The following is a 461,373-nucleotide window of genomic DNA, read 5'->3' as shown; positions in this document are numbered from 1 at the left end:
CTACAGTTCGGCATTAACGAAGACCTCAATAAGTATCCGCATACGCTAGCTGTCGACTAGAAAAAAACTACTGCAAGCAGACTGCCACCTACTGTTCGCACCGGATGTAGAGAAAATATACCAGAATGGTATAAATAGCGATACCAGTGTGAGTGTCCATTAATTATCCGACGGTTTATGTAGCATCAACCGTCCTGGTAACTTTGAAGAAGTTACCACAGTGATGTGCAAACTATTACATATAGTCCAACCAGACCTGGTTGTATTTGGTAAAAAAGATTACCAGCAACTAGCAGTTATCCATGCTATGATACATGAACTACACATGCCAACCTAAATCATCGCTGAGCCAACTGTCCGTGATAACGACAGACTCGCACTATCATTGCGCAACAATTATCTTAATAATACGCAACTTGCTGTTGAGCCGCCGCTATGCCGAAGCTTACACCAAATTGCTACCACCATCAAAGATGGCGACCACGATCTTGCTAGGCTTGTACGCTGAACAGATTAAGCAGATTGAAGCCACAGTGTACATATTGATTATCTAGAAGTACGCCAAGGCATACACATGCAGCCAGCTACGGCTGAAGATAATAATATCGTTATCCTATTAGCTACTTACCTAGGGACGAGACACCTTATCGATAACCTACATATCGGCCTTAACTGACTTCTTCCAGATACTTTATCTATTGCTAATACCAGCTAAAAATATTTATTGCGCTAGGTTTAATGTAACCGCCATGCACACTTGTTAGTGCTACTCTGAACCAGATCCACATAAAAGACTTGACATTATAAATTTATAGGTATCCTAAAATAAGTCCACGTAACAAAAGGAACACGATAATAATGGCATATTACCGCACTCCGCATGACGTTACTACTCTATCAGCTTGGTTAGCGCTTAAGCAACATCGTCAAGCTATGCAAGATTTTAATATGCGTAAAGCGTTTGATGCTGATCCCAAACGCTTTTCACGGCTAACCCTGAACAGCTGTGGGCTTTTTCTTGATTACTCAAAAAATCTAATCGCTGCTAAAACGCGTACTATACTCGTTGAGCTAGCTCACGAAGTAGGCCTTAAAGACGCAATTAACGCGCTGTATGCCGGAGAACCAGTCAACTCATCTGAGGGACGCCCAGCACTACATACTGCCTTGCGCCGCCCAGTTGGAGACAAGTTGTCAGTCAATGGTGTAAACATCATAACTGATATACACAAAGTGCTAAACCAGATCACTAATTTAGTTCATCGCATCCACGATGGATTATGGCTTGGCTACACAGAGAAGCCCATCACTGACGTAGTAAATATAGGTATTGGCGGCTCGTTCCTCGGCCCTGAATTGATCTCTGAAGCTTTATTATCCTATGCCCATAAAGACGTGCAATGTCACTACCTAGCAAATATTGATGGTAGTGAGTTTCACGAACTGATCAAGAAGATCAGCGCTGAGACTACGCTATTTATCGTTTTGTCGAAATCTTTCAACACCCTTGAAACTCTGAAAAATGCTCAGGCCGCACGTGCCTGGTACTTAGCTAAGGGCGGACCGAAAGGAAAGCTATACCGCCATTTTATCGCCGTATCAAGCAATAAAGTAGCTGCCATAGCCTTTGGTATAAGCGAAGAAAATATTTTCCCAATATGGGATTGGGTTGGTGGTCGTTACTCGCTATGGTCAGCTATTAGCCTGTCAAGTGCTCTGGCTATCGGTATGTCTAACGTTAAAGAAATATTGTCAGGTGCATACACCATGGATCAGCATTTCCAGAACGCGCCATTCGAAGTCAACATGCCGGTACTTTTAGGTCTACTAAGCGTGTGGTACGGCAACTTCTGGGGTTCCCATAGCCATGCTATCCTGCCGTATGATCACTATCTGCGTAACATTACCAAGCATTTACAACAACTAGACATGGAATCTAACGGAAAAAGCGTGCGACACGATGGTACGCCAGTATCCACGTATACTGGCTCAGTTATCTGGGGAGGCGTAGGTTGCAATGGCCAACATGCTTACCACCAGTTACTGCACCAAGGGACCCAGCTGATCCCGGCTGACTTTATTGTGCCGATCGTTAGCTTTAACCCGGTGACAGATCACCATCAGTGGTTGTTTGCTAACTGCTTGTCGCAAAGCCAAGCACTGATGCTTGGCAAAACCCGTAACGAAGTTGAAGCTGAATTGCGTGATAAAGGTATGCCAGAATCAGAAGTACAGAGGCTAGCCCCACATAAGGTGATCTCTGGTAACCGTCCTAGCAATACAATTGTAGTAGAAAAAATTAGCCCACGTTGCCTAGGTGCATTAATAGCCATGTATGAACATAAAGTGTTTGTAAAAAGTGTCGTTTGGGGTATAAACGCCTTTGATCAATGGGGTGTAGAACTTGGCAAAGAGCTCGGCAAAGGCGTTTACAATCGATTGACTGGCGTCGAAGCATCCTCGGCCGAGGATGCTTCGACGCAGGGCCTGATTAACTACTTCCGTAGTCATCACCGCGGCTGAATCAGATAAACTAATTAGCAGTTATCTACTGCAAATGGCAATAGCCTTCAAATATGTACTCAAATCATACAACAACGAAACTCCTAGCAAACTGCTAATCTAGCCTAGGATAGCCTTGTCACAACTAACTAATCTACAGATTGCCAATCTAAAAGGTAATTAATAAGCACCTCGTATAAATTTTTTCTGAACTATACCAACCGTGTTACGAACCATAATGCTTGAAAGCTGCCGACCTCTAAAAACACGATCTACCTGGTAATGCCCTTACTTCATACTGTATTTTATGGCAAACGAGCATAACAAATAGTGCAACAAACAATACGATCTATAACGGCGTAATAGCCATAACAGTTGGCTAGCCTAGCTAAATTCATAGTTTATTATTAGAGTTTGTAGCCCTATTCGTTTAGTTAGCAAATACACTTTATTATTTCTAGTGCTACTTTAAATTCATGCTAAAATAATACATCATTAATTAAAAAAATGCACCATCTACCTATAATCAGTCAATAGTCAAGCATGTACCTATTTTTGGTAAAAATAGCTATAGCCACAGAACTAGATGACCCATACTGGAATAACTAAACGATCACGTTAGATGGTTATACACCAATACAGTGTAAGAATACCTATCAGCAAATATAGTTAATGTATGCATAAAATCTATTGCTATTAGATTTTATGCTTTATTATGGCAAGGCCATACGATATAACTTTCTAAAATCAAGTACCACGTATTTACACTTACCCATTAGTTAAAACTTAATTTACTGTATACTACATACTCCATAGCTAAGACCTTTATCGGCATGCCTCTTAAATGCGTGTCACACCTTTAGATGGATTAAAGACCATAGCGTTAGTCGCCATCCAACATACAGACCATAATAGCCTGTAACTAAACTTGTTAATTAACAAGTCAGATTAACTAAATCTGATGCAACCATTTAAGCTACTACCATTATAATAAACTATTGTTAGCTGACTATAACGACAAAAGATTCTCACTAAGAATTGACAGCCTTAAACCAGCATACTGATTACGTGTATTTTTTCGAATCTACTCTCTAAAAAGCTTTAGTCCGTTAGCAAAAGATAATGCAAATACTATCATGGTGAAAAATGACTAAAAATCAGGTAAGTATATAAAAAGACTGCCACAGTCCAGTGCTATTTTAGTTTTAAGAAACCCTGAAAGTCAACCAATAGCCAGATATAAGCCTTGCGCTTTATTGCGTAAAGAGCTTATTATTGGCGCGCTTAGCGCGCCAAGATATTAGTAATACTACATGTAGATTTAGCTAAGCAATAAGCGGTAGTCGCAATTTTCATTGCAATCAGTTTGAAATTTAGTCTATCTGTAAAATCGATGGATAACTGTAAAACCACTAGGCATTCCAGACTAACTATATTAGCTAAACTAGCTATAACATTCAAGCTAGAATAAATAAATGTTAACATTTAGAAATGCAATAGTTGAAACTAGAGCTTCTTTAAATATTTACGATTAGCTCTAATCTGAATAAAGATAGTAAAATGTCAACCGACTGAGAAATGAATTAACTTCAAGCACTGTGTACAAGCTTCACAATCAAAAACGACCACACTAATAATACTGATAAACATGTTGCTTCTATAGTTAGCCTAAAATAACACTAGTTGGTAACTAACTAGTGTCAAACAAGAGAAGAGCTGCTAGGCATCTATATTAATTAGATTGCTATTAATAATAGCCAGGTTAACGCTACTTACTTCTGCCTCATATTTAGCTTAGTTATTACTATCCAGTAATTTTACAGGTTAGATTAACATTAGCTACACTCATACCAAATAAACGTCGACATTAACAGTAAAGTTAAATAGCTATGCACATATAACTATCAATAGTAGCGTGAACAAGTTTTGATTAGATAGTAACGTTATATACCGATATTAACTTTAAAACGTATCTAGATAATCATACTATTATAGTATAATAGTAATTATACGAGCTTTAGTATCTACAGAATATATCTCAACATCCATTTGCACTATATGATCATAAACCATTAAATAATGAATGCAAATAATAATGTTTTGCAAGCAACTATAATTAAATAAGAAGCATCTATAATGCTAATGATGTAGAAATATTCACTAGAAATATCGAACCGCTTAAGGATTCTGATAGTTATATATTTATCAAATCTCTTAGTGAGAGATAATTAAAACAACAGAGAATTTAGTTTGATGCTAATTATGTATTACATGCTTATGTAATCTAGTCGTGCTCGTAATAACAGCTCTGTGCAAGCTTATTAGAAGACTGTCTACCTGTGACGATGATTGGAAGATTTCAACAAGTACACTCTTTACCGCTTACTGCAAAGACATGAGCAAATATATTGAAAGCTACTATAAGTAAACTTTATTTGTAGCAGTGCTGAAAGCACTTCTTACTTTTTTCTTAAAAAACAATGGCATTGATCAAGGCTAATAACGAGAACCAATCAATCGTCGTAGATTGCTCTGAACATGAATATCAATAGAATCACTATGAAATATTCCAACGCTATAGCGACAAAAATCAGACTCAGGCATTATTGCTAGTCATACTAAAGACGTAAAAGACGCTATTACTTCAAGGCATTTATCTCGCTTACCTTACATAAAAACAATTTGATAAATAGAAAAACTTCTATATGGATACTTACACTGCAAAACTGCATGATAGCTTAATAGAGCTCTAGGGTACTAAATTAATATATTTACTACGCTAACTAGCGTTAGCAAACTGTACCAGTACTATCAAAAAACTGCTTCTGGTAAGCAAAGATAAACTAGAAGCAGGTTAAATATATATCATCTATACCTACACGTGGCAAGCAAAGAACAGTAACAGGGGTGAAAGACTGCTAGGACATTTAAATAATAAGCATTGTACAAACAATAAAGATTTATAATAAAAATATGAAGATCATCTAAGTGCATTTAAACAATATATTCAGTTACCCATAAATAATCATGCCTACTTGGCCTGTTACATGCATGTTAAATAGTGTGCCAGGTGAATTATTAATTAATTATAAACTTGCTTTAATCTAGTTGAGACAGTTTTTTAATGATAACCATCCATTTATCATTTTTTTAGGCTTTAGTCAATACTTTAATGGACCCTAGTAACAATGCTTTTCTCGATATTTAAATTGAATTTAATTTCAGACGTAATACGTATAGTGTAAAACAATGAACTATTTAGTTAGCCTTCACTTCACAGGCTGTTATAGTTATGGCAAACAACATACTAACTCACTATATAAAATTAACTTCTTATAAATCATTTATAAAAATTATGCAGTTTACATTAAATCGACCCTGCCTGCATTTAAATTACGATTTTTTAACTTACCAAACAGGTGATAATTAAACACTCAAAGCCTTCACTGCCGCTACATCCTTGATAGACAGTTTAATGCGACCACGGCTATCTACATCTAGTACCAGTACTTCTACTTCTTGGCCTTCTTTAAGTATATCGGTTACTTTTTCAACACGAGCATCGCTGAGCATGGAAATGTGAACTAAACCATCTTTACCAGGCAAGATATTAACAAATGCACCGAAGTCAACTATACGCTCTACCCTACCAAGGTAAATCATGCCTATCTCAGCTTTAGCGGTAATACTCAGAACACGCTGACGTGCAGCTTCTGCTGCTTCCTTAGTTTCGCCAAAGATCTTGATTGCGCCGTCATCTTCGATATCAATCGAAGCCTTAGTCTCTTCATAGATCGCACGGATAGTCGCGCCACCTTTACCGATAACATCGCGAATTTTATCGATATCAATTTTCATCGCTATTATAGTCGGGGCATTTTCCGACAGTGTAGTACGGGATTGATCAATAATCTGATTCATCTGACCAAGGATATTCAAGCGCGCTTCAAGCGCTTGGCTCAGAGCGACCTCTATAATTTCTTCAGTTATGCCTTTAATTTTGATATCCATCTGTAGCGCGGTAATACCTTTTGCGGTACCAGCTACTTTGAAGTCCATGTCACCGAAATAGTCTTCGTCACCTAGGATATCTGTCAGAATAACAAACTTTTCACCTTCTTTAATAAGACCCATGGCGATACCTGCAACTGGTGCATGAATAGGCACACCTGCGTCCATCAGTGCAAGGGAAGCACCGCAAACAGAAGCCATAGAACTAGAACCATTAGACTCAGTAATTTCCGATACAACACGAATGCTATACGGAAAGACATCAGAAGCAGGCAGCATAGCCTGAATCGAACGACGGACTAGACGGCCGTGACCAATTTCGCGACGACTAGCGGCACCTAGGCGACCACACTCGCCAACTGAGAATGGGGGGAAATTGTAGTGCAGCATAAAAGGATCTCTTTTCTCACCTTCCAAAGTGTCAAGTAACTGTGCATCACGCGAAATACCCAGCGTTGCGACTACTAAAGCTTGGGTTTCACCACGAGTGAATAGTGCTGAACCGTGAGTTTGCGGCAGAACGCCAACCTCAATATTTAGCGGGCGTAAAGCGCGAATATCACGACCATCAATACGTGGCTTACCGTTAATAACGTTATCACGAACAGTGCTATATTCAATTTTACCGAAGGCAGCTTTGACTTCAGCAGCGGAAGGTTGACTTTCTTTTCCAGAAAGTATTGCCACAACCTGATCCTTCAGTTTGCCCAGACAAGCATAGCGGTCGGCCTTAATAGTAATAGTGTAGGCATCAGAAATAGCAGCACCAAACTCAGAGCGGATAACATCCAACAGCTCAGTCGCTTCAATTTGTGGAATCCATGACCAAGCAGGCTGGGCAATTTCGGCAGCCAGCTCTGTTATGATATTGACCACAGACTGAAACTCTTCATGAGCAAATAGTACAGCACCTAGCATCTGGTCTTCAGTCAGTTCCTTAGCTTCTGATTCAACCATTAATACGGCTTCTGAGGTACCGGCAACTACCATATCTAGACTGGAAGCTTTCAGTTGCTCGTAAGTTGGATTAAGTAAATAGCCGGTACATTCATTAAATGCAACACGAGCTGCACCAATTGGACCATTGAAAGGAATACCGGAGATAGCTATAGCTGCCGAAGTCCCAATCATTGCAGCGATATCTGGATCAGTTTTCTTACTAGTTGAAACGACAGTACAAACAACTTGCACTTCGTTCATAAAACCTTTTGGAAAAAGCGGACGAATCGGTCGATCAATAAGTCTAGAAGTCAGGATTTCTTTCTCAGAAGGACGACCTTCGCGCTTAAAAAAACCACCAGGAATCTTACCAGCAGCATAAGTTTTTTCTTGGTAATGGACGGAAAGAGGGAAGAAGCTTTTGCTTTGATCAGCAGTCTTAGCGCCAACAACGGTAACCAATACCGTAATGTCATCGTCAATGGTAACTAGTATTGCACCAGAGGCTTGACGAGCAATACGGCCCGTTTCGAGAGTAACGTTTGACTGACCGAACTGAAATTTTTTGATAACCTGGTTCAAGGTGTTCTACCTTCTTTGTGGCGCTTAGGAAGATTTGTCTTTTTTATAAAAATGCTCGGGTAATACCTAGAATTAGCCTGGTACTAGCTTGGGGTAAAATGTGTATTAAATAAAACTTAAGGCTGTTGACTGCCGTAGCCAGCATGAATCTTACTGACAAGTAACAAACAACTAACTTACTAACAACAGTATTTCTTAGCGACGTAAACCAAGGCGACCGATCAGGACCTGATAACGACTAAGGTCCTTGCCTTTTAAGTAATCTAGTAACTTACGGCGCTGATTTACCATACAAATTAGACCACGACGGGAGTGGTGATCTTTACAGTTGACTCGAAAGTGACCTTGCAGTTTATTGATATTATAGGTCAGCAGTGATACTTGCACTTCTGGTGAACCAGTGTCATTCACAGCTTGCCGATAGTCAGCAATAATTTGTGCTTTTTCTTGAACATCTAAAACCATGAGGCAATCCTTTTTCAGGAAACTACCCAAAAGGTAGCTTCAATAGACTAGAGACGAATCCCTGTATTTAAAAAAAGTGCTGACCATGCCCGTTAACAGTCACACTTGTTAGATAATTTTGACCGAATTAGTCGACGCGGTGCAATGCGCCCATCTTCACTCACTTCACCGATACCGATAAGGCAATTATTATAGTCATATACCCGCACCATACCGAATTTTGGAGCGCCAGGGACACGTACTGGCTGGCCGTTTAGCCAATAGAACGCGCTGTGTTTAGAGAAACGTAATAATGGCCAATCTAATAAACCGCTATCTGATGGCATTAGATAGCGGTCAGTAGATTCATTGCCACCTTCGGCATGTACTGCTTCTAGCTCTTCTAGTTTAACTGTCTGGGCTAAGGTAAAAGGTCCTGCTTGAGTACGTCGTAACTCTGCAACATATGCACCACAGCCCAGCTGTTCACCAATATCTTCCACAAGAGTACGAATATAGGTGCCTTTACTACAGTGCACCGATAATCGAGCGGTATCGCCTTCACTGGAAAGCAACTCAAGCCGTGCAATATTAACAAGACGCGACTTACGCTCCACTACCTCGCCAGTACGGGCCAGCTTATAAAGAGGCTGGCAATCACGCTTGAGCGCTGAGTACATAGGCGGTATCTGACTAATTTGTCCACGAAAAGCTGGTAATACAGCTTTAATGTCAGCATGGCTAACAGTTACAGCGCGAACCCGTAGGACAGCACCTTCGACATCAGCCGTAGTTGTAGTTTTACCTAATTGCATAATAGTTTCATAATTTTTATCGGAATTAAGCAAGTATTGTGAGAATTTGGTAGCTTCACCAAAGCACAAAGGCAACACGCCGGTAGCCATTGGGTCAAGGCTACCTGTATGCCCAGCTTTCTCAGCATTAAGCAGCCAACGCACCTTCTGTAATGCAGAATTGGAGGTAAGGCCAATGGGCTTATCAAGCAAAATAATACCACTGACATTACGACGAATACGTTTAACCTGGGCCACCCATTTACTCCTTGGTGTCTTTAGGTATATATGGATGCTGGCTATCTACAGCTACGGCACACTCTATAAGTGCCGATAAACGTGCGCCACGCGCGATACTTTCATCGTATTGAAAATGTAATTGCGGAACACTACGCAGATTTATTTCACGGGCTAACTGCATACGCAGAAAGCCTACTGCCGAGTTGAGCGCCTTGATGTTCTGCGCAATCTCCTTATTATTGTTCTGCCCCATCACGGTGATAAAAATCTTGGCGTAGCCAACATCGCGGCTAACTTCAACGGTGGTGATAGTAACTAATCCAATGCGTGGATCTTTGACTTCTCGATAGATCAGTTGAGCTAGCTCACACTGTATCTGATAACCAATACGCTGGGTACGATTGTATTCTTTTGCCATATCTTGTTACCTGCTACTTACCACATCATCAAACCGGTATGAGTCTAAAGCAGCAAACGCTAGACCCAGCAACAGCTGAACCTAGACGTAGACGTTACGTGTGGAGTCTAGGTATAACGAGCAGCATCTACATGCTCACACGCAATATGGCTCATGAGGTATGCGCGTTAGAGGCTACGAGCAACCTTAATTTTTTCATAAACTTCAATCTTATCGCCAGTTTTCACGTCATTGTAACTCTTGACACCAATACCGCATTCTATGCCGGCACGTACCTCAGAAACGTCATCCTTAAAACGGCGCAAAGATTCTAGCTCCCCTTCAAAAACTACTATATTGTCACGCAACACACGGATTGGACAATTACGGTATACGGTACCTTCAATAACCATGCAACCGGCGATCGCACCCAATTTTGGCGAACGAAATACATCACGAACCTCGGCAGTACCTAGAATATTTTCCCGAACTTCACTGCCAAGCATACCGACTAGGGCTTTCTTGACGTCTTCAATAATGTCGTAGATGACGTTGTAGTAACGCATATCTAGGCCTTCTTGCTCAACAATCTTACGAGCGCCAGCATCAGCGCGCACATTGAAGCCGAACAGTACAGCATTAGAGGCGAGCGCTAGGTTAGCGTCGGACTCGGTAATACCACCGATACCACCACCGACAATACACACTTGCACTTCGTCGTTACCAAGATTATTTAAAGCACCACTCAAAGCGCTATTTAGCGCTTCAAGAGAACCTCGTACATCAGATTTCAGAACGATGTTAAGCGTCTTCTTCTCTTCCTGGCCCATGTTCTCAAACATATTATCTAGCTTACCAGCTTGAGCACGGGCTAGTTTAACTTCACGGAACTTGCCTTGACGGAATAACGCTACTTCACGCGCTTTCTTCTCATCAATAACTACACTCATTTCGTGACCAGCATCTGGAGCGCCATCCAATCCGAGGATCTCGACTGGAATAGCTGGACCTGCTTCTTTAATTAGCTTGCCGTTCTCGTCAAGCATAGCGCGTACACGTCCGTAATTCGAACCGATTAGCACCATGTCGCCTTGGCGTAAGGTACCATCTTGCACTAGAATAGTCGCAACTGGACCGCGGCCTTTATCGAGACGCGACTCAACCACAACTCCACGACCAGGAGCCGACGGAGTAGCAGTAAGCTCCAACACTTCGGCCTGTAATAGAACGGCTTCGAGCAGTTCGTCAACACCAGTACCCATCTTAGCCGAGACTGGTACAAATGGAGTATCGCCACCCCATTCTTCGGCAGTCACGCCATGAATTGATAATTCACTACGGATACGATCAAGATCCGCGCCAGACTTGTCTATTTTATTTACTGCAACTACAAGCGGTACACCAGCTGCCTTGGCATGCTGAACAGCTTCAATAGTTTGCGGCATTACGCCGTCATCAGCTGCAACCACTAGAATCACAATATCAGTCGCCCGGGCACCACGAGCGCGCATTGCAGTAAACGCGGCATGACCTGGAGTATCAAGAAACGTTACCATACCAAGATCAGTTTGAACGTGATAAGCGCCGATGTGCTGGGTAATACCACCTGCTTCACTTGCAGCAACCTTAGCACGACGAATATAGTCGAGCAGAGAAGTTTTACCGTGGTCAACATGACCCATCACAGTTACAACTGGTGCACGGAAAACTGTCTCACCTTCAAACTTAAGGGACTCGGCTAGGGAATCTTCCAGGGCGGTGTCACTAATCAGTGTCACTTTATGGCCAAGCTCTTCAGCAACCAGTTGAGCAGTTTCCTGATCTAATACTTGGTTAATTGTAGCTAGAGTACCCAATTTAAATATAAACTTTATGATTTCGGCAGCTTTAACCGACATCTGCTGGGCAAGATCACCAACAGTGATGGTCTCACCAATCTTCACTTCACGCACGACAGGACCGGCTGGACTCTGAAAACCGTGAACGTTACGTTTTTTTAGTTTAGCTTTGCTACGACCACTACGACGAAAGACATCATTTTCTTCATCAGTAGAATGTGGGGCAATTCGTACAGCATATGCTTTTTCTTTAACTAAGGCACGATGGGGAGCATTTTTACGCTCATTATTATTGTTATCGCCACGACGATTGTTGTCTTCGGTAAGTGATTTGTATGGACGATAAAGTGTATCTTGCTTACGAGTAATAACTGCAGAAGCTGGTATAGCGACAACCGTGGTAGCCTCACGCGCAGGTTTTGCTGACGCGCTAGACAATACCACCGCTTCTTCAGCCTGCTGGCGCGCAGCATTTTCTACTGCGCGACGCTTAGCTTCTTCTTCAGCCTGCTGGCGCGCAGCATTTTCTACTGCGCGACGCTTAGCTTCTTCTTCAGCCTGCTGGCGCGCAGCATTTTCTACTGCGCGACATTTTTCCAGTTCACATTGACGCTCGGCTTCGATTTCTTCAGGTGGACGCTGTACAAAAACTTTTTTCTTTCGTACCTCAACACTGATACTCTTGCTACCAGTAACACGTAAGGTGCTAGTGGTTTTGCGCTGTAATATAATCTTGCGCAGTTCTTCCACTTTCACTTTATGGCTACTCTTCAAGTGCAGGAGTAAAGATTGTTTCTCGCTATCACTCACATTTTCATCGGCGGCAGTGTGCGGCAGACCAGCCTCACGCATTTGCTGTAACAGGCGCTCTACTGGTGTTTTGACCTCATCGGCCAGTTGTTTCACCGTAACTTGCGTCATGCACTTCTCTCCTCGAATCATGTGCCTAGCTACTCAAACCAATGAGCTCTAGCAGCCATGATCAACTTACCTGCACGATTATTATCAATGCCGTCGATGTTAAGCAAATCGTCAATAGACTGCTCAGCCAGGTCTTCACGGGTAATAATACCGCGCACTGCTAGCTCCATCGCTAAACTCTTATCCATACCATCAAGCGTAAGCAGGTCTTCGGCTAAATCGGTATCTGCAAGCTTTTCTTCAGTAGCGATGGCTTTAGTTAATAATCGATCCTTAGCTCTGACGCGAAGCTCATTGACGGTATCTTCATCAATGCCGTCGATGTCAAGCAGTTCTTCTAACGGTACATAGGCAATCTCTTCTAGGCTAGTAAAGCCTTCATCTACCAGCACCTGAGCTAAGTCTTCATCAACTTCTAGCTCGTTAATAAAGTTGCACAAGATGTCACTTGTTTCAGCTTGCTGTTTAGCCTGAATATCCAATTCAGTCATTACATTTAGGGACCAGCCTGTCAATTGGCTGGCCAACCGTACATTCTGACCACCACGGCCAATAGCTTGGGCTAAATTGTCCGCGCTAACAGCAATATCCATTGCATGAGTATCTTCATCAACAATAATTGATGCAACTTCAGCTGGCGACATAGCATTAATCACGAACTGCGCCGAGTTATCGTCCCACAGGACGATATCCATACGTTCACCGTCTAATTCACTAGACACTGCCTGGACACGTGAACCGCGCATGCCAATGCAAGCACCCTGTGGATCAATGCGTTTGTCTTTAGAGCGGACTGCAATTTTCGCACGTGAACCAGGATCGCGTGATGCAGCCATAATTTCGATTAAACCTTCAGCAATTTCAGGTACTTCAATACGAAAGAGTTCGATTAGCATTTCCGGTGCGGTGCGCGACAAAATTAATTGTGGGCCACGACTTTCAATGCGAATTTCCTTTAGCAGTGCTCGCAGACGTAAGCCAACACGGATAGTTTCGCGCGAGATAATGTCTTCGCGGGCCAGCAATGCTTCAGCGTTATTGCCTAGGTCGACGATCACGTTATCACGAGTTACTTTTTTCACGATACCGGAGATAATTTCACCCAAGCGTTCACGATAAGCATTAACAACCTGAGCGCGCTCAGCTTCACGAACCTTCTGCACGATAACTTGCTTAGCAGTCTGTGCAGCAATACGACCAAATTCAATTGATTCGATCTTTTCTTCAACGACATCACCAACCTTGGCTCCAGGGTGTGTTTTCACAACCTTATTCGGCCAAATTTCGATAGCCGCATTATTAAAATCAGCTTCCTCGACGACTATCCATCGACGAAAGGTCTCATAAGCACCGGTATGGCGGTTAATTTCCACACGTAGATCAACGTTATCCTCAAAACGCTTTTTAGTAGCAGTGGTCAGAGCCAGCTCTAGCGCCTCAAAAATTACAATTGCCGGTACGCCCTTTTCATTAGATACAGACTCAACAACCAGCAGTACTTCTTTGCTCATCGTACGCCTCGCCTTTCGCAAGCCATTGGATCCGCGGGATCCGCGTCTCAGTCAAAACTAGGAACAATGTTGGCCTTGTCGATTATATCGATCGGCAACAGGAGCTCATGGTCATATACCTGAACCACAATATCCTGCTCTTCTACACCACACAAAAGGCCCTGAAAGTTACGTCGACCATCAAACTTAGAGCGCAACCTAATCTTCACTTGTTTACCGATAAATTTTATAAACTGCTCAATAGTAAACAATGGGCGTTCCAAGCCTGGCGAGGAAACTTCGAGGGTATATTTAACTGAAATTAGATCTTCAACATCCATAACACCACTAATATGGCGACTGACAGTGACGCAATTGTCCACTAGCACGCCGCCCTCTTTATCAATATATATACGCAATATTACGTGTCGCCTTTGAGCTGAAAACTCAATACCCCAGTATTCATAACCTAGAGCCACAATCACTGGAGCTAACAAGGCCTGCAACTGTTTTAGCTTGCTCGACACCTACCCTCTCCATAGTGCATATGTTGTACAAAATAAAATGAACGCAGCACTAATTCTTAAGATGCTGTCGAACAGCGACACTGAAAGCATCTGGCTAATAAAAAGCCCCTTAAAAGGGGCTACGTTAAAATTGGTTGCGGGGACCGGATTTGAACCGACGACCTTCGGGTTATGAGCCCGACGAGCTACCAGGCTGCTCCACCCCGCGATACAACTGTGGCGATATTGTATGACCAATCCCTTTATGTGGTCAATATAATCTGTCTACCTACAAAAACTTACAATAGACTAGTTGCCACCTAGTTTAAATTAGTACCGAGAAGGGGGCTCGAACCCCTATACCATATAGGCACAACCACCTCAAGGTTGCGTGTCTACCAATTCCACCACCTCGGCAATACAAATTTTATAACTATTTGGATTTTTTACTGATGAGCTGAAAGTATATCAGTCGCTGAAGTAGCTGCTTTACGCTATTTAGACGCTTGCGCTTCATCAGAAACTGGTTTTGTTTTTTGTATATCCAGCACTATTTGGCTGGGAAGACCTATTTGGGCAAGCGCATCGGCTTTCTTTTTAGCAAAGTAGTTTAATCCTAAGCTAGTTATAAATAACCCAGCGGCGAGTACAGCAGTAATCTTACTGAGAAAGGTGGATGAACCTTGACTTCTAAATATGGAATTTGAAGCACTTATGCCAAAGGACATACCAGTATCAGCACTGTTACCATGCTGCAACAAGACCAATGCAACTATGCCTATAGAAGTCAACATATGAAAGATGACTACGACTGTTTCCAGCATTTTTCAGTTTCCTGCAGCACGGCAAATCTCGCCGAACTCATTTGCATTCAGAGAGGCCCCACCAATAAGCCCCCCATCGATATCAGGCATGCTGAATAACTCAGCCGCATTTGCCGCTTTTACACTGCCTCCATATAGAAGCCGGATACCTTGTGCAATTTCAGAAGTCTCTTCTGATAACTGAGTACGGATAGCTGCGTGCACATCCTGTGCTTGTTGTGGTGTGGCAGTCAGCCCAGTGCCAATTCCCCAGATTGGCTCGTAAGCAATTACCGCATTTGCAAATACGCTCATACCTAGTTCCTTGATGAGGCTTCCTAACTGATACGAGACAACTTTAAGAGTATTGCCAGACTCACGTTGCTCGAGGGCTTCCCCTATGCACAAAACTGGAATCAAACCACAAGCCTGTGCTGCCGCAAACTTACGATTGACTATTCCATCATGCTCACCCATCATTCGACGGCGCTCAGAATGCCCTACAATAACATAAGAGCAACCAGCATCTGCTAGCTGACTAGGTGAGATCTCACCGGTCAGTGCGCCTTGCGTGGGCTCTACCGCAGAATTTTGCGCACCAACCTGGATCAGGTTACCTTTTAAGCCATCAACAACCTGCTTAATATATAAGCAGGGAGGGAATACCGCAATATCAACACTGCTGGGTAGAGCTAAGCACCTAAGACTATTGATCAACTCAGCAATGCTGGAGCGGGTACCGTGCATTTTCCAGTTTCCAGCTACCATAGTTCGACGCATATTGTGTCTCGTCGATTAAATTTAACGAAAATATTACCTAATCACACTATCATTTGCAAGCTATATTCAGATATAAATTTCAGTTACTAGTTTTGCTAGCTCTTCAGCATGAAGGCGAACTTGTGCTGCATCCTCACCTTCAACCATGACGCGGACTAGAGGCTCTGTACCGGATTTACGAAGCAACACACGCCCATGCCCAGCCATTGCGAGAGTTATACGTTCATGAGCGTTTTTAATAACAGAATGTTCAATAGGATTTTCCGTACTAGCAAAATGTACATTAAGCAGAACCTGAGGATACTTACATAAAGCCTGACACGCCTGGGCAAGACTCTCTTCACGACGAAACAAAGAGAGTAAAACCTGCAGTGCAGCGATAATTGCATCACCTGTAGTGGTATGCTGAAAGCATACCACATGCCCTGAACTCTCACCACCAACCAACCAATTACGTTCTAACAGCTCAGCGATGACATAACGGTCACCAACATTAGCGCGTACAAATGGAATACCCATCGATGCCATAGCCAGTTCAAGTCCCAAGTTACTCATCATAGTGCCCACTACACCGCCTTGCAGTTTGTTACACTCATATAAGTCGCGAGCAATAATAAACAGAAGCTCATCACCATCAACTACAACACCCGCGTGATCGACCATAAGTACACGGTCACCATCACCATCAAAAGCAATACCGAGATCCGCATGCTTAGCTAGTACAGCAGTCTGTAGTTGTTCCATATGAGTAGAGCCGCAGTTATGGTTAATATTTAAACCATTAGGCTGTGCTGATAGCAACGTCACATCAGCACCTAATTCCCTAAATACACTAGGTGCGACCTTATATGTCGCACCGTGAGCACAATCGATAACTATCTTGAGGCCAGTAAAATTAATGCTAGCCGGCACACTGCTTTTGCAAAACTCGATGTAGCGCCCTGGAGCATCGTTTATGCGCGAAACTTTGCCCAACTGACTCGACTTAACTGCCGTCATCGGCGTATCTAGTAATTTTTCTATTATTAGTTCAATCTCATCCAGCAACTTAGTGCCATCGCCAGAAAAAAACTTAATACCGTTGTCATCATAAGGATTGTGCGAAGCGCTTATCACAATACCAGCTTCAGCATGTAAAGTGCGTGTTAGGTAAGCAATCGCTGGTGTTGGCATTGGTCCCAAAAGCATCACATCTGCACCTGCTGCCGACAAACCAGCCTCTAGGGCAGACTCCAACATGTAACCAGAGATACGGGTATCTTTGCCTACTAAGATGCGGCAAGCGCCCATGCTGCGAAACGCCATACCTGCTGCCCACCCCAGCTTAAGCATAAACTCAGCAGTAATAGGAAATATTCCGACTCGGCCACGAATACCATCGGTGCCAAAATATTTTTTAGTCATAACACTCCATTATTTTTTAGTCGGCTGACTCTACTGCGGTCAACATGCGCACAATATCCACCGTTTCAGCGACATCATGTACACGCAAAATACGCGCCCCTCTAATCACAGCAAGCGCCGCCAATGCTAAACTACCATACAACCGTTCACTAATAGGGTGATTTAACGTAAACCCTGTCATGCTCTTGCGCGATACACCTACTAATAGAGGTCTACCTAAGTAACACAAAGATTCCATGTGTTTGAGTAAGCTAAAATTGTGTTGTCTTGTCTTGGCGAAGCCAAACCCTGGATCAAGGATAATCTTTTCAGGAGAAATACCAGCATTGATACACTGCGCCATTCTTTCAGCAAGAAAACCACTAACCTCACCAATAAGATCATAGTAATGCGGGTTATCTTGCATATTGCCTGGCTCTCCTAGCATATGCATCAAACACACGGGTAAGCCAGTTGCCACCGCAGCATCCATAGCACCATCGCGCTGAAGAGAGCGCACATCATTGATCAACCCCGCACCTAAGCTTGCTGCCTCTCGCATCACGGCAGGATTCGATGTATCAACAGAGATAATTACATCTAGCTCATGGGCAATTAATTCGACTATTGACGACACTCGTTCGAGTTCTTCCAGAGAGGAAACTACTCGAGCGCCAGGCCTGGTTGACTCACCGCCAACATCAATTAAGGCTGTACCAGCCGCCACCATTGCTTCAGCATGACGCAACGCAGCATCTAGTTGACTGAAGCGACTACTGTCAAAAAAAGAATCTGGGGTTACATTCAAGATACCCATGACATGGGTATGGTCTAAATCAAGAACCCGATTGCCACAAGGCAATCGGGTTGAGGACAAGACAGAAGTCATAATAAACCTTAATTATCAGCTGCCTGACCACCTATAGGAGCTTCGTGGCGCTCATTTTGTACTACCGGCAGTTTATTATCTGAAGTACCTGAAGAGTCTTCCCAGTCTCGAGGTTCACGAGGTATGCGACCAGCCATAATGTCGTCGATCTGATCTACATCAATAGTTTCATACCTAATCAGCGCATCAGCCATAACATCAAGCTTATCGCGGTTATCAGTAAGAATTTGCTTCGCTATACCATAGCAGTGGTCAATAATACTGCGTACCTCAGAGTCAATCAGCTTGATTGTTTCACTGGAGAAGTGTGCACTTTGACCTCCACAGCTACGACCAAGGAATACTCCACCTTCTTCTTCGGCATACATTAAAGGTCCAAGTTTTTCTGATAAACCCCACTTGGTCACCATATTCCGTGCTATTTGACTGGCACGAATAATATCATTAGAAGCACCAGTAGTGACACCATCAAAGCCTAGCGTCATCTCTTCAGCAATTCGGCCACCATATAACGAGCAAATCTGGCTTATCAAGGCACGCTTAGAAAGACTGTAACGATCTTCTTCAGGAAGAAACATCGTAACACCAAGCGCACGACCACGAGGAATTATTGACACCTTGTATACTGGGTCATGCTCAGGCACAACGCGGCCAACAATTGTATGTCCGGCTTCATGATAAGCGGTGTTTTGTTTTTCTTTATCTGACATGACCATAGATTTACGCTCAGGGCCCATCATAATCTTATCTTTCGCTAGTTCGAACTCTTTCATTTCAACAATACGCTTACTGGTACGAGCTGCAAACAACGAAGCCTCGTTTACTAAATTAGCTAAGTCAGCACCAGAAAAACCTGGAGTACCGCGTGCGATCACAGCTGGAGCTACATCGTCACCTATGGGTACTTTGCGCATATGCACTTTCAGTATCTGTTCGCGACCACGAATGTCAGGCAGACCGACAACAACCTGACGGTCGAAACGGCCTGGACGCAACAGCGCAGGATCTAAAACATCTGGACGGTTAGTCGCGGCAATGACAATAATGCCGTCATTCATTTCAAAGCCATCCATCTCAACCAGCAATTGATTAAGGGTTTGCTCACGCTCATCATGACCGCCCCCCATACCAACACCACGGTGGCGACCGACGGCGTCTATTTCGTCAATAAAGATAATACATGGAGCGTGCTTCTTAGCCTGCTCAAACATATCACGAACGCGACTAGCACCTACACCAACGAACATCTCAACAAAGTCAGAGCCAGAAATGGTAAAAAACGCTACTTTAGCTTCGCCAGCAATTGCCTTAGCTATCAATGTTTTACCTGTACCCGGAGGACCAACCATTAATACACCGCGAGGAATACGTCCGCCTAGGCGCTGAAATTTACCCGGATCACGTAAAAATTCCACTAACTCACCGACTTCTTCTTTAGCTTCATCGCAGCCTGCGACGTCAGCCAGGGTAGTTTTCACTTGATCTTCAGGGAGAAGACGCGCCTTACTCTTACCGAAACTCATAGGGCCGCCCCTGCCACCAGCACTACCTTGCATATGACGCATAAAAAACATAAACGCAGCGATAATTACCAGTATCGGAAAACTAGCTACCAGAAGCTGAACCCAAATACTCTGCTGCTCAGGCTGTTTACCTTCAATCACCACATGGTTGTTTACTAAGTCCCCTATAAGGCCGTTATCCTGGATTGCCGGACGAATAGTTTTAAAGCTGTTACCATCGTTACGCTTGCCGGTAATCACGTAACCGTCAACCGCTACGTGCTCCACCTTGCCATCTTTAACCTGTTGTATAAAGTCAGAATAGTTGATATTCTGTGGCTCATGAGTGCTAGAAAAATTATTCATCACCATCACTAGGACGGCCGCGATAATCAACCATAGGATCAAATTTTTTGCCATATCGTTCAATTAACTATCCCCTGTGGCCTTATATGAGTACATGCTTCGCATTAAATTTTTTAATTTAACTTACTACATAACCTAAAACTCTGTCAGGTGTTGTCTATAATCTTTTATAAAAATCTATATGTACAATATTCGTAAAACCTTGTAACGATAGCGTTATAAATCAAGCCCATCATAAATTCCTTAAAAACGCTCTTCACTCGCTAAAATACCTAAAAAACCGCGACACAATAGGTACTGCTCTCTAGACTTGTTCCGTGAAGCGGCAGGTTTACGCGTCTGTACTTTGTCAAACAGTTTGTTTATATTTTTATAATACCGATCAAAACCTTCACCATGAAAGATTTTTACTAGAAAATCACCACCAGGGCGCAATACCTGACTGGCTAAACTTAGCGCCAGATCACAAAGGCACATCACTCTTGGCATATCGACTGTAGATAAGCCAACCAAGTTAGGAGCCATGTCGGAAATTATAAGGTCTACCTGCGAATTTCCTACTGCTTTAAAAATCTGTGCAAGTAAGATATTCTGAGTAAAGTCACCATGAACAAAGGTCACATAAGGAATACTGTCCATCTCCAGTATGTCAGAAGCAATTAAACGACCACGCTCACCAATTAGACAACTTACCACTTGGGACCAGCCGCCTGGGGCTGCGCCAAGATCAATAACGCTCATACCTGGGCGAATCAATTTGTCCTTATTCTGAATTTCTAATAGCTTGTAGCTAGCCCTAGAGCGATAACCGTTTTTTTGCGCTTTTTTAACGTAAGGATCATTGAAATGCTCTTGAAGCCACTGATGACTAGTTTTAGAACGGGCCACCGACTAAACCTCGAAAATTTGGTGTCATTAACCAGGCGAGCCATATAGTGACTCGTGGTACATTAAAATATCACTCTTTAAAAATCAGACACAGAGAAATAAGTTATACCATTTACTCAGGAACAAAAGACACAATAATAGTCATTGTTTAAGTATATATTAGCAAGTCTTAAAAGCGCATTCAGCGCTAACAAATAAATCAGAATTAAGGTCCAATTATCCTTGACCGCGTAACACGCTTAGCTGCTATTGCAATGACTATAATTAAACTAGCAAAGCTGATATAGCGTAAGGTACTTACGATATATTCAGTATTATGTCATCGCAAGAACTTTAACATCAACTAACAGCAGTTAGTCGCAAATATATCGAGCTATTCACTAATTTTCCCAAAACTTTTAGTTTTTACTCATACTAATACCCTAGGGAGAGCATCACACGCATCATCATCAAGCTCATTAACAGTGCACTTAATATTGATTAAGCTCATAAATCAGTAGCATGACCAAACCAATCAAACCATGGATCAGCAGTGTGCTAACACATAATGTGCATATGACAAGCCAGCCAAAAGCGTGCACCATCTTTCAGATGTGATTAACTTCAATGATTTCGTACTCGATTAAGCCGCCTGGCGTTTTAACGACTACTACATCACCTTCTGCTCTAGCAATCAAAGCACTGGCAAGTGGTGAACTACTAGAAATCTTCCCTAGCTTAAAGTCAGCTTCGTCTTCACCTACTATATGATAGACTACAATTTCATCAGTTTTAACATTGATAATCTTCACGGTAGTGCCGAAAAGCACCTTACCAGTCTTCGGAATGGTTTTAATATCAATAACAACTGAATTATGCAGACGGCCTTCGATATTGCGAATACGTGCCTCAACCATACCCTGCTGCTCACGAGCAGCATGGTATTCAGCATTTTCTTTCAGATCACCTAACGCGCGAGCCGCACCGATATCTTGACTTAGCTTTGGACGTACGACTTTGATCAGGTAGGCGTGTTCTTTTTTTAGGGCATTGAAACCCTCGACAGTCATTGGGTATTTAATCATGCATTCAATCCTGAGTGTAGATCCTGTAATCGACGCACGGTTTTTTCCGGACCAAACTTAAGCGCTTCGCAAATAGCTTCGCCAGCAGCAATAGTAGTAGTGCAATAGATCTTATGCTGCAATGCATTACGACGTATGGAATAGGAGTCCGCGATCGACTGGCGACCTTCGGTGGTGTTGATAATCAGCGTAACTTCGTCATTCTTTATCATATCGACAATATGCGGACGGCCTTCCATTACCTTATTCACGCGACACACTTGAAGGTTCGCTGCTTCAATAAGCTTAGCGGTTCCAACAGTCGCCACAATTTTAAATCCCAAGTTAATCAGATCACGGGCTACACCTGCAACTAATGATTTGTCATCATCGCGCACGCTAAGAAACGCAGTGCCACCAGTTGGCAGCACTTCACTGGCGCCCATCTGGGCTTTAGAAAATGCTTCACCAAAAGTATCACCTACGCCCATAACTTCACCAGTAGACTTCATTTCTGGACCTAGGATCGGATCTACACCAGGAAATTTAGCAAACGGAAACACCGCCTCTTTTACACTATAGAAGTTCGGAATTATTTCTCTAGTAAAACCGATTTCTTTTAGGGTCTTACCAGCCATCACGCGAGCAGAGATCATTGCTAGGGACACACCTATACACTTAGAAACAAATGGCACGGTACGCGAAGCACGTGGGTTGACTTCGATGATGTAAATATCTTCACCTTGCAACGCCAGCTGAACATTCATGAGGCCAATAACACCAAGCTCTAAGGCCATTTTCTTAACTTGTTCACGCATCTCGTCTTGGATGTGCGCTGTCAGAGAGTAAGGAGGCAGCGAACACGCTGAATCACCGGAGTGCACGCCAGCCTGTTCGATATGCTGCATAATTGCACCGATTACTACATCACTACCGTCGCAAACCGCGTCTATGTCTATTTCAATAGCGCAGTTAAGGAAATGGTCTAACAGTACTGGACTGTCGCTAGAGACTTTTACCGTATCACGCAGATAACGCTTCAGCTCTTCTTCTTCGTAAACTATTTCCATTGCCTGTCCGCCCAATACATAGGATGGACGCACTACCAGTGGGTAACCGATCTTACTGGCTGCACGGATAGCTCCGTCTTCGCTACGAACGGTAGCGTTTAATGGTTGACGCAGGTTCAAACGCTCAACCATTTGCTGGAAACGCTCACGGTCTTCGGCGCGGTCAATAGCGTCAGGGCTAGTGCCAATAATTGGTACGCCAGCGGCCTCTAGAGAACGAGCTAATCTTAACGGAGTTTGACCACCATACTGTACGATTACACCTTTTGGCTTCTCAACACGCACGATTTCCAGCACGTCTTCTAGAGTTACCGGTTCAAAGTATAAGCGATCAGAAGTATCGTAGTCGGTAGACACCGTTGCTGGATTACAGTTGACCATAATAGTCTCGTACCCATCTTCACGCAGAGCAAGAGCAGCGTGCACACAACAGTAATCGAACTCTATGCCCTGACCAATACGATTTGGTCCACCGCCCAGGATCATTATCTTGTCGCGACTTGACGGCGCTGACTCGCACTCCTCCTCATAGGTTGAGTATAAGTAGGCGGTGTCAGTTGCAAACTCAGCAGCGCAGGTGTCAACACGCTTATAGACAGGAAAAATCTCTAACTTATGACGATGCATGCGCAGGTTTTTTTCAGTTATACCAATTAACTTAGCTAGGCGTTGGTCGGAAAAGCCTTTTCGTTTGAGGCTGAACATCATACTGCGGTCGATATTAGCTAAACCCAAGATCTTAACCTGCTCTTCTGTTTTTATCAGGTCTTCGATCTGCACTAAGAACCACGGGTCGATCATATTCATATCAAAGATATCTGTGACAGTCATGCCTATACGAAACGCATCAGCGATGTACCAAATACGCTCAGCGCCAGGTACAGTCAACTCACGCCTGAGTACACTCATGCTTTCTGGATTGCTCAAATCAAGCTTTTCGTCTAAACCACAAACACCCACCTCTAAGCTGCGCAAGGCTTTCTGTAGGGATTCCTGGAAAGAACGGCCGATAGCCATCACTTCACCAACTGACTTCATTTGAGTAATCAGACGCGCATCAGCATTGGTGAATTTTTCAAAAGCAAAACGTGGCAGTTTGATTACAACATAATCGATAGACGGCTCAAAGGACACTGGGGTTTTACCGCCAGTGATGTCGTTCGACAGCTCGTCTAAGGTATAACCCACCGCCAGCTTAGCTGCGACCTTAGCAATTGGGAAACCGGTAGCTTTCGAAGCCAATGCTGAAGAGCGGGATACGCGTGGATTCATCTCAATCACAACCATACGACCAGAATCTGGGCAGATACCAAACTGAACATTAGAACCACCAGTTTCAACACCAATCTCGCGCAATACCGCAATTGACGCGTTACGCAGAATCTGATATTCTTTATCGGTTAAGGTTTGTGCGGGAGCCATAGTAATCGAGTCACCAGTATGCACACCCATCGGGTCAATGTTTTCAATGGAGCAGACAATAATGCAATTGTCTTTTTTATCACGAACAACCTCCATCTCATATTCTTTCCATCCAATTAAGGATTCATCGATTAGCAGTTCTTTAGTCGGAGATAAATCTAAACCACGAGCACATATTTCCTCGAACTCTTCACGATTATAAGCGATACCACCACCCGTACCACCCATAGTGAAAGATGGACGGATGATGCATGGAAAGCCTAAGGTTTCGAGAACCACATTAGCTTCTGCCATACTATGAGCAATACCTGAACGCGGGCATGCTAAGCCAATAGATTTCATGGCTTTGTCGAAACGCGATCGATCTTCAGCTTTATCGATTGTATCAGCATTGGCACCGATCATCTCTACGCTAAATTTTTCTAGACAGCCTTTACGCTCAAGGTCCAGAGCACAGTTCAGAGCAGTCTGGCCACCCATAGTCGGCAGCAATGCATCAGGGCGCTCTTTTTCGATAATCTTGGCAACGGTTTGCCATTTAATTGGTTCAATATAAGTAGCATCGGCCATTATTGGATCAGTCATAATGGTAGCTGGGTTAGAGTTTACCAAAATGACTCGGTAACCTTCCTCGCGCAGCGCTTTACAAGCCTGGGTGCCGGAATAGTCAAATTCGCAGGCTTGACCGATCACGATAGGGCCTGCGCCGAGAATCAGGATACTTTGTATATCTATACGTTTTGGCATGCGCTTATCACTTAAATCAGCAGGTTCAGTTGGTAATCCGTCTTGAACAATTTTTACAGAGTTTATGATGGTAGCAACGATATTAGTTGCCACATAGCACAAACCATTCACTCAGCGTCGCCTAGCCATTTCATTAATAAAACGGCTAAACAGCGAAGCTACGTCACTCGGGCCTGGGCTAGCTTCAGGATGACCCTGGAAGCTAAACGCACTTTTATCTGTGCGCTCAATACCTTGCAAAGAACCATCAAACAGCGATTTGTAGATCACGCGAACATTGGCTGGCAAAGTCGCTTCGTCTACGGTAAAACCGTGGTTCTGACTAGAAATCATAACAACTCCAGTGTCTAGATTTTGTACTGGGTGATTGACGCCATGATGGCCGTGACCCATTTTTAAAGTCTTGGCGCCGGAAGCTAAAGCTAATAGCTGATGACCCAAACAAATACCGAATACTGGAATTTCGGTTTCCAGCACTTGCTTGATTGCCCTAATAGCGTAATCACAAGGTTCTGGATCACCAGGGCCATTGGACAAAAACATACCGTCTGGCTGTAGAGCTAGCACATCACTGGCCTTTGTTTGTGCTGGCACCACAGTTACACGGCAACCGCACTCAACCAAAATACGCAGAATGTTGTACTTGATGCCATAATCATAAGCAACTACATGGTATTGCAAGTCTGCAGAAGCAATGGTTTCGTGGCTATCGGTCTTCAAATCCCATACAGTGGAACGCCACTCGTACTGCTTTTTAGTGCTAACGACTTGCACCAGATCCATGCCTTTAAGGCCAGGGAAACCTTGCGCTGCAACGATCGCCACATCTTCAGAAATACTATTTCCAGCCATAATACAACCGTTTTGTGAACCTTTTTCGCGCAGAATACGCGTTAGGCGGCGCGTATCAATACCAGCGATCGCTACAACGTGATTAGCTTTTAGGTAATCAGACAGTGACATCGTGTTACGCCAGTTGCTTGCAACTAATGGCAGGTCGCTAATCACTAACCCGGCCGGCCAGACTCGACTAGACTCGACGTCTTCCGGTGTTGTGCCGGTATTGCCGATATGCGGATAAGTCAGAGTAACAATTTGTTTAGCGTAGGATGGATCAGTAAGAATTTCTTGATAACCGGTCATGGCGGTATTAAACACTATCTCTCCAACGGTTTGACCGTCGACCCCAATAGCTTTGCCGCGAAAAATACCGCCATCAGCAAGGGCAAGTATTGCTGGCTGAGTCAAGAAGGTCTCCCGTAAATAAAGCCTGAAGAGGTAATAACAGGTTATAAAAATTGGAGCGATGCATTAACCCGTCATTAAGATTCTTTATCAAAGGCACGTTTTTAGTAAAAAAACTAAGCTACAATGTATATAACAAGCTTTTAGTCCGCCTCTACTACTCAGTCTGATACAGCAATAGGTTTCGATAAAGTGCTGCTTATAAGTGAAGCAGCAAAACCTTGCATCACAAAATCTTAACACTATGTTCTAATTACTTATTTAGTGTAAATCCAGCACATTGCTCATATCATACAAACCAGGTTTGCGACTTTCTAACCAAAGAGCAGCACGTACCGCACCACTAGCGAATGTCATACGGCTAGAAGCTTTATGCGTAATCTCTAAGCGCTCGCCTTCAGTAGCAAATAAAACTGTATGATCACCGATCACATCACCACCGCGAACGACAGCAAAGCCGATAGTTTCACGCGCACGTGTACCTGTGCGGCTTTCATGGCCGTAAACAGCAACTTTCGATAAGTCACGACCCAAGGCATCGGCAATCGTTTCACCCATGCGTAACGCAGTACCCGACGGCATGTCAAGCTTGTGACGATGATGAGTCTCAATAATTTCGATATCCGCCTCATCACCTAGCACATGTGCTGCTAGGTCTAGCAACTTAAGCGACAAGTTTACACCGACACTGAAGTTAGCAGCAAAAACGATTGGGATATCCGTGCTCGCCTCCACTAGTAAATGTTTCTGATCTTGACTCAAACCTGTAGTGCCGATCACCATAGCCTTACCTGCCTTACGGCAAAAAATCAGATTTTTTATCATCACATCAGGCAAAGTGAAATCAATTAACACATCGAATTCATTAGCTACATGCTCTAGACTACCAGACAACAAAATACCAATGCGACCTAGCGAAACTAGCTCACCAGCATCCATACCAATTAATGTGCTGTCAGGGCGAATAATCGCCGCCGTCAGCCTAGAAACCAGCGAGCGCTGATGTACTTCTTTGATTAACTTCTTACCCATACGCCCAGCAGCGCCAATTACAGCTATACGTCGCATATTCACTCTCTCAGAGATCGCCGAAAAAGCGCTTCACGCCATCAAAAAAGCCAGTAGTTTTTGGCGAATGGGAGTCATCACTTTTTAGGGAGTTACGAAACTCTTCTAGAAGTTCACGCTGACGACGTCCTAGATTAACTGGAGTTTCTACCACTACACGACACATTAAGTCACCGGTATCGCCACCGCGCACAGGTGCAACGCCTTTGCCACGAATACGAAACTGTTTTCCAGTCTGTGTACCTTCGGGGATCTTAAGTTTGACCCGACCATCAAGGGTGGGAATCTCAAGCTCACCGCCTAAAGCTGCATCGACAAAATTAATCGGAACTTCGCAGGCAAGATGCTTGCCGTCACGCCGGAAGATCGAGTGCTCACGTACATTAATCATTACGTACAAGTCGCCCATAGGACCACCCTGAATGCCTGCTTCGCCTTCGCCAGATAGACGAATGCGATCGCCAGTATCTACACCTGTCGGTATACTCACAGAGAGAGTCTTATATTCTTCTGTGCGGCCTTCGCCATGGCAAGAATTACATGGATCAGAAATAATTTTACCCTGGCCATGACAGCGCGGGCATGTCTGCTGCACTGAGAAAAAACCCTGTTGCATACGAACCTGACCAATTCCGCCACAGGTTGAACAGGTTATTGGTGAGGAGCCTTTCTTCGCACCTAAACCATTGCACGTATTACAACTTACCAACGTAGGGACACGAATATTAACCGTAGTGCCGCGCACAGCCTCTTCGAGGTTTAGCTCTAGCGTGTAGCGCAGGTCGTTGCCACGCTGGGCGCCGCCACGCTGGGCACTACGACCACTATTAAAGAAGTCGCTAAATACGTCGCCGAAGATATCGGAGAAGTTTTGACCACTAAAACCTGTACCGCCACCGCCCATGCTTGGGTCTACACCGACGTGGCCATACTGATCGTAGGCCGCTCGCTTTTTAGGGTCAGATAGGCACTCATAAGCCTCATTAACTTCTTTGAACAGTTCTTCGGACTCCTTGCTATCCGGATTACGGTCCGGATGGTGCTTCATCGCTAGACGACGATAGGCCTTTTTTAGGTCCGCCTCACTAGAGCCGCGTTCTACACCCAACACTTCGTAATAGTCACGCTTTGCCATAAGTCTTTGCACTCTTAAGGACGTTTAGCTAGACCCTCCTGAGCCTTACCAAACTAGTTGAGCTATATACAGATTAAGACCCAACTCACGTCAATTTAACAATCTTAATTGTAACTACTTTTGCCATAGATAAGGCTAAAACGCAGCATTTATTAATTGCAAATTAAAATAATTCTTGATCACACCAAACAGCACTATAACTTTGTCACATAATATAAAACTTGCATACCCATATACACCAACGCGGGAGCAAGCTCCCGCGCGGCAACATCCTAACTGGACACCACTTAATAGCGGTTAACTTGGTAGTTAACTTACTGCTGGTCTTTAACTTCTTCAAATTCAGCATCGACAACATCGTTGTGTTTGGCTTCAGGCGTTGCCTGATGTGCAGCGCTTTTTGTCGACTTGGTTTGCTCAGCATATATTTTTTGAGCAACTGGTGCAGAGACTGTAGATAACGCATCGCGCTTAGCTTCGATAGCAGCCTTATCATCGCATTTTATGGCTGCCTCCAAAGCAACCACAGCCGACTCAATTGAGGTTTTTTCGTCTTCTGTAACTTTATCGCCAGCTTCATAAACCATTTTACGCGTCGAGTGTACTAGGGCATCACCTTGATTGCGTGCGCTAGCCAACTCTGCAAACTTAATATCAGCATCAGCGTTAGCTTCAGCATCACGAATCATCTGTTGAATTTCTTTATCCGACAAACCAGAGTTAGCCTTGATAGTAATTTTTTGTTCTTTGCCAGTAGCCTTATCTTTAGCGCCAACGTGCAGGATACCATTGGCGTCAATATCAAAAGTCACTTCAATTTGTGGAACTCCACGTGGCGCTGGTGGAATTTCAGCCAGATCAAACTTACCTAGTGACTTATTTTGAGCAGCTTTTTTACGCTCACCTTGCAGAACGTGAATGGTCACGGCACTTTGGTTGTCATCAGCAGTCGAAAATACTTGCGATTTTTTGGTAGGAATCGTAGTATTCTTCTCGATCAATGCAGTCATCACGCCGCCCATGGTTTCGATACCCAAAGTTAGCGGGCTGACGTCTAGCAGTAAAACATCTTTTACATCGCCAGTTAGTACTGCACCCTGAATAGCAGCACCCATAGCAACAGCTTCATCTGGGTTAACATCTTTGCGGGCATCTTTACCAAAAAACTCAGTTACTAGCTTTTGAACTAACGGCATGCGAGTCTGCCCACCAACTAAAATCACATCGTTGATCGAAGCAACGTCGATACCAGAGTCTTTTAGCGCTATACGGCAAGGCTCGATAGTGCGCTGAACCAGGTCTTCAACCAGAGCTTCTAGCTTAGAACGTGAAATCTTTACATTTAAATGCTTAGGACCGGTAGCATCTGCAGTGATATAAGGCAGATTTACCTCAGTTGACTGAGCAGAGGATAGCTCGATCTTAGCTTTTTCAGCAGATTCTTTTAAGCGCTGCATAGCTAGCGGGTCACCTTTGAGATTCATGCCGCTTTCTTTTTTAAATTCCTCAACCAAATAGTCGATAAGACGAATGTCAAAGTCTTCACCACCCAAAAATGTATCACCGTTGGTAGCCAGTACTTCAAACTGGTGCTCGCTGTCAACTTCAGCTATCTCGATCACAGAAACATCAAAAGTACCGCCACCAAGATCATAAACAATTACAGTGTGGTCACCCTTAGCTTTGTCCATACCATAGGCCAAAGCAGCTGCAGTTGGCTCGTTAATAATACGCTTCACATCCAGACCAGAGATGCGGCCAGCATCTTTCGTTGCTTGACGCTGACTATCATTGAAATAAGCCGGAACAGTGATGACCGCTTCAGTCACTGCTTCGCCGAGATAATCTTCGGCTGTTTTCTTCATTTTTTTTAAGATTTCAGCCGAGATCTGCGGCGGTGACATCTTTTTGCTATTTACCTCAACCCAAGCATCACCATTATTAGCCTTGGCAATTTTATAAGGGACAATTTTGATGTCTTTTTGTACAACTTCTTCGTTGAACTTACGACCGATCAGACGCTTAATAGCGTACAGAGTGTTGTGCGGATTGGTGACAGCTTGACGCTTAGCCGACTGGCCCACGAGGATTTCGCCATCATTAGCGTAAGCAATGATAGACGGCGTGGTACGTGCACCCTCAGCGCTTTCGATAACCTTCGCAGTGCCATTTTCCAATACAGAAACACAAGAGTTAGTAGTCCCTAGGTCGATACCGATAATTTTGCCCATAATTTGCTCTCCAGAAACTTTTACTTAGTTGCCGCAGCAGTGGGTATAACTGCGGTAGCACTTAAACGCTTGAATTTATAAGTGGGGTCGTTACAACTGATTTCAAGCCTACTCATCAATAGATGGTGCAACATGTGCAGGGGCCTTGCTCACTACCACCATTGCTGGACGCAGCAAACGACCATTTAGCTGGTAACCCTTCTGAAAAACTTTCAATATGCTGTTAGGCTCTAGGTCATTACTTTCCTGCATTGCCATAGCTTGGTGATGCTCAGCATTAAACGGTTCACCACCTTGTAAATCAATAGCTTCCAATTGATAACGTTTCATGGTGTCCTGAAACATTTTTAGGGTTAACTCAATTCCTTCACGCATGGGGCGAATATTTTCGTCATCTGGATTTGATAACTCAAGGCCACGCTCTAGGCTATCAATGATTGGCAGCAGATCATGAGCAAATTTTTCTAGTGAGAATTTGTGAGCCTTTTCGACATCCTGTTCAGCTCGGCGACGAACGTTCTGCAGATCAGCAGCAATACGTAAAGACTGATCTTGTGCAGCGGCCAATTGCTCTTCAAGCAATTGCACGCGAGTTACCAATGCATCATCAGTAACTAAATTAGCGTCTAAAATTTGCGTATCCTGCGTCTGTTCCTCAGCCATAAATTTCTCCTTTAAAAATTTAACATCATACACGAACTAAGGTCGCACTTTATATGGCATAAGTGGAGCCATAATTTTTAGGTTAAAGGGCAGTTAGTGTTACCAAAAATCTTTAGCTACCCATGATTCATTTCTACTCATTTAATATTTAGTTAGTCAATGTTGTTTGAAACAACTTAATCTACTTAAGCAAGTCAAGCTAAACATTAGGCGTGTCAATTTTAAAAAGATTCTATGATTTATCATTATATTTCAGTTTTAAAACAACTGGCATACTGGTACGACATGGTAATAGATGAAACTGATACACTTTAGACACTTGTAGACCTGACCAGCATTCCAGAATCAGAAGCTTAACCGGCTACACAAGATATATTAATCTACTGCATAAACAATGAAGACAAATACGTATTTTTGCGTTTTGGTCGTCACGAAACAAGCTTTTATACGACTACAGCAAATATACGCCACACCTTCTTAGCAATCTAAGATTGGTAATCTAAGAATACTTAGCAAGCCACTAATTTAATACCCATACAGTTAGCGCGAACATTAATAACCATAACCGTTGAAAAACAATACCTATTGTGACCAACTCAGCCAATCAAGTTTGCTCCACTAGCTTAGCCTGTCAAGTATCATTTGACGTTTTTTGTTAGAGGCATACACACTAGATAGTGAAAGTAATTAAGCGACGGCAATTCCTATAGTTTGCTGAATATGCTGTGACTACTAAATATCAATATTTTAGCTAACATGAAAAGCTTTGCTCGCTCATTAGAGGATAATACATCCTGGCTTACTCCTTAATGAGTAGCACAAAATCTAATTTGAGAAACCGTAGCAGCAAGCTGTTGTAGGTCAAGCCTAGCGATCCAAGTAATCATCATATAGACCTCACAAGCACTTACTTTTGTATTTGGTATTCGAGTAAGTCAACATTTAGATTAGCTAGCTTAGCTACTAAGATTTTAACTAACCACTGCACTGCCTGAATGAACATTATCCTAAGTGCTACTAATAATTCACTTGTCACACACTAACTGTACAATGTACATCAAAATGTACTTTTACTTATGCATAAGTATACGATTACCATGCAACGCACACGGCTACATCTTAACCGCATTAACCAAAACGAATGGAAGAATTGCTGAGTATATTTGGCGTCATCGATATAACTATAGAATCACTAAATGTATGCGAAGTAAATAATAGTAACTATCAAATCCTAATTCAGGTATCTTTACTTATATTTGCTTTCTTTATATAGAAAGCACAGAAGCGACCACATGGCTGCCCTCTATCTATCCCTTTCAATTTCATAGAACAAATCTACGTTGTTTTTTGCTTTTGCTTACGAATGTACAAAACTAAATTATGGTTGGCTAAATCGAATCCATACCACTAAACGATTTAGTGCTGGAGCTTTTCAATTTCCGAACTTGCAAACTTGATAATCTTACTGGTATCCAGGTTAACCATATGGTCATGATACTAACCGTCAACTAAGCTAATTTAAACACTGCATGACCCACATCAAAATTATGATAAACTACCAGCCCTGCTGCTTTAAACTGAGTCAGCACACGGTGTGCTATATCAGCCAACTTCATCGTTAGAGTCTATCAGCGCCTTATAAATACCATCAGCACTAATGTGGAGCTGCTCAGCAGAATCGAGCATCTGTGAAATTTTAATTCATGACAGAGTAACTTTAAGACCGACGTTCCGTAGCTAGATATTTTTAACCATAGTTAGCTGTCTCGCGTATACTGCTTCTTCTTTCTTTTTTAACATAAGTATTGTAAACATTTTTTATTGTTGTAGCCGAAATAATGGAAGTTGCCAACTAATGCAAAACATTCACATCTTGTTAACTAGTGTCACTATTATAGTGGTGCTCGCGCTTACCAGTTGTTCATTCCCTAAGGCTTACAAAAACGACATACAGCAAGGAAACGTCATTACGCAAGACATGATAAATCAGTTACGCCCTGGAATGACTAGACGGCAAGTACAATTTATTATGGGCACCCCACTGCTAACTAACACTTTTGATGCCAACTGCTGGGATTATCTTTACAGCATGCAGTCTAATGGCAGTGGACATCAGCAAAAACGAGTTAGCCTCATCTTTAATGTAAATGACCAACTTGTCAGCCTGTCCGGTGATTTCATGCCTGACATAAGCCACGATAAAGCATTGCTAGGCAAAGAGAATATAACGAATATGACCGCTAATGTACGGAAAACAGAGAAAGCGCAGCCAGAAGTATCGGTCAAGTCACACTCCTTGCTGGATCAGATCCAAAAAGATATCGACGGAGCGAAAACCGTTCCGGTACCGGCACCACAAAATCTAGATACCAGCGCACAGTAATTTTGTGCAATAGATCCACATCGGTGGCAACCATACTGAGTATAAATAACAAGGCAATTAGCCAAGATGCTAAATCTGGAGATCAAGCAAATTACTTACGCATACACTGCTACCATTGGGCTACGCTCTCCGGAAGCGCCGCTGCAACTAAATAACCGAAGCCATTGGCGGGGGGGTCATGTACTACTACAATCTCCCCTATGCAATTGCATTGGTCGCTGACAGAATGCATCCACCAAGGTGTTTGCCACATAATGAAACAAAGGCCTTAATATTACCCGTACAATAGGGCCAGAGTAATCAAAAGACAGATCTAGGCTAATCTTGCAAGCCTTGTCAGTCAAAGATTTAAATACCCAAACTCCATGCAACTGAGTACACGGCCCTTCCTGTAAATTCATTTCAATAGATTTACCAAACACCAGCACATTACGCGTAACAAAGTGCTGACTAAAGCCACCATTAACTATCCCTACACTGGCAACCATATACTCATCACTACCTTCTAACACTTCGGCAGTTGAACACCACGGCAAGAATTCTGGATAGCGCGCTACGTCGTTAACCAGCTCATAGAGCGCTTGTGCCGAATAAGGCAGTACAGCCGAACGCTTAATATGCATCGTCATGTAAACACCACTTTCACTGCCTTAAGACCTAAGTTAAATATCGTTAAATAACGGTTTGATACGCGAAAGAGAAAAAACAGAGGATCGCCTATATTGGCTGGGATTCATCTAATCACACTTAAACACGCAAGTTAACCGTAGCCGACAAGCTCGCAACTCCATATAATGTTAAATCTTATGGCTAAACAAACAAAATACCCCACAGGAACAATCGCGCAAAATAAAAAGGCAAGATACGATTACTTTATTGAACATAGGTTTGAGGCTGGTCTAGTCCTAGCTGGATGGGAAGTAAAGAGTCTGCGCGCCAACAAACTACAATTGATCGACAGCTACGTACAGTTCAAGGATGGAGGGGCATGGCTACTAGGAACTCATATCACCCCACTACCAACTGCTAGCACCCATGTAATTACTGAATCGATGCGTACGCGCAAACTATTGCTCAATGCTCGCGAACTTACAAGGCTCGCCGCTGCCGTACAGCAGAAAGGCTATGCCTGCATCTGCCAATCCTGGTATTGGAGCAGGCACCTAGTGAAATGCGAGATTGCTCTAGGTAGAGGTAAAAAAGAATACGACAAGCGCGACACTGAGCGCAAACAAGATGCTAACCGTGAATTAAATCGCGCCATGCGTCACATTGGCTGGAAAAAGTAATTCTTGTAACGATACAGTTACGAATGATCCCACCAGCCACACTGGGCATATGCCTTAATATCTTTTTTGCCAGTATTGCACGCTGGATTTCTGGACAGTATTTTTTCGAACACTGCCTATAAATACAGCAAGTAATGTATTGAAACTTAAAAGTTTGATACTACTGCCATGGCGGCTAACATCACAGCAGATCTAATGAGGGTATTAGCTTTTAGATTGCTTCGCGCAATAGCTAGTCGCCTCTATCTATTGATAGAGCACTCGGTATAAACTGAAGAGCGACTGAAGAGTTCTCGATATAGCTAGTGCACTGAGATAGTGTATGCGATAATATCAAAATCAATGCCGTATAATTATAGCTATTTCTGGCAAAACAATGGGCTTATCTACTGTTTTTTATAAGCAGAACTATATCATTGATTTTAAAAAACATCACTTCGATAATCAACTTTACAAGCAATACCTTAAGCACTAGCGTTAGCTTTTACTAACTAATCTTGCAATTAGTATTTCGCGTATAGTCGGAAGGTAAAGCATGGGCAGCACCACTAGAGCTGGTCACGAATTATCACGTAGCCATCACATTTTGTGCAGTTAATACCAGCCTCTCCGATCAAGTTCTCAACAACTAAACAACTAAGAGGCTATACACTAATTGAAAATTACAGTATTTACCGGCAAGGGATACAGATCAACATAATTGATAGTCATGACCATATGCGGCTCGCACTATTCAAGTGCAAGTTTAGACCATACACTAAGAGTTAATCAATACCAATAAGTAGCGGCATAACCGTTAATAAAACCTGCCAGCATATACTGTGATACCGTACAAAACACCTGTTACAATCTGATTGTAATCTACTTAGCGCTAACTGATTAATCACAGAGAAGATCTAGCTCTAGCTTCGCTGAATTTCATAAACTGCACAAAGCATAGTTTTTTGCCATAACGAACGAAACTAGGCCGTCAAAAAATAAGCAAACACTGAATTAGCAAGCAATCATAATCTACTATCAATACCGCTTGCAAAAACCATTGATACAAAAACCATTAATATATGGTTGCATGCCATAGCAAAAAATTTATGAACCAGTCAATATTCAATCTATCTACTGATAAACTTCAAAGACGCTATCGTCAGATAGGACTATAAGATCTACTGTAATGCATCAATAGTACTGAAAACGCATACCGTTCCAACCGTTTAGTTGTTTGACTAAACGCAGCTTGCTTTAAGTACATAACAAACTAAGAGATTTAGCTTTTGTACAATAGTGATCAAAAGTACCTGCACGCTGCTAATCAAATCCAACGCAATACCTGCAGTTATTACTGCAAGAACAACTATTTTACCTACTGTTATAATTATAATACTTTCCTCTAAGAAAAAAATAGATAGACATCACCAATGTTGGAAACAACATACAACTAATTGCATATCAAAACCTATGCTGTTGTTTCCCAAACTAAAGTCACGCATGCGATCAGTGATGACAAGCAGCGCATCAAGATCTCTTCCAAAGCCACATTGCAAAAAACTTATAGAGCAATTATTTGCTGATAGCTTAATTTTTTAATTAGCTTTCTGTAAACGTTTAATGTATACTGCGTGATCTTGTAGTACGCTGCAAAAAAACAAGCTACAAGCATGGGGCCGTTTAGGATTCGACGTCGGTTGCAAACCTTGAGGTGCATGCCGAGTTGGTAACAGAACTCGTAAATCTACTGTTGCAACTTATAGTTGCCAATGACGAAAACTATGGCCAGGAATTCTCTATCGCTGCATAAGCAGCCTGAGACCTGAGCTTCTGGTACCTTCTGGTCCAGCAATCATCAGGGGATGTCTGTAAACCCAAAGTGATTGTCATATAGAACAGAATCGCCGTGCAGTTACGTTATGGACAAAGCGGCTAAAACTTACATAACTCACTCAAAACATCCTGCCTTTCGGGTCGCTGAGAGTTAACTGAAATAGAAATGGCTACGCATGTAATACCGATAGCAGAGTACTGGCGGACGGGGGTTCAAATCCCCCCGGCTCCACCAATTTAAAACATTACAAAACCTGACTAGTACGTATTTTATTATTTCCGAATGTAATAACTTTGCTTAACCTTTGTTAAAAATTGGAGTCAATTCATGAAAAGTTTAACAGATTATTAGTGGCATTCTGACTTGTTTCTGTCAACTAAACACAATTTTACTAGATCATCAAATCTATAATGTAGCGCCTGAAATAGACCATTCTGACGCGTCTGTAGGTTGTTATCTGCTTCTTAGCCATTGCCTGTTAGTTGACGCAACAGGAACTGCGTTTGTTATAGTGAAGGAATTTTCTATACCATAGATTATAGGATAACAACAGAATCATAACTGTGCTGCGCATTAACTGGAGACCAGTAATCGCTAGATTAGATAAATCAGTTTTTATCTATTATTTTAACTGGATATTATGTCATTTTTTTGGTAAAACGTGCATATAACAAACATGTTATACTGGCGAGTACAATAGTAAATGTATATTTTTTGCTAAAACATTGAAGGCAAATCCCCAGGAGACCAAATAGTGAATTTTATTTTCACATTAAAGTTCTTGCTTGAATTAACCTATTAAGACTGCTGACTTTACTATAGTCAAGCAAACTATTGGAATCGCAAATACAAGTTTATAGCTAAAGGCGTTCCCATTATTACACACTTAATGGTCACAAAAGCACTGATAAATTTTATATTAGTCTTTGCTCACTCAAAACTAAATTTGACGCTACAACAAACCTCTGTGCAGGTTATTCTCACCAAAAAAACAATCTTCGAGCCCCAAAAGAAAATTCATATATTTCCCCATTAAAAACTTGGCTATGATTTTAGCTAGTCATGACGCACTATAATACTATGCTAATATCTATAAATTGATGCGTGACATCCTCAAAGAGTCATATTCCCCCGATAGTTATTACAAAACAACATATAGCTGTATCGTCTTCACTATCATTTACGGCCAACAATATTTTTAACGGTCCTCTAAGATACGTATCGATTCACAAAAGAGCAGCATTATTGAATTACGCGAAGCGTTGCTGCTATCGCAGCCTCGGCTCATTTTTTTCAAGTCTACAACCATCAAAAAACTAATGCCCTCACACTAAAATCATACATAATATATTTACGCCCATTCAGCACGATCAGCAGTTTTGAAATAAAGTACCTAAGTCAGCTTATAAAAAATGATGGTAATAGACAAAAGTCTCGTTTCTAGATATACATTTGCAGCAAGTAGCTATATATTTATATAGTAAGCTGGATAAGACATACACAAGCAAGTAGCCCAACTAGATGACTACCTCATGAGCCAGAGCAATGGCAAACAAAAGCAATCATTATTTAATAATGATAACCGTTTATAGGTAATGTAAGCAACCTTAGGTAAATAGGTAGAAAAAATGGTAAAATAGCCACACCCACGATGTATTTAAGCGAATTTTTCACATTATCCTTAATAAGCTAATTTCGTTACGGTCCAAATAGGTTTATTCAGTAAAAACATAGTTACTGGATAAATATTCAGACGTAACTCACCAAGATGTTAAGCTGGTACTTTCTTCTAGCATATGCAACAACACATCAAAATCCTGCATACATAATTTTTGTAGATAGCTTGATAAGTGCGCCAAGCTAGCTACAGATCTTTTGCCTCCCCCCCCCTTAAGCAACAACAGCTTTAAAGAAAACTACTCAAGAACTCAAAGACAAACTTTACGCAAGTTTACGCTAACCTAACTGACCTTAGAAAACTGTAATATTGCAGGTGTAGGCAGGTAATACAGAACTTTAAAATCTAAATAAACCTTACCGCACTACTCTTACTAGGTACCTTGAATAAAATTCAAGATAGTAAATTATTACCGCTAACCTTAAAATGCATCAACATAGTACGGTTACTAACTATAGTGTATGTCTACACACCCATGGAAGACATTTATGTAACGACACTATCTGGGACCGTATGCTTAGTGTGGTAGCGTTTTGTTTAGCTTGTGTAAAGCAGTCTTCTTGTACACGACACGGCGCAATTTCTGGCATGTAATAACAATTGTTGTTGTATACAGCACTCATCAATGGCTACAGTAGTCAGCTACTGATGACAATGCACGTAATATAAGTGAGAAATTTATGGCTTAGCGATGTTCTAATGATAGAGCTGCTGGTATTCTATTAAATAGTACAAGCTAGATTGCGAAGATTCAGGTACTGTTTATTGGTGGTGGTAGCTTAGCATTGCTAACCTTAAACATAATCATTACCGCTTTAAGTAAAAACTTGCCGTTATATTTGTCCGTAATGCAGCTACTAATAGCTAATCTGATAACGCTAATGCCTAGTTACTGCAATATTAGTTAGCGTAATATGCAAGCTTGATACTGAAGTAGTTGCAAGCCAAAAAACTAGCTAGTTATTATTGCTACCAACGCTTAATCGGTACTATTTTACCTTGGTGATCACCTATTATTTAGCAACTGCGCTTTGGTTTGCACCCAAGGTCTAACTCTCAACATGGTTTTATGTTGCTGATTAACTAGATTCTAACCTCATCAGGCGCAAGACAAACGTCAGTTAAAATGTTAACTGCAACAAAACGAATGTATCGCTTAAATTAGTGTGTTTGATCTGCAAACGTATTTACTAATTCTGCAAACAGAAAGCTGAGCCGTATTAAGATTCAATGACTCAGCCAGTCCAAGAAACGCTGCCGGACCTCACTAAGTAACTTAGTGAGGTGATTTTAAGAATATTAGCAATCAATCGTCAGTCTTACTGCTTTGCTGCAAAGTAAAACTAGTATAAGGACGTCAGTGTTTAGTGACTTTGTCTAGGTAACCCATGGCAAATGCTGAAATTACAAAGGTGATGTGGATAATCACGTACCACATCAAATGCTGTGGGTCGACGTTTTTGGCATCCATAAAGATACGCAATAAGTGAATGGATGAAATAGCTACAATCGAGGCGGCTACCTTCATCTTCAGCGAAGAAGAATCCATGGTACCTAACCAGTTAAGCCTTTCCTTGTCCTCATAAATGTCTAGCTGTGAGACAAAGTTCTCGTAGCCAGAGATCATTACCATCACTAGCAAGCCGCCTACTAAGGCCATATCTATCAACGATAACAGCACTAAGATTAGTTCTGACTCAGTCATCGAGAACACACTTGGCAGCAGGTGAATCGCTTCCTGGAAGAATTTAAGCGCTAGCGCTAACAACCCTAAGGACAAACCAAAATAGATTGGTGCAAGCAGCCAACGCGAGGCATACATAGCATTTTCGATAAAACGTTCCATTGAATTTCACACAGCTAGACCAAAATGGCAACAATTATACTAGCCACCACTGATACACATGTATACATGTAATAGTGAGAAGACTGATCTGAGCGGTATCTATAAGAGATTTTCTTTACTAATGTTAAGTTTGCTAGCTTGTTTCAATTATGCAGGACATAAAAATGTTGTGTATAGAGATGAAATCTTCTTAAACCACTAATTGACCTGATTATAGAACTGCTGACTGCTTACTGCTGCTCCTCTGTAGTACAGCAGCGGCAAAGTTAACTGTTGAAGAAAAAACCACGAAGTTTAAACAATCGTTGGACGCTATTCTAAGCTCTACACTTAGAGACACCATCGCTAACCTCAGTAACTTACTGTTGTTGCTAAAACTAGCGCTGATCAAGTTTTCGAAAAATCACATTAGGGCATTCATACAGTGAATGCATATAGTATTGATTGGATAATAATAATACCCACCAAGCCATCTATATTAGTAGACACCGTATTACGCAATACATGATATGACAACTACCTAACTAATTCATATCAGGTGTTTTAGTTGAACTATCAATATAATGCCCGACTAATTCGCTATTCCGTATAACCAGGAATATCCATCAGTTACCTTGCGCAACAATAAAAGTCATCTCTTTTTAGCGAAAAAATAATAGTCCATAAGCTAATTTTTTATATTTTTGGTTAAACCCAAGCAGTTCCCGTCTAAACACCTAGAGCAGTCAACGATAGTGATATGCTCGATTATCGAAAACATAAAAAATGACAAGCAAGAGCTGGCCACAACAGCATTTAAAAATCAACGAACAGGCTAGCAAAAACCTTTGAGCGCAAATATAACTGTTATTGCAATAAATTAAATTTATTAGCCTGATTGAGAGAACCGACGGCTCGATATAACGAGCCAATCACCCATCATAAAACCAGGTTCATCCATAAACACTATAACTTACAAAGGCAATCTTTGCAACAAAAAAGAGTCTACAGAACACCGTACAAAACTTGCTGAGGTTGGTTACCGGTATGATAACCATCATAAAAGGTTTCGTCTAACCACTTCTTCAAAGTCAATCATGACTTATTCAGTACTAATCGCAACAATAGCAAAAGAGTTTATTACCTATTTTAAAGCAGACGACAATACGTATATAGTGACACACTATCTGTAAACCAGAACCTTGTAGCTAAGTACTGAAAGCGGCACACGTACTTACGTACTTTAATTTGTTCGCGTCACACTAGATCTTGATAGTTCACTCAATAACCACTATTCCTAGTCACTTTCGAGTAAAACTCGATAGGCATAGCTCAATTGCATAAAAGCCTGTCACTTAGGGGGAATATACTATATCATCAATCAAAAAATAATTCACTTACAACTAGCAATTGATTTAGATAAATATATTATGCTAATCTTTTGATACGTTCTTCATTACCTTATGCCAGGTAACCATAACAATGGTTGTAGTCACCTATTACTCAACAGCTAGCGCAGTACTCCTAAGCCTAAGTCTGCGCTTACATTATAAATAACACCTCAGCTAATACAGCATACGGCATAGCTTCATATACTAACAGCTGCAGATTAACAGAGATCATGACCTTTAATTGTCATGCATGGCATGATGAGCAAACTGCCTAAGGACATTACCAAGAAATAGCGAAGAACCGACTAACCACATAGTAGTATGTGGCCTGACACAAAAGGAGTGCAACCTACACAACAGTGTATGCCAAATAAGCAAGATGACAGTATCTTGCTTACCTACGTCAAAGGCGATACCTAGCAAGTTGCTAATTATAGGCTCAGCTTCACCCTCAATTGAAGTACGATTGAACAAAAGCGTAAAGCAATGTTAAAGGTGTTTTAACTGCTGCTAGCGTTATCAGGATATTTTTATGATAATTAACTTAACCCCATGCGTACTAGATCTATCGTGACACAAAGAATTTTTTCGGCAATACCAAAATGCACACGCGTAAACATTAGAAGCCATAATTGCAAGATGACACTGAAATGAATATCGCTTATAATTACTATAAGTATTGCGTATTGCTACAGTCAATCAGGTAGCCTTGCGCTTACTGAGATACAGGCTCTTGCGAAAAAACCTAAAAAACACTTAATCGAAAATTGCCAACTCAGCGCTAACCTTCTTGATTACCAAGTAACAAGAGACGGTGCTAACTAGACAACATACGACAACTTTAAGGCAATAATCCTTGGCATTTAGGACATCATTAGCTAAAAGCCAAATGCATGGTTGTTAGTAAAATCTAAGAATTTTTTAATCAAAAAGTGATGCACGCTATACTAGATCATATATATATCTAAGACATAACATGGCAGTACATGATTTTCAGTCATTATTATTGTAATAATACCATCTCTCATAAGATTTATTTTAATCTCAAAAAAACTCCAAGTGCTACTTCCACCTATATCTACAGAAATATATTAACCATACTACTCAACCACAATATCAACTAAAGCTTTCATTATATCATTAGTTAGTAGTAGCGTTTAACTATCTATAAGCAAGTCGAAGCTCTACACAAGACGGCAATTATTACATAAATTATTTACCTAGTTGCAGGGTAAACGGTTACCAGCCTATAAACCTCAAACTGAACATTGCTACCAATGACTTTAGTACCAGTTATGAATTGCTTCATCACCTCAAGTAATTCTATATCGACGTATTGAATATTGACCATCAACTTCATCGATTCGCTGCAGTCTAGTTAGCAAAACGTAAGGATTGCCCATTTAATATGATTTGTTTTAGCAAATCATATTAGCAAATCAGTTTGAGGTATATCCAGTGAGTTAGCTCTGAATATTTAACTGAAATTTTACAGTTGGGCTAATACCCCCCCATCATACGCATTGCTCATAGCTAAGTGAATTTTACTTATCCGCCATATGATGTCTTTTCATGTGCCATTTTAAACCTATTGGATTAAAATATTTTTTATACTATTTTTTATACTTATAATTGCTAAGGATAGCTATGTTTAGCCGTAATTTAACTATTGCTGAGTACGATGCAGATCTCTGTACCGCCATGAAGCAAGAAGCCACGCGCCAAGAAGAACACATTGAGCTGATTGCTTCAGAAAATTACACTAGTCCAGCAGTCATGGAAGCTCAAGGTTCAACTCTGACTAATAAGTATGCCGAAGGCTATCCAGGAAAACGCTACTACGGTGGTTGCGAATACATTGACGCGGTTGAGCAATTAGCTATCAACCGCGCCAAGAAACTGTTTGACGCCGATTATGTCAACGTCCAGCCGCACGCTGGCTCCCAAGCTAATGGTTCCGTTTATCTAGCCTTATTGCAAGGTGGCGATACCATTCTCGGCATGAGCCTAGCCCATGGCGGTCACCTAACTCACGGCGCTAGCGTGTCCTCCTCAGGTAAACTATATAACGCCATTCAATACGGTATTGACGCCAATGGCCTGATCGACTATAATGCTGTCGAATACCTGGCAGTAAAGCATAAGCCGAAAATAATTGTAGCCGGCTTCTCTGCCTATTCACAGATCCTTGACTTCCAGCATTTCCGGACTATTGCTGACAAAGTAGGTGCTTACCTTTTTGTTGATATGGCTCATGTAGCCGGTCTAGTCGCTGCAGGTGTTTACCCAAACCCTGTACCTTATGCTGATGTTGTAACCACTACTACCCATAAAACCCTGCGCGGCCCGCGTGGCGGCCTCATTCTGGCTCGCGCCAATACTGAAATAGAAAAAAAACTAAATTCTGCTGTATTCCCAGGCACCCAAGGTGGTCCAATGGAACACGTGATTGCCGCTAAAGCGGTCTGCTTTAAGGAAGCACTGCAACCTGAGTTTAAGACTTACCAGCAACAAGTAGTGAAGAACGCCAAGACCATGGCGAAAGTGTTCATTGAGCGCGGCTTTGAAGTGGTATCCGGCGGTACTAAAAACCATTTGTTCCTGCTATCATTAATCAAACAAAATATTTCTGGTAAAGATGCTGACGCTGCTTTGGGCAAAGCTTTTATTACTGCAAACAAAAACTCCGTGCCGAACGACCCACGTTCACCATTCATTACCTCAGGCCTACGCTTCGGCACCCCGGCTATAACTACTCGATGCTTTAAAGAAGCAGAATGCACTGAACTAGCTGCATGGATCTGTGATATTTTGTCTGACTTGCACAATGAATCAGTAATTGACGAAGTCCGTGAGAAAGTTAAAGTTATCTGCAAAAAATTACCGGTGTACGGCGCTTGATTGTGGTTTCTTGAATAGAAAATCCAGCGCTAAGACTAAGTGCTTGATGCCTGAGACGCTCTCCTTAAAATGCAATTAGTTATGAAACCTAGCTCACCCACGATAGTATCATGACTCAGTCAATGCAACTGTAAGCAGCTAACTTCAATACACCAACTAAAATTTAATTTTAAATTAAGTTACCTTCATCAACACTTCACGAATTCTTGTATCTCGGTAACTTGCAGCAATAAATGCGATGACAGTAACTCGCAGCTTATTTTAAATGCACTTGGTGCCCTAATCAAAACCATAGTTCTTAGCGTATGTATTAGAACACTATGTACCATTGTTTTGCGGAAATATTAAGCACATCTTAGTAGCATACCAATTAATTGCTATGCTCTTCTGGTAGTTTTGTTCATTAATTCGCTAAGTTTATTGATATTCAGCTGTTGCTTGGTGTATAATGGTTTATGCTGACATTAAAGTTCGAACTGTGTTCGCTATTAGGTTTAGCGCAGTTGATAGCAACTGTAATCTGGATAACACAGATTAAAGCACGATACCGGAACAAGTCAAGCGATAACTTATCGCATTAAAAGGTAGCATCATAAACTTAGTTGTATTTACTTACTGGTAGGTAATCAGTGAAATAGATTGTATAGTTAATATAGAACACTTTGATAACATCTACGGTCAGAGTATAGATAAGCAGCCAAAACGCTAGATATAAGCACTAGCGCTTTTTTAATTAGCGCAACTGCTGCAAGCATCAGCACTATAACTGCAGTCAAGATAAAAGCACTTCAAATCACATTGTAAAGTGACACTAGAACGATATGGTATTTTGCTCTGCACACTGCCGTAGAGACTACAAGAATAACATTTAAAATTCTATACTGCTGATATCTTACACTAATTATTATTAAATATACGCCGTCTACTGCGCCTTGAATATTGATGGCAAAATAAGCTAAACTTATATCACATAAACGACAACTATCGTCATTATCACTACAAACGATTCCATTAATATGGTACAGCAATCAATGTAATTTAGTGCTAACTTTTTTAGCCGGTCAATTGGCAATATAATGCCAGCAAAAACAGTACATGTAAACTAAAATCACGCTATAAGCAAAAATGATAAACATGAACAAGGCTGCCTCATATTAATATATGGTCAAGTAATGTTAATAAATTTACTCACGGCAACCACAGCGCTAATTATTTTTAATAAAGTGATTATAATACTTTTATAGAAAGTAAAATAGGTATGGATTTAATGCCAGAATAAGTCACACCAATAGTGACACTGCAACAAAGCCATCATCAATTAGCATCTAAGTAGTCTACCATATATCAACAAATAAAACGGCCTTAGTTTAGACTAAGTCGCCGACGATTTGCTAACCAAATAAGCTTGAGCTAAGCAATAATAATACGCCGATAATCAAAAATTTAATCGATACGGTCATGGTAATTATGGCGCATATACAAGCCTTTTAATATTTACATTAAAAATGTTCAAGTATCACTGTGAGAATACATGATAAAATTTTAGCCATAACCTTAAACAGGGTGCACACTAAAACAGCACCACGAGGATGGCGATCCTGATCGTGACGCAACTCAACAGCGCGACAGTCTTCAAAATACAGCCTATTTTTTGCGCAAAAAATCTCCCAGAAAACTGCTGCTATAACTAGCAAACAGGAACAACGCTATGAAGTTTTGTGCTGCACTAGCTAGGACTACCACTATAAATTCATGACTAAATGATGTGTTTATTGGTCTGTACATAGTTTGGATTGTCATGATTAAATAATGCTAGTGGCTAGCCGTGAATCAACTTACATCACGTTGTTAGCTATAAGCAGACTCGTAATAATAGTATAAACTAAATAGCTACAACAACGACCTTAATCCATAAGGCTATTGATTGCTTCGCATAAATACACAATGATATTGCAACACAAATAAGCATTCCTATAATTGTTTGCACCAGCTATGATATATAGTAAAACGATCGGCCTCAGTTTTGTACTGTTAGATTTATAAGTTACTCGTTATGTATTAGCTATAAAGCTTTACAAGTGTAAAAATAATAATCAGAACCAATGGCATGCATCTACCGAAGCTTTAATACGCATATAAAAATACATATAAAAACAAGTTTGTATTAATCATAGTAAATTAGAGTGTATGCAGGCATATTGATATGCAAAATTGATAGATTATATGTGATAACTAATCGAATTTAACCTTAGCTACAAGAATAATATGGCTAGCAATTCTAAAGAATATAAGTTCCTGAGCATGTAGCATGCCGTTCAGCTGCTTATAACATAGTGCTGACGTATATAAGCTCTATCTAGTTAGTATTTACTTGCCATAAAGTAAACTGAGACCAACTATAGCGGTAGTGTCTGCAGCCGATGGATATACTTATTTTGCATTGGCTACAAGATTGATTACAGGCGTCTCACATAAACATTTAATATACACTAGCTCGTCAACATACAGAGATATTTCTAGATTGTAGGCAAATTTTATAATTTGCACACCAGCTATACCATTCCATATACGACTGAGCTTTTACTGCATCACAGCGAAACAAATGCCCAAGGTATGCGTAGTTTACACGGATACTGATTAATGCCGAGAGCTGAGCATGGCATAGATAAAGTTTAAGCTAGTGTATATCTGACAACTGTTACCTGGTTCACACTTATGATAAGACATACCATGTATTATAGATATTAGCAAAAAATAAGTACACTACAATAACAGATTGTCACGTATTAAGATAGTCGCGACCTAATTATGCAGATAGCTAATCTTGATCAGCTAGCACTTAGGGGTAGATCGGCTTTGCTCACTAAAGCGCCAATCACTACATAATTACTATTGATTTGCTTTATACCTTGCAGCGGTAAGCATGTAATATTGATTAAATGTTTAGAGTAGCTGATGTTTTCTTTAATAAAATCTAACAGATTTTGTACCGCTAGCAATCAACCATAACTCAGAATTGTTTAAATGCATAGCCATCTGGCACAGATGACAACATTCTGCACTAAAAGGTTTAATTTGCCACTTACAGGCTCGACGTCTGCAATCGCAACATAAATTTTACTATCATTACTAAGTGACACAAGTTGTCTTCTATAGGCTATTTAACTTACACACCATCATATTAGCAAGACCACTTTATTAGCGCAGCTAACAGCATTAATTAATGAGCCCGTAATGCGCTCACATTTAGGCGGTATCACTTTCTTAATGATGAGCTGCTGGTGATGCGGATGCAACTAAATTACCGTAAGCCATGCCTTCAATAGCGGTCGAATTAACACCGTCAAACATCCCTATAAGATACAAAAGCAGGTGTTTTTAAGTTTACCGTTGAGCAATACGGTGCTAGCACCGTATTGCTCATGATCTTAATCTAATCTTGCTGCTAACTAGATTAGACTATCTGCATATGAAATCTGGCAATGTAATTGAAGGCAACAGCCTCTCAATGGAAGCCGTTGCTGTTACTGTTGCCTTAAATAATGAAGAGTATAGAACGACTGATACGCTGTCATGTCGTGACACAATTGGGAGATGCACTCATACACACTTCAAAACTTAGTGTAAATCCGCAGCTTTCAAGAAAGCCACTATCTTAAGAGTACGACGTCAAAATATACAAAACTTTAAAAGGAAAAGTTGATTAGTAAAATTTGAGTAGCATCGTCAAAGTTGTTTGCAGGTCATGAGGTTGTGAGTTGCTGTACTAATTAGCCTAAGACTGAGATATTCAAGTTAAACACATTGGTGTAGCCCATAACGTTACCACTCTATTACAGACTTTACTGATGTTACCTGCTTAGTACACTGACGGTGTTGCTAAATCCGCTTGACATCCTTCAGGCAGCCTATCGAGGCTTAACAGAAGCGATTTACATATCATGAAGTGTTGTTTATACGGTCTATATAGTTTCCGCGCAATTCACTGAATGTGATTTCAAATCACATCGCGCACCCTATAATAGTAGCTATAGTGACGCCGTGCGTTTTAAACTACTCGCCCCTTGCTAAGAAAGTCGAATGGAGCCAAACTAGCCGTGCAATAAGTTTAACTTTTACAATTTCCTATAAAACCATAACTAAACTGCTCAGTTTGTACTCCCAATATAAAGCTCAATAAATAACGACGCAAGATAGCGTCCAAAGGAGTTTGCATGCTGGAAAAACTATTTCTGCTTAAAGCACACCGCACCAATGTGCGCACAGAGATTCTTGCAGGTCTCACAACCTTTCTGGCTATGGCATACATTCTGTTCGTAAACCCGAGCATACTCAGTGAGTCCGGCATGGACAAGGGCGCAGTATTTGTCGCGACCTGCCTAGCTGCCGCCATCGGTTCGACTATGATGGGTCTTATTGCTAACTACCCAATCGCACTAGCGCCAGGTATGGGTCTTAATGCATTTTTTACCTATACTGTAGTCTTGCACATGCATCATACCTGGCAGGTCGCGCTAGGCGCAGTATTTATTTCGGCGACATTGTTCTTCCTGCTGTCGATCTTTCATACCCGTGAGTGGATTATAAACAGTATCCCGCCGCCTCTGCGTTCAGCGATTGCTGCTGGTATTGGTCTATTCCTAGCGCTAATCGCCTTACACAATGCCGGTATTGTGGTTAGCAACCAAGCTACCATGATCGGCTTAGGTGACCTAAAACAGCCAGCAGCAATCCTTGCTGCTCTTGGCTTTGCGCTGATTGTTGCGCTGGAGGCCTTAGCTATACGCGGTGCTATACTAATCGGTATTCTAGCTATTACTATTACCTCAATAACCATGGGATTTACCGCATTCATTGGCGTGACTTCAATGCCACCGCCCCTAACCCCAACTTTCATGCAGTTGGATATAAGGGGGGCGCTTGATATCGGTATGATTAGCGTGATATTTGCCTTCCTATTTGTTGATCTATTCGACAACTCTGGCACACTAATCGGCGTGGCTCAACGTACTGATTTAATAAGTCAAGATGGTTATATACCAAAAATAAGCCGGGTACTAATCGCTGATAGTGCTGCAGCAATGGCTGGATCTCTCCTGGGCACTTCGACTACTACTAGCTACATTGAGTCTGCTGCAGGTGTAAGCGTTGGTGGGCGTACTGGTTTAACAGCTATTGTAGTTGCGATCTTGTTTTTATTGGCTCTGTTTTTTTCACCCCTAGCTGCCAGCATTCCAGCTTTCGCTTCAGCGCCGGCGTTGCTTTTTGTAGCAGTACTGATGACTTCTGGATTAGCTGAAATAGATTGGAATGATATTACTGTCGCGGCACCAGTAACGATTACTGCCTTAGCTATGCCATTCACTTACTCTATTGCTAACGGCATCGCCTTTGGTTTCATCGTCTGGACTACTACTAAGTTGCTTGCTGGTCGCTACTATGAGTTAAACTCAGCACTAGTTATCTTGTCAATTTTGTTTGTCATCAAGCTAGGTTGGTTCAACGCATAATTTTTTGAAGCAAAAGATATACAGGTAAATCGCAAGACAAGCTGATATGCTTGCGTAATTAACAGGTACTGTTCGATTAACTAAAACCATAAATCCTGAATTCGCTACGCGCAGAATTTCTGCGCGCCAGGGCGTTACGCCTCAGCTTATCATAATGCTGGTATTCTCCTAAAACGATAATGCATGTTAATCTTGATCGAAGAAGTGCTATATTTGATTGCTAGTTAATAGGCGCACCTAAGATCGCCAGCAAATCAGCACAAGCCAATGCTCCCTGTCAACACCAGGAATTGATACGCTAAATCAAACCAAGGGCATTCAAGCTATTTATCTTTATGGCACGCTCAATCATTGAACGCAGGTAGTACAGCACAAAACATAATGGCAAACTAAGTATTTGGTGGTGACAGTTAAAACATTATTCAACTACAAGCTAGTCATAACTATAATACAGCACAGTTAGACTGATAAGCGCACTGGTACCCATAAGACGCTATAAGGCAAAAAATCAGAATTACATCCAGTTACAATAACTGCTAATCTAATAAATTAATCATGCTAGTTCAGCGCACATAAGCAAATAAGCAAAAAATTTTATTTAAGCGCTATTTTGCTATTAGTGCAGCATCATGTATGAACATTTCTAATGCTATTACAAGCTTTACAGGTTCATCTCCATGATTATATATTTTGATAAGATCTTTAGAAGATCCAGTCAAAAAATGTATGCTCATGATATTCATCTAAACCATAACTACAGTAAATAGTTTTGGACATTTTACCAGCTTTTTTATAGATAAGTTTGCCTATTTAAGCGCATACCTTATTAGGTAGTGGCCTAATTTATAGGCTTAATTATTGTATCACACGATGCCCAACCACAAGAAATTCTATCTATTGCTCATGCATGAAGCTGAGCGTATCTAACTTTATATAATCAGTGGGTGTTTTAAAGAATACCCGTGATGCCTTACCATTGCCCCCCCAAAAAACTAAACACTAAACTTAACGCCATCATGCCTATTTATTCTTCGACGACTGAGATGTATCATGGTGTCATCAGTTACATCACTTGGCGTAAACGTTCTATATGGATGATATCTTAACTACCTCAAGCTGACAGATAGAAGTATCGCTGCCCATGATGAAAACGTAATATGCCCATCATCAGCAGTAGCTACAGCAAAGATTGATATAGCCAGGCCTCAACTATAACAGCACCCACATAATTACAATATAAAGTTGATATAAATAATCTTGGGTTGTCCTTGAGGCACAGGTATCATACAAAATGTTTATGAAATAACTTATAGTGCATTTGAACGTAAGAACCTGAAAGTAAGAAGCAGTGTAGCCTACAAAAAATATATGTGCTGATATAATTAAGTTATTATACAAATACAATACTGTATCTATTCAATAAACTGTAGCTATAACCATATTATCTCAGCTCAACTTCATAACATGTCACAATTATAAGCGGCTACTCGGTAGACTATTGGTCGCTTAGCTCTTAAAACAAGGTACGTACAGCATATAAACGTAAAAACTTTGTGTAAATAGATTCATTGGCTAGCATTTAAACTTGTATTAAAACTACTAAACTAATCTTTCCTGATGAAAGAAAATGAACAGTCTTGGCTGCACATGGCACAAGCACATGTACGGCTAAGACATTGCTATCTGCACTAAATATCATTGGTTATGCTAGTAATGCTGACTGTGACTTACTAACCTGCTATTAAATATTGAAATATCAACCATGCCAATGTTAATTACATTGGCTTTAGATAGATTGCTGTGCTATTCCAACCTCAATTTTAAATGCCTATGACTTGCAACTTTTCTACCAGTGGATTGATACCATTATGAGTCTTAATAAAAACAAGAATATTGTTTTGGCAACCTTTGCATATCAAACTAATAAACAGTTTTAACTTACGCTTCTTGTCTAACGGCATCATTTATTGCCTGATAATAATGGCGGCAACATTACAGGAGCACAATTCAATATTTAGATGGTTAGTAGTCATGTGCTTAAACAGCTAATTGAATATCAATACGTTCTAGTAGGATAATTTAATTAAACAGCTAGACGTAACAACCAGCATATCGATACCATTGTCTAGTTTCATGATCTGCTAGTTATGCTCACATCTGCTATAAACCATCTATACATTTTATAGCAGGTTATAACGCATCAGGCAACGTTATTATGAATCTGTCTGGCTAACACAAGTTAAATAACTTACGTGCGCACTTAGTGTTTAAGGGCTAGCAGCTAATCTTGTTAAGAGTGTACAGCAATGGCTTGATTGAACTAAGCATAGTTAAGCCATCTTATTTACCATAAGATCAATTTAGTACATAGTCTTCATGCGTTGCATGCTTAATGTATGTCTGACTTGGGTTTTCGCCACTGAGGCAGACTAATCAATAGTACTGCGCTAATGATAACTAACATCGCCAATACTTCTTCCATGCCGATTGTCTCGCCTACAAATATAATCCCCAATAATACAGCGGCAGCTGGATTAATATAAGCATAGCTAGTTGCTGCCGCTAGACGCACGTGCTTAAGCAGATACATATACGCATTAAATGCTATGATTGAACCAAACACGATTAGGTAGGCTAACGCAAACCAACCTTCAATGGGCGGCATTGCGTACAAGCGCTCACCGGTCAGCGCGCTACCAGCTAATAGCAATGCGCTAGCGATTATCATTTCCAAGGCACTAGCCATAGCACCAGCAGGCAGTGGCAAGTGTTTGCTCCACACTGAACCAAATGCCCATGCTGCGGCAGCAAACACTAACAACAGCGCACCAGTCTGACTTGACTGCAAGTTGGAGCCTATATTAAGCATAACTATACCGATAATCCCCAGCACTACTCCAGCCCACTCTAGACGCGTATTACGCGCCCCCCAGAAATAGCCAAACAATAGGGTAAATAACGGTACAGTAGCTACCGCTAGTGCAGCAACACCAGAAGCGACGCCAATGTATTCAGCCACTGTCACCGCGCCATTACCAAAGGTAAGCAACAAAATGCCAATTTTAGCTGCAGCCTTCCACTGCAACCACGTCGGCGTGGGCGCCCCACGCCAGCGCAAAAAACTATACATTGCTAAGCCAGCCACTAAAAAACGAATCCCGGCAAGCATTAACGGTGGCCAATATTCAACACCAATTCGAATGGCTAGATAAGTAGAACCCCAGATTACATACAGTGAAAAAAAAGCGGCGATCAGCGACGCTGGAAAGCGATGTAGGCCAAGCATTAGGTAGCTCTACTGAAAAAACGAGAGATTCATTTTAGAAAAACAGAACACTAAACGTAAGTGACGCAACCTGTTTAAATAGCCCGTACACTTTTCAAAATATGATCTTTAAATCTATAAACCATGTATTGCGATAGCAGAGCTCTATTCATAATTTTCATTATGAATAGATAAGTATGGCAGCTTACCTTGCGGTATCCTTACATAAAATGTCCACGTTTTTACACTAAACTGAGACTAGCCAAGTACATTTCTCAGGGCATGCTACAGTAAAGCATGTCATTAAAAACCAGCGAAACACCAATCAAGTATAAGATCAAGGCAGATCTGTCCACGCTCAAACTTATCAATCCAATATAAAACCAAACTACGATGGACAAATAAATACGGATATAAAGTGTCCTACGCAATGGCTGAGATCTTCCAGAAATAACTAAATACACATAGTGACGGGACAACTCTGCATAATTATGCAGGCAGCGGTTGGCTAAACGCCTGAGCTAAAGAATTATATTAATCAAATAGCGAAATTTTAGTTTTACAAGACTTAGATTATTCTATAGTATGCAATCTTATTGCTGATATCATTAAGACAACAAGTAAATAATATTTTTAGCAATCAATTGGTATCATTGACAAATCTGCTCGCTATAATTAGCCATACAGTTGTGCTAGCATAGCATTTGCGCTAGATTTAAAGCTAGCGATATTTTTTCGAAACACTTATGTATCTTAGTTTTGAGCATCTTCCGCAAAGTACACAGCAGGTGTCAAAAAATTTCACATAAACCATAGGTGTGCAGACAATTTTTTTATAGGCTAGCGCAATACAGATTAGGCCAAGTCAATCCTCCCAAAACCTTTAGTCAAGCACGGTATTATACGTACTGCAGTAATGCAGTAGTAATGCAGTACTGGCGAAGTCATTAGCTTTGGTCGTGATGTACTCGGCCGACAGTGCACTGTATGGTATCAAGTTAAAGATACTAATAAATGTTTAATGAGACTCAGCATACGTAATAAAATAGCATTTATCAAGCTTAAATAGCAGCCCGTAATCTGACTGCATACAAGGATGACTACAATAATTTTAGTGGCTCTGCAGTAACTGCTCTGGGTAATGTCAGTGGCCTCTAAAACTGATGATTACTATAAACCCAAAACTTATTTTTAGCTATATCTAAAAATCTATTTAAGCAGTAGCGCGCCTTCAATCGGCACATAGCGACTAGCAGCGCGTACTAGTGAGCTAGCCGTTAGCCCAGGTACTCCATAGGCAACAGCTTCAACTCCGTGCTTATAGGTGATACGTTCGAGAAGCATGTTAAAATCACCGTCACCAGAGGCCAGTACGACTTCGTCGACGTGGTCGATGGTATCCATGATATCGAGGGTAATACCTACATCCCAATCACCCTTAGCAGAACCATCAGCACGCTGGATATAAGGCTTGAGTTTGACCATAAAACCCAGGTTACGCAGGATCTGCTGGAATTGCTGTTGCTTACTATCGCCCCTGTCAATAGCATACGCATATGCCTCGACAATTTGCCCACGCATACTGATATCAGCCCACAAAGCAGCATAGTTAAAGTGGCAGCCATAAGCCTGACGCACGGTGTAGTAAAGGTTTTGTACATCAGCAAACACCGCAATTTTCTTCACTGCACTTCCTCGTGATAACCGGGCACTAACACCAGAAAACACCAATATGCTAGACACGGAAACGTTTCTAAGCCAATTAATCTTTGGCAATAAAGCATTGTAGTTATAGCTGATCAGATGAAGGTGATTGTCCTCGCTATTTAAGAAGAAAAAAATCATAGCAATAGTCGTTATAAAAACCATTAATAGAATTATTGCTGTTCAAGCTATTATTGCTGGCAAGATTGTAGTCCTAATCGCTTATAGTTACTGCTGTCAATAACTAGTTAGTGACGATTTTTTACGAATAATTTTTCACTACTTGTATCTGTTGCTGGTTACAATTGCACAGTCTGCTAAGACTTTAGTTGAATTACACCATCAGACAATACCCTTATAAAGTAAGTCAGAGCGCTTTACGTGGACCGTCACATCACAAAAAATTGCCATTATCTACACAGTGGTCTGGAAATAGTTTGTTGTAACTTGTCCTGTAATTAGTAAATATGCTGCCCGTTCTGAGCGTCTAAGCTCTTAATCGTGTGTTCCTGCTGCTCGCTTAAGCTGTGAACTATCTAGTAGAACTGAATACATTTTGGCTTATTAAGGCCCTAAAAAGTCTTTTGATCAGGGTTTGTTCTTCGCTGCTCATAGCGACTTTACAAAATTATTTTTAGAACAACAAGGTCGCCTTATGATCAGGATGGCCACTCACTAAATTATAAAACTACTATAAAACGCGTTAATAGTTTTTATACAAAGTTTACATTTGTGTACCTATCGTCATAATCAGCTAGATTATTAGCCTTGCTTTTAGCCTGTGATGAACTTAATGAATCCATTAGATATATTACGCGACTCTTTCCGTTTTACCCAACTAAACTTGGGTGCCATTATCCAGCTGTGCCTACCACTAGTCATCCCAGAAGCCCTTCTGCAACAAGTGCTCAACCACATTCTAGGCCAGGATGCTTTCCCAGGCTACAACGTGGTGGCAGGACTGTTAGTGTACCCATTATACACTGGCGCATTAATTATGTTTCTAGATGCGCGCACTCATGGCAAGTCACCAAACACTAAAGATATATGGACAATTGCACTAAACTTGTGGCCGCGTTTCGCTCTGCTTACCGCTATTAGCACATTGCTGATCCTGTTAGGCTTGTCGCTGTATGTTCTACCAGGCCTGTGTCTAATGGTTATACTGGCATTTGCCGAGTACCTGCTAGTATTACGCAGTATGTCGGTACTAGAAGCGATGAAAGAAAGTGTCCGCCTAACTCATAGGCGATTCTGGCTAATTCTAGTGTGCCTATTATGCGTCATGACACCGTTATGGCTGCTGAAGGGAGCTAGCGAAGTTACGTATCCCAACCCTACGTTGTTACTTGGAGTTCTGATCGACAGCACCTACAGCTTCTTGCAACTATTTGCTAGCGTAGTGTTATTCCGTTTATTTATGCTAATTGACGACGATGCATAATACATGGTAATATGCGCTCCGTGCTACTTTTAATGCACAATACTATCAGCCAAACCAATGACTCGTTTATTGCGTATTAACTCTTGACTATCTTGATTATAACCGATTTATTTACAGCTAGAATCTATAGCATAACAACATAATCTGGCGCCCTACCGATATAAAAATCCTCATATCGTGATAAGCGTTAGCTATAACCCACATATTTTCTGTATAACTATCCTTACTTAAACAATACTAGTTGGCTTAGTTGGCTAGCCATTCAATGCCAATCTGGATGACGATACACTTTGACTTAGAACGTTAAAGAAACAGGCAAAACTATGGCGGAGACCACCAAGAATATTAATGGTATGCCATCATTTGCTCACTATGGGAAATGTTAAATTACTGCCACTGAAGATTCCTGCGTCTTAGATACTGACAAACGCGAATAGTAATCGTCGAATGGTAAATAATGTCTATTATTAGACAAATATTTGGTAATGCAGCATAAGCAATACTAAATCCAGCATGGTTAATAGCGAGCACAAGTTTCCCTCAGTTTACAACTAGCCGCTTAAGGATTCAATTAATTTATAACTAGCCATCTTGAATACGCTCAGTTCAGAGTTTTACCGCTAACGCTTCAGCAGGTATAGACTGTACAAAGAAATGGATGGTGACCAATTGCCCCCTTAAGTTTTTTGTCCTAACTCAACGTTTGTGACATTGACTAATTTTGTATTATCTTGTAAACTATGCGCCAAACAACTGAAGATAGGTTCAACCATGCTCGGTTGGTTATTGCAGCTAACCTTATTAGGTTAGCTGAATAGACTGTTCTCTAAGCGGCGATTTTTAGCAATTATACTAGCTAGCTTTCTGATAGAAAGTCACAAAGATTGTGTTAAAAGCATTACTTGCGCAATTTTCATTCTTTATAAATAATATGTCGCAATAGTTACGATAAAGTTATGCTTAATGAACAAGCCTGACCAATACGACCTAAGTATTTTGGCGGAGCCGCAGTGCTCATGTCGCATTAAGCAGTTAGAAAAAAAGAATACATCGCACGGCAGATTGCCATGCCTAATCGTAAGATGCTAGGCCTTAACCTTGCAGTATATGTGCTAATTGGCACAAACATGTATACATTTGAAATTTTTTTGCAAATTTCGAAGCGACGATCCACATAATACTGCAGGTAGTTATAGTGCAGTTTAGTAACATAGGTGGATGCAAACTATTAGTTGCGTTGAAAGCAGTAGTACAAGATATAGATCACTACTAAAATTACTGCTGGAGCATTTAACTCTCATTGACGGTGCAACTAACGTAAGATCGAGCTTTGTGTTAAATCAGGTTCTGGATAGCACTGAATTACCATTAACACACCTAATGACTTGAATTAGCTAACTATAAATAATAGTACTGCAGATAAACTATCCAACACATTAACCGCATTACAATTTAAAGTTCGTATTGTATCTGTAGCATTATATCTTATTTTTTCCAGGTGCCCTTGCCCTATTGGATCAACATTGAACTCAACTAACTTATGCCCTGTTTAAAGAATGGATAATAATCACCTTAATCATCTCTATCGATTGTATTATTTAGGACCTAATGAAGCAATCTAAGGTCATGCTTTTGATTTACTTATTTTTGTTTTTTTCGTGCCCAGTCTGAAGCATAGCTACGCATATTATTACGAGCATAATGAGCAGTCTCATCGAGCTTAGAACACCTTATGAGCGCACCAGCAATTCTTTTCAGTCACCTTGCGCTTCTAATGAGCCATCAAATTAACCAAACAATAATTATTTCTCATACCAAACGCACCGTTGCTGTTATGCGTCGTACCTGAATAGGTATACCTTTCACAAATCACCAGATCAAGCCAATGCATATATACACTTTTGTAAAACTACACAAGCGTATTATAGCTTACAGCTATTTTGTAGCAGCATAAATGCTGCTACAAGGTTATATTATCGTTGAAAATCACACCATTATGAAAGTGTTTTAGTTGCTATTCAGAAGGCTAGCCTGAGACCTTTACTCAGCAGAGTCTAGCTGGCTTATACTTGAAATCTACGTTACACTCACCTATAACTAGTGATCGACAGTCAATAGCAACATGGTAACTTCTCTATACCTGGTCTAGATGTCTAGATGGACTACCGAGTAGACGGTAGGTGGTACCAATACACTCCTTGAGTGTCACTTGTCAGCGTTTAACGCTGAACCATGCATAAATATCTAACAGCTTACTGAACAGAATTAACTTTGGCTCGATTGGTAGCACCTTCAAGACATGTTGAATGGCTAACTACATTAGTTTACGTCAAGGCAGCATGAATTATGGCAAGCTAAACAACACATGAAAAAAGTATTTTTTGTAGATTATGATGGCTAATGCTAATCGCCTGACCGCTAAATAAGCCATCCGCATCAATTAGTGGAAAAGCGGTTGATCGGACATATGCTACTTGCGCGAATGCAATAAATTGAGTTCAGTGCGCAGCAAGTTAATAAATGCAATGCCGATATTTAAGTCTAACTTATCGCACAGATCATAGAAACCAGCCGTCTAATCCTAATAGTGTTCTATGCCTAAAGCCACAGTACACAGTACATGGAATAATCTAATTAATAGCTATTCCTTAATCATAAATATAACTCTACATTATATTTATGATAGATAAAATATACGAACCGTTGATGTAATCAATTATCTTAATTTGCGTTGGACGGTCTGACGCTTGATGAAGGCTGAATAATAGCTATATAGAAAAAGTAAAATTCACCTCAATCGATAGCCACGTAAAAGCATTTAGTGATAGACTACGTACTATGAATAAATAATAGCTCTCGTATCATTGTCTTTTTTTGACTCTACAGATGCTAACCACTTGATAGTGCCAGCAATGAAGATCGATACTGAAACAGTACTTATCTAAAAGCTTCCATAGGAGGTTACAGTAATCATCGCTTTGACTAAATAGAATACTCTGTTGCATCAGCGATTTCCGATTGCCATACAACAAATTAGTGATTACCCAGACTCACATACGCCTATTAAAGGCTGACCTACATGATTGATGACTACCACTAGATAGTGGATACCGAACCGCTAATAGCAACACAATACCGACCATGTTCGCTAGGTATATGGCCTATTTATCATTAATAATATCCAGAAAGTCACGCACTGCAGCTCTAGATTGCAATGATTTTCCTAGGATTTCAGCTTTAGAGAACATCATTCATGTCGCGCTCTACAACCTTGTTTGCCAATGCCCAGAAACATATTCCTGGCGGTGTGAACTCCCCAGTGCGTGCATTTAAGAGCGTCGGTGGCACACCACTATTCTTTAAGCATGCCGAAGGCGCCTACATCACTGATGAAGATGACAAACGCTACGTAGATTATGTAGGTTCATGGGGCCAGATGATTCTCGGTCACAGTCACCCAAACGTATTGGATGCCGTGCGCCAGCAGTTACAGCACGGCTTATCTTATGGTGCGCCAACAGCTATAGAAACTGAGATGGCTGACATACTGTGCTCGATTGTTCCGTCAATGGAAATGGTACGAATGGTTAGTTCTGGCACCGAAGCAACTATGAGTGCGATTCGTTTAGCCCGTGGCTTCACTGGCCGTGACAACATAATTAAGTTCGAAGGTTGTTACCACGGCCACTCTGATAGCCTGCTAGTAAAAACTGGTTCAAGTGCCATGACCATTGGCATGCCTAATTCAGCCGGTGTACCACGAGCATTTGCTAAACATACCTTAAACCTACCGTTTAACGACATTACCTTTGTCAAGCAGATATTAAACGAGGTTAACCAAAATATAGCATGCATCATCGTCGAGCCAGTGGCAGGCAACATGAACTGCGTTCCACCGATACCTGGCTTCCTTGAAGGTTTGCGTGAGCAGTGTGATAAGTACGGCATAGTGCTAATTTTTGACGAAGTAATGACCGGTTTTCGTGTCGCTCTCGGCGGCGCTCAAGCATACTATAGCGTAATGCCGGACCTAAGCACTTTCGGCAAGATCATAGGTGGCGGTATGCCAGTCGGATGCTTTGGCGGCAAGCGCGAGATCATGCAGCAAATCGCACCACTTGGACCTGTATACCAGGCAGGTACCTTATCAGGAAACCCTCTAGCTATGGCCGCTGGCCTGACCACCATATGTTTACTTAACCAACCTGGCTTTTATGGTGAGCTAACCAATTACACTATGAACTTGCTAGACGGCCTACAGCAACGTGCCGACACTGCCGGTATCCCCTTCATAACTACACAAGCTGGTGGTATGTTTGGCCTTTACTTCAGCGATGCTGACAAAATCAGCAATTTCAATGACGTGATGGACAGTAATCTCAACCTATTTAAACGATTTTTCCACCTAATGTTAGAAGATGGCGTTTACTTAGCACCTAGCGCCTTTGAGGCTAGTTTCACTTCAATCGCACATGGCAGTACAGAGTTAAAATTAACCCTCAATGCTGCTGAGCGCGCTTTCAAAGCTCTGAATAAGCAAGCAGCACCATAATATTATCTTGAGTAAAGTCAATATTTGCTACTTTGCTTGTAGCAATTTCCTTAATTTTTTTTGCGATAAATCACCTCTAATTTTGCAAATCACTTACCTGCGTAGCAAAAAACTAGTAAATACCTATGCACACAAGAGTATACGCACATAATCATGCGTGCTTGTTTAGACCTATCGATAGTCTGCATACCATGTTATAAATAAGCGCGATTTCTATAAATGCCACTAGGCAGTACCCTGAATTTTGAGTTACCTATTGCTCATTCTGACTCTACTAGTGTATGCCCAGGTAGGCGGTAACTTGTTGTTAATGTTATAGATAAATCATTGTGCTTTAAGATGTAGCTAGAAAGCTAGGCAAAAGCTTGAAACACATACTAAAACACAAGCTGTGTGGTATGTGGATGCACAAGCGTAGTACAAGCTTAGCTCCATATCTTTATACGGTAAAGGCGCACTGACCAGTAATATCCAGGAGTATATCATGTTGCAATAGCGGTAATTCATAGCGCTGAAAGCATCTAGACAAGACCGACAAGGTCAGTCAAATATATTAAGCATGGTGAACTAAAAATAGTAACCAACCATAGCACTTTGGCTGTATCTTCCAAAATCACATACAAAAATTTCAGAATGCTATTCTGACGCTCTAACCTTATTCAAATAACATGCACCGCAGATCAATAAAACAATCCCACGCAGAGCTTAAGAAGGTTTATACAGCTTACTTTTCAGGCATAGGTATCGGAGGAAATGGCATCACATTGCTCATGCTACATTTTTCACTGATTTTAGGCGTGCCCAGACGCTCTACTTCATCGATACGTATAATCGAATGCATGGGCACAAAACTGCGCACCACACCTTCAAACTGCGCCTTGAGTTTTTCTTCACCAGGATCCACAACTAAATGAGTGCGTTCACCAAAGATAAACCCTTCTACTTCCAGGAAACCCCACAGATCGCTTTGATAGATCTGTTTAGCATAGATTTCAAATACCTGGCCTTGGTTAAGGAAAATCACCTTGTAGATTTGAACTTCACGTTTAATCATGGTTGACGAATAGCGCATCGTGGATATAAAAAGGGCGCGAACTATAGCATGGCACTAGATGTACAAAGCTAGGAACCAATAGGCATATCCACTATACTGCTAAGTTACTTATCACTAATTAGCTATTTATATGGCCCAGCATTGCACATCAAAACTTAAGATTCTTAGATAAATAAATACAGCAGATCACGCCAGTTAATCTACTAAATGAACGCCAGGCCTAAGAAGTCATTGCTTATATAGAAGATTACAACGTAATTTAATTTAATATCTGCTCAATTCATAAGCGAACTAATGACCATATATCATCACAGTTAAATAAATAACACGAATTGAAAATAGTTAACCATGAAAATCGTGATCACTGTTAGTACTTTGTTGTTAACTACCAATGGCGTGCCAATTGGTATCGCGCAATCAAAATATTCGCGCTAATTACGAATAGCCTGCACACTGGACGCTTTTCTAATCCAGCTGAACTGATCCACATAGCAGCGTCTAATGGATAAGTAAGCGAACACTTTTGCTACAACACATCGCGCTATCTAGTTGCTTTTGACAACTTGATCAAGATCTATACCGAAGTGCTAGAACTAGTCACGCACCTGCGCTTACCAATGTAATCTTGCTCAGATCACATACAGCTAGCTGCACAGCTTAATTGCACTGCTTTAAGTAGGGCTGGCTAGGAATATCAATGAAGCTACACAAACTACTCATGTTAGTGCCTGGTTGTTTATATTAGCTTCAACTTTAATGACCAACGATCCCAAATAAGATCGATAAAATTTTCCAGCATGCAATGAAGCCTGTAGCTAACCCACCTATCAGCACGAAATCGGCCAACTTAGCGTACGCTGCGCTGAAGGCGATAAAACAGAACACCTCAAATCAGTAAGGTTTCAAGATCAACTGACACATGACAAATTTTATTAAACGCATTCTGGTGACTAAATACTTAAATAAAAGACCACGGCCGATTAGAAATCAGCACTGAGCACAACTAAATCATCAATTTCCAATGTGATGCTATAACACTGATTAGCTAATTATCTATTGCACGAATCATTGGTTAGTTACAATGCAATACTAGGAGAAGTAAAATTTATTATTCTTGAGAACTCATGTAATGCATATAAGTGCTTTCACCTACTGGTTACTGACGTTATTCTAACTTTAATCTCAACAACCAAAGGGCGACATAAGCAATCTTGAACGCCCACATAAAATCTCATAATTTCCATTGTAAGCCATCTGAGGCTTGCTATTTTACCAACTTGTGCAAACAGTTTAACGGGCACATGTGTTTGACTGAACAATGCTTAAATCTCAAGGTTCACAACCGCGGCAATCATTACAAGCTCATTGCTGGCCACCAGCACACCTTTTTTACAAAAAATCTGCTCTGCTGCCTTTACCGCACAACTAAGGCTAGTGAGTTATCGCTCAAGACCGTACGCCTGTACCTACAGCAGTTTACCTTAAAAAATTTAACTAGCAAACAGGTAACTAAAGTCAGCGTGAACCCATCTAAGAGCACTAACTCTGGGCCTGTGCAAAATGATCGCAAGACCCAAGAACGCACGAGGTATCAGCGTCATGCGCTCCATGCCTAAAAACGTAACCCAATACTTGCTGGTGCAGTGTATTTTTGAAGCCTACAAACGCTTAGAGCATCGCAAGAACGTACCTGCCAAGAATGTTTACTACGATGCTTGAACTAGATCTGCAGTTGGCCACAAACACGCCAGCTCCCAATAAGGAACAGTTCCATAAATGGTGCAGTATAGCCCTACGCCAGCGCATAGCTAGCTCAGAATTAACAATTCGCCTGGTAGACGAACTCGAAGGCCGTGCACTAAATCAAACTTGGCGTCAAAAGAATTACGCAACCAACGTGCTGTCCTTTCCAGCCGAAGTACCAGCTGAATTACTTGATATTCCATTACTAGGCGATCTAGTGATCTGTATCGAAGTAGTCATTCGTGAAGCAAAGGCACAAGACAAGGAACTTGAGGCTCATTGGGCACATATAGTCATCCATGGATGCTTACATCTTTTGGGTTATGACCATATAAATGATGACGAAGCCAGAGAAATGGAAGCACTAGAACAAAAATTACTTGCAGAGTTAGATTATCCAGACCCTTACACAGATGATAAAGCTTAAAAAATACTTAACTGTAATCAAAAAGGATTCAGAGTAAGCGCTATGAGCGAAGACCGATCGAGCAACGAACAGAAGTCATGGCTAGGTAAACTAACCCAAGTTTTTGCCCACGAGCCAAAAAACCGCCAGGAGCTGCTGGGACTGCTGCGCGAGGCCCATCAGAACAAGCTGCTAGACAGCGAAGCTCTAGCTATTGTCGAAGGCGCTATCCAGGTAGCAGATTTGCAGGTTAGAGATATTATGGTCCCGCGTTCGCAAATGATCAGCATCAAAGCTACTCAAACCCCACGGGAATTCCTTCCAGCCGTAATAGACTCGGCGCACTCGCGCTACCCGGTTACCAGTGAAAGCCATGACGATGTCATTGGTATCCTGCTAGCCAAAGACTTACTGCCGCTTATTCTGAAAGAAAACGGCGATAATGTTCGCATCAAGAATCTGCTGCGTCCAGCTACCTTCATACCTGAATCAAAGCGACTCAATGTGCTGCTGCGCGAATTCCGCGCTAACCACAATCACATGGCTATTGTGATCGATGAATACGGTGGTGTAGCAGGCCTTGTTACCATTGAAGATGTGCTAGAACAGATCGTCGGCGACATCGAAGACGAGCACGACGTAGAAGATGATAGCTACATCAAGCCACTGCCCAGTGGTGATTTCCTAGTCAAGGCGCTGACACCAATAGAAAACTTCAACGAATTCTTCGGTAGCGAATTCTCTGACAATGAATTCTACACTGTTGGCGGGCTAGTGATGAGTGCATTTGGGCACTTACCAAAACGTAATGAAACTACTGAAATTGGAGCTTATCGCTTTCGAATCTTAAATGCTGACAGCCGTCGAGTCCACTTGATTCGACTTACTCCGGTTGCCCTATAAGGACTGATATGCAATATCTTATCACACCAGGCTGGCGCGGTAATCTGATAGCTGTAGTAGTTGGCGCTACTACCACTCTAGCACTAGCACCATTTAATTTATGGCCGTTTGCATTAGTGGTGGTTGGATTATTTTATATCAGTTTACGCGAGCTGTCACCATACCAGGCTATAGGTCGCGGCTGGTGTTTTGGCTGTGGCCTTTTTGGAGCTGGCACTAGCTGGATTTACTACAGCATCCACCACTTTGGTGGCGCTTCAGTATTACTGGCTGGCTTTTTTATGCTGCTGTTTACTGCTGCGATTGCTTGTTTTTTTGCCATACCTGCCTGGTTGTGGGCGCGTTGGTTGCGTTGCAATGAATCACCACTAATTGATACGCTAACGTTTTCTGCATTGTGGGTTAGCCAAGAAGCCTTTCAAGGGTGGTTTCTGACCGGCTTCCCGTGGCTATATTCTGGTTATAGTCAGCTTGATGGACCACTAACCGGTCTAGCGCCATTAGGCGGTATGTGGCTTATTTCCTTTGTTATAGCTCTGACAGCGGTAGGGCTTTGCAACCTATTACTCCTGCTAGAAAAAAAACGCAACAGGTTTGTTGGAGTATGGCTAGTGCTGTTAGGTATACCATGGACCATCAGCCTAGCACTCAAGCATTACACCTGGACTTCACCTTCTGGCGCACCACTGACAGTAGCTGCGATCCAGGGTAACATCGAACAAAGTATGAAGTGGGCCCCAGAGCAGCTAAATGCTCAATTATCGCTATACCGCGACATGAGCTTTAGCTCTAAGCCAGTTGACCTGTTAGTTTGGCCGGAAACCGCCGTACCAATATTCAAGGAATCAGTTGAAGATTACTTCAGTATGATGGACAAGTTTGCTGCTAACCGGCATACCGCATTAATCACTGGTGTACCGATCCGTCAAGATATGCTTCACCAAAAGCATCACTTTAACGGAGTTACCGTGGTTGGCGAAGGTAGAGGCACTTACCTTAAACAGAAGCTAGTACCTTTTGGTGAATACGTACCACTGCAAGACATACTACGCGGGCTGATTACCTTATTTGACCTGCCGATGTCGGACTTTACTAGTGGACCATCTGACCAGTTAATGCTAGAAGCAAAGGGTTATCAGATTGCTCCATCAATTTGTTATGAGGTGGTATACCCAGAGCTAGCTGCTAATCTGTCAGCCAAGAGCGATCTGTTATTAACTATTAGCAATGACACCTGGTTTGGCCGTTCTATTGGCCCACTGCAACACCTACAAATGGCACAAATGCGTGCGTTAGAGTCTGGCCGCTGGATGATCCGCTCTACCAATAATGGGGTCACTAGCCTGATTAACCCATTTGGGCAGATTACCGTGCAAATACCACAATTTAAACGCGGGATTTTGTATGGTGAAGTAGTACCAATGCACAAACTTACACCATATTTACAATGGCGCTCTTGGCCATTGATTATTTTATGCCTGAGCTTATTTAGCTCAGCGTTACTAATAAGTCGGTTGTCAAAAAAAACGACTTCACCAACATATACTTATTATAAGAGCTAGCCCTAAACATTAATCCACAACTACACGCTACTGCCTTGAAGTGATAGAATGTTGACGCTTATAGACGCATGTTTTCAAGTAGCACAAGCTACGCTTTTATTTATAACGCACAGTGACACCTAAATTATCCTGCATCAGATCAGACAATTAGCTAAAACTAACTAGACAGCGTGCCGTCAATAAGCTACTTGTCGATCAACATATGGTAGGTAGGACACATTAGGTGGAGCAAACCGCAAGAGTTATAACCACACCACATCACCTACCTGCAAGACAAGCAACTACATCCACCTAAACTAAATGACTTAACTAACCAATCTCATAGCGCAAGCATTTTTATAAAACCGCTAAACGCGCGCAAGCGGACAAATAAATACTAAACAATAAAAACAATTTTTTAATGAAAAAACAGTATCTGAATTTAGTAAAAACCTTTACTAGAATATGCTTAGAAAGATAACAGAAAACATGCTATGTCAGCTTCAAAATACAGTCTAACAATCAGTCCAGCTGACTATTAGTATCACAACTAATATACAAGTTTTTTTAGCTAGATCAACATTAGTTGAACGTCCAGGCCTCAAGTAGGCATAGCACTGTGCTTTTAAGAGGCATGAAGGCTATTCAATTCAAGTGGCGCTAATTAATTTAAACCTCACCTTGACTCAAACTACGTAGTTTTGATTCTAAAAGCTATACATTTAGTATTAAGCCTGTGATGCTTACGGCATCAAATACCTGAACAAAAAGTAAATTAGTGTTTTATAAAACTACTAGTTTATAATAATGTGTTAAGATTTACCCACCAACCTACACACTTAATTCTAGATAAGACTCACTTCTTAACCAACTACGACATATCCTCCGTTGATATACCTGTCTCTAGCACCGCGACAGACAACTATAACTATACGATCAGGAGTTCCCTCACTGCATGGTGATAATATATGCTGCAGTATTTTATATAATTTAATTTATTGTAACTTTCTAATACAGATTCAGTGCTTTTTAGCAGCACACAACATAATATGCTATATAATAATTGTACAACTTTTATTTACTGCAAAAGTAACTATGCAAGAACAATATCAGCCACGTGAAATAGAAAATGCTGCACAAACATTTTGGGAAGAGCAAAAGTCTTTTGAGGTTAGTGAACAGCTAGGCAAAGAGCCTTACTACTGTCTATCAATGTTTCCTTACCCTAGCGGCAAATTACACATGGGACACGTGCGTAACTACACCATTGGTGATGTGATCTCCCGTTACCAGCGCATGCTCGGTAAAAATGTTCTGCAACCTATTGGTTGGGACGCTTTCGGAATGCCAGCGGAGAACGCTGCGATTAAAAATAATGTGGCACCAGCGAAGTGGACATATGAAAACATTAACTACATGAAAGACCAGCTGCGTAGCCTTGGCCTAGCAGTAGACTGGTCTCGCGAAGTAACTACATGCAAGCCTGATTACTACCGTTGGGAGCAATGGCTGTTCATACACTTGTTTAAAAACGGTATCATCTACAAAAAAAGTAGCACCGTAAACTGGGACCCAATTGACCAGACCGTACTGGCTAACGAACAGGTTATCGACGGTCGCGGCTGGCGCTCTGGCGCATTGATCGAAAAGCGTAAAATTCCAATGTACTACTTTAAGATCACCGCCTACGCGGATGAACTTTTATCGAGCCTTGACGATTTACCAGGCTGGCCTGAACAAGTCAAAACTATGCAACGTAACTGGATTGGTAAATCCACAGGTATGGAGGTACAATTTCCATACAACGTCGATTCGATTGGCGCAGCTGGCGTACTTAAAGTTTTCACTAATCGTCCAGATACTTTAATGGGTGTGACTTACGTTGCTGTAGCTGCCGAACACCCGTTAGCTACCCAAGCCGCACAGAACAATCATGAGCTGCAAGCCTTTATCGCCACATGCAAATACGGTAGTGTAGCCGAAGCCGACGTTGCCACTCAAGAGAAAAAAGGCCTGCCGACTGGCTTATTTGTTGAGCATCCACTGACCTGTGAAAAATTGCCAGTGTGGGTTACTAATTACGTACTCATGCACTATGGTAATGGTGCAGTAATGGCTGTGCCAACCCACGACGAACGTGACTTAGAGTTCGCTACTAAGTACAACCTACCAATCGACTCTATAGTACGCACCAACTCCAGTGATACCAGCCAAGCTTTACGGCAAGACACCTATGATATACGTAGCAAATTAATCAACTCTACCGAGTTTGATGGACTAAACTTCGACGGCAGTTTAGGCTCTATCAAAGATACTCTAATCAAGAAAAATCTAGGTACTTCACGCACCCAGTTCCGCCTACGTGATTGGGGGATTAGCCGCCAACGCTACTGGGGTTGCCCGATTCCGATTATTCACTGCAAAACCTGTGGTGATGTGACAGTTCCGGAAGACCAATTACCGGTAGTACTACCAGAAGATGTAATGCCTAATGGCGCTGGCTCACCATTGACTCGCATGCCTGAATTCTACGAGTGCCACTGCCCTCAATGTGGACAGTCTGCTAAACGCGAAACTGATACTATGGATACATTTGTAGAGTCTTCATGGTACTATGCCCGCTATGTCTCGCCGCATTATGAAGGCGGCTTACTGGAAAAAAATCTAGCCGACTATTGGTTACCAGTAGATCAATACATAGGCGGTATCGAACATGCGACTCTCCATTTACTCTACGCGCGATTCTTCCATAAGCTTATGCGCGACAAAGGTTTGGTGAGCTCTGACGAACCGTTTAAGAACCTACTTACTCAAGGTATGGTAGTTACTGAAACCTATTATCGACGTCAAGCTAATGGTGACTATACTTGGTTCAACCCGTCGGATATCGAGCTTGAGCGTGACAGCAAAGCTAAGGTAATCAATGCTAAATTAAAATTCGACGGCTTGCCAGTAAAAATTGGCGGTTCCGAGAAAATGGCTAAATCAAAGAATAATGGCGTTGATCCTCAGTTGATGATCGACCGGTTTGGCGCCGATACCTGTCGACTATTCATGATGTTTGCCTCTCCACCTGACATGAGCGCAGAATGGTCTGACTCCGGCATCAAAGGTTCACACCGTTTCCTTAAACGAGTCTGGCGTTTAGCACATGCCCATGTTAGCCATGGTCTACCAGGCACACTAGATGTGAAAGCCTTAAGCGATGAACAAAAAGCTATTCGCCGTAGAACACACCTAACCATACGCCAAGCCAGTCAAGACCTAGGACAAAACCACAAATTTAACACAGCAATCGCTCAGATAATGATACTGATGAATGTATTGGAAAAAGCCCCACAAGACAGCGAACAGGACCGCGCGCTAGTGCAAGAAGGCCTGGAAACTGTCGTATTGCTGCTGGCTCCGATTACACCGCACATCAGCCATAAACTGTGGAACCACTTAGGCCATATCAATGCTATTATTGATGCTAGCTGGCCAGTACAGGATGATAGCATCCTAACACAAGACACAATGCAGCTAATTATTCAGGTTAACGGTAAATTGCGTGACAAGATAGACATACCAGCTATCGCCAGCCGTGAAGACGTGGAAACAGCAGCACGCGTTAATAAAAACGTGCTGCATTTTACTAAAGGCTTGATAATTCATAAAGTTATCGTAGTGCCAGGTAAATTAGTCAACATTGTCGCTAGCTAATAACACAACATAATACGGAGCTTAGACTGAATATTAAACTAAATCTTATTAAGATCTTAATAATACTTACTTGAATTCAAGTATCACAACAAAATGATAAAACGCAATTTGATGGTGATAGGCCTTACTGTGCTGCTGGATGCTTGCGGTTTCCAGCTGCGTAGTAGCACTGCAATCAATGCACTGAATATAAAGAAACTAGACGTTAGCGCTAGCAATGCCTACGGCGATACCGTAACTCAGCTACGCCAGACTCTAGTAAACAACGGTGTGCATGTCGTTACTGGTGCGATCTATAAACTAAACCTGATAGACGAGAAAGAAACCCAGCGTAACCTTAGCTATGCCAGCGTCGGTCGTACACCAGATATTGAGCTGAGCTCCGTAATTATCTATGAACTACAAGACCAAGACCACTTAACTTTAATAAATGATAAAATCACATTAAAAAAAGTAGTAAGCTATAACGGTAATAACCTAATAGGTTTAGACTCTATAATCACCCAAGTTCGCAAAGAAATACGTCATGAGCTAGTACAACGCATAATAATGCGGCTGCAGCAGATTACGCCGGAAAAAATAGCAATGTTACAACAAAAAGTCAACAACAAGACCAAGGCTAGTACCTTGAAAAACACACAAAAGTATGAAGACAATACGTCAAAATAACTGCCTGCCACAGTCCTTATTGACTAAACTAGACTTAGTTACTGTAAAGCTACGCTGGCTAAGTTAATGAAACTCGCCAACGCACAGCTCGCCAAACATCTGCAAGGCAATCTTGCACCTGTCTATATCGTTAGCGGTAACGACCACCTACTATGCCAGGAAGCAGCAGACGCTATTCGTACGGCTACTCGCCAACAAGGTTTCGATGAACGCCAAGTATTCAGTGCTGATAATAGTTTCGATTGGGGCTTGCTGCTGCAAGCTAGCGCTAATATATCAATGTTTAGCAAAAAACGCATGTTAGAATTACGCTTGCCTATAAATAAACTAAGTGAAAAAGGTATGGCAGTATTAATGGAATACTGCTCGCGACCAGCCAAAGAAACGTTGTTACTAATCAGATTACCTAAGCTTGACGGTGGCACGCCAAAGACCAAGTGGGGCAAAACGCTTATTGAAAGTCCGCAAACCAGATTTATTCAGATTTGGCCAGTAAGCAACAACCAGCTGCCACAGTGGATTCGTCAACGTTTGTTACAGTCTGGACTGTCAGCTACGCAAGATGCCATTGAACTGATCGCTACTCTAGTCGAAGGTAATTTGCTTGCAGCTACCCAGGAAATCGAAAAGCTTAAGCTAATATCCGAAGATGGAAAGATCACTGTCGAAACAGTCCGCAGCGTAGTAGCTAACAGTGCGCGTTTTGATTTATTCAGACTAATAGATGTGATTCTTAAAGGCGAACCAGTCCGCGTCTTGCGGGTGCTGGAAGGGTTGAGAGACACAGGCGTAGAGCCACCAATCATTCTCTGGATTTTAACTCGAGAGCTAAGGATATTAGCTGATATTGCTTTTAAATATTATTATGGCACACCTCTTAGCAAATGCTTTAGTCAGGCATACCCTCAGATGTTGAACACACATAAGCCGTTGATAAGTAAAGCTTTGCAACGGTACCCGGCACAAAGCTGGATGCGGCTATTGCTGGATGCTCAGCGCATCGATGCACAGATAAAAGGCCTGGCATTAGGCTCACCATGGATCAGCCTGAGTCGTTTATCATTATTAATGTCTGGCCAAAATCTGATATTGCCTCCTGAATAATGTCTTTCTAGACATCTAGTAAGAGTATTAATATAATTAAAAGTTATGCAAGCATACTATACACGCCAACAAAGCAAACCCATGAACAACTAGCTACTTGTTCTGTATCCATCAAAATTTACGAGTAACAGTAAAGACAGCTACCGCAGCTAAATCTTTGGCTATAATAAAGTTTGCAAGATTTTTGTTACTTTTGTTGCTTGCTGATAAGCGTACTCCTGAGGTATAGTTATATTATATAACTAATTTATCATCCTTAAATTTATAATTGTAAAACTTATATATCCTATAGTCTCCACCATCATTAGTATAATTGCTAATCAATTAGTCGTGTCTAGCTTGTGTTTGCTACCGCCTATACGGAAGCAATCAACTACTGTAGTCGTTCAATTCTCTATTATTTTTCACAAAACTACAAAGAAAACTATGGCCGGCAAGGATTTGCAGGTGCATTCACTTTTAGCGTGCTTAAATTACGTTTTAGTAAATAGTGGTATCCATAATACTTTTAGCGAATAGATAAAACTGAGTATCTAGCTGCTACCTTATAGCGCAATAATTTATGATGTTGGATAACTAACTTACGCAAGATCTGTAAGTAGAACAGCACATTATTTTATGTGCTAACAGTATGCTAGCTGTTGAAGCGGAGATTTATTTGTCTTTCATGGTTATAGATAGCCAACAGAACAGCTATTTCAGTAATTGTCAGTTGATAAGATCAAGCTAATAATGATTATTATCGTCGATGCTAAGCTAGTTTTAGCAAGAAAATACATTCCAAATGTATAAACTGACTTATCCTGTTTGTAACATTACCACAATAGCGGTATAATACACAATGAATAACTTTAACTTTATGACTATATAAAGGTTTATATAACCAGATTGTTTCCCTGTATCGAAAAAACGCGCCACAGCACCTACTGGAAATGCCATGTACTTTTTTGTAATACATGTAAAAATTACTTTTACCTAGTACGTAACGCTAACTCAGTGGGGTTACTGTTGATTATCGAGTATATAATCATTGAGTTATTAGTATATGTCAGGCTATATAACCTAACTAGCGGTTAGTAGTTAAGTGCAATGCAAGACAACCACTATACCATACAAAGCTTATGGTCGGCCTGAATCAGCTCAAAGTTTAGTTGATTCAGTAAACATAGTGTGCTGTAGCCAGCCGAGCATACAAAAGATATGCATTGATTTCTAGATCATGACAGGCAAAAATACAGATCATGCTAGCATTACATTATAACTGCTAGCAGCATAGCCGTCACGCTAAATAAGTGCAAAAAATACCCATAGCTAATAACAAGAGCACGCATCTATTGATTTATTTTTTAGTATCTAATACGCTGAATCAGCTAGAATCATAATGCCATGCATGTCGAGAGCCATACATGGCATGATATACAAGTCATGCGTCTAAGTATCTATTTGCATTATAATTATCTATACACTATCAAGAGCCGTTAGAGCCAGCTTAGTTATAAAACTAAGCTTGCCGAACCAGGTTGACTTGCTTGTCAGCGTGGTAAGAGGAGCGCACTAACGGGCCTGATGCTACGTTTTTGAAGCCCATTTTGTAACCTTCTTCAGCAAAGTAGACGAAAGTGCTCGGATGAACAAAACGCTGTACCGGCAAGTGACTGCGCGATGGCTGCAGGTATTGACCAAGGGTCAACATATCGATATCATGTTCTCGCATACACTTCATTACTGAGATCACTTCTTCATCTGTTTCGCCTAAGCCAAGCATCAGACCAGATTTAGTCGGAATGTGAGGCATCATCTGCTTGAATTTTTGCAGCATAGTCAGAGACCACTGGTAGTCAGAACCTGGACGTACAGCCTTATATAAGCGTGGCACGGTTTCTAGGTTATGGTTGAACACATCCGGTGGCTCGCTCACAGTAATTGCTAACGCTACGTCCATGCGACCACGATAATCAGGCACTAGGGTTTCTAACATAATGTGCGGCGATAATTTGCGAATTTCGCGAATACAGTCAGCAAAGTGCTGAGCACCACCATCACGCAGGTCATCACGGTTTACTGAAGTTATTACTACATACTTGAGTTTCAGATTAGTAATAGCAATAGCTAAGCTTTCTGGCTCTTGGACGTCCAGTGGCTTCGGCCGGCCATGACTAACGTCGCAGAATGGACAACGACGGGTACAGATGTTACCCATAATCATAAAAGTAGCAGTACCACTAGAAAAACATTCACCTAGGTTTGGACAAGACGCTTCTTCGCACACACTGTACAGATTATACTTGCGCAGTAATGCCTTAACATGGTCAACTGCTGGCGAAGCTGAGATGCGCACACAGATCCAGGTAGGCTTCTTAAGTAGTTCGGTGGCCTGAATAACCTTAATCGGGATACGTGCAACCTTTGCGGCACCGCGTAACTGGACGCCGACTTCTGCTGTGTCACGTAACGCTGGGCGCTCGGTAATATCCAGTGTCATGATAATGTTTTGCGCTGAATCAGTAGTCATAATCAGTCGATTCCGTCCGTAAGAGTTATCTGCTCAGCATAGTTAAGGTGCTTGACAAGCTGTGCACGCAGCCTAGCACTTACCTCAGCAAATTTAATAGAGGTAACATGATCGCGCAGTTGAGTCATCGCTAACCCAGCGTAACCACACGGATTAATGCGCAGAAATGGCCTCAAATCCATGTCAATATTTAGAGCTAACCCATGAAAAGAACATCCGTGGCGAATGCGCAAACCGAGTGAGGCAATTTTCGCATCATCTACGTACACACCAGGTGCATCAGGCTTAGTTACAACGCTCACACCATAATTTGCTAATAGCTCAATCAGGCAAGCTTCTATACGACTGACAAGATCGCGTACCCCCAAACCTAGTTTACGCACGTCTATTAATAAATAAGCAACAAGCTGGCCAGGACCATGATAAGTAACTTGACCGCCTCGATCGACCTGAATTACCGGAATATTACCGGGCAGCAACAGATGCTCAGCCTTACCAGACTGGCCCTGAGTGAAGACTGGCTGGTGCTCTACTAGCCAGACCTCATCCTGGGCTGAGGTGCCTCGTTCGTTGGTAAAACGTTGCATGGCATGCCAGACCGGCGTGTAAATCATCTGGCCAAGCTCGCGAAAACCTAAAACCTGTAGCATCACAATACCATGCAGGCAAGGTTGGTAGCTGGCACACTATTCAGCCTATATGACTGGTATTGAACTGTCGCAGCGATATGCAACTGGACTATGGTATAATGTTCATCTGCTAGATTGTCATTAATCTTCACGTATTTACGCACGATACTAAGAATTTTATCTTTGTTATCCTTATTAGGATTACTCATAGCCTTGCTGGAATGGTCTATATTTAAAAATCCAATATTCGACACCATTACTTTTACTTCTACTGCTGTATTGATCATGACTGAACTGCCTCATAAGTGAAAAACTTATAACTACAAACAAAGCTTAGCGGCTAATAAATCATATGCTTTGCAAGTATATCTATCAGTTAAACAAGTCATAAAATAATAGATTAATTTTATTCCACACGCAGCGGAAAATACTGCCTTTGTCTATGGCGTCTAATGCTATTAAGTCTACACTATGCACTACCTTATTGTTCGATATTACTTCAACTTTACCAATAACGTCACCCTTAGCGATTGGTGCAATCAATTGCGAATTCATGGTTATGCTAGTAACAAGATTGTTGAGCTGGCCTTTTGGCATAGTTAAAATCAGGTTATCAGCTAGGCCTGCTGTGACTTGATTGGGAGCACCATTCCATACCTTAGCCCGAGACAGCACAGTAGCCTTATGATAGAATGTATGGGCTTCAAAAAAATGGAAGCCATAAGTCAGCAGCTTTTGCGTCTCAACTGCACGGGCCTGCTCGCTATTGGCACCAAATACTACAGCAATCAGACGCTGGCCATCATGTATAGCGGAAGACGCTATACAATAACCAGCTTCGTCAGTATAACCAGTTTTCAAACCGTCAACAGCTTTATCACGCCACAGCAGCAGATTACGATTAAGCTGCTTGATATTATTCCAAAAAAATTCTTTCTGGGAGTAGATTGTGTAGCGCACCGGGTCATCATAGATGATAGCACGAGCTAGTATTGCTATATCGTGAGCTGATGAGTAGTGATCTTGGCTAGGCAGACCGGTCGTATTTATAAAGTTACTATTGTTCATACCTAAATCGCCTGCGGTATCATTCATCAAATCGACAAATGCGTCTTCACTGCCGGCAATATGCTCAGATAGGGCTACGCTGGCATCGTTACCCGACTGAATGATAATGCCGTGTAGTAAATCACTCACTGTTACTTGCGAGCCAATTTTGATGAACATTCGCGAACCAACAGTACGCCAAGCATTTTCGCTAACAGTGACCTTGTCGTTTTCGCCTATTTGGCCACGAATAATTTCCATAGTCGCAATATAAGCCGTCATCAGCTTAGTTAGGCTAGCAGGCGGTAAGCGCTGATCGCTATTGCCTTCAACCAGTACATTGCCACTGACAGCATCCATTAAAATCCAAGATTTTGCAGCAAGTTGCGGAAAAGTTGGCACCATTTCAGCCGCCCAAGTTAACTGGGTAATCATAAGCGAACAAAGCATGCATATGTGTTTAGCTAAAGTAGTGATATTCATCTGTCTCTCAAAATCGCTTATGGAAAATTACCCTCACGGGTAAAACTATTTAGATAGTCAGCAGATAGATTGTCGCGTGTTTAGTTGCCAGTTTACGAACTTTGTACCTAATTTTTTTATTTTTAACTAGCTATATAGTCACAGCTAAAGCGCACTAGAACTATCAATCTTATTACTTATTTAGCAGTAACTATGCTTGGTTGCCTAAGGCTAATTAGGCGTATACTATTTTGTATGCTGACCACTTCGCTCGGTGAACTAATCGGCCCTATGCGTACACAGTACAGAATCTGCTGATTGCGCATAATAGGGCCGATAAACACTGGCGCATTAACTATGCCACTGAGCTTAAACCTCAATAATTTTGCTGCATCCTGATTGGCGAAAGCACCAACTTGTAGATATTGACTATGCGTCTTTAAAGCACCTCGCATAGTATGCGGTACAACTACCGTACTAAATGCTACAAATCGTGGTGTACGCTGCTCGATTTTGTCGGCTGATGCCGTTACTTGCAGCTGTAAGGTTTGTTGCTCGTTGCGTATCAGTGGTACTAATTTGTTACTCTGAGCCAAATATTGTATAGGGTTAATACTTTCGACCTTTACGCGCGCAGTCCCAATTTCAGCATAACCAAGTTTCTTCGCCGCCGCATAAGACAAATCGATAATTCGGTCAGAATAGAACGGTCCACGATCATTAACCCGCAAAATAACCGAACGATTATTGTCTAGGTTAGTGACACGCACATAACTAGGCAGTGGCAGGGTCTTATGGGCTGCACTCATGCCGTACAGGTCATACACTTCGCCGTTGGCGGTATTTCGACCGTTAAACTTAGTACCATACCAAGATGCTATGCCTGACTGTACATAGTTTTTAGATTCTTTCAATGGGAAGTAATTTTTCCCCAACACGGTATACGGGCTAACCTTGTATGACCCAGAATGCAAAGTCGGCGTAGCATCCTGAATTTTGGAGATGTCTACATCCCACCATGGTGCGCCATCTTTTTGGATGTGGTTGCTATCCTGGCTCGACTGAGCGTTAAAAACGCTGTCACTAAACTTATACGCTTGGATGAATCTAGTGGTGGAGCAACTAACAACCAGCAAAAACAGCAAGATAAATACTACCAACTTAAGCATTTTTTGGAACAACAATAACTGCATTATTTATTGCCACGTGTTTTGACTAACATGTCTGACAACTGATACACGGCCATGGCGTACATCACGCTACGGTTATAACGCGTAATTGCATAAAAATTCTTCAGACCCATCCAGTATTCTGGGCCATTGATACCTTCCAAGCAGAACGCCGTAACCAGCACGGCATCGCGTAGCGCATTCTGACTTGACCAACCAAGCGTTCGCAACTCCCCGACAGTTTTAACTGGCTCAATTCCTTTGGTTAGCCCTTCGTAAACATGACGACCAGTTACGTCAGCGCTAATTACTACTGGTTCACCAGCTACCCAACCATGACGCTTGAAGTAGCTAGCTACGCTACCGATAGCGTCACCGTGGTTACTCCAGATATTAATATGACCATCACCATCAAAATCCACCGCATAGGCCCGAACACTGCTAGGTATAAATTGCGGTAGACCCATCGCACCAGCATAAGAGCCCTTGAGAGTCAGTGAGTCAACCTGCTCTTCACGGGCCAACAATAGGAATTCACGCAGCTCATTGCGGAAAAACTCAGCACGCGGCGGATAGTCAAAACTCAGGGTTGACAAAGCATCAATCACCCGATAACTACCAGTATTGAGCCCGTAAAAGGTTTCTATGCCAATGATTGCTACAATAATTTGGGCAGGCACACCATATTTCTGTTCAGCGCGATTCAACACATCTTCGTGCTGGCTCCAAAATTCTACACCCATAGCTACACGGACGTCAGTTAGAAACATTGTGCGGTACTCTTTCCATTGTTTAACGCGCTCGGCAGGACGCGAAATTGCGTCAAGTATTGCCTGCTGGCGCTGGGTTTCACGGAATACACCCATCAGCTGTTCACCGGTAAAACCATAGTCACGAGTCATTTCTCTGATAAATTCTACAACCTGTGGTGAACTATCATAGTCACCGGCCTGCATCTCTTGCGTCGTACCTAGCAAACCAATCAGGCCAATCCAAAACACGTATCGTGCTACCCAATTACACATTATTTGTATTGATATATTCACCCTATTCAAACCTGTACGATCAACTTGCGATGCGTATGAATCGACATTAAAATTCCAAACGCCGATAGCAATGTCACCAGTGAAGTTCCTCCGTAACTAATTAATGGTAACGGCACCCCAACTACTGGCAATAAGCCACTAACCATACCGATATTGACGAACACATAAACAAAAAAAGTCATAGTTAAGCTTCCGGCAAGCAACTTGCCGAATAGTGTTTGAGCCTTAGCCGTGATAACCAGCCCGCGACTAATTAACAATAAATAAATTAGCAATAACGTACAAATGCCAAAAAAACCAAACTCTTCACCCATTACCGCAATAATGAAGTCAGTGTGACTTTCTGGCAAAAAATTAAGGTGCGACTGGGTGCCTAGCAACCAACCCTTACCAAAGACACCACCTGAACCAATCGCCACTTTAGATTGAATAATGTTCCAGCCAGTGCCAAGTGGGTCACTTTCAGGGTTAAGAAAAGTTAAAATACGTTGCTTTTGGTATTCATGCATAAAGAAAAACCACATGACTATCGCCACTAGGATCGACACAGCTAGCACGCTAAGAATCCAGCACCAGCGTAAACCACCCATAAACAGTACAAAGACACCGCCTGTAAAGATTAGAAGCGATGTGCCAAGATCTGGTTGACACAAGATTAGGGTAAACGGCACGCTGATCAATATCAGGCTGATGCCGACATGTTTGAGCTGCGGCGGCAAAGTGCGATCAGACAAATACCAGGCTATAATTGCTGGCATCAAAATTTTCATAAATTCTGACGGCTGGAAACGAATTATACCAGGAATATTGATCCAGCGAGTCGCACCCATAGTGCGATAGCCCATTACGTCTACCATTACCAACAAAAATACTCCGATAATATAACCAAGTGGTACCCAGCGCGCCATAAAGCGCGGCTCAAGCTGAGCAATCACCACCATCGACAACAAACCAAGGCCGAAAGACAATGCCTGTTTGATTAGTAAATTCCAATTTTTACCACTGGCAGAATAAAGAACAAAAAGGCTAATAGCCGCTAGAGTCAATAGCAAGATTAGCAATGGACCATCAATGTGCATACGCTGCAGTAACGTAGCACGGCGACGCATCAAATCTTCACTGGAGAGGATGCGGTCAAAATTACTCTTCATCAGCTTACAACCTCGATGCTTAAGAGGTGAATGCCATATTTATTTAAGCCTGCCATCGTCAGTTAACAGCCAGGCATCCATCACTTGGCGCACCACAGGAGCCGCAACTCTAGAACCTGATTCACCGTTCTCAACCATTACTGCTACCGCAATTTTAGGGTCGTCAGCTGGGGCAAAGCCGACAAACAAGGCATGATCAAGGTGACGCCCATGAACCTTAGAGCGGTCGTACTTTTCGCCTTGTTTGATCGCAACCACTTGAGCCGTGCCACTCTTGCCAGCGATACGGTATTGCGCGCCAACCGCTGCCTTACGCGCAGTTCCACGAGCGCCATGCATCACTTGCTGCATACCATTGTTGACAATAGTCCAGTCAGATGGGTTACGAAGAACAATGTCTGGAATCGGATTTTTATCCAGAGGCTTCTCTCCTTCAATAGTTTTAACCAAATGCGGACGGTTCCACACGCCCTTATTAGCCACTAGCGCAGTAGCCTGGGCCAATTGCAGCGGTGTAGTCTGCATATAACCTTGGCCAATACCAAGAATCAGGGTCTCACCTGGAAACCATGCCTGACGAATGGTCGTACGTTTCCATTCACGCGATGGCATCAGGCCAGGCGATTCTTCAAACATATCCATAGAGACTTTCCGACCGAGGCCAAACTTAGACATATAGACAGAAAGACGATCAATTCCAAGCTTATTAGCTAACTCGTAAAAATAAGTATCGTTAGAACGCATAAGCGCAGTCTCTAGGTCGACATAACCATCACCAGTGCGGTTCCAATTACGGTATTTGTGATTATAGTTTGGCAGCATATAGTAGCCTGGATCAAATACTCGGTCTGATGAGGTGATCACACCTGAATCCAGACCAGCAATTGCTACCGCTGGCTTGATAGTTGAGCCAGGAGGATATAGCCCGCGCAGTACACGGTTGAGTAACGGTCGGTCGATGGAATCACGTAGCTCAGCGTAAGCCTTGAAGCTGATACCGGTTACAAATAAGTTTGGATCAAAACTTGGTTGACTGACCATCGCTAATACTTCGCCAGACCGTGGATCCAATGCTACAACAGCGCCACGTCGCCCACCTAAGGCTATCTCCGCAGCTTCCTGTAACTTAATATCCAGGCTGAGCACAATATCTTTACCTGGAATTGGATCAGTACGTTTAAGCACCCTTAATACGCGTCCACGGGCGTTAGTCTCGACTTCTTCGTAACCTACCTGGCCATGCAGCTCTGGCTCGTAAAAACGCTCAATACCAGCTTTACCAATATGGTGAGTACCGCTGTAATTTACCGGTTCGAGAGTTTTAAGCTCTTTCTCGTTAATACGCCCCATGTAGCCGACAGAATGAGCAAAGTGCATACCTTGAGGATAATGCCGCACTAACTGTGCCACCACTTCTACACCAGGCAAACGAAACTGGTTTACCGCGATCCATGCGATCTGCTCTTCGTTTAGATCAAACAGGATTGGCACTGGCTCAAATGGCCGCCTCCCATGCTTCATGCGTTTTTCAAAAAGCATACGGTCTTCCGGCGTCAATTGCAGCACATTAACAATTACATCAAGTATTTGCCGCCAGTCGCCAGAACGCTCACTGGTCATGCTCAAACTAAAGCTTGGCCGGTTATCTACTACCATTACACCAGTGCGGTCAAAAATCAGCCCACGAGTCGGTGGAATTGGCTGCACATGTACCCGATTGCTTTCTGATAGAGTTGAGTGATAATCGTACTGGATGACCTGCAAGTAATACAGACGAGCAATGAGTATAGCAATCAAACCCACAACAAGAAAAACGCTACAAACTAAGCGCACGCGGACTAGACGTGCATCTTTCTCGTGGTCCTTGATACGGATAGAATGGCTCATCTGGAATAATGCGGATTATTTATAGTAAAAGTGCCAGGATAAAGCTGTCCAGGCGAAATATCATTGCTCACCGATCAAAAATTCTTACTAACTATATGCAACAATATCAGTATCAGCAAAAAACTATTGCTGATCTGCTCGGATATAGAATTCTGGTGCTATCATGTGAGAACGTCGACCATAAAGTTATAGGTGCACAAATCTGGGTGCCAGCGGTTTAATTCTGCTACTAACCAACTCAGCGCTCCAGAGTTTGTTATGCACTTCAGTGGGTGATAATGCGCTCATTGAGGCAGCCCTTGGCTCAATAGCTTTACCTTTTTAACGGATAAAATGCGCTACGTTGATACCCTTACTGCAGGTTATTTAGCGGTATTTTCACTAGCTCTAGCGACAGCTTTGCGAGCTAACGTTTAGCATACTGATGTCAGCCTTTACCAAGCCACTGAGACATATTGAAAAAGACAGCAACCAGGACACAATCGAGCAAGTCATTGCTTGTTTTTTAGTCTTTATTTAAGCCTGTCAAAATATGCGTGATCTACTTCATTGGTAGTAGTCTTTAACATCAACTGCACAACTCTTTTCAGCACTGTTCCACAAACCTTCCAGGTCGTAGAACTGACGAGCGATAGAGGTCATCATGTGAATAATTACGTTGTCTACATCTAATAGCACCCAGTCGCTATTATCCTTTCCCTCTTCACCTAACGGCTGCACGCCTTGGGCTTTAACGGCTTCACTAACCTTATCAAGCATCGCGCAGAGCTGGCGGTTAGAGGTACCAGTAGCGATAATCATAAAGTCGATAATGCCTTGTTTATCGCGTATATCCAATATCTCAATATTTTTAGCTTTAACTTCTTCTAAAGCAGTAACTGCCACTTTTACTAGCGCTTCACTAGGCAACTCATAATCAGCATATCTTTTAACTGGCAGAATGGCACTTTTAAAAATGCTCTTGCGCATAACTTTACTTACGTCTTTGTTCTTCATATCAGACTCATTTTGCTCGTATGTTTATGCGTTGAAGCGCATTTTTCAGTGTAACGCACAGTACAACCCATGCGCATTGATATAGGCTAGAACCGCATCAGGAACTAGGAACCGTACTGATTTCCCTCTAGCCAGCAGCTGACGGATCTGGGTAGCAGACACAGCAAGTTGAGTCTGCCAGACAAATGCAATACTTCCGTTCGGGCCGGTCATGGCCGATGGATCATTTACCGACTGCGTAGCCAACAAACTACATAAAGCATCTGGCAGTTTGTTATCGACATCCTGTCGTTGCAAAACTAGGATGTGGCAATAATGGAGGAGTTCTTGCCAGCGATACCAGGAAGGCAGAACGCAAAATGCATCCCAGCCAAGCAGCAGAAATAATTGGTCATCTTCAGCTAACTCGGTCCGTATCAGTTCTAGGATATCAATAGTGTAAGATGGTTGATCACGTGTAAGCTCACGGGCATCTGCTACCAGTAGCGGTATACCTTCTACGGCAAGGTGCACCATTTCAAAGCGTTGCCGCGCTGACACTTGCGGCTTATCACGATGCAGTGGCTGTGCGCAAGGCATTAAACGCAACTCATCCAGCGCGAGGACATCCACAACTTCCAGGACACTGCGCATATGGCCGATATGCACTGGATCAAAAGTTCCGCCTAGCAACCCAATACGTTTAGCCATCAAATGTGTACATAATCATAGCTAAACGCCATGTGTTGTTTGTTGTTTGGACTCTTAAAGCCAACCAGACCACATGCGTGTAGCTTATCAATAAAAATACCAATCTCAACTTCTAGACCATACACCTATAACTATCAGCAAACAGCATAGAGACAATGACCATGGCCGATCCGTAATTCTCTTCAGTAAGCGTACACTGGATGCTGCTATAATAATACTTAGAAGCAATAGCTTCAGTATGCGGAAAGCTATCCTTGTTGATATCTTCAATCACATCACTTAGGTTATCAACGATGTTGATAGGCAGAATCAACACTTGTTCTCAAGTTTACCAGTATTCTTCCTGCATTTCTATTCAGTCCATATTTAACAGTGCATGGATATATGCCCGCAAACATGAAATTTCACATCTTTGTCACAATAAACAGAAACCAGCAGCAGCTGCATATAATTAGCGATACCTGCGTTATTACCAAGTAGAGTTTTTGGTGTCGCCGAAGACCTTAGCAGTAGTCTGTAGCGCTGTTAATCGATGTAAACATGGCATTTCCACTGTCCAGGTGGATGGTCACTGGCACTTTAACATAATGGCTACAACACTCAATCAAGCTTTGACTACTTATATAGCATGATTACATCATATATCGCATATAAAGCTAGTTGCGTTGTTGGTATACACTAAATATTATACCCCCATAAGCTTATATGTTATAATAACATGCATATCCGTGATGCAGTTAATCAGACGCAGTGTCAATACCATTAAATTAGCACCTTATTTATTATTACCTAAATGGCACTCACCCCAACACGACAGCATATCCTGGGGAATATTGAGCAGGTTCAAAACTCGCGCCACCACAAAATCCACTAGATCATCGATAGTCTGCGGCTGATGATAAAAGCCAGGCGAAGCCGACAAAATAGTTACCCCTATGTTCGATAGCTTGAGCATATGTTCCAGGTGAATACTTGAATACGGCGCTTCGCGTGGCACTAGGATCAACTGACGACGCTCTTTCAACGTTACATCTGCCGCCCGCTCTATTAAGTTATTACAGGCACCAGTGGCGATCGCCGACAGGGCACCTGTGGAACAGGGCACAACCACCATCGGTGATGGTGTGCTAGAACCGGAAGATACTGGAGACATCCAATCTTCTGTACCATAAATTTTAATCTGTCCTACCGCTGCGCCAGTATACTCAGTAAGAAAAGCCTGCATCATATGCACTTTTGACGGTAGTTGCACATCTGTCTCAATGGCCATCACTAGTTGTGCAGCATTAGAAATTAGAAAGCGCACTTCGCGATCTTCACGCACTAGACAGTCTAGCAAACGCAGGCCATACGGAGCACCAGATGCGCCAGTCATTGCTAAAGTGACACTTTCTGGGCTGCTCATTTTAGCTCCTTAGCTAATTTGCCATACAGATCGCCAAAGATAACTTTACTTATAATATACATACTAATTTTGACCTAGTGTTTAACATATTCATTAATGGCATTAATGAATATGTAGATAACGAATATCACCGTGTGTAACGCGATGATATGTATGTTGATTATATGCTGTAACGCCAGCTCAGTAGTCAGGTTAATCAGCAGCATTAAGCTCTGAATAGAGCTTACTCAATAGTAAAATTGATGCTCTATGGCTAGCAGATTGAGAAAGCTTTCTGGGTAATCAGACTCAATGTTCTTCAGAATTACTATACGCGAGCGGTAATAAACAAACTTAGAGTTCATCATATCGAAAAGAGCGCTATCATATTTATCAGTTTTAATAACAAAGAACGGTATTTAGCTTAGACATATCAACACCTAGAAGTTCTGCAGACATAATTTTGATTAGAAAATCAGCGTTATGTCTGCATTTTTTGATATTTAGACCAATATACTGCTAAATAGCAGTCTTGCTGCGGGTGCTAACGCTAGCGAAAACACAGTTGCTTTATGATACACAGTCCCACTAGACACTAGAAGTCAGACACATTAAGACAAACCCTTGTTGAGCATGTAATCGATCATCAGGTTTCTTCACACTATGACATGGCTACTGCTACTAACTCTGCAATAGAGTTAAATTGCAACGAATCATAGCTATAGGACCAACTCAATAACCACTAGCCTGCAATTAAGTGTTCGTCAGCAGCAAAATATCGTTGTTGTAGTTGATAACGTGATAGCCTAGATCTTTTAATAAAGATATCATCAAACCCATGAAAGTACTGTAAATACCAAGAATGCGCATACACATGGCTAACCTCATAACATATCGAAACAAATTAGCATGTAGCAGAGTGCATCACATTTTATTTTATACGACCTGAAGGCCGAGTAAAGCATGTTAATGCACTACAAAACGACTACCGACCACCGGATAGCTTAGATCAAGTTCCAGAATTGATCAGCAAAGCTGACATTGAATCTAGCTATAAACCAAAATAAGCACAAATTAGTGTTATCATAAAAATGATGGGATTTCACTGCTGCCTAAAAAAGCGTTTAGAATATTTCTTGCCTGTGCAGTAACAACTTAATTTACTTTAGTCAACTAGTCTCAATAGCTGTCAATTGATGAAAGACTATAGTATGGCAAAGCAAGATAAAAAATTTAAGATATAACGATTAAAAAAGAAGCCTTGTATTTATGCCTTTGCTTGAGCATGTCTATCTAAAACGTCTAGTTAAGCTTATACAAGACTCAAAAGTTCGTAAATGTTAGCGAGCCATACCTTCTAGTATGGCCTTACTGTCTTTCTACGAAAAAGTTATACACTTTGCTAGTTTTTATCTGTTACGGCCTAACCTGAAGCGACTGTATGCGAGTAACATATATTAGCTCAATAATGCCAATATTAATTTTATAATATTAGTTTAGCTCTAACTCAAAGATCTTAATGTTTAGTACCAAAATATCCTGCAGAGGATTTGTGGTTTTTTAGTTCTGCACTGGAAACCACTTCACCTTAATAAACCTCAAAACATTAACGAACCACTTAGTCTAGTCTGCAAAGCAGATATGCCACTTTATTAAAAATAAAGTATTATTAATTTAATAAAATTAATAAATAAATAAGCAAATAAAACCTATTACAATTTTACCTTTAATCAAAGGTCTTCATGGCATTATACAATGCATTACATTTAACAAAATAACTTTAAGTCTTTTTTTATCTCTCTAAATATGGAGCTTCTGATTAGTTTCGATTGTGACCTAAACTTTAATGTCATGCAACTAATAGCTGTAAGGAGCACTTATAATTTTGTTGGACTGCCTAAGAAATAGCGTCTCTAATGAATTTAGATAGATAAATAGACATAGCGGCAAAAAATTAATTTTATGTTTTGTTTGCGACCAAATAACAAGCGATTAACTAGAGGATAGTCGCCGTATCTTTGTGGCTAATTGTGGTATACAAGAATACTGCATGGATAAATCTAGGCGCAATAACGAAAAATGTCACTATATACTAAAAAATGAATAAGTAGAATACATTATAGATGGATGATTAGAATACGACAGCGTTTTATTATAACGGTCAATCATTAAACATCAACATTGACAGTTAGTTTTAAGCGCTTTTTTAATTTGTCATTATAAGTATTATACTATGCTACAAAAAATAGTTTCTTATACACTCGACAGCTTAATAGAAGCTTTTTTGAAATATGGCTGTTAGACAAAGCGTAGCGAAAAGATGCAACTATAAATTATGGCAGTCACCAAACATATAAATACCAAGCAACAAGTTAATCTATTCTTTTTTTAAAACCAAAAAAGTTTACTGCACAAACGTTTTGTCTTTAAAAAAAGTACCACCTACTTTCCGCACAGTACGCTCGCCTGACAATTAGCCAGCGCTAACTCTTTAAACATTTAGATTAGCACTACCAGAGCATCCACAGCCTTGATCACACTATAAGCCTCTTCCTTTAAAGCGTATCTACAGGCTAACTCACTATGCTTACGCTATATTCAGCATGAATTCTATCAAAGATACCATTCATGATACCCTAGATAAATAATCGATTTTATCGCAACGAATTCACTTTGCTCTGATATATTTCCGTCATAAGATCTAGAGCATCGTATTGCACGATCTAATCATAAGCCCTCCAAACCCTTCCTGCAACGAAGACTATCTAGCTATTCATATAATATAATATCGTTAAACGATGCCACTTTATAGCAGCTAAAATATAAAAAAATATTTTTTTGACAAAAAACTTTTATGAAGTATCTTTCCGTTTTTTATTACAAAATTGATAATCATCAATAGATTGAGAATTTAAAATAATTAAGCGATTCCGTAAATCTATTTAACAATTTTTTACTATTCACTTGCCTGACCTTAAGTATTAAGGCGTTGACTATTCTCATGAATTACTTAATTATTTTGATTAAGCAACCTGTTACGCTTATTGATACTATGACCTTATAATTAACCTCTATACCATGCAAATGGTAATATAAGCATTTGCTAAAGCTAGTAAACTGCACGCACTCTAAATAAGTTACGGCCTGATAATAAGCTGGCGAGTCTTCTATCTATAGCCTCTAAGATCTCAATGAATGAGCACGATTATGCTATCTTCCAGTGCTCGTAAAGACTAGCCTGCAACACGCATCATATATTACTGATTTCGTTGAAAGAAATGATATACTGACGTCAGTCTCTTATACTTTACTGCATATGTCTTCCTTATGCGTACCAATAAAACTGCACGCAATAAGAGTCAAACAACTTGCTTTGTCATTATGTTTTCCTAAATATTTGCAAAATTTAACACTACACAAATTTTATCAGTAAGCTAGTTTAGCTTGATCAATAACATTGACAAAGATTTCTTTATCGCATCCGGTTTTTTATTGATCAGTAGAGGTGTGTAGTGCTCAAAAATCTTGCGTTCGAATAACATTCTGATACAGTAGTATAGCTGCCAGCCTTAGCCCAGCTCAGTACTTAAATACCGATTACCTGCCTGAAATTGCAACTGCTTGTAGTAATTGCTGTACATCTTTCTAGAAGAAAGATAAATAGTTAGCATCATTGGCTTTCAGGCAGGTAATCGGTATTTAAGTACTGAGCTGGGCTAAGGCTGGCACATTTTTGCAGTGATAATCTTCCATGTGGCAGCGCAGCGCTGAACTTGTCATTGGTGCGCCCCTCTCAGCCAAATAGCACACCTATAAATTACGGTGATAACTTTGCCAGGCAAAGCAAGATAGAATAATTAGATGCATATTTTTATTACTCTTCCTACGCAAAATGCAGCACCTAACAGCTATCTAACAATTAAAATCTGTAGCCCAACCTAACTATTACAAGTTTAACTGGTTATGTTATATACTGTTACCTTGCTTACACTAACTATAACATGACAACTTGTGCCAAAAACTGTTAACTATTTAGATGCTTAAGCCTGCAAATTTACGACTGATATTTGCTCTACGCTTTATTAAAAGCATAGTATAAGTGTACTAAAAGCAAGAAATAACCACAATGAATTACGCACATACAGCTGTCTACTAGCTACCTTTACTAATTCAGTAGTTGCATTTTAGACTAGTAAAAATAGTGCCGCAATCAAAGATCTAATCTTTTCTGATATTTTTCTACTAGATATCGAATAATATTAAGACGAACATTATTACGCCCACCGTTTACACTAAAAAAGCAAGCAGCCAAACATTATCTTCAACGACATAATAAAAGCCGACCCGTTCTTACTAAAACGCCGCCGGAGAACTAGTGCAGACGTTCTACAACTATTGAAAATAGTATATATCTGTACTTCCTGCGCACCAAGCAGCAGCGTCGATCTATGACTACTTTATAAAAAATAGTAATAAAAAAATCAAGCAAATTACATGCAACAACTAGCTAGTTGCTAATACAATTAGTTAATACTCAAACATCTTGATACCAGCTTAATAAACCATGTCATACCTAGAAGCCACCAATGGCAAAGATATGCAGGTATGCATTAAAGTAACAAAATCGACAAGCCAATGGACAATAACAGCTAACGCTATTACATTGAGTAAACCAAACTCAAGGATACCAATAAAGATATACGCGTCCTGGAAATAATTTTTTTAGTGCGATAGCAAGTATTATTACTATTATCAAGAATAACGCCAACACCTAGCGATTACCAATCGATACTAGATTTAGCTTGAGTACCGCTATGTTAGATAGCGATATTAAGCACTTTTATCATATAAGCTACGCGATAAAAGCGAGCTATATATAAATTACCTGATATTATCTATTATCCGGTAGTACATACCGTATTTAGTAGTTAGAAAAAATCTTGAATTGGCTGTAAAAAATACACAATATGCTACCAAACCATTACTAGCAAAACTACAACACTACTGATCAATTACCACATTGATCTACTCGGCTATTTTGATTAATCTATAAATAGCCAGTAAATATTAATAACATTTGATGTTAATACCATTAATACACGCAATCTAAACACATACATTAAATTTTAGCAAAAATATGTAACATAACATTCAGTAGTATTTACCGTAGTTCAAACAACAAGAATAAGCGGTGCTTTTGTTTAATACGCCATTGGCCCAGCCGCCATTGCGGTATTTACCTAAACCTGGTTTAGGTAAATATTTAACATTATATCATTACTAACCATTGAGATTATTGCTTTGAATCTGGTTTATAGTGTCAATAGTGCTTCGTACTTCAACGTTACTAACTAATTTTATATCAGATTAACCGAGACTCAAGCTGCCAGCAACTTTTTACTGTTTGTCTATATTTGCGCATTAGTAGTAATTTTCTATGTCATCAAATTTTCTACGCTATCGTAGGCATATTCTTGGCCTACAAAACAACCCAGAACTATAGGCACAATTTACCTGACAGTTTGATTCAAGCCATTGTACTACATGTATATTCTGTCTTGTTAATTTTAGCTATTAAGCTTTGCGTTAAATAGACCTGCATACTGATTAAGTCAGAGAAATTTATTGGTTGAAATGATAGCCATATTATACATAGGTTTGACCTGACTCGACGAGCTTTATTTAAAAAGTCGCCTTGATTAGGTTAAGTATAAACTTTTTCTAGATTATCTATAATTATTGACGGCAAAATTATTTGCTCAGCCATATGCTAATTACCTGCCGTGTAAACTATTACGGACCAACAAAAGCAAGTCTTAGACCTATTATTATGATGATGCAGATTTTAATAGCCGTGCTTAACGCAAATATTTCCTGTACACCAAGATAGCAATACGTATTGTCCTACGTATGCATCTCTGCAAAATATACAGCCTTTTATACATAAGCCTAGCAGTATTTTCATTTCTAACATCACACTAGTGCTGATCTGAGTATTTATAGCAGCAGGTTTGCTGTTGAGTATATAGATAAGTACAGCATTGCAATTATCTATAAAATAGAGCGTGCTTTTACAGCACGGTGGGTGCATTGCATAAAACTACTGATTCAAAAAACCTCCAGGACATAAATGCTGAGGATATGAATACAATATACTAGCGATGCATAAAAGGCAGTTCATAGTTGCAGGCGTAAGATAGCGCAGACAAAATATTAAGCTGAAATATTCATTCAAATATAAAGCATTAAAAACCTATGCGATCACTAAGTTATCCTGCTAATCATAAATTGCCTACTGTATACAAACTGCTAGTACAGCAAATAATTTAGCTATTGGTAGCTAGTATGCCGAGCACTTTATAGTACTGTTAGAATTAAATTCTATGTGCTATAGCTAGCTAAAGCTGAAAAAAGAAATGACTGATACTATTCTTTTGGAATTTTACACATACAAGATTAATCGCAGCATAAAAATCTACATAGTCACATAGTTTCATTAAACTATAAGTTTACGTGGTATATGTAAACCAGCCTACAACCCAATAATTTTACTAATAAACCTAAACTGGCAGACATCGCTACGATGCATTCGAGTTGATTGACTATATAACTATAGCAACAGCACCGCTATAATCAAAATTAACTAAGCCACTGACCAGTATCACTTCTATTGACACTATGCTAGAATATTTAACAGATTAACTAATACTATAAAATCTTTATCACCAATTTCTTACTCACTGATCAGATTAATGATCTTTTATCGAAAATATTAATTAAATTATGCTGTGAAATTCAGTGTCTTAGTTGATAGTTAGCGTTAAGGCCAGCCAACACCAGGTGTTGGCATGAACCTCAACCTTCCGCAGGAAAACTGTTAGATAGTTTTGAAGCCTGCATCAAGACACATTGATGCCAAAACCAAACATATCTAAAAACCAACCAAGGTACACTTACGTCTGACACGACGTAATTTAGTCTTGACTAACCAGTAAACCTATGAACCGAAAGGTTGCGAATATAGTTCGGCATTACAAACTATTTTTAATAAACATCATTTTTTAGGCTTTATTGGCATCAAGTGCCTATAAAGACTACTTTTACAGCAAATTACTCGACGTGACCATTAGTTACGACTCTGCCACACCAGACATAACGAAGCTAACTACAGCGTTATCCTGAATATCCTAAACTCAGAAGATATAATAATAAATGCCTAGATTACCTTGTTCAAAAATATTTTGTGCACCAGACAAAAAAATCGGAGACAAAGCCGGCTCTGAAATTTAGGCAATAGCTGCTGAATAGGTAGCCTAGTAAGGCTATAGCGAAAATAAACTTTAGTGATAAGCTTCCCAATGGTGTTTTGCTACGCTTTAAAATAATTAAAAGTATCCACCCATAAAATCAAAGTGTACCTAAGAAGATAGTGAAGGCTTATAATACCTGACACCTGCACGCATTGCTCTGAAGCGCATCTTAGCCGTTTATATATACCCTCTTATCATGTAAAGAATTTGAGATAGTTGCCTGAGCGTTCGGCTGTGCGACTATATGCTGAAGATAACACTAACAAGATAAACTTGGTTATAATAGGCGCACGCTGAAATAGCGTGCTATTATTGTTAGTAACTATTATAGCATGATAAAGTTGCGCAATACTAGCTGATAAGATCAACTATTTACTATATTATAGTAATAAATATAATAGCATTCCTGATCAACGAATGATCGTAGGTTTGCTGGTCAACCAATGTTTACTGTATTTAACCTATAAACCTCGAGTCAATTTCACCATAGCATATTGCCACTATACTTCCAGTATGTGCCTTAAGTGCATGCGTTATAGTCTAGCGTGGCATCGCTTGTTTTTTGATGAAGATAGCATATTGCTAACTACAAGAAGTCAACCTTCAAGAACACGGCGTAGGTTTGGATAATAAAGCCACAATAATTTCTATCTAATAAAAAATAATTTTTTACTAAATACACTGTTTGATACAGAGAAACATATAAGTTATCTAGTTACTTCTAGCGGATGAAGACGACAATAAGTTTTCGGGAGCTTTAAGAGATTACAAGGCTTAATAACTACGCACTGCCAATCAGCAGTGGATATTGCAAAATAATGCTGATCACATGTAATGGTGGGCATACCGTGACCTAAAGATAGGTCATGCCTTAAATAATCAGGATATTACCGCTATAAAACTAGCACGCTTTTTACATCTTAATACATATAATGTAACTATTTTCGGGTATGCGAAAAGACGAGCTTACCATTTTTAATATTACTTACTAAAGCTTTGACGTAGGCCTGCATGAGCTAACCTGTTCATGCAGATGCTTAAGAGCGTAGATTTATACCATTTTACTCCTAGTTATTTTTTGCAAAACTCATTATGAGGTCAAGCTAGCTGTGCTAAGCTATTCTCTTATGTTTATTACTAGCGCTATCAAAGACAGGCTTGGTAGCATTACTAATTTGTTCAGTAGTGTAATGATACTCATAGTTACTACACGCTGACAGTACTGACTAATTACGTTAATAGACGTACAACAGAGGATTACTTGTTTAACAAGCTAGCACTAGAAGATGCAATCACATTGCAGCTACCTATAAAACTCACAATATTTACTTAAAAGCACGGCGTGCAAACACAACCTTAGCGCTTTTCCTACCTATTCTACGCACCTTTAAGCTTCTCAAGACAGGTGCTACTAATTAGTGGCATATCATTTATTTTTTAAGAAAAACTTGTCACCGCTACAGCCTGGCAACCTCGACTTGATATTATAGCTTTCATGATATTACACTTTATTTAGACAATATTCTACGCCCTCATCAATATTATGATGCATTACATATGACAATAACATAAGGTGATATGTATCATTGCTACTACTTTTGTTCAGCTAATCTATATACGCTATAAGGCTAACTATGGGAGCAACGTCTAATGAGCTACAGTGCAATTCCAGCTGGTAAAGACCTGCCGAACGACATTTACGTCATTATTGAAATTCCTGCTAATCAAGCACCGATCAAATATGAAGTTGACAAAGACAGTAGCTGCCTGTTCGTTGACCGTTTTGTAGCCACTCCAATGTTTTACCCAGTTAACTATGGTTTTATCCCAAATACTCTAGCTGACGATGGTGATCCACTCGACGTACTGGTTGTAACCCCTTATCCAGTTGTTCCAGGTTCAGTTATTCGCGCTCGACCAGTCGGTATTCTGCACATGACCGACGGCAGCGACATCACTAATATTACCGCTAGCGATGCTAAAGTTATCGCAGTGCCACACGATACTGTGTCCCAGTTATATGTAAATATAAAGGAGTATACCGATCTGCCCCCACTACTACTAGAACAGATCCAGCACTTCTTCGAAAACTACAAAGATCTAGAAAAAGGTAAACTGGTAAAGATTAACGGTTGGGGTAACGCTGATGTCGCTCACGCTGAGATCCTAAAATCCATCGCAGCCTACAAAGATTAATATTTGTCCACCCCCTTAATCGCCCCCTAATCACTTAAGAAATCAAAAAAAATGATAGCTATATGAGTTTGTTACTGAGCACAGCTACAGGCTAACCTTTATGATTCGATAAAGTATGATATATTCCAATTATAAAAACGTTACTCTAGAAAGTTCAAATGTCCTTCTTTGACTTTTCTATGAACTATGGTGTTGCACCACCACGCTCCCCAACATGAAAACAACTAGTTTTAGTATTGTTATGGCACTTACCAGCCAATATACTAAGCTCAAATAGCTCACAGAACTTCTTTGCGTCGACAGCTCGTAGCCTTTAGCTACGACAAAGACTTCCAAATAATTACTAGTCAACCACCTACTGAAAGTCTAAAGTACATCTCAAGGAGAGTGAGCACCAACAAAGATAGCAACAAAGTACTTCGCGATTAACTTCTTTCTACTGAATTAAACTAACATAAAAAGATTTAGCCTTGCCTTTAATATTTGCTTCCAAGGCAAGCTTCAAGGAGATTGGTACATGTATCATGTACCAAGGTAACAGCTCAAAGAGTGAAATGCCTTTTCAGTTATAGTACACATAGCTTCTGAATAATATTGATGCCTCTCAAAATGCGAAAATACTTTGAAATTTATTAGTATGACCTACAAAGATACCCACAAGACAACTAGCAGATATCACGCTAAACCATGCGTACAGCGTTAGTCTGTCTAATTTTACTCTTAATACACTAATAGGGCCGTCAGGAACCACCATGAACTAATTGCTCTAGTCGATAGTTCATACTTGTCTTTAGACAGCGACAACGATATCATTTTTGACTTAACTTATAGCTATTAATAAGCAATGCACTCACCTACAATACAACATTGTATTTTTAGAAATTACTCAAGATACATGACCTTTAGCGTAGTCTAACTTGTATGTAGCTGATATAGCTAAATAAACAAATATTACATAATAAACTTAATAGATATAGCGGTCAATTGCTAATAAGTGTAGATGGCCTGCTGGCTTGGCGCTATGCCTAACTGCGAGCTCTAGATATGCAGTACGCAATAAGAATTAAATAATCTTTTAGCTCGCTCATCCAAACAACACTCTATAGGCCAATCCTTACGGCTGGCTATTCAGTTAATATAAAAAATGCTTTAAAACACGTTATGTATTTGCTATAATCAATTATATCTATCAATGTCGCTCTAGTTTAGTTTTATTACTATAAATAGCTGCCGTGACCAGCAAAAGTTGCACTTGATTTTAAATCCGCCTGTTACCGACCAGCAAAACTATTGAGTTGGTAAAATAAATTAGTTATTGCTAGAAGACTTATTGACAGCACTTAAGTGAGGCATCAGCCTTACTATAAACTACTGAAGCAAAGTGACGTAGGTAAAGCAGAATATTAAAGTTCTGCCAAAACGTGACGGGGAGTCAACCAAAGAAACCTTTGATGCGGAACATTTTAAATGATCGACGCGTATCAAGCTAGCAGCCAGGCTCGAGTAAATGCAGCTCTTGAACCACTGTTTGTTGCGCCAAGCCCAGAAATGAATCGCCTGTATGAAATAATGCGATACAGTGTGATGAATGGCGGTAAGCGTATACGTCCATCACTGGCTTATGCAGCATGTGAGGCCTTGGGTGCGCCAGCTGAGCTTGCTAACGGCGCAGCTTGTGCGGTAGAGTTGATTCACGCCTATTCCTTGGTACATGACGATTTGCCAGCAATGGATGACGATGATTTACGTCGTGGCCAACCTACCCCTCATAAAGCTTTTGATGAAGCATATGCAATCTTGGCCGGTGACGGCTTGCAGAGCCTAGCTTTCAGCGCCTTGCTAGATCCGCGCTTAAATAGTGCAAATGCCGAGATTAGCATGCGCATGGTTACGACACTAGCACTGGCTGCAGGGCCAGCCGGCATGGTTGGCGGGCAAGCAATTGATATGAATTCAATAAACCTTAAGCCAGATCGACAAGCCTTAGAACATATGCACCGCCATAAAACTGGCGCGCTAATTGAAGCTACTACGCATTTAGGAGCCCTGGCTAGTGGCTGTGCTGAAACTACGCAATTAATGGCTTTACAAGCTTACTCCCAAGCTATTGGCCTAGCGTTCCAGGTACAAGACGACATTCTTGATATAGAAAGTCACACCGCGATCCTTGGCAAACGCCAAGGCGCTGATATAGCACGAAATAAACTTACTTATCCTATGCTGCTTGGACTAGAAGCTGCGAAAGTGTATGTCCTAGAACTGCGCGATCAAGCCTTGGATGCGCTAATATCTTTCGACGCAGCTGCCGAATCATTACGCTCCTTGGCACGGTATATCGTTGCACGCCGATACTGATAATCCTAGCTTACCTACTATATATCAGTCAAGCGCAGTGCTTATGGGCGGCTTGCTACCGTTTAAGGTAGACTACTGATTCTATATACCTTATAATGACTAGCTAATGCCTACAACGTTTCAAGAAATTCCCCGTAAGCGACCATATACGCCACTGCTTAATCGTGCGAGCACATTGAGCAGCCTGCGTCGACTAAGCGAAACAAAATTGGCAATCCTAGCCGATGAATTACGCCTGGAATTACTCTATACGGTCGGCCAGACCGGTGGGCATTTTGGTGCTGGGCTTGGCGTTATCGAGTTAACTATTGCTTTGCACTACGTATTTGACACCCCAGATGATCGGCTAGTGTGGGATGTTGGCCATCAGGCGTACCCACATAAAATCCTCACTGGCCGTCGTGAACGCATGGTTAGTCTGCGCCAGAAGGATGGCTTAGCTGCCTTTCCGCGTCGCTCTGAAAGTGAGTATGACACTTTTGGTGTTGGCCACTCTAGTACCTCTATTAGCGCCGCGTTAGGTATGGCTATTGCTGCCCGCCTGCAAGGTATTGATCGCAAAGCTATTGCAGTTATTGGAGATGGTGCACTGACTGCTGGTATAGCCTTTGAAGCGCTAAATCATGCACCAGAAGTAAACGCTAACCTATTAGTGATCCTCAATGACAACGATATGTCAATTTCACGTAATGTTGGTGGATTATCTAATTACCTAGCAAAAATACTTTCCAGTCGTACATATGCCAGCATGCGCGAAGGTAGCAAAAAGATACTTTCGCGCCTGCCAGGCGCGTGGGAAATTGCTAGACGTACTGAAGAATATGCAAAAGGTATGCTAGTGCCAGGCACCTTGTTTGAAGAGCTTGGGTGGAACTACATTGGACCTATAGACGGCCATGATCTGCCTACTCTGATCGCCACACTGCGTAATATGCGCAACCTCCAAGGCCTGCAGTTCTTACATATTGTTACTAAAAAAGGTAAAGGCTTCGCCCCGGCAGAAGTCGATCCGATTGGTTACCACTCAATAAACAAACTAGAACCTGTAAACGCTCTCGCTGCATTGCCAAAAAAAGTTAGCATACCAAAGTATTCTAATGTATTTGGTGCATGGCTATGCGACATGGCTGCCGCCGACCAGCGTCTGGTTGGTATTACCCCTGCAATGAAGGAAGGCTCTGATCTAGTAGCGTTCAGCAAGCGCTACCCGCAACGTTACTTCGACGTAGCGATTGCTGAACAACATGCAGTGACTTTTGCTGCTGGAATGGCCTGCGAAGGCGCTAAGCCAGTTGTAGCAATCTACTCCACGTTCTTGCAGCGCGGTTATGACCAGCTAGTGCATGACGTGGCAGTGCAAAATCTCGATGTACTATTTGCTATAGATCGCGCAGGTTTAGTCGGAGAAGACGGTCCAACTCATGCTGGTAGCTTTGACATATCATATTTACGCTGTATTCCTGGCATGCTAGTAATGACACCGAGCGACGAAAATGAACTACGCAAGATGCTTAGCACTGGCTACTTATACAGCGGCCCAGCTGCTGTACGCTATCCACGTGGTAATGGCCCAAATACGCTTATAGAAAAAAACTTAAAGCCGATAGAAATCGGCAAAGGCATCGTACGTCGTTATGGCAGTAAAATCGCATTCCTAGTGTTTGGTGTGCAGTTGAATAAGGCTATGAAAGTAGCCAAGAAAATTGGCGCCACAGTAGTTGATATGCGCTTCGTTAAACCACTAGATGAAAACCTTGTCCGTCAGATTGCAACCAACCATAAACTACTGGTAACTGTCGAAGAAAATACGATTATGGGTGGTGCTGGTACGGCAATCAGTGAGTTTATAGCGCGGGAAAATATCCTTAAGTCTGTGCTACACCTAGGTTTGCCAGATATGTATGTAGAGCACGCCAAGCCAGCACAAATGCTGGCCGAGTGTGGCTTAGATGAAGCAGGCATTGAGGCGTCGGTACGTGAGCGTATGCTGTTGCTCGGTTTATTAGCCAAACCAATCTAGAAGTATGATTACTTAAATTATACTTTCATCAATAACTATGACATAAATGTAAACGTGTTGGATGAACATAGCATAAACGCATTTAAAAACTATTCATATGATTAAAATTTAACTGCCAATGAAAGTTTTTAACAGAAACTCTACACCTACTGCAAAGTAAAAAAGATCAATATCTATATTGATGCACATATTAACGATGAATATTAATATTCACGAAAAAATTTTAACTATGGCGCAAGTTGCAAAATAACCATAGATTAACTCAACAACTAACGCAGCGTATTTAACAAATATAGTAATATTATGATCTGGCAGAATGATGCACTTCTCAAGAATTAGAATAATATAACTATAATCCTAGATAATGATTGGATTAATAAAAAGCTTAGTGAATGGCTACACGATATTAACTAAAAACAGCTGCCTGGCGCGATAACTCGACGGGGGCAATATTTACGATGCAATTATGTTCAATATTGATGCCTACAAAGCGTTAGTTTTGCTAGCATCAATACTTTTTTTAAAAACAGCACTTAAGCAATAGCTTATATACACTGGCCTAGTACGCTAGGCATATAGCGTACCTAGATCTGAGTCACTACCTCAATTACTTTGGCGTTAGTACTAGCTGGCTAGCAACAAGACAAAATCTACACAAAATCTAAATAAATAATGACTATTAAAAATATTACGTATTTTGTAGGTTATGCGCTTATTCTGTAATAAATTGATCAAAGATCGCACTTAATATAAAAATTAAGACTAGTTTCCATAAAGACTATAGTCTGACTTTACATTAGTGTTAACGCATAGTCATAAATTGCTACAGAAAAGACAAGTCTTAGCAATAACTATTAGAAGTAATCTTGGATTATACAACTGCAACATTGGTAACCAAAATACTAATTGATATTTCCGCTGAACCAGTTCCCCAGCAACAATGGTGCATTAATAGTAGAAAAATATAATCCAGACCATTAACTCTTTTGTCGTATCAAGTAATTTAGAAGCAGCGCTCAGCGCGTATTCATAGCTTGCAAATAGCGCAGGTTTAAAAATATTAAAGCTAGTCTAGCGATAAAATAGTATAACTAACATAAAAGCATGAATTTAACTTGCTCGAACACTAATCAAAAAAATAATTACCGTTTTACGCAGCTACAAATTAAGCGCGATCAACTTCACCGTGAAAATCATTGCCCATCATGTGGTCGAGCTTTCTGGCTTTAGTAGCCAAATAAAGCTTGTTATACTGGTTTTGCCCAGTTTGCAATGGCACGCGCTCAGTCACAGTAATGCCCATCTCGCTCAAAGCTTTAACTTTGCGCGGGTTATTAGTCATCAGGCGTATAGATTTGACGCCTAAATATTCTAGCATCGGTAGGCAGATCGCGTAGTTACGCTGATCAGCAGCAAAACCTAAGAGCTCATTAGCCTCGACGGTATCGGCACCGCCGTCTTGTAGTTTGTAGGCGCGAATCTTATTCATCAGGCCAATACCACGGCCTTCTTGGCGCAAGTATAATAACACACCACGGCATTCACTGGCGATAGCACGCATGGCAGCTTCTAGTTGTGAACCGCAGTCACAACGCTGGCTAAACAAGGCATCGCCGGTTAAACACTCAGAGTGTACGCGGCTAAGTACTGGCGCGCCATCAGCGATGCTGCCAAGACTCAGAACAACGTGTTCACGGCCAGTGGCTTGTTCTAGAAAACCATTCATAGTAAATGTGGCAAATGTGGTTGGCAGCTTGGAAGCTGCGACGAAAACAGTGGGCACTATGCGCTCCTGATTTCAGATTTTACATAGGGGGTCATTGTAACAGCATGTTCTTATAGATGTTTAAGAGGAATGCTCATTTGTAAAGATTAGTTGGTTTGATTAGCCTTTGTCATGGTTGTATGTAAATCCGAATATATCAGACTGCTTCCAGTATTCAAAAAATCTATTTTATTTACTAATTTTGGTCAGGATAGTCATGCGCTAATCGTATGTAGCCAGTAATCGCCAGACCATACTCACTAGTATTTTACCAGTAAGTATGGTCTGGCGATTACACTGTGGTAAATACTACTATCCTGTAGCATTGGTAAAGATGCCATCCTAGCGGCCGATATTTAGTTGAAGCTCCACATCTAAAGATAAGCGGTAATTATCCAGCACAGTCATTACTAGTGATGTAGGCGTAGCAGCATAACTAAATAGTGTAAATATAATTAAATTCAAAATTACAGTAGGAGTATTATAACATATAATAGACTTAATCACGACAGAAATCATATTTGGCTATTCGGTTAATCAAGCTGATTTGCAGTAAACAAACCAATATAAATTTCAGCTAAAGCACAGATCTAGCGCAAGACGCCTAAAGGCCTGGCGGCTGTTATGTTTATTGGTGTACTTGTTCTATAGCGTACTAGCTAACATAATGTTAGCTAGGAACCAGAAAGCTTTATTTATGTTAGCTATCAATGGACAGTACTCAGCACAATCAGTAACTAAGTATCGCATAGCTGTAGTGATATCTCCTGCAACTTAAAAGACGTATATAGATTATCACAAGCTTATAATTTACGACGTCTCACAAAAATGTTGATAGCCACGCACGGCTGGAGTAATGTCTTGCCCAATCGCGTCGAGTAATGTCACGCCTCCATGGCCAACCTCAACCCGACCAATTACGTAAACCGGCCAGCCGCTAGCTAACAATGCCACCAACTCTACTGGTGGCACGGTAAACACTAACACGTAATCGTCACCACCATTTAGCGCTGCCATATAAGCCTTGTCATCACCGGCAAAAGCAATCAAAGCGTAAGATAAAGGCAGTTTTTGACGCTCCACTACCAAGCTAACAGCAGATGCTTTAGCGATATGCTCACAATCAGCCAATAGCCCATCAGAGATATCTATAGCCGATGTCGCTTTGCCCCGAAGAGCCAAGCCTAACGCTAACTGTGGTTGCGGTGACCAATAATGAGCAAGCAGCGGCTGTGCAATAGCGATATCAGCCGTACGTTGCCCAAGAACCAGCGGTAAGGCACCGGAAGCATCGCCTAGAGTACCGCCAACACATAGCAGATCACCAGGTCGCGCACCACTACGTGTCAACTCCTGCCCGGTCGGTACGCGACCAAAAACAGTTATAGTTAGACTTAAAGATCCGCGCGTAGTATCACCACCTACCAAGCCTACATTACAACTTTTCGCCATGACGTTCAAACCATGGACATAACCTTGTAACCAATCGATATTGGCAGTTGGTATAGTAAGCGCAAGGGTAAAAGCAAGAGGATAGGCGCCCATTGCGGCTAAATCGCTTACTGCTACGGCTAACGAGCGTTGGCCTAGTAAAAACGAATCACACGGGTCAGCAAAATGCACGCCAGCTACTAATGTTTCGGTGGAGATTGCTAGTTGCTCCCCGGCAGGGAGCGCCAGTAAGGCGCAGTCATCACCGATCCCTAAGGTAATGCCTTCACCTCTCTGCGCACATGGTGCAGCAGTGAAGTATTTGCGGATCAGATCAAACTCACTCATCACTATGCTTTACCTTACCATGGCAGCTCTTTATTAATAGCACTTACTGCTACCATAGCACTATGCGTTATTCCTCTCTATAAATGGTTTCAGTGAACTTTAGCGCTTACGTTCCTTGAATTCAGCTTTCCGTAAGCGCGTAGCCATATTATTTAGTACACCATTAACAAACTTATGACTATCGGTCGACCCGTAGACTTTTGCTAGTTCAATACCTTCGTTGATAATTACACGATAAGGCACGTCAATACAGTAAAGTAGCTCCCAGGTAGACAAACGCATCACGCATAATTCAACTGGGTCTAGTCTTTTAATATGTAGGTCTAGGCATGGCGCCAGCGCCGTGTCAATCTTAGTCAGATTAGTATGCACACCGTATAAAATATCGTGGAAGTAGTTTTGGTCAGCGTACGTAAAGTCGTTATCGACGCAAAACTGCGCTTCAATTTCGTTTAGCGAAGCGCCAGATATATGGCGCTGATACAGCGCCTGGGTTGCTAACTGACGCGCAGCGCTACGCTTATCACTCTTAGAGAGCTTACTGGCGGTAAGATATGGGTCGCGCGGGTTAAAACGATCGCTTTCATCATAAATCATTTCGCCACCAACTGCGACAATAGGCTAACTATGTACGAAGCAGACAAAACAGCTTCAGCACTTTTATTACTCGCCTTAGTACCATCATAATACTTGATAGAATATACGAGCAAACTAACAACAACTATTATACTAAACTTTATAGAAATTTGAACCAAACTTTTAATGTATCCGCTAATTATGCGTTCAAAGCACAAAATATTGCTATATATAACCGTGCCAATAGCAATAGTACTGAGTATTTACCATTCTATACAACTTTTTGTGCAACCAGTTGCACTTCTAAAGTGCTTTGAGCGCTGATAATAGTAATATCTCTTTTGCTCACACCATAGTGAGCAAAAGCATAAACAGTATTTCTCGCAAGACTCTTTAGCTGCGAAACTATAACAGTAGTTTATCGTCATAGCATAAAAATTTTTAAGAGCAACAAAAGTACCCTTAATTATTTCAAGGTCATTATATAAATCTCTTAAATAGCCAAAACGCGACAGCGCGTTTCTATATGCCAATAGAACCGCAACAAGTAGCAAAAAACAATAATCTTTATTCATATTTAAAAGGCACGCATTTTACAACTGATATGTCTAAAAAGAATATCGCATTAAATTTTATTAATGCACATTATCGGAAATATTTGACTCATGCCCAGATAACTAAGGATATGCAAACTAGCATAGACGATGATGCGGGCAATAAGTTTGTGACCAATATATAATCGGCAGCTTTGCATATATGCGTCCACAATGTCTCTCGCTATCTAATGGGTGACTGAACAATAGCGCTTTGCCGCTACTGGCAGCAAATATAAACAGCTGTAACACATATAGTCACCTCAATCAATACGGTAAGCTTGATGCCAAGACCCAGCTATTTGCGTAATGAGTATTGACGACAACTTGAGCAACCTATAACACTTGTAGTTGATAGGCATGTAGATTGCCCAACAGGCACAACTAATTATAAAGTTAATTTATTTAACCTTGCATGGCCTATAAGCTATGCAAGTGTCACCTTCATTTCATAGTCTTAATTATCTATCAGGATAATAATTTTATTAGCTTATCAGATACTTTTAAACAATTTTTTTATGCTATTAAGCATTATGCCACCATTAATCAGGATTTCAGGTAGTCATGAGCAGCCAAAAAAATTTTCAGTAATATTCTCCGTTGTAAGGCTCTGCAGCCTTTTCGCCAAGCAATAGACGCTCTAGATAACGAGCAAATAAATCTACCTCCAAGTTTACCCTACAACCTGCCCAATAAAACGCCATGATAGTTTTGCTCAAAGTATATGGAATGATAGTCAATTCAAATTCAGGACCATTTACGGCGTTCACGGTTAAACTAATGCCATCAACAGTGATGGAGCCTTTATTGGCAATATATTTAGCTAGTACATTAGGTGCACGAATGCGGAATTTCACAGCTCGCGCATTTTCGCTGCGTGCTACCACCTCACCAACGCCATCTACATGGCCACTGACTAAATGGCCGCCCAAACGTGTAGTCGGCATTATAGATTTTTCTAGGTTCACTAGACTGCCGATTTTAAAATCACTTATTACAGTGCGATCTAATGTTTCCTGGCTAACATCAGCAACAAAGCTATTGCCAAGCAAATCGATGACGGTCAAGCATGCTCCGCTCACGGCAATACTGTCACCAAGTTTGACGTCACCAAGATAGAGCTTGCCAGCTTCAACTAATAAGCGGATATCGCCATCTTTTGGGGTTATTAGACGGATGCTACCAATGGATTCAATAATACCAGTAAACATATTAGCCCCCCCATAAAAACAATTGGTTGCGCTCAGACGTAAGCAGGAAATTATATACTCACTATTCGCACAGGCATGGCGGTTATCCTCCAATCATCGCCTATAGCACGCACTCTGGTAATCTTGAGCCGTGGAGCATCAGCCAGTTTCTCAAGCGGCCAATCCAGCAAAGGCCTGGCAGTGGAGCCTAGGAACTTACCAGCAATAAATATAACGTACTCGTCCACTAAATCCTGCTGAGCAAATGCACCAGCTAGGCTTGCCCCAGCTTCCACCAACACTTCATTAACGTCACGGGCAGCCAGTGCTACTAAGGCTGAATGCAGATCAACATACCCGTTGAGACAAGGAACTACTAGGTATTCATGATCACCGCGTAGGAACTGGTTTTCCGACGGTACACAGGTGACAACCAAAGCTGGTCCAGCTTTAAAAAACGGCGCGTTAAGCGGCACCCGCAAACGCCCGTCGATCAATACGCGTATTGGTAGACGTGACATTGCAAGTGCAGTAGTGGCTTCGTCAAGGCCTAACTCTGTAGCACATACAACCAAGCGAGCTCCATCGACAAGCACCGTGTCGGCACCGGTCAACACTACACTAGCCTCTGCGCGCAAACGCTGCACTGCAGATCTGGTAGCGGGGCCGGTAATCCATTGGCTTTTGCCGTTAGCCATCGCGGTGCGACCATCTAAACTCATCGCTAACTTGACCCGTACAAATGGCAGGCCGTATTTCATGCGCTTAAAAAAACCAGGGTTCAGCGCGCGCGCTTCTTTTTCCAGTACACCGCTATGGATGTCAATACCTGCTTTAGCTAATCGCTGTAGCCCGCGACCAGCCACTTTCGGATTTGGGTCGAGCGTACCAGCTACCACTCGCGCGACACCAGCAGTAACTAGCGCATGAACACATGGCGGGGTGTGCCCATGATAGCTACACGGTTCAAGAGTTACGTACACTGTAGATCCGCATGCCTTATCACCAGTAGTGCGTAAGGCATGCATTTCAGCATGTGGTTCACCGGTACGTTCATGCCAACCTTCGCCGATAATATGTCCATCATGTACAATGATACAGCCCACCCGTGGGTTTGGATGGGTGGTATATAAGCCTTTACGTGCTAACTCGAGAGCACGAGCCATATAATGGGAGTCGATGACGCTTTGTTCGGTAGTCGGTAGATTCATTCTTTAATTGATTCAGAAGATAGACGGTTGATCTCTTCGCGGAATTCATTGAGATTTTGGAAGCATAGATACACTGAGGCAAAACGGATATAGGCGACTTCATCAAGCTTATGCAGCTCGCCTATCACCAGATCTCCAACTACCATGCTCTTGATTTCACGCTCGCCAGAAGAACGCAGTTTATGCTTGATACGTACTAACGCAGCCTCTATCTGCTGCATACTTACCGGGCGTTTTTCTAAAGCGCGTTGCATACCGACACGCAGCTTACCTTCGTCAAATAACTGGCAGCTACCATCTGACTTGATCAGACGTGGCAATATCAGTGCAGCAGTTTCGAAGGTGCTAAAACGTTCACCGCAGGCTAGGCATGCGCGCCGTCTACGCACTTGGCTACCATCAGCAACCAGACGCGAATTAATAACCTTAGTGTCGTTGGCGCCGCAAAAAGAACAATGCATGATTGACAAATAACAAACAATTGGAGGATAATAGTATCCTATCCTTATGGTAAGACAAACTATAGCGTCTATAATATATAGATTGACTATTATTACATTTTTTAAACCAAATATTTAGCATTTTCTAGAGCCATATATTATGCAGTGATAACCACCTATTTGCTCACCATATTTGATTTTCTGTTAATCTATAACAGTAAGACCTAAATCGTCGACACTTTAATTGTTTTAGCACAAGAGCAAATTTTTAACATTGAAAACCTAATGCTTTTACCTGCTTATTAGCTGTGCAATAAGCTAGCATCTTGAATAACTACTGACTAACGCAAAACTGAATCAGCCATGTCAGTGACAAATAAGCACAACCGCTATATCTTGGATGAATCAAACTCATTGGTTACATAAACTGATGCCTCGTCTGCAGTGTCCAGCACCTGGCTATTGTTTTAGCTACTAGCTTATATACAATGCACAATGTGCATCCAATATAAACCACTATACTAAATTTTAGTAGACTGTTATTTGTAATATAATACTCTATTTAGAGACACATCTAAAGCAGGTTATCGATAAACGTGTGCCAAATTTAGCGTTGATCGCTAGTGTAAGCAGCAAATACGCTAACGCCTACACTAGCGTATGAAAAGTAGTAGACATCAACCTTAATCGATTAACTTTAGTATACTGTTGACAAATACCCAACTAAACGGTGCTGAATCCATACTACTAGACAGGGTATTAATCACCGCTCTAGCTGTATAGCTATCATACTGCTACTACTGGCTGCTTTGCCGCCTTAATTGTATCGTTATCACATAGGATAGCCAGCCTAATCTTCTAATTAATTAAGCAATTTCTACCTGTTGAATTTATTTAATCTTGTATGGCAAACCTTGAGCGCGCTCATACAGCTTACAGTGCTACTTGACTTAAACTGGACAATTTTTTTGCGTTAGGCATCTTATATAGCTTGTGGCTGCGTACTACCTAGGCCTACCTAATTACTACCATCCAGACATCAGGATGAAAATTACAGACCAGCATACCATCATATAACTTAATATCACGCACTATTTCTTCTAAAGTTTAGTGCTATTTATTGCTTCACTGACCGTTTAACCTATTGCTACTAGCCATCTCTTATGCGGCGGACGAATATACTCATAAATATGAATGCGGCGACCAGATACTTAAGCGAGAATCTATTAAATTTAGTATTAACCTTACGGCCTTGTACTGCAAGGCTCTAGCACCTCAGCCAATAAAACAAAAATTTACTGCTGAGTATAAATAGCTAGACAATCTATTAATCTCATTTAACTTCCCAAAAAAACCGTAAGGTACCCGATTAGCACCAATAAACAAAAGAAACCATTTAAACGATAATAAACCGGAAGACAACCATAACAGCTATGCCACTGACAGCAAATCATAGTTACTAACGAACATCATCTACGACTACAGCTAAACCTATGTCTGCTATCAGCTCACCTGCGCTACGCCAACTGTATTAAGCAACCTAAACTTAACTTAGATATTTAAGACCGTTTATATTACCCAAAATATTTAGGTAAAGCCAATCAGTTTAAGCGACCAACAATGTATAACAGCAAAAACAGCAGCAAGCTATCCTGAAAGCTTGAATTTGCAAACTATATCACTATAGGAGAAGGTGCACTAGTTTTCATATTGGATAGACATCATTTTTTATAACTAAGCAACCATGGTTGCTTATAACTCAAGTATACATCGAGCTATTTAATTTATATTTAGCCTGGCTAAGCCACATAAAATTACTAAATATTTATATATTCTACTTAAAAACGCCGCAAACTATATTAAGTTAAAAATTAACAGCGGCATTAGAGTTACTAGACTCTACTTACTAAGCGACGCCTAGAAACCAAAATGGCTTAACATGTATATGTTAAGCCAGAAGCTAACTGAAATATCATACTGCGTTCGCAACTGTGCGTAGCTTAACTAGACTAAACATATTCTTCAGTCATTTGATGTAATATCATTTCTATCGGTACCCCAAAAAAAATAGTAAATTACTCTATTACTTTTAAGCTATACACATAGCCAGCTATTCTATAGTACCTATCTTATAGTCGGTGCCTAATTTAGTTCTATTAAACTGCTACTGCACTCCATGTTCCGCACAAGTCTTACCAAGATAGCTGTACATTAAACCTAAAATAGTTAACGGTAACTTACTCACTATCAATTCAATCGAAAATAGTATACTCGATACTAAAGTAGCTAATTTCTTTGCACTATAAACAGGAGCGCAAACAGTCACTAACGCATAGTGCTGCGACAATCACCAAAATATCGAACAATGACAAACTCTTCACACTGATTAGTATGCTTTACAGCGCACCAACATGCTATGTTGCGCACCAAAACCTAGTTGGCATGGAAGCAATCCGTATCACCTAACATAATAATGCATGCTTACTTATAACACAAACTGCATCATTGTTGATTTAGACAACCAGTAATAGCAATGAAGTTGTCAATAATCACCACGTTTTATGCTTGATCTAGAACAACAATATTTCTACCTGCGCTCTACAAACACAAGACTAATATACTCAATACTAAGAATCAAAATTATGTAGACGATTCTGCTATATGTAAGCTATTACTACTGATAACAACGCTAACCTTGACAGGCGAGTAACTTCAGGATGTATGCTGGCAATAGATAATCCTGGCAGTCATGCTATTTGAGCATGACATGAAGATTAAGAATGCTGCCCTCTTTAGGCGCTTAAACAGTAAGCTTTATACTTGAAAATATTGCTGATAATCGTAAGCATCATGTGCTGCTAGCTGGATAATGAGTCATCACTCTAAACCTTACGTAGACAACCAGTATCAAATATACCTGAATATATGGCGCAACACATCAACAACTACGCCTAGCAAGCCCGTTATAGCAGCTTCATGGCTAAAAAACTCATAGAGTTAAGCAACATAAATTAACACCTGCTACACAATCAACACATTCACTATTATAGATGTCAGAATTAATATAACCATATATAATATATGTATATAGTCAAAATACATGCGCAAAAGCTAGCACAAACATTAACTAGATAGTTAACATCAGATGTTATAAATTCAGAGTACTTAGTAAGTTTTACTAAGACTGCCTAAATAATGTGGAAAAGAATTGCGTAAAAATCCTGGTTTTCACGCAATATAGACGCCTCTTGGCTAGCTTGATGATACGTGCCACCCTCATAAATAGCGTCACACAATTGAATTACTTAAGCGCCTCACTAATTACACGCACTACATTTTCTGCTGATGTTGGATTACTATGCTGGTTATCGACCATCAATAACTCATGCGTTTTTGGCTCAGGCGAGAAATCAGATAAGAATGCCATTAACGCTTTCATCCAGCAACTAGCTACACTGCAGCAGTACAATGTTGTAGACAGGTAGTGCTTACGCTCTGTCCAATACGCTATAGCGCTTAAATCATAGCACACCTAATGGTACTTCATTAGTATTTTTCGCTGTAAGTAATAACGCAGAGTTATCAAACACGTAGTCATTAAACCAGTTGCAGCAAAATACTGTTATAGTGCTGTCGTAATTCGGCCAAGCGTCTCATAACTAACCACTTGGACAACTAAGCTAATTTTGTTGACGGCGTTAATTTGAAAACAATAGAAATAAGAATAGTCATCAAGATTGATCAACGCATCAGAACAAGTATCGTTAAATACCTAAGTAAGATGTAGCCACCTCTAGAATGCTTTTGGGTAGTTTTGATATGAGAAAACTAATGTCTTTCTCTGCACTAAGACGAATCAGTACCTGCCAGAGGATATTTTCGACGCTTCATAACATAAAATACATTCGCATAAATTGAGCAGATCCAATCTATTTAAAACGATAGTTATTATCAACAAGTGCAGAAGCTTTACCGTAAAGTTGTTGCTATAATTATAGTATTTTGCTAGTATATAATATAACAATCACATGTAAAACACATGTTTATAATTTAGACTAATCAGTTATATCTAAGATATAAAAACTTTTCCTGAGCAACCGATATGCCATTGGATAATTTTCCACCACCACACTGTCAGCTGACTAAAGTAGTCATACTTTTTCTTAGTAACCTGCGTTTAGGATTGACTAACTGATTAGCTTACTCCGTTAAGTATTCATCTCTGAATCTACTAACTTTTAATAAATTTTAGCCGCATTCTTGATGATGCCACAGTAGCCGCTACGGCAGCTACTTATGGGTATAATGAAAGAATTATAACAGTGCTGCAAAGTAATAATATAATATTGAATTGAATTGAGCTTATCCTTATCAATAATTTTGTAGAAGCTGAACTAGTTTATAATATAAGTTGTGCCACATAGTTTGCACATCCTTATATGCAAGATAAATACTATATGTCGATCCATGATGTGTTCTGCACAAGCAAAACTAAGACACTGTGTTCATGATTGAAATACATAGAAGTTGAGCTGTGCCTATTGCCTTAGTAAGCTGATATTTAGCGCTTTTTCCATCATGACGACCGAGTTCTTCACGATAACCTATAACTACTACCGTATAGATACAGACCTAGGTATCGACCTGCTGCTTATTGGCTAGAGAATTACTATCTACACCTTGAGCGCTGTGATTAATATCGCTAGTATTTACTGCTTTGATCGGAACAAATGCTGTGTAAACTTTGCCTGACATAGTGTATGGTGCTGTTTACCATTGGTAATTTACTAGCTCAGCTAGGCACCAACTATAAACCATAAGTAATAAGTTTAGATCATAATTGGTTAGGCTATAGAGTATTGTCAACTAGGCTGATAGCCCCTAATAGCCTTGTATCCAAAGAAAAAGCTAGATGGGTAATCAAACCTTGCCAAGGTTAATAAATTAACCGTTGCGCTGGTCACCAGCATACCACTAGAAGCTTATATCACTAGCGCTTCAGCGAGTGTAAAAACTTTTATTACTGTTTTCACGTTGAGCATAGATCTAATTTATTAACACCCATAATCTATATGGGCTATACAACATTATATATAGCAAAACAGTATTGTTGCTACTGGAGCGGCAGGCCCTCACGCAGCCTTATTTACTGATGGCTTTGGGGTTCATGACAACGATCCCTCAGGATATTATTAGTTTTGATGTTAACACCATGAATTAAATATTTTTTCGTGTACGGAATATCTCAGTAATAATATAGGGGATATTTTTTAGTTCATTCACACTGCATTAAGTAGTTGATTAAATCAGTTGAGACAGATATATATATATCAAATATTAATTTACTCATACTATAAACAAAATTTTATAGTATGAGTTACTACAATATAGCAGCAGAATAATTGATACATAACATGTATGACATACTGTAACCATAAAAGCAAACCTCTACCGCATTACATTCAACCTATCACTACTCGAAGCTTTCTTTAACTCAATTGCCTGCATAGCTCAACAAATTTCGTCAGGCTAATGTGTAGCACAGATTATTAATATAAGTACTTCTGCAGTAAATCCACATTAATGCGATACAAAAAAATTTTAAATCATCCAATACGATGACTTTTAACATTTCGTAGAGCAACCACGAAAGCAGTATCACTGATACATTGCGTACCACATTTATCATCTACCAAGTTATATCGCCAGTAACAATTGCGCTTGCTAGAGTAACATACCGGGCTAGATTATGACTAACGCGGCGCTAATCATCGCTAGTGATTTAAAACATTTACACTAAAAAATGCTGCATTAAGCCAAGGCTAGCCTAAAAAAATATTTATCAAAGCCTATAGGAAATAGGCCATTACTACCGCTAAATCAAATTTACTCGTACAACTAAAAAATTAATCACTTAGTCTTTACGTCTTAAACCATAGCCATATTTATCAGACTACAAGTTTTTTATCGATACATAGTATAAACATAAATGCAGAGCAATATTATACCCAACTAGCCACTATATAACGCTATTGTCTGAGTTGCTAGATTTAGCTGGTAGCTAAGCAAACACATACAGCTACTTTAGTGCAAAAGTGTATTTTCTTAATTTTTTGGCGCGATGCGCAAAAGCATAGTGGGAGATTTTACTGGAAACTTTTTTATCTTTAAATACAGGGTCGACCATAAACTATAAACATTTTAATTAATGCAGACATGCTTAGTATACATATACTTATCAGTGTCAATTAATTTAGTTACAGCAAACTGAGCTTAGCCTTTAATAGACTAACTAAGGCTGTGATAATAGTGCAAAACATTTAACTTAGTATCGTAAATACTATAGTTAGTACCAACTGATTTTTCTCTACACTGCAAGATTATAATGAAGGAGTTACTACAGAATTTATTGACTAAATTAATTTTTATACCGACTTATTGGGTAGTTGGTACCCAGAAGCCAAGTAAGATTATACGATATCAAATAAGCAATTTAGTCATGGTAAGCTTGCGTTATTTCGCTTAGACTAAAAGTAGCTGCCTGATACGTATGCAGTGCAAACAGCAATGGTCGTCGCTTTAGTAAATAGCTTAAAAGCTAAACACATTTAATTTAACCTTATCAAGGTGATACACCGCAACAATATGAAGGATGCATACATCCACGTTTTTAGCAAAATATAAAAACGCATAGTAAACACTGATTTTAACTTTTTACCAGATTATCGCAACCTGAAGAGTAAGTAAGCAATACCGCATGGCATAATATCAATTAATAAGGCTAGTCTGAATTACGTGCTAACTAAACCTGAGCTATCTGACGGTGTATTAATTTTTTAAAAAACGTGTATAGGTACAATGATGGGCATTACGATAAACTTATTATCATTATGTGTAGATTGTTTATAATTAGCACCTAGAAGGTAGGATTTAGTTTTTGATAAAAATGTTGATCTTTCCATGGTAGCAGACTAAATCTGGCTAACCACTAATAGTGATACGCACTCGCATTACTAATAAGCGCAATTTGGCAGTATAATAAGTGATGTCCAGGTCAGACTATACATACTGGAAACTGTATTTATTACTATTATAAAGAATAAGGTATCAGGCGACAGCCTTTCCGTATGACTGATTTTCTACTGAGCAATCTACATTTTCTTTGTTGCTGATGAAAGTAGCTGTTACCTCACCACCGAGCTAACAGCCAGAACATTACAGTTTAATAAATACTAAGCTTACAGTATTTCTAATGTCTCATTATCATCGAAGTGATACACTATATTAAGATTAAAATGTCAAGGCTGTTAGAAAACTAAATTGCTCAAAAAGCAGTCAACATCATCGATATTGATGTACCTAAATAAATTGGTGTATTAGCACGGTACCAGGTACATCATAATAGTATTTAATACTACAAAGACTGCGGTGTGGATAGTGGTAACTGTTCAGGCTCTTGATAATATCGTAGTTATTCTGTCAAGCCTAGAAATTAGGATCAGCCTCATCATTAGTTCCGTTGAAACCATGGGGTTGTTCTATGGATTAATGCATGATTTGTATTATCGTGAGCTTAAAAATATTCATAACAATATAGCGCAACTAACAGTTTAAATTATCGCAGACCTTTAACATTATGCATCTCCAGTGATATATAACTCACTATAGTAGTTACATAAATAATCACTAATAAAACTCTAGCTAACATTATCGGCAAAATCAAGAGCTACAGGTATTGAGAGCTACTGGATAACTAAGTCAAGACTTAAGTAACCTAGAAATAAGATAGTTTTTATCTAGAGTTAAGCATAAATTTCCAATTTATGCAGTATCAGTATGCTAGCCTGCAACCAAAAAAATTTATCATTTTGATATAAAGCAAATGTCAAAAACATATAATAAGCAAAATATTAGCATTCGTGCGCCATATTGAACTCGGTTGGCTGCTTAACACATAATTGATATGGATTATGTTAATAGAGACTCTACTTAAATCTAAAGATAACTTAGTGGCGTAGCAACTTAACTTGTTTAACAACTTAATTAGCTTGAAGCAAAGTTAATTCTTTTAATAGTCAGTTATCACTCATTTTAGAGCTCTAATAATCGCATAGATCAAAGATTTGCTTAAAAACTTGCGCCTTAGCTAGCTATTATTAAAAAGTATGTAATACTAACGGCTACGACTGCTAAGTCATTAAATGTACAAATTTACAGAAAAATGTTGCACCTAAACACTTTAAATCTTCTAAAGCTATTCAAATAGCGCTCAATGAGGCTGGAGGGATAACCAGGATATTATTAATGGATATTTATTATATTGATAATATAGAATTCTTTAACTACTTCAACAGCAAGTAATGTCAGTGATGATCTAGCTAAGCGTAGTTAGACTAAAATATAATCAATAATTGTTTATAATAAATTATAACTTAACTACACTAGATATAATAGTGTATTAATTACCAAGCAACTTTATGCGCTACAATATAGAATTTACTGCAATTGCTTAAAATTTTAAGTATTAGAAATACTCTAGTTGCACCAGGTTAAGAAATTATAACATTTAAAAATTGACTAACTGAGTAGAGCTTTATTACTATCTACCTAAAATTAGAAAATAGTTGAAAAAACTTCAAGCATGCATAATGTGAAATATTGATTAAAAGTAATAAGTGCCACACGTTATAGGCAATTTAACTTATCGGGGATAAGTATTATAGTACTACTAGAATAGCTAAACCTTTGATCCAACATACAGAATATAGAATTCTATCTAGCTTATTAGGTAAACGCATCTAAACTGGAGTAGGTATGATTCATTAGACTACTGAATGATAAATCTCATCATACAACATTTTATATAAACTAATATACTTAAAAAATAACCAGGAACTATAATAATAAAAACTTAGTCTTGACAGATTTACTTAGATGGATCCGCCTTTTCTTCAAACAAACTTTGTATCTAAGAGGAACAGAGTATCAAGTAAGCATAATATACAAAGACGTTATTAGTGTTGGCTTTTATCTTTAGGTACAATTGATAGAAGCTATTGTGGATCTAGATGCTAGATTTGTCAAGCCTGTCACTAAAATGCGCTTAGCTATAAATAAGCATATATTTTAAGATTAATATTAATTAAAACTATACAAACGCTAGCATACAAAGCGTTCCTCCTTAGTTGTAAGGAGAATGCTATATTAGCTGGACTAGATTTATCAAAACTGAGCTTATTGTAAAGTGCTAAACGCCTTTCAGTTTGGTAACATCGACAGTTTAGAGAACAGATATCCTGATATACTTTGATCAAGAAATTAGTAATTTAACTATACAGCGCAGTATAACTTTATAGTCGAAAGACAGTTCTTTACTTACATGAAAACTTATATAATGATATTATCTTTAAAATAAATTGATCGTAGTACTTTACAGTGGTGTTACCTATTTAAATAATATGAACATAAATTAAAATTTATTGTTACTCTGAGCAAAACCTATAGCATATATAACAATATGATTCTATTATAAATCTACCTAAGCTGATATATTAGCCATATAATATATTTATTAGATATACTGATTATATAATCAAATATAATTTTATTATAGCATTTAATTAAACACTCATCTTTCTAGTATTGAAAATACCTTTATTGACAGCTATTAAAACTTTTGTTTAAATTACTTTAATACGTTAAATAAGGTATTTTATATTGAGCATATATTACAGAACACGATGTGGCTGATTCAAGTAATGCTATTTATTTTCTACAGTAATTTGTCTATATACAGCAAACATGATTAATAATCAATACATCTCTCTAGTTTAAAACAATATATATATTGTTTTAAACTAGAGAGATGTATTGATCTGTCTTTGAACAAAAAACAGGCAGTGAATAGTTAACAGGCAAATCTTATAACTAAATCAAAAATAAAGCTGTAAATATTTTTTATTCTAAGGTTTATGATTAGAGACTATATAAATAGTCATTTATATAGATAAGTAACTAAATAAAATTTATAGATATAACTCTTTTGAACATAAATTTAGTCATTGTAGTCATATATGTTATCTGTAATGATTTCTCATATTGACTCTTCTTTTACAAAAAAGACAGCATACTAAGAAAATAATTACAATAACTTTAATATAAACACTAAAAAGTAGCTTACAGCTGAGAGCTATGCTTATAAGCAGCATAAATACTGAGTTATTTAAAACAACTCAAAAATTAATAGCGCAGACAAAATTTATGCCATTTATTACACCTTAAACTACCTTAGTAAGCTTATCAATATTTAGTATTAACAAGTATGTATCTAGTTTTGGTAGCCAGAATCGTTGAAGTGATAAGCAATGAAATATCTATATTTCGTAAATATCTCTAACACAGTACTACATAAACACTAAACCTGATACATATTAAGCGCTGCTTAGCTTCAATACAAATCAGGACAAACTATCAAAACTTTTATATTAAACTAAATATTTTAATCTGCTAGGGATAGTTTGCTTTGTGGTCGCATATAGATCCTATTTGACATCCTATACAGTTTAATGTTCGTGGTACACTAATGCGGTATTTTCGATAAAAGACATAAAGCAATACTAATAAAATTACTATATCGTCTAATTTAATTATAGTCGATCGACTGACTTATTATTAATATATAACCACTATTTATAACTACACATATAGATTTAAATTAGAGTAACTGCTAATCATACTGCATTTTAAACAAAAACTTTTAATTAGGGTAGCTTGCTAGGCAAATCTCTTCTGCACATGCACCTTAATCTAAGCTTTGCTTTTTTCAGTTTAATTAATATATCTTTTACAAGTAAAAGCAACCTTAGTTATAACAGGCAATACTATAAATATATCGCTAGCCACCAAGTACCACATTAGGTTTCAGACACTTAAATAATACCCTAAAATTTAGTACGACTTGCTGTGACGGCAGACAGGCTTTACGCTGCCATTGTTCTAGGTAGGCTATAAACATAGTAATACAGAGGTAATACAATAGCTATAACTAAGAACAATACTCACAAAAAACTCTATTAATACCTTGAAAATTGACTCTACCTGAATGCTATGAGTCACTTTTTGACAATCCTAAAATTGTCAAGCTTATAGCCAGATATTCATCATCCATGATGAAGTCATCACCTGCCCGTAAAGTATAGCATTAATGATTCACTTGATATATACTTATGCTAACTAAACTCTCAAGCAATTTAGTTTACTAAATTCTGCTGCCTATAGGTTTTATTTTCGGTATGAAGCTATTAGATTATAGCAGCTTATTTTATTTTAAATTACTGCAGTTAATTATCCTAACAAAATAACTTTATTAAAAAATAAAAATCAAAATAGCTATGATTTCACAATAAATGTGTAGATGTTATCTAGACAAATAATTAATCTTGCATACTAATTTCTTCCATAACACTCTATTGCCGGCATAAATTATTTAAACCATATGGCGAAATTAGTGCACTGATAGAATAATTAGTAATTATATTAAAGACAAAAAATTAAATCTATCTGCGCTATAAAATTTAAAAGTAGTTTATTTAAACTAAACAGTTTAGATTTAAAACAGGTGACTATTATTCATTTGTTTTAAACGCCAATATGGCGACGCGCATCTAACTTATATCAGGTTTAAGCGCAATGAATGCTAATATCATTAACCTCTACTGGGCTTTATATACTTAATTAAGCTAAATAAGCGCTCAAGACATACAAGTATGTCTGGCCGCCTAAATGCTGTTAGGGTAAAATCAGACTAAGCTATAGTATAACTTTATTCAAGATATGGGATTTTAATATCCTAGATAAAATCTTTTGGATTACCTAACGCATCATAGATACCTTTTTCCCGTCAAATAATTACAGCTATTAAAATTCTATCCATATGCGTCAGTAAACTGCATTGCGAAGTGCTGCTGACAGCATATACATACTATGCGCCAGCATCGATATCAGAATATTATTCATCTAATGAATTATAAAGTGTGGATGCAAATAACTACTGCTTAGGATTAAGCGAATAGATAGGATCTATAGCATAGATAGAGATTTTAATACATCAAGCTTAAAAAGCATAGATATCACAAAAGTCTGGCTCTAGCTAATATTGAGCGCACTATAGATAACAGCACATAAAATGGTAAATATTTCGTAGCCAGCATCTGATTGTACGCCATAAACATGTATACATTACATACATTTAACTATAATAGAATAGAGCAGTTTTGTACTGATGCATACGACTGCTTTCTTAACAAGCATCACATTTCTTGAGTTGTAAATAAACAAAATTTACGTAACTAATTATATAAACCAATAAAGTTACCATACCAGAGTCAATTATATCTTAAACTATTAGCTATTGCAAAATTAACGATCTAAAAAATTAAAATTTACCATGCTTGCTCACGTATTACAGAGCAAAAAATTATTTTTTAAATTCTAAAAAATATCAAGAGCAACGAACTCTTCTGAAGTCTTTTACTAAGCTATTCCTTGAAGTTAGATATTATAATGAAAGGCTTCTACTAAAATGAACAGTATAAAATTCCATCTACTGGCAAACTGCATCTAAAACATGCTGTAGCTTCTTTTGTCCAAGCTTTGGTCAATGTAGATTGACTGAGACTTTAATAGTCTGCCATAAGCTATATTAGGTGCTTAACGACAAGTTACTTATTGTGGTAAGTACCCTATTTTAAACGTATTCACTTTCTTTGGATACCTCCAGAAACTAATAGACATTTATTAATTCTTTAGTAATTTTAATGCATCGTCATTAATTAAATTACAAATTACTTTACTGGAATTAGAATTAGCTATCCATGCATTTATACGCTACAGAAAATACTGTAGTATTATATTCAAAAGCCTATAATAGGCTGTTGAATTAACAGTAAGCTTTGCAACTTTATTAAGGTTAACAGTGGTGATTAGAGGAATCACTCATATGATTGCAGAATTGGACAGTTATAATTATTGAATTACATAACAAATAGACTGTCAACAAATAAAAAATAACTGACTCTACTCAAACAATGACGCTTTTATTTTTTATGTTTTAGTTCGGCACGTTTTCTTGTAATAAAACACTTACCTAGTTTACTGGTTTTTTGCTTTATACGTTAACAAAAGCCTATAAGTTTTTTGTAAAAAACTTATAGGCTTATAAGCTAAAAACGATGACTAAATCCAGTAATTTATATTAATGCTGTTTGCATGAATAACTTTTATCTAGGTTAAAATGGAATATCGTCATCAAAACTATCAAAACTAGTGGCCGTTTGTGACGTAACCGGCTGTAGCGTTGGTGTTGGCGTTAGACGCGACTCACGCTGTGCCTGCTGGTGACGCGGCACTGAGGCAGACACATTACTACCATGGCCATGCTGATCGCCTTGTGAGCGGCTACCTAGCAGTTGCATAGTACCTTGCATATCGACAACAATTTCAGTTGTGTAACGCTTAATGCCATCTTTTTCCCACTCACGAGTTTGTAGTTTGCCTTCAATATAGACCTGCGAACCTTTGCGCAAATACTCGCCTGCAATCTCTGCAACCTTGCCAAACATCGCAACACGGTGCCATTCAGTTTTTTCGATCTTTTGGCTAGTCTGTTTATCGATCCACTGTTCGTTAGTCGCTAGACTTAGATTTATTACAGCATTACCATTAGGTAAGTAGCGAACTTCTGGATCTTGACCGCAAGTACCAATTAATATAACTTTATTAACTCCACGGGCCATAACATCCTCCTAAGCTAGACGCACTACTGGCGATTGGTTCACCAGTTGCTCAAGCGTTGCACGATCTAATAATTCGGTATCCAATTTAATGTAAATGGCTGCTTCTTCAGCAACCACAAATGCATCAACTATCCCAGCTACAGTTTCCAGGCGCTCAACTAAGCCAGCTTCACAAATTGCTTCAGGCGACAACGGCAGGCGTATACTTATGACGTATGGTGGCTCATGCATGATAACAGCAAAGGCCAGCCAAAATGCAGCCAGACCAGCACTTCCAAGAAAGACAACAGACAAACCACCATGCTGGGATATCCAGCCACCCATAACACCGCCTAGCGCAGAACCAAGAAATTGACTAGTAGCATATACCCCTATAGCTGTACCTTTGCTACCAGCCGGTGAAACTTTACTGACCAACGAAGGCAATAGTGCCTCCAATAGATTGAATGCAGTAAAAAATACTATTGTACCGATTACTAGCGTCCATAGACTATCGCCGAATCGCCAGAAAAATAACTCAATTAACATCAAAGTTACTATAGCGCTAAGAAAAACTCGTTTAATTTTGCGTTTCTTCTCGCTATAGTTAATAAACGGAATCATAACAAATAGCGAAATCAATAAGGCAGTGAGATAAACCCACCAGTGTTGCTCTTTAGGCAGGCCAGCTTTTTCAATCAATGCTAAAGGCAAAGCAACGAAGCTGCACATCAGTATTGCATGCAACACGCAAATACCTAGATCCAGACATAGCAGGGCTGGATGCTTGAGTATCGGCAATAATGCTCGACGCACTAAACTTGACTCACGATGCGCTAACGTACTAGTGCTACGAGGCACTATAAAAGCTACGATCATAATACCTAGTAACGCCATGCCGCCGGCAGTTAGGAATAACCCACGCAAACCAGAGACACGTGTCAATAATGGGCCGATTACCATAGCTGCCGAAAAAGATAGCCCGATGGTAATACCAATTATGGCCATAGCTTTAGTACGGTGTTGTTCGCGAGTGAAATCCGACAGTAACGCTATGACAGCAGCAGAAATCGCACCAGCGCCCTGCAAGACTCGACCAGCTATGACACCCCAGATAGTATTAGACTGAGCTGCAAGCACACTGCCAAGAGCAAATAAAATCAGCCCGAGGTAAATTACCGGACGACGGCCAATACGGTCGGAAATGATCCCGAACGGAATCTGAAAAAACGCTTGTGTCAAGCCATAAGCACCAATGGCTAGACCAATCAGTGCAGGAGTTGCTCCTGCGAGATCCATTCCATATGTAGCCAGCACTGGTAATACCATAAACATGCCAAGCATACGAAAGGCAAACACTAAGGCTAGACCGCTTGCCGCTCTAGTCTCACTGCTACTCATACGTTCGCTGCAATGGTCATGCATGGAAAAAACCTCATGTAAACTGGCAATTATTTTATTGGTCTTACCTATTAAGTAAGGTGGCATATATGGTACTTTGATAGTGTATACCTATATAAGCTTGAACCGCATACCCCTACATTAAATTGATGCCTATATATGAGGCTATCTTGGATAAGATTTTTATTTGTGGGGCTAGAACTCACAACCTAAAGAATATTAACTTAACCCTGCCACGAGATAAACTGATCGTTATTACTGGATTATCAGGATCTGGCAAATCTTCCTTGGCTTTTGACACTATATACGCAGAAGGTCAGCGCCGTTATGTAGAATCTCAATCAGCATATGCCAGGCAGTTTTTCCCGCCAATGCAGAAACCGGATGTAGACACTATTGAAGGCTTATCACCGACTATTTATATAGAACAGAAGTCAACTTCTCATAATCCACGCTCTACCGTTGGCACCATCACTGAAATCTATGATTACCTTCGTCTACTGTACGCAAAAGTAGGTGTTCCGCATTGTCAAGATCACGACATCCCCCTGAAAACCCAAACAATCAGTCAGATGGTCGATATGGTATTAGCCCAGCAGGAAGGTATTCAGCTGATGCTGTTGGCGCCAGTAATCCGCGAGCGCAAGGGCGAGCACTTTGCAGTACTTAAAGAACTGTGTGCCCAGGGTTTTATACGTGCACGAATTAATGGTAAACTGTACGAACTAGATCAAGCACCAAAGCTCGACAAGCATAAAAAACATTCAATTGATGTCGTTGTAGACCGCTTCAAAGTGCGAGCCGACCTACAGCAGCGTTTAACTGAATCGTTCGAGATAGCGCTGAGGCTGGCGGATGGCATTGCCGTAATCACACCGATGAATGATCAATCGGAAGAAGAAATCATCTTTTCTGCACGTTTTGCTTGTCCAATCTGTGGTTACAAAATCCGTGAACTGACACCTAAAATATTTTCCTTCAACAGCCAGACTGGAGCCTGCCCGTCATGCGATGGTCTTGGGGTTAAACAGTTTTGCGACATCAAGCGTTTGATCAATAGCGACCTGACATTAGCAAATGGTGCAATACACGGATGGAACAGACAAAACTCCTACTGCTACCAGATGCTCAAATCCTTAGCATTACACTATAAATTTAGCCTAGCAGTACCGTTCAGCAAACTACTAGCTGAGCAGCAGCACATTATCCTATATGGCAGCGGCTCCCAGAACGTCAACTTTAAGTACCTAAACGACCGTGGCGAAATCGTTAAACACTTTCATCCATTCGAAGGCATCGTGCCAAATCTAGAGTGCCGCTACCGCGAGACCAAAGCAGCTAGTGTGCGTAAAGATCTAGTTAAGTTCTTCAGCATTCAGCCTTGTTTAGATTGCCTTGGTACTCGCCTACATCCTGAAGCACGGCATATATGGGTCGGCGAGAAGACTTTGCCAGCAGTAACTAACCTACCAATTATCGATGCCTGCAAATACTTCAATCTGCTAAACTTAACTGGTCATCGTGGAAAAATTGCTGAAAAAATTCTCAAAGAAATTCGCGAACGCCTGCAGTTCCTAGTCAACGTTGGCTTGGAATATCTATCTTTGGATCGCAGCGCCAACACTTTATCAGGTGGCGAAATACAGCGAATTCGACTAGCTAACCAGATTGGCTCAGGCCTTGTTGGCGTGTTATACATCTTAGACGAGCCTTCAATTGGCTTGCACAAGCGCGACAACATTTGCATGCTTAACGCTTTGAAACACCTGCAAGGCATAGGCAATACGGTAATCGTGGTTGAGCATGATGAGGATGCAATTCGCATAGCAGACTATGTGGTTGACATCGGACCTGGCGCTGGCGTAAACGGTGGGTATGTTGTTGCAGAAGGCACTCTTATAGAAGTAATGGCCCACCCTGACTCTTTAACTGGTAAGTACCTGTCTGGTCGTGTAAAAATCGAAGTACCAACAAAACGTAAACAGTACAACAAAAACATGGTGTTATACCTCAAAGGTGCACGCGGTCATAACCTGCGTAATGTAGACCTAGAAATTCCTGTAGGCTTGCTGACCTGCGTGACTGGCGTGTCTGGTTCCGGCAAATCAACTCTAATCAGCAACACTTTACTACCACTGAGTGCCACTATCCTAAACGGTGCAACCACCTTTAATGCTGCCGCATACGATAGCATTAAAGGTCTGGAGCATTTAGAGAATATGGTCAATATAAATCAAAGCCCAATTAGCCATACACTACACTCTAATCCGGCAACCTATACTGGGTTATATACAACTATACGCAAGTTATTTGCTGGCGTACTAAAGTCTCGCTCTCGCGGCTACGGACCTAGGCGGTTCTCATTTAACGTTAAAGGTGGTCGCTGCGAAGCGTGCCATGGCGATGGTCTTATCAAGGTAAAAATGCATTTTTTACCAGATACCTACGTGTTGTGCGATGTATGTCAGGGCAAGCGCTATAACCGCGAAACTCTAGAAATCAAATACAAGGGCAAGAACATTCACGAAACTATGGAAATGACTATCGAAGAAGCATTAGCATTTTTTAATACAATTCCAATATTGTCGCGTAAGCTACAGATATTGATAGATGTTGGCTTGTCATACATTAAACTAGGACAGTCGGTAACCACATTATCAGGTGGTGAGATACAGCGAGTGAAGCTATCACGCGAGTTATCTAAGCGTGATACTGGTAAGACCCTATATATTCTTGATGAACCGACGATGGGTCTACACTTTGCAGATATCCAGCAATTGCTGGATATACTTCATCGCTTACGTGATCACGGCAACACTGTGGTCGTGATAGAACATAACCTGGAAATAATTAAAACTGCTGACTGGCTGATAGACCTCGGCCCAGAGGGCGGTTCTAAAGGTGGCCAGATCATTGCGGTAGGCACTCCTGAGCAAATATCTGAGATGCCACAATCACACACTGGTTACTATTTAAAACCATTATTATCGCGTTGATAATAATGCCAGCAATCATAATTGCGATTGCATGTAATTTTCAAGACCGATCAGCTTGATTAAACTTAATTGTTTTTCCAGCCAATAGGTATGATCTATTTCAGTATCATTCAACTGCACCTGTAGCATTGCACTGGTAACATAGTCATTGTGCTGCTCGCATAGCTCGATCCCTTTACGGAGGGCGGCACACGCTTTATACTCAAGACGAAGATCAGCTGCGAGCATATCAGGCACTGTAATACCCACATATACGTCCTCTGAACGTACACGTAGCGTGCCTTCTAACACTAGAATACGACATATCAATGCGTCAACATGCAGAGATTCTTCATTCATTTCATGATTTATACGTTTATATAGCTCATTAAAGCCCCAGCCTTCATACATACGCGAATGAATAAAATATTGGTTGCGCGCTACTAGTTCGCTTATGAGTAACGTGTTCAAGTAATCAATTACGTCTGGATGACCTTGCATCGCCCTATATTTCCTTAGCTAAAAAAGCTTTAGTCCAAATTATCATGGTTATAAACATATACTAAAATAATGCAAAATAGACAAAATAAAGAAAGTTATGCTTATCATTTAGAGCAAAACTAGCCATCATACTACATGCTGTAGCAATGCGTTAGCAGGAATCAATATTAACTTAATAAAGCGCCACCGTTAACGCTTAACTACATTACTGGTCACCACAACCATTGCACAGGTAATATTATTGATTAGTAAAACTTTTAACTATTAATTATTAATTAATACAATGTATAAGATTGTAGTAGTTAGTATCTACACGCTAATTTTAACTATTTATATACGTAGTACTGCTTAGTACAACAAAGCGGCCAAGTGCAAAAGCCAAAAGACATACTGCTATTACAGTAATTGATATCAATCAATAATAATAGCGCATTTAATAGCAAGTACTAGTAGCTGATTTAGCAAAAAACTAATAGCTAGTGTCACAATGAGTGGATGCGCATCTTTGATGTATGCGGTCTAATGACAGACTAATACAATGAACTATGTATACTTAAATCAAGGTATATACCATTATAAATTCAGCAATCAAGAAAGCTCCTGATGCAACTATATTTTAGTCACATTAAAGTATTGCTCATTACAGGCAAAGACCAAAGCCCCCATCATGATCTAAATCATGATGGGGGCTTTGGAAAGACTTAGATTTTAATAATACCAAGGAAGTATAGTGGCTAAGTACGATGAGAGTTAATAGTAACAGTACCAATACGTATTTGCAGGTATTAAGGTTTTTAACTCGTTACTTAGCTTTACGGTGCCAATTAATTAAATAGTACTTAACTTTGGTATTGATCACAGTTGTAGATATGACTCCTGAAGCTAAGTATATGATGGTCATAGTTTGGATAGCATCACAATTAGAGAAAACATTGTTACTTAGTACGAAACCTCTATGGAGAACCATCATATTTACTAGACTATTTATGTACTGTTGAGGTTTTTATGGGACATAATTTTGGATGCAAATAAAATCTAAAAAAACTTTAGTTGTTAAGAATCAAAATACCTATATATTCATTGCTTAATGATAGTCACAGTTATTGTTTTAGATATAAAACTCAAAAGCAAAACATTACAAATTACAAACTAGGTATATGTCGAATGGTGCTTGAAGTTTGCAGTATCTAGGACACGCAGGAAGTTTAGTATCTTATTTGCAAAAGATTTTAAACAGCTTGATATTGTCATACTGGATACTATAACCGGCTATGGTAAATGCAATAGAGACTTTAAAATACTTAGTATATACATGGCGTATAGTAATATTTTCACAATTAAAATATGTAAGCTTCTCGATTAGATAAAAAATTATCAAAAAGCAAAGGTCACATGGACCCTAGCAGTAGAGATATTTTCGTTATCCGCAATAGGCAAAATTTTACTGATACTAATATTTTTATCTTTACTTAAGAAGTAATAGATCATTAGCTTAAAAAATATTATCTATCAAGATTGCACTATCAAATGTATTACATGGTAGCTATGATAGAAACGAACTAGATAAACTTTTAGTAAATAACGTTTATTTTTTAAGCGAATCTATGGTAATTACATAGACATTAATAGCTTTTATCACATAAAAACATAGGCGCTAATGGCCTTACATGGCACGATCAACTAACTCGACGTACGCCATAGGAGCGTTGTCGCCAGAGCGAAATCCGCACTTAAGTATGCGTAAATAACCACCATGACGACTAATATAACGTTTACCAAGGTAGTTAAAGAGCTTACCAACAATAGCCTTAGAACGAGTACGGTCGAAGGCTAGGCGTCGGTTAGCCAAGCTGTCTATCTTAGCTAACGTGATCAATGGCTCAGCAATGCGACGTAGTTCTTTGGCTTTTGGCAGTGTAGTTTTGATTAACTCGTGTTCAAAAAGAGATACTGCCATATTTTGAAACATGGCTTTACGGTGCGAACTGGTACGGCTTAGATGAAGACCACTTTTACGATGACGCATAGTGTATCCTTACCGAAACTCACGTTTCAGTGATTAATAATAATTAAGAAATCAACTTATCGTCTTTTTTAAGACTTGTAGGCGGCCAGTTATCAAGGAGCATACCCAGAGACAAACCGCGGGAAGCTAAAACATCTTTGATTTCAGTCAAGGATTTTTTACCTAAGTTTGGAGTCTTCAATAGTTCTCCTTCGGTACGCTGAATTAAGTCTCCAATGTAGTATATATTTTCGGCCTTAAGGCAGTTAGCTGAGCGTACAGTCAATTCTAAATCATCAATCGGACGAAGCAGGAGCGGATCAATTTGGTCTTCTTGCTCAATTACCACTAGTTCACTATCACATTTTAGATCGACAAATGCAGCCAACTGCTGCTGCAAAATAGTTGCAGCGCGGCGGATAGCCTCTTCAGGATCGAGGGTACCGTTAGTTTCTAGATCAATAACTAGTTTATCTAAATTAGTACGCTGCTCAACACGGGTATTTTCCACCACATATGCAATACGGCGAACCGGGCTAAACGAAGAGTCAAGCTGTAGTCTGCCAATTTTACGGCTCTCGTCTTCATCACTCTGGCGCAAGTCGGCTGGCTCATAACCGCGGCCACGAGCTATGGTGAGCTTCATGTTTAAGGCGCCATTAGACGCTAAGTTAGCAATTACGTGATCCGGATTAACAATCTCAACATCATGATCCAGCTGGATATCAGCTGCGGTAACTACTCCGGCTCCTTTCTTTGATAGGGTCAATGTAACTTCGTTACGGCCGTGACATTTAATAGCTAAACCTTTAAGATTCAACAGGATTTCAATTACGTCTTCCTGTACACCTTCAATAGCGCTGTACTCATGGAGTACACCGTCAATCTCTGCCTCAACTACTGCAGAGCCAGGCATTGAGGATAGCAGGATGCGGCGTAAAGCGTTTCCCAGGGTATGACCAAAGCCACGCTCAAGAGGCTCGAGCGTGATTTTAGCGCGGGTTAAGCTAACAACCTGCACATCAATGTGGCGAGGTGTTAGGAATTCATTTACCGAAATCTGCATGGATGTACCTATTTTCTAGCCCTTACTTGGAGTAGAGCTCGACAATCAGGCTTTCGTTGATGTCGGCAGACAGATCACTGCGAGCAGGAACGTTCTTAAAAACGCCTGACTTTTTCTCAGAATCTACTGCTACCCACTCTACACGGCCACGTTGAGCACGCAAATCCAAAGCTTGGACAATGCGAAGTTGGTTTTTTGCTTTCTCGCGAATCGCAACTACATCATTAGCGCCAACCAGGTAAGACGGAACGTTAACAGTCTGGCTGTTTACACTAACAGATTTATGCGATACTAACTGACGGGATTCTGCGCGAGTCGAACCGAAACCCATACGGTACACAACATTATCTAGACGGCACTCAAGCAGCTGCAATAAGTTTTCACCAGTTGCACCTTTTTTACTGGCAGCTTTTTTATAATAGCCGCGAAACTGACATTCGAGAATACCGTAAATACGGCGAACTTTCTGCTTTTCACGCAATTGAATACCATAATCTGATTGGCGCCCGCGTCGTTGGCCATGAATACCTGGTACTGCTTCAATGTTACATTTTGATTCAATAGCGCGAGCGCCGCTCTTCAGAAAGAGATCAGTGCCTTCACGACGAGCAAGTTTGCATTTTGGACCAGTATAACGAGCCATTTTATACAATCTCCCAGATTACACTCGACGTTTTTTTGGTGGCCGGCACCCGTTATGCGGAATTGGTGTTACGTCAGTAATACTGGCGATCTTATAACTACAGCCATTTAAAGCGCGGACAGCAGACTCACGACCTGGACCTGGACCTTTAACATTAACATCGAGGTTTTTTAAACCATATTCTAGTGCAGCCTGACCCGCACGTTCAGCAGCAACTTGAGCAGCAAATGGTGTGGACTTACGAGAACCACGGAAACCAGAGCCACCAGAAGTAGCCCAAGATAATGCATTGCCTTGACGATCAGTGATAGTTACGATGGTATTATTAAAAGAAGCATGAATATGGGCGATGCCATCTACCACTATCTTCTTAACTTTTTTACGAGGACTAGCAGCAGGTTTTGTCATGATAATTTTCCTGTAGATTCGCTATAAAAAATTATTTACGTATTGGCTTACGAGGACCTTTACGGGTACGCGCATTAGTCTTGGTACGCTGACCACGTACTGGGAGACCACGACGATGGCGCAGGCCACGATAGCAACCGAGATCCATTAAACGCTTGATTTTCATGTTAATTTCGCGACGCAGATCACCTTCAGTAGTGAATTTCGCTACTTCGCCACGCAGTACTTCGATATGTTCATCGCTCAGATCTTTGATTTGAACTATATAGTTCACCCCAGCAACCGCGCAAATTTTCTGCGCAGTAGTGCGGCCAATACCATAGATATAAGTAAGCGAGATAACAGTGTGCTTGTTATCTGGAATATTAACGCCTGCAATACGGGCCATTCAGTACAACTCCAATTTGCAGCTATCTGCACCCTATGAGCCAAGAAATAGGGCGTAAAATAATAATTGCTGTAATAACAAATAGTTTGCTCGGCAGATAACCATCTACACGACCGTCAAACAGATCTAATTCAGCCTTGACGTTGTTTGTGGCGCGGTTCCATGCCACAGATTACTCGAACAACATTTTTGCGGCGAATAATCTTACAGTTACGGCATAGCTTTTTCACTGACGCACGGACTTTCATTGCTAGCTCCTCGAATCTTATTGGTACTCAGTAAAACATACTACTGCTACAACTTTTCAGGTTCGCTTTCTTAATCAGAGATTCATACTGATGCGAAAAAAGGTGCGATTGTACTTGGGACATAAAATCCATAACAACCACGACCACAATTAACAACGAAGTTCCACCGAGGTAGAACGGAACGTTCGCTGCAACTACTAGGAACTGTGGCAACAAGCATACAACCATTATGTATAATGCACCAAACAAGGTTAAACGAGTCAAGACAACATTAATATAGCGCGCAGACTGCTCACCTGGACGGATACCAGGAATAAAAGCACCGGACTTCTTTAGATTTTCCGCTACATCTTTTGGATTGAATATCAGCGCAGTATAAAAAAAACAAAAGAAAATAATTCCCACACTAAACAATAAAACATTCAACGGCTGACCAGGAGCTATTAACTGAACGAGGCCCTGTAGCCAGTACATATTTTCAGACTGACCGAACCAAGTACCTAAAGAAGCCGGAAACAGCAAAATACTACTCGCAAAAATTGCTGGAATAACACCAGCCATATTCACTTTTAACGGCAAGTGACTAGTTTGTGCAGCAAAAACTTTTCGGCCTTGTTGACGCCTAGCATAGTGAACAACAATACGACGCTGGCCACGCTCAATAAACACTACGAAACCAATGATCACTACTGCTAAAAAACCAATAATAATCAAAGCAATAATATTGATATCACCCTGACGCGCAGATTCGAAAGACTGCCCAATTGCTTTCGGAAGACCAGCAACTATACCTGCAAAAATTAACATTGAGATACCATTACCAATACCACGTTCGGTAATCTGCTCACCAAGCCACATCATAAACATCGAGCCAGCTACAAACGTAGATACAGCGATAAAATAGAAGCCAAAGTCATGAGTTAACGTTACTTCATGCTCTACTAGACCAATAGATATACTAATAGCTTGAATTAAGGCAAGGACGACAGCGCCATATCTAGTATACAAATTAATTTTGCAACGACCAGCTTCGCCTTCCTTTTTTAACTGCTCTAACTGTGGACTGGCAGCGATCATCAGTTGCATGATAATCGATGCTGAAACATACGGCATAATCCCCATTGCAAAGATACTCATCCGCTCGAGAGCACCACCAGAAAACATATTAAATAAGCTAAGAATAGTCCCCTCATTATGTCGAAACAAATCTACGAGTTGGTTTGGATTAATACCTGGAACAGGGATATGTGCACCTATTCGATACACGATAATCGCCAGGAATAAAAAACGCAAACGAACCCAAAGTTCAGGCATACCGCCTTGACCGAGCGCTGAGAGAGCACTTTGCTTAGCCATTTATGCCTCGAACTTACCGCCAGCTGCTTCAATAACTAAGCGCGCACCTTTAGTAGTACCGATTCCTTTACCTATAGTGACAGCATGAGTTACTTTACCAGATAGCATGATTTTTACGCTCTGTACGTTGATGTTGATAACGTTAGCATCTTTTAACGTCTGCAAAGTAATGATATTATCTTCTACTTTAGCTAGCTCAGATAAACGTACTTCTGCGTGCTTCATAGCTTTCATGGAAACAAAACCAAACTTAGGCAAGCGGCGATGTAAAGGCTGTTGACCGCCTTCGAAGCCTGGAGCTATAGCTCCACCAGAGCGCGACTTTTGGCCCTTATGGCCGCGGCCACCAGTCTTACCTAGACCACTACCTATGCCGCGGCCTTGACGTTGCTTTTTGCAACGGGAACCTGGCGCTGGACTTAGATCATTGAGTTTCATTGATTAATTCTCTACACGCAGCATATAGTGTACTTTGTTGATCATTCCGCGAATTTCAGGAGAATCCTGCACTTCTACAGTGTGATGAATACGCCTTAGCCCCAAGCCTTTAACACATAGCCTATGGTTGGGAATACGGCCGGTCATGCTTTTAATTAGCGTTACCTTAATAGTATTCATAATCAGAAGATCTCCCTAACAGTTAAACCACGCTTAGCAGCGATAAACCCAGGAGACCGCATAGATTTTAGAGCTTTAAAAGTAGCGTACACAACGTTTACTGGGTTAGTTGAACCAAAGCATTTAGCCAGAACATTCTGAACGCCAGCAACTTCAAGAACAGCACGCATAGCACCACCAGCAATTATACCGGTACCTTCAGAGGCAGGCTGCATATATACTTTTGAAGCACCATGAACAGACTTCATTGCGTACTGCAGAGTAGTACCATTTAAGTCAACTTGGATCAAGTTACGACGAGCAGCTTCCATTGCTTTCTGGATCGCAGCAGGTACTTCACGTGACTTGCCACGGCCAAAGCCAACGCGCCCTTTACTGTCGCCTACTACGGTTAACGCGGTAAAGGTAAAGATACGCCCACCTTTAACAGTTTTGGCTACGCGGTTAACTTGGACTAGTTTTTCAGTGTAGCCTTCATCACGTTTTTGGTCGTTATTTGACATCACTTAGAACTCCAGTCCGGCTTCACGAGCAGCATCAGCTAACGCCTTTACACGGCCGTGGTACTTAAAGCCGGAACGGTCAAAAGCTACTCGTGAGACACCGGCAGCCTTAGCACGCATAGCAATTATATGGCCAACCTTTGTAGCCGCATTAATGTTGCCAGTAGCACCATCACGCAGCTTCTTATCCAAAGTCGAAGCGCTTGCCATAACCTCATTGCCGCTAGCTGAAACAACTTGCGCGTAGATGTGTTGCGACGAGCGAAACACGCAAAGGTGTACGATTTCAAGCTCATGCATTTTCAGGCGTGCCTTGCGGGCACGGCGTAGTCTAGAAACCTTTTTTCCGGTCATTTACTATGTCCTACTTCTTTTTAGCATCTTTACGGCGGATAACTTCGTCTGCATAGCGCACACCTTTACCTTTATAAGGCTCTGGTGGACGGAATTTGCGAATCTCAGCTGCCACATGGCCTATCAGCTGTTTATCAATACCCTTAATCACAACATCGGTTTGGCTAGGGGTCTCAGCGAAAACACCTTCCGGTAGTTCATAATCTATTTGATGCGAAAACCCGAGGGCTAGATTTAAAACTGTGCCTTTTGATTGTGCTTTATAACCAACTCCAACTAACTGGAGTTTACGCTCAAAGCCTTGGCTTACACCTTGAACCATGTTATTTACTAAAGCACGCGTAGTACCGACCATTGCACGAGCTTGTTGGTCGCCATTACGAGCCGCAAAAAACAGTCCACCTGTTTTTTCAAAAACATCAACAGATGGATGAATGTTTAATTCGAGGGTACCTTTAACACCTTTTACTGAAAGCTTTTGGCCTATAAATTTCACTTGGATACTGGCTGGCAGCTTTACTGGATTTTTAGCAATGCGAGACATGCTGCCCCCCTTAGAAAACAGTGCAAAGAACTTCTCCACCAATACCAGCAGCACATGCAGCACGATCTGTCATTACACTTTTATTGGTGGAGACAATAGACACGCCTAAACCGCCACAGACTTTCGGTAGGTTTTTTGCGGATTTGTACTGACGCAGACCTGGGCGGCTAACGCGCTTCAATTCTTCAATAACCGCACGGCCTTCGAAGTACTTTAGCTCTATAGAAAGCACTGGCTTAATTTCACTACTGATATGATACTCAGCAATGTAGCCTTCATCTTTTAAAACTTTAGCAACAGCCACTTTCAGCTTAGAAGATGGCATACTTACAGTAAACTTTGCAGCCATCTGGGCATTACGGATACGAGTTAGCATATCCGCTAACGGGTCCTGCATACTCATGGGCTAGAGACTCCTAATACAAAAAAATTTACTTTGCGACTACACATGTTTATTGATAATCTATGAACATGTAAACGCTAAGCTCAGAATAACTGCACTATTCTATACATATTTCTAAAATAAAACAAGCCCACCCTGGGTGGGCTATTACATATTTAAAGTAACTAGCAATCAAGGTAATATAATGCAGACTACCTATACTTCAAAAAAATACTTACCAACTAGCTTTAACTAGACCTGGTACGTCACCACGCATGGCCGCTTCACGTAGTTTGTTGCGACCAAGGCCGAATTTACGGTAAACGCCGTGCGGACGGCCTGTTAGGCGACAGCGGTTGCGTATACGCGAAGCACTTGCATCACGTGGTTGCTTTTGCAAAGCTACCGCAGCTTCCCAGCGCACTTCTGGATTAGCGTTTAGATTAATGATAATCGCCTTCAATGCTGCACGTTTTTTGGCATACTTAGCGACTGCGAGCCGACGCTTTAGTTCGCGGTTTTTCATACTCATCTTAGCCATAGCTTTACTCCAATGTCAGTTGCGAAACGGGAATTTAAAACCACGCAGAAGAGCAAGGCCATCATTATCACTTTTAGCTGTAGTAGTTAAAGTAATGTCTAGACCGCGAATGACATCAGTTTTGTCATAGTCAATTTCAGGAAAAATTATTTGCTCTTTTACGCCCATGCTATAATTGCCGTGACCATCGAAAGACTTAACACTTAGACCACGGAAATCGCGAACTCTAGGTAACGCAATCGATAACAAACGATCTAGAAATTCATACATACGCTCACGTCGTAAAGTCACTTTGACGCCAATTGGCCAGCCTTCGCGAACTTTAAAACCAGCGATAGATTTTCGGGCATAAGTCACAACAGCTTTCTGACTGGCAATCTTTTCCAGATCAGAAACAGCATGCTCGATAACTTTTTTATCACCGATAGCTTCGCTGAGACCCATATTCAGGGTGACTTTAGTAACGCGTGGAACTGCCATCATGCTCCTAAGCTTGAGTTCTTCTTTGAGCTTAGGGGAGATGGTTTTCCGGTAAATCTCTTGCAATCGAGCCATGGCTTTATTTACCTAGCATTGTTAAAACATCAACCTCTTGTTGAGTCGACTTAAAAACACGAATTTTCTTACCGTCTTTTACCTTGAAACCAATGCGATCAGCTTTGTTAGTTTCACTGTTGAAGACAGCGACGTTAGAAACATGCAGTGGCGCTTCTGTCTTAACGATACCACCCTGTGCACCCAGCATTTGATTAGGTTTAGTGTGGCGCTTAATTAAGTTCAGACCGCTAACAACTAAACGATTATCAGTGAAAACCTTCAGCACCTTACCGCGCTTACCTTTTTCTTTACCGGCGATTACAATTATCTCGTCATCACGACGAATCTTGTGCATGTAGGATCTCCTTATAGTACTTCTGGGGCAAGTGAGACAATTTTCATGAACCTCTCAGTACGAAGCTCACGTGGCACTGGGCCAAAAATACGGGTACCAATCGGTTCTTGCTTATTGTTTAAAAGAACAGCAGCATTGCCATCAAAGCGGATAATGGAGCCATCTGCACGGCGCACGCCATGACGAGTGCGGACTACAATAGCAGTCATTACTTGACCTTTTTTTACTTTACCGCGAGGGATTGCTTCTTTTATGGTAACTTTAATTATATTACCAACACAAGCGTAACGACGATGAGAACCGCCCAATACCTTGATACACATAATACGGCGGGCACCGCTGTTATCGGCCACATCGAGCATGGATTGAGCCTGAATCATATAATTTCTTCGACTCCTAGTTTTTTAGACTTCCGCAACACACTCGAGAACATTAACTAATTTCCAAGACTTAGTCTTGGCTAACGGCCGAGTTTCACAAATAGTAACTTTATCACCAACGTGGCACTGATTAGTTTCATCGTGTGCATGCAACTTAGTCGAACGTTTAACATATTTACCATAAATTGCATGCTTAACGCGACGCTCGATTAAAATCGTGATAGTTTTATCCATCTTATCGCTGATAACACGGCCAGTTAGCGTACGAATAGTCTTTTTGGCTTCAGCCATGATCATTTACCTGTTTGCTGGTTGAGTACAGTCTTCAGGCGAGCAATATCGCACTTAACTTGCGAAAGCAGATGCGACTGCCTAAGCTGACCAGTTGCTTTCTGTATACGTAGATTAAACTGATCGCGCAGCAAACTGAGAAGTTGCTCGTTCAACTGCTGTACAGATTTTTTACGAAGTTCGTTAGTTTTCATCACATCACTGTCCGTTTAATAAAAACAGTAGCAAGCGGAAGTTTTGCTGCAGCCAGAGCAAAAGCCTCACGAGCTAGCTCTTCAGCTATACCCTCAATCTCATACAACACTTTGCCTGGCTGAATCTGAGCTACCCAATATTCCACGTTACCTTTGCCTTTACCCATTCTAACCTCAAGAGGTTTTTTAGAGATTGGCTTATCCGGGAATACACGAATCCAGATCTTACCACCACGTTTTACATGACGGGTGAGAGCACGACGTGCCGACTCGATCTGACGAGCAGTCAGACGGCCGCGAGCTATGGATTTTAGCGCGAATTCACCAAAATTGACTTTACTACCGCACTGAGCTAAACCACGATTATGACCTGTCATCTGCTTGCGGAACTTCGTACGCTTAGGTTGTAACATTTGGCGCACCCCCTTTACTTGGCAACTTTTTACGCGGCACAGGTGCTTGCAGTTTCAATGCTTCTTGACGACCACCAATTACTTCGCCCTTGAAGATCCAAACTTTTACGCCAATGACACCATAAGTGGTGTGGGCTTCGTAATTAGCATAATCTATATCGGCACGCAGAGTATGCAGTGGCACACGACCTTCGCGATACCATTCAGTACGCGCAATTTCAGCACCACCTAGACGACCACTAACTTGGATTTTAATACCTTTTGCACCAATGCGCATAGCGTTTTGTACAGAACGCTTCATGGCGCGACGAAACATTACACGACGCTCTAGCTGCTGAGCTACACTCTGTGCAACTAGCATACCATCTAGCTCCGGTTTGCGGATCTCTTCAATATTAATATTTACAGGCACACCCATTTGTTTAATGAGGTCATTACGTAGTTTCTCAACATCTTCACCTTTTTTCCCGATCAAGATACCTGGTCGAGCGGTGTGGATAGTAATACGGGCAGTTTGTGCTGGACGATGGATATCAATACGACTTACGGATGCACTTTTTAGTTTATCTTGAAGATACGCACGCACTTTTAGATCAGCGAACAAATAGCCTGCATAGGTCTTGCCGTCTGCATACCAAACTGAAGTATGCTCCTTGACAATTCCCAGGCGAATGCCAATTGGATGTACTTTCTGGCCCATCTTTTCGACTCCATTATTTGTCAGCAACCTTGACAGTAATATGGCAAGACCGCTTAACAATGCGATCAGCACGGCCTTTAGCGTGTGGCATAATGCGCTTCAAAGAACGCCCTTCGTTAATGAACACATTACTTATTTTTAGAGTATCAAGATCTGCGCCTTCATTATGCTCAGCGTTAGCTACTGCTGAATTCAGCACTTTCTTTATGATTTCAGCGGCTTTCTTACTGCTGAAAACTAACATATTAAGTGCTTCGCTTACCTTTTTTCCACGTATCTGATTGGCAACTAAACGGGCCTTTTGGGCAGAGATTCTAGCGCTCAACAACTTAGCAGATGCATCCATTTCTTTATTCCCTTAACGCTTGGCTTTTTTGTCTGCCATATGTCCACGACAGGTACGGGTGCCGGCAAACTCACCTAGTTTATGGCCAACCATATCTTCATTAACGAGCACTGGAATATGTTGACGGCCGTTGTGTACCGCGATAGTCAAGCCAACCATTTGCGGCAAGATCATTGAGCGACGCGACCAGGTCTTAACTGGTTTGCGATCGTTCTTTGCTGACGCTACTTTAATCTTCTTAAGAAGGTGAAGATCAATAAAAGGACCTTTTTTCAGAGAACGCGGCATTTCGTATCTCTCTATATTACTTGCGATGACGAACAATCATTTTATCGGTACGTTTATTACTACGAGTCTTCGCACCTTTGGTTGGGAAGCCCCACGGTGATACTGGATGACGTCCACCAGAGGTACGGCCTTCACCACCACCATGTGGGTGGTCAACCGGGTTCATTGCAACACCACGAACAGTTGGGCGAACACCACACCAGCGTTTTGCACCAGCTTTACCTAGAGAACGCTGGCTGTGCTCGGAGTTCGAAACTTCACCTAGGGTAGCACGGCATTCAGATATCACTTTACGCACTTCACCAGAACGCAGACGTATGGTTACGTAAGTACCTTCACGAGCAATCAGTTGAGCTGAAGCGCCAGCAGAGCGAGCGATTTGCGCGCCTTTACCTGGTTTCAATTCTATACCGTGTATAGTACTACCAACTGGTATATTACGTAGTTGCTGAGCGTTTCCTGGCTTAATCGGTGCTAATGCACCAGCGATCAACTGGTCGCCAGCGCTTACACCTTTAGGTGCGATGATATAACGACGCTCACCATCTGCATACAGCAGTAGGGCTATGTGAGCAGTACGATTTGGATCGTATTCAATAGACTCAACAGTGGCCGTAATACCATCTTTATCATTACGACAAAAATCAACTAGACGGTAATGCTGCTTATGACCACCACCGATGTGACGTGTGGTAATGCGACCATTGTTATTACGACCACCAGTTTTTGATTTTTTCTCTAATAGAGGTGCGTAAGGAGCGCCTTTATGCAACTCATGGTTGACTACCTTGACCATAAAACGGCGGCCTGGGGAAGTCGGTTTGCATTTAACAATTGCCATAATGCCTCCCCTTCTTTTACTCAGCTTTACTGCTAAAATCAAGATCTTGACCTGGCTGAAGAAAAATCATCGCCTTCTTCCAGTTACTACGCTTACCTAGACCACGAGCAGTACGCTTGCTCTTGCCTAGAATATTAATGGTAGTAACACGCTTGGCTTTTACATTAAATAGGCTTTCAACAGCCCTCTTAATTTCTAGCTTAGTCGCGTCAGTTGCAACTTTAAAAACAAACTGACCTTTCTTGTCAGCCATAATTGTAGCTTTTTCAGAAACGTGTGGGCTAAGCAGAAATTTAAATACGCACTTCTGGTTCATCCCAATAGTTCCTCGAATTTTTTCACGGCAGACACGGTAATCAACACCTTATCGTATGCGATCAAACTAGCTGGATCAGAACCTTGCACGTCATGTACACCAACTCGTAGCAAGTTACGAGCAGCTAAATATAGATTCTGATCAATAGCTTCAGATACAATCATAACGTCAGTTAGGCCCATGCTGTGTAGTTTGTTTAGCAAATCTTTAGTTTTTGGCAGTTCAACAGTAAAGTCCTGAACTACAACTAGGCGATCAGTACGTACGAGCTCAGAAAGAATTGAGCGTATAGCTGCGCGATACATTTTTTTGTTAAGCTTCTGAGTACAATTCTGCGGACGAGCCGCAAATGTAGTACCACCACCACGCCAAATTGGGCTGCGAATAGTACCAGCTCGAGCACGGCCAGTACCTTTTTGACGCCATGGACGTTTACCACCACCACGCACTTCGGAACGAGTCTTTTGCTGTTTGCTATATTGATGGCTACCGGCCATGTAGGCCACAATTGCTTGATGAACTAACGTCTCGTTAAATTCACCGCCAAATGCTAGCCTAGAAACCTCAATTGCTTTAGAGTTATTTACGTTTAATTGCATATCAGCTTCCCCTTAACCGTGAAACTTGACAGCAGGACGTACAATCAAATTACCGCTATTAGCGCCAGGGACAGCACCTTTGACCAGTAACAGATTACGTTCAGCGTCAATACGCACAACTTCGAGGGACTGCACGGTCACTCGTTTGGCACCCATATGACCAGACATTTTTTTGCCCTTAAATACACGACCAGGAGTCTGGCACTGACCAATAGAGCCAGGAACGCGGTGGGACACTGAGTTACCGTGAGTATTGTCTTGACCATGGAAATTCCAACGTTTAATAGTACCCTGGAAACCCTTTCCTTTAGAGTTACCAGTTATATCAACAAGCTGCCCAACAGCAAAAATTCCAACGTTGATAAGATCACCGGCCTGGTATTGACCATCTTCAAGACGAAACTCAACAATAGTTCGACCAGCAGCAACATTTGCTTTAACAAAATGCCCTGCTTGAGCAGCAGTAATACGCGAAACACGACGTTCACCGACAGTAACTTGCACTGCACAATATCCATCAGTCAACTTAGTTTTAAACTGAGTAACACGATTTTGCTCGATCTCAATTACTGATACTGGAATAGAAGTACCTTTTTTAGTAAAAATACGTGTCATACCACATTTACGACCAACTACACCAATTGTCATACTATAAACCTCATGAGTGTACGGGGCTCTAACCCGTTATGGCCGCCCATTTTAAAACGTTACACGACTAAAGAATAAAGTCTTAGCCGAGGCTGATCTGTACTTCTACGCCAGCCGCTAGATCAAGCTTCATAAGTGCATCAACAGTTTTATCCGTTGGCTGGACAATGTCCAGTACGCGCTTATGGGTACGAATCTCGTACTGGTCACGTGCATCTTTATTGACATGTGGAGAAACTAAAAGGGTAAATCGCTCTTTACGGGTAGGCAGCGGAATCGGACCACGTACTTGAGCACCAGTACGTTTCGCAGTTTCCACAATTTCTTGGGTAGATTGGTCGATCAGGCGATGGTCAAAAGCTTTTAACCTAATACGAATTTGCTGATTTTGCATTGGATTGTAAACTCCGGCTGCGATTCCCAGCGAGCGCAATACGCTCATTAAAAGGAGCGCAATTCTATAGACGCTCATAATAAGTGTCAATACAATAAAAAAGCCCCCGTTCGTTAAGGGGCTTATTTATCAAAACATCAACACCAGCTCAAAAGAAAGCTTATTTAATAATTTTAGATACAATACCAGCACCAATAGTACGACCGCCCTCACGGATAGCAAAGCGCAGACCATCTTCCATAGCAATGGTTTTAATCAGGGTAACAACCATTTTTATATTGTCGCCTGGCATAACCATTTCAACACCTTCCGGCAATTCGCAGTTACCAGTCACGTCAGTAGTGCGAAAATAAAACTGTGGACGATAGCCTTTAAAGAACGGCGTGTGACGACCGCCTTCTTCTTTGTTAAGTACGTATACTTCAGCTTCGAACTTTATGTGTGGTTTAACCGAACCAGGCTTTACCAAAACCTGACCACGCTCAACGTCATCACGCTTAGTCCCACGAAGCAGAATACCGCAGTTTTCGCCAGCTCGACCTTCATCAAGCAATTTACGGAACATTTCAACACCAGTACAAGTGGTTGCGGCAGTATCACGTAAACCAATAATTTCCAGTTGGTCTTGAACCTTAACAATACCTCGCTCGATACGTCCAGTTACAACAGTGCCACGACCGGAGATAGAAAACACATCTTCAATTGGCATGAGGAACGGCTTATCGATAACACGCTCTGGATTTGGAATATAGCTATCTAGAGCCTCAACTAGTTTACGAATAGACGTGGTACCCATTTCGTTCTCATCTTTGCCTTCTAGGGCCATACGAGCAGAACCAATAATAATCGGAGTATCATCGCCTGGGAAGTCATAAGCGCTTAGCAAATCGCGCACTTCCATTTCAACTAGTTCAAGCAGCTCAGCATCATCTACTAAATCAGCCTTATTCAAATAAACTACAATGTGTGGAACACCAACCTGACGAGCCAGCAAAATGTGCTCACGAGTCTGCGGCATCGGACCATCAGCAGCTGAACAAACCAAAATCGCACCATCCATCTGGGCTGCGCCAGTGATCATATTCTTTATATAGTCAGCGTGACCAGGGCAATCTACATGGGCATAGTGACGAATTAGCGAGTTATACTCAACATGCGCTGTGTTGATTGTGATACCACGAGCTTTTTCTTCTGGTGCACTGTCGATTTGATCGAAATCAACGACTGTGGAGCCGAATACTTCGGAGCAAACGCGAGTCAAAGCAGCAGTAAGAGTGGTTTTACCGTGATCAACGTGACCGATAGTGCCAACGTTGACGTGTGGTAGGGAGCGATCAAATTTTTCTTTAGCCACGACAGTTAACTCCTTGCCTAAAGGACTAAATCAGCCTTGTTTTTTGGATACAGTTTCAGCGATGTGCGCCGGAGCTGTGTTATATTTTTTAAACTCCATAGAGTAGCTGGCACGACCTTTAGACATAGAGCGAATATCAGTCGCATAACCAAACATTTCACCTAATGGAACCTCTGCGCGAATCACTTTACCAGAAACCGTATCTTCCATACCCAAGATTATGCCACGACGACGGTTGAGGTCGCCCATAACATCACCCAGATAGCTTTCAGGTGTAACAACTTCTACTGCCATAGTTGGCTCAAGCAACTCACCACCGCCTTTCTGGGCTAGCTGTTTAGTTGCCATGGAGGCAGCTACCTTAAAAGCCATCTCGCTAGAGTCTACGTCGTGGTAGGAACCATCAAAGACAGTTGCTTTAAGGCCTATTAATGGATAGCCAGCAACAATACCGCTTTTCATCTGCTCTTCAATACCCTTCTGAATAGCCGGGATATATTCCTTAGGCACAACACCACCAACTATTTCGTTCACGAATTGCAGACCTTCCTGATCCTCATCAGCAGGAGCAAAACGGATCCAACAGTGACCAAATTGACCACGACCACCTGATTGACGAATAAACTTGCCTTCTATTTCACAGTCCTTTGTGATGCGCTCACGGTAGGAAACCTGAGGCTTACCGATATTAGCTTCGACATTGAACTCACGGCGCATCCGATCGACCAAGATATCCAGGTGCAATTCGCCCATACCAGAAATGATTGTTTGACCAGTTTCTTCATCAGACTTGATGCGGAAAGATGGATCTTCTTGGGCAAGCTTGCCTAAAGCGATACCCATTTTTTCTTGGTCATCTTTGGTTTTAGGTTCTACAGCAACCGAAATAACTGGCTCCGGAAAGTCCATACGAACTAAAATAATTGGCTTAACAGAATCACATAAAGTTTCGCCAGTAGTTACGTCTTTCATACCGATCAAGGCTGCGATGTCACCAGCGCGCACTTCTTTGATCTCTTCGCGGGCATTCGCGTGCATCTGCACCATACGACCTACGCGCTCTTTTTTACCTTTAACTGAGTTGATGACACTGTCACCGGATACTAACACACCAGAGTAAATACGAACAAAAGTTAAGGTGCCCACGAATGGGTCAGTAGCAATCTTAAACGCCATAGCTGAAAACGGCTCGCTGTCGTCTGCATAACGCTCCATTTCCTTTTCCTCGTTATCAGGGTTAGTACCCTTGATAGCCGGAATATCAGTTGGAGCAGGTAGGTAGTCAATTACAGCATCTAGAACTAGAGGAACACCCTTATTTTTGAACGAAGAACCACAAATAGCCAAGACTACCTCACCAGCAATAGTACGCTGACGTAGAGCTGCTTTAATTTCTACGTTAGTAAGTTCTTCACCTTCGAGATATTTATTCATTAGCTCTTCACTAACTTCAGCAGCAGCTTCAACCATGTTGTTACGCCACTCGTCAGCTAGTTCCTGCAGTTCTACAGGAATAGGCTTACGAATAGGAGTCATTCCCTTATCGGAATCATTCCAGTAAACAGCCTCCATGCTAATCAAATCAATCTGACCTTGAAAGTTGTCTTCGGAACCAATCGCCAATTGAATTGGCACTGGCGTATGACCTAAACGCTGCTTGATTTGACTAATCACGCGTAGGAAGCTAGCACCAGCACGATCCATTTTGTTTACATAAACAATACGTGGAACGCCATATTTATTAGCTTGACGCCATACAGTTTCCGACTGAGGCTCAACACCTGAGGTACCACAAAATATAACGACAGCGCCATCAAGCACGCGTAGTGAGCGCTCAACTTCAATAGTGAAGTCTACATGACCAGGAGTATCAATTACATTAAAACGATGCTCGTCTTTATACTGCTTTTCAGAGCCACTCCAAAAGGCGGTAATAGCGGCAGAAGTAATAGTAATGCCACGCTCCTGCTCTTGAGCCATCCAGTCTGTAGTGGCAGCGCCATCATGTACTTCACCCATCTTGTGGCTTTTACCGGTGTAAAACAGTACACGCTCGGTAGTCGTGGTTTTGCCAGCATCCACATGAGCAACAATACCGATGTTACGGTAGCGACTAATTGGAGTAGTACGAACCATAAAGCCCTCGCAAAATTAGTGCATCTAAGATTAGAAGCGGTAGTGCGAGAAAGCCTTGTTAGCTTCAGCCATACGGTGTACATCCTCACGCTTCTTAACAGCAATACCTTTACCTTCAGCGGCGTCCAATAGCTCTCCCGCTAAACGTAGAGCCATAGATTTTTCGCCACGCTTACGGGCAAAGTCTACTAGCCAACGCATTGCCAGAGCGTTACGACGTGACGGACGAACTTCAACCGGGACCTGGTAAGTGGCACCACCTACACGGCGTGATTTCACCTCAACTAGCGGAGCGATAGCGTCAAGGGCTTTCTTAAATACTTCTAATGGATCACTATTCTTGCGTTCTTTAACTTTTTCTAGTGCACCATATACAATACGCTCGGCAACGGCTTTCTTACCGCTTTCCATTACGTGATTCATAAATTTAGCCAGAATTTGACTTCCATATTTTGGATCGTCAAGCACTTCACGTTTGGCTGCTACACGTCTTCTTGGCATTTATAAGCCCTCACAAGGTCTTCAGGTTAGCTCGGAATCAGCGTTCTTTCAGAACACTTACAGCCTTACTCTTATCGACTCAAAACAATAAGATAATTTTATTTTACAAGCAAAAAATCCATTACCACTTAATTAAAGTTTTTTAGTACCATATTTTGAGCGACCTTGATGCCGACCTTTAACACCGGAAGTGTCTAAAGAGCCACGTATGGTATGATAGCGCACACCCGGTAAATCTTTAACGCGACCGCCACGGATCAGCACTACGCTATGCTCTTGCAAATTATGACCTTCACCGCCGATATACGAAGAAACCTCAAAACCGTTCGTAAGGCGCACACGACATACCTTACGCAATGCTGAATTAGGTTTTTTCGGCGTAGTGGTATATACACGAGTACAAACACCACGACGTTGCGGGCAGTTCTGTAGCGCAGGCACGTCGGATTTTTCAACGATGCGTTTACGCGGTTGGCGTACTAGTTGATTAATAGTTGTCATTTACTAGCTCCACTGTTGTCTTGCTAAAAAACAAAATAACAGAAACAAATTCCCGCTAAATTTTATTAGTAATAAGCCTGGAGAGGATCCACACAGTCAAGTGTGGCCTCCCAGGAGTCAAATTCGTTTAATCAAGACAATTTTGCCTAAATTTGATGAAAGGTAAAACTTAGGTTGGACTTACCTTATAGTAGAAATCAGTTACCGTTTAAGCTCAACGCTTCGGTTAGTGCAGCTTCCACTTCCTTAGCGCTGATACGCAGCGGCTTGTCAGTATCACGTCGGCGCTTACGCTCACTATGATAAGCCAAACCAGTACCCGCCGGAATTAAACGCCCTACAACCACATTTTCTTTTAGGCCGCGCAAATAGTCACGCTTGCCAGTTACTGCTGCTTCAGTAAGTACGCGAGTAGTCTCCTGGAAGGAAGCTGCCGAAATAAATGACTCAGTAGATAGAGACGCCTTAGTAATACCAAGCAACACACGAGTAAACTTGGAGATAAATTTATCTTCCGCGCTAAGACGTTCGTTTTCTACTAACACATAAGTCAGTTCCATCTGGTCACCCTTAATGAAACTAGAGTCACCGGATTCAGTAATTTCAACTTTACGTAGCATCTGACGCAAGATAGTTTCAATATGTTTATCATTTATTTTTACTCCTTGCAGACGGTACACGTCCTGAATCTCGTTAACTATATACTTTGCTAACGCACTTACACCCAACAGACGCAAAATGTCATGTGGATCGCTAGGGCCATCGGAAATAACTTCGCCACGGTTTACCTGTTCGCCTTCAAAGACGTTCAGGTGACGCCATTTAGGAATTAACTCTTCATATGGATTGCTACCGTCATTCGGAGTAATAACCAGACGACGTTTACCTTTAGTCTCTTTGCCAAATGCAATAGTACCGCTTATTTCAGCCAGAATAGACGCTTCTTTCGGGCGACGAGCTTCGAACAAGTCCGCGACACGTGGTAGGCCACCAGTGATATCACGGGTTTTCGAAGTTTCTTGCGGGATACGCGCAATTACATCTCCGATCGCAATTTTTGCACCATCCGCTACACCAACCATAGCATTAGCTGGCAAGAAGTACTGGGCAAGTACGTCAGTACCTGGCAGTAGCAAGTCCTTGCAGTTATCATCTACCATTTTAACAGCAGGACGGATATCTTTACCAGAAGCCGGACGGTCTTTTACGTCAAGCACTTCAATGTTAATCATACCAGTTAATTCGTCAGTTTGACGCTTTATTGTAATGCCTTCTTCCATACCTACGTAAGTTACAGTACCTTTCATTTCAGTAACGATTGGATGAGTGTGCGGATCCCACTTAGCTACGATTGCGCCAGCTTCAACTTTATAATTTTCTTTAACTGAAATCACAGCACCGTATGGTAGTTTATAACGCTCACGTTCACGACCGTAATTATCAGCAATCGCCAACTCGCCGGAACGAGACACAGCAACTAAATTGCCATCCACCCGTTCAACATGCTTCAGATTGTGTAGACGTACAGTACCTCCATTCTTTACCTGAACACTATCAGCTGCGGAAGTCCGGCTTGCTGCGCCACCAATATGGAATGTACGCATAGTCAACTGAGTTCCTGGCTCACCGATAGATTGAGCGGCGATAACGCCGACTGCTTCACCAATATTTACTTGGTGACCACGAGCCAAATCACGACCATAGCACTTAGCACAAATGCCGTAACGAGTTTCGCAGCTAATTGGCGATCGAACAATCACTTCATCGATGCTGTTAAGTTCGATGAACTCAACCCATTTCTCATCTGCTAAAGTTCCTGCAGGAACGATAATTTCCTTAGTATCTGGCTTAAATACATCACTAGCGATGACTCGACCAAGCACACGCTCACCTAACGGTTCTACAACATCGCCACCTTCGATATGCGGGGTCATCAAGAGGCCATGTTCAGTGCCGCAATCAACTTCAGTAACAACTAAGTCTTGCGCAACATCTACTAGACGACGGGTCAAGTAACCTGAGTTAGCAGTTTTTAATGCGGTATCTGCTAGACCTTTACGGGCACCGTGAGTTGAGATAAAGTATTGAAGTACGCTTAAACCTTCACGGAAGTTCGCAGTAATTGGCGTTTCGATAATAGAACCGTCAGGCTTAGCCATCAAGCCACGCATACCAGCAAGCTGACGAATCTGCGCAGTAGAACCACGTGCGCCAGAATCAGCCATCATATACATCGAGTTAAATGACTCTTGATCGACCTCTAAGCCATGACAGTCGATAACCTTCTCTTTCGAGAGATTAGCCATCATTGCTTTTGATACTTCATCGTTAGCCTTAGACCACAGGTCGATCACTTTGTTGTACTTCTCACCCTGGGTTACCAGGCCAGAGACATACTGTCTTTCAATCTCTTTCACGTCATCAGTAACGGCGCTGATAATCTGGGCTTTTTTATCAGGAATTACAAAATCGTTAACACCAATAGAAATGCCAGAAATAGTTGAGTAGGCAAAACCAGTATACATTAGCTGATCAGCGAATATCACAGTCTCTTTTAAACCAACCACACGGTAACACTGGTTAATAAGCTTAGAGATCGCCTTTTTCTTCATTGGCAAATTGACAACGTCATACGACAAGCCTTTTGGTACAACTTGATACAGCAGTGCACGACCGACAGTGGTGTCAACAATACGAGTACAAGTGACACTGCCGCCGTCACTGTCATTAATAGTTTCGTTAATACGAACTTTAACTTTCGCATGTAATGCAGCTTCGCCAGCACGAAACACGCGATCAACTTCTTGCAAGCCAGCGAAAACACGACCTTCACCTTTCACATTAATTGCCTCACGGGTCATATAGTACAAACCCAATACAACGTCTTGTGAAGGAACAATGATTGGCTCACCGTTGGCTGGCGACAAAATGTTATTAGTCGACATCATCAACGCGCGTGCTTCTAATTGAGCTTCTAATGTTAGCGGTACGTGTACCGCCATTTGATCACCATCAAAGTCAGCGTTGTACGCAGCACAGACTAAGGGGTGCAGCTGGATAGCCTTGCCTTCGATCAGTACCGGTTCGAACGCCTGAATACCTAAACGATGAAGAGTTGGTGCGCGGTTGAGGAGGACAGGGTGTTCGCGAATTACTTCAGCGAGAACGTCCCAAACTTCTGGCAGTTCGCGCTCAACCATTTTTTTAGCTGCCTTTATGGTGGTTGCAAGACCACGTATTTCTAGCTTGCCAAAGATAAACGGCTTAAATAGCTCGAGTGCCATTTTTTTAGGCAAACCGCACTGGTGTAGACGTAAAGTCGGGCCTACAGTAATCACTGAACGACCAGAGTAGTCAACACGCTTACCGAGTAAGTTTTGACGGAAACGACCTTGCTTGCCTTTAATCATATCATCCAAGGACTTCAATGGACGTTTATTAGAGCCAGTAATAGCACGACCACGACGACCATTATCGAGCAAAGCATCGACAGCTTCTTGCAGCATACGTTTTTCGTTACGAACTATGATATCCGGAGCAGACAGATCAAGTAGGCGCTTTAAGCGATTATTACGGTTTATCACACGACGGTACAGATCATTTAGATCAGACGTTGCAAAACGTCCACCATCCAACGGTACCAGTGGACGTAAGTCTGGAGGCAAAACCGGTAGAACAGTTAGTACCATCCACTCCGGCAAGTTACCAGAACTATAAAAGGCTTCCATCAGCTTTAGGCGCTTAGATAGTTTCTTAATTTTGGTTTCAGAGTTTGTTTGCGGAATTTCTTCGCGTAGGCGGCTAATTTCGTGCTCTAAGTCAATAGACTGCAGCAGTTTGCGAATAGCCTCAGCGCCCATGCGGGCATCAAAATCGTCACCAAATTCTTCCAACGCTTCGAAATACTGCTCATCGTTCAATAACTGACCTTTTTCAAGAGAAGTCATGCCTGGATCGATAACAACATAGCTCTCAAAGTATAGAATACGTTCTATATCACGTAGGGTCATGTCCATCAGTAGTCCGATACGAGATGGCAATGATTTTAGGAACCAGATGTGGGCAACTGGCGAAGCTAGTTCGATATGCGCCATGCGCTCACGACGGACTTTAGCTAATGCGACTTCCACGCCGCACTTCTCGCAAATCACGCCACGGAGCTTTAAGCGCTTATACTTACCACATAGACACTCATAATCTTTGACCGGGCCAAAGATCTTAGCGCAAAATAGGCCGTCACGCTCAGGTTTAAACGTACGGTAATTAATAGTTTCTGGCTTCTTCACTTCACCGAATGACCATGAACGGATCATTTCAGGCGATGCCAACCCAATACGAATAGCGTCAAACTCTTCGAGTTGACTATGGTTTTTCAGCAAATTCAGTAGGTCTTTCAAAGCCTTTCCTTCTAGCGGAGCAAAAGTTGGCCATACAAGCCGCACTCTAGATTAGAGTCACGTGTTATTCGGTTTCCAGATCTATATCAATACCAAGAGAACGAATTTCTTTGATCAACACGTTGAAGGACTCTGGCATTCCTGGCTCCATACGGTGATCGCCGTCCACAATGTTTTTGTACATCTTGGTCCGACCGTTCACATCGTCTGACTTCACTGTTAGCATTTCTTGCAGAGTATAAGAAGCACCGTATGCTTCTAATGCCCAAACCTCCATCTCTCCGAAACGCTGACCACCGAACTGAGCCTTACCACCAAGCGGCTGCTGAGTAACTAGGCTATATGAGCCAGTAGAACGAGCATGCATCTTATCGTCTACTAGGTGGTTTAGTTTTAGCATATACATATAGCCAACAGTAACGGGGCGCTCAAACTGATTACCAGTACGACCGTCAAATAACTGCATCTGACCACTATCTGGCAGGTCTGCCAGTTTCAACATGGCCTTAATTTCGCTTTCCTTAGCACCATCAAATACCGGAGTAGCCATTGGAACACCATAGCGCAGGTTCTTCGCTAGATTTAGGATTTCCAGATCAGAGAAAGTGTCTAACTTTTCGTTTCTACCGCCAATCTCATTGTAAATTTTATGCAAGAACTTACGCAGGTCGATAATCTTACGCTGATCTTCGATCATACGGTTGATTTTTTCGCCTAAACCTTTAGCTGCAAGACCCAAGTGAGTTTCAAGGATCTGACCAACGTTCATACGCGAAGGTACACCTAATGGATTGAGGACAACGTCGACAGGAGTACCATTGGTATCATACGGCATATCCTCAACTGGCATAATCACAGAGACCACACCTTTATTACCGTGACGACCAGCCATCTTATCACCAGGCTGAATACGTCGACGAATTGCCAGATAAACCTTAACGATTTTTAACACGCTTGGAGCCAAGTCATTACCCTGCTGCAGTTTACGCTTTTTGTCTTCGAACGTATCATCTAACAGTTGACGACGATTAATTATATAGGCCTGGGCTTTTTCAAGCTGCTTATTCAGCGCCTCTTCAGCCATGCGTAGTTTAAACCACTGGCCACGCTCAAGACCGTCAAGGCTTTCGTTGGTTACGTCTTGACCTTTCTTGAGCCCTACACCGCTTTCGACCTTGCGGCCTACCAGAGCAGACCGCAGGCGTTCAAAGGTCGCACCTTCAACGATACGAAACTCTTCGTTTAAATCTTTGCGGATTTCGTCGAGTTGAGCTCTCTCTATGGAGAGAGCACGAGCATCACGCTCCACACCATCACGAGTAAAAATTTGTACATCTATGATAGTACCATTGGTGCCAGTGGGTACTCGTAAGGAGGTGTCTTTAACGTCGCTAGCTTTTTCACCGAAAATAGCGCGTAACAGTTTTTCCTCTGGCGTCAGTTGAGTCTCACCTTTTGGAGTGACCTTGCCGACCAGGATGTCACCTACGCTAACCTCAGCACCCACATAAACAATACCAGCTTCATCTAACTTATTTAGTGCAGCCTCACCTACGTTTGGAATATCTGCAGTGATTTCCTCAGGCCCAAGCTTAGTATCACGTGCTACACAAGTCAGCTCCTGAATATGAATCGTGGTAAAGCGGTCTTCTTGAACAACACGCTCAGACAAGCAGATGGAGTCCTCAAAGTTGAAGCCATTCCATGCCATAAATGCGATACGCATATTCTGACCTAGAGCCAACTCACCCATATCAGTGGATGGGCCATCAGCCATAATATCGCTGCGCTGAACGCAATCACCCTTGCTCACTAACGGGCGCTGGTTGATGCAGGTGTTTTGGTTTGAACGAGTGTATTTGGTCAGGTTATAGATGTCGACACCGGCTTCACCGGTTTCAACTTCATCGTCTGCAACACGAACTACAATACGGCTGGCATCAACAGAGTTGATCACACCACCACGGCGAGCGACGACACATACGCCGGAGTCACGCGCCACATTGCGCTCCATACCAGTACCTACTAGAGGCCTATCAGCGCGTAAGGTTGGTACAGCTTGACGCTGCATATTAGACCCCATCAATGCACGGTTAGCGTCATCATGCTCTAAAAATGGGATTAGTGACGCAGCAACTGAAACTACCTGTTTTGGCGAAACATCCATTAAGGTAACGTCTTTCGGCGCCTTGACAGTGAACTCGTTTAAATGACGAACAGCTACTAGCTCATCGATTAGAACTTTGTTGTCATTCATCATCGCTGAGGCCTGAGCGATTACGTGATCAGCTTCTTCTATAGCGGATAGAAACACAATCTCGTCAGTGACAAGAGCATCTTTCACCACACGGTATGGACTCTCGAGAAAGCCATACTGATTGGTGCGTGCATAAGCAGCCAGAGAATTGATCAAACCGATATTTGGACCTTCTGGCGTTTCAATAGGGCAAACACGACCATAGTGCGTCGGGTGTACATCACGAACCTCAAAACCTGCGCGCTCACGGGTTAAACCGCCAGGGCCAAGTGCAGAGACGCGACGCTTATGGGTAATTTCGGAAAGCGGATTATTTTGATCCATAAACTGCGAGAGCTGGCTAGAGCCAAAGAATTCTTTGACTGCTGCAGCTACTGGCTTAGCATTAATCAGATCTTGCGGCATTAAGCCATCGCTTTCCGCCATCGACAAACGCTCTTTAACTGCACGTTCTACACGTACTAGACCAACGCGAAACTGGTTCTCAGCCATCTCTCCTACGCAGCGAACACGACGGTTACCTAGATGATCGATATCATCGACAATACCTTTACCATTACGGATATCGACTAGAGTCTTCAGGACTGCAATAATATCCTCCTTACACAGCACCCCTGAACCTTTAATCTCAGTACGGCCAATACGACGACTAAACTTCATCCTGCCGACCGCAGATAAGTCATAACGCTCGGGGCTAAAGAATAAGTTATTAAATAAATTCTCGGCAGCGTCTTTCGTTGGTGGTTCACCAGGACGCATCATGCGATAAATATCGACTAACGCTTCTAGTTGGTTATTGGTAGAGTCTATCTTAAGCGTATCAGAGATAAACGGACCGCAGTCAATATCGTTAGTATATAGAGTTTCAATACGAACAACTTTGGCTTTAGCGATTTTTGCTAAGATTTCGGTATTCAGCTCAGTGTTGCACTCTGCTAATATTTCGCCTGTAGCTGGATGAACGATAGCCTTGGCGGTAGTGCGATTTAGAACATAGTCTAGAGGTACCTGCAACGATTTAATGGAGGCTTTTTCAATCTGATTGATGTGGCGCGCAGTAATACGGCGACCGGCTTCAACAATTACTTTACCTTTTGTATCTTTAATATCCAGAACAGCAATTTCACCACGCAAACGAGTTGCAATTAATTCCAAGCTAAGAGTTTCATCTTTTAGACTGAATACATTCGTGGTATAGAAAGCGTCCAGAACTTGCTCAGTAGTATAACCGAGCGCGCGTAATAGTACTGAAGCTGGCAGCTTGCGACGACGGTCGATACGCACAAATACGCAATCTTTCGGGTCAAATTCAAAGTCTAACCACGAACCGCGATACGGAATAATCCGTGCAGAGTATAATAGCTTACCAGAGCTATGCGTCTTACCGCGGTCGTGGTCGAAAAATACGCCAGGGGAACGGTGTAACTGGGAAACGATAACGCGCTCGGTACCGTTAATAACGAATGTACCATTTTCAGTCATCAGTGGTATTTCACCCATGTAGACTTCTTGTTCTTTGATGTTTTTAATTGATTTGTTCGACAATTCTTTGTCAAAAATAATCAGGCGAATTTTTACCCGCAAAGGTACAGCGTATGTTACACCACGTAATACGCATTCTTTTACATCAAATGCCGGCTCGCCTAAGCGATAACTTACGTATTCCAACGCAGCATTACCGGAGTAGCTAATGATAGGAAAAACTGATTTGAAAGCCGCATGCAGGCCAACATCGCGAAACTGATCTTTAGCCACTCCAGCCTGTAAGAATTCACGATACGAATCCAGCTGAATAGCCAACAGATACGGAACATCCATGACGTCTGGTAACTTGCTAAAATCTTTACGGATACGTTTTTTCTCAGTATATGAGTAAGCCATCAGCGTTCCCCAGCTTGGTCACCTACTTGTTTAGCTTCTCCCGGACTGGAGTAGCCAGAAAATCGTCTAAACCACATGTTACACTACCATATAGGTAGCAACAGCTATTCAGCTTAACTCTTAAACTAGAAACACAAGATCGACAACTTACTTTAACTCGACTTTAGCGCCTGCTTCTTCTAGCACTAACTTAGCCTTGTCAGCAGAGTCTTTTGATACAGCTTCTAGAACTCTAGCAGGGGCGCCATCAACTACAGCCTTAGCTTCTTTTAGGCCCAGACCAGTCAATTCACGAACAGCTTTAATCACACTTATTTTCTTCTCGCCAGCCTCAAGTAACATGACGCTAAATTCTGTTTGCTCCTCAGCAGGAGTAACAGCAATGGATGAATTGACCGCAGCTGTTGCTGCGGAAACGCCAAACTTTTCTTCGAAAGCCTTGATTAACTCAACAACCTGTAGAGCCGACATTTTGGCTACAGCGTTGAGGATATCTTCTTGGGAGATAGACATACTGTATTTCCTAAATTAATGGATAGCTTATGCAGCCATTTAAATAAACAAAATATGCAAAATAAGGTGATTATCCTAAAGATGCGGCAGACTCTTTTTGCTTAAAAACTAGAGCTAAAGTATAAGCTAATTTACTGGTAGCGCCTTGAATCACACTCATTAGCTGAGAAATAGCTTCGTTGCGAGTCGTAAATGTTGCAAGTATGTCGACTTGATCAACTGTAAGAAACTTTCCCTCGAAAGCAGCTGCCTTAATCTCTAATTTATTTTGACTCTTAGCGAATTCTTTAAACAAACGAGCAGCAGCGCCAGGATATTCTTTAGAGAATGCGATCATAGTTGGACCAGTAAATACGTCATTAAGAATACTGTATTCAGTTTCAGCAACGGCACGTTTAAGTAAGGTATTACGTACAACACGTATGTATACACCAGCTTCGCGGGCTTCTTTGCGTAGTTTAATCATAGCCCCTACTGTAACACCACGGGCATTAACTACTACAGCGGACAGCGCAGCTTTAGCGGCTTCGTTAACTTCAGCAACGATAACTTTTTTATCTTCGAGATTAATTGCCACGAACTAAACTCCTGCTTATTACCGTTTTATTTGGCCTGAGCCGAATGTCATTTAGATTTCTTATTCAGTAAAGAATCTAGAGGTTACAATCTGTGTTTAAATTTGCAATTTAAAGCTTGCGTTACTTACAGTCTGGAATTGTCTTTATTAGGCAAAACCTGTTTTCAATTAACATAATCACTGGCACTAACTTGGATATTATACATCCAACGAGCCTTGATCGATGACTAAGCCTGGACCCATAGTAGTGCTGAGAGTAACGCGCTTGATATAGATACCTTTGCCTGACACTGGCCTGATACGCTTCAGATCAGATATCAGGGCTTTAACGTTTTCTTTCAACTTGATAGCGTCAAAACCGATATTGCCAACAGAAGTATGAATAATGCCATTTTTGTCGGTTCGATAACGAACCTGACCAGCCTTGGCGTTTTTAACTGCAGTAGCTATACCAGGAGTTAAAGTACCAACTTTAGGGTTTGGCATCAGGCCACGTGGCCCTAAAATTTGACCTAACTGACCTACAACACGCATTGCGTCTGGGGAAGCAATAACTACGTCGTAGTTTAAGTCGCCTTTTTTTATTTCGGCAGCAAGATCATCCATACCTACGCGGTCAGCGCCAGCTACTATAGCAGCTGAGGCTGCTGGGCCTTGGGTGAAGACAGCAACACGTACAATCTTGCCTGTACCATGTGGCAGCACAGTAGAGCTACGAATGATCTGGTCTGATTTACGTGGGTCAACACCCAGGTTTATAGCAACATCAACAGACTCAATAAACTTAAGAGTCGAAAGCTCAGTCAGCAGCTTAGTTGCGCTTATAAAGTCATAAGCCTGGTCTACTTCGATTTTACCGGCAATAGCTTTTTGGCGCTTGGTCAACTTAGCCATTACACACCCTCTACGTCAAGGCCCATGCTACGAGCAGAGCCAGCAATGGTACGCACAGCAGCGTTCATATCAGCTGCAGTCAAATCCATGTTTTTAGTTTTTGCAATTTCCTCCAGCTGAGCACGAGTGACTACACCAACTTTAACGGTATTAGGACGAGCGGAACCACTAGTCACATTAACAGCTTTTTTCAGCAAAACCGAAGCTGGTGCTGACCTAGTTTCGAAAGTAAAACTACGGTCACTATATACAGTGATAATCACTGGAGTAGGCAAGCCTAGCTCGAGACCCTGGGTACGAGCGTTAAAAGATTTACAGAACTCCATAATATTAAGGCCATGCTGACCAAGGGCCGGTCCGATAGGTGGGCTTGGGTTAGCCTGAGCGGCTTTTACTTGTAGCTTAATGTAAGCGGTAATCTTTTTGGCCATGAGGCACCCCAATTACGGATTCAAACGCCTCGAAAGGCTCCCTAGTTATATGCGCATTTATCCCGGCCACAACAAACAACCCTACAACTTTAGATTGTAGCGTTGAGATGCTTGCTTAACTAAACTTTCTCAACTTGGCTAAACTCTAACTCTACCGGGGTAGGGCGACCAAAAATTAGTACTGCTACTTGAATCCGATTTTTTTCGTAGTTAACTTCTTCAACAGTGCCATTAAAATCAGAAAACGGACCATCTGTGACACGAACGATTTCGCCCGGTTCAAATAATGTTTTTGGCTTAGGCTTGTCGCTACCATCAGCAACACGACGTAAAATTGCTTCTGCTTCTTTATCAGTGATTGGAGCAGGTTTATCAGCAGCACCACCGATAAAACTCATGACACGAGGAGTATCCCTAACTAAATGCCAAGCACTTTCATTCATATTCATCTGAACTAGTACATAGCCAGGGAAAAATTTACGTTCACTTTTACATTTTTGGCCATTCCTCATTTCAACCACTTCTTCAGTAGGAACTAAAATATCGCCAAAGCTATCCTCCATGCATGAGAGCTTTACGCGCTCTAGCAAAGAGCGCATGACATGCTTTTCATAACCAGAGTAAGCATGCACAACGTACCAACGCTTAGCCACGGAACACCTTTAGCCAAAAAATCAAGAAAGAAGCCAGTAAAGTAAATAATCAAGCCCCCACAACAGTAATGCCATTACTAAAACAACAGTCACAACGATCAATGTTGTCTGTGTAGTTTCTTGGCGAGTAGGCCAGACGACTTTACGTATTTCAGTGCTAGCTTCTTTTACCAAGACCGCAAAGGACTTGCCTTTAGCAGTCTGCATACCTATAAAAACAGCTAAGATAGTAATAGTGAGCAAAGCTAGTACACGATATAGAATGGGCAAAACCGAATAGTACTGATTGCCGGCAATGCCCACGGTCGTTAGTATAATCACAGAGGGCCATTTAGCAAAATCAAAACGAGAACTTTTAGCTTTAGGAATCATTTGTGGAGATCCTTGGACAACATGGACGCTAGGCACACAACATAAATATGGCAGGTCAGGAGGGGATCGAACCCCCAACCTACGGTTTTGGAGACCGTCGCTCTGCCAATTGAGCTACTGACCTAAAATAAAATTTATCCAATGATTATGCAAACCTAAAAAACTTCACAATAATCAACCTTACGAGACTTACAGTGCACAGTAATAAGGCCAGACAAAACACTAAAAAATTAAAAGGTCGTAAGGCTACCAGTAAACATATTGATACTTATTTTGATATGGAGCTCTTGAGCGGAGTTGAACCGCTGACCTCACCCTTACCAAGGGTGTGCTCTAACCAACTGAGCTACAAGAGCAATACATTAACACAACCTATAAACTTGGAGCGGGTAGCGGGAATTGAACCCGCATCATCAGCTTGGAAGGCTGAGGTTTTACCACTAAACTACACCCGCAGAGTTGACAGCTCCGACTAAAAAACAATGGAGGGGGAAGGATTCGAACCTTCGAAGTCTTCGACGTCAGATTTACAGTCTGATCCCTTTAGCCACTCGGGAACCCCTCCTAAACGATAGTAAATTTTACATTATGCATGACCTATATCAAGCTTTTTCTTACTAAGAATAATGATGGTAGTTACATTAGCATCTACTGTGCATAAACCGTCATGCGCTTTACTATGAAACTAGCGACATTTTATGCGAACTATTCAATAGTAGCAACGTCTTTGCAAAATATTATTACATTCTAACTTATTAAGTTTCTTGGTAATGTTATTAAATGATAGATGGTTAACCAAATACTTGGTTTTATTTGTTACTAAAGCTAGTTATCTGAATACATACTTAGCATAATCCCAACTGTATCCTAACATTAATATATCAGCTCATATAGCATAATCTGATCGATTACTTCAGATGCATACTTATGAAATTACATATAGATATAAGATACATATTTCGTGCATCATAAATGTTGTGGCTAAGTTAAGCTACATAATTATAAAATTGGAAAATACATTTAACAAAGGAGCATTTACTTACTAAGAATTACGATAAAATATCAGTAGTAGCATATATATTTTGTATACAGCTGATTTTTTTGTTAATGTTATATAACATTAAAGGTATTTGTAGCTAGTAAAAGTAAAAAGCAACTAGATCATAAATACTTTAGAGCAAAGGGCACGCTATCGCTAAACCCACGAAAACAAGATCAGGAACTAAGCGAGCACAAGGTACGGCATCCGAAGCTAGGTAAGCATCCCTGCCAGTTAGGAACACAGTGAAATCATCTCCCCATTGACTTCTGGCCAATTCAAGTTGAATTACGATAAACCCTCTTAGCATTAGCGTGCAACCGCGCTCAACAGCCTCAACAGTCGTTCGTCCCGGAGAAATACATGCTGTGACTTGCTTAGCCGCTACATCGTTATAGCGAATCTTGCGCGTGTACGTTCTTAACTGACTTCGCATAAGCGAAACCCCTGGGCATATAAAGCCACCAAGGTGTTCGCCGTCCTCAGCAATAAAATCAGCAGTTGCTGCTGTGCCAAAATCAAATACTAAGCAAGCACCTGACGCTAACTTAAATCCACCAAGTATGGCTAGCCAACGATCTAGTCCAAGACACTCGAAATCTTTGTAGCCATTACGAACGCCTGCCATTTCTTGCGCAGGAGCTGCGCAAGATACTGTAACACCGAAAGTTTCCTGCAGTATCGCAATTAGCTTCCTTGTCTCTTCCGAAGTGCGAACGCTCACTAAGCGGCAACTTACTAGCGACAACCATCGAATCGCTACCAAATTTTCAATAAGTTCAAGATTAGAACTGACAACGCCTTCTAAAGATATTTTATCTGTATATAAATCCAGTATACGCCACTTAATAAAGCTATTCCCACAGTCTAACTCTAGAATCATCACGCAACCTTAGGCTTAACTCACCACTTCTGTATATTGTCTCAACACCATCGAGGTTCAACCGCAGGGCGCCATAGCGATCAACACCTAGCACTATCCCGTCGATCTGGTTGACATCTGCAATAAGGGATACAGCCTTACCTTGCCACAAATGATTTCGCTCCCACTCTTCCTGGAGTGCAATAAAGCCAAACGTTTTATGTCGCGTTAGGTAGTCTTGTAATTGCAGCCATAGCTTTGCAATCAGGTAATTACGGTCTATAGGAAAACCTGTCTCTAACTGTATTGATGTCCATTGTTGATGGATTTCCATGGACGCTTGCATGTTTGCGTTAATACCGATACCGAGTACAATATGGCAAATATCTATGGGATTACCTACTAGCTCAAGCAAAATACCAGCAATTTTTTTATGACCAACAAGAATATCGTTTGGCCATTTTAGCGCTGCACCGTGTACGCTTAATGCACGCAAAGAATGCATTACCGCTAACCCTACAACAAGACTCAGCCCTTCTAACTGCTGCAGCCCACCATCAATCTGTAAAACAAGGCTAAAATACACATTTTGTGCAAATGGACTGATCCATTTACGGCCTCGCCTGCCCTTTCCTGTAGTTTGCTGCTCTGCGAGCACTAGAAATGGCGCCGTATAGTCAGTATCAGAAATAAGGCGTATGGCTTCGGTATTAGTGGAACCTATAGAATTATAAAGATATACCGGCCAGGCCAAAGGAGCGGCACGTGCTATAATCTCTTCAACATTCAAAAACATTAATGGTGACGTAAGCTAGTATCTCTTACTACGGATTTTATGAATAATTAGTTTTAACTCAGACTTGTAATGCTAAAATTTCTTACAAAAAGTATTGTGCCTAACTCCAATGGCTAGCACTCAATTTTTGCGAAATCGCATCTGCTGCATATTTTACTAATGAATTTTGGGCATTATTAGTTGGCTATTAACTAATAATGCCTTTTAACAACCTTGATATGTGATAGCTAGGTTTTTAGTAAAATAAAACGTTCGGTTTATTTCGTTTTTAAACACCGCAACATGGTGCACAATTTAATATTTTTTGGATAAAAAGATTACTTGGGTGTTATATAGTCAAGCCTCACGGGCAATTAGTATTGGTTAGCTTAACACTTTACAATGCTTACACACCCAACCTATCAACGTCGTAGTCTTCGACGGCCCTTTAGGGAACTGAATGTTCCAGTGAGATCTCATCTTGAGGCTAGTTTCCCGCTTAGATGCTTTCAGCGGTTATCTATTCCGAACATAGCTACCCGGCGATGCTACTGGCGTAACAACCGGAACACCAGAGGTTCGTCCACTCCGGTCCTCTCGTACTAGGAGCAGCCCCTCTCAAATCTCAAACGTCCACGGCAGATAGGGACCGAACTGTCTCACGACGTTCTAAACCCAGCTCGCGTACCACTTTAAATGGCGAACAGCCATACCCTTGGGACCAGCTTCAGCCCCAGGATGTGATGAGCCGACATCGAGGTGCCAAACACCGCCGTCGATATGAGCTCTTGGGCGGTATTAGCCTGTTATCCCCGGAGTACCTTTTATCCGTTGAGCGATGGCCCTTCCATACAGAACCACCGGATCACTAAGACCTACTTTCGTACCTGCTCGACGTGTTTGTCTCGCAGTCAAGCGCGCTTTTGCCTTTATACTCTACGACCGATTTCCGACCGGTCTGAGCGCACCTTCGTACTCCTCCGTTACTCTTTAGGAGGAGACCGCCCCAGTCAAACTACCTACCATACACTGTCCTCGATCTGGATAACAGATCTGAGTTAGAACCTCAAATTTGCCAGGGTGGTATTTCAAGGTCGACTCCACGCAAACTAGCGTTTACGCTTCAAAGCCTCCCACCTATCCTACACAAGAAAATTCAAAGTCCAGTGTAAAGCTATAGTAAAGGTTCACGGGGTCTTTCCGTCTAGCCGCGGATACACTGCATCTTCACAGCGATTTCAATTTCACTGAGTCTCGGGTGGAGACAGCGCCGCCATCGTTACGCCATTCGTGCAGGTCGGAACTTACCCGACAAGGAATTTCGCTACCTTAGGACCGTTATAGTTACGGCCGCCGTTTACCGGGGCTTCGATCAAGAGCTTCGCATTTACTAACCCCATCAATTAACCTTCCGGCACCGGGCAGGCGTCACACCCTATACGTCCACTTTCGTGTTTGCAGAGTGCTGTGTTTTTAATAAACAGTCGCAGCGGCCTGGTATCTTCGACCGGCATGAGCTTACGGAGCAAGTCCTTAACTTTTACCGGTGCACCTTTTCCCGAGGTTACGGTGCCATTTTGCCTAGTTCCTTCACCCGAGTTTTCTCAAGCGCCTTGGTATTCTCTACCCGACCACCTGTGTCGGTTTAGGGTACGGTTTCTAATTACCTGAAGCTTAGAAGCTTTTCTTGGAAACATGGCATCAACCACTTCATCACCTATAATGGTGACTCGTCATCAGTTCTCAGCTTTAGAATCCCGGATTTATCTAAGATTCCAGCCTACCACTTTAAACTTGGACGACCAACGCCAAGATGGCTTAGCCTTTTCCGTCCCTCCATCGCAGTAACTAGAAGTACAGGAATATTGACCTGTTTTCCATCGACTACGCTTTTCAGCCTCGCCTTAGGGGCCGACTAACCCTGCGTCGATTAACGTTGCGCAGGAAACCTTGGTCTTTCGGCGTGGGTGTTTTTCACACCCATTATCGTTACTCATGTCAGCATTCGCACTTCTGATACCTCCAGCAAGCTTCTCAGCTTACCTTCACAGGTTTACAGAACGCTCCTCTACCGCACCACTTTACGTGGTACCCGTAGCTTCGGTGTATGGTTTGAGCCCCGTTACATCTTCCGCGCAGGCCGACTCGACTAGTGAGCTATTACGCTTTCTTTAAAGGATGGCTGCTTCTAAGCCAACCTCCTAGTTGTCTAAGCCTTCTCACATCGTTTGCCACTTAACCATAACTTTAGGACCTTAGCTGACGGTCTGGGTTGTTTCCCTTTTCACGACGGACGTTAGCACCCGCCGTGTGTCTCCAATGCTCGGCACTTGTAGGTATTCGGAGTTTGCATCGGTTTGGTAAGTCTGGATGACCCCCTAGCCGAGACAGTGCTCTACCCCCTACAGTGATGCATAAGGCGCTACCTAAATAGCTTTCGAGGAGAACCAGCTATCTCCGGGCTTGATTAGCCTTTCACTCCAATCCACAGGTCATCCGCTAACTTTTCAACGGTAGTCGGTTCGGTCCTCCAGTTAGTGTTACCCAACCTTCAACCTGCCCATGGATAGATCGCCCGGTTTCGGGTCTATTTCCAGCGACTAGACGCCCTATTAAGACTCGCTTTCGCTTCGCCTCCCCTACTCGGTTAAGCTTGCCACTGAAAATAAGTCGCTGACCCATTATACAAAAGGTACGCAGTCACAGAATAAAATCTGCTCCTACTGCTTGTACGCATACGGTTTCAGGATCTATTTCACTCCCCTCTCCGGGGTTCTTTTCGCCTTTCCCTCACGGTACTAGTTCGCTATCGGTCAGTCAGTAGTATTTAGCCTTGGAGGATGGTCCCCCCATGTTCAGACAAAGTTTCTCGTGCTCCGTCTTACTCGATTTCATAACTAAGAGATTTTCGCGTACAGGGCTATCACCTACTATGACCACACTTTCCAGAGTGTTTCGCTAATCTCAAAGCCACTTAAGGGCTGGTCCCCATTCGCTCGCCGCTACTAAGGGAATCTCGGTTGATTTCTTTTCCTCAGGGTACTTAGATGTTTCAGTTCCCCTGGTTTGCTCCTTAACACCTATATATTCAGTGTAAGGTAACCATCTTATGATAGTTGGGTTTCCCCATTCAGATATCTCCGGATCAATGTCTGTTTGCCGACTACCCGAAGCTTTTCGCAGGCTACCACGTCTTTCATCGCCTCTGACTGCCAAGGCATCCACCGTATGCGCTTTTTCACTTGACTATATAACCCCAAGTAATCTGAATTATATTGTGAAAACGACATTTGCCGAAAACTATGCTGTTGCTGTTAAAAGCAACAGCATAGTTTTACCTTAGCCTGAACCATTACAAGTGACAGTAATATTTCAGGCTATCTATCACATACCCAAATTTTTAAAGAACAATGTAGTTTTAGGCTAGAGATTAGTGTTCACTAAAACTTTGATGAAATACTAATTTTTAAGCTTTCAAAAATTTTATAAACAATAAAAGCTATAGCTTTATATGATCTGGTTGCATGATTTTTGGCATGCATTAATAAATCAAGCAATTTGTGTGAGAGCTTGTGGGGCAACTGATATTTTCGATTAAGGAGGTGATCCAGCCGCAGGTTCCCCTACGGCTACCTTGTTACGACTTCACCCCAGTCATGAATCACACCGTGGTAACCGTTCTCCCGGAGGTTAAACTAGCCACTTCTGGTACAACCCACTCCCATGGTGTGACGGGCGGTGTGTACAAGGCCCGGGAACGTATTCACCGCGACATTCTGATTCGCGATTACTAGCGATTCCGACTTCACGCAGTCGAGTTGCAGACTGCGATCCGAACTACGATCGGTTTTGTGGGATTAGCTCCACCTCGCGATTTGGCAACCCTTTGTGCCGACCATTGTAGCACGTGTGTAGCCCAGGCCGTAAGGGCCATGATGACTTGACGTCATCCCCACCTTCCTCCGGCTTGTCACCGGCAGTCTCTTTAGAGTGCCCACCATGATGTGCTGGTAACTAAAGATAAGGGTTGCGCTCGTTACGGGACTTAACCCAACATCTCACGACACGAGCTGACGACAGCCATGCAGCACCTGTCTCAATGCTCCCGAAGGCACTTTCCTATCTCTAGAAAATTCATTGGATGTCAAGGCCTGGTAAGGTTCTTCGCGTTGCTTCGAATTAAACCACATGCTCCACCGCTTGTGCGGGCCCCCGTCAATTCATTTGAGTTTTAACCTTGCGGCCGTACTCCCCAGGCGGTCAACTTAATGCGTTAGCTACGTCACTAGAAACTCAAGGCTTCTAACGGCTAGTTGACATCGTTTACGGCGTGGACTACCAGGGTATCTAATCCTGTTTGCTCCCCACGCTTTTGCACCTCAGTGTCAGTATCAGTCCAGGTGGTCGCCTTCGCCACTGGTGTTCCTTCCTATATCTACGCATTTCACCGCTACACAGGAAATTCCACCACCCTCTACCATACTCTAGTCAGTCAGTTTTGAATGCAGTTTCCAGGTTGAGCCAAGAGATTTCACATCCAACTTAACTGGCCACCTACGCGCGCTTTACGCCCAGTAATTCCGATTAACGCTTGCACCCTCTGTATTACCGCGGCTGCTGGCACAGAGTTAGCCGGTGCTTATTTTGTTGGTAACGTCAAAACACTTACATATTAGGTAAGTGCTCTTCTTCCCAACTTAAAGTGCTTTACAATCCGAAGACCTTCTTCACACACGCGGCATGGCTGGATCAGGCTTTTGCCCATTGTCCAATATTCCCCACTGCTGCCTCCCGTAGGAGTCTGGACCGTGTCTCAGTTCCAGTGTGACTGATCATCCTCTCAGACCAGTTACGGATCGTTGCCTCGGTGAGCTATTACCTCACCGACTAGCTAATCCGACCTAGGCTCATCTGATAGTGCAAGGCCTTGAGGGTCCCCTGCTTTCTCCCGTAGGACGTATGCGGTATTAGCGTTTGTTTCCGAACGTTATCCCCCGCTACCAGGCAGATTCCTAGGCATTACTCACCCGTCCGCCGCTCTTGAGAGAAGCAAGCTTCTCTCTACCGCTCGACTTGCATGTGTTAGGCCTGCCGCCAGCGTTCAATCTGAGCCATGATCAAACTCTTTAGTTTAATTATTTTTAGATTTTTTTAAAATCTAAATTTTAGCTCAGCAATTTTTAGTTACATCGTTGATTGTTCGCGAAGTAACCTTTGATGCTGATAGTACTGTTTACTAGTCAGTAAACCTCCACAAGCACCCACACAAATTGTTTGATTTAGTTGTTAAAGAGCGGCTGGTTTAGTATTTTGTTTTAACCTAAACCAAGAAACATTTTGGTGGTGTCATTACTTTTTGTCAAGTAAAATTTTTTAGAAGCTTTCTGACACTTTCTCGGAGGTGTCAGCAGATTTTATTTTTTCTCTGTTGTCTAGTACTCAGTCTTACAGCATTACATACTGCTGTCAACACTTTTTTTATATTTACATGACTTTGATTAAAAGTACCCTAAAACACTAACGCACAACCAGCTCCAACACATTATTTTTTAACTGTTACGTCTTAATATAGAACTAGGAACATTAAGCCCACAAGGTAGCATTACTGGTCTACTACGTTAACCACAATAGATTAAACTCCTTGTGTATAGAAACGTCCTATCTTACCCCTTAAAGTATGCATCTAACTAAAGCTTAGGGTGCAGACGTTACTAGTATCTACTTAGAGAAGTATTTTTATACCGATCATATTTACTTTAATTTTATTTACAGAATAGCCAAGATATTTTACCGTTACTAGTAAAAAAATATGCACTTCATAATGCTTATAATTGTTGATTTATGACATTGATGATTCCAGCGCTATCAACCTAAATCATACAAAGCACCAGCACCGCAAACTCTTTTTTATAAGTACACATTATGCACATAATTACTTACATAAACGCTCACCGAGATTTCCATGCACAGTTCATTACAGGAACATTACACCATACTTATTAAGAAACTGACTATAATTATTTAGATCTACGTCCAACATCAAATACTGCATAATTTTTACCAAAACCAGTAAATGTATATAGTGTAACACTTTTCCTTATACATACAACTCCATACGCCATATTTGTTAATATAGGAGACCTACTTCCTTATAACAACTATATAATTAGCTATAACATTAAAAATGTTCAACAGCATGATACCATCATGCACATCTAGCGACTAAAAGTCGAACCACACATCAATACTCAGTGTTATATTACTGCTATATTTATTTTGTAGAATATCCAACTTCGAGTACGCGTGTTCGATGTGTATTAGTCTTACAGTTAAATTCGCCCAGCACATATTTAAAGAAAGTGCAGCCCTCTCGCTGACTTACCGTAAAATAAGTGCTGTGATCTGGTTCAGCAATTGCTTAAAACGCAATACAGCCTAAAGCTATACTTAGCCGGTAGTGTATTACACTAAAAATAACTGGAATACCGCCATGACTGAGTGAATAGCACTTTCAATAATCGAACAACTGGCCAACAGGACATAGAAAATATTCTAATTGTGGGGAGGATATATTAGAATACGTCGATAGTAATATCGCTATCACTAAAAAACTAGCTTGTTGAAATGAATGTAAGATAAAGCCTATGCATGGCTCATTAGCAGTCATGTCATTCATATGATTCAATTGTCTACGCAGCCACGCCAGTTTCGATATGAAAGTCAATAAATATTACTATCATAAGGAGGAGATACGCAAGGGAAAATGATCTACATTAGCACCGACTAAACCTTAGTTACGAATGTTGGTTATGTTTTTACTACCAGTCAAGCTATGCCGTATATTCTGAAAATTACAAAGCTACTTTTACTGCAATCTACACTAAATTTTTTCTATTCAGTAAGCTCAATCCTGCTAGGATAGTTGTATAAACAACTGGGCACACTAAACAATATAGGTGCTAATTATAAAGTAATACTATCGCGTAGTCTGGTATTTCCTGGCTCAGTAAAAGTTAATGCATGTTTGTTAGTAATTACCACGATTACCGGAAATATCATTGGTGACCTGGATATGTTTACGCATCTTAACATACTGCAACCATGATTGTCTGTAATGCAGAACATATTTAACATAGATTGCGCTAAGTGGTAACATTAATTACAATCACACTATGCCTGTTATTGGCTAACGCTAAAAGCAATATCCTTTACTGCAACTCATGCGCTATAAAGCAACACACAGGAATTATTTTAACAGTTTTATCGCATTGGAACTTGTCTTAGACTTAAAAATTAGCTCTTTATGCACTAAATATAGCGCTCGATGAGCACGGAAACATCCATAAACTTCAAAGTTTTTGCCCAAGTTTTTGCCCATAGTAACTACACCAGTAAAATTACCAGACGCATTAAATAAAATAAAAAACAAACAATTCTGCAGACTCACAAAGCTAGGTCAGAACGCCATCACTAAAGATAGCAAACACAATAATTATTATGCATAGTGTCCGGATTACCTAAAACCAACTTACACTATTACTAGCTTTTTTAACAAAACCAGACATGTATATCGCAATTTATATTAAGCAATATCCCCGAACTAACATTTTAGCACGCTGATGACCTTGGATTACTAAACAGTAACGCTCATACGCTATAACCCAGCCATCCACACTAAGATAGAATTAGCCTGGCATCACCAGCCAGCCTTATGAATCTAGCCATTATGAATATCAGTAATGGTGAATATTTAACCAAATATTGGTAGCAGGACTATAATACATGCCCAGTATAGTAGCTAAATTGCGGTGCTACAAAATTAAATCAATTGTAGCAAAATAGACTCACTATTGTAACTAGTATAATTGATTTTGTTTGTTATGGGACAACAACCAGCACTACGCTAACTATGCCACCAAAATCTAATAAATCACTACTACAAAAAAATATAAAAGACACTAGTATCAATATATAATCTAGATTATTTTACTAAAATACAGCATGAGGCATGCCACAGAAACTAAGTAACATATGATTTTTATGTTTACCCATTTATGTGAATTTTATGAAGAAATACATAAAGGCAGTTTTTTATTATCCTTGCAGCATAAATGACCAGCACATAAGACATTTAGGTATTTCTTAAGCAACGTAGCGACCTATAAGCCAAAACAATTACTTAGTCTAAAAACTAAACTAACCAATACCGTAATAATTATAGTTACAAACTCAGCAACACGGCTAGACAGCCAATTTTTAGCTCTCATAAAATGAGCCATAGTTAGATCAAGTTATCTAGCTGTGACGTGCTAATATATTGGCATTTAACTGGACAGTAAATCAAACCATTAGCTTTATAGGTAGACCTAATATGGTACAGGCATAAACTTTGCTTATCGCGATCCCCGCTATACACTACCAGCTAGACTAGTGGCGGCTAAGTACTTAAAGATAGTGTCGTCACCAAAGTAGTGCTTTAAAAGATTATTACTTAATAATGCAATAACTGTATCACACTAAGACTAGACTGTGTTACTAAAAACACCGAGCTATAACTTTAAATCGTATTAAACCTTAAACCTGGAAAGACGTTGGAAATCATAACTACACAAAATCTCATTAGGCACCCGATTGAATCGGCAGCCCAGTAATCTTAGATGTGTTTGGGTGTAATAAATAACTATTACATAAAGTAACTAACTATTAGACAACTTATATTAGCTATGTAGCCTTGGCTTTACCATTGCCTAGATTATTGGTGAAATACAGTAAACGTAGGTCATCTTTCTTTAACATTACATACTTACATAACATGTTATATTTTGTGAAGCTACGGATAATTTTATCCGTACCACGATGGCAATTATGTAGCCTCTTAATATAATCTACAATATTAACCTAGTCAGTATTTAAACGCAACCTTAGCTGAACTTCATCAAGCCTAAATTAGGCCGTAAAAATTTGTTATATATTTAATTATTTTTAACCTGGTCGGCCTGTTAAACTTCTCTGTAAGTGCATTTATAGTCATTATAAAATAAAATTATGCGGTGTTCATTCTCTCATGCTAGCACCTAGAAGTGCTAATTACTATTGTTTACTCATTGCATATTAATGAGGGCTAGGCATCTCTCTAGGGACAGCTAGCCATTTAGCACAAATATAAATTCGCTACTGTGCAGAATCTCTATCTACTCATGCAAAGCTATCAATCGTACCAATATTAACTATTTTGTATATAGTACGAAATAACTTGGTAAACTTTAGTAGTTATCAAGTGCTCGCGAGATTTAGGATTTTATTTAGAGGAGATCAGTAAGTTACTGACTTTGTAATAAGTCCTGCGCCCAGCCAGTATAGGCATAAAAGATATAGCATGCTATCATATAAAAATTCTAAACTAGAATATTCTTGAGCCATGGAAAACACTCAATACATTACAAAACTTGGTGGAGCATAACTAGTGTCAAGCCATCGGTTAAAATTGTACTTTCACTAAAAAATTGACACCTGACAGCTGCTGCGTTTAATGGATACACTTAGAACGAATACAAAAGCTTATTAATGTGAAAACTTGCGCACTGATAATATAAGCAATTTAGTATTTTAGTTATAACTTTTTTAAAGGTACTATTGTAAATCAACTGCCACATACACTTTTGAAATCTCCAGTTACCGTGAGATCATCACAACCAATACGGCAGTGGTTTTTTAGACTTTTTACCCAGCGGCGCATCATCTGCTGCCAACATTGCCTCGTAACGTTTTTTATCTAGCTGCACTACTTCTATCTCACGAATCACACTACATACATTTACCAGCTCTTTTGGCTCATCAAATTTACCGGTCAAAGCACTAGTCGGGTGCAAAGTGCCAGCTGCGTAAAGTGCCCACATTTCCTTGGCGTACTGAGTATTCTTTAATTCTGGAGCAAAACGTCCGAAATAAGCAGATATGTTGCCTACATCTCGCTCCAGAATGCTAAACGCATAATTATTACCAACAGCATCCATCACCTGGGGCAGGTCGATAATCACTGGTCCGGTCGTGGTCAATAGTACGTTAAACTCAGATAAATCACCGTGTACTAGACCAGTGCATAGCATCAGTACAATCTGAGAAATTAAAAAGGCATGGTATTCACGTGCCTTGTCCGGCTCTATCGCTACGTCATTCAGCCTCGGTGCTGCAGCGCCATACTCGTTAGTCATAAACTCCATAAGCAGAACGCCATCAAGGAAATCATAAGGCTTAGGTACGCGAACACCAGCACTAGCCAGGCGAAATAATGCGGCTACCTCGGCGTTTTGCCAAGCATCTTCGGTTTCTTGCTTGCCAAACTTAGAGCCTTTAGCCATAGCCCTAGCCAGGCGGCTATTACGTATTTTACGACCTTCCTGGTATTTAGACATATGACGAAAACTGCGTTTATTAGCTTTTTTATAAACTTTAGCACAACGCAATTCATTGCCGCAGCGTACCACATAAACAGATGCTTCTTTACCACTCATGAGTTCTCGCAGCACTTCATCAATCATACCATCTTCGATCATTGGCTCAATACGTTTAGGGGTCTTCATCGGCTTTTATTATGAGTCCTTTATTACCAAATACATATATATAGTATTAAATAACGGTAATCAGCTTACCTATGTTGGTAGCTACTAATCTTTAGTTATTCAATAGCATACTGAATATGCTAATTTTGTTGGCAAACAATATGTGATGTTCGTTGTTGCTCGTTAACTACTGGTAACGCAAATTGAAGTAGTGCAGGTTAATGATAATACGGTTGCCAGGCACTATAAATTAACGCTGTATTCATGGTCTTCCCAGGCTTTGAGCACGTATAACGCTAAGTAGCAAAACTTAATATTTGCATCAATAGTCATCAAATTTTTTGTAGCATCAGACTAACTCCTAGCTAGTAACTTTGACACCTCTTACACCCGTCATTAGTAGTATCGAGATATCGACGATAGGTAAACTTGCTATACTTGCTATACTTGCTAGGATACAATCCTAAGTTATGGAGTAGACAAATTTTTTTTCAAGGTTATGGCACAGATTATTGTTACAATTCAGACAAAGAAAACGTGTGAAATCGTCACTGTATTATATAATATAAAATAGAATTTTTCTAATTACTTTAAATACTATTTATTTGACTCTATACGAATAATTAACTAAATCTACACGCTTAACTCACAGAGCCCGCTCATGGAAAGGCAAGCGTACATTTTTACATTGCGTATTAATTACGAATTATGGCGGTCAAAACAAAGTTGCACAAGACTTTTATAAACTCACTATAAATTTGTATGTGATCGTCTTACAGCAGAACTTTGTATAGCTTATCATTCATGCCACTAACGCAATTTAGCATGCAACCTGCCCTGGGCTAAGTTTTATTGGCTATTATTAGTGCTACTTCTATAATAACATGTTTCTACGTTGATTACATATTATAGGCAAGTGCTTATAGCAGTAAGCGTACATAATGCGTATTCATAAGTCACGTTAAAATGACTGGAATGCCTGAACGCCACTCCAGTAACCTTACTTCAACGAAAAATTGACAATGTAGGCCATTAAGCCCAATTAAGTCTTTCATGGCAACAGCTAGAGGCACCTTATTACTCACTATAGTATAGGACCTATAGAACTGACAAAAGTAACAACCAACAATAATTACTACTGAGAGTAATTGAAGCACGCAAAGCTACCTTAAGGTTTACAGGTCATGTCTCTAAAGACCACGTCAAGGCTGAATGGAGCGATTTATACCTATTCATGATCTATAAATTGAGCTACAGTTTTTGAGAGTGTTTTATAATAAACTTCAATAACACTAACCTTGCATTAGCCAAGGTTAGTGTTATTAGATAACGCACACATCATACTTATGCAGAATATATAAACAAGTTCTTGCTTGCCTCCAATGTAAAAATTTAAATCGAGCTCAAGAGGTTGTTAAATTGGCTAAAATACGTCAGCAATATTCAAAATATTGCTTGACAGGTAGTGACTACTTACGTAAGTCTTGCACGTGAAGTGCATATATACATTTTAAGCAACAGGAAACATTGAATATCCATATTACTTTATGCTATCCATTTTAGATGGAAGCAAACTTAACCCTCTCGATTACATTATCTCTATTAATAACTTTATGTATCTAAATTATACATCTCAAGTAGAGCGTTACAAGTGATAAAACTTGAGTTTTAGCATAATCACATAGATAAATATGTCGCTATACTCAGCAATAATCAGAGGTCAAACACAATCAAAATCGTTCTAGTACAACAAACTTAATCATTAACACTTAAATTTAAGTAACGTTGTTGGAAAATAAGTACTACACTGACGCCGTTTATAGCGATAGACCAAACTTACTACAGCAACGGCTGCAGCGGACATCATAAAAATATAACGACATTTTCTTTTGCTGCAGTTACCAGATACACAGGCGGTCGCCTGCATTAGCCTCGACAGGCTCGGAAACAATATCAAACTCATCAGTCCTTTACCGGCTGAGGGCTTATCTAGATTAGTGGCGGATTGATAACTAACTCTGATTACGATCTAAAATACTGACCATACTAACAGTATATTTAGTGCTGCGAGTGTAATTGGTAGCGTAGCAAGTAACAATTAATCATAAGTTTAGCTAACGATAGCGTAGATGTTACAGCCACTACTGTCGTAGTCAACACCTTGCCTCAACAAACTAGCTATCTATATGATGCTCATAAAAGCCTCTAGCCTCTGGCTTTTTTCATTTTATACCCAATTTGATCAACTCAACTAATAATAATTCAATGTCATCACCGTAGATCCCAATGACCATACTTTTCAATGCAACACTGGCAGCACAACGCTTTTTTAGCGTAATAGCAAACTTTTTTGAGCATCTTCAATTATTAGTACACCGGTGATAGTAATAATTGTCTTACTACTGTACGTCTTTTACTCTCGCGCTACAAACGAACAACTCCGTTATTTTTAAGGATCTTAGTTTATTCGAAAGCAAACAGATCTATTGACTGATACATGCTAGCTCTATGCTGAGCTATGATGCTCGGTAAAAAGATACTAGAATACTTCTAGTAGCAAAGGATGTAAGTTTGAGAGTCACTGATAATCTTCATAATTTATCGGTATTTGCGAAATGGATTTGCCAACCACTATACTCTGCTTTAACATAGATAGCGCTATTAAACTGCAAATGTAGTTTGCATAAACGTTGTTTTAATTTGGGATGATCTCAAGAGATAAAAACCGCGTTTCAATGACTTCATTCATCTATACCTGCAGCTGGTTATTACTTATTGGCTAAATAAGATTTAAAGTAGAGACGGTTATCATTTTTCCTTACAATAGGAAGTAGCATACTCGAGACCATGCTATATCACAAATTAATGTACTTCTTTTCAGATCTTTTCAGATCTCTAGCAGTTCATTTAGCTAACTTTATATACATAACCACCCCCTCTAAACAAATTAAATAAGAAGATAAAGATGTAATAGCTGATCAAACAGCAGTGATGCAAATCAAAATTAAACGAAGTAGATAGAAGGTCGTCTAAACAGACAAAGACAGCAATATTAGCGCGGCATCAGAGGACACTTAGTGCACAACCTAACGGTTAGCCTTGAGAAGCAGTTCATACTACCCCTGCTTAAGAAGCTGACGCAAATCTATCACTGCAGCGTTTGCCCGAGAAATATAATTAGCCATGACTAACGAGTGGTTAGCAAGGACACCAAAACCACTACCACTTAAAATCATAGGACTCCAAACAGGTTCCTGCGAGGCCTCCAGCTCACGAATAATCTGACGCACGCTAACAGTCGCATTTTTCTTGGCTAGCACATCGATAAAATCTACTTCAATAGCGCTAAGCAAGTGATATAGTGCCCAAGCTTGACCACGCGCTTCATAGAATATGTTGTCAATCTGCATCCACGGGGTTTCTACAACTTCGTCATCAACCTGCGACACTTTACCAGACGCAATTACTTCAGGTTTCAGTGCGGTATTTAGTTGAACCTGACCAACACTAGCTGATAGACGTTGCGATAGCGAACCAAGACGAGTGGCCACATCACCTAGCCAATTGTTTAAGTTATCTGCACGCGCATATAGCAATGCATTTTTCTGGTGTGGATCAGATAGGCGCGCTTCATAACGACTTAAAAAATTAATGCCATCCTGATATTCTGACTCGCTCGCTGGTAGCACCCAGCTTTTATTATCAAAGTTGAAACGCGGTTCAGCATTAGCTAAATCGGTATCTTCAGCCGACTGCGACTGTGAACGGGCGAAGTCTTTACGCAGAGCGCGGGTTAGGTCACGGACCTGCACCAACACACCATATTCCCAACTAGGCATGTTATCCATCCACAGGCCTGGAGGGAAGCGATCATTAGAAATGAAGCCACCTGGCTTATTTAGTAAAGTACTAACGACGGTTTTGAGAGTGTCAACAGTGATGCAGCCAACAACTACCTGCTTTTTTTCCCTCTCAACGACAATTTCAACGTCTTTCTTAACCGGAAACAGCGCTGGTTCTTTACTCCAATACCAACCCAGGCTACTAATGATCAATAGATATACAACCAATACACCAAGGAAGACTTTACTTATCAGAAGATGGATTGACTTTGAGTGGGTAGCTGGGTTTTTAACCATACCTGCATGGTTTTTCCAATCTAGCACAGAAATATCCTTTCAGTCACTTTAGTTAATGCATACCAATTGTCAAAATGCAGTTAAATTCTCTAATCACAACCATACACTATCATGCATACGACAAATGGCTTTTAATTAATTAAAGTGGTATATAGAAAATGCTTTAGCATATAAGAAAAATGTTTCATACAGCATAACCTACTGTCTATATTAAAAAAACTTAATAGCGCAAACTTGTATTTATTCTTAGCGCATAACACTGAATGCCTGAAAAAGCAGCGCTAATACATATAACTATCAATTCTACCTCAGCATGCAATGTCAATAAATATTCAAGATATGATAAAGCCACAAGACCTCAACTATGAGCGCTTAAACATTGTTTTTTGTTCTCTAGAAGAAAATTTATCAAGAGCATAAAGTTCTTGAGGTTTAGCTATACCTGTAACGCAGAGAATAAGTAAATGTGGCTTTGTCCAAACTTAGCACAACTAACTTGCACGCATTGCGTTTTGCTGAGCGCTTTAAACAGCCGTAAGAGATTGGCTGGCACAGTACATCAGTGAATTTATCAAGATAGTCAAGAGATTTATGCAGCCAAGGATTGAGCTTAAGTTTACCAGATGAAGCCTTAGAAGTCCCAAACAGAAGCTAGTGCTGATATTTTGTTTACAATAAAATTGACATCTACTACTCGCTTATTTGCCATGCGAGTAAATAACACAGAGCTGCATACTGGTATTCTAGAAGCTTTCAGTTTGCTAGAAAAATAGATATTTTGATCTATACAATCCAACACGCACTCCATGGCAGAGTAAACCGTAGACAGTTTACTTGCTAAGGCGTTACATGCCGAACAACTGCGTAATATCAGTATTGTTATAAACACTTTGATCTAATCAATTTAAACAGTAGCCAGGCTAGTAGATTTACAGCCGCGCCTAATCATCTGTCTGTCAGCTACATGCAATTTAAATAAGCAGGTAAATATCTCAAGCTATTTTAGCCGATTACTACCGCGCTTATCCGCAACCCCTACAGAACAGATAATATACGACAACTACACCAGTACTACACTAGCACGCGGCAATATTAAATAATATTTTCTTTACATTTATTTATACTAACCTTAAAACCTTATTATTAATAACTAAATTTTTATACTAATACTCAAAAATTATGCACAATCATTGCTAATTGTGCTACTTACTGCACAAAACTAGACATTCACAAAAATTTTACAGTATAGCCGCTAAGCTTTAACATATCTACTTAAATAACAAAGGAATAGCCAATGGCTACCTTGCTAGTTCTGCACGGACCAAATCTAAACCTGCTTGGCACTCGTGAATCTGAGATCTACGGTACAGTAACACTAAAACAGATCAACTTCGATTTAGAGCGACAGGCACATGAAGCAGGCCACCATTTATTTTGCCTACAAAGCAATGCCGAGCATGAATTAATTAATTGTCTCCATACCGCACACAGTGAAGGCTTAGACTTTATCCTGATTAATCCAGCAGCTTTTACGCATACAAGCATTGCATTACGTGACGCGCTACTGGCAATAAACATTCCATTCATCGAAGTACATTTATCAAACATGCACAACCGAGAAGCTTTTCGCCATTACTCTTACTTCTCTGACTTAGCAGTAGGAGTAATCTGCGGACTTGGTGCCAGCGGTTACCGGTTAGCACTCGAGGCTGCTCTGGAACAAATTAAACAGCTAGCCAAACGCCACCTTACCGACCCTTAGGAATTGAGGATTCATGGATATCCGCAAAATTAAGAAATTGATTGAATTACTAGAAGCATCCGGTATCGATGAGCTGGAAATAAAGGAAGGCGAAGCGTCCGTACGGATTAGCCGTCAAAGCAAGGCATCAGCCCAGCAGTTCTACGCACCGCAAATGCAGGCAACGACTGCTGTTGCTCCAGCCGCCACACGAGTCGCAACCGCTACAACTATGCTGAACAGCGTCGTAGTTAGGTCGCCAATGGTTGGTACATTTTACCGTACACCAGCACCGACCTCACCAGCTTTCGTTGAAGTTGGCACGACTGTACAGGTAGGCGACACTATCTGCATCGTTGAAGCCATGAAAATGATGAACTATATCACTGCTGAAACATCTGGCATCATCGAATCCATCTTTGTAGAAAACGGTCATCCGGTTGAATATGACCAGCCACTGCTTACTATCGTTTGAACCATAGGGTGTCTTCCGATGTCAAAACCTACGAAGAAAATGCAAAAAATCCTAATAGCCAACCGCGGCGAAATTGCGCTACGTATCCTGCGTGCTTGTAAGGAAGAGGGCATCAAGACTGTCGCTGTTTACTCGACTGCTGATACTGACTTGATGCACGTGAAACTGGCAGACGAAAGCATCTGTATCGGTCCACCATTAGCTACGAACTCATATCTCAAAGCTTCAAACATTATTGCTGCCGCTGAAGTAACTGGCGCTGATGGCATCCATCCAGGCTATGGCTTCCTTGCAGAAAATGCCGATTTCGCTGAGCAGGTAGAAAAATCTGGTTTCACTTTTATTGGACCAAAAGCCGAGACTATTCGGCTAATGGGCGATAAGGTGTCGGCTAAAGCCGCTATGATCGCTGCTGGTGTGCCAACTGTTCCAGGCTCTAATGGCCCATTACCTAAAGATAATGCAGCCGCTATGCATATTGGTCGAACAGTCGGTTACCCAGTAATAATCAAGGCCACTGGCGGTGGTGGTGGTCACGGCATGCGCGTCATACATAAAGAAGAAGACCTGATCGAAGCTGCGAAGCAGATTTGCTCCGAAGCGACGGCGTGGTTCGGTAACCCAATAATTTATCTGGAGAAATACTTAACTAACCCACGTCACGTAGAAGTGCAAGTACTATCTGACGGCCAAGGTCACGCTGTCCATCTAGGCGACCGCGATTGCTCACTACAACGTCGCCATCAGAAAGTATTAGAAGAAGCTCCGGCACTTGGTCTAGCCGAAAAAGCCCGTCAGGAAGTACTGGCTCGCTGCGTCAAGACGTGTATTGACATCAACTACCGTGGTGCCGGCACTTTTGAGTTTCTTTATGAGAATGGTTGCTTTTTCTTTATAGAAATGAACACTCGTGTGCAGGTAGAGCATCCAGTTTCAGAGATGGTTACCGGTATCGATATCATTCACGAAATGTTAAGCATTGCCGCTGGCAATGCACTGTCCTTTACCCAAGACGACGTAAAAATTCACGGCCATTCCATGGAGTGCCGAATTAACGCCGAAGACCCAAAAACTTTTACTCCAAGTCCAGGCTTAGTCAAGCATTTTCATGCACCAGGTGGCAATGGTGTTCGCATTGATTCGCACTTGTATAGCGGCTATAAAATTCCATCTAACTATGACTCGCTAATTGGTAAACTAATTACTTGGGGCGCTACTCGAGACAATGCCATGGCTCGTATGCGTAATGCGCTAGACGAAATAGTAGTAGACGGCATCAAGACTAACATCCAGCTGCATCGAGATTTAGTTCGTGATATAGGATTTTGCAGAGGTGGCGTGAACATTCACTACTTAGAACACAAGCTAAATAATTAGTAAACGCCCAACCACCCCATCATAACACAGTTAATCTGTAAAGGCTTTGTCGTTCATAGAATATGAGCCTAGCATTCTACAAGACCATGTGAACGCTAGCTTATCTGCAGAAGCACAGAATTAATCAAAGTAAAAACCTAAGCAGCATCTAAGCGAGACAAATCAATCTCGCTATCAGCCTACAACGAGTCATCACTCACAAGGAAGATTTTTTAAAAAAATCAATACAGTATCAGTCACTTTGATTGACGCTGAGGACCAACTAATTTTCTAATTAGAACTTAGCACTGCCTCATGTTCATTATAGTCATACACCTACTAACTAGACTTATTCGAAGATAGCAATAGTACCGTTTACTATACCAGTTAGGATATGGTTGTTCTTCAGTAGCGCGTTTTTTTGTTGAACTTTACAGTGAAGCAATTAAAAAAACCAGTACAAATAACCAAGCTAAACAGATCACGTATGGCCCATACGCTTCGATTTATACCTGTAAAACGTAGTAAGCAAATTTGCTGCGTGTAGCCGAAGGCAGTCAACTGACTGCTATGATCGAGTTTAACTCTAAATCATAAGTGCTACCTCACATCATACCATAATATGCCTACAGTAGCTAGGCGACCTAGACTGAAATAATTGTAATGTGTTAGATTTTAGCAATGACTCATGGAACTATAACAATTGCCGTATTACGGCTAGACGCCACTAAAATCGATAAAATTAGTATCACCTATATCAAGATCAGCACGCTGGTAGCGCTTTAAGCTTGATAAATATCAAAGTAGCGCATTAACGAGCATCAGCGAAATATTTATTATACTTTTTTATAGATGTTTATATATATTTCCATAGACAATATTGATCTGGATAATAATCAAGCTCTGAATTATAGTAACAGTTTTTTATCGCCTCAGCACACTGCGTATGCTTATTGGTTTGACTAAAAATCATTTATTGTATGCTAAATATCTAAACCAGCAGCAATAAAAAAATAATTTTTTGAATGTTATACAGTTTAGTCTTTATCCATTCATCTAGAACTGGTATTATACGAGTAATTTTTAATTTTTAAGGAGCAACCTCTACAATAGAGGTATCCAATGTAAAATGAGTATGCATCGGCTTTTGCATACAGCAAAACAGCTTTATCTTCGCCCAAATAGCAAAACATTGCTAAGCCGCTCTTACATTAACAACAGCAAGAGTTTAGGTGCTGCGATGGAGCTAATAAACTCTAAAATAGTTTCCAGCGAAATTAGTTTATAGAACACCAGTAAATTACGGATACTTTTAATATATAAAGATAATCTTTAAACTCTGCTCAGTATAGATCACCAGTAATAATGCACAGACACTCAAAGGCATGGCCAAAGCCAATGCAGAATTAACGTGTCAATCATTTATATCAATATTGGCTACCAGATCAAGAAGATATACAACAAAGCTACTAATTAAGCACTGTTAAAAAATTAACAGTCAAAATAGCCAAGATTTGGCAGGCTGTTATTGCTAGAGTCAATGTACAAGTTACCACGAACATTTATACAGACTACGACCTGGATAACAAGCATTAACTAATGGTGACGAAACTTGCTAAATTAGCAAGAGTTACAGAGCTCATCGTACGTATACCTATATATGTTAACCTTGCATACACTGATGTATGTTAAGTACAAAGCTATTTCCACAACAACGCAGGCAGTATTAATACCGGCCTGCATAATATAGTGGACATCAACCAAACTGAGAATAAGCCAAAACACGCAATACGCAACCGATGCCAATTGCCATCTAAGTCACCTGGCTACCTAACAGGTAGCGATAATTTTTATGTGAAATTAAACATTTTTGAGTGCTAATCTAGTCTTACTAGCACCGTGGTTGATCAAAGTAAAACGTATTTCAGGAGAGTATTTGGTCGCCTTACGTGCCTATATATAAAGTATAGATTAAAATACACGCTACTTGCAAGAATACCGATTAACATCTCGTAAACTTGCCTAGCGCTAAGAAGTTTCTTGGCCACTTTAATTGTTTGAGTGATACAAAAGCTATAATAAGCAAGCTTTCATAAGTTTTTTCAGTGAACACTACAAAAGCCTGGAGAAAAAAGACAAAGAGTGGAGCAAATTTGGCTGCATTATGATGATGATCGAAACTTTAGTGAGTGAAATAACACCAGTGAGCGACAACGTCAATTTGAAACAGTACCTCAATACGCCTAACGAAGAAGGTCAAACTCTTCGTAGGAGCGTCAAAAAAGCTCTACACAATTATTTTACTAACCTTGATGGCGCTTCTGTCAAAGACCTGTACAGCCTGGTGCTCTCCGAAATTGAAGCGCCTTTGCTTGAAAGCGTAATGGACCACGTCAAGGGCAACCAGACAAAAGCTAGTTCCATGCTAGGCCTTAATCGTGGCACTTTACGCAAAAAGCTCAAACAGTACAATTTGCTGTAAGCATTCAATCGAACTAAAAAGGTAATCACATAAAAACGTATGCATTTTGCTGACTATTTTGCTTTTAATGGAAATTAAAATGACTGACCAAATCACCCGCTTACCGATACGCCGTGCCTTGATTAGCGTCTCGGATAAGACTGGAATACTCGAGTTTGCCATGGAACTGAACATCCTCGGCATAGAAATCCTATCCACTGGTGGGACCTTTAAACTGCTGCATGACAATGGGGTAGCAGCAATAGAAGTCGCAGACTACACTGGTTTTGCAGAAATTATGAATGGTCGAGTCAAGACACTGCACCCGAAAATCCATGGAGGAATCCTGGGTCGCCGTGGTATTGATGACACTATTATGACCAAACACGGCATAAAACCGATTGACCTAGTGGCCGTTAATCTTTACCCGTTCGAAACTACCATTAATAAGTTAAGCTGTGACCTGCCAACTGCCATCGAAAACATCGACATCGGCGGCCCTAGCATAGCTCGCTCTGCAGCTAAAAACTATAAAGACGTAGCCGTAGTAATTAACGCTAGCGACTACGCCACAGTGCTTAAAAACATAAAAGCTGGTGGACTTACCTATGCTCAGCGTTTCGACTTAATGCTGAAGGCTTTCGAGCATACAACTGCTTACGATGGCATGATTGCTAACTACATGGGCACTGTGAATCAGGCTGCTCAGACCCTGAGCACACAAGATAAAAATCAATTTCCTCGCACCTTCAATAGCCAGTTCATCAAGGCTCAAGAAATGCGCTACGGTGAAAATCAGCACCAGAGCGCAGCGTTTTACGTAGAAGCTAAACCAGCCGAAATAAGTATCGCTACCGCGACCCAGCTGCAAGGCAAAAAACTCTCTTACAACAATGTGGCCGACACTGACGCTGCACTGGAATGTGTAAAGAACTTTGCTAAACCGGCCTGCGTAATCGTCAAACACGCTAACCCATGTGGCGTAGCTATGAGCTTAAACACTGAAGGAGGTATCCACCAGGCATATGCATTAGCTTACGCCACCGACATTGAATCAGCGTTTGGTGGTATCATTGCCTTTAACCGCGAGCTGAATACAAAAACCGCGCAAGCGATCATTAAGCGTCAATTTGTTGAAGTAATCATCGCACCATCCGTCAGCAAGAAAGCCCGCGCCATAGTTGCCACTAAAGATAAAGTACGCTTGCTAACTTGTGGCTCATGGTCTACTGAACGCGCTGCTGCCTGGGACTATAAACGCGTCAATGGCGGCTTACTAGTACAAAATCGCGATATCTATATAATTAGTAGTAAAGACCTGAAGATTGCAACTAAACGCGCTCCAACTGAGCAAGAAATCAACGACCTTATATTCGCCTGGACAGTGGCTAAATATGTTAAATCTAACGCTATTGTTTACGTCAAAAACTGCCAGACTATCGGTATTGGCGCTGGCCAGATGAGCCGTGTACACTCGGCACGTATCGCCGCGATCAAGGCTAAACACGCTGGTTTACGAGTAGAAGGCTCTGTAATGGCGTCAGATGCATTTTTCCCGTTCAGGGATGGCTTGGATGATGCCATTAAAGCCGGTATTACCGCTGTGATTCAACCTGGCGGTTCGATGCGTGATACAGAAGTCATAGCTGCTGCCAACGCAGCGAACATCGCAATGGTCTTCACGGGTATGCGCCACTTCCGCCATTAATAGATCTAAAATCAGCATGGGCTTTTCTGTAAAAGCAAAATAAGATTAGATACTACAGGAAACCTCATACCTATAGTATGCTCAAGAATTTAATTTCATCTGAAAAATTCAATTTCATCTAAATTTATTTAAGAATAAATGTCTTAACTACTGAAACAGCACCGATCAATGCACCGTATCTTAAAAAAGATAAACAGCTATACATGCATAGCTATCCGTTCGGTTAAGTGTAAGCCTATGTAATTTACTAACTACATGTCGCTCAATATGTAGTTAGGGCATACCTCGAATCTAAAAAGTTATTTTTATCTTGGTGCAACTCAGCGTCACCATGTATTTTATGGTTAAATTGCTAACTATGCTATACTCTACTTATTCTTAACCTAGGCCTTAGGATCAGCACTGTTAGCAATTGCCCAATAGAATGTTCTATAGGCTGTAGCGTAATGTTGATAGTATCTGGTTTATACCTCTTGGTAGGACTGCCTTGCGCGATTAGTTATAGGCAAGCTATTTTGCTACATTGAAGCGGTCGTCGTTCTATGTGTTTTAGCGTAATCTACGTGTAGTCATCACTTTATGTAACAATGCATGTTACTGGTTATGAGCTAATTAATAGGTTTACAACCTGTAATTAACTTCTTCCTTCGACAAGCAATACCCATATAGATACAGAATTAGCTATGGGTAAAGGTTTAGAATAAAATACCAGAGTCAGTCAATAGGCGCTAAACCTTAATACACAAAGCTAAACAAAACGCGTCATGAACCACGGAAAACGTACATATGCTAATGCTAATAAACATATAACCAACAGTAGCCATGCATTTATATTTTACCGTGGTAATTTTGCATTTAAAGCAAACAGTCAACCTGGTTAATGCATACAAGATTAAGCCTAGCTATATAGCATCACTTTTTTTCCACTACTGCTGAAGACGCATTCATCCATTGAAGTATTTGCTAACAACCCACGCAACAACGCTATTCCTGCATGAGAATAAGACCCTTGGCTAGTAAACCAGCTTAGCTGCCTGATAGATATTTGCTAACACAGTGAGCTATCAAAAGCTGTGATCCGGCGATAACTTGGTATTAATTGTTGAATGTTAGCGCATTTTATGAATTAAAACCTGACCTTACTTTAGGTGCTTTGCATAAGCACTTTGCATGAAGCAAAGTCATTTATCTGATACAAAAGATATGGAACATGTCTACATTCTTTGCGCAACTTTTATTTGCATAAACAATAAATATTGTATATAGAAAATTTCTATATTATTGCTCGTCATAATTCACAGTTAGCGTGCTTTTTAAAAAGCTATTATCCGACAACTGAATAAGTAACAGGCATCTAGCATGTATCTGCTTTAATCGAAATAATATCATCCAGCCTCACCCCTAATACTAGCTAATAGATAACAAGCAAATCCACTTGAACATGCCAACCAATGCTGTGATTAACATTCAATCGTTATGGCCCTACAAATCACAAGCAGCGCAGAAAGTTAGACTAACAAAATATTAGAGAGTTCTGCCAAAGATAAGGGCGCAAAGGTGGCGTAGAGGCACCTCTTAACCTAACTTTTATTAGTATATAGTTATGTATGACACAAATGTAGCGATCAGCACAATTTAAAAAATATTTTTTAGCAATATCGAAAAACCATATTCGTTTATACTATAGCTTCTTATAATTCCCGGCAGTCAGTCCTAAATAACGTCAGCTTGCTGACCAATACTTTGATGTGCAACATAAAACTTAACTACCTACACTATAACTGCGTGATTATCTACCTTAATGCCAATACACTAAAATTGAGTTAATAACATACGTTGGACCTTTAGTATAATACGATTACGATAACCAAAACTAAGAGAACTATTGCGGTGTTATGCTGAACAAACTAACAAATGCGCTTGAACAACAAGTAGCAACTTAAAGGCAACGTCACCGCTACCAATAAACTGCAGCACTTATAAAATAGCGCTATTAGCTAAAATGACGAAAGCGAAAACTATATACATAATAACTTAGCGTGTCAGAATTACTTTGGTATTAAGCACAATCATGAGTAAGTCAGTAACTGCTAGATCTAAACATTTAAGCAAATGCTACTCTTGCTCAAGAGCTAAACAGTACTTAACATCGAATACAGATGTATTCGTTTTATCTCGCCAACAATGTGCGGTTACACGAATTGCCTGGCGACAACCAGCAGCTAAACATTAATCCTCTTACAACTTAAACCGCTGGAAAGTAATAGCCTGTATACTTCTGCAGTCCTGTACCATAAACTCAATAGTTGGCCGCATTTACTAAAATGCACTACATTCACCGCTCCTCAATAAGTTGTAGACATAGCAGTCTAAAACATAACCTAGCATGATAGCTAACTATCCTACTTGATAGCAAATTTAGCTGATTCACCACTATTGTAAGAAAACTAAATTTTATGTCTTAATTAAATAAACTAAAGAACGCCAATAATCTAGCTAACTATTATCTAGATAAGATTAATATAATTAGGTTAGACTAGATCGATCATGAGCTTTAACTTTATCGCACTAATTTTAAAAGCGATATCTGAGCATACCGAATTGGTTAGAAGAAATATAATAGCAGCCAGAGCAGCATACGGTTCTATTTTGCTTATATATTCAGCATAATTGAACATAATTCTGTATTACTCGAACACCAAAATATATAAAATACACCATTAGTAATAACTACTATATTAGTATCGTAGTGCTGCATGAGTTTATAAACACCTTCGACTTTCGCATGAATGTAGGTGATCTCTATATGGACGGACCCGCACGCCCATGTAGAGTTTATTCGATAGCTATACACCGCACTCTCTATAACTGGGCCAATAAGCGCTAGCTCCGGCTAAATACAAAATTTAGAAAAACATACCATTATTGGCTTTATAGAGTGGTAAAAATAGCTCATTTTTCTCGCCTATATACTGTTTTAGCAACCGCAATTACTTATTTTAAGTAAACCGACTAACTAAACTTGACTAATGCTACAAATTTAAGTTACTGCGGTTTAGTTAAACTTTGGAATATAAGCACCATAAGCCAGCATGCATAACTTGAACCTGATAATTGTCTTATGATTGCCTTGAAGTGATCGATGACGAACATACTGTACGGCTTACCTAAGAGTAACTTAGATAACCTAACCATGGTCCTGAACTCCCTGCTATATCTAGTTTACTTGCTCGGCACTGCTTCTTTAGTAGCCGCACCAGCCATTACCTGCAGCGATCACCAAAAGCTATAACAGCGACGCAATATAATTTATAAGGAGATATAAAAATATACGATCAACCACATCTATCTCAACATGATCTCAAGATCATTCTGCACCACCTTATGACTTGTAAGTCATATAGCCATCTACAGTAAAATATCTGACTTCTAGTCAGAATACCCAAAATATCCAAAATCTTCAACGTCCTGCCAGCTCTAGTAAACAAAGTAACTATTCAATAAAACACTTTAGACTACTAACGTGCATTTCGTCTTCGACGTGCAAGATCGCGCTAAAGCCTTAATAGGTTAGATGTAGGCATCAGCTACCAAAATACAAAATAACTAACATGCAAACAGCTCCACGCATTCTTCTATGATAGCTGTAAGGTACATCATCACTTCCATTTGCTTGGCTTTATACCGCAGACTCTGATCGATACTTCCAGTAGGTATAACCTTCTCGATAATATTGACACTAGATAAACTAGCGTCAACTGGAAATTCGCAGTGAGGCACAGTCTAAAATTTATCATAGTCTTCAACTACAACGACATTATCACCAAACACAAAGCAGTTCCTGATAAATAATGTAGCGCTACAATTGATTTATACGATCCAGAAATAACACTTTATCATGATCCTACATAAATTAGTGATACCTAATATAGATAATATACTGGCAGATATACGTATTAACGTACTAATACTGGTTTCTTATGTAATGCAGAATAGATTTGGCTCCGCCTGTGTTCTGTTAATTAAGTATCAACCGCACTATCTGGGCAGAGATATAATATATGCTTAGCCTAGTTTAAGCTTAGCTGACTGGGAACTGCTAGCGTTTTTATAAGTAAACCTCACTGCCATAACTATTGATATTGATGAGCATGGCTAAACCATTAAATTCATTGATCACCCATGAACAAGCAATAGTAACCATGTAAGCCTTAACTAGCGCAATGTACGCATAAAATATTTTTTTTGATGGATTGATTAATAACTAGCGTATTACAATATCTACTAGCAGATTCATCAGTTTTTTTTGGGCCATTATAGTTACAAATGTAGTCAATTCACTGTTGAAACAACCCAAGTTTTTTTGCGAACTGATGGTTCCACTGTTCATACGTCTGATACAGCAAGATATCCTGCCTAGATATTACTTCTTACATTTACGTGTAATAGCTTATATTCTCAATGATGCATCATTCAATGCTGGAAAGTAAATCTCCAGGAATATCAAATATTCCTAATTGGAGCATAAAACTGAATGTACAGTGCAGCATAACAAAATATCGCTAACTATTAGTTTCGCTTTAGCTTTGTTAGCCTTTCCCACCACAGCAAAGAATGTGTTTTTACTGCAGAACAACAAAACGTATGGGATGGCAATACGTTTTCGATATTAACTAAAAACTAGACCTAATTACTGCCCCAGAAATCTTAACAGAAGACTATTGCGTTTGAACCGTCAGGTTCACTTTAGATAATACGCGCTAATGTCCAATACTTTAATTAAAGTAGCCTATGTGGCTATGAGGTTCACATATAAACAAGGTAATCGCGTTCCAACTTACAGCAGCATACAGATGTCTTTTTTAGTTGCTAAAGGAGATATTTGAGGTTAAGTATCTGAACCACCCTAACGGTACCATATGTATAAATAAAATTAACTAGTCAACGGTCAAGACTTTTAATCAACCTTTTAAAGGAGTCATACAGATAGTCAATATTATTGACAAACCCTATTGCCGCGACCCATAAACATAGTGATTTTCCAGAAAAAAATTACTGAACATATATCAGAATAGTAAGTTATCTAAATTTGATATGTAAAAGACTAAAAAAGTTATAATCATTAACATGTTGCCTAAGAGCAACTTAAGAAAAAACATAAAAATGCATTTATGAACAAACCATCACTGTCCAGGTTAGTGATGGGTATTAAGGTGTGCCTAACAGTGATAAAGATAACTGGATATAAACATATAGTCTTCATTGCACTTCACGTATATTGATGACTACGGCTAATATTTTCCGCACATTACGTGGCATATCTTTGCTGCGTACAGATTTTATGCTAGCGCGTGTCCGCACAGTAGCGCTCCTCAAAAATAACACTCAAGTACTTATCTCCCAATACCTACAATTTTAGTGCACCCAATAAGCTGTACTGTTTTTTGTGAATAGATACACAACTAGCAATGGACTAAGTATCAATTCACTACGATTTGAACCTGCTGCGTATTTTTACGTACTAACTTAATAGTTTAAGTGGTGGCTTATTTTATTGTAGTGGAGTAATAATTGACATTATTAAATATCACAACTTGGTTAAGTCTCTCACTGTCTTGGCATCAATTGTTGCAATTGGTCTAAACTGGGCCATACAAGTCGACCAAGATCATCTCGGTAAGCAACCTGACTCATTGCTAATGATTATAGCAATCTATAAAACATCGCTTAATGATATGATATTAATAACTATTTATGGGGTATCAATATAAAGATAGCATGAATAGCAAGATACTTGCATTCATGATGGTTACGTTCCGATATTAGGTTAAACGTTGTTCGCTAAAAAAGTTTGCAATACTAATGCAGCATTTAACTAACAAACAATCAATGTATTATTTGTAACTAATAAATAAATATAATAATTATGCAAAACATTTTTTCTTGCTCGGTACTAACTATATATATTTATCTGCAATCAATAAGACTGCATGCTTATTCTTACGTTTAAAGAGCGTAGCAAACAAAAATAATATTAAAGCAATCTACATCCAGTTTAGCCCACCAACTATCGATTACTAGAATATTATCACCAATATTAAGAATCGCTCCAATGGCAGCGAGACTGTTATTATTTTTATTGTACATGGTAATTTAGATATATTGCTATATAAAAACTAAATCATCAAAACCTGAAAGCTACTCAATATACCGGTAGCGCTGTTTACTATTAGCGAAAAAGAACTGTTCAGTGTTAACACTGAACTACTGACAGGAAATCTCGCAATCTGAAGCATCAGCCTCGTATCAACCAGGCTTATGCCCAGGTGTTTAGTACGAACAATGTTGAATATCTCATCCAGAGTAGCTATCTAGCGACATTTCAGTGCTACCAAACCTACAGCTACCATAAAACTGCATATTCATTATTGCATTTACACGATGCCCATAGTAAACACTGACTTGGCTACTCATAAGCAAGACATGTCTAGAAGGCTCCAGCGTACACGCTGTTAACCAGGACTTCATATAAGACTGACGCAACACTATATAATATCTAGAGCTACCTAATATCCATGCAGCTAAGATTAGCTTAATTTCAAGCTAATTATATAAGTATTGAGCACAGTGCCGTTTAGTGTAGTTTAGGCAGTCTTTCGTGTCCGCAATACGCTAATCAGCTCAATACTTAGGGCGCTAAGATAAGCCATAGTATGAAGATCTAGTTCACTATAGTCACTCTAGAAATAGTGACTATTTTGCTTTGTAGCGCTCCGTTTGTCAGCATCACCATATACGCACCCAAGGACTAATACTAGCCACAGTAAAGCTATGAATCGGTGTAAACCTCGATCGTACTAATATACAAGAAATGCATATAGCCTTAATTGACATTAAACACAGACCTCAGAAAACCACAGTGTTCAAACATGTACGATTAAGCGGCAAGCAGAAAAATTATATTAAGAAAGTTCTTGATACCATGTATCTGATTACCTCAGTACAACGTAAGACCAGACTGCTTTCCTGCAGTCAAAAGAGTTACCTAAACAGACTGCCAATGTAAGATACATAACTGTTGCTGCTAAAAATCAGTAGCAGATATGATTAACACTGAAACCTAGCTCACTACTAAATTGTTAAAGAATTTACTAGTAAACATTTACTGATAGTAGCTGGTACTAATAAACTTTATTGGTTCTATATCCTAATTAGTTTGCTTCAAATAAAGAATACACAAGAACTTTGTATAACAAATCTATTAACTGATTAAAGCCTGACTAGCGCATACAAGTGGCACCCACTAACATGTACCTCAGTGCCAGAAAATTCTTGGGTAACTAAACAATGAAAAACCTGTTGATAAACTCTTGTGTTTCCCTAGTTATATGGCTAAGGAAGCTCCTACATTTACCTGTACACTTATTTCAGGTGTTAATACAAATAAAGTATTAACGCAGAGAAGACTGATTTAATGATTAGCGACAATAGTTCAAAATTAAACATCAATCATGTACTGATAAATCGCATACGATAGTCGGTTATAGATAATTCTACCGAAGGTATCAAGCTGACTATAGATCATTAATGACGACGCAATTGCTTTAAGTAGAATGTTTAATTAAGGCAATAAAGATCAAGTTTCTTATCCAGGCAGTAGGCCTTACCAAGAACATAAGCAAAATCATAATTTTAATCAGAGATATATATGTCTGTATAACGGCAGCTATAGGTATAACGTGCAGTCAGATTAAGCACTCGTAACAATATAGCAATCGCATGCTACGGAGCACTACGCTGACAATCAGATCAAGCAAGGCTTACCGCAAACCAACCAATAACATTGACCATTAATCAACCGCTATCATTGCGTGACCAACACGTTAATCAGTATATAAACTAAGGAGCTGGGCAGTAGTGTGCGCAGTATGAACAGCAATAACCAACTAAAAGATAATGCATCTGACTAGAAAAAACACTTGATGAAGAAAAAATATTAACATAAAGCATTAAAATAAACGGATTAAAAAATGTCGTGGTGTATAAGTCAAATTACTCGTTAAACTCGAAATGGCTACGAGTTGGGTGAGAATTTACACAGAATCTTTCTTACACTGTACAAGTAGCGTGATTCCTACTAATAAATAGCTTATTATAAATATCATAGTCTGACCATGGCATATGGCTATTATTTCTTTAAATAGATACCAATAAAGGTTTTAGTTTTTTGTCGTGGCATCACTAGCCATTTATTTTTTTACTGCTGTAGTGTTAGGATTTTAGTGTCGTTAACATTCACAGTATTAGCATAAATGGATCTCACCTTGATTAGTAACGACTTTAAAACCAGCATCACTGTTAAGAAGTCTTTTAAACATACCACTTATGAAACTAGGCACACCAATTAAACTAGTCGAACGTATAATAAACTAATTCCTGTGAGGCATAATATAATCTCTACCTGTTTTAAAAAAACTCTTACGTTTAAGATACAGCAAAAATATCATGAAGATAACAATCTATAAAGATTCAGTGTCTAAGCGGCTTACGATAGACAGTTATCTTAAAATTATCCAGTACATTAAGCAAGCAATACTCGACAATGCGCCATATTCGTGAAGGCATCTAACCTAGGAAAACAAATGCGCTGACAACATAGAGGATACTCTGTAAGACTTGCAACCCATAACATCGCAGTACCTTGTGTGAGAAATTAGTCTCGTTAGTTAATTCTCAGTGTTTAGTGCTTTATATTATTTATATCTATAACTACAGTTATAGTACGCGTTAATTTATGCTCATCACTATTTAGGTAAGTGCCACTAAAGCTAGCCATTTGATGGCCTGGCTATAAGCTGATACCAAACACAAACTATAATAGCACCGCACAAGGTTATAGAAATAGACTATAATGCTCGCATATAAATTAATAAACAGCCAGTTAACGTACAGTAGCGAATACATAATTTTTAGTCAAAGATCACGTATAACTAGATTTATAAGTTTTATTATCATGGTTACATAATCATTATTAAAGCCGATGTTACTGATGCAGATATTTTGCTAAAGTGCATTACTAAAGTCCGTTCACCGACGATGTCTCGTATCGAACAAAAGAAACAGATCAGCTGTGCTTTAAATAGACGTAGCACGCTATCTGATGGAGTATGGCTGTGGGTTCAAGTAGCCTTAAGCCTACGCGAAGTAGCTAAAACTGATTGAATCATACCAACCGGATTCTATCGCCATTTTGCAGATATGGATCAGCTTTAGCTAGTATTGCTCAACGAAATCCGTCCAGACCTTTCGTGTCAATATTCGCCTAGTACGTCATAATGAATTTTTCATGGACAGCATCATTGGTACGTCCGTATGGATTTTTCTAGATGTCGTCTCAGCTAACCGTTCGTAGTTCCTATTCATAGCCCGCGAACAATATGGTGGCTGCCTAGCCCTACGCCAAGCTATCGTTAAGCTGTGGGCAGATATTACCTGCGATTTAGGCATTAGACCTCACGTTGATATCTAAACTTTAACACCTGGATGCTAAAGGTTTACATGTGATGGCCTATCTAATCGTCAAAAGTGTGTTTGCCGCTCTACCTGATATTAGAGATCCACCGGCGCAGGCTTTGCCTGCTTATCTCATACCACAATTAAAAATTGCTCAGCAATTGCACTTTATTTTTATCGGCCTTAAGCATTAGCAAGGGCTTGGCAGTACTAAATAAACTAACGAACATACTGAATTAAAGCACTTGACTAAAACGTAATACTTGTCCAATCGCTACCGTTCAATGAATTAATATTTACGCATTTACCAGTACCAAGCTAATGCATAGATCTACCTATGTGCAATATATAGGCAAACATAACAGACTTAACCAAACCAATTGTTCTTAAAAAACTGCAACGTATATGGTGATATACGACAGATAAATATTATCCTGAATCTTATACTGATAAATGAGAAAATAGTTAGAATTAAGTTGATTTGCTAAAACATTGCACGCTTAAAAATTCATTGAAGCTAATATAAAGATATAGGCTAGACTGACAGCAATGAAATACAAGAAAAAATACTTCAAACATAATTATCATGGGTGTGAATTAAATATGACATTCATTTAAATAAAACAGCACGTAACTTTTTTGAATACTACATTTAGTGGTTACATAAACACTTACAGGACAAACCAATGCAAGTTAGATAGAATAAGTTACATACAAAACGCAAAAGATTTATACAGTAGAATACTGTATCTAGTACTATATATTCTATAATGCTTAATTTAGAAAAAACTATATGAATCAAATAATCTCATATACGTACATGCGATTAGCAAATACTTTTCGCTGTAGCTTGTTTATTGATCTTAACTGAAAACTTCTCAATGCCTATTGATCCACTGCCGTATTCGCATTCTAAGTGTCATATTGATAGCTAAACTTAAACGCAAGCAGAAAATAGCTGATATTACTTGACTTATCGCACGTAGCTACTCAACATAAATAGCTACGTTTAGTACAGTTATATACAAAGCATAATGAAGAAATGCATACCGCTTTTAAACAAACGATACCCACAAAACTAACTACACCTTGCGCATGCGTCAAGTAGGTCATCCATGACAAAATTATGTCAGCACTATCGCCAGCCTGTCTATAGCACTAGCCAGAACAACCCGCTAACGGTGTTAATGATATCTTGACCGTTTAACTAATAGCCACTAAAGGTTTGTAATTAGTGATACAGCTATTGCTAGTAGAGTTTTAACGAAACCAGGTACAACATAGCTAGTATTGATTATGATAATTTTGGCAACACCACTTTTGGTTTATCCATTGTATGGATAGCCTAACGTATATTAACACATCCATTTTTTCTATATACACTGTTAAGCTTGAGTTAGATCAACCAAAACCTTATAGAATATAACTTGTATTCATATACGCACAGGTTGCTCATAATTGCATATATAGAGTATTTATGGATAAGCGTAAAAACTTTGCGTCGTTCTATGTGATATATTCAAATAATAGCAAAATTTTTTGCTTAATGTTAGCTAGAGTGCATGCAGGATTATAGCAATAGCAAATGAGAACAATCGCTTTAAGTAAGCAATGTTTACTTTTATGGCAGTCTTTCTAGAGTTTAGTCACAGACTTATCAACAGGATCAAAGATATCAATCAATCATATACATATGTTTTAAACAGGTTGATAAAACCCTTGATAAGTAGCGATAAAATGACTAATTAAGAAACAAATACTATTATGCATGCCACGTTTTTAAAGGTGCTTAGCCAGCTACCCTCACATTACTCGCAACAGATTTTACAACAAATAAGGATAAGTCAAACTATGATAAAATAAGGATTTACGGCTACTACATATAGATCTTGAGCGACTAGCTAGATTTGTTTTCCACAATCTAGCAGGAAACTTGTAGACACTACAAAAAGATAAAAACCTACATCAAGTAATTATGATTAGTGCTTACCGAGATAAACGGCAAGCACTTCTTTATTTTACCGACAATTTTTATCAGCATCAGTTAAACAAATATCGTAGTTAATTATCACATACACTAAATTCAATAAGCGCATAGTATAGTTAATATTTTTCTTTACCAAGAAGGTGCTCACCCTGATAAGCAAGTAGCTTGCTGTGGTAACGAAGATATTTTTCACTACAACTAATATCGCTAGACCTAAAATCAGCTTATCTATTAGCAATAAATTAAATCAGCCCATTATCGCTGATGCGATGATAGGCACTGACTATTCACAGGCTATAATTATAGCCAATAAGATAAAACCATGCATCATAAAAATAACTCGAATAAATACTGCATATCTTCCAGTGTAATAGTTATCACTAATCGTCATGGTACACATTAATATATTTTTTTAAGGTCATAAAAGAAAAGAACCAGCCACTTTTCTGCTACACGCAGTATCATTGTAGGCCAATATAGTTGGCATGAATTGTAAGAATAATATTCACGTCTATAGAGGATTTTCGTAAACTCAACGCATAGCTAGCCAAAGCTCAACATCAACAGCATAAATTTGCTAATGTTGCTAAAATCGATCAAAGCTTATAGCTTTGTCTTTATTGATACATAAAAACAATTCAAATCTGCATTTGACTATAAATACATTTAAATATTCTATTTTAAAAATAGACATGTTAATATATGCTTTTCTCATCTACACTCACATAAAACGAAATAACTTTTTAGTTATTGTCAATGGCGTGTGAATTACGTACGTCATTCATATTGCTGCTAGCAAGCAATATGATATAGTGTGAAACACTCATCATTATATTTTATATCATGTTTTACTAAGATAACCATAAAATCATGTTTGTCATGCAGCAAACGAATACTCCTACCTAAAAAGCTTTTATTTCCTATGAATTGATAAAGAATCTGCAATGGGTTATGATAACACCTACTTCAATGTAACTCTTAAACGCCTGAATGGCTTTACGCAAACAGAAGTAACAAGGCATCTCTAATTGCTGTCGTTATCCGTAAAACGATCACCTACAGCAACATGATGCTTTAGCTTATAAGCATATTCACTGGTTACTGTTTTAACCTGCTCACCATTGATACCACCGCCTTTGTTAACAAAGGTCACGACTATCCTTGCCGACTGTCATTTAAGCCTCGATTACACATACATCCACTTTCAAATTATTTTTAATGCCGGCGCAATACATGCTAGCGTGGGTAAATCGTTCACATGAACTTATTTCACGTAGAAATATTGCTGGTTTACGATGAGACTTCACACACATTGTGTGCTTAATTGCGCGTCTAATTAAACATTAAAAACAATACTGTAATTTGAAGAATTACCTAAATGTAATATTTAGTGTCAACAGTAATTTTAGCCAGAAGTTCACGATGTGAGTTTAGTGGCACATATATCAGAAATATGCATTTAAACTAGATCACATTATCCAAAAATTTTTTCTCAACTCCAAACATACTGGCTAATCTCTATACTGCTATAGCTAATATTTACATTGACTATGCAACAATCACTCCCTATTGCCTATATAAATTACTCCGCTATACTAGTGCCTGTAGTAAATATACACAAAATATATGTTTTGCAGGCATTGACATTATTGCCCTCATCATATATCAGGATTAACATACATACTCGGCACAACTGATATATTACTTTATTTATATAAAGCCTTATGATTGCACGATGCTGATACCAGTCACTATCAATTAAAGAACAAAATAGCTATTCGCACAATTAATATAGAGTATTAATATACTTCCCTAGACCGTCAAGTAAAATAGCAATACGAGTCACTTCCTCAAGCTACCTCCTTAAGCCCACCAAGCAATAAATTTTAATGTATTGCTTGGTGGGCTTAAGGAGGTAGCTTGAGTTTATCTATAGATAAACTAAAACTTTCTAACAAATGACAATTATACATAATATTATTATATTGTTTTAAATATAAAAAATAAAAGATGTGTGCAGCTCTAAACAATATATTTATCTTTAATAATTGCAAGATATAGTTTTGAGGTCAATACCTGGACTTGATCTAGTTGAATAGGAATCATGAATCTCATGCAAAGCGTAGTAAGTGCAAATATGTAATATACAATTATAGCCGTGCCTGCTATTTTGCAAAGTGCTTTAGTCATCTACAGCTGATTCTAGCTGGCAACTTCTACTTGTTAGAAGTGCACAAGATAATTATGCAGATTAAGATATCTACCCATTACATATACGCTCTGATAACAACGTAACTGAGATTATGCTAATGTCTAAGCCTCATATCTTTGGCACAAGCCAACTAACACCAGGTATGTGCGTAGAGCAACCTACTCATACAACCATTTTCTAAACTAGACACAGCTGAGCAATTTAGTATTACTGTACAACATCTTGCCACTATAAAAATTAGTACAACTGATTCGCTAGCTAGGTTTTTTGACATCGAACGCAACTACCATAAACTGCGCTTTTGTATCTCCTAACATATATTTATGCAGCACAAATAGTCTGTACAATAGCTTTATTGCTACATTTTCTAATAACAAAATCGGTCAACGGCCGACTAATGATTTTCTAGCAGCATGCAATACCGAGCTACAATACATATTGTATGACTTATCTCAAGAACTTAGCAAAAGCACTTAAAGTGAGCGAAGCTATAAAGTAGACAATTGCGTAGATTAAAATATCTTGTGGCTATACTAACGCTATCGCAGGCAGCTACTCTAAAAAAATCACTAGCAAAACCCGATAGTTTTATACGCTACTAGCATTATTTTTTTAGAAAGTACATATAAAAAACGGCCACGTCGCCAACACGTCTGGAGATTCCCGTTATGAGCGAGAGTGTGTTTACTGATCGCATCGTACAGAACTTGCTCGATACTGATTTTTATAAACTAACCATGATGCAAGCGGTGTTACACAACTACCCAAATGTAGAGGTTGCATGGGAGTTTCGTTGCCGCAATAGCGAGGACCTAAGCCAGTACCTAACAGAAATCCGCTACCAAATTGAGCTCCTTACCGAGCTAAATTTGGATCAAGATAAATTAGGCTTCCTTGAAGGCATCAGCTTTATAAAACCAGATTTTTTACGCTTCCTCGGGTTGTTTCGCTTCAACTTACGTTATGTAAAAACTGGAATTGAAAAAGGCGAGCTGTTTATTCGCCTGCTAGGACCATGGCTACATGTAATCTTGTTTGAGGTACCAATGCTGGCCATTGTTAGCGAAGTTCGTAACCGCTATCGCTATCAGACGGTACTCATTGAGCAAGCTCGCGAGCAGCTATACCGCAAGTTCTACTGGCTGACTGCTAATGCTAGCAGTGATGAGTTATCAGAACTGCAGGTAGCTGATTTCGGCACGCGCCGACGCTTCTCGTACTTAGTACAGGAAGACGTAGTAAAAGCTCTCAAGCATGATTTCCCTGGGCATTTTGTCGGTACCAGCAATGTACATTTGGCTTACAAATTTAATATTAGGCCACTTGGTACTATGGCTCACGAATGGATCATGGCCCACCAACAACTCGGCCCACGCTTAATCGATAGTCAGATCGCTGCGCTCGACTGCTGGGTACGAGAGTACCGCGGCCTGCTTGGCATCACGCTGACAGACTGTATCACTACTGATGCCTTCCTAAACGATTTTGACTTGTACTTTGCCAAGCTTTTTGACGGTCTGCGTCACGACTCTGGAGACCCAGTACAGTGGGCCGAGAAAGCCATCAACCATTATAACAAACTTGGCATCGAACCAATGAGTAAAACTTTGGTGTTTTCTAACAGCCTATCGCTGCCTAAGGCCCTAGAGATTTTCCGTACTTTACGTGGCCGCATTAATGTTCGCTTTGGTATCGGTACCAACTTAACCTGCGATATTCCAGGTATTCAACCGATGAGCATAGTGCTTAAAATGACAGCATGCAATGGCCAGCCAGTCGCAAAGATCTCCGATGAAACTGGTAAGACCCATTGTAATGACCAAAATTTTGTCGCCTACTTACGTCATGTTTTTAATGTACCCGATATTTCTAGCAAGGAGTGAATTATGCAATCTATACAGCGTGAGATTGCGCAGCAACTCAAGGTCCAAGCACCATTCAAAGACTGGACAGCCATTGACGCCGAAGTAAATCGCCGCATTACCTTTATCCAAGATTGCTTGCGTAATTCCGGGCTAAAGTCCTTGGTTCTAGGTATTAGCGGGGGCGTCGACTCTCTAACTGCTGGCCTGTTGGCTCAAAAGGCAATAAAAGAATTGCGTACTAACACTGGTGATGGATCCTACCGTTTTATAGCAGTACGATTGCCTTACGAAACTCAGTTCGATGAATACGATGCTAATGCTTCAGTTGATTTTATCAAGCCAGACGAACACCACACTATCAATATCGGCCCAGTAGTGAAATTTATGGCAAATGAAGTAAAAGCGCTTCAAGGCAAAACAGCCGTATCACGTGATTTTGTGCTGGGTAATACTAAAGCACGTATACGTATGGTTACGCAATACACTATCGCTAGTGCATATGATGGCATGGTGATTGGTACTGATCATGCAGCAGAAGCTGTAATGGGCTTTTTTACTAAATTCGGTGATGGTGCTTGCGACCTAGCACCGTTGAGTGGGCTGGTAAAAAACCAAGTGCGGACAATTGCTAGATACTTTAACGCACCGGAGCCATTAGTGGAAAAGATTCCAACAGCAGACCTTGAAAACCTATCACCAGGCAAGCCAGATGAAGTCTCTTACGGCGTGACCTACGCTGAGATTGATGCGTTCTTATACGGTGAGCCGGTTTGTGAAAAAGCATTTAAGATAATTTGCGACACATATTATAAGACTAGACATAAACGAGTTATGCCATTTTCGCCGTGAAGTAAATCACCATCATAAGCTAGTCAAGACGGTATTAATTGCTAAAACAAAGATCCTCTAAGTACACCTTGTTCTAGCGGATTCAAAGCTTAAATGACAATAATATTGTATTTTATCGTTGATGATGTAATCTCTAAAAATAAGCAAAATAATAAGTAATCCATGCTAATAGTCAGTTTTGACGCATAAAAAATCGCAGAATCTGCCTTGCTGAAACTGATAATTTTGGGATTGGCCATAATACAACGAGCAGTATATTTTTTTAGATCATTTTTAGTAATGATAGATATACAGGTAACAAAATTTAGCACTTAATTATAACTTAGATATATTAATGTAGGTTTTCCATATGACTCTAGCTATATACGAATTACGGCGTGATCACGGCATTTGCTATAGCATAGCAAGCTATTAGTGGATCACCACATAAATAATTAGTAATAATAATGATACTATTGACATAGTAAGACTAGACTAAATCTATCATTTCCTTACGATATAAAAACAATGACGTAGAATCTAAAAACTGAGGTTAACACTTATGGTAATTAATTAATATCTCAGCTGTTTGCATAGCAGTAATCAGTATTTCGATGTAAATTTTATATAATACTATAAGCGCAAAATTTGTACAATGCCAACGATTTATGATTATGGGCACCATTGTGGTGGTGCCATTTTTAGTAGAATTAGTTCACTCTCAATACTTAAAAAGTAAATACCTTTAAAAAAATATGGTAGCAGGCTTGCCCACGATGATACATTATAGATGCTACGCGCTACTTTTCATTAAAGCTATAACGGCCTGGTGCCAAGTTCTCAAAACGCGTGTACTTACCAATAAAAGCCAGGCGAATAAAGCCAATTGGGCCATTCCGCTGCTTGCCAATAATAATTTCAGCAATTCCTTTATATTCAGTTTCTGGATGATACACCTCGTCACGATATACAAACATGATGACATCAGCGTCTTGCTCGATAGCTCCAGATTCCCGCAAGTCTGAATTTACGGGGCGCTTATTATGGCGTTGCTCTAGGGAACGGTTAAGCTGCGATAGCGCCACAACTGGACAGTTAAATTCCTTAGCCAATGATTTAAGAGACCGGGAGATTTCAGAGATTTCGTTGGTCCTATTATCACCGCTGAACCCAGTAATATGCATAAGCTGTAAATAGTCAATCATGATCATGGCGATGTCACCGTGCTCACGTACCAGACGACGAGTACGTGCACGCATTTCAGAAGGACTGATACCGGCAGTGTCATCAATGAATAGCTTACGGTCGTTAAGCAGGTTAACCGCTGAAGTCAGGCGTGGCCAATCATCATCTTCTAGGCGACCTGCACGCACTTTAGTTTGATCGATACGTCCAAGCGATGAAAGCATACGCATAATCAGTGACTCACCTGGCATCTCTAATGAATAAACCAATACAGCTTTATCGCTACGCAATACAGCGTTTTCTACTAAATTCATCGCAAAGGTAGTTTTACCCATTGATGGACGGCCGGCAACAATAATCAAGTCAGCCGGCTGCAGGCCGCTAGTCTTCTCGTCTAAATCGGTATAGCCGGTAGAAATACCGGTAATAGAATTATCAGTGCTGAACAACATGTCGATCCGATCAATAGCCTTAGTCAGTAGATCACTGACACTGACTGGGCCACCGGTTTTTGGGCGCGCCTCAGCAATCTGAAAGATCCGCCGTTCAGCTTCGTCAAGGATCTCAGCGGCACTACGGCCTTCTGGGCTGAAAGCACTATTAACGATTTCAGAGCTAATACTTATTAACTGACGCAGAGTAGCACGCTCACGGACAATCTGTGCATATGCTTTAATATTAGCTACTGATGGCGTGTTTTTTGCTAATTCACCCAAGTAACCTAGACCACCGACTTGAGGAGTCTGACCTTCCTTATTTAGTTGCTCTGCCAAGGTAACTACATCGATTGGAGAGTTCTGATTAGCTAGCTTAGTGATAGCACGAAAGATTAGGCGATGGTCATGGCGATAAAAATCACCGTCTGAAACTTGATCTAACACGCGTTCCCAAGCATTGTTGTCAAGCATCAAGCCACCGAGCACTGCCTGCTCAGCCTCGATAGAATGCGGCGGTACCTTTAGGGCACTAATTTGCAGGTCGTATTGCTCAGAAACTGAAGTATTATTCATAATTACATGGAATGAAATAGTTGTAAAAAAACAAAAGGCACGACCTATAGGCAGGATCGTGCCAGATATTGATTGTCAAATACGTAATATGCTAGCCAACTAGGACTGATTAAGCCGCCACCACGACAACGCGTACGATGGCTTCAACTTCAGCATGCAAGTGCACGGCTACGTTGAATTCACCTAAATTACGAATAGTACCGCTCGGTAGACGAATCTCTCTCTTCTGCACTTCAACACCGGAAGCAGTCAGTGCATCAGCTATGTCATGCGTACCAATAGAACCAAACAGTTTACCTTCAGCACCAGCAGTTGCAGTGATAGTAACTTCTAGCTCAGCCAACTGAGCTGCGCGATTTTTAGCAGAAGATTTTTTGTCTGCTGCTGCTTTTTCCAGCTCTACACGACGCTCTTCAAACGCAACTAAATCAGCCGTTGCTTTACCGTATGGTAATAGATAATTACGGCTGTAACCAGCTTTAACTTTCACTTTGTCACCTAGATTGCCAAGGTTGGCGATTTTTTCTAGAAGGATCAATTGCATGTGAACATCCTCAAACTTTTAATGTTTATCACTCGAGTTATCAGCGTCTCTCAACGTAAGACGACTACGAAAATCAATAAGGCCGTCAAAAATAGCCAAAATTACGAGTAATGGATAAATAAGTTGCATGAATAGTAAGAATGTAACGTACAGCCCTACTAGCCAAAATTTAGCTAGGTACTTTTGCGCAACTAGCCCATGAATCAGAGCTAGACCAGCAAACACTAGCGGTACACTGCAAATTAGAGCCAACAAGACTAACTGTGAACCACAGTATAGCCCAGAAACTATACACACCAGTAGTAACATTACTAGCTCGACAGGAAGTCGAATATTATAAAATTCACGACTAAAACCACCAGGATTGTACAATACTGCCTGCCAGTAACGTCCAAGAATCAAGCTGAGCACACTGACAAACTGCAACAACGCTGCAATCAGGCCAGTCAGAATTGGAGTAATCATTAATGCTAACCGTGCTCTCTCACCTACTAACAATTGCCTATAAAAATCCTCAATAATCATTGGCAGAATCTTGATGATCTCTTGCGACAACGCCTCGATTTGTGAGCAAAAGACTTTGCTGAGTATTACTGAATATATTAACCCCAATGCCACGCTAACTAATAGCGTGCGGACCCAGGACTCACTTGCGCGTAAAACCAACGCAAGGCTAGATGACCCAAGTAGCACTAGCAGTACACGTGGATCACTAAATTGCAGCCACCAAATCAAGGCTGACAATAATCCTAGAGAGAGAACGCCAAAGGAGTTCTTTAAACCATATTTTAGGAGTATCAAGCAACCTGCGGCAGCACCAAGCCAATAAAACAAAGGCAATGATACACATCCAGCCACTACTAGCGCAGCCTGTACGCGACTATGCATAATAAACTCAGCTAGAGCGCGCATAACATTAATGCATTACTACGTCGTTGATTTTGCTTGGTCTCAACGACCATGGCTGTCAGTGTAGGATAGTAAAGCCAAGAAGCGGGCGCGCTTAATAGCGGTAGCCAACTGACGCTGATAACGTGCTTTAGTACCAGTAATACGACTTGGCACAATTTTACCGGTCTCAGATATATAAACTCTCAGAGTGTTGAGGTCTTTATAATCGATTTCTTTCACATTTTCAGCAGTAAATCGACAAAATTTACGACGGCGGAAGAAGCGTGCCATTTGATATGATTCCTTAAAATAGTCCGTGAATTACTCATCAGAGCTATCACTATGATCGCTATCAGTACTTTCATGCCCAGAACGATCGCGACGATCATTACGGTTTTCTTCAACCTTGAGCATCTCTGATTGACCAGTAAAGACTTCTTCGCGACGGATGATAAGGTTACGGATTACTGCATCATTATAGCGAAAGTTATCTTTTAACTCAGCCAGTGATTTACTGGTACACTCGACATTTAGCATCACGTAGTGAGCTTTGTGGACATTGTTAATTGCGTAAGCCAATTGACGACGGCCCCAATCTTCTAGATGATGAATTTTGCCGCCATCTTCCTCAATCAGTTTAGTGTAACGCTCAACCATACCGCCTACTTGCTCGCTTTGATCCGGGTGGACCAAAAAGATAATTTCGTAATAACGCACAAATGCTCCTTACGGGTTATAGCCTGCCGCTTAAAATGGTCAGACAAGGAGTGAATACGCTTGCTGTATAGATCTTGCCACATACAGACAACTAAGTGCCCAGCCAGCAAGGCTAGGGGTTAATTATAGAGAAGGAGTGAGACAGACGCAAGGTGATTGGTGCTTATTTAAGCAATTAACTAAACACTCTAAAGTCAATGCAGACACTAGGCTTGTCAGCGACAAGGGTACCGTTATTTTAGTTAAATAAAAAAATCATATTACCGTAGGTCGGCCACGCCCTGCGCAAACCAAATCTTATAGTAATTTTCATTTTTTACTCTTGACTTGAGCGCTACGCTGGCGCTGAACTTCAAATAAGCACACACCGGTCGCGACTGAAACATTGAGGCTACTGACACTACCAACCATCGGTAGATACACCAGGTAATCGCAATATTCATAGGTCAGACGGCGCATACCCTTGCCTTCAGCGCCTAAAACTAAAATAGTCGGACCGGTTAAATCCTGGTCATAAATACTAATTTTAGCCTCGCACGCCGTACCAACAACCCACAGACCGCGCCGCTTAAGTTTCTCCAGAGTGCGCGATAAATTAGTCACAACCACTAACGGAATTACCTCTGCCGCACCACAAGAAATTTTACGTACGACTGGCGTTATGGTTGCTGACTTATCTTTAGGCACAATCACCGCTAGTGCTCCAGCAGCTTCTGCCGAACGCAAACAAGCACCTAAGTTGTGCGTGTCGGTTACACCATCTAACACTAGCAGTAGTGGTACGCTTTCGGTACGATCAAGTAACTCATCGAGCATAGTTTCAACAAAAATCTGGCTTGGGCTAACATTTGCGACAACGCCTTGGTGAACACCTTTCACCCACATGTCCATATCACTGCGCTCAACTTGAGCGATGACAATTTTATTTTGTGTGGCTAGCTCAACTAGCACTTGTATTCGCGGTTCACTGCGGCTTTTAGCCAACCATATTTTTTTAACACGCTTAGGATGGTGACGTAGCAGTGATTCTATAGCATGCACGCCATAAATATTTTCCAAGTTCATAACTCGCCGTATGTTTGCATAACCAGCTGCCTTCACTAGCGCAAAACCTGCTTGCAGCAGAATTTTATTCTATATGCCTAGTTTCCTTTAGATATCCTGGAGCTTTTTTCTCGATACCATTTTACCACTGCTTTTGCTGCGTTGAACAACTACTGCTATAACTCATGGCTCTTCGGCACTTCTGTATGTTTTATCGTGGTATTACCTAGACAACATACCTCCAGTACCTTTTTTCTTGGTCGAAAAACTATGACTGTCAGGTTTAGATAGTACAGGTACAGTCGATGCTTTTGTGGGGATATTTTTGCCTGTTGGAGCTTTAGTTCTAGGTATAAACTTCTTGGGACCAATTGAAGCATCTATAGTTTTTTCAGAAATACCAAGGTCAATCTTGCGCTCATCTAGATCAACACGCATAACCTGTACTTCTAGGGTGTCGCCTAAGCGGAAGCTATGACCAGTGCGATCACCTATTAGGCAGTAGTGTACAGGATCAAAATGATAGTAATCACCCGGCAATGCAGTTACGTGTACCAGGCCTTCGACATAAATATCAATCAGCTCAACGAATAGACCAAAACCAGTTACGGCAGTGATCACACCAGGGAACGACTCACCCACACGGTCTTTCATAAACTCACACTTAAGCCAGTTTATAACATCACGGGTAGCTTCATCAGCACGTCGCTCGCTTATCGAGCACTGCTCTCCTAGCTGCTCTAGGTCTGCTTCATCATATGGATAAATCCGTGCCTTTGGAATAGTCATGGCGCTAGCGCGCTTAACGTATTGGGTATTCTGCTTAGAATGAATCACGCTGCGTATCGCACGATGCGTGAGTAGATCTGGGTAACGACGAATCGGTGAAGTAAAATGGGCGTAAGCCCCATAATTTAAACCAAAGTGGCCATTATTGTCAACGCTGTACACTGCCTGACTCAAAGAGCGTAGCATTATAGTTTGAATCAAGTGATAATCTGGGCGGCCCTTGATGTTCATAAGTAGCGCTTGGTAGTCCTTGGGTGATGGGCCATCCTTACCTTGATGCAGGGATAGACCAAGCTCACCTAGAAAGGTGAGTAGTTTTTCTAAGCGTTCTGGCGACGGTCCTTTATGCACACGGTATAACGCAGGAATATCATGCTTTTTTAAGAATTCAGCGGTGGCTACGTTAGCCGCTAACATACATTCCTCAATCAACTTATGAGCATCATTACGCTTTCTTGGGGTAATTGCGGCAATCTTACGCTCAGCACCGAAAACAATCTGAGTTTCCTGAGTTTCAAAATCAATCGCACCGCGCATATAACGAGCGCCTAACAACACTTTATATAGCGCGTATAGTTGCTTAAGGTGCGGCACAACATGCCCGTACTCACTACGAAGAGCTTTGGCTCTACTAGTTTTAGGCTGCTCCAGCAGCGTGCTGACCTTATTATAAGTCAAACGCGCCTTGGAGTTAATGACTGCCTCATAAAACTGGTAATAAGTAATTTCACCAGTTTTTGAAATAGTCATTTCACACACTATAGCTAAACGGTCAACTAAAGGATTTAGTGAACACAAGCCATTGGATAACTCTTCCGGCAGCATTGGAATCACGCGCTCAGGGAAGTATACTGAGTTACAACGCGCCTGAGCTTCATTATTCAGGGCCGAGCCAATTTTCACATAACTAGAAACATCAGCAATTGCCACATATAACTTCCATCCACCAGAAAATATGCGCAGCTTGCCAGGTTTAACTTCGCAGTAAACTGCATCGTCGAAATCACGAGCGTCTTCGCCATCAATAGTAACGAAAGGTAGATGACGTAGGTCGATACGCCTCTCTTTATCTTTCTCTTTTATTTTAAAATTAAGTTTACGTGCTTCTTTAACCACAGCTTCTGGCCAAACATGAGGAATCTCATAGGTGCGTAGCGCGACATCGATTTCCATGCCAGGTGCCATGTAATTACCGACCACTTCAATCACATCACCCTGTGGCTGAAAGCGCTGGGTTGGCCAGTGAGTAATTTTTACTTCGACGAACTGACCAATCTTAGCATTGGCGTTACGGCCTGGAGTGATTAAAACTTCCTGCTGCACTCTCGGGTTATCCGGCACTACAAAGCCGATGCCACCATCCTCAAAATAGCGACCAACAATAGTTTTGTGACTGCGTGATACTACTTCGACGATAACACCCTCACGACGACCACGACGGTCTAAACCAGAAACGCGGGCGAGAGCACGGTCACCGTCAAATACCAAGCGCATTTGTACCTGACTCATGAACAGATCATCACTATTATCATCTGGAATAAGGAAGCCGAAGCCATCTCGATGACCAGCAATACGACCAAGGATTAAGTCGATTTTATTCATAGACGTATAGGTGCCACAGTTGGTATAGATTAACTGAGTATCTCGTTCCATAGCACGCAAGCGGCGACACAAAGATTCGAGTTGGTCTTCAGTCGTCAGACCAAATTCTTCAATAATTTGTTCACGGCTAGCCGGCGAACCACGAGTGGCTAAGTACACTAAAATTAGTTTACGGCTAGGAATAATATTTTTATATTTCTCCGCTTCACGAGCGGCCTCAGGATTGATGGACTGCCAATCGGCCATTAGAGAGTTTTCACCTTGTCTATTATGCCGGTTAGTTTGGCATACGCGTATTGAAACAGGAAATTCTATACGTTAACAAGTGTTCAAAGGCACTGTGCAATTCACAGCGAGCACTTTACATGACTATTGTTAAAATTTTCCAGGCGTTTTGCATGGTTATAGCTTTACAGCTATAAATCTACTCCGTATAGTATGCGCTGTTAACACTGATAACAGCAACGCTGTTGTCGCTGCCCAGGTGGTGAAATTGGTAGACACGCCAGCTTCAGGTGCTGGTGATCGCAGGGTCGTGGAAGTTCGAGTCTTCTTCTGGGCACCAAATTCATATTAAACTAACAATATATGTTTTCTTTTCCAGTAGACCTAATACGATTGTGCTTAATGCTTATACTGTCATAAGAGGCTTTATTTTTTATTCCTACAATCATTTGCTGCAATCAAACGATAAACCTTCTGGATAGTAATCTATAATACATATTTCAATACATACACCTGATACGGCTTCAGCTTGCCCCAGCCTATCACTTTTTACTTACACTTATAAGTATATAAATAAAAGGGTTGGCCGCTATAGCGTGGCAACTACGACAATAGCAGGCAGCGATGCACCAGCTGATACTAAATACCAATACCATACTACATAAAAACATGAAAGCTAACCGCAGTCATCAAATTTTACGGTGATTACAACTGCTATAAACTAAAAAACTCTGAACCTGATGTGCGGCATCAGACCAAACTTACTTCCACTAGTATATGTCTGGATCAAAGCCTGACTGCCTTAACCTAGCAAATGCAGTGCATTTTTATGGCAACCGTATGTTCTAGCTTACTACACAATACCAGGGCGCTGATAGTTTGCATAACTGTAATGTATGGCATGATTAGATTTTGTCCTTAGCCTAACTATTGGCATGTAGTAACCAGCTAGACAGACGCTTTTAAGTATAATCAAATGACTGCAATTTCTATGCTAGTGTTCGTTAGTGGCTTGACCTAAATACTGCTGAGTGATAATTTCAGGTAATTTTGGCTAAGTAATCCAAGCAATCACTCTATATTAATATTAGTTAGTATCTTTTACTGGTGACGATAATTATGCACAATATTGCTGCATTTCCTGGAAGAGTTTACTCATATACTGAGACCAAATTGCTACAGTGTGCTTTTTTCAATATCCAAGCCTTTATTAAAGGCGCAGTTTAGTGCACTATTTTTAATATAGTTGATTGATCTAGTTTTTGCAGTTAAGGGAACGCACTAAATTTAGCTTGGACGCACTATCATGCACCGTAAATAATACGCTGAGACTGCCATCTGCAATTATATGCCATCATAGCAAACTATAAAAAACGCTGACAAGTCATTATTTAGCATAGCATACGATCACTGCTAAATCTAGCAGTGGAGCCATATTATTTACTGGATTTCGTAGATATTTTCTAGCATGGCAAGTAGTTAATTCTACTTTTTTCCTGCAGGCGCTTGAAAAACCTTACTGCCAGGCACTGGCTAGGCTATAAGCCTGAGCTATTCTAGATCCTAGATAGCGATTTACCAGCACCCTCTCCTAGACAATTTCTAACTGTAAGATACTCTTATAGTTAGATGATCTACTTCCAGTACAATCGCAGTACTGGAAGTAAAGGCAATGACGATCAATATAGCATATACCTAAAACAACACCTAGGGTAATGAATATCAGTTGTAGCAATTAGCTTTGTATAATAAGGCATTGTAAGCACCTGAAACTTCTCTGCCATAAATAGCTTTTTATATTGCCGTAAAAAATCACGGCAAGTATTGTGCCATTTACCAAACAGACGCGATACAGAATTATAGAAGCAAGAATTTATTCTTGCATTAATATCTTATTAAGCAAATGGGTGACGCAGCACGATGGTCTCATTGCGGTCTGGGCCTGTAGAAATAATATCTATAGGCACGCCGATCAGCTCTTCAATACGCCTGATATATGCACGGGCGTTGATTGGCAGATCTTCTAAGGTTTTTACACCTACAGTCGACTCAATCCAACCAGGTACTGTTTTGTACACAGGATATAAGCCTGCATAGCTATCAGCGTCAGTCGGAACAAAATTTTTGCCTTTTGCGTCTTTGTAACTGACACAGATGTTGATAGTTTCCAAGCCGTCAAGCACATCCAGTTTGGTCAGGCAAACGCCAGAAATGCTATTTATATCTATAGCACGACGTAGGATGGCGGCATCGAACCAGCCGCAACGACGAACACGACCCGTAGTAGCACCGAACTCGTGGCCTTGTTTAGCTAAATGCGCACCAACTTCGTTGGATAATTCAGTCGGGAATGGGCCAGAACCAACACGAGTGGTATAAGCCTTAGTGACGCCCAAAATATAGTCCAAGAACATAGGGCCTATACCGGAACCAGTGGCAACGCTACCTGCAGTAGTATTAGAGCTAGTCACGTATGGATAAGTACCGTGATCAATGTCTAATAGTGAACCTTGCGCGCCTTCAAACATGATGTTTTTACCAGCGCGACGCAGGTCATGCAGCTCAGCCGTTACATCCAACATCAGCGGCTTAAGCATCTCAGCGTACTCATTGCATGTAGCTAAGATTTTTGCGAATTCAATTGCCTGTTCTTTATAGTAACTAACCAGCATAAAATTGTGGTAATCTGTTAACTCGCGCAGTTTATCTTCGAAGCTAGAGATATTGAGCAGGTCACCCACACGCATACCACGACGTGCAACTTTGTCTTCGTACGCCGGACCTATACCGCAACCGGTAGTACCAATCTTAAGAGCGCCACGCGCTTTTTCACGAGCCCGATCCAGCGCAACATGAAAAGATAAAATCAATGGACAGGATGGGTTAATGCGCAAGCGCTCACGTACCGATACATTTTTCTCTTCCAGCCTGATGATCTCACGCAACAGAGCATCAGGTGCAACAACAACACCGTTACCAATAAGGCATTGCACACCTTCACGCAATATACCAGAAGGAATTAGGTGCAATACGGTTTTTTTACCATCAACAACCAAAGTATGGCCAGCATTATGGCCACCTTGGTAGCGCACTACAGCAGCAGTATGTTCAGTTAGCAGATCAACGATCTTACCTTTACCCTCATCACCCCATTGGGTGCCTAAAACTACGACATTTTTACCCATAATACTTGTCTACCCCCCTATTTTAGCAAATTTAGTGCCAACAATATAGCTAGCAAAACAAACTTAGTAAGCTAGTAGCGATACCTGCCAAAATCCATTCTGTAGAATTAATTGCCGGTCACAGTTCGCTTCAAGCGCAGCGGATAATGATTGACCAGGCAAGGCCTGGATGACACGCTGACCATTACCACGCAATCGACAAACCTGCTGCCAAAGTGCTGCATCTGTACTGTCTGGCATCCAGATGCCACCAGATAACAGCTCAAATTCAGCACGCCTCAAAGTTATCAGGGTTTTTAAGTCAGCAGAAAAGCCAGTCGCTGGACGTGCACGGCCAAAATCAGCACCGATGTAGTCGTAACGACCACCTTGAGCAATAGCTTGACCAATACCAGGTACAAATACGGCAAACACTACACCAGTTTGGTAGTGGTAGCCACTTAACTCACATAAATCAAAATGCAACGGCAATTCAGGGAATCTAGCTAATAAGCGTTCAGCAATCACCAATATATCATCCAGCGCAGTTAAAACTGGCGCAGGTGCATTCGCCAAGCACTTACGGGCAACTGCCAATACCTCATAACCTCCACACAAATTCACCAACGCACGTAGCATATCAGCAAGATCAACAGGCACGTCTTCGGTCAGAGTAATGACCTTGTCAATAGCTTTACATTGCAGAGCAATGAATAACTGCTGTTCAACTTTATTGGATAAACCAGCCGCATGGGCCAGGCCACGATAGATACCAACATGCCCTAAATCCATATGCACATCTGGCACGTCGACTAGTTGTAGCATAGACAGCATCAAGCTAATCACTTCAACGTCACTACTCAGGCTAGTATCGCCATACAGCTCAGCCCCTAACTGAATCGGGCTCCGCGAAGACGACAAAGAACGCGGCTGTACATGTAGCACACTGCCGGCATAGCATAACCGACTTGGACCTTTGCGACACAAGGTATGCGCATCAATACGTGCCACTTGCGGTGCGATGTCAGCACGAAAGCCCATTTGACGACCTGATTGCGGATCAATAACCTTAAAAATACATAAATCGAGATCATAGCGTGCGCTAGTTAACAAAGACTCTAGGTATTCAATATGGGGGGGCATAACAAACTCGTAACCCCAGCTCTGAAATAGATCCAACACCTGACGGCGTGCTACTTCAATGCATTCAGCTTCTGGTGACAACACTTCTTCAATGCCATCGGGCAGCAGCCAGCGGTCTACCGTTACCATTACGCCATTTCCCCTATAATCCCGGCGGCCAACCATAGGCCGAACCTTGAGTAAAGCAAAATCTCTACGTTTTGCATAAACCACGCTTAAGAACAACGTGATGAATAGCTTTGCAACTGCTTCGTTAAGCGCTTCTTTAAAAAACCTGTCATGCCTACCGAATCAAACATGCAATCATAAAAAAACCGGGAATGTCCCGGCTGCCAAAGCCTATACCAGTTTTTTTAAATGATTGTCATGCTAAGCATTGTAAACGCTAGACAAAGTGCATTTTATAAAATCACTAGCTGTCACTAGCTAGTTACTTAGATTTTTCTAGGTAGCGGAAAAAGTCACTGCTTGGATCCAGTACCATGACATCTGTTTTATTTGCAAAGCTTTCACGATAGGCACGCAAGCTACGATAAAACGCGTAGAATTCCTGATTCTGGCTATAAGCCTTAGCATAAATCGCAGCAGCTTCAGCGTCGCCATCACCACGGGCTTCTTCAGACTCACGATAGGCTTCTGCCAGTAATACACGACGCTGACGATCAGCATCTGCACGGATACCTTCCGCCAGCTCATTACCTTTAGCTCGATGCTCACGGGCTTCACGCTCACGCTCCGTACTCATACGCTCAAACACGCTACGATTCACTTCTTTCGGCAAGTCGATAGCCTTGACACGAACATCGGCCACTTCGATACCTAGCTCTTTTTCCGCCATCGCATTCAGAGAGCGGGTGATATCAGCCATTAACACATCACGCTCACCGGATACTACCTCGTGTAAAGTGCGCTTACCAAACTGGTCGCGTAGGCCTGATTCTAGACGGCGTGACAAACGCTCATCGGCAATCTGCTTAAGACCAGAGGTTGCGGTATAGAAGCGTTCCACATCCTTAACGCGCCACTTGGAGTAGGCATCAACCATTACAGCTTTCTTCTCTAAAGTCAGGAAACGCTGTGTCGGTGCGTCCAGAGTCATCAGGCGACCTTCAAACTTAAGCACCTGGTTAACGTAGGGAATTTTTACATGTAAACCTGGTTGAACATCTGCTTGGACCACACGACCAAACTGCAGCAATACCGAGCGCTCAGTCTGAGATACAATGTAGAAGCAGTTCCAAGCAATGATTACCACGCCTACGCCTACGATCATGGCGGTTAGCGATTTATTGCTCATCAACGACTCTCCCTGGTACGTGTCTGCTGTTGTAGCAAGTCAGAGGCTGCGTGGACATTTGTTTCGTTGGTAGTAGCATTGGAACTAGCAGAAGGTAAGCTTGTGCTACTGCGACTACTTTCGATTATCTTATCTAACGGTAAGTATATAAGGTTGTTCTGCTTGCTTTGGCTGCCTGTCACGAGAATCTTACTAGTATTGCTAAAGACTTCCTGCATAGTGTCCAAATAAAGACGCTCACGAGTGACTTCTGGAGCCTTGCAATATTCTGCAACCAGCTTAGTAAAGCGATCTGCCTCACCTTTTGCGCGCGAGACCACTTCGTCACGGTAACCATTAGCATCCTCAAGGATACGCTGAGCCTGACCGCGCGCTTCTGGTATAACTCCATTAGCATAAGTTTCAGCCTGATTACGTGAGCGTTGCTCGTCTTCACGAGCACGGATCACGTCGTCGAAAGCTTCCTGCACTTCGTGCGGTGCGGCTGCACTTTGTACATTTACCTGAGTGACAGTAATACCAGTGCGATAAGTATCGAGAAAACGCTGCAGGCGCTCTTTAATTTCGCTGGCCATCAATTCACGACCTTCGGTTAATACCTGGTCCATAACGGTAGAACCAACCACATGACGCAGAGCACTTTCAGTCGCGTGTTGTAGGCTAATTTCCGGCTTATCAACATTCAGCACGAAGTCTTGTAAGTTGCTAATTTTGTACTGCACCGTCAGCGGAACTTCGACTATATTCTCATCTTCAGTTAGCATTTGGCCATGCTTGGTATAAGCACGCTCACGCGTGACGTTTTCCATGTACTTCGTGTCAATTGGCGGAATATATATATTTAGTCCTGGACCAACAGTATCGTAATACTTACCGAAGCGTAGAACCACAGCCTTCTCCTGCTCGTCTACCACGTAGACAGCACTGTAAATCCAAACGGCTATCAACACGACAAGACTCAAGCCAAGCAGGCCATAACCACCGCTCTTGCTTGTACGACCGCTAGCGCCACTACCGCGTTTTTTCCTACTACCGAACAATTTATTCAGGCTTTCTTGCAGCCTTCGAAAGACTTCGTCAAGATCCGGTGACTCTTTACGATCGTCGTTATTACGGCGTTTACCACCCCAAGGGTCCTGATTATTCGAGTTGCCACCCGGCTCATTCCAAGCCATAGAGCTCTCCATCTGATAAAGCAAAGACATAACCAACAGCACGCCGACTAATGCCACAAAATGCCTGCTACTGCAGCAAAGCCGCTTGACTGCGGCTTTTATTACAAAATATGTTATTCAATGAACTATGTCGATACCGCACCTGTCACAGCTAAACAGTCAATTCAGCTCCGAGCACAAAAATCGAATAACTAGTAAGGATGACACCTTAATTAGTTGTATTTTTTCTTTTTTGCACTAAGCTAACCTTTTAAAAATTGTGGCGCGCAGTCGAGCAAAACGCTGAGATAAATACAAAGTATCGATAAAATGCTGTCTAGCATATAAGTAATAGTCTATTCAAGCAGATGTAAACCAGTGCTATCATGCGCTAACAACCATAATACGCTAGCTGCTTACCATCTTCTTTAAGCTAGATTTGCAATCTTAATACTCTAATAGCCAATCGAGCTTGCTATAGACCTCAAGAATCAATAAATTTTATTGCATCAATCTCGCCAAGCACCAAAATCACCTGCTTAATCTATAATGTACGATCCACTTTGGCCGCATTGATCACGTATAAAAGTAAACTCTAGTTACTTGACTTTTCTAGTCATATACTACAGCTTCTTCACTGGTTTATGAGACAGAGAATGCATGCAACTTAATAGTTGCAGCCAAGACTGTCGGCATAAAGCCACCAATATTTAGCTAACTATTAATCTGACGTCAACAAACCAGTCATAAACAACAGTTAATTTATAACTAGGCATTTTACTTAAACAACGCATACTTATACCACTACCTTGACACCTCAAATAAATCCGGCTACAAACCAGCCGGACGCCCAATTAATCAATCTGAGCCAGTTTCAACTGAGGCTAGCCTTTCTGAGTACTGGTATGCCCTAGCAGCAACACCAAGAACTAAATTGGTACGATCAATTACGCAACACCAGAAATACGTTCGAGGTTGTATTTATAACCAGACGCAAAATATAAGCGCAGATCACTAAATCAACTTATTTAGTATAAACCAGATTGCGTGGCCTATTGACTTTGTCGCTGCTAATTAATAAGTATTTAGCAGTTAGCCAATACAGTAGTGAGATACAAAATTAACGTTCTTTGACGCTAGTCGAATATACCAGCTCTTATAGCTTTTAAGAATCTTTATGCGCCTTAGGATGCTAAGCATCTGAGTAAACGAACATTACTAGCTTACCAACATAGCGAAGTTCAAAGAACAAAGAAGACTCCCCTGACTATCAGTCATTACTCAGCTCAGCGTCACTTTGTTCATCACCTGCTATATTAAGCAATTGGATTTGGCGAACTGGAACAACTGTGGAAATAGCGTGCTTGTAAACCATTTGACTGACGGTATTTTTTAGTAGAATCACGAACTGGTCAAAAGATTCGATCGTGCCTTGCAGCTTAATACCATTAACTAGATAGATAGAAACCCCAACTTTCTCTTTAAGTAAAGCTCTCAGGTAAGGATCCTGTAGAGAATGCCTTTTTGACATGTGCTGCGCTCCTTTGTTTTTAAAGGATTAATAATAAAATTTAAAAAATAGATAATGTATGACCATCATACTTCAATGGATAAATAGCAGTTGTAAAAAACTTAGCTGGATGTGGAGACTGTTCCCAGGTATTTCAAGGCGCATGACAGGTTATCACTATCCAACCAGTATAAATTACTCCAGTTGCGCAACCAAGTGAACTGGCGCTTCGCCAATTGACGCGTAGCAATGATGCAGCGCTCATGCATTTCAGTAAATGAAAGCTTGTTATCGAGATAATCCCAGACCTGGCGGTAGCCTATAGCACGTATAGCAGGCAACCCTGAATGCAGGTCACTTCTAGAATGCAGTGCAATAACCTCGCCTATAAATCCCTGTTCCAACATAATTGCGAATCTCTGTGTAATTCGCTCATGCAGCACCTGGCGATTTACTGAAGTAATAGCTAAATTTACCACTTTATATGGCAATTGTACTCGTCCAGATGCGCATGCATAAGTATTTTTTGCAGCTTGTTTTAGCCGATGCTCAGTCATGGTCTGGCCGCTCACACGCCAAACTTCTAGAGCGCGAGTGAGACGCTGAGAGTCATTGGGGTGAATACGTGCAGCTGACACTGGGTCGACTACTGCTAACTGATTATGCAGGGCTTGCCAACCATGACGCACAGCCTCTTCTTTAAGTTCAGTGCGCACTATAGCATCAGCAGGTGCATCTGCTAAACCTTCCTGCAAAGCCTTATAATAAAGCATCGTACCACCGACTAACAGCGGAATATTACCCCGACTAGTAATTTCAGCCATGGCCGCTAAAGCATCAGTACGAAAATCTGCTGCCGAATAACTCTCTGATGGGTCAATAATGTCAATTAAACAATGTGGATACTGCGCTAAAAACTCTTTTGAAGGCTTAGCCGTACCAATATCCATATCCCGATAAACCATAGCAGAGTCAACACTGATCAGCTCACATGGCAGCACCTTAGTAAGCTCAATAGCCAAGTGAGTCTTGCCGGTGGCAGTAGCCCCCATTAAAAAGATTGCAGGTGGCAAGACACTCATTAGTAGCCATGTAAAAATAGTTTTACAGATTGTCCAGACACATTTTAGTCCAAGTTAGTTGATCATGGTTACACTGACAACTACGTGCAATACTTTTCAATATCGCACAGTAAATAGTTTATTTTAGGCAACGCCTAGCAGTGGATAGCACTATCCGTAAGTAGCCTAGCTACATGTCGAAATATTCGTTCATGTGGCCTGAATACTGTTACTAGCACCATATTCAGTAGAATCTACAAGTGCATTGTCTACTAGACAAATGACTGTAACCTACTTGAGTGATGCTGGTATCTGACCAATACGATAGCCAGAGTCTCCTTACCTAGAACGCTGCATCTTAGAAACTACATTCTAAAACACATCATAGTACTACTCTAATAGCACAACCAACAGTAAAATAGCTGACCACTGAAACTTTTGCGGACACTAATAACCTTAAAGCGTTTGCATATAACCAGATTATAGACAGCATGCATCTCTCCCGCATTGAGTCATTGGCATTGACCGCTGAGATATAAATACTTTATAACTATGCTAAAGCAGTAGAGGTATAGCTAAACGGTATAATATTAACGCTACCTTCCAGTAAGGAAATAACACTAATCGTGGCATTTAGTAGCATTGCAAAATTTTAATAGGCTAACCAAGCCAAACCCGAGTGAACAGCACTATAGATTGGGAGCTTGACATATACTGGTGCTAATCAGCAAAACAAGAAACTATAGCAAAGCATTATGTATAATGGCTAAATTTGTGGTGACTGCAGTAGGTCAGCAGCGAAACTAGTTTCGCCTTAAAAGGATGAGCGCATCATCTTCCTGGACACTCAACCACACCATCACCGCCACAATCAACGTAGACAAATTAGTAATTCTGTCACATATCATCTAAAGCACTACACAACGTGTTATAGAAAAAGTTGTATGCTAATCATAAAAACGCACTTTATGCCTGGTCTGGTATAAGTTGAAATCAATTCAAGACGAATCGTTCCTAAAGACCTTCAATAACAGTACCAACACCAAGTTCTGCCCATGAACTAGCATATCGCGATTATCCTGGTGCACCGCGTAAGTCACTAGCTTATCAAGCACTGTATAGCGTGCGCATAAAGTAATACTGCAAGTACGCCTAACTACTTGAGCATGCTGATCAACCTACGAAGTCACCACACAACCAAAAGTCATTATGATTGATTTTTAATCGACAGCATCTGCTCCAGAAAACCTTCACTGCATAACATATCCACACTGCTAGCACGTATAGTATTGTCATTAGTTTTCATATGAGCTGATAATAATTGTGTTATTGTGAAGCACATGGCATATTGTATTATAGTGCGCTAAAATTAGGCGTTTGATATAATGCTTAAAGTTATTGCATCCGGTTTTTAGTATTGATAAATTTACACTGCATCGAGATGATAAAGAATAAATCTTTAGACCCTTGGCCCAGGTGCTTGCTTGATAAGAAGCCGATTAAACACGTGGCTTCCATATCGCAACATTCAGTGTCCACTACCATATCCTGTGCTTAGCACTATATGTATGAGCAGTCATAGTTAGCCAGGTCACAGAACTAATAGAAGCTAATTCTGCACTGCACACTTCTAGGCTAATCACCCACTTCAGGCTTTGCTAGTCGCGAATCTTACTGATAACCTAAAACATTCCAGAATGAATACTAAATTCGCCTAAATATAATACTGTCACAGTCACGTATCCATAGCAGCTTAACTCCGCCATGCTCACACATCAACATCAATGTGCACTGACGCTAGAGTCAGTGCTATTTTAATTAATTTTGTGATCACTAGAGTAGTGCTCTATACCAATGTACCACGCTGCAATCTAGTTAACAAAAACACTGGATGATAGAATTCTCTGCATAAATTACTACTCAACATAGAGTCACGTATTACTACGCCGCTAACTCAGTGCCACGGATAGTCAATACCTGGTCAACTTTTAATTTATTAGTTTTTAAGTTACTAGTGCTACGCAAGATAGTCATCGACGATGACGCTATGTGGCCCATGGTGTCGCCAGACCGCAAATGATAGTTAAGCTGATCTATGACGATTTTCCCGGAGTCACGCAACCAAGCAATGTAGGTTCCTGGCGGCGGATTTTGCTGGAAGAACTGGCGAATACCATTGCTGATCGAGCGCGCTAGCGCCTCCTGATGGCTGACACTAGCTAGCTTCGAAGCCTCATATGAGTTAGAAATAAAACCGGCTTCTACTAATATTGATGGGATATCAGGAGACTTCAACACCATAAATCCAGCCTGTTCCACGTGCCGCTTATGCAGGGACGTGATACGGCCGATATTACTTAAAGCCTTTTGCCCAACGTTTAAGCTAGACGTAATTGAAGCAGTCATCGACAGGTCAAGTAATACACCGGCAAGCATTTTGTCTTTGTTGTCAAGAGATACGTTGCCAGTCCCACTAATTAAGTCAAAACGGTTTTCATTATCGGCCAACCAACGCGAAGTTTCAGACGTGGCGCTGCGATCCGATAAAGCAAACACTGAGGCGCCATAGACAGCAGTCGATGGAGCAGCGTCAGCATGGATCGACACAAAAAGATCTGCGTTTTTCTTACGGGCGATTTCAGTACGACCTCGCAGCGGGATAAAATAGTCGCTAGTACGTGTCAGGTCTGCTCGATAGCCTTTCATACTATTGACCTGATGTTGCAGCTTACGGGAAATAGCCAGTACTACGTCTTTCTCATATTGGCCGCGAGGACTGGAAGCGCCTGGGTCTTCACCACCATGACCAGCATCAATCACTACGATAATGTCGCGTTTTCCAGTAGGAACAGGCAACACTAATGGCAGCTTGACCTGTGGCATCGGTGTATTAGTTAGAGCAGATGGCACTGCAGCAGCGTGGTTATCAAACAAGTCAACTACTAATCGGTGACCATATTTGGCGTTAGGAGCCAGTATAAAGCTTTTTGTAGTTACGGATTTTTTTAGGTCAACAACCACACGCAAGTCAATCGGCGCGCGTTGAAACGAGCGCATCGCAATAATTTGGGTATTTAATGCATAAACTTTTAGTGGCGCAACTAAATTAGCACCATGAATGTCGACTACCAAACGATCTGGCGATATGAGAGTAAAAACATCATACCGGACTGGCCCAGATAAATCGAATACTAACCGCATATTATGCGGTGCTCGCCATACGCGCACATCTTTTACTTGTGAAACCGCCAGAGCACTAAAAGTCATTACTGTAAGTAGCACCCACACGACAACAACCATTGCGCGCAAACGCATACCTAACTCCATTAATTTTATTAGAATTCTAATGCTAAAGCGATACACCAAAACTGGCCTCGCATACTATGCGGCAACAAAGTTAGATGACGCCCGTACTTATGCGGAATAATGGTAATAGTTAGGTCTGGCTTTGGCAAAAAGCATATATTTTTATCTGGCCACTCGATCAAACACAACGCGTCTTTCTCAAGGTAATCACGAATACCCATGTACTCCAGTTCTTCGTGGTCGATCAACCGATATAGATCAAAGTGGTAAGCACGAATTACACCGATCTCATAAGGCTCCACCAAGGTAAACGTAGGGCTTTTAACTACCCCGATATAGCCTAACCCACGAATAATCCCTCTAGAGAGGGTAGTCTTACCAACTCCTAAGTCGCCTTCAATAAAAACTAGACCGACACCTGTCGTAACTTGAGCTATACGATGACCGAACAAAACCATAGCATTTTCATCAGCTAGTAATAGAGTTACATCAAACATTGCGACTATCCATTCAATAATCGAAAAAAAGCAGGTATCAGATTACTATCTAGCTTTGCAACAATCTCTATTGTATTCAGGTTTTAATTTTCAATGTGTACCAATTTAAGGAAATCAGTCTGAATCTCATCTATCGAGGTATTTATTAAATAAACTATTTCACCAAAATATAGCGTATTGTTAAAAATCTTAAGGTTATGTGGATTTAGCAACGACGAAGAGTCAGCTTTTTATAGGCATCGGCACCATCAACCAGGGTTGATGCAGATGATCTGAGATATTTCCTTTAGTGCTGGCTTATCTGCTCTAGCGCTAGCTAAGACGACTACTCCATCAACTCTCAAGTTTTGATAAAATGTTTGCGATAATGCTGCAGCTCAGCAATTGACTGGCGAATGTCATCTAATGCTAGATGCGTACTATTTTTATGGAAGCTATCCTTGACTTCTGGCGCCCAGCGGGCAGCTAACTCTTTCAAAGTAGAAACATCAAGGTTGCGGTAGTGGAAGTAGTTTTCTAGAGCTTTCATATGCGTATAAATGAAGCGGCGGTCCTGGCATACACTGTTACCGCAGATCGGGGATTTACCCATAGGTACCCATTTTTCCAAGAACACAATTGTTTTTAATTCTGCGTCAGCCATGCTAATGCGGCTGTCGTGCACTCGTTGCGTCAGGCCAGATTTACCGTGAATGCGAGCATTCCATTCGTCCATGGTGGCAAGTACAGCCTTACTATGATGAATAGCTATCACTGGACCTTCAGCTAAGGTGTTGAGATTGCTATCAGTGACAATTGTTGCCATTTCAATGATTACGTCAGTATCTGGATTTAAACCGGTCATTTCTAGATCGATCCAGATTAAGTTCTTTGGGTTATGCATAGCTTTGGTCTATTAGCTCTTTAACATAGAACACAAGGCCTAGCAGGCTACAAGCCTGTTAGGCATAAAACGCTTTACCTAACTGTTGTGGTATAGACATAGAAGAATCAACGGCCAAACGCCAGCTTAGTAATCGCCCAAACTGGCATCCTGAAAGACCTAATATAAACGCACTTATAAACATAAGTCTTTATTCATAAACATTATGGAAGGTAGCAACCTAGGCCATAAACAAACTAGAATTAATACTAAAATTTAGTATACATGTCGAAGTCGAAGCGCTAGAAGGCAATCTTATAGGTAAGGTGTTTCGTTACTAATATACGCGCTAACTTACCTTTGCCAGTAACTGGCGACCAAGTAATGTGTAGTGTCAGCAACCATATCACCGGCATAATCGTCACCCAGCTATCATATATCACTACAGTACGCCATTAGGACAGTTCGTATCCAGCCTAAACCGGTAATAGCTAACGTCATTAATCATCGTAATAGTGCTCGTAACCACTACTTACACTGTATACTACCATGATCGGCCGCTACCTAGTAGCGGCCGATCATGCTTGGATTCGTCTGCTGTTATTGCTGAATAAATTTTGACCTACTTAATGAACAAAACGCTCAGATACTCAACGCATTACTAGCAGTGTATAGCACATTAAGCTACTCTGTATTAAAAGTCTCAGCGCATTATAGCAATGGCACAGAACATCTGCAGCAGCAGTTATACTGACATATCAGTAGACTTATTGGCTGGCCTATCGTAGGCAAATCATTATTAGTCAGCAACTTACTGCCAAAAGTTAAAACTCGCGTTGGCCAATTGTCAGAGCTATCCGAGCAGGGTACAAACACTACTACTGAAGCGCAGCTGTTCCACTTCCACGGTAGCGGTAAACTGATTTGCCTCTCCAGACATCTGTGCATTCAGCTTCGACCACATTAACTGTAGCAATATAGCAGCAGGTTTCATCGAGCTCAACGACCTCATTAGCGCTTGTCACTTACTTGACCGCAAACACGACCGAGAGCCTGGTTGCGCCTTAATTGAGGCTCTAGAAGATAGCTGCGTACAGCGGTAACGACTGAATAACTATCAGCTAATTGATATCAGCTTACCTGGAAGTAGTTCATAAACCATAAATATAACATACTACAATTATCGCAACATTTTATATCTTTATTAAGATCCTGATACTGACGGAATGGCTATAGAATCTATCACACCACTACCACATAAAAATATTTAACTCATACCGCAGCACATTGGTACCGACAGTATTTACTATGGTTAAATTACATTAAGAATCAGTTGGCGCTTACCTTGCGTATTTTTATCTTAGGTTAAGACTAAGATATTGACTTAAAGATTATTTTGGTGAACCTAATCTTTAGGACTAAATAGCTTAAAATAAGTAAGGCTTACCACATAAACTACTGACAAATCAGAAGAGCGGCTCAATGCCAGAGTAAGCTGGGCAATATTATTATTAGTTAATTAAAGCTATTAGCTGCTTGCGTTACTTCCAACCCTTAACTGCACACAATGCGGCGTTAGTTTAACTGCTAATTCGAATGATTATTCGGCATCACCTTGATAAGTATTACTTATACCAGCATGAATGTCTTCAAATTAAAATTTGAAGCATATACCACTGACGCCTAACATTAACCAATGCGATGGCATCAATATTTTAGATATTGCAACCATTCTAGTATAACTTCGAAGACAATCGAATATTTAAATATCAGCAGTTACATGTTTTCATCAGCCATAGCCTTCAGCTATAACTTAAAACGCTATTTCTCGACCAATTCACTCATGCTCTCGGCATTGTCACGCTTGATCAAGATGTTTTTTCTAAAACTATTCAGTCTTAATCTTGTCGTTAACGATACGCTGAGGCACTAAGTTGTAGCAAGCCACCTAGGTGAATCAATAATAAATATGTTGTTTTTATAAAACCAACTGAGTCTTTACAGTGGCTCACTATAATGATTTTCTATTTGGGCTTAAAGGTTAGCATCATTAAAAGCACCAGCAAGAACATTACCTTCGCCGCTGTCAGGTCGGCGAAAGGTAATGTTCTAAGTGTATCTATGCCGCGAAGCAGCAAAGCTGCTTAGCTGGTTTAATGATTATTGACTAATTATTTGCAAGAGCTTAGCTACTGTGAAGTAGATAGATGCAGCTCAAAAAAACTTAAGCAATTTCAAATAAGGCACTACGCGCTAAACTTCCACTGCTAGAAATTACAGCATACTAGTCATTGGTACGTGGTTATCAGACTATTATCTGTGCAGATAAACAGCTCAATATCAACTAGCTTTTCAAATACATGGAAACCACGATACAGAATAATACACCGTATCAGTTAATGACAAATATACGCAGTCATGCGTTATATTAGCGTGCATTATCATATGCCTAGCAGAAATTTAGCCAGTAGCAGCATCTGAAATGGTTTTTATGTTTTCGTGACAGGCCCTGTATAGATTATCGTAGATTAACTTAAGCACTTCTATAATAAATAGACCAATGCAGGAGAAACGAAATTACAATATGCTTATTGACGCTTAATCATATACATGGTTATGTAGCCATTGGTTAGCTAGCCAATACTGGCACTGTCGATTATCAGCATCTCAAACAACTGGATTGACATAGCAAGTCTATCGTGGTGCTTAGTACACATACTAAGCACATCTATAATTACGCCGATAATTATAGCATATGCAATTAGTACTAGCATCGTTAAGTGAATAAATATATTAGCTACCATAAAAACTATTACTATTTAATCAACAAAACTGAACTAGCATATTAACCAGTGAAAGCAAAAAACTAATTAGGCACGCCCTGGGCATATTTTAAGCACAAATTATGCTCACGTCACAATCATGACAAATAAAATAATGGCATCAAAATACAAAAAACCACCATCCATTGCCGCTTGGATTAAACTTTTAAATTATGCACTGTTGCCTGTTCTTTAAAATATTCACACGTAGTTTTCAGCACTGTTGCTACCTGTCTTACATCCCTTACGTGCCAATAAACAACTGCTATTGCGTGACCTTAGCTGCAATAGCTACGTGCTGATGCTAATGATCGTGGCTCATAGGTAGACTCTGGCGCTAACCATAAAGCCTACTATATAAAACCTATTGCAAAGTGGGTAGGCCACTAGAACCCATCCACGCAATGTCTTATCAACCGTAGTATATAAATATATGCACTACTGGTTTATCTATTTTATAGCTAATATTTACACCTAGGAGACTTCATATGCCAGACTTCTCTGGTTTACCATTGGTAATCGAGCCTAGTGATCTATTCGGTCAACTAAATGCCGAACACTTGATTCTGGTAGATCTCACCAGGTCTACCCGCTATACTGCAGGACATATCCCTGGCGCGCGATTTGTTGATCCTAGGCGCACTCAACTGGGACAACCAATGGCAGCTGGATTGCTGCCTCATAAAGCTAGCCTAGAAACACTATTCGGTGAACTTGGCCATACTCAAGACGCAACCTACGTAGTCTACGATGACGAAGGTGGTGGTTGGGCTGGACGCTTCATCTGGATACTCGACGTAATAGGTCATCAGAAATACCACTACCTGGACGGTGGCCTGCTGGCTTGGCTAGAAGCCAAGCACCCGGTATCCACTAAAGTGCCATCCAGAGTTAGAGGCCCGGTTAGTTTGACCTTGCATGAAGGCCCTACAGCTACCCGTGAATATCTACAAAGCCGTCTAGGTGCAACCGACCTAGGCATTTGGGATGCACGCGACCCGCTAGAATATTCCGGTAAAATAGTGCTCGCTGCCAAAGCTGGTCACATCCCTGGCGCGGTTAATTTAGAATGGACCGCCGGCATGGATAAATTGCATAGCCTGCGTATCCGCCGCAACATGCCGCAAATCCTCGAAAGTCTCGGTCTGACTAGCGATAAAGAAATCATCACACACTGCCAGACTCATCATCGTTCCGGATTCACATACCTACTAGCCAAAGCGTTCGGTTATCCGCGAGTTAAAGGTTATGCTGGCTCATGGAGCGAATGGGGTAATCACCCCAGTACCCCAATCGAGATTTAATGTTCACGGACGACTCATGCAGAAACAGTTGTTTATTCTCAGCCAATATTTGCTGCCACACCACTTACTGTCGCGTTTAATCGGCTGCATTGCTGAGTGCCGTGTATATTGGTTTAAGAACGTTATTATAGCCTGGTTCGTCAAGCGTTATCAAGTAGATATGTCCCAAGTACTAGTGGAAGACTTGACCGCCTACAAGAACTTTAATGCCTTTTTTACTCGCGCCTTAAAATATGGCGCACGAATTTTAGATCAAACCCAGGGTGCAGTACTGAGCCCAACTGATGGTGTTATCAGCCAGCTTGGCTCGATCGAAAATGGCCGTGTGTTCCAAGCTAAAGGCCACAGCTTCAACGTACTAGAACTGCTTGGCGGCGATTTGGCTCTGGCCACACCATTTATGGGTGGCGATTTCGCCACTATTTACCTATCACCAAAAGACTATCACCGCGTACATATGCCAATTGCTGGTACGCTACGTGATATGATTTACGTGCCTGGTCGAATTTTTTCTGTAAATCAGACCACCGTAAAAAATGTGCCTAAGCTATTTACCCGTAACGAACGCGCTATCTGCCTATTTGATACTGAACGTGGTCCAATGGCTATTGTTTTAGTGGGCGCAATGATTGTAGCATCGATTGAAACCGTATGGGCCGGTTTGGTTACGCAGCCTAAGCGCGAACTAAAAGCTTTCCGCTATGACCAAGCTACGCAAGCACCCATTTATCTAGAAAAAGGTGCAGAATTAGGCCGCTTCAAGCTTGGCTCTACCGCAATTGTACTGTTTAGCCAAGATCAGGTTAGTTGGGTGGAAAAGCTAATGACTGGTACATTGGTACAAATGGGCCAATGTATAGCATTTCCGAAGGCCTAATTCAGATCGATTGCACATTACAATACAAGGAGGCACACCTATATTAACAGTATCGCTTTAGCCGTCCTAGCTTATAACTAATTAGTGCAGTTATAGAAAACTAGCAAATAAACTATATGCAACCAGCCATAGCTAGAGATAGACAGTTAATATAATCAATATTCAAACCGTACTACACCGTGGACCTAGCTGATGCTACATAATTATTCTGAATTTACCTTGCAAAGCAGAGAGTATATTCACAAATGCGATATTTTATCCTAACCTTTTACTTGGTAATTGATAATCAGCCGCGGTGAAGCCACTCGATACATTAAGATATATAATATTAACTAATATAGCGAATAATCCACTTTAAGGCTATAAAACATCTTAATATTTATTAACTTTTAGTAATTATTTGGTGCAATTAGCATTTTACTAGTTCTAGGTATCTTAATATACCGCGCATCAACTTGATAGGCTAAAAGTTCAGTATAAGTAATCCGCTTGAAGCTAGTAAAAACCAATAATTTTTTCGTGCTACGCCACTGTTGTATTCCGATCGTATCATATAACTTTAGCCATAACTTAAACCATGGCCTGATCTATATATGGTGATTTATACCTGCGTTATGAATGTGCAACTGTAAGAGTGGCCCTTGCATAAGCAAGGCTATAAACCTTAGGAAAAGATCTGCTAATCTAGATCGCCATTGCAGCAACTTAGTTAGTAGAATGTAACGATATTTTTTTACATCATAACATGTTATTCAATAAACCCTACTAAAAATCCTGCCGATTATTTATATCGCTATCTATTATGCAGCGATCACAACTAGATCATGGCCAAAATCAGGCAGCGCTGAAGAACTGGCTACCAAATTAGGCTAAAGATCTGTATAAGAGCAAGATGACGGTTCAGGATATGAAGCCTAGTCAAATGCGCATAAGCCTTAACATATAGAAGCTATAAAGCTAATTATAACCAATCATGCAGCATGAGTATTCTTACGGCTATTATATTAATAATAGCCATAGTTTTAATCTTATATGTGCACTGGTATATTTCTATGCCACTAATACATTTGCATATATTAACAATATGATATTAATGAATAAATACACAATGAACGATTAATAAGATGAGACCAGTAAACCAGGTTGCTATATCTAAAACCTATAATTATTCTTAAGGCTTGAATCCATGCATAAATATAACGACATTTATTACAATAATAAGCCTTAACTCATAGTAAGTAACTATGCTATACCTAAAGTGTTATAAAAATATAATAATGTTAGCCTTTAATCCTGCACAGCTAAATAACACAGTACCTGGTACTACGACTACTATGCTAACATTGAAAATTGGTGCTCAAGACTAAATTAGTCTTGTCTACAATACGTCAGTTTTACTGAATTGCTGGATAGTTAATATAATTATCCAGGCTAGACTAAACTATCTAGCTCTACTAAAATGCCATTTTCTTTACTATAGCGATCTGTTGCTAACCGAGCTTACCCAAGATACGCTTATTTTGTTTTTTACGCATTCGCAATCTATTTTTGATAAAATCATCAGATCAATAAAAATTACTTGATATGTCAGCACGCACGTTTATGCCAGAATACAAGTCATGAAAATACAAACTGCATTAAATATTTGATACGGTTTGTATTTATTAATTTTGGAGCAGTAGCGAGCGCGGATACATAAAACTTACATGCAAGCCATAAAACTCCTATAATCCGTGCAAATTAGCATAACTGTTGTTATGTATCTATAACTGTTTAGCTATGTAGATTTTTTTCGGTGAAGTTGGTTTAACTTCAGCTTATACCTAAATCTGCTTGCGCTATACTTTGATAACTAGTAACTAGATTGGATAATTACAGCTGAAGCGAAACATAACTGCTATGTTAAATGAAAAAACAATATGCCATTTAAACTCATACTTAGGATGCAATAATATTAATATACATTGTATTCTAAATATAGAAATAATGCGATTATCGCGCACCTAACTACGACAATCGATGAGACGCCATTGAGCGTCAAGAATGGCTCACTGCGAAGCAGCTGAATTCAGCTTAAATGAGAAGCAATAACCTATACATCAACACTAAGCAATATTAATGTAGACGTAAGTAACACTAAGCTGGCCTACCTAGCTTAGTTGACTAAACACTTAGTGTAAGATTAGATAGTGGATATCAGGCTATCAATTACTCACGTAGCTTACAATATATGTAAGCTTGCTGATTAACAGCGTGCTGATGTTACAACAAGGTTTCCAGTTGTAAATAATCAGCAAGAACTAACGAGTAAAACAATAAGATCATGCGAATAGTTTGAAACTATCTAGGACTAGGCTTCAGCTATCTAAATGACACAGCGACACAGGCTGATATATACTGCAATACAACTAGATTACCCCAAAAGAAGCTAATGAACATCAAAATCAAAAAGGCGTCTAAGCAATTATCATATGATCATTGTGATCTATACTACACAGCGAATTAAAAATTATATTTTTTAATAACTTGTGCAAGTATGGATACAACAGCGTTAAGACTATATCGTTTATGAATGTTTGTCTCAACTTATTATGTAAAAACTTCTATTTAAGCTCTAAATCATAGACCTATAGCTTTGATATGCTTCAAACTGGAGTTTGAACTAATAAAGCATCTACCCGCTGAAAACCTCTTGGCAGCTTATTGCCACGGCAACCACGCTTACCATTGTAGTATGCAAGGCCGTCAGGGTGCAGTGACAACGTACGCTTGCCGGACTGAAGCACTAAAGTAGAGCTTTCTGAGATCACGGCAATGTCTGTCACATAATCTTCTCGACTAACTATCTGTTTCCAGGGAATACCGATAATCTTATTGCCTTTACCTTTACTCAACTGCGGCAAATCACTAATATTAAACACCAGCAAGCGCCCTTTAGTGGTCACTGACGCCAACCGATTACTTTCGCGATTCTTTATAGTACGCGGCAGAATTACCTTAGCGTTACTTGGCAATCTTAATAAGATCTTGCCTGTTTTATTCTTAGCCTGCAGATCTTTACCTGTAACTACAAAACCGTAACCTGCATCGGAAGCAACGACATATAATGCATCATCATCTGGCAGCAGCACACACTCAAAAGTTGCACCCTGTGGCGGAGTAAGACGTCCAGTCAGTGGTTCGCCTTGACCACGTACAGATGGTAATGTATGCGCTAACAACGAGTAACTGCGCCCAGTAGAGTCGATAAATACAGCAAACTGATTAGAACGCCCGACCGCTGCTGTCTTAAAACTATCACCAACCTTATACGAAAGGCTGGTAGCATCAATGTCGTGCCCCCTAGCAGAGCGAACCCAACCCTTTTTCGATAAAAAGATAGTAATTTTCTCGTTAGGCAAAGGCTCTATTTCTGTTAGAGTTTTTGCTTTTGCGCGTACAACAATTGGCGAACGACGATTATCGCCATAAGTTTCTGCATCTTTCATTAGCTCGCTACGCACTAATGTCTTGAGTTTAGTCTCGCTACATAATAGCGCTTGCAACTTAACTTGCTCCTTGAGCAGCGCATCTTGTTCGTTATGCAACCTTATCTCTGCAAGTTTTGCTAATTGACGCAAGCTGACATCAAGAATGTAATCAGCTTGAATTTCGCTCAGCTCAAAACAATGAATTAACTTTATTTTAGGATGCTTCGCAGTACGAATTATATCGATTACTTGGTTCAGCTTTAGGTAAACAATCAGCAAACCATCCAACAGGTGCAGGCGATGCTCAACATGATTTAAGCGAAATTGCAGGCGACGGCGTACAGTATGCATACGGAAATCAAGCCATTCCACCAGTAGGTTACGCAAATTTTTCAGCTGCGGCTTACCGTTGAGCCCGATAATATTGATATTAACACGATAACTAGACTCAAGGTCAGTGCTAACGAACAAATGCTGCATTAGCGCTTCACGATCAACCCGACTGTTATTTGGGATAATCACGATACGACATGGATTTTCATGATCGGACTCGTCACGCAAATCAGCTACTTGCGGCAACTTTGACGGCCTAGCTTGCATCAGTGTGGCAATCTGCTCTAATACCTTAGCGCCAGAGGTTTGGTGCGGCAGCGCCGTCACAACAATATTGCTGTTTTCAATGTGGTAAACCGCACTCATACGTACTGAGCCTCTGCCAGTTTCGTATATCTTAAGCAGATCGACGCGTGATGTAATGATTTCCGCTTCGGTCGGGTAATCCGGACCACGAATATATTCACAGAGCTGCGCGACCGTAGCATTTGGGTTATTCAACAAGCATACGCAGGCAGCAGCGACTTCGCGCAAATTATGCGGCGGCACATCGGTAGCTATGCCGACAGCAATGCCAGTAGCTCCATTGAGAAGGATATTCGGTAAATGCGCTGGCAACACTAGCGGCTCGTTAATGGTACCGTCGAAGTTTAGTCCCCAGTTTACGGTACCCTGACTTAATTCGCTGAGTAGCACTTCCGAGTAACGCGATAAACGTGCCTCAGTATAGCGCATGGCGGCAAATGACTTAGGATTATCTGGTGCCCCCCAATTACCTTGGCCATCTACTAATGTATAGCGGTAGCTAAATGGCTGAGCCATCAGAACCATAGCTTCATAACACGCCGAGTCGCCGTGCGGGTGGAATTTACCGAGCACGTCACCGACGGTACGTGCCGATTTTTTATGCTTGGAATTTACGTCTAAACCTAACTCACTCATGGCGTAAATGATGCGCCGCTGTACAGGCTTCAGACCATCGCCGATATGTGGCAAGGCACGATCCATGATCACGTACATAGAGTAATTGAGGTAAGCCTTTTCAGTGAAGTCAGCCAGCGATTGGCGCTCTACACCATCTAAACTGTCTGCATGAATATCACTCATACTCGCCCTATTGTTATTTGGTCTAGCACGGCTAGTGATATGCCGCTGTGCTAGATAAATTCAAGTTATTTTAATGCGTTAATACCAAACAATACTTTTCTCAACTATTATTACTAATTTACTGACTTATAGCCAAGCTATACGGGGGATTGAGGTTATATACCAAGGCGGCTATTTTGAGGCTACGTCCATTGGAGACGCTTAAGATTGCTAGCAGGTAACAATTTAAGCCCAAGATAAAATCGTTAATGTAACCGACACAAATATGTCGTCATTAGCCCATGCGTTAGACGTAAACTCCGTCAATTAACCATTAATCTAGTAATTAATAAATAAATGTTTTAGCCATCGCACTGCGATCTTGCTTCGATGTAGTAGTAGTGCCATCTAGATGCAACGAAAGCATTAGTGTATTCTTAATACACTTCGCGCTACTCAAAAATGTTTAACCGGGATATATCAGCGTCAACTGATACGAATATACATATATATCTAGCATGCTTGCCAGACAATACTATTGTTATAGCTAAAAACCACAGTCAATTGGTTAACATGACCTAATTCTACAATAAACAAAGCTATTCATAGCCTCACATACTTGATCTCAGCTGGATCAAAATTAACTTACGTCGACCGTACTCAGCGACCAGTCAAGCCTAATTATTTTTTGGTAAATCGCTAAACTTTTGAGTAAGTCATATCAAGCACAATAAAAAACAATATGCTATGTAAGTGACTTACGCGCTATGTGTTGGGTAATTTTGAACCATGTGAACATACTGCATGTATTTGCGCTTGCAGTTATTATTATATGGGCTTTGCTAACAAATATTAGTGGTTATCAGCAGCGTTACAAGGACTATATTCATGATCTAGGTTGCTACCATCAATGAACGAAGCAACCATCTGTGCATGAACAAAAAACTAAAGACAACATTTAACACCCGCACTAGAACTAAGTAGTATATTGATTTTTAGTGATTAATCTTTCCATATCAATATACCGTATTGAGGCTGTACATCTAATGTTGTAATAGTGGCCGAAAACCATGCATAGCTCTTTACTACGCAACTACAACATAGCTAAATTATAACAGAATACTATTGCAAATAGAGTCTAGGTAGTATTTTAAATAATCAGTTTGCAGTAAGCTATTAAGCACGGAGATCTACATGGCTAAAAAAGACACTAACTTATTCAACATTAAAATCACTACATGAAGAAAAACCGGTAGATATTAGCCCAAAACCTCAGTGAGACTACCTTTAGAGGCCAACCAAGCTTTGCGATCAGGTGCACGCTTCTTCGCCAGCAACATGCTCATCATTTTCGATGTGCTTGCCAGGTCCTCTATGGTTAACTGCACTAAACGTCGAGTGCTTGGGTCCATAGTAGTTTCGCGCAGTTGTAACGGATTCATTTCACCCAAACCTTTAAATCGCTTAACCTGAGGCTTACCGCATTTCTTATTAACTATTAAGCGATCGAGAATAAGATGGCGCTCAGTTTCATTTAAAGCATAGAAGATCTCTTTGCCAAGGTCAATACGATATAGTGGCGGCATCGCAACATAAACGTGACCAGAATCCAGTAAAGGGCGGAAGTGCTGCACAAACAACGCGCACAGTAACGTAGTAATGTGCAAACCATCAGAGTCGGCATCAGAAAGGATGCAGATTTTACCATAGCGTAGCTGGCTTATATCTGCCACGCCAGGATTCACTCCAATAGCCACAGAGATATTGTGCACTTCTTGATTAGCTAAAACTTCGCTACCATTAATCTCCCAAGTGTTAAGAATTTTGCCGCGCAATGGCAAAATCGCCTGAAACTCCTTATCCCGTGCTTGCTTAGCAGAACCTCCAGCAGAATCACCTTCAACTAAAAATAGCTCGGAACGCATTTGGTCCTGTCTAGCGCAATCAGCAAGCTTACCAGGGAGTGCTGGACCCTGGATAACACGTTTGCGTTCGACTTTCTTGCTCGCCTTTAGGCGATGACTAGCATTGCTCATCGCTAGTTCGGCTAGAGCTAGACCAGACTCCGTGTGTTCGTTAAGCCACAAACTAAACGCATCCTTGACTACACTAGAAATAAAAATTGCTTCATAGGATGATAAACGCTCTTTAGTTTGAGCAGAAAATTGTGGTTCCTGCATCTTCATTGACAGCACGAACGCAATTCGTTCCCACACATCTTCTGGCGCCAGCTTCATGCCACGTGGCAACAGACTGCGATATTCGCAAAATTCGCGCATAGCATCTAGCAGGCCTTGGCGTAAACCGTTAACGTGGGTACCACCATGAGTGGTGGGGATAAGGTTAACATAGCTTTCTTGCACACTGTCACCGCCTTCAGGCAACCACAGCAGCGCCCAGTCAACAGCTAATTTATCATTACTGACCAGGCTACCGCAAAACGGCTCGCCAGGTAGGCGTTTAAAGTTGCTGACAGAGTCTTCTAGATAAGAGCGCAGGCCGTCTTTATAGTGCCACTGGACCTTTTCGCTGGAATATTTATCTTCAAAGCTGACCAGTAAACCTGGACACAACACAGCTTTGGTCTTTAGTACGTGCTTAAGATGACCGATAGAAAATTTTGGCGAGTCAAAGTACTTTGGGTCTGGCGTGAAGTATACACTAGTACCGGTATTGCGCTTGCCAACTATACCGACAACTTCTAAATCGGTAGCCTTATAGCCATCGGCGAAAGTCATCTGGTACTCGTTACCATTGCGCTTAACCTTAACTCGCACTATAGTCGACAAGGCGTTTACTACAGAAATACCCAGACCATGCAAGCCACCAGAAAACTGATAGTTTTTGTTACAAAATTTACCGCCGGCATGCAGTTTTGTAAGGATTAGCTCAACACCAGACACACCTTCTACCGGGTGAATATCTACCGGCATGCCACGACCATCATCAGACACCTCTAAAGAATGATCGACGTGGAGAATAACTTGTATTAACCTGGCATACCCAGCCAAAGCTTCGTCAACGCTATTGTCGATAACTTCCTGAGCAAGGTGGTTCGGTCGACTAGTGTCAGTATACATGCCTGGGCGTTTGCGCACAGGATCGAGCCCTGAAAGAACTTCGATGACGTCGGCATTATAGGAGCTAGCACTTGTAGTGAGCATAGGATCTCATAGTGAATTATTCAATGAACGAGTAATTTGCGATGTTTAGCATATATATTATAGCGCTGCAAAATCAAAAGATTGATAATGATCTGCATTAATATCGGCAAAACTCAATATCGCCGGCAATTGTTGGGCGAATCCTTGATAACCATGATCGCCACCGATTTGGATACGCAAGACACAGGCACAGTAATATTGCTTAGCGAGACGATAATCTAGAGTTTTATCCCCAGTCTGTAACCATACCTGATATCGCTTTGCATCCTGTGGTGCTGGTACTTCTAGCTCGGCCAAGGCTGTGACATGATCATGGGTTAACTCCCAAATTTCATCTGTGTAGAGGTTTCTCTGAGTGCCAAGGTAACCTTTAAACATCAGATGAGGGCTAACCACTGGATTCACTAGTAGTGCTTTTAGGCCATAGCGTTCGGCAAGATGAGTTGCATAGTAGCCGCCGAGTGAGCTTCCAACCAACAGGGGTCGACCTAAATGCATAATAGCGTCTTCCAATTGAGGAATTGCCTGACGCGGGTGATGGTGCAGGGCTGGCACTCGCAGTTGGTTGCCCAAACCAAGACTATCCATTACAGTGGTTAGTTTAGTAGCTTTGTTGGACGCAGGTGCGCTATTGAAACCATGAATATACAAAATTGACGCTGACATACCTGGCTCTCTATGCTTGCACCAAAGAGGCGTAGTGTACAAGGAATGTAGACAAATCAGCTCCCATATTTTTTATCAATGTTTACAGTTTTTTAAATAAATATTACTATCATAGGTTGGCGGTAACTTCTAAACCGTGAACCAAGTTCTACACTAGTCTCCAACCATCTACCAGCATGAAAGCGCAGCCAGTAGCAGCCAGGTGCTTTCGTGCTAACCTTGAAGTCTTTGTTGCTGGGCGGAAAACTAAAGATAGGTAAACGGGTGACCTTAATTAGTCACACGCAGTTGCGCTCACGATCGATTTCCTGGTGCACATGACCACAAGGGCACACCCTGAACCCCCCCTACTGGAAACAGTCTAGTATGGCAAACAAATCTTTAGAAGTACGCAAGCCAATAGGCTCCAACCAAGCACAACTGATTGGGCGCTTGGTTGATGGTGAAAGCATACTATGATGATAGCTATTAGAAGTTTAATTTAGAGCTTGAGCTAATGATTATAGTGGCTGATTCTGTAAGTAACTAAACACTCAAAACTAGGTATAACTGAATCTAACATTGTAGCGCGCCAGTTGCTAATGTCGACCACTGACTCTAATCAAATCGCTTTGCATAGTAACGTAAGCCATGATCGGCAGTCTATCATGGTTAGCAGGAACCCTGCGCATAGTAGGGCTGATTTACCTGATCAAGTCGCGAAGTCGCTTGTAAGATTCAAGCGTGCTATCTTCAAACAAATGCCAGTTGACTAGCACTAAATATCGCTCTATATCTGCTGCTGGTACACCAAGCTAATTACGCGCTGCAGGCTATGGCGATATTCATGCCTAACAGTGTGCCATCGGCTTCGGCAAGCAAGTAGGTGGCTGTCTGATAACAGCACGAGCAGCGCTGAAAGTATTAAATTTCACGGTGAATATATTAAGCAAGGCGACCATCCTAAAGTAATCACAAGAATGCATATTCCTGGCATGATTATACTGGAGTAAGATAAAAGGAGGCAAGAAGCAGCCACATCTAACTGCACAACTTTAAACTCATGGCCTTAGGGACACAGGCAACAGCTTAATATATTCATTAATAAATACATTGAGCTGTGTTTTACTTGTCAGACCAGCGCATAAACACATTCAGATAAAGGTAAACGCTGTGGCTGTAAAAAGTAGCGCGCATATTCAGCTCTAATCAATTAAGCCATCCGCGCGTTGCGCGCGAATATGGATGCACCACCACAATAAAAGCAAAGATAATCATGATAGACTAAACTCCATAATGCGCGTGTTGTGAGCATAATGTATGACGGTAAACCAACACACCTCAAGGGCAGGCACTACGCGAGGCATCTATAGTCATGGCATTCAGAATGTATATTCTGAAGCGAGAACATCAAATACATATGATTGACCTAACAAGCAGCTTGTAGTCAGATTTGGTTAATTCAATTTTGTTATTATATCCTGACTGATATAGCTAACTTACCTCTATTATGCGAAGTAAGCGCAAGCGATTGCAGGCCAGCAATGCTAGTTGCGTTAAAAATTTTACTGTCATGTACTGCTTGCGGAGTAGTGTATTTAAACGCTTAGATAGTGACGTTAAGTTTTCCATTTTTGGTTAAAAACCGATATGCTGCTTAACTAGTTGCTATCTCGCTATCTCAATATATAAAATATAAGTAAACAGATGTATCACCGCTACCTGGCGATGGAAAAGATTTAACATTTTGACTGCAACGTGAATAACGTACAGCTAGCTTACTCATCGACTTTAAGATATGCAGACTAAAAAACTATTTAGCCTTATCAAGCTAGTCTACAACTATTAATAATACCAGCTAAGAAATTGCTATTTTGTTATTGTATTACGGATACAGCAATAAAACATACTACCGCATCATGCTAGACGAAAACTATGCGATTGATAGCCTAAGCTTAACTCTAACAATAAATTTCTCGTAGCGAAGTTATACACAATTAATCTTATTGAAGCTATTTCAGGCACTATCACGCTGAACAGTACTAATTGTACTCGATGTAGATTTAGTCAATATCAGTTATGGGCCTACTATCATTTAAGATAGCGTAATTCAAGTTATCTTAATATACTAATACACTTTTAGTACAAGATTTTTTCTAGTGACAAGCGTGCTGGCGCAAGTAAAACGTACTGTAGTTCATCTATTTATACACTATAAATACGCAGACAGCATAAAAAATTAGTAATAATATTGGTGTCTCGTTATCAGAATACTAATACAGCCACAACTAATTAGTTAACCACTCCTACCGAACAACTAAAATAGTTAGACCGAACTGACACACTACTGCCAAGCCAAGCTTTGGCAAACAAATTTAAAATAGTCATAGACAGATAGTGTTGTGTATTATGATGCTTTCAAAAACACCCTAAGCCAACCAATTACAGCAAGCTAAGCAAAAAGCTAGCAAGGCTATAAGCCTTGCCTCGAGATTAAGATTAAGCGCCACCATGAAGCATCAATTGATGTTCTTACCTATTAAGACGACGTAGGCAAGTAATGTATTTATCAAAAAAACACCGAGAAAGATTGCCTGCAATAAGCCGTATCAGTCTAAGCGGAGCGTGAGTGAAATAAGGTTATTCAGCCTCAAAGGCTATCAAGGTCAGTATCAATAGAAAACTTCTAGTGGGAGTAGGCTGTTAGCACAAACAACGAGTTTATTAAAGATAACTGCGATACCTAATTAGTGGTACTGTGGTTGAGTGCTCCAGGGTATGACTTAAAAATGGATTTCTTATTGTAAATTTAACTATTTTCTTTACTTGAACGTTCTGCCTGCTTAACCAAGTCCTTTGACGTAGTTTCACCATAGTAAATACTATATCGGTCTGCCTGACCTAGACTAGGGTCTTACTATACTTCTCATCATAACCTGAAACAAGCCTTGCTTATGGTATTGTCGCAAATTTGCGTGATCGGATACTATGTGGCTAATTTAGTAGTTAGCCTATATACATAGTAGTCTGTATCTAAGATACTTTATTAGCCGACGTGTTGCTAGCTAAGCAAGTTCCTGACGTAGTTTTCTTTAAACTGTATGCTTTTGCGTATATAATGAAACATTACATCTCAAGCATGCAGCAAATCGTAACTGGACATCGTAACTCCATACGGATCCAGCTAAACCTAATTAGTTTTAGCTGGATCCGATATTCACTAGTCTCGATCTTCCAGAAAAGCTATAAATCAAGAAACATAGCCGCGCTATAGATAGCAGCACAGGTAAATTGCTAACAATAATGCATTCCTTGTTTTAAATGGCGAGCACTACGGAATTGTTGCGCCAGAATAGTAAGACTGTACTAAATGGCAGCTGCGACGCTTAACGCCAGGAATGGCAAGCCGTAAATTATACAAGCTAAATTTATAGCATAATATTTATGCTATGTATAACTTTGTGCTATACAAACTCATAATGGCTATTGCCGTATTATACTATTGCTATATTATGTTATGAAGCAAAATGAGCAATCAGGGCAACTAAAGCGTTATTGCCAGCAAAAATTAATTTTGCTTGTATCTACCAACAAGCAGCGAACAATAACATAAACCTGGCTACTTGCTTGCGCACTAAACTTACACATAAAAAAAGAGGTGTTACCTTAAGCTAAGCTAGAAAACGGCTAGAGCGCGCACGAAATACCACACCACTTACTTTCACTGTGTAGTTAACACCAATATAGAACAGTTATAGATATGACCAGACCACTAAGCTAAACACAGCTCTCGCAGTTGCTTTGCGTTATCAGTGATAGCGATCAAACAGTTCATCTAAATCATCCAGTAAGCGCTTAAGGGCGCCCTGATTAGCCTGCATTACCTTCAATCCAGCTTCAGCCATCTTATGCGCATCCTGAGGCAACGCAAATAGTTGCCGCACAGCTTCAGCCAACTCCTGCGCATCATGCACTTCCAACAAAGCTCCAGCATTGCGCATCATTGCGCTAATTTCAAAGAAATTAAACGAGTATATCCCCATGATCACTGGTATGGCTAACGCCACAGGTTCCAGCGGGTTGTGCCCGCCAGCTGGTACCAGGCTGCCACCGACAAATGCAATGTCAGCTAAAGCATAAAGAAATAGCAGCTCACCCATAGTGTCGCCAAGCAACACTGATGTGCGTGCCTTTACTGGTTCACCACTAGAGCGGCATACTGTGGCGAACCCTTGTTGCCTACATAAATTTAAGATCTGACTAAAGCGTTCCTGGTGACGTGGTACCAAAATCAATAACGCATCAGGATAGTTTTCGAGCAGTTGACGATAAGCAGCCAAAATCACTTTATCCTCACCTTCGTGGGTGCTTGCAGCAATCCATATCTTGCGCTCGCTAGCACCCCATTGCTCGCGTAAAGCAGCAGCACGCATCGGTAGCTGTGGGTCAATAGTGAGATTGAACTTTATTGAACCAGTAACATCAATGGTTTCTTGACGCGCACCTAAGCTCAAGAAATATTGAGCTTCGGTGCGCGTCTGCACTGCAAATAGGTTTATTTTAGCCAGCATCGACGAGGTTAGTTTAGCAAAACGTGCATAGCATTTGACAGAACGTGCCGACATCCTTGCATTGGCCAGCGCCACAGGAATACCGCGCTGAGCGCAAGCATGAATATGGTTAGGCCATAGCTCGGTTTCCATTATCACAGCCAGCTCGGGCTGCACGTGATCAAGAAATCTCTTGGCGGCACATGGCAAGTCATATGGCAAGTAACAGTGCTGAATGCGTGGCTCATGAGCAAACAGTATTTGGATATGCTCGGACCCAGTTAGCGTCATGCAGGTGACAGTGATCGGTAGAGTAGGATAACGCTTAATTAAACCGCCAATCATAGGTGCAGCAGCAATTATTTCGCCTACGGATACGGCATGTACCCAGATGCCACCATGGTTCATTACCGGCAAACTATAAGCAAACCGCTCTCTGACACGCTTAGTATAAGCCGGCACCTTACGCGCACGTAGCCATAAACGTAAAAGCACTAATGGTAGCGCTAGGTAAAATAGATAGCTGTATAGAGTTCTATTCATAGCGGTGGGTCTTATCGGCTTTTCAGTAAACAGCCTGCAAGAACTCGATAAATCATTTATTCGGGAAGCATACAGCATTACTTAGAAATGCCTATCATGAAACTAGGCTATAAACCTACCAAGAGCACAGGAGGCGCTTATTCGCTATCTCAATCAATTATATATTATTGTTGATGGATGTGGTGTTGCACGCAATATGCTGAAGCAACCAAACTTAAGCTCTATACCCATAATCAGCTTATTATTTAGCCAATACGTAGTAACTATAGACCAGCAAAGCTAGCCAACTCACTGCATCACTAACTTAGATATATACTGGTTTAGGTAAACAGCAATGGCTGGCAAAACTACGCTTGACCATGATGTTTCACGTGCTGAGATCTTTGATCAGCAAATAATCTACATCACACACCATCATCATTTGCCAAACCACCTATTACGAGCTATTCAATAGCTCTATAAATTTGTTCGCAATAGAAAAGTAGCCCTAGGTCAACTGTGTATTCTATTAGCTTACATAATATCATAATCGCAGCAGGATGTGAGACACCTACATTTCCAGCAGTGAGTATTGCGCAAGCTTAAATATTTAACTCTGCTCTTTTCAGTAATATATACTATGCTAGTTGCGTTTAGATGTCGCTATCGGACAGATACCATCGAACACATAAGACTTAGCTACAAGTGCTACACCTTCAGAATGATAATCTAGCTGTTTACTGCTAATTTACTTCTTATTATATGGATATATAAAAATAAGCCCACTGCTAAAAATAAGCCCAGTATTAACGATATTGATAAAGGTGCATCTATTTTAGATTTTATTGCAAGCTAATAACTGAATTAATCTTCATATTAGATGAATAACGATTTTATCGCATCCTGTGAAAAGTTTGAGTATAAGTAGAACTACGCATACATCACTATAAGTAACACACTTCAAAAGTGTTGTTTACTTCTGTGCTGACCATTGCTATTTACTAGGAAGCAATCGCGACCGTTTCTATGAAAGTCACCCATGACTTAAGCGTGCGCATCCAGATACTACTGATTGTGGTAAGGGGAGTATGGCGTCGTATTTTTTGATACGCACAACAACAGTGTCTTACCTACAAGGCTAAGCCTAGCCCAGGCTGGCTCGGCAAAACTAAAAATCATACTGCTAATCATATTAATTAGTATCACAGCGATATGTTTTATAGACAAAAGTTAAATGTCCCAACTATATTTGGAAAAGGCTTTATCATGCTGAGCATCTTAGTAACTCTGCTACTCTTAAAAATTGTCAGATACTTAACCACCAATCACCACACTACTACTCAGTAACCTATATAACTACACATCTTGTCTTGAAAACTGAGGCCTTCAATGCTGCCTATTATTTCCACTGATATTTTGATTGTCGGGGCCGGAGTTGCTGGCCTCTGGCTTAATGCTCGCTTACGCCGCCAGGGATTTTCAACAGTGTTAGTAGAAAGCGCTACCTTAGGCGGCTGGCAAAGTATAAATTCCCAAGGAATTATTCACGGTGGTGTAAAGTACGCTCTGCGCGGTGTCTTTACCGGCGCTTCCGAAGCAATTGCTGATATGCCACGTCGATGGCGTGAGGCCCTAGCAGGTGACGGTGAACTAGACTTGCACGGTGTACGTTTGCTCTCCGAAGCTAATTATTTGTGGTCGCCTAGCACTACTGCTGGTAATCTAACTAGCTTCTTAGCTAGCAAAGCTATGCGTGGTCGTGTTGACCAGGTCAATGGCGACAACTTGCCGTCAGCTCTGCAAAGCAGCCATTTTAATGGGAAAGTATATCGTCTAGCAGAAATAGTGGTAGATGTGCCAAGTCTAGTCAAGCGTCTAGCAGCACTGGCAGGTGATGGTTTACTCGCAGGGCAACACATCGAACCTCTACTAAGAGGAGATGATACGCTCGTAGGTTTGAAAGTTGATGGCCGCGATATCCATGCCCAACGCATCGTGCTAAGTGCTGGTAACGGCATAACTAACTTACTGGCAGCCTTAGGCATGAACCAGCCAATCATGCAAAAACGCCCTTTACATATGGTCATTGCTAAAGGTCCAGGTTTGACGCCACTATATATGCACTGCCTCAGCAACAGTACTAAGCCGCACCTAACTATTACTACTCACTCGACTATTAATGGAAACTTGGTATGGTACATAGGTGGCGAAATTGCTGAGGCCGATGGCGTAAGGCGCACAAAGCAAGAACAGATTTCCACTGCGCAAAAAGAATTGGCGCAATTGTTACCATGGATTGACATAAGTCAAACCGAGTGGTCGACCTTACGTATCGACCGAGGAGAACCACTACAATCAGGCCTGACCCGTCCAAACAAAGCATTTCTCGCCGAGCATGGCCGTATACTGACAGGTTGGCCAACCAAACTAGCTCTAGCGCCTGACTTTGCTGATCGCGTGCTGAATGCCATAGAAAGCTGTGGTGTCCGCCCAAACGCTAGCGACGCATTACCCGACCTACCAAAACCGGTTTTTAGTCAGCCTGCCTGGGAACAACTGTAGCCATGAGCCTGTCAACCTTACACGACCTCCATCATACCCTCGGTAGTACTGGTATTTTGGTATCACCATTAGGTCTCGGCACAGTAAAGCTAGGCCGTAATGAATGCGTAAAATACCCTGGTAGCTTTAAGATCCCAAATGATGATGAAGTGCGCGTGTTATTGCGCCAGGCAAAACAACTTGGCATTAACTTAATTGACACTGCCCCTGCTTACGGGCGCAGTGAAAAGCGCCTAGGAACACTATTGCGTGGACAGCGCAAGGAATGGGTGCTTATTAGCAAGGTTGGGGAAGAATTTAATGATGGCGTACCCTATCACGACTTTAGCGCAACCCATACACGCATGTCGATTGAGCGCAGCCTAAAAAGGCTTGAGACAGATTTTATTGACTTGGTACTAGTGCATTCCGATGGCAATGACCTGTATATCCTTAATGATTGCGAGGTCTACGAAACCCTCGCACAAATAAAAAAAGAAGGCAAAATTCGTAGTTTCGGCTTTTCTAGCAAAACTGTTGAAGGTGGCGTAAAAGCCCTTAAACAAGGTGATTGTGCGATGGTTACTTTTAATCTTAATGAGCAAGCTGAGAAAGCCGTGATTGATTATGCAGAGGCCAACAGTAAAGGTATCCTGGTAAAAAAGGCCTTGGCTAGCGGCCACGTGTGTCTAGAGCCAGGAATAAATCTAATTCATAAAAGTTTCATATTATTATTCGCACAAAGTGTTATCACCAGTGCGATTATCGGAACTATCAACCCACTGCACCTAACTTATAATGTAGTGACCGCAGCCAATATCATGCGGCAACTCTAATGCTGCTCAGCTTTGCCTACAACATGCACTGATTTATACTGGGAACAAGAGAATGCTTTGCCCTTAAGCTAGTTCAAATCTTAGCATATTAATGCGCCTCAGCATTGCATGGGTAAACCAGTATTACTGAGTACTAGTCAATCAAGCACTACTAAGACTGCACAATGCAGTACTTACTGCTGATCTATAGTTATATTTAACTTACAAACTAAACCTGCTATTCGTCTTCATGCGTAATCGATCGAACGCTAACTGGATGACGCATACTGACCAACTACATCTTTATATTTAACTTATAAATTGCAACTAGAAACAATATTAGCTCATTGCCACATAGTTAAGCGTCTAGAAGACGAACTAAAAGTGGCGTATTAATAAGATTGTTAGCAGTCTAGATGTATATCTAGACCTAGTCGCGCTAGGTTTAGATTATTACCGTCACGAAAGACCAGTTACGCACAGTCAAAACATGTAAGTTTTATGCCCAGTAAATAGCTTTAACCGGCAAAATAGCTAACTTGGTACACGATTACAGGATTCACTAAAAAGATTGACTGTGCTAGTAAAGCTTAGCCGAAACTAAAACAGTCGAAGTTAAAGCGAACGGACATGACCAACATCGTACAAGCAATTGTACAAGTAAATTTATTGTTTGTAATGGTTTACCTGCGATAACGTCACTTTAATATAAGTGATGTACTGAAATTGCCTTCCAAAGCGTTTACAGTTATAATTAAGTCAAATCTACACACAAGCACAGCGGCCCCATATTTGATTAACAACTGTTTATTAGTCGTTCCAGTCCAGCCTTCAACGGTGTAGGCTCAGGCATTCTAAAATTTTCCAGCAACCGCTGGTTATTAGCCCGCGAATGTCGAATATCCCACGAATGTACCCGCCCGTAAGTGATCACCGGCAACTGACCAACGACTTCTTTGAGTGCCTGCAACACTTGCTTGAGCGTAGTAGCACGATTCCAGCCAACGTTGATTGCACCTAGTGGTGCCTCAGGCGCCTCAATGGCCTGGACTAACAAATTTACCAGATCTTCCACGTACATAAAATCACGGGTTTGTTCGCCATCACCAAATATGGCAATCGGCATACCATGTCGTACGCGTTCACTGAAAATACTTATTACGCCAGAATATGGCGATACCAAATCCTGGCGTGGCCCGAAGATATTAAAAAACCGGAAAATTACAGGATCCAGGCTATGCTGGCGGCGGTAGAAATCTAAGTAGTATTCGCCTGATAGCTTATCAGATGCATACGGCGTGAGTGGTGCCTTAGTGGTCTCTTCATTAATCGCAACACCCTTGCTACCTTTATTGCCGTATACAGCTGCGCTAGAAGCGAAAACTACACGTTTTACACTGGCCTTACGCATAGCTTCACAAACGTTCAGGGTGCCAACAAAATTGCTCTGATGCGTATTCACTGGGTCATTTATAGAGGCTTGCACTGACGCCACCGCAGCCAAATGTACAACCGCGCTAGTATCTACGGTAGACTGTATCAGTAACTCAGCACTAGCAACACTACCTTCAATTAACTGTAAACGTGGGTTGCCTAACGGTAAATTGCTGCGCTTACCGGTGGATAGGTTATCCAGCACCCGTATAGCATAGCCTTTAGTAAGCAGCGCATCGACTAGGTGTGAGCCAATAAAACCGGCACCACCAGTGATCAAAACCCACTTTTCAGCATTATTCATTATAATTGCGGATCTTCTCGACAATAGCTGTAGTGGAGCTATCCTCAACCATACTAAGTACTTTGACTGTACCACCATAAGCACTGACGATATCAGCTCCTACAACCTGGGCAACTGAATAATCTCCACCCTTAACCAATACATCCGGTTTGACCTGGGCCAGCAAACTTTTCTGAGTATCTTCAGAAAAGCTAACCACCCAGTCGACCGCTCCCAAACCTGCTAAAACAGCCATACGCCTATTAACACTATTGATAGGGCGACCAGAGCCTTTCAAGCGACTGACCGAAGCATCATCATTGACTGCGACAACCAGACGATCACCTTGGGCGCGCGCTTGTTCCAGGTACGCTACATGACCGGTATGCAGAATATCAAAGCAACCGTTAGTAAACACTATACTTTCGTTGTGAGCACGAGCATCGTCAATCGCCAACAGTAATTGCTCAATAGCTAGCACGCCACGTTCTAAACCTTCGTAACGCTGTATGGCCCGACGTAACCCAGGTGCACTGATAGCAGCAGTACCTAGTTTACCAACTACGATACCAGCCGCTAAATTGGCTAGAGCTACGGAATTAGCCAACTTTTCACCAGCTGCAATTGAAGCAGATAGGGTAGACATTACGGTATCACCAGCACCAGTTACATCAAATACTTCACGCGCCCGCGCCGGCAGGTGTATTGCCAAGTGATCTGGATGTAATAGTGTCATACCGTGTTCGCCACGAGTTACTAGTAAAGCACCTAAGTCGAGATTATTCATGAGTACTGAGCCCTTAGTTACCAGTTCGTGCTCATCGGCACAACTACCAACGATAGCTTCGAACTCATTGAGGTTTGGCGTGATCAGACTAGCGCCACGATAAACCGAGAAGTCCTTGCCCTTAGGATCAGCCAATACTGGGATATTCAAGGCTTTAGCAGCCTGGATTAGTACCTGGTGATTTTTCAAGGTGCCTTTACCATAATCGGATAACACCAGAACATTAATGCTTTCAAATAACTCATAAATTTCCTCGCCAAGAACCATGGCATCAGTTACGAAGGATTCCTCAAAATCAATACGCATTAATTGATGATGACGGCTCATAACTCGCAACTTAACAATGGTAGGCTGATGAGGTATGCACTGGAATAGTGTATGCACGCCAGCACTGCGCAAACTATTAGATAAGCTACTAGCGGCTTCATCGTCGCCAATCACACCCACTAGGGAAGCCGTAGCACCGAGGGCAGCAATGTTTAGGGCAACGTTAGCAGCGCCACCTGGACGGTCTTCAATATGCTTGACATTGACTACTGGTACTGGTGATTCAGAGGAAATGCGTAAGGTATCACCATGCCAATAACGGTCAAGCATGACATCACCGACTACTAAAACATGGGCTTGATCGAATCGCGGCATGGATAACTTCATGGAGCAACTCACATACAAAATAAAAATGAATAAGATATTAGCACATGGTTACACATGGAGGGCTTATAGAAGTTTAGATAGAGTTATTGCGTGTTAGATAAACATAATATGTAAAAAACTAGCTAGTCCGCTCCTACATTTTAAACGTATGCGCAATTAAATCATGTGATATTTATGAGCACTAATTCTTTTAATCCCTATTGCGTGCTGGCGGGCATAATAGCCGTTCTTTGCTAACAGTTCGGCATGGCTACCGTGCTCGACAATACGACCATCATTCATTACTAAGATTAAGTCAGCTTTCTCGATAGTGGACAGTCGGTGAGCAATCACGATGGTAGTACGACCTTGCATAACCTTGTCCAACGCCGCCTGAATGTGCTGCTCAGATTCAGTGTCAAGGGCTGAGGTAGCCTCGTCAAGAATTAGCAAAGGCGCATTCTTTAGTAATGCCCTAGCAATTGCTAGGCGTTGGCGTTGGCCACCAGACAGCAGCACGCCGTTTTCGCCGACCTGAGTATCAAAACCGTTTGGCAACTGGTCGATAAAATCCTTGGCATAAGCATCCGCTGCCGCTGCCTCAATATCAACTTTTGGCATGCCAGCTAGATCGCCATAAGCAATGTTATTGGTTACAGTATCACTGAACAACGTGACATGCTGAGTAACCTGAGCAATGTGCTTACGCAGGTTGAGCAGTTTATAATCCTCGATCTCTACACCATCAAGAAAGATGTGACCACTTTCGTGGTGGTAAAAACGCGGGATTAAGCTAGCTAGTGTAGATTTACCGCTACCAGACTGGCCCACCAAAGCAATCATCTGTCCAGGTTCTGCGGTAAAGCTGATATTTTTCAGTACATGGCGTTCGGTACCTGGGTAGGTGAAATTTAGGTTGCGCACTTCCAGGCGACCACTAACCTTGTCGCGCTCGGCAGTGCCGTAATTGATTTCTCGCTCTTCGTCTAGCTGACTGAAAATGCTTTCAGCACCAGCTACGCCTTTCTGAATAGTTGAGCTAACTTCTGACAATTGACGGATTGGCTTGGGCATCAGCCCAGCTAAAGTGATATACGCTATCATATCACCGGCTGATGCATCGCCGCGAAGGTAAAGCACCAGAAACATCAGCATTGCCATAGCAACATAAATCACTAGCTGCAGCAACGGGGTATAGATTGCTACGGTACGGATCATGCGTAACTGCTTGTCAGTGTTACTCTGGCTAGCCTTAAAGAAGCGTTTCTCTTCATAAACTTCACCACCAAAGCTGCGCACTACGCGATAACCGTGGATAGTTTCAGAAGCGACGTGAGTTACATCGCCCATAGCTACCTGAATCTTTTTACTCTGTTTGCGGAACTTTTTACTAGCTATACTGACCATCACTGCAATCAACGGCAAAATAGCGATCATAACCAAAGTAAGACGCCAGTTCATAAATAGTAATGAGGAAAATAGGAAAATAGCCGTCATACCTTCGCGAATCACTACCTTGATGGCATCTGTAGCCGCGCCCGTAACCATTGTTACGTTAAAAGTAATCCTGGAAATTAGATGCCCGGAGTTATGGTTGTCGAAATAACTATTAGGTAACGTTAACAAGTTATTGAACAACTGCACACGCAGGTCGTGAACTAAGCCCAAAGAAACCTTGGCCAGCAGATAGTTACCCATGAAAGAACCAAGGCCCTGCCATGCAGCAATAAGAATAATTAATAATGGCACCGCCTGCAGTAATTGCAGGCGGTGCAAAAATGGCATACGTGGAAACAGCACTGCCTCAGGATTAGATAGGCCATCGACAAAGTACTTAAGAATATACCCAAACATTGGTTGAGTCGACGCAAAAATTAAAAATCCAACAATACTCAACGCAAATAATCCGGCATAAGGCTTAATGTATATAAGCAGGCGAAAGTATATTTCCCGGCTTGAAGGACTTGTGCTCTGACTGGAGTTGATCATACTATGCAATCTTTTTTTGAATGAAGAAGGATGACTTAATCACATGCTTCTCTGTTATGTGCCTGCACTAAATAATAACCTAACAACTTTTTGTTTGATATTAATTCATAATAATCTTATTGTATGAATAATATTATTATGAATTCTTAAGAAAGGTCCGCTTTCCGTGCTTTGGAGTAGCCTTGTACTGTATGCAGTCTCAGTGTCTTACCTCTGGAGTAAATCGTGTTTTCGATTTTCTGGTGCTTTGGATTTTGCCGATAGGCCTATTGTTATTGCTTAGTTCACTATTTTACGTCGAAAATCGTAATGTCATGCACCGGCTCTACTATAGCTTTTTCAGTATGCCCACTTTACTTCTACTGTGCCTACGCCCAAAGGAAATTCAGGAGCTACTGCGTGAACCATTGATCATTGCATTTCTAGCATTTTGCATCTGGGCAATAATGAGCGTTCTGTGGAGCCCAGAGCCTAATAGAGATTCCAAATTTCTCAAAGCTCCACTGCAAACATTTATGTTATTTGCCGGCTGCGGAGTAATGCTGCATTACCGAAATGAACTATTTAAACCTATCTTATTTAGTGCAGCAATAATTGCACTAGTAGTGTGTATAGATAGCCTGATAGCTTTTGCAAAAGGCTTTAAACCTGGACTGAGCATGCGTATGATTGGTGGTCTGGGTGCTCTAGATAATCCGCTACTCAGCTCACATGTATTCGGTTTTTTTTGCGTTTACTGGCTATGTATCTGCATCTCTACCAAGAATTTGCAAGTGTTCTTGTTCAGCATGCCTGCACTAGCAATCATGACACTGGCAATCCTGGCCACTGGTTCGCGTATGGCACTAGCTGCACTAACGTTATCCGCATTATGGATCGCTTTTGTAGGTCGTAATTATCGTGCAATTATAACGATTACGACTTACATGCTGGGAACTATATCGTTTTTACTATTTAATCCTAAAATTATTGCCGAGCGTGGCAGTTCTTATCGCTTTGAGTTATGGGGCATGACATTACAGCGTATTATCGATCAACCATTCATCGGCCACGGCTACAACTCTAAACTGTCCCTGATCATAAACAACACAGAACTCATGGAACCACACAGTTTTATCCTTAGCGTGCTTTATTATGTCGGTATAATTGGATTGATTCCATGGATTTTTATGCTAGGCTGGGGTCTGCACAAAGGACTTAAAGAACAAACACATCCGTTGTTCCTGCTGACTTCTGCACTGCTGATTTATGGCATAGGTGCTGGCCTGACCGAAGGCGGTGATATTCTTTCACGACCCAAAGAGCATTGGTTCTTGCTCTGGATCCCCTTGGCTATGATTGCTGGTTTAAGCATTGCTAAACGTCGTAGTAGCATGCTACACATGCCAGCACCTTCATTTCTCTAATGCTACATGAAGTTTCACAGTATTAAGACAAACACGCCAATATAATTAAAGATAATGGCTAGAGTTAACATCGCTACGCTGTAGGATAGCAGCCTCTTCAAATGTTTTAAAACGCACTACTTGGTACACCTCAAGGTAAGCTCCCTTAGTATTTAAAGCGTTTCACCAATAATAACAGTATTGCTGCGTTTTATAACTTGCCCCTATTTTAGGGGTATTGCGTTACTGCTAATGCTTTATCTGTATAGCTACCGCATGGCAGCAGCACCATAAATTACCGGTCTTTTTCTAGCGGAGAAAAAAGCAGCCGGCTCAGTCCGCGCCAAGTTTTCTTGTTCCAAGCCAAAAACGGGATCTGCGCTAACAATTCTCTTGCTAATGCACAATTGCGGTTTGATGTCTTAAGAAACATAGAATTAAGAAACTTATAACGCACCTTATCATATTGCGGATGGTCACTGAACAAAGCGTATGAACGTAAGATATTATCTATCATGAACCGATGATTCTTGTATGAATTAGTAGCGTGTTTACGATAACGCGCCATCACAATGTTCAAGCTGTCAATAAAATAACCGGCATTAGTAATCTTCAGTTCAATTAATAAATCTTCCAGAAAAATCTGCGGATCAAATCTATTGACTTTTTCCAACGCTTCACGCCTGATCATCAAAGTAGGAGCTGGCGGGTAAGGCTTGCGCTCAAGAAATATATCATCGAAATCCATACGCCTAAAGGACACATTACGACGCTGGCGTTTCTCTTGAAAGAGCTTGCCATTGGCATCGATCAACTCAATATTTCCAGCACATATACCTACCTCCGGCTTGTCATTCATATAGTCTACTTGGATCGCTATACGCTCTGGCATCATGATGTCATCTGAACTAAACGGTACAACCAAAGAACCATGAGACCGTGAAATAGCGCTATTGAGCGTATTAGTTAACCCGTGATTATGCTGCACGTGAAAGTCAAATGTGTGGCTTTCCTGCAAATATCTAATACGTTCGCCACTGTTATCTGTCGAGCCATCATCAATCACCAATAATTCAATGTTGAGATAAGTCTGGTTCAATACACTAAGAATACTTTCCTCAATGTATGGAGCATGGTTATACGACGCAATAATCACCGTGACTAATGGCTGACTATAACTCATACATACTTTCCGCATGCTTGAGCTAATTTTGAATCAATTAATTCTAAATACTCTTTGCGGAATACCATAATGTCATGTTGCGCCTGAAGGCATCGATAAGCTTGCTCACCTTTCCGCGCTAGCGCTTCATCAGACAGTGCAAGATAGGCATCTAAAGCCATGGTCAGTTCTGACACATTAGCAGGATTTACTGCAAGACCTCCTGCGCTTTGAATCAGTGGCAACATAGCCGGTACGCTTGAGGCAATTACTGGTAAGCGCCCACTCATACCTTCCAGCAGCGCTAAGCACGAGCCTTCTGACAACGACGGAATAGCCCAGATATTAAAAGCCTGTACGTATTGCAGGGCATTTTCCTTAAAACCTAGCAACTGAACGCGCCCAGCCAGGCCAAGGTCCTGAATCTGTGTAATCAGATGAGATTTCTCTCGCCCTGTACCAATAATAGCGAGTTGAGCTGTAGGGTATTGATCTTTAAGCGCCGCAAAAGCCTGTACCAAGTAAGTGTGGCCTTTTACTGGTACAAGACGCCCTAAAGCACCGATCAAACGCACTGTAGGGTTAATACCCAATAACTCACGGGCGCGCTTACGCGAATGCTGCAAGCCTACGGACTGTTTAATATCAATAGCATTTTTAATGGTATGGGTATTCTGGTAGGTAAACCCGCACTTAAGGTTTAGCAGGTATTGCGTGACTGCTGGCGACACCCCAATAAAATGCCAGTGCTCATCTAGCCAACACTGAACTTGCTTACGCCGATAGAGACGATCATATTCACCAAATCCATGGGAGATACCAATACACAGGGGAATTTTCAGCCAACGGTTTAACTGCAACATCATGTTGACTGGTTTGAAGCGATTACATATCACAACGTCAAACTTTTCCCGGCGACAAAACTTATAAAGTTGCCACATTGCGCGCAGCCTCAAGCCTTTGAGCGCACTGTTAGACAATTCAAAGTAAGCTGACTTAGCAGCGCGACTGACTGGCTCTGTAGGACCTGGCCTGCCACGCAAAAACGTGGCAGTGACTTCATAGCGATCTGTAGGCAATGCCTTAATTATCTGTTCGGCTAAGTCAGCACAGTCGTAGTCTTTGACATTGTAGTCAGGCTGTAGTTGCAGGACTCTGAAATGACGGCTCATAACTCTCCTTAATGGAAACTTCTGGCATCAACAATACAGGCTGTTTTAACTATCAGCTTCTAGACATACTCTAGGCTCACAAACGGCAACAACCAGCTATTAATTATACTTCCGGTCAACAAAATAAAAACATGAAAATTCTCGTTCATCGTAACTATTTTTAATCCAGCCACTATTATCCCAGTATAATTAATAAGAAAAACGATCGCTGCTATGATACCATTCAATCACAACACTAGGCACACTGAACGCCTAGGTGATTTTACTTCACCGACATAGTTAGTGAAGCTTATACGCCATTCCAAAACAAAAAACGCAGGAGAGTTCTTATATCACAGATAAATTCCATAGAACTCGCCCGTACCCATTATATTATGGGACTAATCAGTAAAAGATACTTTTAAACTATTACTCTACATAAACATTTTGAGTATTAACAGTATTATACGTTAAGTATAAAGTATACCAACTGCCAATTATTTATGAGTTTAAAACAAATTATAGCTAGTCAACTATTCAGCAGTGAAGTACTTATTTAGATTGCCGTAGACAAGAAATCCAAATCGCAAACTCTACATAATCACAGCTCTTAAGATGATCAAAGTAGTACACTATAAATAGTGGCCTAATATCATGTAATCGATATGGCTTCTGCTGCTCAAATATTTACAATATGTTATGAGATTAGTGCGCAGTGATCGGTAAAGATCATCCTAACAATAATTAATTTATATTCTAGTTATGGCGAAAGATTTTAAGAAAAACATTATCTATAGTAGCTGATAGCCAAAGTAAAAAATCAGCAAAAACGTATTAACACTAACTCGTGAGTCACACAAAGACTCACTGATATTTGCTTTTCTATGATACATCCAGTATCTACACGTGACTATACGTTACTTGTACTTGACGAACCAAAAGAGTTCATGGCGCCGAACGGCCTTACGAAAAAAATCATTTTCACCCCAAGGTGAAATGGCTCTTCCAGAAAACAAGCGTTGTATAACGCGTCGCACACGCCGTTTGAACGATATTCTTGGTTGTAGATCATGCATCATACCAAGCGACATTGCTTTATTACACTGCTCTTGTTTGGATAAGGACACACAATAAGGCAACAACGTGTAAGTTGTATCGAAAAACGGCGGCAAAGCAACACCATTGCCAGAATCTCCCATGGGCCAGCGGTTGTTGTCATGCAGATGATTGGCGTAGCCAAGCAAAATAGTTGGCTGCCATTCAAGATCCTGCAAAGCTTCCAATACAGCCTGCCGAGCGCAGACATGATCTGGATGCGAATCAAGCAACGAACATGGCAGCACGATAACTTCAGGACGCGCAAGCAATATTATGGCACGTAAGTCAGCCAACAGGTTGCTCCAGGTTGCTAGACCGTTAGTATCTGCAGGCAACAGAAACTGATTAAACTGGCGAAATACGCGGATGTCATTTAATTCTGCCTCCAAAGAAACCACCGCACGATCCGGCTCTAACTTCATCGCCATCAACTGTAAGCAGAAATACCCAAGCTGAATTAAGTATTCCTGCCGTATTCCAGCCCAGCGCGGCACTACAATACTGTCCCAGGCACGCAAACGGCCTTTAAGTCGCGCTGCCTCAGGCTTGCTAAGTCCCATCCGCTGATAGTGCTCGGCTTCAATCTCGCCGGCAGTCAGTGTCACGATCCATGGTTGTACTGTCTGGCTATATAGTCCAAACGCGGCAAGCTCAGCATCATCGGCATGTGGCGCAATCACCATCATTCTTTGCCGACGTACATCTGGATAGCGGAATACTGACAGCACAAGCTCACCTTGTACATGACAAAATCGGCTACGCAATAGCAACTGCCCACTCAACAGTAATTGTGCTTGGCCGGTAAGGTTTAGGTATCGTAAACCATTGACACCACGCTCAAATACTTGACGATCATCGTACGACAACACGACATACGGATCGATAAAATGACCAACCATACTGCTTTTAAGCCGCACAGCAAGAATTAACGTCTCATCACCAATCAGCTCAAATTCCTGTCTAAGTACTAACCTGCCCTTATCTAGGGTCACGCCTAGCTGCTCAGTATCAGCTGTAAATTTATATTGATAGTCATTTTTTGGCGAGTAAAACAAGTATTCAACAAACCAGTTCTCATGGACAAGCCAGGTAAATACCGCTAACAATATCGGCAGCCACCAAACCACTAGCAGACCGACACATATCAGTATCAGTAAACTAACCAGTAGGCCCATACATTTATTTCGACGATAGCGCTTTAGCAGAATCTGCTTACGGTTTATCAATTCACTCATACAGTAAACACTAGCACAGAGTTACACCAACGATTTTTATATGCGCAATCCGCCCGACCAAACGAAAACCGTAATGGTTTGCCGACTTCTCGTGCTTTTTTCCAGGCATTTTGCGTATTAAGGAAACTCAACACACTGCCTGGGCTAAATACACGAGCTTTAGGGTCAACGCCACCATTAATATATTCAACACTAACCCACTCTGGTGCTTCAACGCGATACACTAGCTGTATAGCAATAGGTGCATTGTTAAGAAAAATTACCGAACCTATCAACAGCTCACGCAACAGTTTAAGTACTTGTGCCATATGTTTAGCACCAGTAGCCGGAAAGCCCCAGCGGCGCTGAAATAAATCGCAGTACATTGCTGCTAAATCGGCGCTGGAAAAGTCTTGCACAGGCCGCACTACGCCACCAGCCTCTTCCATCAGTCGTAATTCACGACGTTTGTTGTAGCAAAACTTTTTTGATAATTCTTCTGGAGTACGCGCCATGGCTAACTGTTCAGCCTGTAGTTTGATGCCAACAAAGCGACCTGCATTTAAGGCTGATAGGTAACGTGCTCGATGGCGTAACGTCACCTGAGCATCAGCGGCAGCAGGCAGAATTAACTCAGCATTACCAAGATCAAACAAACCCTTTTTACCATTACGTTGAAGCGTGCTTTTAGACAGCGCTAAATCCGGCCCCCAGGTTGCAATGCACGCTTTAAGCTCTCTATTTTGCTCCCACGCTTGATAGCGTACAGGAATCCCGGCAAGCCCAGCTAGACGTTCGACTACTTTTGGATGTGTAGCAACACTACCACCAAAACGATGCCAGGCATCGCTGTAGGTTAACGCGTCAACATTAGACCAACCACGCTCGCGAAAGGCCTGGAATCGATTAAACATTACACCCTTGTGATCAGCTCAGTAACGTGTGGTAGCTGCCAAAAAGTATCGCGCGCTACCTGATCAGAAAACCGCTGGCGTAGGCTCTTCAGTATCATATCACTATACTGCTTGTGCTCTTGACGATTCATTGCCGCCAAGTGCAGAAGACCATTCCCTAAGTGTTCAGCATCACCAAGCGGAAATAGAGTACCGACGCCATCAACTACTTCACGAGAACCACCGCACGACGTAGCGAGCAGCGGCACACCTGCCACCATAGCTTCTAGCAGCACCATACCGAATGGCTCATTGTTAGAACTTAGAACAAAGGTGTCGAACGCATGGAAATACCGGCGCGCATCAGGAACATAGCCGAAGAATAGGACCCGTTCAGCAATGCCCAGTTTACAGGCTAAACTTTTGAGGTCTTGTTCTAGATATCCGGTGCCCAGAATTGCTAGGCGACTCCTGGCAGGTAGATGCGGCAAGGCCAAAGCAAAACCCTTGAGTAAGGTAGCCTGATCTTTATCCGGGTGCAAGCGGCCGACATTGCCGATCACCCACTCATCTAGCGACAACCCCAACACATCACGTGCTTCATGAGCCGACACTTGCAATGCTTGCATGGCCTCGATATCAATACGATTATACAGTGTCTGAATACGTACCGCCGGTAAGGCTGGTAAAGAGCGACGCATATCATCACGCACTGCATTGGACACTCCTAGCAGACTTAAGCGCTTACGAAAAATCCAAGCCAATAACTTACGGCTGCAGCGCTGATAATCACTAAAAGCATGATGCACACCAATTACCGGTAAGCGCGTACCGATCAAGGCGATATAAATTGGCTTGAACCGGTGGGCAATGCAGAGACTGAAATTACGCGACGTAGCAATCTTATGCAATTCACAGATGGCGCACAGCTTGAGGCCACGAATATCCTTAGAGCTAAACTCCATAAATAGCACTTCATCAGAGTCACAACTAGCCACTACTGTAGGATCTGAAGATCCGGTAAGGAACACTGTAGTCACTTTGTACCTCGAGCTTGCAAACAAACTCGCATACTGCCGCGCACAGTCTAGAAATGGAGCATCATAGCCTTGACAGAACTGCAAGACATAACACTCAGCCGACAGACTCATAACAGTCTACACTGTATTTGATAACTTAGATGTTTTGTATGATTAGGCATTATAGATCGAAGCCAAAATACGTTTAGCGCATCGGTTGGCAAGAGTATCGCCTTTATACCTTGAATTTAGCAAAATGTATCTCTTAGTTTTAGCAGACAGAATAAAAAAGCTTTTGTTTTTATCTTTTTAATAGTGCAAATCGATAATGTTAAGTAGTCGGTGTTAATCACTATCTAGCTTTTTAAGTGAAGTCTAGCATGAAAAATTGCACTTATCAGCGATATTATATGGCGCTATACTGATAATCTTACGCTCCCTCTTTAAGCATCTCAAAACCCATAAACTCAATAACAGCAATATACTAGCTGCCAAAGGCAGCCTAGTCTTAGCATTCCTTGATTTTGTGGATTTTGCTATTATAGCGGTACATTTACTCTTACTAGCGATGCCAAGGATTGATAGTATTTCCTAAAAACTTCAATACTAGCAGAAGTTAGAATCGTGAGTCAGGTAGTGTTTAACCAGCCTAGTATTAATTTTTTTAAATCAATATCTGGTTGCTTTCTATATAAGATTATCTTATTACAATGGTGCTTACAGCAAAAGACCTCTCATCAGGATTACGCCATTAATGCTGTCCATGACAAACTAGTAATACTTAGCGTATTGCCAATACATCTTAAGTTAAACATTTTAATGAGAGTAGACTAGACTACCATTAAATCAACTTAATAAACCTTAATGCTGGCTTGCTCTAAGCATAACTAAGCAAGATTGTAGAGTATTCGGTGATATGCCTGTTAATGTACGAAACGCACTTCTGCAGCGACTCCAATCAACTTACCGTCGATATGTAGATATATCGACAACATGACTAAGGACGCCACATAAACATTAATAATCGTCAGTGCTGTAAGAGTTTAAACTCCTTTCAACTTATATGCATACAAGTTACAACTGAACATATGTATTTTACCTAAGTTGAAGCACAGCTCAAAGCTAAAGTTTAGTGTGATTATACAAGTTGATGATCTAAAAAATATAGCGGCTTGTGTCGCTGTGCACTACTAGTAAATCTTGATATTGCTATCTTTGCTTTGACTGCATAGCATAGAACACGTACAAAGGTACCTTTGTATTTAAAGTCGTCATATCCACTAGCACTAACAGTACCACCTGACTACATAGGCGGGTGGTAGGTTAAATTGGAAAAGTTTAGGCTAGTCTGGCCCTAATATCTGACAGCTACTTGAATGGTAGCCTCCTCAGCATTAATAGCTTATTGTACTTATTTAGTGCTGCAGGCCTAAATACATAGAACTATTATAAATATTTTATATAAAACCAATTGTAGCTTTATTCACGCATGCTGTGGCGTTTACACTTGCTAGAAAGACTTGATGGGCGCAGTATCAAGCTGACTCCTCATAGTATTCTGGCTAACGCTTAAAAACAGTAAGCAGCAAAGGCCTAGCAGATACTTTAGGTGATAATAACTGCTGACAGCATAATCTTAGATAATTTCTTGTAACATTGAAAACCTAGCTACACCGTTATACTAAAACTATAACGTGTAGTGACATTTGAAATAAATAACTACATTACCGCTAAAACATGGTAAATATCAGCTAGATAACAATAAGCAAGCCGGCCATGATCTCAAGCAATCTGAAGTAAGGCAATACTACGAATCTGCTAGGACATATTTAGACCTCATAGAAAGCTAGTCTGCGTATTGGTGGCATAAACCATAATTTTATGGTATGTCACTTAATATAATCATATTAAAGTATCGATGAATTAGCGCTTAGGTATGCATTTTAAGCGCTATATCGACGATGCTACGTATAGGTTACTGCCATATTACTTGGTGGCCTAGTATATGCGGTATATGTCTATTCTCAACAAGCTCAAAAAACTAACCAAGCCCAGTTAATGCTGCGTAGCAGCATTGTAAACTTACCCATAAATTATAAAGAAGCTTGGTCTACTGACTGCAACACCATTGTTAATACTTTAAGTAACATGATTGATGTTACTGATTTCAATCACGATCACAATCAGCATAATCGCAAATACTTTAAATAACATATAAAGCGTTAAAAGCGCCTATTACTATAATAAAATACTAAATAGTTAGTAGAAATTACTCGACTAGCCAATACAGGCTAACTGGCTACTGAGCAACTGAACCTTACAAGCTAAACCTTGCTAAACTGCTATCAAGATATACAGAGGCAGCCACCTTATCAGTAATGGTAATAACTACTAATATAGTACCAACTAGAAGCACACCACACCTATGGTGGTAATCAGCACGATATGTGTTTGTACTCCAGACCTATATTGGTATGTAAGCACGAGCTAAAATGTGCACATTATGACCTATAGCGAAATCGATGTATTCCGGCAAATCAAATAACTCAAACTGCGCACTAAAGCCATCGATCAACAAGAATATGAAATAAACTAATACTAAGATTAACCAAGTTACGCAATTTAACACTATGCCATGTCAGATTCCCACTAACAACAAATTCATGGACACGTTACCAGTAAAAGTACAACAGCGAACTGTCAACTGAACTCAAAGTTCAGATAAATTTTGCTCAATCGTAGTATATTAATACTATGATTGCTAGTGAATAATAATGTTCGCTACTATAAAGTAGCACTGAGAGACATTAGTATGCGGTGTAGTTTAAGTCTTAGCGTTACGAGTTGGTATTAGATTTAAGTAGTGCTTAAAAAACTGATCAAACTTAAAAATCTGCTTTAACCGGCAACGCTAATCTCTTTTGGTAAGCGCTGATCAATCAGCTTATAAAGCGCGCTACTTTCAGGCCAATTACGCATAAACCGCGTACGGTCCTTAGCGAACGCCAGAGCGAAGCTGACGTTTGAGCCGTGCTGATACATGGTATCAAGGTCGATCAACGCCCAACGATCTTGAGCCCAAAACAAGTTATGACCTTTAAAATCGCCATGACTAATGCGATAACGAATCAGCTCAGCAAATAGATGCTCTAGAGCCAGGAGCTCATCTTCTGGCGCATGACCATGCTCAATATAAGGCATAAAACGTTCAATGATATCTTGCCCAGGGAGATATTCAGTCACTAGATAGGCTCGGCTACGCAACCATAAAAACCGCTTTTCTAACACAGCTAACGGCTTTGGTGTAGTAATACCGAGGAATTCTAAACGACTACCTTCACGCCAGGAATGCCATGCGCGGCTAGGGCGCCAAAAACGCTTAAGCCAATGGGCAACACTTTTAATATTGTAACGCTTGATTACTAACGACTGCCCAGCTATATCAACCTTAGCAACAGTAGCTGCACCACTAGTTTTATATAAATAACCTTGATCTAATAACTCATCGGCCTGCTCTAATACTGGCAATAGCACTGTTTCTGCTTCGCGATAGGTTGCGCGCAAAGCAAAAGCACTACGCGTTACACTGAACAACGTGCATTCACGACCAACCTTGTTTAAAAAATCTTTTAAACGCCAGGCGCTAGCCTTATATACCTGTTTTTTGAGGGCATCTAGCGGCAAGACATGTTCGCTATTGCTCAACAAGTAGTACGCTAGCAACTGTTCATTGAACGGCTCCAAATTTTTTGGCAGCTGAGCAAAGAATACGCCAAGGTTTTCTAGCACTCGATTACGCGATAGCGGTTTGCCTACTTCTTCCATATATATCCCTGCACCGTCAATTAAGTATAACTGATTGCCATGACGAAGAAAGTTATCCAGGTGCAGGTCTTTCTGCCACAAGCCTTTAGTATGCATCTTAGCAATCACTGCCAAAGCATCAGCAAGCACTGCTGTTTGTTCATCAGTCAGCGGCGGTAAACCTTTAACCGCTTGCCAGGCATTTGCTAGGCTTTCAGCATTATCAATAAATTGAAATAACAACCAGCCACCCTCGCCTTCCTGTAAGCCATCAGTTAGCAATTGCGGCGTGATAAAACCTTGCTCAGCTAAAAGCTGTACACCACTAAGCTCTCGCTGAAAATGCCGCACTGCTTTACTACCTACCAATAATTTAGCCAACACTTGACGGCCGCACCAGATGGCTGCGCCTACATAACGTTTACCAGGCAACACATGCAGAAGACTGAGCAGTTGTAATCGCCTTGAACCTGCAGAATCCGTAAGTTCAATAGTCAGAGGCAGCCTTGGCGTACGACCAGTTTTTTTCAGTTCAGACAACCGCATCAACATTTCTCCTTATGACTGCGCCAGGCGATCATGCGCTCGAAACAGGTGATAACCAACAAGTTATCCTTGGCTAGTCAAGGATAAGACCGCAAATAATGAACACATTTATATAGTGAACCACTATAGTATATGTCACAAAAATAACTTCAAATCCTTGATATAATTACGCTTGCCAAACAATAGCTGGCGAGGTCTCTCGAGGCCCATTAATATGCGCGGCATAGCTTATGCCTGCAGCCTAACTAAAATATACCTAGGATTAAAGCAATCATGCACTTAGCTTATACTATGTAAACCACGCACTAGCTAACTACAAAAAGTAATATAAGTTCACCGAAAAACATCATCTGTAACGCAAAAATATCTGGCCCACAGGTAATAGCTAAAACCAGAGAATATTTAGGTAAACGCCTGTACGCTAACAAGATTTACTAAGTATACATATCAGATTATTACTTGAGAGCTTGAAATAATCCATATAGCAATTTACTAGGTAGTCATACTGATATTTTATACTCTAAGCAAAACACGCTATTTCAGTCGCCATAACTAGTATATCGCTTATCCATTCAGCTGCGCATCGTTTGCTAACATATATAGTATCTAAGTTAGATGGGCTATTCAGCTGAAGCAAAGTATAATCTTTAGTCACCATGAAACTACTAGCTCATACTAACCTCAAAAAAATCTTACTAAATAATAAATTCGCTGTTTATTGTTTTACTGTTACGTGTGTGTGCTAGCGATATTGAATAATAGAAGTATAACTGACAGGTAATAAACAAGTAATATTTAATAATATTAATCACTGCAAGCTAGATCTTGAGTCAAGTAATCTTTGAATTAAAAGCCGTGCTAGAAAATTACCATTAGAACAACTGATCAGGCATACGATATAGTAATCAGCAAGCAATTAATAAGTTGAGACACTGTAAATAGCTATAGATAAAAAGATGTTTATACATCGTGTTAATGTATTCAGCGCTCTCATAATTGATCATATTAACTTAATATATTTGTTAAACTATAGATCATTAACAATCTTCTATCATAGATATGTCTACATTTTAGCAGCTCGCGGATAGCTATCATCCTACTGAGATAGACATAAAGTAGAACCTTGCACTGCAAAGTTATCATACTGGCGACATAAACGTCCAGCTTAGCGAGGTACTTGCAGTTTCGCTACTTAGACTGTACTAAAAGTCACACTAAAGTAGCAACGCATAGCATTGACCGATAAGGTATACAGATCGTAGATACAATAATTGATCAAGCCAAGACTCGACTGTGAATCAAATGTAATCACAGAGAAGGTTTCAGTTACTCACCATACAAAACAACAAAATACCCTCTAAAGTACAGAAAATTATCCACCTAGATAGTGTAAGTAGGTTCTAGGTCTGACCTGCTATCAGGGGACATTCCCCAGGCTTAACTTCCGCGCATATAGTTTATATGCTTTGCGCTGCATAAGACCTAAAGAGGTCGACTGCTCAGTCAATATCTGACGTAGTGGCTGACGGAAATAACCTTTAAGAAAGCGCCACTTATCTCGTTGAGTTAAACCAATTTCCAATGCTGAGTAATACAATGCTGACAAATCTTTGTTGCGCCAGCGCAGCGGTAGATGGGTGCGCAATTGAGCACGGTGCAAGTCGATGACTGATAGCTTTAATTTGCGCACATTCATTGGTTTAGTAGTATCGAGCAGAAAGTGGCACAGGTAACAGTCGCGGTGATTGACACCGCCACGGTGCATTTTGCCAACTATGCGCGCCAATTCTGCAGTGATAGCATAGCGCAATGCAAATGCAGGAGGCTTAGCCACCCAATTGACAGTTAAATTTTCTAAACTAATGGCTGGAGCCAGTTCTTCGGTGATAATAAACGAGTACCGGTTAGTTACATTGCTGCCCTTTTCACTGAAAGCTACGCCGGTCATGGTAGGCACACCAAGCTTCTGCAAACGATGGATAGCAGCCCATTCGAGACCTACACCTAATACTGGCAATTTGGCAGTGATCAAATTTTTGAAGATTTCTCCCCAACCTATGCTACGGTGAATTTTTACAAAATATTGACGGCCATCTACCTCAGTGCGTAAGGTGCGACGCACTGTTAACTCACGAAATACCTGACCTTGCAGTTTCTCTACCTCAGCAAAAACATCGCGCCCAGACCATAACGTCTTAAACGGTTCAGCAAGAATTAACTTCATAATTTTAGCTCCGCTAGAATAATATCTGCCGCGTGTTGTGGCATACTGTAGAGGTCAGCTGTCTCAGCGTAAGCCAACCCATTGCGGCCCCAGGCAGCACGCTGTGCGTAATCGATAAGCATATATACTAGATATTGATTGAGCTGCGCCTGTTTAAACGGCTCATCCAATACTAATCCGTTGTTAGCTTCGGCAATGTAGTTAGCATAACCACATATGGCTGAAGCTAGAACTGGCAACCCGGCCACGAGCGCTTCAAGCAAGACGGTACCTGTGTTTTCGTTGTACGCCGGGTGGATCAACAGATCAGCACCCAATAAGAAACGCAGAATATCGCTCCGACCCTTAAAAAACTGTACGCTATCGCTTAATCCTAGTATAGCGCTTTGCAGTTGGAATACCTTAGGGTTATCCTGGCCAATTACAAACAAACGTGTGCGCTTTTTAAGCTCAAATGGTAGTGCGGCTACAGCCTTAAGGCTACGACCGACACCTTTAGTCTTAAAGCCGGAACCGATTTGCACCAGTAGCATATCATCATCGCTTACGTTAAATTCCTTGCGAAAACTTTTACGAATTTCTGTAGAGTTTTGCGGTGCACGTCGGTCTTGCGCAATTCCCGGCGGCAATAAGTGGAAGCGCACAAGCGGCGTATTATAATGTTTAATAAACAATAATTGTTGTACTTCAGAAATCACTAAGATCTTTGTTGTAGCGTCTTTAGCAAATACCATGCTCTCATATTTAGCAAAATGTTTATAACGGCCAAAACTTTTATATAGTAAGTGACGCAGGTTTTGCGCTTTGTCTTCAAAGCAGCCATCAGCGGCGTAATATATGTCTAGACCAGGCATTTTGTTGAAGCCAACTAAACGGTCAACTTTATGCTTGGCTAGATCAGCTTCTATCCAGGCGTTAAATTTCTCGTTACGCCGATGATTAAAAAACGCCCTAACTGTCGCCTTCAATACTTCAAAACCAGGAGGAACATCACCTTCCCAAATTAGCGTATAGACGCGAATCTTATGGCCACGCCGCTGACATTCTAGAGCGATGCGCATAAAGTCGCGCTGCAAACCACCAAAGAGAAAATATTTATACAAAACAAACGCTAGCTGCATTATTTCAGCCCATCAGTAAATAGCAACATGCTAAGTCGGCTTGCCACATGCGCAGGGCTCAAGCGCGTAAAACATAGAGGTAACTCAAGTTTCATGTCAAACAGACGCAAATCATCATATGTTGGCTGATATGTACAGTGTTTTTGTAAGCATGGTGCACATGGAAAATCACTAGATAAATGAATCTGCCTCTTGCCATAAGTACCGGTCAGAATTGGATTAGTTGAGCTGAATAGAGATATGGTTGGTACATTTAGAGCGGCAGCTAAATGGCCGAAACCAGTATCCACTGCTACGCATGCCAAAGCGCCAGTAAGTACGCGAGCAACACCACCCAAGTTTAACTTAGGTAGCACTTCAGCATTTTCCAAACCTATTGCTAGGCGTTCAGCGCGAACTTTTTCGACAGCATTACCCCATGGTAATTTCACGTCTACGCCATGGTCCGCCAGATGTTTAGCTAGTTCACGCCAGTAAATTTCGGGCCAACGCTTAGTATCCCAAGTACTGCCGTGCAACAGCAATACAAAAGGTTTTTTTGGCGTCAAGCTGTACAGCTTGTGAACACTCAGGCCATAGTTACCAGAACCATCAGCTAAATTATAGCCCAGCGCAGCAGCAAACAGCTGACGCAAACGCTCAACTGCATGTTGTGTAGGGGGTACAGCTAGGCGGCGCGAATAAAAGCATGCTGCTATTGGTTCACGGGCGGAATCTTTATCAAAGCCTGCCACTGGGGCGCTTACATAGCGCGTCAACCAAGCACTTTTGAGTAATCCTTGTGCATCAATCACTAAATCGTATTTAGTTGACTGGATGCTTTTTTTAAAACTCTGCCATTCACCGCTTTTTATAGTCCACCAGATGTGTTTGCGCCAACGGCGAATCGCTACAGGAATCACCTTGTCCACTGCCGGATGCCAAGTTGGAAGTTCAGCGAAGCCTTCTTCTACCACCCAATCGAAACGAATTCCAGGGATCGCTAGCATCGCCTCAGTCAGTGCTGGCAACACATGAATCACATCACCCAAAGATGAAGTTTTAATTATCAGTACACGCAAACTAATAGACCTAAGCTATAGCGCTTTCTAAGCGTTGCAAAGCATTGCTAACCAGCTGCGGCAGCAGCTGGCGCATACAATTATAGTGGCCAAAAGGGCAAACACGCTTAAAACATGGACTGCAATCTAGACCCATACGTACTATTTCAACCTTATTAGCCAATGGCGGTGTGAAATTTGGAGAAGTCGAACCGTATACTGCTACCAACGGGAGGTTGAGCGCTGCAGCTACATGCATCAAACCAGAATCATTGGATACTACCAAGTTAGCGCAGGACAACAAATCAATAGCTTCAGCCAGAGTAGTATAACCACTCAGATTGATCAATTTTTTACGCAAGCTTGGACTAATACGCTTGTAAATGTTTTCACCCACTGAGAAGTCATTTTTAGAGCCGAACAGCCACACCTGCCAGCCATCGTAAATTTTCATTTCAGCAACTTTAGCGTAATGCTCAACCGGCCAGCGCTTAGAATCACCGAACTCAGCACCAGGGCATAGCGCTAGCACTGGCCAATCAAGTTCCAGGCCAAATTTAGCAAGCGCTACATCTCGATTCACCAAGTTAATCTGTAGACGCGTAAGAGGGTACGGCGCCGGCAGCTCAGCGCCAGGCTCATACGCTAGCGCCATGAAACGTTCCATTATCAGTGGGTAACGAGCCCTGTCTAAGACGCGCATATCATTGAGCAACACATAACGAAACTCGCCACGCCAGCCGGTGCGCTTAGGGATACCAGCAAAATACGGTACTAGCGCCGACTTTAGCGAATTAGGCAGCAGGATTGCTTGGTCGTACTGGCCAGCCATAGATTTACCAAAACTGCGATACATCGCTAACTTGATAACGCGGCAGTTAACCGGGAGGCATAAGGCTTGGCGCACCTCAAGCATACGCCCGAGAATCGGGCGGCTCCACTCGGGGGCAAGTACGTCAATTTGACAGTCAAGATGACATTGCTTGAGACACTGGAAGAGTGTCTGTGCTATCACCATATCACCGACCCAACTAGGTCCAACAATCAGAATATTCATGTAACTTCCATAAACGGTGCAAGTTAACACTAACCTCCTCATATCAATAATTACCGCCATAGGTTGCGGTAGCCACTAAACCACTCCTCTAAATACCAGTGTTCATAGTGATACTGAGCATAACTTAAGTATTGAAATATTAGCTTGAACTCAGCTCTTACCAAGTACACATTGCCTAACACCATTCAATCACAAACTGACCACGGCTACTGTACTAATTTTATTTGATAAATTCAGGCTATATACAGCGCAGCTGTAAAACTTAAGAGATTTAGCATAGAAAGACAGGTATCGACAACCGACATAAGCTTCACTAATTTTAAATTCTGTAAAATGCGTACTTATTGCATAGTAATGCAACAAAAATAAATGTTGCATTGACTACGCGAAAGCTGCGTGTTGCACCATATATTAAAATTAAATGCTGACAATACTTTTCCAGTGTAACGCTTAAGATAAAACAATGTTGTTAACTGGAAGTTATTTATACCAGTACCAACCAATTTGACTTTAGCATTTAGCTTGTCACGTATCTTAGTGCATGCCTATCTGCTAGCTATAACCTAGCTATAGCGCATTTATGACCTATTACTTTAGATGTTATTTGCCTAAAACATAGCTAGCATCCTAGCACCTACTAGAAAACGCTAGCAAATTTAAAGCCTGACGCTCAAGAGCCAGGCGTTATTGTCTTGATGGTGCTCAAATACCACCACATCCAATGAACTAACCAGCAGCCATGCTGTGCCTGATAATCCTAAGTGCATATATACTTTATTATACAATCGACCAGAGTTTGTTTTAGTGGTTAACGGATGACTGCTGAGATAATTTCAAGCACGCGAAGAACTGCGTTCTTTTAGTGAGTTTAGCTCTATCAGTCTTAGCGCACAAATCACCGTCGTAGACAAGCAATAGTTTAAGTAATAACCATACCAAGGTTTAGCACCATCAATTTTGCCGTAATAGGCAATGATAAATTATCGATCATATAGAGCAGTATCCATATGCTGTAGCAAGAAGTGACAAGCAATTACCTTAGAGCTAAGCTAACAGCCAGCACTCGTACAGGGATAACTTCAATAAGTCAGGTTAGGTATTTACTAGCTGTCATCAATAGCATTGATGCTAGTGATTTATACAGCTGCTACTCGCAGACGAATCAGCCAATTTAAAATAAAGCAGAACTTCTATTTGCCACTCAAGGTTGCCCTCAAAATAGACGTAAGACGTTCACGTAGCTCGGCAGCAAGCCACATGACTTACTAGCGCCTTAAACAAACAGCCTGCGTTTAGGTAGCTCGTCGAGCAACAAAGTGAAGAGTATATTTACTCAGCGAGCTACTGGAATTCAGTATAGTGCAGAGCGTCAAATAAGCAACGCAAAGCTTCAGAGTTTTCTAGCATAAGCGCCAAGTAAACAGAGCAACGAACAACAAGCCTGCACTAACAATAATAAACGCTCTAGCACGAAATCTAGACTACCATACTTAACTGCTTTGAACTAAAAAAGCGCTTGGATAAAGGCATTTAATTATTCAGGGCCAAAGTTCTACATAACACGCAATTCAAAGACTGCCGTACCAGTCATGCCAGAAATTTGATAACTTTGCGCATATCATCGAAGCTACCTTCGATCAATTGTCTATAAGACTGGATAGTCTCGGTGGTTATTCCTACAACAACAACCAATCACCATCTATAATAGGCCACCTTCCTCGTTTTCCTCTTTATCTAACCCTGCACCTTTGTCTAAATTAGTAATTAATTGACGAAAACACTAATCTACCTAGACACCGTTAGAACATCAAGCACTCATAGAGCTTGGCTCTTAATAAGCAAAGCCAAGCAAATGCTATGCGCGCCTGATCTTCATGGACGTACGATAGCGTTTATGTCTATAAAGTCAGAAATAACTTAGATTGTATGCTTGATGTAACACAGAAACACGCAACCATTGCGTAACTTAGCGACTACTGCAAATGTGCAAGATAGTCATAACCTTCAGCGCCTAGCGTTTTTTAGCAAAAACTACTGTTGCAGGTCCAAGTTACAATCACCGCTAATCAATTAGAACATGAGAACCGCAAATTCCACTATACGGATGCCACTTAAGCGCAGTTTGATATTACCACCAGCTACATGATATTGCTTGTCACCTCTTACTGGATTTATCTACTGCATAACGCGTAATGCTACAATCGCAGCATAGTCCAAGGTGGCAGCAGTAGGCGAACTAGCGCAACATACCCAGTAATTATACACCAACAACCTGGTCCAGGGTTTACCATGTACACTTTAAAATAATCATAACGCAGTATTCTCAGAAATAGCTTTAATCCTAAGCATAATATTTCATCTAGTTAAAGCATAGCTCCAGGCTAACGCCTAAACAGTATGCCCCCATAAATATGTTAACGCAAAAGATAAAACTTTTGATGATCATTGCGCATAGCGCTTTACTTAATTCTTGATCAAAACGAATAAAACATTCCTAATTATACATGGTGTGTTTTATACCTACTATCTAGCTGCTTTCGGTGTAAATGAAGATCAGATCAATACCAAAAAATATGTTTAGCTTCAAGATGCCGAACTTGCCCAGGTCAAGGATAACTATATGCTATACTTCACCATGACGTACGCCACCCTCATTAGGTTACCAAACTGCACGCATTAACATTAGTAAGACCATTGATAAATATTTAGTTAATGCTGGCATTTATGTATGTTGTAGAGGTCACAAAAGATTTGCATTAAATTCGCATGACTGATTAAGTCATGCCGATAATGCGTACTTACTGGTGGCGTAACACACGCCCCAGCTTATTCTCCATTATTGCCTTGAACATCTACCAGTCATCTGCCTACAAAGCTCGCCGGACATAAAGTTATGGATCGAACTAGCTATACGCTACTAGCTCAAGAAAGATTAAGGATCACAAAGTCTTTATTTCAATAACAAAATCCATGTATGCGCACGCGAGAGAAAGTTCAATACTACTATTGCAGCGTTTACGCAAAAGGTCATTGTCCTTACTGAGCGTAGCCACTGCATCACGGACTGACTGTCCTGTTCGTCTAGCATAATAATGCTAAAAGAATGACTGGCAGCTCGATCAACGCTAGAAGTCTCATAAACTATCTTCTACATGTGAATGGCGTGTTGTTATGAACACCAAATTAATTTTGGTAAAGAACTAAGGATTACTCAATAACGTTTCAAAATTACTGATATTAATTTCAATTTTTTGGTAGTGAGTGCCTAACTTAGGTAATTAATGAAAATTACTGTTAATAACAACACTGAACAATATGCTTGGTATTGTGTAATCTATTTATAAAAGATTCGAAAAACTGCAATAGTCAACGTTTTGTAGTAAAACAAAGGAATATCGAAGTAATCTTCATCATTCTACAAATTTATTTTTATTTCATCTGCCTACAAGGCTAGCCGCAAACTTCAGGCACCGATTCTGGTAGCCTTTCTGCCCTGGAGCAAGCTATGCAAGACCTCGACCCTATTGAAACCCAGGAATGGCTAGACGCCCTGGAATCGGTTTTCAACAAAGAAGGTAAAGACCGCGCCAACTATCTGATGACCAGTATGAGCGAATATGCAACCCGTTGCGGGTCTCAGTGGCCTTACGTTATCACTACACCATACCGCAACACGATCCCTACTACACGCGAATCACGCATACCGGGCGACCTAGCCATGGAGCGCCGTATTCGCTCACTAATACGCTGGAATGCTATGGCGATGGTGATTCGCGCAAATTTGAAAAATTTTGACCTAGGCGGTCACATCTCAAGCTTTGCCTCCAGCGCAACTCTGTATGATATTGGCTTTAACTACTTTTTCCAGGCTCCGACTAACGAACATGGCGGCGACCTGATCTACTTCCAAGGCCACACCGCACCAGGTATCTACGCCCGTGCATTTATTGAAGGCCGCATCACCGAAGAACACATGAATAACTTTCGCCAGGAAATTGACGGTAAAGGCCTGTCGTCATACCCACACCCTTGGCTAATGTCTAATTTCTGGCAATTCCCGACTGTATCCATGGGTCTAGGTCCGATCCAGGCAATTTATCAGGCACGCTTCATGAAACACCTTGAAGCACGAGACTTCATCCCTAAAGACAAGCAAAAAGTATGGTGCTTTTTGGGTGATGGCGAGTGTGACGAACCTGAATCTCTGGGTGCTATCTCTTTAGCTGGGCGCGAGAAGCTCGATAACCTAATCTTTGTCATTAACTGCAACTTGCAGCGCCTCGATGGTCCAGTTCGCGGTAACGGCAAAATTATCCAGGAACTCGAAGGAATATTCCGCGGCGCTCAGTGGAACGTGATTAAAGTAATCTGGGGCCGTTTCTGGGACCCACTGCTAGACAGAGACGTTAATGGCATCCTGCAGCGTCGTATGGACGAAGTTATTGATGGCGAGTACCAAAACTATAAAGCCAAAGACGGCGCGTTTGTGCGCGAACACTTCTTCAATACGCCTGAACTCAAAGCGATGGTTATAGACTTATCTGATAGCGAGATATGGAAGCTCAACCGTGGCGGCCACGATCCATACAAGGTATATGCGGCATATTACGAAGCGGTCAACCACAAAGAACAACCAACCGTCATCCTAGCTAAAACTATAAAAGGTTATGGTACCGGCGCTGGCGAAGCAAAAAACACTGCACACAACACCAAGAAAGTAGATATCAACAGCTTGAAGTTATTTCGCGATCGTTTTGATATTCCTGTCAAAGACGAAGAACTTGTAAAGTTACCTTACTGCAAACCAGAATCACATAGCGCAGAAGCACGCTACCTAAGTGAACGCCGTGCTGCTCTTGGCGGTTTTGTTCCACAACGCCGCGCCCAATCCTTTAACATATCTGCGCCACTCCTCAATACCATGAGGACTATCTTGGATGGCTCAGGCAATCGTGAAATCTCCACTACTATGGTTTTTGTGCGGATCCTCGCGCAACTGGTCAAAGATAAAAACATTGGTCCGCGTATTGTCCCTATCATCCCAGACGAAGCTCGTACCTTTGGTATGGAAGGCATGTTCCGTCAGTTAGGCATCTACTCTTCCGTCGGTCAGCTATATGAGCCAGTCGATAAAGACCAAGTCATGTTTTATAAGGAAGATAAAAAAGGCCAGATTCTCGAAGAGGGCATTAATGAAGCTGGCGCCATGAGCTCTTTTATCGCCGCTGGTACTTCATACTCTAGCCACAATCAACCTATGCTGCCATTCTATATCTTCTACTCGATGTTCGGCTTCCAGCGTATTGGGGATTTAGCCTGGGCAGCAGGTGACAGTCGTACTCGTGGCTTCTTAATAGGCGGTACTGCTGGCCGCACTACGCTAAATGGAGAAGGCTTGCAACACGAAGATGGTCACAGTCATATATTAGCTGCCACCATTCCAAACTGCCGCAGTTTTGATCCAACCTACGGTTATGAACTAGCGGTAATCATTCAAAACGGCATAAAAAAGATGACTGAAGAACAGCAGGATATCTTTTACTACATTACCGTGATGAATGAACCATACCAGCAACCAGCTATGCCTACAGGTGTTGAAGAAGGCATTATCAATGGCATGTACCTGCTAAAAGAAGATACTAAGAAAGCAGCGCACCACGTACAGCTGATGGGCTCCGGTACTATCCTGCGTGAAGTCCTTGAAGCAGCAAAAATTTTGCGTGAAGAGTTTAATATTAGCGCTGACGTGTGGAGCGTTACTAGTTTTAATGAACTGCGCCGAAACGGTTTAGCAGTAGAACGCAATAACCGTTTACATCCAGGTCAAAAACATATGAAAAGTTACATTGAAGAATGCCTAGCAGAACGCAATGGTCCAGTTATTGCTTCTACCGATTACATGAAACTATTTGCTGAACAGATTCGTCAGTGGGTTCCTTCCAAAGAATTTAAAGTCTTAGGTACCGATGGTTTTGGACGCAGTGATAGCCGCAAAAAGCTGCGTCACTTCTTTGAAGTGGACTGTCACTTCATAGTGTTAGCAGCACTAGAAGCTTTAGCTGATCGTGGTGAGATCAAGCCTAAGACAGTAGAGGACGCTATTATTAAGTTCGGTATTAACCCAGGAAAATGTAACCCACTAGACTGCTAAGGAGATTTTTTTGTGAGCGAACTCATTCGCGTACCTAACTTTGGTAACAATAAGGGAAGAGTAATAGAACTGCTTGTAAAAGAAGGTGATACCATTCAAATTGACCAGAGCATCCTGATCCTAGAATCGAACAAAACGAATATAGAAATACCTGCTTTAAAAGCCGGCTTAATCAAAAACCTAAAAGTGAAGCCAGGTGATTGGCTGCAAGAAGGCGATGAGCTACTAGAGCTAGAAACTGTAGACGTTGTTGCTGCACCAGCATCTACAGCTAAAAAGCCTATCACCATCACCAACTTTCAGGATATTTTAGTCCCAGATATTGGTTCGTCGAACAAGGCTAAAATTATTGAGCTGTTAGTTACAACTGGCGACATCGTCGAAGTTGACCAATCGCTAATCACCCTGGAGTGCGACAAAGCTTCTATGGAAATCCCCTCACCAGCAACCGGTGTGGTGGAAAGTATTGCAGTCAAGCTAACAGACGAAGTCAGTGCTGGCGACTTTATCCTTAAGCTCAAAACACAAGATGCAGTAATGGCTCCAGCTGCTAAAGCAGCCACCTTAAGCGTAACCAAGGTTCACGCAGGGCCTGCCGTACGTAAGCTAGCCCGTGAACTAGGAGTTGAGCTACACTCTGTCTCGCCAACCGGCCCACACGGCCGCGTACTAAAAGAAGATGTACAGGTTTACGTCAAAGCAATGACGCAGAAAGCTACAAAAAATATTAGCGCTAATGCCGCTAACGGTGGCATAAACATTCCGTCTATCCCAATCGCTCACTTAAGCTGTTTCGGCGAAACTGAAGAGACGCCGATGACCCGCCTAATGCAAATTGGTGGGCCTAGTCTACACCGCAACTGGTTAAACATCCCACATGTGACCCAGTTTGACCAGGCTGACATCACTGACCTCAAAGCTTTTTGTGTTGCACAAAAGGCCGCAGCCCAGCAAGCTGGCGTGAGACTGACCTTACTGCCAATGCTGATCAAAGCGTGTGCACACTTACTCAAGGAGTTACCAGATTTTAACAGTTCACTAGCATCAAGCGGTAAAGCGATCATTCGCAAGAAGTATGTACACATTGGTTTCGCAGTTGATACCCAAGACGGTTTGCTGGTCCCTGTGATCAGAAGCGTTGACCAAAAGAGCCTGCTGAAGCTCGCTGCCGAAGCATCTGCGCTAACTACAAAAGCTCGTGACAAAAAACTCACTGCAGATGACATGCGAGGCGCCTGCTTTACTGTTTCTAATCTTGGTCACATTAGTGGTACCGGCTTTACGCCAATAGTTAATGCGCCAGAAGTGGCGATACTAGGTATATCCAAGGCAATTATCCAACCTATATGGGACGGCACAGCGTTCCAACCGAAGCTAATGTTACCGCTGTCATTATCCTATGATCACCGTGTGATAAATGGTGCTGCCGCAGCACACTTCACGCGGCGTCTGAGCGAACTGCTCAACGACATCCGCACTCTATTATTATAAATCACCTCAAACTAGACTGCCTTTAATTAATCTGAGAGGCCTAAGTCAAACTAATTTCCAGGTATCACGATAAGTACCTCAACCGTGCTAGTTTGCTGTGAGCTGTTAGCTTGTTTAGCAAGAAAAATGAGGATAATATTTGTCTATCACTCAAATTATAGCAAGCCACCTAAAGCTAACAATAAAGCGAGTATAAGCTCGGCACCGTGCACATTTTTACAAGTGCGCTAACTCATGAAAAGCCAACCAGATATTTACCTGTATGGACGCTCCTAAGCAATAACGAAATTACTGGTGACTTTACGCCTTCGGCAATACTGTATATTTAGCAATTTTAATCAGAATAGCTAACTGGCTTAGATAGATTGGTGTCTGCTGGACGCTGAGCTTTTTAATGCTATGACTAGGGTAGGCTTTTAAAGCCGTAATAACGCTGGTTTATACCGTAGAAATGCAAGTCCCTAGACAGCAGTGGAGGATACTTGATCGTAAGGGTGTAAACTACTAAAATCGTGTGGCTAGCTGAATGCATGCTTGTTTACGTCTGAATAAATTTATCATGTTTATTGCTAAACACTAATCATTAGAGCTATGAGAGCTCTAAATAAAAATAACAACAAATTCTAGGCTTGACACCCAGATACTGAATGAACCATAGATTGTTTTATTCAAATAAACAAAATGCTCACATTTGAAATATTCACCTCTCAATGGAGATGTAGAATTCCTATATGGATCCTATATCTCTAATCTTACCCAACGTAATAATCTATGGCATAATTTTTTCTGGAAGATTCCAGGCTGGCACATACTATGTTCCGGATAATCCAATAGATAATATCATAATTATTTAGTAACAGATTAATCACTTGCAAGGCTTACCTTGCGTAGCATAGTAGATACTATATAGCTGTAAAATACCATAACCTTGAGTATTCTAACTATAAAAGCACCTGACAGTACAAAAGGCTATTGAGGTACAGATCCATTTGTTTGCTGATTCACTCCATGCTACAGCAAGAAACAGTTTCATGAATTCATCACTCATAAATCTTTAAACCTTGAAATAACAAAGATTGCCTATAGAAAATCAGATTAAAAGCACTTTGATTAGCAAGAACAGGCGCTGAGTACCTCTATGTACAGGGTAGAACGATAGATTATGCACTAGTTTTCATCTATCTGGGCACAAACACAAGCAAATTAGCAATTCCTATACAGTAGGTAGTGTTTGATTATTCTTGTATCAAGCATGAAATGCTTAGCATATTGTGTATGCATAATTACCTCTACTCACTAGATCGATGAAAATAGCACGGCAAGACAGCTGAACGAATGCAATTCGCGCTACAGCAAGTAACTACTACCGGTCTAATCGTTAGCTTTACACTAAACCGCTTAGTTGAATATTATGGTAGGCTTAGTAAGCGATTTCTGATGTGACAGTCCCATCAGTAAAATTACTACAAGGTATTGTTCAAGTTTATATAAAGATTTTAGCATTCTAATTTTTTCTCAATCTACCAACATAATTACTGAGTCCACTATAGAAAAGGCTATATATCCGGAGAATACCAGCCTTTTCTATCATTAACAAATATGTACGCTCTAAATGATTTACTTATTGCGGTGATAATTTTTTTCTGCCGCATCAAAACGCTCAACCATACTATTAGTTGGTATACCTATCTTGCTAACTAAGTAGATCGCCAAGCTAGCAAAAATAAAGCCTGGGATGATTTCGTACAAGCCCAGCAAATTGAAGTGCTTCCAAACAATCACCGTAATTGCACCGACCAGGATACCGGCTAAGGCACCGTTACGTGTCATGCCTTTCCAGATAACCGAGATCAGCACTGTAGGACCGAACGCTGCACCAAAACCAGCCCAAGCATAGCTCACTAAGCCAAGTACACGGTTATCTGGGTTAGCTGCCATAGCGATAGCGATCAGAGAAATCAACAACACCATTGCGCGACCAACCCATACTAATTCAACCTGCGAAGCATTTTTACGAAGAAAGGTTTTATAGAAATCTTCAGTCATAGCGCTAGAGCACACTAGCAGTTGGCAGCTTAAAGTGCTCATAACCGCAGCCAAAATAGCCGATAACAGCACACCGGCAATCCATGGGTTAAATAGCAGTTTAGTAAGCTCTATAAACACACGTTCATGATTTTCGGTAACCGGATAAGCCACTTCAGGGTGTATTGAGAAATAAGCAATACCAAAAAAGCCTACCGCTACAGTGCCGCCCAAACATAGAATCATCCAGATCATGGAAATGCGACGCGCCTTAGCAATTGACTTCACTGAATCTGCCGCCATAAAGCGCGCTAAAATATGAGGTTGACCGAAATAACCTAAGCCCCAACCCATCAAGGAGATTATACCAATAAAAGTCGTATTTTTTATCATATTAAAGTTATCAGGGTTTTTAGCTTCTATTGCCAAAAAAGTAGTATCGATACCCCCTGTAGCCAACAACACAATAATTGGCGTCAGAATAAGCGCAAAGATCATTAACGTAGCTTGTACGGTGTCCGTCCAGCTAACTGCCAGGAAACCACCAACAAAGGTGTAAGCAATCGTCGCAGCAGCACCAGCCCACAACGCCAATGCATAAGACATGCCGAATGTACTTTCAAACAGACGAGCACCAGCTACGATGCCAGAGGCGCAATAAATCGTGAAGAACACAAGGATTACCACTGCAGAAATAATACGCAGCAATCCACTTTTATCTTCAAAACGGCTAGAAAAGTAATCCGGTAGCGTCAATGCGTCGCCATTGTGCTCGGTTTGCACGCGTAGGCGACCAGCTACGAAGAACCAGTTCAAATAAGCGCCAACGATCAGACCAATAGCGATCCAGCTTTCAGACAGGCCGAACATGTAGATCGCACCTGGCAAGCCCATCAATAACCAGCCACTCATATCTGAAGCGCCAGCTGACAAGGCCGTGACTACGCTACCAAGGCTACGACCGCCAAGAATGTAATCGGAAAGGTTGTTAGTGGAGCGATAGGCTATGAAACCGATCAGCACCATTGCTGCGATGTAGATCACAAACGTGATCAGGACTGGATTACTAACGCTCATAAGAGTGATGCCCTGGATTTATTTTATGTATCGACGACCTGCACAAGACGACCACCAATTAGTAGCGGTAGACGAAATGGCGTGCCGCGCATTTATGACTAGCGCTTCCCCTCAGGAAAACTACCAGTCAGTGCACCAAACCTTGCAGGTGGTTGCACCTTGGGCGCGCATGCTATTCAACAAAGTAAATAAGGTGCAACCAGTTTCGTAAGAATTAAGTTGCATCTAGATATGTTTTTTACAAAACATGACTTTTTGCTCCTTTTCGGAGCAAGAACATCTAATATCATAAGTAAACGCACCAAAGCGAAGCGGACTTAGCTAGTCGCGTTAACTTTTCTCGGTCACCATCAAAAAAAATCTTGAATAAAAGAGTCATACCCAGTTGCACCTCTTCATATGCAAAGCTAATCTTGCCGCCAGCAAATGCCACTCGGTTGTGGCACCCATGAGGATAAAAAGATGGCAACGATCACCCTTGGGGTCAAACTAGACGACCCAATCAGCGAACGCCTTAAGGCAGCTGCTACCTCTATTGATCGCACGCCGCACTGGCTGATCAAGCAGGCAATTTTTAATTACTTAGAGAAACTCGAGGGTGGTGCTCCCCTGCCTGAGCTCAATGGCTCGGGAAACAAGGATTTTGAAAACATAGATGAAATCCAGCCGGATCACCCCAACCAGTGCTTCCTTGAATTTGCTAAAAGTATCCTATCGCAATCGGTTTTGCGCGCCTTAATCACCACTGCTTATCGTCGCCCAGAACCAGAAGTAATACCAATGCTTATTGAGCAAGCACGCCTACCGCAGTCAACGGCTAAAGCGACTAATAAGTTAGCTGCCTCAATTACGGAGAAATTACGTAATCAGAAGAACGCAGGTGGTCGCGCAGGCATAGTTCAGAGTCTGCTACAAGAATTTTCCCTTTCATCCCAGGAAGGCGTAGCACTAATGTGTTTAGCCGAAGCGCTGCTGCGTATCCCGGACAAAGGCACCCGCGACGCACTGATCCGCGATAAAATTAGCACTGGAAACTGGCAGTCTCATTTAGGTAATAGCCCGTCGCTATTCGTTAATGCTGCAACCTGGGGCCTACTACTGACCGGCAAGCTGATATCCACGCATAACGAGGCTGGTTTAACTTCATCCCTAACGAGGATCATTGGCAAGAGTGGCGAGCCAATGATCCGCAAGGGCGTCGACATGGCAATGCGCCTGATGGGCGAACAGTTCGTTACTGGTGAAACTATCGCTGAAGCTCTAGTCAATGCAGGCAAGTTCGAAGCTAAGGGCTTCCGCTACTCTTACGATATGCTTGGTGAAGCTGCACTGACTGAACACGATGCCAAAAAGTTTTTAGCCTCATATCAGCAAGCTATTCATTCTATCGGTAAAGCATCTAACGGCCTTGGGATTTATGAAGGCCCAGGCATTTCTATGAAGCTCTCGGCACTACATCCGCGTTACAGCCGTGCCCAATACGAACGAGTGATGGATGAACTATACCCGCGTCTGCTGTCTTTAACTTTACTGGCAGAGCAATATGATATCGGTCTGAATATCGATGCTGAAGAAGCCGACCGCTTAGAGCTGTCACTAGATCTTTTAGAACGCCTATGTTTCGAACCACAACTTACTGGCTGGAACGGCATTGGTTTTGTTGTGCAGGCTTACCAAAAGCGTTGCCCGTATGTAATTGACTATCTAATTGACCTGGCCCGTCGCAGCCGTCATCGCTTGATGATACGCTTAGTAAAAGGCGCATACTGGGACAGTGAAATCAAACGCGCTCAAGTCGAAGGACTGGAAGGTTATCCTGTCTACACCCGCAAAGTTTACACCGACGTTTCCTATATCGCCTGTGCACGCAAACTGTTGTCGGTTCCTGAAGTTATCTACCCACAGTTCGCCACGCATAATGCCCACACATTGTCAGCCATCTATAATATTGCTGGTCAAAACTATTACCATGGCCAGTATGAGTTCCAGTGCCTGCATGGAATGGGTGAACCACTATATGAGCAGGTAGTAGGCACAGTTGCCGAAGGAAAACTAAATCGGGCATGCCGCGTATACGCACCAGTAGGCACCCATGAGACACTGCTGGCTTACCTAGTGCGTCGCCTGCTAGAAAACGGTGCTAACACCTCATTTGTTAACCGCATTGCTGATCAGTCAATATCGATTCAGGAGCTAATAGCTGATCCAGTAGCAAGTATTGAGCATATAGCCACGCTAGAAGGCAGAATAGGCTTGCCACACCTGCGCATCCCACTGCCGCGTGACTTATACGGTCCTGAACGCGCTAACTCTATCGGTATCGACCTCACTAATGAGCACCATTTGGCATCGCTATCTTGTGCCTTGCTCGCTACTGCGCACAACAGCTGGAAAGCTGTGCCGATGCTCGGTTGCGTGTCTAGCAATGAAATTGCTTTACCTGTACTTAATCCGTCTAACTTACGTGATGTAGTTGGTCATGTACAGGAAGTTACTATTAAAGACATCGACAATGCTATCCAGTGCGCTATCAACACTGGTCCTATTTGGCAAGCTACCCCGCCCACAGAACGCGCCGCAATTCTAGAACGAGCGGCTGATCTTATGGAAGGCGAAATGAAGTCACTCATAGGTTTACTAGCTCGCGAAGCTGGTAAAACCTTTGCCAACGCCATCGCTGAAGTGCGTGAAGCCGTTGATTTTTTACGATACTATACAGTACAAGCTCGCAACGATTTCACCAAAGATGCTCACCGTCCACTCGGCCCAGTGGTTTGCATCAGCCCATGGAACTTTCCGTTAGCAATCTTTAGTGGCCAAGTGGCTGCCGCATTAGCCGCTGGTAACTCAGTATTAGCTAAACCAGCTGAACAAACCCCGCTAGTAGCAGCACAAGCTGTACGCATTTTACTCGAAGCTGGTATTCCGGCAGGAGTGTTACAATTGCTGCCTGGAAAAGGTGAAACCGTTGGCGCTTGCCTGGTGAATGATGATCGCATCAAAGGTGTAATGTTCACAGGTTCCACAGAGGTAGCACGCTTATTGCAATGCAATGTTGCAGGCCGTCTAGATACCCAGGGTCGTCCGATTACGCTAATCGCCGAAACCGGTGGCCAGAACGCGATGATCGTCGACTCCTCTGCACTAACTGAACAGGTCGTAATTGACGTCGTATCGTCAGCTTTCGATAGCGCTGGTCAGCGTTGCTCAGCACTACGCGTGTTGTGCTTACAGGAAGATTCTGCCGACCAAGTGATCGAAATGCTCAAGGGCGCAATGACTGAATGCCGTCTGGGTAACCCAGAGCATTTATCGGTGGATATTGGTCCAGTAATCGACGCAGAAGCCAAGACCAATATCGAGAAATATATCCAAGCCATGCGCGACAAAGGCCGTACCGTATACCAAATGGCCATTGCTGACAGTGAAGAGATTAAGTGCGGTACATTTGTGATGCCAACCTTAATTGAACTGGAAAACTTTGCAGAACTCCAGCGCGAGATCTTTGGCCCAGTGCTGCATGTAGTGCGCTACAAACGCGTAGAAATGGACCAGCTGATCAGCCAAATCAATGCGTCCGGTTACGGCCTAACTCTTGGCGTACATACCCGTATTGATGAAACTATTACTAAAATAGTCAGCAATGTGCATGCCGGCAACGTGTACGTGAATCGCAACATCGTCGGTGCAGTTGTTGGCGTACAGCCGTTTGGCGGTGAAGGCCTATCAGGCACAGGCCCAAAAGCTGGTGGCCCGCTATACTTGTATCGATTATTATCGACACGCCCTACGGATGCAATCGAGCAATCTTTTGTACGTGGAGATAAACTGGCCGCACCAGATGTACGTCTGCGTAATGCCATGAGTCAACCACTGGCCGCTCTGAAAACCTGGGCCGATAGCAATAAATTCAACGACCTAAGTGCTCTATGTAACCAGTTTTCGATGCAATCACAAAGCGGTATCACCCGCCAACTAGCAGGTCCAACTGGCGAACGCAACAGCTATGCCATTCTGCCCAGAGAACATGTTCTGTGCCTAGCGGAAGCGAAAGGTGATCTACTGACCCAACTAGCTGCGGTATTAGCTGTTGGCGGTTCAGCTGTGTGGCTAGAAACAGACCTAACTAAAGCCTTATTTACGCGTTTACCAAGGGAAGCCCAGGAGAAAATCAAGTGCGTAGCTGACTGGACTAAAGATGACATGGTATTCGATGCGGTCTTGCACCATGGAGATTCTGAACAACTACGCACAGTATGTCAGCAAGTAGCGCAGCGCAGTGGTGCAATTGTTGGTGTACATGGTTTGTCCCAAGGCGAAACAGCGATTGCACTAGAGCGTCTAGTGATCGAGCGTGCGTTAAGCATTAACACCGCTGCAGCTGGTGGTAATGCTAGCTTAATGACTATTGGTTGACTGAATGCAGAAGTCGAGCGTACTCGACTTTGCTCACATCTATCATCAAATCCTGGCTGTCCGAATAAGCCGAGCTCTAGAGCTAGCGCACTAGAGATACAAATTTGTAGTATAGATAGTTATAAGCATAAATACTAGATAAAATATACTACTGCTATAAACCATTTAAATTATATCCATAAAGATACACATGATATTTAATTAATAGATTTGCTAAGCAACAAGCTTTCGCAGAACAGTACAGTATACTTGTAATAAGTAATTAATCTGATCCCTAAAAGCGGCGCGATAATCCAACAATACTAATAACTAAAAGCGCTATGATAACTACTAAACAGCTTGTTAACTTACAAGGAGAGTGATAATTGATCTGCTAACTGAGCCAGTCCCAAGCAAACTCTAAAGTGCTACTTACCTCTTGACCAAAGAGATACTTGGCTTCTATAATAAATTAGCAATCCAGAAAAGTTGCGATAACTTATGCCTTGGAATACAAAAAATGCTGGCTTTCAGGGCATCCTAGTGGTCTTGCAAATAATTTTCAGTGGTTACTGACAGCTTCTTGGTAACTGGTTTAGTTTTTTTGGTAGTAATGCTGTCAAATTTTAATATACTAGATACCTACGTGTAGCATGGCGCGTAACACGGTTAGCACAAATAATTGACTACTTCATTACAGTTAAAAAGTTTTTTCTTTAATAGTGATTTAAGATACCTTGAGTGCTATCAAATACGTACATTAGAGTTTCACCCTCCAGTGCGGCACTTTAATCAAAACAATAATCCTCCATGAACACTGAAAAGACATTGATCATTATCATTTATCCGATAATAGGTTAAACACTTACATGCATCTTAGCCAATACCAAGATGCGGTCGTCGACGACATGCTGTTTGTTATGCTCTATTAAATTCATTAGCACGCATCATTATTATGATTAGTACTGGCTAGTTCAGCTTTGAAGTTTTTGTTGCCAGCCAAGCTAGCCTCTGCTGCCAAAGAGAGCTAAACTCCGTTACTAACTAAAGCTCCTGTGGACTAACCAAATAAAACAATTAAACCAAATAAGTCACTACTGCCATCAACGAGATAACCAGCGCAGTCGAAAATTTGTGCGCAACATAGCGAATACTTCTAGAAACTTACACACAAGTACCACTATGGCTAGTCATGGTTGTGATTTCACACAAGAAACTAACAGCACCATCTGACGCATAAAAACAACATGCTAACATAGCACTAAATATGTAGTGAATTTAGATACGAAATACTAACGAGTACGCAAAATTAATATTACAATTATTAAAGGCACAAGGATATCACTAAAGACGATCCATACAGCGGTTATTAAGATCAATAAGCATAATTTAAAAATCGCCTGCATGACGGAAAAACAAGCATAGGTAAAACTAGAAGTATACTATAACCTAATGAATATTCTTGATTTATCTGTGCTATTAGCGATTGGTGCCAGCCATACGATTAAGGCAAATAATCAGCTATCTTAGCTAAAAGTAGATTTGAATGGGATGGCGTAGCAGTTTTGTCTCTAACTGACACACTTGGATCTACGTAATTCAGAAAAACCTTTTTGATAGCGTAGCAATTCAACAGATTAGAATCTCTGGCGCTAGGCTACATGATTAGTTAGCGCATGCCTTCCCAGATCTTGGAGTGATGCTTTTGAATGCAACAACTATCAACAGCCTATGCTTGATCGGCGCGTTGCTGGTAGCTGCGAGTATTCTAGTAAGCTCTCTTTCGTCTCGCCTAGGTATCCCGATTCTCGTGATTATCCTAGCTGTAGGCATGGTCGCCGGTGTAGACGGTGGTGGCATTGTTTTCGACAATTACCAAGCTGCCTATCTGATTGGTAATCTCGCCTTAGCAGTTATCCTGCTTGACGGTGGATTACGCACACGGGTAGCGAGTTTTCGCGTAGCACTATGGCCGGCGCTATCGCTGGCCACCATAGGGGTATTAATTACTACTGGCCTAACTGGCATAGCCGCGGCTTGGCTCTTTAATCTCCATATTGTCCAGGGTTTACTCATCGGCGCTATTGTTGGCTCTACCGATGCAGCTGCAGTCTTTTCGATGTTTGGTGGTAAAAGTCTAAATGAACGGGTTACCGCTAGCTTAGAAATAGAATCAGGTAGCAACGACCCAATGGCTGTATTTCTTACCGTCACTCTGATCGACATGCTAGCTAACGGCCAAACTGGCCTACACTGGAGTCTTTTGACTAATCTGATCTGTGAATTTGGCATAGGTAGTATAGTCGGCTTAAGCAGCGGCTGGCTAATGCTGCAGATGGTGAACCGTATTAACCTTGCTACTGGGCTATATCCGATCTTAATCATTGCAGGCGGCCTAGTGGTATTCGCTATAACTAATGCCCTGCACGGCAGTGGTTTCCTAGCCGTATACCTGTGCGGCCTAGTAATTGGTAATTGTCCTGTACGCGGCCGTCATGGTATTTTGCATATGCTCGATGGAATGGCTTGGCTCGCGCAGATCGGCATGTTTTTAGTGTTAGGCTTGTTGGTCACGCCTCATGATTTACTGCCAATTGCTCTGCCGGCACTAGGCCTAGCTCTGTGGATGATTCTATTTGCCAGACCCCTATCAGTGATGGTTAGCCTGATGCCATTCAAAGCCTTCCACAGTCGTGAAAAAGTTTTCATTGCTTGGGTCGGCTTACGCGGTGCGGTACCAATCATTCTAGCAGTGTTTCCACTTATGGCAGGCCTACCTCATTCACAACTGTGCTTTAATTTAGCATTTTTTATCGTGCTTGTATCACTACTAGTACAGGGTACGAGCCTACCATGGGTAGCCAAACTTCTGAAAGTTACCGTACCACCAAACCCAACACCTATCTCGCGCACGGCGCTAGAAGTTCATGTCACTAGCGAATGGGAACTATTTATCTACCGCCTAAACGCAGAAAAATGGTGCATTGGCGCTGCCCTGCGTGAGCTAAACATGCCTGAAGGTACGCGCATTGCAGCGCTATTCCGTGGCCAGCAACTGCTCCATCCATCAGGTAGTACAGTACTCAAGGTTAATGATTTACTTTGCGTGCTAGGCCATGAAAAAAACCTGCAAGCCCTTGGCAAACTGTTTAGTCAAGCACCGCAATTAGGTCTAGATTTACGTTTCTTTGGTGACTTTATGCTCGAAGGTGATGCTCAGTTGGGTGCAGTCTCTGCACTGTACGGGCTCAAACTAGAAAGCATCGACCCAAACATGCCACTAAGCAGCTTTATCACCCAGAAAGTCGGTGGCGCCACTATTGTTGGCGACCAGGTAGAATGGAATAACACAATATGGACTGTCGCGGTTATGTGTGGGAATAAGATTGAAAAAGTCGGCGTTAAATTTACTGGTGGAGGTTGTCATAGACAATAACTTCTTTTTATAACTTGCGTAATAATTAACCTATAATTCCATATTTGCATTGCTGAATAAATAATCCATGACTCCACTGTGTATTTCTTTAGTCACTACCTTGTAAGGTTTGATCCTCTATGCGAGAATAGTTTATGCTGCCAACCCTAACTAGCCGACGTTATTTAAAAAACCCTGGATAAACTGCTTGATCTAAAATCTACCTAACGCCAACATGAAATCGCTATAAAACTATCTTACAGCAAATCATGACTCACTACGGTAGCAAATGAGGTTATAAATATAACCTAACCAACACCAAGCTTCAGCTTAAAGGCGCACCACGCTAGACTACTAATAATCAACATAAATCGGTCAGGCTCAAAACTACTAAAATTATTCCAATAGTTAAACGTCACATTACCTTGTCAGTAACACAAATTGTGCAACCGCTAGAGCAGCACTCTGCTCAGCAAAGTGATCTATAAAAGTTAGTCCACACACATAGGTTAACCATCGCTGCTTAGACATGCCAAGACCGCAACCAGCAGCAACCAAACACGCATCAAACAAAATCACTTCAATTCTTAAGGCTAACAAAAAACAACGGAAAAATCTTCGCACTCAGTCAACATAACCAGCTGAATACCGAACTTATAGTTTAAATGTGCTTAGGCCGCTGCACCGCTAGAATGAGCCAGGTTAGCAGTAACCTATGCTGGCTACTGGGCATATAGCAAACCTAAAGCTATATGATTGTTTACTTAAGGACTACGATCATCTTAACTATCTAACCAAGAAAATATGCAGACCAAACAACAATGAGACACCGTAACCAAAAGTGATTTATCCCTAATTAAGTAAATCAATATACTTAATAGCGGACTGCTACTCTAGAAGATTTTTATAAACAGAAACAAGTACTAACGCGCCTCACAGGAGGCCATAATCTAGTTAATAATATTGCTAATATTCAGCTTGTACTTAGTTAGAAGTAAGCTAACAGTGAGAGCTAATAAAATCTACTAACACATACGTAGATAAATTATCTTACTAGCATCTACCGAAAGACGTTACCACAACGAACCTACAACTTGTATCACAACTCTACTAGAGCTAATAAATTGCCCATGACAACATAATAAGAGCGCCTAAGCCGCAAACTGAACGCACTACTAAACAAATTTGGTATGCTACACTTAACCAAAAGCAACTGCCTGACGCTATTAGCTTACGCAAAATAGCTAAAAATCGCCTTAGACTACCTAGTCTAAGCAAAATCACTACTATGCCATTGACTTCTAACGTAAGCAAGCTATACAACGGCGTGACCAAGCACCCAAGCTACTTGTTCATGCTGTTGCTGCTACTGATCAGTATACTTCTGTGGTCGCACAAGACCTTGTGCAAGCGCCTTAATGAAATCCACTTAGAAATTAAGTGCTTCATAAGCACGATAGTCAATGGCACATATCACAAGTCATCCTTATCAATATTTTATAGCAATACTAGTGTCACTAGAGTCTAGTGCTGTGCGGTTATGTGCTACAGATTGGCGACATCAGACATAATACTAACTTTAGCTCAGCTCTTCTACTAATAGCCAAAACATAGCTGATATTCTATATCACCTACCAGATTCTAGAACCAAGTAGAGTAGCCGCAGCAAACTTCTACTGGGCAAAACCCAAAATCAAATTAATCTAAATCTAAATATGCGAACTTAGGCTAATAGTACTTGTCAGCTGAAACAGCTATCTCCGAACACCAATTGGTTACACTAGCAAACGACGTACTAGGTATCGGTATAATTCTAACCTATTACTAGCTAATGACCTGAATGCTAGGTCGCTTACTACTGCGTAGCCTACCTCATCAAAAGCCTCACTATTTAGTAAAACCGTAAGTATGATCTTTACCTACATTACCCAGTAGCACTGTTTATTGCGGTATGCTTAACTATTACTGTACCGCACTCAAACTCAGCAATTGCTTAATTAACACCATATAACCACCTAATGTTCTAGGTAATCATAAAGACCACTGCATATGCGACTTTGAGGTTGCTGCACTTGCATTGCGCTTAGCCTATACTAATTCTCTGATTAAACACTAGTTTGATAAAATATGTCAACGGCAAAGCAGTGCCTGAAGGGCAGACTATAGATAAAGTTTATCGTGATATTGCTGATTAATGTATTGTTGATGATGTTACAACTAGCGAAATTACCGCTGTCAAGAAAAATGCAAGCTGCACATAACTTGCTTTGTTATGTAGAATACTAACATCACCAATAAAAATTTAACTAAACATAAGCTAGGTATTTTATTAAGTTTATATTATTCGTGATACTGCGCAGACAACTCATGCACTGCACGCAGGAATGCACCAGCATGCTCAGGGTTCACTTCTGGCGTAATGCCATGTCCAAGATTAAACACATGCCCGCTGCCTTTGCCGTAACTGGCTAAAATGCGACCAACTTCACTGCGGATCGCCTCTGGTTTAGCGTACAGCACGCTAGGGTCCATGTTGCCTTGCAGGGCAACCTGGCTGCCAACACGACGGCGGGCTTCACCTAAATCATAGGTCCAGTCTAAACCTAACGCATCGGCACCAGCATTTGCAATGCCTTCAAGCCATAAGCTACCTTTAGTGAACATGATCACTGGCACTTTGCGACCTTCATGCTCGCGCACTAGACCGCTAATAATATTACGCATATAAGCCAGAGAAAATTCCTGATATGCCGCCGCCGATAGGTTGCCACCCCAAGTATCAAAAATTTGCACTGCGTGCACACCAGCTATAATTTGACCGTTGAGGTAGCTAGTAACCGACTGCGCAAGCTTGTCTAATAGTAGGTGCATGGCTTGCGGATTGTCGTAGAGCATAGCTTTAGTCTTGCGAAAGTCTTTTGATGAACTACCTTCGACCATATATGTAGCCAAGGTCCACGGGCTACCAGAAAAACCAATTAGCGGTACACGACCGTTAAGCTCGCGACATATGGTGCTAACGGCGCTCATAACATAACCAAGATCCTTGTGCGGATCAGGGATTGGTAAGGCTTCGATGTCAGCTATGGTGCTAATGACTTTCTTAAAACGCGGGCCTTCGCCTGTTTCAAAGTATAGGCCTTGGCCCATAGCGTCAGGGATAGTAAGGATATCGGAAAAAAGGATAGCCGCATCCAATTGCGGATAACGATCTAGCGGCTGCATCGTGACTTCGCAGGCAAACTCCGGGTTCATGCATAAACTCATGAAATCGCCAGCATTGGTACGACTAGCGCGATACTCAGGTAGATATCGACCAGCTTGGCGCATCATCCATACGGGTGTGACATCTACTGGTTGCTTAAACAAGGCACGAAGGAAACGGTCATTCTTGAGATTAATCATATCGGCATTCGCAAAAAAGTACGAGTATTTTTTAGAGTTAGGTAAATTTTCGTAATACTTTGAACAAAGCCGACCTGCTTCAATATTTTAATTACATGCAAATTCGATAACCAGCATCATACCTACAAGCAATTAAGGGCTCCTCTAGGCAGTATTACGCTTTTCGAAAATCGAGCTACTCGCTAAACTAAAATCATATAATCTATCGCAACTAGTAAAATTTTACGGTTACTGTCTAGTATTTATAATGACTTTACCAACAGGCTACAAAGCATTGATGCATATTAACATGGATTTAAAACTGCTTAAACCACAGCGGCTTAACTTGAACTGAGCTTGTAGGTTATAATCTACGGTACCTGACAAGATAACTTTATAATCACGAGAACGACTCATGATTATGACGACCATGGGAATACGATTCCCCAAAACTAATCCTTAACACTTTTGTACCTGCAATACAGTCTTCATTAAGTGTGGAGATTGGTTAACGGTTGTATACTAGCTTCTTTGGCGCCGCTTAACTCTTTATGTGGACGTAACATGCTAGCTATACCACTGTAATAAGCACAGATCACCGAAACTTTTAAAGCCATAGAGGCTCGAAGTACAGCTGTATTCTATTGCGGTACTTCCACTACTAAGTACTACTACATTATCATTTTTTATATCGACGAAAACTTCTGATAATTTTTTTTAAAACACATGTTGTGACTAACGTTAAAGATCAGAAATTCTAGCGCATCATATACTCCTGGCAAGTTCTAACCGGCAAACCACTCTTCATGTATGTATAGATTGATAGTACCTATGAACACATAACCGTATTTAATAAACAGTTTTTCATAATTATGTCTTTACTAAGTTTCAGTATTCAAACAAAACTCGATACCCATGCCAGCAAGTAGTTCATGACGGCTTCTCAGGGCGGCCTTCTAGAGCTTAAACTTAAGATAACAAATGGCGGCAGAACACTGATATCTAGATTCTTGTTAAATACTACCTTATTATTCTACTACGCATAAACAAGTTAGCACAGTCAAGGCAAGCCAAGCATACACACCAATAATCCAAGCGTACCTAACAGTTGTTTTTTTGACTTTAGATATGCTTTAGTATTAACCAATAAAGCACAGTATCAGTGATACACTTCTCTACTAAACCGACGACTACCACGCTAAAGCCGTTGGTAAGAATATAGAAACTTTGCACAGACGGCATTACAGGCACATCATACTGCACACTCCAGTATAGTATTGGTCTAGTACGCCAACTTAGCGGCAATGATCACTGCCCTTAACTACTTATTTATCCAACTTGACATAAGGTTATAAATCTGGCTCTTCTATTTTTTTCAGATTGTTATATAGGACATAGATGAACTAAAAGTTATTCTTCATACGTCTATCATAAAAATTTATTTAACATAAAGCATATATCGCTGCAGGTTATATGAATACTAGAAAGCAATAATTTTTTGATAAACTGCCTTAGGCTTAGCCAGTCAAAAAAAGATACAGGCTATTCCCAAGGTTTTTGGTAAGGTTACACCACTGCATTAACTACCAGCCCATCAACGAATCATTCAAGCACGTACTGCTAATGGTTCCAACAGGATTCTATAGCTTTAGCTTTGTAATTGATTTGTCAGATCTCAACTAATTAATAGTTAACTTTATCGATAACAGTATTATTTTGGTTAAATACGCATATAAACTACTAGTCATACTTGCACCAAGGTTATAATCGACCATGCTAGGTATTACGACAAATCTACTGCTCATCTACTCGTAACAGTATCTTCAGTGCCATCTAACGTCTCACCACAGAGTGGCTAGCAAAGTTCTATACGCTAAAAAAACTAACTCGCAAGTATTTTTTTTAAGGTGAAAGGTGATTAAAAATTTTAATGCTAGACTTACCTATAGAACAAAATGACCATAGCTTTACTAGTAGTAACTGAATAACCCCTCATCGGCATGCAAGCTAATCATTTAGATCTTATTAACTTTTACAGTGAACCAGAGCATTGTAATTAGCTCTCAATGTGGTCTGTAAAATTTCTTTCGGATAGTCATCAGTCAGCACTGCTTCGCCTATGTGACGTAACAGTACTAATCGTAGTCGACCGTCGATCACTTTCTTATCTATTATCATGCGTTCAAGAAAATCCGCCTCGGTCATTTCTGCTGGCGGGATAACTGGTAAGCCAGCACGCAAAAATAAGTGGATACCATAATTCCGCTCCTGAATGCTAATCCAGCCCATACGTTGGGACATTTCTAATGCTATGACTGTGCCGACCGCTACAGCTTCCCCGTGCAACCACGTACCATAGCCCATATACGTTTCAATCGCATGGCCAAAAGTATGGCCCAGGTTGAGAGTAGCCCGTACACCAGATTCACGTTCGTCGGCATTCACCACGAACGCTTTAGCAGTATTAGAGCGTGATATAGCTTCGGTCAGTGCTACCTGGCTTAGAGCACGTATGTCGTCAATATATTTTTCAAGCCAAACCAAGAACGATTTATCACAGATCAAACCATACTTGATAACTTCTGCAAGCCCAGCTGACAGCTCACGCGATGGTAAAGTGTTCAGAGTCGTGGTATCGATTAATACAGCTTGTGGCTGATAAAACGCTCCTACCATGTTCTTGCCTAATTGGTGATTGATACCAGTCTTACCGCCAACCGACGAATCAACCTGAGACAATAAAGTCGTTGGCACCTGAATAAGGCCTACACCACGCTGGTAGCAAGCTGCAGCAAAGCCAGCCATATCACCAATAACCCCGCCGCCTAAGGCAACTACGGTGGTATACCGGTCATGTCGTGCAGTCAGCAGAGCATCAAAAATTAGTTGCATGGTTTTCCAGTTCTTATTAATCTCGCCATCTGGCAGGATTACCGAAATTACTGAATAGGCTGCAAGGCTGTGACTAAGTCGCTCAAGATACAGCGAAGCGACTATTTTGTTAGAAACAATAGCTACTTGCCGCCCAATAATGTGTGGTGCAAACAACTCAGGCAGGTCTAATAAACCTTCGCCAATATGGATTGGGTAGCTGCGTTCGCCTAGATTAACCTTAAGTGTCTGCATATGTCGCTATATGAGAATAATATATATAATAAGCAAGTTTTAAATTTAACGTAATTTGATAGTTTGACGCTGCGCTCCTCAGTGGAACAGCGTACCGCTAAAAATAGCCTATTCTAAAACTAACTGTTTAACGAGGCGGTAATTGCTGTAAACGCTCAAGAATATCACAAACCACAATACGCAATGGCCGCTCATCAGTTTCTACCACCAGGTCAGCAATTTCTCGATATAGCGGATCACGCTGCACTAGTAGGTCTCGCATGGTTCTTGCTGGATCTATCGTGTGCAGCAAAGGACGGCTGTAATCACGATATGTACGGCCTACCTGCTGCTCGACAGAAGCACGCAGATACACCACACGACCACCAATATACAGTGTCCGACGGTTTTCATCGCGGATGACTGCACCCCCACCAGTAGCCAATACTACACCATTGCAACCACATAGTTCAGCAATCATCGCCTGTTCGCGGTTACGAAAACCAATCTCACCTTCTTTATCAAAGATCCATGGAACATTAGCGCCTGAACGCAGTTCAATTTCTTTATCAGAATCTTTAAACGGCATGCGCAACTCTTTAGCTAACAAGCGACCAATAGTACTTTTTCCAGCTCCCATGGGACCAACAAAAATCAAATTTTGCACAGAATCAGATACTCAAAGTGATTTACTGACTACTCATCATATGCGTAGTCAGATTAAATATTCTTTCCGTCAGAACATCATGTATACAAAGATAGTACAGATACGGTACAATATCTAAAAATGATAATTTATTTGTGACTTTCTTGCGCTTTAAAAAACCTTGCTAAATATTATTTAGGCTATCGTTAAATTAACTCTTTTGCGTTAATTTAATTTTTTCTTAATTGAAAACATGCTATTGAGCTCGCTCAGATAGTCAAGCGCCTATTTAGTAAGTTTGACTTGTATAATAATCTAACGATCTAGCGTAAATTAAGGAATAGATGTTATCAAAAAACCAAGCTTATTTGCATAACACTGATATAACTTAGTATGAAGTAAATTATTAATGAGCAATGTTCGTGCTATTCAGGATACTTGCTGGCTTGTCTTTGATATCTTTACCTTGAGCTATAAAATATATTTTGCTATTATTGATCCCTTCCATAGCAGTCAGACCGAGGTCTAGCAGCAGGTTCTTAGCAATTAAAGAAAACGCTTAAGTCTGACCTGCTAGTCATTAAACTAATATAAACAAACGATAGGTTATATAGATTGATCTGCTGGTTTAGCACTTTTGGCTACAATGTTTTTATACGACAATCGCCTATGTGGCTAACAACAATATTTGAACCGCTTACTCAAGCACACAACCAGAATATTGTTATAAATTGAAATGCACTTAGACGATACGCGCCATAAGCATTATCTAGTACATTTAGACATATAGCTGCGCTATTATATCCGGCGCAGCCCTTTAAGACGTTCACTAGCCTGATAAGTGCTAGTGTCACTAGCATGGTCATCCACTTGTCGCAAAATTTAGATGCTTAATTACTGAGATTGCATGCCAGGATAGCAATCTTACTCAGCAAGACCTACTTTATTTTAGTTCTGATTTACTTGTCTTAGGGGCACCAGAAAGTATTCTGTTATAAATTACTGTACAGGTTTTCAGTAGCGATGAAAAAATGATCGCGCAGTATAGTAAGGTGCGCTATACAATAATTTGTTTAGCTAACAATCAACCCAATATCATAAATATTTTACTTGCAACTGACAACGATAATTACATCAACTACAACAGTATTAACCATGATGATATTATTCGTATCAATACTTGATTCGTAAAAGCTAAAATATTTAATCAAACGATAGCTCTACCATCACGCAAATGATGAAGAACTATTTCCGTACTAGCAAGTAGTAATATTTTACGTAAATCTACAGAAATTTATTTGGCTTTACGCTTTGAACGTCAGCAAGCAGCAGCTTGCACTAAAAATTTCTACGTAACTACGATTTTTTAAGTAGTTCACTGGAACTTACTAATCACTAGATATGTAAAAGTTTAGTGAAATTATAACCAATGTTGTGGCTAGTATATCTAAAACTAGGTCAGCTAACGCGCATACACCACTGAACTAAACAAATAGCGCTAGATCAGTCCGGCCTACAGTTAACCGTCATCACCAAGATAAAAATATGGCATACAAGCACTCGGACACCAAGTAACAATGAAGACTACATATCATAAAATATCAATGAAAGTGGATACTTTCATTCTGAAACAATAACAGAATAAGCCTAATACCTAAGCAACTCTTAGATGTGGTCCACGTTAACAATTTGATCAGAATACAACGCCAGAAAGACGACAGTCTAAATTTAAGCAGATATTTATAGCGCAGGGTGCCATAAGGCACCTATTAGACCAACAGAATAGTATGATCAACACTATTGCTAAGCGTAAACTGGATTGAAATTTTAGGCCATTTATCTACAGAACCAATCTGGATAATCGCCGTACTGCTTTGCAAGCATTGATTGACAAATTGCTCAGATCGCGTTTATAGACGAACCTAGACAAGATCTAGCGCTAGAAAAGCGATACTTACACTTACAGTGGCTAGATTATGTATCCGCGAAGCGCCGCATAAACCTATTAACTTAATATAAATCAATCTTACTGGAGCATATGAGCAGGCAGCAAGGCCAATGATTAAATGACGCGCTTCGGCTTTGACCAGCTAGACCTAAAGCTCAGCGTATTGTTAGCTCTTGGCACTGCTACTATTACAAACTGCCACTACTGCAACGATAAAAATCGCTGATGACTTTGGGTACCTCTATAAAAGCCGTAATAGTGCTTTCCAGTTAATTGAAAACCAGCTACATGTAATTAGATGACCCGCTAACACGGCGCCTCAACACTCACAGTAAACACCATCGCTCCTGACTAATATAAGGCGCCAGAAGTTACCGAAAGTATAGCGCACTACTTACATTCTCAACAGAATCACTGAGGATTCGGTCAAGAATAGCGCTATACAGCACCATATAATATTTAACAATGCAGATATTTATTAGTAAAATTACTAAGGCTTCCAAAAAACTCTCGTGTCTCTAGCTATGACGCTAACTACATGATAGCAATCTATACTGGCTAAGACTAACCAAATAGTGCCTTAAACATCTTCAGTCTAGTAACAAAATTGCGTTGTCTATTTAAATGATCTATATAGGTGCAGCATTAAAGGATAAAACTAGCACGCTCAGACTAACCTAAAATGTATTCGTAACCTACGAATTGACTCGATACGTAATTCGTACAGCATTTTTTATGAGCGCCTAATACATAATTAGGAGCGCTTATAAACAAACATACAAGGCTCAAATGCAAAAGCTATTAATAATCTAATTCCTAAAACAATAACTTAGCCATTAAACACATCATCCACGCTTTGTAGCGGGTAGTGCCTAGGGTACGGCAGTGTAGCCACACCGGTCTCGACGGCAGCCTTAGCTACGGCATCGGGGATTAAGGTGATCAGGCGCTTATCCATTGGTTTTGGAATAATGTACTCGCGACCGAATGCTAAACTTATACCACCATAAGCATCACACACTGCTTGTGGAACTGGCAGCTTAGCCAGTTCACGTAAAGCGTTAGCGGCAGCCAATTTCATTTCTTCGTTGATATGCTTAGCGCGAACATCTAGGGCACCCCGGAAGATAAACGGGAAGCACAGTACGTTATTGATCTGGTTTGGATAATCTGAACGACCAGTAGCCATAATCACGTCATTACGGGTAGCATGCACTAGTTCTGGTGAGATCTCTGGATCCGGGTTAGAACAAGCAAATACTATAGGATTAGACGCCATAGCTTTAAGGCCTTCGGCGCTCAACAGGTTCGGGCCAGACAGGCCAACAAATACGTTGGCAGCGTCGAGAGCGTCAGCTAAAGTACGCTTGTGAGTAGTGCGCGCAAACGCTGCTTTGTAATGATTTAGGTCAGTGCGCTCAGATTGTACAACACCTTTGCTGTCGACCATTATGATATTTTCTAACTTGGCGCCTATGCTGACAAGCAGCTTCATGCAGGATATGGCTGCAGCGCCAGCGCCAAGGCAAACGATCTGTGCATTAGCTAAAGTGCCACCAGCAATTTCTAGAGCGTTGATTATACCGGCTACAGTAACTATTGCGGTACCGTGCTGATCATCGTGGAATACTGGAATGTCACACTGTTCAATTAGGGCCTTTTCGATCTCAAAGCACTCTGGTGCTTTGAGATCTTCCAAGTTAATACCACCAAAAGTAACAGAAATACGCCTGACGGTATCAATAAAAGCCTGTGGGCTTTCTGAGTCAATTTCGATATCAAAAACGTCAATTCCAGCAAAGCGTTTAAACAGTACACCTTTACCTTCCATTACCGGTTTAGAAGGCAAAGGACCAAGGCTGCCCAGCCCGAGAATGGCAGTACCATTGGAAATCACTGCAACCAAATTGCCTTTTCCAGTGTATTTATACGCTAGCTCGTGATTGCGAGCTATTTCAAGTACTGGCTCAGCAACACCAGGACTATAAGCCAACGATAGATCGCGAGCGGTTGTAGTTGCTTTAGTGAGCCCTATACATAGCTTTCCTGGACGAGGCAAAGCATGATACTCAAGAGCAGCAGTTTTTAAATCAGACATAATAGGCATTCCGCTTTTACTGTTGATCTACGAATTGCCGAGAATACGCGAGCAAGTGCTACGCTCTGCAAGCGCCTTACAGAGCAAGGAGCTAACGGCTTTTAACTACGACTTTTAGCTAAAAAACTATACGATACATTAATTGGCTGTTCACGGGCAATTTAATAAATTGTTTGTAGTTTTTCATTACAGTTAATTTAAACGGAGCCATACCAAATTGCAAATATAAATAACGTTTATTAGGTGCTTCTGTTTTAGTATCTAACAAAGATCCATATGGCTTTTAGTTCTACTCTGCTAGAACAACATAGGGCGTCTTACCAAAAGCACCAAAACGATCCGCAAAACGTTGTATACGGCCACCAGTGTTCAGAATTTTTTGCTTGCCAGTGTAAAATGGGTGACACTCGTTGCATACATCAGTACTTAATGGTTTGCACAGATTCGAACGAGTTTCGAATTTATTACCACAACTACAGGTGACTTCGATAATTTCATAAGCTGGATGGATATTAGTTTTCATGATAAATTTCTTAGAAAGCCACATTGTTATTAGACATGATTTTTAATAAATAAAAGTAGCATTATACACATAACTAGCATAGCGAATTCTAGCTAAATATTTTTTAACGAATTAGCGGTACTTTTCATTATTTACACATATAAAAGCTATTATATTTCATATAAACTACAGCATAAATATGTCAGACTCTGATCATTGCACAAACGCCTATTTTAAATTATGAGCCACGCGTGCCTGACGCTATTTTGCGCTTAGCCCTGCTTTCGCCACTACGCAACCTCTTTGACTACCGAGCACCAGCTGATGTACCACTGGCACAGTTACAGTCTGGCGTACGCGTACGCGTACCGTTTGGCCATCGGAAAACAATTGGTATTGTTATTGAAGTCACCGACCACAGCACAGTCCCCGTAGAAAAACTCAAGTCAGCTTTAGCTATTCTCGACGTCACGCCACTGCTGCCACCATCATTATTGAAACTATGCCTATGGGCCGCCCAGTATTACCAGCATAGCATAGGCGATACCTTAAGCTTGGCGCTACCAGCGCTACTGCGTCAAGGTGAGCTAGCTGAAGACAGACAAGAGCGCTTCTGGTCAATGGCCCCCGGCGTGCGTCTCGATGACCCGCGCCTCACCTATGCGCCACGACAACGTGAAACCTTAGCCATAATAGCCAAACACCCTCACGGCATAGCTAACCAACTGTTAAGCAAACTACTACTAAGTAGGGCCAGTCTTAATCTGCTACTAGCTAAAGGCTTGGTACAAGTAGAAATCCGTAAACACAATACAAGCCAACGACACAGTCATTGGTTAGCTCAACCTGAATTACCGCTAAACTCTGAGCAAAGCGCTGCATATAAAGCTATTCGCGCTAGCTTTGATAGCTTTCACGCTTTCTTGATAGCGGGCGTCACAGGCAGCGGCAAGACTGAAGTATATTTGCAGCTGATCCACGAAACCCTGCAATCTGGCAAGCAGGCGCTAGTGTTAATCCCAGAAATTAATCTAGGCCCACAAACCATAGCGCGTTTTAAACAACGTTTCCATGCATACATCGCTCTAATGCACTCTGCAGTCAACAATCGCGAACGCTTGAAGTCATGGTTAGCGGCACGAGATGGCAGGGTTGACATTATTATCGGCACCCGCTCTGCTTTGTTCACACCAATGCAAAATCCAGGATTGATTATTATCGACGAAGAACATGACAGCTCCTATAAGCAGCAAGAAGGCGTACGCTATCACGCCCGTGATCTAGCGTTAGTACGTGCGCGCCAAGAAGGCATACCGATTGTGCTAGGCTCAGCTACACCATCACTAGAAAGCCTACATAACGCATATAAAGGCCGTTATGGGCTAATACACCTAAACGAGCGCGCTGGAAACGCCAAGCAGCCACGATTTATACGCTTAGACATAAAAAGCTACCAACTAAATAGCGGCATTTCTAAACCTATGCAACAAGCTATCGGCCAAACCCTGGCAATTGGCCAGCAAGTATTGGTATTTCTTAATCGACGTGGCTTTGCACCGACACTGCTATGCTATAACTGCGGCTGGATGTCTGAATGCTTACGCTGCGATGCGCGTATGACCGTGCACCAACGCTACAGCGAGTTGCGCTGTCACCATTGCGGTTACGCAGAGCAGATGCCGCACCACTGCAAACAATGCGGCATAGTAGATTTACACCCAGTTGGTGCTGGTACTGAACGTGCTGAAGAGCATTTAGAAATTCTATTCCCTGCTTATCCAGTATTACGAGTTGACCAAGACAGTACTGCACGCAAAGACGCAATGAACAAACTGCTCGCAACCATTCAGAAAAACCAGGCGTGCATTCTATTAGGCACTCAGATGCTCTCTAAAGGGCATCATTTCCCACTAGTCACGCTGGTGTCAATTCTAGATGCCGATAGTGGTCTGTTCTCTAGTGACTTCCGCGGTAGCGAGCATATGGCACAATTAATCATGCAGGTTGCAGGTCGCGCAGGACGTGCTAATGAGCCAAGCAAGGTTATTATCCAAACACACTTTGTCAATCATCCATTGCTGATTCAGCTAACAGAAAAAGGATACTTGGCCTTTGCTAAGCAGATGTTGAAAGAACGCTGTTCTGCAAATTTACCACCGTTTACACACTTAGCACTGCTGCGCGCAGAAGCTCATAAACCTGGGCAAGCTGAAAATTTTCTAGATAAGGCGTACAGCACTGCTGAATATTTGCTTAGTAAACTAAATCTAACTAGTATTGAATTGCTTGGCCCAGTACCCGCACCCATGGAACGCCGTGCTGGACGTTATCGCGCCCAACTACTTTTACAAGCAATGTCTCGCGCACCACTGCATAAATTATTAAATAGCTGGTTAATCACCTTGGAGCAAATACCTGGCAGCCGGAAGGTGCGATGGTCACTGGATGTTGACCCAATAGATTTATACTAATAGCGCGATCACTATTACAGCACGCTAGATACTACATGTGAAATATTAATACTATTCAATAGTAGAAACAGCCTTGCCTTAGATAAAACCAGCTGGGTTAGCATATACTTTGAACAGTTGGCTGTATTCCATTCAACACGGATAAAACCTAGGTTTGATCACTTGTACGTTGCGCGCTGCCGCTTGCAGTCGAAAGAGAACATCATGAAAGACACTATTCGTCAGCTGATCCAACAAGCCCTGACACAACTAGTCCAGGAAGGTGTGTTGCCTCAAGACTTATCCCCAACGATCCAAGTGCAAAACACTAGTAACAAAACTTATGGTGACTTTGCCAGTAATATCGCGATGACGCTAGCAAAGTCAGCAGGCATGAAGCCGCAAGAACTAGCAGAAAAAATTATAGCTGCTTTGCATGCTGATGAGCGTATCACGAAAATTAAGATAGCCGGTATCGGATTTATAAACTTCTTCCAGAATAACCAAGCTCTAGCATCACGCTTGGACATAGCATTAGCTGACGCTAAAATTGGTGTGCGTAAGACCGGTACACTCGATCGTGTAGTAATTGACTTGTCAGCTCCTAACCTAGCAAAAGAAATGCACGTTGGTCACTTGCGTTCAACTATCATTGGTGACGGTGTAGCTAGGGTGCTCGAATTCCTTGGAGACACCGTCATTCGTCAAAACCATGTTGGCGACTGGGGCACACAGTTCGGTATGTTGATGGCTTACTTACAGGATCACCCAATTACCAGAAACGAGCTAGCGGACCTAGAAAACTTCTACTGTGCCGCGAAAAAGCGCTTCGATGAATCCAAAGAGTTTGCCGAACGTGCCCGCAATCTAGTAGTTAAGTTACAAGCCGGTGATAAGAAATGTCTAGAGCTGTGGAATCATTTTCATGAGATTTCGCTGTCTCACTGCCAGGAAATATACGAGCTACTTAACGTGAATCTGACTACAGCTGACGTAATGGGTGAAAGCGCTTACAACCATGACCTAACTAAAGTGGTCAATGACCTTAAAACTAAGGGTTTACTAGTTGAAAGCAACGGTGCGCAATGTGTATTTCTTGAAACATTCAAGACTGCAGACGGTAAGCTGCTTCCAGTGATTATCGTAAAAGCTGATGGCGGCTATCTCTACGCTACTACAGATCTAGCAGCTGTGCGCTACCGCAGTAGCGTGCTGAAAGCTGACCGTGCTCTATATTTCGTTGACCAGCGCCAGACTCTGCATTTCCAGCAAGTATTTGAAGTAGCCAGGCGTGCAGGCTTTGTTGCCCACCCAATGCATATGGAGCACATGGCTATAGGTACCATCAACGGTGCTGATGGACGCCCATTCAAGACCCGTGATGGTGATACCGTAAAACTGATCGACTTGTTGAATGAGGCCCAAGAACAAGCCTATAACCTAGTGAAAAAAAAGAGTCCTGAACTTGCGGAGGTTGACCTGCGGCATATCGCTAGAGTGGTAGGCATTAGCGCAGTCAAATATGCTGATCTGTCAAAAAATCGAACTAGCGACTACAACTTTAACTTCGAGTTGATGCTCAACTTCGAAGGTAACACTGCACCTTACATGCTGTACGCTTATATCCGTATAGCTAGCATATTCCGCAAGATAGGCAAGGATTTCAGTGAAATTAAAGGCCAAATCGTACTAAATAACCAGCACGAACAGAAACTAGCAGAAACGTTAGCAAAATTCAGCGAAGTATTAAACAGAGTCGGCAAAAAAGGCATACCGCATATCCTTTGCGCTTATTTGTACGAAGTTGCTAGCCTATTCTCTACCTTCTACGAACATTGCCCAATTCTTACTGCCGACGACAAAGCACAAAAACAAAGTCGCTTATGCCTCTCTGCACTGGCAGGACGAACCCTCAAGCAGGGCTTAAAACTGTTAGGCCTGGAAACTCTGGAGCGTATGTAAGTTGGCTATCAAGACAAAAACTGCAGCCAAGAGCGGCGCAAGCCGCTATCAAGTATTAGCGAAAAAACCTATTTCAAACTGGCTATGGATGGCTACCGGCCTGACGGTTAGCATATTTATAGTAATCCTGATGAAGTTAGAGCCAGGCAAAGGCGATACTGTCAAACGAATCAAGCAAGAACAGCAAATCCCAGAATCTAACAAGATAGCACTAATAAAATCAAAGTACGACTTTTATACGTTACTACCAGAATCAGAAGTAGTCGGGCCAACTAACGCTGTGCCGGAAAAAATACTGCCTACACCGCAAATATCTACTACACCAGTAATATTAGCCAAAGCAGAAACAGTTGACACTACACAGGCACCCACTGCTTTGGCAGCGATCACGGAACTGCCATTACCAGTAGTGGCGTCTACTAAGACAGCACCAGTAACCAAATTCTTCCTACAGGTTGGCTCATTCCCGAAACAAGCAGATGCAGATCGCGTACGTGCACAAATCATCCTGCTAGGTCAAGTAGTGACGGTGGAATCTACCATAGTTAAAAATATAACCTGGTATCGAGTATTGGTCGGACCATTTAACAACCGTAAACAGCTAGCTATAGCGCAAAAACAGCTGACTAGGGTAGGCTTTAGCAACCTATTGTTACATCAACGCTAAAGGCATGTATTTTTTGTGCAAGCGTAACAAAATACGTGAACTGGCCAACTCTGTTAGTCTGATAAATACTACTCGCCATTCGTAATCGACTACTAATTATTACAAGATCACGCCTATATTAGTTTTTTTATTAAGTCATTTATTATGCTATGTATAACCACTATACTGACTACTATGTCAATATATTAACATAGCAAAACAATCATAGATCTTGGTAAGAAGTTTTTCTTGGAGTCACCAAGGTGAATGGTGAGACTCATAAAAGTGCGTCGCATTTGTACCACAACTAAACTCTTGTCGATTTTGCTAAACTACCGTTAACACTTTTATACTCTTCGAGTATTGCAAAAATCATACGGAAAGCAACATGACTACATCGTTTGTGCTGCTATCGCATTAGCCAAATAGTGGAACACTTGCTGCTCCATAACAGTAATCTGGAAACTATGCTAAAGATCGCTAACAAAACGCCTCTTTGAGTATTACCGGCAATAACGATCATTACTAAACTATGATATAGCAGATCACAATATCACTGACTTGGATAATACCAATCGTACAGCTGTTATTGCTTTACATAACAGCTGTCACTAGATATAATTACCTAAAGAGTTGTATGATTGGAAATCACGCTGAAGAATATTCTATTATAGTACGACAGGTTAGCGTATTTAAAAATAACATCGCTACTCAACTGGCTAGACTAGCCAATGCAACACTCATGTAAAAAATAAACTGTACTAAGCACACTAACACCTAGCGTAGGTAAACCTACAAGGTAGTATGTAAATAAATAAAATAAAAGTACAAGGCCGTATTTTGAGTGCGCTTTATCAGTAATAAGATTACAGGAGCAAAATTAGAGGCAGCCAATAATAGTCCTAGTGACCTCCACTGCGTACGTTCATTGTCAGTTGTTTTCCTAACAGTTGTAGACCGTAAAGACAAAGCTATAAAGATAGTATATTAGAACCTGAACTTTACACTTATAACTTAACGCTACGGTCTGAATAAAGTGCCCAATAAACATCCTAAGTGTTTTCTAAATACCTATATATAGCATATACTCTCTGAGAGTTTCTATACTGATTATGTAGTCACAAGAGTCCTACACATGATGTATTCAATAGAATATCGATTTAATGTACAACATTTACAAGCAGCTCTTTAAAGTTTTTTAAACTTAATTCAATTAAACTTCTTTTAAACTTTTCATGCTTTAAACATGATTATTTACTTGAAAAACCTAACTGTGAGCAGAAAAATTTTTAACTACAGCATTTAGTTTCATTTAAACACATTGACTAGTCTTAAACAACTATCTTAGATGCTCGCTATCTTCACTACCAGTCTTAGCATATACACTAAGTTCTTCTATTTTAGATTTTATAATTGTCAGGCTTTAAGGTTACGCAAGATAACGGTCTGAATATTAATCTTTTTTCTTTAAAAAACTTTACTATAATTTAGGTCAAAAGGCACACCGTAAAAATTACGAACTAGAACTTAGAATAGTAGTATAAAGACTAGGATCTTCATCCTAAGAATACTTTTAATGCTGCTGCTCCCTTAGCACAGGAGCACTTTAAAGTTTAGGGTATCGCTAGACTAGAATACCTCAAGGTTATACTGGCCATTGAGTTTGTGCACTAACTTTGAGCCTCGATCAATCCACATTTAAAAAGATGTGCACATTCAAAAGTAATATTAATTATTACAAGAACTTCTATTTCTAATGGCTTAAAATACCTAATATGCGACAAAAAGTCTTGATGAAGTTTTTATTTAGTTTTATCACGACAAAGCAAACCTTAGAGGTTATCATATTTTGCATTATCTCTTGGTAATAGCGATTATGGATGATCAATATAAAAGCAGTAGCTGTGTTGAACCAGCCACTCACTTTGGTTTCAAGAGCGTCCCAGAAAGCCAGAAAGCGGCAAATGTTGCCAAGGTGTTCAACTCTGTTGCAGCTAAGTACGACCTAATGAACGATGTCCTTTCTGGCGGTATGCATCGCTTATGGAAGCGATTTACTATTGAGCTATCTGGTGTACGCACAGGCAATCGCGTACTCGACATAGCCGGCGGTACGGGTGATTTGGCGGCTAAGTTTTCCAGACTAGTTGGCCCTACTGGCCAGGTAGCGCTAGTGGATATCAACAGCTCTATGCTTAGAATTGGCCGTGATCGCTTGTTAGATAAAGGCGTGTCTGGCAATATTAAATTTATTCAGGCTGATGCCGAGAAACTACCGTTTCTGGACAACTACTTTGATTGCGTAACCATTGCTTTTGGCCTACGTAACGTCACTCATAAAGAGGATGCGATCCGCTCTATGCTGCGCGTACTCAAACCTGGTGGACGTCTTTTGGTATTGGACTTCTCTAAGCCAACCAACGCACTCATTGCTAAGGTATACAACACTTACTCGTTTACCTTAATACCGTTGCTAGGCAAGATGATCACTAATGATGCCGATAGCTACCGCTACCTGACAGAATCAATCCGTATGCACCCCGATCAAGAAACCCTGAAATTAATGATAGTAAAAGCTGGTTTTTACCGTGCGAGCTACCACAACATAACCTCAGGCATTGTTGCCCTGCACCGCGGCATCAAACCCTAATGTTGTTTGTAGACTGTCTCACCATGGTTGAGTACGGCCTAAACCGTATATTAAGTCTAGATAGCACCGTATGGACAAGGCTAGCGCACCTGAACGGTAAAATCATTGCCGTCAACTGCATAAGTCCAACCTTACGGCTGTTTATCTTGTTAGTAGATAAAGGTTTACTGCTTAGTAGTGATTGGACCACTAAAGCCGACTGTACTATGCATGCACCAGCGTCAAGTTGGTTGCATCTAGCACTAAGCCATAATAAAACTGCTGTACTACATAGCTCCGAAGTGAAAATCGAAGGCGATAGCTCAGTACTACTAAACTTAGTCACTGTGCTACAAGACCTAGAGCTAGATTGGGAATACGAATTGTCGCACTGGATCGGCCCTATCGCCACCCAGTTGGTTAACTGGCACCTGCGTAGCTGTTCAATCTGGTGCAAGCAATTATTTACCGGCATCAACCAGAATATCACTGAATACTTGAGCGAAGAATCACGCACCATAGTCGGGCAACGAGAAGCGCAAGCACGCTTCGGTGAGCTTGATAAAGCTAAAATTAAACTGGAATATCTTGAGGCACGCTTCAAGCGTCTAAACCACTTTTGATTAAGCTATAACTCATGAAACTATTTACAATCTGTCGTTTATTTCGTATCCAGCGGATTTTAATCCGCTACCAACTTGACGACCTGTTGTTCGCTCTACCACTGCCTTGGTTCCTGCTGGCGGTGCGTTTTACACTGCCGTGGCGCTGGTTTCCACGTAAACCGCCAAAGCTAAATCGTGGTATACGCCTACGGCTGGCATTACAGAGCCTAGGACCAATCTTTATTAAGTTCGGACAAACCCTTTCCACGCGCTGCGACCTAATACCAGCAGACATCACTGATGAATTGATGCTGTTACAAGACCGCGTACCGCCATTTGATTCTAGGCAATCAATGAAACTAATAGAGGAGCAACTAGATAAGAGGATCAACGACGTGTTCAGCCGTTTTGATGTTAAACCATTAGCATCAGCTTCGGTAGCGCAAGTGCATACTGCACAGCTAAAAACTGGCGAAGAAGTAGTAGTGAAGGTAATTCGCCCCGGCCTTAAGTCAATTATTGACCAAGACCTAGCGTGGCTGTTTATCATAGCTCGTACAGCTGAGCGTTTTTCCGCTAACGCACGTCTGCTACACCTAGTAGACATAATCATCGATTATGAAAAAACTATTTATAACGAACTTGACTTGCTGCGCGAAGCAGCCAACGCTAGCCAATTAAAGCATAACTTCGAAGGCTCACCCCTGCTATACGTACCGCAAGTGTACTGGAGCTGGTGTCGCTCAAAAGTTTTAGTAATGGAGCGCATTTACGGCATACAAATCAACGACCTAACCACCCTTGCCGAACAGCGTACCAATATGAAAATATTGGCTGAACGTGGCGTAGAAATTTTCTTTACTCAGGTATTCCGTGACAGTTTTTTTCATGCTGATATGCACCCTGGCAACATCTTCGTTAACACTGCTAACCCGTGGAGCCCGCAATATATTGCTATCGACTACGGCATTGTAGGCAGCTTAAACACAGATGATCAAGATTATCTAGCGCGGAACATGTTTGCTTTTTTTAAACGTGATTATCGCCGTGTAGCACAATTGCATATTGATTCTGGCTGGGTACCAGCAGAAACTAAACTCAATGAGTTTGAAACAGCTATTCGCACGGTATGTGAGCCAATTTTTGAAAAACCGTTAAAAGATATTTCCTTCTACCAGGTGCTGATACGCCTTTTCCAAACTGCACGCCGATTTAATATGGAAGTGCAACCACAGCTGGTATTGCTGCAAAAAACTTTACTTAACATCGAAGGACTAGGTCGACAACTATACCCTGATCTTGACTTATGGAATACTGCGCAACCGTTTTTAGAGCGCTGGATAAACGAGCGCGTCAGTCCAAAAAACCTGCTGAGTAACCTGCATAGTCAAATAGAACAACTACCATACCTAGCCAGCATGGCTCGCGATCTACTAGAACGCATGTACCAACTACAAGTTAAAAACCCACCAGTGCCGTGGCACAAACATAATGACGACTGGTTCCTCCGCCTATTAGGCGCCGCACACCTGATAGGCGGAGTAATATTAATCACTAGCTTGTCGCTAAATCAACTGAACTGCTGGCCAGCTAGCATAATGATTGCCGTAGGCGTTTATTTAATCGTGTATCGATAGCTAATCTGGCTGTACACTGTCATAGTTTACTGGAGCTGCATATGCAAAATTGGCTGAATACAATACACTGGGATAGTAATGATAATGGCCTGGTGCCGGCCATTACCCAGGATTATAAAACTGGACACGTATTAATGATGGCCTGGATAAATCGCGAAGCACTATGTCTAACTGCAGCTGAGCAGCGAGTTACTTACTGGTCACGTTCACGTGGTAAACTATGGCGTAAGGGAGAACAGTCTGGGTATATGCAGATCCTGCGTGAAATGCGCATCGATTGCGACGCTGATGTAGTGATATTTCAAGTCGAACAAATCGGTGATATAGCCTGCCACACCGGCCGGTACAGCTGCTTCTACCGCGTACTCGAAAACAACACATGGAAGACTGTTGAGCCGGTACTCAAAGATCCAAATACCATTTACTCAACAGGCACTTAAACATGAGCGATACTCTTAACCGTATAGCCCAAGTGCTGGAAGACCGTAAAGGTACAAACGCAGACAATTCCTATGTAACAAGTTTGTATCACAAGGGCCTAAATAAAATTCTAGAAAAGCTTGGCGAAGAATCCATCGAAACAATTATTGCAGCTAAGGATGCGCAAATTAGCGGTGATCATAACGATGTGATATATGAGACTGCAGATTTGTGGTTTCATAGCCTGGTTATGCTTGCTCAGCTTGGACAGCACCCACAAGCAGTGCTAGATGAACTAGACCGGCGCTTCGGTTTGTCTGGGTATACCGAAAAAGCCTCTCGTACCTCCATTTAGATCGCCCTAAAGGAAAATGTATGGCATGAATATTTTTTGGTTGTACATGCAAATTGACATACTGTTAATAGTGCCAGCATGCAACACCAAGAAACCTAAAAATCTAGAGTTTGATATAAAGCAATCTATTAGTAGCCATCATAAAATCTATAAACAACAATAAAGATTCAGTCAATCAGGAAACTAACCTGTATCACAGGATTAAATTACGCACTATAAATGTGATTTATACCACTCACTGAGTGAGGTAACATGCAGCATAAGGGCTGCAGTGCAAGAAACTAACCAGTAAAGCATTCTAGGTACTTTAGACTGGTACGTGATATTAGATTCTCCGAGCTACTTCTCGACTGCGTAGTGGTATTGCTAGCCGGTTTTCGAAACCAGAATTCCTACCATGTACCGGTTGCTTGATAGATCCATTGATCAGACGCTTCAAGCATAGTTTTGAACTGTTATCAATTAGGATGTTAAACGCAAATAAGCACCAATTGAATCAGCTCATATCTAGCTGTACAATGAATATCTTGTATTGTTACAGCTTAGAGCTAGCTAAACTGTTCGAGCACAACCGCGCACTTATTGCTCATGCCCAAAATATTATACCGACCATAGAACTAAACCGGTCACTAAATAGTGAAAATCAATATCTGTGTGCTATCGCTAAGCTTACCTTATGATTATACATTGCTGAAGTGAGCTTTATGGATACTTATACACTGAAAAAGCTAGCACCTCAACACTGACTTGTACGTCTGCATAGTACGTTAACGTAACGGCGATCTTCATCATTTTTATACAACCATTCACATTCACTCAGTAAATCTACACTTTCATATCATCGCTCTGTACGGCAGCAACTAACGTACAGAGCGATGATGATCGCCAATGATTTATTATCTCCGATATTTGGCTGTGGAAGCTAATTATGATGAGTTCGTTATTTTAATAATTCTAGTGCCATTGCATTATATTGAAACTGTATCACGCTAAGCTTTTATGCGAACGCAAAAGATGCAGCGCATCTACCGTTGCTAACTTTAAATACTTTACTTTTCTATGCCAGAATATCTGTCATCTATTTCTAGTATCACCGCTAATCTTGAAATTTTCAACCTACGCTACTACTCTACTTATACTACCGCATAACTAATAACTGAAATTAATAATTACCTAGACTACGTGATAACAATATTCTTTATATTCATGGTACTAAATTCAAAATATAATCAGCTATAATGGTGTTAGTTTAGCTTGATATAGTCAAAGTTAAATACCTGAAAAAATCAGCCTATAAGTTATTATAAACTGTTTTTAGTGAACATGATTCGCAGGCTATCGGATGTATTTTCATGGATCACATTAAACGTATACAGTTAATGCTGTGTAAAATAGGCATCAAATTTAACGGTCTAATCAGTAAGCGTAGCAATTACCTAGATAACTTATCTATAGAGCATAAATAACCACTCATCATATAACCATGAATCTGCTACTGCTTGAAGATACTGACTGCATTACCGTTGACCGCAATCATACTGCATTATTGGCACTGAGTATATATGTACAACACTACAATGGTAAATAATACTACTGGTTAGGTTCATTGGAGAACTCACTAGTAATGCAAAATGCTACACCTCAACGCTCACAAAGCAACACTGCAAGTCGACTTCAATCTACCGCTATGAGATTAATTACCTATTAATCATGCTTACTGGCTTTGTAGTTCCTCAAAATAATGTACCGAGTACTGCAAACCTCTGTAGTGAGATTATCGAGAATGGTCTAAGTCAATAGTTACTAAGTTGAAAAGGCTTTCTTGTAGAGCTCTATTTCTGAAGCCACAAGCAATTCGTCAACAAAGGACACTTAGTTTAAATTAGGCATAAAATACGATAATACTGAAAATGCTCATTGAAAAAACGCTTAAAGCCGTTTGCCGAAGACTTCCTTGCTGGCCATAACTTAAAAATTAACCTTAGCCTGATTAACTACCATGGTGATTATTCATCAACCTGCGTTGGTAGGATAAGGTGGTAACCTTGGCTTCTTGGTCAAGAAAATAGCTGAATATCCTACTGGATGATACTATTTAGCTAAAGCTGGCCTGCGGATGATTTAAATCGAAGCATGAATTATTCACATAAAAACCACCGTCAATACTATACTAGCTAAACTATTTTAGTATCTGATGTTCTCCCAAACTAGATCTATGTAGTTACAAAATTCTACGTATCTTCTGATAACGTCTACATAATACTAAGCTTGATATCACTCAACCTTAAAATATATTTTTTACGCACAATGTACAAACTAGATTGGCGAATTGTTTAAAAGAGGCCAGTATAATACTGGCAGACCTACCGCACAACTGTAAGTTAACACTATAACTACCACAAGCAAATCGTATGCAATGCTGATACCACTCAAAATAAACAGCTTCTGCTAATGACTACGTTGCGCAGCACTGATTTTTTATCATAGCCGCTACCAAAGGTATGACTCTAATTAAATTGTAATTTTTGCTGTGCTAAACTCTCAAGATCACTAAATGCATGATCTCTAGTAACTTGAACCATATCCTAAACTATAGCTATCGAAACTAATTTGGTTAATTGTAACAGGACATACTTTGCATGATGCAGTACACTTTATATGAGTTCATTAAAAACATTAACTATTGCGCACTAAGATTACTAGCATTACTAGACAAGTCCCCTACAGTAACTAATAGATTAGCGCAATGATTAAACTGCTAGCAGGTAGAAACCGATTCAGTCGCTACCATCATGAACAAAGTAGCCGCTTACTATACAGAGAAAAGATACGCTATACCAAAGAGCTTCTAAAGCTGCAGTAGCATTAGATTCAATAGATCCAAGAAAGTAAATACATGGTAGTCAGTAAATATCGTCTACGCCAAATAACCTAAACAGGCAACTACACGGCTACCATTGGCTATCTGCAGCATAAAAAGATAAAGCCGACAGCATAATCCATACCATCAAGCCTCTCACCCAATAAACCAAAATAAACTAAAGATTAAGGATGTATTGGTGGAAAACTTCAGCAGCTAATTAGCAGGCAGCAGCGGCCAGTATACACTGGCCGTACCTAAACGCGATTTTATAGATATAAGTGAGCAAATTTAAAATATAAGTTTGTTATAAACACTTAACGCAGACATGCTTAGTATAACGCTCACTTTGGTCATATTTATGTGACAGCTCGATAATAATTGAACTATTGATAGCGCGCAGAGATGTTTCAGCTTATCTAAACGAAGTACTACAGAATACGATTCCAGCAATACTCATAGAACATCAAATAGATAATTTTGCTATAATGTGCTGATCAAGCCAAATATCTTCGCTATTAGCTATGACAGCCACTAGGTATAAGCCATCGTGACTAACCTGAATTCAATACGTAATGCGGATCTCATAGCTAAGAGTGAATTACTTTTAAAATTAACGATATGTTTTCCTATTTATGCTTTCATTGTGAAAGGTATGCAGGTTTGTAATGGTGCGTATTTTGTACGCTAAGCTTAACTAAGCATTAGCAAAAAAGCTAACGTTTAGTTAGATAGCTAAAAACATTGCAACAGTGCCGGCTAATTATGTCTCATAATAACTGTAATCATAAATTTTACTATAACTTAGTCAATTTTAGAGCAATATTGCACTATCAGTAGATACGGTCATTCACTATAAAAAGTGTTTATTTCGAATAAAATAATAATTAATAAACAAAATAACAAAGCATACAACACTGTAAGTCTTGTAATTTAAATATCCTTAAAGTAAACCTTCTGAAGCATTATGAATAGGATGGTTTGGCCTGTGACGATAGCTGGTGCAACAACAGCAATAGCACGTGCAGGATCAGTATTATTTGATGCACGCCTAGTAACGAGCTGCTCGATGTTGCCTTGACTATATATTCTGCTGGTGCATAATTAGCTAATGGTTGCCGGATTACTGAGTAATACCTGGTACGTACCTTCCTACCGCAAGATACTTGATTAGTTCTACTTCACAATGACGTAAAGTCTCTTTAATAGAGACTAGATACAAAGCTCTGTAAGCATGTAAAATAGGTATGCACCATGACTGCTACAGTTTTATTGAAATATTATTCGCTAATAATGCTGTTGATAATACTAAAAGAAAAATAACAACAAGCACCAACAATGCAAGACATTAAAATATTCAGGGGCACTGCAATGTGGCATTGCCCTAAAAACATTAAGAGGAGTTAATCTGGTTATAGTTGTGCTAGTGATAGTTATGCTTGAACTCAAGCAATAATGCTTACTAGATAAGTCGCAAATAAATTGAGATACCTAAAGCTAATACGTTGCATCAGTATAACTTACAAAAAAGTTGTAAGAATGGATCACGCCGGTTAACATATCGTTAACAACCATTAGTTAGTGATAAGAGCGTCTAATTAAAAATTATCTGCAGATGATTGCGTTGATACCATAATAGTTGTGTTTACTTAACAGACATCAATACAGACTGGCGGCAATAAGGCCAAACAAGATGGATCCTCATTACTAGTAATTTGCTTGACAACTTAGTTGTTAATTTTAATGCATTACGACAACTGATAATCATGAGCAGCTCTCACTAGCACTAAATCAAAACTAAACCAAACAATGCCAATCTACTTAGCGCGTGATTATCTAGTATTTAGCAATATAGCGCATCATGGACAACAAAGTATTTTACAGCAAAACTCTATGTTTTTAGGCATGAAGCATTAAGATCTTTATAAATAAATTTTATATTTATCAACAGAAAGGCCAATATGGCTACCTACTGAACCGCTGATAATCAATCATTAAATCGCCTGCTATAGCTATAGCTGGGCAGGCCTGCTAAACATTTCTATCAACGCCACATCAGTTTCTCGAGAAAATAATGGTAAGTTACCATAGACCTTTACCGATTGCCAGCCAACTAGTTAAACTTACAGTAGGGCAGCAATTGCTAGAAGTACGATCTATACCGCTACAAACTAGCTAAGCAACCTAAAATTTCTAGTTCAATGGACTCATTCTGTAGGCGTTAAGCGTTACATCGTAACCTATACAAATAAGATTATCAATCAAACTAACGCAGTAGCGAAAAACAGTAAATCGCAGCGATTATACCTATTGGATCTTATTTAAGTAAAATAAGCCAGAGTAGACCTACAGTTTGCTCAGGTTAGTGACCTAGATTTTGCTAGTCACATGAATACTAAACAGAATCATGCCGAAGATTACTAAAAAATAATACATATAATAAGGCTAACCTTAATGATCGCAATTTTATCTGTACTAGGTTTTTTCTAGTTTCATGATATTAATATGACTAATCAGTGAATGCTTAGTAAGCAGCAGTCAACTAGGTTAATTTGCTCTGTTGTTAGCTCGACAGCTTAGCTATATCTAGCGTAAGCTAAATAACTAAGCAAAACCTAATGTAGTTATTTTCCAGAAAATAACTTTAAGTGTTTAGTTGTTGTCTGGTTTATAGATATAGCTAACTGACCAGTTATAAAAATAACTATTTAGGTGATTATTCTTAGTCTTTGACTATTCATGCATATTTAACTAGGTCAGTACTTTTTAGGTTTAATGCTTTTAGTGCTTAATATTGTGCTTAGCGTTACCTTCGATTATATAACGCGGTGCGTACTGGTCTTTTATAAAGCTAACCACTAGAGCACGAACTAATTACCTGACGCACCGGTAACTCAGTAATAAAACAAACTAGTTTAGTTAATGTGATATTTTTTATCTTTATTGTTATAACGCTATTAATCTTTAAATGGATTATAGCATTCAGCATACATTCCTACCATATTAGATTTATACGGTTACATCGTTTGTCATTGGTATAAAACTTGACTCTATCGAAAAAACAGCAGCAATAAACACTAATAAAAAGATATATAATAGGCTTATTGCACTCAAAATATGCTGGCTGCTAAAAGGCTGCCAAATGAAGATCGTGATAGACATAAAACTATCGTAGATATGAAGCATAACACAGTGATCTTAATAAAGACTATAATAATTAGAGCAGCATCGCGACAATGCTAGTGCACTTGAGCTGACGATAAGCTAAACTTTATTATTGGTTAGTTGCATATCGGTCATGATTACAGCAAACATATTGCAGACCATTGACATACATACCTAAATAATTAAACCTAGATTAACGATCCAAAAATTTTTTTAAACCCCCCTTTTTGTCTTGCTACGCAGCAAGATAATCATATTTTTTACTTATGTGAAACGCTGTAGATTGAACGCCATCTAATTAAAAGTATTGCTTATATACGTCATTTGCAGCTATGAGTGTTTAACCGCTGACAAATCGTCCAATGTTATGCATCTCTTTTTCTGTAAAAGAAAACTTATTTATAATAATATCCGCTAGATCTATTAGTAGAATACGATGGTGCTTTAGATGGCCAACTAATCCTTACAGAATATCACTATTACGAGAGTTTAGTAAAAGTCTCTGCTTAATCATAGAGAAATTCTGAACTATTTCTGTTGATGTAGTTTTATTGCAATCCGGTAGGAATGTTTGTGTAACGCATCAAGCTAGTAATGGCTTGCTGTACAAGCACAAGCGAAATACACTAAAATTCTTCTTCAGTGAAGAATCAAATGATTAATATGTTAAAACGCTACTAAAAACGTATGCACTATAATGCTCGTAGAATATGAGAAGTCTAAATTTTCGTGTGGGCAAATGTTTAAGTAATAGCTTATTATATGCGGTAACAGGACCACACTACATGAATCTAATGTTGCGATTCTGACTAAATAACGAGATAGATCTTAGGTGTTAGCCACAACTAAGCGAAATAAGCGCAGATGGCTCGCTTGTTGCATACTATTCCAATCAGTTAGCCAGACATGGTGTTAAACGGCCCAATTCTTTAACTTTAGCGTCAATCTTTTTTAAGGATGTCCTTCAGTTTATATCTACCAATGGATAGTATTCCATAACTGAACGGATTAATATTAAAGCTGTATTAAAGCGGCACGGTAAACTACCGTGTACCTCATGCGTAAAACCTGGGAATTGAAGGTCAAGAATGCTGGACTTTTATAAATTCAGCATAACCCTGACTTGCAAGACCATAAACTACCTAAACAAAGTTAATTACGGCATCTATATCAGGTTAGTTTTGACGTAAGCGTACGATATTTGTCCTTGGTTGAGCCAGTCGGTTACTAGTCAGTAAACAGGCTAATTTAGCCCAACAAATTAATTTGGTATAATCAATTCGGCTCACTGTAGTCACTTTAATTTTTCTGCGTTAAGCCTATCAGGCTGAATATAATTTCAGATTGCCTTTGCTGCGTGCAGCCTAGTAGCATGCAAAAATCAGCAAAACGATATGAAATAAAGATATCGCAAAGCTTCCGATAGAGCTAAACGGCTTAGTTGCCTATTAAATAACTAAGAGAAAAGTGGGATAACCTAGCTCTTGACAAATAAAAATAAAAAAGTCTCAAGAATGCTAAAACTTGTTAGTTTTTTAAAGTGATTCGCTTCATAATAGCGCGAACCAATGACCGCAGCAGTATTACTGCTTATGGTAAGCTGTAATACGCTCAACTTCTTCCTTCGAACCCAAAAATACTGCTACACGCTGATGCAAGCCTTTTGGCTGAATATCAAGAATACGCTGATAACCGTTAGTAGACGCACCGCCTGCCTGTTCAACTAAAAATGACATTGGACTAGCTTCGTACATTAAACGCAGTTTGCCTGGTTTAGATGGCTCGCGCCTGTCACGTGGGTACATGAATAGGCCACCACGGATCAGGATCCGGTGCACATCAGCCACCATAGCAGCCACCCAGCGCATATTAAAGTTTTTCTCTAGCGGACCATCTTGGCCAGCTATTAACTCGCCTACATAACGTATGACAGGCTCTTCCCAATAACGTTGGTTGGACATGTTTATAGCAAATTCCTGGGTAGAAGCAGGAATATTCATGTCTTCATGGGTCAGCACGAAGCTGCCTATTTCACGGTCCAAGGTAAAGCCTTGAACGCCATCGCCAACGGTCAATATAAGCATAGTCTGCGGGCCGTAAATTGCGTAACCAGCAGCTACCTGCTCTGTACCTGGCTGCAGAAAAGCTTTTTCATTCAAAACTTCGTTTTGACTTAAATATTCATTAGGGCAATGTAATACCGAGAAGATAGTACCTACTGTAGCAGTAATATCAATGTTGAACGATCCGTCCAGTGGATCGAACACCAGTAAGTTAGCACCTTTTGGGTATTTTCTAGGAATCTGATAGGCATGACCCATTTCTTCGGACGCCATAGCAGCCAGATGACCGCCCCATTCGTTAGCTTTGAGCAAAATCTCGTTAGAGATTACGTCAAGTTTCTTCTGTTCTTCGCCTTGGACATTTTCAGTGCCCATACTACCTAGTATGCCACCAAGTGCACCTTTAGACACGACTTGGCTGATTTCCTTGCAAGCACGCGCCACTGCTTCAATAAGAAAACATAGATCATCTGGCGTATTATTGCTACGGGCCTGTTCGATTAAATAACGACTTAAAATAACGCGAGACATAAAAGACTCCATCAAGCATGATAAGTTTAACACAAGTTAACCGTGAAATCCTCTAATCATAGAATTAGAAACTCAATAAAGTCCACGGTAGAGCTTGCATTACAGATTTTAAACTATAGCTTCCAGTGCCTTTGCACTACAAATAGCACAATTAATATAACTAAGTTGCTTCCAGTAAATGTTTACTTCATGCGAGATGATAAATATCAGTGTTTTAACCATTACTTCTCTGACAAGACTAGCTTATTCTCTAGTCTTTAGATATTTAGTGCTTTTATAATTAAATATAAGCGTGAATAAAGACAAGTTTGCCACTTTTATCTACATAATCGCCAAAATAACAGGTGGTAGAACAGTAGCTTTATTGTGTGCTAGAAATACTAACTGCATCACATGTACAACAAAGCGCATGACGAGAACTTCGACGCCTTAGTCACCACCACTCCATGCTCATCCACTTACAACTTAAGCGTATTAACTAGCTACGGTTTAAATGTTGCAGTTTTATATCAAACTATGTCTTGACAGTGTTAAGTCAAGCAATATAATAAGCAGTTACTTGATTGCCACCAAATTAGATTAGTTGCAAATCGGCTCTACGATAGCTAATACAGCAACTTATTGCTAGTTTCAATCATACAAAACTGACAAGCTGTCCTGCCCACGACTCTTAGACCTAATTGCTACAAAGACGATGTGGAGAGTACTCGCGTCTGTCATGCCTATGTAAGTATCAGCAGCGTATAGCACAAACTATTAAAGTTTAGTAGATTCGTGATCTTACAACGTATTGTACGAGTTATTATAACAGCGCATACGCCTAAACTTATTGGTTGTATTGAACAACCGCAATCGCTATAACTATAGCTTAATATAACGCTTACTTATGTATATAGCCAAAGGTATTTTTTGCGATACTAAATAGACGCTGCGCCAGCCACGGTCAATAGAATTTGTGTAGTTCAGCAAATATGGTCTTTGTACGTAAACCGCTCAGTATATCTGCTATACTTTTCTACGATGGCAAAGGGGATTATCAGACCTATGGCATAATAAAATCTACACAATTCATAGGAAAATCTATACAATTATGTACCCTAGCAGTACATCTATATCAAACTGCATACCGCCACAGTAATGCATGGTTCGCATCACAAAAGCAACAGATCAAATAGACATTTATACCTTGTGCACAATAAATATTAAAACATTAGGTTTACGCTAGAAGCGTTAGACACTGACGAATGCCGTTAGACTTATTACAAAGCACCTTGTTAGACTAAAACAATAAACTAGCTTATAGCCTTGTACGATATATATATGCTACGTGTGATATATGTAGCAAACTAATTAGGAGCAATGGCGTCAAATTAATTGTGATAAAAAGCTTAATTGTGGCTTTTACTTAATCAATTCAGTAAATTTTACTTAAGACAGCATCACGAAATGTATTTATCTCTATTACTCGTAAAAACAGTTCCTGAGACATTGATTCATGAGATCTCTAGCTAGGTTATAACAACCTAGCTAGATAAACAGCCGATAGAGGCTCTAATTCAGTAATTTTTAATTTTATTAATTTTTGAGAGAAATTAGTGCAAGGATCTTGCTCATTTTTAAAAAATGACTACTTTAGATAAAGTCTATTAAATATTAATATATTAAACTATATAGGGCATAATAATTGGATTATTAATACAATCTTAAACAATTACTATCACAACACTTTAATTCTCTCGAGACTGATAAAATAGCATTACTTAAAATCGTCAATGAGTTTAAATAAAAAGACCTGCTGAAGAAAGTTACTGACCTGTTCCAAGAAAAATCGGCAACTTTCTTCAATTTCAAATTAAAATTTTTTACCATACAAGCATTAGCATTATCATTTAAAATTGAGTTAACTCAATTCTTAGCCTTCTTAGCAGCGCGAATACGCTCGCCTTCATTCAAAATCTTTTTGCGCAGTCGAATCGACTTAGGTGTAACTTCGCATAACTCGTCATCTTGGATAAATTCTAGAGCTTGCTCTAGGGTAAAACGAACAGGCGGAATCAAGGCGATGGTCTCATCTTTACCTGAAGCACGCATATTGTCTAGCTTCTTGCCTTTGGTTGGGTTAACACCAATGTCGTTATCGCGGCTGTTTAGGCCAATTATTTGGCCGTTGTAGATTTCTTGACCGTGTTCAACGAACAGTTTACCACGCGCCTGCAAAATTTCCAGGGAGTAGGTCAGTGCCTTGCCAGTTTCAACTGATACTAAAACACCATTCTGACGGCTAGATATATCGCCAAATTTTACAGTGTCGTAGCGATCAAAAATTGAAGTTAAAATGCCAGCACCATTAGTCATGGTTAAAAACTGGTTACGGAAACCTATTAGGCCACGAGCAGGAATGTTGTATTCAAGGCGAACACGATTTTTGCTATCAGGAACCATACTAATCAGGTTACCCTTACGTTGACCAATCTCTTCCATGACCTTGCCCCTGGAATCTTCAGGGATGAAGATGGTTACGTTTTCAAACGGTTCCTGCTTTACACCATGAATTTGACGGATAATGATTTCTGGACGACCAACGCTTATTTCAAAACCCTCGCGGCGCATGGTTTCAATCAGTACTGAGAGGTGTAGCTCACCACGCCCAGAAACTTTAAACTTGTCAACTGAATCACCTTCTTCAACGCGAAGCGCAACGTTGTACAGCAGCTCTTTATCTAGACGTGCCTTGATATTACGAGAGGTAACGAACTTGCCTTCTTGACCGCAAAAAGGTGAATCATTTACTTGGAAGATCATAGAAATAGTTGGCTCGTCGACGGTCAGAGGCTGCATTGCATCTATATTATCAGGATGGCACAAAGTATCTGAGATGAGCAATGAATTCATACCGCTAACGCACACGATATCACCAGCACAAGCCTCTTCAACGTCAATACGGTGCAAACCGTAGTGACCCATTAGCTTAAGTATGCGACCATTACGCTTCTTGCCATCAGCGCTAATCACAACAACCTGGGTATTTGGTTTTACGCTACCACGAGCGATACGGCCAACACCGATCACACCCAAGAAGCTGTTGTAGTCAAGTGCCGATATTTGCATCTGAAATGGACCCTCACGGTCAACTTTTGGCGCCGGTACGTTGTCTATGATCGATTGGTATAGAGGAGTCATGTCTTGAGCCATATCGGTATATTCTAGACCTACAGTACCGTTTAGAGCAGAGGCGTAAACAACTTTAAAGTCCAGCTGTTCTTCTGTCGCACCCAAGTTGTCAAATAGGTCAAAGATTTGATCCAGAACCCAATCTGGGCGCGCGCCTGGACGATCAACCTTGTTAATACACACAATCGGACGTAAGCCAGCCTCAAAAGCCTTCTTTGTCACAAAACGTGTTTGCGGCATAGGACCTTCTTGGGCATCAACTAACAGCAGAACAGAGTCAACCATAGACATTACACGTTCGACTTCGCCGCCAAAGTCAGCATGGCCTGGAGTGTCCACAATATTAATGTGGTAGCCTTTCCAGTTAATAGCAGTGTTTTTGGCTAGGATAGTAATACCGCGTTCTTTTTCTTGGTCATTGAAGTCCATAACGCGCTCATCGTTGAGTTCGCTGCGCTCCAAGGTGCCAGATTGAAGTAAAAGCTTATCTACTAGCGTGGTTTTACCATGATCAACATGAGCAATGATAGCAATGTTACGTAAATTTTCGATCACGTATATATCTCGATTAGAGTGAATGCGATGTACTAATAGCTCTTGCTAGCAGATTAATAGCAAAGTAAGAATCAGTGACACTAAAATATAGGCAAATCACGAATGGCTAGCTATTTATTCGGTCGATAAACGCGCACATTGACATACCCTTCACTAAGTAAATGGTGAGCATGCAAGCGACTCATAACGCCTTTGTCGCAATACAGTAAATACTGACGGCTATTATCCAATTCCTTAAAACACTTATTCAATGCGTAAAACGGTAGCATTTTTACGTCAATACCAGTAATTTTCAACGGCTCATACTCTGCAGCATCCGGGTGACGGATATCGACGACGACCTGGCCAGCCAATATTTCGGTGACTTCTTCAATTTGCAAATCCTGGCCCAACTCATCAATTACACGATCTATTGGAACCAACCTAGCATTCTTAAGCGCTCGCTCTAGAATTGCCATGTCAAATTTTTTCTCTTCATGCTCTACGCGATAGCGCTTAGCGTGAGTTTTTGGGCTCACCGAGATTACTCCGCAGTACTCTGGCATGTACTTGGCAAAGTCAGCAGTGCCGATTTGTTCTGCTAAATTAATGATATCCTGCTTATGGCTAGCGATTAGCGGACGCAAAACCAGCTTCTCGGTAACACAATCGATTAATGACAAGTTTGGCAAAGTCTGGCTGGACACCTGAGAAATTGCCTCACCTGTTACCAGCGCATCAATATGCAATTGATCAGCAATTTGAGAAGCAGCACGCAACATCATACGCTTTAATACTACGCCCATATAGCTGTTATCAACCTTGTTAAGAATTTCGCCAAGAACCTCCTCGAATGGTACGCTAACGAATAGCACACGCTGAGAACTGCTATACTTTTTCCAGATAAAGTGAACCACCTCCATCACGCCTAATTCATGTGCACGTCCACCTAAGTTAAAGAAACAAAAATGGCTCATCAAGCCGCGGCGTATGATCTGGTAGGCTGCCACTGTAGAATCAAAACCACCGGATATTAGAACGAGAGTCTGTTCCAGTACGCCCAGAGGGTAGCCACCAATGCTGTTATGCTGACTGTGAACCACAAACAATCGTTGGTCACGAATTTCTATTCGTACTTCAATTTGCGACATTTTTAGAGAAATTCCAGCTGCGCTGCACTCGCGATGCAACTTGCTACCAACGTATTGCTCTACATCCATGGAGCTAAATGGGTGCTTACCGGCACGCTTGCAACGCACAGAAAACATCTTGCCTGCCAGCGATTCACCGTAGTGCTGCTTACACTTTTCGGTAATATCGTCCAAGCTACCCAGCGGGTACTCATCTACCCGTAAGAAATATGCGATACCCGGCATAGAACTTAGGCGTTCTATCATGCTCTTCAAAATTTTAGCATCGGTAATATGAGTTTCCAGCTCGAGATAATCCCACATACCACTGACTACTACGGCTTGGTCAAGATCGTGGAGTACAGCACGTATATTCTTAGCTAGTTTACGGATAAAACGCATACGTACTAGTCGACTTTTGATGATAATCTCAGGGAAGACTTTAACAATCAATTTCATAGAAACAGCGCAAAATAGAGCTTGCTAAAAATATAATATAAATTATAGCGAAAATCGCTTAAGTTTTGACTAGTTAATAAAGATGCAATGCACTAAAACAATTCATACACATAAATTAACGCTAAAGTACATTATGTTACTCATTACTCTTCTGTAAATAACACCGTTATATGAAAGTGAATTTAACTGTTATACAGACTAGCTTTGAAGACAAATAGGCTATGTTGGCGCAATAGTGTGCAATTTGATATTCTCACTAAACAGGCTGCCTTAGTTAAATATTTACGTAGACATTAATATTATTTTAATAACTAACTACCTTGCTGCAGCCAAAAGCTAAAGGCCAGAAACCACCCGGAGGGTACTATGTCGAAGTCGGTTCGGCTCATTAAAGATCATAACGTTAAATGGATTGATCTGCACTTCACAGACACTAAAGGTAGTCAGCACCACGTAACAATGCCGGCTCGTGACGCTCTAGATAATGCCCTTCTTAAAGAAGGCAAAATGTTTGATGGTTCCTCTATTGCCGGCTGGAAAGGCATTGAAGATTCTGACATGATCCTGATGCCGGATGATAGTACTGCTGTGATCGATCCATTTACTGAAGATCCAACCCTGATCATCATCTGCGATGTGATTGAACCTTCTACCATGCAAGGCTACGATCGCGACCCACGTGCAGTCGCCAAACGTGCTGAAGCATACTTAAAATTGACCGGTATAGGCGATACTATACTCGTAGGTCCAGAACCAGAGTTCTTTATTTTTAATTCAGTTAAATTCAAGTCTGATACATCTGGCTCTATGTTTAAAATATTCTCCGAACAAGGTTCATGGATGTCGGACCAGGACATAGAAGGCGGCAACAAAGGCCACCGCCCAGGCATCAAAGGTGGCTACTGCCCAGTTTCGCCATTTGACCACGATTATGAAGTCCGTGCTTCAATGTGTAATGCTATGGAAGAAATGGGCCTGATTATCGAAGTTCACCACCACGAAGTGGCGACTGCCGGCCAGAACGAAATCGGTGTAAAATTTAATACTTTGGTTGCTAAGGCTGATGAGGTTCAGACTTTAAAGTACTGTGTACACAACGTGGCTAATGCCTATGGACGTACCGCCACCTTTATGCCTAAACCACTATATGGCGATAATGGTTCAGGTATGCACGTTCACTTGTCTATCGCTAAGGAAGGCAAAAATACCTTCACTGGTAAAGGTTACGCTGACCTATCGGACACCGCCCTGTATTTTATTGGCGGCATCATTCAACATGGTAAAGCCCTCAACGGCTTTACTAATCCATCAACTAACTCCTACAAACGTCTAATCCCTGGTTTCGAAGCGCCGGTAATGCTAGCCTATTCGGCCTGCAACCGTTCCGCCTCAATCCGTATTCCTTATGCGTCCAATCCACATGCTCACCGTATCGAAGCACGCTTCCCTGATCCATCTGCCAATCCATACCTAGCGTTTGCTGCGCTAATAATGGCTGGCCTAGATGGTATCCAGAACAAAGTTCACCCTGGCGATGCCATAGATAAAAATCTATATGACCTACTGCCTGAAGAAGTTAAAGAGATCCCGCAAGTATGTAGTAGCCTGAAAGAAGCCCTGGAAGAGTTAAATAAAGACCGTGCCTTTTTAACTAAAGGCGACGTATTTAGTGACGATTTTATTAATGCATACATTGAGCTTAAAAGCGAAGAAGAAGTTAAGGTGCGCACTTGCGTGCACCCACTAGAATATGAACTATACTACAGTTGTTAATCAGTTAGCTATACTCAACCTATAACAACAAGGGACCCCTTTCATGGTGGATATTTTGCATGTTAGTATTTAACAGCATGGTAAACAGTTTACTAGTAATTATGTCGTATCTGGCGTATGCAGTGTTAACTGACTACGCTGCTATTAGCAAGCGAAATAAACTTTTTTATTCACTGCGAATAGGCACCATACCTGACTCATTCAATAATGTTACAAAACAGCATTATCATAAGTGTTATGTAGTATATAATTCACGTATAATTAGTCAATTTTAGTTTAATTTTTAAAAAACATAGCCAAGATCGTAATGTCGCACCTTAAATCCATATCTCAGTACTGTATGCTCTTCTTTCTAAGTACTTGATTTAATTTTACAGTCTTCACTCAGACTATTGCACTTATTATTCTCATATAACAACCTGCAGTTTATGTGCATGAACTGAACAACGTTAAATAGTCAGTAGTCATGAAGGCAAGTTCATCGAACTATTTACTGAGTCAGTCGAAGTCCTGCATTCATTGTGTTCAGTTTTTAGGGCTTATAAGGCTAGCTAAATAAGTAAAGCACAAATACCAAAAAAATATAAGCAAGATGCTTGTATGTTAGCGCACTACTAAAACTGCGAGCTGCTAAATGAAGATTTAAGGACCATAATGATTTCTTCAGTGAGGATACCCTGTTGCCTGCGCAACCAGAACTTTACGTTAGTTAGCAATTGACTATGTGCACGCACCTTACCCAGTGACAAAGGTCGAGGCCATCGGCAACGGCCATGGCATTTCTACGGAACTGCAGGAAACTATCTTCCTTATAAAGGGTTGGCGGTTAATAGCGTCTCGGACAGTATTTGGTGAGGCTTAGTCGTTACATAAAACATTTTTATTTAACACTAGAATATAGTCAAATATAAAAAACCATCTCGGCGACACCATCGTTCTTAATCTTTCTTCTGGTATAACAAGTAACTTCATAGATAAAAATTTTAGCAATAAAAGTATTGATCGTTGATAACGACCGCACATATCTACAAGATAATCAAGAACAATTAAGAAAACTTTACAACAAAAAAGGCATAAACCTAATCAATAGTTTCAATAGCGCCAACGTGATTATAAGGTAATCTGATTCACTATAGCAGTCTGAAGTGATAATTATCACTAATATCCACAATACCTAACACTGGTAAACCAGTACTAACTAGCACACATCTACGCATAGCGCTAGCGTCTATTAGTGAATATCTGACGAAACCCAAGTGAACCTACTGTGTGGCATATTTGCGAAAGACTAGTTTTAACGTGCTTCATGAGAAAATGCTGATGAAGGTCGATGCATGCATCATCTTGGCCCACGCGCCAGCACCTTAAAACATTAATACAAGCAAATAAATTCCAAAAAAGCTTATTCCGCTGCCAAGACTTAATCTATATATACATTACACGTATGTCAAACCGTTCTGAAAATACATTAACTATCGCCTACTATTTTTCTTGGTTAGCGCTGCACAAAGAAGCCTGACACCAAAGCAAAAGATGCTGTAAAGTGCAGTCAAGTGGTTAATTAGTTTCTAACATGCAGCTAATAAAAATTAGCTTAATAGTACTGTATTAGCATTTAAGTGGTTTATGATTAAACTTAACCTACAAAACACTGTTTTCACGAGTAAAAACGGTGACTATATTTAAATCTTTACAAGGTTTAAGCAATATTTATTATTTAATAAATACACCATTAAAGCATTATCGTGTAAACCTACAAGCTTGTGACAAACGCAGAGCTAATAATATTATAACAACACACCTACAAATACCAATGTTCAGTATTTTTAAGCATTAAGCCAACACTTCTCTTGAAACCAGATCTCCAACCAATAACAAACCATTCCATTTTCTGTCGCTAACACAACGGCTGAACAGCTACCTAAGTTCAGTAGCAATCTAATATTGGTCGTGCGAATGTGTTAAGTTCATATATTTATTATAAATATTAGACTAACTGCTAGCGACCTTGCCTTACACATCGCTACTACACAATTCTTTATTATCTTTACTTGTCGCTGCGCAACCAGGATCTAAGGTTATAATTCAAGAAACCTATCATTACAACAATCATCAAACTCACAATCACCAATGAACTCATAACACTAAGTAATACCTTAAACCATTGGTCGTTTTTATGGATACAGTAAAATGTATTTGTACCCTCTAAGCCGCGCATGTGTCACGTCATTCTGTTTTACTAAAAAATAAACTGAATACCAGTACCATTATCAGAATTAACACAAAATGTGTTTCTCAATTGTATTTAATTAAGCAACTGCACTTTACTATGAAAGATAAGCGCTTACATAACGCTATATTAACTACATCCTAAGCTAGGCTGACTTAGTTGATTACCTAGAAAAGACTGAGCCGCCCATAACTGCTCTCGTTCACCGCCAAAAAATATCGCAACTATTTTATAGTGCTAGTTTTGTTGAAGGCAACAGCTCTCCTGTTTCACTTAGAAGCCATACTTCGTCAGCCAAACTTAACCATCTACTAGTGTAACCATGAACTACGGCAGTTGATATGCGAAAGAGAGTGGACTTGTTCAATGCTTTATAAGAGAGCTGTCTACAACAACTAGCGCGAGCTTAATTTTAACTAACATCTACATAATGCGGGAGGTAAATTTTTTATAGGAAGCTTAGCTTACTGCATTTTTTTTTGCAGCATCAACTGATTAAGTTATTGATAAATTCTCTCACTGCATACGCTATAGCTATTATAGCATACACGGTATTAAAGTTTACTAAAATAAGCATTAGAGCTAAAAACGCGCCACGAGCAATTAAACTATCTATAGTCTCACTGACATACGGAAACAAAATACTTTGGCAAGATGCACCTAAAATACAGTTTTTAGATGTTTTATTCAAGTCTTTAATCAAAAGATACCAGCCTATTGCATTTCAGCAATAAAGCTATCTATTCGATATTCTTTACGGTAACCTAACATAGTTAGCATAATTTCATGAAAATCACCTGCTAGTTATTTTGAACTAGTGCGCAGTTCTAATACAAAACTCGGAGTCCATTCCTGATTACAATAGATAAGCTTTTCGATGCTTCAAACGATAGGTCACGCACATAAATTTGCCACAACAAAAATTGTAGATCCTGGATCTTTTGCTGCCCCCTGACATTCTGTTAGTCAGTAATCGCAAATATTGCTTAATCTTAGAGTCTTTTAAGTTTCAGAGATTGTATAGGCAGTAGTGCATCGAGTTTACAAGCACACCAAGGCAAGTAGATGATCGCATCTATTAACATATTTACTGCCAATTACACTCTAAGGCAAGAATATGTGTATCTATCTTTTAGTTATTTCGGCAAACACTTGAGATTTATCGTCAACCTTGATCTATTTACAGGTAATGCTTTTGTTAAGCAAAGCCTTAGCTCGTATTTAAGTGATCAGAGCACACTAACTATAGCAAATAACAACCTGGCTAACATCACTTTACCAGCAGTAGGTTATTAGCCTTCCAGCTACTAATACCGCCAGACAATTTAGCAACAATGAAACCTGCTTTAAGCATTTCGCTAGTGTTGATGCCAGCGTACCGACCTTGCGCGTCAACTAAAATAATAGTCTTAGCTTTATATTTTTCTAGCTCAACTAGGCGTGCGATTAGCTTATCATGTGGAATATTGATGGCGCCAAAAATATGGCCAACAGTAAAATCCTTAACCGGGCGAATATCCACGATAACATCTTTATTTTTATTAACTAGCATGATCAGCTCTGACGTGCTCAAACTCCGTCCGCTAAGGCTTATTTCATAAGCAATCAGTAGCGTAAGCAAGATAATAAAAGCAGCTACAAGCAAGTAGTTGGTAGTAATAAATACGATTAGCTGATCAACCATTAAGAGGGCTCCAGAACGTTTCAATGATTACCCAGTATACAATATCCTCAGTGTGCACTAACCATCGTAAAAAGTGATGTGATTGGAATTTCGATTGAAATTGCAGCTTGATTTTCAGTTGTTTACCCTTTATTACTAACGCGAGAGAACGTATGACTACACCTAAACCTTTAGTCTTGATAATTCTTGATGGTTTTGGGCATAGCGAAAACCATCACTACAACGCTGTGTACTTAGCTAAGACGCCAGTACTTGATCACTTGATAGCTACCGCACCCAGCGGACTGCTTTCTAGTTCAGGTATGGATGTAGGGTTGCCAGAAGGCCAAGTTGGCAACTCAGAGGTTGGTCATATGACCCTTGGCACTGGAAGAGTGGTATATCAAAACTTTACGCGTGTTACTGAAGCAATTCACGATGGCAAATTTTTCGAAAATCCAATCATCTGCGCAGCAGTAGATAAAGCAGTCGCGGCCGGTAAAGCAGTGCATGTCATGGGCCTACTATCAGACGGAGGTGTTCATAGCCATCAAAATCATCTAGTCGCCATGGCTAAGCTAGCCTTCAAACGCGGAACTGACAAGATTTACCTACACGCCTTCCTCGACGGCCGCGACACACCGCCGAAAAGCGCACGATCATCCATCGAACTGCTCGACACTACCTTCGCTACACTCGGCAAGGGTCATATTGCCAGCATGATAGGCCGTTATTTTGCCATGGATCGCAATAACTATTGGGACCGCGTGGCCCAGGCATACAACCTGATCGTTGATGGTCAGGCTGAATTTAATTCAGCTACTGCCCAGGAAGGCTTACAAGCTGCTTATGTCCGCGGAGAAAGCGACGAATTCGTCAAGGCCACCACAATTGGTGAGCCAGTACAAGTCGAAAACGGAGACGCTGTAGTCTTCATGAATTTCCGATCTGACCGTGCTCGCGAGCTAAGCTATATATTCGTCAATACTAACTTTAAGAACTTTGAGCGCGCACGCCAACCAAAGGTTGAGTTCGTAATGCTGACCAAATATGCAACTGATATACATGCCCCTGCTGCTTTTGAACCGGATAGCCTAAAAAATGTGCTGGGTGATTATTTATCAAAAAACGGGAAGACCCAACTACGCATTGCTGAAACTGAGAAGTACGCTCATGTAACATTTTTTTTCTCTGGTGGACGTGAAGAGCCATTCCCTGGCGAAGAACGCATCTTAATTCAGTCACCAAAAGTCGCCACCTACGACCTACAACCAGAAATGAGCGCGCTGGAGGTCACTAACAAGATTATTAACGCTATAAAATATCAGCATTTTGACATGATAGTAGTCAACTATGCTAACAGTGACATGGTTGGCCATAGCGGTAACCTAAAGGCTGCCGTAAAAGCTGTAGAATTCTTAGATCTGTGTATTGGCCGCATAGTTGATAATTTGAAGAAAGTTGGCGGCGAAGCACTGATCACTGCCGACCACGGCAACTGTGAGCGAATGTCAGACAAATGCACCGGCCAGCCTCACACTGCTCATACGGCTGAACCTGTACCATTTATTTACATCGGTAAGCGCAATCTAACAGTACGTAAAGGTGGCGTACTGGCAGACGTAGCGCCAACCATACTAAAACTGATGGGGCTAAAAAAACCGAAGGAAATGACGGGCACTTCAATCCTTATCTAGATCTACAAAAAATGCCATAAGCTAATATAAAAGAGAGCTGATGGCATTTTTTGTAAATATTTTGATGCCATTATGTCAGCTACTAGGTACATATTTACTAGTAAGCCAAAATTATACATTTTTTAAGGTGCTTAGCGGACAATAATAAGCTACTTATTTCTATGTGAACGAGTACACATAGACCAAGCTGAGACGGTTAGAGGCTAAGCATAAGAATACTGCCAAGTTGAAAAAACTACTCAGCGCACTCCAGTAAAAAGATCAGTACACAGAAAAACCTGCCTAAAACGGAAACCGTAGTAGGAAAGCTTAAGAAATAGATGCAACAACCACAAAGAAAGAGTTTCAAGGAAAAACGAATTTAAACTAAAACAACTTGTTGCTAAGACAGCAAACTCTATAAGCGCACGCATTCAACCACAATATCTCAGAATGCTTCAGGCGCACACCTAAGCTATATAAACTAACCTCTAGGAATAACTCACAAAATTGAAAAGCTTTCATGAAACTAAGCATCAAGTTAGATGTAGTATATAAAAAAGAGCTAGCACGCATTAGATATGTTTTATGAAGATATAAAAACCTGCAAACAAGACCAGATAACCTCAGGTAAAGCGCTCAAAAGAATCGATAAACCATCATTACTAGTATGCACGTTAAGCTGAAGAAACATATTATAAACACTGATCGTCAAATAAGATAGCAAGAGCGCCTAGCTAGCAAAGATAACCGCTACTACTTAACACGGCAGTATCGTACAAATAGTGCGCGAAGTGCCTAAGATAGATAATTTTTAGTTACAGTAGGACTAGTAAACAACTTTTTACTTTATGCCAAGGATAGCCTCTATAAGCTGTTGATGATCAACTCATAGCACACTTTAGTTAAGCTAGTAATAATGACACTCACGCGAAGTGAAATGGAGTGATTATTAGTGCCAACTTCTAGCAGTCAGAGGATGAAAGAGTTCACAGCTAATGAGTAGTTTTTTGCTAATTAACTATTCAGCGAGAGTTAATGAGTGATTATGAACCACTGCGATAGCCATTTGAGCCTTTTATGGCTACAATCACATGACTCAAGTAGGCAAATAATATTTTATTAGCCAGTGAATCTATTTCCGCTATTAGTAATAGCGGCAACTAAGACGCTACAGAGCTATGAACTTACTATTTAATTAGCAGAAACCACTAGATTAATTTTAAATAATCGTGCTATTTTTAATGGATATGGACTGTAACTACATCAGTAGTTAGTTCGAAGTGTTATATTTATCCAGCCTCACTTTACTAGCCTTGATCATTTTCCTAATGATTAGTCTGTCTTTGGCTTTCATTGACCAAATCACACTAGCGACATTCGCTCCTTATAGCCACGACCAGCAAGGCGTTATTATTAATAGATAAAGCTACACTCATTTGTTGCGATCGCAAACATGATTCAATCAAACTATGTTAATCCCATAGATTACAAAACAATGCTGAATAACGCTATCAAAGATATGCAAAGCAACCTTAACCAACACTCTAACTTACCTAAAACTAAAATATTTTCCAAGTTACAGGAAAGCATTTGGTATGTTTAATAGACTAAACATTAAAGTCAAATCCGAAGATATTCAGACTATAGCAAGCTCATAAATACTATACTCGGCCTGTTTCATAACCAAAGCAGCGCTCTACAGTCTGCAATGGAAGTAGTCAACACTTCGTCACTACAGGTTTTTAACCATCTATGCTAAAAGATGTACTACTAACTCTAAGTGAAGCCTCTCAGTTACTAGTGATAACCTAAGTAAAGGAGTGCCGTTGGCAGTACTGATCAACAGCCGCAGCGCTTAAGAAGCGGAAATCGTAAGTGATGTTTTGAAAAAATTAAAAAAGCGTAGCGTGCTTATAGGCACCACTAGTTTTGGCAAAAAAATCAGTGTAACTATATTCCCATTTCACAATAATCACGCACTAAAGATTACTGCAGCATATACTAACACTAAACTAGTGCTTAATTTACAGGCCATTAGCCATTTAACTAGACATCGAAGTGCACACATCTAAAATTACTAGCAAAACTAGCAACGAGTACTATACAAAGAGACTAACTTGCCAGGCCACTTATGCACTAGAATTGTTAATGACGATTATTCTACAGACAGTAGAACTACAACTAAACAATACTACAAAATAATAATTATCAACCGGCAATGGCACTTGGCTTACTTATAAGTAGTAACATAACGCGTAGCATTTTGACAAGTTGTCCGTCAGCGCACTGCTTAAAGCACCGCAGTCATCGATAAATAGCTATATAGCTTGATATGTGGGTAGCCTAAAATATAGCAAATCCTTACTAAATTTCATGCACTGTATATGGGCAAACTTGATTAAATGATCAAAAATAAGCAATCTGATTTTGAGCGATGCCGGTAGTGGCTCTACTAAAGCAGTAGGGTGCTTAGTTGATTGCCTATCCATTTACAACAAGACCAGCAAAATCTATCTTGCACTTAACGCGTACGTATGCAGTCAAATCTATACTACATATAAGCTAAACTTTAAGGCCTGCTCGTTACGCCTAGAACATAACCGATTGTCAATTTTACTCTACTTTAAGCGCAATACTAAAATCATTAGCTGATCTCTTATATAGATCAGCTGCAAAAAGCAAAACTAGAGCAGATGCAAGAATACTGGTAATTAATAATGACCTGCAACTCCACAAGTAGAGATATACAAGCGCCAATAAAATATTGTTTGACTATACTCTCGTCAACAAAACATTGATCTTGTTAATAACAATAGCTATTTAGAGCTTAACTAACAGCTGCATTTTACATCTAGCACATCTTAATTCAGAGCCACCAACGTCAAATGATAGCTCTACTAAACACAGGATGGCTTATAAGGCATAGTACGCTAACCGGCATCACTAGAAAATCAGGCAGTATTACCTTGTAATTCTGGCCAATAGAGATTTGCTTGTTCAAGCAAATATTGCTTTGCATAGCTAGCGTCCTGCGACAAACACACTATAACTAAATTTTTAAAAAACGAACTTATATGTTTGCTCCAAAAAAACACATGATATGTCTGTAGAAAAATGTTAAGACGCATAATATCTTATGCGTAAGATACTTACAGTAATGTCATAAATATTTTTTTATTTAGTAAAAAATTTTTTTGTTTATCATGGTATTGCTTATTGCAGTATTTTGTGTAGTGTAAATTTAGTGTTACTAACACCTTAAAAGCATGGGCATGTGATAAATATAGAATCATGAGCATAAAGGTACCGACGACAAGCAATAAATTAAAATTTTGAATCTGATAGCTATTAAAATTTATAAAACGAAAAAAGGATAATAATGGACACTATTTAGTATCCAAGCAAAGATTTAGCGAATGACGATTCCACACGCCGCCATATAGGTTTTAGCTTCAAGCACGGTGTATTCGCCAAAATGAAAAATACTTGCTGCTAACACGGCGCTGGCATGACCTTCAATCACGCCGTCAACTAAATGCTGCAAATTTCCAACACCACCTGAAGCAATAACTGGAATGCTTAGTGTATCACTAATGATACGGCTTATGCTAAGATCAAAGCCGTTTTTCGTGCCGTCATTATCTATGCTAGTTAATAGAATTTCACCGGCACCCAAGCTTTCCATCTTCATTGCCCACTCTACTGCATCAAGGTTAGTCGGCTTGCGTCCGCCATGGGTGAAAATCTCCCAACGCGGAGTTTTGCTAAGGCTAGAAACTTTCTTGGCATCAATTGCGATGACAATGCATTGTGAACCAAAATGCTGTGCGGCTTCACTAACAAACTCTGGATTGAATACGGCCGCAGTGTTAATTGATACCTTGTCAGCACCGGCATTCAGCAAATTGCGAATATCTTGTACGTTGCGCACACCACCACCTACAGTCAGCGGTATAAACACCTGGCTGGCCATACGCTCAACAACGTATAACATGGTATCGCGCTTATCGACACTAGCAGTAATGTCGAGAAAGGTAATCTCGTCAGCACCTTGCGCGTTGTAGCGACAAGCAATTTCTACTGGGTCACCAGCGTCACGGATGCTATCAAACTTTACACCCTTAACTACACGACCATTATCGACATCTAAGCAAGGAATAATGCGTTTAGCTAGCGTCACAGTTAAACCTCAGCTGTTATAGGTATCGCAATAAGCCTGGGCTTCAGTGATATCCAGAGTACCCTCATAGATAGCACGGCCAGTGATAGCACCAATTATGCTGGGCACATTAGCGTCTAGCAGAGATTTAATATCACCCAAGTTACGAATACCACCAGAGGCGATCACCGGGATTTTAGTCGCAGCGGCCAATGCAATAGTAAATAAAATATTACAACCCTGCATCATACCATCTCTAGAAATATCAGTGTAGACAATAGCGGACACACCGTAAGCTTCGAGCTGATTAGCCAGAACGATCGCCTGCACTGTGCTGATTTCAGCCCAACCATCAGTAGCAACGAAACTATCTTTAGCATCCAAACTCACGATTATCTTACCAGGGAACGTACGACAAGCTTCAGCGACAAAGGCGAGATCTTTTACGGCTTTGGTGCCGATAATAACGTAGCTCACACCTGCCTTAACGTAGTACTCAATAGTTTCCAGAGAACGAATGCCACCGCCGATCTGGATCGGCAAGCTATGGTAGCGCTTAGCGATCGCAGCAACTACTTCACCAATAACCGGATAGCCTTCAAAGGCACCATTTAAATCTACTAGATGCAGACGGCGGCAGCCCTTTTCTACCCATTTACCAGCCATACTTACCGGGTCATCGGAAAACACAGTAAAATCTTCCATACGGCCCTGGCGCAAACGTACACAGGCGCCGTTTTTGAGATCAATAGCGGGAATAATAAGCAACTGGCGAACCTTATTTAATATTTAGCAATACTTAGGAAGTTAGGCTTTTCAGACAATCTTAAGTAACTTTCGGTGCTTTTGAAGCTTTCGTTAAATAACATCTAACGTGCAGATAAGTTGCTTGATTGTATTGTATCATTGTATCATATTATATTGTGTATAGCACTGTACTTATCTAGCTTACAACAGCTCAAGAATCTTGGCACCTCTAACAAGCCAGGCTTGCGTTTGAAAAAATTCATAATAAATCATTTGATTTTGTCGGTAAATTCACACTCCTGTTCATGCGTAAGATTGAGGCATGGCAATGTCAGTTTATTAACCAAGCTACCAACGACCATTCCACATAGCAAAGTTCTGAAGCAATTGCAGGCCGTGGGTATAACTTTTCTCCGGATGGAACTGTACAGCAAAACGCGAACCTTCGGCTAACGCTACGACAAAGTCAACGCCATAGTGGCTGTCACCCACTACCTGGCGCGGATTACTAGCGGTGATATAGTAGCTGTGCACGAAGTAAAAACGCGTCATATCTGGAATTTTATTCCACAATGGATGGTCACTGATGTGGTGAACTTCATTCCAACCCATGTGCGGGACTTTTAGGTGTTCACCATCTTCACGCAGTTCTTTTCCAAAGAACCTCACTTGACCAGGAAATAAACCAATACAGTCAACGCCATTATTCTCTTCACTATTATCGAGCAACGCTTGCATGCCTACACAGATACCGAGGAACGGCCGATCATGACTGACTTCGCGCACAAGGCTATCAAAACCCAAGCGGCATATTTCGGCCATGCAATCACGAATTGCGCCAACACCAGGAAATACAACTCGATCAGCTTCACGAATCACATTAGCATCACTAGTAATCAGCACCCTGCCAGCGCCTATGTACTCGAGGGCTTTGGCTACCGAGTGCAGATTACCCATACCGTAATCAATAACTGCGACCGTCTGCATTACAACACGCCCTTAGTTGAAGGGATTTGTCTGAGCATACGATCATCAAGCTCTACGGCTATGCGTAGTGCACGGCCGAAAGCTTTAAACACAGTCTCTATCTGATGGTGCGTATTAGTGCCACGCAAGTTGTCAATATGCAAGCTAAACAGTGCGTAGTTCACACAACCCTGAAAGAATTCCCGGAATAGGTCAACGTCAAAGCCGCCTACTATAGCACGAGTATAAGGCACATGCATATGCAGGCTTGGGCGACCAGAAAAATCAATTACTACACGAGATAGAGCTTCATCCAGCGGAACATAGGCGTAACCGTAGCGGCGTATACCTTTCTTATCTCCTATAGCATTAGTAAATGCTTGACCAAGCGTGATACCCAAGTCTTCGACCGTATGATGATCGTCAATATGTAGGTCGCCTTCACTAACAATATCTAGATCGATTAACCCATGATAAGCGACCTGGTTTAGCATATGTTCAAAAAAAGGTATACCTATATCGAACCTGGATTTTCCAGTGCCATCCAAGTTAATCGAAACTCTAATGTTGGTTTCCAGAGTTTTACGCTCTACTGATGCCTTACGTTCAACCATCACTAACTCCATAAAAATATTATGGTCAAAATGGTAACTATTATAGTGGTGAAGACACTAAACAGAAACATCGAATAATACAAAATTTATAGAATATGGTGAATAGACCTGAGCATAACAGCAAGTGCTTTGGAAGAGGCTGCCTCTCTGTATTCCGCTTAGTAGAACAGTGCTTTTGTATATTTTTATAGTAATCTACAATCCAACATGTGCACAGAATGTACACAGAACACCTGCTACCAGCTAAGCCATAATTACTAACGGTATGCTTTGGACAGCGCCATCTCCAGTAAAGAAAAGAATAGAAGAGTTACTAGAATCAGCGCTTTTATCATGACTTAGCATACATAACTCAGTGCTTGCTCGCTAGCTAGCGTAGCTTTATCATGAAGCATTTATCTATAAATTAAATAATCCATAAAACAGCATAGCCTGTACCCAGGATATTAATCACAGCAGATATTTTCAGGTGCATAACCAGCTATACGAGGCATAATTTGCGGAGTGTGTTATCCTATATTGGCATGTATGTAACTTGGCTATCATCACATTGCTAATTTTTATTAGGGCGGCTTCACCGCTTAGGCGGCCAGCTAATAAGCAAAACGCAACACGACAAGTGCGCCACATTATTATTAGTACAAATAAAGCATAGCCATAATCAATAAGCTCTGACTCACTAATATACGTTAGTAGCTGGATAATAGGTATCCAGCACTTAGGGATAAAAGTTGCACCAACTATTGCATAACTACCATGGCTCATGATTGTCTTGCCAGTGGCTGGGCTACTACACTAATCTAGTAAACGGTTAATCAACGTTGAAATTAACAGCCAGTCGCCCAGATCCTGACTAAACAATTTAGTAATCTGGAAAATATACTGTAAGATTCAGTTTAGCATGAAAATATATCATTCGCATTGGAACAAGAAAAACTGACACGATAGAACTCGTGTATGGCGCGCAAAGTATCAACCATTGTTGGCGAAAGATAAATCTGAAAAGGATAACGCTTGGTATATAAAACAAAAAACGTGTATAACAAACAAGCTAAACCAGTATCACCTTTTAGCTTAATGATGTGATGCTACATAAGCACATCAACTGAAGCCTGTACTAAACTTACAAGTTTAGTCTGAAATCAGAGAAATCAAGCATAGTAATTGTGATCAACCTAAATATTTATCATTATATAAATTTTCGGTATATATTTAGTGCGCATGCAGTCGTTGTTAAGTAGTAAGGTAAAAGTGAACACCAACATTGCGGATGAAGGTGCAAGCATTGCACTAAAACTCGCCGTATTTTTTTGGGGCAGTAAACAGCCACTGATACGCTTAAGGCTGCGCTAAACAGCGATACACCAATTCAGTACGCCATGCTTAGCGTGACTTTTCTGCTCATAGCGCATTGCTGATGGTTTCTTTGGCAGTTAATATCACCAAATCAACAAACCTTAAGCTATCCACTAGTATAATACATACTAGCCATTGGCAAACTAAAGGTTAATGACTTGAGTAATCTTACCCCACACAACTAAACAGCGGCCTCGTTAGCTGCCTATTTTAACCAGGTTAAACGTCTCGGTATTCATGACATCCATTGACAGTTACAGCCTCAACATTCTCCAGCAAGGTTAATTAGTTAACCGCCTCCATGGCCCAAACACTGACGCAACCTTTAAATACTTTAAACTTGAAACTAGTATAACAGACAGAATTATCATTACTAATTGCATCCAATGGTGACTACTTATTATACAATCTGCACACGCGTCGTTAAAAACGATACATTATATTTCCATGGTACAACTCTAGCACACTTCAGTGTGCACTAGGGCATCTTAGCATTTAAGCTACAAGCAGACATTAAGTAAATGCAAGTGAAGCGCATGCTACAAGCCAAGAAAGCAAAACCAGTCAAAGCAAAAGCAGATTACCCTAAACACGAATCGTGACGATTGTGGTGATAGCCAAAAGGTACTAGTTGACATACTCAGAGCACTGTTAATCTTGCGTTTCAATAGCCGATGTGCCACGTTACTTTTAATAAGCAACAATATACTAACAGTATATACCGGCCACAGCTTTATGCAACCATAAAAGTTGAATAGCCATACCACAACACAAAGACAAACTATTCCAGGAACTGTGCAACAACTTAACCTACCATACTAACGCAGTTAAGCAGTCCAAACCTAAAAATTACACCCCTAGACCTGACAGTTAAAAGGCACACTAACTATTTTGGTTATTGAGTATAAACTGCCGCGCCAGTATTATTGTTGAAGTTAAACAGGACGAAATGGCTTGATCTAATGCATTCTCATTTAGCTGCAACTTTTGAAATATCAAAGTACTGCACAAGCTATCGCAGCTTACTGTCATGAAGAATTAATGACTTACAGAGCCAAGACAAAAAAACAGTTTGACTAACCATGAGTCGCAACTAAAGACGCTAGTTACAAGTTTAGCGATAAATTTCTAAAAAAATTTAGTAAAGTGAACGACTAGCTTCAAAATACCTTAAAAGTTTGCTTAAACGATGCAAACGAATAGTTTTCTACAAGTAGTCATAAATTAGTCATACTAATCATAAGTACCATAATTGATATTAGCATTAAAAATTACGTTTTACTGAATTTAAATCACAAGGATCATTATGGTATCTTGATTCAAGGTCAAAACCTCACTCAATTGCTTTGATCAGTTCATGATCTCTATGCTAACGGTTCAAAACCGCAGCCGGCCACGCTGGAATATAAAATGCTGCGCTTATTGAGTTATTTTAAATTATTCAAACCAACTTACATCACCTACAAAAGACTATTAAAATTGTCAACGCTCTCAGTATGCTGGCGTGCTTCTAGAGAATGTCAAAAAGCCAACTAAACTATTTAGTATTAAGCAGTCTGCTATTGATGCAATTGCTTATTCAATTGCTAACATAAACATGGAATTATGCACGCTACTTATAACTAATAAAGTTTAACGCATGATAGCGTTTTATTGCGTATAAAATTACCACCAAAAGCGAATGAGGCAGTTCTTAGCTATCCTGAGTACTTTACACTACACATGGCCAGCTCAGCCTGTTTTTATATCAGCTAAATAACGCTATAAGTCTATATACTAATCCTAAAAGGACACTACTCAATCCACATAAATTATGCAAAATATATCCTATATAAGCATATTCTGCTATTAATATTAACAAACCTATTTAATTTTCCTGCAATTCTTCTATCAATTTTCTAATGGGCCATGTAGTTTGCTGAAACTTAATGAACTTGAGGACTTGCAGCACATTGCTAGCCAAAGACTACTAGGATAAATAAAGAGCATAAACCGCTATAGTTCCTCTATACCTTTAGCTAGCTTCTAGCTAGTTATTAAGCCATGATAATTTAAGGCTGAAAGGTTCGCCTATCAAGTAGTTAAAGTTGACTGATTTTGATATAATTTAGTTATCCAGCGATATTTAGGTCTGCTATGGGCTAGCAGCCATAGTGAAAGAACTGCTTAGATAGGCAACCTCAGCATTGAGCGTAGGAGTTTCTCATGACCCGCACCATCATGTGCCGCAAGTATAAAGAAAAATTGCCAGGCCTAGACTATCCTCCTTACCCAGGTGCTTCTGGCTACGATATTTACAATCACGTTTCCGCCAAAGCCTGGAGCGATTGGCTTAAACATCAGACTCTAATAATCAACGCAAAACGCCTAAATATGACAAATGCTGAAGATCGTAAGTATTTGACTCGTGAGATGGATAAGTTTTTGTGTAGCACCGATTTATGCCAAGGCCAATCATTTATTAGCCACCTAATCAATAATTGATCAAAAATCTAGATCGGCACATAAACGATAGAATATTAAATATTTCTTAAAACTCGCTTGACGCCATCTATGCAAAAACTGTTTAATGCGCCAGATTGCCCAGGTAGCTCAGTCGGTAGAGCAGGGGACTGAAAATCCCCGTGTCGGCGGTTCAATTCCGTCTCTGGGCACCATTGAACGTCAATCTAAAGTGATGCCATGCTGCACGCTTGGTAACGCCTTTGATTAATTATAAATGCGAAACAGCTAAATCCTTAAATCTAAAATGAAAACACCATAAAACACCAGATAGTAGACAAGTTATTATGTCTAATGGTGCGCATTTTATAATGAATAGGTATGATATTACTAAGTACAACTGCGTGGTTGGCATAGTATAGATGGATAGGATGACATCTGCAAACCTATTATGGAATAGAAACCGCAATAAAATCAACCTGATAGGAGCCAGCCATACTGGGCGCCAAACCGCAATTGATTCACCCAAGACCATAAATCACGTTTAATTAAATAATAATATAGCGAATTATAGCTAAATAACCTCGATGTTTAATACTGTAGCGCTGGGAATAACGCTCTTATCCTGGATAACACAAGAAATTTTCGCTGGCGCCAAACAAACTTTACCCATAGAAACAAGATCGATTACAATCACTCCCGCTTCGTAGAAGCTTAATTATATCACCTTTCCTTATCTACGTTTGCATGACGTTTATTTTTTATAAAGCTATAAAGCTTACAGTTAATTATTAGCGCAGAAATATTCTTGTCAGTGTATATAATATATATACATGCTATAGATAGCAGAATAATAGTGTAAAAATGTACGAAATTTCATTCGTAAAGCTAAAAAAAGCTTGAGATTATTGAAGATGATGCTGGTGATATAATTACTGCCATCAACTTTTACTGCAAAATGACCTATGTTAGGTATCACAAAGAAATCTAGTAATGGATATTGACGTTGCCACTGAGCGAAATGACTACATCGGCAAGCAGAGCATGCCCAAAGTTTAAATCGTGGGCTTTGGGGCTACAGCGATAGCTAAAATAGCTACTAAGAACTATCCATATAATAATCCCTTTACTACTAATTTGGCTGAATAAAATATTTTTGGCTATAGCAATATTTTACTAAACGACGAACCATGGCTGAACTGTTTCCAGTATCGCCTGCACCTAGGAGCAACACAAGTAACTTGAATATATTTTGACTGAAAGAATAGCAACTATCTATAGCCAAATAGATCGCGTAAAACTATTGCAATTACGACTTGCTTGTGAAGCATGGCGTGAGAACCTTATCAATTGTAACTAAATAGCGAAATTGGTTAAAATTATTAATATTGAATATTTTTTTACATGACAAATATAGCCATACTTTTATGGCTTGTTACTTATTACTTGACAAGTAACAAGTCTATTTATATGTATTTCTTAAACTAAAAACACCCGAAATAACTCTTACGTAGCACTATCAAAGATACGTGCTAGAAGTGTTAATGAAGTAAATACGTGAATTACATATTCAGACTCTAAAAGCAAGATACAGATCATGAAATATGAGATTTATAGACGATTATGGCGACAGCAAATGACGCCTGTAAACGCCTGTAAAATTACTAGCTAGCAAAATAGCAATCGTAACATCTTTACCTTTGTAGAAATAGTCAAAATTTATAGCTTTACAGAATCTTGCTAACCGCTATGATGGTAGATAATTATACGCCGGTATAGCTACAGTTGGTAGAGCAACTGACTTGTAATCAGTAGGTCCCGGGTTCGATTCCTGGTGCCGGCACCGTGTAATTTATTAGAGATACCACATTGGTATAATGAATCTTCTTGTCTATAGTATATTAGAAATACAAAATCTTTTCCAGATTGCATAATATAGAAGCACTAGTCAGGTTACATGATTAGCTGTACACCTAAATTAGGTAAAAGTTCTTAACGCCTGTCACTAGGCGCTAAATAAAGTCAATCTAAAACAAGTTAATCGGGTAGTCGGCGAACAAACGTATTTCGTTACCGCTTACGTTGTAATTGCTAACGTTGCTAGAGACGCGCAGCCATGATGCACGGGCACGCAAAGTTATATCTTTGGCTGGACCATTCCGAATGACGTATCTAAACTGGTTAAAAATTTCAAGCTCGGTTCCGTTACCACGATTAGAACCGTCATCAATATTGCTACCGTGCACATAAGCGACACTATAGGTTAATTCAGGCATACCAAAAACGCTAAAGTTCAGGCCATAACCTGCCTGCCAAGAACGCTCATCTTTACTGTTGAAGTCAGACCAATAGGAGTTTGCTAACAGAGGTGCATCGCCAATACTGCCGATGTCACCATTGCTTCTCTGGTGAACGACAGTAAAACTATGAGGACCAATAGCCCAGGTAGCGCTTAAGCTCCAGATTTTATTATCGCGAGCGTCAGCGTTACCATGCTTTTCTATAGCGAAACTACGATCGAGTTTAGTATTATAGCCATTAAAGTTAAAAGTTAACGATTGCTTTTTTGGTAAAGCCAGCATATATTTAACGTTAATATATTGTTTTTTTAACATATCCTGCATGTTTGAAACATATAGTGCTGCAGATAGGCCTTCGGTAAATTTGTAACTGCCACCGATATAGTCAATATTTTTTAAATATGTTTCAGCGCGGCCACTATCGCTGCCTCTGGCGCCCCTGCATGCTTCTTTTTTGGTAAGATGACTGGCATCGAGTTGCAGACCGGCAATCTCTTTGGAAACAATTGAGGTACCCTCATAGATTTCTGACAGCAGACGTGAGTTGTCGTATTGCAGAACTGGCACATTTGGTATCTGCTGACCGTATTTAATGATAGTGCCAGAGATGCGCGCCTTAGCAGCTACGCTGCCTCTAGCTAAATCGTAGGCAGCTTCGCCGCTACTGCCTGTACCACTGTTCAGACGGATAGCGTATTGGCCAGTTATGTCTACACCAACACCAACGGTACCCTGAGTAAAACCTGACTCATATTTACTAGTGAAACTTTGACCCCATGTGACTTTATCTTGCTTGCCGTTCTTATAATCACGACCGATGTAAGAGTTACGTATTATAATATTTGAGTCACCATCTTCAATAAATCCTTTAGATTGTTCCTGGCCGTTAGCCATTGCCACCTGAGATACGCTAAAAAACCCTATAGCAATTAAACCCATACGCTGCTTTAACATTTCTTACAATTCCTGATGACCAGTTGATTACTCGCTATGACACTAGAAGTTTAGTGTTGTTTTTTGGTATCAACTTTCTCCGGTACAAAAAGATTTACGGATGACTAAACTGCCGCAGGCAGCTTAACTGAACGTATTTTATTACGTCTGCTAGCAACAGACGTTGAGCAAAATCCTATGCGCGTGCTAAACTGTATGTCGATTTTATAAATCGACCGTATGTAAACAAAAGTCTAAGCGACACGCTCTGCGGCTTTAACTGCAACCAGCACAACTTACTAACTTACTAATAAATTAAGAACATAAATCATGTAATAATTTTACTATTCTGCATTTTTTAGAAATGGATAACATGCATAAATATCAAACACAACTATTTTATGCATACTTTTACTGCCCCATATAAATACATTAAGCTATCCATATGCCTATTGCACAACACCAATCACCATTAAGCTTCTCTATTTTACTGTCTACTAATTTTGCCTATGCTGCCAAAAAACTTTCTCTAAAACTTTGATAAGCGCCTTAACTAACATTAAAGTGCTTAAAGGCCATACCAGCTTTCCTTTACTAACGCTAACAAGCCAAAGCAATAGCAACACGATTGGCTAGCAGCTACAGCTACACTTTAAAAATGTGTTCACTCAATAGTAATTTCAATAATCGCCTATAAAACCCAGCTAACAACTAAAAAACTAAATAAAGTCACGCGTAAATTCTTGCAGTGAACTATAACCACCAGCAACTTACTGACTAGTACAGTAAGTAAAATTTAAAAAGACATCTAAATTCATAGCGCTAACCAATGCATTGGTCTAATATAGATACCATTGAAGTCTTAATTACCTTAGTGAGTTATATGGTATGATCTTCTCAATGGCTGCATTAGCTTAATTAATATTACCTTAAATGCCTTGAATAGCATCTAGGGCCTACGCTACGAACTAATCCAGCAAAAAAGTTAGATTAAAAGTAGCTAGCTTAATTATTGTCTCGTACTATTTTAGTGATATACACTTAAGATTTATAGTCGCCGCGCTCATACCATGTCAGCACCACACTAAATCACAGTATCATATTGCTACTCGTCGAATAACCAACATGCGGCGCAGAATCGATAGCTACCAGTAATATCGTCGGTAATTAGTAATTCTATAAAAGCTTGCGGTTTGCAAAAAAAAATACTATTTTTTAGTAAAACATAATACTTTTAAAGGTAAGAACATTTAGAGAGACACCCAAACACAATAAAAGCGTATTTATCACCCAGAAACCAGAAATAAGCTTAACTTTTTTGTTAGCAATTATTACGCCAAGAACTTTAACACCGTGGTGATACTTAGTTATGGATGCTGTGATCCGCTGATTAGATAACGTCAGATAAACCTTAATATACGAACAACACTAAATAGTGTTGCTGACAAAATACTAGACTACCGACTAAAGTACGGTTTAGATTTATTTTGTTGGGCCGTACAGATTGGTAGTAGTAAATTACCCTATTAATTTTTAATTAATAACAATATTGCCTCACTATAAACAAGGAGTTATATATACAAGAGTTGCTTACAATATTCTGATAACAGTAAAGCTATACGCGTAGTTAGAATTGTGTTGGTTGCTAAGTCTACATGAAAATATCTCTCTAGTATGTATGCAATACAAAATGTTCCCCCACCACGCATAAACATAGAATACGCATAATAGTCAGCCTAATGATTGAACCGACTATCTAATAACTGGATTTGTACTAATTAACAGTAACCATAAAGTTGTTAACTTAATACTAGCAATAGCCTTGGCTTATTCAATAGGCCTATTATCAGAATTGATCCAATTAAAATTATTTAAGCTTGAAGTTTATGGTAACTATTTGTCTAGCATTATAAGATCTATACAAAAGTTATTAACGCAAAACGTAGTTATATGCAGGTGATCATAGCAACAAAAACTATAAATACAGTAAGGAGCTGATTCTAAACTGGTTACCAACTAGTTGAAGCGTAATACAAGATTGTAAAAAAATACAAGCTCTTAACTAACACAAACGATCACATAAAGCTATAGTCTTTTTTTGTCAAGTCCACTTGACCTTAGAGCCTACGAATCATGAACTCACTACAGACCAATTTAAACAACCTAGCTACCACCCTAAGCTGCCTACTACAATAGATAGTGATCTATTAGTGTTTTCAGGTACAATTTACAATACCTGCCAGACAACTATGGCGTTTCTTGGCATCTCTTTTCTTCCATAACGCTTAGCAGAACTATCTCAATATAAAAACTAACCTTATCTCTACTAGGCAACGAAAAAATATCCCTTAGCGTTCTTAGTGCCTCAGCAATTTTTTTTGGTTAATGATCACAGCACCAAGCATTTATATGCTACCAAGAAACATTGAGCGCAAGTAATAATATCTGACATCTATTCTTGCTAATTTAAGGCTATAAGGAGTAGCTCATGCGCTCGCTTGCAATCAACCTGCAATCATCAATGCTATTTATAAGCTGCCTTAGACAGGCACTAACACATATCATCTACTATAAATAGCCAGGTATGGCTAAAAACTACTTGAGTACATTATACACATCAAAGCAGACCTAACCAAATGCTGTGCATGCATAACAAACTATTGTTAACTATAGCATGGTATTCTACTAAAAAAACGCCTCTACACAGAGTAATTATACGTCAAAAGCAGAGGTATTCTATTAAACCGCATAGGTTTATATACAGCTACCCAGTCAGTCGATACCAAACAACTGGTGATTGCTTGATTGAAAGTGTAAGCTAGGCATAACCAGCTAAATCAGCGCAGATAAGTACCAATGTAATTGGTACCTAGAATACTGTTTACTCATGTTCAGCGTTTTTTAATAAGTAGCTGTGATCAGAATTGCAACGCCACAGTTTTTTCACTGCCAAGCACAAGCACTGCTACAAACGCTAATTAACAATAGCAAATTACCTACGGCTGCTTACAATATAAAAGCTGTAAACACGTACTTGACGTAAACCACCTGCCATTATGCATCAGTGACTACTGAGGTCGCTACTATAGCAGCAAGTAGCCATGTATACGCTAAATCATAAAAACCAATAATACCTTAGACCTACCAATGTAGTTAGACTACTACTATCTAAATATTATGCTTGCACTACTTAGTTTCACAACGCAAGCTATTCTCTCACCTCTTAATGTGTGTCTTAGAAAGAAGGCTCTCTGCATGCGCATTCTCATCACCGGCGGCGCTGGATTTATTGGTTCAGCCTTGGTTCGTTATTTGATTCAAAACACTGAACACGAAGTGTTCAACCTAGATAAACTAACCTACGCTGGCAATCTGGAATCATTGACCAGCATTGCACTCAATAGTCGCTATGAGTTCGTACAAGTAGATATTATCAATCAAGCCACTGTCAGCTCCATTCTGGCACGCTTTGAACCACAAGCAGTAATGCATTTAGCGGCAGAGTCACATGTAGACCGCTCTATTAATCGACCATCAGACTTTATCCAAACCAACATTGTAGGCACCTACAGCATGCTAGAAGCCACTCGTGCCTACTGGCAAACATTGACGGAACCAGATAAGAGCGTATTTCGTTTTCATCATATTTCTACCGATGAAGTATATGGTGAACTCAATGACGCAGATGACCCATTCACTGAAAACAAGCCTTACGCACCAAGCTCACCGTATGCAGCTAGTAAATCAGCCTCTGACCACCTGGTCCGCGCATGGCAGCGCACCTACGGCTTACCCGTACTGTTAACCAACTGCTCAAATAACTACGGGCCATTCCACTTCCCCGAGAAGTTGATCCCGCTGGTTATCCTTAACGCCATCGCAGGCAAACCACTACTAGTCTATGGTGATGGATTGCAGATACGCGACTGGCTTTTCGTCGAAGATCACGCTCGGGCACTATTAAAAGTGGTAACTAAAGGTATAGTGGGCGAAACCTATAACATAGGCGGTCATAACGAACAAAAGAACATCGATGTAGTACACCGCATCTGTAGCTTGCTTGAAGAGTTAACACCACAACGAACTGCTAGTATAAAAAACTTTACTAACTTGATCACCTTCGTTAAAGACCGCCCAGGACACGATCAGCGCTATGCAATTAACGCAAGTAAAATCAAAAACGAGCTAGGCTGGGTACCAGAAGAAACATTTGAAACTGGTCTACGTAAAACTGTGCAGTGGTACCTAGATAATCTTAACTGGTGCCGTATGATACAGGAAGGCAGCTATTCAAGGTAATCCACTAGTAGTACTAGTATAAAAATCTAATCACATAAGAGCCCTGGTAATACGCTTTGCCTAACTAGGCAAAGCAAGCTCTATAAACGTCAGTTAACGTAATTATCACTACACCACTACATCTTATCGATCTTCGTACCAGAGGTATTTATGCGCTTAGCGTGACTTTTGAGTGCTTTAAAGCCAAGACATAAGGCAGGCTAGCAGTACACGCGATAAAGCGTACCGACAAGCCCGGAAGATCTTAAGTACAATGCCATAGAAAAGGCAATCATACAGCTAATAATAAATAATACACATACCCTGCTGACCAAAATTATCGCCACCATCACTAGAAAAATCTACTATAATAAACTGTAGTTAAGCGCTAAAATCACAGAATAAAACATTAATCTATATATTAATGGCAAAATCAAGTTTTTATATATTTTTGCATGAAAGCTATAGCTGAAAAGCTCTAGCTGAAGCTAACAAGCTGTTCTGCACTATCAAAACGCTAAGCCCATAGTTTTTTTGCGAAAGTTTAAGCACTCTTCAAATAAGAGCCTTCTAAAAATGAGAAAAACCATGGATTTAGCAGTATACCCATCATTCGCTTAAGCGAAATGTAGTAATAGCAATTATATATACGTATATATCTAGTATGAAGAGCCTAGAGCTGCTGACCCAGCAAAACAATTACGATTCAGATATTATAGTACCGCTGATGACTGGTCATAATGATACATTAAACAGAGTATCGGTAAATTCAAGTTAGTGAATGGCTATGCTCGATTCCTTAATTAGATACAAAACATGAGCCTGGACGTACTCATGCTACTATGCATGTTGCTCAGTATTGGATATAAACAAAATACGCTGGCGCAATTGAAATTGCGCCAGCAGTACTAACTATAATACCGGCAAAACAGTATCATGCTGCTAAACTTTAAGAGGGGGCTACTATAAACAATGGGGCATTGGTAGCAATAATAGCAATTTACCTGGATTTATTATTTGCTATTATATTGTCTTCAACGCTGGCAATATTCTTAAAGTTATTACGACTAGCGACAGAGCTAAACTACGAGGCTAAATCTACTCTTCTTGCAGGTTAATATCAACCACGAGAACCATATATTCTGCAGCAGCTTTTATTATTGTGTAGCGCCTTGTTAAACAATTGAGGCTAGCCACACCTAAAACCATGTAAAGAAAACATCAAAGATGAGCATATCCTCATTCAAAGTAAACATACTAGTCATGCACTATTAGTAAAAATAGTGGAATATCAGCGGTAGATTTTGCTAAGCATTGCAGTATGAAAGTGCAGCAGCAGCTTACAGCAACTTACAAACAGAATAAATGGTAAGCTAAAAATCGTTATTTAACTGCAAACTTAGATTATGAATGATGGCAGTAAAAAGTGTAAGCCAGTATATAGCAGTTAGCATAGCTAACCCCTAAAGAACGTAGCACAAAATAACTGTGGACTCAAGAACGAGCTAAACTTAGTAAATGCTCACGCCATGCTGCTTTAGCAGGTAGCGCTAAAAAAAACGAGTTTAACAACGATTCCCGTGCAAGATAGCTGAATGGCTCGCCATTCAACTCTAATACTTCGCCACCAGCCCCCTCAAGCACGCCCTGAGCTGCTGCTGTGTCCCATTGCGAAGTCGGTGCTAAACATGGGTAACAATCAGCACTGCCCTCAGCTAATAAACAGAATTTCAGCGAGCTGCCAATATTTTCCAGCTGTAACTCTCCTAAAGTTTCGCTTAAACCGCTAAGTAAACGTTCCTGTTCAGCGGTTGAATGACGCCGACTGACGACTACAGTAAACACCTCTCCAGCTGAAGGGGCCTGGCGTACTTGAATCTGCTGAGGCATGGCGTTCAAATTAGAACGCCATGCACCAAGCCCTGCGCCACCAAAGTAGCAACAGCCACTAGTTGGTATTAATACCACGCCAAATACCACGTCACCTTGCTCAATCAACGCAATATTTACAGTAAATTCTTCGCTGCCGGAGATAAATTCCTGGGTGCCATCTAATGGGTCTACCAACCACCAACGCTGCCAGCAAGAACGAATATTGCAATCAATATCAGCATCTTCTTCGGACAGCACTGGGATGCTTGGGTTTAAAGCAGTAAGGCCGGCCAGGATCAAATGGTGAGCTGCCAGGTCTGCTGCCGTTACTGGTGAATTATCCAACTTCGAGGTAACCTCTAAGTCAGTGCGCCAATATGACAGGATAACCTCACCTGCCTGACGTGCTAACTCAATCACAGGGGCAATAAACCGAGAACTAAAAAACAGTTTGTTCATGCAATAAAAGCTCCATATTGGGTTAATAAATCTCGTACCAAATACAGTGCTGCTAATGCACGTCCTTCACTAAACTGTGCATTTTGTGCAAGCATGGACAAGTCACGTAGGTTGATTCGTTCCACACGCATAAATTCAGGTTCATCACCTTCTGCACGTTCTTCATACAAATCGGTCGCTAAAACTACTTGGATCTTATGACTCATATAACCAGGTGAAAGGGACAACTCGGTAATGTGTTCTAATTGACGCGCACTATAACCTGCCTCTTCCCTGAGCTCACGATTTGCAGCAGCTAGTATATTTTCACCAGGTTCAATTAAACCTTTCGGCAAGGAAAATTCATACTTGTCGGTGCCAGCACAGTACTCTTCTACTAGCAACGCGTAGTAGGTATCGATCATCGCCACAATCATAACTGCGCCGCAACCGGCACCGCGACCTACCAAGCGCTCATAAGTTCTCTCAATACCATTAGAAAAGCGCAATTGCACTTCTTCAATAAAGAACAAACGGCTACTGGCAACTATTTCGCGATCAAAGATGGTAGGTTTCTGGCGCATAAGCAGCTCCTCGGTATCAGCAAGTTACTATACCTTGGCTTTTCCGATTGTCTGTGTCAGATATTGTTATATTAAATAAGAAGAAATACCATTCTTTTCTATAACAGGCTATTAAGCCTATCCACAGACATGAATAACATTTTGCTTAACCTATAATTTTGATAACCATTGTCTAAATGGAGCATCCTTATTTATTGCTAAACCAATCGGCATGAATTAAGCTAATTATAGCTACAATTAAACTATAATTTATTTATTGGTCACATCTTACTAATCCTACATGATATCCACGATTGGAGTATGTGGCATGCGCTAGCAATGAAAGAACTAAATAGCAAGAAGAAACTAAAGAATATAGCTAAATTTACGGCAGCAGATAATTACCTGTATCTCATTTCTAGGCACATACTGCAATGCGCTAACTGACTACCTGCTGTAAACCGCACTAAGTAAGGCATCACTGATATGCCGAGGCGCTCGCATCGTAGACGAACACCACCGCATGACGATATGCGTATTAATCAAGAACATATAGCGTTTACCCTGAAAAAATTTTGTTTACAACTTCAACTAACGACTTCCTAGACTCGTAGATTTTTTACTCGTTACTGTACATCGTTATAGAGTTCGCGTTAAAGATGTAGCTTTTACCACCACGAAACATTCTATCCACTATAACTAAGCTAGTTAAAGTAATGAGTCTTCTATAAGACTAAATCCAACAGTGCTTACTTGTAGCAAGATAAAATTCTATTTTTCTTCATGAATAGCAGCTTTACTTTTGGAGCTGCAATTATTGTCATAAACGTTTTTGGTGATGCTTAATTTTTTAAGCTTTATCTGACTAATGCATTTCTTCAGCTAATCACTCAAATTAACATTATCTAACGCCAACAAGTAAATCAGTTTTTCACCTATTCTTAAACAAAGAGTAAAACTAAAAAATACTCATAGTACATTCTTCTTAAGATTGCAGTGTCAGATATCCAAGACTAGACTTGTATTACTGATTTTGGTTCCTAAGCTACCAAAGACTAAAATGCACTAAATTTCTTTGCTATTGAAATAAATATGCGCCATAGGCCTAGATAAGCATTATCTATCCATATATTATTCAAACTAATTAGATATGACTCTATGTTGCACCTAATTCTAACTGCTAATTAGTGTATTGTTATACTACTCAAAGAGCAGCGTAAAGAGCCCAGTTTACGCAGCAACCGCTATTAACCACCACTAGCTATAGCTACCAACTAAAGCTGCCAGCTTTATAAGTTTAAATATACTAAGATCGCCAGTGCTGTCTAAGTAGAAAAAACATATTAGTGGTTACCTATAACGATATCAGCCAAGCTAGTTATACTGGCGATACTAACGAACTTAACAAATTTTTTGTTAGCTTTAGAGTTCAAGCTAATAAAAGCAACAATCATTATAATTTTTATCTAAAACTCAGTAATGTTGGCATCACCCAATACTCTACAGTACATACTTCTAATGGCGCTTTTATAGGCTTTAGCAGCTACACGGCTGGCTGGCTGACACTAGCAGTTATGGTCTGCAAAGCAATATTTCATACCATGGCGAGTTACTAATAGACCGTGAAGACATCGAACAATATAATTCTCTAAAGAAACTAATTAGCGCTCTAATCAGTCACAAGATTCCAGTGAACGGCTGGTTTTGTAATCGCAATTAGTCACTATAACTTTAAATATATCAACAAAGTGATACGCATATAGATTAAGACTGTAGTAAGATTATCGTCATTATATTATTTATGGCTTGCAATAAAGGTTACGGTATCACTTAAATCTTACCTATTTGCTACAGAAAGTGCTCAGCAGATATATACCTCTGCGATAAAAGCTAAATGGGTATGCATCAGTAAGTCGACTAAGACATGACTATAAGTTACAAGTCCAATATATAACCTGGCCATCAGCTAGAGTGCACTTATCAATACAGCTGCTGGTACTTAATAATAACACAATACAAGATCTTCGCAATAATACGAAGGATTAACTAGAGTGGCCGACCTATACTGTCATAGTTGCGCGTGAGGTAACTATAGCAATACAGATCGCGCAAAATACGCTATCATGGTACACTAACTTTTTAGTCTAACTTAATATCTTCCAAAACCCACGCCATATAAACACACTAACAACACAGTCCATATACCGAATTTAGTTTTACCATCAATTTATATTCTAACTATTAGTACAGCAACACCATTTAAAACCTACACGACTATTACCACCTGCTAGCGCAGGCTAAAATAATGCATTGTTCGTTCAAAACGCTAGCATTATCCAGTCTAGGCTTCATACAATGACAAAAGGCTAAAACTTTATGTTACAGTAAGAAAATAGTCATAAACATAGTGTGAATAGTTTATCTCGCTAGCATGTGATATTGCTGTAGATTACATAGCCGCTTATTACCAGTACACAATTATAGTAACAATATACTGATGTCGAAATTTATAACAATTTACCTGGAAACGACTAGTGCTAATAAGTTATTAGCAGTGTATTTAGTTTTAATTACACTTCTTGCAATAAACTAGCCTCGGTACAAGCTTAAACATATAAAGCTACAGCTTTGTAGCTGTTCTTAAACTAACTCAAATAACTGAAATTATTCATATAGTAGGTTATTCAGTAAACTGAATGCAACTAATACAATTAGTCTATTGATAATTGTTAGCACTGTAGTACAATTTGAAGATCACACTCTCGTTTTCTTGAGATACCTCAAGCTCATCTAATATGATTTTTCTCAATGCTATTATTATTTTAGCCTATTAGCTTTGGTTAATAGCGTAGTTATTGCTGATAATACACTATCGAGACCTGCATGAATAATGCATTCAGCGCAACAAGTGGCAACTCTAGGTTATCCAGTAGCAAATTATAATAACCTCCTTAAGGTTTTAAAAACCTAATTTAATTAATAGCTCAAGCAGCTTACCTACATAGTTAGGACACATAGACTTATCTAAAACATATCTCAGTTTTGATGAACGGCGGTTCTGATCGATTTACCTAGACACACCACTGACCTACCAAACGTTAACATTGCTCATGTTATTATGAAATATAGACATATTGCTACTATTTCAGTAGTGTTCCAAGCACAACAACTTGTAACACACCGAAAGCTAGTGCTATAGTAATAATAGCAAGTCTACTTTAGATGACGAATCACATCAATAAATACTTAAGCAACTAAGCGCGACAAGATGCTAGACTTTTGTAAAGCAGTAAATTAGAGGCAGCTACAGTATAGCTAAGTAACAAGGCTTATAGCTTTGCAACATATGGGCTAACCTAAATTAGTAGAGAGCACTACGCTAGCTAAGATAGCAGTTAGCGTAGCTGCTAATAGGTTTCTTTTAGTTGAAACGAAGCTTTTACTAAATACAGACTTACAAAAAGTGTTGCAGATAAGCTGTACATCTATTAATAGTAAAAACTTAAGCTATCAGCTAGCGCGCCCAGCTAACCCAAAAAGACTGCAAGAAAAACCCAATAATAAGTGGGGCTACGAATAACTTATAAATAGAGCGGATAGTTACACTGTGGCTTGATAGGTCTGATCATAAACTAAATTTAGCAACTAGTTTACCTGCTATAGTTAAATATCAGGCTATATTTTTATAATTAATTTCCATACTTAGTATACTATCACCACTGATAAGCTTAGCACTAATATTTAATTAGTTTAACTCTTTAAGTGCTAGTAAAATCTAGTCATAACTAAAATATTAGAATAATGCTTTGCCTATTTAGAATTAAAATTATTAATACATAAATTTCGCTAGCAGCTATAGAATATATACAAAAATGCTAGTTTAAAATCTATCATGCGTCATAACGGTAGTCATTTCGAAGTAACTTATCTTATAAATAAACAGGTAGAACTATTTATAGTAAATTACTGTAAATTTAGCTAAAGAGATACTTAATCATCTCTTTATTATGCACTGTAAAATTACAAATTACACGCTAAAAAGTATTACTGCAGCATTTGGACTGCCAAGTCCACTTGTCTTCTATTTGACTAGACTTAAAATCTCTTATTACAAGAAATAAATTCTGCAGATAACTTAATCACCACCTAAAAGATTGCATTGTATTGCAGATCCAGCAGCTCCTATATAAAAAATTAACTTATTATAACACAAAACTCTATTGCTAGCTAAAATTTAGCCTAGGCTGTCAACACGTCAGGCCGAACAGCTTATAAAAGTGCTAGAAAGCGATTTTTCTAAGTAAATTAGGCAATCACGACGCTTATCGTGACTTTTAATTTATTGATGTTAGACATACTGTTTGTCAGTACATTTGTCTAGCTGTGACAACAAGGTTGCTGATAGCATTCGTTATGCTGTATAATAGTTATCAAACGTATAAGTTACATACATAGACCATAGGAAACCTCAGTGAAACTCAATAACGCTAAGAACTAAATGTTCAAGCTAGCTTACTCGTTCAAGGATTAATTATGCGCTAACCAAGTAAATATATAAATAACGATCATATATGAACATAATAATAGGCTTACAACAGCTTTATTCCAGAACTGCACTAATTTCTTAGTAAATTTTAACACCCTTATTGTTGATATTGAAATACGTATAGCATGCTTCTGGATATACTATTAGCTTTTTAATCATAACCATGCCGCTCGTTATCTTGTCGACCTTGCTGTTCAAATCCATGAGTACACACTCTGTTAAGCATATAGTTAATATATCATAATGGCGCTTATGACCGGTCTTTAGCGCGAATGGAAGCCGTTTATTAAAGAATAAGTTGCTTTGCTACTGTTTTAAGGCCAGACACCGAATACATTACCCTAATCTAACTCGGCCTGATTGCAGCTATGCATGATTAGCGTAATTCTTACCTGTACCAAAAAAGACAACAGCACTCTCGTAACAATCCACATCAGCCAACTGCTAACAAGATGCTTGCTGCATTTTACGCTGAATTAACTCTTGTCTACAAAACCACCATTACGCTGCTGATATTAAGCTGGATTAAATGTTACGATTAAACTAATCTATATATACTATTATTGAAAGCACATGACTTTAGCGTTATCCTAACGCTAGCCATCGTGTTAGCCTTGCTAAGCATCAACTAATATTTTTATTACACTACCTAAGGTTAGATTTATAAAACCTAGGTTCTATAACCTAGGCCCAGAAGCCCTGATGGCATCACTTACATCAAACTTTTTAAAGTTTTCAATAAATAAATTTGCTAGTGTCTTTGCTGCTTCGTCATATGCGCTCTTGTCTGCCCAGGTATTACGTGGATTTAACAAATCAGTTTTAACGCCAGGAACAACTAATGGCACATCTAGATTGATGGTGTCGAGGTGCTCGGTGTTAGCACTAATTAATGAGCCGCTCTGGATTGCTGTAATCACGCTGCGAGTGGTCTGAATACTGAAGCGTTTGCCTACACCATATCCGCCACCAGTCCAGCCAGTATTAACCAGGTAAACTTTTGAGCCAAAGCGACGAATTCGCTTAATTAGTAACGCTGCATATTCGCCTGCTGGACGAGGAAAGAATGGCGCACCAAAGCAGGTAGAGAAAGTCGACTTAATACCGCTGTCAGAACCTATTTCAGTAGAACCTATTAGTGCAGTATAACCGGACAGGAAATGGTAAGCTGCTTGTTCCTCGTTTAGAATCGACACTGGCGACAATACGCCAGCAAGGTCGCAAGTAAGGAAGATCACTGCATTTGGCTCACCCCCCAGGTTATTCTCAGAACGCTTAACAACATGCTCCAGCGGGTAAGCAGCACGACTATTCTGAGTAATGCTAACATCAGCGTAATTAGCGTGCCGTGCCTCGTTAATAACAACGTTTTCCAGTACTGCGCCATGCTTAATAGCTTTCCATATAACTGGCTCGTTTTTTTCAGATAGGTCGATGCATTTAGCATAGCAACCACCTTCGATATTGAAAACTACACCCTCTCCCCAACCGTGCTCATCGTCACCAATCAAGTAACGGCTTTCGTCAGCGGACAAGGTAGTTTTACCAGTACCAGACAAGCCAAAAAACAGAGTTACGTCGCCTGCTTCGCCGATGTTAGCTGCGCAGTGCATTGGTAATACGTCGGAAGCTGGCAACAAAAAGTTCTGCACAGAAAACATAGCCTTTTTCATTTCACCGGCATAACGCATACCAGCGATCAGCACTTTTTTCTGTGCGAAATTGAGAATAACGCAACCATCAGAGTTAGTACCGTCACGCTTTGGCACACACTCAAAGTTTGCAACGTTAAGCAATTGCCATTCTGTGTGATGCGCTGGGTTATACTGAGTAGGGTTAATGAACAGACAACGACCGAATAGGTTTTGCCAGGCAGTTTGAGTAGTCATTTTTACGGCTAAGTAGTGATCTTCTGCAGCCCCTACATGAACATGGGAAACAAAATGTTCTTGCGCATTATTAAAAGCCTCGACACGAGCCCACAGGAAATCGAACTTATCGGCCGGAAACTTGTGATTGATCAAGTCCCAGGCAATTGCGTCTTGAGTAGAAGGCTCTTCAACGATAAAACGGTCAACTGGCGAACGACCGGTACGGTGACCAGTTTTTACAACTAGCGCACCAGTATCAGCAAGCACACCTTCACCGCGATGCAGGGCTTCTTTGACCAGATCATCAATACTCAGATCAGTATATACGGCATTATTGATTTGCATCATAAGGTTCCCCGTCGGCCAATGGCCGAGTACTCTAAACATTTTATAATAGATAGAAAGCTGCACACTACAATTACCGTAAAAGTTAGCTAAATTATGCTAAAAGCCTACAAAGAGCAGAATATTTCTATCATGACTGCGCTAATCTAGCGTTATTTAAGTAATTTACCTACACTTAAACATTCTAGCGGTAGATATTATAAGCAGTATCAATGACTACTCCTTGTAAATGATTGTGCTATATCGATCTTATCGAACAAGCGCATATCCTTTTCATGGCATAAGTGATATGGAATAGTTTTTGAAGAATGGATGTTTTGCCTATTCAATAACTCACACGCAAACAAATCAGAGTAGCTGCGTGTATTGGCTATCAAAAGCTTAAATCTATTTATTTTAGTTAATGCTACTGACCCCCTAAAACCTGGTCTTCAAGACCATTAAGGTACGCTAAGCATTTTTTTAATTTATTTAGCAATCTGCTATCTGTTGTCTTCTAAGCTAACCGCACAAATTAGTTAGTAACCAAGCAACCGGTCAATGGTGATTTATTAGCACTGATTTATCAGAGCGATCATTTCTCTTACTAGAGAAAAACTCTGAGAGTTAAAATTATTCTAATTATAATAACCACGTAATTATGCAGCGATATTATCAATCTTGGGTGTATTTATAGTGGTGCTTATTAGGCATTTTACTTGAGTATTAGTGATCTATAACTCAGCACTGTTGTTTATAAATACTGCGACTAGTGGATAGACACCATTATTTGCGCTACTCAGCAAGCTGCTAATTATCAATTGTTTAATGATCATACGCACTGCTGTATAATGTCGACAAAAAATATTAGTGTCGCGTACCTGTGATAACGACGACCCAGTCAGCTACCTTACACTTACTTTTGTAGACATTACTTATTAGGGCGCATCTCTAGGCAACATCAAGCCTAGCGGTAAACATACCCTCGCTTCTAGACCGCCTGTTTCACGATTACGTAGCTCAATATTACCGCCATGCATCGAAGCAATCCGTCGCACAATCGCTAAACCTAACCCGGTACCTTTCTTTCCAAAAGCACGATCACCACGAGTAAATGGGTTGAAAATACCTTCTAACTCTACTGGATCAATGCCTGAACCACGGTCCATGACACTCAGCACTACATAGGGTGCATTACTGGTGCCAGAGACATATGCAGCTACTTCCACACCTGAACCAGCATGATGCAAAGCATTATGGATTAAGTTATTAAGCAAACGCTTTATTGATACTCGGCGTAAAGCGAACGACTGTATCGGCTCTAAGCGCATATACACCTGTGTACCGTTCTGATTATAAGACGTTACTACTTCGTGTATTAGGTCCGTTAGGTTAACTTCCTCTATGATTTCATCATGGCCGTCACGGATAAAAGCTAAAAACTGGCTAAGAATCGTATCCATATCCTCGATATCACGTACCATTGCATTAGTTAGGTCGGCGTGATTACCTATTAATTCTAGTGACAGCCGCAAACGCGTCAATGGTATACGCAGGTCATGAAACACACCAGCCAGCATCAACTCACGCTCACACCCAGCCTGTTTGACTTTTTCGGCCATTTGGTTAAAGGCGCTGTATACTTCAGTCATCTCACTGGATGTATCACTAATCGGCAAGCGCACACTGTGCCCTTGCCCTAATTGGCAAGCAGCAAAGACTAAACGCTTAAGCTGTTGGTTAAACTGACGTATAAAAATCCATGCAGACTTAATTGAAAACAACCAAACAGCCAAAAACCAACCAAATACGCACCAAATTTTTTGCCTGTATAATGGCTTATGGTATAGTGGAACCTCAATCCAAGCATTTCCTAGGTTTGGCGCTTTTACCCATAACACTGGCAAAACGTGCATACGCAGTCGTACCTCGGTATTTTGTCCTAGCTCAGCCTGCATCTGCCGTTGATAGATTTCGTTGTAAGGCCAACATTGCTCGCCTGCTGGTACATCAGCCCCGTTAACCTGAATAAGGGTCGATACTTTTGATATTTTCTCGCGGTTTTTAAGATCAACAGCCCAATAAGCACGCAGCATCAAAGCAACACCGTGGCTATACTGCTGATCCACCAGCACATACTCGTTCATTAACAAATAAACTGGCGTTAGCGCCTTGGAAAATATAACAACTATCAGTATCAACCATAAGATGCGCAATAAGAAGCTATGATGGAACCAAAACGGAATTTTCATAAAAAAATCTGCCTAGCACTCTACAGAAACGAGCAACTCTGACAGACCTACAGACGCCGAGCAAACCATCGGCTCTCATCGAGCTAAACGCCAGGTTGCCTGTATCTGTAACTTATAAATCATTTAATTACAGTGCCATCCGGCACAAACACATAGCCCACACCCCATACTGTCTGGATGTATCGTGGCTTAGACGGGTCCAGCTCGATTATTCTACGCAGACGGGAAATCTGTACGTCGATAGAGCGCTCTAGGGCATCCCACTCGCGACCACGAGCTAAATTCATTAGCTTATCGCGGGTCAGAGGCTGACGAGCATTCATCACTAAAGCCTTAAGCACAGCGAATTCGCCAGTAGTAAGCATATACACTTCTTTGCTACACTTAAGCTCACGGGTCGCTAACGACAATTCGTAGCTACCAAAGGTGACGCTTGCGTCTTCGTTACCTGGCGCACCAGGAACTAGAGCTACCTGGCGACGTAGTACAGCCTTAACCCTAGCCATCAGTTCATCCGGGTTAAACGGTTTAGTCAAGTAGTCATCAGCACCTAGTTCAAGGCCTTTTATACGACTCCACTCATCGCTCCTAGCGGTGAGCATGATGATAGGAATCTGGTTATTTATACCGCGAAGACGCTTACAAGCGGTTAGGCCATCTTCGCCAGGTAGTATCAAATCAAGTATCACAAGATTAAATACTTCACGCCCCAATAGACGATCCATCTGCTCGGTGTTTGGCACTGCACGAGCACGGTAGCCCTTGGTATTAAAAAAGCGTTCTAGTAAGTTGCTAAACCCTAGATCATCGTCAACAAAAAGAATTTTTTTACCTTCAACAGTTTGTGTAGTACTATTCATTATACGTTCCTCCTATATCGGCACGCATTATGGTGTAGCTACCGTTATATGCACTGTCTACATTGCTAGCAGTTTCCCCTTCTACCGTCACAGCTGGCCAACGTCTTATATAACCACCAGTGCAGCACTATCCACACAAGACAACACGCTGGTTATCATACAATGCCTTTATGCAAAAGTATGGTCAGACTGTATTGTCTATAAAACCTCAGCTAGTTTTTTTCAGTGGCGAATAGTGATGTTCCTATTTTATAGGTCAATAGACTGTTTGTTATTCTAATTAACGATACTATCATGGATCGCTCAACCTTAATTCACCATGCTTTCTTAATTCACCATGCTTTATTTTACGAGTGTACAAACTGCTTTCAAGCAGTTAAGATAACTTAATACGCAACATTAGTAGCCGTATTGCCAAAAAAAACTTGGCATACAACCTACGGTAAGTCAAATAAGCCGCAATCATGTTAGATAAAACCCATAGAGCCTTCATCGCCAGGTACCCTAAAATGACTAGTGAGCTTCGCTCACACTAAAGAGCTGCCTTGAAAACTTTTATTTGCCGCACAAATAAAAAAAGACCCGTACTAATGGTAAGTTTACCCTCGAAACTGTTATGAGCTAGCCAGTCAGTAGACTAATCAAACGAGTTATTAATTTCGAAAATAAATCAGTACACTGTATTTGTGTCGCAAGGGTACCTAACCTACATAGCGGTAACCTTTCAAGGCGCTAATTTATGCGATTATTTCACATATGGCACATCGCTAAAATATGTCAGTTATAACAAACACTCGTTACTTTTACTCTTGCAACCAAAGCATTTCTATATTGATACCACAAAATCAACAACGAATATGCTAAGTATTTAGTAACCTATACGCAAGCACGATCAATCAAAAATTTGGTACCTAGAATTATAATTGTCCTGTAAAGCTAAATGGCTTAATAATGGCTTGCTAAAGTTATATACTGGAATCCAGTCAAACAAACTCTATACCAACCTTCAAACTAATTTACATAACTCAATGCCGGTTGCGTTAGACGTCTCCACAGTTTACTAAAAGTCTACCAGATGGCGCAGCGATACTACTTGTTAAAAAACTAACCGTGACATCTACTCGCTAAGCAACACCACTCCTAATAGCCATAAGTTTAATACTGTCGAACTTTCGGAAAGCGCTAAAAACCTCAAAAACTTACCACCTAGACATGATCTGCACAAACATAATTACCAACGCGACTAGCTTGAACTCATTTATAAATATTAGTACGCATGAGGATATTTTGGTATATATCTACTGTACTTTAAAAAAACTCATTAAAGACTAGCGTGACGCAGTAAAAGTTGGTGACGTAGCCAAGGTCATAGGTATTCCGCAATAAATACATTAGCCTATCGATAAATATAAACAACACGCATTAGCGAGCAAATAACGGTATCCATAGTGCACTACAAAAACTCAGCACTACGTGTCATCGTAAAACAATACTCAGCACAAGGAAGTCGCTACCTATCGCAGTGTTGCATCATAACGTCGATATTGATTGGCTACAAAAAAACCAAAGAAACGTTTATGGAAACCACAGCCACTTAGACCTGCAAAACACTACCGTCAAATTTACAGTCAACTATTATCCACGCATTCAAAGACGGTGAAGTGTTATACACCAACCTACGCCATGTAACGTTGATAAACGTATATTGTTGATCAACACAGAACGCAATTAAGGCAAAAACTTTTTGTAAATGTACAAGATTCATTAGCTGTCTTCTGCTTCTTAGCTTTTGATTTAAATTAATTTCAGCACTGCGACAACAGCATTAGAATTTTCTTGCTGCACTATAGCCTAATTCATGAAATAGAGTAAAAGTAGACTTTTACCAAAACTGGTTAAACCCAAAACCAGGCCAGAACGCAAGTTTCAAATTCACCCTTGTAGACCATGTCCTACCCATCTACATATTGGGACGACTAAGGAATCTAACTTGAGCGAACTTCTCAATCGCCGCCTAGCCTTACTTAGCAAGCGCGAACACATCTCACTACTCAAACAGTGCCTACATGGTATCGAGCGCGAATGCCTACGCGTCACCAATGGTGGTCGCTTGGCGCAAACACCACACCCCGAACCACTAGGCTCTGCATTAACTAATGCATTGATCACTACTGACTACTCAGAATCGCTACTGGAGTTCATTACTCCAGCCCTACCAAACCCAGCTGATACTCTTAGTACTCTGAACAAGATTCATCGTTTTGTCTACAGCAAGCTAGGTAGCGAATACCTATGGAGTCATTCAATGCCATGCCAACTACCAACTGAGGAAAATATTCCAATTGCCTACTACGGCACTTCCAATATTGGGCAGTTTAAATATGTGTACCGCAAGGGTCTTGCTTTGCGTTATGGCAAAACTATGCAATGCATCGCCGGTATACACTACAATTTTTCTTTACCAGAACAGCTGTGGTCTTTACTCAAAAATGCTGAAGGTTTAGTCAGCAATGACCGTGATTATCAGTCTACGGCCTACATCGCACTCATCCGCAACTTCAGGCGCTACAGCTGGTTATTAATATACCTATTTGGCGCTTCTCCAGCTATGGATGCTAGTTTCCTACGTGATCGCTCACACCAGTTGAAAGTATTAAGCTCGAACACACTATGTTTACCCTACGCTACCAGCCTACGTATGAGCGACCTAGGCTATCAAAGCAATGCTCAAATAGGTCTGACACCGTGCTATAACGATTTAAACAGCTACGCTAACAGTCTGCGGGAAGCAGTAGCAACACCTTATGCGCCCTACGTTAAAGTAGGTACCCACAAAAATGGTGAGTGGATACAGCTCAACACTAACATCCTGCAAACCGAAAACGAGTATTACTCTAACATCCGACCAAAGCGCATCACCTATACAGACGAGCTACCGATTAAAGCTCTCATTACCCGTGACATCCAATACATTGAGGCACGCTGCCTAGATATTAACCCGTTTTTGCCAATGGGTATAGACTTGCTAGTATCACGTTTTTTTGACGCGTTTCTATTATACTGCGCACTGAATGATAGCCCGTTATTTGTTAATAACGAGTGCAGCAAGACCACTTCCAATTTTCTAAGCGTAGCCAAGGAAGGCCGTCGCCCAGGACTGCAGTTGCAGTGTGATGGTCGGGCGGTAGACATGAAATGGTGGGCGATCGAATTGCTAGAGAAAATTGCACCACTGGCATACTTACTGGATGAGAGCCAAGGCATCCACGAACATAGTCAGGCGCTTGACGCTCAGTTAGTAAAAGTTAAAGATCCGTCGATGACGCCATCAGCCCAGGTGCTAGCAGCAATGGCCGAACGTAAGGAGAGTTTTGCGCAGTTTTCCTTGCATCAGAGTAAGGTGCACGCCACAAATTTTCGTCAGGAACCGTTACCGGCTGACCAACAGGCACGCTTCGAAGAGCTGGCGCGCGCATCGGTAGCGCAACAAACTAAGCTAGAGCAGAATGAAGCTGGTGACTTTGATGTATTTGTCGAATTGTATCAGGCAAGCATTTTAGCCATTAAAAACTAACGACGCCACACTATATCTAATTTATTTATAATAGTATTAATTTAGTAATTCAGTATATCTTACTGCTTGTAAGAGGTATTCTTGAAAACATTATGTATTTTCAAATGCTTCGATTATTTAGCCTTTTCAAACGCCTAGCCTGAACCTCCTAAAAATTAAAGATTTTTCCTTAAAATCGCATTTCTCTCAGCGCTTCTTGGCTTTATTATGTGTAGTCTGGCTATCCTGTCTGCCTAGATAGCAGATGCTTATCAAGCAATCGCTAGCGCTAGCGCTAAGACTCACTAGCAAAACCTCAATAAAAATAACATCAACATTATTGGCAGTAATACATTTGTGAATGTGTACATCCGTCAATCAGTTTTAAGTATGCCAACTGCTAATTTATACTATTTTAGTATAAATTATGATTTTTTATCACCACTCTAGTTACTCACGACTCAAGTGGTGATATTGATGTCAATTACTACCCAAGATCAAACTCTCAGCATGATCCAAAAAACAGTAATATGCAAATCACGCGTACAAACTTCACCGAGAAACACCATAAAATCGTTATGACTTTCACCAGAGTCACATTAAATGTCTAAGCAATTTACTGCGATAATCTACTGGGCCTGCCCGCCAATAAAACAACGTCAACAAGCTAGCAAAGCTCTCTGGCGATAAAAAATACTACAAGGCAACGTCTTGTATCCATAAGGCACTTATCAGGTAACTGCTTACTTGACGCATTACTAATTGTCTTGCGGTATTGTACTATGGGATTATTCTTTCAGGTGCACTAATGCACAATTAAAGTAGTGTACCTGAGTACCTACGACATTAGAGATATCGTATCCTTTGCTGCCGATTTAATTTTATTAGCACTCAACTAAAACCAACCAGCTAAGCGCCTACGCGTAAACTATAACTAACGCTTTACTTCTAATAAACTTACACGGGCAAATAAAATTTGCTTATGCGTTTACTAAAATCTGTAAGCGCATGTCTGACAAAACATTTTCGAACGGGCAACTATTTACATAAATAACTATAAACTTTATTGCCACAGCTATCAAGTTAGTAACTTGCACTATTATCTTAGTGCGACGTAACTTGAGCACGCATGGGATTAACATCCCAATCATGCTCACATTACTTGTGAGTTAATGGGTCGACCTGTATTTTAATCAGCTCTAACTACATAGAATATAAAATTCTTAACCAGCTAGGTAAATTATCACTAGTTGATCTTATCTCTGACTTACTTGCTAATAATTTTAATCTAATACGGCACAATAAATTGTTTTAAACGCCAGTAGTGTATATCTTATATACTACTGACCAACGCGATAAGCGTAACCTTCATATCAACCACAAAAAAATTGACATGTCATACTAAATCGTCTGTGTGCGACATAGCCGAAGCATAAAGTGTTTATTGAAGCAACTCAAAAGTTTGCTAATGGCTTGAAACCACAGGATTTTATCCAATCTTTACTGCTTAAGAATTTTGAAACAATCTCATGACTTAACAATATTACGCGGTACATAAATACTAGCTACAACGGCTAATGTTGTATTACGCAACGATTCTTGTGAAGACGCTTTTTAAAAAAAAGCTAACAACGACCAGCTATAGAAACTGATCTATCTATGATAGATAGATGCTAAATACTGTATTTATCAACTACAAACTTACTAATCACAGTCGAGGCTAGCTTTTACATTTACTAGATTATACTAAATTATTCGACGATATATAGTTTGTATTATAAATTAACCTTACCTTCCAGTGTAAACTAATCAATCTCTAACAGCTTTTCTGCATAAAAGCTTAAGTTTCTTAACACCCAAATATTTTCAATATCTATTTTAGCTAGTTTATACCAATCAGTACACTGATGACTCTTGGGTCAAGCAAAATATATGCTATTATCAGTTATGCTAGCGTACTATCCGCATACATGTAATCACCTAGGCACTAGGTATCTAGTTGCTCAAAGAGCATACTTATTCTCTTTGATTCTCTTTGAGCAACTATTTCATTTAGCAGATTTCCATACTTTAAAATGACGAAGTGCTTATTTACAATACTTTTCTTGTTGTACAACTGAAGCTTCTTCAAGCTATATATCAACATCGCAGGATATTATTAATGTCTTTATAATCGCCGTCTTTGCGGTACTATTCTTAAGCAATAACGTTAAATACTTCACATAACTATACAGTGATCTAGTAAAAGATCTGAGTAAAAACGAAAAGTTCAAAAATAAGATTAGGCTTACTTAAATAGCCAAGTAAAACGTAACCTTGCAAAGAGTAAAAAATTAACACGCTAAATGTGAGAACCAAAAACGCTATTCATATCAATTACAATATCGTAAAAATTTACTCATTAACGCAATGCAACAGATCATAACTTTAGCTACCATCACTCAAGTGTAGTCCAGCCAAACAGTAAAAGCAGCTGTTAATCTTTGTAGAATTAACACTACAACTAGTAAATAACGACATACAGTAAAAGCGTATCGATGTCTAATGAATAAGCAGATACTTCTTATGGCAACTGCTGTCTAGGCTGATGCTATCACTGAATAGGTAAAGCTTCATGCAGAGCCAACAATATCAATAACAGTAAAATAATCTAGGATAATAGAGAAATCAGTACTAATACTGATTTCTCTAAACGAATACTGCTAATAAATAGCAAAGCACTGATAACCAAAGCTGTCAGCGCACTCCAAAAAAACATACGTAGACATTACGACCTGTCGTTATTAATCTAACCACCTCATTAATAATAAAGTTTGATAGCACGACAACGTCGTTAAAAAGCGATGCAATAAAGAATACGAAGCTAAAAACACTTTCAGGTGTAGAGCTAACTATCTTGCTCTATTAGTAGGTCTGCAGTAGCAGATAGCGGCTAACTGACAGATTATCGATCGCGCCAACTAATCAAACCGTAGTTACCCTATGTTGAGCGCTAAATTAATGACAGTGTTACCAAAAAAAATCAACACCCATATTAAAAGGACACCCAACAAAATCAGTAACATGCTAAAATGAATTTACGCATTATACAATCATGAGCTAACATACAAGATAAGCAAGCCAACAAGCAGCAGCTACAGATTGACTAAACTCAGTGGATTCACAGTCAACTCCAACCAGTTGCTAAGTTTATTACAGACGATACAATCAGGGCTATGGATCGGCAAAGCGTCAATATAGTCATCTAATGTTTTAGATAATGTTGATTAGTAAGTGTTAGATAAGCTAAATGAACAATGTAGATAGCGACAGCATGCGTATATCGAATATTACTTGTATGCTTTGATCCATACTCACGATGGCAAAAGAAATTCACTACACTAATTATTCAGTTGACTAAAACCAGTCTAGATGCACTGTATACAGGCAATGTCAAACAGATAGTCAAGGCTAGCAACCATATAACAGATGTGATTATAAATCATATTTACCAATTAGCTTATATAGCGTTGAACGTAGCTGAAGTGGCAGTTTATATCAATAAACGAAGTACGTCAGCACAATAACCAGCCTAGAACAAATAACGAAATTCAGACTTATCAAAATTTATACAAATATTTAAATTAAATATGGATAAATAATTTTTTAGACTAATAGCATAGCCACATAATAAGTAATTCCAAGGCCAATTTGAGGATAGATATAACTGGTATAAGAAATAAATTGTTCAGGTACTTATGCTTGAAATACAGACAAAATTCGATTATGGCGACTTCTCTCAAGTACTATTTAAAACTCAATCATCATGCTGCAAACCAGCCTGCGTAATGTTCGCCCCGGCCGGTACGCTACGGGTCAGCCACACATTGCCACCAATAATCGAACCTTTACCAATAGTAACGCGGCCTAAAATAGTTGCTCCAGCGTAAATCACCACATCATCCTCAATAATTGGATGACGTAGATGGTTTTTTTTTAGTTGCCCATGTTTGTCTATCGGAAAGCGCTTAGCGCCCAACGTTACAGCCTGGTAGATACGTACACGCTCACCAATGATTGCTGTCTCACCAATCACCACACCAGTCCCGTGATCAATAAAAAAACTTGGGCTGATCTGCGCACCAGGGTGAATGTCGATACCGGTGACCGAGTGGGCAATCTGTGCGCTGATTCGCGCAAGCAGCGGGAGTCCGGCACAATATAAGTGATGCGCTAAACGATGGTGAATCACCGCCAAAACCCCCGGATAGCATAACAGCACTTCATCTACACTACGTGCGGCTGGGTCGCCCTGGTAAGCAGCCAGTATGTCGGTATCTAACAAGCTACGCAGCGAAGGTAAAGCTAAGGCAAAATCTTGGATCAGATGGATGGCAAGTGAATCTACCTCATTATAATTATCTGTCATATGGCATGCAGCATAACGCAGTTCCAGACGAGCCTGTGCAAGTAAGGCATTCAAAGCAACGTTAAGGGTATGACCGACATAAAAATCTTCACCTTTTTCGCGTAAGTTTACCGGTCCTAGGCGCATCGGAAACAACGCACAGCGCAACAATTCAAGAATCCGCAATACCGCCTCACGTGATGGCAGCTCACGACCACCATGCTCTCTACTCACACGGCCATTACGTGTTCGCCACTGATTTCTGACTTTATACAGCTGACTAACTATGGCCTGCAGATGCCAATGACTACAATATTCGTTCACGGTATTCACTCCTGAAGAAATTGCAATTGTTTTGCGGTATGCGCTTTAATCTAAATTAAAAATTTAGATATATAACATAAAGATATATTAAAAATAAATAATTAACAGTTACTTATTAAAAATGTTTGCCTGTCAGGCTTTTCATCACCAATCACTTAGCTATCGTCTGCTTATATAGTAGAGCAATAGCTTCACTATTTCGAATACCTAAAACTGGCGAACGAAGCTAATACTCGAAAAAAATTGAACAGTTACTAGATTGACTCAGCATGAATACTTTCTACAAAGTACAGTGACACTATGCTACTAACTATAAGCAGCAAACAATCTACACCAACCACAATACTTTAGCAGCTAATACTATTTAGTCTCACCAAGCACAACAAACCACGACGCAAGCTGCTAAATTTGTCCTTAGACCTATGTTGGGCTACCGAAAAATCTTATCTGCACAGAAACCTCTACTGTTTGTACAACAGTAAATACCTGTGACTAGATATCTGTTAGAGATTAGAATGTTTCATGGATTATCAGTTATGTATGTGCTGGAATAATCTAAATCAGATAAACTGAATACAGCACTATTGAATTCACTACTATTGCGTTGAACTTTGGTAGAGCAAGTATTTAGAAGAAAATTACTGTTTTTAAACTGCATAGTTTAACATAATGGATAAGGTTAGAAGTCTTCGTCACCATTCTTGTATTACATCGCATATTGCTGGTGAGTACCTTGATTATAGCGCCTAAAGGCTGATTAGTTTAACTAGAAAACTCTAGACAGCGCAGTTACTGGTAATATCTTTCCTGACAATAACCTAATATTGCCATGTATACAGATAAGCCTAGGCTTCTCAGCGCGCTACAACCATAAACAAGCTGCACAGCAGATACATTCTAAAGACATTGCCTGAAGAATATCTATGTGCTAATATATGGGTTTCGTATTCTAAAACTTTAATCAGATATTCCACTATAGTACCACGCTACCAAAATAATATAGAAGCTACTTAATAGTCAATAAGAGTCTTATTCAAGTTGGTTTTTAGGTAGTAAGTAATTATACGTACAGATCACTAATGCATTGACTAATAAAACTAGAGATAATCTTGTTTGACGAACATACTTCAACTATCGACCCAGAAGTAGCTAGAGCAGTACTGACGATAATTAGTAGCCCAAGCCAACGAAAACAACATTATAATTTGTAGTGGCTAATAAAATAAGCATCGCCATGGATGCAGCTAACGGATAAACTTCTGCAATAAAGACGTAATCGTAAGACATAATAAAACTCAAAGGCCAGCTGCAAAACAAGCATTGTTGCAACATTTTTTCGTGCACTAAGATATGTAGTAAAATAAAATTTGTCAAAGTATCCAAAAATCATTGCCATGTTTTCCGTGGTTTAGCGATTAGATACTGGTATTTTATAATCTTATCAAGTATGTAAAATTATTATGCTAATTACCCAGCTATGCTCTTACTAATACATCAATACTAGCGAGGCTGGCGCTAGTGATAGGCACCTATCATATTATTAAATATAACTACTATTGGGTAATGCCAGTCCCAATTTCTAGAGACGCTGTTTACTCTCTACCGAAACAGTGGTTTTCTGCAAATCAACACTCCAAAACATAGTGAAATGCAAAATTTTGAGATGTTTAATATCCGCTAAGTCGAACACCGCTAAATCAGACATGCATTGTAGTGCATAGTATCAATACTATACAGCTTCCAGGTATTTTCTAAGCTGCCACAGGCCTATTTATTACTTAAAATCTAAGGCCTGTAAGTTAGCACGCTAGATTAGCGTATATACTATAGTGTATTATATAGGGTAATACTGGTCGTTAGTTGTAAACTTTATCACAATCGCAGCATGCAGTTGCTGGCACAGCAGTACTAGCTGCAAGTACAGCTACAACGATTAAGGCTCTTACATAGGGCAAGCAATAACTTAATTACACAGTCAAACAATAACTAACTGACTAGCACTACCTAGTGCTGCAATACGATGACCATGAAAGATTAGCAATATTTAACATCAAAACCAAGCACTACGTCAAAATATTGCTTCATATCCAGCACTATCGCACTAATCAATCGTGTATCTATATCATCTCAGTAATTGATGATCACTATTAGATCGCCTAGATAAATAAAGTTTACCTGACGATTAGCTAAAGCATCGTTGATCATATAGCCTGCGCCATTAAAGTAAATCTACTAGACCTTAACCCACTGTGCTCAGCAAATGATTTTTTAATAATCTGCTATATATAGCAGATTTGTTATCTGTATAGCTATTTTATAGTTACTACTAGTACTCAAATCTGCATAGCGCTGTATGAAGAATGTAAACGTGACGTAAAAAACTATTTTTACCCTGCATTTGATTAATGATAATGATAAATATATTACGTGGCTCTACATCATTTTTTAATGATTTAATTAATGCACAGCAATGGCTGTGCCAACACTGTATGTTTTGTTAAAACAGAACATACCGGACCCAGGTATCATGCTTGACGCTGGATACAGTAAGTACTTTGAAGGTCAGCACTTTTATGCTCTATGCATTTATTATGTCATCTCTATCTAGGTAAAGACATTTAAGCAAAGATATTTAATTTCTAAGTATTCCTCAATCCCGTATTTAGACCCTTCACGGCCTAGGCCTGAGGCTTTAATCCCTCCAAACGGTACCGTCTCATTAGAGATTAACCCAGTATTAATACCAACCATACCGTATTCCAGTGCTTCAGCTACACGAAATATACGATCTAAATTACAAGTATATAAGTAGGAGGCTAAACCAAACTCAGTATCGTTAGACATAGAGATGACTTCGGCTTCATCTTTAAAGCGGAACAGTGGCGCCACTGGACCGAAGGTTTCTTCCTTGGCAAAAATAGCGTCTTTCGGCACATCAACCAAAATAGTTGGTTCAAAAAAATTGTCTTTTATTACTTTACCGCCGGCCAGCAGCTTAGCGCCTTTGCTCACTGCATCCATGATGTGCTCTTGAACTTTGGCTATAGCGTTTTTATCGATCAGCGGACCAATGGTAGTGCTATCTTCTAAGCCATTGCCAATCTTCAGTTTACTTACAGCCACTTTGAGTTTTTCAGCGAACGCGTCATATACCGAGTTCTGAATGTACAAGCGGTTAGCAGCGATGCAAGTCTGACCATTATTACGGTACCTGGAAGTGATCGCACCCTTAACAGCGTTATCCAGGTTAGCATCATCAAACACGATAAATGGCGCGTTACCGCCAAGCTCCAAGGATATACTCTTAATATCTTTAGTGCATTTAGCCATTAATTGGCGACCGATTTCGATGGAACCAGTAAAAGATAACTTACGCACAATAGGGTTGCTAGTTAACTCGCTACCGATGTCTTCAGCACTGCCGGCGATAACACTAAATACGCCTTTTGGAATACCGGCACGCTGGGCTAGCTCAGCCATGGCAAACGCTGAAAATGGAGTTTGTAAAGCAGGCTTTAGTACCATAGTGCAACCAGCAGCCAAAGCTGGACCAGCTTTGCGAGTAATCATCGCAGCTGGGAAGTTCCAAGGTGTTATAGCTGCAGTAACACCGATAGGTTGTTTGATTACAAAAAAGCGTTTATCTAGCTGATGACTCGGAATAATGTCACCATAAATACGTTTAGCTTCTTCAGCAAACCACTCAATAAAAGACGCAGCGTAGATAACTTCGCTTTTAGCTTCAGCAAGTGGCTTGCCTTGCTCCAATGTAATTAGAAGAGCAAGGTCATCCTGATTCTCGATAATTAACTCAAACCAGCAACGTAGTTTGTTGGCACGGTCTTTAGCAGTTAGTATACGCCAGGTCGGTAAAGCTCGATTGGCGGCCTCAATAGCTCGACGGGTTTCCGCAACGCCCATTTTTGGCACGATGCCTAGAATTTCTCCTGTGGCAGGGTTGTTAACCTTAATAGTTTGACCATTATCTGCATCAACCCAAGCGCCATCAATAAAAGCTTGCTGACGAAATAACTTAGTGTCTTTGAGGTGCATTTCGGCTTTCCTTAACAGCACCGCGCGCGAACTGAGCAAAAACTTAGAGTTGTTGAAGGATAGTTCTTGTCAACCATTATCAGATAAACCAGCTGAGCATACTGGATTAAGTAAAAATTGCGCATAATAAATATATAGAACCCTAAAGTTAAAACAAATAATAGAATTAATGGAAAGACATATATAACTTGTTTAGAGCAAGAATGAAACGGCATATTTGTCAGGTCTTTCTCGTCAGCGTATTTCCAGCTAGATTTTGGCATATCGATCACTGGTTTATCCATACAAGGTCTTGTATGGATAAACCATACCCTCTAAACTACGAAAATTCGCATAGACGCCCAAGCATAAACATGGGTATGATTTTTTATTTGCACTAGCATCCGTAGCTCAGCTGGATAGAGTACTGCTCTCCGAAGGCAGTGGTCGTGGGTTCAAATCCCTCCGGGTGCACCAGATACAGACGCAAGAGCCATAGGCCATAATGGCCTATAGCTTGTCCTGTAACTACGACTTATTTTGCTTCTACAACTCTTTAAATAACACTAATAAGCTTTCCTTGGGATGGCGCTCATGCAACAGGCCGAAGCCTTAATCCATTGCTTCGGCTTGTCTAAGATAAAATCAGACGCGCACTTACAACACCAATAATAAAATGCGCTGCATTGGTAAAAATGTTGATTACCTGCTTAACTTGCACCAAAACTAAAATACTTATAAAGCCACTACCGTTATTTATTGCACTCCTCGCTGACAATAGAAAGCATAAATACGCACTTAGTTTGTTGCGCTCACAATACTGATTCACAGCAATACATCCACAACAAGGATATCTTATAACTGAACTAGGTGCTATAGCCTAAATCTAAATATCGTTAACGGTATCATGTTTAAAGGATCAGATTTTTTCTTTCAGCGCAATCAATAACACGTAGTAGGTAGTGGAATATACTAACAGTTATGAAACCTGTGAAACATTATTGTCACTACTTAAACTTACAGCGACTCATTGATAGAGATACATACAGTAGTACTAGAATCAATCTGGGCTACGCCTGCTTATAAAGCATAATAATTTAGTAGCTGCTGCATTTATACTACAGCTAGGCTTGCTAATACTTAAGCGATTACTGTCTGCTATTGCAATACTATCGATCACACTGCCGTCAAGTTATGTATGGTTCAGTATCAATCCAGTAGTCGCCTTTATAGCTTAATAAGCTAGGCAACTTTGATACACTAAGCACTTGGAGCTGATTTTACTTTTGCTTAATTCTAAGCGAGCTGCTGTTAGTTTAAAATTAAACGTATAACTTACGCTATCGCTAATATCAGTATGTTTAGACTTGTAGTTATCTAGTGAATATAATATAGGTTTTATAACGTAATATCGCAGTGTGTTGTGGTTCAAATCTGATCTATACTAACGTGTGCATATTGAGATAGGGGTCAATACTATCTCGCTAACCAACTTAAAGTTTGACCTGTTTGCTTAAAGTCGACACTTTTATCTGCTTACTACTTATATTCAGTATTGCCTTTCAGGTTGTATACCATTGCCTTTTTCCTTGCCAGTGCTTGTATTTATATTGACAAAGACAAAAAGAGGATCTGCCTAGAACCAAACCACCAGACACTACAGGCAAACAATTTAAGCCTGAAGCCTACTACGCACTATCGTCACGACTATTCTTGTTATTGAATTTCAATAATATTGACAAGCAAGCTTACTATTAACTAAACTCGTATAGTCATAAAAATACTTAATATATACTATAATAATGCGTTTGTTTACTAAACATAGCTGTCTTAACTTGAAACTTATAAGTAAAATACTGCGTGTTATTCGTTTATTGCTACACTTAGATTTAAATAATTTATAATATTTACTATTAAATTACCTCTAGTTTTTTAATTAGTATATCTGTACCACCTTTAGTGGCACGGCCAACTCTGCTAGCATCGCGTTAGACTGACATCATCAGGTCGATATCAGTAATCAGTGTGCTGTTCATCCCCTAGGGGTTCTTTGTCTAAGCTCCTAAATATACTGAGAAGTAATAATGTTTTACGTCTAAACTAATATCAATGGATCAAGCCCTAGACTTTGGTTAGTCTTCATTACCGACAGAATAAGCATAGGCTTGGTGCTAACGTAGCTACTAAAAAATACTTGTACGTTAAAACGTTAGTTAACGTAGGTTGATAATTGTTTGCTAAATCAGCCACTGCCCATAACAGCTGTCGCCAGTACGCTACTATGTATAAACCATATCGAAACTAGGCTTAGATAGCCTATAATTTAAACCAAACCAACTAATCCAAGAAATAATTAGGTATTAACTTGAAGACAAACTAGTCGCTTAGCAGATCACTGCGCGCCAGTTTAATCGCATCGCTGGCTCAAAGCCAGCGATGTTAAGTATGAGCTAGTTAGTGCTGACGTTTTGCTGTCACTCAAACTTGTCACAGCCTGTTATCCAAATTTTGTGTATTTAAGCTGATAGGCTACAGTGCTGTCAATCACATTAACCTTGGCGTTATTAGCTTTAGTCTATAACGTTAATGTGTTGGTTTAGAGTGTTCTATTGTAGCTGCTAGGCTAATTGTAGAGCAAGCTAAGGCCACTAAGCGCAGCAATGTTTGCCACTTGCCAAACTGTCGTTAGTAGCTTAATCAGAAACTATAGCGCCATAATTAATAAGACACTAAATGGTCGCTATCATTACTAGTAGTGGAATCGCTAACATAACCGATAAATGCCAGGGTAGAGCAAGTACTATTAAATAAAATACAATAATTTTATCGGTTGCGGCATGCCGGAGTACATCAATTTAGCAGATACTGACACAGTCGCTAGTTTTAGTGACTTTTAATCACCATAAAAATCCCTCACTAAAAGTTCAGGCGTTTACTCTAATAAGACTCAATGATAATTTTTATCTACGATACGCTAGCATTTACCTTAGTGAAATTACCAATAGCGCTACCAGGTTTAACCAAAGCAGCTTACATAGATAAGCTAGCACAAGAATTCCTAAATAGCCTCTAAGCAATTTGCCGTGCAAAACTAACTTAGTTTGGTTTAGCCTGTATATATTATGCTAAAGTTTTGTCACCTAGAAAAAATTATACCATAGATGTTGGTCTGTGCCGTAAATTCACAAACTATTTTATCCACTACCTTTGAAAATACACAGCGTGCAGCACACCGCAGTATCGTCTCAAGGCGATCTATTGCTCTGGGTAATACGCAGATAGTGGAAAACTATGATGTATTGGTTTAAGTTAGATGTATAAAAAGTTTTTTTGGACTAGGAAAGCCAAATTCTAGCAAATGATCTAGGCATAGATACTACTAACTAGTAGCTAGCAAACCTCAGAGGATTAAGCAATAGAAATTGCCTTCGTAACAATAATAAAGATAGAATAAATAAGGATACCCAATAGTTAAGCAAAGGAATAAATATATAAGAACAGCAACTTAAATTTTATTACGAATATACTATATGTAGTATGTTGCGATATACATAAGAAAATGTGGTAATATCCATGGTTTTATCGTAAATAATCAATATTTACCGCTCATGCAAGGCTTCGGCTCGCGCTTTAATTATTGGCTTTAGCAAATAACTCAAGATACTTTTCTTTCCAGTAATTATATCCACCGATGCTACCATACCTGGAATTATTAGTAACGGATTGTCATCGGTACCTAAATGACTGCGATCAGTACGCAAGGTAATCATATAGTAGGTGGTTTTTTTATCTTCATCGGTCATTGTATCAGCACTGATACGCTCTAGCTTTGCCTGCAAACCTCCATATATAGTATAGTCATAGGCAGTGAATTTGACGATTGCTTCTTGTCCAGGGTGCAGGAAGGCAATATCTTTTGGGCGGATTCTCGCTTCTACAAGCAAGGTGTCATTGAGCGGCACAATTTCGACTATATCGCTGCCAGGCTGTATCACGCCACCGACGGTATTAACCAGTAACTGCTTCACGATGCCGCGCACTGGCGAGATAACCAGCGTACGACTAACTCGGTCTTCCAAGGCGCGAATGGTAGCCTCAGCTTTACTTAGCTCAGTACGGGCTTCGTTGAGTTGAATGAGGGCATCGCTGCGAAATTTACCACGGGTTTCATCAATCTTACGCTGAACTTCTTTAATTGCCGACTCGGCGCGTGGAATAGCTAGAGTAGTGGCGTCCAGCTGGCCACGGGTTTCCATTTCGGCTCGTTTAAGACGCAATACTTCCACTGGAGACACTGCACCTTGGGATACTAAAGGTGCAGACATGTTTAACTCCTGACGCTGCAAGGACAGCTGGTTGCGATACTGGCCTTGCTTGGAGGTAAATTCACGCAGTTCCTGTTGGCGTTGCACTAATTGCTCTTTTAAGCCACCGACTTCATCTCTCAACTGTTGGCGACGGCTTTCATACAAGGAGCGCTCGTTAGCAGCCTGGTTTGGTGCAGCCTGAAGCACATCATCATGGATATTCAATGGGCGATCATCCACTTGTGCACTTAGACGCTCGACGCGTAATTGCATGGCCAAGCGCAAGGCTTCAATTTCACCAGCATTGGAAACGAAACGCGTATCGTCGAGGCGAATCAATGGCGCACCGGCTTCAACAATCTGTCCTTCCTTAACATATAACTCAGCAATGATCCCACCTTCCAAGTTCTGGACTTTCTGCAGTTTAGATGATGGAATCGCCTTGCCGTCGCCACAGGTAACTTCATCAGTGCTAGACAAACCTGCCCAAGTTACCAAGAACACAAAGAACGCAATAATGGCCCAAATAGTCAGGCGTATAACCCGTGGCGCATCCTCGATTAATGTTTTGTTAATCTCAGACATGGGCTGACCATGCAAATAGTTATTACTTTTGAAGTAGCGACTAACTGCGTTTTTAATGAAGTCAGGCCACACTAATTTGTCCTTTTTTTAAAGCTTCCATAACTACATCTTTTGGACCATCAGCCAGGATTTGCTTACGGTCAACTACCAATAATCGGTCGACTAGCGAAAGCAGCGAAGCACGATGTGTAACTAAAAATATAGTTTTACTTTGCACTACAGCCTGCAAGCGTTGCTTTAAACGTTCCTCGCTAGTATTGTCCATAGCGCTAGTGGGTTCATCTAGTAGCAAGATAGGCGGATTGAGCAATAGGGCGCGCGCCAAAGCGACATTTTGGCGTTGACCACCAGACAAGTTCTGCCCACGCTCACCGACTTGCAGCTCATAGCCTTGGGGGTGCAATCGGGCAAATTCATGTACACCTGCTAATTCAGCAGCTTGCAAGACTATTTCATCTTCTACATAACGCGCACCAGAGACGAGATTATCGCGCAAGGTACCAGCTAACAGCTGAATGTCTTGAGCTACGTAACCGATATTGTGGCGTAGTTCACTCACATCGATCTGACGCACATCTACACCATCTAATAACAAAGTGCCAGAATCTGGCTGGTACAGACCGACAATTAGCTTAGCAAGAGAGCTTTTACCTGAACCACTACGACCGATGATGCCAATTTTTTCACCAGGCTTAATTACTAGGTTAATATTTTTTAGCGCGGCATTTTGTTGGTTCGGATAGGTAAAGTTTAGACCATGGCATTCAATAGCGCCTTTTAGTATGCGACGGCTCATGGGATGCTCTTCTAAATTGCGCTCTTGTGGCAGATCCATCATTTGATCTACCGAGATCATAGTGACCTTAGCTTGCTGGTAACGGGTCAATAGACCAGACAACGCAGCTAGCGGGCTAAGGGCACGGCTACTAAGCATATAGCAAGCTATCAGGCCACCAATACTAAGGTTACCGTCAATGATCTGGTACACACCAATCACAATCATGATCACGCCTGCCAGTTGCTGAATGAGTATGGTTATATTCATAGATAGGCCTGACAGCAACTTCACGCGTAACTCAAGCCGGCTCAAGGTACCGATGTTCTGTTCCCATCCATACTGGCGATCGCTTTCGGCATTGTTAACCTTCACCATATCCAATCCAGCAAGAGTTTCGATTAAACTTGACTGGCGCTCAGCGGCTAGCGCTATAGTACGTTTTACGGTTGATACCAAAGGCTTTTGCAGTACATAGCTAACACCCAAAGCTAAAGGAAATGCTAGCACTGAAATCCAAACTAAATGTCCACCGAAGCTTGCGATCACTAGAAAAATCATAAGAGTAAACGGCAGGTCGATCAGGCTAGCAAGAGTCAACGATGCGAGAAAATCTCGAAGATTTTGAAAGTCGTGAATATTCTGTGCAAAACTGCCAACCCTTGCTGGACGGTACTTCATGGACATGCCAACAATACGCTCAAACAAAGTAGCCGAAATGATTAGGTCTGTTTTCTTGCCAGCCAAGTCCAAGCAAAGGCTACGCAAAATTTTGAGGATCAGGTCAAACAAATATGCACCGCAGATACCTACGGCCAGCACCCACAGGGTGGCGGTAGCTTGATTCGGCACCACACGATCATAAACGTTCATCACAAACAGAGGTGCTGCCATAGCGATGATGTTAATCAGGAAGCTTGCGGCAATAGCGTCAGTATAGAGCCAGCGAGAAAGCTTAATGGTATCACAAAACCACGAATGCACACGAGGAATTAAAGTTTCACGGTTAACGTTAAATTTGTGCTGCGGCTGGGCAAAGAAAACCTTGCCAATGTAATCTGCAGTCAATAATTCACGTTTAATCAATACTTCACCGCCATCGCTTTCGCTAAGCAGAATACATGCTTCGTCTTTGCCTTGCCAAGCTACAAGTACAGCACTACGACCATCCTTAAGCAACAGCAAAGCCGGTAGCGCAATCGTCGGGATCTGCTCTAGTTTACGCCACAACACACGGCCTTGCAGGCCAGCGCGTGCAGCTGCACGCGGCAGTAAGTCAGCACTTAGCCGCTGTGATGGCAGCGGCAAGCCAGTGGTAAGCATGGTTGCACTAACTGGCTTTTGGTGCAGAGCACAAAGTGTTAATAAGCTGTCAAGCAAAGGGTCGTCGTGCAACGTGCGTGGATCATGACTGAGCTGAACTCGACTGATTGTAGATTCCACGCGGTGCATTCTCGACTAAACAAATAGGGCTATTGAGCTGGTAATTTAATTCATCCCAGGCAGTTGAACTTTAGGCTTGATATAGTTCTGTACAACAGACGCTATCGGCGCGACTACTCCCTGGCTTTTGAGTAACTCGCCCATGGTCGCCTTAATTCGATATTGACTAAATAGCTGAATGTTTTTGATCTCTTCCAGACGACGGGAAGCAGTAAATAATTCATTCTCGCTATCAAGTAAATCAAGTAAGGTACGCTGGCTCAAGCTAAACTGCTGCCGGTATGAGGTACGCACGCGGGTACTGTGGTCCACGTATTGCTGAGCTACCGGCAACTGTGCATTAGCGTTATTCAAGGCGTTCCAGGCTAAGCAAAGCTCTTCATTTAGTTGACGCAAAGCGTTGTTACGGATATCCAGTGCCTGGTTTACTAAGTATGACTTTGATTGCAAGTCAGCCTTATTGCTGCCACCAGCAAACAGGTTAAAGCGCATGCGTATTATGGCTTTCCAGCCGCTGCTGTGGCTAGCATCACCAGCAACGTTATTGTCGGCATTAGTACTAAATTCAGCATCAAAACGCGGGTACAAGGGAGATTTAGCAGCTTCATACTGGCTCTCGGCGGCAGAAATATCGGACTCGGCTGAACGTAGGACAGGGCTGTTATCAAGCATTTGGCTACGCGCTTCATTCAAATTTGCTGGTAGCGTAGATATAAAGGATGCTGGACGTTCTAGCTGGTTGGGCATCTGGCCAACAGCGCTTAGGTAGTTAACTTGAGAGTCAGCTAGATTTGTCTGCTCCGTAAGCAGGTTATTACGGACCTGGGCTAGTCGTGCCTCAGCTTGATCCTGGTCAGCACCATTTCCGACACCACTCTGTGTACGTAATTTAATCTGATCATATATACGCTCATGGTTACGCAGGTTTTCTTCCGCCAGACGTACAAATTCACGACGGGTCAGCACATCTAGGTAGACCCGAGCAACGGTTAAACCGGTGCGCTCGGTAGTGCTGAGTAAAGAATAAGCACGGGAATTAACTTCAGCTTGTTGCCGTCCAACTTCGTTAGACGTGGCGAAGCCGTCAAAAATCATCTGCTGCAAGCGCAGGCTAGACTCTTGGCGATTGAGCGTATCCCAGTGGTTGCCGTTTAGGCTATTATTAGAGCGAGTAGTGGAGTTATCAGCACCTTCACGGCCATAACTAGCGTTAATGTCGACATGCGGCAGGTAACCACCTTGGGCTGCGCGCAATTGGTAATCAGCGGCAAGACGACTATTTACACCAGCTTGAATTTCCGGGCGCACATCTAACGCCTGTTGCATCGCAAGGGGCAATGTTTGGGCTTGTGCAAAACTAACTGTAAGTACAACAAATGGTATCGCTTTAAACAGATGCAGATACATTTAAAATTCCCCAGGATTTCTTGTCTCAAATCACAGCGATTGACATCGCTGATGCCAGATATTATACCTACGACAATAATCGTAGATTGGATAGTTTAAAAAACTAAACACGTTCTACGCATATCAGTGTAATATTACTGAGTCAATTGTTTACGATATCAACCATGATCACAATAGTGTGCATAAACTAAACTAGATGGCTCATAAATTAGCCTAATGATGATGTGGCCAGTAACCACATCATCAACAGTCTACATCATAGACTATTGTTTTGCTATAACCCAATCATGGGACAATAGCCACATGGAATTTACAGAAACAGATTGTTGGAGAAATCTTTAATGAGCAGTGTTGTTGCCATTGTAAAAAGCATTGTAGGTCAGGTTTTTATTATCTCTCCCGAGGGAACGCGTCGTATTCTTGTCGAAGGCGACCGCCTGTTCGCAGGCGATGAGATCTACACTGGAATATCTGGCGCTGCCAGCCTAGAACTATTTGATGGCCGCACACTAGATCTTGGCCATGAAACCCAATGGAGTGCCGACCTGCCGAACTCCAGCCGTAACCTAGCCACTACCGCCAAGCATGCGGCACCTTCTGCCTCAGAGCTGCAACAAGCTACCAGCTCAGGGATCGACCCAACTACCAACCTAGAAGCCGTTACACTAGACCCAGCCGTCATTAACGATAATGGTACTGCGGGCGGTGGTCATAGTGGCTTTGTAGTGCTAGACCCGACCGCCAGTCAAGTAGACCCGACGATCGGCTTCCAGACTAACCAACTGAACCAGAATACTTTAACGATAACCCAACTCACGGATACCCAGGGCTCTAGTGATACTAACGGCTCGACCCTGCTTCAGGCCTCGACCTTGACACTGGATGCAACACCGACCATTACCGAAGCCGGTGGCACGATTAACTACACGGCCACCCTAACCCATCCTTCTAGTAACAACTTAGATATTATCTTGTCCAATGGTGCAGTGATTACAATTAACGCTGGACAATTAAACAGCACTATAAGCATACCGCTAATGCTGTATGATAGCCCGTATATTGATCATAGTCAGATTAGTGCAAATATCAGCAGCATCACTGGTGGGAATAACCTAATGCTGACAGTCGACTCGAATCCGGCTATTACCCATATTACTAATACTATTGACACCACTACCGTAACGTTGACCGCTCCACCTGAGGTAAACGAAAACGATCAAATTACGTATACTGCCACTTTAAGCAACAAGGCCATCACTGACGTGATGTTGAAGCTTGACAATGGCTCAATAATAACTATCAAGGCTGGTGAAACTACTGGCACACTCACTATGCCAGCATCTAGTGATGACGTGTTTATCTATGAGCATACGCAGACAGTGAAGATTATAGACACCACTGGTGGCAACTTCGAAAAATTAGTAGTTGCTGGAAATGGCGTGACTACAAAGATCAATGACACCATTGATATGGTAAATATTATCTTAACCGCCACTAACAGTGTTAACGAAGGCGACACTATAGTGCACACCGCAACGCTAGCCGACAAGTCAGGAAATACAGTCACGAACCTAACCAACCCGCTTACTGTAACTTTAGATAATAGCCAAAGTATTACCATAGGCGTAAACCAGTCTAGCGGCACTGTTACCACAATAGCGCCTAATAACAGCCATAAAAGCAACCAGACCGTAACGACTGCAATTAAAAACGTAACCGGTGGGGAACATTTCGAGAACTTAGTGCCAATTACTACACCAGTAAACACCACGATCATCAGTAAACACAGTACTGCTGACACCACCATCGTAAAAATGCCACCGGTGATTGACCTGGATGCCAACAACACCAGCGGTGCCAAGGACGCTGACTATAAAACTATTTTTACTGAAGATGCTGCTGAGCATAGTGTTTCAATTGCGGATACTAATATCAAAATTACCGACCCAGACAGCACGATGCTAACCGGCGCAACGGTCATCTTGACTAATGCACAAACAGGTGACACGCTAAACGTAGCCAACAGTATAAGCGGCATTAGCAGCAGTACTGATAATCAAATAAACAAGATAACTCTAACATTTTCTGGTAGCTCAACACTAGCTGAGTACATGCAACAGATCCAGAACATAAAATTTACCAATAGCAGTCACGATCCAAGCACTATACAACGCTTAATTACTGTAAGCGTTACCGATGGCGACAGCTACTCTAATGTAGCCACCACTACTATTAACGTTATAGCAGTTAACGACTCACCAGTAACCACCGGTGGCGTCGTGATCGGCATCGAAGATACACCGCTGATATTTGCCTGGGACAACTTTAACGTAACCGACGTTGACTCACAACAAAGCAACCTTGGCGTAAAGATTATAGATCTACCGATGGCTGGCAAGCTACAGTACCTAGCTGCACATGACGACACATGGACCATGGTAACCGCTGGTCAGACTTTCACCAAAGCTCAGATTGATGATGGTCAAGTGCGCTTCATGCCTGGTGTAAATGAATCTGGCATTGATAGTTATGGCGGCATTGGTGTTGGCAACAGACAGGCCGATTATGCACGGTTCAAGTTTCAGCCTACAGACAGCATGAAGCTTGGCAATAGCTCGACAATAACAATTGATATCACGCCAATAGCCGACGCACCTGCTATCAATGTAACCAACAATCATACCAACTCTGAAGGCTTAATCAAACAAAGCTGGCATCACATTGCACGGCTGCGTACCAATACGCCAGCTAATCTGAAAAAAGACATTGATAATGCCAGTGCCCCGAACAGCACCATGATCATTAGTAATGTTGAGTCTAATGCTAATATAGCTCCTAGTACAGATACAAAGATCTCTGGCCTGATCTATATGGAAGCCGGTAAAGTGTATACTTTTAGCGGTATTGCCGATGACAGCCTAGTAATCAACATTGACGGTAAAGACGTAATTAGTGGGATACAGAGTGTGGATAACGGTGAATTTAAGGGTACCTTCACACCAACTAATAGCGGTTATTGCAGCCTTAATATATATTATACTAACCAGTCTGGCCCAGGTCACTATGATGTTAACATGTCGATTAACGGTAACCAAGTCCATGATCTGAGCACCAGCTACGCACCACTATACACCAATGTTACCAACCAGTCTAATGCTGGTGTGCATGCATCAGACCCACATAGCGAAAGCAACGTTAATGATCACTACATCGGTTACACACTCAATAAAGGCAGTGAAAACGACATCGTGCAGCTATCTAAAGTGACTGCTGAGCTAACTGATACTGATGGCTCAGAAACCTTAAGTGTGAAGATCAGCGGTGTACCGATCGATTCGGTACTTACCGACTCTGCCGGGCATAGCTTTACCGCAACTAAAGACTTAGATGAAGTCAACGTGACTGGTTGGGACCTGAGCGCCTTAATTGTGAAACTAGCGGCTAACTATGATGACCAGTTCAATCTAACAGTTAGCTCAACATCTACTGAAAACCCTATCAGGCCTGGCAACGATATCTTTATAGGCAGCTCTAGTGCGGACACCTTTATATGGAATGATGGTGACTACGGCAACGACATTATTAAAGAGTTTAACACATCAGATGGTGACTGTATTGATCTTCGTGATCTTTTGAAGGGCGAGACAGACAGTACTATTGACAATTACCTAAAAATTATTACGGTAGATGGTGTCTCAACCCTACAAATTAGTAGTGAAGGTAAGCTCAACGCTAGTGACAGCATAGCTAATGACGATGTAACGATTAAGCTAGAAGGTAATGATTGGTCTCACACCAGTATTAACTCGTTGATTAGCGGTGCTGATCCAACTATCAAGATCGATCACACCGCTTAAGCGTTAGTTTATTGGTATCATGAATAGATAGTAGATTATTTATAAGATAAATAACTATGGATCATAGCGCATGAAATGTATCGCATGGCTTAAGGTAAAAAATTACACAACATAATTTACGCTTGGTAACGACGATTGATATCGCGAAAGTCATGCTGAATCGCAGAGCATACCAAGCAGCCTTTACCGAACCAACAAACCTACACCAAGGTAATCACCTTGGTGTAGGTTTGTTGGTTAACAACATAACAGAAATTATTCTGTTATAACTTAATTAAATTAGTATGCAGATGTTATCATAGCACCTGAAAATTGAATTCAGCTAATACACTACTGACGCAGTATATACATCATTAGTGTCATAAGCTTTCACTTATAATTTTGCTTTTGAGGAGCTAACGCTAATGGTTCATTATTATAAGTAAGAAGCAATTCAAACTATTAATAACAGCGTTTATTATGGTTAGATGTATCTCCTTAAATAGTTATTTAAGGAGATACATCTAACTAAAAATAACTTCTCATTAAAAAGTTAAGCTTAAAATATTTTATATATGTAATAAAATTACGGTATTAATGACTTTATTGCTTTTGTTGGTATTTTGTAGGCATATAAGTCTTCTGCGTCGCATAAGCACTTTTTCCTTGACTCAATCATTATGATTGTTAGACTGCTTATAATAGTTATTCACTAATTAAGACATAAGTAATTTGCAATTTATCAATAAAGATATAACCTAAGTAACGTAGACTAAATAATTAACAATTACTTCAATCATCTTAGGAAAATGAACATTATCCAGCATATTCTAACCTGATTTGCCATACGTCACGATTGCAAAATATTGCACTACCTATATGCCTCAATAGCAGATTGTCTTATAGTATTGCGTATCACAATGTATTATCAAGAGTAAGCTAAGCTTAGCCTAGCCTAGCCTAGATTAGCGTAAAACATAATATTTAGTTAAAAGTCATTAAACTTCATGCGCTCTAATCTTGAGCGGCAAACTTATTAAAATATTTAATCTGATTATTGTCTCTTTTCCATATAGGAAATACTTTATATAGCAGCGCTACACGTATTTATAGTTTAGCGCCGTGTGATAGATCAGCGAAGCACACCAAGCCAAACTACTGTTTATTAAAAGATTTTGTCACTATTTCGTGTGATCAATCATAGTGATTAGACATACAGCATCAATTTACGCAGTAATACTTGCCTGAGCAAGTAACCATAGTAATGATTATACGCTTACTCTTCCTGGAGATTATATAATTTTTGCTATAGGTCTATTTTGCAACTAGATAGTAACAATATACATTTTAAGCAAACTAGCTGACTAGCTGACTAGCTTTTCAGCTTTATCTACCATATCCTACAGATATTGTTATGTAAATGCTAGAAATTATGCTATACAGTCAGCATTAAAGATGCTGCGTAAGTAAAAAATTTTTACTATAACTTTCATGCATTGGATAGATTTTACACGAACTGAAGATGCTTGAGTTACTTCCAAATAGTATTAATTCTAATACCAAAGATATTTTCAGTGTTACTTTATTGTAAGTAATATATGGTATATTGTATAAGAATATTGCATAAAAATAAATAGTATTTAGATTTACTAACAATTATGATAACAACCATAAAAACTATTACCTGCTATTGCATTGGACACTATCCTTGCAATGCCATCGACGCTACATTGTTTGACTGAGTTTAAAATTTAGTTGGGTGATTCCAGTTATCTATAGTTATCGTAGATAAACATGTTTTGTACTGTATACCATTTCGTATTTTGCCTTATGCTTTTCTTTTTTTATAAAAAACGGCTAACTAAGTAAATTTATTTAGTTATTACTAAGTTTATTTTTTATAACTATTAAAGCTTTTTTAATTTTTTACGTATAAGGAAAACTCTGAAGGTGATGGAGATATATCTTTATCTCTCTAATAGACGTTTCCCATACTAAATTGGTGGGTCTGGGCAGATTCGAACTGCCGACCTAACCCTTATCAGGGGTGTGCTCTAACCAACTGAGCTACAGACCCAATTTTAGGCTTCTTTTTGTCGTTTTTTTAACGAAAAAAACGACTTAATGCTGACGATTAAAAGAAACTATATTATATATAACATCACCTATGACAGCAAGGCAGCCAACTTTGCCCAGTTGGTGTTCAGACTAAAATTAGCTTTACTAGATATACTCCGCTTGTGAGCTTAGCTAGTTACTATCATAGTGCATCCGGAGCACAGTATTTACTCTTTAGATAACACCAAGGCAGCGATATATTTAAAGCAGGTTTTTACCTATTGCGCAAAACCTTCTACCACATGCACTCTGATGGGGTGCATGCCGATCTGATGCCCAGAAAGACTTTAACACTACTTAATTAAATTATGTATAAGCAAGAAAAAATTTATTTTTTGATAAACAAGGCTTACACATATTAAGCACACTATTAGCTTTAAATTTTATTGATGATAGAACTCATCATTTTATACATATACAAGGTATTTTAAATGAGCTAATACTTTGATAAAAGTGTTATTTATTGAGCCAGCTAGCTCTGGCACCTGCGCGAGTTTTTTTAGTTTAACCATTAAGAGTCTGTCAATTAAACTTTTAACCAATTAACTTACGTAAAACATGTTATAGCATTACCATTTACTGTCAAGTCGCAATTATCACTAGCCTTCAAAGATCTCTTCGATTTAAATAACCTCAACTACTGACGTGTTTGTTAAACAGTAACAAACCAAGCATGCAGTAATACATGCTAATTCCTGCATTTATTTCTCTGCTTTGAATCAATAATTATTGTATTAATCATTGATATTTATATATCACAAGATTTGTTTATTTTAACATAATTATAAATTATTTATAGAGACAACTTACCATTAATACTTAATTTTCAGTTTATATTGATTTAAGCGTAATACGCGCAAATACCTTCTTTCCAACCTGGCAAACATGGGTAGCACTTAACTCATACAGAAAGGTACGATCGACAATCTTACCATCTATACGTACAACACCAGAACCCAAAAGGTCGCGTGCAACTGCTGCATTCTTCACTAACGCTGCTTTATTGAGCACGGTCGCAATTGGCATTGATTCGGTAGCCTTCAGCTCAATTTCCGGCACATTATCCGGTAAATAGCCATCTCTCATACGATTGCCAACTGCACGATGAGCACTAACTGCCGCTTCTTCACCATGATAACGTGCGATGATCTCTTCCGCCAACGTTATCTTTAGGTCACGCGGATTAGTACCCGCCTCAACCTTATAACGTAGCGCTTTAATCTCGTCCATTGAGCGAAAGCTCAGCAGCTCAAGATAACGCCACATCAAAAAATCAGGCATTGAAACTAGCTTACTATACATCACACCAGGCGCTTCCTGTATTCCTACATAGTTACCCAGAGACTGGGACATCTTTTTGACACCATCCAATCCTACTAACAATGGCATAGTCAAAACGCACTGCGCCTCTTGTCCATAAGCACGTTGTAGCTCACGCCCCATCAGCAGATTAAACTTCTGATCAGTACCTCCAAGCTCAACATCTGCATACAATGCTACTGAATCATAACCCTGAACTAACGGGTAAAGAAACTCATGAATCGCAATCGACTGATTAGTAGAGTAACGCTTATCGAAGTCATCACGCTCAAGCATACGCGCCACAGTATACTGAGAAGCCAGACTAATAAAATCAGCTGGTTTCATCTGATCCATCCAGACAGAATTGAATACCACTTCAGTCGTAGCTGGGTCAAGAATATTGAATGCCTGGGTTTTGTAGGTCTCGGCATTATTAAGAACCTGCTCACGGGTCAGCGGCGGGCGCGTTGCACTCTTACCGCTCGGATCACCAATCATCCCAGTAAAATCACCTATAAGAAAAATGACTTGATGCCCAAGTTCCTGAAACTGGCGCAGCTTATCAATAAGCACGGTGTGACCTAAGTGTAGATCTGGCGCCATTGGATCAAAGCCAGCCTTAATACGCAGGGGCTGGCCACTCTTTAACTTTTTAATAAGATCAGCTTCGCCCAACAGCTCTGCTGCACCAAATTTTATTAGCGCTAGTTGCTCTTCTACCGACTTCATAACAGACCTACAAGTTTTATCATGCATACGGACACAATATGGCAGGCCAGTATTTACAAGCTTGCGCTATAAGTTATTTGGTTATATTTTATACAGTTATTTTATTTTTAATATTTCCATGTATATTCAAAGTTCAAATTATTTATGAGCATACCACAATCTAACATATTGATAGTTTATCTAAAGGCCTACCTGCTCGTTACAAGCAGTATAACCGCTTGTTTCAGTCTAGTGCTCTTAGTATGCCATTTTTGTGACGTAGAAGCTAAAAGAATATCTAGAAGTTTTGACATTGAAAATCAGTTCAAAAAACTTATACACAATCAAGACATTTCCAGCATACAGCAAGCTATACATGCACCCACAAAATCTCTATTTGCACAGATGGACAGCACCCCAGAAGACGTCCAGGTGATCACCCAAGAGCAGTCTACGCCTATCAACCAAAAGAATCCATTATATCGGCAAATAACTGTTACCAAAGGTGATACGCTTTCAACGCTCTTCGAAAAGATTGGCCTACCTGCTTATACTATTAATAAGGTGTTAGCAAGCAATAAACAAGCCAAACAATTCATGCAGCTTAAACACGGCCAAAAACTTGAATTTGAATTAACCTCTGAAGGCCAACTAAAGAATTTACACAGTACTATTAGTGATCTCGAAAGCATTACTTTGACTAAAAGCGCTCAAGGCTTTGCCTTTAACCACATCATTACCGAACCAGTAATGCGCTCCGCCTACATACATGGTGTCATCAATGGCTCGCTATCACAATCAGCAGCTTGTGTAGGACTATCACATAGTATGACCATGAACATAGCTAGTATGTTTGGCTATGATATTGATTTTACTCAAGATATCCGTCAAAGTGACGAGTTTGACATAATCTACGAACAGAAAATCGCTAATGGCAAAATTGTCGGTACTGGCGCTATTCTTTCAGCGCGTTTCACTAACCGCGGCAAAACTTACACTGCAGTGCACTATACCAACAAACAAGGCAACAGCAGTTACTATACCGCCGATGGCTACAATATACACAAAACCTTCATTCGTACACCGGTAGACTTTGCCCGTATCAGCTCACGCTTTTCAATGGGCCGCAAGCATCCAATCCTCAATAAAATTCGTGTTCACAAAGGTGTTGATTATGCTGCCCCAAGTGGCACTCCAATCAAGGCAGCTGGTGATGGCAAAGTATTGTTGGCTAGCCGGTGTGGCAGCTACGGTAATACCGTAATAATTCAACATGGTGACAATTACCGCACGCTATATGGCCATATGCAGGCTTTCGCTAAAGGCCTGTCGATTGGTAGCAACGTTAAGCAAAGCCAGATTATCGGCTACATTGGCACCACCGGTCTATCCACTGGCCCGCATTTACACTATGAATTCCAAATAAATGGCGTGCATGTCGATCCATTAAGTCATAAGCTATTAATAACCAGCCAGATTTCTAAAACTGAACGCATGCGATTCCTACAGCAAAGCCGGCCCCTGATAGAACGAATGAACCAGGAGCGCTCTACTCTGCTCGCCTCAGCTAAGCGCTAAAGTATATATTATGTAAATGTTATGGCTATAACTAGCTTTAATAGCTTGGATATCGTTTTAATTAAACAAGGCTAGGTAATTAACTTAGTTGCTACTCGCTATCCATTTACACCTAGCATCATATGCGCTGATCTGTCAAATCTATACACTGAAAGATTGAATGAGATCGCCAGTTCGAGAATCATAAGTATTAAGTAATTCTTACAACTACAGGCATTCATGTTTGCTTAAAACGGTAACACTTTAAAAACCAAGACATCAGTATTATTGATAATCACTACTAAATCATCTGCTATAAACATAGCACGTCATCGTTACCTACTTTCCATGAAGCATTATTCAGTAAACGCATCAGCGGTAGCCATTAACTGAATATCGATAAACTCAAAAAAACCTTAGTTTACTGAAACTGGTAAACCATTAACAAACTTTAGCTGCGACCTGGGTAATATCTTCCTAAATACCTTGGGTCCATTATTAATACAGAAAGCATGTTGATTGCAATAACTTAATCGGCCAGCAACTGGTGAGATAAAACCTCAGCTGCGCTAAGCATTGCTTGGCTATCTATTCTTTTTAACTAAAGCTCAAAAGTATTAATTGTAAAATATTGAACCTTAGATAGTGTTACGCACTATCTATCTAAATTAGCAATGTGCAAGCTTTAAAATATACAATCGGGCACCACGCCACAACACAAGCCTGCAGCGTTAATCATCATCAAATCTATACAAAATGCATAGACCGATATCGAAATCATGCAAATTTATAGTGATAATAGTACTCATGATGCTATCATCGCTAGCTACCTAGCAACGCTAGTGCCATGATATGCAGATTAGCAGCACCGCTTAATTAATAGCTTCGACTCCTCCGACTAGGTCAACATCATGGCCTGTGTGTAACTTACTCGTGTTCTACCTATAAAGGTATCAACACCAACTAACATAGCATCACTGAAGCACGTAAATACAGTTGTTTAAACAAAACTCACCTAACTTAATATTTAAAATATCTAAACAACAAAGCACTGCGTAACCCAACTAAAGCCAAGCAGTATTTGATTATCTACTGATCAATTAGATCGAGAACGAAGATCCACAACCACAAGTAGTTGTGGCATTAGGATTCTTGATCATAAAACGCGAACCTGCTAGACTTTCCTGATAATCTACCTCAGAGCCTGCTAGGTATTGAAAGCTCATCGAGTCTACGACTAAACTAACACCTTCACACTCGACAATAGTGTCGTCATCAGCAATATCTTCATCGACAGTAAAACCGTACTGAAACCCTGAACAACCTCCACCCTTAACAAATATACGTAGTTTCAGGCGATCATTACCTGCTTCATTAACCAAGCTCTTCACCTTGTGAACGGCACTGTGTGTGACTTGCAAAGTCATGGGAGCGTAAAATTTAACGCTCATGCTGATAACCTACAAACTTATCTACGATATATGCATAATGCAGCAGCATTAACTAATTCTCCTGAAAACAGCTAGCTATTTGTGACGATATATTAATATATTTTCAGTTATTAAAAATATAAAAGACTTGACTAACAAGCTTTTTACATATACACAAATTCAAAATTTAATGTATTTTACCTGCGTCAGACAAACACGCTTTCTCATCAAAGGTCACACAAAATATTCATATTCTAGATTACCCAAACACACGTGCTATTAATTAGGATATATATTACTAATAATACTATTGAATTATTATTCTGCAAATGATGCACGGCATTAATGTATAGCATTAATGCCGTGTAAAACTACACTAATAAATTTATAAGTATCTGCCAACAAAATAATTTTGCAAAAAGGTTGACTAACATAGTGCTTTTTTAAAAGACGCTTACAAAAGATGCCGTGTGATCAGCAGCGGTTGCGCAAGGGCGCAGAGTCATTTTATAAATTATCAACATCAAGTACAGAGTAAACATTAGGCTACACACATTTTAACTATAGTATGACACTACATATGATAAATTTATAGTAAGCGGTGACGCTTTTTTTACAAAACAAACCGCTATGCTTTTCGACTTCTAACAACACAGCTAAACCTCAATATGCTCTTAGGTCAGCACAACTTAAAATAGATTTGTGATCCGCGATCAAGTAAGGGGTATCTGCTAATTAACAGTTTCAACAATGGTAAGACACTTAGTTATATATGGTCGGATAAATACCTAACATAACTCAGCTATGCCTGCTTAATTTACTCACAATTGATTGCTAATAAACTTAAACTAACTAATGTAGCGATTTAGGCTTACTAACTATGGTGACCAGTAGTATAACTTAGTAACCTATTACCATATTACTGGTAAGAAGACAAACTAGACAGGTCAATGACCTTGTGTAAGCTAAGCCGGCGATTCACCCCCACCGCTAGCGCATGACGGTTGCGTATAACTTAACGAAAAAATATCTTAACAATACGGATATTGAGCAAATAGAAGCAGGCAGTCAACAATTAACAGTCAACATAGGTGCAAATAGTGCAGTCAACGATAATTACCTTAACCATCAACCAACCATGAACAAATCTACTAAAAGCTCTCGATAAATAAGTAAACGTATCACATGGAGATAACTATCAACGTGACGTGCCGATGCATAAACAACTATGATCTTTCATCATCGCAAACCTGAGAATAACTAAAATGCTATATCTATGGATCAAAGCTTTCCATATCGTTAGTATCGTCTGTTGGTTTGCTGGACTATTCTATCTACCACGCTTATTTGTTTATCATGCGCAAAGTGAGGACGCTGTCAACAAAGAACGCTTCAGCGTTATGGAGCACAGACTGTACCATAGCATCATGGGACCAGCTATGATTGCTACTTTAGTATTTGGTAGCTGGCTGATCCAACTAAACCAGGACGTCTTTCAATCAGGTGCCTGGATTCACGCCAAGCTAACCTTGCTAGTGATACTGCTCGGTTACCACGCTATGTGTGGAATACAGATAAAACGCTTTGCCAGTGACGAAAACACCCATAGCCATATCTTTTATCGATGGTTTAATGAAGTGCCAATTTTGATATTACTGGCAATTGTAATTTTAGTAGTAGTCAAACCGTTTTAATTTCAATTACTTGCGCATATCTCTAATGTCACTACACTAGCTTAAACAATGTTCTGGTACTGAATAATAGACAGCAGATTCTCAATGTGACAATTTTAGTTGCTGCGCTTAAAACATAATTCATAAATAAGCAGTTACTAAGTAAGCAAAAATGATATATGCAGCTCTTCTATTAGAGCTTACGCGAAAAAAATGAAGAACTACAGCATTAAGATCTCGGTACTATACCACGACCTTACGTGTAGGATATTCTTTTGCACTGCATACTGTATACATGGATAAACCTCAAATAGACTGCTACGTACAACTGATCAGCTAAAATTAGGTGTGTTTTACCCTGTGCGTGTACTGGAAAAAATATTATCTTTCCTGAGTTCAACAACCAATAGCTGTAATCAACTTATGTTTAAGCTGCACTGGCTAACACATAAAATTGCTTGAACACTCAACAAAGCCTATTGCCAGCGCTTGAGTACCCAAAGATACTTAATTTTATACTGGAGAAATAGTTTGTGGATACTCTGTTCACTAAGATTATTAACAAAGAAATACCCGCAAAGATTTTCTATGAAGATAGCCAGGTCCTCGCCTTTCACGATACTGCTCCAATGGCTCCCGTACATTTTTTGGTAATTCCAAAAAAGCCGATCCGCAATCTTAATGAATTAACTGAGGGAGACAAAGTTTTAGCTGGGCACATTTTGTTCATTGCTCAGCGATTAGCATTAGAGCAAGGCTGTGAGAAAGGTTTTCGGGTGGTAGTAAACTGTAATGAAGATGGCGGGCAAACTATTTACCACATTCATATGCATGTACTTGGTAAGCGCCAGATGAACTGGCCGCCAGGCTGATCGAGCCAGTAAGATTTATATAGCTCTAGGATTGAAAGCTTTATGGGCTTGATCAGCGCAAACGATTCACTCTATATGTTGTAGACTAAGTCGCCAAGTATTCTATCGGAGGCCTAAATGACTACTCAGCGTCACTACTCACCGTTTGACCGCCTATTAATGCAAGTCAGTATAGCCATGCGTACACTACTGCCGTTCAGTAGTCAACCATATCGCCCATCACCGGCTATTATGCAACCAGATACGCAGATGAACGAGACTGATACCCACCATGTTGCATGCCTAATGCGCATAAACCATACTGGTGAAGTCTGTGCTCAGGCACTATACCAAGGCCAGGCGCTGACTGCTAAGCGACTACAAGTACGCACAGCGATAGAACATACGGCCGAAGAAGAAATTGATCACTTAGTCTGGTGTGAGCAACGTATTCAACAACTTGGTAGTCATCCCAGCATATTGAACCCATTATTTTACGGCTTGTCATTTAGCATCGGCGTCGCTACTGGCTTAATCAACGACAATATCAGTCTCGGTTTTATGGCTGCAACTGAGCATCAGGTGTGCCAACATCTAGATAAACATTTGAAGCAACTACCAACAGAAGACAAAAAGTCCAGGGCAATTCTTGAACAGATGCGTCGCGATGAGGAACACCACGCAGAAAGCGCATTGAATACAAATGGTTTACATTTTCCGGCACTAGTGAAATTTAGCATGAGCATTTTAGCCAAAATTATGACTAAAAGTACTTATTACATTTAATACATTAATAGCATATACAAAAGAAATATGTCTTCTTTAACCAAAGCAACGATCAATCTAACCCAATTATCTCGTAATCATGGGTGATGACCACGCCAGCCGCTCTGAGCATAATCGCCGCTGAACAATACTTTTCTGCTGATAACTCAATAGCACGTTTAACCTGAACATCTTTCAAGTCATAACCCTTCACTACGAAATGCATATCGATTTTAGTAAATACTTTAGGTTCTTCAGTGGCGCGTGTGGCTTTTAGAAAGATTTCACAGCTTTTCACAGCCTGACGGGATTTTTTTAAGATGCTCACCACATCAAAGTTACTGCAACCGCCAATACCAAGCAAGAGCATTTCCATCGGACGTATACTTAAATTACGACCACCATCTTCTGGCGGACCATCCATAATCACTGCGTGACCACTGCCAGACTCACCGAGAAACATGGCCTCACCAATCCATTGAATACGTGCTTTCATCGTTTAAACTCCACTGCCAGAAAAAGCAGTTGTAAACTTATCATATAAACTTACAACTAATCTGAGATAGGTTAATACTGATAACACTAAAAAATAAATACAATCACGCTATCCTAAAAAAGACAGCTACTAAATGATTAGTACATATCTTAATACTAAAGATTTTTTAAAAATTAAAGTTATTTAATAGATGCTTAAAAGGCAAAAAACGCAGTATTTAAGTACCTGCTGAGAATCGAGTGCAAAGCCAATGGGATTAGTTATAAAATATTTAGTAAATTTAGTAAACATGCTATAAACATCTTATGTTCAATGAACAATCAAATTACCAAGAATCCTTCAACAACATCAAGCACTAGTCTAGTTACCTGATAAAACCATGCCAGATACACAACGATATGCATCTCAAGATTAAATACTATAAAATATATGTTTCACTGTCTGTTGTTCAAAATATAGTTAGTTACATAGTCTACCAGACTATGGAAATTCACCTTAGTGCGTCAAAGGTAAAACAGTAATAACATTTACTGTACACTATAACGTTATGTCAAGTAAGAACTAAGTTAGCATTTGACGGTACAACAAAATTTAACTGGACAGTCGCAGCAAGATGCGAGGGAAGCTTAACGCAATGCGACATAGTAGCTATCGGTACGCACTTACTTATTGAACGATAGCTAAACATTGAAAAATTAACCACCATAATCAACTCCTCTAGATCATTATACAGCGATAACTAACTTTACGCCAAACTTGACCACAAGTAGCCACAAATTTAATTTTTAACTAGATCAACAACTCCGCATAGCTGACTTCGAGCAGTAATATCATAGTCGCCAGGCAAATAAGAATCGCAGTTGATATACCGCCTAAAAGATCAGCAAGCGACTAAAACTAGCTTAAAGTAACCAATATTTAAGCGCTAGCAAGTCGCACCTTTAACGGTAAGCTAACCCTCATATTTTGAAAGCATTACAAATTAGTTAATGGCAAAAATCGCTGAATGCCATACTACGGTCTGGAAAAAACAAACGCTGCAATTCTAATCCTGGATCTTCAGCGCGCATAAAAGTCTCGCCGACCAAGAAAGCATACACACCGCTTAGCTCCATAAGATCTACGTCAGCACGGTTAACAATACCGCTTTCAGCAATGACTAGGCGATCACAGGGAATACGTGACAATATATCAAAGATATTATCGAAACTTACTTCGAAGGTATGCAAATTACGATTATTAACACCAACTAACGGTGTGTCGAGAATTTTCAGTGCACGCTCTAACTCATCATTATTATGCACTTCGACTAGTACATCCAAGCCAACGCTTTTGGCTACGGCCGCTAGCTCAGCTATCTTGACGTTGTCCAGTATAGAAACGATCAAAAGCACACAGTCTGCACCTAAAGCACGCGCTTCGATAATCTGGTATGGGTCCACTATAAAATCTTTGCGGATCACTGGTAATTTACACGCGGTGCGTGCCTGTTGCAAGAACAGGTCTGAACCCTGAAAAAAGTCAATATCAGTGAGCACTGACAAACAAGTTGCACCGCCTTTCTCGTAGCTAATAGCTATATCAGCCGGCACAAAGTTCTTACGGATTACGCCTTTGCTTGGCGAAGCTTTCTTAATCTCAGCGATTACAGCCGGATGTTTAAGTTTTGCTCTGCTAATCATGGCATTAGCAAATCCAAGCGGCGCAGCAGCAATTTTTACCATAGATTCAAGTTCGGCCAAGCTAACGCGGATACGGCGTTCAGCGACCTCTTTTACTTTACGGGATAAAATTTTTTCCAGAAAGGTTGGGGTACTCATTCGTTATTCTCTGTCTTTAACACCGCAGTAAAGATACCCAGCTCTTCAAGCTTCTCGCGAGCAAGCCCAGACTGCAAGGCATCATGTGCAAGAGCCACACCATCTTTCAGACTATAGACATAGTCTGCAGCATATAATGCTGCACCAGCATTCAGAATAATTATGTCAGCCGCTTTTTGGCCGTTTTTAGTCTTGCGACGACTCAGAGCATCACGAATTAGCCCTAATGAGGCCGCTGGGCTTTCCACCGATAGACCGTGCAAACTTTGACTTTTTATTCCAAGGTCTTCAGGTTTGATACAATATTCAGTGACTTGATCATTCTGGAGCTCCGCCACAACAGTCGGTACCGCTAGACTAAATTCGTCTAGACCGTCTTTAGAATGGACTACTAATGCATGCTTACTGCCCAGGCGCTGCAAAACCTCAGCTAATAGCCGGCATAGCGCTTGACTAAATACACCAACCACCTGGTGCTTGACGCCAGCTGGATTTGTAAGCGGACCGAGTATGTTAAATATGGTACGCAAGCCAAGATCTTGACGTGGGCCAGCAGCATATTTCATACCGCTATGATAGGACTGAGCAAACATAAAACCAATGCCAACGCTGTCTATGCAGCGCGCTACTTGCGCTGGTGTCAGATTTAGGTAAATACCAGCCGCCTCAAGCAAATCAGCACTACCGCTCTTACTGGATACTGCACGATTACCGTGCTTAGCTACAGTACAACCAGCTGCTGCGATTACAAAAGAAGACGCAGTCGATACATTAAAAATATTCGCACCGTCTCCGCCAGTACCAACTACATCAACTACGCTTTCAAGCGTCTTGAGTTTAACTTTATCAGCTAACTTACGCATGATCAACACGGCACCAACGATTTCATCGATGCTTTCGCATTTCATGCGCATCGCTATCATGAAAGCACCGATCTGTGCATCAGTACATTGACCAGTCAGAATCTCTGACATTACATCACTCATTTCAGCAGTACTCAGGTCCAGATGGCTGACGATACGGCTCAGGGCAGTCTTGATATTCATGGAAAGTCCTTAGCGCGTGCCACCGCTCTGCTTAAGAAAGTTGGCAAATAGCTTGTAGTTCTGTTCCGTTATAATTGACTACAGGCTGACTTGCATCATTTTAACATTCAGCGTCTTGTAGCGTATGCCTATTATTGAACTACCTAAGCCATTTTCTAGCTGAGTCCATACTTGTCAGCTCCATAAACCCGGCTTAAGCTTCACGCTTAACTATTAAATAATCACTAGTCACGGTCACTGTGGCAGGTTCAGGTTGTGTAATGCACTGATGTTTATATGAAATATAGAACTAGTTTCAGTATGCATTATATGGCGTGTAAGCACTACATTAATACTAAAACGAGACTGATAGCTTAGTGGTTCAGGTGTACACCTAAGATCGGCAATTTATTAGCGAAATATTTGATGACCGCAAGAGAAATGCCCATTTTGCCAATATGCAATGGCCAGATACAACTATTATGCATTTTGGATGTATGATAGTGATGTCCGCAATGATTAGTTCGTCATTACACACTTCTCTGGCTTTAATACCAAACTTACTAGAGTACTATTTAACTTTTTAGGTACAGGAATTATAATTACTCAATTATCAGCAATTTGATAGCTCAAAATTATTGAATACACTGATTTCGTATGACTGCCATCATAAGATAGCGCCTTGTTGCTAAACGCATATCCCACCTGTTACAGCTAACATAGCAGGTGGTGTTAAACAACTTGTAATAAGGCAGATAAAGTACAAGCCTAGTCTAGCTAATAGAAAAAACGTCAGGAATATTGACACTTACTAAAGTGGACTATAGCTCATTACATAAAGAACTTGCTGATAACTAATACGGAAATGGTCTATTTAATACGCTTAGGCACAGCAGCTGCAGCTTCGGCTGCGGCGCAATATAAAACAGAAATTACAAAAGGGTAACCACAGAGTGTTTATTCAGAATAGACTATTCTCTTTGAATAAGACTGTTCTTGCATCACTAGAATTTTACTTTTGATACGAAATGCTAAGTAAAATTTAGTATATTTAGCTAATATTTGTTAGCGTCTCTGGCCGCAGCACTCTCATCTCTGGTCTACGTACCAACGCTTACAGTCAATTCACTGTATTTAATCATAATTATGTTTAGTAAAAATCTAGCTAGTGTTAATTTAATACCAACAGTTTGTCCGGCGCTACTTTGCGCTTTACTAAATATACCTAGCCAGCGCTTTAAAAAGACCATGACTTTAAAACGTCAACACCGCTAGGCTCTAAATTATGAGTGACGCTAAACCTAAAGACTCTCTAGTTTGCACTACATTAGGCCTACCTGATTATGTAGAACTAATCGCACCAACAAAGACACCTAGTAAACAAGGTTTACCAATAGCATACAATGATATTTGAGATAGCAGATAGCGTGTGGTTATTTGATGAAACATGCATCCCAGCAAACAACAACTATAGTATCCATATCTTCAATATCTATAGCAGCAATTACCTGAACGAAAATTAACGTATCAGTTTAGCCACTGAGTGTGTTACTATACACAAGAAACTTATACTTCCAGCCTATGCTATAAGTTTAACATATAATATATGTTGATGCCACCTTTGCTTGACATGAGCAAAGGTGGTTGGTGTGGTTAATACCGCTTTGCATACAGTACAATGAATTTCGTAAGTCTCGAATATATGTTTGTTAGAAAAATTAGCACAGGCACCAACAGGTGATACCGACTGCTGGGTTGTTACCACCACCCTACATGCAAAACAGCGTTTAAAGCTTAAGCATGGATGTAAACTATAAACTATCTACATTCTAATTATAGAAAAGCCAGCTTCTACATTTTGATTTAGATTTAACTTAAAGCTTATATTAGTCTGCTCGGCTAACACGCTACGGCATAAAACATGGTACAGAATTTGTTTTGAATTTCTTTTTACTTTAGTGCTAGCACCTAGTCAACTGCAATGCAGCCACCAACCTACATAATCAACTTACCATACTTAATCGCAGTGGCTCGAACCATAATAGCAGTACCCATATATTTATCATTCTAAATAGAATAACCCAGAACACCACTATAATATATACGCATTAGTATAACTGATTCTAACTCGTTAATGATCTCCATCACCAGTATTTGTTGACTCTCTGCACATTAAGCCTGTCAGACGTGATCGCTTGCAATACATATATTGATTACAGTTAGGTAGGCTTTTAGCTTGTTAATAGATATTAGGCATAATATATCATGTTGACTGACTACTAAATGACTATCTTTGCAATAAGCTTCACCAAACCAATTTTTAAAACGCAGCCACTACTATTGCAGCCGAGCTCGATTCACATTAGATGCTCAGTCATTTCCTTGTCGTTGCTCAGCAGATCAATCTAGTGCAATATCAGATATATTTTTTATTTATGGAATCGAGCAGTGTACTCATGGTAATTCTTAGTACACTAGAGCAAACATTTAGACTTGAGATCAATCGACAGGCAAGGCAACACTTATCATCCAGACTAGACTATTAGATGCTATGACGATTTCTAAGACCATTAACAAAATATTCGGCACGCTATAAGCGTGCTCTGAAGGTTTCGATATACCTTTTGGTTTGGTTTCGAAGCTCTAACTCATAAGTGATACTCACATAGTGGTTATGCACGCGCAACACATTGCCGTACGGTAAACCAATCATCAATTAACGGTCATACCGAGCAACTCTATACATTAATTCTAGAATTCTAGCTAATAGGAATTTAATTAGTCAGTCAATTTTAAATAGACTGATAGCAGCGTATCAAGGTCAGCTAAAGTTTCGAAGACCAAAAAATATGCGGCTATAATTGATAGAGGCTAAATACAGAAATTCTTCAACTAATAAAAAGGTATGCAAATATACTGCAATAAGACCATAATCACGCATGTTGGCGCTATAAGCCAATTAAAGCTTTAATAGCTTGTATTTAGAATGCACAAGAATATGTACTACATGGAATCTCTAAAAATAGTTGAATGATTTTCTAGCAACGTTACCTTTGCGCACACCACTGGGCAGTTATCAAGTAACAGTTGCAGATTACCAAATCATCAATTATAGCAATGATAGCAGTTTGTTGTGACGTGTAACTGATTAAAACCGCTTATCAAAGTACTAATGCAAGTTCTGTACGCATCTTATTAATTACTTCCTGGTAGTTTGGGGCTTTAAAAATCGCTGAGCCAACCACAAAAGTATCAGCACCAGCCACTGCAATCTCGCGGATATTATTAATATTAACCCCACCGTCAATTTCCAAGCGAATGTCACGGCCCGACGCATCGATCAACATGCGCGCTTCACGCAGCTTGTTGATGATGCCAGGGATGAACTTTTGCCCGCCAAAACCTGGGTTGACGCTCATTAGTAAGACCATATCGATCTTGTCTATCACGTACTCTAGCAAGCTCAACGTCGTGGCTGGATTAAACACTAGACCAGCTTTGCAGCCACCTTCGCGGATAAGTTGCAAAGTGCGATCAACATGCAAAGTAGCTTCCGGATGAAAGGTAATATAAGTAGCGCCAGTCTCAATGAAATCGCTGACGATGCGATCAACTGGACTGACCATTAAATGCGCATCAATCGGTGCAGTAATTCCATATTTACACAGTGCTGCACACACCATCGGTCCAATGGTTAAGTTGGGCACGTAATGGTTATCCATAACATCAAAGTGCACAAAATCTGCACCAGCTGCTAATATCTTGTCTACTTCCTCACCCAGGCGGGCGAAATCAGCAGACAAAATCGATGGAGCGATAACGAATGGTTGCATGAAGCACCTTATTTTTAAATTAAATCAAGATGACGTGAATTATATACTTCATGCTTTACAAACTTTACACAGCGCACCGCAAATAGGCTCAGCAACCAATAAGTTAACCTTTAAGTTAACTCAAAATCTTTGCGTTAACATTGTGCGGTTTATTTGCGCATCAAGCGCTCAGGTCTAGCCACTTCCATAACTGTAGCCTGGGTTACGTTATTTACGGTACACCGAAATCACTTCAGATCTGCCAAGTCCATATGACAGCACACAGTCGAATCATCGCCTTTCTAAACTGATAGGCGCATTGTTAATGCTATACTAAGTCATAGTAACCTGTACAGTCTTGACTGTGTTCAATATCTGTTCGAAACAAACTAGCTTATTTCAGTGAAATATATAAGCAGCGGCACATTATTCACACCATTAATAATATTACAACACGTGCCTAACTGGCACCTACGCCAAGGTATGCACTGGCCAATTCCAACAATACTTGCAGCTAACTGTTTTTTCGCAATACTTTATAGTCGACACAAAACAAATAACCAATACGCTGTGCAGACTATGTTAATCTGGTCTTCATGCCAGTCTTCGTGCATACGCATATGTAATCTGCGACGAAGGAGGTTCGTAGATCAGATAATATACGGTCAAAAATTTTGTAAGGACGCATTATTAATATGATAAACACTCATACCAAGATGCTAAATTTAATGTGCTTGATATCCATAATAATCAGAGATTATCAATATCTAGGCACGTAAGCTCATCATCTAATTGCTCAATGGCACTATTGCTAGTCATAAGTTTGTAAATAATCCTGAATTGGATAGCGCTCATATTCGCGATATCTTAATTTATTATAGCATTCGCTATTATAGGATAACATAAGAATAGCTGGGTTTTTAGTTATCAAGCATTTATAACTCTAAATTGTGAAACATTCAACACGCACAATAAACAAACGATAGGTCAAGATCTACCATCGTACATTACTGACAAATACTGACTTACCTATAAGGTTGCTTAAATCACTTTTAGACACGAATGAACGATATACTTTTGCCGTTATAACTCATATAAATATCCTTGATGGAATTACGCACTTGTGCATACTTGGCACAAGTATTGGTAATCTTATCTAAATCATGACAGCTAAGCAATACAGTGATACACACGTTTAATAATTGCTAGTTAGCTTGTAGTTATTACCATTAAAGAATGCGCTAAACCTCTTAAGTAGCTTAGCTATCATTAGCTAATGGCTTAAGCAATTGCGTGCGCCGAGCCTAACAGCTAGAAAGTATCGATCGACGTACTTAACACAGCGACAAGTATGACTTAGGTATCACGTAATACTGGCAATAACAATGACCTCCGGACACTAATCAGTACCTCTGACTATCACATGCTACTACTCAGTAGTCAGTAAGGTTTCAACACGCGTTGGATAATTAAGCCTACTAACATCAATCCAGCACCACATCATGTGCCTTAATAGCTAAATCTTGGATTGTGACTACCCTTCCATGTAATAGCAGCACTAACTTGCAAGCACTGGCGCTACAACTCGTTAATAGCTATGAATCAAAATAAAATACCACTGAAGATACCACTGAAGGTAATGGTATAAGCACAGGGCACCACATCAATGATGCAAATCATTACTCAAACAGAGGTCGCTATTAGTAATATCATGGCTAGGTATGTCGCCTAATAACTAGTGAGTTAACCATTCTAGAGAGGCTTATTACACAGACTGGCAAAACAAAGTCTATCGAGAGTCGCTATTAAGCCAGTAAGAATGGTTTATAGCCTAGCAGCGTAAGCGTCTTGAATATCCACTAGTTTTCACGGCTCACCTTCAACTGAATACAGGATGCGTAAGCTAAATTATATACTGTTGCTAAGTAACTTGCGATTTGTTGGCTAATCCTAGCCTAATTAATAACTATTTCACTAAAGCGCCGCCATAAAAATTGCTACTGTACGCTGAAATCGACACTTACATGCCAGAATACATGCTACTTTAAAATAATTCCAACTTCACGCGCAACAAAGCAACTTTATAGCTGAACAGTGGAGCGTTTATCGACAATCGCTAAAAAGTTAGTACAACTTCAATGGGATTGGTAAATAATTAGTTGGTATTGTGCTTATCAATCATTCAAATAAGTGTTTTGACTTACATGATTAAGCAAAGCCGCGATTTAAGTAAAAGCCGCACAGCAAAATTTTTTGTATAAAATTTTGGCGCATTAGCACTTGATTTCTCAAGTAGACGAGTAATATCACCAAAAATTACATAGTGCTCATGTAACTTATGGTGCATGTATTTATGACAAACATCCAGCCTCTACCTTTTCACTAAAACAACGCTTAAAACTCGCGTGATTACCATACGCAGTCAATGTAGCTTGATATGTTGCATATTAGTTCTGAACATCACAAAAAATCGGCAACCGTTCACCCATTTACCATAAACCTAGATCTTACTCAGGCATCAGAAAGGTTTCTGACAGCGCTAGCCATCAGACGAGCTATGCTTTATTATCACTCATAATTTTAGGCCATCGCAAGACATACGGCTTTAACCGTAAGCAGATGGTACGTAGGCAGCCAGGACAAACAAATGGCACTAAAATACCTCATGTTTTGTAATAAATTCAAGTTAGTGATAATTGGCAGCTTGCTAGCCATGCAACCTTTTGCTATTCCCTTTATTATTGCCGCTGAACAATATGAATGCTCGGTCTCTGCTGATGGTGTCTGGGATTGTGCACCAAAAATCGCCGTAGCCCCACCACTACAGCACCAAATGCATAATAGCGTAGCCGTCAGTGCTGAATATAATCACCTGGACTGGATGACTCGTGATAAGCTAACTGCAGCCCAGCTAGCTACAACCAGCCAGTATTGCTCCGGTGCGTATATAGAACCTACCCGTCCCGGCATGAACGATAAAACAGATAAAAAAAATACATCGACCGTCATTGGTGCAAAGGCATCGCGTTACGAGCAAAAACAACAAGTCACAACCCTGGCCGGTGACGTCGTCATACGTCAGGGCAGTATGCAGCTGCAGGCTCAGGAAGCCTGCCTATATCAAGCCGAAAACCGCGGTAAGCTAAATGGTAACGTTCAGCTGCGCGAGAACGGTGCCCTAGTTGTTGGCGACTACGCAGAGGTCCAGCTTGATACTGGAACTGCTCAGATCAAAAATGCCGAGTACGTACTGCATAAATCACACATCCACGGTAACGCTCTGTACGCCAAGCTGGTAGACAATATGTCAATTCATCTCAAAGACGGTACGTATACCACCTGCGAGCAGGACAGTAACGATTGGCAGATTAACGGTAAAAACATCATATTGAATTCAGCTACAGGTTTTGGTATGGCTAAAAACGTAATGTTACGGATCAAGAACATACCGATTTTATACACCCCATACATCTACTTCCCGATTAACGATCGCCGTCAGTCTGGAGTCTTGCCGGCAAGCTTTAGCACCAGCAGCGAAAATGGTTTTACCCTAGTTACACCATACTACTTTAACTTAGCACCAAACTATGACGCCACTTTATACCCGCAATATATGGCCAAACGCGGTTTGCTGATGGAAGGCGAATTCCGCTATCTTACAAAATCCGGCGAAGGCCAGTTCGGCGGTACGTATATAAACGATAACAGCGACAAGCATAAAACACATAAAGATTACGAAAAAACTCGATATATGCTGAAATGGCAGCATGAAAGTGGGCTTGATTTACGTATTTCAACTGTAGTTGACTACACAAAAATCAGCGATCCACTCTACTACCAAGACCTGAAGTCATATCAGGAAGGCAGCCAGACCCAGGACTTCGTCAATCAACAGGGTACCATAACCTATCGTGGTGACAGCTTTCAAGCTCAACTAAACCTGCAGACTTACCAACTGGCAACTTTTTCACAGATCACTCCGTATGACCGGTTGCCGCAGATTACTTTTAAAGGGATGTTGCCGTACTATCTAGGCGGGGTTAACTTTACCTACGAGGCTGAAGCTGTTCGATTTAATAGGCATCTAAGAAGTCGCTCAAATTTTGAGAGAAATAGTAGCCTATTCGATAAAAATAATATTGCCATGGGTGATAAGCGACCAGATGATTACGTAACAGGTTTAACCCGTGTAAACGGTAATCGCCTAAGTATCGCTCCAGCCGTCGAATATCCAATAAACTGGACTTATGGTTTTATTACGCCAAAGCTCAAGTATTTCTATACTAAATATAATCTTGATCTAGATAGCAAAGGTAAAAGTGATATTATCACTGCACACTCAAATGTAAACACAGCTAATTCACATATTAGTGACATATTCAAAAATTCACAAGATCGTGCAATTCTAATCGCAAGTATCGATAGTGGTTTGTATTTTGACCGCAATACTAACTGGTTCGGTAAAAACTATCGTCAGACCTTGGAGCCACGTGCCTACTATCTCTACGCACCCAACAAAGACCAAAGCGATATCCCAATATTCGATACTGGTAAATATTCACTGAGCTACTCTTCTATGTTTCGCGATAACCGCTTTGGTGGTACTGACAGAATTGGCGATGAGAATAAACTGTCCTTGGGCATAACCAGCCGATGGATCGAAGAAAATGATTTTGAGCGTCAGCATGTAAGCATCGGTCAAGCCTTATACTTCAAAGATCAAGCAGTGCAGATTCCAGGTAATCTTGCAAAACAACGTACAGAAATGCAGTCTAATATCTTACCTATCGCACTGGAGTACGAGTATAATTTTAATCGCGATTGGCGTGCTACTGCTGACTACAATGCTGAAAGCCATAGCCCGCAATCCGGCAGCGCACTGTTTCACTACCAGCCGGAAAACAACCCTAACAAAATTATCAACGCAAGCTACCGTTACCGCAACAATCAAATTTTCTATAACCAAAGAACCGGGCAGTGGCAGTCTGGTAGTAACTACGGCAAGCACGGCTATACGAATTTCATTAAGGATTACTATAAAATTCAGCAACACGACTTCTCGATGATATGGCCAATTATGCCTCAATGGAACCTGATCACCCGCTGGCAGTATGACTATGCACGCAACCGTACACTAGAGGCTTTTGGTGGTTTTGAGTATGACAACTGCTGCTGGAAACTACGCGTAGTTAACCGTTATTGGATTTCTAATGATGAATATAGCCAGATCACCCCGTTTAACGAAAAAAGCAACCACGGGCTTTTCTTCCAAATCGTTCTTAAAGGACTAGGCGGTCTGACCGGCTCTAAGGTAGATGGTTTCCTGGATAAAGGCATTGAAGGTTATCGTGAACGTAAAAATCAAACTTTCTAATTGCTTGCAACTACTAGCACTTGGCGCATTGCTCATAGAGACTGCATCGACGCACGCTACAGTTCGACAACTAGATAAAATAGTTGCTATTGTCGATAATGATGTAATCATGCAGAGCCAACTCGATTACCGAGTTAAAGAAGTTCAGCACACCATCGCTAAGCGTAGCGGTAATGTACTACCTACCACAGTCCTAATCCCACAAATTCTAGAACACCTGATTATTGAAAATCTACAACTACAAATTGGTGAACGTTCCGGAATTCATATTTCAAACGAAGAACTGAATCAAACATTAAATACTGTAGCTCAACATAATAATATGAGCATTGACCAATTTAAAGCTACTTTAACTCACGATGGATTATCTTATAAAAATACGCTAGATAAAATTAAAAATGAAATGATAATTAACCGTGTGCGTCAATATAAAGTAGCGAAATATATTCATGTATCAGAACAGGAAGTGCAAAACTTCCTTACTTCAGACTTCGTTAAGATGCAACTATCCGAAGAACTACATCTGGCTAATATCTTGATTCCAATTACAAACAGCACTAATGCTGAGCAATTCAATGCAGCTGTAACTAAAGCTCAGGCAGTGTATGCTCACCTGAAAGCTGGTGCTGATTTTGCCCAAACAGCTGTTGCCGTCTCTAATAGCGACAGCGCCTTGAGCGGTGGCGATATAGGCTGGCGTAAAGCTGTTCAATTGCCACCTCCATTGGACCGCAAGTTAAGCACCATGAAAGTTGGTGAAATTACGCAACCAGCACGTATGCCTGGCGGTTTTATCATTCTCAAATTGCTTGAGAAACGCAATAATGAGGCATTACTCAAAAACGAAGTGCATGTTCGTCATATTCTCATCAAACCAAACAATATCCGTACTGAACAGCACGCTAAAGAACTGGCCACGAAAATATATAACCGCATAAAAAACGGTGAAGACTTTGCTTTCCTAGCCAAAACTTTCTCGGAAGACCCTAGCTCAAGCCTTGATGGTGGCGATCTACACTGGATTGACCTAAAAGCATTGGTACTAGAATTTCAAGACGTAATATTAAAAATCCCACAAGGCGTTCTATCTAAACCATTCCGTACTCAATATGGCTGGCACATCATGGAAGTCCTTGATCATCGCACCACAGACAACACAATAAAAGCACTTGAACAACAAGCCATGAACATACTACGCAACCGTAAGTATGACATAGAGCTGCAAAACTGGTTACACCAGATACGTGATGAATCTTACGTGGAAAATAAGCTGCTAAATAATTACCAGGCAGCACAGTGAAGCCTAAGTGTTTTGCTTTCACGCCAGGCGAACCAGCAGGCATTGGTCCAGACCTATGCCTGTTGCTTACCTCGTATCCTCAACCACACAACCTAATCGCCATTACAAGCCTCGACCTGTTGATCGAGCGAGCAGCACAACTTGGTCTAGCTGTCAAGTTTCTAGATGTAGCGCCAGGCAAATGGCCTACCATGCCTGCACCTGTAGGCAGTTTGTATGTATGGAATACTCCGCTAGCAACTAAAGTGGTTGCCGGGCAACTCAACAAAGCTAATGTGACATTTGTGCTAGAAACCATAACACGTGCTGTTCAAGGCTGCATACATGGCGACTTCGCTGGCATGATCACCGCGCCAGTGCATAAAGGTATAATTAACGAGTCTGGCATAGCCTTTTTTGGCCATACCGAACTCATTGCCAAACTGACCAACACTAGTCAAGCAGTAATGATGCTTGCTACAAGCGGCCTAAGGGTTGCCCTAGTGACCACACACTTACCATTACGCGATATCGCCAATGCTATCACCGCTACACGCTTGGAGTGCGCTATACGCATCCTATATAGCGACCTACAGCAGAAATTCGGTATTAGCCAACCACGCATCCTAGTTTGCGGGCTTAACCCTCATGCTGGCGAAAGTGGCTATTTAGGTCACGAAGAAATCGATATAATCGACCCTACATTAAAACAGTTACGCCAAGAAGGTATAGACCTATGTGGCCCATTGCCTGCGGACACTTTATTTACCCAAAAATATTTAAAGCACTGCGATGTAGTACTAGCGATGTACCATGACCAAGGCTTACCTGTACTAAAATATAAAGGCTTCGGCGTCGCTGTCAATGTGACACTGGGTCTGCCAATTATCCGTACCTCTGTTGACCATGGCACTGCCTTGGGCTTAGCTGGCAGCGGTAAAATAGATACCGGCAGCCTTTACTTGGCTCTAGAGACCGCTTATAAAATGGCTGAGATCCATGTATGATTGAATACTACCAGCATCGGGCGCGCAAGCGATTTGGGCAAAACTTCCTACAAGACGCTAGTGTTATAAAACAGATCATGCACTCCATTAATGCCACGCCTGAAGATCGCCTGCTAGAAATTGGTCCAGGTAAAGGAGCTTTAACGCAAAGTCTGCTGGATAGTGGCGCTCAACTGGATGCAGTGGAGCTAGACAAGGATTTAATCCCGATCCTCAATCAGCGGTTTGCTAATAAACTCAATTTCAACCTGCACCAGGGTAATGCACTAAAGTTCAATCTTGATAGTCTAAATACTGCGCCTAACAGGCTACGGGTAGTTGGCAACTTACCATATAATATTTCTACACCGTTAATTTTTCACCTGCTAAATAAAATAGGAACCATCTGCGATATGCATTTTATGCTGCAAAAAGAAGTGGTCAAGCGTTTAGCTGCTAGCCCTGGCAGTAGTTATTGGGGTCGCCTGTCAATCATGACTCAATACCATTGTTACGTGGAACACCTCTTCAACGTTAGTCCGGGAGCCTTTAATCCACCACCACAGATCGATTCAGCCATCGTACGACTAGTGCCACACGCTGTACTGCCGCATCCTACCAAGCATTATGAGCTACTAAAACGCGTGGTACGCGAAGCGTTTAGCCAACGCCGTAAAACATTGCGAAATACGCTAAAGGTACTGTTGAGCGATGCCGAGATCAAAGCCGCCAGTGTTGATAGCGATTTACGCCCAGAGCGGCTAGACCTAGCCGCATTCGTGCGCCTAGCTAGGCAGCTTGCTATATCCAATCCACTGGCATAGGCTAAGTCTTCCTACAGCATTAGGCTAGATAAACATATCTAGCCTAATGCTGTACTCATGGCCTAGCATAACTAGCATCCACTGTGCTTAGCTTTTGCTTTTAAGGACCTTTTTTGCATGTCAGATCCTTGCTGTCAGCGTTATCACCAACTTCCTCGTAGACTAATCGCAACAAGAACATAACCGCTTCGCCTTTGCCTATACCATCACAGTGCAGAATCACGAGTTAGTGTTAACTAAGCCACTGTTGCGCAATTGAGTAATCACCAATAGTAATGACTGGATCAATGAAGTATGAGATTTGGATATAGTCAGTCAGCAACCGTTAATAAATATCGGTATCAATCATACCTACAGCATCATCATAGTGATGACATCTAAATTCAGCACCATGCATAACTCATATCAGATGAAAGATGTAGATGTTAAACTATGTGATGCCATTATATCGTTATTTCGATTAGCAGTGCCAGGAACCATGCACTGATGACTACGTATGCGGTTGGCGACCTGCAAGGTTGCCTAGAGCCCCTCAAGTGTTTGCTCCAGCAGGCTGACTTCAACCCAAGTAAAGATCGCCTGTGGCTAGTTGGCGACTTAGTCAATCGTGGCCCTAAGTCTTTAGAAACCCTGCGCTTTCTTTATAAAATACGCTACTCATTAGTATTTGTACTAGGTAACCATGATCTACACCTGCTAGCAGTTAGCAGCAACATAAAAAACTTGAAAAAAGGCGACACCCTGCACGAAATTCTTGAAGCGCCAGACCAGGCTAAGCTACTTGACTGGCTGCGCCAACAAAAATTTATACATTATGACAAAAGCCGCAATATAGCCTTGGTCCATGCCGGTATCCCGCCCCACTGGACGCTCAAGAAAGCCATGAAGTACGCCACTGAAATAGAAAATGCACTGATCGATAACCACATTTATGCCGCCTACTTAAGCGGTATTGACGGCAATAAACCAGTCAAGTTAGAGACTAACCTCACGGGCATAGCCCGTCTGCGCATAATTACTAACTACTTCACGCGTATGCGATTCTGCACCGCAAAGGGTAAGCTTGACCTTAAACACAAGGGAGGCGTAGATACTGTAATAACAGGCTATAAGCCATGGTTTGCCCATAAAGAACGTAAGACCCGTAACATAAAGATTATCTTTGGTCACTGGGCAGCTCTTGAAGGTAAGTGCGATGAACCAGACGTGTTCGCTCTTGATACAGGTTGTGTATGGGGTGGTACCATGACCTTAATGAACATCGACACCGGTGAACGTTTAGTCTGCCATTGCAAATCTTTTCTTTACTGTAATACGGAAGGTCGCTAAGCAGCCGCTTAGCAATAGAAAACCGCCATAAACTAATTCAAATATATCCCTACACTTAATACTAAATTAAGTGTGAGAAAGCCGCTTTGGTAGTTGACATTTACCGTCTACCAATTATTCATTGCCACGATATTAACATCGTATAAAATTTAAATAAAATACAATATTAAAACTTTATCATGCTACCGTTATCAGTACGACGGCAATCCTGGCTTACTGCTAGGGCAACTTCAGCTAAACTAAATGCTATTTATTTGGTTATCATGAGTACTACCTTAATTAGTGACAGTTTAGACTGTGACTTTGAGCAACAAGGACGCCATTACCTTCATAAATTATTTTTTTAGCGCTACTCATAATATTTTTATTATATTTAACTATCTATTATCACATTATAGATAATATAGTTTATGAAGAATAGCACAGCCAAACTAATTTTATATCGCATATTCACCATATTGACTTACGAACTATATTAAAGCGTTAATTATCTAAATCAAAGAAGCCAGTATATTGGTGTACGAGCCATCAATATGGTTCATAGATATTTCTAAAAGAAAACAGTTATTAGAAATTAGTAATAACTATCAATATCTACATATTGATTCAAAGATGATGCATTGATCAGCTACCGAAATTCTGATCAACTAGATCATAACTATTGCATGGTGCTACGCGCATATATAAATCACACCGTTAGGTGCACTAGGTTAAGTGATTGATATGAAAATATCGCTGTAGCCTGTGCTGGTACCTCAACTAAGTAGCAACTATTCTTAATCATTCGTATCTACCAGGTCTTACGTAACTTCCTAGCATATAATGGTAACATTGCTTACTCATAACAAAGCATACATGCTAACTAATATTAATTTATTCATAGTAAACACTTAAACTAGTATAAGTATATAATCAGAAAACCTGCTACATTGCGACAGATTACGCACAAAGATATAGTCATATCCAGATTGAAGTGATTACCGACGAACAAACTGATATGGATAACTTTGCTTCGGTAAACATACACCTAGCGTATAATGCCATTAGTTTTAAGGCAAACTTTTCCTAAGCATAGCATTAAAAGGATTAATAATCATTGCTATATGGCCATTGCCAGTGAGATGGTTATTAATAGAGTATTACATGCCTGCTAGTAAGAAACAGAATCTATATGAAGATATTAGTGATGATTCATACGTGCCATGGATATAATAGCTTCTTCAAAGGCAATGACTGTCTTATACACTTAGACTGATCATAACTTAATCATTGATCGTATAATGTTCGTAAAGCAAAGCACATTATATAATGTTTAGGAGCACCATGATATCAATATATTATATAAATAGCTACTCGATTCTTACTGCACCTTAATGAACCGCTCGGTTGGCTACTATAAACAATTATCCTAATGTATACTGATGAAAACGCCTGCATTAAAAAGAGTAAGAGTGGTGCTGAAGAAATAGGTTAATAATCTATATTATAGCCTTTATTAAGAAAACCGTCAAACAGTAACAAAGATAATATGCGTTTTTGCTAAATCTTAGGAAGCAATACTTTGCTTTCTGAAGCATAACATATGATGTTATCAGAGCTATTTTAGCGCTAAATTATATATAAAATTACCAAGTATTTTATTAAAAAAATGCCAGACCATAATATTATATCAAGACTAAACTACGTTTTAACGCTACACCTTCATGAATTACTTAAAAATTAAATTTTATCCTATAACACCCACGAATATATATAATTCATAGCTACCAAGAACAGCAAGTCAATGTGTAAAATTCAGAATAAATCCAGGTTAACTGCACCACCTGTCAAACTATTACGGCGCCAACAAAGAAACCATGGCAGCCTACTACAACCATTAGACAAATTCACTAAAGAGGCAATTAAGCATCTACTATCGGTTATGTAATTTTGACATCTACCATAAAACTCTTTACATAACAATTAGCTATAATAACAACTAACTACATACGTACTACGTTAATCATAACGGTAATAGCTGCAGACACCTCGAGCTTAATAAGGCGTATATATAATAATAGTATATTCTCCATTCACTAGGCGCAAGCAGGTATCTTGAATTATTAATTAAGGGACTTTTTATGAAAATCTACAAAGTTGGCGGGTCAGTGCGCGATCGCCTGCTTGGCATTAAGAGTACTGATATCGACCGCGTAGTTGTTGGTGCGACAACTAAGGAAATGCTTGCCAATGGCTATAAGCCGGTTGGTACTGACTTTCCAGTGTTCCTAGACCCGAAAAATGGTGATGAATACGCTTTAGCCCGCACCGAATACAAAAGTGGCCGCGGTTATGGCGGCTTTATTTTTCATACAAGTCCAAAAGTCACACTGGAGGAGGACCTAATTAGACGCGATCTGACTATCAATGCTATGGCAGAGGACGATGACGGCAACCTGATTGACCCCTATAATGGCCAAAGAGACCTTGAAGCTCGAACTCTACGACACGTTTCACTAGCGTTCGCCGAAGACCCCCTCCGCGTACTGCGTGTTGCACGCTTTGCTGCGCGCTATAAACGCCTGGGATTTATCATCGCACCTCAAACACTAGAGCTGATGCGCCAAATTAGCGAATCTAAAGAGCTAACAACCTTAACACCAGAACGTAGCTGGAAAGAAATCTCCCGGGCACTGATGGAGAATCAGCCTCAAGTTTTTATACAAGTACTTCGTGACTGCAATGCACTAAAAAGCCTTACACCAGAATTAAACACGCTGTTTGGTATAACGCAACCTACAGCTAACCAATCAGAAATCGATATCGGCACCCATACCTTAAACGTATTAGAACAGACTGCCTTACACCAGCAACCCTTGACTATACGTTGGGCTTGTTTGTTATATAACTTAAATAAAGACCTGATACCTATGGATAAGCTACCGCAGCATTTGACCTGCAAACACATCAACTTCAAGCTAATTAAGGCAATAAACAATCGCTTTAAAGTTCCGAAGGATTGTCAAGAATTATCCCTACTAGTTAACCAATATCACACCTACGGACGCCGTGCGCTAGAACTAAAACCATCAACCTTACTGGAGTTACTGCAGAGTTTTGACATTTATCGCAGACCGCAGCGCTTTGAAGCGTTCATAGTGAGCTGTGAAATGAACGCTCGTGGATGCACGGATTTCAAACAAAGAAGTTACCCGCAGGCAGAGTATTTACGTGGTGCCGCTCAAGCTGCCCGAGAAGTGCCTATATCACACTTACTAAATCAGGCCTTGCAAGGCAAAGAGCTTGGGGAGGCTCTCAAGCATGAGCGGCTTAAAGCTCTACATGCTTATAAAGAACAGCAAGCTCTATAAAAGCGCGCTCCGGTTAAGTTGTTGACCACTCCTACTTAAAGACAACAGGCATTAGCGTTTGCTGGATCTTGCGTATCGCGCAATAGTTAATCTAGTATTTTACTATTCTTATAGTGTATATAGTTTGGTGTGATAAACACTAACGGCTAATATAACAAAGGCATTTTTCAGGATCTCTCTACAAGACAGGATCAAACCATTAAAATTTCCTACTAGACCACCATATAGCAATACATCACTATCCAATGGCAATTATTCGCGATAAGAGCATACGGCAATTATCTGCTTCAATGAGTTTTAAGCAACCATTCTAACTATATCAACGATAAATCAGTATAGGCCAACACCATAAGATTAAAAAATGATCAGCTCTTGATGTCAACTGGTTAACTTTTCAAGACCGCAAGGCGGCGTTCACTAGTCAAGAATATAACTAATACGCCCAAACTAAGCATGCAGATACAGCTCATGCCATGTATTACTTATCTAAACCAAGGTAAATTTGAGTTATCGGCATCTACGCTCAATCTCCACGCCTACAACACTATTGATAGTTGGTATAACGCCGGGCTTAATCAGCTTGAGGCGTAGCCATGGAATCTGGAATTCACTCATCAGCATTTCAGCCAATTGCTCAGCAAAAGTTTCTAACAGTTGGTACTGTGACTTCTCAGCAAATACCTGAATACGTGTACACACACTAGTGTAATCGAGCACTAAGGCCAAGTCGTCATTAGCTGCGGCCTGACGATTGTCCCAGGCAACACTCAAGTCTAAGCGCAGACATTGTTTAATACTGCGTTCCCAGTCATAGGCCCCGATTACGGTATCGACTTCCAAGCCTTCAATAAATAATCTGTCCAAGATATTCTCCGTAGTGTGACAAGGACATAATGTCCAGTTACAAACATGGCAATCTAACACAAATATAGTGAGCATGTTTTTTGTAATAGTAATTATTTATACTTACTGAACGAGCTATCCATCGCTGCTTTACACAACTATCTGACAGGCAATCTAAACTCGCAAAGTGGCAGCTCAGGCAATATACCAAGCAACACCAATTATGTAACCATACTGCCGCTACTAGGCAGCCTAGCAAAAATTTGTTGTATCCGTACTAATCAACACCTTCTGTAACCACTACGACAACTTAAATAACTTAATTTGCAGTGCATAAATGGCATGTTGCATATCTTTAGTAAGCTAGATTTACGTTATAGTGATACGGTGATTTATAACGGTACAAGCTGCTCTATTGGCCAGCGTGCCTGGACACTAATCGTTAGACCGTTGTGCTGCCCGACTTGTAATCGCTGGCACCCAGCGTAAGCAATCATTGCGCCATTATCTGTGCAGAACTCAGGGCGCGCATAGAAAACATCACAATTTATATCGCCTAGCATTTCCTTTAATGAAGTGCGTAAAGCTTTATTAGCACTGACACCGCCAGCGACCACTAGGCGCTGCATACCAGTTTGCTTCATGGCGCGCTTGCATTTAATAGCTAAAGTCTCTACTACAGCCAACTGGAACGCCATAGAAATATCGCAACGGGCTTGCTCACTATTATCGCCGGCACTAACACTATGCTTCCAGGCCTGCAAAGCAGTGGTTTTCAAACCACTAAAGCTAAACATCAAGCCTGGGCGATCACACATTGGACGAGAGAAGGTGTAGCGACCCAATACGCCTTTTTCGGCCAATCTGGAGATTTCCGGACCACCTGGATAATTGAGGCCCATCATTTTCGCAGTCTTGTCGAACGCTTCACCAACTGCATCGTCTATGGACTCACCAAGCAGTATGTATTGACCAATTCCATCGACTTTAACTAGCTGTGTATGACCGCCAGAAACCAACAAAGCGACGAACGGGAACTGTGGTGGTGTCTTTTCCAGCATAGGTGCTAGTAAATGACCTTCCATATGATGTACGCCAAGGACAGGAATACCCCAAGCAAACGCTAACGCCTGAGCACAAGAGGCACCAACCAGAAGGGCTCCAACTAATCCTGGGCCTGCGGTATAGGCGATCGCATCAAGATCTGTCGGTACGCAGCAGGCCTTGTCGAACACCTTGCGAATGAGCGGCAGTATGCGCTTCACATGATCACGGCTAGCTAACTCCGGCACCACACCACCGTAGGCACGGTGCAGGGAGATCTGGCTAAACAACACATCGGATAAAAGCCCGCGTTCATTATCATAAAGTGCGATACCAGTTTCATCGCAAGAAGTTTCAATGCCTAATACCAACATCTAATTTACATCTTAGTAGAGACTAAATTGAAGTGACGTAGATATTAATAGGCATTCTCATTCTAAGCTAGCGATTTTTTGATGAGAAGCTTTGCTTTTATAATAATAAAGGGTTATTATCCACAACCCTTAAAAGGGTCATCTCAGCCGTGATTTTTTTTGCGACAAAAATGTTGTTTTCCTGTAATGTCGAAAGAAGGTAACCATGAATGCCGGCCATCAAAGTAAAAGAGAATGAACCTTTCGACGTAGCTCTGCGTCGTTTCAAGCGCTCTTGCGAAAAAGCCGGCGTTCTGGCTGAAGTTCGTAGCCGTGAATTTTATGAAAAGCCAACATCTGAGCGTAAGCGTAAAGCAGCAGCAGCTATTAAGCGTCACGCTAAGAAAGTTCAGCGCGAACAGCGCCGCGCTATTCGCTTGTACTAACTACACAGCACTTTGACGTAGCAAGCATTTCTGATGAAATGCAGGCATCTGCGCATATCGCTTGATGCTTATTGACTGATAATGCCTCACTTACAGCTGTAGAATGATATTCTACACGCCAAGAATCAATTTTTTACTTTCTACTAAAGGTATGTATCTTTTCGGAGAAATTAACAAATCTCATGATAAGTAGATTCAGGCTTGTATATAAAAGATTAATCGCGTTATCTATTCATCATACACTGCCACCTCTAGTGTATAATCACAAGCTAAACTAGGACTCCAAAGTAGATATGCCACAAAACTAAACTTTGTTAAAGATTAATATCAGTGAATATCTGTTAGATGCATTTCCTGACAACTCATGCAAACATATTTAGATGGCAAATATGATGTTTAAATACCAGAATACGCACGCCTGAATGCTTCACGTGATTTTACTTACACAAAGTAACGATGAGAGCGCTTATGGCAGGGCTAATTCCTAAAAGCTTTATTGATGACATTTTAAACCGTACTGATATCGTCGATATCGTTAGATCGCGCGTACAAATAAAAAAGGTTAATAATAACTATACTGCCTGCTGCCCATTTCACAAAGAAAAAACTCCATCGTTCAACGTCAACCACGATAAACAGTTTTATTATTGTTTTGGCTGCGGTGCGGGCGGCAATGCCATTGGATTTATTATGAACCACGACAACCTCAACTTCCCCAGAGCAGTTGAAGAACTAGCTAAAACAGCCGGCATAAAAATCCATCGCGAAGTTGGTAGCCATTCAAATAAATCACAACAAACAACCTATACGCCACTATACACACTACTGACAGCCGCCGCTAACTTCTATCGTCATGAACTAAAAAATCATCCACAGCGTAAGGTGGCTGTGGAGTACCTAAAAAGCCGCAGCATTACCGGTAAAGTAGCTAGGGACTTCAGCCTTGGTTTTGCCCCACCTGGCTGGGATAATCTATATAAATACCTAGGCAGGGAAAATTTACAGCAAAAAGCTATGATCGACGCCGGCTTACTGGTAGAAAATGCTGAGACTAGCAAATGTTATGACCGTTTCCGTAACCGTGTAATATTTCCGATACGCAATAGCCGCGGCCAGGTCATAGCTTTCGGTGGTCGCGTTCTTAGCGACGACAAACCTAAGTACCTTAACTCTCCGGAAACCCAGGTATTTCATAAGAGCCAGGAACTTTATGGTCTATTTGAAGCGCGTCAAAACACTAGTAACCTCGATGAAATAATCGTTGTAGAAGGATACATGGACGTAATTTCCCTAGCCCAGCATGGCTTATGTAATGCTGTTGCTACACTAGGCACAGCTACTAGCGAAGAACACGTACGACTTTTGTTTCGCGTTGTGCCTAGCGTACTATTCTGCTTCGACGGCGACCAAGCTGGTCGTAACGCTGCGTGGCGTGCACTAAAAGCCACGCTTTCGAGCGTGCTAGACGGACGCCGTGTACGCTTTCTATGCCTACCAGAAGGCGAAGACCCGGACACTTTAGTGCGCTCTGAAGGCGCCAACGAGTTCCGTGCCCGTATCAATCAATGCGCGCAACCACTAGCAGACTATTTTTTTCAGCAACTAACAGCAGAAACCGACCCACGCTCCATTGAAGGCAAAGCCCATATGGCTGCTATTGCAGCACCTATGATCGACAAAATGCCAAATACTAACCTAAAATTACTAATGCACATGCGGTTGATAGAAATTACCGGCTTAAGCGGTAAATCTATCAACCAGATGATATACAACGCGCCGCAAGGGACGCAACTCATGTACGACTTGGGCATGAGTTACAATGCCACACAAGAATATTCTAACTTTTCCCAACTGCAATGGGCCTATGAGCCCAAGCAAGAATGGGCAGCGAAAAAGCTAGGCGTCAACTACAATACATCACACAAGAAATCTTGTACCAAGAACATTAAGCCAGTTGATCGCGATAAGCTTCATAATCAATACATACCAGTCACAGTAGAATCCCCTATATTAATTGCATTGCGTGCGCTTATCCACCATCCTCAATTAGCAAGCAAAGTTAAGAGTGCTAAACATTTTGCTAATGCAAGCAATATCTATGCTCAGTTACTGATCGCCTTGATTGAGGCAATACAGAAAAACCCTAAGCTAAACTCAATTCAATTAATGTCTCGTTGGTATGGTACTGAACAAGGTGGCTTTCTTAAAGCACTTGCGGAAAAAGAATGGCTAATTGACAGCAATAATCTTGAACAACAGTTTTTAGACACTATAACTAAGTTATCTGTGAATCAGCACACACAGATCCTCGATAAGCTGATCAAAAAAGCGAGACAACCTGGATTATCGGCTGAAGAGCACATGCAAATAGCACAGCAGATACGCGACCTCTTAAAACAAAATGCCTATACATCAAGCCAGACTTCAGTTGGCGTATGAGGTCATCACTCGAGTACAATCCTTGGCTTGTTTTTTTGCCCGCAAAAAACCTTCAGTCGGTAGGGTATTATGTCCGGAAAAGCACAACAGCAGTCTCGTATTAAAGAGCTAATAGTTCTCGGTCGCGAACAGAGCTATCTGACTTATGCGGAAGTTAACGACCATCTGCCTGAGGATATTTCAGATCCAGAGCAGATAGAAGATATTATCCGTATGATTAACGACATGGGAATTAATGTATTTGAAGCTGCACCAGATAAAGATTCTCTTATGCTTGCGGACACCGATACTGACGAAGCTACCGCTGAAGAAGCTGCTGCAGCTTTAGCTGCTGTGGAAACTGATATTGGCCGTACTACCGATCCTGTGCGTATGTATATGCGTGAAATGGGTACCGTAGAACTACTGACACGCGAAGGCGAAATTGAAATTGCTAAGCGTATAGAAGAAGGTATTCGTGAAGTGATGTGTGCAATTGCGTACTTTCCTGGTACGGTTGATAATATTCTCTCTGAGTACACACGCGTTACTAAAGAAGGTGGTCGTCTGTCAGATGTTCTGAGCGGTTATATTAACCCAGATGATGATATCGCACCATCTGCTGTAGAGGTGTCTCAAAATATCGATGTTAAAGCCGTAAAAACTGACACATCATCAGAAGATGATGAAGATGAAGTCGAAGGCGGTCCCGACCCAGTCATCGCTGCACAGCGCTTCGGTGCGGTTTCTAATCAAATGGAAATAACCCGCAAAGCTCTGAAAAAGCACGGACGCAGCGAGAAGAAAGCAATCGCTCAATTGATAATTCTAGCTGAACTTTTCATGTCAATCAAGTTGGTACCGAAGCAATTCGACAACCTAGTTGATCGCGTTCGCAGCGCTCTTGAGCGTTTGCGTACTCAAGAACGAGCAATTATGCAACTGTGTGTGCGTGATGCACGTATGCCACGTACTGACTTCTTGCGTCAATTTCCTGGCAACGAAGTAGACGAAAGCTGGACTGACGAGCTGACTAAAGGTAAAGCTAAATATGCTGAAGCGATTCGTCGTCTACAGCCAGACATAATCCGTTGCCAGCAGAAGTTGATTGCACTTGAAACCGAAACCAATTTAACTATTGCTGAAATTAAAGATATTAACCGTCGAATGTCAATTGGTGAGGCTAAAGCCAGCCGCGCAAAGAAAGAGATGGTTGAAGCAAACTTGCGTCTAGTAATCTCCATTGCTAAGAAGTACACTAATCGTGGCCTTCAATTTCTCGACCTGATCCAGGAGGGCAACATTGGCTTGATGAAAGCTGTAGACAAGTTCGAATACCGTCGCGGTTATAAGTTCTCGACTTATGCTACCTGGTGGATCCGTCAAGCAATTACCAGATCCATTGCCGACCAAGCTCGCACTATTCGTATTCCGGTACACATGATTGAAACGATCAATAAGCTGAACCGTATTTCCCGGCAGATGTTACAAGAAATGGGTCGCGAACCAACCCCAGAAGAGCTTGGCGAACGCATGGAAATGCCTGAAGATAAAATCCGTAAAGTATTAAAAATAGCTAAAGAACCAATTTCCATGGAAACACCAATTGGTGATGATGATGACTCTCATTTAGGCGACTTTATCGAAGACGCAACCATGCAGTCGCCGATCGATATCGCGACTGTTGAAAGCCTCAAAGAGGCGACTCGAGATATACTATCTGGCCTCACTACCCGTGAGGCCAGGGTGCTACGTATGCGCTTTGGTATAGACATGAATACTGACCATACACTCGAGGAAGTCGGTAAACAGTTTGACGTAACCCGCGAGCGTATCCGTCAAATCGAAGCCAAAGCACTACGCAAATTGCGCCACCCGACGCGCAGCGAACATTTACGTTCTTTCCTAGACGAATAATACTAAACTGCTAAATTAAGGCTAGGGGGTTTAGTATTAAAGTACAAATCAATCCAGCGCAATACTATATCTCTTACAATAACTAGTATACAACCTCAAAATACCACCCAACATATTACAACTAAATAATATTTTCTAATATAGACTACTGACCATAATACTGCTGTTAGCACTAACATAAACTACAACAGTTAATGAATTAGTCTTTTTCTAAATAAAAAACGCAGTTAACTTCAGGAAAACTAACTATTAATAGTTATAATTAGAATCAGTAAGCGTTTTCTTAGCTACACTTCGAATACTGTATTCGAGCAATCATTATTAATACCTCATCACTGATTATGTGTACCTGATCCAAAATTTTTCTAAATGTTTATCATCGCCAGTAAACGTAGCGTAAACTGCACAACATCTAAAACTTATACAACCTAATGATTGCTATAGTGGAAGACTACACCTATCACAAAATGATATGCACTCATAATGTAAACTAAGCTTAGTAGTAATCATTAATGCTAGTCAGACATTACAAGCCATGGCTACTCATGAAATAAATGTAGTGATAGTTTATATGTTAACAGCTGCACATTACACTGATACTAATTAGTAATGAGTAAACCGCGTGATCAGAAAATACTGAAAGTTATTATGAATACAGTGATATATAACCTCAGCTCAGACGGAATCTATGAGATATAGCAGTACTGAATTAGCAACCTTACTAAGTGCCGTACCTTCTAAATCAACTGCCTGATTTATGGACTATTAGCAATAACTACTACTGAGCGCAGCACTGGTAAGCGTGACGCGGATTTCACTAGAAGGCTTAGTTAAACATTGCTAAGCTAACCATCCTTGACGTAAAGCTACTAACGACTAATGTCTATGGGTGTATGGAATTTTAAACTTTATTTAGCGTAGCAATAATTGATATTGCACAATTTGATGCTTGATATTAAAATATCAACGCTAACCTAATTATTCTCATAATACTGCAACATCTGCATTGTCAATATTTTATATATTGGCTACATATTAGAGGTGGGTAAAACATTCGAAAACGAGATCAGCTTGAAAACCTAACAAATAGTTAGTAAAACAGCTACTAAACTAAATATTTATAACGTTTAAAACGTCTAACTTAATCTACTGCAACGAGTGTAGATTAATAATATCCATAATCTAAAGTACTATTTTGCGCAGTTATAGCTAAACGCTTACTTGATAAAGTTTAGTCTAGATACTCCAGCTTTATATTGCTAAGGCTTTAGTGATTACACTACGTGTAATAATTCAACCTAAAGAAATCTAGTAACTATTTGAAGTCTCAAAATAAATTTGTCAAAAACCTCCGTAACTAAATTAATAGCCTATGGTTCAGCCGCTAGCGTAGTAAAAATACACTGGATTGAAGTAAGCAATAACTATTACTAATTTTCCTAGCTTCACAAGCACGATATTGCTCAACTAATCAAGTCTAAACTTGAGAGATTTAGGTAAACATTGATAGACATACAGAATATACTAAAATTAATTCAATGTAAAAGTTTTGTACGTGATATTATCTACTATATTTACTGCTCTAACAGATCTCACTCTGTCTGCGCAAAACCTTAAACTACCAATTACTTATTATGATAATGAAGACGGTACTTTTAGCTAAAAATATTACATGTTAGTTAACACAATACAGGACAAAACTGTTACGGCCTATTACGATAGACGAGAAAATTGACAAAGGTATATTGATCGCTGATCACACAGCAAAAAAATTTTTATAATTAATTGATAAAATTTAATTGCTAGCTTAATTACAATATCTATAGATATCTCCACCCTAATCGTATCACAACTAATTGACTGATACATCCAATTAGATTTTGTTTGATAGTTTAACTATCAGTCACACTAAATAACCATAAATATAGGGAAACTAAAGTGCTACACTATTCTTCAATCTGAAACATTTCAGACATATTAACAACAATCTAAACCTTAGAGGTATCGCCATATACTTCTAAGAGCAACCATACTACATCGATATAGCGAAGCAGATAGATAGTGATAAACTAGAGTAGTTTACTGCTTGATTTGTAATAAACCAGCGATACAAATACCTGTTCCCCTACTTTGCTAAGATTTACTAAATGAATTCTTCAAAAGAAGCTAGGTATGAGTCTTGTATCAGCGCTAACATCAACACTAACCCATACTAGCAGTACGATATCTACTGTGCTACTTTACTAAAAAAGACTAATGCTGCAGTATATTGCTTAAAAGTTAAGGTCTGTAGTGGCATAAATAGCTACTTTAGCGACTTTAACATTTCACTAAATGAACATATAACGCTAGAGCATGAATTATGCTGCAATACCGAGTATAAAATTAATTGTACCATAAATCAAGATCATAGTTAAAACATTGATTTTCTAGCATCAATAGACTTTTAACGACGTATAACCTGAACACTGAATGACTATGACTAAAAAAATCGCATAAGCTTGCAGCGTAGTAAACTGTAAGCCAAAAGCTATACCTGCAAATGTCAGCATGGAAAATAAGCTTGTGATGATTTTAACCCAACAACTATTTAATTAACTTTGCCAGCACATCACTGCCGTACCACGAAGCTGCATCTAACTGGATGTCATTAAAAACTTGTCACCAGTATAAACAAAAAGCTCTTAAGGGGCTATACCAATGTAAATACATAGGCATGTAATTAACCATTACGATTACGATTAAGGCACCGGCTATTTATCTTTTAGCCACCTCTAGTAATTACCATCATATTTCTTGAAAAATCAACAATAATATGCATTCACTGTAATGTCGCTCTAGTATACACTAGAATTTATTTTAGACGTACAACATTGCCGAATACAAAGCACAACTACATACAACAATAATTGTTTTGCTACAGTAGTGTATAAATAAACGCAGAATTACATCTGTAACTTACTGCTATTCGCTGAAGTTTTTTGTTAAGACTATGATTCATAAAATTTATTTTTTTGCATATGGCACAGCAATGCAATTATTGCTATAATTCATAACACATCATAAGGGCCTATAGCTCAGCTGGTCAGAGCAGAGGACTCATAATCCTTTGGTCCACGGTTCAAGTCCGTGTGGGCCCACTAACTTTAAAAATTGTGGCTTTATGCAGCTGTCGTTTATAACGTTTAAAAAATTACAAACGTTAAACTACCAAGATTTTTTCTACAGTGACAGATTGGTTACTTGTTTGTAATGACTACGGTACAGTAATTACTGTACTTTCTTCTTGTGAATAAATAGCGCTTTACTTCAAGCTACATACTAACCGTATTATTTTTTCCGTTATATTTTTAATCTTAACATATACGTAATAGGCGCTATAACATTACTATTCTTATGACCTTCCATTATGCCGACACAGTAATGTCGGTACCTAAAAAACCAATAAGCATTCCAATTCTACATTACTGTTAAAATATCTCTAACGTCTTAGACGTTACTATCTGGTACACTCATACGCAATAACGTTGTAGCCATTCATGACAGCACAACAAGAGTGCATATCTCTTCATGGCTAGCATTATAAACTAAAGCCGCAGTACATCATTGCATGTCCAGCACATTAGTGTTCGCTATCCGCCGCTGCAAAATTTACCCAACATCATAGTGCAGTTATAGTTGCTAAAGATAATCTTGGCTCAAGATATCACTAAGATACCCGATCAACCATAAATCCATTGGCATCATAGGCACATTGTACACAAGCCTATATGCGTCAGAATTTTTATATAGAACGATCCCATCGCCGTAAAAATATGCTACACTTTTAGTATCGTAGCTCACACCACTCCAGCATAGCGCAAACTATATAACAATACTTTTCATGATAGCCTATACTAAAGCTGTTCAGTGTCTATTGTTAGATAAAATCTAACAATAGCTAATTATCATCTTTTCTTGTACTCAATAAGTCAAATTACGCCAAATCATCAATAAGATTAACCATAAGCACTCCTACGGCTAATAATGATTCTAAAGTATCATGTATCAATGCTAGAAAATCACGTGGCTAGTAATCTCCTAGAGCCTATGAAAAATAACCTAAAGCTAGTAGCATACAAAGCTATAGAAGATAAATAGCAGCTTTCGCTTTTGGATATTTATAACAATATAAAAGCATGATCACTAAACTAAACAGCGTGCGCTTTCTAGTATTTTTTACTATGTGTATATAGCTCATCTAGAGACTAAATATTTTTAATTAGATAACTCTAGCTTCTAGCAGCACAGTGATCGACCTAAAAGGTAAAACTAAATACACATGAATCTTTTTTGGATCTGCTAGTGCTTTTTTAAAAAAAAATGACTAGATGCACAAGCTTTTGCTAAAACTGGTAGTTTAGACATCGCGTAATGTGTTGGTAAACAAATTTTAGTAAGACAATCAGGATATAAATTTTATGTTAATTAATACTTGCAATCTTTTAAATCGTGATTATTAACCGTGCAAACTAATAAAGTTTAGTGGCTGAAGACGTAAAAATACTAATATATCTAGCATCATATGCTGATACATTGATGTTTCGGCAAGCAAGTACCAGCCTACACTAATTACACTGCGACAAGGGCTGATGTTATAGAATAACATGCATTGCCTGCGCACTACCTATGGCTGCTTTAGCACAACTTATAACAATAGCGACAACCACAAATACAACAAAAGCCTATTAATTACTTACCAAAAAAAACAGCTATTGCCACCTAAATCTAATGTGACAAAACATTATTCTCTCAAAGAATGTACATAGCTATCGACCATATGCATTATATAAAGCCATCAATTACCTTAATGATAGTTAACAGTCTATTCTAGAATAGACAAATATACAAAGAATTAGCCATATACTAATAAGCATGATCAGCTAAAATATTCATACAACGCCTTGTTAGCAATTCAATCGCTGTAGTGTGAGAAGCCGACTAATATTTCTAGGGTATCTTAAAAATTAAGGTTACCTAACAAGAATCTTTACATATAACTAATATGCGCAAATTTTATTTAGACAACATATTTTCTAAAAATGTAACATTTTTATCGCCAGTACCGATGTATCCTTAATACACATCGAATAGTAGATGTTACGCACAGTTCGTCAAATGAATTATTTTAAGCGTTATAATACAATATTATAGATAGCAATCACCTCAAAAATTTAAACTAAGAAGATATTTTTTGAAAAAATTATATGATATTTATAGTTTATTAAAGAATATAGCATGCGCACTATTTTATGCTAATACCCGTCGCCGTCACCATGGCTAACAACCTTAAATATTTACACTAGTAGACACGCTATAAAAAAACTATTACCAGATAGGTTATAGCATTTTTTAGTATGCCAATACATACATTTTATGAGGTGATCATGTCTACAGTGATCTCTACCATAATCACTATCCATATACCATCGCCAATAAAACTTATAGGTATTACTTTGCGTAATACGCCTCACTTTAAAGTATTGCTCTGTTATTATAGATCGCCATCAAGTAATTAATCACATGCTATTGGCATAGCAGGAGTAAATCTACTTTCTTCAACAGATATTATTTTCGCGTTAAAAGTTTCTTTATAAAAAGATTAATAGCTTATATGCAACACCTTAATAGCCAGATTAGCGCCAGCACTCATAAACGTACTAAAGGACTTTTTCTTGAAAAAACTAGATGAGCCTTCAACAAATAACTAGAGCAATTTATAGGTATATCTAATTGTCTGCACAGGCAGATTAAAAGATCAACTACGTATCTATATATATTGTTGCTATGTAATTTATATACAATGTCTATGTGAAATATATCACATGCATGATCTAATCTAGCGATCAAAGATAAGCAGCACGCAACACCATAAAATAAAATACATATACGCCACCCAAGTCTTTAGAAAAATACTTTATTTAGCAAATAAAATCATTTTTCGCTATTAAATTTATCGACGTATAAAATAGATAGATATACAACAGCATGCGTACAAGATAGTAATAAAATAGCAGATCTAGACTTGTAAAATAAAATATAAAGCAGTACTACTACCTAAAATATTAGGCACAATCACGTTTATGGTATCAATGGTATTGATACTCTGATAGGGTTAAATCATACGCACGTCACGTATTAATTAATTTTACCTAACTCTCGAATATACTATTAACTGCTAAACACACTATCAGTATAGTGCAATATAATTTTTAGACTAATATTGCTATGGAGAAACTCAGTTGTTATTAAGTTTAACGGCAAGTTCACCAGTGGCAGCATTTAGCACATACTAAGATTATAAGCTAATCAGATCAATCGCTGTATTTGGCCACATTAGGTCAGTAATAGAACACATTTATAAATAGTTAAGGTCACGCAAGCATTTTAGGCCGCTCCGACAACCTACTTAGGCACTAAACAAGTTTTACAGTATAAATTTAACGAGACGATCAGTATTTATAATAGCGAACAACATACCTGGATCAGGAAGCCTGTAGCCGCAGAGAGGATTATTGCATAGACATTATGCTATATAAAAAAACTATTTTTATACCATAAATATAATATACAATTATATTGTAACGCTCACTAATGCTATACATTAGTGAGCATGGTCAAACTAAGTTGCAATCAAAAAAATTATTATAAGTTTCTTTAAAGCTAGTAAAAACCTTAATAACTTTGACTCTATTCAGTTATACTTTTTAATACTACCAATGCGATTCAACGGTGGTGACAATTGCTAGAAGTATCTAGTGCTCACTATATTCTAAATAATATCTTTACAAGATAGCAGACTCTCAAAGTACCTCTCACAACTAAACAGTTAGCCATAAACGAAGCTGATAATATTTAAGCTGACTTGATAGCCAAACATAGCAACAAATCTTTGCTAAGTTATCCTGGGATAAATAACCATATTTTTTATTGATGTTAATTACACTTATATGTACAATCTGTAGGTTGTCAAACACTAAACAGGCGTTATCTATAATAACGTAAATTGAAAATACTATATCAAAGAAAGTGTAAAAATAACAACATAGCGCACAACAAGACAAATAAAAAGTTAATGTATGATATCGTCGCAACGATAACAATTATACAGATAGCCACGAACGAAGTAGTTGTGCCAAGCCTGAACTACATTTAGACTTTAATTAGAGCGCATTGCTTACAGAAATTTTTTAGTGTAGACTGATCTTTGGAGAATCAAAAAACTTAAATTTTAGTAGACATTTTCACAAGGCAATAACTAACAATTAATGCTAATGTCAGTATATTAAAAAATATCTAAATTAGTCAAGAAGATCAAGTTGTAAGTATTTGGCTACGACTGCCGAGCTAGCATGCTTGAGTTTCGGAACACGTCCCAAGCATGGTGCAGGCAACCGTTCAGCTAGGGTAGCGAGGCTTTCTTCCAGACGAAAAATCTTTGAGCGAATAATATTTGCTACCCAGCCAACCAGTAACAAACCATCACGTACGATAGCTTCTGCAGTTAGCAATGAGTGGCTTATACAGCCAGGACGCACGCTAACTACTAAAATTACTGGCAGCCTAAGCGCTATAACCAAATCAGATAGATTATCATGATCAGTTAGGGGTACCCGCCATCCTCCAGCGCCTTCTATTATAGTAAAATCTGCTTGCTGCGCAAGTATATACTGCATGGGTTTTAATAGCGACCGCACAGTCAGTGCTACACCAACTTCGCGCGCAGCCAAGTGCGGAGCGATAGCAGGCTTAAACGCTACTGGATTAACTTCAGCATAGCTCAGCGGTAAAGAACATTCGGCCAACAATGCTATTGCATCAGCATTGCATAAACCATTAGGGGTAACCTGACAACCAGAGGAGATAGGTTTTCCGGCAGCGGTGCTTTTACCAACTAACCGTGCAGCATACAACAGTCCAGTAGCAATAGTAGTTTTGCCGACATCTGTATCAGTACCGGTAATGAAGTAAGCTGCGCTCATAAAGATTTCTCCAGTATAGCGTATAATACTTAATATGTGGAGTTATGACATTGAACATAGCAATATGCTACTGAAAATAGCGTTCGCTAAGCGCAAAAATCTACGCACGCCATGATAAGGTATCATAATATTATAGATTGCAGTTATGTGAACTTAATGCTTAAGTCTAGTGAACTACGGCTGCATAACATCTAAATAATGCAAACACTTAAGACGAGAGCTCTAGACTTACCCCACGCATAAACTCGCGAATACTAACATGCAATAATCTAGTACAGCAAACAATAGGCTTTTTTTGAGTACCGCGTCAAAATTAATACATCATTACACTGCTACATCGAAAAAAGATTAACTAGCAACTATCAGTCTACAGGATAAAATAGAGTATCACTGATGGGTAAAACATCAGGCGCTACTCAATTAGATATTAATATATTAAAAATGTTTTTAGAAATCTCTAGCGATAACTTATAGCTAGCAACCAACTGCTCATTCAATATATAGTTAAAAATCCTTGCTACAAGCTATAAGTTTAGTCTGATCATCTTTGTAGCCATGGCGCTGAGAATATTAACAAACATACCAATAACGCATTGCCACCACACGCACCATGGGCGCAACCCAGCTATCATCAAATAAGCTAACGCACGAGAAAAAAGATACAGCCACTTAGCGTTTACCTAGTAGCTATTTAGAAGTAACAGAGCAAATAAATTAACCATTAACAACCTTTATGCAAAAATTTATATGACCTCACCGCTATATCTTGAAGTTCTTCCAGCAAAAAAGCGTCACCAACTTATTCAAAAATATTTTGTATATCTAGCAACATTACTAACAAGTGATTAGCAGCTTGAGTTAATACTCAATATCCTAAATAAAAACATATACAATAACCTTACCTAACAGGCCTGAAAAAGTAAAGCGGAACACTAAGTTAATCAGCTAAGGCTCTTAACCTAGCATAAAACGCACTAGAGGACGCATTCAAAGCACTACTGATTAATAATTATAATCCTATGCAACCACAACTAAGGTTTTCGTCAACTTTTAAGGCACACAGCAAACTACAATAATTAGGAATCACTCAAAATCGGCGTAACAACCAGCGAACAACGTAGAATATCTCAGATAGTATTGCGTTAGCAAGGTTTTATAAGCAACAAAACGTAGATCTATCATAACACGTCAACGATACAGGGCGATATACTCCTCTCGCCTCTTGAGTTCAAGAGGCGAGAGCGTAGCCGTAATAAATAAATTCTATTACTGCTTAGAGTCTGCTAGACGCTGCACGGCAGCACAACGTGAAATTTATTAAACCTACCTATAAATATGGTCGAACATAGTTAAAGCTTTAGCAATATTAAAGATTTTAGCAGCTATACACTAAAACTAATAGCGAGCAATCTTTTATAGATGGAAACACACCTCTAATATGTTTAGCAATAACTACACTAAAATTAATTATTATAAACGCACGCTAGCTTAGTAAAGCCAGTGCGAGCGTCTTCTGTTAGCTATTATTACCTCTTCATTAGCCAGAAACCACCAAGTACAATAGACTAGCCATATACTAATAATACCCAACCATAATAGCTATGGAGTAAGTAGTATGACAAAAGATCTAGGTATTCAACGTAGCCAGTCATGAGGCCAGATTAAAAATCTGGCAACCCCGTAAATATGCTTAAGCTAAGCTCAATTATACATTGAGCTTACCTGCAATAACAGCAGTACATTCAGAGATTAATGTATCTAAAATAACCACAATAACGAACTAGCTAGCTGCTGCATTTACATTGCGTCCCAATAGGAATATCAGTATGATTTTAAATAACAGCACTATAAAATAGTGCACTACTCTTTTGCTCTACTAATGCTTGCTCAATTGCAGCCTGGTGCACTTCATCAGGATGTTCTTCACGCTCTTCAGGTAAGATTCCTAGACGTGCAAATAGTTGTATATCTTGGTTGATCTGTGGGTTTGTTGTAGTCAGCAATTTATCGCCGTAGAAGATCGAATTAGCACCAGCAAAAAAAGCTAAAGCTTGCATCTGCTCATTCATCGCCTCACGACCAGCAGAAAGTCGCACATGTGATTGCTGCATCAAGATACGCGTTACGGCAAGCATGCGAATAAAATCAAATGGATCAGTATCTTTAGCATTTCCCAATGGCGTTCCAGCGACTTTGACAAGCATATTAATCGGTACTGACTCAGGATGCTCAGGCAGATTAGCCAACTGAATTAATAAATTAGCGCGGTCATCTAGAGACTCCCCCATACCAAGAATACCACCAGAGCAAATTTTCATCCCTGCATCACGCACATAGGCTAAAGTTTGCAGGCGTTCGCTGTAAGTACGAGTAGTGATTATAGAGCCGTAGAACTGCGGCGAAGTATCGAGGTTATGGTTATAATAATCGAGACCTGCCTGAGCTAAAGCTTTAGCCTGGTCCCAATCAAGCCGACCAATGGTCATGCAAGTTTCTAGACCCATTGCTTTGACACCCTTAACCATCTGCAGTATATATGGCATATCTTTGGCTGAAGGGTGTTTCCAGGCAGCACCCATACAGAAACGCGTTGAGCCTATGGCTTTAGCGCGCACAGCCTCTTCGAGGACCTTATGCACTTCCATTAGCTTTTCTTTTTCTAAACCACTATTATAGTGACCAGACTGCGGACAATATTTACAATCTTCAGGGCAGGCACCGGTTTTAATCGACAGTAAAGTTGATACCTGCACGCGGTTGGCGTCGAAATGTGTACGATGTACAGTCTGCGCCTGAAACAATAAATCATTAAAGGGCTGCAAAAACAACGCTCTGACTTCAGCCAGAGACCAATCGTGACGCAAAGTAGCAGGGGTGCTAGCGCTCATGGATAATTCCTTAATTATGCTTAAGCTTGACGCTGCGGGGTGGACAATTGCCTACATTCACGATACAAATATTCTGCATATTTAATGAAGATTAATGCACTGTCAATCTGAATATAAATATTCAGTCTACACTTAGTTAGAGCATAGCTAGATTTATTAATAATAAAAAACAAAATACGCAATTTATATATGTAATGACTACGCAAGTATGGCTTTAACCAGTTGCTGGTGCTAATGTACTATCGTTATAAAGAGCTTGGCCTTCGATACGTGCACACTTATTTTTAGCCCCCCCCCAAGTTAAATGGGATCACTACGCAACAAATCCTAAATGCCAAGATCCACTAACGCAACATACTCATAGAGTTCGCGCTAGCATCTGACTTTTAAAACACATAACTTTCACGCTAACGCTAGGCAGCGACATACTCACCACCGATATCACTACTTGACTATTAACGGATGCTAATACCTATAAGCATTATAGACAGAAACATTCTATGCAACATGCAAATATCAGTTGTCTCAGCTTATTTTAGAAAGGTTTAGTGCCGCCAGAAATATGCACCACTAATTATACTAGTCAAATCTGCGCTATCTAAAACTATTGTCACAATAATCTGAACAAACATACAACTGTCTAGCACTGTTAGTACGCAAACACGCACATTACCAATATAGCTAGCAATAAATAGAACTAGAGACTGAAAACAACAATTGTCGTATTCATTAATAACTAGTTTTTATAACTACTAGTTATAGAAAAAGCCATAATATCTAGGCTGAACTGCATAACTGTGCAATCAAGTTAACTCTAACTCTCAATGCTGATAGCTACTCCAACGACATTAAGATCATGATCAACTTACTCAGCAATAAGATTGCATGCACTTTAACATATCAATTTAGTTACAACAACAACTTCATGATATTGCTTGTCTTCCATCCGACAACAACCGCACGCCAATAGCGATAAATAAAGAATACACTAACTAGTTAAAACTAAGAAATCCGGTAAAAAATCTTCAGTACTCTATAAAGCTACACTAACTAAATAATACTACAGAGCTGGTAGTTAGTATGCGAAAAACTTTCGCATACTGCTTCAGTAGTAGCAACCAACAGTAAAAAACTGCAACGCTAATTAAATGCACTACCATAAGTAGTTTTGAGCATAAAAACACTTCATAAACAGTGATATACTTATTAAAATATATCATAAGCTATAATAATACCGGTTATCTAGAGCAAGGACAAATAATCTGGCTGACATATGTTAAAAACAACATATATGTCAGTAGCAGTCTTGCTAGTCAGAACAAAGCTCCAGCAGATTGACAACATTTTACAATCAATAAGTGTAGCTAACCTAAATTTGATCGTAGCTAGCCTTACCAATAAATAAACTTATTGCGTCGTGACTGGTAATACCAAAACGTAGCAAATATGGCAATCTGGTAGATTGACTTAGATTTACTTAAGAGTAACAGTAATATTTATATGGCACATCTTGTGCTGGTAAGTAGATGCTAATAAATATAGCGATAAGACATTTGTTTAAAATCTACTTGTGGTAGCAGTCAATCATGATATATATGTTAATATACCTGAGTAGCGATTTTTTATTAAAGCTTTAAAGTATGTTTAACAACCTCAATAGAGTGAGTTCTATCAAAATTTAACGTTTGTAAATCTCAAGTAATGAGCACTAAAGTAACTCGCGCTACCTCTCAACATACACAATAGCTATACGCTGTATATCGACCCCAATAATAGTAAGATCTGCTTCTTTATTGATAAGGCTAGCGGCGTATTAGGTAACGTAGATTAGCATTTTCTTTAGGACAGGAAATGCTGATTACTGGAACTTGGTACTCAGGTAAAACAAAAGCTTAATGTAGTCTAAATATTAAACTAAAATAGTAAGTTGTGCCAAATCAATAATAATGAGTTAGCGGACTAATTACATATGATGATAAGGAACTGTCACCAATTTAATCCGGCCTGATTGAGTTACCATACACGCACAAAAGCTGTAACTTGTTAAACTCAGGAGTTTATATAGCTCATTTATTTAGGATGCTTACGAACAACTTAATACTCGATTACTTTTGAAAGTATTAGCTGTCTCAAAAATATTTAAGTACTAGCACTCAACATCAATGAGAATTACGTGAACTGACACTGATCGAATCACCACCTGCGCCTCTATTGCGCCCAATGCAACACGATACCTAACTGCCCCTAGCGTTTGTATGAATAAGCTTACACATGAATAACTGCAGCTTAAAAGCAAGAAGTATTTTAGCGATCAACCAAGTACGCTGATTAGATAACTGGCAGCGCTTAATAAAAAATATTATTAGACCATATCTATACATACTCACGCCATACAGATAATGAACGTTAATTATCTAATTATAAATACTTTTTTGTGCTACCTAAGTAAAGATTTTATAATAACGCCACGCTTACTCCAGCATATAACCCATACTAAGCCTAAGTAGATATATAACCTCAGGGAGATCTACTTCTACTCTTTTCCCAAACTGTCATCAATGTTCTATGCCATTAAAATCATTGTGCATCACGTGTTGCAACTAGCACTATTCGACAAGCTTACCTTTAAAGATGTAGAGCGCTCCAACTCATTTAACTAGCTACGTAACAACCTTAAACCACTGATAGCACTGAGGCTTACTAGTTAGTTAATTGCAGCTAGCTAGCTAGCTAACCTAAACGCGATTAAAAGCTATATCAGTATTAGTAGCATACAAAAGCCAATAGCAAAGCAAGTAGTATTGTTTAGTAAGTAACGTGATCATTAGAATGAAGTTAACCCATAATTAAACAAAAAATACGTTGACAATCTCATGGCTGATCTAATGTGGATGTATTAATTAGTACATCAACTTTTACAGACAGCCTGTCTACATGCAAGTAAACCTAGCTTATTAGTCTGGATCTAGAGATATTTTACCTAAAAATCTAGTGCTTTACGCAAAACACTTATTTACTAAAAAATCATCATTAATAGTCTAATGGAAACACTAGATAAGCAAGGATCGACTTTTCGCGTGTACCAGGATTAAATTCTGCTCATTCTACTACTATATAGTAATGTATACAAAATACTAAATTTATCTCAGAAAAGCACACCGAAAAACATAAAATATTAGCTTGCATTACTCGATAAGATTAGCGCAACACAGCTAAATCTAATATATTTACTGACTCAAGAACCATAGCTCTGTTGTTGCTTAAGTTCTACGTGGTTTTATTACTTAGGAATGCTGCGTAGTTAGTGAACTGCTCAAAAATCTATTTTTAGCAATATTTGCTAGTATAAGTAGTGGATAAAAACACTGTATTGAAGGCTCATCATCAGATGGCGATAAAGACCTATAATTTTTATAGGTATGCGCTTATCATGTGCTCAAAGAAAAAAATCTAGATTTATAGTTGATCGTTTACTTAAAACTCTGCAACATAAAATATTATATTTAGCGAATAACGGTGTGGCACACGAATGACTAAACCGATAAAGCAATTCATTTTAGTAATAGTTTAAGGTGCTCGTTCATAGGTATATTTCTTACTGGCTACCACTGGTACAAGTGGTGCACTAACATATTATTGTATAGTTCAATTTTACTTAGAGTTACAGGTGCATTAAATTATGCCTATCAGTGATAGATCAATATAGTGATAATTGCCTGCTGATAGTACAAAAAAGCGTTAATAACTGCCTTGGCTGAAGCTTGACTCAGTAGAGTAACTATTGAAATATTCTTAGTAGCATTTGAAGTACATACAACGTAGATACATAACTGCACGCCAATGCACTTTAATAATTAACATTAGTGGCTACTTAAAACAGTTGCGACGCACTAATTGTGTACAGCTTCAAGTAATAACTAGATAGCAAACAGTGTAAGCATTGTTATAATAGTTATTATAACTGACAGCGTAACACGGTGACACATACTACCAGCTACTTGAGTCAATACAATCCTTCATATACAAGCTTTAATTAGTACAATAATTTACTGTAGCTGTTGGTAATTAGTACTAAGCATATGCTGAAACTGCACACGCTAGTACTTATATTTGTTATGAATGTGTTTATATAAACATTTTAGAAAAAATAGACAATAATTTATGGCAGTAATTATATCTAACCAGATACGTCATTATGCCCAATGATGCGGCAACGCTGGAGCCAGCGAAGCTATGATTATCAAGAATCAACGGACGTATGTTTATTGACTATACTAATGTAAAGATTTATTATATCATACGTTATGCATTCCAGTGCATACCACAGTAAGACCATCAGGCAAACTAACTTAAACTAGGCTATAACCTATACTAACATTCGCAAAATATACTCAACAATATAGTATTACTGATGATTTACAGTCACGCTGTAGTTTTACATTAATATAAAATATCCTGACAGGTAAAATTCTACATGACAAATAAAAAAATGTAGTAAGTAGCTAAGTCCCGTCTGACAGCTTAACTGATCAATGATTGGCATTAAAATATCACTACTATCAATAGAGAGCTAAGACTAAAAGTTATTACAGATAATGTAGATAAATAATCGCTAATACAGTAGTAGCATTTATGGTCTGTAGTATTTTATTTTTTCACATGTACATATTCACTAACATATTAAATAAACCGTCGATCCATGACAGACTCATACATAACTATCTTCGTAAGATAGCTGATATCATCATCCTTAGCACAATCTTGACGCCAACATAATTGTATCTACTGGTATTGACCTACTTAGTCATACTACTCATTGAATTTATTTAACGCGAATTGAGCCGAAAGATGTTTATCATAAATTACATCATGCTGATTCGGTATCTAAGGTACTAATAAACACTATAGACAACTTCGCGCAGGTGTTATTAGTTGCGCTAACCTGTATAGTTATCGGTGTATTATTAGAAATTATTGCTGCGCACAAATAATTGTTAATATGATATGACTAATGATAGAGATGATACAAATCAGACAATTTTTAATAAATAACATTGTATGGTTTAATTATAGTGCCAGAGCTAATTTTACTATAGTATTCGCGATTACTATACCTGCCTGCTTAACACTTGTTTAAATATCTACTATGTGCAAACGCTAATTTTTAGCTACGCACACCATAAGCTGTTCTCATAGATTAAACCGTTTATAATCAGGCTAAGTATAGAGAACGATATTACTTACATATATTATGCTATCGTTGTTGCTCTGGTGATAGACTAGAACAACACGACGTTAAACTAGTGATACTCAACATCATAGCACATTGTATAATGTTTTAGTTTATCACCGATACCAGTAGATTTGTATCTTAATATGCATAATAAGTTGCAGGCTCGTTACCACATAGGAAACAAGCTAGCACTACACAACAATAATCAAGAGTACTAGACCTAGTAAACTAACCTTACCTAGACAGCATGCAGTGTTTTTTAAAAAAACTAAAACCATCGGTTTTTACTTTAACCAGCCATGCAGCAGCAATAGCCTGTTAACGTAACCACAAAAAACTGCCATGCTAGTACTGCGTGCAGTTATTCAGGCATTACTGAAAGCATTTAGTCCTAACTATTTGTCACCTACGCAATAACTGATTCAGTATTTTGAAAGCAAACGCAGCCCATGACATGCATGACCAAATTGCCAACTATCGAAGAGCGCATTGAAGCTCTTGTTCTTTAGGAAAGTTGGCTTGTAACAGTGCAATAAATGTGCTATAAATGCTTCAACACTCATGTGTTAGCAGAATTAATTTGCCGTACAGTTTAGATATACCTGTAACTCACAACCTGTTAGGCGTAGGCGAAAATCAGCAAGATGACTTTAAGCTATACATATAGTACAGCATTGCATATAAACAATGTCACTGTGCTCTTTACTACTTTGAATATAACTAACTAACTATTAGCACCAGCAATCAGTTTGGAGCTGGTAGGTTTTATCCATACCAGTCAAACATTTCATTGGCCTAACATACAGTACTAATTCCTATTAGTAGCGATTTACTAAAGCAGTAATAATAGCATAAAAGTACTACCATCAGGCGCATATAGACTTTATATATTGAGTTCGCACACCACTATAGTAGCGTGCTACTAAGATTAAAGAACTAATGCAATGTTTAAGTATTCTCTTTAAATACATAACTATCGAGTAAAACCTGCAGGATTTCAATGATAAAATCTGCCTAATCCGTGAAATCATATAGCTACTAGCGCTAAATCCAATACCATATCTGAAAATTAAACTATATGTTACAATGCAAACTGATAAGCAGTGGCATAAATTCATCTGCGATGATGCAAAAATCGTATTTTACCAGTACTTCTCGTATAAAATAAGCACCAAATAAGATGACTATAGTGGATTACCAAAAGGCCACGAGCATGGCATGCAATACTTAAGTGTGATTGATGCATCTGTCATGTCCATTCTCACCACTGACAATTTTAACAGACTAACTATCATAATCGCTAAAAATCCGTAACTGCAAGACAATGCATTAAGTGAGTCATACTGCATAACAATAACTAAGACCCTATTATAGGCCGCCTATAAGGAAAACTAGCGCGCTCATGCTTAATAAGCATATATATTATGCACCTAGCAACATCGCTAACTAACTTATCATAAGATCTAAACTAATCATTTACATTATATCAGTGACCACATATTAAGTGTTGAGTGAAAATCTATAATAATATAAGACAAGTACTATTTGGTCATGCAGTAAACTTGGATGCACGCATAGTATATAGCAGATCTATTTCTGCATCAGCACTAAATTACGACAAGTTCAACATTTTATTTTACCTAGATTAGGCATGACAGCGCTTAATTGCAACAACAATAAAATATGTAATTTAGGTAACACTAAACTTGACTAGCCATGCAGTGAGATTTATTCATAACTTTCGCTTTGTTGTCGCTACATACTATTGATGCATAACTAAAGAACACTGCAAGCTCAAGAATCTATCAGTCCACACACTAAAACTTAACTGCATTGTAGGAGATAAAGCGTAACCACATTAGTACTAGCGTTATGAACACCATCAATTTTAGCATGCTATAATATGACTCACCATTTTTTTAATAAAAGCTTTAACTTAGTATACCCAAATAACTTGACGGTTATGGGCACAATATACTGTGTCCTTACTACCAGCAAACAGTTTATGATATGCGCAAGCATGCTGTACAAAATGGGTAATACCATTGTTGCAATTTTAAGTAAAAAATATGTTAGATATTAGAAATAGCCGCAGCCACATCACTAACTTAAAATATTAAAGCTGATAATAAAATCTAAACTAAATTTATTACCGACAATCAAACACTGCTCACTAGCAAGCGCTCATTGCTTTTAATCTATCGACGATATGCGTAATAACTATTAGTTGAGAGGTGAATGCGCTGAGCTAATCAGTAAAATTGCTAATGTAACTAGATAAAACTGCGTCCAACAAACATCATCAGTTTTAATAATATCAGGTGTTGTTACATTGAGACACCTGATTAAAAAACTTCAAGGTACTAATAGTGCCACCTAAAACTAACTATTACAAATAATAAATATTTTTATTAGTTGCGCAAATGCAAATATGGTTATTCAATTTTGCACTCTTTAATAAAAGCTAAGTACTAAAAATTAACCAAATACAAATATAGTACTCTACAGTCTTAGTCTGACTAACGATACCTGCTGGTAGTCCTTAGCATTACTAGAATAGCGAATCTAAACTAGATAGCTAACTTTATTACTGGTAACCTATAACAGGTTTACGAAATCTTATCACCGTTACTACATGCTTTATAATTATTACCTCGCAATCATGCCTCGTCAAACTACAATCAACAGCTTGCACAGTTAATAGAATGGGCTGGTCCAGTACTAGAAAACATTAGCTGGAGCACATAACAGGCACAGATCTAGCTAACTTCTATGCCGCTCATTCAACTAGCACTAGACTGATAGATTTTAGTTTCTATTCTGGTTGGCTATAGGCTACAAAACACAGCTGCCGTACCTAGCATATATGAGGCAGCAGTTAAATATAATAACTCTTGAAGCTTGTTAGCCAGTCAACTGAACGGGTAGCTTCTTGAGCACTAAGCTCATCACAACTGGCACCAGGTTAATATCGAGTTTATCTAGCATCTTAACAAAGTTTACAATATTTTTTAATATTATTACCTATGATGAATTGTATTCCTAGGTGATCGCCAACAAAAGTCCTTAGTTACAAAAAAATTTGTACTGATCAATATTTATTGATCCTATTGTAGTTTTTTTGAGCTTAGATACTTTACAAGCGAAAACTACTAACGCAGTGATGTTACGCTGATTAACGCATGTAAAGCCTATATACAAACTAACTAACTAACGCCACTGCATATAGTATGAGCACTGATGACGCAAACAGCAACGCACCGCCAAGTAGCTTGCAGATAACAGCGAACTACTTAACCAAAACAGATATTCTTAAGAAACAATGAAACATATGCCTATATATATTAGCAATTTACGGCACCTAAATTACTCAGACTAACCAACTTACAATGATAGTCAATATGACACACCTTGTCACCATCTGGATCAGAAACGGCTAACTCATAATACTAATAAGCACTATACATTTTAGTAACAGCGCATATAACCTACTAGGTTCGCAGCTTAAAATTCTAAAATCTAATCGTGAACTATTATTGTTTAACAAGTACATATAGCTAGCGCAATATCTCATCTAATATACTGCCTGGCGCATTAATAAAATAATGCACACTTAACCATATAAACACTATTTGCTTTCTATAAGTAGCAAGCTTGCAGTAGCGTCATTAGCAAACCAGCCCAGCTATATTATTCCGGAAGACTTCATACTTCATGTCATCGACCACTTTCAAGCAGTCTATGCAGCGCATATGGGCGCTGGATAAATTTAGTTATAGTATACGAATATTCATCGCCCTCACAGGCAGCGTAGCTCTGTGCTGGTATAAGAATGAAATGATAGCGCTAATCCAGCTATTCCTAGGAATTATCGCAAGTGCTTTAGCTGAGACTGATGATAATTGGCAAGGTCGCTTGCATGCCTTAGTAGCAACCATAGTGTGTTTCAGTATTGCTGCATTATTGGTCGAGTTATTGTTCCCTTACCCATGGGTCCTTGCTAGTGCCCTTGCGCTAGCAAGCTTCTGCCTAACTATGCTGGGCGCCTTGGGAGAGCGTTATAGTGCGATTGCTTCAGCGACTTTAATTTTATCAGTATATACTATGACTGGCATAGACCAGCGTAGTGACACAGCAACTAATTGCTGGCATGAGCCGTTGTTGTTGATAGCCGGTGCAGCCTGGTATGGCGTGTTATCAGTGTTATGGCAAGCGATATTTCCTAACCAACCGATACAACAAATCATGGCGCGGTTGTATCGCGAACTAGGATATTACCTCAAGCTCAAATCATCATTGTTTGAACCGATGAGTCAACTGGATGTAGAGGCGCGCTGCTTAAAGCTAGCCAAACAAAATAGCCGTGTAGTAACAACACTAAACGCAGCGAAAGAAATCATCCTGCACCGCATAGGTCATGGCCACCCAAGCTTAACAGTTAGCCGTTACTTGAAACTATATTTCCTTTCCCAGGACATACATGAACACGCCATTTCATCTTACTATCCTTACAATGCTCTGGCCACAGCCGTCTTCTACAGGGATGCACTATTTCACTGCCAGTGCTTATTGCACCAACAAAGCAAGTCATGCCAAACCCTCGCTCACTCTATACAGCTACAACAGCCATTTATTTATAATGATGAATTCACTAAATGCATAGATGACTTGAATGCCTCGTTAAAACATTTTTGTATACAAAACAACCAAACACAACACAACCTGTCGCTGTACTTTTTGAGCAACATAGCTGACAACCTAGCGGCACTAAACTACTTACTCAGTAACGCTAATAACCTAGACTCTGTGACTGACGCTACCGACAACCATCTGCTAAACAAAACTACACGTAACTTTAAAGAAATGTATAAATGCCTACGCACACAGTTCACGCTAGCGTCATTGCTGTTTCGCCATGCGCTGCGTCTTGCCTTAGCTTTAACTATCGGTTATTGCACACTACACATAATTCATGCAGCGCATGGCTACTGGATCATTCTTACCACCTTGTTCGTCTGCCAACCTAATTACGGTGCTACTAAGCGTAAGCTAGGCCAAAGAATTATCGGCACCATTATCGGCCTAACCGTAGCCTGGGCGTTATTTAGTTTATTCCCAAATCAGTTAGTACAATCAATGTTTGCCATCGCTGCAGGTCTAGTGTTTTTTATCAACCGCACTACTAGTTACACGCTGGCTACCACAGCTATAACCTTAATGGTATTATTCTGCTGTAACCAGGTTGACAATGGTTATGGGCTATTCCTACCACGCTTATTCGACACCATGCTTGGTAGTTTAATAGCAGGCTTGGCGGTTTTCCTATTTCTGCCAGACTGGCAAGGTCGCCGTCTAAATACAGTATTGGCTAATACCCTGGCTTGTAACAGCAACTATCTACGTCAAATCATGCAACAATACGCCATCAAAAAGAGAGATGACCATGCCTACCGTTTAGCGCGGCTTGATGCGTATAACGCTGATGCGACGCTATCGATCACGCTTACCAATATGTTAATGGAACCTAAATATTTCCGTAAAGAAGCCAATATGGGGTTTCACTTTCTAGTGCTGTCGCACACGCTACTTGGCTATCTATCGGGGCTTGGGGCATACCGCAAAGCCCAGCTGCAGACCGACATGCATAAGTATTTGATCGATAGCGTAGGTAATACCTTAGCGGCTAGCCTTGACAAAATCGCTACTGGGTTAGCCAATAACCAGCCGATTGTGATTCAGAGTGATACCGAAGAAATAATAACTGAAAATTTAGAACAGATGACAAATGAAATCGATAAAGTACAGCAGTTAGTGCAGGCGCAGCTAGCATTAATCTGTCGACAGTTAAAACCATTACGCACATTAGCCATGCACTTAAACAAAGATATTCAAGCAACCTAGAAAGCTATCGCTGTTACTTCCAGTTTCTGCCATATATTTATAGATAACCTAACACTTGCTTGATCGATAATAAATGCGCTTTAATTTGCTGCTAATCAAGAGCACCCATAACTACTAAGTTAATATTACTAAGCTTATTTGTATACACTGTACTTCAGCTCAAGCTAGCACACAATATTCAGGTCAGTAAACTCTGTAATTGTTTCTCACGCTATAATCATACTGATAGCGTTACACAATATCAATGCGTTATTAACTTGTTAACTTTAGATCAAGCGCACCATCACTATATAAAAGCGATAGCGAAACTATTTATATTATTACTTGCATATATAGTCACATGCCCTACATGCTAAAAACATGCTTTGTAAATCGCAAAACGTGAAGCATACCAGCAAATCACCTTATACATAGTAAGCAGCTAAACTTTATATACTATACAGAGTATATAAAATGCTTTTTTGTAATCCGTATTCCTTAGAATACGCTAACTCATTTACCACAAACATGCACAGAAAACTCTAACTAAACCGCTTTAATCAGCGCACAAATACAAATTTTTTGTTAGATTTGAGATTAACAAAATCATGATGCACAAACCAAGAACATAGTAAATAAAGTCAAGATAATTTGTCGAATAACATTAGTCATTAGCGATTAATAGCGCATTTACTTCTATAAATGGATAAGCTGAGCAAGTCTGGTCTTTATGTATTGCGGTGCGATTATAGGATATACCACAAAACTCACATAGGCACTTAATTTAGTCAAATCAGACTAAATTTGAAAAAGGTAAGGCCAGACCGCTATTTCTCTGCTAAAGCAGCAGTGATACTGCCAAAAATTACGTAATAAACGAGCGGCTACTAATCTTCAGTAATTGACATTATTCGCATATATATAATTTCTGCCATAACTGACGTATTAAAATACTAACTATCACTAGAGGATCAAAGCTACATGCTATAGTCATTTCCTATGCTAGGCACAGTTATCCGCATCGCGGGTTAAGAGTCGATTTTGAGCCATATCACACGCTAACTTAAATAAGTTAGACAAAAGCACTAGCAAAAAATTAAGCAATCGATGGCGATACGCGCCACGATCTTTTATGGTAATTTGAGTGACTGAGAAGTTTCTTAACATTATGCGCTAATCTGTCTTCACTGGCTTCGACTTCTAACTGCCGCTCCTGCATCCTATATTTGTTCTGGTGCTTACTAAGTTGACTGACTAGCCTTAAGCGTTAATGGGCATTTAGCTGCTCAACTAACTCATTAGCTTCATTTATATAATTGCAGTCAAATACATCTAGCAGCACATCTTTAAAACTACGCAAGCACTAATCTTGAAGTCATACCTAGGATAAATGGTTAAAGTACAATCTTTATTGTAAATCGTAGCGTACACGCTGTTTTCCAGTATCAGTTATAAGCTAGTATCAGCTTTTATTTTTTAATCATAAAGGAATGCTGTTAATATTAAAAAACGTTTAGTGTTGTATATTACAATATCATATATACGCAGTGGACCGTTTAAATCTGAACTTCAGTCCGGTTAGGCGGCAACACTAGATGTTACTATTTAGTAACACATCCACGCTAGAAATACTCACTCAATCAACGTTGTTAACTTTTTTACTATTTGCTCAGGAAATTTTAAACCCAGCCAGTACCACTAGAATACCATAGTAAAGTAAATACGTTAGTATTTATTGCGCTTACTCAAAACAAGCATGCGATCAGCTACGTCTTACCTCAACAAGTTAATGACTAGCTTGTGATGCAGTCGAGATTTAGATACAGCAATAACAACAACAACTCGTTACGTTTACTACACAGTAAAGCATATACCACCGTACAATAGTATAATATGGCGTTTCAATAAACAAGTCGACAGTAGAATTAAACAGCAGTCTTACCGTACACTTACTTCAGTGATCAACTTTTATACATATTCAGCAATGTTACAACTATGACCTTCTACAGCGCTAACGCAGGCGCATAAAATATGCGCCACTGATAGCACTAATGTATACCTTTTGGTATACCAAAGGGCGTACAAATTATATTGTACTGATGCTGTATTTTACTCTTACGGTAACATCTCATACATCTTGCAATCTCATCATACCAGAACATGGACTTTGTAAGACATGCAAGCAATGTTTGCTTTATAATTTAGCAACCATATTATCCTATAAAAAATAGCTATATTACTATACTGAATTATATTAATAATTATCTATTTATGTTAATTCCAGATTATAGCTAAAGCATTTTAGAGCAAGACAATTGCCCTAGTGCTAATACCAGGTGTTTAGATTTTAAACTAAAGTGATACATTAATATTAATCAACTGTACTGGTACTTAAGTACATCACAGTTTTCTAATACATTAGCTGACAGATTAAACATGAAAAGTCATCAAAATGACTAGCGTTATGCATATACATTATACTGTTGTGCATAAGACACATAACTGTTAGATTATTTATAATAGACTTAGGCACATTTGGCAGTACTAAGCACACTTTGTGTTTAAGTAGCAATTCAAAGGCTTTTAACTGATAAGCTACGATCATTATACAATAGTCTTTACGCTATACCAGCGTGTGACAAAAAAATATTTTTCAGGTAGTCTGCAACCATTAAAAAATGCAAACTGCAAGCACAGTGGTATGGAACCAATACATTTTACATGTCTTTCTTGAGTGACTTATACTGATCACTATTTATATAAGAACTAAACAAACATTACAGCCTTAGCCTCTGCGAATCCAGAATTAAAAAAATAAACGTAACGTAGTGTGTAAATATCACACTAAAGCCCAGAAGACCAAATAACGGTTTAGCCTTATAGTCACGACTAATCATGGCCGTGGCATTTTAGTATGTATATGCCTCTAAATAAATTTCGATAAACTGTTTAATAACTGAATGACTGTACAACCACTACCTATAAAGACTTATTAATCATTCAGACTTAAACATTCATTTTACATTAAGCAACTAACACAATGATTGATTTTTTATCTGAAGTCTAAGTATTTAGGTCGATCCCTCGTATACAGTCATTGATACCCTCTCCTACACTACTGACCAGTAAATGTAAAATTAATACGTCTAGTAAAGACAGCAAAGTGTAATACTAGATGCCTATGATAGGCATATATGCCGTAAACGCTATTTACTTTCGCGGCACACTGTACAAAATTTATACTAAACAACTGCCTACATAATTAGGCTTACATCGAGACTAACAATTTTTTATATGCCATTATAACTACATGATGTACATCACAGTAGCACTGTAGTTATTTTCTTCAGAATTAAGTATTCATTATAATACTGCAACTGATATCTCGCTACCTCATTCCTTGAACTATAACAGCCACTGATTAACCCTGCGCTGTTAATCGACAGCAACGTACGACTCATCTAACTACAGACTGGACTCTGTGCATACAACCCCTTAACGTATGTCTACAATACTTAATATTGATGACATCATTTACTTTTACTAGATTTTGCCAAGCACGATTAAAACAACACAGCTAAGACCGCACCTATTATGAGCCAAGCCATGACAATATTTTAGGATAATCGCATCACATGATCTTGATAACTATAAAATTATCTAATTAGAGGATATAAAGGTCTTGATTGCTATAAGCGTTTTAACGTATACAAAACGTCAACAAGGAGCAAAAGACACAGCTGTGTTTAGGCTTAAAAATATTACATTGAGTACATTCATATTAATCAATAATAATAAAGTTAACTAGTGTAGCGATACCTCTAAATCAAACATAAGAATTGTTCTATATGCATATTTACTATATATAACTTAATTATATCTTAATGCCTAAAAAGTAGCAGTATTTTATTTATTCAATACCCAAATATAGATTGGAAGATGATAATATATCAAGCGTATTAATCTTTACTTTAAAGACATATATTAATAATTATTTTGTTCCTGTTTTATTCACAAAATAATCACGGTAACTAATATGAACTACTGAATATACAACTGATTTTAATGGACTAACAGGAATCTTTACGACAAAAAAACTCGCTAATGATATATTTATACTTAAAAGCTAAATAAGTTTCCCCTTCTAGCATCCATATAAAATATTTATCACTGTTACAGTAATATAATGTAATTATAATTTTTATAACTGCAGTTTACTTGATCACTATCTCCGCAACAAGAACACGACGTCTATGCAGACATTTAATTGTATTTAAAAAATTAAAAAATTATTATATAAGTATGATATAGCGCACTACACAATGCGATATTGTTGTTAGATTTTTTAAATACTAGAAGTTTAGTTGAATGTAGCATGCTAATTACCTTGCAAGTAATACTGATGCATCGCTTCCAATGAGATCGGCTTGATCTTTGAGGCATTACCAGCAGTACCGAACGCTTCGTAGCGAGCGATACATACATCACGCATCGCCACTATAGTAGCACTAAAAAATTTACGTGGATCAAATTCGCTAGGCTTGGTAGCCATCAGGCTACGCATTGCACCGGTAGATGCCAAGCGTAGGTCTGTATCAATATTAACTTTGCGAACACCGTGTTTAATGCCTTCAACTATCTTGTCAACCGGTACTCCATAAGTTTTTTTAATTTTGCCACCATACTGGTTAATTATCGCTAGCCACTCTTGCGATATCGAAGAAGAACCATGCATCACTAGGTGGGTATTAGGAATGCTCTTATGAATCTCCTTAATACGGTCAATCGCCAAGACTTCACCAGTAGGTGGCTTGGTAAACTTATAAGCACCATGGCCGGTACCTATGGCGATAGCCAGAGCGTCCACTTGGGTCTTTTTCACGAAGTCAGCAGCTTCGTCCGGGTCAGTCAACATCTGACTATGATTCAGTATGCCTTGGGCACCAATGCCATCTTCTTCGCAAGCCGTACCAGTTTCCAAGGAACCAAGGCAGCCTAGCTCACCCTCAACCGACACGCCACAGGCGTGAGCCATAGCCACAGTCTGTTGGGTAACACGTACGTTATATTCGTAGTCGGTGGGGGTCTTGCCGTCTTCGCTTAGTGAACCGTCCATCATTACTGAGCTAAAACCTAGCTGGATTGAACGTTGACAAACATCAGGGCTAGTACCGTGGTCCTGGTGCATACATACCGGAATATGTGGAAATTCTTCAATTGCCGCAAGAATCAAGTGACGCAAAAAAGGCGCACCAGCATATTTACGGGCACCAGCCGAGGCCTGGACAATCACTGGAGAGTCGGTCTTGTCAGCGGATTCCATGATAGCGCGCATCTGCTCAAGGTTGTTGATGTTAAAAGCTGGGATGCCGTAGCCAAACTCAGCTGCATGGTCCAGCATTTGACGCATGCTGATAAGTGCCATTGTGTTATCTCTAATAAGTCAAGGGTCGTTAATCGTACAAGCCTACCGCAGCGGTAGCTGCTATTCAAGTTATTGCAAGTCAATGATTTGAGTTTTATCTGGCTAAATTGCTATTACTGTGTTCAGCTTACAACTTATATAACTTTAAAACTATATTCATGTAAAACTAGCGCGCCTACAAAAGCAATTTATCTGTTAACATTTGCTCTGCAAATCTAAATGCTGCTACTGAACAAGTTAGATGCTAAATTTTAGACGTGATTTATATTAATATAGTATTCTGTATGCCTAAGCCTTATATTTATGCATAATCAAATCATCAGTGTTCACAACTTGATTACAAGATACCTACTTTTTAGGTTATGAGCCTTTAAATTTAGCTCTGGTTTCCAATACTTCAACAGCTGGCAGGACTTTGCCTGCAACAAGCTCGAGGAATGCACCGCCACCAGTAGATACGCAAGATATCTGGTCAGCAACGCTATATTTATGGATAGCCGCCAGGGTGTCTCCACCGCCTACTATAGAGAATGCCGAACTTTCAGCAATTGCCTTGGCTAGCACTTTAGTGCCGCAGCCAAACTGATCAAACTCGCATACACCAACCGGACCACTCCACAGAATAGTCTGGGAAGATTTCAATAGTTTAGCAAAACTGGCTGCAGTTTGTGGACCTATATCCAATATGATGTCATTGGCAGTTACGTCAGCGATCAGCTTAATAGTGGCCTCAGCGTTTTTAGCGAATTTCTTAGCAACTACAACGTCCGCCGGCAGTAGTACACTAACTTTAGCAACAATAGCGCGAGCAGTGACAAGCAGGTTTGGTTCAAATAGTGACCTACCTACAGGATGCCCAGTAGCGGCCAAAAAGGTGTTAGCAATACAGCCACCTACAATTATCTGACTGCAGATCTGGCTGAGACTATTGAGCGCTTCCAGTTTGGTAGAGACTTTAGAACCAGCCACGATAGCAGTCATCGGTTGCACAGGAGAAGCCAAGGCCCTGCTCAAGAAATCTAGTTCAGCAATTAGTAATGGACCGGCAGCAGCAACTTTAGCAAATTTAGCTACGCCGTGGGTCGAGCTCTCTACACGGTGCGCAGTACCGAAAGCATCCATCACAAACACGTCACATAGAGCCGCATATTGCTTGGCTAGTTTGTCGCTATTCTTTTTCTCGCCTTTATTAAAGCGCACATTTTCGAACAATACAATTTCACCTGGCTTAACATTGACACCGCCTAGGTAGTTCGCCAACAACAGCACGTCAAGGCCCAAGGCCTTGCTTAAATATTCAGCAACAGGCTTAAGGCTATTTTCAGAAGAAAACTCACCTTCAGTCGGACGACCCAAGTGAGAACAAACCATTACAGCCGCACCTTTTTCTAGAGCAAGCTTAATTGTAGGCAGCGAGGCTAAGATGCGCGTATCACTAGTGACAACACCATTTTTGAATGGGACGTTAAAGTCTGCACGAATCAGCAAACGTTTACCTTGGAGATCGAGGTCAGTCATCTTTAATATAGTCATGTGGATCGCAATTCCTGAATTATTATTGAGGTTACTTAGAAGCGATGCACAGATAATACTCTGCTACGTCTAGCATCCGATTAGCAAAACTCCATTCATTGTCAAACCATGCTAGAATATTTACCAGCCTCTGACCAGAAACACGGGTTTGACTAGCATCAATAATCGCTGAATGCGGGTCATGATTAAAATCACAACTAGCGTGTGGTAACTCAGTGTAGGCTAATAAACCTTTGAGGGGGCCAGTTTCGGCGGCATAACGCAAAATCTTGGCAACCTCTGACACATCAGTATCATTAATAGTCTGCATAGTAATATCCAAACAAGATACGTTTACCGTTGGCACCCTCATGGCTTTAGCTTGGATTCGCCCGGCTAGTTCTGGTAGTAATCGCTCAATACCACGAGCTAAACCAGTAGATACTGGAATCACTGACTGGAAGGCCGAGCGAGTGCGACGCAGGTCATCATGGTGATAGGCATCAATCACAGGCTGGTCATTCATCGCTGAATGAATAGTAGTGATCAATACATAATCCAAGCCAATTGCCTGATTTAACAGGCGTAAAAGCGGCACACTACAGTTAGTAGTACAGGAAGCATTGGATACCAACAACTCATTTCCAGTAAGATGATCATGATTGATGCCGTAGACAATAGTTGCATCAACATCTGTCTCGCTGGCCATCGGCTGGGAAAACAGTACACGCGGCGCTCCGGCATTTAGAAAACGCTGGCCATCAGTACGAGTATAGTAAGCACCAGAACATTCTAGAACTAAATCGATGCCTAGCGACGCCCAGCCAATGCCTTCAGGAGTAGCACTGCATAATACTTTTATGCAGTCGCCATTAATATATAGAAAATTACCATCAACCAATACTGTGCCTGGAAACCTACCATGGGTAGAGTCAAAGCTTGTTAGATATGCAATGCTAGCCATATCGGCTAAATCGTTAATGGCAACAATTTCAAACCGAGCCGCTGCACCTCGCTCAAACAGAGCACGTAAAACACAACGACCAATGCGGCCGTAGCCGTTAAGTGCAACTTTATAGGGACGCAGTTTAAGCATTTGGCTCTCGATTAATGTTGGTTTAGTGCTACATGTACTGCGATTGCTATCGCTAGCAATAGTACAGACAGCGTAGACTGACTTAGTTCTCCAGCAGCTCTTCAGCCTGACTCAGGATATTTTCTAAAGTAAAGCCAAACTCTTTAAATAGTTCTGTCGCCGGTGCTGACTCACCGTAAGTCGTCATACCAATAACATGACCTTCAAGGCCCACATACTTGTACCAGTAGTCAGCGTGCGCCGCTTCGATAGCTATACGTGTTCTTACTTGTGGCGGCAATACAGATTTTTTATAGCCGGCATCTTGGGCCTCGAATACGCTGGTGCACGGCATGGATACAACACGTACATTACAACCTTGCGCGGTTAACTTGTCATAAGCCTGAACCGTGAGGCCTATTTCAGAACCAGTAGAGATTAGGATTAATTCTAGCTTACCTGTACAGTCTTTTAGCACGTAGCCACCACGACTAATATCAGCAATCTGCGTATTAGTACGCACTTGGTGTTGTAGGTTTTGACGTGAGAAGATTAGTGCTGAAGGACCGTCTTTACGCTCGATAGCGTGCTTCCAGGCCACAGCTGATTCGACAGCATCTGCTGGACGCCAGCAATCAAGGTTAGGCATTGTACGCAGACTAGTTAGCTGCTCGACCGGCTGATGCGTTGGGCCATCTTCACCTAAACCTATAGAATCATGAGTGTACACATAGATTACACGCTGCTTCATTAGCGCAGCCATACGCACAGCATTACGTGCGTATTCCATGAACATCAAGAAAGTTGCGCCGTAAGGTACAAAGCCGCCATGCAGCGCCACACCATTCATAATGGCGCTCATGCCAAACTCGCGTACGCCGTAATATATGTAGTTACCGCTAGCATCTCCAGCAGAGACACCTTTACAACCCTTCCATATAGTCAGATTAGAGCTAGCTAGGTCAGCTGACCCGCCGAGAATCTCTGGCAGCAGTGGGCCAAAAGCATTTAGAGTGTTTTGACTAGCTTTACGGCTGACAATAGTTTCACCCTTAGCTGCGACTTCCGCGATATAGGCCAAAGCTTTGTCCGAAAAGTCAGCAGGTAAATCGCCTGTCAAGCGGCGCATCAATTCATTAGCAGATTCCGAGAATTTGGCTGAGTAAGCAGCAAAACGATGATTCCACTCAATTTCGATTGCCAGGCCATTCTCTTTGGCATTCCACTCAGCATAAATGTCGGCAGGAATTTCGAAAGGGCTATAGTGCCACTTTAGAGCTTCGCGAGTTAAACTGATTTCAGTGTCACCCAGTGGGGCACCATGACAAATTTCTTTACCTTGTTTGTTTGGCGAACCAAAACCAATGATAGTCTTACAACAGATCAAAGTCGGTCGCTCACTCTTGTGGGCAGTGTCGATAGCGATTTTGATCACTTCTGCGTTATGGCCGTCAACGTTATGAATCACCTGCCAGTTATAGGCTTCAAAACGCTTTGGTGTATCATCAGTGAACCAACCATCAACCTCACCGTCGATAGAGATACCGTTATCATCATAGAAGGCGATTAGCTTACCAAGACCAAGAGTGCCAGCTAAGGAAGCAACTTCATGAGAAATGCCTTCCATCATACAGCCATCACCCAAAAACACATAGGTATAGTGATTGACGATATTGTGGTCAGGACGGTTGAACTGTGCACTAAGGATTTTTTCAGCCAAAGCAAAACCTACGGCATTAGCTAAACCTTGACCCAAGGGGCCAGTGGTGGTTTCTACGCCCGGAGTGTAGCCAAATTCTGGGTGACCAGGAGTAAGACTATGAAGCTGACGGAAACGCTTAAGATCTTCGATAGTGACATCGTAGCCGGTCAGATGCAACAGCGCGTAGAGCAGCATAGAACCGTGTCCGTTGGACAGCACGAATCGGTCACGGTTAACGAACGATGGATTGCTTGGGTTATGTTTAAGATAGTCACGCCAAAGCACCTCAGCGATATCTGCCATACCCATCGGGGCACCTGGATGGCCACTATTGGCTTTTTGTATGGCATCCATACTAAGGACACGAATGGCGTTAGCACGCTCACGACGGCTGGGCATCGCTAATCTCCTATAAATAATTGAATTCAAAGTAAGTAGAAAAATAAAAAATAAACTATTATTTTTTCTATCAATGCTTATAGGCAATAGTCCGTTTATCAAAACTAATTAAGGTGCAATATTAAAGTTAGTTTGTTAGGCTTGGTTAACCGTCACTAAGCGACGAGCAACATAAAACTACCACGTACCCTTACTTTACATCCTAACAACAACAATAAACTGGCTGTCTTATTATTATAGTGGAGCTGGAGAATGAGTGTGCCAACATGTATTACGCGTACTAGTCAGCAACTCTTTCGGGGGGGTGGCTATCACCAGTGCAGATCTTTGCCATCGATTAAGTGCGACCACTTAAGCAATGCAACTTGTATAACCTAAGCCTTGCCCTAAACCGAGTGACTCAGCGGTTAGGCTCTATACACTGCACACTGCTTAAAGAGATAGATAGCCATGACTTACCCAGGGACATACAGTCATGGATCAGCCAGACCCATAAACTCTAACGCTGCTAGCGGCTCGGATTTTACTAACTGGCAGCAGATCAGTTTTTCATCCAGCAGGATTTTATTGCCAAGCTTGCTTATAATATCGCAAAAACGTACTAAAAAATGTTGAACAAGACAGAATCTTTGTGGTGAGGCAAGCGCTCTAGAAGTCCGTTTAGGTGATACCTAAACTGATGAATCAGACCTACTAGCGCGAAGCATTGAACAATGCCAACTTATAGTTAACCAAGGAGTTAAATAATACCAACCATACGGGTCGACTACGTCAGTGCTAAATATAATTTAGCAACATTTCACTAAACTAGGCAACTCTCTCAAGCGGATGACAAAATTGCTATAACTAAGCATAAATCTACTAGTAAAAAATTGATGTAGCCACAATCACAACTAAGCCAAACAGGCACGCGGTAATCTTTAGCTGGATTTTGAGCAAGATGAGAGCACTCGCCAGAACACCGCCACTGGAACTTGTGTCCAGGGGTTTATATATAAGTTTAGGTGATGATCCATAGAATATCGGTCCGCTATCTTCGGCGGTCGATTAACGACACTCACTATTGGTAAATATCGGGACAATATAAAGATGAGTGAATACTCCATTTTTACCTCCGAGTCCGTATCTGAAGGACATCCAGACAAAATAGCTGACCAAATTTCTGATGCAGTGCTAGACGCTATTATTGCTGATGACAAGTTCGCCCGTGTAGCATGCGAAACCCTTGTAAAAACTGGCGTGGCAATAATTGCGGGTGAAGTTACCACTACTGCCTGGGTTGATCTAGAACAAATTGTCCGCGACATGATTACTAAAATTGGCTTCAATAGCTTTGACGTTGGATTCGATGGCGCGACCTGCGGCGTAATGAACATCATTGGCAAACAATCGCCTGATATTAACCAAGGTATTGACCGTGCTAAGCCTATAGATCAAGGCGCAGGCGATCAGGGTCTGATGTTTGGTTACGCCAGTAATGAAACAGACGTGCTGATGCCTGCACCAATCACATTCTCGCACCAGCTTGTGCAGCGCCAGGCGACAGCACGTAAAAACGGTTTACTGCCTTGGCTCCGCCCAGATGCCAAGTCCCAGGTAACGTGCCGTTACGAAGGTGGCAAGGTGATTGGTATTGACGCCGTTGTACTGTCGACCCAGCACAATCCAGACGTTTCTTACGCCGACCTACGTGAAGGCGTGATGGAGCTGATCGTTAAACGTGTGCTACCTGCTGAACTGCTGACCAAGGACACCCGGTTCCATATTAACCCAACCGGCCAATTTATCATTGGAGGCCCAGTAAGCGATTGCGGCCTGACCGGTCGTAAGATTATCGTTGACAGCTACGGTGGCATGGCCCGCCACGGCGGCGGCGCATTCTCTGGTAAAGATCCTTCTAAAGTTGACCGTTCAGCGGCCTATGCTGGTCGTTATGTAGCAAAGAATATAGTTGCGGCAGGCCTAGCCGAGCGATGCGAAATCCAGGTTTCCTATGCTATTGGTGTAGCTCAACCTACATCGATTTCGCTAAACACTTTCGGTACCGGAAAGATTAGCGATAATAAACTTATTAAACTAGTGCGTGAAATTTTCGACCTACGCCCGTATGCGATCACCACGATGCTCGACTTGTTACATCCGATGTACCAGGAAACTGCAGCCTATGGCCACTTTGGTCGCGCACCTAAGCCGAAAACTGTCGGCGACGACACTTTTACTACATTTACCTGGGAAAAAACCGACCGCGCTAATGACCTGCGCACTGCCGCTGGCCTGAAAACACTGGATGGCTCCTTAAGCACCCACCTGGATAGCACAACAGGTAACTTACTAACAAGCCAGTTAAGCTAAAACAAAAATACAGTAATAAAAGCTCTTGGCAGCCAGTTAAAACAACTGTAAACACTTAATAAAACCCCAGCAATATTAATGTTTTGATGATTTATTTGATCCATTAAACTTTTATACCACTTCCGAACAAGGATATGCATCCTGCGTTTATAAATTGCTCTTTTTAGTTGATATTTTGCCTGTATATTTTGCCTGTTATGAGATAAAATTAAAGATTACTCAAATGAGCCAACACTACAGGTAGGTATATTTAGTTATACTAACTTACGCTACGATATAAAAGTTATCATCTGACTTAAATAAAGCGTAAGCAATAGTAAACTGCGATCATGAAGATCGCCAAAGTTCTAGCTATCTGATAGGCGTTATAAGGTATGCAACCTTATTACAATCGTTTAAAGCCAGCCTAACAGGCAGGCTGGCTGACAAATAGATCGTTAGTAAATAGCTCAAAACACATCACTAAATATTATACTCTAATCTAAGGTAAACGGTAGTGCGGTAACACTGATGCATTACAAGAGTCGGTTAAATAAAATTATTTAGCGAGGTCCCGAAAGGCCAACTAGGTTAGACCTGGATAGCTACTACACCGCGAAACATAGGCTGCTAGCCTTAACAAGTTACAACTAGCTTACAACCACTTAGTATACCGGTAACCTGCTTTGAAGTCGAAGAACTAAATATTAGAAGCTCGTCTACTATTACTTGCGCAGCATCCTTGGCGCTATAGTATGATCTGTTTTGCGCATGCTAAAACATGTTTTCATAAATCATAGGATAACGCATTGAGTGTAATTTATCCTTTGGCTAACTTTATGCTAGCCAAACTAAATATACTAGCATAAAAATATGCTACTAAGTCTTCGCCGGTATTGAAGCATAATTTAAAGAAGCCAGACATTCTTTTGTATTAACCCATAAATCAATTCTGACTTGTATTATAACAGGCTGATAAGGTTAAGCAACCTAGCAATATTTATGCTCCCAGTTTTTTAAAAGTTATGATCGCTGTAAGATTGCGGAAGACGACGATAAATATCCTAGCCTCGACTGTAAAGATAAATAGCTATATTATAATATTAATTACTTGGATATATTATATAGTAAGCAATTACCTCAAGAGGTGTATATATGAATGCCACCTATTAAGCTTTAGGGTCACCGCTTAAAATAAGTTCTGTAGTTAGCTAACTGAGCTAGCAATAAGAGTGCTAGCACAATAAAAGCAGCCAAACTAAATAGTTGTCGTTATCTATGTCAATACACTATGAAAAGCCCTGCTAGTGATCTTATGCAACAACTTATTAGCTAAGCTTACAATCCCAGCTGCAATGCCTGCTAACAGCTTAAGATTAACTACGGCAAAGACTAAAATTTATATCGCCGTAACATGATTGAGCTGAATGATATGATAGTAGCGTGTAGTCTTCTCACAGAGCGTATAGATTTATATAGCCTGCATTCAGAACTAGCAATTCAATTCATATCTTGATCAACTGCAAGTCCGTTACTGCATAGAACACTGGCGACGTTATCACCAGTAACATGCATACTGACTTATTTAAGCACCAGTGATGCGACTGGCGATCTGGCGGGCAATATAAAGCAACAGGAACAGATTTAAATACTACGGCTAAAAACCGCAATATAACTGCAACTTCCGGATGCGGCAGTAAGTACCTGACAGACGATAAAGAACAAAAACTCGGGAGCTAGCTTGCTTATGAAGGCAATATATCAATCATTGATAATATAAACTAATCTAGCGTATTTATAAGTACGCTCGATCCTATAGAAAATTTATAATCAACGCTACTCTATTTACCAATATTAACGCACACCCCAGCCAGATCCACTAAATAGCAAATTATGTATATTTGCCGACTACTCATAAACAGTACCACTAACTATTGGTAACTAACAAAATTGCTGCAATGGACATATTTGAGCAATACATACCGCCGACGTAAATACAAGCATCACTGTGAATCTGTTAAACTTGATATTATTAATACACTTAGTAAGATTTTCTACAGTCTAGCTAATAGCACGAGAGTTGTAGTTTTGCCAACTATGGCTATATGCTAACTACCGCTAAATTTGGCCACACACATATATAAAATATAACAAAATATGACAATAAAAAATATATTAAAATGACTAAAATTAAAAAGTCTATATGTTTATATAAACAAATATAGTAGCACTATAGTCCTGCATTATTACTTACCGAGTAATAAGCTTAAGAATACTAAAAAGGTTTGATGACGCTTTTACCAGATACCTTATAATATTACACTGCTTTTGTGGTGTATCTTATTAATAACACCACCAACTTTGTTTTAAACAACCTAGATACTTTAACTTATCGCTACTTTTATTTGTCTTACCACCTGACGCACGCATAAGATTTTCCGCTATATTGACCTGTAACCAGCTATCTACATAGCGTGGCCATGGTCACACTATTTTCCTTTATAGTGCAGGGCTTGTACAGCTATAGCTCACTAATTAATTTGCTGGCAAATTTTTAGCGTATTAATCGCTACTACAGCGATCTATATCGCACTACTAAGTTGCACGTCTTAGTATTAATGACAGCCGTGGCAATAACCAGAATATTAATTAGCAATCTAAATCATAAGCTAGCAATGAATAACATGATCAAGCGCTATTTAGATAGTTTTTTATAGGAGTTGCTCGATAACATGCTGTATATCATGTTATTTGCAATAAATTAGCATGAACTACAGATATTACTATGTAGCAAGTTATATATTGGTTATCATTTTACTAGCCACAGCGATTCTAGTATCGCATCTACTGCTTGTAAACCATAAAATTTTATTGCTGCGGCACTAAGCGTATGAAACCGAGTAGCAATATCTACTCTGATAACTGCGTCAACATGCATCAATCTAACTAACATGCATTAACAACAATCACCGCACTACGTATATAATTACACTGGTATTTTACGTATATATAAATACATACTGACATTAATATGTCATTTACCTTTATTATTGAGCACTAATACTTTTACCTATAGAGTTGCCTGACATATTTTAAGATCTTAAGCCAGTCTAATGATTGGCTGAAATCATCCTAACCTTAACCATGGCTAAGTTGTTCTGATGGCGCACAAAAGTCGAAACAATTAGTTTGTAGTAGTAGTTGTATTGCATTGCTGCACTTTACTCAAATCATTTTTTAGCTGTCACATAGCCCAACAGTATACCTTGCGATACGACGTAGTAACCAGAGCAACACCTCAAAAAATCTACAATAGATCAATAAACTCATTATACGAAACATTACTCTTGATGTTACCAATATTGCATATAATACTACCTTAGTATTGTTTACAGCAATACTAAGGTAGTATTTCCAGTGCTTTTACAAAGCGGCTAACTATTTGATTTTTGGCTTGTATGCTGCCCATAATGCACCTACAAACTATTAGCTAACACGCCACTGCAATAAAACCCGCATGCAGATCTTTTTCTGCACATAGAAAACCCACAAAGCAACTTCAATATTCGTTATGTAATATACCAACTTATAGTTACTTACTAACTTACTAATAGATAACCATGATCTGCCTGTTAGCTTGACAAGCTATTTATACCGCAAATTTAAGCATAGCTTATTAGCATAATAATAAAACCACTAGTTATAGTGGTGTCAGCTAATATCAATCAGATAAATATTAACTGAAAATTTTTCACAGTAATGCGCCTGCAGGCAGCAGGTGTAAGAAATTACCCACTAAACCAGCGATGATTATAGATAAAAGCTTTTAGTGCTATAACATACGGTAGTCATAATGACTATAGCATGATCGTGCTGTCTATAGATAAAATTGTCTGCACTGTGCTAGAAATTCATCTAGTCTTGATATAGCTCCCTTTTTAGTAATCATCTAACCTGGTAGTTAAAGCTATGTTCATTATTTAACAATGCAAGCAAACAGGATATCCTGGGTATACAATTTGTTATTGTAGCTAAAAGATAGCAGCAAGAAACCAGAATTACAGCCTAAGTTCTTAATAACCTTAAATTCTTTGAATTTTGACAAATATTAGTTAAGCAGAATAGGTGCTCATCAAGTGATGGGCGCATTGTTAGAGCAGCCGCTAGCAGCGAACAACATAAAGGCGCTACTGCGTGCTCCGATTCCTTATTATTCTGGTGAGTGCTGATGATTTTGTATAGAATCAACCGAATCCGATGGCAGCACCTGTTAACGTTATACTGCTCTTCTTGCGACAGGCTAAGAGTTTTTACTATCTGCTTATGCAGCAGCGACGGTTATACATGATTTAAGCTTGGCGTTGTTTATATATAACCTATAGCTCATCAAGAGCATTCAAAAACTATTTGCAATATTACTTAAGAACGCCATCCTCAGGGAATTGATCTTTAACATATTTGATTTCAGTACAACCATGAGGCACCGGTTGATTGTCTTTGTCAAGATTTACAAAAACTATTTTTTTCACAGTTAGAATACTCTTGCGTGTAATCTTATTACGTACTTGGCAAGTCAAAGTTATAGAGGTATGGCCAAACTCGGTAGCGGTGATGCCCAGTTCAATAATATCGCCCTGACGCGAGGTGCTCGCAAAGTTTATTTCAGAGATATACTTAGTCACTACACGCTGGTTGCCTAACTGAACTATTGCATAGATAGCAGCTTCTTCGTCGATCCAACGCAATAGGCTACCACCGAACAAGGTGCCATTAGGATTAAGGTCTTCTGGTTTTACCCATTTACGGGTATGGAAGTTCATGGTCATTTAAAATAGTCTTGAAAAAATAATAAACAACACTATGGCAAAACCTAAATTCAAGCTCAACTCCATAAACAATTTTTTTAATGACTAGCACAAATATTTAGGAAACTTAGCGCATAAGGCTATCATTGCCACCGCTTTAACACAGTTATTGTTTTGATGGATATTGCTTTTAGCATTCCTTCGAATTGAGCGCTACAGCAAGCTCAACCTGTCAAGCTTAAATAAAGCATTATTAAATCTAGTTGACCCAACCTAATACGCAACGCACAATATAAAGTCTCGCATGCATAAAGGCTTGAATGGAGGCTATTCATGAGCGTTGCCAAAACGCGTGTAGATTTCAATGACTATAAAGTTGCCAATATATCTCTCGCTGCCTGGGGTCGCCGCGAAATTATTATTGCTGAGTTTGAAATGCCTGCCTTGATGGGTCTGCGCCGCAAATACGCTACTGAACAGCCACTTCAAGGGGCAAAGATCCTTGGCTGCATTCATATGACTATTCAGACAGCAGTACTAATCGAAACCCTAGTTGCTTTAGGCGCCGAAGTACGTTGGTCGTCCTGCAATATCTTGTCAACTCAAGACCAAGCTGCTGCCGCCATCGCTGCTACTGGTATCGCAGTATATGCTTGGAAAGGTGCAACAGAACAAGAGTATCAGTGGTGTCTGGAACAGACCATCCTGAAAGACGGCAAACTATGGGATGCCAATATGGTTCTCGATGATGGCGGCGATCTAACTGAACTACTGCATAAGAAATACCCTAAAACCCTAGATCGTATTCACGGCGTGACAGAAGAAACTACCACCGGCGTTTACCGCTTACTGAACATGTTAG

Annotated in this window: 230 protein-coding genes, 12 tRNA genes, 2 rRNA genes, 1 other RNA gene and 11 pseudogenes (1 of these 256 running past the window's edge); 79 read left to right on the top strand and 177 right to left on the bottom strand. The window is 40.5% G+C overall.

Going from position 1 to position 461,373, the window contains the following annotated elements; all coding sequences use genetic code 11:
• Window positions 1-178: 178 nt before the first annotated feature.
• Window positions 179-676: pseudogene (locus C3B55_RS04650) on the top strand (pantoate--beta-alanine ligase); the annotation flags it as partial.
• A 182-nt stretch (window positions 677-858) separates the two neighbouring features.
• On the top strand, window positions 859-2,523 hold the full coding sequence (gene pgi, locus C3B55_RS01710; RefSeq protein WP_129210919.1) for a glucose-6-phosphate isomerase: 1,665 nt from the start codon (window positions 859-861) through the stop codon (window positions 2,521-2,523).
• A 3,405-nt stretch (window positions 2,524-5,928) separates the two neighbouring features.
• Here the strand turns inward: pgi and pnp are convergent.
• From pnp to C3B55_RS04645, 23 genes and pseudogenes are all read right to left on the bottom strand, one after another.
• Window positions 5,929-8,034, bottom strand: a complete 2,106-nt coding sequence (pnp, locus tag C3B55_RS01705) for a polyribonucleotide nucleotidyltransferase (protein ID WP_129210917.1) — start codon at window positions 8,032-8,034, stop codon at window positions 5,929-5,931.
• A gap of 195 nt (window positions 8,035-8,229) precedes the next feature.
• Window positions 8,230-8,499 (bottom strand): 30S ribosomal protein S15, encoded by a 270-nt coding sequence (gene rpsO, locus C3B55_RS01700; RefSeq protein WP_129210915.1) that lies wholly within the window; start codon window positions 8,497-8,499, stop codon window positions 8,230-8,232.
• Window positions 8,500-8,591: 92 nt separating this feature from the next.
• Window positions 8,592-9,530 (bottom strand): tRNA pseudouridine(55) synthase TruB, encoded by a 939-nt coding sequence (gene truB / locus C3B55_RS01695; RefSeq protein WP_129210913.1) that lies wholly within the window; start codon window positions 9,528-9,530, stop codon window positions 8,592-8,594.
• Between the two features lie 4 nt (window positions 9,531-9,534).
• Window positions 9,535-9,930 carry a 30S ribosome-binding factor RbfA gene (gene rbfA / locus C3B55_RS01690; protein WP_129210911.1) on the bottom strand — a complete coding sequence of 132 codons (396 nt, stop codon included), beginning with the start codon at window positions 9,928-9,930 and terminating at the stop codon, window positions 9,535-9,537.
• Between the two features lie 167 nt (window positions 9,931-10,097).
• Window positions 10,098-12,668, bottom strand: coding sequence for a translation initiation factor IF-2 (gene infB, locus C3B55_RS01685; protein WP_129210909.1), 2,571 nt, complete (start codon window positions 12,666-12,668; stop codon window positions 10,098-10,100).
• A gap of 29 nt (window positions 12,669-12,697) precedes the next feature.
• Window positions 12,698-14,179: a transcription termination factor NusA gene (gene nusA / locus C3B55_RS01680; RefSeq protein WP_129210907.1), complete on the bottom strand. Its 1,482-nt coding sequence runs from the start codon at window positions 14,177-14,179 to the stop codon at window positions 12,698-12,700.
• A gap of 47 nt (window positions 14,180-14,226) precedes the next feature.
• Window positions 14,227-14,685 (bottom strand): ribosome maturation factor RimP, encoded by a 459-nt coding sequence (gene rimP, locus C3B55_RS01675; protein WP_129210905.1) that lies wholly within the window; start codon window positions 14,683-14,685, stop codon window positions 14,227-14,229.
• 131 nt (window positions 14,686-14,816) lie between these two features.
• Window positions 14,817-14,893, bottom strand: a tRNA-Met gene (locus tag C3B55_RS01670).
• A 105-nt stretch (window positions 14,894-14,998) separates the two neighbouring features.
• Window positions 14,999-15,081 (bottom strand) — tRNA-Leu (locus tag C3B55_RS01665).
• A 77-nt stretch (window positions 15,082-15,158) separates the two neighbouring features.
• On the bottom strand, window positions 15,159-15,488 hold the full coding sequence (gene secG / locus C3B55_RS01660; RefSeq protein ID WP_129210903.1) for a preprotein translocase subunit SecG: 330 nt from the start codon (window positions 15,486-15,488) through the stop codon (window positions 15,159-15,161).
• Window positions 15,489-15,491: 3 nt separating this feature from the next.
• Window positions 15,492-16,247 (bottom strand): triose-phosphate isomerase, encoded by a 756-nt coding sequence (tpiA, locus tag C3B55_RS01655; protein WP_129210901.1) that lies wholly within the window; start codon window positions 16,245-16,247, stop codon window positions 15,492-15,494.
• Window positions 16,248-16,313: 66 nt separating this feature from the next.
• Window positions 16,314-17,651 (bottom strand): phosphoglucosamine mutase, encoded by a 1,338-nt coding sequence (glmM, locus tag C3B55_RS01650; protein ID WP_129210900.1) that lies wholly within the window; start codon window positions 17,649-17,651, stop codon window positions 16,314-16,316.
• A gap of 16 nt (window positions 17,652-17,667) precedes the next feature.
• Entirely contained in the window at window positions 17,668-18,519 is an 852-nt protein-coding gene (gene folP, locus C3B55_RS01645; RefSeq protein WP_129210898.1) for a dihydropteroate synthase, read from the bottom strand.
• A gap of 8 nt (window positions 18,520-18,527) precedes the next feature.
• Window positions 18,528-20,441, bottom strand: coding sequence for an ATP-dependent zinc metalloprotease FtsH (gene ftsH, locus C3B55_RS01640; protein ID WP_129211881.1), 1,914 nt, complete (start codon window positions 20,439-20,441; stop codon window positions 18,528-18,530).
• 189 nt (window positions 20,442-20,630) lie between these two features.
• Window positions 20,631-21,275: a 23S rRNA (uridine(2552)-2'-O)-methyltransferase RlmE gene (rlmE, locus tag C3B55_RS01635; protein ID WP_129210896.1), complete on the bottom strand. Its 645-nt coding sequence runs from the start codon at window positions 21,273-21,275 to the stop codon at window positions 20,631-20,633.
• Window positions 21,276-21,862: 587 nt separating this feature from the next.
• Entirely contained in the window at window positions 21,863-22,339 is a 477-nt protein-coding gene (greA, locus tag C3B55_RS01630; protein WP_129210894.1) for a transcription elongation factor GreA, read from the bottom strand.
• Window positions 22,336-25,557: a carbamoyl-phosphate synthase large subunit gene (gene carB / locus C3B55_RS01625; RefSeq protein WP_129211879.1), complete on the bottom strand. Its 3,222-nt coding sequence runs from the start codon at window positions 25,555-25,557 to the stop codon at window positions 22,336-22,338. Before carB ends, greA begins: the two co-directional genes overlap by 4 nt.
• Window positions 25,558-25,668: 111 nt before the next feature.
• On the bottom strand, window positions 25,669-26,805 hold the full coding sequence (carA, locus tag C3B55_RS01620; RefSeq protein ID WP_129210892.1) for a glutamine-hydrolyzing carbamoyl-phosphate synthase small subunit: 1,137 nt from the start codon (window positions 26,803-26,805) through the stop codon (window positions 25,669-25,671).
• Window positions 26,806-27,063: 258 nt separating this feature from the next.
• Window positions 27,064-27,870, bottom strand: a complete 807-nt coding sequence (gene dapB / locus C3B55_RS01615; protein ID WP_129210890.1) for a 4-hydroxy-tetrahydrodipicolinate reductase — start codon at window positions 27,868-27,870, stop codon at window positions 27,064-27,066.
• A 10-nt stretch (window positions 27,871-27,880) separates the two neighbouring features.
• Window positions 27,881-29,005, bottom strand: coding sequence for a molecular chaperone DnaJ (dnaJ, locus tag C3B55_RS01610; protein WP_129210888.1), 1,125 nt, complete (start codon window positions 29,003-29,005; stop codon window positions 27,881-27,883).
• A gap of 314 nt (window positions 29,006-29,319) precedes the next feature.
• Complete coding sequence (dnaK, locus tag C3B55_RS01605; RefSeq protein WP_129210886.1) at window positions 29,320-31,236, bottom strand: molecular chaperone DnaK; 1,917 nt, start codon at window positions 31,234-31,236, stop codon at window positions 29,320-29,322.
• 108 nt (window positions 31,237-31,344) lie between these two features.
• The gene (gene grpE, locus C3B55_RS01600) at window positions 31,345-31,899 is read right to left on the bottom strand and encodes a nucleotide exchange factor GrpE (protein ID WP_129210884.1); all 555 of its coding nucleotides are present in this window, start codon (window positions 31,897-31,899) and stop codon (window positions 31,345-31,347) included.
• Window positions 31,900-33,306: 1,407 nt separating this feature from the next.
• A pseudogene (locus C3B55_RS04645) lies at window positions 33,307-33,600 on the bottom strand (transcriptional repressor).
• Window positions 33,601-33,754: 154 nt separating this feature from the next.
• Here C3B55_RS04645 and C3B55_RS01590 point away from each other — a divergent pair.
• Window positions 33,755-34,282, top strand: a complete 528-nt coding sequence (locus C3B55_RS01590) for an outer membrane protein assembly factor BamE (protein ID WP_129210882.1) — start codon at window positions 33,755-33,757, stop codon at window positions 34,280-34,282.
• Between the two features lie 176 nt (window positions 34,283-34,458).
• Here the strand turns inward: C3B55_RS01590 and C3B55_RS01585 are convergent, their stop codons facing one another.
• Entirely contained in the window at window positions 34,459-34,911 is a 453-nt protein-coding gene (locus tag C3B55_RS01585) for a type II toxin-antitoxin system RatA family toxin (RefSeq protein ID WP_129210880.1), read from the bottom strand.
• 177 nt (window positions 34,912-35,088) lie between these two features.
• Here C3B55_RS01585 and smpB point away from each other — a divergent pair, with 177 nt between their 5' ends.
• Window positions 35,089-35,571 (top strand): SsrA-binding protein SmpB, encoded by a 483-nt coding sequence (gene smpB, locus C3B55_RS01580; protein ID WP_129210878.1) that lies wholly within the window; start codon window positions 35,089-35,091, stop codon window positions 35,569-35,571.
• 1,654 nt (window positions 35,572-37,225) lie between these two features.
• Window positions 37,226-37,621, top strand: a transfer-messenger RNA (tmRNA) gene (ssrA, locus tag C3B55_RS01575).
• 2,801 nt (window positions 37,622-40,422) lie between these two features.
• Here ssrA and C3B55_RS01570 read toward each other — a convergent pair.
• Window positions 40,423-40,911, bottom strand: coding sequence for a TIGR00645 family protein (locus tag C3B55_RS01570; RefSeq protein ID WP_129210876.1), 489 nt, complete (start codon window positions 40,909-40,911; stop codon window positions 40,423-40,425).
• A 2,586-nt stretch (window positions 40,912-43,497) separates the two neighbouring features.
• A complete protein-coding gene (locus C3B55_RS04560; protein ID WP_157978049.1) occupies window positions 43,498-43,641 on the bottom strand; it encodes a hypothetical protein in 144 nt (47 codons plus the stop codon).
• 287 nt (window positions 43,642-43,928) lie between these two features.
• Between C3B55_RS04560 and glyA the strand changes: the two genes are divergently transcribed.
• A complete protein-coding gene (gene glyA, locus C3B55_RS01565) occupies window positions 43,929-45,182 on the top strand; it encodes a serine hydroxymethyltransferase (protein WP_129210873.1) in 1,254 nt (417 codons plus the stop codon).
• A gap of 4,214 nt (window positions 45,183-49,396) precedes the next feature.
• A complete protein-coding gene (locus C3B55_RS01560; RefSeq protein WP_129210871.1) occupies window positions 49,397-50,692 on the top strand; it encodes an NCS2 family permease in 1,296 nt (431 codons plus the stop codon).
• Between the two features lie 2,389 nt (window positions 50,693-53,081).
• Here C3B55_RS01560 and yedA read toward each other — a convergent pair.
• Entirely contained in the window at window positions 53,082-53,978 is an 897-nt protein-coding gene (gene yedA, locus C3B55_RS01555; RefSeq protein WP_129210869.1) for a drug/metabolite exporter YedA, read from the bottom strand.
• Between the two features lie 1,188 nt (window positions 53,979-55,166).
• On the bottom strand, window positions 55,167-55,643 hold the full coding sequence (locus C3B55_RS01550) for a LabA-like NYN domain-containing protein (protein ID WP_129211875.1): 477 nt from the start codon (window positions 55,641-55,643) through the stop codon (window positions 55,167-55,169).
• Between the two features lie 811 nt (window positions 55,644-56,454).
• Here C3B55_RS01550 and C3B55_RS01545 point away from each other — a divergent pair.
• The 3 genes and pseudogenes from C3B55_RS01545 to hemL all read left to right on the top strand — a co-directional run bounded on the left by C3B55_RS01545 (window position 56,455) and on the right by hemL (window position 61,657).
• Entirely contained in the window at window positions 56,455-57,105 is a 651-nt protein-coding gene (locus C3B55_RS01545) for a YciC family protein (protein WP_129210867.1), read from the top strand.
• A gap of 963 nt (window positions 57,106-58,068) precedes the next feature.
• Window positions 58,069-58,494, top strand: a pseudogene (locus tag C3B55_RS04640) (Lrp/AsnC family transcriptional regulator).
• Window positions 58,495-60,358: 1,864 nt separating this feature from the next.
• The gene (gene hemL / locus C3B55_RS01535) at window positions 60,359-61,657 is read left to right on the top strand and encodes a glutamate-1-semialdehyde 2,1-aminomutase (RefSeq protein ID WP_129210865.1); all 1,299 of its coding nucleotides are present in this window, start codon (window positions 60,359-60,361) and stop codon (window positions 61,655-61,657) included.
• A 724-nt stretch (window positions 61,658-62,381) separates the two neighbouring features.
• Here the strand turns inward: hemL and C3B55_RS01530 are convergent.
• Window positions 62,382-62,711, bottom strand: a complete 330-nt coding sequence (locus tag C3B55_RS01530) for a DUF1820 family protein (RefSeq protein ID WP_129210863.1) — start codon at window positions 62,709-62,711, stop codon at window positions 62,382-62,384.
• A 1,307-nt stretch (window positions 62,712-64,018) separates the two neighbouring features.
• On the opposite strand from C3B55_RS01530, the gene C3B55_RS01525 reads away from it, so the two are divergent.
• From C3B55_RS01525 to holA, 7 genes are all read left to right on the top strand, one after another.
• Window positions 64,019-64,327: a hypothetical protein gene (locus C3B55_RS01525; protein ID WP_129210861.1), complete on the top strand. Its 309-nt coding sequence runs from the start codon at window positions 64,019-64,021 to the stop codon at window positions 64,325-64,327.
• Window positions 64,328-64,422: 95 nt separating this feature from the next.
• The gene (gene ybeY, locus C3B55_RS01520; protein ID WP_129210859.1) at window positions 64,423-64,881 is read left to right on the top strand and encodes an rRNA maturation RNase YbeY; all 459 of its coding nucleotides are present in this window, start codon (window positions 64,423-64,425) and stop codon (window positions 64,879-64,881) included.
• A 42-nt stretch (window positions 64,882-64,923) separates the two neighbouring features.
• Window positions 64,924-65,763, top strand: coding sequence for an HlyC/CorC family transporter (locus tag C3B55_RS01515; protein ID WP_129210857.1), 840 nt, complete (start codon window positions 64,924-64,926; stop codon window positions 65,761-65,763).
• Window positions 65,764-65,771: 8 nt separating this feature from the next.
• Window positions 65,772-67,325, top strand: coding sequence for an apolipoprotein N-acyltransferase (lnt, locus tag C3B55_RS01510; protein WP_129210855.1), 1,554 nt, complete (start codon window positions 65,772-65,774; stop codon window positions 67,323-67,325).
• Window positions 67,326-68,399: 1,074 nt separating this feature from the next.
• Window positions 68,400-71,006 (top strand): leucine--tRNA ligase, encoded by a 2,607-nt coding sequence (gene leuS, locus C3B55_RS01505; RefSeq protein ID WP_129210853.1) that lies wholly within the window; start codon window positions 68,400-68,402, stop codon window positions 71,004-71,006.
• 93 nt (window positions 71,007-71,099) lie between these two features.
• Window positions 71,100-71,675 (top strand): LPS-assembly lipoprotein LptE, encoded by a 576-nt coding sequence (locus C3B55_RS01500; protein WP_129210851.1) that lies wholly within the window; start codon window positions 71,100-71,102, stop codon window positions 71,673-71,675.
• 66 nt (window positions 71,676-71,741) lie between these two features.
• Window positions 71,742-72,779 (top strand): DNA polymerase III subunit delta, encoded by a 1,038-nt coding sequence (gene holA, locus C3B55_RS01495; RefSeq protein ID WP_129210849.1) that lies wholly within the window; start codon window positions 71,742-71,744, stop codon window positions 72,777-72,779.
• A gap of 1,501 nt (window positions 72,780-74,280) precedes the next feature.
• On the opposite strand, the gene lipA is transcribed toward holA, so the two are convergent.
• The 12 genes from lipA to C3B55_RS01435 form a co-directional block, all read right to left on the bottom strand.
• Entirely contained in the window at window positions 74,281-75,261 is a 981-nt protein-coding gene (gene lipA, locus C3B55_RS01490) for a lipoyl synthase (protein ID WP_457912696.1), read from the bottom strand.
• Between the two features lie 32 nt (window positions 75,262-75,293).
• On the bottom strand, window positions 75,294-75,941 hold the full coding sequence (lipB, locus tag C3B55_RS01485) for a lipoyl(octanoyl) transferase LipB (protein WP_129210846.1): 648 nt from the start codon (window positions 75,939-75,941) through the stop codon (window positions 75,294-75,296).
• On the bottom strand, window positions 75,941-76,207 hold the full coding sequence (locus tag C3B55_RS01480; protein ID WP_129210844.1) for a YbeD family protein: 267 nt from the start codon (window positions 76,205-76,207) through the stop codon (window positions 75,941-75,943). Before C3B55_RS01480 ends, lipB begins: the two co-directional genes overlap by 1 nt.
• A gap of 85 nt (window positions 76,208-76,292) precedes the next feature.
• The gene (locus C3B55_RS01475) at window positions 76,293-77,450 is read right to left on the bottom strand and encodes a D-alanyl-D-alanine carboxypeptidase family protein (RefSeq protein ID WP_129210842.1); all 1,158 of its coding nucleotides are present in this window, start codon (window positions 77,448-77,450) and stop codon (window positions 76,293-76,295) included.
• Window positions 77,451-77,626: 176 nt separating this feature from the next.
• Window positions 77,627-78,622: a septal ring lytic transglycosylase RlpA family protein gene (locus C3B55_RS01470; RefSeq protein ID WP_129210840.1), complete on the bottom strand. Its 996-nt coding sequence runs from the start codon at window positions 78,620-78,622 to the stop codon at window positions 77,627-77,629.
• On the bottom strand, window positions 78,622-79,623 hold the full coding sequence (mltB, locus tag C3B55_RS01465; RefSeq protein ID WP_457912685.1) for a lytic murein transglycosylase B: 1,002 nt from the start codon (window positions 79,621-79,623) through the stop codon (window positions 78,622-78,624). Before mltB ends, C3B55_RS01470 begins: the two co-directional genes overlap by 1 nt.
• Before the next feature lie 26 nt (window positions 79,624-79,649).
• Window positions 79,650-80,753, bottom strand: coding sequence for a rod shape-determining protein RodA (rodA, locus tag C3B55_RS01460; RefSeq protein ID WP_457912695.1), 1,104 nt, complete (start codon window positions 80,751-80,753; stop codon window positions 79,650-79,652).
• An 81-nt stretch (window positions 80,754-80,834) separates the two neighbouring features.
• Window positions 80,835-82,682 (bottom strand): penicillin-binding protein 2, encoded by a 1,848-nt coding sequence (mrdA, locus tag C3B55_RS01455; RefSeq protein ID WP_129210836.1) that lies wholly within the window; start codon window positions 82,680-82,682, stop codon window positions 80,835-80,837.
• A gap of 546 nt (window positions 82,683-83,228) precedes the next feature.
• Window positions 83,229-83,678 carry a ribosome silencing factor gene (gene rsfS, locus C3B55_RS01450; protein ID WP_129210834.1) on the bottom strand — a complete coding sequence of 150 codons (450 nt, stop codon included), beginning with the start codon at window positions 83,676-83,678 and terminating at the stop codon, window positions 83,229-83,231.
• Between the two features lie 45 nt (window positions 83,679-83,723).
• The gene (nadD, locus tag C3B55_RS01445) at window positions 83,724-84,368 is read right to left on the bottom strand and encodes a nicotinate-nucleotide adenylyltransferase (RefSeq protein WP_129210832.1); all 645 of its coding nucleotides are present in this window, start codon (window positions 84,366-84,368) and stop codon (window positions 83,724-83,726) included.
• Between the two features lie 112 nt (window positions 84,369-84,480).
• Window positions 84,481-84,684 carry a hypothetical protein gene (locus C3B55_RS01440; RefSeq protein WP_129210830.1) on the bottom strand — a complete coding sequence of 68 codons (204 nt, stop codon included), beginning with the start codon at window positions 84,682-84,684 and terminating at the stop codon, window positions 84,481-84,483.
• Between the two features lie 459 nt (window positions 84,685-85,143).
• Complete coding sequence (locus tag C3B55_RS01435; protein ID WP_129210828.1) at window positions 85,144-85,773, bottom strand: flavin prenyltransferase UbiX; 630 nt, start codon at window positions 85,771-85,773, stop codon at window positions 85,144-85,146.
• An 8,939-nt stretch (window positions 85,774-94,712) separates the two neighbouring features.
• Here C3B55_RS01435 and ppa point away from each other — a divergent pair.
• The 3 genes from ppa to dxs all read left to right on the top strand — a co-directional run bounded on the left by ppa (window position 94,713) and on the right by dxs (window position 99,633).
• A complete protein-coding gene (gene ppa, locus C3B55_RS01430) occupies window positions 94,713-95,258 on the top strand; it encodes an inorganic diphosphatase (RefSeq protein WP_129210826.1) in 546 nt (181 codons plus the stop codon).
• Window positions 95,259-96,725: 1,467 nt separating this feature from the next.
• A complete protein-coding gene (locus tag C3B55_RS01425; protein WP_129210824.1) occupies window positions 96,726-97,613 on the top strand; it encodes a polyprenyl synthetase family protein in 888 nt (295 codons plus the stop codon).
• Window positions 97,614-97,719: 106 nt separating this feature from the next.
• A complete protein-coding gene (dxs, locus tag C3B55_RS01420) occupies window positions 97,720-99,633 on the top strand; it encodes a 1-deoxy-D-xylulose-5-phosphate synthase (protein ID WP_129210822.1) in 1,914 nt (637 codons plus the stop codon).
• Between the two features lie 1,165 nt (window positions 99,634-100,798).
• On the opposite strand, the gene ribA is transcribed toward dxs, so the two are convergent.
• The 9 genes and pseudogenes from ribA to C3B55_RS01380 form a co-directional block, all read right to left on the bottom strand.
• Entirely contained in the window at window positions 100,799-101,416 is a 618-nt protein-coding gene (gene ribA / locus C3B55_RS01415) for a GTP cyclohydrolase II (RefSeq protein ID WP_129210820.1), read from the bottom strand.
• Window positions 101,417-102,208: 792 nt separating this feature from the next.
• Complete coding sequence (gene thiL, locus C3B55_RS01410; protein WP_129210818.1) at window positions 102,209-103,177, bottom strand: thiamine-phosphate kinase; 969 nt, start codon at window positions 103,175-103,177, stop codon at window positions 102,209-102,211.
• Window positions 103,178-103,276: 99 nt separating this feature from the next.
• Window positions 103,277-103,774 carry a transcription antitermination factor NusB gene (nusB, locus tag C3B55_RS01405; protein WP_129210816.1) on the bottom strand — a complete coding sequence of 166 codons (498 nt, stop codon included), beginning with the start codon at window positions 103,772-103,774 and terminating at the stop codon, window positions 103,277-103,279.
• Between the two features lie 1,118 nt (window positions 103,775-104,892).
• Window positions 104,893-105,557, bottom strand: a pseudogene (locus tag C3B55_RS01400) (riboflavin synthase).
• A gap of 50 nt (window positions 105,558-105,607) precedes the next feature.
• On the bottom strand, window positions 105,608-106,747 hold the full coding sequence (ribD, locus tag C3B55_RS01395; RefSeq protein WP_129210814.1) for a bifunctional diaminohydroxyphosphoribosylaminopyrimidine deaminase/5-amino-6-(5-phosphoribosylamino)uracil reductase RibD: 1,140 nt from the start codon (window positions 106,745-106,747) through the stop codon (window positions 105,608-105,610).
• The gene (nrdR, locus tag C3B55_RS01390; RefSeq protein WP_129210812.1) at window positions 106,744-107,208 is read right to left on the bottom strand and encodes a transcriptional regulator NrdR; all 465 of its coding nucleotides are present in this window, start codon (window positions 107,206-107,208) and stop codon (window positions 106,744-106,746) included. Before nrdR ends, ribD begins: the two co-directional genes overlap by 4 nt.
• 3,280 nt (window positions 107,209-110,488) lie before the next feature.
• Window positions 110,489-110,614 carry a hypothetical protein gene (locus C3B55_RS04635; protein WP_457912684.1) on the bottom strand — a complete coding sequence of 42 codons (126 nt, stop codon included), beginning with the start codon at window positions 110,612-110,614 and terminating at the stop codon, window positions 110,489-110,491.
• 9,859 nt (window positions 110,615-120,473) lie between these two features.
• The gene (locus C3B55_RS01385) at window positions 120,474-120,980 is read right to left on the bottom strand and encodes a single-stranded DNA-binding protein (protein ID WP_129210810.1); all 507 of its coding nucleotides are present in this window, start codon (window positions 120,978-120,980) and stop codon (window positions 120,474-120,476) included.
• A gap of 9 nt (window positions 120,981-120,989) precedes the next feature.
• Window positions 120,990-122,384 carry an MFS transporter gene (locus C3B55_RS01380; protein WP_129210808.1) on the bottom strand — a complete coding sequence of 465 codons (1,395 nt, stop codon included), beginning with the start codon at window positions 122,382-122,384 and terminating at the stop codon, window positions 120,990-120,992.
• Between the two features lie 146 nt (window positions 122,385-122,530).
• Here C3B55_RS01380 and uvrA point away from each other — a divergent pair, with 146 nt between their 5' ends.
• Window positions 122,531-125,356 (top strand): excinuclease ABC subunit UvrA, encoded by a 2,826-nt coding sequence (gene uvrA, locus C3B55_RS01375; protein ID WP_129210806.1) that lies wholly within the window; start codon window positions 122,531-122,533, stop codon window positions 125,354-125,356.
• 15 nt (window positions 125,357-125,371) lie between these two features.
• Here uvrA and bfr read toward each other — a convergent pair whose 3' ends face one another.
• The 51 genes and pseudogenes from bfr to C3B55_RS01120 all read right to left on the bottom strand — a co-directional run bounded on the left by bfr (window position 125,372) and on the right by C3B55_RS01120 (window position 175,062).
• The gene (gene bfr / locus C3B55_RS01370; RefSeq protein ID WP_129210804.1) at window positions 125,372-125,836 is read right to left on the bottom strand and encodes a bacterioferritin; all 465 of its coding nucleotides are present in this window, start codon (window positions 125,834-125,836) and stop codon (window positions 125,372-125,374) included.
• A gap of 1,663 nt (window positions 125,837-127,499) precedes the next feature.
• On the bottom strand, window positions 127,500-127,862 hold the full coding sequence (rplQ, locus tag C3B55_RS01365) for a 50S ribosomal protein L17 (RefSeq protein ID WP_129210802.1): 363 nt from the start codon (window positions 127,860-127,862) through the stop codon (window positions 127,500-127,502).
• A gap of 43 nt (window positions 127,863-127,905) precedes the next feature.
• Window positions 127,906-128,907, bottom strand: a complete 1,002-nt coding sequence (locus C3B55_RS01360; protein WP_129210800.1) for a DNA-directed RNA polymerase subunit alpha — start codon at window positions 128,905-128,907, stop codon at window positions 127,906-127,908.
• A gap of 22 nt (window positions 128,908-128,929) precedes the next feature.
• The gene (gene rpsD / locus C3B55_RS01355) at window positions 128,930-129,550 is read right to left on the bottom strand and encodes a 30S ribosomal protein S4 (RefSeq protein ID WP_129210798.1); all 621 of its coding nucleotides are present in this window, start codon (window positions 129,548-129,550) and stop codon (window positions 128,930-128,932) included.
• Window positions 129,551-129,568: 18 nt separating this feature from the next.
• The gene (gene rpsK, locus C3B55_RS01350; protein ID WP_129210796.1) at window positions 129,569-129,958 is read right to left on the bottom strand and encodes a 30S ribosomal protein S11; all 390 of its coding nucleotides are present in this window, start codon (window positions 129,956-129,958) and stop codon (window positions 129,569-129,571) included.
• A 31-nt stretch (window positions 129,959-129,989) separates the two neighbouring features.
• Window positions 129,990-130,346 carry a 30S ribosomal protein S13 gene (rpsM, locus tag C3B55_RS01345; RefSeq protein WP_129210794.1) on the bottom strand — a complete coding sequence of 119 codons (357 nt, stop codon included), beginning with the start codon at window positions 130,344-130,346 and terminating at the stop codon, window positions 129,990-129,992.
• A gap of 131 nt (window positions 130,347-130,477) precedes the next feature.
• Window positions 130,478-130,594 (bottom strand): 50S ribosomal protein L36, encoded by a 117-nt coding sequence (rpmJ, locus tag C3B55_RS01340; protein WP_129210792.1) that lies wholly within the window; start codon window positions 130,592-130,594, stop codon window positions 130,478-130,480.
• A 27-nt stretch (window positions 130,595-130,621) separates the two neighbouring features.
• Window positions 130,622-131,950, bottom strand: coding sequence for a preprotein translocase subunit SecY (gene secY / locus C3B55_RS01335; protein WP_129210790.1), 1,329 nt, complete (start codon window positions 131,948-131,950; stop codon window positions 130,622-130,624).
• A complete protein-coding gene (gene rplO / locus C3B55_RS01330) occupies window positions 131,951-132,388 on the bottom strand; it encodes a 50S ribosomal protein L15 (protein ID WP_129210788.1) in 438 nt (145 codons plus the stop codon).
• A 3-nt stretch (window positions 132,389-132,391) separates the two neighbouring features.
• The gene (gene rpmD, locus C3B55_RS01325) at window positions 132,392-132,568 is read right to left on the bottom strand and encodes a 50S ribosomal protein L30 (protein WP_129210786.1); all 177 of its coding nucleotides are present in this window, start codon (window positions 132,566-132,568) and stop codon (window positions 132,392-132,394) included.
• A gap of 2 nt (window positions 132,569-132,570) precedes the next feature.
• Window positions 132,571-133,071: a 30S ribosomal protein S5 gene (gene rpsE / locus C3B55_RS01320; RefSeq protein ID WP_129210784.1), complete on the bottom strand. Its 501-nt coding sequence runs from the start codon at window positions 133,069-133,071 to the stop codon at window positions 132,571-132,573.
• 3 nt (window positions 133,072-133,074) lie between these two features.
• On the bottom strand, window positions 133,075-133,425 hold the full coding sequence (gene rplR / locus C3B55_RS01315; RefSeq protein ID WP_129210782.1) for a 50S ribosomal protein L18: 351 nt from the start codon (window positions 133,423-133,425) through the stop codon (window positions 133,075-133,077).
• A 10-nt stretch (window positions 133,426-133,435) separates the two neighbouring features.
• On the bottom strand, window positions 133,436-133,969 hold the full coding sequence (gene rplF, locus C3B55_RS01310) for a 50S ribosomal protein L6 (protein WP_129210780.1): 534 nt from the start codon (window positions 133,967-133,969) through the stop codon (window positions 133,436-133,438).
• 10 nt (window positions 133,970-133,979) lie between these two features.
• On the bottom strand, window positions 133,980-134,372 hold the full coding sequence (gene rpsH, locus C3B55_RS01305; protein ID WP_129210778.1) for a 30S ribosomal protein S8: 393 nt from the start codon (window positions 134,370-134,372) through the stop codon (window positions 133,980-133,982).
• Between the two features lie 214 nt (window positions 134,373-134,586).
• Window positions 134,587-134,892 (bottom strand): 30S ribosomal protein S14, encoded by a 306-nt coding sequence (gene rpsN, locus C3B55_RS01300; protein WP_129210776.1) that lies wholly within the window; start codon window positions 134,890-134,892, stop codon window positions 134,587-134,589.
• A gap of 15 nt (window positions 134,893-134,907) precedes the next feature.
• Entirely contained in the window at window positions 134,908-135,447 is a 540-nt protein-coding gene (rplE, locus tag C3B55_RS01295) for a 50S ribosomal protein L5 (RefSeq protein ID WP_129210774.1), read from the bottom strand.
• 4 nt (window positions 135,448-135,451) lie between these two features.
• Window positions 135,452-135,784, bottom strand: a complete 333-nt coding sequence (gene rplX / locus C3B55_RS01290) for a 50S ribosomal protein L24 (RefSeq protein ID WP_129210772.1) — start codon at window positions 135,782-135,784, stop codon at window positions 135,452-135,454.
• Window positions 135,785-135,795: 11 nt separating this feature from the next.
• Window positions 135,796-136,164: a 50S ribosomal protein L14 gene (rplN, locus tag C3B55_RS01285; RefSeq protein WP_129210770.1), complete on the bottom strand. Its 369-nt coding sequence runs from the start codon at window positions 136,162-136,164 to the stop codon at window positions 135,796-135,798.
• A gap of 24 nt (window positions 136,165-136,188) precedes the next feature.
• Window positions 136,189-136,455, bottom strand: a complete 267-nt coding sequence (gene rpsQ, locus C3B55_RS01280; RefSeq protein WP_129210767.1) for a 30S ribosomal protein S17 — start codon at window positions 136,453-136,455, stop codon at window positions 136,189-136,191.
• A 2-nt stretch (window positions 136,456-136,457) separates the two neighbouring features.
• On the bottom strand, window positions 136,458-136,649 hold the full coding sequence (gene rpmC, locus C3B55_RS01275) for a 50S ribosomal protein L29 (protein WP_129210765.1): 192 nt from the start codon (window positions 136,647-136,649) through the stop codon (window positions 136,458-136,460).
• Window positions 136,649-137,062, bottom strand: coding sequence for a 50S ribosomal protein L16 (gene rplP / locus C3B55_RS01270; RefSeq protein WP_129210763.1), 414 nt, complete (start codon window positions 137,060-137,062; stop codon window positions 136,649-136,651). The genes rpmC and rplP overlap by 1 nt, the downstream gene beginning before the upstream one ends.
• Window positions 137,049-137,762, bottom strand: coding sequence for a 30S ribosomal protein S3 (rpsC, locus tag C3B55_RS01265; protein WP_129210761.1), 714 nt, complete (start codon window positions 137,760-137,762; stop codon window positions 137,049-137,051). The genes rplP and rpsC overlap by 14 nt, the downstream gene beginning before the upstream one ends.
• Before the next feature lie 13 nt (window positions 137,763-137,775).
• Window positions 137,776-138,108 carry a 50S ribosomal protein L22 gene (rplV, locus tag C3B55_RS01260; RefSeq protein ID WP_129210759.1) on the bottom strand — a complete coding sequence of 111 codons (333 nt, stop codon included), beginning with the start codon at window positions 138,106-138,108 and terminating at the stop codon, window positions 137,776-137,778.
• A gap of 12 nt (window positions 138,109-138,120) precedes the next feature.
• The gene (gene rpsS, locus C3B55_RS01255; RefSeq protein WP_129210757.1) at window positions 138,121-138,396 is read right to left on the bottom strand and encodes a 30S ribosomal protein S19; all 276 of its coding nucleotides are present in this window, start codon (window positions 138,394-138,396) and stop codon (window positions 138,121-138,123) included.
• A gap of 16 nt (window positions 138,397-138,412) precedes the next feature.
• Window positions 138,413-139,237 (bottom strand): 50S ribosomal protein L2, encoded by an 825-nt coding sequence (rplB, locus tag C3B55_RS01250; protein ID WP_129210755.1) that lies wholly within the window; start codon window positions 139,235-139,237, stop codon window positions 138,413-138,415.
• 16 nt (window positions 139,238-139,253) lie between these two features.
• Window positions 139,254-139,553, bottom strand: a complete 300-nt coding sequence (gene rplW, locus C3B55_RS01245) for a 50S ribosomal protein L23 (RefSeq protein WP_129210753.1) — start codon at window positions 139,551-139,553, stop codon at window positions 139,254-139,256.
• Window positions 139,550-140,152, bottom strand: a complete 603-nt coding sequence (gene rplD, locus C3B55_RS01240) for a 50S ribosomal protein L4 (protein ID WP_129210751.1) — start codon at window positions 140,150-140,152, stop codon at window positions 139,550-139,552. Before rplD ends, rplW begins: the two co-directional genes overlap by 4 nt.
• Window positions 140,153-140,164: 12 nt before the next feature.
• Window positions 140,165-140,800, bottom strand: a complete 636-nt coding sequence (gene rplC / locus C3B55_RS01235) for a 50S ribosomal protein L3 (protein WP_129210749.1) — start codon at window positions 140,798-140,800, stop codon at window positions 140,165-140,167.
• Window positions 140,801-140,882: 82 nt separating this feature from the next.
• Complete coding sequence (gene rpsJ / locus C3B55_RS01230) at window positions 140,883-141,194, bottom strand: 30S ribosomal protein S10 (protein WP_129211871.1); 312 nt, start codon at window positions 141,192-141,194, stop codon at window positions 140,883-140,885.
• A 160-nt stretch (window positions 141,195-141,354) separates the two neighbouring features.
• On the bottom strand, window positions 141,355-142,548 hold the full coding sequence (gene tuf, locus C3B55_RS01225; RefSeq protein WP_129210747.1) for an elongation factor Tu: 1,194 nt from the start codon (window positions 142,546-142,548) through the stop codon (window positions 141,355-141,357).
• Between the two features lie 30 nt (window positions 142,549-142,578).
• Window positions 142,579-144,684: an elongation factor G gene (fusA, locus tag C3B55_RS01220; RefSeq protein ID WP_129210745.1), complete on the bottom strand. Its 2,106-nt coding sequence runs from the start codon at window positions 144,682-144,684 to the stop codon at window positions 142,579-142,581.
• Between the two features lie 30 nt (window positions 144,685-144,714).
• Window positions 144,715-145,185, bottom strand: a complete 471-nt coding sequence (rpsG, locus tag C3B55_RS01215; RefSeq protein WP_129210742.1) for a 30S ribosomal protein S7 — start codon at window positions 145,183-145,185, stop codon at window positions 144,715-144,717.
• Window positions 145,186-145,317: 132 nt separating this feature from the next.
• Window positions 145,318-145,686 carry a 30S ribosomal protein S12 gene (gene rpsL, locus C3B55_RS01210; RefSeq protein ID WP_129210740.1) on the bottom strand — a complete coding sequence of 123 codons (369 nt, stop codon included), beginning with the start codon at window positions 145,684-145,686 and terminating at the stop codon, window positions 145,318-145,320.
• A gap of 197 nt (window positions 145,687-145,883) precedes the next feature.
• Window positions 145,884-150,083 carry a DNA-directed RNA polymerase subunit beta' gene (gene rpoC, locus C3B55_RS01205; RefSeq protein WP_129211869.1) on the bottom strand — a complete coding sequence of 1,400 codons (4,200 nt, stop codon included), beginning with the start codon at window positions 150,081-150,083 and terminating at the stop codon, window positions 145,884-145,886.
• Between the two features lie 64 nt (window positions 150,084-150,147).
• Window positions 150,148-154,221, bottom strand: coding sequence for a DNA-directed RNA polymerase subunit beta (gene rpoB, locus C3B55_RS01200; RefSeq protein ID WP_129210739.1), 4,074 nt, complete (start codon window positions 154,219-154,221; stop codon window positions 150,148-150,150).
• 147 nt (window positions 154,222-154,368) lie between these two features.
• Entirely contained in the window at window positions 154,369-154,734 is a 366-nt protein-coding gene (gene rplL / locus C3B55_RS01195; protein WP_129210737.1) for a 50S ribosomal protein L7/L12, read from the bottom strand.
• Between the two features lie 70 nt (window positions 154,735-154,804).
• Window positions 154,805-155,311, bottom strand: a complete 507-nt coding sequence (rplJ, locus tag C3B55_RS01190) for a 50S ribosomal protein L10 (RefSeq protein ID WP_129210735.1) — start codon at window positions 155,309-155,311, stop codon at window positions 154,805-154,807.
• 198 nt (window positions 155,312-155,509) lie between these two features.
• The gene (gene rplA / locus C3B55_RS01185; RefSeq protein WP_129210733.1) at window positions 155,510-156,205 is read right to left on the bottom strand and encodes a 50S ribosomal protein L1; all 696 of its coding nucleotides are present in this window, start codon (window positions 156,203-156,205) and stop codon (window positions 155,510-155,512) included.
• Window positions 156,205-156,636 (bottom strand): 50S ribosomal protein L11, encoded by a 432-nt coding sequence (rplK, locus tag C3B55_RS01180; RefSeq protein ID WP_129210730.1) that lies wholly within the window; start codon window positions 156,634-156,636, stop codon window positions 156,205-156,207. The genes rplA and rplK overlap by 1 nt, the downstream gene beginning before the upstream one ends.
• Window positions 156,637-156,755: 119 nt before the next feature.
• Window positions 156,756-157,289, bottom strand: coding sequence for a transcription termination/antitermination protein NusG (gene nusG / locus C3B55_RS01175; protein ID WP_129210728.1), 534 nt, complete (start codon window positions 157,287-157,289; stop codon window positions 156,756-156,758).
• Window positions 157,290-157,310: 21 nt separating this feature from the next.
• Window positions 157,311-157,661 (bottom strand): preprotein translocase subunit SecE, encoded by a 351-nt coding sequence (secE, locus tag C3B55_RS01170; RefSeq protein WP_129210726.1) that lies wholly within the window; start codon window positions 157,659-157,661, stop codon window positions 157,311-157,313.
• Window positions 157,662-157,709: 48 nt separating this feature from the next.
• Window positions 157,710-157,785 (bottom strand) — tRNA-Trp (locus C3B55_RS01165).
• A 155-nt stretch (window positions 157,786-157,940) separates the two neighbouring features.
• A tRNA-Thr gene (locus tag C3B55_RS01160) sits at window positions 157,941-158,017 on the bottom strand.
• Between the two features lie 25 nt (window positions 158,018-158,042).
• A tRNA-Gly gene (locus tag C3B55_RS01155) sits at window positions 158,043-158,116 on the bottom strand.
• A gap of 28 nt (window positions 158,117-158,144) precedes the next feature.
• Window positions 158,145-158,226, bottom strand: a tRNA-Tyr gene (locus C3B55_RS01150).
• A 607-nt stretch (window positions 158,227-158,833) separates the two neighbouring features.
• Entirely contained in the window at window positions 158,834-159,583 is a 750-nt protein-coding gene (locus C3B55_RS01145) for a pantothenate kinase (RefSeq protein WP_129210724.1), read from the bottom strand.
• A pseudogene (birA, locus tag C3B55_RS01140) lies at window positions 159,555-160,430 on the bottom strand (bifunctional biotin--[acetyl-CoA-carboxylase] ligase/biotin operon repressor BirA); the annotation flags it as partial. The gene C3B55_RS01145 and the pseudogene birA, both read right to left, overlap by 29 nt.
• A gap of 260 nt (window positions 160,431-160,690) precedes the next feature.
• Window positions 160,691-163,585: ribosomal RNA gene (locus tag C3B55_RS01135) — 23S ribosomal RNA — on the bottom strand.
• Window positions 163,586-163,932: 347 nt separating this feature from the next.
• Window positions 163,933-165,470, bottom strand: a 16S ribosomal RNA gene (locus C3B55_RS01130).
• The 16S and 23S rRNA genes sit together here, the layout of an rRNA operon.
• A 4,553-nt stretch (window positions 165,471-170,023) precedes the next feature.
• Window positions 170,024-170,917 (bottom strand): PA4780 family RIO1-like protein kinase, encoded by an 894-nt coding sequence (locus tag C3B55_RS01125; protein ID WP_129210720.1) that lies wholly within the window; start codon window positions 170,915-170,917, stop codon window positions 170,024-170,026.
• Between the two features lie 3,095 nt (window positions 170,918-174,012).
• Window positions 174,013-175,062 carry a DUF2333 family protein gene (locus tag C3B55_RS01120; RefSeq protein ID WP_457912683.1) on the bottom strand — a complete coding sequence of 350 codons (1,050 nt, stop codon included), beginning with the start codon at window positions 175,060-175,062 and terminating at the stop codon, window positions 174,013-174,015.
• A 1,267-nt stretch (window positions 175,063-176,329) separates the two neighbouring features.
• Between C3B55_RS01120 and aroQ the strand changes: the two genes are divergently transcribed.
• From aroQ to C3B55_RS01090, 8 genes and pseudogenes are all read left to right on the top strand, one after another.
• Window positions 176,330-176,797 (top strand): type II 3-dehydroquinate dehydratase, encoded by a 468-nt coding sequence (gene aroQ / locus C3B55_RS01115; protein ID WP_129210718.1) that lies wholly within the window; start codon window positions 176,330-176,332, stop codon window positions 176,795-176,797.
• A 13-nt stretch (window positions 176,798-176,810) separates the two neighbouring features.
• Window positions 176,811-177,251 carry an acetyl-CoA carboxylase biotin carboxyl carrier protein gene (accB, locus tag C3B55_RS01110; RefSeq protein ID WP_129210716.1) on the top strand — a complete coding sequence of 147 codons (441 nt, stop codon included), beginning with the start codon at window positions 176,811-176,813 and terminating at the stop codon, window positions 177,249-177,251.
• 18 nt (window positions 177,252-177,269) lie between these two features.
• A complete protein-coding gene (gene accC, locus C3B55_RS01105) occupies window positions 177,270-178,628 on the top strand; it encodes an acetyl-CoA carboxylase biotin carboxylase subunit (protein ID WP_129210715.1) in 1,359 nt (452 codons plus the stop codon).
• A 2,140-nt stretch (window positions 178,629-180,768) separates the two neighbouring features.
• Window positions 180,769-181,089 (top strand): DNA-binding transcriptional regulator Fis, encoded by a 321-nt coding sequence (gene fis / locus C3B55_RS01100; protein ID WP_457912706.1) that lies wholly within the window; start codon window positions 180,769-180,771, stop codon window positions 181,087-181,089.
• Window positions 181,090-181,168: 79 nt separating this feature from the next.
• Window positions 181,169-182,776: a bifunctional phosphoribosylaminoimidazolecarboxamide formyltransferase/IMP cyclohydrolase gene (purH, locus tag C3B55_RS01095; protein ID WP_129210713.1), complete on the top strand. Its 1,608-nt coding sequence runs from the start codon at window positions 181,169-181,171 to the stop codon at window positions 182,774-182,776.
• 3,142 nt (window positions 182,777-185,918) lie between these two features.
• Complete coding sequence (locus C3B55_RS04555) at window positions 185,919-186,068, top strand: hypothetical protein (RefSeq protein WP_157978048.1); 150 nt, start codon at window positions 185,919-185,921, stop codon at window positions 186,066-186,068.
• Window positions 186,069-188,057: 1,989 nt separating this feature from the next.
• Window positions 188,058-188,195, top strand: coding sequence for a hypothetical protein (locus tag C3B55_RS04550; protein ID WP_157978047.1), 138 nt, complete (start codon window positions 188,058-188,060; stop codon window positions 188,193-188,195).
• 3,677 nt (window positions 188,196-191,872) lie between these two features.
• Window positions 191,873-192,483: pseudogene (locus C3B55_RS01090) on the top strand (TetR family transcriptional regulator).
• A gap of 2,817 nt (window positions 192,484-195,300) precedes the next feature.
• Here the strand turns inward: C3B55_RS01090 and C3B55_RS04630 are convergent.
• The gene (locus C3B55_RS04630; RefSeq protein ID WP_457912682.1) at window positions 195,301-195,429 is read right to left on the bottom strand and encodes a hypothetical protein; all 129 of its coding nucleotides are present in this window, start codon (window positions 195,427-195,429) and stop codon (window positions 195,301-195,303) included.
• Between the two features lie 1,727 nt (window positions 195,430-197,156).
• On the opposite strand from C3B55_RS04630, the gene pncB reads away from it, so the two are divergent.
• Together pncB and nadE are read left to right on the top strand one after the other, a co-directional pair.
• Complete coding sequence (gene pncB, locus C3B55_RS01085) at window positions 197,157-198,371, top strand: nicotinate phosphoribosyltransferase (RefSeq protein WP_129210711.1); 1,215 nt, start codon at window positions 197,157-197,159, stop codon at window positions 198,369-198,371.
• A gap of 3 nt (window positions 198,372-198,374) precedes the next feature.
• A complete protein-coding gene (gene nadE, locus C3B55_RS01080) occupies window positions 198,375-199,202 on the top strand; it encodes an ammonia-dependent NAD(+) synthetase (RefSeq protein ID WP_129210709.1) in 828 nt (275 codons plus the stop codon).
• A gap of 779 nt (window positions 199,203-199,981) precedes the next feature.
• Here nadE and dnaB read toward each other — a convergent pair.
• The 7 genes and pseudogenes from dnaB to rnr all read right to left on the bottom strand — a co-directional run.
• The gene (gene dnaB / locus C3B55_RS01075; RefSeq protein ID WP_129210707.1) at window positions 199,982-201,376 is read right to left on the bottom strand and encodes a replicative DNA helicase; all 1,395 of its coding nucleotides are present in this window, start codon (window positions 201,374-201,376) and stop codon (window positions 199,982-199,984) included.
• A gap of 109 nt (window positions 201,377-201,485) precedes the next feature.
• Window positions 201,486-201,920, bottom strand: coding sequence for a 50S ribosomal protein L9 (gene rplI / locus C3B55_RS01070; RefSeq protein ID WP_129210705.1), 435 nt, complete (start codon window positions 201,918-201,920; stop codon window positions 201,486-201,488).
• Between the two features lie 18 nt (window positions 201,921-201,938).
• Window positions 201,939-202,832 carry a YybS family protein gene (locus C3B55_RS01065; protein WP_129210703.1) on the bottom strand — a complete coding sequence of 298 codons (894 nt, stop codon included), beginning with the start codon at window positions 202,830-202,832 and terminating at the stop codon, window positions 201,939-201,941.
• Between the two features lie 39 nt (window positions 202,833-202,871).
• Window positions 202,872-203,102, bottom strand: coding sequence for a 30S ribosomal protein S18 (gene rpsR / locus C3B55_RS01060; RefSeq protein ID WP_129210701.1), 231 nt, complete (start codon window positions 203,100-203,102; stop codon window positions 202,872-202,874).
• A gap of 30 nt (window positions 203,103-203,132) precedes the next feature.
• Window positions 203,133-203,528, bottom strand: coding sequence for a 30S ribosomal protein S6 (gene rpsF / locus C3B55_RS01055; protein WP_129210699.1), 396 nt, complete (start codon window positions 203,526-203,528; stop codon window positions 203,133-203,135).
• Window positions 203,529-203,837: 309 nt separating this feature from the next.
• Window positions 203,838-204,593: a 23S rRNA (guanosine(2251)-2'-O)-methyltransferase RlmB gene (gene rlmB, locus C3B55_RS01050; protein WP_129210697.1), complete on the bottom strand. Its 756-nt coding sequence runs from the start codon at window positions 204,591-204,593 to the stop codon at window positions 203,838-203,840.
• A 365-nt stretch (window positions 204,594-204,958) separates the two neighbouring features.
• A pseudogene (gene rnr, locus C3B55_RS01045) lies at window positions 204,959-207,209 on the bottom strand (ribonuclease R); the annotation flags it as partial.
• Between the two features lie 232 nt (window positions 207,210-207,441).
• Between rnr and C3B55_RS01040 the strand changes: the two are divergent.
• Window positions 207,442-207,528: transfer RNA gene (locus tag C3B55_RS01040), tRNA-Leu, on the top strand.
• Window positions 207,529-209,083: 1,555 nt separating this feature from the next.
• Here C3B55_RS01040 and C3B55_RS01035 read toward each other — a convergent pair.
• The 9 genes from C3B55_RS01035 to orn form a co-directional block, all read right to left on the bottom strand.
• Window positions 209,084-210,373, bottom strand: a complete 1,290-nt coding sequence (locus C3B55_RS01035) for an adenylosuccinate synthase (RefSeq protein WP_129210695.1) — start codon at window positions 210,371-210,373, stop codon at window positions 209,084-209,086.
• Between the two features lie 63 nt (window positions 210,374-210,436).
• Entirely contained in the window at window positions 210,437-211,624 is a 1,188-nt protein-coding gene (locus C3B55_RS01030) for an ATP phosphoribosyltransferase regulatory subunit (protein ID WP_129211863.1), read from the bottom strand.
• 301 nt (window positions 211,625-211,925) lie between these two features.
• The gene (gene hflC / locus C3B55_RS01025; protein WP_129210693.1) at window positions 211,926-212,792 is read right to left on the bottom strand and encodes a protease modulator HflC; all 867 of its coding nucleotides are present in this window, start codon (window positions 212,790-212,792) and stop codon (window positions 211,926-211,928) included.
• Window positions 212,792-213,967, bottom strand: a complete 1,176-nt coding sequence (hflK, locus tag C3B55_RS01020) for an FtsH protease activity modulator HflK (protein ID WP_129210691.1) — start codon at window positions 213,965-213,967, stop codon at window positions 212,792-212,794. The genes hflC and hflK overlap by 1 nt, the downstream gene beginning before the upstream one ends.
• A 1,249-nt stretch (window positions 213,968-215,216) precedes the next feature.
• Window positions 215,217-215,477 carry an RNA chaperone Hfq gene (gene hfq / locus C3B55_RS01015; protein ID WP_129210689.1) on the bottom strand — a complete coding sequence of 87 codons (261 nt, stop codon included), beginning with the start codon at window positions 215,475-215,477 and terminating at the stop codon, window positions 215,217-215,219.
• Between the two features lie 101 nt (window positions 215,478-215,578).
• The gene (gene miaA / locus C3B55_RS01010) at window positions 215,579-216,538 is read right to left on the bottom strand and encodes a tRNA (adenosine(37)-N6)-dimethylallyltransferase MiaA (RefSeq protein WP_129210687.1); all 960 of its coding nucleotides are present in this window, start codon (window positions 216,536-216,538) and stop codon (window positions 215,579-215,581) included.
• 1,920 nt (window positions 216,539-218,458) lie between these two features.
• Window positions 218,459-219,832, bottom strand: a complete 1,374-nt coding sequence (locus tag C3B55_RS01005) for an N-acetylmuramoyl-L-alanine amidase (RefSeq protein ID WP_129210685.1) — start codon at window positions 219,830-219,832, stop codon at window positions 218,459-218,461.
• A 20-nt stretch (window positions 219,833-219,852) separates the two neighbouring features.
• The gene (gene tsaE, locus C3B55_RS01000; protein WP_129210683.1) at window positions 219,853-220,320 is read right to left on the bottom strand and encodes a tRNA (adenosine(37)-N6)-threonylcarbamoyltransferase complex ATPase subunit type 1 TsaE; all 468 of its coding nucleotides are present in this window, start codon (window positions 220,318-220,320) and stop codon (window positions 219,853-219,855) included.
• 340 nt (window positions 220,321-220,660) lie between these two features.
• Window positions 220,661-221,203, bottom strand: coding sequence for an oligoribonuclease (gene orn / locus C3B55_RS00995; RefSeq protein ID WP_129210681.1), 543 nt, complete (start codon window positions 221,201-221,203; stop codon window positions 220,661-220,663).
• Window positions 221,204-221,301: 98 nt separating this feature from the next.
• Between orn and rsgA the strand changes: the two are divergent.
• The 3 genes and pseudogenes from rsgA to asd all read left to right on the top strand — a co-directional run bounded on the left by rsgA (window position 221,302) and on the right by asd (window position 226,185).
• A pseudogene (gene rsgA, locus C3B55_RS00990) lies at window positions 221,302-222,285 on the top strand (ribosome small subunit-dependent GTPase A).
• 2,207 nt (window positions 222,286-224,492) lie between these two features.
• Complete coding sequence (locus C3B55_RS00985; protein WP_129210679.1) at window positions 224,493-225,308, top strand: rhodanese-like domain-containing protein; 816 nt, start codon at window positions 224,493-224,495, stop codon at window positions 225,306-225,308.
• 16 nt (window positions 225,309-225,324) lie between these two features.
• Window positions 225,325-226,185 (top strand): archaetidylserine decarboxylase, encoded by an 861-nt coding sequence (gene asd, locus C3B55_RS00980; RefSeq protein ID WP_129210677.1) that lies wholly within the window; start codon window positions 225,325-225,327, stop codon window positions 226,183-226,185.
• A 2,645-nt stretch (window positions 226,186-228,830) separates the two neighbouring features.
• Here asd and parC read toward each other — a convergent pair.
• The 4 genes from parC to waaA form a co-directional block, all read right to left on the bottom strand.
• A complete protein-coding gene (gene parC, locus C3B55_RS00975) occupies window positions 228,831-231,095 on the bottom strand; it encodes a DNA topoisomerase IV subunit A (protein ID WP_129210675.1) in 2,265 nt (754 codons plus the stop codon).
• Window positions 231,096-232,333: 1,238 nt separating this feature from the next.
• The gene (gene parE / locus C3B55_RS00970) at window positions 232,334-234,238 is read right to left on the bottom strand and encodes a DNA topoisomerase IV subunit B (protein WP_129210673.1); all 1,905 of its coding nucleotides are present in this window, start codon (window positions 234,236-234,238) and stop codon (window positions 232,334-232,336) included.
• Window positions 234,239-234,295: 57 nt separating this feature from the next.
• Window positions 234,296-234,904: a YqiA/YcfP family alpha/beta fold hydrolase gene (locus tag C3B55_RS00965; protein WP_129210671.1), complete on the bottom strand. Its 609-nt coding sequence runs from the start codon at window positions 234,902-234,904 to the stop codon at window positions 234,296-234,298.
• Window positions 234,905-238,692: 3,788 nt separating this feature from the next.
• Window positions 238,693-239,976 (bottom strand): lipid IV(A) 3-deoxy-D-manno-octulosonic acid transferase, encoded by a 1,284-nt coding sequence (waaA, locus tag C3B55_RS00955; protein ID WP_129210669.1) that lies wholly within the window; start codon window positions 239,974-239,976, stop codon window positions 238,693-238,695.
• Between the two features lie 1,368 nt (window positions 239,977-241,344).
• Here waaA and C3B55_RS00950 point away from each other — a divergent pair.
• A complete protein-coding gene (locus tag C3B55_RS00950; RefSeq protein WP_129210667.1) occupies window positions 241,345-242,517 on the top strand; it encodes an NAD(P)/FAD-dependent oxidoreductase in 1,173 nt (390 codons plus the stop codon).
• Between the two features lie 2 nt (window positions 242,518-242,519).
• The gene (locus C3B55_RS00945) at window positions 242,520-243,332 is read left to right on the top strand and encodes an aldo/keto reductase (RefSeq protein WP_129210665.1); all 813 of its coding nucleotides are present in this window, start codon (window positions 242,520-242,522) and stop codon (window positions 243,330-243,332) included.
• Between the two features lie 775 nt (window positions 243,333-244,107).
• Here C3B55_RS00945 and C3B55_RS00940 read toward each other — a convergent pair.
• The 3 genes from C3B55_RS00940 to msbA form a co-directional block, all read right to left on the bottom strand.
• The gene (locus tag C3B55_RS00940) at window positions 244,108-245,049 is read right to left on the bottom strand and encodes an NAD-dependent epimerase/dehydratase family protein (protein ID WP_129210663.1); all 942 of its coding nucleotides are present in this window, start codon (window positions 245,047-245,049) and stop codon (window positions 244,108-244,110) included.
• Entirely contained in the window at window positions 245,042-246,469 is a 1,428-nt protein-coding gene (hldE, locus tag C3B55_RS00935; RefSeq protein WP_129210662.1) for a bifunctional D-glycero-beta-D-manno-heptose-7-phosphate kinase/D-glycero-beta-D-manno-heptose 1-phosphate adenylyltransferase HldE, read from the bottom strand. The genes C3B55_RS00940 and hldE overlap by 8 nt, the downstream gene beginning before the upstream one ends.
• Before the next feature lie 156 nt (window positions 246,470-246,625).
• On the bottom strand, window positions 246,626-248,437 hold the full coding sequence (msbA, locus tag C3B55_RS00930) for a lipid A export permease/ATP-binding protein MsbA (protein ID WP_129210659.1): 1,812 nt from the start codon (window positions 248,435-248,437) through the stop codon (window positions 246,626-246,628).
• A 191-nt stretch (window positions 248,438-248,628) separates the two neighbouring features.
• Between msbA and C3B55_RS00925 the strand changes: the two are divergent.
• Window positions 248,629-249,825: pseudogene (locus tag C3B55_RS00925) on the top strand (O-antigen ligase family protein); the annotation flags it as partial.
• 292 nt (window positions 249,826-250,117) lie between these two features.
• Here the strand turns inward: C3B55_RS00925 and C3B55_RS00920 are convergent.
• The 10 genes from C3B55_RS00920 to waaF all read right to left on the bottom strand — a co-directional run bounded on the left by C3B55_RS00920 (window position 250,118) and on the right by waaF (window position 266,151).
• Entirely contained in the window at window positions 250,118-251,005 is an 888-nt protein-coding gene (locus C3B55_RS00920; protein ID WP_129210655.1) for a glycosyltransferase, read from the bottom strand.
• The gene (locus C3B55_RS00915; protein ID WP_129210653.1) at window positions 251,002-252,156 is read right to left on the bottom strand and encodes a glycosyltransferase; all 1,155 of its coding nucleotides are present in this window, start codon (window positions 252,154-252,156) and stop codon (window positions 251,002-251,004) included. The genes C3B55_RS00920 and C3B55_RS00915 overlap by 4 nt, the downstream gene beginning before the upstream one ends.
• A gap of 896 nt (window positions 252,157-253,052) precedes the next feature.
• The gene (locus tag C3B55_RS00910; protein ID WP_129210651.1) at window positions 253,053-254,468 is read right to left on the bottom strand and encodes a PIG-L deacetylase family protein; all 1,416 of its coding nucleotides are present in this window, start codon (window positions 254,466-254,468) and stop codon (window positions 253,053-253,055) included.
• The gene (locus C3B55_RS00905; protein WP_129210649.1) at window positions 254,465-255,361 is read right to left on the bottom strand and encodes a GNAT family N-acetyltransferase; all 897 of its coding nucleotides are present in this window, start codon (window positions 255,359-255,361) and stop codon (window positions 254,465-254,467) included. Before C3B55_RS00905 ends, C3B55_RS00910 begins: the two co-directional genes overlap by 4 nt.
• Window positions 255,361-256,491: a glycosyltransferase gene (locus tag C3B55_RS00900; RefSeq protein WP_129210647.1), complete on the bottom strand. Its 1,131-nt coding sequence runs from the start codon at window positions 256,489-256,491 to the stop codon at window positions 255,361-255,363. The genes C3B55_RS00905 and C3B55_RS00900 overlap by 1 nt, the downstream gene beginning before the upstream one ends.
• 2,766 nt (window positions 256,492-259,257) lie before the next feature.
• A complete protein-coding gene (locus C3B55_RS00895; RefSeq protein WP_129210645.1) occupies window positions 259,258-260,709 on the bottom strand; it encodes a lipopolysaccharide kinase InaA family protein in 1,452 nt (483 codons plus the stop codon).
• Between the two features lie 1,417 nt (window positions 260,710-262,126).
• Window positions 262,127-262,933: a lipopolysaccharide core heptose(I) kinase RfaP gene (gene rfaP / locus C3B55_RS00890; protein ID WP_129210643.1), complete on the bottom strand. Its 807-nt coding sequence runs from the start codon at window positions 262,931-262,933 to the stop codon at window positions 262,127-262,129.
• Entirely contained in the window at window positions 262,930-264,054 is a 1,125-nt protein-coding gene (locus C3B55_RS00885; RefSeq protein WP_129210641.1) for a glycosyltransferase family 4 protein, read from the bottom strand. The genes rfaP and C3B55_RS00885 overlap by 4 nt, the downstream gene beginning before the upstream one ends.
• Window positions 264,054-265,115: a lipopolysaccharide heptosyltransferase I gene (waaC, locus tag C3B55_RS00880; RefSeq protein ID WP_129210639.1), complete on the bottom strand. Its 1,062-nt coding sequence runs from the start codon at window positions 265,113-265,115 to the stop codon at window positions 264,054-264,056. Before waaC ends, C3B55_RS00885 begins: the two co-directional genes overlap by 1 nt.
• A 10-nt stretch (window positions 265,116-265,125) precedes the next feature.
• Window positions 265,126-266,151: a lipopolysaccharide heptosyltransferase II gene (waaF, locus tag C3B55_RS00875; protein WP_129210637.1), complete on the bottom strand. Its 1,026-nt coding sequence runs from the start codon at window positions 266,149-266,151 to the stop codon at window positions 265,126-265,128.
• 3,505 nt (window positions 266,152-269,656) lie between these two features.
• On the opposite strand from waaF, the gene aceE reads away from it, so the two are divergent.
• Both aceE and C3B55_RS00865 read left to right on the top strand, forming a co-directional pair.
• Window positions 269,657-272,302, top strand: coding sequence for a pyruvate dehydrogenase (acetyl-transferring), homodimeric type (aceE, locus tag C3B55_RS00870; RefSeq protein ID WP_129210635.1), 2,646 nt, complete (start codon window positions 269,657-269,659; stop codon window positions 272,300-272,302).
• Window positions 272,303-272,314: 12 nt separating this feature from the next.
• Window positions 272,315-273,793, top strand: a complete 1,479-nt coding sequence (locus C3B55_RS00865; RefSeq protein WP_129210633.1) for a dihydrolipoyllysine-residue acetyltransferase — start codon at window positions 272,315-272,317, stop codon at window positions 273,791-273,793.
• Between the two features lie 1,617 nt (window positions 273,794-275,410).
• Here the strand turns inward: C3B55_RS00865 and putP are convergent.
• Complete coding sequence (gene putP, locus C3B55_RS00860) at window positions 275,411-276,895, bottom strand: sodium/proline symporter PutP (RefSeq protein ID WP_129210631.1); 1,485 nt, start codon at window positions 276,893-276,895, stop codon at window positions 275,411-275,413.
• 25 nt (window positions 276,896-276,920) lie between these two features.
• Here putP and C3B55_RS00855 point away from each other — a divergent pair, with 25 nt between their 5' ends.
• The 3 genes from C3B55_RS00855 (at window position 276,921) to C3B55_RS00845 (ending at window position 284,726) form a co-directional block, all read left to right on the top strand.
• Window positions 276,921-277,106, top strand: a complete 186-nt coding sequence (locus C3B55_RS00855) for a hypothetical protein (protein ID WP_129210629.1) — start codon at window positions 276,921-276,923, stop codon at window positions 277,104-277,106.
• A 251-nt stretch (window positions 277,107-277,357) separates the two neighbouring features.
• A complete protein-coding gene (gene putA, locus C3B55_RS00850) occupies window positions 277,358-281,311 on the top strand; it encodes a trifunctional transcriptional regulator/proline dehydrogenase/L-glutamate gamma-semialdehyde dehydrogenase (RefSeq protein ID WP_129210627.1) in 3,954 nt (1,317 codons plus the stop codon).
• 1,684 nt (window positions 281,312-282,995) lie between these two features.
• Window positions 282,996-284,726, top strand: coding sequence for a potassium/proton antiporter (locus tag C3B55_RS00845; RefSeq protein ID WP_129210625.1), 1,731 nt, complete (start codon window positions 282,996-282,998; stop codon window positions 284,724-284,726).
• Between the two features lie 2,319 nt (window positions 284,727-287,045).
• On the opposite strand, the gene hemE is transcribed toward C3B55_RS00845, so the two are convergent.
• The 5 genes from hemE to rpmE all read right to left on the bottom strand — a co-directional run bounded on the left by hemE (window position 287,046) and on the right by rpmE (window position 296,409).
• Complete coding sequence (gene hemE, locus C3B55_RS00840) at window positions 287,046-288,110, bottom strand: uroporphyrinogen decarboxylase (protein WP_129210623.1); 1,065 nt, start codon at window positions 288,108-288,110, stop codon at window positions 287,046-287,048.
• A 2,004-nt stretch (window positions 288,111-290,114) separates the two neighbouring features.
• Window positions 290,115-291,215: a 3-dehydroquinate synthase gene (gene aroB, locus C3B55_RS00835; RefSeq protein ID WP_129210621.1), complete on the bottom strand. Its 1,101-nt coding sequence runs from the start codon at window positions 291,213-291,215 to the stop codon at window positions 290,115-290,117.
• Between the two features lie 127 nt (window positions 291,216-291,342).
• Entirely contained in the window at window positions 291,343-291,861 is a 519-nt protein-coding gene (aroK, locus tag C3B55_RS00830) for a shikimate kinase AroK (protein WP_129210619.1), read from the bottom strand.
• A 2,756-nt stretch (window positions 291,862-294,617) separates the two neighbouring features.
• On the bottom strand, window positions 294,618-295,886 hold the full coding sequence (locus C3B55_RS00825; protein WP_129210616.1) for a malic enzyme-like NAD(P)-binding protein: 1,269 nt from the start codon (window positions 295,884-295,886) through the stop codon (window positions 294,618-294,620).
• 289 nt (window positions 295,887-296,175) lie between these two features.
• Window positions 296,176-296,409 carry a 50S ribosomal protein L31 gene (gene rpmE / locus C3B55_RS00820; RefSeq protein ID WP_129210614.1) on the bottom strand — a complete coding sequence of 78 codons (234 nt, stop codon included), beginning with the start codon at window positions 296,407-296,409 and terminating at the stop codon, window positions 296,176-296,178.
• 230 nt (window positions 296,410-296,639) lie between these two features.
• On the opposite strand from rpmE, the gene C3B55_RS00815 reads away from it, so the two are divergent.
• From C3B55_RS00815 to C3B55_RS00780, 8 genes are all read left to right on the top strand, one after another.
• Entirely contained in the window at window positions 296,640-298,859 is a 2,220-nt protein-coding gene (locus tag C3B55_RS00815; protein WP_129210612.1) for a primosomal protein N', read from the top strand.
• Window positions 298,860-299,063: 204 nt separating this feature from the next.
• The gene (gene argS / locus C3B55_RS00810) at window positions 299,064-300,800 is read left to right on the top strand and encodes an arginine--tRNA ligase (RefSeq protein WP_129210610.1); all 1,737 of its coding nucleotides are present in this window, start codon (window positions 299,064-299,066) and stop codon (window positions 300,798-300,800) included.
• A 1-nt stretch (window position 300,801) separates the two neighbouring features.
• The gene (locus C3B55_RS00805) at window positions 300,802-301,467 is read left to right on the top strand and encodes an SPOR domain-containing protein (protein WP_129210608.1); all 666 of its coding nucleotides are present in this window, start codon (window positions 300,802-300,804) and stop codon (window positions 301,465-301,467) included.
• Window positions 301,468-303,322: 1,855 nt separating this feature from the next.
• The gene (ubiE, locus tag C3B55_RS00800) at window positions 303,323-304,096 is read left to right on the top strand and encodes a bifunctional demethylmenaquinone methyltransferase/2-methoxy-6-polyprenyl-1,4-benzoquinol methylase UbiE (RefSeq protein ID WP_129210606.1); all 774 of its coding nucleotides are present in this window, start codon (window positions 303,323-303,325) and stop codon (window positions 304,094-304,096) included.
• On the top strand, window positions 304,096-304,698 hold the full coding sequence (locus C3B55_RS00795) for a ubiquinone biosynthesis accessory factor UbiJ (RefSeq protein WP_129210604.1): 603 nt from the start codon (window positions 304,096-304,098) through the stop codon (window positions 304,696-304,698). Before ubiE ends, C3B55_RS00795 begins: the two co-directional genes overlap by 1 nt.
• Window positions 304,699-304,712: 14 nt before the next feature.
• Window positions 304,713-306,317: a ubiquinone biosynthesis regulatory protein kinase UbiB gene (gene ubiB, locus C3B55_RS00790; RefSeq protein ID WP_129210602.1), complete on the top strand. Its 1,605-nt coding sequence runs from the start codon at window positions 304,713-304,715 to the stop codon at window positions 306,315-306,317.
• 41 nt (window positions 306,318-306,358) lie between these two features.
• Window positions 306,359-306,757, top strand: a complete 399-nt coding sequence (gene hisI / locus C3B55_RS00785) for a phosphoribosyl-AMP cyclohydrolase (protein ID WP_129210600.1) — start codon at window positions 306,359-306,361, stop codon at window positions 306,755-306,757.
• 2 nt (window positions 306,758-306,759) lie between these two features.
• Window positions 306,760-307,092, top strand: a complete 333-nt coding sequence (locus C3B55_RS00780; protein WP_129210598.1) for a phosphoribosyl-ATP diphosphatase — start codon at window positions 306,760-306,762, stop codon at window positions 307,090-307,092.
• A 7,608-nt stretch (window positions 307,093-314,700) separates the two neighbouring features.
• Here C3B55_RS00780 and C3B55_RS00775 read toward each other — a convergent pair.
• The 3 genes from C3B55_RS00775 to thiI all read right to left on the bottom strand — a co-directional run bounded on the left by C3B55_RS00775 (window position 314,701) and on the right by thiI (window position 321,005).
• On the bottom strand, window positions 314,701-315,711 hold the full coding sequence (locus C3B55_RS00775) for a class 1 fructose-bisphosphatase (RefSeq protein ID WP_129210596.1): 1,011 nt from the start codon (window positions 315,709-315,711) through the stop codon (window positions 314,701-314,703).
• A gap of 1,905 nt (window positions 315,712-317,616) precedes the next feature.
• Window positions 317,617-319,437 carry a translational GTPase TypA gene (typA, locus tag C3B55_RS00770; protein ID WP_129210594.1) on the bottom strand — a complete coding sequence of 607 codons (1,821 nt, stop codon included), beginning with the start codon at window positions 319,435-319,437 and terminating at the stop codon, window positions 317,617-317,619.
• Between the two features lie 110 nt (window positions 319,438-319,547).
• The gene (thiI, locus tag C3B55_RS00765; RefSeq protein WP_129210592.1) at window positions 319,548-321,005 is read right to left on the bottom strand and encodes a tRNA uracil 4-sulfurtransferase ThiI; all 1,458 of its coding nucleotides are present in this window, start codon (window positions 321,003-321,005) and stop codon (window positions 319,548-319,550) included.
• Between the two features lie 366 nt (window positions 321,006-321,371).
• Here thiI and glnA point away from each other — a divergent pair, with 366 nt between their 5' ends.
• Both glnA and C3B55_RS04545 read left to right on the top strand, forming a co-directional pair.
• Window positions 321,372-322,778 (top strand): type I glutamate--ammonia ligase, encoded by a 1,407-nt coding sequence (glnA, locus tag C3B55_RS00760; RefSeq protein WP_129210590.1) that lies wholly within the window; start codon window positions 321,372-321,374, stop codon window positions 322,776-322,778.
• Window positions 322,779-323,502: 724 nt separating this feature from the next.
• Complete coding sequence (locus C3B55_RS04545; protein WP_157978046.1) at window positions 323,503-323,640, top strand: hypothetical protein; 138 nt, start codon at window positions 323,503-323,505, stop codon at window positions 323,638-323,640.
• A gap of 1,855 nt (window positions 323,641-325,495) precedes the next feature.
• Here C3B55_RS04545 and C3B55_RS04625 read toward each other — a convergent pair.
• Together C3B55_RS04625 and C3B55_RS00750 are read right to left on the bottom strand one after the other, a co-directional pair.
• Window positions 325,496-325,699, bottom strand: a complete 204-nt coding sequence (locus C3B55_RS04625; protein WP_457912705.1) for a protein-export chaperone SecB — start codon at window positions 325,697-325,699, stop codon at window positions 325,496-325,498.
• 579 nt (window positions 325,700-326,278) lie between these two features.
• Window positions 326,279-326,692, bottom strand: a complete 414-nt coding sequence (locus C3B55_RS00750; protein ID WP_129210588.1) for a rhodanese-like domain-containing protein — start codon at window positions 326,690-326,692, stop codon at window positions 326,279-326,281.
• Between the two features lie 152 nt (window positions 326,693-326,844).
• Between C3B55_RS00750 and gpmI the strand changes: the two genes are divergently transcribed.
• Entirely contained in the window at window positions 326,845-328,368 is a 1,524-nt protein-coding gene (gene gpmI, locus C3B55_RS00745) for a 2,3-bisphosphoglycerate-independent phosphoglycerate mutase (RefSeq protein ID WP_129210586.1), read from the top strand.
• A gap of 3,391 nt (window positions 328,369-331,759) precedes the next feature.
• On the opposite strand, the gene hisF is transcribed toward gpmI, so the two are convergent.
• The 4 genes from hisF to hisB form a co-directional block, all read right to left on the bottom strand.
• Window positions 331,760-332,530 carry an imidazole glycerol phosphate synthase subunit HisF gene (gene hisF / locus C3B55_RS00735; protein ID WP_129210584.1) on the bottom strand — a complete coding sequence of 257 codons (771 nt, stop codon included), beginning with the start codon at window positions 332,528-332,530 and terminating at the stop codon, window positions 331,760-331,762.
• 9 nt (window positions 332,531-332,539) lie between these two features.
• Entirely contained in the window at window positions 332,540-333,277 is a 738-nt protein-coding gene (hisA, locus tag C3B55_RS00730) for a 1-(5-phosphoribosyl)-5-[(5-phosphoribosylamino)methylideneamino]imidazole-4-carboxamide isomerase (protein ID WP_129210582.1), read from the bottom strand.
• A 327-nt stretch (window positions 333,278-333,604) separates the two neighbouring features.
• A complete protein-coding gene (gene hisH, locus C3B55_RS00725; protein ID WP_129210580.1) occupies window positions 333,605-334,243 on the bottom strand; it encodes an imidazole glycerol phosphate synthase subunit HisH in 639 nt (212 codons plus the stop codon).
• Entirely contained in the window at window positions 334,243-334,836 is a 594-nt protein-coding gene (hisB, locus tag C3B55_RS00720) for an imidazoleglycerol-phosphate dehydratase HisB (protein ID WP_129210578.1), read from the bottom strand. The genes hisH and hisB overlap by 1 nt, the downstream gene beginning before the upstream one ends.
• A gap of 3,561 nt (window positions 334,837-338,397) precedes the next feature.
• Here hisB and C3B55_RS00715 point away from each other — a divergent pair.
• The 3 genes from C3B55_RS00715 to C3B55_RS00705 all read left to right on the top strand — a co-directional run bounded on the left by C3B55_RS00715 (window position 338,398) and on the right by C3B55_RS00705 (window position 340,477).
• The gene (locus C3B55_RS00715) at window positions 338,398-338,676 is read left to right on the top strand and encodes an oxidative damage protection protein (RefSeq protein WP_129210576.1); all 279 of its coding nucleotides are present in this window, start codon (window positions 338,398-338,400) and stop codon (window positions 338,674-338,676) included.
• Between the two features lie 97 nt (window positions 338,677-338,773).
• Window positions 338,774-338,849 (top strand) — tRNA-Phe (locus C3B55_RS00710).
• Window positions 338,850-340,403: 1,554 nt separating this feature from the next.
• Window positions 340,404-340,477, top strand: a tRNA-Thr gene (locus tag C3B55_RS00705).
• 184 nt (window positions 340,478-340,661) lie between these two features.
• On the opposite strand, the gene C3B55_RS00700 is transcribed toward C3B55_RS00705, so the two are convergent.
• Complete coding sequence (locus C3B55_RS00700; protein ID WP_129210574.1) at window positions 340,662-341,888, bottom strand: OprD family outer membrane porin; 1,227 nt, start codon at window positions 341,886-341,888, stop codon at window positions 340,662-340,664.
• A 3,234-nt stretch (window positions 341,889-345,122) separates the two neighbouring features.
• Here C3B55_RS00700 and rfbB point away from each other — a divergent pair.
• Window positions 345,123-346,166 (top strand): dTDP-glucose 4,6-dehydratase, encoded by a 1,044-nt coding sequence (gene rfbB, locus C3B55_RS00695; RefSeq protein ID WP_129210572.1) that lies wholly within the window; start codon window positions 345,123-345,125, stop codon window positions 346,164-346,166.
• A 1,473-nt stretch (window positions 346,167-347,639) separates the two neighbouring features.
• Here the strand turns inward: rfbB and cysQ are convergent.
• The 5 genes from cysQ to ompR form a co-directional block, all read right to left on the bottom strand.
• The gene (cysQ, locus tag C3B55_RS00690; protein WP_129210570.1) at window positions 347,640-348,476 is read right to left on the bottom strand and encodes a 3'(2'),5'-bisphosphate nucleotidase CysQ; all 837 of its coding nucleotides are present in this window, start codon (window positions 348,474-348,476) and stop codon (window positions 347,640-347,642) included.
• Window positions 348,473-349,039 carry an ADP compounds hydrolase NudE gene (nudE, locus tag C3B55_RS00685; protein ID WP_129210568.1) on the bottom strand — a complete coding sequence of 189 codons (567 nt, stop codon included), beginning with the start codon at window positions 349,037-349,039 and terminating at the stop codon, window positions 348,473-348,475. Before nudE ends, cysQ begins: the two co-directional genes overlap by 4 nt.
• 5,202 nt (window positions 349,040-354,241) lie before the next feature.
• The gene (locus C3B55_RS00680; RefSeq protein ID WP_129210566.1) at window positions 354,242-355,783 is read right to left on the bottom strand and encodes a phosphoenolpyruvate carboxykinase; all 1,542 of its coding nucleotides are present in this window, start codon (window positions 355,781-355,783) and stop codon (window positions 354,242-354,244) included.
• 914 nt (window positions 355,784-356,697) lie between these two features.
• On the bottom strand, window positions 356,698-358,011 hold the full coding sequence (locus C3B55_RS00675) for an ATP-binding protein (protein WP_129210564.1): 1,314 nt from the start codon (window positions 358,009-358,011) through the stop codon (window positions 356,698-356,700).
• Between the two features lie 119 nt (window positions 358,012-358,130).
• Window positions 358,131-358,871, bottom strand: a complete 741-nt coding sequence (gene ompR / locus C3B55_RS00670) for an osmolarity response regulator transcription factor OmpR (protein WP_129210562.1) — start codon at window positions 358,869-358,871, stop codon at window positions 358,131-358,133.
• 1,990 nt (window positions 358,872-360,861) lie between these two features.
• On the opposite strand from ompR, the gene gshA reads away from it, so the two are divergent.
• Window positions 360,862-362,445 carry a glutamate--cysteine ligase gene (gene gshA, locus C3B55_RS00665; RefSeq protein WP_129210560.1) on the top strand — a complete coding sequence of 528 codons (1,584 nt, stop codon included), beginning with the start codon at window positions 360,862-360,864 and terminating at the stop codon, window positions 362,443-362,445.
• 3,775 nt (window positions 362,446-366,220) lie between these two features.
• Here the strand turns inward: gshA and epsC are convergent.
• A complete protein-coding gene (epsC, locus tag C3B55_RS00660) occupies window positions 366,221-367,135 on the bottom strand; it encodes a serine O-acetyltransferase EpsC (RefSeq protein WP_129210558.1) in 915 nt (304 codons plus the stop codon).
• 2,604 nt (window positions 367,136-369,739) lie between these two features.
• A complete protein-coding gene (gene gabD / locus C3B55_RS00655) occupies window positions 369,740-371,188 on the bottom strand; it encodes an NADP-dependent succinate-semialdehyde dehydrogenase (RefSeq protein ID WP_129210556.1) in 1,449 nt (482 codons plus the stop codon).
• Between the two features lie 379 nt (window positions 371,189-371,567).
• Between gabD and C3B55_RS00650 the strand changes: the two genes are divergently transcribed.
• Window positions 371,568-371,644, top strand: a tRNA-Arg gene (locus tag C3B55_RS00650).
• A 3,122-nt stretch (window positions 371,645-374,766) separates the two neighbouring features.
• On the opposite strand, the gene C3B55_RS00645 is transcribed toward C3B55_RS00650, so the two are convergent.
• From C3B55_RS00645 to C3B55_RS00635, 3 genes are all read right to left on the bottom strand, one after another.
• Window positions 374,767-376,059, bottom strand: coding sequence for an HlyD family type I secretion periplasmic adaptor subunit (locus C3B55_RS00645; RefSeq protein WP_129210553.1), 1,293 nt, complete (start codon window positions 376,057-376,059; stop codon window positions 374,767-374,769).
• A 61-nt stretch (window positions 376,060-376,120) separates the two neighbouring features.
• On the bottom strand, window positions 376,121-378,277 hold the full coding sequence (locus C3B55_RS00640; protein WP_129210551.1) for a type I secretion system permease/ATPase: 2,157 nt from the start codon (window positions 378,275-378,277) through the stop codon (window positions 376,121-376,123).
• Window positions 378,278-378,322: 45 nt separating this feature from the next.
• On the bottom strand, window positions 378,323-379,684 hold the full coding sequence (locus tag C3B55_RS00635) for a TolC family outer membrane protein (RefSeq protein WP_129210549.1): 1,362 nt from the start codon (window positions 379,682-379,684) through the stop codon (window positions 378,323-378,325).
• Window positions 379,685-380,025: 341 nt separating this feature from the next.
• Here C3B55_RS00635 and C3B55_RS00630 point away from each other — a divergent pair, with 341 nt between their 5' ends.
• Complete coding sequence (locus C3B55_RS00630; protein ID WP_129210546.1) at window positions 380,026-383,541, top strand: retention module-containing protein; 3,516 nt, start codon at window positions 380,026-380,028, stop codon at window positions 383,539-383,541.
• Between the two features lie 1,979 nt (window positions 383,542-385,520).
• On the opposite strand, the gene C3B55_RS00625 is transcribed toward C3B55_RS00630, so the two are convergent.
• Both C3B55_RS00625 and tyrS read right to left on the bottom strand, forming a co-directional pair.
• Window positions 385,521-385,597: transfer RNA gene (locus tag C3B55_RS00625), tRNA-Ile, on the bottom strand.
• 872 nt (window positions 385,598-386,469) lie between these two features.
• Complete coding sequence (tyrS, locus tag C3B55_RS00620; protein WP_129210544.1) at window positions 386,470-387,669, bottom strand: tyrosine--tRNA ligase; 1,200 nt, start codon at window positions 387,667-387,669, stop codon at window positions 386,470-386,472.
• Between the two features lie 144 nt (window positions 387,670-387,813).
• Between tyrS and C3B55_RS00615 the strand changes: the two genes are divergently transcribed.
• Window positions 387,814-389,226 (top strand): peptidoglycan DD-metalloendopeptidase family protein, encoded by a 1,413-nt coding sequence (locus C3B55_RS00615; protein ID WP_129210542.1) that lies wholly within the window; start codon window positions 387,814-387,816, stop codon window positions 389,224-389,226.
• A gap of 1,079 nt (window positions 389,227-390,305) precedes the next feature.
• On the opposite strand, the gene erpA is transcribed toward C3B55_RS00615, so the two are convergent.
• Window positions 390,306-390,656: an iron-sulfur cluster insertion protein ErpA gene (gene erpA, locus C3B55_RS00610; RefSeq protein WP_129210540.1), complete on the bottom strand. Its 351-nt coding sequence runs from the start codon at window positions 390,654-390,656 to the stop codon at window positions 390,306-390,308.
• 1,244 nt (window positions 390,657-391,900) lie between these two features.
• On the opposite strand from erpA, the gene hemJ reads away from it, so the two are divergent.
• The 3 genes from hemJ to coq7 all read left to right on the top strand — a co-directional run bounded on the left by hemJ (window position 391,901) and on the right by coq7 (window position 393,945).
• Window positions 391,901-392,329, top strand: a complete 429-nt coding sequence (gene hemJ / locus C3B55_RS00605) for a protoporphyrinogen oxidase HemJ (protein ID WP_129210538.1) — start codon at window positions 391,901-391,903, stop codon at window positions 392,327-392,329.
• Window positions 392,330-392,841: 512 nt separating this feature from the next.
• On the top strand, window positions 392,842-393,180 hold the full coding sequence (locus C3B55_RS00600) for a histidine triad nucleotide-binding protein (RefSeq protein ID WP_129210536.1): 339 nt from the start codon (window positions 392,842-392,844) through the stop codon (window positions 393,178-393,180).
• A 117-nt stretch (window positions 393,181-393,297) separates the two neighbouring features.
• Window positions 393,298-393,945, top strand: coding sequence for a 2-polyprenyl-3-methyl-6-methoxy-1,4-benzoquinone monooxygenase (gene coq7, locus C3B55_RS00595; RefSeq protein ID WP_129210534.1), 648 nt, complete (start codon window positions 393,298-393,300; stop codon window positions 393,943-393,945).
• Window positions 393,946-393,997: 52 nt separating this feature from the next.
• Here coq7 and C3B55_RS00590 read toward each other — a convergent pair whose 3' ends face one another.
• The 4 genes from C3B55_RS00590 to rpe all read right to left on the bottom strand — a co-directional run bounded on the left by C3B55_RS00590 (window position 393,998) and on the right by rpe (window position 401,098).
• Window positions 393,998-394,420 (bottom strand): OsmC family protein, encoded by a 423-nt coding sequence (locus C3B55_RS00590; protein ID WP_129210532.1) that lies wholly within the window; start codon window positions 394,418-394,420, stop codon window positions 393,998-394,000.
• Window positions 394,421-395,406: 986 nt separating this feature from the next.
• Entirely contained in the window at window positions 395,407-396,240 is an 834-nt protein-coding gene (gene trpC / locus C3B55_RS00585) for an indole-3-glycerol phosphate synthase TrpC (protein ID WP_129210530.1), read from the bottom strand.
• Window positions 396,237-397,286: an anthranilate phosphoribosyltransferase gene (trpD, locus tag C3B55_RS00580; RefSeq protein WP_129210528.1), complete on the bottom strand. Its 1,050-nt coding sequence runs from the start codon at window positions 397,284-397,286 to the stop codon at window positions 396,237-396,239. Before trpD ends, trpC begins: the two co-directional genes overlap by 4 nt.
• 3,140 nt (window positions 397,287-400,426) lie before the next feature.
• Window positions 400,427-401,098 carry a ribulose-phosphate 3-epimerase gene (rpe, locus tag C3B55_RS00575; protein WP_129210526.1) on the bottom strand — a complete coding sequence of 224 codons (672 nt, stop codon included), beginning with the start codon at window positions 401,096-401,098 and terminating at the stop codon, window positions 400,427-400,429.
• A gap of 2,626 nt (window positions 401,099-403,724) precedes the next feature.
• Between rpe and C3B55_RS00570 the strand changes: the two genes are divergently transcribed.
• The 7 genes and pseudogenes from C3B55_RS00570 (at window position 403,725) to C3B55_RS00540 (ending at window position 414,219) form a co-directional block, all read left to right on the top strand.
• A complete protein-coding gene (locus tag C3B55_RS00570) occupies window positions 403,725-406,451 on the top strand; it encodes an LPS-assembly protein LptD (RefSeq protein ID WP_129210524.1) in 2,727 nt (908 codons plus the stop codon).
• Entirely contained in the window at window positions 406,426-407,751 is a 1,326-nt protein-coding gene (locus C3B55_RS00565; protein WP_457912704.1) for a peptidylprolyl isomerase, read from the top strand. Before C3B55_RS00570 ends, C3B55_RS00565 begins: the two co-directional genes overlap by 26 nt.
• A complete protein-coding gene (gene pdxA / locus C3B55_RS00560) occupies window positions 407,748-408,737 on the top strand; it encodes a 4-hydroxythreonine-4-phosphate dehydrogenase PdxA (RefSeq protein WP_129210520.1) in 990 nt (329 codons plus the stop codon). The genes C3B55_RS00565 and pdxA overlap by 4 nt, the downstream gene beginning before the upstream one ends.
• Window positions 408,734-409,540: a 16S rRNA (adenine(1518)-N(6)/adenine(1519)-N(6))-dimethyltransferase RsmA gene (gene rsmA, locus C3B55_RS00555; RefSeq protein WP_129210518.1), complete on the top strand. Its 807-nt coding sequence runs from the start codon at window positions 408,734-408,736 to the stop codon at window positions 409,538-409,540. The genes pdxA and rsmA overlap by 4 nt, the downstream gene beginning before the upstream one ends.
• A gap of 124 nt (window positions 409,541-409,664) precedes the next feature.
• Window positions 409,665-410,027, top strand: a pseudogene (locus C3B55_RS04620) (ApaG domain-containing protein).
• Entirely contained in the window at window positions 410,027-410,869 is an 843-nt protein-coding gene (locus C3B55_RS00545) for a symmetrical bis(5'-nucleosyl)-tetraphosphatase (RefSeq protein ID WP_129210516.1), read from the top strand. Before C3B55_RS04620 ends, C3B55_RS00545 begins: the two are co-directional and overlap by 1 nt.
• Before the next feature lie 2,120 nt (window positions 410,870-412,989).
• The gene (locus C3B55_RS00540) at window positions 412,990-414,219 is read left to right on the top strand and encodes a multifunctional CCA addition/repair protein (protein ID WP_129210514.1); all 1,230 of its coding nucleotides are present in this window, start codon (window positions 412,990-412,992) and stop codon (window positions 414,217-414,219) included.
• A 507-nt stretch (window positions 414,220-414,726) separates the two neighbouring features.
• Here C3B55_RS00540 and folB read toward each other — a convergent pair.
• Both folB and tsaD read right to left on the bottom strand, forming a co-directional pair.
• Window positions 414,727-415,083 carry a dihydroneopterin aldolase gene (gene folB, locus C3B55_RS00535; RefSeq protein ID WP_129210512.1) on the bottom strand — a complete coding sequence of 119 codons (357 nt, stop codon included), beginning with the start codon at window positions 415,081-415,083 and terminating at the stop codon, window positions 414,727-414,729.
• 371 nt (window positions 415,084-415,454) lie between these two features.
• Window positions 415,455-416,480, bottom strand: a complete 1,026-nt coding sequence (gene tsaD / locus C3B55_RS00530; protein ID WP_129210510.1) for a tRNA (adenosine(37)-N6)-threonylcarbamoyltransferase complex transferase subunit TsaD — start codon at window positions 416,478-416,480, stop codon at window positions 415,455-415,457.
• 209 nt (window positions 416,481-416,689) lie between these two features.
• Here tsaD and rpsU point away from each other — a divergent pair, with 209 nt between their 5' ends.
• The 4 genes from rpsU (at window position 416,690) to C3B55_RS00510 (ending at window position 424,380) form a co-directional block, all read left to right on the top strand.
• Window positions 416,690-416,905 carry a 30S ribosomal protein S21 gene (gene rpsU / locus C3B55_RS00525; protein ID WP_129210508.1) on the top strand — a complete coding sequence of 72 codons (216 nt, stop codon included), beginning with the start codon at window positions 416,690-416,692 and terminating at the stop codon, window positions 416,903-416,905.
• A 468-nt stretch (window positions 416,906-417,373) separates the two neighbouring features.
• A complete protein-coding gene (gene dnaG, locus C3B55_RS00520) occupies window positions 417,374-419,344 on the top strand; it encodes a DNA primase (RefSeq protein WP_129210506.1) in 1,971 nt (656 codons plus the stop codon).
• A gap of 69 nt (window positions 419,345-419,413) precedes the next feature.
• A complete protein-coding gene (gene rpoD / locus C3B55_RS00515; RefSeq protein WP_129210504.1) occupies window positions 419,414-421,240 on the top strand; it encodes an RNA polymerase sigma factor RpoD in 1,827 nt (608 codons plus the stop codon).
• 3,066 nt (window positions 421,241-424,306) lie between these two features.
• Window positions 424,307-424,380: transfer RNA gene (locus tag C3B55_RS00510), tRNA-Ile, on the top strand.
• Between the two features lie 4,200 nt (window positions 424,381-428,580).
• On the opposite strand, the gene bioD is transcribed toward C3B55_RS00510, so the two are convergent.
• A complete protein-coding gene (gene bioD, locus C3B55_RS00505; RefSeq protein ID WP_129210502.1) occupies window positions 428,581-429,261 on the bottom strand; it encodes a dethiobiotin synthase in 681 nt (226 codons plus the stop codon).
• A 1,832-nt stretch (window positions 429,262-431,093) separates the two neighbouring features.
• Window positions 431,094-432,149, bottom strand: a complete 1,056-nt coding sequence (bioB, locus tag C3B55_RS00500) for a biotin synthase BioB (protein WP_129210500.1) — start codon at window positions 432,147-432,149, stop codon at window positions 431,094-431,096.
• 8,947 nt (window positions 432,150-441,096) lie between these two features.
• On the opposite strand from bioB, the gene yccS reads away from it, so the two are divergent.
• Window positions 441,097-443,283: a YccS family putative transporter gene (gene yccS / locus C3B55_RS00495; protein WP_129210498.1), complete on the top strand. Its 2,187-nt coding sequence runs from the start codon at window positions 441,097-441,099 to the stop codon at window positions 443,281-443,283.
• Window positions 443,284-447,640: 4,357 nt separating this feature from the next.
• Here the strand turns inward: yccS and fba are convergent.
• The 4 genes from fba to tkt form a co-directional block, all read right to left on the bottom strand.
• Window positions 447,641-448,687: a class II fructose-bisphosphate aldolase gene (gene fba, locus C3B55_RS00490; protein ID WP_129210496.1), complete on the bottom strand. Its 1,047-nt coding sequence runs from the start codon at window positions 448,685-448,687 to the stop codon at window positions 447,641-447,643.
• 360 nt (window positions 448,688-449,047) lie between these two features.
• Window positions 449,048-450,220, bottom strand: coding sequence for a phosphoglycerate kinase (locus C3B55_RS00485; protein WP_129210494.1), 1,173 nt, complete (start codon window positions 450,218-450,220; stop codon window positions 449,048-449,050).
• A gap of 31 nt (window positions 450,221-450,251) precedes the next feature.
• Complete coding sequence (gene epd / locus C3B55_RS00480) at window positions 450,252-451,295, bottom strand: erythrose-4-phosphate dehydrogenase (protein ID WP_129210492.1); 1,044 nt, start codon at window positions 451,293-451,295, stop codon at window positions 450,252-450,254.
• A gap of 82 nt (window positions 451,296-451,377) precedes the next feature.
• Complete coding sequence (gene tkt, locus C3B55_RS00475) at window positions 451,378-453,375, bottom strand: transketolase (RefSeq protein ID WP_129210490.1); 1,998 nt, start codon at window positions 453,373-453,375, stop codon at window positions 451,378-451,380.
• A gap of 1,089 nt (window positions 453,376-454,464) precedes the next feature.
• Between tkt and metK the strand changes: the two are divergent.
• Window positions 454,465-455,652 (top strand): annotated as a pseudogene (metK, locus tag C3B55_RS00470) (methionine adenosyltransferase); the annotation flags it as partial.
• 4,469 nt (window positions 455,653-460,121) lie between these two features.
• On the opposite strand, the gene C3B55_RS00465 reads toward metK, so the two are convergent.
• Window positions 460,122-460,526 carry an acyl-CoA thioesterase gene (locus C3B55_RS00465; protein ID WP_129211859.1) on the bottom strand — a complete coding sequence of 135 codons (405 nt, stop codon included), beginning with the start codon at window positions 460,524-460,526 and terminating at the stop codon, window positions 460,122-460,124.
• Between the two features lie 318 nt (window positions 460,527-460,844).
• Between C3B55_RS00465 and C3B55_RS00460 the strand changes: the two genes are divergently transcribed.
• Window positions 460,845-461,373, top strand: the beginning of a protein-coding gene (locus tag C3B55_RS00460) for an adenosylhomocysteinase (RefSeq protein WP_129210488.1). 881 nt of this gene lie beyond the right edge of the window; only the first 529 of its 1,410 coding nucleotides appear in the window; its start codon is at window positions 460,845-460,847; its stop codon lies beyond the right edge, outside the window.

Origin of the sequence: Candidatus Pseudomonas adelgestsugas (assembly GCF_004124255.1) — a bacterium.
Lineage (GTDB): Bacteria > Pseudomonadota > Gammaproteobacteria > Pseudomonadales > Pseudomonadaceae > Aquipseudomonas > Aquipseudomonas adelgestsugas.
The sequence above is the reverse complement of the archived record's forward strand: the minus strand, read 5'-3'. Positions and strand labels throughout refer to the sequence as shown.

Bases quoted from the DNA above. Each gene is read 5' to 3' on its own strand.
- pgi (WP_129210919.1), top strand. From the start codon at position 859: ATGGCATATTACCGCACTCCGCATGACGTTACTACTCTATCAGCTTGG.
- rpsO (WP_129210915.1), bottom strand. From the start codon at position 8,499: ATGGTTTTAGATGTTCAAGAAAAAGCACAAATTATTGCTGACTATCGG.
- rbfA (WP_129210911.1), bottom strand. From the start codon at position 9,930: ATGGCAAAAGAATACAATCGTACCCAGCGTATTGGTTATCAGATACAG.
- infB (WP_129210909.1), bottom strand. From the start codon at position 12,668: ATGACGCAAGTTACGGTGAAACAACTGGCCGATGAGGTCAAAACACCA.
- nusA (WP_129210907.1), bottom strand. From the start codon at position 14,179: ATGAGCAAAGAAGTACTGCTGGTTGTTGAGTCTGTATCTAATGAAAAG.
- secG (WP_129210903.1), bottom strand. From the start codon at position 15,488: ATGCTGGAAACAGTCGTAGTCATCTTTCATATGTTGACTTCTATAGGC.
- tpiA (WP_129210901.1), bottom strand. From the start codon at position 16,247: ATGCGTCGAACTATGGTAGCTGGAAACTGGAAAATGCACGGTACCCGC.
- glmM (WP_129210900.1), bottom strand. From the start codon at position 17,651: ATGACTAAAAAATATTTTGGCACCGATGGTATTCGTGGCCGAGTCGGA.
- folP (WP_129210898.1), bottom strand. From the start codon at position 18,519: ATGACTTCTGTCTTGTCCTCAACCCGATTGCCTTGTGGCAATCGGGTT.
- ftsH (WP_129211881.1), bottom strand. From the start codon at position 20,441: ATGGCAAAAAATTTGATCCTATGGTTGATTATCGCGGCCGTCCTAGTG.
- greA (WP_129210894.1), bottom strand. From the start codon at position 22,339: ATGATTAAATACCCAATGACTGTCGAGGGTTTCAATGCCCTAAAAAAA.
- carB (WP_129211879.1), bottom strand. From the start codon at position 25,557: ATGCCAAAACGTATAGATATACAAAGTATCCTGATTCTCGGCGCAGGC.
- dapB (WP_129210890.1), bottom strand. From the start codon at position 27,870: ATGCGACGTATAGCTGTAATTGGCGCTGCTGGGCGTATGGGTAAGAAG.
- dnaJ (WP_129210888.1), bottom strand. From the start codon at position 29,005: ATGGCAAAGCGTGACTATTACGAAGTGTTGGGTGTAGAACGCGGCTCT.
- dnaK (WP_129210886.1), bottom strand. From the start codon at position 31,236: ATGGGCAAAATTATCGGTATCGACCTAGGGACTACTAACTCTTGTGTT.
- grpE (WP_129210884.1), bottom strand. From the start codon at position 31,899: ATGGCTGAGGAACAGACGCAGGATACGCAAATTTTAGACGCTAATTTA.
- C3B55_RS01590 (WP_129210882.1), top strand. From the start codon at position 33,755: ATGCAAAACATTCACATCTTGTTAACTAGTGTCACTATTATAGTGGTG.
- C3B55_RS01585 (WP_129210880.1), bottom strand. From the start codon at position 34,911: ATGACGATGCATATTAAGCGTTCGGCTGTACTGCCTTATTCGGCACAA.
- smpB (WP_129210878.1), top strand. From the start codon at position 35,089: ATGGCTAAACAAACAAAATACCCCACAGGAACAATCGCGCAAAATAAA.
- C3B55_RS01570 (WP_129210876.1), bottom strand. From the start codon at position 40,911: ATGGAACGTTTTATCGAAAATGCTATGTATGCCTCGCGTTGGCTGCTT.
- C3B55_RS04560 (WP_157978049.1), bottom strand. From the start codon at position 43,641: ATGAAGTTGATGGTCAATATTCAATACGTCGATATAGAATTACTTGAG.
- glyA (WP_129210873.1), top strand. From the start codon at position 43,929: ATGTTTAGCCGTAATTTAACTATTGCTGAGTACGATGCAGATCTCTGT.
- C3B55_RS01560 (WP_129210871.1), top strand. From the start codon at position 49,397: ATGCTGGAAAAACTATTTCTGCTTAAAGCACACCGCACCAATGTGCGC.
- yedA (WP_129210869.1), bottom strand. From the start codon at position 53,978: ATGCTTGGCCTACATCGCTTTCCAGCGTCGCTGATCGCCGCTTTTTTT.
- C3B55_RS01545 (WP_129210867.1), top strand. From the start codon at position 56,455: ATGAATCCATTAGATATATTACGCGACTCTTTCCGTTTTACCCAACTA.
- hemL (WP_129210865.1), top strand. From the start codon at position 60,359: ATGTCGCGCTCTACAACCTTGTTTGCCAATGCCCAGAAACATATTCCT.
- C3B55_RS01530 (WP_129210863.1), bottom strand. From the start codon at position 62,711: ATGATTAAACGTGAAGTTCAAATCTACAAGGTGATTTTCCTTAACCAA.
- ybeY (WP_129210859.1), top strand. From the start codon at position 64,423: ATGCTTGAACTAGATCTGCAGTTGGCCACAAACACGCCAGCTCCCAAT.
- C3B55_RS01515 (WP_129210857.1), top strand. From the start codon at position 64,924: ATGAGCGAAGACCGATCGAGCAACGAACAGAAGTCATGGCTAGGTAAA.
- lnt (WP_129210855.1), top strand. From the start codon at position 65,772: ATGCAATATCTTATCACACCAGGCTGGCGCGGTAATCTGATAGCTGTA.
- leuS (WP_129210853.1), top strand. From the start codon at position 68,400: ATGCAAGAACAATATCAGCCACGTGAAATAGAAAATGCTGCACAAACA.
- C3B55_RS01500 (WP_129210851.1), top strand. From the start codon at position 71,100: ATGATAAAACGCAATTTGATGGTGATAGGCCTTACTGTGCTGCTGGAT.
- holA (WP_129210849.1), top strand. From the start codon at position 71,742: ATGAAACTCGCCAACGCACAGCTCGCCAAACATCTGCAAGGCAATCTT.
- lipA (WP_457912696.1), bottom strand. From the start codon at position 75,261: ATGACACTGGATATTACCGAGCGCCCAGCGTTACGTGACACAGCAGAA.
- lipB (WP_129210846.1), bottom strand. From the start codon at position 75,941: ATGCTACAGGTTTTAGGTTTTCGCGAGCTTGGCCAGATGATTTACACG.
- C3B55_RS01480 (WP_129210844.1), bottom strand. From the start codon at position 76,207: ATGATCAATACAGCAGTAGAAGTAAAAGTAATGGTGTCGAATATTGGA.
- C3B55_RS01475 (WP_129210842.1), bottom strand. From the start codon at position 77,450: ATGAATATCACTACTTTAGCTAAACACATATGCATGCTTTGTTCGCTT.
- C3B55_RS01470 (WP_129210840.1), bottom strand. From the start codon at position 78,622: ATGCAGTTATTGTTGTTCCAAAAAATGCTTAAGTTGGTAGTATTTATC.
- mltB (WP_457912685.1), bottom strand. From the start codon at position 79,623: ATGTGTAATTGGGTAGCACGATACGTGTTTTGGATTGGCCTGATTGGT.
- rodA (WP_457912695.1), bottom strand. From the start codon at position 80,753: ATGCGTCGCCGTGCTACGTTACTGCAGCGTATGCACATTGATGGTCCA.
- mrdA (WP_129210836.1), bottom strand. From the start codon at position 82,682: ATGAGCCATTCTATCCGTATCAAGGACCACGAGAAAGATGCACGTCTA.
- rsfS (WP_129210834.1), bottom strand. From the start codon at position 83,678: ATGAAGAACAAAGACGTAAGTAAAGTTATGCGCAAGAGCATTTTTAAA.
- nadD (WP_129210832.1), bottom strand. From the start codon at position 84,368: ATGGCTAAACGTATTGGGTTGCTAGGCGGAACTTTTGATCCAGTGCAT.
- C3B55_RS01435 (WP_129210828.1), bottom strand. From the start codon at position 85,773: ATGAGCAGCCCAGAAAGTGTCACTTTAGCAATGACTGGCGCATCTGGT.
- ppa (WP_129210826.1), top strand. From the start codon at position 94,713: ATGAGCTACAGTGCAATTCCAGCTGGTAAAGACCTGCCGAACGACATT.
- C3B55_RS01425 (WP_129210824.1), top strand. From the start codon at position 96,726: ATGATCGACGCGTATCAAGCTAGCAGCCAGGCTCGAGTAAATGCAGCT.
- dxs (WP_129210822.1), top strand. From the start codon at position 97,720: ATGCCTACAACGTTTCAAGAAATTCCCCGTAAGCGACCATATACGCCA.
- thiL (WP_129210818.1), bottom strand. From the start codon at position 103,177: ATGAGTGAGTTTGATCTGATCCGCAAATACTTCACTGCTGCACCATGT.
- nusB (WP_129210816.1), bottom strand. From the start codon at position 103,774: ATGATTTATGATGAAAGCGATCGTTTTAACCCGCGCGACCCATATCTT.
- ribD (WP_129210814.1), bottom strand. From the start codon at position 106,747: ATGAATCTACCGACTACCGAACAAAGCGTCATCGACTCCCATTATATG.
- nrdR (WP_129210812.1), bottom strand. From the start codon at position 107,208: ATGCATTGTTCTTTTTGCGGCGCCAACGACACTAAGGTTATTAATTCG.
- C3B55_RS04635 (WP_457912684.1), bottom strand. From the start codon at position 110,614: ATGGCATTCTTATCTGATTTCTCGCCTGAGCCAAAAACGCATGAGTTA.
- C3B55_RS01385 (WP_129210810.1), bottom strand. From the start codon at position 120,980: ATGGCCCGTGGAGTTAATAAAGTTATATTAATTGGTACTTGCGGTCAA.
- C3B55_RS01380 (WP_129210808.1), bottom strand. From the start codon at position 122,384: ATGCATGACCATTGCAGCGAACGTATGAGTAGCAGTGAGACTAGAGCG.
- bfr (WP_129210804.1), bottom strand. From the start codon at position 125,836: ATGCAAGGTCATCCAGACGTAATTGATTACTTGAACACGTTACTCATA.
- rplQ (WP_129210802.1), bottom strand. From the start codon at position 127,862: ATGCGTCATCGTAAAAGTGGTCTTCATCTAAGCCGTACCAGTTCGCAC.
- C3B55_RS01360 (WP_129210800.1), bottom strand. From the start codon at position 128,907: ATGCAGATTTCGGTAAATGAATTCCTAACACCTCGCCACATTGATGTG.
- rpsD (WP_129210798.1), bottom strand. From the start codon at position 129,550: ATGGCTCGTTATACTGGTCCAAAATGCAAACTTGCTCGTCGTGAAGGC.
- rpsK (WP_129210796.1), bottom strand. From the start codon at position 129,958: ATGACAAAACCTGCTGCTAGTCCTCGTAAAAAAGTTAAGAAGATAGTG.
- rpsM (WP_129210794.1), bottom strand. From the start codon at position 130,346: ATGGCCCGTATTGCAGGCGTTAATATTCCAGATAACAAGCACACTGTT.
- rpmJ (WP_129210792.1), bottom strand. From the start codon at position 130,594: ATGAAAGTCCGTGCGTCAGTGAAAAAGCTATGCCGTAACTGTAAGATT.
- secY (WP_129210790.1), bottom strand. From the start codon at position 131,950: ATGGCTAAGCAAAGTGCTCTCTCAGCGCTCGGTCAAGGCGGTATGCCT.
- rplO (WP_129210788.1), bottom strand. From the start codon at position 132,388: ATGAAACTCAATGATCTAAGTCCAGCGCCAGGTTCCCGTTGCAAAAAG.
- rpmD (WP_129210786.1), bottom strand. From the start codon at position 132,568: ATGAATACTATTAAGGTAACGCTAATTAAAAGCATGACCGGCCGTATT.
- rpsE (WP_129210784.1), bottom strand. From the start codon at position 133,071: ATGTCAAATAACGACCAAAAACGTGATGAAGGCTACACTGAAAAACTA.
- rplR (WP_129210782.1), bottom strand. From the start codon at position 133,425: ATGACCGGAAAAAAGGTTTCTAGACTACGCCGTGCCCGCAAGGCACGC.
- rplF (WP_129210780.1), bottom strand. From the start codon at position 133,969: ATGTCTCGCATTGCTAAAAATCCAGTAAAGCTGCCAGCCAGTATCCAA.
- rpsH (WP_129210778.1), bottom strand. From the start codon at position 134,372: ATGAGTATGCAGGACCCGTTAGCGGATATGCTAACTCGTATCCGTAAT.
- rpsN (WP_129210776.1), bottom strand. From the start codon at position 134,892: ATGGCTAAGATGAGTATGAAAAACCGCGAACTAAAGCGTCGGCTCGCA.
- rplE (WP_129210774.1), bottom strand. From the start codon at position 135,447: ATGGCTCGATTGCAAGAGATTTACCGGAAAACCATCTCCCCTAAGCTC.
- rplX (WP_129210772.1), bottom strand. From the start codon at position 135,784: ATGCACAAGATTCGTCGTGATGACGAGATAATTGTAATCGCCGGTAAA.
- rplN (WP_129210770.1), bottom strand. From the start codon at position 136,164: ATGATTCAGGCTCAATCCATGCTCGATGTGGCCGATAACAGCGGTGCC.
- rpsQ (WP_129210767.1), bottom strand. From the start codon at position 136,455: ATGGCTGAAGCCAAAAAGACTATTCGTACGCTAACTGGCCGTGTTATC.
- rpmC (WP_129210765.1), bottom strand. From the start codon at position 136,649: ATGAAAACTAACGAACTTCGTAAAAAATCTGTACAGCAGTTGAACGAG.
- rplP (WP_129210763.1), bottom strand. From the start codon at position 137,062: ATGTTACAACCTAAGCGTACGAAGTTCCGCAAGCAGATGACAGGTCAT.
- rpsC (WP_129210761.1), bottom strand. From the start codon at position 137,762: ATGGGCCAGAAAGTACATCCAATTGGCATTCGCCTGGGAATTGTCAAG.
- rplV (WP_129210759.1), bottom strand. From the start codon at position 138,108: ATGGATGCATCTGCTAAGTTGTTGAGCGCTAGAATCTCTGCCCAAAAG.
- rpsS (WP_129210757.1), bottom strand. From the start codon at position 138,396: ATGCCGCGTTCTCTGAAAAAAGGTCCTTTTATTGATCTTCACCTTCTT.
- rplB (WP_129210755.1), bottom strand. From the start codon at position 139,237: ATGGCAATTGTTAAATGCAAACCGACTTCCCCAGGCCGCCGTTTTATG.
- rplW (WP_129210753.1), bottom strand. From the start codon at position 139,553: ATGAACCAGAAGTGCGTATTTAAATTTCTGCTTAGCCCACACGTTTCT.
- rplD (WP_129210751.1), bottom strand. From the start codon at position 140,152: ATGCAATTAAACGTAAATAACTCTAAAGCAATTGAGGTTTCTAGGCTA.
- rplC (WP_129210749.1), bottom strand. From the start codon at position 140,800: ATGACAATTGGTGTAGTTGGTCGTAAATGTGGTATGACACGTATTTTT.
- rpsJ (WP_129211871.1), bottom strand. From the start codon at position 141,194: ATGCAAAATCAGCAAATTCGTATTAGGTTAAAAGCTTTTGACCATCGC.
- fusA (WP_129210745.1), bottom strand. From the start codon at position 144,684: ATGGTTCGTACTACTCCAATTAGTCGCTACCGTAACATCGGTATTGTT.
- rpsG (WP_129210742.1), bottom strand. From the start codon at position 145,185: ATGCCAAGAAGACGTGTAGCAGCCAAACGTGAAGTGCTTGACGATCCA.
- rpsL (WP_129210740.1), bottom strand. From the start codon at position 145,686: ATGACAACTATTAATCAACTAGTACGCCAACCGCGTAAACGCATCGTT.
- rpoB (WP_129210739.1), bottom strand. From the start codon at position 154,221: ATGGCTTACTCATATACTGAGAAAAAACGTATCCGTAAAGATTTTAGC.
- rplL (WP_129210737.1), bottom strand. From the start codon at position 154,734: ATGTCTATCTCCCAAGAAGATATCCTCAACGCTGTAGCCAAAATGTCG.
- rplA (WP_129210733.1), bottom strand. From the start codon at position 156,205: ATGGCTAAGTTGACCAAGCGCCAAAAAGCTATTGCCGGTAAAATCGAA.
- rplK (WP_129210730.1), bottom strand. From the start codon at position 156,636: ATGGCCAAAAAGATTACCGCTTACATTAAGCTACAAGTAAAAGCCGCT.
- secE (WP_129210726.1), bottom strand. From the start codon at position 157,661: ATGATTCCTAAAGCTAAAAGTTCTCGTTTTGATTTTGCTAAATGGCCC.
- C3B55_RS01145 (WP_129210724.1), bottom strand. From the start codon at position 159,583: ATGATTCTAGAGTTAGACTGTGGGAATAGCTTTATTAAGTGGCGTATA.
- C3B55_RS01125 (WP_129210720.1), bottom strand. From the start codon at position 170,917: ATGAAGACCCCTAAACGTATTGAGCCAATGATCGAAGATGGTATGATT.
- aroQ (WP_129210718.1), top strand. From the start codon at position 176,330: ATGGCTACCTTGCTAGTTCTGCACGGACCAAATCTAAACCTGCTTGGC.
- accB (WP_129210716.1), top strand. From the start codon at position 176,811: ATGGATATCCGCAAAATTAAGAAATTGATTGAATTACTAGAAGCATCC.
- accC (WP_129210715.1), top strand. From the start codon at position 177,270: ATGTCAAAACCTACGAAGAAAATGCAAAAAATCCTAATAGCCAACCGC.
- purH (WP_129210713.1), top strand. From the start codon at position 181,169: ATGACTGACCAAATCACCCGCTTACCGATACGCCGTGCCTTGATTAGC.
- C3B55_RS04555 (WP_157978048.1), top strand. From the start codon at position 185,919: ATGACGAACATACTGTACGGCTTACCTAAGAGTAACTTAGATAACCTA.
- C3B55_RS04550 (WP_157978047.1), top strand. From the start codon at position 188,058: ATGACTACGGCTAATATTTTCCGCACATTACGTGGCATATCTTTGCTG.
- pncB (WP_129210711.1), top strand. From the start codon at position 197,157: ATGAGCGAGAGTGTGTTTACTGATCGCATCGTACAGAACTTGCTCGAT.
- nadE (WP_129210709.1), top strand. From the start codon at position 198,375: ATGCAATCTATACAGCGTGAGATTGCGCAGCAACTCAAGGTCCAAGCA.
- dnaB (WP_129210707.1), bottom strand. From the start codon at position 201,376: ATGAATAATACTTCAGTTTCTGAGCAATACGACCTGCAAATTAGTGCC.
- rplI (WP_129210705.1), bottom strand. From the start codon at position 201,920: ATGCAATTGATCCTTCTAGAAAAAATCGCCAACCTTGGCAATCTAGGT.
- C3B55_RS01065 (WP_129210703.1), bottom strand. From the start codon at position 202,832: ATGCGCGCTCTAGCTGAGTTTATTATGCATAGTCGCGTACAGGCTGCG.
- rpsR (WP_129210701.1), bottom strand. From the start codon at position 203,102: ATGGCACGCTTCTTCCGCCGTCGTAAATTTTGTCGATTTACTGCTGAA.
- rlmB (WP_129210697.1), bottom strand. From the start codon at position 204,593: ATGAACTTGGAAAATATTTATGGCGTGCATGCTATAGAATCACTGCTA.
- C3B55_RS01035 (WP_129210695.1), bottom strand. From the start codon at position 210,373: ATGGGTAAAAATGTCGTAGTTTTAGGCACCCAATGGGGTGATGAGGGT.
- C3B55_RS01030 (WP_129211863.1), bottom strand. From the start codon at position 211,624: ATGGTAACGGTAGACCGCTGGCTGCTGCCCGATGGCATTGAAGAAGTG.
- hflC (WP_129210693.1), bottom strand. From the start codon at position 212,792: ATGAGCAATAAATCGCTAACCGCCATGATCGTAGGCGTAGGCGTGGTA.
- hflK (WP_129210691.1), bottom strand. From the start codon at position 213,967: ATGGCTTGGAATGAGCCGGGTGGCAACTCGAATAATCAGGACCCTTGG.
- hfq (WP_129210689.1), bottom strand. From the start codon at position 215,477: ATGTCAAAAAGGCATTCTCTACAGGATCCTTACCTGAGAGCTTTACTT.
- miaA (WP_129210687.1), bottom strand. From the start codon at position 216,538: ATGAGTGTCTTGCCACCTGCAATCTTTTTAATGGGGGCTACTGCCACC.
- C3B55_RS01005 (WP_129210685.1), bottom strand. From the start codon at position 219,832: ATGCGTTTGCGCGCAATGGTTGTTGTCGTGTGGGTGCTACTTACAGTA.
- tsaE (WP_129210683.1), bottom strand. From the start codon at position 220,320: ATGTTTGATGTAACTCTATTACTAGCTGATGAAAATGCTATGGTTTTG.
- orn (WP_129210681.1), bottom strand. From the start codon at position 221,203: ATGCATAACCCAAAGAACTTAATCTGGATCGATCTAGAAATGACCGGT.
- C3B55_RS00985 (WP_129210679.1), top strand. From the start codon at position 224,493: ATGCCAGACTTCTCTGGTTTACCATTGGTAATCGAGCCTAGTGATCTA.
- asd (WP_129210677.1), top strand. From the start codon at position 225,325: ATGCAGAAACAGTTGTTTATTCTCAGCCAATATTTGCTGCCACACCAC.
- parC (WP_129210675.1), bottom strand. From the start codon at position 231,095: ATGAGTGATATTCATGCAGACAGTTTAGATGGTGTAGAGCGCCAATCG.
- parE (WP_129210673.1), bottom strand. From the start codon at position 234,238: ATGCTCACTACAAGTGCTAGCTCCTATAATGCCGACGTCATCGAAGTT.
- C3B55_RS00965 (WP_129210671.1), bottom strand. From the start codon at position 234,904: ATGTCAGCGTCAATTTTGTATATTCATGGTTTCAATAGCGCACCTGCG.
- waaA (WP_129210669.1), bottom strand. From the start codon at position 239,976: ATGAATAGAACTCTATACAGCTATCTATTTTACCTAGCGCTACCATTA.
- C3B55_RS00950 (WP_129210667.1), top strand. From the start codon at position 241,345: ATGCTGCCTATTATTTCCACTGATATTTTGATTGTCGGGGCCGGAGTT.
- C3B55_RS00945 (WP_129210665.1), top strand. From the start codon at position 242,520: ATGAGCCTGTCAACCTTACACGACCTCCATCATACCCTCGGTAGTACT.
- C3B55_RS00940 (WP_129210663.1), bottom strand. From the start codon at position 245,049: ATGAATAATGCTGAAAAGTGGGTTTTGATCACTGGTGGTGCCGGTTTT.
- hldE (WP_129210662.1), bottom strand. From the start codon at position 246,469: ATGAAGTTATCCATGCCGCGATTCGATCAAGCCCATGTTTTAGTAGTC.
- msbA (WP_129210659.1), bottom strand. From the start codon at position 248,437: ATGATCAACTCCAGTCAGAGCACAAGTCCTTCAAGCCGGGAAATATAC.
- C3B55_RS00920 (WP_129210655.1), bottom strand. From the start codon at position 251,005: ATGAGTTATAGTCAGCCATTAGTCACGGTGATTATTGCGTCGTATAAC.
- C3B55_RS00915 (WP_129210653.1), bottom strand. From the start codon at position 252,156: ATGAGCCGTCATTTCAGAGTCCTGCAACTACAGCCTGACTACAATGTC.
- C3B55_RS00910 (WP_129210651.1), bottom strand. From the start codon at position 254,468: ATGAGTGAATTGATAAACCGTAAGCAGATTCTGCTAAAGCGCTATCGT.
- C3B55_RS00905 (WP_129210649.1), bottom strand. From the start codon at position 255,361: ATGTTTAATCGATTCCAGGCCTTTCGCGAGCGTGGTTGGTCTAATGTT.
- C3B55_RS00900 (WP_129210647.1), bottom strand. From the start codon at position 256,491: ATGAGTCTGTCGGCTGAGTGTTATGTCTTGCAGTTCTGTCAAGGCTAT.
- C3B55_RS00895 (WP_129210645.1), bottom strand. From the start codon at position 260,709: ATGCGGTTGTCTGAACTGAAAAAAACTGGTCGTACGCCAAGGCTGCCT.
- rfaP (WP_129210643.1), bottom strand. From the start codon at position 262,933: ATGAAGTTAATTCTTGCTGAACCGTTTAAGACGTTATGGTCTGGGCGC.
- C3B55_RS00885 (WP_129210641.1), bottom strand. From the start codon at position 264,054: ATGCAGCTAGCGTTTGTTTTGTATAAATATTTTCTCTTTGGTGGTTTG.
- waaF (WP_129210637.1), bottom strand. From the start codon at position 266,151: ATGAATATTCTGATTGTTGGACCTAGTTGGGTCGGTGATATGGTGATA.
- aceE (WP_129210635.1), top strand. From the start codon at position 269,657: ATGCAAGACCTCGACCCTATTGAAACCCAGGAATGGCTAGACGCCCTG.
- putP (WP_129210631.1), bottom strand. From the start codon at position 276,895: ATGAGCGTTAGTAATCCAGTCCTGATCACGTTTGTGATCTACATCGCA.
- C3B55_RS00855 (WP_129210629.1), top strand. From the start codon at position 276,921: ATGTATCGACGACCTGCACAAGACGACCACCAATTAGTAGCGGTAGAC.
- putA (WP_129210627.1), top strand. From the start codon at position 277,358: ATGGCAACGATCACCCTTGGGGTCAAACTAGACGACCCAATCAGCGAA.
- hemE (WP_129210623.1), bottom strand. From the start codon at position 288,110: ATGATTAATCTCAAGAATGACCGTTTCCTTCGTGCCTTGTTTAAGCAA.
- aroB (WP_129210621.1), bottom strand. From the start codon at position 291,215: ATGCAGACACTTAAGGTTAATCTAGGCGAACGCAGCTACCCAATCCAT.
- C3B55_RS00825 (WP_129210616.1), bottom strand. From the start codon at position 295,886: ATGTCTGATTTAAAAACTGCTGCTCTTGAGTATCATGCTTTGCCTCGT.
- rpmE (WP_129210614.1), bottom strand. From the start codon at position 296,409: ATGAAAACTAATATCCATCCAGCTTATGAAATTATCGAAGTCACCTGT.
- argS (WP_129210610.1), top strand. From the start codon at position 299,064: ATGAAAGACACTATTCGTCAGCTGATCCAACAAGCCCTGACACAACTA.
- ubiE (WP_129210606.1), top strand. From the start codon at position 303,323: ATGGATGATCAATATAAAAGCAGTAGCTGTGTTGAACCAGCCACTCAC.
- C3B55_RS00795 (WP_129210604.1), top strand. From the start codon at position 304,096: ATGTTGTTTGTAGACTGTCTCACCATGGTTGAGTACGGCCTAAACCGT.
- ubiB (WP_129210602.1), top strand. From the start codon at position 304,713: ATGAAACTATTTACAATCTGTCGTTTATTTCGTATCCAGCGGATTTTA.
- hisI (WP_129210600.1), top strand. From the start codon at position 306,359: ATGCAAAATTGGCTGAATACAATACACTGGGATAGTAATGATAATGGC.
- C3B55_RS00780 (WP_129210598.1), top strand. From the start codon at position 306,760: ATGAGCGATACTCTTAACCGTATAGCCCAAGTGCTGGAAGACCGTAAA.
- C3B55_RS00775 (WP_129210596.1), bottom strand. From the start codon at position 315,711: ATGTCTCGCGTTATTTTAAGTCGTTATTTAATCGAACAGGCCCGTAGC.
- thiI (WP_129210592.1), bottom strand. From the start codon at position 321,005: ATGAAATTGATTGTTAAAGTCTTCCCTGAGATTATCATCAAAAGTCGA.
- glnA (WP_129210590.1), top strand. From the start codon at position 321,372: ATGTCGAAGTCGGTTCGGCTCATTAAAGATCATAACGTTAAATGGATT.
- C3B55_RS00750 (WP_129210588.1), bottom strand. From the start codon at position 326,692: ATGGTTGATCAGCTAATCGTATTTATTACTACCAACTACTTGCTTGTA.
- gpmI (WP_129210586.1), top strand. From the start codon at position 326,845: ATGACTACACCTAAACCTTTAGTCTTGATAATTCTTGATGGTTTTGGG.
- hisH (WP_129210580.1), bottom strand. From the start codon at position 334,243: ATGCAGACGGTCGCAGTTATTGATTACGGTATGGGTAATCTGCACTCG.
- hisB (WP_129210578.1), bottom strand. From the start codon at position 334,836: ATGGTTGAACGTAAGGCATCAGTAGAGCGTAAAACTCTGGAAACCAAC.
- C3B55_RS00715 (WP_129210576.1), top strand. From the start codon at position 338,398: ATGACCCGCACCATCATGTGCCGCAAGTATAAAGAAAAATTGCCAGGC.
- C3B55_RS00700 (WP_129210574.1), bottom strand. From the start codon at position 341,888: ATGTTAAAGCAGCGTATGGGTTTAATTGCTATAGGGTTTTTTAGCGTA.
- rfbB (WP_129210572.1), top strand. From the start codon at position 345,123: ATGCGCATTCTCATCACCGGCGGCGCTGGATTTATTGGTTCAGCCTTG.
- cysQ (WP_129210570.1), bottom strand. From the start codon at position 348,476: ATGAACAAACTGTTTTTTAGTTCTCGGTTTATTGCCCCTGTGATTGAG.
- nudE (WP_129210568.1), bottom strand. From the start codon at position 349,039: ATGCGCCAGAAACCTACCATCTTTGATCGCGAAATAGTTGCCAGTAGC.
- C3B55_RS00680 (WP_129210566.1), bottom strand. From the start codon at position 355,783: ATGATGCAAATCAATAATGCCGTATATACTGATCTGAGTATTGATGAT.
- C3B55_RS00675 (WP_129210564.1), bottom strand. From the start codon at position 358,011: ATGAAAATTCCGTTTTGGTTCCATCATAGCTTCTTATTGCGCATCTTA.
- ompR (WP_129210562.1), bottom strand. From the start codon at position 358,871: ATGAATAGTACTACACAAACTGTTGAAGGTAAAAAAATTCTTTTTGTT.
- gabD (WP_129210556.1), bottom strand. From the start codon at position 371,188: ATGCACCTCAAAGACACTAAGTTATTTCGTCAGCAAGCTTTTATTGAT.
- C3B55_RS00645 (WP_129210553.1), bottom strand. From the start codon at position 376,059: ATGTCTGAGATTAACAAAACATTAATCGAGGATGCGCCACGGGTTATA.
- C3B55_RS00635 (WP_129210549.1), bottom strand. From the start codon at position 379,684: ATGTATCTGCATCTGTTTAAAGCGATACCATTTGTTGTACTTACAGTT.
- C3B55_RS00630 (WP_129210546.1), top strand. From the start codon at position 380,026: ATGAGCAGTGTTGTTGCCATTGTAAAAAGCATTGTAGGTCAGGTTTTT.
- tyrS (WP_129210544.1), bottom strand. From the start codon at position 387,669: ATGAAGTCGGTAGAAGAGCAACTAGCGCTAATAAAATTTGGTGCAGCA.
- C3B55_RS00615 (WP_129210542.1), top strand. From the start codon at position 387,814: ATGAGCATACCACAATCTAACATATTGATAGTTTATCTAAAGGCCTAC.
- erpA (WP_129210540.1), bottom strand. From the start codon at position 390,656: ATGAGCGTTAAATTTTACGCTCCCATGACTTTGCAAGTCACACACAGT.
- hemJ (WP_129210538.1), top strand. From the start codon at position 391,901: ATGCTATATCTATGGATCAAAGCTTTCCATATCGTTAGTATCGTCTGT.
- coq7 (WP_129210534.1), top strand. From the start codon at position 393,298: ATGACTACTCAGCGTCACTACTCACCGTTTGACCGCCTATTAATGCAA.
- C3B55_RS00590 (WP_129210532.1), bottom strand. From the start codon at position 394,420: ATGAAAGCACGTATTCAATGGATTGGTGAGGCCATGTTTCTCGGTGAG.
- trpC (WP_129210530.1), bottom strand. From the start codon at position 396,240: ATGAGTACCCCAACCTTTCTGGAAAAAATTTTATCCCGTAAAGTAAAA.
- trpD (WP_129210528.1), bottom strand. From the start codon at position 397,286: ATGAATATCAAGACTGCCCTGAGCCGTATCGTCAGCCATCTGGACCTG.
- rpe (WP_129210526.1), bottom strand. From the start codon at position 401,098: ATGCAACCATTCGTTATCGCTCCATCGATTTTGTCTGCTGATTTCGCC.
- C3B55_RS00570 (WP_129210524.1), top strand. From the start codon at position 403,725: ATGGCACTAAAATACCTCATGTTTTGTAATAAATTCAAGTTAGTGATA.
- rsmA (WP_129210518.1), top strand. From the start codon at position 408,734: ATGATTGAATACTACCAGCATCGGGCGCGCAAGCGATTTGGGCAAAAC.
- C3B55_RS00545 (WP_129210516.1), top strand. From the start codon at position 410,027: ATGACTACGTATGCGGTTGGCGACCTGCAAGGTTGCCTAGAGCCCCTC.
- C3B55_RS00540 (WP_129210514.1), top strand. From the start codon at position 412,990: ATGAAAATCTACAAAGTTGGCGGGTCAGTGCGCGATCGCCTGCTTGGC.
- tsaD (WP_129210510.1), bottom strand. From the start codon at position 416,480: ATGTTGGTATTAGGCATTGAAACTTCTTGCGATGAAACTGGTATCGCA.
- rpsU (WP_129210508.1), top strand. From the start codon at position 416,690: ATGCCGGCCATCAAAGTAAAAGAGAATGAACCTTTCGACGTAGCTCTG.
- dnaG (WP_129210506.1), top strand. From the start codon at position 417,374: ATGGCAGGGCTAATTCCTAAAAGCTTTATTGATGACATTTTAAACCGT.
- rpoD (WP_129210504.1), top strand. From the start codon at position 419,414: ATGTCCGGAAAAGCACAACAGCAGTCTCGTATTAAAGAGCTAATAGTT.
- bioD (WP_129210502.1), bottom strand. From the start codon at position 429,261: ATGAGCGCAGCTTACTTCATTACCGGTACTGATACAGATGTCGGCAAA.
- bioB (WP_129210500.1), bottom strand. From the start codon at position 432,149: ATGAGCGCTAGCACCCCTGCTACTTTGCGTCACGATTGGTCTCTGGCT.
- yccS (WP_129210498.1), top strand. From the start codon at position 441,097: ATGTCATCGACCACTTTCAAGCAGTCTATGCAGCGCATATGGGCGCTG.
- fba (WP_129210496.1), bottom strand. From the start codon at position 448,687: ATGGCACTTATCAGCATGCGTCAAATGCTGGACCATGCAGCTGAGTTT.
- C3B55_RS00485 (WP_129210494.1), bottom strand. From the start codon at position 450,220: ATGACTATATTAAAGATGACTGACCTCGATCTCCAAGGTAAACGTTTG.
- epd (WP_129210492.1), bottom strand. From the start codon at position 451,295: ATGCTTAAACTGCGTCCCTATAAAGTTGCACTTAACGGCTACGGCCGC.
- tkt (WP_129210490.1), bottom strand. From the start codon at position 453,375: ATGCCCAGCCGTCGTGAGCGTGCTAACGCCATTCGTGTCCTTAGTATG.
- C3B55_RS00465 (WP_129211859.1), bottom strand. From the start codon at position 460,526: ATGAACTTCCATACCCGTAAATGGGTAAAACCAGAAGACCTTAATCCT.